At 68.8% G+C, this 380,649-nt stretch carries 357 protein-coding genes, 2 tRNA genes, 1 other RNA gene, 3 pseudogenes, 2 riboswitches and 1 other annotated feature; of the genes and pseudogenes, 190 read left to right on the forward strand and 173 right to left on the reverse strand.

Features of this window, described 5'->3' with window-relative positions; genetic code table 11:
* The 4 genes from BLQ49_RS07095 to BLQ49_RS07110 form a co-directional block, all read right to left on the reverse strand.
* Positions 1-706: TonB-dependent receptor plug domain-containing protein (locus tag BLQ49_RS07095; protein WP_167627653.1), on the reverse strand; the 706-nt coding region annotated here is incomplete at its 3' end.
* Positions 707-1,889: 1,183 nt separating this feature from the next.
* Positions 1,890-1,964, reverse strand: a tRNA-Gly gene (locus BLQ49_RS07100).
* A 108-nt stretch (positions 1,965-2,072) separates the two neighbouring features.
* The gene (locus BLQ49_RS07105; RefSeq protein WP_091714555.1) at positions 2,073-2,537 is read right to left on the reverse strand and encodes an NUDIX domain-containing protein; all 465 of its coding nucleotides are present in this window, start codon (positions 2,535-2,537) and stop codon (positions 2,073-2,075) included.
* Positions 2,538-2,556: 19 nt separating this feature from the next.
* The gene (locus tag BLQ49_RS07110) at positions 2,557-3,252 is read right to left on the reverse strand and encodes a fumarylacetoacetate hydrolase family protein (RefSeq protein ID WP_091714556.1); all 696 of its coding nucleotides are present in this window, start codon (positions 3,250-3,252) and stop codon (positions 2,557-2,559) included.
* A 134-nt stretch (positions 3,253-3,386) separates the two neighbouring features.
* Here BLQ49_RS07110 and BLQ49_RS07115 point away from each other — a divergent pair, with 134 nt between their 5' ends.
* Together BLQ49_RS07115 and BLQ49_RS07120 are read left to right on the forward strand one after the other, a co-directional pair.
* Positions 3,387-4,838: an FAD-binding oxidoreductase gene (locus tag BLQ49_RS07115; protein ID WP_091714558.1), complete on the forward strand. Its 1,452-nt coding sequence runs from the start codon at positions 3,387-3,389 to the stop codon at positions 4,836-4,838.
* 255 nt (positions 4,839-5,093) lie between these two features.
* Positions 5,094-5,387 (forward strand): DUF2218 domain-containing protein, encoded by a 294-nt coding sequence (locus tag BLQ49_RS07120; protein WP_091715086.1) that lies wholly within the window; start codon positions 5,094-5,096, stop codon positions 5,385-5,387.
* Between the two features lie 64 nt (positions 5,388-5,451).
* Here BLQ49_RS07120 and putA read toward each other — a convergent pair whose 3' ends face one another.
* Together putA and BLQ49_RS07130 are read right to left on the reverse strand one after the other, a co-directional pair.
* Positions 5,452-9,120, reverse strand: a complete 3,669-nt coding sequence (gene putA / locus BLQ49_RS07125; RefSeq protein ID WP_091714560.1) for a bifunctional proline dehydrogenase/L-glutamate gamma-semialdehyde dehydrogenase PutA — start codon at positions 9,118-9,120, stop codon at positions 5,452-5,454.
* A gap of 108 nt (positions 9,121-9,228) precedes the next feature.
* Positions 9,229-9,969: a hypothetical protein gene (locus BLQ49_RS07130; protein ID WP_244507488.1), complete on the reverse strand. Its 741-nt coding sequence runs from the start codon at positions 9,967-9,969 to the stop codon at positions 9,229-9,231.
* Between the two features lie 203 nt (positions 9,970-10,172).
* Between BLQ49_RS07130 and BLQ49_RS07135 the strand changes: the two genes are divergently transcribed.
* The 4 genes from BLQ49_RS07135 (at position 10,173) to BLQ49_RS07150 (ending at position 14,532) form a co-directional block, all read left to right on the forward strand.
* Positions 10,173-11,219 carry a saccharopine dehydrogenase family protein gene (locus tag BLQ49_RS07135; protein ID WP_091714563.1) on the forward strand — a complete coding sequence of 349 codons (1,047 nt, stop codon included), beginning with the start codon at positions 10,173-10,175 and terminating at the stop codon, positions 11,217-11,219.
* A gap of 381 nt (positions 11,220-11,600) precedes the next feature.
* Positions 11,601-12,494 (forward strand): NAD-dependent epimerase/dehydratase family protein, encoded by an 894-nt coding sequence (locus BLQ49_RS07140; protein WP_091714565.1) that lies wholly within the window; start codon positions 11,601-11,603, stop codon positions 12,492-12,494.
* A gap of 9 nt (positions 12,495-12,503) precedes the next feature.
* The gene (locus BLQ49_RS07145) at positions 12,504-13,718 is read left to right on the forward strand and encodes a class I SAM-dependent methyltransferase (protein WP_091714566.1); all 1,215 of its coding nucleotides are present in this window, start codon (positions 12,504-12,506) and stop codon (positions 13,716-13,718) included.
* Between the two features lie 10 nt (positions 13,719-13,728).
* A complete protein-coding gene (locus tag BLQ49_RS07150; RefSeq protein ID WP_091714568.1) occupies positions 13,729-14,532 on the forward strand; it encodes a glycosyltransferase family protein in 804 nt (267 codons plus the stop codon).
* Positions 14,533-14,799: 267 nt separating this feature from the next.
* Here the strand turns inward: BLQ49_RS07150 and BLQ49_RS07155 are convergent.
* Positions 14,800-15,559 (reverse strand): annotated as a pseudogene (locus BLQ49_RS07155) (DUF1194 domain-containing protein).
* Between BLQ49_RS07155 and BLQ49_RS30205 the strand changes: the two are divergent.
* The gene (locus tag BLQ49_RS30205) at positions 15,539-15,964 is read left to right on the forward strand and encodes a hypothetical protein (protein ID WP_244507490.1); all 426 of its coding nucleotides are present in this window, start codon (positions 15,539-15,541) and stop codon (positions 15,962-15,964) included. The pseudogene BLQ49_RS07155 and the gene BLQ49_RS30205 overlap by 21 nt on opposite strands.
* 34 nt (positions 15,965-15,998) lie before the next feature.
* Here BLQ49_RS30205 and BLQ49_RS07165 read toward each other — a convergent pair whose 3' ends face one another.
* From BLQ49_RS07165 to BLQ49_RS07205, 9 genes are all read right to left on the reverse strand, one after another.
* The gene (locus BLQ49_RS07165) at positions 15,999-16,766 is read right to left on the reverse strand and encodes a DUF1223 domain-containing protein (RefSeq protein ID WP_091714572.1); all 768 of its coding nucleotides are present in this window, start codon (positions 16,764-16,766) and stop codon (positions 15,999-16,001) included.
* 7 nt (positions 16,767-16,773) lie between these two features.
* On the reverse strand, positions 16,774-17,781 hold the full coding sequence (locus BLQ49_RS07170; protein ID WP_091714573.1) for a lipid A biosynthesis lauroyl acyltransferase: 1,008 nt from the start codon (positions 17,779-17,781) through the stop codon (positions 16,774-16,776).
* A gap of 121 nt (positions 17,782-17,902) precedes the next feature.
* Positions 17,903-18,925, reverse strand: coding sequence for a zinc-binding dehydrogenase (locus BLQ49_RS07175; RefSeq protein WP_091714575.1), 1,023 nt, complete (start codon positions 18,923-18,925; stop codon positions 17,903-17,905).
* Positions 18,926-18,933: 8 nt separating this feature from the next.
* Positions 18,934-19,224 (reverse strand): SH3 domain-containing protein, encoded by a 291-nt coding sequence (locus BLQ49_RS07180; RefSeq protein WP_244507492.1) that lies wholly within the window; start codon positions 19,222-19,224, stop codon positions 18,934-18,936.
* Between the two features lie 31 nt (positions 19,225-19,255).
* Positions 19,256-20,023 (reverse strand): SDR family oxidoreductase, encoded by a 768-nt coding sequence (locus BLQ49_RS07185; RefSeq protein ID WP_091714578.1) that lies wholly within the window; start codon positions 20,021-20,023, stop codon positions 19,256-19,258.
* Positions 20,020-21,303 (reverse strand): beta-ketoacyl-ACP synthase, encoded by a 1,284-nt coding sequence (locus BLQ49_RS07190; protein ID WP_091714580.1) that lies wholly within the window; start codon positions 21,301-21,303, stop codon positions 20,020-20,022. Before BLQ49_RS07190 ends, BLQ49_RS07185 begins: the two co-directional genes overlap by 4 nt.
* Before the next feature lie 61 nt (positions 21,304-21,364).
* The gene (locus BLQ49_RS07195) at positions 21,365-22,648 is read right to left on the reverse strand and encodes a Zn-dependent hydrolase (RefSeq protein ID WP_091714582.1); all 1,284 of its coding nucleotides are present in this window, start codon (positions 22,646-22,648) and stop codon (positions 21,365-21,367) included.
* A gap of 106 nt (positions 22,649-22,754) precedes the next feature.
* Positions 22,755-23,216: a tellurite resistance TerB family protein gene (locus BLQ49_RS07200; RefSeq protein ID WP_091714583.1), complete on the reverse strand. Its 462-nt coding sequence runs from the start codon at positions 23,214-23,216 to the stop codon at positions 22,755-22,757.
* Positions 23,217-23,677: 461 nt separating this feature from the next.
* Complete coding sequence (locus tag BLQ49_RS07205; protein WP_091714585.1) at positions 23,678-25,195, reverse strand: CYTH and CHAD domain-containing protein; 1,518 nt, start codon at positions 25,193-25,195, stop codon at positions 23,678-23,680.
* 435 nt (positions 25,196-25,630) lie between these two features.
* Between BLQ49_RS07205 and selB the strand changes: the two genes are divergently transcribed.
* Positions 25,631-27,571, forward strand: coding sequence for a selenocysteine-specific translation elongation factor (gene selB / locus BLQ49_RS07210; protein ID WP_244507493.1), 1,941 nt, complete (start codon positions 25,631-25,633; stop codon positions 27,569-27,571).
* A gap of 13 nt (positions 27,572-27,584) precedes the next feature.
* Here selB and BLQ49_RS07215 read toward each other — a convergent pair whose 3' ends face one another.
* Positions 27,585-27,884, reverse strand: coding sequence for a hypothetical protein (locus BLQ49_RS07215; protein ID WP_091714588.1), 300 nt, complete (start codon positions 27,882-27,884; stop codon positions 27,585-27,587).
* 371 nt (positions 27,885-28,255) lie between these two features.
* On the opposite strand from BLQ49_RS07215, the gene BLQ49_RS07220 reads away from it, so the two are divergent.
* The gene (locus BLQ49_RS07220) at positions 28,256-29,182 is read left to right on the forward strand and encodes a class I SAM-dependent methyltransferase (protein WP_091714589.1); all 927 of its coding nucleotides are present in this window, start codon (positions 28,256-28,258) and stop codon (positions 29,180-29,182) included.
* Between the two features lie 12 nt (positions 29,183-29,194).
* Here the strand turns inward: BLQ49_RS07220 and BLQ49_RS07225 are convergent, their stop codons facing one another.
* Entirely contained in the window at positions 29,195-30,409 is a 1,215-nt protein-coding gene (locus BLQ49_RS07225; RefSeq protein WP_091714591.1) for an MSMEG_0565 family glycosyltransferase, read from the reverse strand.
* 336 nt (positions 30,410-30,745) lie between these two features.
* Between BLQ49_RS07225 and BLQ49_RS07230 the strand changes: the two genes are divergently transcribed.
* The 6 genes from BLQ49_RS07230 to BLQ49_RS07255 all read left to right on the forward strand — a co-directional run bounded on the left by BLQ49_RS07230 (position 30,746) and on the right by BLQ49_RS07255 (position 37,958).
* Positions 30,746-31,516 carry an SGNH/GDSL hydrolase family protein gene (locus BLQ49_RS07230; protein WP_091715088.1) on the forward strand — a complete coding sequence of 257 codons (771 nt, stop codon included), beginning with the start codon at positions 30,746-30,748 and terminating at the stop codon, positions 31,514-31,516.
* Positions 31,517-31,634: 118 nt separating this feature from the next.
* Entirely contained in the window at positions 31,635-32,165 is a 531-nt protein-coding gene (gene hslV / locus BLQ49_RS07235) for an ATP-dependent protease subunit HslV (RefSeq protein WP_091714593.1), read from the forward strand.
* Positions 32,166-32,301: 136 nt separating this feature from the next.
* Positions 32,302-33,972 carry a methyl-accepting chemotaxis protein gene (locus BLQ49_RS07240; protein WP_091714595.1) on the forward strand — a complete coding sequence of 557 codons (1,671 nt, stop codon included), beginning with the start codon at positions 32,302-32,304 and terminating at the stop codon, positions 33,970-33,972.
* 64 nt (positions 33,973-34,036) lie between these two features.
* Positions 34,037-34,092, forward strand: a sequence feature (sul1 is cis-regulatory element that is thought to sense ions involved in sulfur or methionine metabolism; They are found in Alphaproteobacteria).
* Between the two features lie 65 nt (positions 34,093-34,157).
* The gene (locus tag BLQ49_RS07245; RefSeq protein WP_091714596.1) at positions 34,158-35,654 is read left to right on the forward strand and encodes a SulP family inorganic anion transporter; all 1,497 of its coding nucleotides are present in this window, start codon (positions 34,158-34,160) and stop codon (positions 35,652-35,654) included.
* 103 nt (positions 35,655-35,757) lie between these two features.
* A complete protein-coding gene (hslU, locus tag BLQ49_RS07250) occupies positions 35,758-37,071 on the forward strand; it encodes an ATP-dependent protease ATPase subunit HslU (protein WP_091714598.1) in 1,314 nt (437 codons plus the stop codon).
* Positions 37,071-37,958 carry an EamA family transporter gene (locus BLQ49_RS07255; RefSeq protein ID WP_425283982.1) on the forward strand — a complete coding sequence of 296 codons (888 nt, stop codon included), beginning with the start codon at positions 37,071-37,073 and terminating at the stop codon, positions 37,956-37,958. The genes hslU and BLQ49_RS07255 overlap by 1 nt, the downstream gene beginning before the upstream one ends.
* Positions 37,959-37,964: 6 nt before the next feature.
* Here BLQ49_RS07255 and BLQ49_RS07260 read toward each other — a convergent pair whose 3' ends face one another.
* The 4 genes from BLQ49_RS07260 to BLQ49_RS07275 all read right to left on the reverse strand — a co-directional run bounded on the left by BLQ49_RS07260 (position 37,965) and on the right by BLQ49_RS07275 (position 41,515).
* Positions 37,965-38,366 carry a PTS sugar transporter subunit IIA gene (locus BLQ49_RS07260; protein WP_091714599.1) on the reverse strand — a complete coding sequence of 134 codons (402 nt, stop codon included), beginning with the start codon at positions 38,364-38,366 and terminating at the stop codon, positions 37,965-37,967.
* A gap of 175 nt (positions 38,367-38,541) precedes the next feature.
* Entirely contained in the window at positions 38,542-38,985 is a 444-nt protein-coding gene (locus tag BLQ49_RS07265; RefSeq protein ID WP_244507494.1) for an HPr kinase/phosphorylase, read from the reverse strand.
* Positions 38,982-40,736: a stimulus-sensing domain-containing protein gene (locus BLQ49_RS07270; RefSeq protein ID WP_425283983.1), complete on the reverse strand. Its 1,755-nt coding sequence runs from the start codon at positions 40,734-40,736 to the stop codon at positions 38,982-38,984. Before BLQ49_RS07270 ends, BLQ49_RS07265 begins: the two co-directional genes overlap by 4 nt.
* A 68-nt stretch (positions 40,737-40,804) precedes the next feature.
* Positions 40,805-41,515, reverse strand: coding sequence for a response regulator transcription factor (locus tag BLQ49_RS07275; RefSeq protein ID WP_010682252.1), 711 nt, complete (start codon positions 41,513-41,515; stop codon positions 40,805-40,807).
* A 289-nt stretch (positions 41,516-41,804) separates the two neighbouring features.
* On the opposite strand from BLQ49_RS07275, the gene BLQ49_RS07280 reads away from it, so the two are divergent.
* From BLQ49_RS07280 to lepA, 3 genes are all read left to right on the forward strand, one after another.
* Positions 41,805-42,590 (forward strand): HugZ family pyridoxamine 5'-phosphate oxidase, encoded by a 786-nt coding sequence (locus BLQ49_RS07280; RefSeq protein WP_091714601.1) that lies wholly within the window; start codon positions 41,805-41,807, stop codon positions 42,588-42,590.
* A 60-nt stretch (positions 42,591-42,650) separates the two neighbouring features.
* Positions 42,651-42,851: a hypothetical protein gene (locus tag BLQ49_RS07285; protein WP_091714603.1), complete on the forward strand. Its 201-nt coding sequence runs from the start codon at positions 42,651-42,653 to the stop codon at positions 42,849-42,851.
* 219 nt (positions 42,852-43,070) lie between these two features.
* Entirely contained in the window at positions 43,071-44,873 is a 1,803-nt protein-coding gene (lepA, locus tag BLQ49_RS07290) for a translation elongation factor 4 (RefSeq protein ID WP_091715104.1), read from the forward strand.
* A 10-nt stretch (positions 44,874-44,883) separates the two neighbouring features.
* Here lepA and BLQ49_RS07295 read toward each other — a convergent pair whose 3' ends face one another.
* The 3 genes from BLQ49_RS07295 to BLQ49_RS07305 form a co-directional block, all read right to left on the reverse strand.
* A complete protein-coding gene (locus BLQ49_RS07295) occupies positions 44,884-45,201 on the reverse strand; it encodes a c-type cytochrome (RefSeq protein ID WP_091714604.1) in 318 nt (105 codons plus the stop codon).
* Between the two features lie 146 nt (positions 45,202-45,347).
* A complete protein-coding gene (locus tag BLQ49_RS07300) occupies positions 45,348-46,616 on the reverse strand; it encodes a PQQ-dependent sugar dehydrogenase (RefSeq protein WP_091714606.1) in 1,269 nt (422 codons plus the stop codon).
* A gap of 113 nt (positions 46,617-46,729) precedes the next feature.
* Positions 46,730-48,232 carry an NAD(P)/FAD-dependent oxidoreductase gene (locus tag BLQ49_RS07305; RefSeq protein WP_091714608.1) on the reverse strand — a complete coding sequence of 501 codons (1,503 nt, stop codon included), beginning with the start codon at positions 48,230-48,232 and terminating at the stop codon, positions 46,730-46,732.
* 268 nt (positions 48,233-48,500) lie between these two features.
* On the opposite strand from BLQ49_RS07305, the gene BLQ49_RS07310 reads away from it, so the two are divergent.
* Entirely contained in the window at positions 48,501-50,321 is a 1,821-nt protein-coding gene (locus BLQ49_RS07310; RefSeq protein ID WP_091714609.1) for a hypothetical protein, read from the forward strand.
* Here the strand turns inward: BLQ49_RS07310 and BLQ49_RS07315 are convergent.
* The 7 genes from BLQ49_RS07315 to BLQ49_RS07345 all read right to left on the reverse strand — a co-directional run bounded on the left by BLQ49_RS07315 (position 50,293) and on the right by BLQ49_RS07345 (position 58,130).
* Positions 50,293-51,522 carry a molybdopterin molybdotransferase MoeA gene (locus tag BLQ49_RS07315; protein WP_091714611.1) on the reverse strand — a complete coding sequence of 410 codons (1,230 nt, stop codon included), beginning with the start codon at positions 51,520-51,522 and terminating at the stop codon, positions 50,293-50,295. The genes BLQ49_RS07310 and BLQ49_RS07315 overlap by 29 nt on opposite strands.
* Positions 51,519-52,010, reverse strand: a complete 492-nt coding sequence (gene moaC / locus BLQ49_RS07320; protein ID WP_091714612.1) for a cyclic pyranopterin monophosphate synthase MoaC — start codon at positions 52,008-52,010, stop codon at positions 51,519-51,521. Before moaC ends, BLQ49_RS07315 begins: the two co-directional genes overlap by 4 nt.
* Before the next feature lie 5 nt (positions 52,011-52,015).
* Positions 52,016-52,900, reverse strand: coding sequence for an indole-3-glycerol phosphate synthase TrpC (gene trpC, locus BLQ49_RS07325; protein WP_091714614.1), 885 nt, complete (start codon positions 52,898-52,900; stop codon positions 52,016-52,018).
* The gene (trpD, locus tag BLQ49_RS07330) at positions 52,897-53,934 is read right to left on the reverse strand and encodes an anthranilate phosphoribosyltransferase (protein WP_091714615.1); all 1,038 of its coding nucleotides are present in this window, start codon (positions 53,932-53,934) and stop codon (positions 52,897-52,899) included. Before trpD ends, trpC begins: the two co-directional genes overlap by 4 nt.
* Before the next feature lie 36 nt (positions 53,935-53,970).
* Positions 53,971-54,585 carry an anthranilate synthase component II gene (locus BLQ49_RS07335; protein WP_091715106.1) on the reverse strand — a complete coding sequence of 205 codons (615 nt, stop codon included), beginning with the start codon at positions 54,583-54,585 and terminating at the stop codon, positions 53,971-53,973.
* Positions 54,586-54,706: 121 nt separating this feature from the next.
* A complete protein-coding gene (gene trpE / locus BLQ49_RS07340) occupies positions 54,707-56,224 on the reverse strand; it encodes an anthranilate synthase component I (protein ID WP_091714617.1) in 1,518 nt (505 codons plus the stop codon).
* 4 nt (positions 56,225-56,228) lie between these two features.
* Complete coding sequence (locus tag BLQ49_RS07345) at positions 56,229-58,130, reverse strand: peptidylprolyl isomerase (protein ID WP_091714619.1); 1,902 nt, start codon at positions 58,128-58,130, stop codon at positions 56,229-56,231.
* A gap of 184 nt (positions 58,131-58,314) precedes the next feature.
* Here BLQ49_RS07345 and tpiA point away from each other — a divergent pair, with 184 nt between their 5' ends.
* Together tpiA and ppk2 are read left to right on the forward strand one after the other, a co-directional pair.
* Positions 58,315-59,076, forward strand: coding sequence for a triose-phosphate isomerase (gene tpiA, locus BLQ49_RS07350; protein ID WP_091714621.1), 762 nt, complete (start codon positions 58,315-58,317; stop codon positions 59,074-59,076).
* Between the two features lie 85 nt (positions 59,077-59,161).
* Positions 59,162-60,073 carry a polyphosphate kinase 2 gene (gene ppk2, locus BLQ49_RS07355; RefSeq protein WP_091714623.1) on the forward strand — a complete coding sequence of 304 codons (912 nt, stop codon included), beginning with the start codon at positions 59,162-59,164 and terminating at the stop codon, positions 60,071-60,073.
* A gap of 9 nt (positions 60,074-60,082) precedes the next feature.
* Here ppk2 and BLQ49_RS07360 read toward each other — a convergent pair whose 3' ends face one another.
* On the reverse strand, positions 60,083-60,532 hold the full coding sequence (locus BLQ49_RS07360) for a nuclear transport factor 2 family protein (protein WP_091715107.1): 450 nt from the start codon (positions 60,530-60,532) through the stop codon (positions 60,083-60,085).
* Between the two features lie 261 nt (positions 60,533-60,793).
* Between BLQ49_RS07360 and secG the strand changes: the two genes are divergently transcribed.
* The 4 genes from secG (at position 60,794) to BLQ49_RS07380 (ending at position 65,130) form a co-directional block, all read left to right on the forward strand.
* Positions 60,794-61,270 carry a preprotein translocase subunit SecG gene (gene secG, locus BLQ49_RS07365; protein ID WP_091714625.1) on the forward strand — a complete coding sequence of 159 codons (477 nt, stop codon included), beginning with the start codon at positions 60,794-60,796 and terminating at the stop codon, positions 61,268-61,270.
* Positions 61,271-61,413: 143 nt separating this feature from the next.
* Positions 61,414-63,042, forward strand: coding sequence for a CTP synthase (locus tag BLQ49_RS07370; RefSeq protein WP_091714627.1), 1,629 nt, complete (start codon positions 61,414-61,416; stop codon positions 63,040-63,042).
* A 58-nt stretch (positions 63,043-63,100) separates the two neighbouring features.
* Positions 63,101-63,553: a DNA polymerase III subunit chi gene (locus tag BLQ49_RS07375; RefSeq protein WP_091715108.1), complete on the forward strand. Its 453-nt coding sequence runs from the start codon at positions 63,101-63,103 to the stop codon at positions 63,551-63,553.
* 2 nt (positions 63,554-63,555) lie between these two features.
* On the forward strand, positions 63,556-65,130 hold the full coding sequence (locus BLQ49_RS07380) for a S10 family peptidase (protein ID WP_091715110.1): 1,575 nt from the start codon (positions 63,556-63,558) through the stop codon (positions 65,128-65,130).
* Between the two features lie 85 nt (positions 65,131-65,215).
* Here BLQ49_RS07380 and BLQ49_RS07385 read toward each other — a convergent pair whose 3' ends face one another.
* Positions 65,216-66,238, reverse strand: coding sequence for a DUF4424 family protein (locus tag BLQ49_RS07385; protein WP_091715112.1), 1,023 nt, complete (start codon positions 66,236-66,238; stop codon positions 65,216-65,218).
* 148 nt (positions 66,239-66,386) lie between these two features.
* A riboswitch (cobalamin riboswitch) is annotated at positions 66,387-66,580 on the forward strand.
* Between the two features lie 34 nt (positions 66,581-66,614).
* Between BLQ49_RS07385 and BLQ49_RS07390 the strand changes: the two genes are divergently transcribed.
* The 9 genes from BLQ49_RS07390 to cobJ are packed head-to-tail and all read left to right on the forward strand — an operon-like array spanning position 66,615 to position 75,951.
* Entirely contained in the window at positions 66,615-66,797 is a 183-nt protein-coding gene (locus BLQ49_RS07390; RefSeq protein ID WP_091714629.1) for a CbtB domain-containing protein, read from the forward strand.
* 16 nt (positions 66,798-66,813) lie between these two features.
* Positions 66,814-67,551 (forward strand): CbtA family protein, encoded by a 738-nt coding sequence (locus tag BLQ49_RS07395; RefSeq protein WP_091714630.1) that lies wholly within the window; start codon positions 66,814-66,816, stop codon positions 67,549-67,551.
* Positions 67,544-67,945, forward strand: a complete 402-nt coding sequence (locus tag BLQ49_RS07400; protein WP_091714632.1) for a DUF1636 family protein — start codon at positions 67,544-67,546, stop codon at positions 67,943-67,945. Before BLQ49_RS07395 ends, BLQ49_RS07400 begins: the two co-directional genes overlap by 8 nt.
* Entirely contained in the window at positions 67,942-68,976 is a 1,035-nt protein-coding gene (gene cobW / locus BLQ49_RS07405) for a cobalamin biosynthesis protein CobW (RefSeq protein ID WP_091714633.1), read from the forward strand. Before BLQ49_RS07400 ends, cobW begins: the two co-directional genes overlap by 4 nt.
* A gap of 46 nt (positions 68,977-69,022) precedes the next feature.
* Positions 69,023-72,376 (forward strand): cobaltochelatase subunit CobN, encoded by a 3,354-nt coding sequence (gene cobN, locus BLQ49_RS07410; protein ID WP_091714635.1) that lies wholly within the window; start codon positions 69,023-69,025, stop codon positions 72,374-72,376.
* Positions 72,373-73,734, forward strand: coding sequence for a precorrin-3B synthase (locus BLQ49_RS07415; RefSeq protein WP_091714636.1), 1,362 nt, complete (start codon positions 72,373-72,375; stop codon positions 73,732-73,734). The genes cobN and BLQ49_RS07415 overlap by 4 nt, the downstream gene beginning before the upstream one ends.
* Positions 73,731-74,417 carry a precorrin-8X methylmutase gene (locus BLQ49_RS07420; RefSeq protein WP_091714638.1) on the forward strand — a complete coding sequence of 229 codons (687 nt, stop codon included), beginning with the start codon at positions 73,731-73,733 and terminating at the stop codon, positions 74,415-74,417. Before BLQ49_RS07415 ends, BLQ49_RS07420 begins: the two co-directional genes overlap by 4 nt.
* Positions 74,417-75,196, forward strand: coding sequence for a precorrin-2 C(20)-methyltransferase (locus BLQ49_RS07425; protein WP_091714640.1), 780 nt, complete (start codon positions 74,417-74,419; stop codon positions 75,194-75,196). Before BLQ49_RS07420 ends, BLQ49_RS07425 begins: the two co-directional genes overlap by 1 nt.
* Positions 75,193-75,951 carry a precorrin-3B C(17)-methyltransferase gene (gene cobJ / locus BLQ49_RS07430; protein ID WP_091714642.1) on the forward strand — a complete coding sequence of 253 codons (759 nt, stop codon included), beginning with the start codon at positions 75,193-75,195 and terminating at the stop codon, positions 75,949-75,951. Before BLQ49_RS07425 ends, cobJ begins: the two co-directional genes overlap by 4 nt.
* On the opposite strand, the gene BLQ49_RS07435 is transcribed toward cobJ, so the two are convergent.
* Positions 75,921-76,700: a cobalt-precorrin-6A reductase gene (locus tag BLQ49_RS07435; protein WP_244507495.1), complete on the reverse strand. Its 780-nt coding sequence runs from the start codon at positions 76,698-76,700 to the stop codon at positions 75,921-75,923. The two genes, cobJ and BLQ49_RS07435, sit on opposite strands and share 31 nt — an antisense overlap.
* A 13-nt stretch (positions 76,701-76,713) precedes the next feature.
* Here BLQ49_RS07435 and cbiE point away from each other — a divergent pair, with 13 nt between their 5' ends.
* The 4 genes from cbiE to BLQ49_RS07455 are packed head-to-tail and all read left to right on the forward strand — an operon-like array spanning position 76,714 to position 80,436.
* Entirely contained in the window at positions 76,714-77,946 is a 1,233-nt protein-coding gene (gene cbiE, locus BLQ49_RS07440) for a precorrin-6y C5,15-methyltransferase (decarboxylating) subunit CbiE (protein ID WP_091714645.1), read from the forward strand.
* Positions 77,943-78,347, forward strand: a complete 405-nt coding sequence (locus BLQ49_RS07445; RefSeq protein WP_244507496.1) for a cobalamin biosynthesis protein — start codon at positions 77,943-77,945, stop codon at positions 78,345-78,347. The genes cbiE and BLQ49_RS07445 overlap by 4 nt, the downstream gene beginning before the upstream one ends.
* Positions 78,344-79,120: a precorrin-4 C(11)-methyltransferase gene (cobM, locus tag BLQ49_RS07450; protein WP_091714649.1), complete on the forward strand. Its 777-nt coding sequence runs from the start codon at positions 78,344-78,346 to the stop codon at positions 79,118-79,120. The genes BLQ49_RS07445 and cobM overlap by 4 nt, the downstream gene beginning before the upstream one ends.
* Positions 79,117-80,436: a cobyrinic acid a,c-diamide synthase CobB gene (locus BLQ49_RS07455; protein ID WP_091714651.1), complete on the forward strand. Its 1,320-nt coding sequence runs from the start codon at positions 79,117-79,119 to the stop codon at positions 80,434-80,436. The genes cobM and BLQ49_RS07455 overlap by 4 nt, the downstream gene beginning before the upstream one ends.
* A 430-nt stretch (positions 80,437-80,866) precedes the next feature.
* Here BLQ49_RS07455 and BLQ49_RS07460 read toward each other — a convergent pair whose 3' ends face one another.
* On the reverse strand, positions 80,867-81,274 hold the full coding sequence (locus BLQ49_RS07460) for a helix-turn-helix domain-containing protein (protein ID WP_091714652.1): 408 nt from the start codon (positions 81,272-81,274) through the stop codon (positions 80,867-80,869).
* 380 nt (positions 81,275-81,654) lie between these two features.
* Between BLQ49_RS07460 and hmuQ the strand changes: the two genes are divergently transcribed.
* Both hmuQ and BLQ49_RS07470 read left to right on the forward strand, forming a co-directional pair.
* Positions 81,655-82,002: a heme-degrading protein HmuQ gene (gene hmuQ, locus BLQ49_RS07465; RefSeq protein ID WP_091714654.1), complete on the forward strand. Its 348-nt coding sequence runs from the start codon at positions 81,655-81,657 to the stop codon at positions 82,000-82,002.
* Between the two features lie 419 nt (positions 82,003-82,421).
* Positions 82,422-83,924 carry a sugar transferase gene (locus BLQ49_RS07470; protein WP_091714655.1) on the forward strand — a complete coding sequence of 501 codons (1,503 nt, stop codon included), beginning with the start codon at positions 82,422-82,424 and terminating at the stop codon, positions 83,922-83,924.
* A gap of 16 nt (positions 83,925-83,940) precedes the next feature.
* Here the strand turns inward: BLQ49_RS07470 and BLQ49_RS07475 are convergent, their stop codons facing one another.
* Entirely contained in the window at positions 83,941-84,426 is a 486-nt protein-coding gene (locus BLQ49_RS07475; protein ID WP_091714657.1) for a Fur family transcriptional regulator, read from the reverse strand.
* Between the two features lie 122 nt (positions 84,427-84,548).
* Between BLQ49_RS07475 and BLQ49_RS30580 the strand changes: the two genes are divergently transcribed.
* From BLQ49_RS30580 to BLQ49_RS07485, 3 genes are read left to right on the forward strand one after another with little or no spacing between them, the layout of a single operon-like run.
* On the forward strand, positions 84,549-84,683 hold the full coding sequence (locus BLQ49_RS30580) for a hypothetical protein (protein WP_280140949.1): 135 nt from the start codon (positions 84,549-84,551) through the stop codon (positions 84,681-84,683).
* A complete protein-coding gene (locus BLQ49_RS07480) occupies positions 84,680-85,486 on the forward strand; it encodes a metal ABC transporter ATP-binding protein (RefSeq protein WP_091714658.1) in 807 nt (268 codons plus the stop codon). Before BLQ49_RS30580 ends, BLQ49_RS07480 begins: the two co-directional genes overlap by 4 nt.
* A gap of 47 nt (positions 85,487-85,533) precedes the next feature.
* Positions 85,534-86,358 carry a metal ABC transporter permease gene (locus tag BLQ49_RS07485; RefSeq protein WP_091715115.1) on the forward strand — a complete coding sequence of 275 codons (825 nt, stop codon included), beginning with the start codon at positions 85,534-85,536 and terminating at the stop codon, positions 86,356-86,358.
* Here the strand turns inward: BLQ49_RS07485 and BLQ49_RS07490 are convergent, their stop codons facing one another.
* From BLQ49_RS07490 to BLQ49_RS07500, 3 genes are all read right to left on the reverse strand, one after another.
* Positions 86,359-87,222, reverse strand: coding sequence for an SDR family oxidoreductase (locus BLQ49_RS07490; protein WP_091714659.1), 864 nt, complete (start codon positions 87,220-87,222; stop codon positions 86,359-86,361).
* A 209-nt stretch (positions 87,223-87,431) separates the two neighbouring features.
* Positions 87,432-88,625 carry a tRNA epoxyqueuosine(34) reductase QueG gene (gene queG / locus BLQ49_RS07495; protein ID WP_091714661.1) on the reverse strand — a complete coding sequence of 398 codons (1,194 nt, stop codon included), beginning with the start codon at positions 88,623-88,625 and terminating at the stop codon, positions 87,432-87,434.
* A gap of 29 nt (positions 88,626-88,654) precedes the next feature.
* Positions 88,655-89,347 (reverse strand): glutathione S-transferase family protein, encoded by a 693-nt coding sequence (locus tag BLQ49_RS07500; RefSeq protein WP_091714663.1) that lies wholly within the window; start codon positions 89,345-89,347, stop codon positions 88,655-88,657.
* A gap of 252 nt (positions 89,348-89,599) precedes the next feature.
* On the opposite strand from BLQ49_RS07500, the gene BLQ49_RS07505 reads away from it, so the two are divergent.
* From BLQ49_RS07505 to BLQ49_RS07520, 4 genes are all read left to right on the forward strand, one after another.
* Complete coding sequence (locus BLQ49_RS07505; RefSeq protein WP_091715118.1) at positions 89,600-90,403, forward strand: undecaprenyl-diphosphate phosphatase; 804 nt, start codon at positions 89,600-89,602, stop codon at positions 90,401-90,403.
* Between the two features lie 305 nt (positions 90,404-90,708).
* Positions 90,709-92,598 carry a methylmalonyl-CoA mutase family protein gene (locus tag BLQ49_RS07510; RefSeq protein WP_091714664.1) on the forward strand — a complete coding sequence of 630 codons (1,890 nt, stop codon included), beginning with the start codon at positions 90,709-90,711 and terminating at the stop codon, positions 92,596-92,598.
* Between the two features lie 527 nt (positions 92,599-93,125).
* A complete protein-coding gene (locus BLQ49_RS07515; protein ID WP_091714666.1) occupies positions 93,126-93,572 on the forward strand; it encodes a hypothetical protein in 447 nt (148 codons plus the stop codon).
* Between the two features lie 31 nt (positions 93,573-93,603).
* Positions 93,604-94,323 carry a glutathione S-transferase gene (locus BLQ49_RS07520; RefSeq protein WP_091714668.1) on the forward strand — a complete coding sequence of 240 codons (720 nt, stop codon included), beginning with the start codon at positions 93,604-93,606 and terminating at the stop codon, positions 94,321-94,323.
* 7 nt (positions 94,324-94,330) lie between these two features.
* On the opposite strand, the gene BLQ49_RS07525 is transcribed toward BLQ49_RS07520, so the two are convergent.
* The 4 genes from BLQ49_RS07525 to BLQ49_RS07540 all read right to left on the reverse strand — a co-directional run bounded on the left by BLQ49_RS07525 (position 94,331) and on the right by BLQ49_RS07540 (position 97,039).
* A complete protein-coding gene (locus BLQ49_RS07525) occupies positions 94,331-94,654 on the reverse strand; it encodes a YbaB/EbfC family nucleoid-associated protein (RefSeq protein ID WP_091714670.1) in 324 nt (107 codons plus the stop codon).
* A gap of 72 nt (positions 94,655-94,726) precedes the next feature.
* On the reverse strand, positions 94,727-96,589 hold the full coding sequence (locus BLQ49_RS07530; RefSeq protein ID WP_091714671.1) for a DNA polymerase III subunit gamma/tau: 1,863 nt from the start codon (positions 96,587-96,589) through the stop codon (positions 94,727-94,729).
* Positions 96,590-96,625: 36 nt separating this feature from the next.
* An RNA gene (gene ffs / locus BLQ49_RS07535) (signal recognition particle sRNA small type) lies at positions 96,626-96,724 on the reverse strand.
* A 54-nt stretch (positions 96,725-96,778) separates the two neighbouring features.
* Complete coding sequence (locus tag BLQ49_RS07540; protein ID WP_091714673.1) at positions 96,779-97,039, reverse strand: PepSY domain-containing protein; 261 nt, start codon at positions 97,037-97,039, stop codon at positions 96,779-96,781.
* A 283-nt stretch (positions 97,040-97,322) separates the two neighbouring features.
* Here BLQ49_RS07540 and BLQ49_RS07545 point away from each other — a divergent pair, with 283 nt between their 5' ends.
* From BLQ49_RS07545 to BLQ49_RS07555, 3 genes are read left to right on the forward strand one after another with little or no spacing between them, the layout of a single operon-like run.
* Entirely contained in the window at positions 97,323-98,354 is a 1,032-nt protein-coding gene (locus BLQ49_RS07545; protein ID WP_091714675.1) for a ParA family protein, read from the forward strand.
* Between the two features lie 12 nt (positions 98,355-98,366).
* Positions 98,367-99,905 (forward strand): YifB family Mg chelatase-like AAA ATPase, encoded by a 1,539-nt coding sequence (locus tag BLQ49_RS07550; protein ID WP_091714677.1) that lies wholly within the window; start codon positions 98,367-98,369, stop codon positions 99,903-99,905.
* Positions 99,902-101,653: a bifunctional protein-serine/threonine kinase/phosphatase gene (locus BLQ49_RS07555; RefSeq protein ID WP_091714679.1), complete on the forward strand. Its 1,752-nt coding sequence runs from the start codon at positions 99,902-99,904 to the stop codon at positions 101,651-101,653. Before BLQ49_RS07550 ends, BLQ49_RS07555 begins: the two co-directional genes overlap by 4 nt.
* 233 nt (positions 101,654-101,886) lie before the next feature.
* Here BLQ49_RS07555 and BLQ49_RS07560 read toward each other — a convergent pair whose 3' ends face one another.
* Complete coding sequence (locus tag BLQ49_RS07560) at positions 101,887-103,506, reverse strand: phosphoenolpyruvate carboxykinase (RefSeq protein WP_091714681.1); 1,620 nt, start codon at positions 103,504-103,506, stop codon at positions 101,887-101,889.
* A gap of 417 nt (positions 103,507-103,923) precedes the next feature.
* Between BLQ49_RS07560 and recR the strand changes: the two genes are divergently transcribed.
* The 4 genes from recR to truA all read left to right on the forward strand — a co-directional run bounded on the left by recR (position 103,924) and on the right by truA (position 107,057).
* Positions 103,924-104,529, forward strand: coding sequence for a recombination mediator RecR (gene recR, locus BLQ49_RS07565; RefSeq protein WP_091714683.1), 606 nt, complete (start codon positions 103,924-103,926; stop codon positions 104,527-104,529).
* 93 nt (positions 104,530-104,622) lie between these two features.
* Positions 104,623-105,138 carry a peptide deformylase gene (gene def, locus BLQ49_RS07570; RefSeq protein WP_091714685.1) on the forward strand — a complete coding sequence of 172 codons (516 nt, stop codon included), beginning with the start codon at positions 104,623-104,625 and terminating at the stop codon, positions 105,136-105,138.
* Between the two features lie 7 nt (positions 105,139-105,145).
* The gene (gene fmt / locus BLQ49_RS07575) at positions 105,146-106,075 is read left to right on the forward strand and encodes a methionyl-tRNA formyltransferase (RefSeq protein ID WP_091714686.1); all 930 of its coding nucleotides are present in this window, start codon (positions 105,146-105,148) and stop codon (positions 106,073-106,075) included.
* Positions 106,076-106,295: 220 nt separating this feature from the next.
* Positions 106,296-107,057 carry a tRNA pseudouridine(38-40) synthase TruA gene (gene truA, locus BLQ49_RS07580; protein WP_091714688.1) on the forward strand — a complete coding sequence of 254 codons (762 nt, stop codon included), beginning with the start codon at positions 106,296-106,298 and terminating at the stop codon, positions 107,055-107,057.
* On the opposite strand, the gene dapE is transcribed toward truA, so the two are convergent.
* From dapE to BLQ49_RS07595, 3 genes are all read right to left on the reverse strand, one after another.
* Positions 107,039-108,217: a succinyl-diaminopimelate desuccinylase gene (gene dapE, locus BLQ49_RS07585; RefSeq protein WP_091714690.1), complete on the reverse strand. Its 1,179-nt coding sequence runs from the start codon at positions 108,215-108,217 to the stop codon at positions 107,039-107,041. The two genes, truA and dapE, sit on opposite strands and share 19 nt — an antisense overlap.
* 82 nt (positions 108,218-108,299) lie before the next feature.
* On the reverse strand, positions 108,300-110,624 hold the full coding sequence (locus BLQ49_RS07590) for an amylo-alpha-1,6-glucosidase (protein ID WP_244507512.1): 2,325 nt from the start codon (positions 110,622-110,624) through the stop codon (positions 108,300-108,302).
* A 195-nt stretch (positions 110,625-110,819) separates the two neighbouring features.
* Complete coding sequence (locus tag BLQ49_RS07595) at positions 110,820-111,950, reverse strand: glycosyltransferase family 4 protein (protein WP_091714691.1); 1,131 nt, start codon at positions 111,948-111,950, stop codon at positions 110,820-110,822.
* 426 nt (positions 111,951-112,376) lie between these two features.
* Between BLQ49_RS07595 and rpmI the strand changes: the two genes are divergently transcribed.
* The 5 genes from rpmI (at position 112,377) to BLQ49_RS07620 (ending at position 117,647) form a co-directional block, all read left to right on the forward strand.
* Positions 112,377-112,580, forward strand: a complete 204-nt coding sequence (gene rpmI, locus BLQ49_RS07600; protein WP_007561407.1) for a 50S ribosomal protein L35 — start codon at positions 112,377-112,379, stop codon at positions 112,578-112,580.
* 51 nt (positions 112,581-112,631) lie between these two features.
* Positions 112,632-113,009: a 50S ribosomal protein L20 gene (gene rplT, locus BLQ49_RS07605; protein WP_043355811.1), complete on the forward strand. Its 378-nt coding sequence runs from the start codon at positions 112,632-112,634 to the stop codon at positions 113,007-113,009.
* A 149-nt stretch (positions 113,010-113,158) separates the two neighbouring features.
* Positions 113,159-114,241 (forward strand): phenylalanine--tRNA ligase subunit alpha, encoded by a 1,083-nt coding sequence (pheS, locus tag BLQ49_RS07610; RefSeq protein WP_091714693.1) that lies wholly within the window; start codon positions 113,159-113,161, stop codon positions 114,239-114,241.
* Between the two features lie 95 nt (positions 114,242-114,336).
* Positions 114,337-116,757: a phenylalanine--tRNA ligase subunit beta gene (gene pheT, locus BLQ49_RS07615; protein WP_091714695.1), complete on the forward strand. Its 2,421-nt coding sequence runs from the start codon at positions 114,337-114,339 to the stop codon at positions 116,755-116,757.
* 8 nt (positions 116,758-116,765) lie between these two features.
* A complete protein-coding gene (locus tag BLQ49_RS07620) occupies positions 116,766-117,647 on the forward strand; it encodes a DUF1186 domain-containing protein (protein WP_091714697.1) in 882 nt (293 codons plus the stop codon).
* On the opposite strand, the gene BLQ49_RS07625 is transcribed toward BLQ49_RS07620, so the two are convergent.
* The 3 genes from BLQ49_RS07625 to BLQ49_RS07635 all read right to left on the reverse strand — a co-directional run bounded on the left by BLQ49_RS07625 (position 117,636) and on the right by BLQ49_RS07635 (position 120,574).
* Positions 117,636-118,421 (reverse strand): HesA/MoeB/ThiF family protein, encoded by a 786-nt coding sequence (locus BLQ49_RS07625; RefSeq protein WP_091714699.1) that lies wholly within the window; start codon positions 118,419-118,421, stop codon positions 117,636-117,638. The two genes, BLQ49_RS07620 and BLQ49_RS07625, sit on opposite strands and share 12 nt — an antisense overlap.
* Positions 118,422-118,544: 123 nt before the next feature.
* A complete protein-coding gene (gene infC, locus BLQ49_RS07630) occupies positions 118,545-119,066 on the reverse strand; it encodes a translation initiation factor IF-3 (RefSeq protein WP_244007340.1) in 522 nt (173 codons plus the stop codon).
* A 206-nt stretch (positions 119,067-119,272) separates the two neighbouring features.
* Positions 119,273-120,574: a glycosyltransferase gene (locus BLQ49_RS07635; protein WP_091714702.1), complete on the reverse strand. Its 1,302-nt coding sequence runs from the start codon at positions 120,572-120,574 to the stop codon at positions 119,273-119,275.
* Positions 120,575-120,681: 107 nt separating this feature from the next.
* On the opposite strand from BLQ49_RS07635, the gene BLQ49_RS07640 reads away from it, so the two are divergent.
* Positions 120,682-121,449 carry an alpha/beta fold hydrolase gene (locus BLQ49_RS07640; protein WP_091714705.1) on the forward strand — a complete coding sequence of 256 codons (768 nt, stop codon included), beginning with the start codon at positions 120,682-120,684 and terminating at the stop codon, positions 121,447-121,449.
* A gap of 20 nt (positions 121,450-121,469) precedes the next feature.
* Here the strand turns inward: BLQ49_RS07640 and BLQ49_RS07645 are convergent, their stop codons facing one another.
* Entirely contained in the window at positions 121,470-121,754 is a 285-nt protein-coding gene (locus BLQ49_RS07645) for a BQ00720 family protein (protein ID WP_091714707.1), read from the reverse strand.
* A gap of 98 nt (positions 121,755-121,852) precedes the next feature.
* Positions 121,853-122,281: an Hsp20 family protein gene (locus BLQ49_RS07650; RefSeq protein WP_091715122.1), complete on the reverse strand. Its 429-nt coding sequence runs from the start codon at positions 122,279-122,281 to the stop codon at positions 121,853-121,855.
* Positions 122,282-122,698: 417 nt separating this feature from the next.
* Between BLQ49_RS07650 and BLQ49_RS07655 the strand changes: the two genes are divergently transcribed.
* From BLQ49_RS07655 to BLQ49_RS07685, 7 genes are all read left to right on the forward strand, one after another.
* Positions 122,699-123,190, forward strand: a complete 492-nt coding sequence (locus tag BLQ49_RS07655) for a hypothetical protein (RefSeq protein WP_091714709.1) — start codon at positions 122,699-122,701, stop codon at positions 123,188-123,190.
* 81 nt (positions 123,191-123,271) lie between these two features.
* Complete coding sequence (locus BLQ49_RS07660; RefSeq protein ID WP_091714710.1) at positions 123,272-123,748, forward strand: Tat pathway signal protein; 477 nt, start codon at positions 123,272-123,274, stop codon at positions 123,746-123,748.
* A gap of 132 nt (positions 123,749-123,880) precedes the next feature.
* On the forward strand, positions 123,881-124,573 hold the full coding sequence (locus BLQ49_RS07665; RefSeq protein WP_091714712.1) for a MotA/TolQ/ExbB proton channel family protein: 693 nt from the start codon (positions 123,881-123,883) through the stop codon (positions 124,571-124,573).
* Between the two features lie 66 nt (positions 124,574-124,639).
* A complete protein-coding gene (locus BLQ49_RS07670) occupies positions 124,640-125,116 on the forward strand; it encodes an ExbD/TolR family protein (protein ID WP_091714713.1) in 477 nt (158 codons plus the stop codon).
* 4 nt (positions 125,117-125,120) lie between these two features.
* Positions 125,121-126,119 (forward strand): energy transducer TonB family protein, encoded by a 999-nt coding sequence (locus BLQ49_RS07675; protein ID WP_091715124.1) that lies wholly within the window; start codon positions 125,121-125,123, stop codon positions 126,117-126,119.
* Between the two features lie 291 nt (positions 126,120-126,410).
* The gene (locus BLQ49_RS07680) at positions 126,411-126,755 is read left to right on the forward strand and encodes a hypothetical protein (RefSeq protein WP_091714715.1); all 345 of its coding nucleotides are present in this window, start codon (positions 126,411-126,413) and stop codon (positions 126,753-126,755) included.
* 6 nt (positions 126,756-126,761) lie between these two features.
* Positions 126,762-127,025, forward strand: a complete 264-nt coding sequence (locus tag BLQ49_RS07685; protein WP_091714717.1) for a BrnA antitoxin family protein — start codon at positions 126,762-126,764, stop codon at positions 127,023-127,025.
* A 22-nt stretch (positions 127,026-127,047) separates the two neighbouring features.
* Here BLQ49_RS07685 and BLQ49_RS07690 read toward each other — a convergent pair whose 3' ends face one another.
* From BLQ49_RS07690 to BLQ49_RS07700, 3 genes are read right to left on the reverse strand one after another with little or no spacing between them, the layout of a single operon-like run.
* Positions 127,048-127,530: a YaiI/YqxD family protein gene (locus tag BLQ49_RS07690; protein WP_091714718.1), complete on the reverse strand. Its 483-nt coding sequence runs from the start codon at positions 127,528-127,530 to the stop codon at positions 127,048-127,050.
* Complete coding sequence (locus BLQ49_RS07695) at positions 127,527-127,730, reverse strand: hypothetical protein (protein ID WP_091714720.1); 204 nt, start codon at positions 127,728-127,730, stop codon at positions 127,527-127,529. Before BLQ49_RS07695 ends, BLQ49_RS07690 begins: the two co-directional genes overlap by 4 nt.
* Positions 127,730-128,803, reverse strand: coding sequence for an adenylate/guanylate cyclase domain-containing protein (locus BLQ49_RS07700; protein WP_091714722.1), 1,074 nt, complete (start codon positions 128,801-128,803; stop codon positions 127,730-127,732). Before BLQ49_RS07700 ends, BLQ49_RS07695 begins: the two co-directional genes overlap by 1 nt.
* A gap of 276 nt (positions 128,804-129,079) precedes the next feature.
* Between BLQ49_RS07700 and BLQ49_RS07705 the strand changes: the two genes are divergently transcribed.
* Positions 129,080-129,919, forward strand: coding sequence for an aldo/keto reductase (locus BLQ49_RS07705; protein ID WP_091714725.1), 840 nt, complete (start codon positions 129,080-129,082; stop codon positions 129,917-129,919).
* A gap of 18 nt (positions 129,920-129,937) precedes the next feature.
* Here BLQ49_RS07705 and BLQ49_RS07710 read toward each other — a convergent pair whose 3' ends face one another.
* From BLQ49_RS07710 to BLQ49_RS07720, 3 genes are all read right to left on the reverse strand, one after another.
* Positions 129,938-131,479 (reverse strand): GGDEF domain-containing protein, encoded by a 1,542-nt coding sequence (locus BLQ49_RS07710; protein WP_091714727.1) that lies wholly within the window; start codon positions 131,477-131,479, stop codon positions 129,938-129,940.
* Positions 131,480-131,707: 228 nt separating this feature from the next.
* Positions 131,708-133,891 carry a transglycosylase domain-containing protein gene (locus BLQ49_RS07715; RefSeq protein WP_091714728.1) on the reverse strand — a complete coding sequence of 728 codons (2,184 nt, stop codon included), beginning with the start codon at positions 133,889-133,891 and terminating at the stop codon, positions 131,708-131,710.
* 240 nt (positions 133,892-134,131) lie between these two features.
* Positions 134,132-134,512 carry an ATP-dependent helicase gene (locus BLQ49_RS07720; protein WP_091715126.1) on the reverse strand — a complete coding sequence of 127 codons (381 nt, stop codon included), beginning with the start codon at positions 134,510-134,512 and terminating at the stop codon, positions 134,132-134,134.
* Positions 134,513-134,697: 185 nt separating this feature from the next.
* Here BLQ49_RS07720 and BLQ49_RS07725 point away from each other — a divergent pair, with 185 nt between their 5' ends.
* Both BLQ49_RS07725 and BLQ49_RS07730 read left to right on the forward strand, forming a co-directional pair.
* Complete coding sequence (locus BLQ49_RS07725) at positions 134,698-135,156, forward strand: hypothetical protein (protein ID WP_208859022.1); 459 nt, start codon at positions 134,698-134,700, stop codon at positions 135,154-135,156.
* A gap of 116 nt (positions 135,157-135,272) precedes the next feature.
* Positions 135,273-135,518: a pilus assembly protein PilZ gene (locus tag BLQ49_RS07730; RefSeq protein WP_091714730.1), complete on the forward strand. Its 246-nt coding sequence runs from the start codon at positions 135,273-135,275 to the stop codon at positions 135,516-135,518.
* A gap of 9 nt (positions 135,519-135,527) precedes the next feature.
* Here the strand turns inward: BLQ49_RS07730 and BLQ49_RS07735 are convergent, their stop codons facing one another.
* The 3 genes from BLQ49_RS07735 to BLQ49_RS07745 all read right to left on the reverse strand — a co-directional run bounded on the left by BLQ49_RS07735 (position 135,528) and on the right by BLQ49_RS07745 (position 137,685).
* Entirely contained in the window at positions 135,528-136,601 is a 1,074-nt protein-coding gene (locus BLQ49_RS07735) for an acyltransferase family protein (RefSeq protein ID WP_091714732.1), read from the reverse strand.
* 108 nt (positions 136,602-136,709) lie between these two features.
* Positions 136,710-137,084: an HNH endonuclease family protein gene (locus tag BLQ49_RS07740; RefSeq protein WP_091714733.1), complete on the reverse strand. Its 375-nt coding sequence runs from the start codon at positions 137,082-137,084 to the stop codon at positions 136,710-136,712.
* Positions 137,050-137,685 (reverse strand): hypothetical protein, encoded by a 636-nt coding sequence (locus BLQ49_RS07745; protein WP_244507498.1) that lies wholly within the window; start codon positions 137,683-137,685, stop codon positions 137,050-137,052. Before BLQ49_RS07745 ends, BLQ49_RS07740 begins: the two co-directional genes overlap by 35 nt.
* A 181-nt stretch (positions 137,686-137,866) precedes the next feature.
* Here BLQ49_RS07745 and BLQ49_RS07750 point away from each other — a divergent pair, with 181 nt between their 5' ends.
* The 4 genes from BLQ49_RS07750 (at position 137,867) to BLQ49_RS07765 (ending at position 142,090) form a co-directional block, all read left to right on the forward strand.
* The gene (locus BLQ49_RS07750) at positions 137,867-138,712 is read left to right on the forward strand and encodes a site-2 protease family protein (RefSeq protein WP_143012222.1); all 846 of its coding nucleotides are present in this window, start codon (positions 137,867-137,869) and stop codon (positions 138,710-138,712) included.
* Positions 138,713-138,780: 68 nt separating this feature from the next.
* A riboswitch (TPP riboswitch) is annotated at positions 138,781-138,886 on the forward strand.
* A 73-nt stretch (positions 138,887-138,959) separates the two neighbouring features.
* The gene (gene thiC / locus BLQ49_RS07755) at positions 138,960-140,846 is read left to right on the forward strand and encodes a phosphomethylpyrimidine synthase ThiC (RefSeq protein ID WP_091714737.1); all 1,887 of its coding nucleotides are present in this window, start codon (positions 138,960-138,962) and stop codon (positions 140,844-140,846) included.
* Between the two features lie 651 nt (positions 140,847-141,497).
* The gene (locus BLQ49_RS07760; protein ID WP_091714738.1) at positions 141,498-141,839 is read left to right on the forward strand and encodes a flagellar protein FlaG; all 342 of its coding nucleotides are present in this window, start codon (positions 141,498-141,500) and stop codon (positions 141,837-141,839) included.
* Between the two features lie 176 nt (positions 141,840-142,015).
* A tRNA-Gly gene (locus tag BLQ49_RS07765) sits at positions 142,016-142,090 on the forward strand.
* Between the two features lie 204 nt (positions 142,091-142,294).
* On the opposite strand, the gene BLQ49_RS07770 is transcribed toward BLQ49_RS07765, so the two are convergent.
* A complete protein-coding gene (locus BLQ49_RS07770) occupies positions 142,295-142,495 on the reverse strand; it encodes a hypothetical protein (protein WP_091714740.1) in 201 nt (66 codons plus the stop codon).
* A 392-nt stretch (positions 142,496-142,887) separates the two neighbouring features.
* On the opposite strand from BLQ49_RS07770, the gene BLQ49_RS07775 reads away from it, so the two are divergent.
* The 6 genes from BLQ49_RS07775 (at position 142,888) to BLQ49_RS30210 (ending at position 147,653) form a co-directional block, all read left to right on the forward strand.
* Positions 142,888-143,307, forward strand: a complete 420-nt coding sequence (locus BLQ49_RS07775; RefSeq protein ID WP_091714742.1) for a hypothetical protein — start codon at positions 142,888-142,890, stop codon at positions 143,305-143,307.
* Positions 143,308-143,381: 74 nt separating this feature from the next.
* Positions 143,382-143,960 carry a hypothetical protein gene (locus tag BLQ49_RS07780; protein ID WP_091714743.1) on the forward strand — a complete coding sequence of 193 codons (579 nt, stop codon included), beginning with the start codon at positions 143,382-143,384 and terminating at the stop codon, positions 143,958-143,960.
* 73 nt (positions 143,961-144,033) lie between these two features.
* Entirely contained in the window at positions 144,034-146,622 is a 2,589-nt protein-coding gene (locus BLQ49_RS07785; RefSeq protein WP_091714745.1) for an AAA family ATPase, read from the forward strand.
* Between the two features lie 10 nt (positions 146,623-146,632).
* Complete coding sequence (locus tag BLQ49_RS07790) at positions 146,633-146,869, forward strand: hypothetical protein (RefSeq protein ID WP_091714747.1); 237 nt, start codon at positions 146,633-146,635, stop codon at positions 146,867-146,869.
* Positions 146,869-147,210 carry a hypothetical protein gene (locus BLQ49_RS07795; protein ID WP_091714749.1) on the forward strand — a complete coding sequence of 114 codons (342 nt, stop codon included), beginning with the start codon at positions 146,869-146,871 and terminating at the stop codon, positions 147,208-147,210. Before BLQ49_RS07790 ends, BLQ49_RS07795 begins: the two co-directional genes overlap by 1 nt.
* A 275-nt stretch (positions 147,211-147,485) precedes the next feature.
* Positions 147,486-147,653 (forward strand): hypothetical protein, encoded by a 168-nt coding sequence (locus BLQ49_RS30210; RefSeq protein WP_244507499.1) that lies wholly within the window; start codon positions 147,486-147,488, stop codon positions 147,651-147,653.
* An 83-nt stretch (positions 147,654-147,736) separates the two neighbouring features.
* Here BLQ49_RS30210 and BLQ49_RS30585 read toward each other — a convergent pair whose 3' ends face one another.
* Both BLQ49_RS30585 and BLQ49_RS29580 read right to left on the reverse strand, forming a co-directional pair.
* On the reverse strand, positions 147,737-147,859 hold the full coding sequence (locus BLQ49_RS30585) for a hypothetical protein (RefSeq protein ID WP_280140950.1): 123 nt from the start codon (positions 147,857-147,859) through the stop codon (positions 147,737-147,739).
* A 131-nt stretch (positions 147,860-147,990) separates the two neighbouring features.
* The gene (locus tag BLQ49_RS29580) at positions 147,991-148,143 is read right to left on the reverse strand and encodes a hypothetical protein (protein ID WP_167627654.1); all 153 of its coding nucleotides are present in this window, start codon (positions 148,141-148,143) and stop codon (positions 147,991-147,993) included.
* 98 nt (positions 148,144-148,241) lie between these two features.
* Between BLQ49_RS29580 and BLQ49_RS07805 the strand changes: the two genes are divergently transcribed.
* Complete coding sequence (locus BLQ49_RS07805) at positions 148,242-148,676, forward strand: hypothetical protein (RefSeq protein ID WP_091714753.1); 435 nt, start codon at positions 148,242-148,244, stop codon at positions 148,674-148,676.
* Positions 148,677-149,304: 628 nt separating this feature from the next.
* On the opposite strand, the gene BLQ49_RS07815 is transcribed toward BLQ49_RS07805, so the two are convergent.
* On the reverse strand, positions 149,305-151,197 hold the full coding sequence (locus tag BLQ49_RS07815) for a hypothetical protein (protein ID WP_143012223.1): 1,893 nt from the start codon (positions 151,195-151,197) through the stop codon (positions 149,305-149,307).
* Positions 151,198-152,372: 1,175 nt separating this feature from the next.
* Positions 152,373-152,510, reverse strand: coding sequence for a hypothetical protein (locus BLQ49_RS30215; protein WP_244507515.1), 138 nt, complete (start codon positions 152,508-152,510; stop codon positions 152,373-152,375).
* Between BLQ49_RS30215 and BLQ49_RS07825 the strand changes: the two are divergent.
* From BLQ49_RS07825 to BLQ49_RS07835, 3 genes and pseudogenes are all read left to right on the forward strand, one after another.
* A pseudogene (locus tag BLQ49_RS07825) lies at positions 152,451-153,707 on the forward strand (flavin monoamine oxidase family protein). The gene BLQ49_RS30215 and the pseudogene BLQ49_RS07825 overlap by 60 nt on opposite strands.
* A 68-nt stretch (positions 153,708-153,775) precedes the next feature.
* Complete coding sequence (locus BLQ49_RS29585) at positions 153,776-154,060, forward strand: hypothetical protein (RefSeq protein ID WP_167627655.1); 285 nt, start codon at positions 153,776-153,778, stop codon at positions 154,058-154,060.
* Between the two features lie 150 nt (positions 154,061-154,210).
* Positions 154,211-155,029, forward strand: a complete 819-nt coding sequence (locus tag BLQ49_RS07835) for a Crp/Fnr family transcriptional regulator (protein ID WP_244507500.1) — start codon at positions 154,211-154,213, stop codon at positions 155,027-155,029.
* A gap of 30 nt (positions 155,030-155,059) precedes the next feature.
* Here BLQ49_RS07835 and BLQ49_RS07840 read toward each other — a convergent pair whose 3' ends face one another.
* Positions 155,060-155,539, reverse strand: coding sequence for a MarR family winged helix-turn-helix transcriptional regulator (locus tag BLQ49_RS07840; protein ID WP_091714760.1), 480 nt, complete (start codon positions 155,537-155,539; stop codon positions 155,060-155,062).
* A gap of 188 nt (positions 155,540-155,727) precedes the next feature.
* Here BLQ49_RS07840 and BLQ49_RS07845 point away from each other — a divergent pair, with 188 nt between their 5' ends.
* Positions 155,728-157,101: a sensor histidine kinase gene (locus tag BLQ49_RS07845; RefSeq protein ID WP_091714761.1), complete on the forward strand. Its 1,374-nt coding sequence runs from the start codon at positions 155,728-155,730 to the stop codon at positions 157,099-157,101.
* A 210-nt stretch (positions 157,102-157,311) separates the two neighbouring features.
* A complete protein-coding gene (locus BLQ49_RS07850) occupies positions 157,312-158,286 on the forward strand; it encodes an HWE histidine kinase domain-containing protein (protein WP_091714763.1) in 975 nt (324 codons plus the stop codon).
* A gap of 87 nt (positions 158,287-158,373) precedes the next feature.
* On the opposite strand, the gene BLQ49_RS07855 is transcribed toward BLQ49_RS07850, so the two are convergent.
* From BLQ49_RS07855 to BLQ49_RS29590, 5 genes are all read right to left on the reverse strand, one after another.
* Complete coding sequence (locus BLQ49_RS07855; RefSeq protein WP_091715129.1) at positions 158,374-159,279, reverse strand: SDR family oxidoreductase; 906 nt, start codon at positions 159,277-159,279, stop codon at positions 158,374-158,376.
* A gap of 234 nt (positions 159,280-159,513) precedes the next feature.
* Positions 159,514-161,937, reverse strand: a complete 2,424-nt coding sequence (locus BLQ49_RS07860; protein ID WP_244507501.1) for a PAS domain-containing protein — start codon at positions 161,935-161,937, stop codon at positions 159,514-159,516.
* 87 nt (positions 161,938-162,024) lie between these two features.
* Positions 162,025-165,210, reverse strand: coding sequence for a PAS domain S-box protein (locus BLQ49_RS07865; RefSeq protein WP_091714766.1), 3,186 nt, complete (start codon positions 165,208-165,210; stop codon positions 162,025-162,027).
* Positions 165,207-166,031, reverse strand: coding sequence for a Crp/Fnr family transcriptional regulator (locus tag BLQ49_RS07870; RefSeq protein ID WP_091714769.1), 825 nt, complete (start codon positions 166,029-166,031; stop codon positions 165,207-165,209). Before BLQ49_RS07870 ends, BLQ49_RS07865 begins: the two co-directional genes overlap by 4 nt.
* Positions 166,032-166,165: 134 nt before the next feature.
* Positions 166,166-166,303 (reverse strand): hypothetical protein, encoded by a 138-nt coding sequence (locus BLQ49_RS29590; RefSeq protein ID WP_167627656.1) that lies wholly within the window; start codon positions 166,301-166,303, stop codon positions 166,166-166,168.
* Between the two features lie 186 nt (positions 166,304-166,489).
* Here BLQ49_RS29590 and BLQ49_RS07875 point away from each other — a divergent pair, with 186 nt between their 5' ends.
* Together BLQ49_RS07875 and BLQ49_RS29595 are read left to right on the forward strand one after the other, a co-directional pair.
* Positions 166,490-166,705, forward strand: a complete 216-nt coding sequence (locus tag BLQ49_RS07875; RefSeq protein WP_091714770.1) for a type II toxin-antitoxin system ParD family antitoxin — start codon at positions 166,490-166,492, stop codon at positions 166,703-166,705.
* A 5-nt stretch (positions 166,706-166,710) separates the two neighbouring features.
* A complete protein-coding gene (locus BLQ49_RS29595) occupies positions 166,711-169,215 on the forward strand; it encodes a PAS domain-containing protein (RefSeq protein WP_167627657.1) in 2,505 nt (834 codons plus the stop codon).
* A 105-nt stretch (positions 169,216-169,320) separates the two neighbouring features.
* On the opposite strand, the gene BLQ49_RS07890 is transcribed toward BLQ49_RS29595, so the two are convergent.
* The 4 genes from BLQ49_RS07890 to BLQ49_RS07905 all read right to left on the reverse strand — a co-directional run bounded on the left by BLQ49_RS07890 (position 169,321) and on the right by BLQ49_RS07905 (position 175,304).
* Positions 169,321-171,039: a sensor histidine kinase gene (locus BLQ49_RS07890; protein WP_091714772.1), complete on the reverse strand. Its 1,719-nt coding sequence runs from the start codon at positions 171,037-171,039 to the stop codon at positions 169,321-169,323.
* Positions 171,040-171,544: 505 nt separating this feature from the next.
* The gene (locus tag BLQ49_RS07895) at positions 171,545-171,928 is read right to left on the reverse strand and encodes a response regulator (RefSeq protein WP_091714773.1); all 384 of its coding nucleotides are present in this window, start codon (positions 171,926-171,928) and stop codon (positions 171,545-171,547) included.
* Positions 171,925-174,648: a PAS domain S-box protein gene (locus BLQ49_RS07900; RefSeq protein ID WP_167627658.1), complete on the reverse strand. Its 2,724-nt coding sequence runs from the start codon at positions 174,646-174,648 to the stop codon at positions 171,925-171,927. Before BLQ49_RS07900 ends, BLQ49_RS07895 begins: the two co-directional genes overlap by 4 nt.
* A 170-nt stretch (positions 174,649-174,818) precedes the next feature.
* Entirely contained in the window at positions 174,819-175,304 is a 486-nt protein-coding gene (locus BLQ49_RS07905; RefSeq protein ID WP_167627659.1) for a sensor histidine kinase, read from the reverse strand.
* On the opposite strand from BLQ49_RS07905, the gene BLQ49_RS07910 reads away from it, so the two are divergent.
* From BLQ49_RS07910 to BLQ49_RS07925, 4 genes are all read left to right on the forward strand, one after another.
* Positions 175,257-176,837, forward strand: a complete 1,581-nt coding sequence (locus BLQ49_RS07910; protein WP_167627660.1) for a PAS domain S-box protein — start codon at positions 175,257-175,259, stop codon at positions 176,835-176,837. The two genes, BLQ49_RS07905 and BLQ49_RS07910, sit on opposite strands and share 48 nt — an antisense overlap.
* 291 nt (positions 176,838-177,128) lie before the next feature.
* Complete coding sequence (locus BLQ49_RS07915) at positions 177,129-177,362, forward strand: hypothetical protein (protein WP_091714781.1); 234 nt, start codon at positions 177,129-177,131, stop codon at positions 177,360-177,362.
* Between the two features lie 128 nt (positions 177,363-177,490).
* A complete protein-coding gene (locus BLQ49_RS07920; RefSeq protein WP_091714783.1) occupies positions 177,491-178,315 on the forward strand; it encodes a cytochrome b/b6 domain-containing protein in 825 nt (274 codons plus the stop codon).
* Entirely contained in the window at positions 178,312-179,226 is a 915-nt protein-coding gene (locus BLQ49_RS07925) for a molybdopterin-binding protein (protein ID WP_091714785.1), read from the forward strand. The genes BLQ49_RS07920 and BLQ49_RS07925 overlap by 4 nt, the downstream gene beginning before the upstream one ends.
* Before the next feature lie 139 nt (positions 179,227-179,365).
* On the opposite strand, the gene BLQ49_RS07930 is transcribed toward BLQ49_RS07925, so the two are convergent.
* The 3 genes from BLQ49_RS07930 to BLQ49_RS07940 are packed head-to-tail and all read right to left on the reverse strand — an operon-like array spanning position 179,366 to position 182,074.
* Positions 179,366-180,532 (reverse strand): hybrid sensor histidine kinase/response regulator, encoded by a 1,167-nt coding sequence (locus BLQ49_RS07930; protein WP_091714787.1) that lies wholly within the window; start codon positions 180,530-180,532, stop codon positions 179,366-179,368.
* An 8-nt stretch (positions 180,533-180,540) separates the two neighbouring features.
* Positions 180,541-180,966, reverse strand: coding sequence for a response regulator (locus tag BLQ49_RS07935; RefSeq protein ID WP_091714788.1), 426 nt, complete (start codon positions 180,964-180,966; stop codon positions 180,541-180,543).
* Positions 180,950-182,074, reverse strand: coding sequence for a sensor histidine kinase (locus BLQ49_RS07940; protein ID WP_091714790.1), 1,125 nt, complete (start codon positions 182,072-182,074; stop codon positions 180,950-180,952). Before BLQ49_RS07940 ends, BLQ49_RS07935 begins: the two co-directional genes overlap by 17 nt.
* Before the next feature lie 217 nt (positions 182,075-182,291).
* Between BLQ49_RS07940 and BLQ49_RS07945 the strand changes: the two genes are divergently transcribed.
* On the forward strand, positions 182,292-182,501 hold the full coding sequence (locus tag BLQ49_RS07945; protein ID WP_143012224.1) for a hypothetical protein: 210 nt from the start codon (positions 182,292-182,294) through the stop codon (positions 182,499-182,501).
* Positions 182,502-182,767: 266 nt separating this feature from the next.
* Here BLQ49_RS07945 and BLQ49_RS07950 read toward each other — a convergent pair whose 3' ends face one another.
* Positions 182,768-183,889 (reverse strand): catalase family protein, encoded by a 1,122-nt coding sequence (locus BLQ49_RS07950; RefSeq protein WP_091714793.1) that lies wholly within the window; start codon positions 183,887-183,889, stop codon positions 182,768-182,770.
* Positions 183,890-184,068: 179 nt separating this feature from the next.
* On the opposite strand from BLQ49_RS07950, the gene BLQ49_RS07955 reads away from it, so the two are divergent.
* From BLQ49_RS07955 to BLQ49_RS07985, 7 genes are all read left to right on the forward strand, one after another.
* Complete coding sequence (locus BLQ49_RS07955; protein ID WP_091714795.1) at positions 184,069-185,151, forward strand: catalase family protein; 1,083 nt, start codon at positions 184,069-184,071, stop codon at positions 185,149-185,151.
* A 735-nt stretch (positions 185,152-185,886) separates the two neighbouring features.
* A complete protein-coding gene (locus BLQ49_RS07960) occupies positions 185,887-186,831 on the forward strand; it encodes an SMP-30/gluconolactonase/LRE family protein (RefSeq protein ID WP_091714797.1) in 945 nt (314 codons plus the stop codon).
* A gap of 181 nt (positions 186,832-187,012) precedes the next feature.
* Positions 187,013-188,800, forward strand: coding sequence for a thiamine pyrophosphate-requiring protein (locus tag BLQ49_RS07965; protein WP_091714799.1), 1,788 nt, complete (start codon positions 187,013-187,015; stop codon positions 188,798-188,800).
* 15 nt (positions 188,801-188,815) lie between these two features.
* Positions 188,816-189,910, forward strand: a complete 1,095-nt coding sequence (locus BLQ49_RS07970; RefSeq protein ID WP_091714801.1) for an enolase C-terminal domain-like protein — start codon at positions 188,816-188,818, stop codon at positions 189,908-189,910.
* The gene (locus tag BLQ49_RS07975; protein WP_208859023.1) at positions 189,900-190,934 is read left to right on the forward strand and encodes a hypothetical protein; all 1,035 of its coding nucleotides are present in this window, start codon (positions 189,900-189,902) and stop codon (positions 190,932-190,934) included. The genes BLQ49_RS07970 and BLQ49_RS07975 overlap by 11 nt, the downstream gene beginning before the upstream one ends.
* 14 nt (positions 190,935-190,948) lie before the next feature.
* Entirely contained in the window at positions 190,949-191,608 is a 660-nt protein-coding gene (locus BLQ49_RS07980; protein WP_091714802.1) for a gluconate 2-dehydrogenase subunit 3 family protein, read from the forward strand.
* Positions 191,609-191,622: 14 nt separating this feature from the next.
* Positions 191,623-193,320: a GMC family oxidoreductase gene (locus BLQ49_RS07985; RefSeq protein WP_091714804.1), complete on the forward strand. Its 1,698-nt coding sequence runs from the start codon at positions 191,623-191,625 to the stop codon at positions 193,318-193,320.
* 309 nt (positions 193,321-193,629) lie between these two features.
* Here the strand turns inward: BLQ49_RS07985 and BLQ49_RS07990 are convergent, their stop codons facing one another.
* From BLQ49_RS07990 to BLQ49_RS08000, 3 genes are all read right to left on the reverse strand, one after another.
* Positions 193,630-193,899, reverse strand: a complete 270-nt coding sequence (locus tag BLQ49_RS07990; protein WP_091714806.1) for a DUF2934 domain-containing protein — start codon at positions 193,897-193,899, stop codon at positions 193,630-193,632.
* A gap of 190 nt (positions 193,900-194,089) precedes the next feature.
* On the reverse strand, positions 194,090-195,256 hold the full coding sequence (locus BLQ49_RS07995) for an MFS transporter (protein ID WP_244507503.1): 1,167 nt from the start codon (positions 195,254-195,256) through the stop codon (positions 194,090-194,092).
* Between the two features lie 60 nt (positions 195,257-195,316).
* Complete coding sequence (locus tag BLQ49_RS08000; RefSeq protein ID WP_091714810.1) at positions 195,317-196,525, reverse strand: MFS transporter; 1,209 nt, start codon at positions 196,523-196,525, stop codon at positions 195,317-195,319.
* 120 nt (positions 196,526-196,645) lie between these two features.
* Here BLQ49_RS08000 and BLQ49_RS08005 point away from each other — a divergent pair, with 120 nt between their 5' ends.
* The 4 genes from BLQ49_RS08005 to BLQ49_RS08020 are packed head-to-tail and all read left to right on the forward strand — an operon-like array spanning position 196,646 to position 200,093.
* Positions 196,646-197,842 carry a glycosyltransferase family 2 protein gene (locus BLQ49_RS08005; protein WP_091714812.1) on the forward strand — a complete coding sequence of 399 codons (1,197 nt, stop codon included), beginning with the start codon at positions 196,646-196,648 and terminating at the stop codon, positions 197,840-197,842.
* Between the two features lie 22 nt (positions 197,843-197,864).
* Entirely contained in the window at positions 197,865-198,344 is a 480-nt protein-coding gene (locus tag BLQ49_RS08010; RefSeq protein WP_091714814.1) for a DNA polymerase ligase N-terminal domain-containing protein, read from the forward strand.
* A 13-nt stretch (positions 198,345-198,357) separates the two neighbouring features.
* Positions 198,358-199,500 carry an acyl-CoA dehydrogenase family protein gene (locus BLQ49_RS08015; protein WP_091714816.1) on the forward strand — a complete coding sequence of 381 codons (1,143 nt, stop codon included), beginning with the start codon at positions 198,358-198,360 and terminating at the stop codon, positions 199,498-199,500.
* Positions 199,497-200,093 carry a class I SAM-dependent DNA methyltransferase gene (locus BLQ49_RS08020; protein WP_091714818.1) on the forward strand — a complete coding sequence of 199 codons (597 nt, stop codon included), beginning with the start codon at positions 199,497-199,499 and terminating at the stop codon, positions 200,091-200,093. Before BLQ49_RS08015 ends, BLQ49_RS08020 begins: the two co-directional genes overlap by 4 nt.
* A 164-nt stretch (positions 200,094-200,257) precedes the next feature.
* Here the strand turns inward: BLQ49_RS08020 and dps are convergent, their stop codons facing one another.
* On the reverse strand, positions 200,258-200,794 hold the full coding sequence (gene dps, locus BLQ49_RS08025; protein ID WP_091714820.1) for a DNA starvation/stationary phase protection protein Dps: 537 nt from the start codon (positions 200,792-200,794) through the stop codon (positions 200,258-200,260).
* A gap of 294 nt (positions 200,795-201,088) precedes the next feature.
* On the opposite strand from dps, the gene BLQ49_RS08030 reads away from it, so the two are divergent.
* Entirely contained in the window at positions 201,089-201,895 is an 807-nt protein-coding gene (locus tag BLQ49_RS08030; protein ID WP_091714822.1) for an SDR family NAD(P)-dependent oxidoreductase, read from the forward strand.
* A 175-nt stretch (positions 201,896-202,070) separates the two neighbouring features.
* On the forward strand, positions 202,071-202,280 hold the full coding sequence (locus BLQ49_RS08035) for a hypothetical protein (RefSeq protein ID WP_091714824.1): 210 nt from the start codon (positions 202,071-202,073) through the stop codon (positions 202,278-202,280).
* 114 nt (positions 202,281-202,394) lie between these two features.
* Here BLQ49_RS08035 and BLQ49_RS08040 read toward each other — a convergent pair whose 3' ends face one another.
* Together BLQ49_RS08040 and BLQ49_RS08045 are read right to left on the reverse strand one after the other, a co-directional pair.
* Positions 202,395-202,838, reverse strand: coding sequence for a response regulator (locus tag BLQ49_RS08040; protein ID WP_091714825.1), 444 nt, complete (start codon positions 202,836-202,838; stop codon positions 202,395-202,397).
* A pseudogene (locus tag BLQ49_RS08045) lies at positions 202,835-203,809 on the reverse strand (sensor histidine kinase). The gene BLQ49_RS08040 and the pseudogene BLQ49_RS08045 overlap by 4 nt, the downstream one beginning before the upstream one ends.
* A gap of 635 nt (positions 203,810-204,444) precedes the next feature.
* Here BLQ49_RS08045 and BLQ49_RS08050 point away from each other — a divergent pair.
* The 5 genes from BLQ49_RS08050 (at position 204,445) to BLQ49_RS08070 (ending at position 210,459) form a co-directional block, all read left to right on the forward strand.
* Entirely contained in the window at positions 204,445-205,158 is a 714-nt protein-coding gene (locus BLQ49_RS08050) for a DNA-binding protein (RefSeq protein ID WP_167627661.1), read from the forward strand.
* Positions 205,159-205,275: 117 nt separating this feature from the next.
* The gene (locus BLQ49_RS08055; RefSeq protein ID WP_091714829.1) at positions 205,276-205,965 is read left to right on the forward strand and encodes a hypothetical protein; all 690 of its coding nucleotides are present in this window, start codon (positions 205,276-205,278) and stop codon (positions 205,963-205,965) included.
* Positions 205,962-207,938, forward strand: a complete 1,977-nt coding sequence (locus BLQ49_RS08060) for a hypothetical protein (protein ID WP_091714831.1) — start codon at positions 205,962-205,964, stop codon at positions 207,936-207,938. The genes BLQ49_RS08055 and BLQ49_RS08060 overlap by 4 nt, the downstream gene beginning before the upstream one ends.
* A gap of 13 nt (positions 207,939-207,951) precedes the next feature.
* Positions 207,952-209,877 carry an ATP-binding protein gene (locus BLQ49_RS08065; RefSeq protein ID WP_091714833.1) on the forward strand — a complete coding sequence of 642 codons (1,926 nt, stop codon included), beginning with the start codon at positions 207,952-207,954 and terminating at the stop codon, positions 209,875-209,877.
* 261 nt (positions 209,878-210,138) lie between these two features.
* A complete protein-coding gene (locus tag BLQ49_RS08070; protein WP_091714834.1) occupies positions 210,139-210,459 on the forward strand; it encodes a hypothetical protein in 321 nt (106 codons plus the stop codon).
* Positions 210,460-210,611: 152 nt separating this feature from the next.
* Here BLQ49_RS08070 and BLQ49_RS08075 read toward each other — a convergent pair whose 3' ends face one another.
* The gene (locus tag BLQ49_RS08075; protein WP_167627662.1) at positions 210,612-211,133 is read right to left on the reverse strand and encodes a hypothetical protein; all 522 of its coding nucleotides are present in this window, start codon (positions 211,131-211,133) and stop codon (positions 210,612-210,614) included.
* Positions 211,134-211,304: 171 nt separating this feature from the next.
* Positions 211,305-211,865, reverse strand: a complete 561-nt coding sequence (locus BLQ49_RS08080; protein WP_091714838.1) for a hypothetical protein — start codon at positions 211,863-211,865, stop codon at positions 211,305-211,307.
* A 275-nt stretch (positions 211,866-212,140) separates the two neighbouring features.
* Between BLQ49_RS08080 and BLQ49_RS08085 the strand changes: the two genes are divergently transcribed.
* The 12 genes from BLQ49_RS08085 to BLQ49_RS08140 all read left to right on the forward strand — a co-directional run bounded on the left by BLQ49_RS08085 (position 212,141) and on the right by BLQ49_RS08140 (position 216,937).
* On the forward strand, positions 212,141-212,344 hold the full coding sequence (locus BLQ49_RS08085) for a hypothetical protein (RefSeq protein ID WP_208859024.1): 204 nt from the start codon (positions 212,141-212,143) through the stop codon (positions 212,342-212,344).
* Positions 212,331-212,516, forward strand: coding sequence for a hypothetical protein (locus tag BLQ49_RS28875; RefSeq protein ID WP_143012226.1), 186 nt, complete (start codon positions 212,331-212,333; stop codon positions 212,514-212,516). Before BLQ49_RS08085 ends, BLQ49_RS28875 begins: the two co-directional genes overlap by 14 nt.
* Entirely contained in the window at positions 212,516-212,908 is a 393-nt protein-coding gene (locus BLQ49_RS08090) for a hypothetical protein (protein ID WP_091714841.1), read from the forward strand. The genes BLQ49_RS28875 and BLQ49_RS08090 overlap by 1 nt, the downstream gene beginning before the upstream one ends.
* Positions 212,905-213,258, forward strand: a complete 354-nt coding sequence (locus BLQ49_RS08095) for a hypothetical protein (protein ID WP_091714843.1) — start codon at positions 212,905-212,907, stop codon at positions 213,256-213,258. Before BLQ49_RS08090 ends, BLQ49_RS08095 begins: the two co-directional genes overlap by 4 nt.
* 75 nt (positions 213,259-213,333) lie before the next feature.
* Positions 213,334-213,879: a hypothetical protein gene (locus tag BLQ49_RS08100; RefSeq protein WP_091714844.1), complete on the forward strand. Its 546-nt coding sequence runs from the start codon at positions 213,334-213,336 to the stop codon at positions 213,877-213,879.
* A gap of 73 nt (positions 213,880-213,952) precedes the next feature.
* Positions 213,953-214,747 carry a hypothetical protein gene (locus tag BLQ49_RS08105; RefSeq protein WP_091714846.1) on the forward strand — a complete coding sequence of 265 codons (795 nt, stop codon included), beginning with the start codon at positions 213,953-213,955 and terminating at the stop codon, positions 214,745-214,747.
* A complete protein-coding gene (locus BLQ49_RS08110; protein WP_091714848.1) occupies positions 214,744-215,271 on the forward strand; it encodes a hypothetical protein in 528 nt (175 codons plus the stop codon). The genes BLQ49_RS08105 and BLQ49_RS08110 overlap by 4 nt, the downstream gene beginning before the upstream one ends.
* The gene (locus BLQ49_RS08115; protein WP_091714850.1) at positions 215,271-215,516 is read left to right on the forward strand and encodes a hypothetical protein; all 246 of its coding nucleotides are present in this window, start codon (positions 215,271-215,273) and stop codon (positions 215,514-215,516) included. The genes BLQ49_RS08110 and BLQ49_RS08115 overlap by 1 nt, the downstream gene beginning before the upstream one ends.
* Positions 215,509-215,712, forward strand: a complete 204-nt coding sequence (locus BLQ49_RS08120; RefSeq protein ID WP_091714852.1) for a hypothetical protein — start codon at positions 215,509-215,511, stop codon at positions 215,710-215,712. The genes BLQ49_RS08115 and BLQ49_RS08120 overlap by 8 nt, the downstream gene beginning before the upstream one ends.
* 76 nt (positions 215,713-215,788) lie before the next feature.
* The gene (locus tag BLQ49_RS29600; RefSeq protein ID WP_167627663.1) at positions 215,789-216,211 is read left to right on the forward strand and encodes a hypothetical protein; all 423 of its coding nucleotides are present in this window, start codon (positions 215,789-215,791) and stop codon (positions 216,209-216,211) included.
* 82 nt (positions 216,212-216,293) lie between these two features.
* Positions 216,294-216,683: a hypothetical protein gene (locus BLQ49_RS08135; RefSeq protein ID WP_091714857.1), complete on the forward strand. Its 390-nt coding sequence runs from the start codon at positions 216,294-216,296 to the stop codon at positions 216,681-216,683.
* A complete protein-coding gene (locus BLQ49_RS08140; RefSeq protein WP_091714859.1) occupies positions 216,683-216,937 on the forward strand; it encodes a hypothetical protein in 255 nt (84 codons plus the stop codon). Before BLQ49_RS08135 ends, BLQ49_RS08140 begins: the two co-directional genes overlap by 1 nt.
* A 37-nt stretch (positions 216,938-216,974) precedes the next feature.
* Here BLQ49_RS08140 and BLQ49_RS08145 read toward each other — a convergent pair whose 3' ends face one another.
* Positions 216,975-217,571, reverse strand: coding sequence for a metallophosphoesterase (locus BLQ49_RS08145; protein WP_091714861.1), 597 nt, complete (start codon positions 217,569-217,571; stop codon positions 216,975-216,977).
* 365 nt (positions 217,572-217,936) lie between these two features.
* On the opposite strand from BLQ49_RS08145, the gene BLQ49_RS08150 reads away from it, so the two are divergent.
* On the forward strand, positions 217,937-218,149 hold the full coding sequence (locus tag BLQ49_RS08150; RefSeq protein WP_091714863.1) for a hypothetical protein: 213 nt from the start codon (positions 217,937-217,939) through the stop codon (positions 218,147-218,149).
* Here the strand turns inward: BLQ49_RS08150 and BLQ49_RS08155 are convergent.
* From BLQ49_RS08155 to BLQ49_RS08185, 5 genes are all read right to left on the reverse strand, one after another.
* Positions 218,104-219,597, reverse strand: a complete 1,494-nt coding sequence (locus BLQ49_RS08155; protein WP_091714865.1) for an integrase arm-type DNA-binding domain-containing protein — start codon at positions 219,595-219,597, stop codon at positions 218,104-218,106. The genes BLQ49_RS08150 and BLQ49_RS08155 overlap by 46 nt on opposite strands.
* Positions 219,598-220,247: 650 nt before the next feature.
* Positions 220,248-220,781, reverse strand: a complete 534-nt coding sequence (locus tag BLQ49_RS08170) for a hypothetical protein (RefSeq protein WP_143012227.1) — start codon at positions 220,779-220,781, stop codon at positions 220,248-220,250.
* A gap of 177 nt (positions 220,782-220,958) precedes the next feature.
* A complete protein-coding gene (locus BLQ49_RS08175) occupies positions 220,959-221,423 on the reverse strand; it encodes a hypothetical protein (RefSeq protein WP_091714870.1) in 465 nt (154 codons plus the stop codon).
* A 52-nt stretch (positions 221,424-221,475) separates the two neighbouring features.
* A complete protein-coding gene (locus BLQ49_RS08180; RefSeq protein ID WP_244507504.1) occupies positions 221,476-222,189 on the reverse strand; it encodes a V-type ATP synthase subunit E family protein in 714 nt (237 codons plus the stop codon).
* Positions 222,190-222,796: 607 nt separating this feature from the next.
* Positions 222,797-223,192 (reverse strand): exopolysaccharide production protein YjbE, encoded by a 396-nt coding sequence (locus BLQ49_RS08185; RefSeq protein WP_091714872.1) that lies wholly within the window; start codon positions 223,190-223,192, stop codon positions 222,797-222,799.
* A gap of 301 nt (positions 223,193-223,493) precedes the next feature.
* Here BLQ49_RS08185 and BLQ49_RS08190 point away from each other — a divergent pair, with 301 nt between their 5' ends.
* The 4 genes from BLQ49_RS08190 to BLQ49_RS08205 all read left to right on the forward strand — a co-directional run bounded on the left by BLQ49_RS08190 (position 223,494) and on the right by BLQ49_RS08205 (position 226,866).
* Positions 223,494-224,255, forward strand: a complete 762-nt coding sequence (locus tag BLQ49_RS08190; protein WP_091714874.1) for a LamB/YcsF family protein — start codon at positions 223,494-223,496, stop codon at positions 224,253-224,255.
* Entirely contained in the window at positions 224,252-224,986 is a 735-nt protein-coding gene (locus BLQ49_RS08195) for a 5-oxoprolinase subunit B family protein (protein ID WP_091714875.1), read from the forward strand. Before BLQ49_RS08190 ends, BLQ49_RS08195 begins: the two co-directional genes overlap by 4 nt.
* Complete coding sequence (locus tag BLQ49_RS08200; protein WP_091714877.1) at positions 224,986-226,002, forward strand: 5-oxoprolinase subunit C family protein; 1,017 nt, start codon at positions 224,986-224,988, stop codon at positions 226,000-226,002. The genes BLQ49_RS08195 and BLQ49_RS08200 overlap by 1 nt, the downstream gene beginning before the upstream one ends.
* 75 nt (positions 226,003-226,077) lie before the next feature.
* Positions 226,078-226,866 (forward strand): aldolase, encoded by a 789-nt coding sequence (locus BLQ49_RS08205; RefSeq protein WP_091714878.1) that lies wholly within the window; start codon positions 226,078-226,080, stop codon positions 226,864-226,866.
* 9 nt (positions 226,867-226,875) lie between these two features.
* Here the strand turns inward: BLQ49_RS08205 and BLQ49_RS08210 are convergent, their stop codons facing one another.
* Entirely contained in the window at positions 226,876-228,114 is a 1,239-nt protein-coding gene (locus BLQ49_RS08210; RefSeq protein ID WP_091714880.1) for a lytic murein transglycosylase, read from the reverse strand.
* A 193-nt stretch (positions 228,115-228,307) separates the two neighbouring features.
* Here BLQ49_RS08210 and BLQ49_RS08215 point away from each other — a divergent pair, with 193 nt between their 5' ends.
* The 3 genes from BLQ49_RS08215 (at position 228,308) to BLQ49_RS08225 (ending at position 230,569) form a co-directional block, all read left to right on the forward strand.
* On the forward strand, positions 228,308-228,802 hold the full coding sequence (locus BLQ49_RS08215) for an SRPBCC family protein (protein ID WP_091714882.1): 495 nt from the start codon (positions 228,308-228,310) through the stop codon (positions 228,800-228,802).
* A gap of 137 nt (positions 228,803-228,939) precedes the next feature.
* Complete coding sequence (pyk, locus tag BLQ49_RS08220) at positions 228,940-230,352, forward strand: pyruvate kinase (RefSeq protein ID WP_091714883.1); 1,413 nt, start codon at positions 228,940-228,942, stop codon at positions 230,350-230,352.
* A gap of 88 nt (positions 230,353-230,440) precedes the next feature.
* Positions 230,441-230,569 carry a TFIIS helical bundle-like domain containing protein gene (locus BLQ49_RS08225; protein ID WP_091714885.1) on the forward strand — a complete coding sequence of 43 codons (129 nt, stop codon included), beginning with the start codon at positions 230,441-230,443 and terminating at the stop codon, positions 230,567-230,569.
* 63 nt (positions 230,570-230,632) lie between these two features.
* Here BLQ49_RS08225 and BLQ49_RS08230 read toward each other — a convergent pair whose 3' ends face one another.
* Entirely contained in the window at positions 230,633-231,820 is a 1,188-nt protein-coding gene (locus BLQ49_RS08230; RefSeq protein ID WP_091714886.1) for a patatin-like phospholipase family protein, read from the reverse strand.
* Between the two features lie 470 nt (positions 231,821-232,290).
* Here BLQ49_RS08230 and BLQ49_RS08235 point away from each other — a divergent pair, with 470 nt between their 5' ends.
* Positions 232,291-232,815 carry a GcrA family cell cycle regulator gene (locus BLQ49_RS08235; RefSeq protein ID WP_091714888.1) on the forward strand — a complete coding sequence of 175 codons (525 nt, stop codon included), beginning with the start codon at positions 232,291-232,293 and terminating at the stop codon, positions 232,813-232,815.
* Between the two features lie 12 nt (positions 232,816-232,827).
* On the opposite strand, the gene BLQ49_RS08240 is transcribed toward BLQ49_RS08235, so the two are convergent.
* Positions 232,828-233,766 carry a TAXI family TRAP transporter solute-binding subunit gene (locus tag BLQ49_RS08240; protein ID WP_091714890.1) on the reverse strand — a complete coding sequence of 313 codons (939 nt, stop codon included), beginning with the start codon at positions 233,764-233,766 and terminating at the stop codon, positions 232,828-232,830.
* 282 nt (positions 233,767-234,048) lie between these two features.
* Here BLQ49_RS08240 and cysK point away from each other — a divergent pair, with 282 nt between their 5' ends.
* The 5 genes from cysK to BLQ49_RS29605 all read left to right on the forward strand — a co-directional run bounded on the left by cysK (position 234,049) and on the right by BLQ49_RS29605 (position 236,767).
* Entirely contained in the window at positions 234,049-235,023 is a 975-nt protein-coding gene (gene cysK, locus BLQ49_RS08245; RefSeq protein WP_091714891.1) for a cysteine synthase A, read from the forward strand.
* A gap of 344 nt (positions 235,024-235,367) precedes the next feature.
* Positions 235,368-235,865, forward strand: coding sequence for a hypothetical protein (locus BLQ49_RS08250; protein WP_091714893.1), 498 nt, complete (start codon positions 235,368-235,370; stop codon positions 235,863-235,865).
* A 91-nt stretch (positions 235,866-235,956) separates the two neighbouring features.
* Complete coding sequence (locus BLQ49_RS08255; RefSeq protein WP_091714896.1) at positions 235,957-236,298, forward strand: hypothetical protein; 342 nt, start codon at positions 235,957-235,959, stop codon at positions 236,296-236,298.
* Entirely contained in the window at positions 236,298-236,612 is a 315-nt protein-coding gene (locus BLQ49_RS30220; RefSeq protein ID WP_091714897.1) for a hypothetical protein, read from the forward strand. Before BLQ49_RS08255 ends, BLQ49_RS30220 begins: the two co-directional genes overlap by 1 nt.
* Positions 236,609-236,767 carry a hypothetical protein gene (locus BLQ49_RS29605; protein WP_167627664.1) on the forward strand — a complete coding sequence of 53 codons (159 nt, stop codon included), beginning with the start codon at positions 236,609-236,611 and terminating at the stop codon, positions 236,765-236,767. The genes BLQ49_RS30220 and BLQ49_RS29605 overlap by 4 nt, the downstream gene beginning before the upstream one ends.
* Before the next feature lie 171 nt (positions 236,768-236,938).
* Here BLQ49_RS29605 and BLQ49_RS08265 read toward each other — a convergent pair whose 3' ends face one another.
* Positions 236,939-237,166, reverse strand: coding sequence for an RAG2 PHD domain containing protein (locus BLQ49_RS08265; RefSeq protein WP_091715136.1), 228 nt, complete (start codon positions 237,164-237,166; stop codon positions 236,939-236,941).
* A gap of 167 nt (positions 237,167-237,333) precedes the next feature.
* The gene (gene typA / locus BLQ49_RS08270; protein WP_091714899.1) at positions 237,334-239,160 is read right to left on the reverse strand and encodes a translational GTPase TypA; all 1,827 of its coding nucleotides are present in this window, start codon (positions 239,158-239,160) and stop codon (positions 237,334-237,336) included.
* Between the two features lie 425 nt (positions 239,161-239,585).
* Between typA and BLQ49_RS08275 the strand changes: the two genes are divergently transcribed.
* Positions 239,586-242,231, forward strand: a complete 2,646-nt coding sequence (locus tag BLQ49_RS08275) for an ABC transporter ATP-binding protein (protein WP_091714901.1) — start codon at positions 239,586-239,588, stop codon at positions 242,229-242,231.
* Between the two features lie 68 nt (positions 242,232-242,299).
* Positions 242,300-243,736, forward strand: a complete 1,437-nt coding sequence (locus BLQ49_RS08280; protein ID WP_091714903.1) for a cytochrome P450 — start codon at positions 242,300-242,302, stop codon at positions 243,734-243,736.
* A 124-nt stretch (positions 243,737-243,860) separates the two neighbouring features.
* On the opposite strand, the gene minE is transcribed toward BLQ49_RS08280, so the two are convergent.
* From minE to minC (BLQ49_RS08300), 4 genes are all read right to left on the reverse strand, one after another.
* Positions 243,861-244,199: a cell division topological specificity factor MinE gene (gene minE, locus BLQ49_RS08285; protein ID WP_091714905.1), complete on the reverse strand. Its 339-nt coding sequence runs from the start codon at positions 244,197-244,199 to the stop codon at positions 243,861-243,863.
* Entirely contained in the window at positions 244,196-245,011 is an 816-nt protein-coding gene (minD, locus tag BLQ49_RS08290; RefSeq protein WP_091714907.1) for a septum site-determining protein MinD, read from the reverse strand. Before minD ends, minE begins: the two co-directional genes overlap by 4 nt.
* 29 nt (positions 245,012-245,040) lie before the next feature.
* Entirely contained in the window at positions 245,041-245,769 is a 729-nt protein-coding gene (gene minC / locus BLQ49_RS08295; RefSeq protein WP_091714909.1) for a septum site-determining protein MinC, read from the reverse strand.
* Between the two features lie 203 nt (positions 245,770-245,972).
* Entirely contained in the window at positions 245,973-246,632 is a 660-nt protein-coding gene (gene minC / locus BLQ49_RS08300; RefSeq protein ID WP_244507513.1) for a septum site-determining protein MinC, read from the reverse strand.
* A 211-nt stretch (positions 246,633-246,843) separates the two neighbouring features.
* Between minC (BLQ49_RS08300) and addA the strand changes: the two genes are divergently transcribed.
* On the forward strand, positions 246,844-250,329 hold the full coding sequence (gene addA / locus BLQ49_RS08305) for a double-strand break repair helicase AddA (RefSeq protein ID WP_091714913.1): 3,486 nt from the start codon (positions 246,844-246,846) through the stop codon (positions 250,327-250,329).
* Positions 250,330-250,721: 392 nt separating this feature from the next.
* Positions 250,722-251,045: a thioredoxin gene (gene trxA, locus BLQ49_RS08310; protein ID WP_091714914.1), complete on the forward strand. Its 324-nt coding sequence runs from the start codon at positions 250,722-250,724 to the stop codon at positions 251,043-251,045.
* A 112-nt stretch (positions 251,046-251,157) separates the two neighbouring features.
* Here trxA and BLQ49_RS08315 read toward each other — a convergent pair whose 3' ends face one another.
* From BLQ49_RS08315 to trpA, 4 genes are all read right to left on the reverse strand, one after another.
* Positions 251,158-252,057 carry an outer membrane protein gene (locus tag BLQ49_RS08315; RefSeq protein ID WP_091714916.1) on the reverse strand — a complete coding sequence of 300 codons (900 nt, stop codon included), beginning with the start codon at positions 252,055-252,057 and terminating at the stop codon, positions 251,158-251,160.
* A gap of 267 nt (positions 252,058-252,324) precedes the next feature.
* A complete protein-coding gene (locus BLQ49_RS08320; protein WP_091714917.1) occupies positions 252,325-253,650 on the reverse strand; it encodes a bifunctional folylpolyglutamate synthase/dihydrofolate synthase in 1,326 nt (441 codons plus the stop codon).
* An 8-nt stretch (positions 253,651-253,658) separates the two neighbouring features.
* The gene (gene accD, locus BLQ49_RS08325) at positions 253,659-254,555 is read right to left on the reverse strand and encodes an acetyl-CoA carboxylase, carboxyltransferase subunit beta (protein ID WP_091714919.1); all 897 of its coding nucleotides are present in this window, start codon (positions 254,553-254,555) and stop codon (positions 253,659-253,661) included.
* An 81-nt stretch (positions 254,556-254,636) separates the two neighbouring features.
* A complete protein-coding gene (gene trpA / locus BLQ49_RS08330; RefSeq protein ID WP_091714920.1) occupies positions 254,637-255,476 on the reverse strand; it encodes a tryptophan synthase subunit alpha in 840 nt (279 codons plus the stop codon).
* A 150-nt stretch (positions 255,477-255,626) separates the two neighbouring features.
* On the opposite strand from trpA, the gene BLQ49_RS08335 reads away from it, so the two are divergent.
* Both BLQ49_RS08335 and BLQ49_RS08340 read left to right on the forward strand, forming a co-directional pair.
* Entirely contained in the window at positions 255,627-256,289 is a 663-nt protein-coding gene (locus tag BLQ49_RS08335) for an HAD-IA family hydrolase (RefSeq protein WP_091714922.1), read from the forward strand.
* A gap of 86 nt (positions 256,290-256,375) precedes the next feature.
* On the forward strand, positions 256,376-259,030 hold the full coding sequence (locus BLQ49_RS08340) for an MGH1-like glycoside hydrolase domain-containing protein (protein ID WP_091714923.1): 2,655 nt from the start codon (positions 256,376-256,378) through the stop codon (positions 259,028-259,030).
* 11 nt (positions 259,031-259,041) lie between these two features.
* Here BLQ49_RS08340 and BLQ49_RS08345 read toward each other — a convergent pair whose 3' ends face one another.
* The 8 genes from BLQ49_RS08345 to BLQ49_RS08380 all read right to left on the reverse strand — a co-directional run bounded on the left by BLQ49_RS08345 (position 259,042) and on the right by BLQ49_RS08380 (position 265,172).
* Positions 259,042-259,449: a Ros/MucR family transcriptional regulator gene (locus BLQ49_RS08345; protein ID WP_091714925.1), complete on the reverse strand. Its 408-nt coding sequence runs from the start codon at positions 259,447-259,449 to the stop codon at positions 259,042-259,044.
* A gap of 423 nt (positions 259,450-259,872) precedes the next feature.
* On the reverse strand, positions 259,873-260,589 hold the full coding sequence (locus tag BLQ49_RS08350; RefSeq protein WP_091714926.1) for an LrgB family protein: 717 nt from the start codon (positions 260,587-260,589) through the stop codon (positions 259,873-259,875).
* A gap of 3 nt (positions 260,590-260,592) precedes the next feature.
* Positions 260,593-260,997: a CidA/LrgA family protein gene (locus BLQ49_RS08355; RefSeq protein ID WP_091714928.1), complete on the reverse strand. Its 405-nt coding sequence runs from the start codon at positions 260,995-260,997 to the stop codon at positions 260,593-260,595.
* A gap of 15 nt (positions 260,998-261,012) precedes the next feature.
* Complete coding sequence (locus tag BLQ49_RS08360) at positions 261,013-261,474, reverse strand: tellurite resistance TerB family protein (RefSeq protein WP_091714930.1); 462 nt, start codon at positions 261,472-261,474, stop codon at positions 261,013-261,015.
* Between the two features lie 121 nt (positions 261,475-261,595).
* Complete coding sequence (locus tag BLQ49_RS08365; protein ID WP_091715143.1) at positions 261,596-262,246, reverse strand: DJ-1/PfpI family protein; 651 nt, start codon at positions 262,244-262,246, stop codon at positions 261,596-261,598.
* 145 nt (positions 262,247-262,391) lie between these two features.
* Positions 262,392-263,075: a TenA family protein gene (locus BLQ49_RS08370; RefSeq protein ID WP_091714931.1), complete on the reverse strand. Its 684-nt coding sequence runs from the start codon at positions 263,073-263,075 to the stop codon at positions 262,392-262,394.
* Between the two features lies 1 nt (position 263,076).
* Entirely contained in the window at positions 263,077-263,751 is a 675-nt protein-coding gene (locus BLQ49_RS08375) for a response regulator (RefSeq protein ID WP_091714933.1), read from the reverse strand.
* Positions 263,748-265,172 (reverse strand): ATP-binding protein, encoded by a 1,425-nt coding sequence (locus BLQ49_RS08380; protein ID WP_425283981.1) that lies wholly within the window; start codon positions 265,170-265,172, stop codon positions 263,748-263,750. The genes BLQ49_RS08375 and BLQ49_RS08380 overlap by 4 nt, the downstream gene beginning before the upstream one ends.
* A 311-nt stretch (positions 265,173-265,483) precedes the next feature.
* On the opposite strand from BLQ49_RS08380, the gene BLQ49_RS08385 reads away from it, so the two are divergent.
* On the forward strand, positions 265,484-266,314 hold the full coding sequence (locus BLQ49_RS08385; RefSeq protein WP_091714936.1) for a hypothetical protein: 831 nt from the start codon (positions 265,484-265,486) through the stop codon (positions 266,312-266,314).
* A 262-nt stretch (positions 266,315-266,576) separates the two neighbouring features.
* Here the strand turns inward: BLQ49_RS08385 and BLQ49_RS08390 are convergent, their stop codons facing one another.
* The 3 genes from BLQ49_RS08390 to tcuA form a co-directional block, all read right to left on the reverse strand.
* Positions 266,577-268,331, reverse strand: a complete 1,755-nt coding sequence (locus tag BLQ49_RS08390; RefSeq protein WP_091714938.1) for a DEAD/DEAH box helicase — start codon at positions 268,329-268,331, stop codon at positions 266,577-266,579.
* A gap of 312 nt (positions 268,332-268,643) precedes the next feature.
* Positions 268,644-271,820, reverse strand: a complete 3,177-nt coding sequence (gene addB / locus BLQ49_RS08395; RefSeq protein WP_091714940.1) for a double-strand break repair protein AddB — start codon at positions 271,818-271,820, stop codon at positions 268,644-268,646.
* Between the two features lie 59 nt (positions 271,821-271,879).
* Positions 271,880-273,370, reverse strand: a complete 1,491-nt coding sequence (tcuA, locus tag BLQ49_RS08400) for an FAD-dependent tricarballylate dehydrogenase TcuA (RefSeq protein ID WP_091714941.1) — start codon at positions 273,368-273,370, stop codon at positions 271,880-271,882.
* Between the two features lie 114 nt (positions 273,371-273,484).
* On the opposite strand from tcuA, the gene BLQ49_RS08405 reads away from it, so the two are divergent.
* A complete protein-coding gene (locus BLQ49_RS08405; protein ID WP_091714943.1) occupies positions 273,485-274,138 on the forward strand; it encodes a GntR family transcriptional regulator in 654 nt (217 codons plus the stop codon).
* 7 nt (positions 274,139-274,145) lie between these two features.
* Here the strand turns inward: BLQ49_RS08405 and tcuC are convergent, their stop codons facing one another.
* From tcuC to BLQ49_RS08445, 8 genes are all read right to left on the reverse strand, one after another.
* Positions 274,146-275,453 carry an MFS transporter gene (gene tcuC / locus BLQ49_RS08410; protein WP_091714944.1) on the reverse strand — a complete coding sequence of 436 codons (1,308 nt, stop codon included), beginning with the start codon at positions 275,451-275,453 and terminating at the stop codon, positions 274,146-274,148.
* A 24-nt stretch (positions 275,454-275,477) separates the two neighbouring features.
* The gene (locus BLQ49_RS08415) at positions 275,478-276,860 is read right to left on the reverse strand and encodes a 2-hydroxycarboxylate transporter family protein (RefSeq protein ID WP_091714946.1); all 1,383 of its coding nucleotides are present in this window, start codon (positions 276,858-276,860) and stop codon (positions 275,478-275,480) included.
* A gap of 391 nt (positions 276,861-277,251) precedes the next feature.
* Entirely contained in the window at positions 277,252-278,877 is a 1,626-nt protein-coding gene (locus BLQ49_RS08420; RefSeq protein ID WP_091714948.1) for a porin, read from the reverse strand.
* A gap of 772 nt (positions 278,878-279,649) precedes the next feature.
* Positions 279,650-281,290, reverse strand: a complete 1,641-nt coding sequence (locus tag BLQ49_RS08425) for a porin (RefSeq protein ID WP_091714950.1) — start codon at positions 281,288-281,290, stop codon at positions 279,650-279,652.
* Between the two features lie 405 nt (positions 281,291-281,695).
* On the reverse strand, positions 281,696-282,385 hold the full coding sequence (locus BLQ49_RS08430; protein ID WP_091714951.1) for a metal ABC transporter permease: 690 nt from the start codon (positions 282,383-282,385) through the stop codon (positions 281,696-281,698).
* A gap of 125 nt (positions 282,386-282,510) precedes the next feature.
* A complete protein-coding gene (locus BLQ49_RS08435) occupies positions 282,511-282,828 on the reverse strand; it encodes a winged helix-turn-helix domain-containing protein (RefSeq protein ID WP_342028161.1) in 318 nt (105 codons plus the stop codon).
* A 56-nt stretch (positions 282,829-282,884) separates the two neighbouring features.
* Positions 282,885-283,484 carry a HupE/UreJ family protein gene (locus BLQ49_RS08440; RefSeq protein ID WP_091714953.1) on the reverse strand — a complete coding sequence of 200 codons (600 nt, stop codon included), beginning with the start codon at positions 283,482-283,484 and terminating at the stop codon, positions 282,885-282,887.
* Between the two features lie 84 nt (positions 283,485-283,568).
* The gene (locus BLQ49_RS08445) at positions 283,569-284,141 is read right to left on the reverse strand and encodes a PilZ domain-containing protein (protein ID WP_244507506.1); all 573 of its coding nucleotides are present in this window, start codon (positions 284,139-284,141) and stop codon (positions 283,569-283,571) included.
* A 355-nt stretch (positions 284,142-284,496) separates the two neighbouring features.
* Here BLQ49_RS08445 and BLQ49_RS08450 point away from each other — a divergent pair, with 355 nt between their 5' ends.
* The 6 genes from BLQ49_RS08450 to ggt all read left to right on the forward strand — a co-directional run bounded on the left by BLQ49_RS08450 (position 284,497) and on the right by ggt (position 291,926).
* Entirely contained in the window at positions 284,497-285,984 is a 1,488-nt protein-coding gene (locus BLQ49_RS08450) for an ABC transporter substrate-binding protein (RefSeq protein ID WP_091715150.1), read from the forward strand.
* Positions 285,984-286,928 carry an ABC transporter permease gene (locus BLQ49_RS08455; protein ID WP_091714955.1) on the forward strand — a complete coding sequence of 315 codons (945 nt, stop codon included), beginning with the start codon at positions 285,984-285,986 and terminating at the stop codon, positions 286,926-286,928. The genes BLQ49_RS08450 and BLQ49_RS08455 overlap by 1 nt, the downstream gene beginning before the upstream one ends.
* A gap of 354 nt (positions 286,929-287,282) precedes the next feature.
* The gene (locus BLQ49_RS08460; protein ID WP_091714957.1) at positions 287,283-288,197 is read left to right on the forward strand and encodes an ABC transporter permease; all 915 of its coding nucleotides are present in this window, start codon (positions 287,283-287,285) and stop codon (positions 288,195-288,197) included.
* Positions 288,194-289,210: an ABC transporter ATP-binding protein gene (locus BLQ49_RS08465; protein WP_091714959.1), complete on the forward strand. Its 1,017-nt coding sequence runs from the start codon at positions 288,194-288,196 to the stop codon at positions 289,208-289,210. Before BLQ49_RS08460 ends, BLQ49_RS08465 begins: the two co-directional genes overlap by 4 nt.
* Positions 289,207-290,130, forward strand: coding sequence for an ABC transporter ATP-binding protein (locus BLQ49_RS08470; protein WP_091714961.1), 924 nt, complete (start codon positions 289,207-289,209; stop codon positions 290,128-290,130). The genes BLQ49_RS08465 and BLQ49_RS08470 overlap by 4 nt, the downstream gene beginning before the upstream one ends.
* A gap of 194 nt (positions 290,131-290,324) precedes the next feature.
* A complete protein-coding gene (ggt, locus tag BLQ49_RS08475; RefSeq protein ID WP_091714962.1) occupies positions 290,325-291,926 on the forward strand; it encodes a gamma-glutamyltransferase in 1,602 nt (533 codons plus the stop codon).
* Between the two features lie 186 nt (positions 291,927-292,112).
* Here ggt and prfB read toward each other — a convergent pair.
* Positions 292,113-293,241, reverse strand: a protein-coding gene (gene prfB, locus BLQ49_RS08480) for a peptide chain release factor 2 (protein ID WP_100794053.1) whose coding sequence is annotated in 2 segments (ribosomal slippage) — positions 292,113-293,171 and positions 293,173-293,241 — 1,128 coding nt in all. Because the reading frame shifts where the segments join, the coding sequence is not laid out codon by codon here.
* 199 nt (positions 293,242-293,440) lie between these two features.
* On the opposite strand from prfB, the gene BLQ49_RS08485 reads away from it, so the two are divergent.
* On the forward strand, positions 293,441-293,779 hold the full coding sequence (locus BLQ49_RS08485; RefSeq protein WP_091714964.1) for a DUF3140 domain-containing protein: 339 nt from the start codon (positions 293,441-293,443) through the stop codon (positions 293,777-293,779).
* 240 nt (positions 293,780-294,019) lie between these two features.
* Here BLQ49_RS08485 and BLQ49_RS08490 read toward each other — a convergent pair whose 3' ends face one another.
* Together BLQ49_RS08490 and BLQ49_RS08495 are read right to left on the reverse strand one after the other, a co-directional pair.
* Positions 294,020-294,379 (reverse strand): hypothetical protein, encoded by a 360-nt coding sequence (locus tag BLQ49_RS08490; protein ID WP_091714966.1) that lies wholly within the window; start codon positions 294,377-294,379, stop codon positions 294,020-294,022.
* Positions 294,380-294,490: 111 nt separating this feature from the next.
* Positions 294,491-294,703, reverse strand: a complete 213-nt coding sequence (locus BLQ49_RS08495) for a hypothetical protein (RefSeq protein WP_091714968.1) — start codon at positions 294,701-294,703, stop codon at positions 294,491-294,493.
* A gap of 380 nt (positions 294,704-295,083) precedes the next feature.
* On the opposite strand from BLQ49_RS08495, the gene BLQ49_RS28880 reads away from it, so the two are divergent.
* Positions 295,084-295,479: a hypothetical protein gene (locus BLQ49_RS28880; RefSeq protein ID WP_143012228.1), complete on the forward strand. Its 396-nt coding sequence runs from the start codon at positions 295,084-295,086 to the stop codon at positions 295,477-295,479.
* Between the two features lie 93 nt (positions 295,480-295,572).
* Here BLQ49_RS28880 and BLQ49_RS08505 read toward each other — a convergent pair whose 3' ends face one another.
* The gene (locus BLQ49_RS08505; RefSeq protein WP_091714976.1) at positions 295,573-296,790 is read right to left on the reverse strand and encodes an LL-diaminopimelate aminotransferase; all 1,218 of its coding nucleotides are present in this window, start codon (positions 296,788-296,790) and stop codon (positions 295,573-295,575) included.
* Positions 296,791-296,899: 109 nt separating this feature from the next.
* The gene (locus tag BLQ49_RS08510) at positions 296,900-297,301 is read right to left on the reverse strand and encodes a hypothetical protein (protein WP_091714978.1); all 402 of its coding nucleotides are present in this window, start codon (positions 297,299-297,301) and stop codon (positions 296,900-296,902) included.
* A gap of 218 nt (positions 297,302-297,519) precedes the next feature.
* Here BLQ49_RS08510 and BLQ49_RS08515 point away from each other — a divergent pair, with 218 nt between their 5' ends.
* Positions 297,520-299,301 (forward strand): PHA/PHB synthase family protein, encoded by a 1,782-nt coding sequence (locus BLQ49_RS08515; protein ID WP_091714979.1) that lies wholly within the window; start codon positions 297,520-297,522, stop codon positions 299,299-299,301.
* A gap of 172 nt (positions 299,302-299,473) precedes the next feature.
* Here BLQ49_RS08515 and BLQ49_RS08520 read toward each other — a convergent pair whose 3' ends face one another.
* Positions 299,474-300,790 carry an OmpP1/FadL family transporter gene (locus BLQ49_RS08520; RefSeq protein WP_167627665.1) on the reverse strand — a complete coding sequence of 439 codons (1,317 nt, stop codon included), beginning with the start codon at positions 300,788-300,790 and terminating at the stop codon, positions 299,474-299,476.
* A 416-nt stretch (positions 300,791-301,206) separates the two neighbouring features.
* Here BLQ49_RS08520 and BLQ49_RS08525 point away from each other — a divergent pair, with 416 nt between their 5' ends.
* The 3 genes from BLQ49_RS08525 to bioB all read left to right on the forward strand — a co-directional run bounded on the left by BLQ49_RS08525 (position 301,207) and on the right by bioB (position 304,480).
* Positions 301,207-302,091, forward strand: a complete 885-nt coding sequence (locus tag BLQ49_RS08525) for a fumarylacetoacetate hydrolase family protein (protein ID WP_091714981.1) — start codon at positions 301,207-301,209, stop codon at positions 302,089-302,091.
* A 236-nt stretch (positions 302,092-302,327) separates the two neighbouring features.
* A complete protein-coding gene (locus BLQ49_RS08530) occupies positions 302,328-303,410 on the forward strand; it encodes a methyl-accepting chemotaxis protein (protein WP_091714982.1) in 1,083 nt (360 codons plus the stop codon).
* Between the two features lie 56 nt (positions 303,411-303,466).
* A complete protein-coding gene (gene bioB, locus BLQ49_RS08535) occupies positions 303,467-304,480 on the forward strand; it encodes a biotin synthase BioB (protein ID WP_091714984.1) in 1,014 nt (337 codons plus the stop codon).
* 5 nt (positions 304,481-304,485) lie between these two features.
* Here bioB and BLQ49_RS08540 read toward each other — a convergent pair whose 3' ends face one another.
* The 4 genes from BLQ49_RS08540 to mnmA all read right to left on the reverse strand — a co-directional run bounded on the left by BLQ49_RS08540 (position 304,486) and on the right by mnmA (position 308,757).
* Positions 304,486-305,952 (reverse strand): sensor histidine kinase, encoded by a 1,467-nt coding sequence (locus tag BLQ49_RS08540; protein ID WP_091714986.1) that lies wholly within the window; start codon positions 305,950-305,952, stop codon positions 304,486-304,488.
* Between the two features lie 188 nt (positions 305,953-306,140).
* On the reverse strand, positions 306,141-306,926 hold the full coding sequence (locus BLQ49_RS08545) for a TVP38/TMEM64 family protein (RefSeq protein WP_244507507.1): 786 nt from the start codon (positions 306,924-306,926) through the stop codon (positions 306,141-306,143).
* The gene (locus tag BLQ49_RS08550; protein ID WP_091714987.1) at positions 306,923-307,576 is read right to left on the reverse strand and encodes a class I SAM-dependent methyltransferase; all 654 of its coding nucleotides are present in this window, start codon (positions 307,574-307,576) and stop codon (positions 306,923-306,925) included. Before BLQ49_RS08550 ends, BLQ49_RS08545 begins: the two co-directional genes overlap by 4 nt.
* Positions 307,577-307,602: 26 nt before the next feature.
* A complete protein-coding gene (gene mnmA, locus BLQ49_RS08555; protein WP_091714989.1) occupies positions 307,603-308,757 on the reverse strand; it encodes a tRNA 2-thiouridine(34) synthase MnmA in 1,155 nt (384 codons plus the stop codon).
* Positions 308,758-309,005: 248 nt separating this feature from the next.
* Between mnmA and BLQ49_RS08560 the strand changes: the two genes are divergently transcribed.
* The 8 genes from BLQ49_RS08560 (at position 309,006) to flbD (ending at position 317,045) form a co-directional block, all read left to right on the forward strand.
* Positions 309,006-310,595 (forward strand): flagellar hook-length control protein FliK, encoded by a 1,590-nt coding sequence (locus BLQ49_RS08560; RefSeq protein WP_091714990.1) that lies wholly within the window; start codon positions 309,006-309,008, stop codon positions 310,593-310,595.
* A gap of 87 nt (positions 310,596-310,682) precedes the next feature.
* Positions 310,683-311,369 carry a flagellar hook assembly protein FlgD gene (locus BLQ49_RS08565; protein WP_091714992.1) on the forward strand — a complete coding sequence of 229 codons (687 nt, stop codon included), beginning with the start codon at positions 310,683-310,685 and terminating at the stop codon, positions 311,367-311,369.
* Positions 311,370-311,460: 91 nt separating this feature from the next.
* Positions 311,461-311,736 (forward strand): CtrA inhibitor SciP, encoded by a 276-nt coding sequence (gene sciP / locus BLQ49_RS08570; protein WP_007569077.1) that lies wholly within the window; start codon positions 311,461-311,463, stop codon positions 311,734-311,736.
* Positions 311,737-311,956: 220 nt separating this feature from the next.
* Entirely contained in the window at positions 311,957-313,588 is a 1,632-nt protein-coding gene (gene fliF, locus BLQ49_RS08575) for a flagellar basal-body MS-ring/collar protein FliF (RefSeq protein ID WP_091714994.1), read from the forward strand.
* Between the two features lie 25 nt (positions 313,589-313,613).
* Positions 313,614-314,672: a flagellar motor switch protein FliG gene (locus BLQ49_RS08580; protein ID WP_091714995.1), complete on the forward strand. Its 1,059-nt coding sequence runs from the start codon at positions 313,614-313,616 to the stop codon at positions 314,670-314,672.
* Positions 314,669-315,280, forward strand: coding sequence for a FliH/SctL family protein (locus BLQ49_RS08585; protein ID WP_091714997.1), 612 nt, complete (start codon positions 314,669-314,671; stop codon positions 315,278-315,280). Before BLQ49_RS08580 ends, BLQ49_RS08585 begins: the two co-directional genes overlap by 4 nt.
* A 10-nt stretch (positions 315,281-315,290) precedes the next feature.
* Entirely contained in the window at positions 315,291-315,623 is a 333-nt protein-coding gene (gene fliN, locus BLQ49_RS08590) for a flagellar motor switch protein FliN (protein WP_091714999.1), read from the forward strand.
* A 60-nt stretch (positions 315,624-315,683) separates the two neighbouring features.
* Positions 315,684-317,045 carry a sigma-54-dependent transcriptional regulator FlbD gene (gene flbD, locus BLQ49_RS08595; protein ID WP_091715000.1) on the forward strand — a complete coding sequence of 454 codons (1,362 nt, stop codon included), beginning with the start codon at positions 315,684-315,686 and terminating at the stop codon, positions 317,043-317,045.
* Positions 317,046-317,562: 517 nt separating this feature from the next.
* Here flbD and BLQ49_RS08600 read toward each other — a convergent pair.
* Both BLQ49_RS08600 and BLQ49_RS08605 read right to left on the reverse strand, forming a co-directional pair.
* A complete protein-coding gene (locus BLQ49_RS08600) occupies positions 317,563-317,847 on the reverse strand; it encodes a hypothetical protein (protein ID WP_091715002.1) in 285 nt (94 codons plus the stop codon).
* Between the two features lie 95 nt (positions 317,848-317,942).
* The gene (locus BLQ49_RS08605) at positions 317,943-319,253 is read right to left on the reverse strand and encodes a KpsE/RkpR family capsule polysaccharide export protein (protein WP_091715004.1); all 1,311 of its coding nucleotides are present in this window, start codon (positions 319,251-319,253) and stop codon (positions 317,943-317,945) included.
* A 185-nt stretch (positions 319,254-319,438) separates the two neighbouring features.
* Between BLQ49_RS08605 and BLQ49_RS08610 the strand changes: the two genes are divergently transcribed.
* The 3 genes from BLQ49_RS08610 to fliP all read left to right on the forward strand — a co-directional run bounded on the left by BLQ49_RS08610 (position 319,439) and on the right by fliP (position 321,780).
* Positions 319,439-319,867 carry a hypothetical protein gene (locus BLQ49_RS08610; RefSeq protein ID WP_244507508.1) on the forward strand — a complete coding sequence of 143 codons (429 nt, stop codon included), beginning with the start codon at positions 319,439-319,441 and terminating at the stop codon, positions 319,865-319,867.
* Between the two features lie 63 nt (positions 319,868-319,930).
* On the forward strand, positions 319,931-320,998 hold the full coding sequence (locus BLQ49_RS08615) for a flippase-like domain-containing protein (RefSeq protein ID WP_091715008.1): 1,068 nt from the start codon (positions 319,931-319,933) through the stop codon (positions 320,996-320,998).
* Between the two features lie 65 nt (positions 320,999-321,063).
* Entirely contained in the window at positions 321,064-321,780 is a 717-nt protein-coding gene (gene fliP, locus BLQ49_RS08620; protein ID WP_244507514.1) for a flagellar type III secretion system pore protein FliP, read from the forward strand.
* An 18-nt stretch (positions 321,781-321,798) separates the two neighbouring features.
* On the opposite strand, the gene BLQ49_RS08625 is transcribed toward fliP, so the two are convergent.
* The 4 genes from BLQ49_RS08625 to BLQ49_RS29610 form a co-directional block, all read right to left on the reverse strand.
* Positions 321,799-322,263: an AAA family ATPase gene (locus BLQ49_RS08625; RefSeq protein ID WP_091715010.1), complete on the reverse strand. Its 465-nt coding sequence runs from the start codon at positions 322,261-322,263 to the stop codon at positions 321,799-321,801.
* Complete coding sequence (locus tag BLQ49_RS08630) at positions 322,260-325,580, reverse strand: hypothetical protein (RefSeq protein ID WP_244507509.1); 3,321 nt, start codon at positions 325,578-325,580, stop codon at positions 322,260-322,262. The genes BLQ49_RS08625 and BLQ49_RS08630 overlap by 4 nt, the downstream gene beginning before the upstream one ends.
* Positions 325,581-325,769: 189 nt before the next feature.
* Positions 325,770-326,444, reverse strand: a complete 675-nt coding sequence (locus tag BLQ49_RS08635) for an invasion associated locus B family protein (protein WP_091715014.1) — start codon at positions 326,442-326,444, stop codon at positions 325,770-325,772.
* A gap of 107 nt (positions 326,445-326,551) precedes the next feature.
* Positions 326,552-326,728, reverse strand: coding sequence for a hypothetical protein (locus BLQ49_RS29610; protein ID WP_167627666.1), 177 nt, complete (start codon positions 326,726-326,728; stop codon positions 326,552-326,554).
* Between the two features lie 372 nt (positions 326,729-327,100).
* On the opposite strand from BLQ49_RS29610, the gene BLQ49_RS08640 reads away from it, so the two are divergent.
* On the forward strand, positions 327,101-328,546 hold the full coding sequence (locus tag BLQ49_RS08640) for a homospermidine synthase (RefSeq protein ID WP_091715015.1): 1,446 nt from the start codon (positions 327,101-327,103) through the stop codon (positions 328,544-328,546).
* A 45-nt stretch (positions 328,547-328,591) separates the two neighbouring features.
* Here BLQ49_RS08640 and BLQ49_RS08645 read toward each other — a convergent pair whose 3' ends face one another.
* The 8 genes from BLQ49_RS08645 to BLQ49_RS08680 all read right to left on the reverse strand — a co-directional run bounded on the left by BLQ49_RS08645 (position 328,592) and on the right by BLQ49_RS08680 (position 337,298).
* Positions 328,592-329,473 carry a transporter gene (locus BLQ49_RS08645; RefSeq protein WP_091715017.1) on the reverse strand — a complete coding sequence of 294 codons (882 nt, stop codon included), beginning with the start codon at positions 329,471-329,473 and terminating at the stop codon, positions 328,592-328,594.
* A 239-nt stretch (positions 329,474-329,712) separates the two neighbouring features.
* Positions 329,713-331,104, reverse strand: a complete 1,392-nt coding sequence (locus tag BLQ49_RS08650; protein ID WP_091715154.1) for an FGGY-family carbohydrate kinase — start codon at positions 331,102-331,104, stop codon at positions 329,713-329,715.
* 50 nt (positions 331,105-331,154) lie between these two features.
* Entirely contained in the window at positions 331,155-331,496 is a 342-nt protein-coding gene (locus BLQ49_RS08655) for an L-rhamnose mutarotase (protein ID WP_091715019.1), read from the reverse strand.
* The gene (locus BLQ49_RS08660; protein WP_091715020.1) at positions 331,493-332,500 is read right to left on the reverse strand and encodes an ABC transporter permease; all 1,008 of its coding nucleotides are present in this window, start codon (positions 332,498-332,500) and stop codon (positions 331,493-331,495) included. Before BLQ49_RS08660 ends, BLQ49_RS08655 begins: the two co-directional genes overlap by 4 nt.
* Positions 332,501-332,504: 4 nt before the next feature.
* Complete coding sequence (locus tag BLQ49_RS08665) at positions 332,505-333,530, reverse strand: ABC transporter permease (RefSeq protein WP_091715022.1); 1,026 nt, start codon at positions 333,528-333,530, stop codon at positions 332,505-332,507.
* The gene (locus BLQ49_RS08670) at positions 333,527-335,089 is read right to left on the reverse strand and encodes a sugar ABC transporter ATP-binding protein (protein ID WP_091715024.1); all 1,563 of its coding nucleotides are present in this window, start codon (positions 335,087-335,089) and stop codon (positions 333,527-333,529) included. Before BLQ49_RS08670 ends, BLQ49_RS08665 begins: the two co-directional genes overlap by 4 nt.
* 337 nt (positions 335,090-335,426) lie before the next feature.
* Entirely contained in the window at positions 335,427-336,419 is a 993-nt protein-coding gene (rhaS, locus tag BLQ49_RS08675) for a rhamnose ABC transporter substrate-binding protein (protein ID WP_091715025.1), read from the reverse strand.
* 57 nt (positions 336,420-336,476) lie between these two features.
* On the reverse strand, positions 336,477-337,298 hold the full coding sequence (locus BLQ49_RS08680) for a DeoR/GlpR family DNA-binding transcription regulator (protein WP_091715027.1): 822 nt from the start codon (positions 337,296-337,298) through the stop codon (positions 336,477-336,479).
* A 211-nt stretch (positions 337,299-337,509) separates the two neighbouring features.
* Here BLQ49_RS08680 and BLQ49_RS08685 point away from each other — a divergent pair, with 211 nt between their 5' ends.
* Both BLQ49_RS08685 and rhaI read left to right on the forward strand, forming a co-directional pair.
* Entirely contained in the window at positions 337,510-339,609 is a 2,100-nt protein-coding gene (locus tag BLQ49_RS08685) for a bifunctional rhamnulose-1-phosphate aldolase/short-chain dehydrogenase (RefSeq protein ID WP_091715029.1), read from the forward strand.
* A gap of 19 nt (positions 339,610-339,628) precedes the next feature.
* Positions 339,629-340,921, forward strand: coding sequence for an L-rhamnose catabolism isomerase (rhaI, locus tag BLQ49_RS08690; RefSeq protein ID WP_091715030.1), 1,293 nt, complete (start codon positions 339,629-339,631; stop codon positions 340,919-340,921).
* A 193-nt stretch (positions 340,922-341,114) separates the two neighbouring features.
* Here rhaI and BLQ49_RS08695 read toward each other — a convergent pair whose 3' ends face one another.
* Positions 341,115-341,966: a metallophosphoesterase gene (locus tag BLQ49_RS08695; RefSeq protein WP_091715032.1), complete on the reverse strand. Its 852-nt coding sequence runs from the start codon at positions 341,964-341,966 to the stop codon at positions 341,115-341,117.
* Positions 341,967-341,987: 21 nt separating this feature from the next.
* Positions 341,988-342,584 carry a cation efflux transmembrane domain-containing protein gene (locus tag BLQ49_RS08700; RefSeq protein WP_091715033.1) on the reverse strand — a complete coding sequence of 199 codons (597 nt, stop codon included), beginning with the start codon at positions 342,582-342,584 and terminating at the stop codon, positions 341,988-341,990.
* A gap of 189 nt (positions 342,585-342,773) precedes the next feature.
* Here BLQ49_RS08700 and croR point away from each other — a divergent pair, with 189 nt between their 5' ends.
* Together croR and BLQ49_RS08710 are read left to right on the forward strand one after the other, a co-directional pair.
* Positions 342,774-343,247: a 3-hydroxybutyryl-CoA dehydratase gene (gene croR, locus BLQ49_RS08705; protein WP_091715035.1), complete on the forward strand. Its 474-nt coding sequence runs from the start codon at positions 342,774-342,776 to the stop codon at positions 343,245-343,247.
* Position 343,248: 1 nt separating this feature from the next.
* Positions 343,249-344,079 (forward strand): TrmH family RNA methyltransferase, encoded by an 831-nt coding sequence (locus BLQ49_RS08710; RefSeq protein WP_091715037.1) that lies wholly within the window; start codon positions 343,249-343,251, stop codon positions 344,077-344,079.
* Positions 344,080-344,196: 117 nt separating this feature from the next.
* On the opposite strand, the gene BLQ49_RS08715 is transcribed toward BLQ49_RS08710, so the two are convergent.
* Positions 344,197-345,099, reverse strand: coding sequence for a LysR family transcriptional regulator (locus BLQ49_RS08715; RefSeq protein ID WP_208859025.1), 903 nt, complete (start codon positions 345,097-345,099; stop codon positions 344,197-344,199).
* Between the two features lie 76 nt (positions 345,100-345,175).
* Between BLQ49_RS08715 and BLQ49_RS08720 the strand changes: the two genes are divergently transcribed.
* The 5 genes from BLQ49_RS08720 (at position 345,176) to BLQ49_RS08740 (ending at position 350,806) form a co-directional block, all read left to right on the forward strand.
* Positions 345,176-346,405 (forward strand): YbfB/YjiJ family MFS transporter, encoded by a 1,230-nt coding sequence (locus BLQ49_RS08720; protein WP_091715040.1) that lies wholly within the window; start codon positions 345,176-345,178, stop codon positions 346,403-346,405.
* Positions 346,406-346,570: 165 nt separating this feature from the next.
* Positions 346,571-348,160 carry a phytoene desaturase family protein gene (crtI, locus tag BLQ49_RS08725; protein WP_091715041.1) on the forward strand — a complete coding sequence of 530 codons (1,590 nt, stop codon included), beginning with the start codon at positions 346,571-346,573 and terminating at the stop codon, positions 348,158-348,160.
* Positions 348,161-348,237: 77 nt separating this feature from the next.
* Complete coding sequence (locus BLQ49_RS08730; RefSeq protein ID WP_091715043.1) at positions 348,238-348,618, forward strand: DUF2141 domain-containing protein; 381 nt, start codon at positions 348,238-348,240, stop codon at positions 348,616-348,618.
* A 5-nt stretch (positions 348,619-348,623) separates the two neighbouring features.
* Positions 348,624-349,601: an ABC transporter ATP-binding protein gene (locus tag BLQ49_RS08735; RefSeq protein WP_091715044.1), complete on the forward strand. Its 978-nt coding sequence runs from the start codon at positions 348,624-348,626 to the stop codon at positions 349,599-349,601.
* Positions 349,598-350,806 (forward strand): ABC transporter permease, encoded by a 1,209-nt coding sequence (locus BLQ49_RS08740; protein WP_091715155.1) that lies wholly within the window; start codon positions 349,598-349,600, stop codon positions 350,804-350,806. The genes BLQ49_RS08735 and BLQ49_RS08740 overlap by 4 nt, the downstream gene beginning before the upstream one ends.
* A gap of 10 nt (positions 350,807-350,816) precedes the next feature.
* On the opposite strand, the gene BLQ49_RS08745 is transcribed toward BLQ49_RS08740, so the two are convergent.
* A complete protein-coding gene (locus tag BLQ49_RS08745; RefSeq protein ID WP_091715046.1) occupies positions 350,817-351,293 on the reverse strand; it encodes a cache domain-containing protein in 477 nt (158 codons plus the stop codon).
* A gap of 50 nt (positions 351,294-351,343) precedes the next feature.
* Positions 351,344-351,646 carry a hypothetical protein gene (locus tag BLQ49_RS08750; protein ID WP_091715047.1) on the reverse strand — a complete coding sequence of 101 codons (303 nt, stop codon included), beginning with the start codon at positions 351,644-351,646 and terminating at the stop codon, positions 351,344-351,346.
* Positions 351,647-351,951: 305 nt separating this feature from the next.
* Here BLQ49_RS08750 and BLQ49_RS08755 point away from each other — a divergent pair, with 305 nt between their 5' ends.
* The 4 genes from BLQ49_RS08755 (at position 351,952) to BLQ49_RS08770 (ending at position 356,624) form a co-directional block, all read left to right on the forward strand.
* The gene (locus BLQ49_RS08755; RefSeq protein ID WP_091715049.1) at positions 351,952-352,794 is read left to right on the forward strand and encodes a type 1 glutamine amidotransferase; all 843 of its coding nucleotides are present in this window, start codon (positions 351,952-351,954) and stop codon (positions 352,792-352,794) included.
* Positions 352,795-352,895: 101 nt separating this feature from the next.
* Positions 352,896-354,425, forward strand: coding sequence for a phytoene desaturase family protein (locus BLQ49_RS08760; protein WP_091715051.1), 1,530 nt, complete (start codon positions 352,896-352,898; stop codon positions 354,423-354,425).
* 236 nt (positions 354,426-354,661) lie between these two features.
* Positions 354,662-355,420, forward strand: a complete 759-nt coding sequence (locus BLQ49_RS08765; RefSeq protein WP_091715052.1) for a lysophospholipid acyltransferase family protein — start codon at positions 354,662-354,664, stop codon at positions 355,418-355,420.
* Positions 355,421-355,487: 67 nt separating this feature from the next.
* On the forward strand, positions 355,488-356,624 hold the full coding sequence (locus tag BLQ49_RS08770) for a glycosyltransferase (protein ID WP_091715054.1): 1,137 nt from the start codon (positions 355,488-355,490) through the stop codon (positions 356,622-356,624).
* Between the two features lie 30 nt (positions 356,625-356,654).
* On the opposite strand, the gene BLQ49_RS08775 is transcribed toward BLQ49_RS08770, so the two are convergent.
* Both BLQ49_RS08775 and cutA read right to left on the reverse strand, forming a co-directional pair.
* Positions 356,655-357,227: a cupin domain-containing protein gene (locus BLQ49_RS08775; RefSeq protein ID WP_244507510.1), complete on the reverse strand. Its 573-nt coding sequence runs from the start codon at positions 357,225-357,227 to the stop codon at positions 356,655-356,657.
* 122 nt (positions 357,228-357,349) lie between these two features.
* Positions 357,350-357,694 (reverse strand): divalent-cation tolerance protein CutA, encoded by a 345-nt coding sequence (gene cutA, locus BLQ49_RS08780; RefSeq protein WP_091715056.1) that lies wholly within the window; start codon positions 357,692-357,694, stop codon positions 357,350-357,352.
* 145 nt (positions 357,695-357,839) lie between these two features.
* Between cutA and BLQ49_RS08785 the strand changes: the two genes are divergently transcribed.
* Both BLQ49_RS08785 and BLQ49_RS08790 read left to right on the forward strand, forming a co-directional pair.
* Positions 357,840-358,607 carry an NAD kinase gene (locus tag BLQ49_RS08785; protein ID WP_091715058.1) on the forward strand — a complete coding sequence of 256 codons (768 nt, stop codon included), beginning with the start codon at positions 357,840-357,842 and terminating at the stop codon, positions 358,605-358,607.
* A gap of 2 nt (positions 358,608-358,609) precedes the next feature.
* A complete protein-coding gene (locus BLQ49_RS08790; RefSeq protein WP_091715060.1) occupies positions 358,610-359,092 on the forward strand; it encodes a GNAT family N-acetyltransferase in 483 nt (160 codons plus the stop codon).
* Positions 359,093-359,143: 51 nt separating this feature from the next.
* Here the strand turns inward: BLQ49_RS08790 and BLQ49_RS08795 are convergent, their stop codons facing one another.
* The 6 genes from BLQ49_RS08795 to BLQ49_RS08820 form a co-directional block, all read right to left on the reverse strand.
* Entirely contained in the window at positions 359,144-359,344 is a 201-nt protein-coding gene (locus BLQ49_RS08795) for a hypothetical protein (RefSeq protein WP_091715061.1), read from the reverse strand.
* A gap of 36 nt (positions 359,345-359,380) precedes the next feature.
* Positions 359,381-359,749 carry a DUF6481 family protein gene (locus BLQ49_RS08800; protein ID WP_091715063.1) on the reverse strand — a complete coding sequence of 123 codons (369 nt, stop codon included), beginning with the start codon at positions 359,747-359,749 and terminating at the stop codon, positions 359,381-359,383.
* A gap of 108 nt (positions 359,750-359,857) precedes the next feature.
* Positions 359,858-360,067: a cold-shock protein gene (locus BLQ49_RS08805; protein WP_091715064.1), complete on the reverse strand. Its 210-nt coding sequence runs from the start codon at positions 360,065-360,067 to the stop codon at positions 359,858-359,860.
* Between the two features lie 358 nt (positions 360,068-360,425).
* Entirely contained in the window at positions 360,426-361,553 is a 1,128-nt protein-coding gene (locus BLQ49_RS08810; RefSeq protein ID WP_091715066.1) for a beta-ketoacyl-ACP synthase, read from the reverse strand.
* Positions 361,550-362,017: a 3-hydroxyacyl-ACP dehydratase FabZ family protein gene (locus BLQ49_RS08815; protein ID WP_091715068.1), complete on the reverse strand. Its 468-nt coding sequence runs from the start codon at positions 362,015-362,017 to the stop codon at positions 361,550-361,552. The genes BLQ49_RS08810 and BLQ49_RS08815 overlap by 4 nt, the downstream gene beginning before the upstream one ends.
* Positions 362,018-362,041: 24 nt before the next feature.
* Positions 362,042-362,350 (reverse strand): acyl carrier protein, encoded by a 309-nt coding sequence (locus tag BLQ49_RS08820; RefSeq protein WP_091715069.1) that lies wholly within the window; start codon positions 362,348-362,350, stop codon positions 362,042-362,044.
* A 301-nt stretch (positions 362,351-362,651) separates the two neighbouring features.
* Between BLQ49_RS08820 and BLQ49_RS08825 the strand changes: the two genes are divergently transcribed.
* Positions 362,652-363,773 (forward strand): AI-2E family transporter, encoded by a 1,122-nt coding sequence (locus tag BLQ49_RS08825; protein WP_091715071.1) that lies wholly within the window; start codon positions 362,652-362,654, stop codon positions 363,771-363,773.
* 6 nt (positions 363,774-363,779) lie between these two features.
* Here BLQ49_RS08825 and BLQ49_RS08830 read toward each other — a convergent pair whose 3' ends face one another.
* Complete coding sequence (locus BLQ49_RS08830; RefSeq protein ID WP_091715072.1) at positions 363,780-364,277, reverse strand: thermonuclease family protein; 498 nt, start codon at positions 364,275-364,277, stop codon at positions 363,780-363,782.
* Between the two features lie 680 nt (positions 364,278-364,957).
* On the opposite strand from BLQ49_RS08830, the gene BLQ49_RS08835 reads away from it, so the two are divergent.
* From BLQ49_RS08835 to BLQ49_RS08850, 4 genes are all read left to right on the forward strand, one after another.
* Positions 364,958-366,562, forward strand: coding sequence for a TolC family outer membrane protein (locus tag BLQ49_RS08835; protein WP_208859026.1), 1,605 nt, complete (start codon positions 364,958-364,960; stop codon positions 366,560-366,562).
* A gap of 196 nt (positions 366,563-366,758) precedes the next feature.
* Positions 366,759-367,274 carry a PopZ family protein gene (locus tag BLQ49_RS08840; protein ID WP_091715074.1) on the forward strand — a complete coding sequence of 172 codons (516 nt, stop codon included), beginning with the start codon at positions 366,759-366,761 and terminating at the stop codon, positions 367,272-367,274.
* A gap of 113 nt (positions 367,275-367,387) precedes the next feature.
* The gene (locus BLQ49_RS08845; RefSeq protein ID WP_091715076.1) at positions 367,388-370,105 is read left to right on the forward strand and encodes a valine--tRNA ligase; all 2,718 of its coding nucleotides are present in this window, start codon (positions 367,388-367,390) and stop codon (positions 370,103-370,105) included.
* A gap of 140 nt (positions 370,106-370,245) precedes the next feature.
* On the forward strand, positions 370,246-370,440 hold the full coding sequence (locus BLQ49_RS08850; RefSeq protein ID WP_091715077.1) for a type II toxin-antitoxin system VapB family antitoxin: 195 nt from the start codon (positions 370,246-370,248) through the stop codon (positions 370,438-370,440).
* Between the two features lie 90 nt (positions 370,441-370,530).
* Here the strand turns inward: BLQ49_RS08850 and BLQ49_RS08855 are convergent, their stop codons facing one another.
* Entirely contained in the window at positions 370,531-370,887 is a 357-nt protein-coding gene (locus BLQ49_RS08855) for a hypothetical protein (RefSeq protein WP_091715078.1), read from the reverse strand.
* 355 nt (positions 370,888-371,242) lie between these two features.
* Here BLQ49_RS08855 and BLQ49_RS08860 point away from each other — a divergent pair, with 355 nt between their 5' ends.
* Positions 371,243-372,772, forward strand: coding sequence for a Do family serine endopeptidase (locus BLQ49_RS08860; protein ID WP_091715079.1), 1,530 nt, complete (start codon positions 371,243-371,245; stop codon positions 372,770-372,772).
* 96 nt (positions 372,773-372,868) lie between these two features.
* Here BLQ49_RS08860 and BLQ49_RS08865 read toward each other — a convergent pair whose 3' ends face one another.
* From BLQ49_RS08865 to BLQ49_RS08895, 7 genes are all read right to left on the reverse strand, one after another.
* Positions 372,869-373,570: a phosphorylase gene (locus BLQ49_RS08865; protein WP_244507511.1), complete on the reverse strand. Its 702-nt coding sequence runs from the start codon at positions 373,568-373,570 to the stop codon at positions 372,869-372,871.
* A gap of 226 nt (positions 373,571-373,796) precedes the next feature.
* Entirely contained in the window at positions 373,797-375,794 is a 1,998-nt protein-coding gene (gene shc, locus BLQ49_RS08870; RefSeq protein ID WP_091715161.1) for a squalene--hopene cyclase, read from the reverse strand.
* 42 nt (positions 375,795-375,836) lie between these two features.
* Positions 375,837-377,138, reverse strand: coding sequence for a hydroxysqualene dehydroxylase HpnE (hpnE, locus tag BLQ49_RS08875; RefSeq protein ID WP_091715080.1), 1,302 nt, complete (start codon positions 377,136-377,138; stop codon positions 375,837-375,839).
* Positions 377,138-377,989 (reverse strand): presqualene diphosphate synthase HpnD, encoded by an 852-nt coding sequence (hpnD, locus tag BLQ49_RS08880; RefSeq protein ID WP_091715081.1) that lies wholly within the window; start codon positions 377,987-377,989, stop codon positions 377,138-377,140. The genes hpnE and hpnD overlap by 1 nt, the downstream gene beginning before the upstream one ends.
* Positions 377,986-378,882, reverse strand: coding sequence for a squalene synthase HpnC (gene hpnC / locus BLQ49_RS08885; RefSeq protein ID WP_091715082.1), 897 nt, complete (start codon positions 378,880-378,882; stop codon positions 377,986-377,988). The genes hpnD and hpnC overlap by 4 nt, the downstream gene beginning before the upstream one ends.
* Positions 378,879-379,907 (reverse strand): hopanoid-associated sugar epimerase, encoded by a 1,029-nt coding sequence (gene hpnA, locus BLQ49_RS08890; RefSeq protein ID WP_091715083.1) that lies wholly within the window; start codon positions 379,905-379,907, stop codon positions 378,879-378,881. Before hpnA ends, hpnC begins: the two co-directional genes overlap by 4 nt.
* A gap of 138 nt (positions 379,908-380,045) precedes the next feature.
* On the reverse strand, positions 380,046-380,649 hold a 604-nt coding region (locus BLQ49_RS08895), incomplete at its 5' end, for a transketolase C-terminal domain-containing protein (RefSeq protein ID WP_280140953.1).

Consider the following 380,649-nt stretch of genomic DNA (forward strand, 5'->3'; position numbering starts at 1 on the left):
CGCCGGTGAAGTAGAAGCTCCAGTTGTCCGCCACCTTGCCGTATTCGAGGTAGCCGGCGGTGCGGCCGTCCGAGCCGCCCCAGGCCGAGATCTCGGTGCCCTGCCAGGTGAAGCCGTTCTTCATCTGGATGTTGACCGCGCCGCCGATGGCGTTGAGGCCGAAGACGGGGTTGCCGGTGACCACGTCGATGCGCTGGATGGCCTGCGGCGGGATCAGGTCGAAGTTGACGACGTCGCCGAAGGCCTCGTTGATGCGGATGCCGTTCTGGTAGACGGCCAGTCCCTGAGGCACGCCCTGGACGGGAGAGGCGGTGAAGCCGCGGTAGTTCAGATCGACGCGGTTGCCGTTGCCCTGGGAGTCGTTGACGTTCACGCCGGGGGTCGAGCGGGCGAAGGTTGCGATGATGTTGTCGGTGCCGCGATCGATGGCGATCTGGCGCGGCGTGACGGTCTCGACGGTGCTGGGGATCTTGTTGAGGGGCTGCTCGGAGCCGCGCAGGCGCACGCTGCCGGGGGCGAGCGGGACGGTGGGGGCGATCTGTGCGGCCTGATCGAGGTTGAGGGCGCCGCTGGAATTGCCGCCGCCGGCACCGACCGGCGAGGTCGAGACGACGCTGATTTCGTCAAGTGTGACAGCTTGCTGTGCTTGTGCCAGTCCGGGCAACATTGCAACGGACGCGATCAAGCTGCCTCGTAAGGCGCGCATGTGTTCCCCCAACCAAGTCTATGCCCACGTCCTGCTTTTTCAGGTCCGCTCGATGCACTGATGCTTGTTCGTCAGATCCGCACAAATCACGGGATCGTGTTGAGGCTATTTTTACAGTCAGAGGTTCATCGCCGAACTCGTCCTGTGGCTTCGGCGCCACATCGATTGCGCCAGTTTCTCAGAGGGTTAGGGCAAGTTCGGAAATAGAAATCGGGATCATTCGGCAATCGCGTCAGCACGATGGTGATGTGATTTCGGGCCCCGGGGTCTCCGATCGCTGCACGTGGCCAAAACCGGGAATCGCAGCGTTCCTATCCACCTCCAATCCCGGCAAAACCACAATGGTTTTCCGACGGGGCGTGACGCACGCTCTCTCACGCGCCAGGCGAGTCGCCGCAGATCAGGTGCATCGGCCTGCGTGCCGAAACCGTCACGCGAGACGTGGCTCTGTCACGACAGAAGGTTCGAGCCGCTTCTTCCTCCGTCGCCCACGCCCGGGGCGTCGACGCTCCCGAGTCGGAAGTGAGGCGCCTCGTTCCGGGAGTGTCTGCTGCGTACCGTCGGCCCCGGAGAGATCTCTACGAGCGGGCTGGGTCGCGACGACCTCACCCACAGGACTTCATGACCGAACACCTTGCCGATGCCCTGGCCCGGTACGGCACCGAAGGCCCGATCAGCGCACCCTGCGGCGAGGTCGGGCCGCGCGCCAGCGACCAGCCAATCAGCAGCAGCATTCCTCGCCGCGGTCGCAGCAGGCTCCCCCTCCGGAACCGCCACCTCATGGCAACGCGGATCCGATCGACCCGCCGAGTCAGCTTTGCGGAGAGCGTAAGCCGCGCCGGTTGAGCGGCCGGAGGGCTTCAACTTTGATCGCCCGAGCATGGCACAGGCGCTGCCCGCCACGGTTCAGGTTTCCGGCTGAAGCTCGCGCCGTATGCGGCCACGGTAGCCCCAGTCCGTTCACGGGACGACAGGGAACGTCAGGGCATCCATGGTCCCTGACGTCGTACGGTGAGCGAGCTCTGGCGCGCGTGGGGCCGTGATTATGACCCGCGGCCCATAGGGATCTCGAACGGAATGACCGCCCCTGCGCGCGAATGCATCGAAGTGGTTCGACGACCCGACTAAACGACAAAGGCCGCAAAGATGCGGCCTTGTAAGTCATTCAGTTGGTTGGGAAAACTGGAGCGGGCGAAGGGATTCGAACCCTCGACCCCAACCTTGGCAAGGTTGTGCTCTACCCCTGAGCTACACCCGCTCACTAGTGCCGCGCCGCCTGGACTTTCGTGCCGGCGGCCCCCGGCGCGGCTCTCTAAACACCATTCCGTCGGACGACGCAAGCGTCTCTTTGCACCTTCGTGACGATTCACCAGTTCGGATCCGGCGGGAGGCCCTTACGGACCTCCCGCAAGCGGGCGCGAGTGGCGCGGGTCGTCCCCTCGGGCAGCGCATCGAGCGGGAAGAAAGCGCAGGCGGCGATCTCCCGGTCGGGCGCTTTGGGCCGCAGCACGGTGAAGGATGGCAGGACAAAGAGCGCCACGTGATCGCGGGGCGCGGCAGCGGCGTTGCGGTAGAGACCGATCAGCCGGGGCGGCGCGTCGGCGACGATCTCCGCTTCCTCGCGGAACTCGCGGATCATGGCCTCGACCGCCGTCTCCCCACGCTCGACGCCACCACCCGGCAGGTGCCATCCGCTGATGTAGGTGTGGCGCACCAGCCCCACGCGGCCCTCTGCGTCGACGGCGACGCCGCGCACCCCGAGGGTCATTCCCCGGGTCGCGAGCGCCCCGAGGTGGAACAGGCGCCGCAGCAGCCGCTGGTCGAGGAGCATGTCTGTGCGCAGCCGCGGATCAGACGACGTCGAGGGTGATCGCGCCGAGGCCGGCGATCGACGCCACCATGCGCTGTCCGCGCTCGACGGCACCGACGCCAGAGGGCGTGCCGGTAAAGATCAGATCACCCGGCTGCAGCGTGAAATAGCCCGACAGGTAGGCGACCTGTTCGGCCACAGACCAGATCATGTCACCGAGATCGCCCTTCTGGCGCGTCTCCCCATCCACCGACAAAGTGATCGGGCCTTGCGCCGGGTGGCCCACCAGCGAGGCCGGATGCAGGGCGCCGATCGGCCCCGAACTGTCCGCCGCCTTGCCGGTGTCCCAGGGCCGCGAGAGCTTCTTGGCCTCGTCCTGAAGATCGCGGCGGGTCATATCCAGGCCGATCGCGTAGCCGTAGACGTGATCGAGGGCGCCCTCGACCGGAAGGTCACTGCCGCCACCGGCGAGCGCGGCCACCAACTCAACCTCGAAATGATAGTTGCTGGTCTTGGGCGGATAGGGGTGGGGCGCCGGCTCGGAGCCGACGATCTGCAGGGCATCGGCCGGTTTCATGAAGAAGAACGGCGGCTCCCGGTCCGGATCGGCCCCCATTTCACGGGCGTGGGCGGCGTAGTTCCGACCGACGCAATACACGCGCCGGACAGGGAAAAAGTCGCTGCTGCCGACGATCGGGAGCGCGATGCGGGGCGGATTCTGGATGACGGAGAGCATCTCTGCCTCTGTGGTGAAACGTCCAGGGCCGGATATCGGCTGCCCGGGACCGACGCGACCGTTGTAAGGTGAGTGCTGCCGCGTGCCATACTGCCGGTTGTCGAGCGCGCGCTCTGGTCTACAAAATTTTTGCGATGACTCCGACAGCGACCACGCACGATACCCTGCTTGCCGCTTTGCGCGACGCCCTCGGCCCGCGCCACGTGCTGACCGAGCCGGACGATCTCGCGCCTTATGTGACCGAGACCCGGAAGCTCTTCACGGGCTCAGCGCTCGCAACGCTGCGTCCGGGCTCGACCCAGGAGGTGGCGTTTGCCGTCCGCGCCTGCACCCAGGCTGGCCTTTCGGTCGTGCCGCTCGGCGGCAATACCGGGCTCACCGGCGCCGGGATCCCGCAGGGCGGCGTGGTCCTGTCACTCGAACGGATGACGCGCCTGCGCGCCATCGATCCGGTGGATGCCACCATCACGGTGGAAGCGGGGATGATCCTGCAGGATGTTCAGGACGCCGCGGAGCGTGCCGGTTTGCTGTTCCCCCTCTCCTACGCCTCGCGCGGATCGGCGCGGATCGGCGGGGGGATCAGCACCAATGCCGGTGGGATCGCGGTCGTGGCCTACGGCAATGCCCGGGATCTCGTCCTCGGTCTCGAGGTGGTGTTGGCTGACGGGCGAGTCTGGAACGGGTTGAGAGCCCTGCGCAAGGACAATGCGGGCTATGATCTTAAGCAGCTCTTCATCGGCTCGGAGGGGACGCTTGGCATCGTCACGGCAGCGGTGCTGAAGCTGTATCCGAAGCCGCGCAGCACCAGCGTCGCCTTCGTCGGGCTGGATTCGGCACGGGCCGCCCTCGATCTGTTCGTGTTTCTGAGGACGCGGATGGATCGGGACCTGACGGCCTTCGAATACCTGCCACCCTTCGCTCTGGGGATCGTCCTGCGCCATGTCCCAGGTACGGTCCAACCGCTGGCCGGGGCGCACGGAGCCTACGCGCTCATCGAAGCCGCCTCGGCGCGGCCCGACTCGGATATGCGCGAGGCGCTGGAATCGGCGCTGGGCGAGGCCCTGGCGCAAGGACTGATCGCCGACGCCACAATCGGGGCGAGCGGTGCTCAGAACACCGCCTTATGGCGGCTGCGCGAGGGCATCCCCGAGGCGCAGACCCGCGAGGGCGCCTCGATCAAGCACGACGTGTCGGTGCCCCTGTCGCGCCTGCCCGATTTCCTGGAGCAGGCTGGTGCGGCCTGCATGGCGGAGATGCCCGGCCTGCGCCCCTGTGGCTTCGGCCATTTCGGCGACGGCAACATCCATTTCAACCTGTCGCAACCGCCGGGCATGCCGGCGGCAGATTTCCTGGCCGAATGGGGGCGCTTCAACCGCATCGTTCACGACATCGTGCATGGCTTCGGTGGTTCGATTGCGGCCGAGCACGGTGTGGGTTTGATCAAGCGCGAGGAGCTGGAGCGCTACGGCGATCCCGTCGGGCTCGACCTGATGCGCAAACTGAAGGATGCGCTCGATCCGGAACAGCTGCTGAACCCCGGCAAAATCATCGCTCGGCGTGTCGCAGGGCCAATCTCCGAACCCTGACAAATTTGTGCGGCGCGCCATAATTCGGCGCGGAGACAGGTGCAGGACAGACACGCACCGCGGCCATCGGCGGCGGCGGCCAACCGCGTTAAGCCTCTGCTAAGGCGGTCGTCAGACCCTTTTAAGACCGACGCGAACGTGTCCGTTACGGCCCGGCATGACAATTGCTCATCGTCCAAGCCATCTCGCATATGCGAGATGATGCGACGAACCGTCAACGACAGGCTGTGACACATCCTTTTGGAGATCGACGGAATGCCTACCTCATTGGCCCGCGTGCAGACCACGGAAGCGAGCCGCTATCTGCAGCAGCTCTGCCGGCACTGGAGCCACAAGTTCAAGGTTGAGGCGACCCCTGAGCACGGTACTGTTCCGTTCGGCGAGGATCGCGTCTGCACCTTCGACGCCGAACCGGACGCGCTGGTGATGCGCATCGACAGCACGGACCCGGTCAACCTCACACGGCTCGAGAACGTGGTGGCAGATCATCTGGCTCGCTTCGCCTTCCGCGAGAGCCTCGGCGACATCCGCTGGTCGCGCGCAGCCTGAAGCGCTTTCGGATGGGGTTGTCCGGTGCCTCGCCTGCTCTGGCGAGCGAATCGCCGAAGGCCCCTTAGCCGATACTCATCAGGCTGGCGTTGCCTCCGGCGGCAGCCGTGTTAATCGCGGTCGAGACCTCTTCGACCAGACCGGCTGCCCAGTAGAAATCGCCGTCGGCCAACGCGTTCGACGTGCGGGCCTGCATCGGCAGGATCGCGCCGTCCCGCGCCGCGACGGCGCAGTTGACGGCGCGCAGGCCTTCCCCCGCGCCCTCGAACAAGATCGCACGGACGTCGCCCGCGCGATCGAGGTCGGGCGCATGCGCGACGCGCGTCGCGAGGTCGGCTGGAAGGTCCCGTAGGAGCAGGCGGGCCCCTTCCCTTCCGACGACGACAGCCCGGTTCCCGCAGGCCAGAATCATCCCGATTTGAGTCAGCAAGCCCGCTTCGGTTTCGGCCACAGCGGCGACGAGCCCACGCGGCCGCAGCGCGTAGAGGTTCCGTTCACCGACCGGTCCTGCCAAGGCGATCTCGTGATTGGCTGGGTAGCGCGCCGCCGCCAGACGATGGGCCAGGGAGCCATGCCCCCGCGCGGCCAGCCAGTCGAGATAGGAGGGAACGGGAAAGCCCGAACCGGCAAGTCCATCAAGGATCGAATCCGGCGCTCTTCGGACCAAGCGTCCGAGATAGAGCGGACCGCCGGCTTTCGGCCCCGTACCGGACAGCCCGGAGCCGCCGAAGGGCTGCACGCCGACCACCGCACCGATCATGTTACGGTTCACGTAGCGGTTGCCGGCGCGGACACGGCCCAGGATCCGGGCGATGGTTCCATCGATGCGGCTGTGCAGGCCGAAAGTCAGGCCGTAGCCAGCTGCCTCAAGATCGGAAAGAAGATCGTCGAGCTCCGTCCGCCGGTAGCGCAGAACATGGAGCACGGGGCCGAAGACCTCGTGCTCGACATCGGCCACGCGGCCGATCTCGATCAGGGTTGGGGGTACGAAGGTCCCGCCGGTCGCCTCGGGCGGCAGGGCAAGTTGCTCAACGGGAAAGCCCCGGACGCGCATCGCCGCCACATGGCCGGCGATCCCGTTAGCCGCCGCCGCAGTGATTACCGGGCCTATATCGACGCGGATGCGGCGGGGATCGCCGATCGTCAGCTCGCGCAGGGCGCCCTTCAGCATATGCAGCACCCGGTCGGCGACGTCCTCCTGCAGGCATAAGATTCGCAGGGCCGAGCAGCGCTGTCCGGCCGAGTCGAAGGCCGAGGCGATGACATCCGCCACGACCTGCTCAGGGAGGGCGGACGAATCCACCACCATGGCGTTCTGGCCACCGGTCTCGGCAATGAGGGGCACCGGTTCGGCGTGGCGGCCGAGGCGCTGAGCCAAGCAATGCTGGATCTCCTTGGCGACCGCCGTCGAGCCGGTGAAGATCACGCCCTGGACCCGCGGATCCGCAACCAGAGCGGCACCGACCACGCCATCGCCGGGCAGGATCTGGAGCACGTCCTCGGGAACGCCCGCCGCCTGGAGCAGCCGCACGGCTTCGGCGGCGACGAGCGGCGTCTCCTCGGCTGGTTTGGCCAGAACCGTGTTGCCCGCCGCCAAAGCGGCCGCCACCTGCCCGACAAAGATCGCCAGTGGGAAATTCCACGGCGCGATGCATACGACCGGCCCGAGCGGTTCGTGCTCCGCCTTCAGGTTTCGCTCGGCCTCCACAGCGTAAAAGCGCAGAAAATCCACAGCCTCGCGGACTTCCGCGACGGCTGCGGCGAAGGTCTTGCCGGCCTCACGCACGATCAGGCCGACGAGCATCGGCATCTGGACCTCGAATTCCCCGGCGGCGCGCAGCAGGCCGGAGGTCCGCTCGGTTGCCGACCGCGCTGCCCAGGCCGGCGCGGCGGCTTCGGCGCGCGCGAGTGCACGGATGATGTCGGAAGGCGTGGCCGAATGGCAGGAGCCGACCACGTCCGCGGGATCGGCGGGGTTGCGCACGGGCGCGGCCTCTCCGGTCCCACCGCCCCCGGGGGGCATCGCCCGCCACACGGTCCGAACGCTCGCCGCCAGCCCCTTCGACAGCTGGGCGAGGGCCGCTTCGTCGGCGAGATCGAGGCCGGCGGCGTTGAACCGGACGGAACCGTAGAGCGCGCAGGGCAGAGCGATCCCCTCGTGCGGTGCGCCCGGGACCGGCATGGCGTTCACCGTCGCGACCGGGTCGGCGATCAGCGTCTCCACCGGCACGGATGCGTCGGCGACTTGGTTGACGAAGGAGGTGTTCGCCCCGTTCTCCAGAAGACGCCGGACCAGGTAGGCGAGCAGAGTCTCGTGCGCCCCCACGGGCGCGTAGATCCGGCACGGGCGCCGTAGGCCGGAGCCCGACACCACGTCCGCGTAGAGCGGCTCGCCCATCCCATGCAGGCATTGGAATTCATATTGGCCGAGGTGGAAGTCCGGCCCCGCCATCTCCACGATGCTGGCGAGCGTCTGCGCGTTGTGAGTGGCGAATTGCGGGAAGACCGCGTCCGGGGCGGCAAGGAGCCGACGGGCGCAGGCGAGGTACGACACGTCGGTGTGAACCTTGCGGGTGAAGACGGGGAAAGCGGGGAGCCCGTCCACCTGCGCACGCTTGATCTCGCTATCCCAGTAGGCGCCCTTAACGAGGCGTACCATCAGGCGTCGCCCGCTGCGCCGGGCGAGGTCGATCAGCACCTCGATTGCGAAGGGACAGCGCTTGCCGTAGGCCTGGACTACGAAGCCAAGGCCGTCCCAGCCAGCCAGCTCGTGCGCGACCGCGAGTTCTTCCAGAATGTCGAGGGTGAGGTCGAGGCGGTCGGCCTCCTCGGCATCGATGTTCAGGCCGATATCGTAGGCCTTCGCCAGCTGCGCGAGGCTCAGCACCCGGGGCACAAGCTCGGCCAGGACGCGTCCGCGTTGCGCCCGGACGTAGCGCGGGTGGAGCGCCGACAGCTTGATCGAGATGCCCGGACCGCGCAGCACGCCGCGGCCGCCCGAGGCCTGGCCGATCGCGCGGATTGCTTCCTGGTAAGAGCCAAGGTACCGCGCGGCATCCTCCGTAGTGCGGGCCCCCTCGCCCAGCATATCGTACGAGGCGGCGAAGCCCTGTCGCTCCATCCGCCCAGCGTGGCGGAGGGCTTCTGCGATGGTCCGGCCGGCGACGAACTGCTCACCCATCATCCGAACGGCGAGATCGACGCCCCTGCGGATCAGAGGCTCACCGCCGCGGGCGATCAGCCGGGTGAGCGCGCTGGACAGGCCCGCCTCGTTCCGGGTCGCGGCCAGCCGGCTGGTTATCAGCAGGCCCCAGGTCGCCGCGTTGACGAATGGCGACGGGCTGTGTCCCAGATGGGCTGCCCAATCCCCGCCCGCGATCTTGTCCCGGATCAGCGCGTCGCGGGTGGCACGGTCCGGGATGCGCAGCAGCGCCTCGGCGAGGCACATCAGCGCGACGCCCTCCTCACTCGACAGGGTGTATTCGTGGATGAGGCCTTCCACCCCGCCGCGACGGACGCGGTGCCGCAGGGACTCCACCAGACCGCGGGCCGTAGCCGCGACACGTTCCGCCGCCGCAGCGGACAGGCTTGCCTGATCGAGCAGGGGCGCGATGCAGTCCGGTTCAGGCCGGCGGCTGGCCGTGATCACGGCCTGACGCAACGGTGACAGAGTGGGCGCGTCGATCGGATCGAACGTATCGGCGTCGCCATGGATGTCGCGGGATGCGAGCATGAACCATCCCCCGGACCGCTGCGCCGGCGCGGAGGCCGACTCGGCTCAGGCTACGCGGTGCAAAGCCGCGATTTAAGCCCCCTCGGTTGAAGACCGCTCATGGAGCCATCACGGTTTTGCATGCGCCGCGTCGATCGCATCGGTCAGGATCGGGCTCGCGCCCTCGCTCCGCAGCACGGCGTTCGGAATGACGACTGCGTCGGCGCAGGCCTGAACGACATGTGCGAGGTCGAACTGGACGGCGAGGCCACCAGCCTTGGCGTCGAGCCACGCCATCATGGCGGGAGGCGAGTCGTCGAACATCTTCTCGGCGACCGCCTTGCGGCATTCCGAGTCGTCACCGTCGCGCTTGGAACCGCCCGCCTTGGGGCGATAGAACCGAAGATACAGGGCGTGCAACCTCTGGGAGGCGAGCGTGACCATCTTGGTCCCGTCCGAACCCTCCGCGAGGGCGACCTTGCCGGTCAGGGCTGGAGGTAGCAGCGTGGTCCAGTCAACCGGTGCGCCAGTGGTCATGTCGTAGACGATCGACATGGTGCCGACGTCCGGATGGGCCCCACCGCAGAAGACGTCGTCGGTGATCGCGAAACTCACGAAGCGAGGGCCGCGCATCGGCGTTTGAATCGTCCGGGTCCAACCGCTGTGCGCACCGCCCTCGGTCCGGCACGCCTGATCAGCCTTGCGCACCTTGCCGTCGAGGGCCCGCAGAGCGGCGTTGATGCGGCGCTCTGCATCGTCGGCCGGCGCATCGATCTGCGGCATCGCCGCGATACCGGACCTCAGGTCCGGCATTGCCTTCAGCACCACCAGCCGATCGGCCGCGCAGGCCGGGAAGGCCAAGACGAACAAGAGGCCTCCCGTGCTGGCGCCACGCAGGCACACCGTTAGGGGTCGGTAGATCAAGCGCATCGTCACACCGTTCCTGATCGAATCGGGACTGGCTCGGGGGCATTGGCCGTCCGGCCAGGGCCGGGGTCAAGGATCGATGCGCCCGATGTCAGCGTCGAACGGCGCGCTTTGACACACGCGGTCACAGTGGCAGAACCCGCACCATGGGCACGATCCTCATCTACGGCGCCACGGGCTACACCGGCACGCTCCTCGCGCAACACGCCGTGGCACAGGGTCTGCGACCGATCTTGGGCGGGCGCGATCCGGATAAGCTGGGGCCGCTGGGGACGCGCCTCGGTCTCGAAACGCGCGTCGCGCGCCTGGACGAGCCGGAGCGTCTGCGCACGGCGCTGGCTGGGATCGCGGCCGTGATTCACGCTGCCGGCCCGTTCTCGAAGACGGCGCGGCCGATGGCGGATGCATGCCTCGCCACGGGCGCGCATTACGTCGATATCACCGGCGAGATCAGTGTCCTGGAGGCACTCGCGGCGCGGGGCGCTGAGGCGAAGGCGGCCGGCATCGTGCTCCTGCCGGCAGCGGGCTTCGACGTGGTGCCGAGCGATTGCCTTGCGGCCCATGTGGTCCGGCGGCTTCCCGGTGCGACCCATCTGCGGATCTCGATTGGCGGCTTCGGCGGCTTCAGCCGGGGCACCGCCCGCACCATGGTCGAGGGTATTGCCTGGGGGACGCGGGTGCGCCGGAACGGCCAGATCGTCGAGTTGCGGAGCCCGCCCCGAGGCAGCGCCGATTTCGGCCGCGGCCCGCGCCGGACCGTAGGTCTCGGCTGGGGCGACGTGTCGAGTGCGTGGTACTCGACCGGCGTCCCCAACATCGACGTGTATTTCGAGGCTTTCCCCGCCATGGCGGCTGCGGCCGGCCTGCCGGCGGGCATCCGGAGAGTCATCGCAGGCGGTATAGCGCAGCGGCTGATCAACCGCGGTATCGACCGGCTGCCGGAGGGGCCATCCGAAGTCGCGCGAGAAACGGCGCGCAGCACGTTTCTGGCCGAAGCCTGGGATGACGAAGGGCGAAGGGCGGCCAGCCGCCTGGAGACGCCCGAGGGCTATACCCTTACGGTCGCGACAGCCCTGGCGGTAGCCTGCCGCGTCGCCTCCGGTGCGGTGCCGACAGGCTTCCATACGCCGGTGACCGCTCTCGGGCCGGACTTTATACTGGATTTCCCTGACGTGGCGCGGACGGACCTCTGAACGCCCGCCAAAGTAAACGTCTAATAACTCCGGAACAAATTCGAGTTTGTAAAACCAGAATTCCTGATTTTGTTTGATGATAAACAGTCTTCGACGATAGAGTTGAACACATTTCAATTCTAATTATTTATGCCAATTATGGGTAATACCGATGCTGTCGTCCAGAGCATAATGACCGGTATTATTACGCCCTTATCGCAAAATCTGTAAAAGACAAGGCGCATATAAGTTATCATACCAATTGCACAAGATACATCATTCAAGTTTGCAGTTAAAAGAGATCTTTAACGTTCTTATCTACAGTCTATAAATTCGTGTTGCATTCTTCCGATAGGTCTGTAAAGAGCAGGTCATGTTGTTTATTGCCGACGGCAAAGTATCATGAGTTCGCGTATACCTAATAGTCAACTCCGCAAAGATCCTTCCATATTAATATTTGGTGGAACTGGCTACATAGGAAGTCGGCTGTATTTGCATCTGAAGAAAAGATACACATCTGTCGACACTGTTGATCTTGAGTCTCGCGGCAATTTTGTGAGCAATGATAATGTGAAAATCGATTACAATCACTTTCCAGCACATAAACTTCGGCGGTATGATGTTATTATTCTACTTGCTGCTCATTCCAACGTCAAACAATCTGTTGCTGATCCATTTGGTGCAATCGACAATAATCTCACCAAGTTTGTGAACTTGATAAGCAAGCTCGATAGCCAGAAACTGTTGTATGCAAGTTCATCCAGTATCTATACAGGCGTCGGCGGAGTGGCAGTCGATGAAGGCTGGAAGACCTTTAACTTCAGCAACATGTACGATTTCTCCAAGTACGCTTGCGACGGGATCGCGTCGTTGTTGTACGAAAACGCTTACGCTCTGAGATTCGGCACGGTCTGCGGCGCATCCCCGAATCTGCGTCCGGATTTGATGATCAATGCGATGGTCAAGGATGCGATCGAGGTAGGAAAAATAAAGATTTTCAATGGACACGTCCGTCGTCCAATTTTAGGCATTTCTGATTTATGCATGGCAATCGATCTGATTTTGTCTAACAATGCTGCGCCCGGAATTTACAACCTGTGCAGCTTCAACGCCTCGGTCTCAGAAATTGCCGAGCGCATCGCTACTTATCTCAAATGCAATACTGAAGTGCACCCACCGACAGAGACCTACGATTTTAGCATGGAAAATAAAAAAGCAGCTACAGAGCTTGGTTTCTGCCCAACCGCGACTGTCGAAACAATAGTTGACGAGTTAGTTGAACACTACAAAAAGTAGGAGGCATTTTTGGATTATAAAGATCTTATCCGCTGCGTCGCCTGCGATAGCGAGGATTTGCATACATATCTAGATCTCGGATCCCAGCCTCTCGCAAACTCATGTCATCCACCGGGTCAACAACTCGACCTCTATCCACTTGCCGTACGTGTCTGTACGCGGTGCTGGCATAGCCAACTATCTGCTGCCGTTGATCCCTCGAAATTGTTCGAACACTACCTTTACGTTAGTGGGACGACTCAGACGCTCAAAGCATATTTTGCAGATTTTGTCTTGAAGGTCGAAGCTATACTCGGCCGGCAGCACCTTCGTGTTCTCGACATCGCAAGCAATGATGGAAGTTTGTTGCAAGAGTTTAAAGATCGGTCGCACATTGTTCAAGGCGTCGATCCAGCAAAGAATCTGGCAGAATTGTCAGCTGCCAAAGGCGTTCCAACGCGGGTTGCATACTGGTCGTCAGATATCGCAGCTTCGTTTGATGAAAAATTTGATGTAATTGTCACAATGAATGTATTGGGACACGTGTCCGATCCGCTTTCTTTCCTGCAAGCTTGCGCTGATTCAATTGACGAGCAAGGCAGGATCTTCATCCAAACTTCTCAGGCCTTGATGCTTCAGAACGGCGAATTTGACACTATCTACCATGAGCATCATTCGTTCTTTACCTGCAATTCCTTCAGAGAACTTTCCCGGCGTGCGGGTTTGAAATTGATCAATATCGAATACGTTCCTGTCCACGGCACGTCTTACCTGTTTGAACTCGCACGGGAGGAAAGCGACGCAACTTCCAAAGCTCCATTCGCGATAGAACAGCAAGAGAAATTGCTTGGATATTACGAACTGCCGACATATATCCGCTTCGCAGAGCGCGCTGTATCAACGGTCAATCTTGTCCGGGATCTTGTCAGCTGGCACAAATCAGCCGGATACAAAATCATTGGTTACGGTGTTGCCGCGAAGGGAATGACGTTTCTGAATTTTTCTGGTATTGAGCTTAATTATATTATTGATGACAATCTACTAAAAGTAGGACTTCTTTTACCCGGAACAAATGTCGAAATCGTAAGCCCCGATATTCTCAATGAAGAACAATGCCCATTGTTCGTGCTGGTGCTCGCCTGGAATTTCTATTCTGAAATTTCAAACCGCATCAAGCAGGTTCGGTCAAATAAACATGATCGTTTTTTAACTTATTTTCCGAACGTGCAGATAAATAGCTATTAGGCTTCATACTATGCCCTTACAAAAAACGGTCATTTCACATTTCTACAATGAAGGCTATCTTATGCGGTGGTGGATCGAACATCACCTAAATATGTTCGACCATGGCATTCTGATTGATTATAACTCAACAGATGATACCCGTGACATAATTAACCAATACGCGCCTCATTGGACCGTTGTGAATTCGCGCAATTCGCATTTCAGCGCCGTAGATTGCGACGCAGAAGTGATGGACATTGAAAACTCTATCTCCGGCTGGAAAATTGCTCTCAATACGACCGAATTTCTTTGCTGTGAAGATCTTGATGGACTCTTGCAGCGGGCAGAAAGCGATGGGGATACGGCACTGGTGAGCCAAGGCGTGATCATCGCAGACCCGATCAATAAGCGTCTGCCTGAGCCAGACAGATCGAAGAGCCTCGTTGCACAGCACCATTTTGGTTTTTTCGAAGCCGATGAAGTCCTGAGTTTTCTACGCTTCCGATCGAGAGAGCGTTTGCTGCACTGTCGAATGGACGGTGCTTATCGCCTGGGCCGGCATGAAACATATCATACCGGCGTGAAACAATGTGATGATCTTCTCGTGTTATGGTTCGGGTTCGGTCCCTGGACTGAAGATATGATTGCTCGAAAACTCAACATTAAACATAGAATTCCGCAGAAAGATCGGGAACTCAAACTTGGATTTCATCATTTATTAGATTATCAAGAACTAGAAATACTGCGGCAAACGGAAGCGGAAAAAGCGCAGGATCTGCGTAACGTCGAGGTTTATCGGCGAGCAACCAAACATTGCTTCGGATCGATCGTCTGAGGGCTCAAACAGCGACGACGTTTGATCCCCATGACGATGACTGTCGAGCCCGTGCGATCGATCAACGGCCAGGAACTTGTCCCGAATGGGCTTAAGCAGCGATACGCCCTCTGGGACGTGCTGTTCTTGCATCCCGCACCCCGGCTCCTCCTTGCCACGCCTCGCTGGACGTATGTGGAATGAACCGATGCTCTCAAGCGTGGGGTGTGAGCACTTCAAGTGATCCATGTGCGACGCTGCTGTCTTCCAATGAGACACCGACGCCATTCACGAGATCTCGCGGATCAGCTTCGCAATGATGGCGCGCCCGAACGCCTCGAAGCTGTCGGCGCTCATAACGAACGCGCCCTCGCCGCCGATCACGAGGTTTCGATAATAGGCCGTCAGTCCTCCAGCGGGATTGGTGTGCGCCTTCAGAAAGTCCGGCTGGCCCTCCGGATCGGTGAGGAACACGATGCCATTGACCGTGATCCCGGCCGACACGGCGGCGTCCCGGGCATCCGCGATCGGGCGCCCGGCATTGCCGGTGCCATCACCGGAGATATCGATGACCTTCCGCTCGGTTCGGAACGGCGCCTTCGTCAGCAGATCGGCAGCAAAATCAATGGCTGAACCGATGGCGGTGCGACCATAAAAGGGTCGCGGTACGGCGGCGAGCCGTGCGGCGAAAACGTCTGCATCCCGTGCAGCGCCGATGATCATCCAGTCGACCGCGACCCGTTGCTCTCCGGGTCCGGCCCAGTCGAACAGGGCGACGCCAATACGGCCGACCGCGCCGTCCGCGATCGCGCAGGATCCGGGGATTGGCGAAGGCCTCAACATAACCGCGCCGTTCGAGATCGAAGCGCGCCTCGCTGATGCTCAAGGAAACATCGACCGCCAGCACCAGCAACATGTCGACCTCCTGATCGGCGGCGACGGCGCGGCGTCTCGTTAGCGACAAGGCCGCCAGTAAACCGGACAGGAGGTGGCGTCGCCGCATGGTCGACACACGATGAGAGACGCGGTGAACGAGGACGTCCGCCATTCATGCAATGGGCCTGCCGTGACGCCGGTTCACGATGCGCGCCGCGCTGAGGACATCGCTCCCATTGGTTCCGTGCAACGCCGTCCGAGCAGCGCAGCTTTTGGCCCCATCCTGCCGAGCTCTGCCCGCACTACCTCGGATCGGATCTGGCGCGACCTGCGCCGCCAACTCCGAGATACACCCATGCATCTTCTTCACCGGATCGGCCGTTTCATCGAGAGCCTCATCGTCGCATCGGTGATCGGCACCGTTGCTCTGGTCGGCCGCATTATCGACGCAACGATCGGCTTGGTGGGCCGTCAGTCTGATCGCCTCGATGAGAAGCTCGCCGACCTCGCCCGCGAGTCGAAGGCGCGGCACAGGCAGCAGGGTCGCCGCCAGATCGACCCGATCAGCCTCGACTAGGCCGCCGTGTTTCGGCAGCCACGCGCAGGAGCTCCTAGAGTCCGGGCCCCTTCGCCGCGCCGATGATACGGCCGGGACGGGTGTCGCCGCCGCACTGGAGCAGCACGACCCAGCTGTCCGCGTCGGCGATCTCGGCCTGTTTGTCGGGGACGTTGAAGCTGATCGTCTGGCCGTTCCAATGGCCAAGATGTTGCAGACCCCGAACGATGTTGACGTAGGTCGTGGTCCGACCACCGTTCTCACCGGCTTGGATCGCGACCGACCGGCTGCGCAGCACCGGGACGAGCCAGACTTCACCGCGCGATTCGGCCTTGAGATCCGGCGCAGCCCCGATTTCGATCAGAATCTGATCCCCGCGGACTTGGCTCTGGACGGGAACCGGCAGTGCGCCATGCTGGAAGGTGTCGCGCATCAGCCTGTCGAGGGTGGCCCTGTCGGACCCCACCGCCACACCGCTACCATCCACTACGGCCTGCGGCGTAAAGACCTGCCGCGCGCCGCGTCCCCGCGCATAGGCGCGCTGCCGCTCAGTGAGCGGGCGCGATGCCAGCGTGTCCTTCCATCCCAAATAATCCCAGTAGGTCACCGGTAGGGTCAGGGCGATCACCCCGGGTTGTCGGGCCAGATCGCGCAGGACCGGATCGGCCGAGCGGCAAGCTCCGCAGCCCTGGCTGGTGAACAGTTCCACCACGGCGCGGACCGGCTCGGCCCGCGCCTCGACTGTAGAGGTTGCGGCGGCAAGCAGTATGGCAGCGCACAGAGCGCGGCGGTCGCAGATCGGGGCGCGGTCCCGAGGCGTCATCGGCGCATCAAAGCGTCTGATCCGCCATCTGTGAAATCACGTTGGCTTGAGAGGTCTCGACCACCACCCGGGATGCGGCCCGGGAAATAGGCAGCATGTCCGGACGCCACCGTCGATGCATCCAGAGCCACTGGCCGGGATGCTCCCGGACCCAGCCCTCGACCACGGCGGTCATGGCCTGCATGGCGCCGGGTACGTCGATCGTCCCGTCGGCGGCGCGAGGCAGATCCAGCGGCGGAGTCAGCTCGAGCCGGAATCGGCCCTCGGGCAGCCGCACGACCCGCACGCCATGGACCGGGCACTGGTAGTGCCGCGCGAGCTTGGCGAGGAGGGGATTGGCGAGACAGGGCCGGCCGAGAAACTCAACCACCACGCCGCGGGTGAAATGCTGGTCGATCAGCTGGCCGAGATGGCCACCATTCTCCACGACGTCGCGCATGGCGAAGACGGCGCCGGGCGTCGAGGCCGCCAGCCCGCCCATGGACCGGCGGCGGACCTCCTGTACCAGGCGGGCAGCGGCCGCATTGTTGGGCGGACGGAACACGGCGGTCGCGTCCAGGCCGAACCGGGCCGCGCAGATCGCCGGCAATTCCCAATTGGCGAGGTGCGCCGAGAAGATCAGTCCCGGCTGGCCGTCATCGCGCAAGGCAAAGAAGTGTTCGATCCCCGCCACCTCGGTCCGCAGCGGCCCCGTGGCCGTCGGATCGTAATCGAACAGGGTGTCGAGGTGGGCGTATTCCGCTCCTGTCCGCCCGAGATTATCCCAGGCTTCCAAGGCGATGCGCCGCCGCTCCGTCTCCGGCATGTCGGGGAAAACCGCCTGCAGGTTGGCCAGGGCGGTGCGATGGGCCGGCAACAGCGGTCCGATTCGGCGCAGCATCCCGGCACCGAACGCCGTCGATCGCTCCGGCCCGAGAACACGCGCAAGCCAGACCAGGGCGCGGATCACCGGAACCATGGCATAGCCCGCCAGGCGCGGGTAGGACCGTTTCAGAAGGAGGGCGAGACGCAGCACATTCGTTTCCCGGGCACGATGCGGGCGCCCCCCGACAGACCCGTACGGCACCGTTTACGCGAAGTCCGCGGCGGCGCGAAACGGGCTCGGCCGTACGGGTCAGGCTACCGCAACGCCTGCGTTACAGACTGACGAGAATCTTGCCGAAGACGCGACGCGACTCCAGGCGCTCCAGGCCCTGCGCGAAGTCGGCGAGCGGATACACCGTATCGACCACCGGACGGATGCCGGTCGCCATCTTGTCGAGGGACTGGCGGATATTCGCCAGCGAACAGCCGAACGAGCCGGTGATGCGGTATTGCTGCTGAAACAGCTGCATCAAGTTCATGGTTGCGGAGACACCGGAGGTCGACCCGCAGGTGACCAGACGTCCGCCCCGTTTGAGGCAGAGCAGCGACCCGTTCCACGTGTCGGCGCCGACATGCTCGAACACCACATCGACGCCCTTGCGCTTGGTCAGGCGCCGGACCTCACCTTCGAACCGCTCAGTGCGATAGTTGATGACATGGTCGGCGCCGAGTTCCGCGGCTTTGCGCCCCTTCTCGTCGTCGCCGACCGTCGTGTAGACCGTGCAGCCGATCGCCTTGGCCATGCGGATCGCCGCGGTGCCGATCCCCGACCCGCCGGCATGGACCATAATGCTCTCGCCGTGTTCGAGACGGGCATTGTCGAACAGCATGTGCTGGACGGTCCCGAAAGCTATGCCCGCGCAGGCGGCATCCGTATCCGTCACCCCGTCCGGCACCTTCACGACGAGGCGCGCCGGCAGGGTCACCAACTCCCGGGCGAAGCCGTCGAGGTGGAACCCCATCACGCCAGACACATCTTCGCAGAGGTTGTCCCGGCCCTCACGGCAGGCGCGGCACTGGCCGCAGGTCATCGCGCCGTACGGGACGACCCGGTCGCCGGGAGCCAGGTCCGAAACGCCCTCCCCGACCGATTCGATCGCGCCCGCGGCTTCAGCCCCGACCACGAGGGGCAGCTTCCGCTTGGCGAAGGCCATGCCGCGGAAACCCCAGACATCGATAAAATTGAGGCCGACGGCGCGGATGCGGACCCGCACCTCGCCGGGACCCGGCGCGCGCGCGGCCTCGACCTCGGTCAGGCGCAGGTCGCGGTCGCCGAAGAGCTGAAGAGCGTGCATCCTGTCTTTCATCGTTCCGGAGCCAAGTACCGCCGACGCGCCCAGCCTAAAGTCCGGCCGGCCTTCACACGGCACCACGTTGTGCGGCTCGGCGTGTCGTTGGTGCAGCCGAAGACCAGGGCGCGCACGCGGATCTCGCCGATCTGCTCGGCAGAGGGGTCAGGCTCCGCCCGAATGCTGAGCGCCTCGCCCGGCGGCAGGCCCGAGACGCGGTAAACCTCAGCGTCCGCCAGCACCGTCCTGGGCACAAGCGTCGTCGAGAGGCAAAGAGCGGCGGTGAGAGCGAATTTTGGGCGCATCGGCGGGATCGTCCGGTTTGGCGGCATCCGGTCAGGTCCGGTGGACGCCCATCATCGCGGTCAGGCCGCCGTCCACCGGCAGAACCGCCCCCGTGATGTAGGACGCCCCTGCGCCCATCAGGAAGGCCGCGAGCGCCGCGACATCCTCGGGCTGGGCGAACCGCCCAGCCGGAATCTGCCGCTCCATACCGTCTCGATAGGCGGCGTAGCGCGCCATCATGGCAGTGTCGACGAAGCCGGGCGCGATCACGTTGACGGTGACCCCGCGCTTGGCGGACTCGATCGCCAAAGTGCGGCAATAGGCGATCAGCGCGCCCTTTGTGGCGGCATAGGCGGCGTTGCCGGCATTGGCCCGCAGGGCAGCGACCGACCCAATTGCGACGATACGTCCGGTACGCGCCCGGGTCATCGACCGCACCAGCGTTTTGGCGAGGCGCGTCAGCGAGAAGAAATTGACCTGCATGGCCGCTTCGGCCCGATCCTGATCGAGCATCGCGGCGAGCGCGTCAGTGGACTGGCCGGCATTGTGGACGAGGCCGTAATAGTCGCGCTCTTCTGCGGCCTCGCAGAAACCATCAAGGGCTGCCCGGTCGGCGAGGTCGAGGGAATGCGCTGCGAAGCTGCGATCTGGATGCGCGGCGCCAAGCTCGGCCAACAACGCTTCGGCAGCCACCACCGACGATCGGTAGGTGAAATCGACCGCGAAATCGGCATCCGCCAGGGCTCGGACGGTCGCCGCCCCGATTCCGGAGGCGCCGCCGGTGACGAGGACGCGGCGGGGGTTCGCTGCGGCGCTCATGCCGGCTCCGCACCGAATACGAGGCACGTATTCTGGCCGCCGAACCCGAAGGAATTAGACAGCACCGTGCGCACCGGCCGATCGCGGGCCGTCTCGACGATATCGAGGGTGATCGTCGGATCGGGAACACGATGGTTGATGGTCGGCGGGATCCGGCCGTGGCGGATGGTCAGCAGCGACACGGCCGCCTCAATGGCGCCGGCGGCCGTGAGTGTATGGCCGATCATCGACTTGTTGGACGTTACCGGCAGCGTCGCGGCCCGGGATCCGAACACCGCCCCGAGGCCAAGCGCCTCCATCTTGTCGTTCTCGGGCGTCGAGGTACCGTGGGCGTTGACCGTGTCGATCCCGTCCGGTTCGAGTCCGGCATCTTCCAGGCTGGCCCGGATTGCCGCGATGATCGGCGCTCCGTCAGGGCTGGAGCGGGTGCGGTGGAAGCCGTCCCCCTTCTCCCCGCAGCCGAGGACATAGCCAAGGACCGTAGCGCCTCTGGCGTGTGCGGCCTCGGCGTCTTCGAGGACAAGGGCGGCGGCGCCCTCACCCATCACGAAGCCGTCACGATCCTTCGAGAATGGCTTCGAGGCCGCCTCAGGCTCGTCGTTGCGCGTCGAGAGCGCGGACAGCAACGAGAATCGGATCAGCGATTCCGGGTTCACCGACCCGTCGGTGCCGATGCACAAAGCCGCCGCGGTCTCGCCGCGTCGGATCGTCTCGACGCCGAGCTGGATTGCGGTGGCCCCGGACGAGCAGGCGGTCGACAGCGAGATCGGCGAGCCCTTTGTGCCGAAGCGTTCTGCGATGCGGTCGGCGACGGTGCCGAAGATAAAAAGGTCGTGCCAGGGATCGAAGCGGCCCGTCGCCGCGGCCCGGAGCAGCCCGGCATAATCGACCGGGCCTTCGCCACCGGCAGCCTCCGCCAGGGCCTGCCGCTGCGGCCACTCCATCTCGACCGGTGGCACAGCGATGAACAGAGCCCCCGGGAAATCGCCCGTTTTACCGATCGCCGCCTGTGCCACCGCTTCCTCGGCTGCCACCGCGGCGAAGCGCTCTGACAGGAGTGGCGCCACCAGAGGCTGGGTGTCGAGGAAATCCACCGTGCCGGCGATCCGCGTGCGCAGCCCCTCCGTGGGGAACCGCGCGATGGCGTGGATGCCGGACCGGCCCGCCGTCATGGCAGCCCAGGTGTCGGCCTGTCCCCGGCCCAGGGAGGAAACGACACCGAGGCCGGTAACCGCGACGAGCGGCCGGCCCCTGGCGTCGCGGTACGATCGCGCGCTCATGGAGCGGGCTGTACCGGATTTTCCGCGCCCTTACACCACCGGGCATCCCGTCGCCGGGCGGTCATTCCGCGACCGGCCCGTCCTGCCGGGGCGCATTGGCAAGACGGAGCACCGTCTGCAGCAGCACATCGGCGCCGGCCGCGCAGTCGCCCTGGGTCGCGGACTCCGCCTCGTTGTGGCTGACGCCATCCTTGCAGGGGACGAAGATCATCGCGGTGGGCACCCGGGCCGCGAGGTTGCAGGCATCGTGCCCGGCCCCCGAGATGATGCGGCGGCGTGGATGGCCCAGGCTCTCGGCAGCCGCATCGACGGCCGCTACGATGGCAGGATCGAACGGAACCGGTTCCTTGCGCCAGATCCGATTGAGCTGGATCTCCAGACGACGACGCGAGGCAATCGCCCCGGCCGCTTCCAAGAGTTCCGCCTCCATGGCGTCGAGGATTGCCGAGCGCGGATCGCGCACGTCCAACGTGAAGGCGACCCGTCCGGGGACGACGTTGCGGGATGGCGCCACGATCGCGGCCTCGCCGATCGTGGCCACCGCCGAGGGGGCGTGCGCCAGGGCGATCCGCTCCGCAGCAAGCGCGAACTCGGACAGCGCCAGGAGCGCGTCCCGGCGGCGCGGCATGGGCGTGGTGCCGGCATGGCTCTCGAAACCGGTGATCACGCCATCGAACCACATGATCCCCTGGCCGCCTTCGACCACCCCGATGGTCTTGCCCTCGGCCTCCAGAATCGGCCCCTGCTCGATATGGAGTTCGACGAAGGCACCGATCTCCCGGGTGCCGACAGCCTCGACCCCGCGATACCCGATGACGTCGAGGGCCTCCGCCACCGTAGTGCCAGCGGCGTCGCGCTTGGCCAAGATCTCGTCGGTGGTGAAGTCCCCCGCATAGGCCGCCGAGGCCATCATAGCGGGGGCGAAGCGCGAGCCCTCCTCGTTGGTCCAATTCACCACCATGAGCGGCGCTTCGGTCTCGATGCCGGCGTCGTTCAGGCTGCGCATGACTTCGAGGCCGGCCAGGACGCCGAGCACGCCGTCGAACTTGCCACCCGTCGGCTGGGTATCGAGATGTGAGCCGAAGGCGATCGGCTTGCGGCTCATGTCCCGACCTGGCCGCAGGGCGTATTGCGTTCCGAGAGCATCGACCGACACCTCTAGCCCAGCCGCCAGGCAGGCATCCCGGAACCAGTCACGCACGCGACCGTCCTCGGCCGAGAGCGTGAGGCGGTTGATGCCGCCCGCCGGGGTGCCGCCGAACGCCGCGGTCTCCAGGATGGTGGACCAGAGGCGCGATCCGTCCGCACGCAGGTTGTGGGTGTTGCTCAGGTTCGTCTCGGCCATGCCGGTTCCTCTCGCGGCGAAACGCCGTGCCACAGATGCTTCTTGGGACCGCCGATCATCCGGCAGGCGCCCGCCCAGACAGCAACGCCGATGCCAACCAACGCGGTCAGCCCGGCGGGCGTCGCACCGGGTTGGCCCGAAGCAGCCCCGCCCCATCGACCTGCAAGGCGGCGGCGATCGCGCCGAGCGCACTCGCCTCGATGTTGCTGATCCCGTCCTGATCGGCGACGTCGGCGGCGATCAGGAAGACGTTCTCGCGCTGACTCGCAGGCCGCTCCGCCACCGCCGCGACGTGGCGCAGGTTCTCCGCCCGGCCGAGCCGGGTCCGTGCCCGGGCGATCCCTTCGTAGAGCTCGGTCTCGAGCATCAGCGCGTCGTAGCCCTTCATCAGGACCGGATCCGCACTCAAGCCGTGAAGGGCGACATCGAATTCCTGACCGGCGACCTCACCATCCGCCACAATGACGTTGGCCGCCGCCGAAACGGCGGCGAGCATCAGGGCCTTGTCGCCGACATAGGCCGTGACGGTGCGGCTTACATGGCCGAGGAGATCGCGCAGGAGGTTCATGAAGGCTGTGCCGGGGCCCGGATGCGTGCGGGGTAGCGCGAGGGATAGCAGAGGTCAGCCCGGAAGAAAGCCGGCGCGCCGTAACCGGTCAACGCGACGCGGCCCCCACGCCGCCAACGACCATATGTCGGCTGAATATTACAACCTTTTAGGATCTGTCGGATAACAGACACGCTTCGGCAACATGACCATGCGAAACAACATCTCAGCCGCGCAGAGGCGCGGTCGATGGAGGGCGGGCCGAGTTCCCCCCAGCGAGATCCGCCTCCACCGTCACGCCGCCGGGGCGACGTTCGGGTGCCCCCCAGGCCCGAGCATCGTTTCGGCGGCGGTCTCGATCCCGCCAGACTCGCATCGACGGGCCGAGGCTTCGTCCGCTCAGGCCCTCGGTGGTTCGCGGGTCCGCATCACGAACGCCGAGAGACCCGTGCTGCGCGCGCCCAGCGGCGATGCGCTCGGGATCAGCGCCAGAACGGCTTCACGTCAAGAAGATCCGCCCGGGCTTCGGCGGCCGCCTTGAGCAGGTCCCGTGCTCCCGGATCGTCCGAACCCGGCATCGGCGGCCCCGACAGACCCTCGGACATCGACCGAGCGGTCTCAAGATCGTTGAGGGCGCCGAGGTGGTCCTGGAGATCCGAGAGGACGTCACCGAATTTCCCCTGCCGGCGCTGGGCTTTCTTCTTGTGATACAGGCTCGCGAAGAACTCCGCGCCGTAGCGGAGCTTCTTGGCGGCGATCCGCGCCCGGTGCCTCGTGTGCGGGTTAAGATGCTTGAGGCCGCGTCCGCGCTTCTTGAGCCTCCCCCGCGCTTTGTCGAGCACCCGGGCAGCAAAGTCCTGCCCCCGCTCGGCTGCGGCAGGCTGCGCGTTCCAGGCGCCTGTTTCGATCCAGCCGGCGAAATCGATGATCAGGCTGCGCCATTGCGGGCTCTGGAGCGTCGTGAGAACCACATCGTAGGCCCGCTCCCGCGCGGTCTCGGCCCGCTCGCGAAGACCGACGAGACCCGCCTCTTCCGGTCGCGCCTTGATCAGGTCCGGCAGGGTGTGGCCGAGGAAGACGTCAAGGTTGCGGGCATGGCCGAAGGGCTCGGTCACGCGCTTGATTTCGTCGTTGAAGCCCGCGGCGCGGGGATCGCCCGCCAGCATCGGGGCGAACAGCGACAGCGCCGAGCGCAGGCGGCGCAGGGACACCCGGATCTGGTGCAGGGCCTCCGGCGGCTGCCCGCCTTCCAGAAAGACCGTCTCGTTGAGGCGCAGATGGCGCAGGCAGGCGCGGGCCACACGACGAAACACCTCGCCGACCGTCGCATCGGCCGGTAAGTCGATCGGCTCGGCCTTGACGATGTTCCGGCCTGTACCGTCGATGAGCCCAAAGCCGACCGCGCTCTTCGCGTGAACGCTTAGACGGAGCGGCACCGTTTCGGCCAAAGCCTGCGCAAGCTGGAACAGCTCGGCCGGATTGCCCTCCTGAAGCTCAAGCTCGATCTCGCAGATCGGCGCATCTCCGGCCGGACTCTCCACCCGGCCCTCGTCCAGGGTCACGAGAATCCGGGAGTCAGCTTGCAGAACCGGGATTTCCCGGCGCCGGACGATGGTTGAGAACAACGTCTCTACGGGCGTATCGACAGCCTTCAGGACCGCCTCCGCCGCTGTGCCGGCCCAGGCGGCCGGTTCCGGGGTCTCGCCGGCAATCTCGGTTTCCCACTCAGCCCGGTCGAACAGGCCGACACCGCCCGCGCCGGCCTTGACGGTCTGGATGTATCGACCGTCCTTCGCACGGACTCTCAGGGTCAGGTCGGCGGCGCGCAAGTCACGATTCGGCGTATCGTAATAGGTGGAGACCAAGTGCTCGGGCTCCGTCATGGCCGCACCCTGGAGACGCGGATGCGCGGCGAGCGCTGTCAGATCCGCTCCGGCGCAGGTGAGCTTCAACTCGACCTCGCGTGGTTCTGCCTCCGCGGCGCGTTCAGTCTCGCTCATGCTCTCCTCGTCGTAACTTCCCCACCCAACCCGGTGAGATACCCGTCCGGTTGCATCGAACTGTCGCGCCGATACCGTCGCTGCGCGGCCCATCGCCGTCAGTTTAAGCGGACTCGCTGTGGCGGGCCAACGGCTCGTGGCTCTAGGTCCCTGGTCGGACGCAGAATTTCGTCGCACGACCCCCCTGCGAAAACAGATCGCGTGCATCGATCAGGGGACTCGGTTCCCGCTCCGTCGCGCCGGGCGCATGTTGCACTGCACGAAAATCCGCTTTCCCAAATTGGAAACCCGTGGCAAAGCAAATTGTCCACAATCCATCTGCCGCGCACGCCCCGGCTCCGACCGTCCGGCGGCCCATGACTCGACGCTGAGCCGGCGCGGCGGGATTCCTTTCGACGAGCATGTGCGCCCCGCGTGGATGGTGGTGCCACGGAGATGGTCAGGTCGGTGGCTGCGTTGAAGACTCTTCTCGTCGGCGTGATCGGGCATGTGGATCACGGCAAGACCGCGCTGGTCCGCGCCCTCACCGGAATCGAGACGGACAGGCTGAAGGAAGAACGGGCGCGCGGCGTTTCGATCGTCCCCGGCTTTGCGTTGTTTTCTGCGGCACAGGGTGAGATCGATCTCGTTGATCTCCCAGGGCACGAGCGCTTCGTGCGCGCCATGGTCTCCGGCGCCACCGGCATGCGTGCCGTTCTGCTGGCGGTGGATGCCCACGAGGGCATCAAGCCTCAGACGGTCGAACATCTGGAGATCGCCCGGCTGATCGGCGTGCGCCGCGGCGTCCTGGCGCTCACGAAGTCCGATCTGGCCACGCCCGACGTGATCGCGACGCGCTCGGCCGAGATCGCGGCCGCTGCGGCACGTGCGGGCCTGGAGGTGGGTCCGGTCATCGCCACCTCGACCGTCACGGGCGCCGGCATCCCGGATCTCGCCGCGGCGCTCGCCGCCCTGCTGGGCGATGCGGAGCCCGGCACGGATGACGGCTTTCCCTACCTGCCGGTCGATCGCGTCTTCTCCCGCGCGGGATTCGGGACGGTCGTGACCGGTACCCTGCGGCGGGGTGCACTCGCCGTCGGCGATACGGTCGAGATCGCTCCCGGCGGTCGGAGCGCGGTCGTGCGTGGGTTGCAGATCCACGGCCGCGCGGTCGAGCGGGCCGAACCCGGTCGCCGCACCGCGGTGGCGCTACGCGGCGTCGGGCTCGATGAAATCGCCCGGGGACAGGCCTTGGCGCCGATAGGCCTGCTTGCCCCGAGTCCGTGGCTCGATGTCGCGATTACGGCGGCCACCGGCGCGGATGGTGCCTTGCGGAGCGGCACCGCCTGCCGCCTGCTGTTCGGAACGAGCGAGGTCGATGCCCGGCTGCGGCTGCTCGACCGCGATGCCCTGGAACCGGGCGTAAGCACGCAGGCGCAGTTGCATTTGGCGGAGCCGGTCGCTGTACCGGCGCGGGAGCCCTTCGTCCTGCGGCTCGACTCGCCCGCCGCCACCGTGGCGGGCGGCCGTATCCTCGATCCGTCGAGCCGCCGCCGTCGCCGCCACGATTCGCGCGTCTTGGCCGACCTTGCGGCACTCGCGCACGGCCAGCCGGCGAAGGCGATCTCGGTTCGCCTCGGACAGGCGGGGGCTGCGGGCGCCCCTCTGGTCGAACTTGCGCGGCTCGCCGGCGTGGGGCCAAGCCAAGTCCGTGAGATGCTGATCAAATCCGGTGCCCGGGAGGTGAGCGACCGCTTCGTCGGCGCGGCCGCCTTCGAGGCATTGCGCACCGGGATCCTGGCGACCCTCGCCCAGCATCACCGGGACAGCCCGATGGAGCACGGCGTAACCCTCGAACGGCTCGCCCGATCCCTATCGCTTCAAGACGCGCTTGTCGGCATGGCCCTGCGCGATCTCGCCTCGGCCGGGGTGGTCGCTCAAATCGGCAATCTCTGGCGCCGGGCCGATTTCGACCCCGCCCGCAACGAGAGCGAGGCTGCCCGCCGGCTGGAGCAGATCTTCCGGCGCGCCGGCCTCAATCCGCCGGACGAGACCGAAGCAGTCGGTCGCGACGTGCGCCGCCGCGAGGCGTTGACCTATCTGGTCGGCGCCGGGATGGTGATCCGCGCCGTCGACCGGGTGCAGCGCCGCGCGGTCTTGTTCCACAGGGAAGCGGTGGCGAGCGCCCGCACCCGCCTCGCAGAGGCTTTCCCCCATGCGGCGACGCCGGAAAGCGGCTTTCTGGCTCGGGAAGCTGGGGCGACACTGGGAATTTCGCGCAAGTTCTCGATCCCGCTGCTTGAGCATCTGGACGCTACGGGTTTCACCAGGCGCGTCGGGGATCGGCGGGTGATCGTTTCCCTGGAGAGAAATTCGGCTGACCCGATCGGAAATTAAGGGACGACGAGCTTCAAAAATCCTCGCCCGGCCAATCCCCTGGCCCAGGCTCGTAGCAGGTGTAGCCGATCAGGCAATTCGCGTTGTCCCGTGTCGGACGGAAGGCGCGCTTGGCAATCTCGGTGGGCTCGCAGAACGAGCGATCGCGAACGAACCGGTCGTAGGTCATGCCACCGGTTCCCAAAACGAGGGCACCACGCGATCGAATCAGCGCCGCGGCCTGCTGACAGGTCATGGTCGTGCTCGATGGCCGCGTCTGCGCCACAGCGGGCCCCGCCGCGAGGATGAGCGCAGCAACGATCCGAGCAACCATCGCCTCTTCGTGCCTGACCGCCGACTTCCGTATGAACTCGTTTGGCTTGGGCGTTTGTTCCAAGACAGGTCGCGGCAGCATTCGGTCGGACGTCAGGGTGACCTGAACCCCATCGAGAACCGTTTCGGGAGCGCGACATCGACCCCACCACGCGGCCGCATTCGTTCCGCAAAAGCCTCCAGAATTTGGTGACTCGCCGGACCTTGCACCTACTCGGCAACAATCAAACCGAAAGCCGGCGAATTCGATCGTTCAACCCGGACATATCTCGATACTCGATTGTACGGAATAGTACGGAATGAGCTGGGAGTGATTCTGACAACCGTCGATGATATGCATCCCCGAACGGTGCAGATAGGATCGGAGGTTCAATGCAGGAACACGAAGAAAGAAATAATCTGCCGCGTTATGAGCATCCGCGCCCATTCGATCCGCAAGCGCGGTGCTATTGGTATCATTCACAGCAGTTCCCGGACGGTGAGCGGGTGCGCGGGAGTTGGACGATCGATGATTTCACCGCCTACATCGGTGGCTTCGCTCTTGGCGGAAAATCCGTGCTGGATGTTGGTACGGCCTCGGGCTACCTGGCCTTCAACGCCGAGAAGGCAGGGGCCACGGTCACGGCCCTGGACGCCGCCACGACCCATGAATTCCGGCACTTTCCCTTTGCCGAAAGCCTGTCTTTTCAGGATGTAAAAGCGTATCGCGCGGTATGGGAAAGTGAAAATCTCGCGCCCATCAAGAACTCATGGTGGTACGCTTGGAATAAGTTCGGCAGTTCGGCACGGTGTGTCTATGCGCCGATGATCGAGCTTTACGAGTGGCCGGCGCAAATGTTCGATGTCGTCATGGCCGGCGCCATCGTAGAGCACTTGTCGGATCCTGTCTTTGCGATTGGTGCCTGGGCCAGACTTGCCAAGGACGCTGTGCTGATCCCGTTCACCGACGTGCTGCCAACCCATGAACTGATGATGCGGCCGATCACACCGTTGGACGACAGTCGCATCAACTATGTCTGGTGGCATCTCTCACGCGGTCTCTACGACAAAATCTTCGATAACCTCGGTTTCGATGTGCACTACACCCTGGCTCGTGCCGAACACCACGATGCTGAAGGGGGATCGGAAATGGCGACGCGTCCGTCGATCATCGCGCTCCGGCGCGGTTCGGATTCGGCACGCACGTTCGACACGGCGGCGCTCATCGACCCTGTCCGGCCAGCGCTCGCTCCCACGACTTCCGCGGCTGCCCCCAACACCCGCCGTCGCGGTCTCCTCCGCCGGTTACTGCCCCGGTGAGATCTGTCGCGGTCAGGCGCCGGGCGGCATGCGCAGGACGTTCCATGCGGCCGCGCCCGTCGCGAAGGGCAGCGCCAAAGTCGGTTGCGGCATGAGCGCGGCGTAGATCGGCAGGTGCCGGGTTGCGCAGGCCGCCCAGGTCTGGGCCTCGATGCAATCGCGCCCCGTATTGCGAAGGCGAGCCCGGCGCGCGGGCTCAAGGCTCGCCTGCATCGCCGAAGCGATGACAGCGGGGTCGCTGGAGTCGAGCCAGAGGGCTGCCCCAGGGGGCAGATATTCCGTGTAGGGCGGCCGGGCCGGGACGATGACCGGGCTGCCGCAGGCCGTGGCCTCCAGCGCGCACAGCCCGGAGCTCTCCGCACCCGGGGGAATGACCAGCGTGTCCACCAACCTGTAGAGACCCGGCATATCGCCTTGATCGACCGGCCCAGTGCAGATCACCGGCCTGCCGGAGCCGACTTGCAGGCCTTCGCGTTCCAGGGCTGCGTAGCAGCAGGCCTCGTAACCTGTCGGCTCGGGGGCGCTCGCCGCGCCTGATATGACGAGCTGAGCCGCCGGAACGCTTCGATGGAGCGTCGCGAAGGCCTCGATGATCGCGAGGGTGTTCTTACGCGCCGCGAAGCCGCCGACACTGAGGAAGACCGGTCCGCGACCCAGCCCGAGCCGCGCACGCAAGGCGGCATCGCTGGGTCCCGGAGTCGGGTGAAAGACGGTGCCATCGACGCCGGTGCCGATGACCTCGGCCTGCGCGCCGTAGGTGCCGGTCAGCGCTGCCGCCCAGGATCGGCTCACGCAGAGCAATTGGCCAGCATCGACGATCGCCCGATCCTGCCACCGGGCGAGTTGCGCATCGGCGAAAGTCTCGATGCGGTGGACCGTCCGCACGAAGCCCCCGATGAGGCGTCGACGCGTCAGGGTGGCCAGCGCGTTGCCGCTGATGCTGCACTGGGCGTGGAAAACATCGAAATCGCAGGCCGCCGGTGTGGAGAAATGCGCGAGGTAATCGCCGATTCGGGCACCGATGAACGCCGCCGCGGAGTCGCAGACCGGCTTGGCCGCGACCGAGATCACCGGGCAGCGCGCGTCGCGGAAGAAGCCGCGCCCGGTCGGGTCGGGGGCGTGAACTACGGCTTCGTGGCCGAGCGCGCACAGGGCCTCGCCGAGTGCCAGGGCATGGACTCCGGTGCCGCCGGGGGCCGTCGATGGGGCGAGGATCGCGATGCGCACACTGTCGACCCTAGGACGGCACAACGCGGCTCGCGGCCGGTTCAGACCTCGCGGTCGAAGTCCTGAACCTCGGTCTCCGCCGCCATCTCGGAGATCCGCGCCGAGCCAGACGCATCGTCCGTGCCGCGGCTCCCCCCTCAACGCAGTAGCTTCGGTGAGGCGCGTCCACGGCTTGTAAATTTTGTGTTACGAATTCATCTCACTTTCACATCGCGTGCGGAACGCCACCTTTCAAACGCGTGTGTCAGACTGTATCCGTCACCCACGAGTGCCGGAGCTGTCGGTCCCGTGTTCAAGTCCTCCAAGACCTCAATTGCCGCGCGGCCGGTCCGCCGAATGCTGCGACGTCTCGGCGTGCTCTTCGGCCTTCTCGTTCTGCCCACGGCGGTCCTTGCCTATGCGGACCTCCTGCCCGACTCGCTGGATCTCCTCGGACTCGACCTGCGCGAGAGTCCGGACCTTCCACATGTCGCCCGCCAGATTGCCATCGGCGCGCCCCTGAAGATCGTGGCGTTCGGCTCGTCATCGACCGAGGGGATCGGCGCCTCGAGCCCGGCGAATGCCTATCCGGCCCGTCTCCAGATCGATCTTCGCAAGAAGCTGCATGGGATCGACGTGGCGGTGATCAACCGCGGCATCGGTGGTGAGCACGTGGACGATATGCTGGCGCGCCTCGACCGCGACGTCATCGCAGCCGAGCCTCAGCTCGTGATCTGGCAAACCGGCAGCAACGATCCGCTGCGTGGTGTCTCCATCGCGCATTTCCGCGAGGCCACGGTGGCGGCAATCCGCAGGATTCGCGACGCCGGCATCGACGTGGTTTTGATGGAGCCGCAATGGTGCCCGAAGCTTGAAGCAACGCCGGGCGCATCAAGGTTTCTTGAAGCCGTGCGCAGCATCGGGGACGAACTCGATGTGCCGGTGATCCGCCGTGCCGACCTGATGCATGGCTGGGTGCGTGAGGGAAAGCTGACGACCAAGCAGCTCTTCGCCTCCGATGGCCTGCATATGGCCGACCGCGGCTACGCCCTCCTGGCCGAAGCCGCGGCCCGGTCGATCCTGGAGGATGCCGGATCTGTCGAAGCACCGCAGGCCGTAGCCGAGTAGAGCGCGCCGTGCGGCTGGACTTGGCTGACCGAACTCCCCATCTCGGCGCGATCGAGAGCGGAGCCGAACGTTGAGCCAGGACGGATTCAGGTACGACGACCGGGGCGCGGTGCCCCAGATGCACGCCACCACGATCCTGATGGTCCGCAAGGGCGGCCGCGTGGTGTTGGGCGGCGACGGTCAGGTCAGCCTCGGCCAGACCATCGTAAAGGGCAATGCCCGGAAGGTTCGACGCTTGGCCAAAGGCGCCGTGATCGGCGGATTCGCGGGCGCGACGGCCGATGCCTTCACCCTGTTCGAACGGCTCGAAGCCAAGCTGGAGCAATATCCCGGGCAGCTGACGCGCGCTTGTGTAGAGCTCACGAAGGATTGGCGGACCGACCGATACCTCCGGCGCCTCGAAGCCATGATGTTGGTGGCCGATCGCGATGTGAGCCTGCTCCTGTCGGGTTCAGGCGACGTGCTGGAGCCCGAGAGCGGCGTGATGGCCATCGGCTCGGGTGGCAACTATGCCTTGGCGGCCGCCCGAGCGCTTGAGGACGGTGATCTCGACGCGGAAGCGATCGTCCGTCGCGCCATGACGATTGCGGCCGAGATCTGCGTCTATACCAACGGCAATCTGGTGATCGAGGCCCTCGAGGCTGACTAACGGGTCAACAGGGGACTCAGCGCCGGTACGGCCCAGACCATAGCGCCAACCAGTGCCGGGAAGCTCGGGCGGTTAACGGCCTCTTGAGCAATTGACGTTATTTTGCATCCAACCGCGCCCCAGGGGTTGGATCGAGATGAAGATCGGTGGGAAACTTCTCGGCTTCGTCGGCGCCTGCAGCCTGACCACGCTGGTCGTGGCCGGGATCAGCGTGGCGACACTGCAGAGCTTCGAGCAGACTTTCGGGACCGTCGAAAGCGCCGCGGTCCGGGCGCTCGACGCGGCAAACTTCAATCGCCTCGCCGCCGAGGTCACGATGGATTCCCGCGGCGTCTACGCTTCCACCGATCGAGCTGAGGCGGCGAAATACGCCGCCGGCATCCGGAAAGGCCTGGCCGAGATGGATGCCCTGCGCGCCGCCTGGGCCCCGAAATTGACTGCCTCCGAGCACCCGCTCTTCGACGTGATGACACGCAATTTCGAGGCGTTCCGGACCTTGCGGACGACCCTGGCCGATGCCGGTGAGACCGTCAGCCCGCGGGCCGCCGCAGAACTGGGCTTCAACCCCGCCAACCAAAGCAACCGCAGGGCCTTCCAGGCGAGCATCGACGCGCTCGTGAGCCAGGGCCGCGTCGAGATGGCGGCGATCAAGGGCGACACGCAAGCCCTCTTCCAGACCCGGACGCTGCTCCTGCTCGGGCTCGCCCTGGCCGGGGCGCTGATCTGCTGCGCCCTGGGCCTCCTCGTCGGGCAGCGCCAGATCGCCCGTCCACTGCGGGCGGTCTCAGAGGCGATCGAGCGCCTGTCACGGGGCGACCATACGCTCCCGGATGTGAGGCCGCGACACGACGAAATTGGCGCGCTCTGGCAGAGCACCAGGGTTCTCAACGATACGCTGCTCGCGGCCGAAGCCCTGCGCCAGGAGCATCAGCGCATGGGCGCCGACTCCGCCACACGGAAGCGCGTCGAGATGGCGGATCTCGCCGAACGGTTCCAGGAGAACATCGGTGGGCTCGTCGGGCACCTTGCGGGGGCGGCCGGCGGCATGGAGCGGGCCGCCGCCACGATGGCCGGCAATGCCGAGCGCACCGGCAGCCAATCGCAGTCCGTGACGCGTGCCGCAGAGACCACAGCCCGCAACGTCGAGGCGGTGGCGGCCGCCACGGAGGAACTCGCGGCCACGGCCAGCGAGATCGGCGTCCAGGTCACCCAGACCTCGAGCGCCGCCGAGAGTGCCGTGGAGGCGACGCGGCGGACGCGGACGAGCGTCCAGGCATTGGCCCGCAGCGCCGACGGGATTGGGCAGGTCGTATCGCTGATCTCGACCATCGCGGGGCAGACCAACCTGTTGGCGCTCAACGCCACGATCGAGGCCGCCCGAGCCGGCGAGGCGGGCCGGGGGTTCGCAGTCGTCGCCACCGAGGTGAAGGACCTGGCGACCCAGACCGCCAAGGCCACCGAGGAGATCGCCAGCCAGATCGCCGCCATGCGCGCCGCGACGCACGAGGCCGTGGCGGCGATCGAGGCGATCGGGGGCACGATCGAGCAGGTCCACGGGATCGCGATCGGCGTATCGGCGGCGGTCGAGGAGCAGCAGGCCGCCACGCAGGAGATCGCCCGCAGTGTTTCCGAGGCGGCGAGCGGCACCCGCTCGGTTACAGAGACGATGGCCCTGGTCCTGGACGCAGCGCGTGTGACCGGCATCAGCGCCGCGCAAGTCCTTGAGGCTGCCGCCGACATCGCCCGGCGGTCGAACGGGTTAGGCGGCGAGGTTGCGGGCTTCGTGGCGCAGGTGCGGGCCGCTTGAGCACCGCCAGCACGATGGCTGATGTTGCATTGCAGAGCTGAGCGCCGTAGGAGCACAGCATTCGCAAGGACCCGGTGAAAGCCCGGGTGGCTCTTCCGGCCGCCGATCCGCCGGACCACGCATCCGAGCCGCGCCTATCGTCCACCCACGAGGTGGCTGCGCGCCTCGTGCGGATTATTCACCCCATGCAGCGCAGCCCATTCGGACCCGCTGGCCTTCACGGCCAGTGGTTCTCCAATCTCCGCGGCGACACCCTCTCGGGTATCGTCGTCGCCCTCGCTCTCATACCGGAGGCCATCGGCTTCTCGGTGATCGCGGGGGTCGATCCCAAGGTCGGTCTTTACGCGTCGGTGGTGATCGCCTGCACCATCGCGTTCGCGGGCGGACGCCCCGCGATGATTTCGGCCGCCACGGCCGCCACGGCCGTCGTGATGATCGAACTCGTGCGTGAGCACGGGGTTCAGTACCTCTTCGCCGCCACCATCCTGATGGGTCTCTTCCAGATCTTGGCTGGGCTCCTCCGCCTCGGCCGGTTGATGCGGTTCGTCTCGCAATCGGTGATGACCGGCTTCGTCAACGCGCTGGCGATCCTGATCTTCCTGGCACAGCTGCCGGAGCTCACCGGCGTGACCCCGGCGACTTATTGGCTGATCGGCCTTGGGCTCGCGATCATCTACGGCTTTCCTCGGATCACCCGGGCAATCCCGTCGCCCCTTGTGGCGATCGCCGTGCTGACCGCCGTCACGGCCGTCTTCCATCTTGACGTCCGCACGGTCTCGCATCTGGGCGCCCTGCCCTCATCCCTGCCGAGTTTCGCACTGCCGGACGTGCCCTTGAGCCTCGAGACCCTGCGGATCATCTTGCCCTACGCGGCAACGCTTGCCGCCGTTGGCCTGCTGGAGAGCCTGCTCACCGCGCAGATCGTCGATGACATGACCGATACCGGCAGCAACAAGAACCGCGAGTGCATGGGCCAGGGAATCGCCAACATGGCATCCGCCGTGTTCGGCGGCATGGGCGGCTGCGCGATGATCGGCCAATCGGTGATCAACGTCTCATCGGGGGCGCGGGGCCGGCTCTCGACCCTGGTGGCCGGCGCCTTCCTGCTGCTGCTGCTGGTGGCCCTCCAGGATCTGCTTGCCGTCGTGCCGGTGGCGGCGCTGACGGCGGTGATGATCATGGTCTCGCTGAACACCTTCTCCTGGCGCTCGTTGGCGCAACTGCACGTCAACCCCCTGCCCTCCTCGGCGGTGATGCTGGCGACGGTCATCGTCGTGGTGGCCACGAAGGACCTCGCCATCGGCGTGCTGGTCGGCGTGCTCCTGTCGGGCGTCTTTTTCGCCAACAAGGTATCGCGTCTCAGCCAGGTCTCGTCCGCACTATCGTCGGATGGCCGGACCCGAACCTACCGGGTCGCCGGACAGATCTTCTTCGCCTCAGCGGGTACCTTCTCGGAGGCGATCGACGTCCTCGAACCCGTGGAGCGCCTCGTGATCGACGTCACGGCGGCGCATTTCTGGGACATCTCGGCGGTGGCGGCCCTCGACCGCGTGGTCCTGAAGGCCCGGGCGCGGGGGCGCATCGTCGAAGTCGTCGGGCTGAACGCGGCCAGCGCGACACTCGTCGAACGGTTCGGGACACACGACAAGCCCGGAGCCGCGCCATCGATCGCGGGGCATTGAGGCGGCCATTCGCCCGCGCGCTAGCCCCTTGCGCGGGGCGCCGCGGAACCCCATTCCCGGCGCAGGGCCAAGCAACGCGGCCGGGAACAGGGATGGACCAGCGGTGACGACGTTCTCTCCGCGCGAGATCGTGTCCGAACTCGATCGCTTCATCGTCGGACAGCACGACGCGAAGCGCGCGGTCGCGATCGCGCTGCGCAACCGCTGGCGGCGCCAGCAGCTCACCGGCCCACTCCGTGAGGAGGTCGCGCCCAAGAACATCCTGATGATCGGGCCGACGGGCTGCGGCAAGACCGAGATCGCCCGGCGCCTTGCCCGGCTTGCCAATGCGCCTTTCCTGAAGATCGAGGCGACGAAGTTCACCGAGGTCGGTTATGTCGGCCGCGACGTCGAGCAGATCGTACGCGACCTCGTGGAGGTGTCCATCGGGCTGACCCGGCAGGCCAAACGCGAGGGCGTGCGGGCAAAAGCCGAGGCCGCGGCCGAGAACCGGATCCTCGATGCCCTGGTCGGGCCCACGGCCAGCGCGTCCACCCGCGACAGCTTCCGGCGTAAGCTTCGCGACAGCGAACTCGACGATAAGGAAGTCGAGCTGGAGTTGGCTTCGGCCGCGCCTGCGGGTCTACCAATGTTCGAGATTCCCGGCATGCCCGGGGCGTCCATGGGGGCAATCAACATCGGCGATATGCTCGGCAAGGCACTCGGCGGCCAGCGCGGAAAGCCGCGCCGGATTCTGGTGCGGGATGCCTACGCGCCGCTGATGGCCGAGGAATCCGACAAGCTGGTCGATGACGAGGCGCTCGTGCGCGAAGCGATCCGCGAAGTCGAGAACAACGGCATCGTGTTCCTCGACGAGATCGACAAGATCTGCGCCCGCGAGGGCCGCTCCTCCGGTGATGTATCGCGCGAAGGCGTGCAGCGCGACTTGCTGCCACTGATCGAGGGCACCACGGTCGCCACCAAGCATGGGCCGGTGAAGACCGACCACATCCTGTTCATCGCCTCCGGCGCCTTCCATGTCTCGAAGCCCGCCGACCTCCTGCCCGAGTTGCAGGGCCGGCTTCCGATCCGGGTCGAACTGCAGCCGCTGACGGTGGACGATTTCCGTCAGATCCTGACCTCCACGGAGGCGAGCCTGATCAAGCAGACCGTGGCCCTGATGGAAACCGAGGGCGTGACCCTCAACTTCACGGACGATGCGGTGGATGCGCTGGCCAAGGTCGCCGTGGAGGTGAATTCGTCGGTGGAGAATATCGGCGCCCGCCGGCTCCAAACGGTGCTGGAACGGGTGATCGACGAGATCTCCTTCACGGCCACCGACCGGTCCGGCGAGACCGTACCGATCGATGCCGCCTATGTGCGCGCCCGCGTCGAGGATCTGGCGGCCAACGCAGATCTGAGCCGGTTCATCCTGTGATCGCTGCTGGACGGGTGTCCCCGTCCCCTGTCTTCCTCTCGGTCGCCGCCCTCATCACCGGCATGGTCTCGCTCCAATGTGGCGCGACCTTCGCCAAAAGCCTGTTCCCTTCGATCGGCGCGGCCGGCACGTCGTCACTTCGGGTCGGCTTCTCGGCGTTGATCCTCATCATCGTCTGGCGGCCGTGGCGGCGGAGCCTGAGCTTGCGCGAGGCGGGCTGGATCGCGCTGTACGGTGCGGCTCTCGGAGCGATGAATCTGCTGTTCTACCTCGCCCTGGCGCGGCTGCCGCTCGGGCCGGCGGTGGCGATCGAATTTGCCGGGCCGCTCGCCGTTGCGCTGATCGCGTCGCGCCGCAGATCGGATTTCCTGTGGATCGGCCTTGCGGTCCTGGGCTTGGTGCTGCTCTTGCCCATCACCACGACGGATGGGCTCGACCCGGTCGGCGTGCTGCTCGATCTCGGCGCCGCTACGGCCTGGGCACTCTACATCCTGTTCGGTCAGCGAGCCGGCCGGATCGATGGCGGTCAGGCGGTCTCACTCGGGATGCTGACCGCGGCGGCGATCATCGCGCCCTTCGGTCTCGCCGAGGCCGGATCCGCGCTGCTCATGCCGGGCGTTGTGCTGGCTGGCCTTGCCGTGGCGTTGATGTCGAGCGCCCTGCCCTATTCCCTGGAAATGGTCGCGTTGCGGCGCCTCGACCGGAAGAGCTTCGGCGTGCTGATGAGCCTGGAGCCGGCGGTGGCGGCCTGCGCCGGGCTGATGCTTCTGGGGGAGCGAATCAGTCTTGTTCAGTGGCTCGCGATCGGCCTCGTTATCGCGGCGTCCGCCGGGATCACAGCCGGCTCGCGCCCGCCGTCTCGTGAAGCCGCGTCTCTGGAAGCCTGAGGCGTCCTACTTCCCGGCCAGGACGCGCGAGGCGACGTTGATGTATTTCCGCCCCGCTTCCTGAGCATGCAGCACAGCATCGCCGAGGTTCTCCTCGTCGCGGACGCTCGCGAGCTTGATCAGCATCGGCAGGTTGATACCCGCCACCACCTCGACCGATCCGCCGTTCATGCACGACAGCGCGAGATTGGAGGGCGTGCCGCCGAACATGTCGGTCAGCACCACCACGCCTTCACCGGTATTCACGCGACAGACCGCGGACATGATGTCCCGGCGCCGCAACTCCATATCGTCTTCCGGCCCGATCGTGATCGTCTCGATCTGATCCTGGGGGCCGACCACGTGCTCCAGAGCGGCCTTGAACTCGGTCGCCAGGAGTCCGTGAGTGACGAGCACCATGCCAATCATCGACACGTGTTCCAACGTCCTGTGTGTGCTGCCATGTTGTGCATCGCACAGCCCCCCACAAGGCGAACGCGACTTTTTTGCCCGGACATTGCCACGATCATGGCACGGCTGCCCCGCTTACGCCATGGGGCAGCACCACCTGTCCGCGATTCGAGTCGCCTGTGCGGCTGCGAAGTCACGGCGTCGGCTTTCGCAGTGCCGCACGGATCAGGAGTGGTGCCAACCCGGCGGCGCGGACGCCGTGATCGAGAACAAGACGCGGGAGCGGGACACCCAGAAGATCCGTCGAGGCGGGCGGCTCCGGCAGGCGTGGCGATGAGTCGACGAGATCCACCACGAGATCCAGTATTGCCTCTTCGCAAGAGGTGAGCCCCAGCTCGGCAACCGTAAGGATGCCCTGCCCCCGCACCTCGACGCGCCCAGCAAGCACGGGATGAGCGCGCGCCAGGACGCGGCCACCATTCACATCGCAGACGACCCGATCGTCCGCCACGAAGGCTCCATCCTCCAAGCTGGCGAGCAACAGCGCGAGGCTCGACTTTCCGGAACCGGATTCACCGCGAATCAGGATGCCGCCGCTGCGCAAGGTGCAGCAGGCGCCGTGGAGGGTGATCGTCACGCGTGGAGCTGGCGGGGCGCGGCCGGCAGACGCACGATGAAGCGCGCGCCGCGCACGGTTGGCTCGCCGTCCTCGTCGGGAGCGCCGGGGCGGTTCTCGGCGCGGATCGTGCCGCGATGGGCCTGCACGATCTGGCGGGAGATCGACAGGCCGAGGCCTGAATTCTGGCCGAAGCCCTGCTCGGGGCGGTCGGTGTAGAAACGCTCGAAGATGCGCTCCAGGGCGTGCTCGGGGATGCCCGGTCCCTCGTCCTCGCAGATCAGCTCGACCTCGCCCCGTACCCGGCGCAGGACCACGCGGACCTTCGCGTCAGAGGGCGAGAACGAGCGGGCATTGTCGAGGAGGTTGTTCACGACCTGACCAAGCCGGCTGTCATGACCGATGATCGTGAACGGCGCCTCGTTATCGAAGCCGGTCGGTTCCACGTCGAGTTGAATGAGGCAATCCTTCGGCCGGCGCCGCTCGTTGGCCACCGACACGACGGTGGTGAGCAGGCGCCGCAGATCGACCCGCCGGGCCTCTGCCCGCGCGAGTTCGGCGTCGAGGCGCGAGGCGTCGGCGATGTCGCTGATCAGCCGGTCGAGGCGCTTCACGTCGTGCTGGATGATCGCCATCAGCCGGCCGCGCGAATCGTCGGTCTTGGCCAGCGGCAGGGTCTCGACGGCGCTGCGCAGCGAGGTCAGCGGGTTTTTCAACTCGTGGCTGACATCGGCTGCGAAACTCTCGATGGCGTCGATCCGGCGGTAAAGCGCCTGGGTCATGTCACGCAGCGCCCCCGACAGGTGGCCGATCTCGTCGGTGCGCTGGGTGAAATCGGGGATCTCCTCGCGGGTCTTGATGCCCATCCGCACCTTCTCGGCGGCCTCGGCGAGGCGGCGTACCGGGCCCGCGATGGCGCCGGCCAGAAGGAACGACAGCACCACCATCACGGCCGAGGCGACCAAAAAGACCTGCAGAAGGCCGAACCGCTCCGAGGCGATCACTCTGTCGATGGCATCGCCCTGGGTCGAGATCAGCAGCGCGCCGCGGACAGAGCCGGCCCGATGGATCGGCACGGCGACCGACACGGTGGTCTCGCCCTGCTTGTTGCGGCGGACCAAGCTGCCGCGATTGCCGCCGAGCGCAGCCTGCACCTCCCGCAGCGAGTGGCCGTTCTGTGGGCCGGTTTCCTCCGCGGGCTCGGCCCGGCTGCGAAAGAATGCGCTGAACTTGGTCTGGACCGTCTGGAAAGCGGATTCCAGCATTCCTGGCTTGTGGGGTCTGGGCTGAAGCGGATCGGGCCTCGCGGCATCGCCGCGCTTGAACAGGGTGCGGGTGTCGAACAGGAGGCCACCTTCCTGATCGTAGACCCGCGCCCGATTGCCGGTCGGCGTCACGAGGCGCGAGAGCAGCGGCGCCACCTTTTCGGGGTTGAGCGAGAAGGCGAGCGGCTGCGACTCCTCCTCCGCGGCCTCGCCGGCCTGCTGCTGGAGCAGCTTGTCGGGATCGATGCGGATTGTATCCGTATCGACCGAAGCCGAGGCCGCGATCGCGCCCGCGATGATCTCGCCCTGGATGGCGAGACTCTGGATCCGCGCCTGGATCAGGCCTTGTCGGAACTGGTTGAGGTAGAGGAACCCGACGAGCAGCGCGATCAGCCCAACGAGGTTGAGCACGACGATGCGGCGCGTCAGGCTCGACGACGCGCGCTGGCCGATCGCGTCCCAGAGAGCGCGGGGCCAGGTCAGCGGTCGGGAGAGGGCTTTGGCCAGGGAGGTGCGGGGTTCGGCCTCCTCGGTCTGGGTCTGTGTACGAGCGGACACGCGACGGATCCCGAAGATCACGCCTCCTTGAACCGATAGCCGACGCCGTAGAGCGTCTCGATCATGTCGAAGCTCTGATCGGTCACCTTGAACTTCTTGCGCAGGCGCTTGATGTGGCTGTCGATGGTCCGGTCATCGACGTAGACCTGATCGTCATAAGCCGCGTCCATCAAGGCGTTGCGGCTCTTCACGACACCGGGGCGCTGGGCGAGGGCCTGGAGGATCAGGAACTCGGTCACCGTCAGCGTCACCGGCTCACCCTTCCAGGTGCAGGTGTGGCGCTCGGGATCCATCATCAGCGCGCCGCGCTCCAGCGAGCGGGCCGCGACTTCCTCAGCTCCGCGCGGTGTGGCGCCGGGGGCCTCCTTGGCGAAGCGGCGCAGCACCGCCTTCACGCGCTCCACCAGGAGACGCTGCGAGAACGGCTTATGGATGAAGTCGTCCGCGCCCATCTTCAGGCCGAACAGCTCGTCGATCTCCTCGTCCTTCGACGTCAGAAAGATCACGGGAAGGTCAGATTTCTGCCGCAGGCGCCGGAGAAGCTCCATCCCGTCCATGCGCGGCATCTTGATGTCGAAGATCGCCAGATCCGGCGGGGAATGGCGCAGGCCGTCGAGGGCGGAGGCGCCGTCCGTGTAGGTCTGGATGCGGTAGCCTTCGGTCTCAAGCGCGATCGACACCGAGGTGAGGATGTTTCGGTCGTCGTCGACGAGGGCGATGGTCGGCATGCGCGGTCCCTGACTGAACGGGTTCGGGCGCGGTCCCGGCTTTACGCACAGGCCGCGCCGTGTCCCGGCCCCCGAGGGGCAGACAAGAGCGCGAACCGGGCGGTTGAGACGCAGCCCGGCACGCGCATAGGGACAGGTGCTTTAGTACGGCCAATCGGAAAAAGCGAGCGGCGGTCATAGCTTGGCCGTAACGGCCGATCTGACGCGGGCCGCCCGCCTCGCGTGCCGGCCTGAGGCTCGCTAACGTGGCGGGCGCATCGAGCGGCAATTCGCGAGGGGGAGGAACGGCATGGGCGAGACCGGCGGAAACGCATCCGAACCGCGGGGCCCCGCCCGGCCGTTGCCGGCCGAAGAGGCACCGTTTGACGCGATTGGCCTTGCCCGGAGCCTGCTACGCGGCATCCGTTCCGGAGCGCTGGCGACGCTGGATTCGGACGGTACGCCCTTCGCTTCGCTCGTTACCATCGCCACGGATGCCGACGGTACGCCGCTGATGCTGCTCTCGCGGCTCTCGGCCCATACCCGGAATCTGCTGACGAACCCGCGTTGCTCGCTGCTGTTCGCCCAGACCGGCAAGGGCGATCCCCTGGCCCATCCGCGACTCACCGTGGTTGGGCGGGCTACCCAGACTATGGAGATGCGGGCGCGGGAGCGGTTCCTGGCCCGCCACCCCAAGGCCAAGCTCTACGCCGACTTCCCGGATTTCGGATTCTTCGCGCTCGATCCCGAGGCGGGTCACCTCAACGGCGGCTTCGCCAAAGCCGCGACGCTGACCCGCGAGCAACTGCTGCTCGACCTCACCGGCGCCGAGGCCGTCGTGGCGGGTGAGCGTGGGGCCGTGGAGCATATGAATGCCGACCACGCGGACGCGCTTGCCCTCTACGCCGCTGGAAGCGGCGCCGAGGCCGGGCTGCCCTGGAGGCTCACCGGGCTCGACCCGGAAGGCATGGACCTGATGGCCAACGAGCGAACCGCCCGGGTCGTCTATCCGGAGCGCGTCTCCGACATGGGTGCGCTGCGCAAGAGCTTGGTTGCCATGGCCGCGCGGGCGCGTGCGAGTGACGCGCAGGGCTAGGGCGCAAGGACTTCACAAAGGGGCATGGCGAAATGCCGCCGACTGCCCCATATCGGCTGCATGAGCGAAACGCAGACAGACACCTACCCCTTCAGCCTCGATGTCGAACCGGTCGGCGAGAGCGGCTCCCTGTTCCAGTGGAGCATCCGCAAGCACGGCAAGCTTCACCAGCGTTCGGACCGGAAGCATCCGACCGAGGCGAAGGCGCGCTCCCACGGCGAGGCCGAGATCGAGCGCCTGATCCGCGATCGCGGTCGCTGAGGCGGCCCGCGCTTCGCAGTCACCACCATCGCGTGCCCGGGCGGGGGCCGGATCGATCCGGCCCCCGTCTTTTTGCTTGCCCGGTGACAGGATAGCGCGCCGATTGCGAGCGCGCTTGGCGCTATCCCGCCGCGCTGCTATCTCGCGCGGGAGCCGCTCCATACGAACTCGCCCAGACGTCAGACGGTGCGCGCCGGCGCGCGACCGAACGGAATGCCGATGACAGCCCCGATCGAATCCATCCGCAACTTCTCGATCGTCGCGCATATCGACCACGGCAAATCGACGCTCGCGGACCGGTTGATACAAGCCACCGGCACCGTCGCGCTGCGCGACATGTCCGAGCAGATGCTCGACTCGATGGATATCGAGAAGGAGCGCGGCATCACCATCAAGGCGCAGACCGTGCGCCTGGAATACAAGGCGCAGGACGGCAAGGATTACGTCCTCAACCTGATGGACACGCCCGGCCACGTCGATTTCGCCTATGAGGTGTCACGCTCACTGGCCGCCTGCGAGGGCTCGCTGCTGGTGGTCGACGCCTCGCAGGGCGTCGAAGCGCAGACGCTCGCCAACGTCTATCAAGCGCTCGACGCCAACCACGAGATCGTCCCGGTCCTCAACAAGGTCGACCTGCCGGCCGCCGAGCCCGATCGGGTGAAGGAGCAGATCGAGGAGGTGATCGGCCTCGACGCCTCCGACGCCGTGCCGATCTCGGCCAAGACCGGCCTCAACATCGAAGCGGTGCTGGAGGCGATCGTCACGCGCCTGCCGGCGCCGAAGGGCAACCGCGATGCGCCGCTGAAGGCGCTGCTCGTCGACAGCTGGTACGACGCCTATCTCGGCGTCGTGGTGCTGGTGCGGATCATCGACGGCACCCTCAAGAAGGGCATGACCATCCGCATGATGGGTGCGGACGCGGTCTACGGCGTCGACCGGATCGGCGTGTTCCGCCCGAAGATGGCCGATATCGACGCCCTGGGCCCAGGCGAGGTCGGCTTCTTCACCGGCTCGATCAAGGAGGTGGCCGACACCCGCGTCGGCGACACCATCACCGAGGACAAGCGCCAGACCACCGAGATGCTGCCGGGCTTCAAGGAAGTCCAGGCCGTGGTGTTCTGCGGCCTGTTCCCGGTGGACGCGGCCGAGTTCGAGAACCTGCGCTCGGCCATGGGCCGGCTCCGGCTCAACGACGCCTCGTTCTCCTACGAGATGGAGAGTTCGGCGGCGCTGGGCTTCGGTTTCCGCTGCGGCTTCCTCGGGCTGCTGCACCTGGAGATCATCCAGGAGCGGCTGGAGCGCGAGTTCAACCTCGACCTGATCTCCACGGCGCCGTCGGTGGTCTACCGCCTCAAGATGCGCGACGGCGAGGTGAAGGAGCTGCACAACCCGGCCGACATGCCGGACATCATGAAGATCGAGTCGATTGAGGAGCCCTGGATCCGCGCCACGATCCTGACGCCCGACGATTATCTCGGCGGCGTGCTCAAGCTCTGCCAGGACCGCCGGGGCGTGCAGATCGACCTCAATTACGTCGGCAAGCGCGCCATGGTGGTCTACGACCTGCCTCTGAACGAGGTGGTGTTCGATTTCTACGACCGGCTGAAATCGATCTCGAAGGGCTACGCCTCCTTCGACTACCACGTGTCGGATTACCGTGAGGGCGACCTCGTGAAGATGTCGATCCTGGTCAATGCCGAACCGGTCGACGCCCTCTCGATGCTGGTTCACCGCACCCGCGCCGAGTCGCGCGGCCGGGCCATGTGCGAGAAGCTGAAGGACCTGATCCCCCGCCATCTGTTCCAGATCCCCGTCCAGGCGGCGATCGGCGGCAAGATCATCGCCCGCGAGACGATCAAGGCCCTGTCGAAGGACGTCACCGCCAAGTGCTACGGCGGCGACATCTCGCGCAAGCGCAAGCTCCTCGACAAGCAGAAGGAAGGCAAGAAGAAGATGCGCCAGTTCGGGCGCGTGGAGATCCCGCAGGAGGCGTTCATCGCGGCGCTGAAGATGGACGATTGAGGCGCGCGGACTACCCCGGCGGCAGCACGTCGATCTGGATCCCCGAATAATACGCCGCCAGATTCGCGATATCGGCGTCCGACAGCTCCTTCGCGACCACGTTCATGATCTCGTTCTGCCGCTTGCCGTCGCGGTAGTCGGTGAGCTGCTTGACGAGGTAGGGCTCGACCTGCCCGGCGAGGTTCGGCGCCTCTGGCAGCTTCGAGAGCCCGTCCATCCCGTGGCAGGTCTGGCAGGCGGTCGCGCGCTTCTTGCCCGCGGAGGCATCGCCGGCCTGGGCCGCGAACGGGACGAGGGTGGCGGCAACGAGGAGAAGCGAGCGGATCATCGGGCGGGCTCTGTCTGCGCAACGGGACTCTCCTCCCCCTTGTGGGGAGAAGTTGGAGGTGAGGGTGGTGCAGGAGGCACCGGGGCGCTTCATCCGGAACCACCCCCACCCTCGATCCCTCCCCACAAGGGGGAGGGAAGAAGCCCTCACTTCTCGTAGGAGATCCGATAGATCGCTCCGGCGGAATCGTCCGAGACGAGCAGCGAGCCGTCGAGCATCACCGCTACGTCCACCGGCCGCCCGAGATACTCGCCGTCGCCGGTGAGCCAGCCTTCCGCGAACGGCTTGACCGACTCAACCTTCCCGTCGGCTCCTAGCTTGGCGAACATCACCCGGGCGCCGATCGGCTGGGTGCGGTTCCACGAGCCGTGCTCGGCGATGAAGATCCCGCCCTTGTACGAGGCTGGAAACTGCTTGCCGTTGTAGAAGGTCATGCCGAGATCGGCCGCGTGCGGCGGCAATTCGGCCATCGGGGCGACCGCGTCGGCGGGGGGCGTCTGGTCCTTGTACTCGACCGTGCGGACCGCGCCGCCGCCGAACCACGGGAAGCCGAAATTCTCTCCCGGCTTGGTGGCGTGGTTCAGCTCGCCCGGCGGCTTGTCGTCACCCATGCCGTCGACCTGATTGTCGGTGAACCAAAGCGACTTGTCGGAGGCGAAATCCATGCCCACCGAGTTGCGGATGCCGGTAGCGAAGACCTCGCGGTTCTTGCCGTCCGCATCCATGCGGATGATGCCGCCGATCCCGTCCTTGCGGTAGAGATCCATCTTGTCGGCGGGCGGCACGTTGTAGGGCTGGCCGAGCGCGATGTAGGTCTTGCCATCTGGTCCAACCCGGCAGACCCGGGCGGTGTGGTTGAAGCTCTCTTCGGTGGCCGGGATCAGCGCGCCCTGCTTGACCAGCACGCCCGCGGCGACATCCGGGTTCTCATAGAAGAATTCGGCGGCTGGGAAGGCCAGCACGCGGTTCTGCTCCACCACGGTGAGCACGCCGTCCTTCGAGAAGCAGACACCGTTCGGGATCTTGAAGTCGATGCCCGGCGCGAAGGCCCGGACCTCATCGGCGACCCGATCCTTGTCGCGGTCGGTGACCGTGTAGACCTTGGTCTTGCGCGTGCCGACGAACAGCACACCGGCATTGGGGCCGACTGCGATGGCGCGGGCATCCGGCACCACGGCGTAAAGGTCGATCTTGAAGCCGTCCGGCAGCTTGATCTTCGACAGGTTCTTGCGGATGGCGTCAGCGCGCCGGCCGGTCTGCGGGATTTCGGGGGCGGCCTGCGTGTTGGTGCTGTGGAAGCCCTCGAGCTTCTCCAGATCGTCAGTCTTGGCCTTGGTCTCGGCGGGGGCGGCGCCCTGCGCCAGGGCCGGCGCGGCGACGCCCGCCAACAGGGCGGAGATGATCAATGATCGCATCGTATGACTTCCTCCCGGCCGCCCTGGTATTGGGCGTGTCCGGGAGCGAACGATAGAGCCGCCTGTTCGAGGGACAAGCCGCGCCGGTGACGCGGCTCAAACCCTGTCGCCGCTCAGGCCACCTTGCGCGGCACGAGCCGCTCGCTGCCGAGCGCGGCCTCGGCCCCCGACACGCCGGCCTCCGTGTACTCGGCATCCTCGTTGACCCGCCAGACATCGTGCCGGCGCCGGTTGGCCAGGATGTTCTCCACGGTCAGCATTGCGGTCATCATGGCGTGGTCTTGGTTGTTGTACTTGTGCATGCCGTTGCGGCCGACGAGGTGCAGCGTCGGGAAATCCCGCTCCAGCTCCCGGCGGACTGTGGCGACGTGGTTGGCGTAGTCCTCGTCGTAGACCGGATAGGCCTTGGCCTGCCGGACCACGCAGGCATCGACGACCTCGGCCGGATCAATCAGGCCAATCTGCCCGATCTCGCGCTTGGCGAGTTCCACGAGCTCGTCATCCGAGGCGTTCCAGAGCCCGTCGCCCTCGAAGCAGAAATATTCGAGGCCGAGGCAGGCGTGATCCGCGTCCGGCACCATCTCGGGCGACCACGAGCGGAAATTCTGAACCCGCCCGACCTTCACGGACGGATCGTGGATGTAGATCCAGTTGTCCGGAAAATTCTTCTGCGACTTGGCGATCAGCGCCACGGTGAGGAAGTCGCGGTACTTCAGCGCCCGCGCGTTGAAGGTGCTCAGCGGCCGGGGCCGGATCGAATCCACCAGCTCGCGGACCGGGGCCGAGGAGACCACGTGGCGGGCCGTGAAGGTCTCGCGGCTGCCGTCTGCGCTGCGGGCCGCGACGGTCCAGATGCCGGTGCCGGCGTCAAAGGTGAGAGAATCGACGCTCCGATCGAGCAGCACCTTCCCGCCCTGCGCCCGGACCTTGGCGGCGGCGGCTTCCCACATCATGCCGGGGCCGCGCCGCGGGTAGCGGAACGACTCGATCAGCGTCTTGATCACCGGGCCGCCCGCCTTGGCCGGCTTGCGCAGGCCGAGGGAACGCTTGATCCCGTCGCGGATCGCGGAGCCGAGGTCGAGGCCCTTGATGCGCTGCGCCGCCCAATCGGCCGAGATCGCGTCGCACGACATGCCCCACACCTTCTCGGTGTAGGTCTTGAAGAAGATCGAGAACAGGCGCTCGCCGAACTGGTTGCGCACCCAGGCGTGGAAGGTCTTCGGCTCACGCACCGGCCGCAGGCGGGCCCAGGCGTAGGAGGCCATGCAGGCCGCGCTGGTGAACAGGCCAAGGTTCCTCAGCGCCTCGAAGGCCTTGAGCGGATACGCGTAGTAGCGGCCGCGATAGTAGATCCGAGACAGGCGCGGGCGCTCAATGAAATCGTTGGGCAGGAGCTCGTCCCAGAGATCGACCACCGCCTTGGATTTCGAGAAGAACCGGTGGCCGCCGATATCGAACAGGTAGCCGTTGTGGGAGACGGTGCGGGAGATGCCGCCGACCTGGGTGGGATCGCGCTCCAGCACCGTGACGGACCGGCCCTGCTTCGACAGCAGGTAGGCCGCGGTCAGTCCCGCGGGCCCCGCGCCGATCACCAGCGTCTCGGTGTGGTGGCTCATCCCGTGCTCCGGCGCTTGGTCATTCGCACGACGCGCGAAGCGCCGATTTGCCCGGAGGATGCGGACGCATGGTTAAGGAATCGCTGGCGATACAGGCATATCGGGCCGGTGAATTCCAATCTCCTTCGCGCAAATCCGCGGCTCACCTCCAATTCCCGGCTCATCGAGCGCCTGAACGGCCGCGGATTCGCGGTGTCTTGACTGGCCGTTAAGCCTGTCGGCGCATCCTCGCGCCGTGGGCCTCGGCCGCCCGTCTCAGTGACACAGCATGTCCGCTCCGGCTCAGCCGACCGCCCGGCCGACCTTGCGGGTCAAGCCCCGCACCGTCCTGTGGGTGCTCGCAGGCCTGTGCTGCGCCACGATGGTGCCGCTCGCCGATCTGTGGGCCACGATCCATTACCTGCGCGTGCCGGATACCGACGACGCCATGCGCCTCGTGGAGGTGCGTGATCTCCTGGCGGGCCAGAGCTGGTACGACCTGATCCAGCACCGCTTCCTGGCGCCTGCCGGCGTGCCGAGCCACTGGTCGCGCCTGATCGATGCGCCGATCGCCGGGCTGATCCTGGCCCTGACGCCGCTGGCCGGCCGGACCGTCGCGGAAGGTCTGGCGGCGGCGCTTTGGCCGGTGCTGCTGTTCGGGGTCTACGGCGCCGTCCTCTATCGCGGCCTGAGGGCGCATTTCGGCAGCCGCACCGCTCTGCTGGCCCTCATCGCGGCGACGCAGACCCTCGGTCTGACCATCCAGTTCGCAGCCGGTCGCGTCGACCACCACAACATCCAGATCATCGCAATCGTCGGATTGGCCTTCTGCCTGATGCGAGGCGGGATTCGCAGCGGCGTGATCGGCGGTGGGCTGGCGGCCCTGTCGCTTGCGGTCGGATTGGAAGGACTACCCTCCATTGCCGTGGCGGCCTTGTTCTGCGTGGGGGATTGGTGCTGGCGGGGTCGCCCCGCGCTGCCGCTCCTCGCCGGCTTCGGCCTTGGGCTCGGGGCATTCGCGCCGATCCTGTTCGCCGCGCAGACGGCACCCGGTTTGTGGACCGCGACACGCTGCGACGCGCTTTCGCCGCCCTGGCTGTGGCTCGCCTGCTGCGGCCTGCTCTTTGCCGTCTGCGCCGCCGCGAGCGGTGAGCGCCTCGCTTCGATCCGGGCACGCACCGCGCTCGCCGGGCTCTCGGGGGTGCTCCTGCTCGGGGGCTTCGCCCTCGCCTTCCCGGTCTGCCTGGGCGGGCCGTTCCCCGACATGCCGCCCCTGGTGCGGGACCATTGGCTGCTGACGGTGAACGAGATGGCCTCGCTTCCGAAATTCATCGCCCGGGGGCAGTGGGAGGCCCTGGTGTTCTATCCGGTGGTTCTGCTCGCCACCGCCGCCGCAAGCTGGATGGCGTGGCGCGGGCCGCATCGGCGCATCTGGGCGGGGATGGCCCTCTTTCTGTGGCCCGGCCTGATCCTCGGCCTGTTCCAGTTCCGCGGTCTTTATATCGCCTCCGGCTTCGTGCCGCTGGCGGCGGGGGCGGTCCTCGATAGGGCGCTCCGGGACGACACGGAGCGCCGGGCCGGCCTGCCCCGCTGGGGCAACGCGCTGCTCGGCGGCTGTATCGTAAGCACGCTCTGGATGGTGCCCGCTATCCTCGCCGAGGCGCTGGGGCCCGCCACGCGGACGGCGCCCGATCCGGCCGGCGCGATCGCCTGCCGCAGCCAGGAGGCGCTGGCCCCTCTCGACACCCTGCCGCCCGGCACCGTGCTGGCGCCGATCTTCATGGGGCCCGCGATCCTACTGCACACGCGGCACGGGATCGTGGCGGCGCCGTATCACCGGGCGATCCCCGGCCTCACAGCGGCGATCGAAGGGCTGGGCGGCACGCAAGCGGATCTGGAGCGGGTGCTGACGGGATTCAGGGTCCGCTACCTCGTCGCCTGCCCGGCCCGGCCGGCAGAGGATCTTCAGGCGGAGACGGCCTTCGCCACACGGCTCGCCGGGGGCGCGGCGCGCTCCGACAGGCTCGTGCCCCTGGACCTGCCCGGTCCCCTCAAAGTGTGGCGGGTGGTCCCCGACGCTCTCAAAGCAGGCGCCGGTCGAGCCGGATGATCCGGCAGGGATCGCCGGCGCGGGCGGCGGGCTCGTGCGGCGCGCGGATCAGCAAGGCCTCGGCTTGGCCCAGGACCGCCAGCATCGAGGAATCCTGGCGCTGCTCCGTGATCGCCACGGGAAGCCGACCGGGCTCGACCGTAAGGCGGGCGCGCATGTAGTCGGCCCGCCCGTCATTGGCATCGAGATCGCGGCCGAGCGTGGCCGGCTCGCTGCGGTCGGCCCCGGCCTGGGGATCGCCCTGGAACGCGCGGATCGCCGGCACCACGAACAGCAGCCCGCAGACGATCGACGAGACGGGATTTCCTGGTAGGCCGATCACCAGCATGTCGCCCAGGCGCCCGTGCATCAGCGGCTTGCCGGGCCTGAGCGCCACCCGCCAGAAGCCGAGTTCGAGCCCTTCGCGGGCCAGCGCCGCCTGCACAAGATCATGATCGCCGACCGATGCGCCGCCGAGCGTGACCAACAGATCGGCACGGGCCTCGCGGGCGCGCCGGAACGCGTCCGCTAGGGCGGCGTGATCGTCCGTCGCGATGCCGAGATCGATGATCTCAGCCCCCGCCTCAGCGGCGAGCGCGCCGAGGGCGAGGCTGTTCGAGGCGACGATCTGATCCCAGGCCGGCGCTGCACCGGGCTCGACCAACTCGTCACCGGTCGCCAGGATCGCCACACGTGGCCGGCGCCGGACCGGCAGGTGCGGATGGCCGGCCGCCGCCGCCAGGGCGAGGCGCCGCGCGTCCAGGGTCAGGCCCGCTTGGAGCAGCGTTTCGCCGGCCGTGAAATCGAGACCTGCGCGGCGGATGAACCGCTTGGGCTCGACCGGCTCGACCACGCGCACGGTGTCGCCCTCGGCCTGTGCATCCTCCTGGATCAGGATCGCGTCCGCGCCTTCGGGCACCGGCGCCCCGGTGAAAATCCGCACCGCCTCGCCGGGGCCGATGCGGCCCGAGAATCCGTGGCCGGCCGCGCTTGTCCCGATCACGCGCAGGCTCGCCCCCGCGACGGCCGCGTCGGCGCTGCGCACCGCATAACCGTCCATCGCGGAGGCCGGGAACGGCGGCTGCGTGCGGGTGGCCACGATGTCGGCCGCGAGCACCCGCCCGGCGGCCTGCGCTAGCGGCACGTTCTCCGCGTCGACCGGGGCGGTCACGCTCGCCAGGACCCGCGCCAGCGCCTCGGCGACTGGGATCAGGCCGCTCATGCCCCGGGTGCCCGGTAGGCGCCGGAGCGACCGCCATCCTTGGCGATGAGCCGGATGCCCTCGATCCGCATGCCGCGATCGACCGCTTTCACCATGTCGTAGACCGTGAGGCACGCTACCGAGACGGCGGTCAGCGCCTCCATCTCAACGCCGGTCGGCCCTTGCACCCGCACCTCGGCGGCAATGCGCAGGCCTGGCAGCGCGTCGTCGGGCTCGATCTCGACCCGGACCTTGGAGAGCAGCAGCGGATGGCAGAGGGGGATCAGCTCGTGGGTGCGCTTGGCCGCCATGATGCCGGCGAGCCGCGCGGTGCCGATCACGTCACCCTTCTTGGCATCGCCCTCGCGGATCAGCGTCAGCGTGTTCGGCTCCATCACGATGGCACCCTCCGCCCGGGCGGTGCGATCGGTGGCAGTCTTGTCGGTGACGTCGACCATGTTGGCCGCGCCGCTGGTGTCGAGATGGGTGAGCGTCGCGCCGGGCTCCATCGCACTCAGCCCTTCTTCCCGGCCTTGCCGCCGCTCTTGGCGTCACCGAACAGCAACGCACGGGTCGCAGCCGTCACGTCGGCCTGACGCATCAGGCTCTCGCCGACCAGCACCACGCCGAGCCCGTGCTCATTGAGGCGGGCCACGTCGGCATGACCGCCGATGCCGCTCTCCGCCACCGCGATCCGGTCCGAAGGGATGCCGGCGCCGAGGCGGATCGCCGTGTCGAACGAGACCTCGAAGGTCTTGAGATTGCGGTTGTTGATGCCGATCATCGCGGTGCCGAGCGGGATCGCCCGGGCGAGCTCGGCCTCGTCGTGGACCTCCACCAAGACATCCAACCCGAGTTGGTGCGCGGTCTCGACCAGCGCCACGGCCTCGTCGTCATCGAGGCAGGCCATGATGACGAGGATGCAGTCCGCCCCCCAGGCCCGGGCCTCGTAGACCTGATAGGGCTCGAACATGAAGTCCTTGCGCAGGACCGGCAGTCCGCAGGCGGCCCGGGCCGCGGTCAGGTATTCCGGCCGCCCCTGGAACGAGGGCTCGTCGGTCAGCACCGAGAGGCAGGTCGCGCCGCCCGCTTCGTAGGCGGCCGCCAGGGTGGCGGGATCGAAATCGGCCCGGATCAGGCCCTTCGAGGGCGAGGCCTTCTTCACCTCGGCGATGAGGGCCGGACGGCCCTCGGCCCGGTGGGCGCGGATCGCCGCCGCGAAGCCGCGCACCGGATCGGCCTGCGCGACCTTGCGTTCGAGCTTGGCGAGCGGCACGCGCAGCTTCGCCTCGGCGATTTCCCGGCGCTTGTAGGCCTCGATCTTGGCCAGCACGTTCGGCCGCTCCGGCGGCGCCTCGGCGCCGGTCTCGTGGGTCAGCTCTTCCGTCACCGCGCTCATCGGCCCTCCTGCCCGTTGGAGTGGTCGTTCGAAGCCTGCACAAGGCGGGCGAGCGTCGCCCGGGCCGCCCCGGAATCGATCGCATCCTGCGCCCGCGCGAGCCCGTCCGCCAGGGTCGGCGCGGCGCCCGCGACGACGAGTGCAGCGCCCGCGTTGAGCGCCGCGATGTCCCGGTAGGCGTTCCGCGTGCCGGCGAGCACCGCCTCCAGCGCCCGGGCATTGTCGGCGGGATTGCCGCCGCGCAGCTCTTCGGGCGCGCGCAGCGTCAGGCCGAGCTCCCGCGGATCGATGATGAAGCGCGAAATTTGGCCGTCCTCCAGCGCGACCACCCGGGTCGGGCCGGTGACGGTGATCTCGTCGAGCCCGTCGGAACCGTGGACCGTCCAGACCCGGCGGCTGCCGAGTTCCGCCAGCACTCGGGTCAGCGGCTCGGCCAGGGCCTCCTGGGCCACGCCGAACAGCTGGTAGGCGACGCCGGCCGGATTGCTCAGCGGCCCCAGCAGGTTGAAGATCGTCCGCACCGGCAGTTCCGAGCGCACCGGCGCGACGTGGCGCATGGCCGGATGGTGGGTCTGGGCGAACAGGAAGCAGAGGCCGGCTTCCTTCAGGCAGCGGGCCTGCCCCTCCGCGTTGAGCCCGAGCGTAACGCCCAGCGAAGCCAGCACATCGGCGGCACCCGAGCGGGAGGTCGCGGCGCGGTTGCCGTGCTTGGCGACCGGCACGCCACAGGCCGCCACCAGAATCGACGCGAGCGTCGAGACGTTCACGCTGCCGGAATGGTCGCCGCCCGTGCCGACCACGTCGATGGCGCCCTCCGGGGCGTCCACGCGGGTCATGCGCGCCCGCATGGCCTCGACGGCGCCGACGATCTCCTCGACGGTCTCGCCGCGCACCTTGAGGGCGGCCAGGAAGGCGCCGGCCTGGACCGGGGTCACCTCGCCCGACAGCAGGTCGTCGAAGGCCGCGCGCGCTTCGGCGCGATCAAGGGCAAGGCCCCCGGCCACCTTCGCGAGATGGGGTCTGAAACTGTCCATGCGCTCTGTCGAAGGGCCGCCCCGGCCTCCTTCGGGTCAATGCACGTCGGCGCGGGTCCTGTCACGCGCCGCGTTCCAGGCGGCGGCGAGATCCAGGAAATTCTTGACGATCTCAGTGCCGTGCTGCGAGCGGATGCTCTCCGGATGGAACTGCACGCCGTGGAGCGGGCGCTCGGCATGCTCCAGCCCCATGATCAGGCCGTCCGTTTCGGCGGTGACCTTCAGGGCCGCCGGGCAGCTGGCGCGGTCGACCACCAGCGAGTGGTAGCGGGTCGCCTCGAAACTGTCGTTCAGGCCGCGGAACAGGCCGCTCGCCCCGTGGCGGATGGTCGAGACCTTGCCGTGCAGCGGCAGCGGCGCCCGCACCACGTCTCCGCCGAAAGCCTGCCCGATCGCCTGAAGGCCCAGGCAGACGCCGAAGATCGGAATCTCTTCGGACAGATCCCGCACCACGTCGAGGCAGATGCCCGCCTCGTTGGGCGTGCAGGGGCCAGGCGAGAGCACGATCGCGTCCGGGGCCTTGGCGCGGATGTCGGGAACGGTCAGCGCGTCGTTGCGCACAACGTCGATCGCGCCGCAGAGCGGGCCGATCAGGTGGACGAGATTCCAAGTGAAGGAATCGTAGTTGTCGATGACGAGGACGTTGGACATCGCGGCGGCACGCTCTGGCATAGGGGCGATGTGACCGCTCGGGGCGGAGCGGTCAACCGTGCCGGGTTATTTGGCGATGCAGGCTCGGTATGAGCCGCTGACTTGCTTCGAGAGCCAGCCCCTACTGGCCCCGCTTTACCTGCGCGGCGAACCGCACCGCCTCCTCGGCGGCCCGGAACAAAGCCTTGGCCTTGTTGACGCATTCCTGCTGCTCGGACGCGGGATCAGAATCGTACACGATCCCGGCGCCAGCCTGGACGTGCATCCGCCCATCCTTCACCACGGCGGTGCGCAGCACGATGCAGGTATCCATCTCGCCCCGCGCACCGAAATAGCCGATGCAGCCAGCATAGGGCCCGCGCTTCTCGCGCTCCAGCTCGTCGATGATCTCCATCGCCCGCACCTTCGGGGCCCCCGAAACCGTGCCGGCCGGGAAGCCCGCCGCCAGGGCGTCGAGCGGATCGTGGCGCGGATCGAGTTCGCCCTCGACGTTCGACACGATGTGCATCACCTGACTGTAGCGCTCGATGAAGAACGAATCCGTCACCCGCACGCTGCCGATCCGCGAGACGCGGCCGGCATCGTTGCGACCGAGGTCGAGCAGCATCAGGTGCTCGGCCCGCTCCTTCGGATCGGCCAGCAACTCGTCGGCCAGCGCCGCATCCTCGGCTGGCGTTGCGCCGCGGCGGCGGGTGCCGGCGATCGGGCGCACCGTGACGGTGTCCTCGCGCACCCGCACCAGGATCTCCGGCGAGGAGCAGACGATCTGGAAAGTCTCGAAGTCGAGATAGCAAAGGAACGGCGCCGGGTTGGTGCGCCGGAGCGACCGGTACAGGCTGAAGGCCGGCAGGGTGAACGGCGCCGAGAAGCGCTGCGACAGCACCACCTGGAACACGTCGCCCGCGACGATGTACTCCTTGGCCCGGGCCACCATGGCGGAGAAGTCGTCCGGCGTCGTGTTCGAGACCGGCTCGGGATGGGCGACTGCTGAGACGTCAATCCGCGCCTCGATCGGCAAGGGACCCTCCAGGGCCTCCGCCACCCGGTCGAGGCGCTGGAGCGCGTCCTCGTAGGCCGCCCGGGCGCCGATGCCGGCGGCGGGCCGCACCGGCGAGACCACGGTGATGATGTCGCGGATGGAATCGAACACCACCATCACGCGCGGCCGCAATAGGATCGCATCCGGAACGCCCAGCGGATCGGGGTTCGGCTCCGGCAGCCGCTCCATGGCGCGGACCATGTCGTAGCCGAGATAGCCGAACAGGCCCGCCGCCATGGGCGGCAGATCCTGACCTTCGTCCCCGATGGCGCTCTCCGCGATCAGGGCACGCAGGCTCGCGAGCGGCGCCCGGTCGTCGGGCTCGAACTGGGTCAGGTCGGCTCCGCGGGCGATGGCCGGCGCGCCGTCCCGGCAGCGCCAGATCAGGTCCGGATCGAGGCCGATCATCGAATAGCGCCCGCGCACGGCGCCGCCCTCGACCGATTCGAGCAGGAAGGCCGGCCCCGCATGCCGGGCGCGCAGCTTGAGGAAGGCCGCGACCGGCGTTTCGAGGTCGGCGACGAGGCTCAGCGCGATGACGCTCGGCTGGCCGGCCTCGTAGCGCCCCGCGAAGGCCGCGTAATCGGAAGCCTCGGCCATCGCCTCAATACTCGCCGCCGATGGCCCGGCGCAGGGCCGTCGCATCAACCTTTACGCCCGCGTTCTTCTGGACCTCGGTGATGTACTCGGACAGCACGTCGTCGGCGAGGGCGGCCTGAAAGTTCTGGCTGATCGTCCGGTCGCTCGGGCTGTCGGCCATGAAGGCCGGCATCGTCGCGGAGGTCACCTTGAACACCGCGCGGGAATCCTTCGCCGCCGCGGTGCCGGCCTTGCCCACCGGCGTCGCGAAGATCAGGTTGACGTCGTCCGTCGTCAGCATGTCCTTAGCTTGGTTGCGCGACAGATCCTGCACCTCCTGCAGGTTGACGCCGACCTCCTTGGCGACGTCCTCCATGGACTCGCCTTTGTTGACCTTCTCGACCAGCTCGCGCCCCTTCGCCTGAAGGCGCTTGGCGATCTCGGTCGCGGTCCAGCCGGCCTGCACGCCGTCCTTCACCTGCTCGAGCGGCTTATCGTGCGCCGGATCGATGTTGGTCACGTCGTACCAAACGTAGCCGCCGGCCTTGGTGCGCAGGGGCTCGTTGTCGCCACCGATCTCGGCGCGGAACAGGGCCGGCAGCGTGGTGTCGGGATCCGGAATGTCGGTGACCTTCTTGCCCTCGGGATCCTTGCCGTTCGGATCCACGGCCTTGACCGTGATCAGCTTGAGGCCGCGCTCGGTCGCAATGTCGGCGAGCGGCTTGGCGCCGGCGCGCTGGTCCTCGATCGCGTCGCGCGTCGTCTCCATGGCGTCGCGGGCACGAGCGAGGGCCAAGCCGTTGCGGATCTCGCCTTCGACCTGCTCGAACGGCTTCACCGTCCCCGGCTCGATCTTGGTCACGCGCAGGAGCACCGTGCCGAAGCGGCCCTGGACCGGCTGGCTCACGCCGCCCTCCGGCAGCGCGAAGGCGGCGTCCGCCACCGTCGTGTCGAACAGCTCGGGCTTGCTGAGCGTCCCGAGGGTCAGGTCCTTGTCGTCGGTGCCCCGCTCCGTCGCGATGGCCTCGAAGGTCTTGGAGCCGTCCTCGATCGCCTTGCGGGCCGCCTCGGCGGCGGCGTGATCCGGGAAGACGATCTGCTGGATCGTGCGCTTCTCGGGAGTACCGAAACGCTCCTTGTTGAGAGCGTAGGCGGCGCGGGCATCGGCGTCGCTGATGGCGTCGGGCTTGGCCATCGCCACTGGATCGACCACCAGCAGGCTTGCGGACCGAAATTCAGGCGCGCGAAAACCCGACTTGTTGGCCTCGTACCAAGTCTTCAGCTCGTCCTCGGTCGGGTCCGGGATCTGGCCGGCGGTCGAGGGGGTCAGCATCAGGTAGGCGGCGCCGCGGCGCTCGGTCGTGTAGCGGTGGACGGCCTCGCGCAGGGCTACTGGCACGTGCAGATCGGACGAGACGGCCTCGGCGAGCTGAAGCCGCGCGATCACCGCGCGCTGCTCGCGCACGAACATCCCTTCGTTCAAGCCGGCGCGCTGCAATGTCTGGTAAAAGAGCTGCGGCTCGAACTGGCCCTGTGCGTTCTGGAAGCTCTTCTCGTCGTGGATCGCGCGGATTACCGCAGAATCCGGCACGGCGAGGCCGAGATCATGCGTCTTCTGGTCGAGGGCCGCCTCGGTGATCAGCTGGGCCATGACCTGCCGGTCGAGGCCGAGCATCCGCGCCTGATCGGGGGTGAGCGCCCGCTTCAGCTGCGCCTGATAACGCTGGATCTGGTTCTGGTAGGCTTGGCGCACCTGCTCGGTGGTGATCGGCGTGCTGCCGACAGTCGCCACGTTGTTGCTGGTGCCGCCGCGGAAGAACTCCTCCACGCCGAAGATGCCCACGCCCGCGATCAGCAGGGTGAAGATGATCGTCAACACGATCTTACCGAGCCAATGCTGGCTGGCGTTGCGGATGCCCTGAAGCATGGTTTGCGATCGGATACCTGCGGCGGCCACCCCGTTGCCGGAACGGCGCTTGCCTGAAAGCCGACCGCGATAGACCATTCGCGTCCACAGGCAAAGGCTCGGCTGTCTGCGCGGTTTGCGCGCCCAAGCTCCCTCTGGTACGGCCGCGACAACTTGCGAACGGCAGAGCGAGGCGGGGACGGGAATGACGCAGTCGGGGCGCAGGCCGCTGGTCGCCGGCAACTGGAAGATGAACGGCACGCGGGCGTCGATCCAGGTGGTTGAGGCAATCCGCGACGGTCTCTCGCCGGAGCTGGCCAGCCGCATCGACGTGCTGATCTGCCCGCCCGCGACACTGATCAGCGCCTGCGTGGCAGCTGCTGCCGGCTCGCCCATCGCCATCGGCGGCCAGAACCTGCACGCCCGGCCGAGCGGGGCCTTCACCGGCTCGATCTCGGCCGAGATGCTGGCCGATCTCGGTGCCCGCTACGTGATCGTCGGCCATTCCGAGCGGCGGGCCTATCACCACGAGACCGACGACGGCGTTCACGCCAAGGCGCTCGGCGCCCGGCGGGCCGGCCTGTGCGGAATCATCTGCGTGGGCGAGACCATCGAGGAGCGCGAGCAGGGCCGCGCGCTGGACATTGTCCGCGCCCAGCTCGCCATCGGCCTGCCGAAGGGCGCGACCGCAGCCGACACGGTGATCGCCTATGAGCCGGTCTGGGCGATCGGCTCCGGCCGGACCCCGACCCCGCGCGATATCGCCGAGGTCCACGCCTCGCTCCGCGAGATGCTCGACAAGCTCGTGGGCGACGAGGCGCAAAAGATCCGCATCCTCTACGGCGGCTCCGTGAAGCCCGGCAACGCGCGTGAGCTCTTGTCTGTGGAGAATGTCGACGGGGCGCTGGTCGGCGGCGCGAGCCTCGTGGCCGAGGATTTTCTCGGGATCTGCGCCGCCTACGCGTAAGGCCGGGCGGTCCCCATCAGGGTTCTCGGCGCTGTCACACGATCCTGTTTAACGGTCGTGGTGTTCCACCACCGCGATTCGGACCATGACGGACGATCTTTCTACCGCCGACCCCAAGCTGTTGGATACGATCCGCCGCGAGATCCTCGACAGCTATGATGAGGAGATTGAGCTCGGCTTCGAGGACGATCGTCTCGATAGTCTCGACGGGGGCACGGAATCCGGCCTCGACCGCCGGTTCTACTTCCGGGAATTGCTGCGCCTCCAGCACGAGCTGGTCCGGCTCCAAGACTGGGTGCAGCACAAGAAGCTGCGTGTGGTCGTGCTGTTCGAGGGGCGCGATTCCGCCGGCAAGGGCGGGGTGATCAAGCGGATCACCCAACGCCTCAACCCGCGCGTCTGCCGGGTCGCGGCTTTGCCCGCGCCGAACGAGCGCGAGCGCACGCAATGGTATTTCCAGCGCTACATCGCCCACCTGCCCGCTGGCGGCGAGATCGTGCTGTTCGACCGGTCCTGGTACAACCGCGCCGGCGTGGAGCGCGTCATGGGCTTCTGCACCGAGACGGACGTGGAGGAGTTCTTCCGCTCCGTCCCCGAATTCGAGCGGATGCTGGTCCGCTCGGGCATCATTCTGCTGAAGTACTGGTTCTCGATCACCGACGAGGAGCAGGCGATGCGCTTCAACATGCGCATCACGGACCCGCTGAAACAGTGGAAGCTCTCGCCGATGGACGTCGAATCCCGTCGGCGGTGGGAGGATTACACGCGCGCCAAAGAAGACATGCTGACGCGCACGCACATCCCCGAGGCGCCCTGGTGGGTGGTCGAGGCGGTGGATAAGAAGCGGGCGCGGCTCAACTGCATCAGCCATCTGCTGGAGCAGATCCCCTACGGCGAAGTCGAGCACCCGCCCGTGCAGTTGCCCGACCGGGTCCGGCACGCGGACTACATCCGCGCGCCGATCCCCCCGGAGATGCACGTTCCGGCCAAGTACTGAACGCCGCCCTCAGATCTTGAAGGCCTGACGCGCGAGCAGGCGCCAGCGATCTCCATCGCGGTGCCAGACCTGCATCACGCCGATATGCACCGGGGCGGACTTGCCGTCCGTCACCACCTCACCGGTGAAGACGTGGCGGGCGATCGCGTCATCGCCCACCACCGAGGCCGAGCGGTCCGACAGGGTGATGCTCGGGAAGGTCTGGCGCTTGCTGGCGAGCGGCGCGATGAAAGCCTTCTTGTCCTGCACGAGGCCGCTCGAATGGCCGTAGCTGAGCCCGTCGAGGGTCAGCGCGTCAAGAGCGGCGCCGTCGCTAGCCAGTATGGCCTTGGTCAGGGCATCCACCTGCGCCTCGACAACGGCCTTCTGGTCCTGGGGCTGCTCGGCGGCGAAGGCCGGCGCCATCAGCGTGGAGGTGACGAGAGCAGCGGCGAGCGCGGCGCGGCGTGAGATCGGCATGGCGTCCTCCCGGGCGGGACGGTGGATTGGCGGCTCCGTCCTCGGCGCGAAGCAGAGCATAGCCGATCGCCCGGCGCGAGGGGCAGGACTGACAGGCGAGGCCCGATCATCGAGTTGGCGCCGGTTCCCGATTGGTGTATGCGCCCGGGATCATTTGCGGCTGTTGTCCTGGGCATCGGCCGCCTGCGCGCCCGCCTTCCGGTCCCCGCGGCCGGCCCTCGGGGAGCGACGCGCGGATCAGCTTACGCTTCCGGAACACCGATGCAGACCGTCCTGATCGTCGTCCACCTCATCATCGTGCTCGCGCTGATCGGCGTCGTGCTGCTCCAGCGCTCCGAGGGCGGCCTCGGGCTCGGCGGCGGGGGGAGCGGCGGCGTGGCCGGCTTCATGACCGGCCGCGGCCAAGCCAACGCCCTGACGCGGGCCACCGCGATCCTGGCGGCCCTGTTCTTCGCCACGAGCCTGTTGCTCGCCGTCCTCTCGCACCGCTCGCAGGCGCCGAAGTCGATCCTCGACACCGGCGCGCCGCAGAGCGCGGGCCAGCCGGCCAAGCAGCCGACCGGCGCGGACAACCTGCTCGACACGCTGCGCCAGCAGCAGGACCGGGTGCCCGCCACGGCGCCGGCCCAGCCCGCTCCGGCTCAGCCTGCCCCGACCCAGTCCGTCCCTGCTCAGCCCGCCCCTGTCCAGCCCGCTCCGGCCCAACCGGCGGTGCCGGACGCGCCGCAATCGCGCTAACCGCGCGACCCGGCGACTCACGCGAGCCCTGACGGACCGGCCCCGGCCAGCCCGTCCATGCGTCCAGCAATCCCCAGCCCTCGCACGGGCCGGGGCCATCGGCGTTTGGCAAACGCCGGCACCTTCTTTATGGACCGAGGCCCATGACGCGGTACGTTTTCATCACCGGCGGCGTGGTTTCCTCCCTGGGCAAGGGACTGGCCTCGGCGGCGCTCGCAGCGGTCCTTCAAGCCCGCGGCTACCGGGTCCGGATGCGCAAGCTCGACCCGTATCTCAACGTCGATCCGGGCACGATGAGCCCGACCCAGCACGGCGAGGTCTTCGTCACCGACGACGGCGCCGAGACCGACCTCGACCTCGGTCATTACGAGCGCTTCACCGGCGTGCCGGCGAGCCGGGCCGACAACATCACCACGGGCCGCATCTACCAGGACATCATCGCCAAGGAGCGGCGCGGCGACTACCTTGGCGCCACCATCCAGGTGATTCCCCACGTGACCAACGCCATCAAGGACTTCGTCCTCGAGGGCAACGACGCGTATGATTTCGTGCTCGTCGAGATCGGCGGGACGGTCGGCGACATCGAGGGGCTGCCCTTCTTCGAGGCGATCCGCCAGCTCGGCCAGGAACTGCCCCGCGGCACCTGCTGCTACGTCCACCTGACGCTGCTGCCCTACATCCCCTCCGCAGGCGAGCTGAAGACCAAGCCGACGCAGCATTCCGTCAAGGAACTGCGCTCGATTGGCATCCAGCCCGACATCCTGCTCTGCCGCTGCGACCGGGACATCCCGGCCGACGAGCGGCGCAAGCTCGCGCTGTTCTGCAACGTCCGCGAGACCGCGGTGATCGAGGCCCGGGACGTCGCCTCGATCTACGAGGTGCCGCTCTCATACCGGAAGGCCGGGCTCGACCGGGAGGTGCTCGGCCATTTCGGTCTGGAGCACGGCCAGGAGCCCGATCTCGGCCGCTGGCAGACCATTGCCGAGCGGGTGCGCAACCCGGAGGGCGAGGTCTCCATTGCCATCGTGGGTAAGTACACGGGCCTCAAGGACGCCTACAAGTCGCTGACCGAGGCCCTGACCCATGGCGGCATCAGCCACCGGGTGAAGGTCAACCTCGAATGGATCGAGGCCGAGGTGTTCGAGCGCGAGGACCCCGCGCCGTTCCTCGAAGGCCTGAACGGCATCCTCGTGCCGGGCGGGTTCGGCCAACGGGGCGCCGAGGGCAAGATCCGCGCAGCCCGCTTCGCCCGCGAGAAGCGCATTCCCTATCTCGGCATCTGCTTCGGCATGCAGATGGCGGTGATCGAGGCGGCGCGCTCCCTCGCCGGCCTGCCGGAAGCCAATTCGACCGAGTTCGGCGACACGGCCGAGCCGGTGGTCGGCCTGCTGACCGAGTGGCTGCGCGGCAACGAGCTGGAGCGGCGTGCCGCAGCGGGCGATCTCGGCGGCACGATGCGGCTCGGCGCCTACGATGCGAAGCTCGATCCTGAATCGAAGATCGCGCAGATCTACGGCACCGCAGACATCTCAGAGCGGCACCGCCACCGCTACGAGGTCAACATGGCCTATCGCGAGCGGCTGGAGGCCCAGGGCCTGCGCTTCTCCGGCGTGTCGCCGGACGGGCTCCTGCCAGAAACGGTGGAGCATGTCGGGCATCCGTTCTTCATCGGCGTGCAGTTCCACCCGGAGCTGAAGTCGCGCCCCTTCGAGCCGCACCCGCTGTTCAAGGGTTTCGTCGGCGCGGCGATCGAGCAGAGCCGGCTGGTCTGAGGCCGCGGCGGCGCGCCGCTTCTCGCGCCGCCGCGTGGGACCCTATATGGGTGCGGCCGTGACCGAAATTTTGTTCTACCACATGCAGCGACAGCCCCTGGAAAAGGTGCTGCCGAACCTCGTCGAGCGCTCCCTCGACCGCGGCTGGCAGGCCGCGGTCCAGGCCGCCACCGAGGAGCGTCTGCAGGCGCTCGACGATCACCTCTGGACGTATTCCGACGAAAGCTTCCTGCCGCACGGCACCGACCGCGAGCCCGACGCGGGAAGCCAGCCGGTGGTGCTGACCCTGCGGGACGTGAATCCCAACGCGGCCTCGATCCGCTTCCTCGTGGAGGGCGCCGACCTGCCGCCGGATGCGGACGCTTACGAGCGGATCTGCATCCTGTTCGACGGGACCGATCAGGACGCCCTGCTGCGCGCCCGCGAGCAGTGGAAGCAAGCCAAGGAGGCCGGCCACACGGTCGCCTACTGGCAGCAGGACGATTCGGGCCGCTGGAACAAGAAGGCGTGACCGTGACCCTCAGCAAACGTCTCACCGGCGCCGCGCTCGGCCTCGCTCTGGCGTTGGGCTCAGCCCCGCCGCTTAGCGCCCAGGATGCCCCGCACGGCCATGCCCAGACGGAGGCGAAGCAGGCTCCGCGTGGCCCGGAGGGGCGCCGCCTGCCACCGGACTCGGTGACGCAGCAGAGCATTACGCTGCCGGACGGCCGGACCCTCGCCTTCACCGCCACCGCGGGAAGCCTGCCGCTGGTCGACGAATCCGGCAAGCTTCAGGCCGAGATCGCCTACGTGGCCTACACGATGGCGCCGGAGGCCGGGCAAACCCGTCCTGTCACCTTCGCGGTCAACGGCGGCCCCGGCGCAGCCTCGGCCTATCTGAACATTGGGGCGATCGGCCCCTGGCGACTGCCCACGGGCAGCGGCAGCATCAGCCCGTCGCAAGCAGTGGCGCTCACCCCCAACGACGGCACCTGGCTCGATTTCACCGACCTCGTGTTCATCGATCCGGTCGGCACCGGCTACAGCCGCGCGGCGGATGGCAACGGCAAGGCCTACTGGTCGGTCGATTCCGACGCCTCGACCCTGGCGGCGGCCATGGCGCGCTATCTGCGGGTCAACGACCGCATGGCGGCGCCGAAATTCTTCGTGGGCGAGAGCTACGGCGGCTTTCGCGGGCCGCTGATCGCCGAGAAGCTGCAGGAGGAGATCGGCGTCGGCCTCTCCGGCATGGTGCTGCTCTCGCCGGTGCTCGACTTTGGGTGGCTGGAGACACCCCGGGCCAACCCCTGGGGTTACGTGCTCAAGCTCCCCTCCCTCGCGGCCGGGGCGCTGGAGCGGAAGGGCACCGTGCCGACGGCGGCCCTGCTCGGTGACGCCGAGGCCTACGCCGCGGGCCCCTACCTGGCGGATCTGCTGAAGGGGCCATCCGATTCCGGCGCGGTGGCACGGATGACCGAGAAGGTCGCCCCCCTGGTCGGGCTCGATGCCGCGCTCGTGCGGTCCCAGGCGGCGCGCCTTTCCACCCGGAGTGTCCAGCGCGAGATCGACCGGGCCGAGGGTCGCGTCGCCAGCGCCTACGACACCGGCATCACCGGCTGGGACCCGAATCCGGATGCGGCGCAATCGAGCTTCGACGATCCCCAGCTCACCGCGCTCCAGGCACCGCTAACCAGCGCGATGCTCGACCTCTACGCCCGCACGCTGAAATGGCCCGTGCCGAACATGCGCTACGAGCTCCTCAGCAACGCCGTGAACCACGGCTGGAGCTGGGGCTCGGGCCGGCAGGCGCCGGAGGTGCTGTCCAACCTCAAGGGCGCGCTGGCGCTTGACGGACACCTGCGCGTCCTCGTGGCGCACGGCTTCACGGACCTCGTGACCCCCTACTTCGCCTCGAAGCTCCTGCTCGCGCAGGTTCCGGCCTACGCGGCCGGGCGCCTGGATCTGGCGGTCTATCCGGGGGGGCACATGTTTTATACGCGGCCCGATTCGCGGGCTGCGTTCCACCGGGACGTGGCACGGCTCTACACGGATGCCCTCAAGGCACGCGACGGGGATGCGGCGCCCAGGAACGGAAAGGATGCGCCCTGACGAAGCATGGCCCCGCCAAACCCGAGGGGTCCGAGCGTCGAAGGCAAGATCCGGATCTGCACCGAACGCGATGTCGAGCTGGCCGTCAGATCGGGGGCACGGCTGAGATGCGCGACGCGCTTTTCAGGAAGAGCACATCGATATCGCGCTGCGGCTGGTAATCCTTCACGACCATCTCGACAGTGGTCGGACCGGTTTTTTTGAGATTGCTGCCGCAGAAGGCGACCATCGTGGAGGGATCGCCCTTGTCCACGATCAGCCTGAACGTGCCGATCGACCCGGTCCCCGCCGGGACGACGTAGGTCAGATACTGCTCGTAGGCCTGGAAGGACCGGCTGCCATCGGCGCTCGCCCGCCGGTACAGGCTTTGGGCCGATCGCGCGAAGGCGGGATCCGTGCAGAACCGGTCCTCATAGCGTGCCATCTGCGTCGTGTTCAGATCCGGCGACCCGAACGACAGGCTGGACTGGACGCCGAGGCTGGGCGTGAAGCTTTGGTGAATCGCGACCTCTCGTCCGGCCGGAAAGACCTGTCGACGCGCATAGCGCGATTTCAGTGTCCACAAGGGGACGTCCGAGATCGTCCCATCCGAGTGCACCTGCCGCTCGAGGAAGCCGGCCTCGATCAGGCCCTTGCGGCGCGTTTCCGAGATCCGGCGCAGGGGCTCCGCGGTCGCCGCGACGGTCGGCACCAGAGGGATCCCCAGGCTCGCGAGCGCGTCGGTGATCTCGACCGCTTGTCCTTCGCGCATCAGGAAGGCGTGTTGATCGAGCTGCCAGGGGACGGTTTGGCCGTCGACCGTCGCCTCGAAGGCGAGGAAATTGGCCTGCGCCGGATCGGGGAGAGTCACCGCCAACGCGGGCGCACCGGCGAGATCGGGCATCGGGAATGTCAGGGTGGCCTCGATGTCGGCACCGGTCGGATTGCGGAACCGGTAATCGGCCCTCACCTCCCGCTCCGAGAGATAGAGCTCTTCCGCGACGAGCGTGATCGTGCGTCCTGGATCCAGGACGAGGCCCCCCGCCTTGAGCGCGCCTTCGGCGTCGTCGGCGCGGACCGGCAGGGATGCCGCCGCGAGAAGAGCGAAAGCCAGCGACAAAATCTTCATCACGATCACGCGTCAAAGTTCAGTGTTGTGGACAACCAGCGCGGCCATGCGACCATCTGGACGCCCGTCCCGCCCGCCGATTTCCGCCGTTCGCAAGGCAGAGGATATGATTCCGCGGCCGCTCCGTTGTGCGAGGGCTGTCATGCGTCTACAACGATCGCGTGACGGTGCCCCGGCAACGGGGTGAAAAGGGAATGCGGTGAGGGGCGCGAGCCTCGACTCCGCGGCTGCCCCCGCAACTGTGAGCGGCGAGCGCCTGCCGAGGGCCACCGGAGTAATCCGGGAAGGCGGCAGGGGCGTCGAGCCGCGAGCCAGGAGACCTGCCGTCACGACAGGATCCCGAAGCGCCGCCGGTGGGGCGGCTGGAGACACACGCATGACCACCTCGACCCTCGCCCCCGTCGCCGTCGGCACCCGCGCTTCTGAGCGCCCCGTCGCCGTCGCGCTCGCGGCCTTCCTCGGCCTCGGCCTGCTGTTCATGGTCGGGTTTTCGCCGGCGATCGCGTTCCACAACGCGGCCCACGACTTCCGGCATACCCAGAACTTCCCCTGTCACTGACGCCACCGGCGCAGGCATGATCATCCGGCTTCTGTCGGCGGCTCTGGCCGCCGGCTTCTTCGCGGCCGTCGTCGTGACGGGCCTCGAACTCACGCTGACCTCGCCGCTGATCGTGGCCGCTGAGCGCTACGAACAGGCCGAGCCCAGCCATCAGGCCGACCGCGCGCTGCCGATCGTCCTCGCGCATGCCGGCCACGACCACACAGCACCGGACGCCGCGCCGGAATGGCAACCGGGCGCGGGCCTGCCACGCATGGCCTTTACCGGACTGGCGACTCTCGTCGGCGCGGTCGGCTACGCGCTGCTGCTCGGCGCCGTGATGCTCGCCTGCGGGCGGGAGCCGACGCCGCAGGTCGCCCTCGCCTTCGCGGTCGCGGGTTTCGCGAGTGTCGCCCTGGCGCCGGGCCTAGGCCTGCCACCGGAGCTGCCCGGCAGTGAGGCGGCGCCGCTGGCGGTTCGGCAGGCGTGGTGGGTCATGACCGCCGCAGCGACCGCGATGGGCCTCTACCTGATCGCGGTGCGCCGGACCTTGATCGCCATCCTGGGTGGCCTCGTGCTGATCATCGCGCCGCATGTGGTCGGCGCGCCGCAAGCGCCGGAAGGGGCATCGGCGTTGCCCGCGGCGCTGGCCGCACAGTTCGCCGCGCGCTCCCTCGCGATCAGCTTCGTGTTCTGGATGCTGCTCGGCCTCGGGCTAGGCCGGGCGTGGCAGGTCTTCGGACGCGAGACGGCGCGGGGGACGGCCCGTGCCTGAGACCATCCTCTACGTCTGCACCACCTGTCGCCGCGAAGGCGACGATCCGGACGGCCTCCGGGCCGGCGCCCGCCTCCTCGACGCCCTGCGGGATCGGGCCGGCGGCACGCCGGATCTGCGCGTCGAGCCGGTGGAGTGCCTGTCGGTCTGCAAGCGGCCCTGCACGGTGGCCGTCGCCGCCGCCGACCGCTGGACCTACGTGTACGGTGACATGGATCCGGCCGCCTCCGCCGAAACGATCCTGGCCGGGCTCGCCGCCTATGCGGCGACGCCGGACGGCATCGTGCCCTGGCGCGAGCGGCCATCCGCGTTCAAGAAGGGCGTGATCGCCCGCATTCCCCCCTTCCCCGCACCGCGCCCGCTTCCGGCCGGCACTCCGGAGGCCGCCGAATGACGATTCTCGCCAAGATCCCCTGCACGATCGTCACGGGCTTCCTCGGCGCCGGCAAGACGACGCTGGTGCGCCACGTGATCGAGAACGCGAAGGGCCGCCGGCTCGCCATCCTGGTTAACGAGTTCGGCGATGTCGGCTTCGACAAGTCGTTCCTGGCCGCCTGCGGGGTGGAAGGCTGCACGGAGGACTCCATCGTCGAGCTTCCGAATGGCTGCATCTGCTGCACGGTGGCGGATGATTTCGTCCCGGCGCTCGAGACGCTGCTCGGCCGCGCCGAGCCGCCGGAGCACATCCTGATCGAGACCAGCGGCCTCGCCCTGCCGAAGCCGCTGGTCCAGGCCTTCCAATGGCCCGCGATCCGCTCGCGGGTGACGGTGGACGGTGTGGTGGCGGTGGTCGATGGGCCGGCGGTGGCGGCGGGCGACTTCGCGGACGATCCGGCGGCCCTGGCCGCCCAGCGCACCGCCGACCAGTCGGTCGATCACGACAATCCGCTGGAGGAGGTGTTCGAGGATCAGCTCCTCTGCGCCGACCTCGTGGTGCTCAACAAGGCCGACGTGATCGACGCAGAGACCCGCGCCCGGGTCCGCGCTGAGGTCGAGGGCCACCTGCCCCGCGCCGTGAAGGTGGTGGAGACCGAGAAGGGCGCGATCGATCCGCGGGTCCTGCTCGGCCTCGGCGCCGCGGCGGAAGACGACTTGGACGCCCGCCCCTCCCACCACGGCGAGGGCGAAGATCACGACCACGATGATTTCGAGACCGTGGCACTACCGATCCGCCCAGCGGTGACGGCGGCCGACCTCGCCGCGCGCGTCGAGAAGGCGGCCGAGACCGCGGGCGTGCTGCGGATCAAGGGCTTCGCGGAGGTCGAGGGCAAGGCGATGCGCCTCGTGGTGCAGGGCGTCGGCCGGCGCGTCACCCACCATTTCGACCGGCCCTGGCGATCGAGCGAGGCGCGCGACGGGGCGCTCGTGGTGATCGGCCTGAAGGGGTTTGATCGGGACGCCGTGGCGGCGGCGCTCGCGGGATGAGATCCGTCGCGCGCGCCAGTCCGGACAGGACCTAGGGACGGGCGCGATGCATCTGGTGCGCATCGATGCCGTCTCCCTCGACGAGGGTGAGGCGGCCTTGGATCTCGGGCAGGAGCCCGGCGACCTCGTGGTGCTGTCCTTCACCGACAGCGACCTCGCCGGGCTTGCCAGGGCTTACGCCGCAGAGCCGGGTCTTCCGAGCCTGCGCCTCGCCAAGATGGCCAAGCTGCGGCATCCCCTCTCTGTCGACGTCTACGTGGAACGCGTGGTCGCAGCTGCCAAGCTTGTGGTGATCCGCTGCCTCGGGGGCTTGGATTACTGGCGTTATGGGGTTGAGCGCTGCGCCGAGGCCGCCCGGGCGCATGGCGTCACGCTTGCCGTGCTGCCGGGCGACGACCGGCCCGATCCGCGGCTGGCCGCCTTCTCCACGGATCCCGCACTGGCGGATCGGCTCGACGCTTATTTTCGCGCCGGTGGCCCCGACAATCTGCGACGGATGCTGCGGCTGCTCGCGGCCCGGACGGGCGCCGACCTCCCGGTCGAGCCGCCCCGGCCGCTGCCCCGCGGCTTTCCATGGTGTCCGGGCTGCGGTGTTCTGGCCCTCGATCAGGCGGTCGCATTAGCCGAGACGGCCATCCCCCTCGTGGGCCTGCAGGCGGAGCCGCTGGCCCTGCTCATCGTCTACCGATCCGCCGTGCTCGGTGGCGAGACCGCGCCGTTCATCGCGCTGACCGCCGCCCTGCGCGCCCGGGGGATCGGCGTCCTGCCAATGGCGGTGTCGAGCCTGAAGGAGCCCGAAGCCGCCGAGGCGGTCGCGCAGGCCGTGCGGGCTCGCCGGCCCGATCTCGTTATCGCCGCGACCGCCTTCTCGGCCCGGGAGGACCGGACCGACTTCGTCCTCGACGGCGCAGCCTGCCCGGTGCTTCAGGCCTTCACGGTCGGGTCCGCACGCGCCGCCTGGGAGGCCTCTTCCCGGGGGCTCGGTGCGGCCGACCTCGCCATGCAGGTGGCCCTGCCGGAATTCGACGGGCGGCTTTCGGGCTTCCCGATCTCCTTCAAGGAGGAGGATGCGGAGATCGCGGGCTTCGCGGAGCGCCGGGCGGTGCCGTACGCGCCTGGGATCGCGGCGCTCGCCGATCGCGCAGCCGGCTGGCTGCGCCTCGCCGCGTTGCCACGGGCCGAGCGGCAGGTGGCCGTGGTTCTCTCCGACTATCCGGCACGGGGCGGCCGGGCCGGCTTCGCGGTCGGCCTCGACACGCCCGAGAGCGCCCGTTCCATCGCCTTGGACCTTGCCGCGGCAGGCTATGCCGCGGGTGGTCTGCCGGACGTTGGCGCGCTGATGGCGGCCCTGACCGAGGGGCCAGCGGATTTTGGCGTGCCGCTCGCCGCATACGCCGCATGGTTCGCGCAGGTGGCGGAGCCGACCCGCAGCGCGATCCTGGACGCATGGGGAACGCCAGAGGCGGACGCCGCCTGCGCGGACGGCGCCTTTCGGTTCCGGATGGTGGAAACCCGAACGCGCGATGCGGGGGAAACGCCGGGCGGCGGCCTCACCCTGTTCCTCCAACCCGATCGCGGCCGCGATCCGGATCGCAAGGCCGGCTACCACGATCCGGAACGCGTCCCGACCCACGGCTATCTCGCCTTCCACCTCGGGCTGCAGCGGCGTTTCGACGTCCTGGTCCAGCTCGGCACCCACGGCACGACCGAATGGCTGCCCGGCAAGGCGGTCGCCCTGTCGCCGGAATGCTCCCCGGCGCTCTGCGTCGGCGCCCTGCCGGTGATCTACCCGTTCATCGTCGACGATCCCGGCGAGGCCGCCCCGCTGAAGCGCCGGCTCGGCGGCGTCGCGCTCGGCCATCTGACACCGGCCGTTGCCGGGCCGGCGCTCTCCCCGGAAGCTGCGCGGCTGCGCGAGCTGGTCGAGGAATATTCCGCCGCCAGCGTCCTCGACCCCCGGCGGGCCGCCCTCATCGCCCGCGCCATCCTGGATGACGCCGCCGAAGCCGGGCTGCTCGAAGGTGCCGGCATCGGCGCCGACACGCCGATGGACGAGGCGCTGACCCGGCTCGATGCTCATCTCTGCGATCTTGGCGAAACTGTCTTCCGCGACGGCCTGCACGTCTTCGGCCGCGCGCCGGGCGATGCCTCTCCCGCTGTCGTGGAATCCGCCCTCTGCGAGCGGGCCGGCCTCCTCGCCGCCCTCGACGGGCGGTTCGTACCGCCCGGGCCATCCGGCTCCCCATCCCGCGGACGCGCGGACGTGTTGCCGACGGGCCGCAACCTCACGACCCTGGATCCCCGCGCGATCCCGAGTCGCGCCGCCGCGCTCCTCGGTGCGAAGGCGGCCGAGGCGGTGGTGACCCGCTACCTGCAGGACGAGGGTGCCTATCCCGCCCGGATCGTGATGGATCTCTGGGCCTCACCGACCCTGCGCACCGGTGGCGAGGACGTGGCCCACGCCCTCGCGCTCATGGGCGTCCGGCCGGTCTGGGATCATGCCAGCACCCGCGTGACCGGCTTCGAGGTGCTGCCGCTGGCCATGCTCGACCGGCCGCGGATCGACGTGACCGTGCGTGTTTCGGGTGCGTTCCGCGATACCTTCCCAGACACGCTGGCGCTGATCGACAGGGCCGCCCGCACCGTGGCCGACCGGGACGAGGCCGATGACGAGAATCCGCTGGCAGCGTCGCGCAGGCGCGGCGAGGCGTCCGCCCGGGTCTACGGCGCGGCGCCGGGCCGTTATGGTGCCGGCGCCGCGGCCGCAGCCCTTGACAGCCCCTGGGAGGCGCGCGCCGATCTCGGTCGAGCGTATCTGGCCGCCAGCGCCTACGCGTATGGCGACCGCGAAGGACCCGATCCGGATTTCGCCGCGCGGATCGCGGCGGCCGACGCCTACCTCCACGCCTTCGACGTGGCGGAGCGCGACCTGTTCGACGGCGATGCCGCCGTCGATGCGATGGGTGGGTTCGCAGCCGCCGCCGCGCTGCAGGATGCGCGCCCTGCGCTCTACAGCCTCGACGTGTCGATGCCGGAGCGGCCCAAGGCCCGCTCCGCCCGGGAGGATGCCGCGCGTCTCATCGGCGGGCGCCTAGCCGATCCCCGCTGGATCGCCGCGCAGCTCCGCCACGGCTACCGGGGCGCCCAGGAGCTGGCGCAGGGGCTTGATGCGGTCTTTGTGCTCGCCGCCACCAGCGACGCCGTTACCGATGCCGGGTTCGACCGTCTCTACGCGGCCTGGATCGCCGACGCCGAGGTGTTCGAGCGCTTGTGTGCTGCCAATCCCGCGGCGACCCGGGCGATCCTGAAGCGCTTCGACGAGGCCCGCGATCGCGGCCTCTGGCATAGCCGGCGCAACGCCCTGCCAGCCGACGCTCTCCTGCCGGCAGCCGCCGAATGAGCCTCCGTCCGCATCGCCGCGCGTTGCCCGAAGCCCCCACCCGTCGGGGCTGGTGCCCGGGCCTCGCCCGCCCGATGCCGACGGGTGACGGTCTGCTGGCGCGCGTCCATCCGCCTCTCGGGATCTTGTCCCTGCGGCAGGCCCGCGCTGTTGCGGAGGGCGCAAGGCGCTTCGGCAACGGCCATCTCGACCTCACCGCCCGGGCCAACCTCCAGATCCGCGGCGTCACCGAGACGTCCGGCGCTATGCTGGACCGGTTGCTCACCGAGGCCGGGCTCGGCGACCGGCGCCGCGATGGCGGTCCGCAGCGCCTGACGCTTACCAGCCCCCTCGCCGGCCACGACCCAACCGAATTGATCGACGTGCTGGCGCTCGCCGGCGCAATCGAGACGGCAGCCCTCAGTATCCCCGGCCTGCCGGCCAAGACCCTGGTGGTGGTCGACGGACGCCCGGATGCGGCTCGACCGGAGGCCGATGTTTCCGTCGTTGCGCGCGATGCCGCACATGTCGCAATCGCGATTCCCGCCGGAGATGAACGGCCCATCATCGCCGACTGCCGCCTGCAGGACGCGCCGGCCGCCCTGATCTCGCTGCTCGGCGCCCTCGTGCGGACTGGCCGACGCCGGGCGCACGACCTGTCGGCGGAGGAACAGGCCAGCCTCGTGGCGAGCCTGCGCGCGACGGGGCTGGCCGAGGTGACCGCGCCGCAAGACGGGACGGAGGCCACCGTGAACGCGCCGGGCCGCGTGCCTTTCGCACCCGCCTGCGGAATCCAGGCGCGGCCCGATCTCCGGATCCTGGCCCTGGACGCCCCCTTCGGCCGCTGCGGCGCCGAGATCCTCGACCGGGTCGTGGCCACTGCGGAGACCCTTGGTGCGGACGCGATCCGCCTGTCGCCGACGCGCGGTTTCGTCTTGCTCGCCCGGGTCGATACCCCCACGATGACGGCGCTCGCAGAGCTTGCAGGGGACCTGATCGCGACACCCGACGATCCCCGCCGCAGCATCGATGCCTGCACGGGGGCCCCGGGCTGCGCCTCGGGCTCGACGTCGACCCTGGCGGATGCCGGGCGCCTCGCCACCCTGTTCCGGCCGCTCGCCCTTCAGGGGCTCCGGGCCCACGTCTCCGGCTGCGCAAAGGGTTGTGCACGGCCGGGCCCGGCCGACTTGACCCTCGTTGCACGCAACGGCCTCTACGGCATCGTCCTCGACGCCGCCCCGGGCGATGAGCCGGCGATACACCTCCCTATCGAGGCGGTTCTGGACCGGTTAGGAAGGGCCAAGACTGTCGGGCTCCCCGCCGCGTTCGCGTCGGATACGGGGTCGATGGGGTATGGGAGGGACGAAAGACCAGCATGAGCGCGAGCGAGAATGCCCTGCGCCCGGCAGGATCGGAGACGGCTCGTGAGCCATCCTCCCGCTATGACTACATCCGCGACGGCGGCGCGATCTACGCGCGCTCCTTCGCGATGATCCGCGCCGAGGCCGATCTCGCGCGCTGGACGGGGGCGGCCGAGCGCGTCGTGGTCCGCATGATTCACGCCTGTGGCATGACCGACCTCCCCGCCGAAGTGGAGATGTCGGACGATTTCGCCGCGGCCGGCGTCACCGCGCTCCTGGCCGGAGCGCCAATCCTGTGCGATGTCCGCATGGTAGCCGACGGCGTCACGCGCGCCCGCCTGCCTGCCGCCAACCCGGTGGTCTGCACGTTGGGCGATCCCCGGGTGCCCGATCTCGCGCGGGAGCTGGGCACCACCCGGTCGGCCGCCGCCATGGAGCTGTGGCGGGAGCATCTACCCGGCAGCGTGGTGGCGGTGGGCAACGCGCCGACCGCGCTGTTCCGCCTGCTGGAACTGCTCGATGCGGGCGTGGCCCCGCCGGCCGCCGTGATCGGCATCCCGGTGGGCTTCGTCGGCGCCGCGGAATCCAAGGAAGCGCTGGCCCGGGACGGCCGGGTGCCGTTCGTGGTCGTCCACGGGCGGCGTGGCGGCAGCGCCATGACAGCCGCCGCCGTCAACGCCCTCGCCAGCGAGATCGAGTGATGGACGGGTTCGAACGCCTCGACACGCCCGCTGAGGATATCCCCGCAGCGGCGGTGACCGGCACGCTCTTCGGCGTCGGGATGGGCCCGGGCGATCCGGATCTGCTCACGGTCAAGGCGCAGCGCATTCTGATGCGCGCGCCGGTGCTGGTCCATTTCTGCAAGCGGGGGAAGCGCGGCAATGCCCGCACCATCGCGGACGCGATCCTGCGCGATCCCGCCCGAGAGTTGCCGCTGGCCTATCCCTACACCACCGAGATGCATCCCGAGCACCCGGACTACGTGGCGGCGCTCGCCGGCTTCTACGACGACGCGGCTGGCCAGTTGGCCGATCACCTTGGCGCCGGGCGCGACGTGGCGATCCTGTCGGAGGGCGATCCGTTCTTCTACGGCTCGTTCATGCACCTGTGGCGGCGCCTCAAGGACCGCTTTCCCGTGGAGGTGGTCCCGGGCGTCACCGGTATGTCGGGCTGCTGGACCCGGGCCGGGACGCCGATCACCTGGGGCGACGACGTCCTGACCGTCCTGCCCGCGACCCTGCCGCTCGCCGTTCTCACCGAGCGCCTGCGCGGCACCGACGCCGCCGTGGTGATGAAGCTCGGCCGCCACCTGCCCAAGGTGCGCGCGGCGCTGGCCGCCGCCGGGCTCCTCGCGCGGGCGGTCTATGTGGAGCGCGGCACGATGGCGGGTGAGCGTGTCGTCATGCTGGCCGACAAGGCCGACGACGACGCACCGTATTTCTCCATGGTGTTGCTGCCCGGCGAGGGGCGCCGGCCGTGACCGGGAGCCTCGCGATCATCGGCCTCGGTCCGGGCGATGCGAGCCTGCTGACCGAATCCGCCCGCCGGGCGCTGGACGCTGCGGAGGAACTCGTCGGCTACTACCCTTACGTTGCCCGCGTGCCCGAGCGGCCGGGCCTGAACCGGCATGCGAGCGACAACCGCGTCGAGGTCGATCGCGCCCGCGAGGCCCTTCGCCTCGCCGCGGCGGGCCGGCGAGTCGCCGTCGTCTCGGGCGGCGATCCGGGCGTCTTCGCCATGGCGGCGGCGGTGTTCGAGGCGGTGGAGCACGGCGAGCCCGGGTGGCGCGACCTCACCATCACAGTCGAGCCCGGGATCACCGCGATGCTGGCGGCAGCGGCCCGGCTCGGCGCACCGCTCGGCGCCGATTTCTGCGCCCTGTCGCTCTCCGACAACCTGAAGCCCTGGCCGGTGGTCACAGCCCGGTTGGACGCGGTGCTGCGCGCCGACCTCGTCGTCGCGCTCTACAACCCGATCTCGGTTGCCCGGCCCTGGCAGCTCGGTGCGGCGTTCCAGCTCGCGGCGGGGATCCGCCCGCCCGAGACGCCGGTGATGTTCGCCCGCGCGATCAGCCGGCCCGACGAGGCGATCCGGGTGACGACGCTTGCCGAGGCACCGCAGGTGCCGGCCGACATGGCAACCCTGGTGATCCTCGGCGCCTCGACCACGCGGCTGATCCCCCGCGCGGGCCGTGTCCCCTTCGTCTACACCTCGCGCAAGGTCGAGGCGGCGTGAACGTCTGTGTCCAGCCAGCGGAGCACGCCGGCCGCGTCGGCGACGCTCGGTACGGCGGGCTTGTCCGGCCGGCGCACCATGACCACCGGAATCGCCAGGGCGCGCGCCGCCGCGATCTTGCCGTAGGTCGCCGCCCCGCCGGAATTCTTGCTGACTACGATCTCAATGCCGGCGGACCGCATCAGCGCGGCCTCGGCCTCTGCATTGAAGGGGCCCCTGGCCTCGATAGCGGTGAGGTGGGGCACCGGCAGCACGTCTCCGAGCGGCTCGACCGTGCGCGCCCAGTAGGCGTGCTGCGGTGCCGCCGCGAAAGCGCCCGCCTCCTGTCGGCCGATCGTCAGGAACACGCGGCGAGGATCGGGGCCGAGCGCCGAGACGGCGGCCTCGACGCCCTCGACCTCCGTCCAGAAGTCGCCCGGTGCGGGGCTCCAGGCCGGGCGGCGGATCGCCAGCAGCGGGATCCCGGCCCACGCCGCCGCGCGGGCGGCGTTGGACGAGATTCGGGCGGCAAAGGGATGCGTGGCGTCGATCAGGCGGTCGAATTGTTCCACGCTCAGGTAGCGTGCGAGGCCTTCGGCGCCCCCGAACCCGCCGATACGCGTCGGGACCGGCTCGCGCTTCGGCGCGCTGGTTCGGCCAGCCAGAGACAGCATCACGGACAGGTCGTCCCGCCCGGCCAGCGCGCGTGCCAGGGCGCTCGCCTCGCCGGTTCCGCCGAGGATCAGGATCCGCCGAACTCTGTCGTTCATGGGAGCTTTGTCCATGAGCGGTGAACCCCTGTCGAGCCCGCCCGCGGCCGGGCGCTGGCTGTCCATTGTCGGCATCGGCGAGGATGGGCGGTCCGGCCTCGCGCCCGCTGCGGCCGCTGCGCTCGATGCCGCCCGCGTCGTCTATGGCGGCCGGCGTCATTTCGCGCTGGCCGGCCCCCTCGACGCCGAGACGCGGCTCTGGCCGAGCCCGATCCATGCGGCCTATCCGGATATCCTCGCCCGCCGCGGCGCGCCCACCTGCATCCTGGCGACCGGCGATCCGTTCCATTACGGCATCGGCGCCGAAATCGCCCGGCTCGTGCCAGCGGCCGAGATCCGCGCTTTCCCGCAGCCCTCTGCGTTCAGCCTCGCTTGCGCGCGCCTCGGCTGGCCGCTGGCGGAATGCGGCCTCGTCACCCTCCATGGCCGGGCGCTCGCTCGGATCGTCCCCCATCTCCAGCCAGGGGCGCGGCTCCTGGCCTTGTCGTGGGACGCATCCACGCCGGCGGCGTTGGCCAGCCTGCTGGCCGAGCGCGGCTTCGGCGCGTCCACGCTGACGGTGCTGGAGGCGATGGGCGGCCCGCGCGAGCGCGTTCGGACGACGCGCGCCGACGCCTTCGCCATCGACGGAATCGATCCGCTGAATACCGTGGCGATCGCGATCGCCGGGGCGGGCCACGCGCTGCCCTTGGCGCCGGGCCTCGACGATACCCTGTTCGAGAATGACGGGCAGCTCACCAAGGCCGAGATCCGGGCGCTGACCCTCGCGGCCTTGCGGCCCCATCCGGGTCTGCACCTGTGGGATATCGGGGGCGGCGCGGGATCAGTTTCCATCGAGTGGATGCTGCGTCATCCAAGCCTGCGCGCCACCGCCATCGAAGCGCGGCCCGAGCGGGCAGAGCGCATCCGGCGCAATGCCGAGGCCCTCGGCGCCCCGGACCTCACCGTTGTGACCGGCGCGGCACCGGACGCGCTGGTCGGCCTGCCCGAACCCGATGCGGTGTTCATCGGCGGCGGCGTCTCGGAGCCCGGCGTCCTGCCGACGGCCCTGGAGGCCCTCCGGCCGGGCGGGCATTGTGTCGCCAACGCGGTGACCCTCGAAGGCGAGGCCACCCTGCTCGCTGCCTTCGCGGCACAGGGCGGCAGCTTGCGGCGCTTCTCCGTGGACCGGGCGAGCCCGGTGGGCGGCCTGCATGGCTGGCGGCCCGCCATGCCGGTGACCCAATGGGCCTGGACCAAGCCATGACCGGCCCCCTCGTCGCCGGCATCGGCTTCCGCCGCGGCACAGATGCGGACGAGATCGCGGCGCTGATCGCGCGCGCGCTCGGTGAGCTCGGCGCCGCGTACGGCGATCTGATCGCGGTTGCCACCGCCGCCGACCGGGCCGCGGAGCCAGCACTCGCCGAGGCGGCGGCGCGCTTCGATCTGGCCCCCTGCCCCGTCGCCCCGGAGGCGCTGACCGCCCGGGACGCCGAACTCGTTACCCGCTCCGCCCGGATCGAGCATCTTCGCGGGATAGGCTCCCTGGCCGAGGCCGCTGCCCTGGCGGCGGCCGGTCCGGGGAGTCGCCTCGCCCTCCCCCGGATCGCGAGCGGCGGCGCCACCTGCGCGCTGGCCGTCCGCCAGACCACGGCGCCCGCAGCATGACCGTGCATTTCATCGGCGCCGGCCCCGGCGCGGCAGACCTCATCACCCTACGCGGCCGGGACCGCATCGCGGCCTGCCCGGTCTGCCTCTATGCCGGTTCCCTGGTAGCCCCGGAGATCCTCGGCTGGTGCCCGCCCGGCGCGCGGATCGTCGACACCGCGCCGCTCGACCTCGACGCCATCGTGGCGGAAATCGCGGCCGCCCACGCCGCCGGCCAGGACGTGGCGCGGCTGCATTCGGGGGATCTGTCCATCTGGAGCGCGCTGGCCGAGCAGATGCGCCGGCTCGACGCGTTGGGCATCCCCTACACGGTGACGCCCGGCGTCCCGGCCTTCGCGGCGGCGGCGGCACTGCTGCGGCGGGAGCTGACCGTGCCCGGCGTGGCGCAATCCGTGGTCCTCACCCGCACCTCCGGCCGGGCCAGCGCCATGCCGGACCGCGAGACCCTGACGGCCTTCGCGGCGACGGGCGCGACGCTGGCGATTCACCTCTCGATCCACGTGGTCGAGCGGGTCGCGGCCGAGCTGATCCCGTTCTACGGGCCGTCCTGTCCGGCGGCGGCGGTATTCCGCGCATCTTGGCCCGACGAGCAGGTGCTGACGGCCGACCTCGCCACCCTGCCGGCGCGGGTCGCGGAAGCCGGACTCGAACGCACGGCCCTGATCCTGGTCGGCCCGGCGCTCGGCGCCGAGACATTTCGCGAGAGTGCCCTCTACGCACCCGACTACGACCGGCGCTACCGGCCTGGTGGCACAGCGGGCGGGCGGACGTGAGTGCTCCCGGTCTCCTCGTGGCGGCACCGCGCTCAAGCTCGGGCAAGACCACGGTGACGCTCGCCCTCATGCGGGCTCTGACCCGAAGGGGCCTGCGCGTGCGCCCCGCCAAGTGCGGCCCGGACTACATCGATCCAGCGTTCCATCAGGCAGCGACGGGTCGGCCGAGCTTCAACCTCGACAGCTTCGCCATGGCGCCGCCCCTGCTCGATGCCCTGGCCCGCGCGACGACGGACGATGCCGACATCGTGATCGCCGAAGGCTCCATGGGTCTGTTCGACGGGGTCCGGGCCGCGGAGAGCCGGACCGGGGCCAACGCCGACATCGCGGCGCGCTACGGTTGGCCGGTGGTGCTGGTGGTGGATGTCTCCGGCGCGGCTCAATCGGCCGCCGCGGTGGCGCTGGGCTGCAAGCTCTACGATCCACGGGTGCGGATCGCCGGCGTCATCCTGAACAAGGTGGCGAGTGCGCGACACCGCCGCCTCGTGGAGGCCGGGATGGCGCGGGTCGGGCTTCCAGTGCTCGGCGCGCTGATGCGCGACGCGCAGCTCGTCCTGCCAGAGCGCCATCTCGGCCTCGTTCAGGCCGGCGAGACAGCCGACTTGGAGGCGCGCCTCGACCGGCTTGCCGATCTTGCGGTGGCGGGGATCGACCTCGACGCCATCATCGCAGGGGCGGGTGGCGCCATGCCGGCCTCTGGGGGGGCGCTTCCCATGCCTCCGGGCCAACGCATCGCGGTGGCCCAGGACGCGGCCTTCAGCTTCCTCTACCCGCATCTTGAAGCCGGCTGGCGCATGGCGGGCGCCGAGCTGATCCCGTTCTCCCCCCTGTCGGACGAAGCGCCGCCGGATGGCTGTGACGTGTGCTGGCTGCCGGGCGGCTACCCCGAATTGCATGCGGGCCGACTGGCCGGCGCTGATCGATTCCTGTCGGGCCTGCGGGCTTTCGCGGCCACCCGCCCGGTGCACGGCGAGTGCGGCGGCTACATGGTCCTCGGCGACACGCTGGAGGATGCCGAGGGAACGACGCACGCCATGGCGGGCCTGCTGCCGGTGGCGACGTCGTATCGCCGGCGGAAGCTCCATCTCGGGTATCGGGTCGCGCGCCTGTGCGGGGACGGTCTGCTCGGACGGCGCGGCGCGCGGCTGATCGGTCACGAATTCCACTACGCCAGCGAACTCTCGCCGGCCGCCCCCGCGCCGACTGCCCTGGCCCAGGTGACGGACGCGGAAGGGTCCGATCTCGGCTTCGCCGGGCACCGGATCGGCACCGTGACGGGGAGCTTCTTCCATTACATCGCCGCGGATCCCGCCTAGAGCGCTCTCCGCCGACGGGGATACCGGTTTGGCGCAAGAGGGCGCGTTAAAGCCAAGGCTTAGGGTCGTGCCAGATTGCAAGCCGATCGGGTGCGGTTCTAGCGCTCTCCCCCTGCCACGGGGACACCGCTTCGGCGCGGAGGAACCCGGCACAACCCGGATTCAGAGCAACGCGCGGTTGCGATAAGCACGGCACTAGCCAGCGCTCGATCGCTTTCACCGCGCCACGTCTTCCCAGGGTAGGAGCGCAGCGAGCCTTCAAGAAGGACTCCAGGGATTTCAGTGGACTCTTGAGGTCCCTTCCGAGGCCTCCGCTGCCGAAGGTTCAGGGAGTGAGCTGTACAGCCGGTCGGAGGCTTCGAGTCTGTCGTGCACCGGCCGCGATGCGATCGAGCACGGCTCGGAGCACGTCTCGAACTGGGCCTGCGTCTCAGGCAGGCTCGGTCGGGGGAGCTGCGTCGCGTGCCTGCGCAAGCCGTGCAGCGCTGCGAACAAGAGCCAGGACATCGCGGCGCATCTGCTCGTCCTCGATCTGCGCGTAGGCGCGCAGCAGCTCGATGGCGCCATGGCCGCTCAGGAACCCGAAGACGTCCTCCTGCGCATTCGCGCGCGGCTCGTTCTCCTCGAAGAAGGCCGAGACCGGAACCTCTAGGAGCCGTGCGATCTCACGCAGCCGACCGGCCCCGACACGGTTCTGCCCCTTCTCGTATTTCTGCACCTGCTGGAAGGTCACGCCGACCGCGTTGCCCAGCGCCGTCTGGCTCATGCCCCGCGCTTTCCGCAGGGCCGTGATCCGGATACCGACAAGGCGATCCACATCGGTGGTCTGTTTCGGCATCGACTGACCGGGTATATCCTTTTCCACGGGGGTGACTGCGTCCTCCTGCGAACGCGGTGTTTTGGCCTCGCCGTCGCGCCGCTTCACCGTCCGCCCCTACGTCCAAGACCGTAAAAGGTGCCCATACAGCTGGAAGGTCGCTGAAGGCGAGATGCCGGTCCGTGATACACATCTACCGCGCCGCAGTAGGACACCAAGTTGTCAAGCTTCGCAAGTCAAATATTACACGTTCTAGTTTAAGCACACACAACTTTGCAACATTGTTGCTCAAATGTCGGTCGCTCAAGTCTTCGCGATCTCTGGGTGCGCCCTGTAGCCGCGCGGGGGGACGCTTGGGCGGCTGAAACGCTAACAGGGTCACGGAACCAGAGGAGAGGCACATGTTCGTCGCGATGAATCGCTTCAAGGTTGTCAAAGACGCGACCGCAGATTTCGAGGCCGTATGGCTCGGTCGGGACAGCCACCTCGGCGAGATGCCGGGTTTCGTGGAATTCCACCTGCTGCGCGGACCGGAGTACGAGGACCACGTTCTCTACGCGTCCCACACGATCTGGCGGTCGCGCACTGATTTCGAGGCCTGGACGCGATCCGAACAGTTCCGGAAGGCGCATGGCCGCGTTCCCTCGACCAAGCCGCTCTACCTGGGCCATCCGCAATTCGAAGGCTTCGAGGCCATTCAGACCCTGGGCGGATCGGCCGACGCCGAGGGACAGACCGACGCCGCCTGAGCGGACCCCGCCGCCGGGTCCGCGATGACTTTGAAACGCGTCGGATCCGTGCGCACCGGCGGCGTAGCCGAACGCAGACCCGGGCACAAACCCTTTCGGTGAAGTGCCCGGAGCAAGCCTGCTCCCTATCCCCTTCAGTTGTATCATCACGCTGACTCGACGCGCCAGAATTGCGACTTGTCACGCGCGGAAAATACGTATCGATACTACTGGCTGCCAAAATGTGGCAGACAGCGGATAAGGGTTAATTATTTATTGCCGCGCACGGCAACGCGCACTAAACGAAAGCGCGCCCCCCGGATTGCGTTCCTGATCCTGCGGGCGCGCCGCTTGCTCCGTCAACGGTACAGGCCGGCACTGAAACTCTACATGTTTCAGACTGGTACAAAGTCCGATCAAGACGGGACGTGGCGCGTCAGATGTTTCACGAACGGCTTCCGGAATCGTTCCAGCTTCTGCCGAGTTCGGCCGAGCGCCGCAGCGTCTGGTCGGCGCTGCTGCCCCATCGCGGACGTGCAGCAGCCCGGATTGCCCTGTCGTCCGCGCTGGCCGCGACCGACCTCGTGGCGATCCTCGGGGTCACCCTGTGCATGGAATTCGCCTACGAACTCATCTACCAGGATGGGGCTGTCGGCGCGGGCAGTGCGCGTGGTCTGCGGCTCGCGGCCCTGCTCGGCCTTGTCATCATCGCCACGAACGCCTTGCGGGCGGAATACAGCCTCGACAAGGTCATCGCCCAGAAGCCGAATTTCCAGCGCGTTACCTCCCTCTGGTTGGTGGCCTGGGCCGCTGTGCTGGTGGTCAGCTTCATGACCAAGACCACCAATGATTATTCGCGTCTTGTTTCCCTGGGCGCATTCATCACTGGATTGCCGGCTCTGATCCTGACGCGGGCGGCGATGGTCCGCCTCATTCGGCAACGCCTGACGGCCGGATCGGCTTCGGTCAGCCGCGTCCACCTCGTGGGTTACGAGGAGGATATCGCGCGCTTTTACGCCAGCAACGCGGTCGACCGTCTGGGTCTGCGGATCATCGGCACCAGCTACCTGCGCCGTGTCGATCCGGGTGCCGACACCGCCGCCCGCCATGATCAGTTGCAGGAGGATCTCGACCTCGCCGTCTCGGTGGTGCGCTTCCTCCGGCCGGACGATGTGTTCGTGCTGGTGCCGTGGACCGACAATGCCGAGGTCGAGCGCTGTATCGACGCGTTTCTCCGCGTACCCTCCGCGCTTCACCTGCGGCCCGGCGCCATGCTCGACCGCTTCCCCGATCTGCAGGTCGCCCGGGTCGGCGGCGTTTCTGGGATCAATATCGGCCGCCGCCCGCTCAACGTCGGCGAGATCGTGCTGAAACGGGCACTCGACCTCACGCTGTCGACGATCGCGCTGGTCGCGCTGTCGCCGTTGCTCGCCGTGATCGCGCTGGCGATCAAGGTCGACAGCCACGGGCCAATCTTCTTCCGCCAGAAACGCTACGGCTTCAACCAGCAGCCCTTCGGCGTGTTCAAGTTCCGATCGATGCGTGCCGAGCAGGATGCAATCTTCCGGCAGGCGACCCGCAACGACACCCGGATCACGCGGGTGGGCGCGTTCCTCCGGCGGACCAATCTCGACGAGTTGCCTCAGCTTCTCAACGTCCTGCGGGGGGAGATGTCGCTGGTGGGTCCTCGCCCCCATGCCCTCGCGCACGATCGGAGCTTCGAGCGCCGGATCGCCCTGTATGCCCGCCGCCACAACGTGCGGCCGGGGATCACCGGCTGGGCCCAGGTCAACGGCTTCCGGGGCGAGACGCTGACCGACCTCGACATGGAACGGCGGGTCGCCTGCGACCTGCACTACATCGACAACTGGTCGATCTGGTTCGACATCCAGATCATGATTCAGACCTTGTTCTCGCGCCGGGCCTACCGGAACGCGTTCTGAAGCACCGGACGGCGGGTCAGGGCGCGCCGCCCTGCCCACGGCAGAGGCCGCAATCCCCCTCCACCTCCAGGATGCTGCGGGTCGGGGTGAAGCCAGCCCGCTCCAGCGTCCGCCCCAGCCCGCCCTCGACATCCGCCGAGGACGCCTCATCGACCGCGCCGCACGACCGGCAGATCAGGAAGATGACGCCCTCCCCCGGGGCGTGCTCGTGCGCGCAGGGGATGAAGGCGTTGCGGCTTGCGATCCGGTGCACAAGCCCCTGCTCCATCAGGAAGTCGAGGGCGCGGTAGACCGAGACCGGCGCCACGCGCTTGCCCGGCGCGCTGAGGCGCTCGGCGATGTCGTAGGCGCCCTGAGCCTTTCCGGATCCGGCGACCGCCTCCAGAACCTCGCGGCGCAGCGGCGTGAACTGAAGGCCCCGCTCGCGGCAGGTGGCTTCCGCCCGTGCGAGCATGTCCCCGGCATCGGTCCAGCAGGCGTCGTGACCGTCGTGGCGGTGCATGATGGCTCCCGTGACAGATCCGCAGGTTGTCCCGCGGGTTTGTTACAGTGTATCACCGCCAGCCCGGACCGCACCAGCCTCCCGCACGGTTCCCGCGCCGGCCCGCGCGCGACGAGGACGCCTTGCCCATTCCTTCCAGTCCCAGACGCGCGGCCCGGCAATCCCTGTTCCAGAGCGGGCTCGGCCTGCGCCTCGCGCTGGCTGGCGGCGTCTCCGCGCTGGTGTGGCTCGCAATCGCGTGGGCGCTCGCGACATGAGCGCCGGCCCGCACGGTCCGGATCCGATCCGCCTCGTCGGCCTGACGCTGGGCTATGACCGGCATCCGGCAATCCACCACCTCGACGGGACCGTGCGCGCCGGTGACCTGCTGGCCCTTGTCGGGCCGAACGGGGCCGGCAAGTCGACCCTGCTCAAGGGCATGGTGGGGGAGATCCCCTGCCTCGACGGTCGGATCGAGCGGAGCGGCGCCATCGCCTACATGCCGCAGGCCGACGAGATCGACCGCAGCTTCCCGCTGAGCGTCCTCGACCTCGCCGGTATGGGCCGCTGGCGGCGGGCCGGCGCGTGGCGAAGCCTCACCCGGCATCGGGACTCCATCGGAGTCGCACTTGCGACTGTGGGCCTCGACGGGTTCGAGGAACGGCCGATCGGCACCCTGTCGGGTGGGCAATTCCGCCGAGCCCTGTTCGCCCGGCTGATTCTTCAGGATTGTCCCGTCATCCTGCTGGACGAGCCCTTCACGGGGATCGACGCCCGCACGGTCGAAGATCTGCTGGCACTGATCCGGACTTGGCACGAAGAGGGCCGTACGGTCGTGGCGGCCCTGCACGATCTCGCGCAGGTACGGGCCCATTTCCCGGCGACGCTGCTCCTCGCGCGCGAGCCGATTGCCTGGGGGCCGACCACCCGGGTGCTGACGGCCGAGAATCTCGCCCGCGCCCGCAACCTCTCCGAGGCATGGGACGAGGGCGCGCCGGTCTGTGCCGGGCCTCGGGTCTCCGGGGCGCGTGCGCACGATCACGGCGCGCACGGCCATCACCACCACGAGGACGCCGCGTGATCGATCCGTTCGGGTCCCTGGTCGCGCCGTTCGTGGAGTTCGGCTTCATGCGCCGGGCGCTGGCGGGCTGTCTCGCGCTATCCGTCTCGGCCCCGCCCGTGGGCGTGTTCCTCACGCTGCGCCGGATGAGCCTCATGAGCGACGCCATGAGCCACGCCATCCTGCCCGGTGCGGCAGTCGGCTTCCTGGTCGCTGGCCTGTCACTGCCCGCGATGACCCTCGGCGGCCTCGTCGCGGGCCTCGCAGTGGCGCTGCTCGCTGGCGCCGTCACCCGCGCCACGACGGTGCGGGAGGACGCAAACCTCGCGGCCTTCTACCTGATCTCCCTGGCGGCGGGCGTCCTGCTGGTCTCCCTGCGTGGCTCGCAGATCGACCTGATGCACTTCCTGTTCGGATCGGTCCTGGCGCTGGACGATGCCGCCCTGTGGCTGCTCGGCGGCATCAGCACGCTGACCCTGGTGGCGCTCGCCGTGATCTACCGGCCGCTGGTGATGGAATGCGTCGATCCGCTGTTCCTGCGTACGGTGAGCCGCAGCGGCGGCCCGGTCCACCTCGCCTTCCTGGCCCTGGTGGTGATCAACCTCGTCGGCGGGTTCCAGGCTTTGGGGACCCTGCTGGCAGTCGGACTGATGCTGCTCCCGGCGGTGGCGGCCCGGTTCTGGGCCCGCGATCTCGGCAGGCTCATCCCGGTCTCAATGCTCATCGCCGCGCTGTCGAGCGTGTCGGGGCTCAGCCTGTCCTACCAGTTCGATCTGCCAAGCGGCCCGGCCATCGTGCTGGCGGCAGGCGCACTCTACCTCGCGTCGATGCTCGCAGGGCCGCGCGGCGGGCTACTCCGCCGCCTCGTGCGGCCGCGCCACCTCGAAGCCTGATCAGGGCTGATCCTTCAGCGCCGCCAGACCCTCGCGGTAGGTCGGATAGGCGAGATCGACGCCAAGTTCCTCACGGATCAGCCGGTTCCGCACGCGCTTGTTCTCGCCGTAGAAGCTCCGGGCCATCGGCGACAGGTCGGCGGTCTCAAAGTCGATTTCGGGCGGCAGAGGCAGCCCGGTCAGGGCAGCGGCGTGCTCCGTGACCGTCTGGGGCGCGGTCGGCTGATCGTCGGTGACGTTGTAGATCGCCCCCGCCCGGGGCCGGTCGATCGAGGCCAGCAGCGTCGTGGCGATGTCGTCCACGTGGATGCGGTTGAAGACCTGCCCAGCCTTCACGATCCGCTGGGAGCGCCCCGTGCGCAGCTTGACGATCGGGTTGCGCCCCGGCCCGTAGATGCCCGACAGCCGGAAGATCTGCACCGCCTTGCCGGTCTCGGCGCCGAGGGCCAGCCAAGCCTCCTCCGCGTCGAGCCGGATCTTGGAGCGGGCACTGCGGGGGCTGGCGGGCGTGGTCTCATCGATCCAGGCACCCTGCTGGTCGCCATAGACGCCGATGGTCGACAGATAGCCGATCCAGCCGATGCGGCTCGCCGCGATCGCGTCAGCGTAGCGGGCGAGCACGGGGTCACCGTTCTCCCCGGGGGGTGCCGAGACCAGGAGCACATCGGTGGCGGCGAGGTCGGCGGCGATACGGGGATCATCGGCCTGGGGCCCGAAGGCCCGCATGGCGAAGCCGGTCTCGGCCGCGAGCCGCTCGGCCGCGGCGGGCTCGGTGACGGTGGCGCGCACGGTCGCAAACCGGTCGCGCGCCCGCTCGGCGAAGCGGCGCCCGGTGAAGCCCAGGCCGAAGACGAAGAGATTCATGCGGCCGATGTCTCGCTGACGCACGGGCGCGTCAAGCCGCGACCACCCACACAGGTTTGAAGTCCCGACGGTCTGATCCGTCACTTCGAAGAGGCGCGGGTCTCCTCTCCCGAGCGGGAGAGGGTTGGGGTGAGGGATCAGGACTGTCCGGACGAGGCGCGTCCTGTAAGCGCGTCGGCGGTGTGCTCAGTCCGGCACGTTCTCGACCCTCACCCCAACCCTCTCCCGCCCGGGAGAGGGGAGCATCGCGCTCCGTCATGAGCGACGTGCTTCGAACCCAAGTCGCCATGGGCCAAGCCGAGAGCGGTCCGCCACTCGTCACGGACGTGGAGGTCGGCCTCGCCCGGTCCGTGCCGACGATGCAGGGTGCGGACGGCCGCCGGTTCAAGCAATCGCCCACACGCCCAGACCGCCATGCCGCGCACGAGCGGTGAGGCATCAGTCAGCCGCGCCACCGCCGCCTCGGCAAGCGCGGGCGATCCCGAGTTGCCCACCGCGATCATCACGTTGCGCAGGAACCGGTCTCGGCCGGTGCGCTTCACCGGCGTACCGGCGAACAGGCCCCGGAAGGCCGCATCGTCGAGGGCGGCGAGATCCGCGAGCGGCGGTGCCGCCAGATCGGACCGCGCCGCGAGCCGGGTCTCGGCGGCCGTGCGGGCGAACTTGTTCCAGGGGCAGACCGCGAGGCAATCGTCGCAGCCGAACACCCGGTTGCCGATGGCCGGCCGGAACGCCACCGGGATCGGGCCGGCATGCTCGATGGTCAGGTAGGAGATGCAGCGCCGGGCATCGAGGCGGTAGGGGGCCGGGAACGCGTCCGTCGGGCAGACGTCCAGGCAGGCGCGACAGGAGCCACAATGGTCTCGGCCCGGCCCATCTGGCTCGAACTCCGCGCTCGTGTAGATCGCTCCGAGCAGGAGCCAGTTGCCGTGATCGCGGGAGATCAGCACCGTGTGCTTGCCCTGCCAGCCGAGCCCGGCTGCCTCAGCGAGCGTCTTCTCCATCACCGGGGCGGTGTCGCAGAAGACCTTCACGCGCACGTCGCCCTTGGCCGAAAGATAGCCGCCAAGCTCTTTGAGCTTGCCCTTCAAAACTTCGTGATAGTCCCGCCGTTGGGCGTAAGCCGCGACGGCGCCGCGCTCCCTCTGTGCCACCAGGGCCAGCGGATCCTGCTCCGGCCGGTAGCTCATGGCGAGGACCAGGATGCTGCGCAGGCCGGGCCACAGGGCTGTCGGGCGGGCGCGCTGATCGGCCCGCTCCTCCATCCAGTCCATGGTGCCGTGGGCTCCCTCGGCGAGCCAGGTCGACAGCCGATCGGGCAGATCAGGCAGCCGGTCGGGCCGGGTCACGCGCAGGCCGCAGAAGCCCAGCGCCCGGGCCCGGGTCTCGACGAGGCGGCGCAGGTTGGCGCCAAAGTAGGTCCGTCGGGCGTTCAGAAATCCAGATCCGCGTAGTGGGCGGCCGGCGGCATGCCGGCGACCCGGTCGGCGAGCAGGCCCCGGAACGAGGGCCGCGACTTGACCCGGGCGTACCAGTTCCGCGCCATCTCGTCCTCATCCCAGGGTACGTCCCCGAGATAATCGACGCAGGAGAGGTGGGCGGCCGCCGCAAGATCGGCATAGGTCAGGTTGTCGCCCGCGATCCACCGGCGCCGGGCGATCAGATAGCCGATGTATTTGAGATGGTAGCGCACGTTCGACCGCGCCGCCCGGATCGCGTTCATGTCGGGCGGGCCGCCGCCCGCGTGGCTGGACATGAAGCGCTTCGAGATCTTCTCGTTGACGAGGTAGCCCGTCACCTCGGACTCGAACTTCACCAGGAACCAATCGAGCAGCCGGCGCACCTCAACCCGTTCCACCGTGTCATCCGGCAACAGGCGCCGCCCGGAGAGGCCGAGCCCGCGGGTCTCGTCGAGGTATTCGGCGATGACGCCCGCGCCGGGCACCACAAGGCCGTTCTGCTCCAGCAGCACGGGGGTGACGCCTGCCGGATTGATCAGCAGGAAGTCGTCCCGGCGCTCCCAGGGCCGTTCCTCGAACAGCGTCGGCTCCATGCCCATCTCGGCGAGCACGAGACGGATGAACCGGGAATTCGCGCAGAAGGGGAAATGATAGAGGGTCGCCATCGAGGCCGTGTGGGACGTTCGGTCGGGCAGCGCGGCCGGTCCCGCGCTCGTCGAGGATCCTGAAGCGCAGGTCTTCAGCGCGCAGGACTTCGGACCGAGCGTTATTGCCCGACCGTTGCCGAGCCCTTAACACGCGCAGCCGGTATCGGTAACCGCCCGTCAATCCTGATAGGCCAACCCTCCGGCCAACCCTTCTGATAACGCGGCAAGCCCGGCATGGGCCGGCGCGCGCTCGCGGCACAAGGCGTCACGATGGATCTGGCAAGCATCGGCAAGGCAGTGCTGCTCGCGCTGGTTGAGGGCGCGACCGAGTTCATCCCGGTTTCCTCTACGGGGCACCAACTGCTCGTCGGCCACTTCATCGGCTTCCACTCGCCCAACAACACCTTCGAGGTTCTGATCCAGCTCGGCGCGATCCTGGCGATCCTGGCGGTCTACTTCCACCGCCTCATTGCCATCGCCAAGGCTTGCCCCCACGACCCGCAGGCCCGCCGCTTCGTGCTCGGCATCCTCGTCGCATTCTTGCCCGCGGCAATCATCGGCGGCCTCTTCTCGAAGCTGATCAAGGCGTATCTGTTCAACCCGTGGATCGTCTGCGCGACCCTGGTGGCGGGCGGCCTGGTGCTGCTCGTCATCGACGACACCGATCTCAAGGTGCGCAAGAGAGACGTCTACGACTTCTCGCTGCCGATGGACCTGAAGATCGGCATCTTCCAATGTCTCGCCATGATCCCCGGCGTGTCGCGCTCCGGCGCCACCATCGTGGGCGCGATGCTGATGGGGGCCGACAAGCGCTCGGCCACCGAATTCTCGTTCTACCTCGCCATGCCCACCATGGCGGGCGCCTTCGCCAAGGACCTGCTGGACAATTACAAATACCTGTCGAGCAACGATGTCGGCCTGATCGTGATCGGCTTCATCGTCTCGTTCATCTCGGCGCTGTTCGTGGTGCGGGTGCTGCTGGACTACGTGTCCCGGCACGGCTTCTGGCTGTTCGCGTGGTGGCGGATCATCGTCGGGGCGCTGGGTTTTGCGGGTTTGATCATCTTCGGGTGAACTGAGCATCCGTTCGCCCCCGGTAGGGCTTGGCGGATCAACACATCTCGGTTGAGAAATATGCACGAACGGCACCGCGTCTCCCCATCCCCTCTGCGGGGAAGGGAGGCGCGGTTCCAGAGCGCGATATGTGAATGTCGCTGCACAGCGGCTCGAGACTCGGCAGCAAGACTCCGCGTCCTTCAAAACCCGCTCACGCAGAGCTCAAGCTTTCCTCAACCATCGGGCGATTGCCAGCGGCAGAACGGCATGCGAGGCAATCCCGTGAAAGCGGCGCACAAGACGCCGCGTTCTGGGACGCTCCGATGGAAGACAGACCGCTCGCCGACCTTTTCGAGCCCGCAGACCGGGCGCGGTGGCTCGGCCTCGTCGAGGGCGTCCTCATGGGGGCCGATTTCGAGAAGCGGCTGGTCTCTCGGACGGCGGACGGCCTGCGGATCGAACCGCTCTATGGCCCGGCCGAACCGGCCGCTCAGCCAATGCGCGAGCCGGGGCCCTGGCGGATCGCCCAGCGGGTGGATCACCTGGATGTCGCCGCCGCCAATGCCCAGGTGCTGACCGATCTCGAAGGTGGCGCGGACGCCCTCGTCCTGGCCTTCGCCGGTGCCCCCGGCGCCCGGGGCTACGGTCTGAACGTCGCGAGCGTCGAGGATCTCGATGCCGCGCTGAAAGGCGTGATGCTGCCCCTGATCAACCTGCGCCTCGATGCCGGCGGCCGGGGACTGGAGGTGGCTCAGTTCGTGAAGGCACTGGCGGAGCGGCGGGGCGAGGATCTGTCGAGCTACGACATCGACCTGGGGATCGATCCTGTCGGCGTGCTGGCGGCGACCGGGAGCCTGGGCGCCGTGTGGAGCGAGATCGCCCCGCGGCTGGCCGGCACGGCGGCGGAACTGGAGGCCGCGGGCTTCACCGGCCGGGTCTTCCTCGCCGATGGCCGCCCGTATCACGAGGCCGGTGCTGGCGAGGCGGCTGAACTCGGTGCCGCGCTCGCCACGGCGCTGGCCTATCTCCGCGCCCTGGAGGCTGCCGGTCACAATCTGGAGTCGGCCCGCTCCCGCATCGCGGTGCTGCTGGCGGCCGACGCGGACGAGTTCGTCACCGTGGCGAAGTTCCGGGCCATGCGCCGCCTCTGGACGCGGGTCGAGCAGGCCTGCGGACTGGAGCCGAAGCCGCTGCGGCTCCACGCCGAGACAGCGTGGCGGATGATGACCCAGCGCGACCCGTTCGTGAACATCCTCCGTACCGGCATGGCGGCGGCCTCGGCCGGGATGGGCGGCGCCGACAGCGTCGCGGTCCTGCCCTACACCCAGGCGCTCGGCCTGCCCGACGCCTTCGCCCGGCGCGTGGCCCGCAACAGCCAGATCGTGCTGATCGAGGAATCGCACCTTGCCCGCGTCAGCGACCCTGCGGCAGGTGCGGGTGGTTTCGAGGCGCTGACGGCGGACATCGCCGAGGCCGCCTGGGCAGCGTTCCAGGCGATCGAGGCCGAGGGCGGCATCGTCGCCTCCTTGAGCGTCGGCAAGCTGCAGCGGCGGATCGAGGTGGTCCGCGAGGCGCGCACAAAGGCCGTGGCAACCCGCCGCGAAGCCCTCACCGGCGCCAGCGAGTTCCCGAACCTCGCCGAGAAGCCGGTCGCGGTGCTCGACGTGCCGCGGTCCAATGTGCCGCGGGGGGCGAATTTCGGCCCTGGTTCAACGGTCGCCTGCGATGCCCTGCCGTCGCAGCGCCTCGCCGAACCGTTCGAGGCGCTGCGCGATGCCTCGGATGCCTATCACGCCAAGACCGGGCGACGGCCGGTCGTCTTCCTCGCCAATCTCGGAGGCGTGGCGGCGTTCAACGCCCGGGCGACCTTCGCGGCCAACGCCTTCGCGGCCGGCGGAATCGAGGCTCTGTCGAATGACGGTTTTTCGGATGCCGAGGCTGCGGCAACCGCGTTCCGCGAGTCGGGCGCCGCGCTCGCCTGCATCTGCTCCACCGACGCAATCTATGCCGAGCGCGCTGTCGAAACCGCGGAGGCGCTGGCCCGGGTTGGTGCCGGGATCATCTATCTGGCCGGCAAACCCGCCGACCTCGCCGAGCCGCTGAAGCAAGCGGGCGTGCAGGCCTTCCTGCACGTCGGCTGCGACCTGCTCACCCTACTCAACGGAGCTCTACGTGCGGCCATGCGACTGCCGTCGCCGCAGCGTACCTCCTGACGCCATCCTCCCGCGAACCGAAACCGCAGGACGCGCCCGATCGCCGCCGCCCCTCGGCGGCACTGTTCCGGGATCCGCGTGTTCGCATTAAGCGCTGCCCCAACCCCTACGACGGGACGTGCAGCAGCGTCAGGATGAGCGAATCGGACCGCCGCGATCGGGCTGACCGCTATTTCAGCCGAATCGTGCATGGGTGGCGGACTTGATCGGAACGGCCGTCACGACGCACCGCCGCGTCACCGAGAATGGCGCCGTCCGCGGCTCGCCCGCGAACGGCACCGCAGCCGCCGCTGCGCGCGAGCGACTGGGCCGGGCCGGATTGGGTAACGGCACCCGGGGCGCCTTCGGCACGCGCAAATGCCGGGGCGCTGGACCACGAAGCACCGCAGCTGAGGCTGCGACCTCGTGTCATGGAACGAACGGGCCTCCGTCTGAAAACCACCCCGGACGATCCATCGTCAGCCCCGTTCCCGACGCAATCATGAGGGAATGCTGAACACGGTTCGGATCCCCGACGAGGCCGCCGCATGAAAACTTCGATCCTCGCGTCCCTCTCCGTCCTCGCGCTCGTTTCGACGGCGCAAGCACGGCCCCACCGGCACCCAGTCGTGCCGGCGGTGAATCAGGCCGAGGCCGAAAAGGTGTTGGCCCCGCTCCGGCAAGCCGCGACGGCGTGTTTCGCCGATACGGTCCTGTCGAATCCGAAAGCCACCGCCGAGGCGCGCGCCGGCCGCTGGTACGAAGCGGTGGGCATTACGGGCTTCCTCTGCCGTCCGGAGGTCGCCGCGATGATCCAGGCGCACGACCGGATCTACGGGGCGAAGACCGGCGAACGCTACTTCAAGACCGCCTATGCCAAGCACCTCGACCAGCAGCTGGCCGAGCGGCTTCAACCGGTGCTGGCCCACAAAACCGTCGCCAGCGCCGAGCCGCCGCCCGAGAAGACCACCGACGACAGCGCGGCGGGCAACTGAGCCGGTCGCGCGGGCCGGGCACCGGCCGGCGATGACCTACGAGCTTCACTACTGGCCGATGATCCAGGGGCGCGGCGAGTTCGTCCGCCTTGCCCTTGAGGAGGCCGGCGCCGACTACGTCGACGTCGCCCGCGAGGACGACGACGCAGGCGGCATCGGCCCGATGCTCGATCGCCTGTCTGACCCGGCAAACGGCCGGCCGCCCTTCGCGCCGCCCTTCCTGCGCGACGGCGATCTCGTCATCGGACAGAGCGCCGCGATCCTGCTCCATCTCGGCCCGCGCCTGGGACTCGCCGGGACTTCGGAGGCCGACCGGATCTGGACGCATCAGCTCCAGCTCACCATCGCGGATGCCGTGGACGAGGTGCACGACACCCATCATCCGCTTGGCGTCGACCTGTACTACGCCGACCAGAAGCCCGAGGCCCTGCGTCGGGCCTTGGGGTTCCGGCAGACCCGGATGCCTAAGTTCCTGGAATATTTCGAGCGTGTCCTCGTGGCCAACGGCGGTGAGCGACTGGTCGGCGCCGACCGGACCTACGCGGACCTCTCCCTGTTCCAGCTTGTGGACGGGCTGCACTACGCCTTCCCGAGGGCCACCGCTGCGGCGCTACAGGCTGCGCCGCATGTGGAACGGCTGCACGACGCCGTCGCGCGGCGCCCCCGGATCGCAGCCTATCTGGCGAGCGCGCGGCGGGTGCCGTTCAACGAGGACGGGATCTTTCGGCGCTATCCCGAGCTCGACGGCTGAAGGCCGCTCAGAACGGCAGCTTCATCCCAGGCGGCAGGGGCAGCCCCTTCGTCAGCTCGGCCATATGCTCCTGCATCGTCGCCTCCGCCTTCCCGCGGGCGTCGTTACAGGCGGCCACGATCAGATCCTCCAGGATCTCACGTTCGTCCGCCACCATCAGGGACGGATCGATCGTGATCCCCTTCATGTGACCTTTGGCCGTCATGGTGACCCGAACCGAGCCGCCACCGGAGGCCCCGGCGACTTCGATCTGGTCCATTTCGGTTTGCAGGTTGGCCATCTTCTCCTGCATGGCCTGGGCCTGCTTCATGATGCCCATCAGGTCACGCATCGGAACTCTCCTGTTCTGTCGTCATCTGATCTGGGTACGAGCCGGCCCGCAATCCACGGCTCGGCCGATGCCTCAGCGGTCGTCGTCCTCGGCCTCGTCCACCCGGCCCGCGTCGCCTTCACCGAGGATTTCCTGCTCGGCGGTGGGCAGCGCCTCGGCGGCGGTCTCGCGCACATCGACGATCTCGGCGCCGGGAAAGCGCGTCAGCACCTCGCGCACGAATGGATCGGCGGCGGCGTTCTCCCGGCGGGTCTCAACGACCGCCCGGGCGGTCGCGTCGAGAGTCGGCGCACCCTCCTCCTTGGAGAGGGCGACAGACCAGCGCCGTCCGGTCCAGCGTTCGATCGCCGCCGCAAGGTCGGTGGCGAGGCTCGCCCGGCCGCCCTGGGCGAGGCGGAACTCGATCCGCCCCTCCTCGAAGCGCACCAGATGGACATCCCGTTCAAGGGCCGTCCGCAGCAGGATGTCCCGATTGGCATCCGCCAGGGCAATCAGATCCTCGAACCGGCCAAGCCGCGGCGTCGGCGGTGCGACTGGGATTGGCCGTGGCGCGGGCGCGGCCATAACCACCGGGGCGGCGGTCGGGATCGACTCAGCCGGCATTGTACGAGGCGCGGCAGCCAACGCCGCCGAACCGCCGCCGCGCAGATCCGGGATCGGCGGCAGCGGGGGGCGCCCCGTCGGCACGGGTTCGCCGGCCGGCTCGGCAGCGGCCTCGGCCTTCAGCTGGCGCAGCGCCTCGTCCGGCGTCGGCAGGTCGGCCGCGTAGGCGAGGCGCACGATCGCCATTTCAGCCGCCGCCAGCGGACGCGGCGCGGCCTGCACCTCGGGGATCGCCTTGAGCAGGATCTGCCACGCCCGCGACAGGGCGCGAATCGAGAGCTTTTCCGCGAACTGGCTGCCGCGGACCCGCTCGGTCTCACTGAGCGTCGGGTCCTGGGCGGCTTCGGGCACCACCTTCAGCCGCGTCACGAGATGCGTGAAGGCCGCGAGATCCGAAAGCACCACCGACGGGTCGGCGCCCGCGTCGTACTGCGCCCGCAACTCCGAAAAGGCCGCTGGAACGGAGCCACGCATCACGGCCTCGAACAGGTCGAGGATCCGGGCACGGTCGGCCAGTCCCAGCATGTCACGCACGCTCTGGGCCGTCACCGCACCCGCGCCATGCGCGATCGCCTGATCGAGCAGCGAGAGCGCGTCGCGCACGGACCCCTCGGCGGCGCGCACGATGGCGCCCAACGCCTCGTCCTCGGCCTCGACCCGCTCGGCCGCACAGACCTTGGCGAGGTGGGCATGGAGCACCGGTGCCTCGACCCGGCGCAGGTCGAACCGCTGGCAGCGGGACAGGATCGTCACCGGGACCTTGCGGATCTCCGTGGTGGCGAACACGAACTTGGCGTGGGGCGGCGGCTCCTCCAGCGTCTTCAGGAAGGCGTTGAACGCCTTCTCGGACAGCATGTGGACCTCGTCGACGATGTAGACCTTGTAGCGCGCCGAGACCGGCCCGTAGCGGATGCCGTCGATGATCGCCCGCACGTCATCGATGCCGGTATGCGAGGCGGCATCCATCTCCAGCACATCCATGTGCCGGGACTCCATGATCGCCGCGCAGTGCAGGCCGAGTTCCGGCATCGACACGGTCGGGCCGGTATCGGGCCGGCCGGCCAGCGCGTAGTTGAGGCCCCGCGCGAGGATGCGCGCCGTCGTGGTCTTGCCGACGCCGCGCACGCCCGTAAGCATCCAGGCCTGCGGGATACGGTTGGCCGCGAACCCGTTGGCGAGGGTGCGGACCATCGCCTCCTGGCCGATCAGGTCGCCGAAATGGGTGGGGCGGTATTTGCGCGCGAGGACCCGATAGGGCGTCGCCGCGGCCGGGGGCGCTGGAAACCCGGGCAGGCCCGGCTCGTCGTCAGGCGTGCCGGTCGAAGCGTCCATGCCGGGTCGGGATCGGGCTGCCGCGCGCTAGGAATGAGGTGGGAGGCTGGACGAAGACCCGCTCGGTCTCGTTAGGGCTGCTTCCTTCCGGACCTGACCCGGTTGGCGAGTGAAACGTCCCTCGCCAACCCCCCGCCGGCTATATGGCCGGGCCTCGCTCCGAACGCAAGCGTTGCCTCTTCCCCTTGCCTACTCGGCCTTGCGCTTGACGATGGCCAGGGTCTTCGGATCGAGCTTCAGGTCGAATTTCTTGCCGCTGGCATCAATGGCGTCGTCCACCTCGATCATCCCGTCGTCGAGTTCGATCTCCTCCCACTTGGTGAAGCCCTCCTGCTTCAGCATGGCCTCGACCTTGGCCTGCTGATCGGGCGGGAGTTTTTCGTCGGCGTGGGCGGCCGGGCCGAAGCCGACGAGGAATACGAGGGAGAGGAAGAAGGGGGCAAGGCGCATGCCTGTCTCCAATTCGGCAACTGTCGCCGGTTTCGAACACACTTCTGCGCTTCGGGTTCCGCCGTCAATTCGACGGCATCGAACTATTCAGCCGCTAAAGCTGTGGACGCCCGCGACCGATTGTATGGGTCCGCAGCCGCAAAAAGTATTGTTTTATTGAAATTTCGCGATTTACGGCAGGCTCGCAGTTAGCAACGTATCTTTAGAGTTGCATTTCAGGGAACAAATATGCAACATTGGTCGCCCCACGTTGATCTGACGCGTGAGCAGGCGAGGAAGCAAAATGACGAAATTCATTAGTGTGTTCAACAATAAAGGTGGAGTTGGGAAGACCACGCTTACTTGGAATATTGCAGACTCACTAGCGGAGGCGGGCAATAAAGTTTTATTGATTGATTTTGATCCGCAGTGCAATTTATCTATCGCTATGCTAGGTGCAGATTCGTTCAAAAAGTACGTTTCAGACCCCAGCAAACAAAGAACAATACGTTCATTTTTGCAAGGATATTTACAGAACACCGGCCCTGGACCGATACAATTGTACGTAGGCCCACATACCCATAACAACGTGCATATAGTAGCGGGCGATTTCTGGCTAAATGTTTATTCGGATTCATTGAGCGTCGGTAATGACCTATTGACCGGGACTGGAATCTCGAAATTTACGGCATTACGTACACTTGTTTCGAAATTAAGCGAACAAGGCAGGACCTATGATTATATCATGATCGACCTACCACCTTCATTTGGAGGTCTCGTCAGATCAGCACTATATTCATCTGATTATTTAATTATTCCATGCACATCTGATACTTTCAGTGAATATTGCATAGGCCTTATTGCTCAAATGTGGCCTCAATTTATTTCAGATTGGGAGACCGGGCTTCATCGATTTAAACAAAATAATTACGCAATGAAAGACTACGATAATTTTGGCCGACCAAAGTTTTTTGGCTGGATATTTAACGGCTTTGATACGAGGCTTGACAAGATGCTCCGCGCCGACCAGGCTCACTACGAGAATATCGCACAAGCTAATCAACGCCTTGCGGACGGATTAAAGAGCAATATTGGCGCGCATGCAGTTCGAGCTGTTGAAGATAACGACTACAGTATTGGGCAAGTCGAAGATATGAACGTATTAATAAAAAATAGCCTTTGGCAAAATATACCTGCCTCAAAATTAGCTGACCACCAACAGGTAAAGAGCTTGACCGGAGACAAGCAGAAATGGTCGGAGGCGCAGCTAGTCCTTATTGATAAAGTTGCCAAACAGATAAACAATATTGCCCAAAATATCGTGGCGAAAGCCTGAGGATTATAACAAATGGTCACCCGCGTCGCCACCGTGGCCTTCGAGGGCATCGAGGCGCGGGCGGTCGACGTGCAGGTGCAGATCATCCCGGGCTCGGTGGTGTTCAACGTGGTGGGCCTGCCCGACAAGGCGGTGGGCGAGTCCCGCGAGCGGGTGCGCGGCGCGCTGATCGCTTCCGGGCTGGCGCTGCCGGCCAAGCGGATCACCGTCAACCTCGCCCCGGCCGATCTGCCGAAGGAAGGCTCGCATTACGATCTGCCGATCGCGCTCGGGGTGATGGCGGCGATCGGCGCGATCCCGGCGGACGCGCTCGCCGGCTACTGCGTCCTCGGGGAACTCGCCCTCGACGGCAGCATCACGGCGGTGAACGGCGTGTTGCCGGCGGCCATCGCGGCGGCCGCGCGCGGGCTCGGGCTGATCTGCCCGGCGCAGACCGGGCCGGAGGCGGCCTGGGCCGGCGGCGATCTCGACGTGCTGGCCCCGCGTTCGCTGATCCAGCTCGCCAACCACTTCAAGGGCAGCCAAGTGATGGCCCGCCCGGAGCCCGCCATGGCTGGTCAGGCTGGTCCGCTGCCGGACCTTGCCGACATCAAGGGCCAGGAGGCCGCCAAGCGCGCCCTGGAGGTCGCGGCGGCCGGGGGCCACAACCTCCTGATGAACGGGCCGCCGGGCTCCGGCAAGTCGATGCTCGCCGCTCGCCTTCCCTCGATCCTGCCGCCCCTCGGGCCGCGCGAGCTGCTCGACATCTCGATGATCCAGTCGGTGGCGGGCGCGTTGAAGGATGGCGCGCTCTCGAACCGCCGGCCGTTCCGGCAGCCGCATCATTCGGCCTCCATGGCAGCGCTCGTCGGCGGCGGCATCGGGGCGCGACCCGGAGAAGTCTCGCTGGCCCATGGCGGCGTGTTGTTCCTCGACGAGCTGCCCGAATTCTCGCCTCAGGTGCTCGATAGCCTGCGCCAGCCGATGGAGACCGGCGAGGTGATGATCGCCCGAGCCAATCACCGGGTGACGTACCCGGCTCGCTTCCAGCTGGTCGCCGCCATGAACCCGTGCCGCTGCGGCCAGGGCCTGGAGCCGGGCTATGCCTGCCGGCGCGGCCCGAACGAGCGCTGCATGGCGCAATACCAGGCCCGAATCTCCGGCCCACTCCTCGACCGGATCGACCTGCGCATCGAGGTGCCGGCCGTCACCGCGGCCGATCTGATCCTGCCGCCCCCCGCAGAGGGCTCCCGCGAGGCGTCCGCCCGCGTGGCCGCGGCCCGCGCGCTCCAGGCAACGCGCTTCGGCGAGCGCGGCCTGCCCGCGGCGACCACCAACGCCACCTGCCCGGCGAACCTGATCGAGCAGGTCGCGCACCCCGATGCGGATGGGACGGCGCTGATCCGACAGGCGGCCGAGAGCATGCGGCTCTCGGCCCGGGGCTTCCACCGGACACTGCGCGTGGCCCGGACGCTGGCCGACCTCGACGGCGAAGCGCAGGTGCGCCGGATGCATCTCGCCGAGGCGTTGTCCTACCGCGGCCGGGGCGACAGCGCGGCGGCGGCCGCTTGAGCGCCGAACCGGCCCGCGCCCTCACGGTCACGATCGGCCAGCACAGCGCGGCGGGCCGCAAGGCCGAGAACCAGGATTTTCACGGTTCCCTTGTGCCGGGACAGCCGGCGCTGGGCTTCAAGGGCATCGCGGTGGCGCTCGCCGACGGGATCAGCAGCAGCGCGGCCGGCGCGGCGGCGAGCGAGACCGCAGTCAAGAGCTTCCTCAGCGACTACTATGCCACCCCCGATACGTGGTCCGTGAAGAATGCCGCGCAGCGGGTGATCGCGGCGGCCGATTCCTGGCTCTACGCCCAGACCCGGCGCGGGCTGGATCCCAACGATGCCGACCGGGGCTACGTCACCACCTTCGACGCCTTGATCCTCAAGGGGCGGACGGCCCACCTCTTCCATGTCGGCGATGGAAGGATCTGGCGCGTGTCCGGGCGCTCCCTGGAACAGGTCACCGAGGATCACCGCGTGGTGGTCTCTGCGGCCGAATCCTACCTGGGCCGGGCGCTCGGCGTGACCGGCCGGGCGGAGATCGACTATCAAAACCTCGCCATCGCGGCCGGCGACATCTTCGTGCTCACCACGGACGGCGTTCACGAGCATGTCCGCCCTCGGGACATCGTGTCTGCAATTGCTGCCGCGGACGGCCTCGATGCCGCCGCCCGGGCTATCGTGGAAGCGGCGCTCGCGGCCGGCAGCCCGGACAATCTGACGATCCAGATCGTCCGGATCGATGCCGTGACGGAGGGCGAGGCCGCCGATCTCCTGGGCGATGTCGAAGGGCTCGATCCCGCGCCGCTCCTCGACCCGCCGGCCGAATTTGATGGATACCGGCTTCTGCGAATCCTGCATTCCGGCCCGCGCAGCCGCGTCTATCTCGCGGTCGAGGCGGAGACCGGGGCGCGGGTCGCCCTCAAGGTGCTGTCCCTCGATCTGCGCGACGATCCCGCCCAGCGCAAACGCTTCGCCCTTGAGGAGTGGATCGCCCGGCGGATCGACAACCCGCACGTGCTGAAGGCGCAGCCGCCGGCGCGGCGCCGCAGCCATCTCTATGCGGTGATGCGCTACGTCGAGGGCCAGACCCTGACCCAATGGATGCGCGACCACGCGACGCCCGAATTAGAGACTGTGCGCGGCCTCGTGGAACAGCTCGCCCGGGGCGTGCAGGCCTTCCACCGTCGGGAGATGGTCCATCAGGACCTGCGGCCCGACAACGTCCTGATCGACACGGCCGGGATCGTGCAGGTAATCGATTTCGGCGCCACCATGGTGGCCGGCGTCGTCGAGGGCGATCCGCGGATCGATCCCGCCGAGATCCTCGGAACGGTGCAGTACACGGCGCCGGAATGCTTCCTCGGAGCCCCCTCTACGGCGGCCTCCGACGTGTTCTCAGTCGGTGTCATCGCCTATCAGATGCTGACCGGGCGGCTACCCTACGGCGATGCAGTGCCGCGGGCGCGTACGGCCTCGGCCCAGCGCCGTCTGCGCTACGCCTCGGCGCTGACCGTTCGCCCTTTGCTGCCGGTCTGGGTCGACGGCGCGCTGCGGAAGGCCGTGCATCCGGACCCGCTGAAGCGCTACCCGACGCTATCGGAATTCGTGCACGATCTGCGCTATCCGAACCCGGCCTTCACCGAGGCCCGCCGGCCGGCCCTGCTGGAGCGCGACCCGCTCCTGTTCTGGCGGCTGCTGTCGCTGGTTCTAGGGCTCGTGGCGCTGACGCTGGCGGGGATTCTGATCGCGCATCCGCCGCGGTGAGGAGGATTGAGACCTCTCTGCCTGAGCTTAACGATCTGCAAGAGAAGCGCTTTTCCCCTCCCCCTTGTGGGGAGGGGTCAGGGGTGGGGGTGTTGGAGAAGGCACCGCTCTGCTCGGTCTTGGACCACCCCCACCTCCCACTCCTCCCCGCAAGGGGGAAGGAGAGAGTGCGGCGGCCAGAGATGAGCGAACATCGAAGCCGTGAGGGCGGCCGTACGGACCGCCCGCGCTCATCAGGCCGCGATCGCCTGCGCGGTCGGTCCGGCGGCGCGCACGTCGGCATCGACGTGGCTCTCGAACCGCTTGAAGTTGTCGTCGAACATCTTCACGAGGCGTGCCGCCGTCTCCGCGAAGACGCCCTTGTTGGCCCAGGTCTTCACCGGGGTCAGGATGTGCGGCTCGACGCCGGGGACCGCCACCGGCACCGCGAAGCCGAAATACGGATCGCGCCGGAACTCCGCCTGCGACAGCGAACCGTCGAGCGCTGCCGTAAGCAGGCGGCGCGTGACGCGGATCGGCATCCGCCGGCCGGTGCCGACGCCGCCGCCGGTCCAGCCGGTGTTGACCAGCCAGCAATCGACGTCGTGCTTGGCGATCAGGTCACGCAGCAGGTTGCCGTAGGTGCTCGGATGCCGCGGCATGAACGGCGCACCGAAGCAGGTCGAGAAGGTCGCCTCCGGCCCGGTCAGGCCGCGCTCGGTGCCGGCCACCTTGGCGGTGTAGCCCGACAGGAAGTGGTACATCGCCTCGGCGCCGGTGAGCTTGGCGATCGGCGGCATCACCCCGAAGGCGTCGCAGGTGAGCATCACGATGTTCTTCGGATGCCCGGCCCGGCCGGTGGCGCTGGCATTCGCGATGAAGTCCAGCGGATAGGCGCAGCGGGTGTTCTCGGTGAGCGAGGAATCGTCGAAATCAGGCGCCCGGGTCACCGGATCGATCACCACGTTCTCCATCACCGTGCCGAAGCGCTCGGTCGTGGCGTAGATCTCGGGCTCGGCGTTGCGCGAGAGCCGGATGGTCTTGGCGTAGCAGCCGCCCTCGAAGTTGAAGATGCCCTCGTTCGACCAGCCGTGCTCGTCATCGCCCAGCAGTTGGCGGGAGCTATCGTTCGACAGCGTGGTCTTGCCGGTGCCCGAGAGGCCGAAGAAGATCGCCGAACCGCCCTCGGCGTCGAGGGCCGCGTTGGCCGAGCAGTGCATCGGCATCACGCCCTGGCCGGGCAGGATGTAGTTCAGGTAGGTGAAGACCGACTTCTTCATCTCGCCCGCGTAGGCCGAGCCGCCGATTAGGACGAGCTTCTTGGCGAAGTCGATGGCGATCACGGTCTTGGAGCGGCAGCCGTGCCGGGCGGGGTCCGCCTGGAAGCTCGGCAGGTCGATGATCGTCATGTCGGGCACGTAGGCCGCGATCTCCGAGCGGTCCGGCCGGATCAGCAGGTTGCGGATGAACAGCGAGTGCCATGCGAACTCGGTGAACACCCGGGCCTTCACCCGGTGGGCCGGATCGGCGCCGCCATAGAGGTCCTGAGCGAATAGCTCCTTGCCCTCGGCGTGCTTCAGGAAGTCCTGGCGCAGGGTCTCGAACTGCTCCGGCGTAATCGCGCCGTTGTTGTCCCACCAGACCTCGTTCTCGGTGGCGGCATCGCGCACCACGAACTTGTCCTTGGGCGAGCGGCCGGTATGGCTGCCGGTGGTGGCGACGAGGGCTCCCCCGCGGGCGAGCTGCGCCTCCTTGCGGGACAAAGCCTCCTCGTAGAGGCGCGGGGCCTCGAAGTTCCAGTGGACGGCCTTGAGGTCGCGGAAGCCGGCCGCCTCGGCGCCGTGGGCCGCGTTGTGATCACCGATGTTGGTCAAGAGCGTATCTCCCGGGCCCCTGTTCGACCGTCGACGCGACTGTGCCGGACGCGGTCCGCGTCCGGCTTTGCCCGGGGGACGTCCGTGCGGTCGTACAGGTCCGCCGCACGCAGGATCTCCGCTCCCCGGCCGCTTCCCGACCGACCGCTTGAGTAGGCGGCGAAGCTTCGCTGTCCTTATGGGCTCCGTTCGAAGCCCGCAATGTGGACAAACAGGTTAGACCACAGTTGTGGAAGCAGGAACCCCCGTCTGTAAGCAGTCACCCGTATCGCGGAGCCGCGTGACACGGGCAGAGCGGCACCGGAATACCCATATCCCCGTGATGCATCGGGTCACGCTTGCATGCCGACCGCCGACGGTTATGCCCGTGGCGGACAGCGCACCCCACCCGCGCCCGATACGCTCCTTAGAGGCACGATGCCCCAAGCCGTCGCCGGCCCCGAGATCGAACGTCTGATCCAGCTCCTCGCCCGCATGCCCGGGCTCGGGCCGCGCTCGGCTCGGCGCGCCGCGCTGCAGCTGATCAAGCGGCGCGATACGCTGCTCGGACCGCTCGCCGACGCGATGCGGGTTGCGGCCGAGCGCATCGTGGTCTGCTCGAGCTGCGGCAACGTCGACACCTCGGAGCCCTGCACGATCTGCCGCGATGCCGAGCGCGATCCCACAACTCTGGTGGTGGTGGAGGACGTCTCCGACCTCTGGGCGCTGGAACGCTCGGGGGCCGTCAAGGCACGCTATCACGTGCTCGGCGGCGTGCTCTCGGCGCTCGACGGGGTACGGCCGGAGCACCTGAACCTCGCGAGCCTCGTGGAACGCGCGGCCGACCCCGTCGTGACCGAGGTGATCCTGGCACTCAACGCCACCGTCGACGGGCAGACGACGGCCCATTACGTCACCGAATCGATCCGCCATTGCGACGTGAAGGTCACCCGCCTCGCCCACGGGGTGCCGGTGGGCGGCGAGCTCGATTACCTCGACGAGGGCACGCTGACGGCGGCAATCCGCAGCCGCACTGCCTTCTGAGGCGGCGGCGCGGTATTTGACCGGTCTCGACCCGCATCTTATTCGACGGAAAAGCCCGGATCCGACCCGGCGCTGTCCCTGCCGGTTTCCGCCATGACCATCCGCCAGCTCGTCATCCTCCCCGATCCCGTCCTGCGCCGCATCTCCGACCCGGTCGGCCCGATCACCGGCGAAATCCGGACGCTCGTGGCCGACATGTTCGAGACCATGTACGACGCGCCCGGCGTCGGCCTTGCCGCGATCCAAGTCGGCGTGCCGAAACGCGTCGTGACCATCGACACCTCGAAGGAAGAGGGCGTGCGCAAGCCGCAGGTCTTCATCGACCCCGAGATCGTTTGGTCCTCCGAGGAGAAGCGCGTCTACGACGAGGGCTGCCTGTCGATTCCCGACTATTACGGCGAGGTCGAGCGGCCGGACCGGGTCCGCGTGAAGTTCCGCGACCTCGACGGGCGGGAGCAGGAGATCGAGGCCGATGGCCTGCTCGCGACCTGCATCCAGCACGAAATCGACCACCTCAACGGTGTGCTGTTCATCGACCATCTGTCGAAGCTGAAGCGGGACCGCGTGCTCAAGAAGTTCGCCAAGGCGGCCAAGCGCGACGCGGCCTGAACCGGCCATGCGCGTCGTTTTCATGGGCACCCCGGACTTCGCGGTGCCGACGCTGGAAAAGCTCGCGCAGGACGGGCACGCAATCGCCGCGGTCTACACCCGCGCCCCAGCCAAGGCTGGCCGTGGCATGAGCCTGCGCCCGTCGCCGGTTCACGCGCTGGCCGACAAGCTCGGCGTGCCGGTGCTCACGCCAGCGACCCTGCGCACGCCGGAAGCCGCGGAGACGTTCGCCGCGCACGGGGCCGACGTCGCCGTGGTGGTGGCTTACGGGATGCTGCTGCCGCAGGCGATCCTCGACGCGCCGAAGCACGGCTGCCTGAACCTCCATGGCTCCCTGCTGCCACGCTGGCGCGGGGCGGCGCCGATCCAGCGGGCCGTGATGGCGGGTGATGCCGAGAGCGGGGTCGGCGTGATGCGCATGGAAGCCGGGCTCGACACCGGCCCGGTCGCCCTGGAGGCGCGGGTTCCGATCACTCCCGGCATGACAGCGGGCGAGTTGCACGACGCGCTGATGCCGGTCGGTGCCGAACTGATGGCCCGCGCCCTCGGCCTTCTCGACCGGGGCGCACTGACCTTCACGCCGCAGCCGGACGAGGGTGTCGTCTACGCTCACAAGATCACCAACGACGAGGCGCGGATCGACTGGTCGCGGCCGGCCGATCAGGTCGCCAACCACATCAACGGGCTCTCGCCTTTTCCGGGAGCGTTCTACGAGGCCGATTTCGGCAAGGGTCCGGAGCGGGTGAAGGTGTTGCGGGCCACGGTCACCAACGGGTCGGGCGCGGCGGGTACGCTGCTCGACGCCGACGGGACCGTCGCCTGCGGGACCGGCGCCGTGCGGCTCACGGAGCTGCGCCGCGCCGGGAAGAGCGGCAGCGCGAGCGGAGCCGAGTTCGTCCGCGGCGCCCGCCTGACGCCCGGCGCTCGCCTCGGCTGATGCTCGCAGCCCTTTCAAGGCATTCGGCACCCGGCCTGACCCGTCATCGCGAGCGCAGCGAAGCGACCCAGGGCAGCGCGACATGGGGAGCCGTGGCGCCACACTGGATTGCTTCGCTCCGCTCGCAAGGACGATCGCGCGCAAGTCTCGCCAAAGCTTTGCCTCCGATAACGGAATCGAACATCCGCGCGCCCTCGACATACCTTGAGAGGGCTGGCTGATGCCGCGCTACAAGCTCGTCATCGAGTACGACGGCGGTCCGTTCTGCGGCTGGCAGCGGCAGGCCGAAGATCCCACCGTCCAGGGCGCCATCGAGGCCGCGGTGCTGCGCTTCTCAGGCGAGAATGTCCGGCTCACCTGCGCCGGGCGGACCGATGCCGGGGTCCACGCCATCCATCAGGTCGCGCATCTCGACCTTACCAAGGATTGGCGGACCGACACCGTCCGCGATGCCCTGAACGCGCACCTGCGGCCGCAGCCCGTCGCTATCCTCTCGGCCGAGATCGTCTTGGAGAGCTTCGACGCTCGCCACTCAGCGATCCGCCGCCATTACCGCTACCGCATCCTGAACCGGCGCAGCCCCGCGGCGCTGACCCGCGCCCATGTCTGGCACGTGCCCTGGCCCCTCGACGCGGACCGCATGCATGATGCCGCCCAGCGCCTCGTCGGCCGCCACGACTTCTCGGCGTTCCGCGCCGCGGAGTGCCAGGCCAACAGCCCGATCCGCACGCTGGAACAGCTCGATGTCGCCCGCAGGACGATGGCGCTGCATGAGGAGATCGTGGTCGCGACCTCGGCGCGCTCCTTCCTGCACCATCAGGTGCGGGCTATGGTGGGGACGCTGATGCTCGCCGGCTGCGGCCGGCTCTCGGCGGACGACGTCGCCAACATCCTCGCCTCGGGCGAAAAGCGCCGGTGCGGGCCCCTGGCGCCGGCCGCGGGGCTGACCTTCGTGGGCGTCGATTACGAGACCGGGAAGTAGGCCTTCAGCACGCGCTCGTAGATTGCGGTCAGCCTCTCCAGATCGGCGACCGCCACGCATTCGTCGGTCTGGTGCATGGTCTCGCCCACGAGGCCGAACTCGATCACCGGGCAGAAGTCCTTGATGAACCGGGCATCCGAGGTGCCCCCCGTGGTCGACAGGACCGGCGTCAGTCCAGTCTCGGCCCGGATCGCCTCGGAGACCAGATCCACGAAACCGTCCGGCCGCGTGAGAAAGGCCGGCGCGTTCGAGGGCTGGAGATCCAGGCTGAAGCGCACCGCATTCCCAGCCGCCTGCTCCAGCCGCCGGCGGATCTCGGCACCCAGGCTCTCGGCCGTCCAATCGTCGTTGAAGCGCACGTTGAACGTCGCCCGGGCGGTCGCGGGGATCACGTTGGTGGCGGGGTTGCCCACGTCGATCGTCGTAAACTCGAGGTTCGAGGCGTCGAAATGGGCGGTCCCGCCGTCGAGCGGTTCGGCCACCAGGGCGGAGGCGAGGCGCAGCAGGCCGGGAATCGGGTTCTCGGCCTTGTATGGATAGGCGACGTGGCCCTGCCGGCCGAGCACCGTCAGCTTTCCGGTCAGCGAGCCGCGCCGGCCGATCTTGATCATCTCGCCGAGGCGGCCGGGGTTGGTCGGCTCGCCGAGCACGCAATGGTCGAAGCGCTCGCCCCGGGCGCGCGCCCAGTCGAGCAGCTTCACGGTGCCGTTGACCGCCGGGCCCTCCTCGTCACCGGTGATCAGGAACGCGATGGAGCCCGGAAAATCCGGCCCGCGGTCCACCAGAAAGGCGAGCGTGGCAGCAAGCATGCAGGCGATGCCGCCCTTCATGTCGGCGGCGCCGCGGCCATACAGCATTCCGTCGACCACCGCGCCTTCGAACGGATCGTGGCGCCAAGCCCCCTCCCCCGCCGGCACCACATCCGTGTGGCCGGCGAAGACCAGGCAGGGGCTGCGGTCACCGAGGCGCGCGAACAGGTTCGGCGTATCGGGGAAGCCCGGTTCGGCGAAGACCGGCCGCTCGATGGTGAAGCCTGCTTGCCGCAGCGCATCGGCGACCACGTCGAGGGCGCCGCGATCCTCCGGGGTGACGGAAGGGCAGCGGATCAGGTCCTGCGCGAGGCGCAGAGCCGCGTGCGGGGCGTGGTGGTCAGCCGGCATCAACCCGTCCTCGGCGGCGGAAAGCACCGCGCGGCCCGCTTAACCCGAAGCGGGCCGCGAAGGGGAGTCCCAGCCCAGAGCCCTACTTGGTGACCACCACCTGCACGTCCCCGTGACGGCGCTGGACCGAGACCGTCACGTCGTCGTCGTAGCGCTGGAAGCGGATGTCGAGATGCGAGCCGCCGAGCTGGACGTTGTAGAGCGTCACCCCATCGAGGAAGCCCGGCAGGATCGGGTTCTTCAGACGGACGCTGTTGCCCGTGTGGTCGAGTTCGAGCCCGAGGCACGCCGCCAGGAACGCGAAGGGCGCCGCTGCCGCCCAGGCCTGCGGGCTACAGGCCACCGGATAGGAGACCGGCCCACGCTGCTTCCGGCGCATGAAGCCACAGAACAGCTCCGGCAGCCGCTTCTGGTCCTGGTAGAGCGACGTGTCGAACATCCCCTGGAAGATGCGCGCCGCCTCGTGCTTGCGGTCGTAGCGGGCGAGACCCATGGCGATAAGGGCGTTGTCGTGCGGCCAGATCGAGCCGTTGTGGTACGACATCGGGTTGTAGCGCGCCTCGCCCTTGGCGATCGTGCGCACGCCCCAGCCGTTGAACCCGTCCTTGCCCAGCAGCGTCTCGGCGACCCGCGCCGCGCGCTCCGGCTTGGCGATGCCGGTGAACAGGGCATGGCCGGCATTGGACGAGCGCACGGCACACTGCTTCTTCGCGCCGTCGAGGGCCAGCGCGTAGGTGCCGATCTCCTCGTTCCAGAAGGCTTCATCGAACCGCTCGCGCAGGGCGGCGGCCTGATGCATCAGGCGCTCGGCCATCGGATCGTGACCGAGGAGCGCCGCGAGCTTCGCCATGCCGTGCTTGGCGGCGTAGACGTAGCCCTGGACCTCGCAGAGCGCGATTGGCCCCTTGGCGAGTTGGCCGTCAGCGTGGAAGATCGAATCGTGGCTGTCCTTCCAGCCCTGGTTCTCCAGGCCCTTCTCGGTGTCGCGGGCGTACTCGACGAAGCCGTCGCCGTCCCGGTCGCCGTAGCGGTCCATCCATTCGAGCGCGAGTTCGAGCGCCGGCCAGATCGCCCGGATCGTCTCCAGATCGCCGGTGACCGCGTAATATTCCCAGGCCAGCATCACAAAGAGCGGCGTGCCGTCGATCGTGCCGTAATAGTGGCGGAACGGCACCTCGCCGAGCATCGCCATCTCGCCCCGGCGGGTCTCGTGCAGGACCTTGCCGGGCTGCGCGTCGGCCGCCGGATCGACAGCCTTGGCCTGGGTCGAGGCGAGATAGCGCAGCACGCCGCGGGCGAATTTCGGGTCGATCCAGAGCGCCATCATCGCCGTGATGATGCCGTCACGGCCGAAGACGGTGGAATACCAGGGGATGCCGGCGAACGGGTAGATCCCCTCCGGCGTCCGGCTCGCCAGCATGTAGAGGTCGGCCGTGGCCCGGCAAAGCCCCTCGTTGAACTGGTCGTTCGACGAGATGATCGTGGTGATACCGGCCGTCAAAGCGCGCAGGTCGCGCCGGGAGTCCCGGTAGGCCCGGGCGAAGATCATGCCCTCGCCGAGGTCCTTCGGCTCCCGCCGGGCACCCCCTGCATTGGCCGCGAGCGTCAGCTTCGCAGCCGCGTCTTCGCCGACCATCGTGTCGGTTGGCGGCTTGGTGAAGGCCCGGTGCGCCTCGAAGGTCACGCGGATGAACAGGGAGGTCTTGCCCTCCGGGGGGAGCGACACGTCGAAGATCGCGCGGCCCGGTTCAATCTGGTCGGGCTTCGGACCGAAATGCAGGGCGGTGGTCCGCACGATCTCGTCCAGGCCGACATAGCGGAATTGGACCTCCCGATCGCTCGCCACCAGGACGCCGCGCTTGCCGCGCTCCTTCCGGTCGGTCCCGCGCACCTCGAACAGGTCGCGGAAATCCGCATCGAAGGTCACGGCGATGCGCAGGCGGCGGTGCTTGGAATCGAAGGAGCGCAGGCCGATCCGGTCGTAGCAGGCGCCGCGGAACAGGAATTTGGTGCGCTCGATCGCGATCGTCTCGCGGGGGATCGAGGTCTCGTCGTGGGCGTCGAGGCGGATGTCGGGCGTCGTCATGTCGACGCTCAGTGCGCCGTTATCATCCTGCATCACCGAGGAGAGCATCAGCGGGCGCTGGCCCTCGACGGTCACCTCCAGGCGGGACAGGTAGCGCGTGTCCTGGAAATACAGGCCCTCCGGCCCCGGCTGGACGCCGATATCGCCGTAGGAATCGAGGACGCCGAACGCCTCGCCGAATTTCAGCGAGCGCAGCGGCCGTTCCACCAGGGAGGTCTGCGCCTCGATGTGGTAGGGCGGCAGCACGTCGTCCGCATCTTGGAATCCGTGTGCCAAACCTGCGCCCGGGGCCGTGTTCCGGGCCGTCGCCGCGGGATTCATCGCCGTGTGATTCATCGCCTCGTGGGCCGCTGCCGTGTTGTCCGCCATGCGGGGCATCTCCGGGTGCTGTGAGGGTAGGAATCGAAAGGGCCGCCGCACCAATGCTGATGCCGCGGCCCTTGTTCACCTGACGGATGAGTCGCCTTTAAGACGCTAGGCCGGTCCTGGCCGACCTCGCAAGCCCGATGCCGACGATCAGGCCGGCATGGCGGCGACGGGGATCGCCGGCCGGGCCGAGCCGTTCACCTCGCCATAGGGCTGGCGAAATCCGGACGTCGGCAGCTTGATCACGTCGGCGCCGCGGCTGAGCAGCTCCTCGTAGGCCGCCACGTACTTCTTGACCATGCACTCGGCCGTGAAGGCGCTCTCGAAGTGGCGACGCACGCCGGCGCGGCTCATGGTCTTCACCTTGGCGACGGCCGCCACGGCATCGTCCATGGTCTCGCAGAGCACGCCGCTCACGCCGTCCTTGATCACCTCCGGCACGGAGCCGTTCCGGAAGGCGATCACCGGCGTGCCGGCCGACATCGCCTCGATCATCACAAGGCCGAAGGGCTCCGGCCAGTCGATCGGGAAGGCGAGCGCCAGGGCGTTGCCAAGGAAGTCCTTCTTCTGCTCCTCGTTGATCTCGCCGATGAACTCCACCAGCGGGTGATGGATCATCGGCTCGATCTTCTCGTCCCAGTAATCCTGATCGGCCTTGTCGACCTTCGCGGCGATCTTGAGCGGTGTCCCGGAGCGGATCGCCATCTCGATCGCCCGGTCGGGCCGCTTCTCGGGCGAGATGCGGCCGAGGAAGGCGAGGTAGCCACCCTTGGCGTCGGCATAATACGGGCAGTTCTGGGCCGGCAGGCCATGATGGATCGTCGCCAGCCAGTTCGAGGTCGGCGGCATGGGCAGGCGCTGGTTGTCGGAGATCGAGACCAGCGGCATGCCCGTGAAGGTGCGGTAGACCGGCATGAAGTCCGGCACGTCCAAGCGGCCGTGCATCGTGGTGAGGCACTTGTGGTTCAAGTCCTCGAACATCGGATACTGCAGCAGATCGATGTGGAAGTGCAGGATGTCGAACTCGTGGGCGCGCCGATGGACCTGATGCAGCATGGCCAGGTGGCTGGCCGTGTGATCCCGGTAGCCGAGCAGGCGCAGGCCTTCCGGCGTGCAGGACGCCAGTTTGGCAGAGGTCTGTGAGTCGCCGCTTGCGAACAGCGTGACGTCGTGGCCCTGGCGGACCAGTTCTTCAGTAATCCAGCTGACGACGCGCTCGGTGCCGCCGTAGAACTTCGGAGGAACGGCCTCCGACAACGGAGCGATCTGGGCAATGCGCACGGAGTGTCTCCTGGTTGGCCGAATTTGACGGGGGGTCTAACCCTGCCGGCCTGAGCGGGACATGAATGAAACTGACGGCTAAGGTTATGGTTCCTGGGCCCCCCGCTGTCGCGCACCGTTTTGTGCAGTGCGCTCGCTGTCCCCGAATTCCTCCGAATCACCACGGCCGGCAGCTTGGACCGAAACAGGGACCGACCCCCTCCGTTCCGTCGGTCACCGAGGTGTGTCCGGCAAGCGCTGCGGGTCCACCCCGCGGCGCGGGCGTTGCCGCCGCGTCAGCTTTCTGTCATAAGCCGCCCCGCGTCGAACCGCCCGGCCGATAGGGCTGCCGTGGCGGTTCGTGCTGCTCCACCAGAAGCATCTTTGCGCGCTCCCCCACCGACCTTCGCGGGTCGGCCGGACGGAGTTTCGCCAACGGAGAGCCAAATGCCCAAGCTGAAGACCAAATCGGGCGCCAAGAAGCGCTTCAAGATCACCGGCACCGGCAAGGTGATGTACGCCCAGGCCGGCAAGCGCCACGGGATGATCAAGCGGACGACCAAGCAGATCCGCAACCTGCGCGGCACCACGACCCTGTTCGAGGGCGATGCCGCCAACGTGAAGAAGTACTTCCTGCCGAACGCGCGGTAAGTCTCTCCACACCCGTTGCCACTGTCTTTCGTCGAATCCAGGAGATAACCGATGGCCCGCGTCAAACGCGGCGTGACCAGTCACGCGAAGCACAAGAAGGTTCTGAAGGCCGCCAAGGGCTATTATGGCCGGCGCAAGAATACGATCCGCATCGCCAAGCAGGCGGTCGAGAAGGGCATGCAGTATGCCTACCGCGACCGTAAGAACAAGAAGCGCACGTTCCGCGCCCTCTGGATCCAGCGTCTCAACGCGGCGGTTCGCGAGCACGGCCTGACCTATTCGCGCTTCATCGACGGCTTGGCGAAGTCCGGCATCGTCGTCGATCGCAAGGCCCTGTCGGAGCTGGCGATCCACGAGCCGGCGAGCTTTGCCGCCGTCGTCGAGAAGGCCAAGGCCGCGCTGCCTCAGACCACCGCCAAGGCCGCCTGATCCAGGCCCACGGCGAGACGCACGGAAGGCGCGGTTCCCCCAGGAGCCGCGCCTTCGTCGTTTGAGACGCCCCGCGCTTGCGCCGGGCGTCACAACGCGCGAGAGCACGCCGCAAAGGCGTTCTCCGCCAACCCTGTTTGATGACAGCGATGACCGATCTCGACAGCCTCGAACGCGATCTCCTGGCCCAGGTATCGGCGGCCTCCGACGAAGCGGCCCTCGATGCCGTGCGCGTTGCCGCTCTGGGCAAGAAGGGCAGCGTCTCGGATCTGCTGAAGACGCTGGGGTCGATGACGCCCGACGAGCGCAAGGAGCGCGGGCCCCTGATCAACGGCCTGCGCGACCGGGTTCAGGGCGCCGTCACCGCGCGCAAGACCGAACTCGCCGAGGCTGCGCTCGAGGCCCGCCTCGCCTCCGAGCGGGTCGACGTCACCCTGCCGGTCCGCGAGGCGCCGGAGGTGCGCGGCCGGATCCACCCGATCTCCCAGGTGATCGACGAGATCACCGCGATCTTCGCCGATATGGGCTTCGCGGTCGCCGAGGGGCCGGACATCGAGACGGACGAGCTGAACTTCACCGCCCTCAACTTCCCGCCCGGTCACCCGGCCCGGGAGATGCACGACACCTTCTTCCTGGCCCCCGACCGGGACGGGAAGCGCAAGGTGCTGCGCACCCACACCTCCCCCGTGCAGGTGCGGACGATGCGGGCGCAGACGCCGCCGATCCGGGTGATCATCCCGGGCCGGACCTACCGGCACGATTCTGACCAGACCCACACGCCGATGTTCCATCAGGTCGAGGGGCTGGTGATCGACACGAGCGCCAACATCGCCAACCTGAAATGGGTGCTGGAGGAGTTCTGCAAGGCGTTCTTCGAGGTGGAGGGCGTGAAGATGCGCTTCCGCCCCTCCTTCTTCCCGTTCACCGAGCCGTCCGCGGAGGTGGATATCCAGTGCTCGCGCAAGGGCGGCGAGATCCGCTTCGGCGAGGGCGACGACTGGCTGGAGATCCTGGGTTGCGGGATGGTCCACCCGAACGTGCTGCGGAACTGCGGGCTCGACCCGGACACCGTGCAGGGCTTCGCCTTCGGGGTCGGCATCGACCGCATCGCCATGCTCAAATACGGCATGCCGGACCTGCGCCCGTTCTTCGAGGCGGATGTCCGTTGGCTGGATCATTACGGGTTCCGGCCGCTCGACGTGCCGAGCCTCGTGGGCGGTCTCACCGGCTGAGCCGTCCGGCCTAGCCGTGGCCACCCGGCTCTGGTCACGGCCCCACGATCCTGTTCATCCGACGGTCGAGCCCGCTAGGCTCTCGAAGGTCCATCATGAAATTCACCCTCTCCTGGCTCAAGGACCACCTCGACACCGAGGCCTCCCTCGACACCATCGCCGAGACGCTGACGCGGATCGGCCTGGAGGTGGAGGGCGTCGAGGACAAGGCCGCCGCGCTCAAACCCTACGTCGTCGCAAAAATCCTGACGGCGGAGCAGCATCCGAATGCCGACCGGCTGCGCGTCTGCACGGTGGAGACCGGCGCCGGCGCGCCGGTGCAGGTGGTCTGCGGCGCCCCGAACGCGCGCGCGGGCCTCGTCTCCGTCTTCGCGCCGCCGGGCACTTATGTCCCGGGCAAGAACATCACCCTGTCGGTCGGCACGATCCGGGGCGTCGAGAGCCGCGGCATGCTGTGCTCGGGGGCCGAGCTCGGCCTCGGCGAGGACCATGATGGCATCCTTGAGCTGCCCGCCGACGCGCCGGTCGGCCAGCCCTACGCGCTCTATGCCGGGCTCGACGATCCGGTCATCGAGATCAACCTGACGCCGAACCGGTCGGACTGCACCTCGATCCACGGCATCGCCCGCGACCTCGCGGCGGCCGGGATCGGCACGCTCAAGGGCGAGCCGATCCCGGCTGTGCGCGGCGACGGCCCTTGCCCTGTCGGGGTCGAGCTGGCCTTCGAGCCGGCGGATCGGCACCTCTGCCCGCTCTTCGCCCTGCGGCTGGTGCGCGGGGTGAAGAACGGCCCCTCCCCGGCCTGGATGCAGGCGCGCCTGCGCGCCATCGGCCTGCGCCCCATCAACGCGCTGGTCGACATCACCAACTACGTCACCTTCGACCGCGGCCGGCCGCTGCACGTGTTCGACGCCGCCAAGGTGTCGGGCGGCCTCGTGGTGCGCCGCGCCCGGGACGGTGAGAGCCTGCTGGCCCTCGACGGGCGCACCCACGCGCTCACCGACGAGACCGTGGTGATCGCCGACGGGAACGGGGTCGAGTCGATCGCCGGCATCATGGGCGGCCAAGCCTCGGGCTGCGACGAGACCACCACGGACGTGCTGATTGAATCGGCCCTGTGGGATCCGACCAATATCGCGCAATCCGGCCGGCGCCTCGGCATCATCACCGATGCCCGCTACCGGTTCGAGCGCGGCGTCGATCCGGCCTTCACCTTGCCGGGCCTCGATCTGGCGACGCGCCTCGTGGTCGATCTCTGCGGTGGCACACCGAGCGAGGCGCAGGTCGCCGGCGAGCCACCCGAATCCGAGCGGAGCGTCGATTTCCCCTGGAGCGAGGTCCGCCGCCTCGCCGGCCTCGACGTGCCACAGCCCGAGATGACGACCATCCTGGAGACGCTGGGCTTCCACGTCTCGGGTACTGGCGACCGGGTGACGGTGCGCACGCCGTCCTGGCGGCCCGACGTGGAGGGCAAGGCCGACCTCGTGGAGGAGGTCGTGCGGATCGCCGGCCTCGACCGCATCGAAGCCAAGCCGCTGCCGCGTCTGGCCGATGTGGGCGGCGCGCTGCTCACCGTGATGCAGAAGCGCACGCGTACCGCCAAGCGTGCCCTGGCGAGCCGCGGCCTGATGGAGGCCGTGACGTGGTCCTTCGTCCCGCACGACGACGCCGTCCTGTTCGGCGGCGGCGGTCCCGATCTGGCCCTGGCCAACCCCATCGCCTCCGACCTGTCGGACATGCGCCCGAGCCTCGTGCCGGGCCTGCTGCGCGCCGCGCAACGCAACGCCGACCGCGGCTACCCGGACGCCACCCTGTTCGAGGTCGGCCAGTGCTTCGCCTCCGACGAGCCGGAGGGGCAGACGATCCGCGCTGCGGCGGTGCGCCGGGGCAGCGCCACCCTCGCGGGGGCCGGCCGCCACTGGGACGGGGCGACGGATATCGTGGACGCGTTCGACGCCAAGGCCGATGCCCTGGCCCTGCTCGGCAGCCTCGGCGTGCCGACCGGCGGCCTGCAGGTGACGGCCGGCGGCCCGTCCTGGCTGCATCCCGGCCGCTCGGGAACCCTGCGCTTCGGCCCGAAGACCGAGATCGGCTGGTTCGGCGAGGTACACCCGCGCACACTCCAGGCCCTCGACCTCAAGGGCAGCCTCGTCGCCTTCGAGATCGTGCTGGATGCTCTGCCTCTGCCGAAGCACAAGCCGACCAAGGTCAAGCCGGCGCTCGCGCTCTCCGAGTTCCAGCCCCTGTCACGCGACTTCGCCTTCGTAGTCGGCCGCGACGTGCCGGCCGGCGACATCGTGAAGGCCGCTCAGAACGCCGAGCGCAAGCTGGTGACGGGCGTCGATGTGTTCGACCTCTACGAGGGGCCGGGCGTGCCGGAGGGTGCGAAGTCGGTGGCGATCGCGGTCCGGCTGCAGCCGGTGGACCGCACGCTGACCGATGCCGAGATCGAGGCCGTGAGCGCCAAGATCGTCGCCGAGGTCTCGCGCCGGACCGGCGCGACGCTTCGGGCCTGAGAAGCAGCATGGACCGGACCGCTCTTCTCATCGCGGATCTTGCGGCGGCCGAGCACCGGCCGACCGCGGCTCTGCGCGAGGCCGTGAAGCATCCAGCCGCGATCGCCGAGGCGACGCTGCCGCTGCTCGAGAAGGCGGCAGATGAGCGCGAGCTGACCCCGGAGGAGACCAACCTCCTGTTCTGGGGCCTGCACGTCATGGCGCAGGCCCGGGACACGCGGGCCCTCGCGCCGCTGCTGCGCCTCCTGCGGCAGGACGAAGAGAGCCTCGACGCCGTTCTCGGTGACGCCCTTACGGCGACCCTGGCCAAGGTCCTGGCGAGCCTGTTCGATGGCGATCCGCAGCCGCTGTTCCGCCTGATCCTCGACAGCACGGTCGACGATTTCGCCCGCATGGCGCTGCTCTGCGCCTGCACCTTCCTGACCCTGGAGGGCCGGATCGACCGCGCCGCGATGCACGACCTCCTCGTCCGGTTCGACGATGCGCAGGCCGCCGTTGAGGAGGCGACGGCCTGGACCGGTTGGGAAGAGACGATCGCCCATCTCGGCTTCCGGGACCTCGCCCCCCGGGTTGCGGCGGCCCGCGCTGACGGACGCATCACCGATGAGGTCAGCGACGCGGAGTGGTTCAAGGAAGCCCTGCGCAAGGCCGAGACGAAGCCGAACGACCGGGACCGGCTTGGCCCCTACCAGTACGGCTATCTGGACGATGCGGTCGAAGCCCTCGACTGGACCGTCGAGGGGGCGGGGGAGCCGCAGCGCAACCCGTTCAAGGATGTCGGCCGCAACGACCCCTGCCCCTGCGGCTCGGGCAAGAAGTTCAAGAAATGCTGCCTCGGCAAGGAGCAGGCCGAAGGCCCCTGGATGCCGCCCGGATCGCTACTCGGCTGAGACGCTGGTTCCACTGAGGGGATTCTCCGGATCCCAGCCGTAGTGCAGCGTCTCGAACCGCATCGAGCGCGCATCCACCATCAGCAGGCGGCCGACCAGGGGCTCGCCGAAATCCGTCACCGCCCGGATGACCTCCATGGCCATCAGCGAGCCCATTACGCCCGCGAGCGCCCCCAAGACGCCCGCCTCAGCGCAGGCGGGAACGCTGCCGGGTGGCGGTGGGCTCGGGAACAGGCAGCGATAGGTCGGGTTCGGGGTACCGTCCGGCCCGCTCTCGTGCGCCCGGATCGTGGTGAGCGTCCCGTCGAAACGGCCGAGGGCCGCCGTCACCAGCGGACGGCGGGCGTGGAAGCAGGCATCCGAGACGGCATAGCGGGTGGCGAAATTATCGGAGCCGTCCGCCACGACATCGTAGTCGGCGATCAACGGGACCGCGTTGTCGGGATCGATGCGGATGGGGTGTGGAATCACCGCGACATGCGGGTTGAGCCGCGCGACCGCCTCGGCGGCGCTCTCGACCTTCAGCCGGCCGAGATCTGGCGTGCCGTGGATCACCTGCCGCTGCAGGTTCGACAGGGAGACCGTGTCGTCATCGACGAGGCCGATCGTGCCGATTCCGGCCGCCGCGAGGTACTGGATCAGCGGTGCTCCGAGGCCGCCCGCGCCGATGACGAGCACCCGGGCCGCCTTGAGCCGCGCCTGCCCGGGGCCGCCGACCTCAGCCAGGACGAGGTGGCGGGCGTAGCGTTCGATTTCGTCGGACGAGAGGGCCATGCGGCAGCCCCATAGTCCTTCGCGGCGGCGCACGGAAGCAGCGCCAGGACGAATCGTCAGAATCGGCGCTGGGGCGAAGGGGCCCCAGAGCCATGGTTCAGCAGCGAAGAGGAGGGGCGACGCTCAGCGCGGCGCCAGGATCATGATCATCTGCCGGCCTTCGAGCATCGGCTCGCTCTCGACCTTGGCGATCTCAGCCGTCTCGTTCTTGACGCGCTCCAAGAGGCGCAGGCCGATGTCCTGGTGAGCCATCTCACGGCCACGGAAGCGCAGGGTCACCTTGACCTTGTCGCCCTCCTCGAAGAAGCGGTGCACCGACTTCATCTTGGTGTCGTAGTCGTGCTTGTCGATGCCGGGGCGGAGCTTGATCTCCTTGACCTCGACCGTCTTCTGCCGCTTGCGGGCCTCGTTCTGCTTCTTCTGCTCGTTGAAGCGGAAGCGCCCATAGTCGAGCAGCTTGCAGACGGGCGGCACGGAATTCGGCGCGATCTCCACGAGATCGAGGCCGGCTTCCTCGGCGAGGTTGAGGGCGTCGAAGAAGGGGACGACGCCACGGTTCTGGCCGGTATCGTCGATCAGCTGCACTTCCCGCACACCGCGAATGTCGCGGTTGGCGCGCGGCCCGTCCTTCTGCGGGGCCGGCATGGCTCTCATCGGTCTACGAATGGCTTAGGTCTCCTGCTGCAACGACGAAATGGCGGATCGGACGACCCCTGCGAGGATCTCCTGGCCGCCGGCCGCTCCGGTCTCTTCCGGACATACTACGTTGGGGGAAGCGCGGCCAGAGTCAACGGCTGACCGAGGCGGCGACCGAAAATAATCGGCAATGACCGCGGGATGTCCTTAACACGTCACGGCCGCGCCAAATCCGTGGGCGCCCCGAGCAATTCGGCATAGACCGCGAGGGTATCGCCGACCATGCGGTCCAGCGAGAAATGCGCCTCGACATGGGACCGGGCTCGGCGTGCCAGCGAATCGCGGGCACTGGCTCCGAGCGACAGGGCCTCGGTGAGCGCTGCCGCCAGCGCCGCCGCGTCCCCCGCCGGGACGCGCCAGCCGGTGCGCTGACCGGCGAGCACGTCGGGCGGCGCCAGGACGGTTTCGGGAACAGCCCCAAGGTCGGAGACCACCACCGGCGTGCCGAGTGCCTGCGCCTCGACGGCCGACCGACCGAACGCTTCGGGCTCGACGGAGGGGACCGCCACCACGGAGGCGGCCCGGAAAGCCGCTGGCATGTCGGTGCAGTGGCCCACCCGTCGCACGACGGCGCCCAGATTCCGCGCCGCGATCAGCCCGTCGAGTTCGCGCTCGTAGGAGGTCCGGCCCTGGGGATCGCCGGCCAGCACCACGGCGATGTCCGGAATGCCCCGATCCCGCATCTGGGCCGCCGCCTCGATCAGGACGCGTTGTCCCTTCCAGGCGGTCAAGCGCGCCGCCAGGAGGATGACGCGTTCGTGGGGCGCTACATTCCAGGCCCGACGCAGGGCCTCGACCCGGCCGGCACCGACGGCGACAGGATTGAAGACGGCGAGATCGGTCCCGCGATGGATCACCCGGACCCGGTCGCCAGCCTGCTCGGGATGCACCCGGTGGATCAGTTCGGCGGTGTAGCGCGAATTGGCGATCACCACGTCGCCGCGGGCCATCACCGAATTGTAGAGAACCTTCACGCTGGTCCGCCCGGAATAGCTGCCGTGATAGGTCGTCACGAAGGGCAGGCCGAGCTGCCGCGCGGCGCCGAGTGCCACCCAGGCGGGCGCGCGCGAACGGGCATGGATGATCTGCACGCCCTCGCGGCGGCAGAGCCGCATGAGCCGCAGGACGTTGACCGCCATCGCGGCCGGGTTCTTGGACGCTGCCGGGAAGCGGAGCCAGTGGCCGCCCTTCGCCTGCAGCTCCCCGACCAAGCGGCCGCCTTCGGTCGCCACGAGGGCACGGGCCCCGACCGCCGCGAGGGCGCCGGCGACATCAACCGTCGTGCGCTCGGCTCCCCCGGCGTCGAGTTCCGGGATGATCTGCAGGACGCGCGCGGCCGCCAGGGCTCCGACCGCGCCGGGAAAGCCCGAGAGGCCACGGGGCTCGTGACCTGCCCGCGACCCTTCGGTGAGGACACGCAGGCCCCCGACCGGTATCTGCCAAATGCTCGCTGCCATTGCTCCAGCATCGCCGTCGCGCTTTACGGTCCGGTAAACGGATCTTGAAGCCAAACGGCTCACGGACCGGGTTCTTGATCGGATGGACAGGGTTATCGGAGATCAGCATGACCGATACGGAACCGAGCTTCCTCACGGTCGGCGCAGGCGCCGCCGAACGGCGCATCGCACTGCGCGTGCGTCCGGGCTCCGGCCCGCCGGTGGTGTGGCTCGGCGGCTTCCGCTCGGACATGAAGGCCACGAAGGCGACGGCCCTGGACCAATGGGCCACCGGGGCGGGGCGCAAATTCGTCCGTTTCGATTATGCAGCCCACGGGGAATCGAGCGGCACCTTCACGGATTGCACCATCAGTTCGTGGCTGGTGGATGCGCAGGCCGTGCTGAGCGCGCATGTCGATGAGCCGCCGATCCTCGTCGGCTCATCGATGGGGGGCTGGATCGCCTGTCTGGCGGCGCGGGAGCGGCAGCTTCGGGGCGAGAAAACAGCGGGCTTGGTGCTCATCGCCCCCGCCCTGGATTTCACCGAGGATCTGATCTGGAACCGCCTCGATGACGCGGCGCGCGCGGTCGTGCTGCGCGACGGCGTCCTCAAGCGGCCGAGCGACTACGCGCCGGAACCGGACCCGATCACGCTCACACTGATCGAGGATGGCCGCAAGAATCGCCTCCTCGGCGGATCCTTCGATCCGGCCTGCCCGGTCCACATCCTGCAGGGGATGCAGGATCCGGACGTGCCCTACACACACGCCCTGAAGATCCTGGAGCATCTTCCCGCCGCGGGAACGGTGCTCACTCTGATCGCAGACGGCGACCACCGCCTGTCGCGGCCGCAGGATATCGCGCGGCTCGTAACGGCGGTGGCCGAGATCGTCTGACTGATGAAGGCCCGAAAGCCTCAGTGCAGGCTGACGGGCTGCAGATCGTGCGCGGCGGCGTTGGCCAGCACGACAGCGCGGGAATCGGCGAGCATGATCGGTGCACCGCTCGCCGAGAGCAGCGCAAAGAGGTCGAGACCCGGCGTCAGTTCCGGGGCCTGCGGGAAGAAGCGGCGCACCTCGTCGGACCGGATCGGCCGGACGTAGGCGATGTGCCCTTCACCGAGCGCCGCGAGATCGGCCGGCTGGAAATCGGCGGGATCAAGATCGGCGGGGGTCAAGGGCGACGGGTTCAGATCGGTCATCAAAGCCCTCCTGGGGTGGCAGAGCGTCTTCCGCCGGTCCCGAAGGCACCGGCGGCACGACACTCATGTGGGGATTGGTACCGTCCAATCAATCTCGCTCAGCCGCGCGCACCGATATCGATCTTGCGGACGATGCGATCCGGCTCCGGCCGGACGAGATCAATCGACAGCAGGCCATTGGCGAGGTCTGCACCCAGAACCTCCATGCCGTCTGCCAGCAGAAAGGTCCGCTGGAACTGCCGCGCCGCGATGCCACGGTGCAAGAACTGCCGCTCGCGCTCGTCGATCTGCCGGCCGCGGACCACGAGTTGGCTCTCTTCCAGCATCACGTCGAGCTGATCGCGGGTAAAGCCGGCTACCGCCAGGGTGATCCGGAGGCGCTCGGGCTCGCTCTCGGTGCGGGGCAGACGCTCGATATTATAGGGTGGATAGCCGTCGTTGGCGGCTTTGGAGACCCGGTCGAGGGCCTGCTCGATCTCATCGAAGCCGAGCAGGAACGGGTGCCCGAAGGGCGAAGTACGCGTCATCGCGGCCGTCATCCAGAAAGCGAGGCCTCCGCGTCGGAGCTTGCCGCCGCCCCGCTACGCCTGAGCACCTCGTCGACAGGGAGCCCGCCCGGGCAGCGCTCCGCCGGACGAGACGCCGCCGGCAACGGAACGATATGGCCGCGGTCGTGCGGGCCATCAAGGGAGGGACCGGGTTTCGTGCGCAAACGGCCGCACGGGCGCCGCCGGCCGAAGACAGGCATTTTTGGCAAATCGAGACGGGATGAAACGGCATATCGCGGAGCGGCTAGGCTTCACCCTAACAGTTTGGAACTGCTCTGATTTCTCCGCTGGCCCTTGATCCCGACCGCGCGCCTGGCTTACTGCGCGGCTATCGCTTGGCTTGGCTCACCCGGCCGGGCAACCGGATTTCTCCTGCGACGCGAGGCATTCCAGCCCATGAACGCGCCCCAGATCCCATCGGACCGCGCGGCGCTGCGGCGTGTGGTCGATGTGTGCGGCGACGAGGCCGAGATCCTCGCCTTGTCGGTCGCCCGGTTCGTTGCGGCCGGCTACATGACGAGCGATGTGGCCTGCTGGAACGCCGCCTTCGACGGGGCCGAGCAGCTGCTGGGTGCCGCCGAAGGCTGCCGCTTCGTGGCCTGCGTCGTGGCGATCATCCGGGCGTTGCGGGCTGAGCGCGAGGACGACTGGTCGTTCATGCCGGCGAGTTGCTGCCGCGTGACCGGCCATGAATGCGCGCTGGTCGACCTCATCAACCGCGGGCGGCGCCGTCATTGGACGGACCTTGAGGAGGCTGCGGCGGAGATCACCGGGCGCGAGGCGGCCCCCCGTCTCGTGGCGGCGGTCCGCGCGGCGGTCGAACCGCTGGACGCGGCTGCGGCACGTTTGGCGCCGGCGGCCAGCCACAATGGCGTGATGCTTCACTGACGCGTCCGCGGGGATCGGATACGGCGGCGGTAGCGGCGGGCGTCGCCCCGCTGAACTGGTTTTGGAGAGGGCAATAGTTCCGTGCTTCCACTCAGCACTCCCTTGTACCGTCGGCGGATAGGGCGCATCGCCCTGGATACGGCGGCCTGCTTCGCGCTTTCGGCGCTCCTCGTCGCGTCGGCCCTGGCCCAGGATGCGGCGGAGAAAGCCGCCCCGCTGAAGCTGCAACTTAACAAGGTGGAGACCGCGGGCGAGGCCTGCCGGATCACCATGGTGATCGACAACACCAAGGGCGCGGGGCTCAAATCCTACAAGGTCGATCTCTTCGCGTTCGATACCGATGGGGTGGCGCAGAAGCGGGTAGCCGTCGAACTCGGGCCGCTCCCACCGCGCAAGACCGTCGTGAAGATCTTCGATTTCCCGGGAATCGCCTGCAACAAGGTCGGGCGCGTCTTGTTGAACGACGTCCTGGCCTGCGACGGGGGCGATGCCGCCCGCGAGGCCTGCCTGGAACGGACCGAGACCGAGACCAAGGCCGGGCTGCCGTTCGACCGCTGATCGCGGCCGCGTGAAGGACGAAGCAAAACGACCGTCCGGCGGCAGAGACCGCCGGGCGGCCTGCGGCTTTCGCCGCAGCCTAAGACGATTGCGGCTCAGGGCCGCTTGAGACCAGGATGCCAGGAGCCCGCGATGGACCCGACACAAGCACCGATCGAGGCGGCCCACGACTTCTCGTTCCTCGGCCTGTTCCTGCAGGCCGACCCGATCGTGAAGGGCGTGATGATCCTGCTGGTGATCGCCTCCATTGCCTGCTGGACCGTGGTGTTCGAGAAGATCATCCGTCTCGCCGCCGCCCGACGCCAAGCCAAGGATTTCGCAACGCTGGTGCGGTCCGGCGGGAACCTCGACGGTGATCTCAACGGCATTGCCGGCCACGTGGCGCAGGCCGCCATCGACGCGTGGCGCGATCAGGACGCTTCCGAGACCCGCGCAGAGCGCCGGGAGCGGATCGAGCGGGCGATGAAAGGGGCACTCACCCTGGAGGTGAAGCGCCTGCGCACCGGCCTGTCCCTGCTGGCAACCTCCGGTTCGACAGCGCCGTTCGTGGGTCTGTTCGGTACGGTCTGGGGCATCATGAACTCGTTCTCGTCGATCGCCCGCAGCCAGGACACGTCGCTCGCCGTGGTCGCGCCGGGCATCGCCGAGGCGCTCTTCGCCACCGCCATCGGCCTCGTCGTCGCGATCCCCGCGGTCATGGCCTACAACAAGCTGTCGGGCGACGTGAGCGCGATCCAGAGCACCTTCTCCTCCTACATCTCGCTGCTGGGCAACCGCCTCGCCCGCGACCGGGCCGGCACGCCGCACCGCGCCGCGGCCGAGTAAGCCCGATCAAACCCCTCTCCCGCGCCCGCCCGGACGGGCCGGCCGCACCGGAACCGGAGACGCCCGATGGCGATGGGATCCATTCGCGCGAGCGATGACGACGATCTCGACGACATGCCGATGTCCGACATCAACGTGACCCCCATGGTCGACGTGATGCTCGTGCTGCTGATCATCTTCATGGTCGCCGCGCCGTTGATGACAACCGGCGTGCCGGTGCAGCTCCCGAAGACCGCGGCGCCCAAGGTGGCGCAGTCGAAGAAGCCCGCCGAGGTGACGGTCGATAAGGACGGCAACCCGTCCATCGCCAAGGAGGTGTTCACGATGGAGAGCATCGTGCCGCGCCTGCGTGAGATGGCGGCCGCCGACAAGGACCAGGTTATCCTGGTGCGCGGTGATCGGGACGTGCCCTACGGCAAGGTCATGGAGGTGATGGGTCTCGTCGGTCAGGCCGGCTTCACGAAGGTGTCGCTGATCGCCCAATCCCCCGGTGCCGCCGCCCCGGCGGCCGCTTCCGCCCCCCCCGCCGGGGCTGCCCGTTGAGCCGATGACCAGCTTCGTATCGACGGACCCGCACGCCCCCTTCGGCGAGCGTAGCCCAACCGGGCTGGTTGCGGCCTTTGTGATCGCGCTGGCCCTGCATATCCTGGCCCTGACGGCTGCGATGTTCCTGCAGCTCGCAGCGCCCACGCCGCCCGGCGAGCAGCAGATCACCGTCGATCTGGCGCCAATCATGACGGAGGCACCGACCGAGACCCCGGCCGAACAGCAGATGAGTCAAGCCGCGCCGCCGGAGACGAAGCCTGTCGACCTGCCGCCGGACGAGGCCGTCCAGCCCCCGCCGCCGGCCGAGCTGGCCGAGGTCAAGCCGGAGGAGACCCCGGTGGTCGAGCCGCCGCCGCAGGCCGAGGCGGTCGAGACACCCAGTCAGGTGATCACCTCGACGGCGGAGAGCGCCGAACCCCTAAGCCCCCCGCCGGCCGAGGTAGCCAAGACCGAGGAGCCGCCGAAGCCGACACCCGATCCGGCCAAGATCAAGGCCGAGCGGGAGGCCAAGCTGCACAAGATCCGGGAAGAGAAACTCCGTGAGGAGCGGCGCGAGGAAGCGCGGCAGGAACGGCTGGAGGAGATCCGCGAGGCCAAGGCGAAGGCCGCCCGCGAGGCGAAGGCCCGGCAAGCCAAGGCGCAACAGGGCGCGGAGGCGCGCAACTCCGCCTCGGCGTCGCGCCAGAACGCGACCGGCCGGGCCGCGGCAGGCAACGACCCCAGCGCCATGCGGCAATGGACGGGGGCGATCAGTGCGGCGATCCATGGGCGGATGAATGCCGGCGCCGCCAACGGCACAAGCGGCGGAACGGCGGTCGTCCGCTTCACGGTTCTGCGCTCGGGGCAGGTCACGGCCGCCGGCTTGGCCCGGTCCAGCGGGGTCGGCCAGATCGACAGCGCCGCGCTCTCCGCGGTTCGCGGCAGCCTCCCCGCGGCCCCGCCCGGCGTGACGCAGGCGAGCCTTTCCGTGTCGATACCGCTCAACTTCAGAGTGCGTTAAATCGAGGCCCGCAACGTCCGGCCTGCAGCCAGGGGCTCTCGACTGATCAGAACTTCAGACGTTCGTCACGAATATTGTGCGTTGGCGTACGCGACGGGCGCCACGGATTCGCCATCGCCCCAGCGGGCATGCTAAGCCTCGTCGAACACGCTCCTTTGTGCTGCCGGCGGTGGCCCGGGGAGCAATATATCCGGCCTTGCCCTCCCCCTCGAACAGGCCGGACCTGCCCAGTCGCCGTCCAGCGCAGGTTGCGAAGGATCGGAAGCGCTGAGCATGGGCGAAAGGGACAGGATGAGCGACGAGACTGAGTACGACCTCGACGAGGAGAACGCGACCCGCGACGCGGAAGCGGAGGCGAAGACGCGGGCTGAGAACCGTGCCGAGCGTGCCGAACGCGCCGAGCGGATGGCCCGGGAGGGCGCGCAGGCGATGGCGGAGCATCACGCGGCGATCAAGGCCGTGGATGAGCGGACCGTGAAGCTGCGGGCGCTCAGGCTCGCCCGGGAGGCCGCGGACGCGCAGACCAAGGCGGCCGAGAAGGAAGCCAAGGCCGCCGCAAAGGGCGCGGGCAAGGGCTCAGCCGCGAAAGGTGCCGCCAAGAAGGCCGCACCGAAGAAGACCGCCACAAAGGATTAGAGGCCGATGGCCGACGATCGCAATCGCCGCCGCTTCAGCGATCCACGGGCGGCAGCCGAAGCGGCCTTCCGGGCCGCCACATCCCCGAAGCCTGAGGCTGCCGCCCCACGGCAGGCAGCGCCGCGCCTTGCCACCCCCCCTGGGGCCCGGGAAGTGGTCAGCTTGCGCCTCGACAGCGCGGTGCTCGCCCATTTCCAGAAGGACGGGCCGGGCTGGCAGGACAGGATCAACGCAGCGCTCAGGGCGCTCGTCCCCGCCGCCGAGGACTGAGACGTCGGGAAACGGACCGGGATCACGCGGTCCGCGGACGCTCCCGCAGGATCCGGTTCACCGCGCGGTCCAGCGCCGACAGGAAGGCCGATCGGTCGGCCTTCGAAAACGGCTTCGGGCCGCCGGTGATCGTCCCGGCCTCACGCAGGGACTGCATCAGGTCGCGGGTTGCCAGCGCCATTCCGATCGAGGATTCGCTGAACGGCTTGCCGGTGAAGGCCAGCACGGTCGCGCCGGTCTTCACGCACCGCGCGGCGAGCGGCACGTCGGCGGTGAGGACGATGCTGCCGGGCCCGGCCCGCGCGGCGATCCAGTCGTCGGCTGCATCGAGGGCGGAGCCGACCACGACCCGCATGATCCAGGGCTCCCGCGGCAGATTCAGGACGCTGTTGGCGACCACGTGGACGGTGAGCCCGTAGCGTGCGGCCACCCGGTAGGTCTCGTCCTTGACGGGGCAGGCATCGGCATCGAGGTAGATGGGCGGTCCCGCCGGTTCGGTGCTCATGCGCGGGGTACGAGCTTCGAGGTGAAGCCCGCCAGGATCAGGATTACGCCGAGGGCGAACAGCCCGTGCTCGATGTCACCGCCCACCGAGAGCAGGACAGCGCGCCCGAAGACCAGCAACCCGATCAGCGGCAATCCGAAGCGCAGGGCCATCTTCACGGCCAGCAGGAGGGTGGAACGGGGGGCGTCGGCGCGGGCCATCAGCGAGCAATCGCCGCGCGGCGGGAATCGAGGGCCGTGACGGGGGCGGCCTCGGCATGGCCGCGTTCGAGCGTGGCGACCGCGAGGGGGGCGCCGCGGCCACGCAGGGCGTGGGCGCCCAGCGAGCGGGCCCGGATCCCATCGGGTAGCCGCGGCAGCCGCTCGAGGAGATCCTGCGAGATCAGGATACCGACGCCCAACGGCCGGCACAGGGCCTCGATCCGCGACGTCACATTCACGGCATCGCCGAAATACGCGATCTTGTGCCGATCGACGCCGACTTCGGCCGTCACCACCGAGCCGCCGTGCAGGGCCGCCCGGAGCCGCGGCACGGTCCCGAACCGGGCAGCCCAGGCTGGCGCATCCGCCTCGATCCGGTCGAGCACGTCGAACAGACAGGTCACGCAGCGGGCATCCTTGAGGCCACGGGCCATCGGCCAAGTGATGATGGCGAGGTCCCCGACGTAGTCGTCGACCGAGCCGCCGTTGCGACGCACCGGCTCGGCCAGCGTCGCGAACACAGCCCCGAGATAGGCCTGGGCGCGCAGGTCGCCATGCGCCTCCGCGAAGGCGGTGGAGCCAACCACGTCGAGGAAGAGGAAGACGCGCTCCTCCGCCACCGGCTTGTGGTAGCGGCCGATCATGAAATTCACGAACACCTCGCCGCCGATCAGGTCGCGCATGCGAATCACGAACACCAGCAGGCCGGATACGGCCAGCGCGTAGGCGAGAACCCGCGCGGTCATCCGGGTCGCCGAGGGGAGGTCGTCGGGCGTGAGCGCGAAGGTCCAGACGAGCAGGCCGCCGAGCGCGTTGCCAGCCATGATCATCAGAACGTAGGCGAGTTCGGCGGCCACCACGTAGAGCCAGGCCGGGAACCGGCGGATCCGCGCCTGCAAGCCGGCCAGGATCAGGCCGCGATCGAAGGCCAGCACCGTCGCGCCCATGCAGAGCCCGTAGGTGAAGCCGGCCAGCGGGGAAGCACCCGCCGCGAAGATGATGTTATAGAGCAGCCCGGCAGCCGCAGCCGCCAGCAGGATAAGGACCCAGAATATCCGGTGGGCGGGCAGCATCGGCGCAACTCCAGCATGGACAACCGACCGGCCGTGCCCCGGACCGGTTTCCACGCGACCGGCGCGCCGCCGCGGACTCGGCGGGCCTGTGCCGCCCGACATCAGGCCATAGCCTAAAGTGCAGCGCCGCGCCCACGCGCCGCCCATTGCTCAACAATCCAAGATGGCGCGAGTAAGGCGTGTCGAACCGCCGAATCACGAAGCCGCCCGGCGTCCGCGTCCTCGAAAGGTCCGCGGTTGCCCGAGACGCGCCCAACCAGGGAAGGGAACGACGCCATGCAGGCCAGGAGCTTCGGTGCGGCCCGCCGCCCAGTTTCGATCATCGGCCAGGGAACGTGGCACATCGACCGGTCGGACCGCGGCGACGCGGTCGCCGCGCTGCGAGCCGGCATCGATGCCGGCATGACCCATATCGATACGGCCGAGATGTACGGGGATGCCGAGGCGATCGTCGCGGAGGCGATCGGGGATTGTCGCGAGGAGGTCTTTCTCGTCTCGAAGGTGGTTCCGGGCAACGCCACCCGCCGCGGCGTGGCACGAGCCTGCGAAGAGTCGCTCCGGCGGCTGCGCACCGACCGCCTCGACAGCTACCTGCTGCACTGGCCGGGCCAGTATCCTCTGGAGGAGACGATCGCGGGTTTCGAGGACCTGCGTCGCGCCGGCAAGATCCTGTCCTGGGGCGTCAGCAATTTCGACGTTGAGGATCTCGATCGGGCGCTCGCCGTGGCGGGACCAGACCGCATCGCTTGCAACCAAGTGCTCTACCATCTCAACGAGCGGGCGATCGAGCATGCGGTGCTCCCCTGGTGCGAGAAGCACGGGGTCGCGATGGTCGGGTATTCGCCCTTCGGCAGCGGCGACTTCCCCGACCCCGCAAGCGTCGGCGGTCGGGTCCTGGAGGGGATCGCGCAAGCGCACGGGACGACACCCCACGCCGTGGCCCTCGCCTTCCTCACCCGCATGGCGGGGACCTTCACGATCCCTAAGACCGGGCGCCCGGCCCGCGCGATCGAGAATGCGGCCGCGGCCGACCTGCATCTCGGTTCGGCCGAGATCGCCATGATCGACGCGCATTTTCCCCGGGGGCCACGACCCCGGATGTTGCCGATGCTTTGATGTCTCGGCTCCTCGGCGCTAAGCGACGGCCACCGCCATCACCTGCGGTGCCGTCCGCACCCGGTTCCGACCTGCGGTCTTGGCGGCATAGAGGGCGGCGTCCGCCGATATGAACAGGGCTTCCGGCCCCTCGCCGGCATCGGGGGCGGCGCTCGCGACGCCGATGCTGACGGTGGCGACACCGCCGATCTCCGGAGCATGCGCGATCTGCAGGTTGATCACCGCGCGTCGGACACTCTCGGCAACGCCGATCGCCTGCGTGAGATCGAGGCCGGGCAGGATCGCCACGAACTCCTCGCCGCCGATCCGGAAGCCGAGGCTCCCGACCGTCAAGGTCCGGCACAGGCAATCGGCGATCGCCCGAAGAACCTCGTCGCCGCGGCGGTGCCCGAAGCGGTCGTTGAACTGCTTGAAATGGTCCGCATCGACAATCAGCAGCGACAAGGGCGTGCCGAAGCGTGTGGCCTGCTTCCATTCCACCGCGAAGTGCTCGTCGTAGCTGCGCCGGTTCGGCAGGCCGGTCAGGCCGTCCGTCCGGGCAAGAACCATGAGGGCAGCATTGGCCTCTCGCGTGGAGGCGGTCGCGGCCGCATGCCGTCGGAACTCCCGCTGAACGAGAATCGTCAGCCCGACGCTCAAGCCGTTCAGGCACAGGATCAGCGCAGCGATGATCGCCGCCTTGTAGATCCAGCGGGCCTGGATGCTGTCCACGCTCGTGGCCACGGTCACGATCAGCGGGAGGTCCCTGAGATTGGCGAAGCTATACAGCCGCATCTCGCCGTCGAGGTGCGAGTGGCCGAGAAACTCCCCGCGTTCGCTGGCCCGGTAGGCGCGATAGCCGGGGCTGGTGGCGATGCTGCGGCCGAGCGTTCCGGGCTTGGCCGGCACTCGGATCAGCAGCGTCCCGTCCTGCTGGAATACGTTGACGATGAGGCCGTCGTCGAAGCGCAGGCGGCTAAACTGAGCTTGGAACTGGTCGAGGTCGAGGGATCCCGTAACGATTCCCGCGAAAGTTCCGTCCGGCGCCCCGACTGCCCGTGTCATGCGGATGATCTCCCGCCCGGTCATCAGCGAGCGGCTGGGTCCCGTCAGGATCAGGCCCAGCCCCGGATTCGACCGCAGGCTCTGGAACTCGCTCAAGGCGCTCAGGTCCGATGTCTTCAACGCGCCGGTACTGCTCGCGGCGACGATGTACCCCTTCGCGTCCGTGACCGCGATCAGCCCCAAGCCCGGTCCGATGGCAGCGGCATTGAATGCCGCGAGGCGCTGGAGTTTCGCAACCAAAGCGCCGCCATCCGGCTCACTCGCAAAGCGCGCGGCAGCGCGCAGCGAGAGATCGTAGGCCTGGATGTTATGCCCGACGCCCTCCTCGATCACCGAGAGCAGAGTGGCCGCGTTGCGCCGGGCGTTCTGCCAAGCGATGTCGTGGAGATCGATGCAGAGATAAACGCCGAGTAGAGTCAGGCACACCAGCAGCCCGCCACCTGCCGCGCCGATCAAGCGCGAGGCCGGTACTGCGAGCGACGCGCGAATCGCTAGGACGGACGATCGCAGAAGCATGGATACCGCATCGAGACGTCTGCGGTCGAACGCGCGTGCGGACGCCGGATCGAAGATCAGTAACGAGTGTGACAGTCGAACTTTTTATACAATGTTACCGCGCGAGCCCGATCCGCTTAAAATCAAGGGATACAGTTTTTCCGGCACAGGGCCGACTGACATAGCCAGGCTTGAGGCCGCCCCCTGGGGCAGCTGATCCGCGGCAGGGGAGACGAGGGAGCTCGGCCCTCAGTCCCCAATTCCGAACAGCTTCTCGATGAAGTTGCGATCATCCTTCTGCACGCGCCGAGCCGGTGAAGGCGCACGCGGCGCGGGCGCCTCCGGCGCGCCGAAGATTTGGCCGAGGATCCCAGCCGGCGCCTCCGGGGCCGCGTTCGCCACCGAGGCAGTCGTTTCCGGCGCCCTGCGCCAGCGATTGATGTTCGGCAGCGGAACGGGATTCTGTCCCTTCAGCGCCTGCGTCATGTAGGTCTTCCAGATCTCGGCGGGCAGGTTGCCGCCGGACACCTTCTTGGTCAGCTCGCCGTCGTCGTTGCCAAGCCAGACCCCGGTCACGAGGCTGCCCGAGAAGCCGATGAACCACGCGTCGCGATAATCCTGGGTGGTGCCGCTCTTGCCCGCGAGGTCCCAGCCCGGGATGTCCGCCTTCCGGCCGGTTCCCGAGACGAAGGTCTCGTGCATCATCGCGTTCATCATGCCGTCGGCGTCGGCGCTCATCACCCGGCCGAGCCCGCTTTCGGCCCGCTTGTAGAGCACCTTGCCGTCCGCGCCCTTCACGGCCGTGACCACGTAGGGGATCACGCCGGTACCGCCGTTGGCGAAAGCCCCATAGGCGCCGACCATCTCCAGCAGCGTCACCTCGGAGGTACCCAGCGCAATCGAGCCGTTGGCCTGCAGCGGCGAGGTGATGCCGAGCCGCTGCGCGGTCTGCACCACCACCTTCGGGCCGACCTCTTGGCCGAGACGGACCGCGACGGTATTGAGGGACTGAGCCAGGGCCGTGCGCAGGGTGACAGGCCCCGCATAGCGATGCGAGTAGTTCTCCGGCGCCCAGTTGCCGATACGGATCGGCGCGTCCTCCCGCACCGTGTCGGGGGTGTCGCCGTGCTCGACGGCGGCGAGGTACACGAACGGCTTGAACGAGGAGCCAGGCTGGCGCTTGGCCGTGGTGGCGCGGTTGAACTGGCTCTGCGCGTAGTCGCGCCCGCCGATCAGTGCGCGGATCGCCCCGTCGGGGCGCATCGAGACCATCGCGCCCTGGCTTACATTGAAGCGCTCGCTCTTGGCGTTCAGCTCCTCGGTCAGCGCCCGCTCGGCGGCGGCCTGCAGGCCCGTATCGACGGTGGTCTGGACCGTGATGTCGGTGTCGAACTTGCCGACGTAGTCGTCGAGCACGTCCATCACGAGGTCGGCGACGTAGTTCGCCGAGCCGCCGCCGCGGGCGTTGGCGGGCTTGGCCGGCTGGGCCAGCGCCACCTTCACGTCCTGCGCGGTCACGAAGCCGAGTTCCTGCATGGCGGCGAGCACCTGCGCGGCGCGGGCCTGGGCAGCCGGGAGGTTGCGGTTCGGGGCGAGCCGCGAGGGCGCCTGAACGAGGCCGCCGAGCATCGCCGCCTGGGCGAGCGACACCTCCTTGGCGGGCTTGCCGAAATAGCGCTGCGCCGCCGCCTCGACCCCGTAGGCGCCGGCTCCGAAATAGACGCGGTTCAGGTAGAGTTCGAGGATCTCGTCCTTGCTGTACTTGTGCTCCAGCCAAAGGGCGAGGATCGCCTCCTGGATCTTCCGGGAGGCCGAGCGCTCGGGCGTCAGGAACAGGTTCTTGGCGAGCTGCTGAGTGAGGGTCGAGCCGCCCTGCGCGACGCCGCGCCGGGTCAGGTTCTGGCCGATAGCCCGCAGGATGCCGACCGGATCGACGCCGAAATGCTGGTAGAAGCGCCGGTCCTCGATCGCCACGAAGGCCCGCGGCAGGTAGGGCGGCAATTCCTTGATCGAAACCACCCGGCCGCCGGTCTCGCCGCGGTTGGCGAGCAGCGTGCCGTCGCTCGCGAGGATCGCGATGTTGGGCGGGCGCTTCGGGACCGCCAGCTGGTCGATCGGCGGAAGCTGGGAGGCGTGATAGGCGATGAGGCCGGCAAGCCCGATGACGCCCCAGAGGCCGAGCACCACCGTGGTGTAGACGATCCGGCCCAGCCACGAACGCCGCCGCCGCTTCCGGCCCGCCGCCGGACGTGACGGTGCCTTGGACGGCTTGCGTGCCGGCCCGTTCGCTCGCTGTGCCACGCTGTCTCCCGTTCCAGCCCGGTCCTCCCGGGACAGGCGCAGATCGAGGTCGCCGCGATCCCGAACGCGCCCCTCCGGCACGTCGAAATTCGGCTCTCTCCTGCCGCGACCCTCACCTTGACCCTTGGCCATGCATTCCGTCTTCGATTGATCCGAATCGGCGCGCCCGAACCCTGCGCAGCCGCGCGGCCTTCCCACGGAAAAGGCGACGGTTTCGGGACCGGACATGACACGGGCCGTCGCCGCTGCGTGTCCGCCTTGTCGAATCCGTTTGTGACCGCATCGCGGTCACGCTGGACGAGAAGGCTCGCCAATCCGTTAAGAGCGCATCAACCTCTTCCGCTGGCCGGGACACGGACAGTCGGGCGAGGGCTACGCCTCCGGATCCGGGCGCACCATGACCCCGAGGACGCGCCGTGCCTCTGCGAGGAGCACCGGATGCCGGGCCGATTGCGGACCCTCATCGGGCGTCTCGCGGCCGAGCCGGGCAATGCGTGACCGAAACAGGCGGCGGCGCAGGCCGAACCGCCAAAGGCTCATCAAAAGGGCCTGGAGGACCAACCGGACGGCCTCGGTCCGCTCCCGCTCTCGAACAAGCTCGAGCTGCAGGGCCTCCTCGCGGTGGCGGGCCGCCTCGAGGTCCCTGCGGGTCGCGGCCCGTTCGGCCTCATCCCCGCGCGCAGCCGCGAGCTCGATCCGGCATTGCTGCAACGCGCTGAGCAGCAAAAGCTCCTGCGCGGACGCATCCCTCATCAAGCCCTCCTGAAGCGTCACCACCCGGCCGCCACTCGGGTGGAACGCCCTACCCTCGCGTCACCCGCGCCGCATGTTCGGCGTGGTCGACATCAGGCGACGCCATAGCGAGCACAGGCGCTGGCAGGAAGCCGGCATCCGGATTATTTCGCCTCGTCATCACGCGTCACGGGGGAATCGGGAACGTGCGGAAACGGATTGCTGCGGCCGGCGTGGCCGGCGCGCTGGGGCTGGGCCTGAGCGGTCTCGGCCCGGCCCACGCCTATCAGCTCGACACAGTGAACTTGATCGCCTGCGCGCAGGAAGGGGGCGTGTGCCGGATGCCCTATCCGACCAACGTCTATTTCGGGGTGCCCGGCCGAACCAATGGCCGGCCGTTCCCCCAGGGTGGCGTGATCGCATGCAACGTTCAGACCTTCGGCGATCCGGCCCCGGGCCGGCCGAAGAGCTGCTGGTACGCCCCGCGCATCTCCACCGGGGGATCGAGCGAACGCTACCGGAACGACGATTACGACGACCGACGCCGCGACACGTATCGCGACAACCGCGACTATTACGATCGTCCGCCCGTACGACGCCCATACGACGACGATGACGACCGGCCCGCGCCGCGGCGCTACAGGGGCGACCCGGACGATTATTGATCTCCCTCGTCGGCAAGCGCCAGGATGCCGTATCTGGGCTGTTAACGGCCATCCGGCATGGTTCCCGGCAGCAAAGCCCGGCTTTCGCGGGCGCGCGGGTCCGTATGGAGGGACATATGACGGAGGACCGCCGCGGCACGTTCCGCAGGAACGCCTTCACGTTCGGCTCCCTGCTGCTCGCCCGCGGCGAGGTTGGCTGCCTGGTCTGGGATGCGACCGAGACCGGTGCCCAGATCGAGGTCGAGGACGACCAGCCGGTGCCGGACCGGTTTCCGTTGCGCCTTTCGGCGGACAGCGCTCCGCGCCCGGCCACCGTCGCGTGGCGGCGCAGTCGCCGGATCGGCATTGCCTTCGAGGGCTGAGACCGTCGATCAGCTCGCCCGCAGGACCGGTCGCGCGGTGGGTGCGCCGGCCGGCGCGAGGTGGAAGCGTGCAGGCCTGACAAACAGAAAGCCCAGGCGCGTGCCGCGTACCAGCCGTTCCAGGAGAAGCGGCAGCAGCACCGCGACGACCATGACCGCAAGACTGACCGCGCCGATATCGGCGATGATCCCGGTGCGGATGAGGATCTCCCGCGCCGCCGCCATCGGCAGCGAGAAGGCGAGGTAGATGACGATCGAGCGCTGCCCGCAGGTGCGGATCGCCTCCGCCACGGGACCGCCGGCTCGGCCGATGAGGGCGGCCACGACCACGATCGCCAGCGCACCGGCCGCCCCGAGGGCGAGGCTGACGACGGGCAGGCTCGCCAGGGTCGGATGCACGGGATCGGCGGTGGGCGTCAAGGCGAGCCAGGCCTCCACGCCGGCCCAGAGCGCGAGGCCGATGAGGGCCGGGCCGAAGCGGCGCCGCGCAGCATCGGCCAACGCGAAGATCCTGTCAGCAAACAGATAGCCGGCAACGAAGTAGACGTAACGGGCGCAGAATTCCTCGATCAGGGTCGAGTCGCTGCGGATATCCGCGATCTGCAGCAGGGCGGCGGCGACCAGCAGCAGGCTGCCAGGGACACTGCGCAGCACTTTGGTCACGACCGAGAACACCGCCAGCAGATAGATGAACCACAGGCTTGAATAGGGCTCGATCAGGGCATGCGCGAGATGGGCAGCGAAGGCCGTCGGGCCGGCATCGCCGGCGATCTTGCCGTATTTGGCGGCCGACTGGATGACGAGCCACAGCAGGTAGAAATAGGCGAAGTGGACCACCCGGCGGTCCGAGAACAGGCGCCAGTCGCGGTCGATCACCCGCCCGATGAACAAACCCGACAGTAGGAAGAAATCGGGGATCCGGAACGGCTTCGCGAAGGCGACCACCGGGTGGAGGAAGCCCTCGCCGCCCATGGCGTCGCCCGTGCCGGTCACGGAATGCATCATCACGACCAGCAGGATGCAGATTCCCTTGGCGATATCGACCCAGGCGAGTCGATCCCGTGCGTCCGCTGCCCACGCCATTGCCGCATCCCCAGTACCAGCCTGATCCTGGACCGGGCCTGGTTGACGGCAAGCCATGAAAACGGCGCGATCTGCCGACGTGGACAAGAGGCAGTAAATATTCGCCGTTCAGGTCTTCCGCTTGGTGGCCCGGCGGTCGCGGGTCATCCGCGTGGCCGCGTGAAAATCATCGGGCTTGCCGCGGACCCACACGAGGAACCGCGCGATCTCCGGATCGGTGCGCAGCGCCGCCACGTCGGCGAGGCGCTTGGCGATCTTGGCCTCGCTGTAGCGCGCATGGATGGCCGAATGGCAGATCTGGTGCAGCCGTACGGTGCCGCGGTGGGTACCGCCCTTCAGCTTCGGCGTGAGGTGATGCAGGCTGGAGCGGGCGCGGGATGGAATTGGCCGTTCACAGAGCGGACAGATCGGATCGGGCTCGCGTGCGCCGGCCGGCGGATCGAGACTCTCATCCTTCCAGCGCTGGGACCGCCGTCCGACCACGCGCGCACTCCTTCCTCAAGCCGCCCTTCCGCTGGACCTGCGGCAGGCAGCCGGCGCCCCCACGCACCCCGAACCAAGCCGCCGCCTCGCGATCCCGGCTGCCGAGGATGGAGACGTGATCACCTGGGACCAGCTCGATGCGCGCCTTGAGCCCAACCACGGCGGCAAGCGCCAAAGCAAGCTTGGCGGGCACCACCGGATCGTCGCGGCCCTGAACGATCAGCACCGACGCCGTCCCGGAGCGGATCCGCAGATCGGAGCGGTAGGTGTCGCGCAGGAGCCAGGACGGAGCCAGCGGGACATGCAGCCGCACCGGGTGCGCCATCACGTCGAACGGTGCATCCAGGTAGAGACCGCGCGGGGCGCCCGCGACCGCCACGGCGGCGGCGAGGGCCTGGAGCGAGCGGGCCCACCCGGCCGCGCGCCAGGGATCGGCGCAGAAGCGCGCCGCGTGCGGCTCGGGGCGTGAACCAAAGCCGTGGAAGCTGACCACGATCCCGCAATCCGGCGCCTGCGGCCGCCAGCGGTCGCGCAGCCGCTCGCCATCCTCGATCTCGATGATCTGCGCCTCAACGGCCGGCGGTGCGGTCGTGGGCGGCATCGACCGACAGGCGCCCGGATAGATGAAGCGGCCCACATGAAGGCCACCACCGCAGCAGCAAAATACATCCGACAGGAGACGCAACCATACAGATATACAATACGCGCATGTTGGACGCCGCTTTGCGGCGACCCCCACAATGCGATCTCCGCAGAGCAACCCGATCAATCGCAAAGATAGAATGGCAGCACTGTCGATCTTGCTATTTCGGAAGACTCAAGCTTTTCATCCGGAAGAACGAGTCGATGGCACGCTTCGTATGACCGGACAAACGCGAACCCAACGCTTTGATCTTCGCAAGCCAAGCGAGAATTTTCTATACATTGTTCTAACCTTTCTTTTGCTCGGCATAGCGCTCGATCAGGATTGGGTAAACGATCAGCCTGCAACTTTCGCGTGGGCCATGTCCGCCTGGTTGCTCAGTTTGTGCCTGCACGAGTTCGGACATGCCTGGGTCGCCTGGAAGGGCGGCGACGACGCGATCTTGGAGACCGGTTACCTGACACTCGACCCGCGGCACTACATCGATCCGATGTTCTCGGTGGTGATGCCGATGATCTTTCTCATGATCGGCGGGATCGGATTTCCGGGCGGCAGCGTGCTGATCAACCGCGCGCGGCTCCGCAGCCGTGCGTGGCAAAGCGCGATGTCGGCGGCCGGACCGGCGATGAACGGGCTGTTCCTGATCGCCCTGATGGCCTTCTATCAACTCTGCTCGGAGGAGGCCGAGGGGCTGCGGCTGGCGATCGCCGCCGCTGCCTTCGTGCAATGCACCGCCCTCGTGCTCAACCTGTTGCCGATCCCCGGTCTCGACGGCTACGGCATCCTGCAGCCCTGGCTTCCCGACACCGTCCAGGCCATCGGGGGCAAGATCGCCGTATATTCCGGCGTGATCTTGGTGGGCCTTTTCCTCGTCTCGAGCAGCTTCGGCCAAGCCTTATCGCGGGCGGGATTTGCTATGGCGATTGCCGCAGGCTTCGAGCATTCCGACATCGTATTCGGCTGTCATGCGATGCGGCTCTGGTGAGCCGAGACGGCCGGACGATGCCTGTAGCCATCCAACATTGACAAAGTGCGGCGCGGGCCTGAGTCTGGAAGCGTTCCGAGGGGGGCCCCGCAGGGGGCTGAGATTGGGCATACGGCCCTGACCCTTGAACCTGATCCGGCTCATACCGGCGGAGGGACGGGAACCTGCGGCCGCGTGCCTCGCGGCCGGCTCTCGCATCTCACCCATCGCGTGAACCGGACCGCTCCAGGACGAGGAGAGGCCCACGATGAACGCACCCGTTCGCCCCAAAGACGTGACAGGCAACCCCGACACCGTGACCACCGGTCCGGTCACCGGATCGCGCAAGGTCTATGCAAGCCCGGCCGGGCGGCCCGACATCCGCGTGCCCTATCGCGAGATCGCCCTCTCCGATCCCAAGGAGGCGCCGGTGCGGGTCTACGATCCGTCCGGCCCCTACACGGAGACGGAGGCGCGCATCGATCTCAATGCCGGCCTGCCGGGTGTGCGCGAGGCCTGGATCGCGGGGCGCGGCTATCAGGCCGTCGAGCCCCGGGCGGTGAAGCCCGAGGATAACGGTTTTGCCGGCGACAAGCTCGTCGCCCCCTGCCCCGCCGCGCGGACCATCCGCAAGGCAGCGCCGGGCCAACTGGTGACGCAGTACGAGTTCGCCCGTGCCGGGATCATCACCGAGGAGATGATCTACGTCGCCCACCGCGAGAACGCGTGCCGTGAGGCCATGCTGGAAAATGCCGAGGCCACCCTCGCCGACGGTCAGAGCTTCGGCGCCGCGTTGCCGGCCTTCATCACCCCGGAATTCGTGCGCGACGAGATCGCCCGCGGTCGCGCGATCATCCCGGCCAACATCAACCATACCGAGCTGGAGCCGATGGCGATCGGCCGGAACTTTTTGGTGAAGATCAACGCCAATATCGGCAACTCGGCCGTGACGTCGTCCGCGGCTGAGGAAGTCGAAAAGCTGGTCTGGTCGATCCGCTGGGGTGCCGACACGGTCATGGACCTGTCCACCGGCCGCAACATCCACAACATCCGCTCGTGGATCATCCGCAACAGCCCGGTCCCGATCGGCACCGTGCCGATCTACCAGGCGCTGGAAAAGGTCGGCGGCGACCCGCTGAAGCTCGACTGGGAGGTCTTCAAGGACACGCTGATCGAGCAGGCCGAGCAGGGCATCGACTACTTCACGATCCATGCCGGCGTGCGCCTCGCCCACGTGCCGCTGACCGCGCGGCGCGTCACCGGCATCGTCTCGCGCGGTGGCTCGATCATGGCGCGCTGGTGCCTCGCCGGGCACCGGGAATCGTTCCTCTACGAGCGGTTCGACGAGATCTGCGACATCATGCGGGCCTACGACGTGTCGTTCTCCCTGGGCGACGGCCTGCGCCCCGGCTCGATCGCCGACGCCAACGACGCCGCTCAGTTCGGGGAGTTGGAGACGCTGGGCGAGTTGACCAAGGTCGCCTGGGACAAGGGCTGCCAGGTGATGATCGAGGGCCCCGGCCACGTGCCGATGCACAAGATCAAGGTCAACATGGAGAAGCAGCTGAAGGAGTGCGGTGAGGCGCCGTTCTACACCCTCGGCCCGCTGACCACCGACATCGCCCCCGGCTACGACCACATCACCTCGGGCATCGGCGCCGCGATGATCGGCTGGTTCGGCACCGCGATGCTCTGCTACGTCACCCCGAAGGAGCATCTCGGTCTGCCCGACCGGGACGACGTGAAGACCGGCGTCATCACCTACAAGATCGCCGCCCACGCCGCCGACCTCGCCAAGGGCCACCCCGCCGCGCAGCTGCGCGACGACGCGCTCAGCCGCGCCCGATTCGACTTCCGCTGGGAGGACCAGTTCAATCTAGGCCTCGATCCGGATACGGCCCGGCGCTACCACGACGAGACCCTGCCGAAGGACGCCCATAAGGTCGCGCATTTCTGCTCGATGTGCGGGCCGAAATTCTGCTCGATGAAGATCACGCAGGACCTGCGCGCCGAGGTGCTGGCGATGGAGGAGGCCGGTGAGGTCGTGGGCGCCGCGCCCGCGATGTCGAAGGCCGAGGCCGAAGCCGGCATGAGGGCGAAGTCGCAGGAATTCCTGGCCGAGGGCGGGAAGCTCTACGTCGACGCGGCTGAGTGAGGCTGAGGCACGCCCATCCCCTCAGGAGGTGGGCGTGCCGCAGACCGTCTCCAGATCGCCGCCACGGGGGGCCTCGGTCAGCATCGAGGTCCCGGCACGGGCACCCTGGGCGTCATCAGGTCCGAGGCGATGCCGTTAAAGAGCCGGTCGACGCCGGACAGGGCTCTGGCCGCGGCTTCGCATGGCATCCAGCTCCTGAATTCTGGACTAGGCACTGCCCATCGCGTGGCGGCCGAGCACGCGTCGCGGCGACGCCGACGCGATGTATCGTGCCGGCTCCGATCAGGCTCGGTCTGCAGTCGGGCAAGTATCGCGCTGTGGTGCCGCGCGATGCAAGTGGCCGCGTACCGCGGTGGCGCCGCTTGCATCCGCCGGGATGAGAGCGACGATCGTCTCAGAATTCCACGCTCCGGACCCGACTGAGAGGAGCCCCGACGATCAAGTCCTACGCGCCTCCACCTCTTCGAGGCGGACACCCCGCGGGGCGGCAAAAGTCGGGAAAACAGAAGGAATTGAAGGCGATCCGGTAACGCGCCGTTCAGCGCCTGCACGACTTCGACTCCGCAACCGGTGGACCGATCGCGAGCATTAAGGATCGCTTAGGCGACGCTGCCACTAATTCTACGATCACAGGATCGCAGGAGATCAACCATGGAGATCCGTCCGCTGGTCTCGTCGGCGCAGGGGCCGCAGGGACTCGACGCACTCGGGGCTACAGCCGCAGCGGCCCCCACGCAGCAGCCATCTGCGCCGTCAGCGGTTGCCACGACGCTGGAGCCTGCGGTGAAGCTCGACCTTGCGACGACCACTTCCGGCAAAGCGCGCTACATCCAGGATCCGGATACAAGCGCGATCGTTTTTCAGGTAGTGGATACTGCCTCAGGAAATGTGATCGACCAGTTACCGAGCGAAACGGCACTCCGGAATCGCGCGTACGAATCGGCGCGCGAGACGCACAACCCGCAGACCGGAAGCGTGTCGCGAGTCGCCTGAAACCGCGCGGCCACAGGAACGGATCCGCGTGTCCCCCGGCGCGACCGCGTGGTGGAAATCGCAGCCATCCGTTTGACGCCGTCACCGTTCGGCTGTTAGACCGTGGCCAAGCATGAACGCGTGCGCTGTCGGCGGGGTGACTAGCCTGCCTTCGCCACCGGGCACCGTTGATGTGGGCGGGCGTAGTTCAGTGGTAGAACGTCAGCTTCCCAAGCTGAATGTCGTCGGTTCGATCCCGATCGCCCGCTCCAATTATTACAAGCACTTACCGAGATGGCGTGGTACGCCGAAATTCGAGCGTACCACCAGCGGACCACCGTCAGGGCGAATCAGGCGGCGCCCTTCGCCACTCGGCGAACCTTTTTCTGGGCGGTGACCGTGTCCCGCATCGGCGCTACGAGGGATTACCCCGGAACTTGGTAGTGTTTGGGCGCGGCGCACTGTAGGGTCTCGCTTCACCGGTTGACCACGAGGCACGTGGGCAAGCTTCCCGTCTCGATGATGATTTGCCGGTCGATCTTTCGGGCCCACTCGGCCAAGAAACCGAGGTTGTAGATCTCGAAGAAGTTGTTGACCGCCTGCAGGCGGACCCGCTGACCATCCTCGATGACCGCACCGTCGGAAAAGACGGTTTCGCCTTGACGGTTACAGCGCATCCCGGCGGCTAACGCTGAGAGCGCCCCCTCGATCCAGACGCCGGCCTGCTGAGATGCTCACGATCTGCGGCATGTCGGCGTCACGGATACGGTAAGTCCGGATGCGCGCCGTCCCGTCGGCGTGCGTGGTCGTGTCGATCAGAATGGGCCGCTGCCAGATGAAGGTCTCGCCGCGGCGCTCCCGGACCGAGTCGTCCCCAAGCGCCGCAAAGGCGCCCGCGCGAGATCGTCCAGTTCGTTGACTCTAGGCCTTGTAAATCACTCCCCACAGAGATCGTGGACCTTGCATGCCGATACGGCCGCAGGCCGCTTGACGGCGGAGCGACTTTCGGTCTTGGATTGACCCTACCGCCGCGGCACCGCCGGGTGGAAACGACCAAAGGATCGCCTCGATGTCCAAGCAGACCTCAATCCTCCTGTCCGCCGAGAACACCGGCAAACTCTCGCTGGCGCTCTACGCCATCAGGGGCCGCGCGAAAGTTTTCCCATCGGCATTCGAACTCGTCGCCGCTGCTGAGCGTGCAGAAAAGCGCCTGTCGAACGCGGGCGTCGCTCTCTCGAAGCGGGCCGGATGCCACTACGCATACCGCGAGGCCGGCCCGATGGCGAAAAGCTACAAATACCGGAAGACCGTCGTCTCGTACTCACTCAAGCGCACCGCCAAGGGCTGGGTCGTCGTCAACGCCGGCAATGAGAATGTCTCCCCGAAGCAGGCTGTCATCGACCGGATCGACCTCACCGCAAGGGCAAAGGAAGCGGTCCTCCGGGCCGCGATGTCGGGATTCGGAGAGATCCCCGCCAAGGCCGCGTGACGCTCCAGCAGCACGAAACTCGTACACAAGGGCGGTCCCAGCCGGGATCGCCCTTTCGCATGCCGGGAGCCCCTATGCCGCGTCTCATCCTCCGCCCCATGCCCCAGCCTCCCCAGGGCGCCTGCATCGGCACGTTTGATGGCGAGCCGCTGACGCTCGTCGGGCGGGACTACCTCGTCGGCGACCGGGTCATCGCGCAGGCGGACATCGGCGAGGATCTCGTCGAGGCTGTGGACGACGCCGCGACGAGGGTGCTCGGACACGAGTGGGTTACCGGTTTAGCGCGCTTGATGCAGATCAACCGGCGGAGCACAAGCAAGGACAGGATCGCGAAGTCGGGTCTACCCGAGTACACGCTGCTGTTCCTAGGCGAGGCCGCGGCACACGCTCATCCTCGCGCCCTTGGGCACGCCCTGCTGTGCGCCGTGGAGCTCCAGGAGGCATACACGACCGCCACGCACAAGAGCGGTCGACCGGCCGCCGTCGACATCGTCGAACGAAACTTGGCGACCGCGGCGACGTACCGGCGAGCCCTTCACGTGCTCGACGAGGTCCTGGCCGAGCGCGAAGCATTCCGGCGCCGGAGGGAGGCTGCCGAAGCGGAATGGAGCGGGCCCAGGGATAGCTGGCGCCAGCCCTTAACCGACGAGTAACGAGTCTCCTGCTATCACGGTCTCTGAGCTGCGCCTGCGGAACGTCCGAGGCGACTGGCCATGGAGACCGAACATGACGAAGCGCCCCCCCGTTCTCGGGGCACCCCCGACCCTGGGCGATATCCTGTGCGGCGCAATCCCCCACTGCGGCTCTGCACACCGTGACATCCAGGCATACCTCGACCACACTTGGCCGAACCTAAAGATCGGCGACCGGAAGGGCCTGTGGGAGGACCTCGGCGGGTCGTGGACCATGGTCGAGCTCCTCGAAGGGCTGCGCGTCGCGGCCACGAAAGCGGTCCACCACAGGACCGAGGTCAGGTACGATTCCGCAGTATTCGAGGATCAGCTTCTTCATTCATGGAAAGAGCTTCGCCGTCTACTCGACGGACGCCCGGCCGAGGATATCGAACTCGCCAGCCTCTACGGCGTCCCCAGCCCGCTCGACGAGTTGCGAGACCGGGAGACGGCGCTCCTCGCCATGATGGGCCAACCGGCCGCCGCCGAGGCGCTGCCCGAGGTCGTGTGGTGGTACGCTCGCAATGCCAGGCCGGACGCCGGGCTGGCCGAGCTCACCGCCACCGCACTCGGCTCCGGGCTGGCAGAATGCGGCCGCGCCCCCCAAACGATTGCCGGGACACAACTCGTCGACATCCTCGGACAATGGCGGGAAACCGGCATGGCCAGCATCGCCGAGGCCGCCCGTCTCGCCCGGGCCCCGATCCGTGACGCCGTCGCGGAGGCTCTCGCGGAGCGGAGGGCGCCCGAAGATACGCACGCGTCTGACGACGATGAGGACGATGTAATCGCCGGCTCCCCCGTCACGACCACTGCCAGCCGTCAGCTAATCCGCACGCTCGACGCCGTGCCGGGCCTGCGGCAGGCTATGACGGAGCGCGGCGTTGTCGTCGTCATCGACGTCCCGGACCGGCTGACGCTGGCCGCCATCGACGGGATGACGTTCACCGCGATGGGCCTCCATAATTGCCGGCGCGCCATCTACCACGAGGCTCCCAAGGGAACCGCCGATCGCGAGAAGCGCCCCAAGGAAATCTACTCTGCCCTTCGCTTCCCGGCGCCCCTGCTGTGCCTGTCCCCGGATGCGAACTCCTGCCTCCCGCCCGTCGCACTCCAGGCAGCCGAGCACCGGCTGACGCTGGCCGCCATCGACGCGGGCGACCTGGCGACCGTCATCCGCGCGGAGACGGGCCAGCCCCTCTCGGCGTCGGAGCGCGCCGGCCTCGCCGATCTTCATGTGACGGCGGAGCACCTCGCCATCGCGGTGCGTCCCCGGCGCACGGCCGCAGCCATCGTCGCCGAGCTCCGGCGGCTGACGGCGCCCCCCGTCGCCACGGGCCGCGGGCGGGACCTTACCCTCGACGACCTGCACGGCGCCCGGGAAGCGGTCGCTTGGTGCCGCTCGACCATTCGCGACCTGGAGGGGTGGCGGGCGGGCGCACCCTGGTCGACGGTCTCGAACGGCGCGCTGATGTACGGGCCCCCGGGCACGGGCAAGACGCTCATCGCCCAGGCCTTCGCCGTGTCCGCCGAAATCCCCCTCGTGACAGGGTCGCTGCCCCTCTGGCAATCGACGGACGCGGCGCACCTCGGGACGACCCTGAAGGCGATGCGCAACACGTTCGACGAGGCCCGGTCCAAGGCGGCCGGCCGCCGCGGGTGCGTGCTCCTCATTGACGAGATCGATGCCTTCCCGGACCGGCGCGGCGTGCGACACGATCACTCCGACTACGTTGTAGAAGTCGTGAACGCCCTGCTCGAACAGCTCGATGGGGCGACCGGCCGCGAGGGCGTCATCGTCATCGGGACGACGAACGACCACCAGCGCGTGGACCCGGCCATCCGGCGACCGGGCCGCCTCGGCAAGGTCATCGAGATCGGGCTGCCGGACGTCGAGGAGCGCGTCGCGATGATCCGCGTCCGCCTCGGCGACGACCTGCCGGGTGCGGACCTGCTGCCGGTCGCCTGGCGTACCGAGCGGTACACCGGGGCGATGATCGAGGCCTTGGTCGAGGACGCCCGCCGCCGGGCCCGCCACGCCGACCGGGCACTGGTGCTCGACGATCTGCTCGCCGTCGCCGGCGCCCGGGACGAGGGCGTGTCCGCCGACACGCTCGACAGGACCGCCGTCCACGAGGCCGGGCACGCGTTGCTGGCGACGCTGGACGACCCGTCGGCCGATATGGTTGTCGCCCTGCAGGCCGGCGAGGGCATGGGGGGCTGGGTCATGCTCGGAGGGGCCGCCCGGGGCGTCTGGACGCGTGCCCAGGCCGAGGCCCGTATCCGGCTCATGCTCGCCGGGCGAGCGGCAGAGGACATGCTCCTCGATGCGCCGAGCTCGGGGGCCTCCCGTGACCTGGCGCAGGCGACCAGCATGGTCCTGGAGATGACGACCGAGTGGGGGCTCGGCGACCGCGGCCTCGTCGCCGCCAGGATGGACCCTGCCACCGCAATGGCGACGGACCCGATGCTGCGCCGGGAGGTCCAGGAGACGCTGGACCGTCTGTACACGGAGACTACCGAAACCGTGCGCCGACATGCGGGGGCGGTCCGGCGCATCGCGGACGCCCTCGTGGAGCAGCGCCGTCTCGACGGGCGGCAGGTGGCCCTGCTCCTCGCCGAGCCGTCGGTCCGCCGGCACTGAGGGGGCGATCATGCACGACACCCCCCACATCGTCCTCCGCCGCATCAGGCTGGCGTGGTCCTCGCGCCGCTCGTGCGGTCTGGTCGCCGCCGCGATGGGCATCCGCGTCGAGCGCGTGATCGCCCTCCAGGCCGAGGGGCGCCTCTCGCCGGAGGATGCCCTCAAGCACGCGCTGGAAGCGGAGGCCTTGGCGATCTGCCTACCGCCGCTGCCCGGCGCGGACACACGCCGGCTCGTGTCCCTCTGATGCCCGCGGTCCAGGCGTACTGGAACCGGACGCGCCGCCTCTGGAGCGTCCGTGCCGGCGGTCTCGTCGTCGCCTACGAGCAGACCCTGGCCCTCGCGGGATGCCGTCTCCACGCCGGCGAGAGCACCCGGCTCCGGTGCGTGCGGACCGGCGACCGCGACGTCCATGCCTGGATCGCGGGGGAGCTCGCCGACGAGGCCTGTTTGGAGGCCCTCGTGCGGATCGGCTACCGCCCGGCCGAGACCGGCTTCCGGCGCCGGGACACCGACCAGATCATCACCCGCGCCGAGCTCGTGCGGTTCGCCCCCGACGGCTCGGCGTGGGCCCTCAATCCCCGCTGATGGAGCCCCCAAGAATGCGCGCCGCAATCCTTGCCCTCGTTCTCGCCAGTCCTTCCGTCGCCGCCGCCAATGATCTGTGGCCTACGTTCGATAGCGGCTGGCGCTGGGCCCTGACCGAGCCGGCCCCGGGAGGCCTCCGCCGGTTCGGTTACATCGACGCAGAGCCCGCCGGCCCGTCCACGTGGAGGGTCCGCGTCGAGTGCGGGATTGAGGATCCTCGCACCGGGCGCGTCGTCCGCCGGGTCGTGGGGACCGGTCAGTCGACCAGGGCGCGGATGCCTGGGTTCGGCGGCCGCTTCGAGTTGCCGGACGGACGGTTCGGGAGCTTCATCGTCACCCAGGACGCGACCGAGCCCGAAAACCTCGACCTCTACGGGGAGTTCGACGAGGGGGTGCCGGAGTGCCCGAGGCGTGGCCGCGGCGCGCTATCGTCGGGGGACTGATCGCCTACGCACTGCAGGGCGGTCACGAGCGTGTCCCTGCCGTAAATCTTCAGGAACTCGGCGAGGGTCGCGACGGACATGGTCTACCCCGGGGCCTGCTTGGCGGTCGGTACCGCGTAGGCGAGGACCTCCGCCTTGGCGCAGGCGTAGGCCTCCTCGATGGCGAGGGCCTCGGAGTCACCGGCGGCGACCGATGCGCGGTGCATGGTCTGCCGTTTCATTCGGGTGGTGGACCCGTTGATGGCCTTAACGCGTCGGCCTGCTCGGACGCGGGGAGGATCATCACCTGGCAGGGGACGGTCTCGATGCCGACGAGCGCGGCCGCGGTGGTGCGGTGCTAGCCATCGATGATAGCGAACAGGCCGCCCTCGGCGGGCGTGATGACAACCAGGGCGAAAAGGGCCCAGCAGAAGTTGTCGGCGATCTTTGCGATGTTGCGTTCGCCCTCACCGCGGATAGAGCGCTCGTATGGTGCAGGGATGGCCGGCATCAGACTCTCCGCCGCGGTCGTGGGTCTCTCCTCACCCGGCCGTTCTGAGCTGGCTTCCCGGGACTTCCTAGACATGGGTACGATCCGGCGCAGTCGCGTTGGAAACTTTCCAGGCCGAGTGCTTCAATGTCGGCATGATCCCTACGCCCAACACTGACACGTACGAGAATGCCGCGGCCCGCACGGCCCGACAGCGCCGCGACGCCGCGGACCGCGCCCGCGAGCACCGGGTGCGGCAGCGTGCCGAGCTTGAAGGCCTGCGCGCCCGGGTCGCCGAACTCGAACCCCTCGTGGCCCACGCCACAGTCGATGCGCTGATCGTGGCAGGCCTCGCCCGGGCCATCGCTCGCGCGCCGAACTATCGAACCGAGGCGCCCGTCGCAGGCTTCGTGCGAGTCGCGGAAATCCTCGATCAGTGCGGCAAGGCCGGGAGGGCGGCCAGTGGCGATTATGCGGAATGCACTTACGCCGCCGGGTGCCGTATCCAAGCCGCGGTCCGACAGTTCGCCCCCGCCAGGCGACAAACTTCGTGAAATGTCGGCTGCTCGCGCATCGCCTCCTTTGCTACTTTCGACGCGGTCGAGATGTCCCGAGCCTCCGCGCGCGCCCGTGCCCAATTCCAGGCAACGTGGTCCCGGCTCAGGCGCGCCGCACGACCACGCTGTTCCGAACTAGCACCCGTCCGACCGTAACGCCGTTCGCGCCCCACCGCGGGCCCGGGTAGCCATAGACTGCGAGGAAGGCGGAAATGGCCCGGAGCGCGCCCAAGGCGTCCCGATTTTTTCAGGCCATCCAGCACCTTCTCCAGGCCGGAGACCCTGTCTGCGAAGCGTCGGACCGCGTGCCGGATCACTTGGTCACGGTACCCGCTGGATCGGTCATGAACGACGCTATCCGGCGGCGGCGACGGGTCGACGGGCGGGGCGAAGGCAAGGGCGGCGGACACGGCGAGGGCTCCTGACACGGTCAGGAGAGGGTACGCGCGTCGGGGCCGCGACGGGAGAGAGGCGGGACGCAGACTTGCCCCTCGTGGTCCCGAAACGAAGACGCCCCTCGCGGCGGAGCCGGCGCGGGGCGTCATACACCTGTGGTGCAGGGGCCCGTCTCAGGACCTCAACACGCTACCCCGATGGCGATGGATCCACAACGGTGAACGCAACGTCAGGGGCCCACGTCCGCAGGGGGAAGAGACCGAGCCAGGGAGGCGAGGCCAGACGGTCGGTAAGCGGCTGAGGGGACGGAGCGAAGGGCGGCGAGGAATGCCGGGAACGGAGGGCGGCGACCGGGATGGGGGCTAAGCGGCCCGGAGGGGCCACGGGCAGGGAGGAGCGGCACGATAGGACGGAAGGAGCCCAAGGTCTCCACCAGGGGAGCACCCGCGGTCCCGGAGGAAGGGCGCCGGACCTCAGGAGAGGGGGAGACTACAGGAGCCGCCAGGGAGGAGCTTGAAGTCTCCAGGGATGGTTCCCGCAGTTCCGGAAGGAAGCCGACTACCGGCTCCGCCAGGAAGGCACCCAAGGGCTCGGGGAAGACCCCCATGACCTCCGGAGAAAGGCAGGCCGCCGGCTCCAGGGAGAAGGTACCCACGGGTCCCAGGGAAGCCCCCCAGGTCGCAGGCAGGGGAACGACCACCGGCTCCGCCGGGGAGGCGCCCAAGGAACCCAGCGAGGCATCCCGGCCTACCGGGAGGGACGAACCCACCGGCTCCGCCTCGAAGGCTTCCACGGGCTCCTCAGCGGGGACCCCAGCCAGAGAGGGGGCACTTTGTAAGACGGTTCGGATCGAAGTACCTGAAGACGTTGACTTAACGGCGGCAAGTGTCTCGTCCAGAACGGACGCCATGACGCCCTCCACGAATCCGCCCTTCGAAGCCGGCACCATAAAGGAGTCGTGGACCGGCAGGCACGGGACGAAAGCCCTCCGGCAGGCCTTCATGACCGCACCGGCCATGTTACTGTCGATGGCCATCAGCCGCACCCCAGCGTCGGACCCGAACAGGTGCGCGACGCGGGGGTTCGCTTCCTTGATAGCGTCGAGGATGCGGGCCGTCTGCCGGTAGCCGTACCGCCAGACCGGCTCGCCGTTGTCATCCTTCTCCTTAGCCTTCTTCATCAGGCCGCCGATGGCCGACGCCGTCGTCGGGGCGTTGACGTATGTGTTGAAGGCGAGCTTCCCCGCTGGCCGGGGCCAGTAGCCTGTCGTGTAGGGGTCGTGCGCGAGGGCGTGCCCGCACATGGCGTAGAGCAGCGTCGGGTGGAGCCAGTGGAAGTCCGGCTCGACGATGAGCTCCTTGTTGATGAGCATCTCCGACCTGCGAGCTTTCGGAAGCTGCTGCCAGTACCCGTAGTAGCGACCGTGGAGGTCGAAAGTCCCGCGAGAGAAGATACGGACGACGAAGGGCGTGGGCGTTGGCAGCGTGCAGGCCCAGGTCTCCGAGCCGTCGGCGCGCACCTTCCGTGCGCGGAGGTGGTAGTCGGACCGGCGCCAGTTGGCCGGGTCGGCGGCCGGGTCGACCGTGAGGCGGATGCCGGTCAAGCCGGCGTTCACCTCGTCAACTCCGCGACGGAGGCGGAGCACGCGGTCGGTCCGCGGCAAGGCCATAGGACGGTCGTCCAGGTCATTCAGGATGATGGGCGAGGTCGGGCCAACATGGGCCAGCTTGATGCCCCGCAGGGTCTCAGCCATCTGCTCGGTCGCCCAGAATGTCGACTGTAGCCGGTCCCGCTCATCCGGGGCAAGATGCGCTCCCTGCTCGGCCTTGAAGTGGTGGATATGGCCGGCGACGTCGAGCGCGTCGACGAACGGCACGAGCCGAGCGTAGGACATGGGCGAGCCCTCGTAGCGCGCCTCAGCATAGAAATTTCGGTTCCGGCTGTAGCTGATGCGGCGGCCCTGGCCATCGTGCTCAACCATCGCCGCGGCGATGACGGAGGCACGGACGGCCCGGTCGGCGGCGGTACGGCCCGGCTGCATGCCGAGCATCTCCATGGCGGCCTGGTCGGCCCGCCACACGTAGGACAGGGGGGCATCATCCCCCTGCACGAAACGGCTCATGTACCCGATCCCCGAGACGGTCTTGTCGGCTCGCCGGGGCACCACACCCGACGCGACAGCGACCATGCTCACCCGCGGAAGGGCCAGTGACCAGAGGTGTTTAGCCGTCGCCAGCGCCGACCCCATGCCGCCCATGGATCGCCTCCCCATGGGGTAGGGAGAGGGGTCTGGACCCATGGAAAACGGGAAATGGGCCATTAGACGGCCATGACTTTCAGTGCCGGGTCATATTTCTCATCCCGCATCGCCAAACCGGCTGGCGGCGCTCCCTGGGCCTGGCAACTTTATTTTCGGGGTAGCAGCTAGGCCCATGGGACGAACCATGGGCGCCCATGGGGGAATGCATGGCTTCATAAGCAGCCATGGGGAAAGATGGACGATCCATTCCTGCTATGCATGGATCGAGATTCGGGGTCAGGCGTGGCCTGGAACCTGCCGCGCCCGTCGGCGCATCGTCGCTAGCATGGCCGGCATCGACTTCACTTCAGACCTTGATGACGCGTGGGCGCCTGGATGGCGGCGTTCCTAAGCGAGACGTCGCTCGATCGGTACCGGCGCGCCTGCGCGTGGACGGCCTCGGAGGTTGCCGAGGCCGCAAGCCGGGGCGCGACCGAGGCCATCAACACGGCATTCGACGATCCGACGCCCTGTATGCGTCATGCCTTCGGGAACACCCAGGCCCTAAACCGCGGGGGCGACGCCGTCGAGGCCTCGCTGTACGCGAAGCCCGACCAGTCCATCGTCCCGGACTGTAAAAGGCGCTCAGGAGGCCGTCATGATTGGAGGAATTGAAAGGCAGGCGGCGGCCGTGAGGCTCGGACTGATCGCGCGCAAGCACACGGAAGCGGAAACGGTTCACCGCGCCAGATGGACAGCGGAGGCCGAGTGGCTGGGCGCCGATCGTTTAAGTGCAGAAGCCACCCAGGCACTCTGCGAGAGGCTGCTCGGCCTCGTCTACCTCGGCCCGGTTGGGCTTCTAGAACTGTGTCGGCGGCTAGCGGCGACGCGGAACGCGCGACAGGAGAGCGAAATGGAGGACTATGAGGGTGGCAGACGCTCATCGGCATGTGCATGCCGATGAGCATCCGGCGACGGAGGGGTATAAGTCGAGAGAGCGCCGGCCGGGGATGTTCCCGAGCAGATGGGGCCTCCGTCGGCGGCTGAAGCGTAGGAGTCTACGGCGCGATGGCCGCGGTAATCTTGGAAGGCAGGTCGGCCGCCCTCACCTTGGCTCCATGACCAGCGAATTCGACGTGATCGTCGTAGGGGGCGGAGCAGCCGGCATCGGCGCCGCGCGGAAGCTCGCGGCTCATGGTGCCTCGTGCCTGTTACTGGAGGCCTCCCCGCGCCTCGTGGGCCGCGCCTACACCTAGGACCTCGCAGGCTATCCCCTCGACCTTGGCTGCGAGTGGCTGCACTCGGGCGACCGCAACGCATGGGTCGGCATCGCCGAGGCGTCGGGCTTCCCGGTCGACCGGAGCGACCCGCCGTGGGCGCAGGCGCATCCTGGCATCGCCCGAGACGAGGACGCCGAGGAGGCGGCCCGAAAGGCGTTCGGCGACTGGGAGGAGCGGCTCCGGGCAGTCGCGTCGGGCAGCGACAAGGCGAGCGACGCCTTGGAGCCCGGGGGTGAGTGGAACGCCTACGTGCGGGCCATTGCCGGCTTCATGAGCGGGGTCGCGCCCGAGCTGATCTCCGCCACCGACTACCTGGCCTACGACGACGCCTCGACCGGCAAGAACTGGAACCTGCCGTTCGGCTACGGCACCCTTGTCGCCGCCAGCCTCCCGCCCGAGGTGGCGCTCCGCCTGGCGACCCCCGTCGAGCGGATCGACCTGACGGCGGACGGCGTCGCCGTCTCAACGCGGGCTGGCACCGTCCACGCAAAGGCCGCCATCCTCACGGTCTCGACCGCGGTCCTGGCCAATGAGGCCATCCGCCTGCCACCCGGGACCGAGCCCTGGCGCGAGGCGGCCGCCGCCCTGCCGCTCGGGCGCAACGAGAAGGTTTTCCTGGAGATCGGGCGCGACAGCGCATTCGGGCCGGACACGCATGCTTACGGCAACCTTCGCGACCCGAGGTCCGCATCCTACTCCATCCGGCCCAACGGCTGGCCTGTCATCGAGGCGTTCCTCGGGGGCGACGGCGCACGGATGCTGGAGGAGGAGGGCCCGGCCGCCGGCTTCGCGTACGTGTCCGCTCAGTTGGCCGCCTTGTTCGGAAGTGACGTGGCCTCGGCCATCCGGCCGCTCGCGGCCACGTCATGGAGCCGGATTGCCGCCATCGGTGGTGCCTATAGCTGCGCTCTGCCGGGCAGGTCGCAGGCGCGGGGACGGCTGGCTCAACCGTTCGAGGACCGGCTGTTCTTCGCCGGCGAGGCGACGCACCCGTTCGACTTCACGACCGCACATGGGGCGCACGACAGCGGCGAACGCGCCGCCGACGAGGCCATGGCGGCGCTTCGGGAGAGGAACCTTTTCGGCCGGCGAGGTCCTCTCACAGCCGCCTGAGAACGTTCATACCCTCTGGCGACCTTGTTCCCGATGGCGCAGTGCGTCGACCAGCAGGCGACACGGCCGTGGCATCACTCAGGAGCGACGGGGTCACGACGACCCTGGCGCCGCAGGCGGCCATGATCGCGCGCAGGACCCCTTCGGCCTCCTCAGCCTCGGCCATGGTCGCCAAGCCGACGCGCCGGAAGACCTCGCCGGAGGCGAGCACCGCCACAACGGCGAAGCGTCCGTCGGGCATGTCGGTCCTGACCAAGCCATTCGCCATCGACTCCTTGGCTGCACGCATCCGCGAGTTGATGGCCGCCCCGGGCCGCCTTCCTTGTGAACGGGGAGGATTGTCCCAGCGGTGACATGGCGAGGCGTGCATCGCGTCCTATAACCACGCCTTCGGTCTGCCGGGGATTGGGCCATGGGCGATGACGTCGGGGCGGTCCACCGACCGTTCGTGCGCAAGATAGAGAGCGTCGCGCTCTTCGACCTGTCGCAGGCAGAGCGCGGCCTTGGCGGGCCTTCCCATGCAGGTCAGCGCATACGAACCCCACCAGGACGTCGTGGTCGAGAACGACCGCCCGGCACGGTGCTTCACGGTCCTCGACGGCATCGCCGCCGCCTACAAGACCACGAACGAGGGCGGGCGGCAGGTCACCGCCTTCTACGTGCCGGGCGACGTGCCGGGCTTCCAGTGCCTGCAGCTCGAAGTGCTCGACTTCAGCATCGCCGCCGTCACGACGCTGCGCATCGGCTCGGTGGGCCACGACGCGGTCCGGGGGATGCTCGCCGCCCACCCCAGGCTCGCCGACGCCTTCTGGCGGACCACGCTGATCGAGGGCTCGCTGGCACGCGAGTGGTTGCTCAACAACGGTCGCCGCGAGGCCTACGGCCGCCTGGCGCACCTGTTCTGCGAGTTGTTGACGAGGCTGGAGGCCGTGGACCTCGCCCACGGTCGCGCCTGCGACTTCCGCCTCACCCAGTCCGAGCTTGCCGACGCCCTCGGGGTCACGGCGGTCCACGTCAACCGCGTGCTGAAGGAGCTCCGCGACCAGGGCTTGATCACACTCGGCGGCGGGCGCCTGGTCATCCACGATTGGGACGCGCTCGCGGAAGCCGCCGATTTCGATCCGGCCTACCTCCACCTCCGGCGCGACGACGCCCGCACCGATGCCGCCGTCATCGGCCCGGGCGGGCACCGAGGCGCCCGAGAGCCGAGCCCGTCGAAGCCTGCCCCCGGCCCGACGTGGCCGCTCCCGGTGCCGGTGGCGGCCACGTCGGGAACCGGCCCTCGGACCCAACCGGATCGGCCCCGCCCACGCCCGGCCTGACGGCGTCCCGCGCCGCGCCGGCCGACGATGTCACGCTCTCGTCTCCCGGCCCGCGCCACGGGAAGACGGATCGGGCGCGACGACGCGGTCGGCGAGCGCCCTCAACTCGCGGCGCAGGTCGGCCAGCGGCCTCGCGCCGAGGCCCGTGCGGCGGACGACCGCCCGCTGCGCCTTCACGGCCTTCTCCTCCAGCGCCAGGCCGGCCGCGGTGGGCGCGACCATGACCACCCGCCGGTCTGCGGCCCGGACGCGGGTCACGAAGCCCGCGGATTCCAGCCTGTCGACGAGGGGCGTCACCGCGCTCGGCCCGACCTCAAGCCGCGCGGCCAGGTCGGTTCCGGCCATCGCGCTGTCCTGCCAGAGCGCGAGCATGACGAGGTACTGCGGATAGGTCAGGCCGAGCTCGGCCAGGAGGGGCTTGTAGGCCCGGGTCACGGCGTTCGTGGCGGCGTACAGGGCGAAGCAGATCTGGTCGTCAAGCCTCAGGCCCGGTCGCTTCGGAGACATCATCGGCAGGCCACCCGTCCTCACGCGAACGATACACGTCTGTAAGGTCCACGCGCGAATGACAAGGCCCGCGGGCCGTGATACGCGCGATGAGGTCGAAAGCACAGGGAAGAGCGGCGACTTGAGGCGTGGGCCCCCGCGCCCGACCAACCGGCGCCTGCGCCGCCCAGGGGAACGGTTGGAGCGGGGTCATGGACAGCGTCAGCGCGCAGGACATCGTCGACACCGTACCGTCGAGCCTGCTGGTTCTGGACATGGACCTCAACGTCCACTCGGCCAACCGCGCCTTCTACCGGACCTTCGCGGTCGAGCCGGAGGCCACGGTCGGGCGTCCCCTGTTCGAGCTCGGCAACGGCCAGTGGGACATCCCCGAGCTGCGCCGGCTGCTCGTCGAGGTCGTGCCGCGCGACGGGACCGTCGAGGGTTACGAGGTCGGACACGACTTCCCCGGCATCGGGGTCAAGTGCATGCGCCTCAACGCGCGCAAGGTGTTCCGGCCCGGCAACCACGTCCCGTTCCTGCTGCTCGCCATCGACGACATCACCGCCGAGCACGAGGCCCGCGGCGAGGCCGAGCGGCAGGGTCGCCTCGCCCGAAGCATCGTCGACACCGTGCGCGACCCGATGGTCGTGCTGGAGGGCGACATGACGGTCGCGGCGGCGAGCCGGGCGTTCGTGCGCCTGTTCGGCGACGAGGGTGGCGACCTTGTCGGGCGCTCGCTCTACGACCTCGCGCAGGGGCAGTGGAAGGTCGGGCGGCTGCAGAGCCTGCTCGCCCGGGTGGTGCCGGACGACGCCGCGCTCGACGGCTTCGAGGTCGAGGACGAGTTCCCGGGCCTCGGCCGGCGCATCTTCAAGCTCAACGCGCGCAAGGTCCACCGGCCCGGCAACCACGTCACCCGGCTGCTGCTCGTGTTCGAGGACGTGACCGAGGCGCGCCTGCTGGAGCGGCACCGCGACCTGCTCGCCGCCGAACTCGCGCACCGGATCAAGAACAGCCTGCAGATCATCACCTCGTTCGTGTCCTACGAGATCCGTCGCGCCGCCGAGCCGTGCATCGCCGGCTACAAGGCGATGCAGGCCAGGATCGGCGCGGTGGCGGGGCTCTACGACGTGATCTCGCGCTCGGCGTCCCTCGGGCCGGTGCCGGTGGGTCCCTACCTGGAGGGCATCGCCGGCAGCCTGCGCTCCAGCCTGCTCGGCGCCGAGGCCGGCGTGCGGATCGAGGTCGAGGCGGAGCCGCTGGCCATCGTGGCCGACCACGCGGTGACCATCGGGCTGATCGTCAACGAGCTGGCGACGAACGCGGTCAAGTACGCCTTCCCAGGGGGGCACGGCTGCATCGCGCTCGGCTTCGGGCGTCGCGACGGCGAGGTCGTGCTGACGGTGGCCGACGATGGGGTCGGCCTCGCGGCGACCACCGGCAGCGGCCCGGCCTCGGGCAAGGGCTCGCGCTTCGTCGAGGCGTTCGTGCGCCAGGTCGGCGGCAGCCTGGCTTCCGCCTCGGGCAAGACCGGAACGACCTACACGGTCCGGCTGCCCGCCACCATCCTCGCCGAGGCCTGACGTCTCGATCTTCCGTGCCGGCCTGGGGCATGTCCGCCCGCGGCACGGTGGGGGCTTGCAGGCCGGACGGCAACCGGCCGAGAGAGCCAGGGTTATATTTTAGGTCAGGCGTCCTGGGCGTCCCGCATGCCGGGTCACGGGGCCGGAAAACCGGTTCGGGAGTGGGTTCGGGTGTCGCGTCCAGACGAGAGCGGTCCCGGTGGGATCGACATGGCACTCCTTCGGGCCGCGGTCGAGGCGACCGGCGAGGCCATCCTCATCACCACCGCAGACCTCGACGAGCCCGGTCCGGTCATCGTCTACGCCAACCCGGCCTTCACCCGGCTCACCGGCTACGCGGCGGAGGAGGCGGTGGGGCGAAGCCCACGGTTCCTCCAGGGCCCGGGCACCGACCGCGCGGTTCTCGACCGGACCAGGGCCTTCCTCATGGCCGGCGAGGCGTTCCGGGGCGAGGCGCTCAACTACCGTGCCGACGGCTCGACCTACTGGGTCGAGTGGCTGATCACCCCCGTGCGTGCGGGGGACGGGCGGATCGCCCACTGGGTCGCCGCGCAGCGCGACGTGACGGAACGCCGGGCCTACGAGGGCCGGCAGGCGCTGCTGGTGCGCGAACTGCACCACCGGGTGAAGAACACCCTTGCCACCGTTCAGGCCGTCCTCAACGCCACCATGCGCTCGTCGGTGTCGATGCCCGAGTTCATGAACGCCTTCACGGGGCGGATCATGTCGCTCGCCCGGACGCACGCGCTGATCACCGAGGACCAGGCGCAGGTTGCCTCGTTCGAGGGGTTGCTCCGGGCAGAGCTCGACCCCTACCGCGAGGGCGGGCGCATCTCGCTTGAGGGCCCGAACCTGCGGTTGCCCTCGGACCTGGCGGTGCCCGTCAGCATGGCGCTGCACGAACTGACGACCAACGCGCTCCGCCATGGCGCGCTGGGTCACCCGGGCGGACGGGTCGCCGTGACGTGGGCTGTCGAGGACGCGCCGGACGGGCCTCACCTCGCATGGACCTGGAACGAGCACGACGGGCCGCCGCCGTCCCTGCCGACCCGCGAGGGTTTCGGCATGCGGTTGCTCAACAAGATCCTGACGGCGCAGACGGCGGCGGAGGTCGGTGTGGACTCCGACGCCGACGGCCTGCGGATCAGCGTCCGTATCCCGCTCACGCGTGACCGGGCCGGCTGACCTCGGGTGCCGCGTACGTGCCGCCGTGGCGCTCGCAGGCGCCACGGCTCCGGCGGGCCGCTTCGTTCGGGCGATGCCTCGGGAAGCCTACGCGGTGCCGTTGCCGCCGGTGGCGCCGTAGACCTCGCCGGTGACGTAGCTCGCCTCCTGGCTCGCCAGGAACACGTAGACCGGCGCGAGCTCGACAGGCTGGCCGGGACGGCCCAGCGGCACCTCGGAGCCGAACTTCTCGACGGCTTCCTGCGGCTGCCCACCAGAGGGCTGAAGGGCCGTCCAGAAGGGACCCGGCGCCACCGCATTCACGCGGATGCCGTTAGCCACCTGCTGCTTGGCCAAGGCCTTCGAGAAGGCGACGATGCCGGCCTTGGTGGTCGCGTAGTCCACGAGGATCTGGGGCGGGTTGTAGGCCACGACCGAGGCGGTGTTGATGATGGACGCGCCCGCCGGCATGTGCGGCAGCGCCGCCTTGGTGATCCAGAACATGGCGTAAAGGTTCGTCTTGAGCGTCCGGTCGAACTGCTCGTCGGTGATGTCGCCGATGTCCTTCTGGTTCGTCTGCTTGCCGGCGTTGTTGACCAGGAGGTCGAGGCCGCCGAGATCGGTCACGGCCTTTTTCACGAGAGCCTCGCAAAAAGCCTTGTCGGTGATGTCGCCCGGGAGCAGGACCGCCTTGCGACCCTCCGCCTCGATTAGCTTGGCGACCTCCTGGGCGTCGGGCATCTCGTCCTCGACGAAGCTCAGCGCCACGTCGGCGCCCTCGCGGGCGAAGGCGATGGCGGCGGCCCGCCCGATGCCGGAATCGGCGCCGGTCACAAGGGCCTTCCGGCCCTCCAGTCGCCCGTGGCCCCGGTAGCTGGTCTCGCCGTGGTCGGGCTTAGGCTTCATCGCCTGCGCGAGGCCCGGGGCCTCCTGCGGCTGGCGCTGGAACGGCGGCTGCGGGTACTGGGTGCGGGGGTCCTGCATCTTCAGGCGCAAGTCCGAGGCATCTGTCATCTGGTGTTCCATAGCGCCGGCTCGGGCCGGGACAGCCTGCGCGACGCGTCGGGGAAGAAGGGCTGCCCGGGGATCATGGCCAATCCCCGTCGCTCCGGTGGGTTCCGCGACGCGCCCGCCGTGACCTGACGGGTCCTCGCCGCGCCCTCTTCCGATGATCGCATGGGACCGTCGGTCGTATCGACCTCGGACCCCTGACATGTCCTCACCCGGAACGTCGCCTCGGCGTCGGTGCTATGCCCCCAAAGCGCTCTTCCGCCGCCGCCACGCCGCGACCTTGCGCAGGACGCGCGACAACTCGGCTACCGAATACGGCTTGTGCAGGAGCTCGAAGCCGTAGGTGCCGTTCTTCGCCAGCACGTGGCTGTAGCCGGAGGTCAGCACCACCGGAAGGTCGTGGTACAGCTTCCGGATCTCGTGCCCGAGCTCGATCCCGTCCATGCCGGGCATGACCACGTCGGAGAACACGACGTCGAACCGGCCTCCGTCCTTCGCCAACTCGGCCAGCGCCTCCGCCGCGTTCGCCGCCCAAACCGTCGCGTAACCGAGCTCCGCCAGGGACTGGGTCGCGAACCTCCCGACCTCGACGTTGTCCTCGACCACCAGGACGCGGGTGCCGTGGCCGTCCACGAGCTCCTCTGGCTCGACGTCGATATCGCCCGCGCCGAGGGGCGCCTCGACCCTTGGCAGGTACAGGGTGAAGGTGGTGCCCCGGCCGACCTCGCTCTCGACCGCGACGTCGCCGCCGGACTGCTTGGCAAACCCGAAGACTTGGCTGAGGCCGAGGCCGGTGCCGTGACCGACCCCCTTCGTGGTGAAGAACGGCTCGAAGATGCGCTCGATGTCGGCCTGCGCGATGCCGGCGCCGGTATCGGAGATGGCGATGGCGACATACGGCCCGGGGACGGGACCATGCCCGCGGATGGCCGGGACGCCGGCGGCCTCGGCCATCGCGATCACCAAGTCGCCTTCCCCGCCCATGGCGTCGCGGGCGTTGACGACCATGTTGACGATGGCCGTGTCGAACTGGCTCAGGTCGGCATCGACGAAGCACGCCGCGCCGGCCACCCGGACGTCGACGGCGATTCGCGAGCCCGTGAGCGTGCCGATCATGTCGCCGACCGCGCCGAGGCTGCGTCCGACCTCGAACACCTCCGGTTTCAGGGCCTGCCGGCGGGCGAAGGCGAGCAGTTGCGCCGTCAGCTTGGCGGCCCGGTCGACGGTGTCGGAGATGGCCCCGACGTATCGCAGGCGGCGCTCGTCCGGGAGTTCGGGCCGCTTGAGCAGGTCGGTCGAGGACTTGATCACCGTGAGCAGGTTGTTGAAGTCATGCGCCACGCCCCCGGTGAGCTGGCCGATGGCTTCCATCTTCTGCGCCTGCCGTAGGGCCTCCTCGGCGGTCACGAGGGCTGCGGTTTGGCTCTTCTCGAACGTGATGTCGCGGACCACGCCGTAGATCAGCCCGTCCCGCGGCACCGAGTTCCACGCCAGCCAGCGGTAGCCGCCGTCCTTGTGGCGATAGCGGTTCTCGAACCCCAGCACGCTCTCGCCCCGCGCCAGCCCGGACATCGCCGTCACCGTGGCGTCGCGGTCGTCCGGATGCACCAGGTCGAGGAAGGAGGCCGCCATCATCTCCTCGGGGGACCAGCCGAGCGTCGCGGCCCATGCGGGGTTCAGGCTCACGAAGCGTGCCCCGAAGTCCGCCACGCACAGCATGTCCCGGGAGTGGCGCCAGACTTGGTCCAGCTGCCGCGTCCGCTCCTCGACCCTTCGTTCGAGGTCCTCGTTCGTCTCGCGCAGCATCCGTTCGACCTGCTTGCGGTCGGTGACGTCGAGTACGAACACGTAGAAGCCGTCGACCGTCCCGTCCTCTGCCCGGCGCGGCAGGTAGCGGATGTCGGCGATGCGCGGGCTTCCGTCCCGCCGGGGCCAGTCGAGTTCGAGCCGCGCCGGCTCCCCGGAGAGCACGCGCGTGAATGCGTCCTCCCTCGCCGAGTAATCCATTGCGTCAAGCAGGTCGCGGACATGCAGTCCGACGACGTCCTCCGGCGCCCTAGCGAACCAGTCCTCGTAGGCCCGGTTCGCGAAGCGGTAGACGAGGCCGCGGTCGATGAAGGCGATGAGGAGCGGAAGGCTGTCGGTGATGAGCAGGAGTTCAGCTTCCCGCGCGCGCAGGGCCCGCTCGGTGAGGACGCGCTGCGTGGTCTCGTTGACGACGCAGAACAATCCGACGACGGCCTCGTGCTCGTCGCGGATCGGCGAGTAGGAGAACGACCACCACGTCTCCTCCTCGACGCCGTGCCGGGCCATGGCGAGGGGCAGGTCGTCGAAGCGGCTGGCGGTCCCGGCCAGGGCCAGCTCGATCACGGGCCGGACCTGCTCCCAGACGTCCGACCAGAGTTCCGGCATCGGGGCGCCGAGCGCGCGGGACAGCCGCGGCCCCAGGATCGGCCTGTAGGTGTCGTTGAAGAAGAACGTCAGGTCCGGGCCCCAGGCCAGGAACATGCTCTCGGGCGAGGCGAGGACGAGGTTCAGAGCGACCTTGAGGGCGGCCGGCCAGCCCTCGCTTGGGCCGAGCGGCGTGCGCGACCAGTCGTGGGCGCGGACCAGCGCACCCATCTCGCCACCTTCCTGCGGGAACTCCTTCGGACGCGACACGGACTCAACCGGCATTCTTGGTTACACCCCGCCCGGACCGACGGCCGGACATCAACGGCGAGCCCTGGCCGGCGTTGCGGCACGATGTCAAAGGACATCCTGGAAGTTGCGCAGCGGTGCCTCGACGACACAGCGCACGCCCTCCGGCGGGTAGGTCAGGGCGATCCTGCCGTCGACGGCGCTGACGAGGCCGCGCTCGATCAGTCGCGAGCCGAACCCCTTCCGGGTTGGCGGTGAGACCGGCGGGCCGCCCCGCTCGCACCAGGATATGGACAGGACGGCATCCGCCTCGACGCCGGTCAGAGACCACGCGACATCGACGCGGCCGCCCGGCGTGGAGAGCGCGCCGTACTTGGCGGCGTTGGTCGCGAGTTCGTGCGTCATCAGCGCCAGGGCCAGGGCGGCCCGGCCGCCGATCTCGACCGGCGGGCCCCGATAGGCGACCCGGCCGGTGCCGTCGTCTTGGAGGCCGACGCCCCCCCGGACGACCTGTTCCAAAGCGGCATGCTCCACCGCGCCCCCGAGCAGGAGATCGTGCGCCTTGCCCAGCGTTATCAAGCGGTCGGCGAGGACTTCCTTGGCCGCCTCGACGTCCGTCGCGCCCCGCAGGGTGTTGGCGGCGATGGCCTGCACCATCGCCAGCAGGTTCTTCATGCGATGGCTGAGCTCGTTGTTGAGCAGGTCGCGCTGCTCCTCGGCGCGCCTGCGCGCGTCGATGTCCGACACGGCGGCAACCGCGCCGGTGACGGCCCCGTCCTGCCCGCGCACGGGCACGGCGACGATGTCGATCCAGACTTCGCTGCCGTTGCCGCGCCGGTAGCGCACCTGCAACTCGGCCCGCTCCGCCTCACCCCGGATCACACGGGCGAGGGGGTATTCCTCCGCCTCGACCGGCCGTCCGTCCTCGTGCACCGCGTGCCACTCGCGATAGGCCTCCACGTTCGACGACGGGAGGACCGGGTGACCCAGGATCTCCTCGATCCGGGTGTTGCCACCGACGATGCGCCCGGACGGCGCCTCGGCGAACAGGATGCCGACCGGCACGGTCTCCAGGATCGAGCGCTGGCTGGCCTCGCTCGCCCGCAGCGCGTCCTCGGTGCGCCTGCGGGCGGTGATGTCGTTGAACAGGATCGCAACCTGGTGCGAGCCCGGCTCGCCGAACGGGTAGGCGTAGACCTCGAACCATTGGTTGCCGAGGGCGCTCGCCACGTGCTCGAACCGCTCGGCGACCCCGCCGCGCGCGATGCGGTCGTAGATCTCGAACCAGTGCTCCTCGTGGCCTTCGGCAAGCTCGCGCATCCACTTGCCGAGGACGTCCCTGAGGCCGGACTGGCGCTCGAAGGCCGGGTTCACCTCCATGAAGCGGTAGTCGAGCGGGCGCTCGTCCGGGTCGAGCTTCACCTCGATGACGCAGAAGCCCGCGTCGATGCTGTCGTAGAGGTCGCGGTAGCGGGTTTCGCTCGCGACGAGCGCCTCCTCCGCCTGCCGGCTGGCGGTGATGTCGCGCGAGACGGCCAGCAGCCTGGCGACCGCGCCGTCGCCGTCGCGGATCGGGGTGACCTGCACGTCCCACCACTTGGGCGTGCCCTTCAGCGTGCAGGCCGGGCCGGTGAAGCGACCGACGCCGCCGGCGAGCGCCGCCGCGACGGCCGCCCGGGCATCCGCCTTTCCGGGCTCGTCCCAGAACTCCGTCCAGTCCATCCCGGCGACGCCATCGAAGTCGTCGACCTCCATGACGCTCTGGCCGCCTTGGTTCATGAAGCCGAGGCAGGCGTCGAGGTCGAGCACCTTGATGCAGTCGGCCGAGGAATCAAGCACGCTGCGCAGGAACGCCTCGCTCTCCTGGAGGCGCGCGGCGGCGTCGCGCTGCTCGGTGCGGTCGCGCAGGATCTTGAGGAAGCCGATGGCGGTCCCGGCCTCGTCGCGCAGCGCCATCATCTCGCCGTTGGCCCAGAAGCGGGTGCCGTCCTTGCGGACGTGCCAGCGCTCGTCGATGCCGCGCCCATGCTCCAGCGCGGCTTGCATCTCCTTGGCCGCGATGCCGTTCGCCCGGTCCTCGGGCGTGAAGAACACGTCGGCCGGCCGCTCGACCATCTCTGCCGGCGACCAGCCGAGGATGCGCGTGGCGCCCTCGTTCCAGTCGTCGACGCGCCCGTCGAGCCCCATGACGATGATGGCGTAGTCGATGGCGCTGTTGAACACCGCCCTGTACCGGTCCCGGCCCTTGCGGACGAGACGTTGCGCCTCCGCCTCGCCGGCCTGCGCCAGGCCGGCCGCGACGGTGCCGGCGAACAGGCGGACGAACTCCAGGTCCCCGTCCGTGAAGGCGTCGACCCGGCCCGACTGAAGCTTGAGCACGCCAATGGCCGTCCCGGCGCGCATCACCGGCACGCACAGGGCGGAGCGCATCCCGAGCGGGCCGACCACGTCCCGCTTGACCCGGTCGTCGAGGAGGACGTCCGGGCACGAGACCGGCAGGCCGATGCGCAGGCTATGCCCCGACAGACTCCCGCGCAGGGGCAGGCGCAATCCCTTGTGGGGGACGAGGCTGCCCCGCACGGCGTGGTAGACGAGCTCGTCGCCCTCCCGCATCTCGATGACGCCGCCCTCCGCCTGCGGGACCGCCCGCATCGCGCCGGCGACGAGCGCGTCGAGGCTGGCATCGAGGTCGCCCTTCGCCGCCGAGACGGCATCCTGCGCCTCGGCAAGGGCGTCGTGCCGCAGCAGCGTGGCGCGCTGCTCGGCCAGGGCCGCATCCCGAAACTTGACGGCCCTGCGCAGCTCCATCTGCGCGACCACCTGGCCGGCGAGCTTGCGCAGGGACGAAGCCTGCGACGGGGTCAGCCCTTCGGGCCGCGGCACGTCGTCGATCACGCAAAGGGTGCCGAGGCGCTGGCCGTCCGGCGTCTCAAGGGGCGCGCCGGCGTAGAAGCGCAGGTGGGGCTCGCCCGTGACGAGCGTGTTCTCCCTGGTGCGCGGGTCCTGCGTCAGGTCCGGGATCACGAGCAGGTCGGGCCGCGCCAGCGCGTGGGCGCAGATCGATTGGTCGAGCGGGATCTCGCAGGGCTCGAAGCCCACCCTGGCCTTGAACCATTGCCGCTCGCCGGCGACCAGGCTGACGAGCGCAACCGGCGTGGCGCAGATCTCCGCCGCGAGGTCGACGATGTCGTCGAAACCCTGCTCGGGCGGCGTGTCGAGGATGCCGTAGGTCGCGAGGGCGCCCAGGCGCTCGCGGTCGGAGGCCTCGGCGGGAGGGGCGAGCGCCGCGCTCATCTCGCCACCTCCCGCGAGCCATGGGGGACGGCCCCGGGGGGCCACGGCGGCTCGGCGTCGACCGGCGTCGCATCGACCGCGAGGATCTCGCCGCCCGGCGCGGTGACAGCGCCCATGACGGAGTTGAAATGCTGCCGGACACGGCCATGGCACTCGCAACAGGCGTCCTCGGCGCGACCGCGGTCGAGCAGGTGGATGCGTCCCCGCCCGACCACGATCAGCCCCTGGTCCTGCAACGTCCCGAGGACGCCGGTGATGTAGCTGCGACCGACGCCGAGCATGGTCGCGAGCACGTTCTGGGTGACCGGCAGCGCGTCGGTGCCGAGCCTGTCCTGCAGCGTCAGCAGCCAGCGGACGACCCGCTGCTCGATGGGATGGGCGGCGTTGCAGGCGACCGACTGCAGGATCTGGGCGAGCAGGCAGTCGGCGTAGCGCACGAACAGGTCGTTCAGGGTCGGGGAGGCGCGCTTGGCCTCGCGCAGGCGGTCCGCGTCCATGTACAGGACCGCGCCCTCGATCTGGACGATGCAGCGGGTGAAGGCCGGAAGGTAGCCTTGGCTGACCACGCCGCCGATGGCGCCCTCGTGCCCGACCGTGGCGGTCTCGACGGTGCGGCCGCCGCGCAGCGGCACGATCAGGGTGGCGATTGTGCGGTGGAGCGGGAAAGTGACCTGCGAGACGTCGTCGCCGACCTCGAACAGGACTGTTCCGCGCGCGCACTCGGTCCGCACGAGATGCGGCTCCACGAACGCCCGGTCCCGCGCGTTGAGGGCGTCGAGGAGCAGGTTGCCCTCGAACGGGATGGTGGTGTGCGAAGGCATGGGGCGAGGATTACGGGGATGACCGAGGCGGTCCCCTCCGCATCCCTTGCCACGGCCTGCGTGCGTTCACAACACGACAATAGCCGGATTGAGCACCATGACGGCGATCCTTGCATGCCGGCGCTCACGCGGACCTACTTGCTGTTGCCGCCCTTCTTGCCGAGCTCGGCCTGGGCCGAGGAGGACTTGCGCGGGTTCGCCTTGCCTTCGTGGCTCGCCTTGGCATTGGCCTTCTTGGCCGCCGCGCTGCCGTGACCCTTCTTCTCCGTCATCGTCGCCTCCGGTCGGGATGACCGAACCGGACGTTCCGGGGAGTTTCTGGCCCACTCAAGAGAATTGAGGGCCTTGGGATCTCCGCCCGCCGGGTGTCAGGGTGCGGTGCGGCTAACGGCCTGCGGATGGCCGGGTGGCCGGGTGGCCGAAGGTGTCACCCGTCCATCGGCATGGTAGCTTGTCGGATGGCCGCCAAGTTCTCCCAGCACGTCGCCCTGACGGCGCCGCTCGCCCGCTACGTCGCCGACCAGATCGCCAGGGGCGAGTACGCCACGGCCAGCGAGGTCATCCGGGCCGGGCTGCGCCTGCTGATCGAGCGCGACGAGGATCGCGCCCTTGCCAGGGCCGGACGGGACAGCCGCCCCGTCGGGGCGACCAAACCCGCGCGCGGGCAAGCCTGAACCCAATGCCGAGCTTCGGGACCTACGACGGCGCCTCCGCTCGCCATCTCGTCGAGCGCGAGCGCCATGTGCTCGCCCGGATCGCCCGCGGCGTCCCCCTGAACGAGGTGCTGGAGGAGTTGCTCCTTGCCGTCGAGCAGGGCTCCGGCCAGCACATGATGACCTCCGTGCTGTTCGTGAGCGACGACGGCGGATTCCTGCGCCACGGGGCGGGGCCAAGCCTGCCTGCCGCCTACAACGCCGCCATTGACGGCATCGCCGTCGGCGAAGGGGTCGGCTCGTGTGGGACGGCCATCGCCCGGGCCGAGCCCGTCTACGCGAACGACATCGCCACCGACCCGCTCTGGAAGGATTTTGCCGGGCTCGCCCTTGGGCACGGCCTGCGCGCCTGTTGGTCGACGCCGATCCGGACCGCGGAGGGGTCGGTTCTCGGCACCTTCGCCGTTTACTATGCCGAGCCCCGCGCGCCGACCGAGGGCGACCTCGAAGCCATCGCCTTCGTCACCCAAACCGCCGCGCTGGCCATCGAGCGACACAGGTCGGACGAGGCCCTGCGCCGCAGCCAGGCCGAGCTAACGCGCCTGGCCGAGCGACTGGAGCGGGACGTCGCCACCCGGACCCAGGAGCGCGACCGAGCCTGGCGCGTGTCGCAGGACCTCCTGGCCATCGCCACGGCCGACGGCATCCTGGAGGCCGTCAACGAGGCATGGACGCGCCTGCTGGGCTGGGACAACCACGAACTCGTGGGCACACCCGCCCTGGAACTCGCCCATCCCGACGACGTCGCGCCGACGCAAGCCGCCCTCGGGAGCATTATGAGCCGGCCGCTGACGGTGCCCTACGAGTACCGGCTTCGCCACAAGGACGGAGGCTACCGCTGGTTCTCCTGGACCGGGACCTTCGAGAACGGTCGGCTCTACGGCAGCGGCCGGGACGTGACGGCCCACAAGGAGCGCGAGGCGGTGCTTCGCGACACCCAGGACTTCGCCCGACTGGCGCTGTCGGCCGTCGGCGGGGTCGGCGCCTGGACCTACGAGGTCGCCACCGACCGGTTCCACTACGACGCCAACATCGCCGAGCTATACGCGCTCGATCCGGCGCGGGGGGCGAGCGGCGTCAAGCGGACCGAGTTCCTGGGAAACGTCCACCCCGAGGACAGGGCGAGCCTGCGGGACACCATGGCCCGGGGATTGACGAACCCCGGCGACCTCGAACTCGAATACCGCATCGTGCACCCGAACGGCGCGATCCGATGGGTCCATTCACGTGGTCATACCTACCACGACGCGGACGGCGCGCCGGTCCGGCGCACCGGCATCGGGGTCGACAACACCAGTCAGCGCCAGACCGAGGAAGCCCTGCGGCAGGCCCAGAAGATGGAGGCGGTCGGGCAGTTGACCGGAGGCGTCGCGCACGATTTCAATAACCTGCTCACGGTCATCAAGTCGTCGACCGACCTGCTCAAGCGCCCCAACCTCGCCGAGGACCGGCGCACCCGCTACGTCAACGCGATCTCGGACACGGTCGACCGGGCCGCGAAGCTGACCGGGCAACTCCTGGCCTTCGCCCGGCGTCAGGCCCTAAAACCCGAGGTGTTCGCCGCCTGCGACAGCGTCCGGACCATCGGCGAGATGATGGCCACTCTCACCGGCGCACGCGTCGAGATCGAGACTGACCTGCCAGCGGAAACCTGCTTCGTCGACGCCGATCCGAGCCAGTTCGACACAGCGCTCGTGAACATGGCCGTGAATGCCCGCGACGCGATGGACGGCGTGGGCCGGCTCAAGATCAGCGTGCGCCCGGTCGAGGGGATGCTAGGGCGAGCGCGACAGGGCGCGGTGAAGGGTGCGTTCGTGGCGGTCTCGGTCACGGATACCGGTTGCGGCATCCCAGCGGACCGGATCGACCAGATCTTCGAGCCCTTCTTCACCACCAAGGGCGTGGGCCAGGGCACCGGCCTCGGCCTCTCCCAGGTGTTCGGCTTCGCCAAGCAGTCGGGCGGCGAGGTCACGGTCTCAAGCACAGTCGGCGCCGGCACGACCTTCACGCTCTACCTGCCGCAGGTCCGAGGGGACACAGCCGCGAAGGCGAAGCCGCCCGAGCCTGAGCCCCTCGCCGACGGGCACGGCACCTGCGTGCTGGTCGTCGAGGACAACATCGACGTCGGGACCTTCGCCACCCAGACCCTGACCGAGCTCGGCTACCGGACGGTCTGGGCCGGGAACGCCAAGGAGGCGCTGGCCGAGTTGGACAGGGATCCCGACCGGTTCGACGTCGTCTTCTCGGACGTGGTGATGCCGGGCATGAACGGCATCGACCTGGCGCACGAGATCCGCCGTCGGCACCATGACCTGCCCGTCCTGCTGGCCTCCGGCTACAGCCACGTGCTCGCGAAGAACGGCACCTACGGCTTCGAGCTCCTGCACAAGCCGTACTCGGTCGAGGACCTGTCGCGGCTGCTGCGCAAGGTCGCCACCTGGCAACGCCGCAGGCGCATCCTCGCGGGCTAGCCCTTCGGATGGGTGGCAGCCGCGGGTCGAGATGGGTTTACATGGCGTCGTCCCGGTCCGCTTTGGCGGCAGGTCCTGGAATGGCCCCGGACAAACGGGCGGGCGCTACTGCCTAGCTGCGGTGGAATGCGGCCGCATCATGCCGCCAATAGCGTCCAGGGGGACGTCGATCACGCACCGCAGGCCCGCGGGGGCGAAGTCCATCTCCACGCGCCCATCGAGCTCGCGCTCGACGCTGACCCCGATCAGCCGCGTGCCGAAGCCCTTCCTGTCGGGACGCCCGGTCACGGGACCGCCGGTCTCGACCCAGTCGAGGTGGAGGCGGACCACGCCGCTCTCGCCGACCACCACCCGCCACGCGATGCACACCCGTCCCTCCGCAACGGACAGCGCCCCGTACTTCGCGGCGTTGGTCACGAGCTCGTGCAGGGTCATGCCGAAGGACAGCGTGTGACGGGCCGGCAGGTCCACGTCCGGCCCTTCGACGTGGAAGCGGTCCGGCCCGTCGCGGTAGGGACCGATCTCGCCGTCGAGGACCTCGCGCAGGGGCGCGCCCGACCAGTCGTCCCTGGTGAGCAGGTCGTGCGTCTTCGACAGGGCGAGGATGCGCGCCTCCAGCCGCTCGCCCGACGCCTCGCCGCCGCGGGTCGACTGGCGGGCCAGCGCCTGCACGGTGGCGAGCGTGTTCTTCACCCGGTGGTTCAGCTCGTGCAGCATCGTGACCTGCCGGTCCTGCATCTCGCGTCCCCGGGCGATCTCGTCGCGGAGCTCGCCCTCGCGCCGCTGCAGGGTGCCGGCCATCGCGTCGAGCTTGCGCCCCAGCCGGCCGAACTCGTCGCCGCGGGTCATCCCGATCCGTGCGGTGAGGTCGCCCGTCTGCCAGGCATCGGCGGCGCGCAGCAGGCGGTCGAACGGGCGACGGATGAAGAAACGGCCGGCCAGCAGGGCGGCCGCCAGCGCCAGCGCCGCCCCGAGGCCGATCAGCATCACTCCTCGGCGCGCGGCCGCATCGACGTCGGCGAAGGCCACGTCCCGGTCGCGCCCGACGGTGACCCATGCCGCGGCGGCCGGGCCCGTGGGTTGGACGTTCGCAAGCACGCGCTCCCGGCCGTCGAAGCCGGCGGCGACCCTAACACCCTCGCCACGGGCAAGGACGATGCGCATGCGCTCCCCGGGGACGGTCGTGCCGACCAACTCTTCGTCGTCGGGGTAGCGCACGATGACGGTGTGGTCCGCGTCCGCGATGGTGAGCGAGGTGCTGGGGTGCCGCAGGTCGCGCCGGAGGCGGCGGTCGAGCCAGGCGAGGTCCAAGGCCGCCGCGAGGACGGCGACCGTCCGGCCATCGGCATCGCGCAGGGGCCGCGCGAAGTGCAGGACGTCCTTCCCCGAGACCGTCCCCCGGACGTGCGAGCCCATGACGAACGCATCTTCGGCCAGGACGCGCCGGTGGTAGAGGCGGTCTGCCACGCCGTAGGAGCCAGGAGCCGAACCGAGGCTGTTGCAGACGACCGCCCCGTCGGGCCGGCTCAGTGAGAAGATGGCGAGTTGCGGGTTATCGCGGGCGACGTCGCGCAGGTAGGCGGTGCAGCCGACCGGGTCCATCGCGCGCACCGCTGGGTCCCGCGCCACGAAGTCGAGGGCCTGCCGGGCGACCTCGGCCACCTGGGAGAGGTCGTCGGCGACCGCCCGCGCGGTGGCGAGGGTGTCGGCGCGGACCGCCTCGTCACGGGACGAGCGCAGGGCGTACTCGTTGTAGCCCTGGATCGCGAACGCCGGGGCGAGGGCGAGCATCACGAGCAGCAGGATGCGGGTGGTCAGGGACATCGTGACGGGCTCGGGCGCCGGCGGGGCCGGCGCGCCGCGGGAGGGTGTCTGAAGCCACCCCGGGACATGGAAAGGGGAAAATCGTCGATAGATCGATAACGAGCGTCGATGAAGCCGCCATGGGTCTATGCGACGACAGCGGACATGGGGGCGGGAAGCTCGACCGACAGCATGCCCCATCGTAAGGGTGGCCCGACGAGGCCCGACCGGTTGCACCGGCGAGATGGGTGCGCTCCCTCCCCCTGTACGAACGGGTCTTCCGTGCCAAAGCCGCAGCGACGGTGATGCTTTCGAGCCGTACGACGACCGCTGACGGAGCCTTGGGCCAAGGCCCGGTTGACCGCTTGGGTCGCGTCTCTATTCCTGATTGGGGTGGGAGGTCTGCAAAGGGTGGTTTTGAGCCGTTCCGCTTTCGAGCGTTAGATCAAGGGAAGCGGACTTCCCTGTTCCACTCGCTTCCGATCCTTTGCGCCATCACCTCCACGGTGCGGTCGGAGCGTTTGGCTCACGCGGCGAAGCTACGGATTGCTGAGATCACCTTACCCTCGCGGAAGGGCTTGTCGCAGAACACGCCCCGCGCCGGGATGGCGTCGAGGTCCGGCGCCAGGGCACCCGTCAGGACCAGCTCGATGGGCGGCCACCGGTCCCGGATCATCGCCACCAGCTTCAGCCCGGTGGTCGAGCCGCGCACGTCGAGATCGGCGAACACCACCCGGATGTCCGTACGCTCCTCCAGGGTGCGGACCGCCGCCTGGGCGGTGCGTACCACGACCGCGTCGCACCCCGCCTCCTCGACGAAGTCCCGCATGATCCCTGCCAGGATCGGCTCGTCCTGGAGCACGAGCACGACCGCTCGCACCCCGTCGCCGTTCGCCTCGGTCGTCGTCATGAGCGCTGCACCTCGACCATCGGTGCACGCATCACCGCGATTACCCCGTCCGTGTCGTATGTAACGTCGACCTCGCCCGTTCCGACGAGGCCCGTGCGGATTAGGCGCGAACCGAAGCCCCGTCGGGTCGGCGCCGTCACGGGGGGGCCACCGTGCTCGCGCCACCGCAGCACCAACCCCGGCTCCCCCGTCGCGCCGTCGATCCACCACCGTACCTCGACCTGGCCTTCCTCGCCGGACAGGCTGCCGTACTTGGCCGCGTTGGTCGCCAGCTCATGAAGCAGCAACGACGCCGACAGCGCGGCACTGGGGCCGAGCGCCACGTCAGGGCCATCGAGCGTGAAGCGGCGGGCCTCGGCCGCGGTGCCGAGCACCTCCCGGCACACGGTCCGAAGGTCCGCCGCCGTCCAGTCCTTGCGGAGCAACAGGTCGTGGGCCGAGGCCAGAGCCTGGATGCGCTTCTGAAACGCCTCCACCGGCTCGCGCTCCGGGACGGAACGCAGCGTCTGGTGCGCGATGCTCACGACCATCGCCATCGTGTTCTTGAGGCGGTGGGAGAGTTCGTGGTTCAACAGGTCCTGCCGCTCCTCGGCACGCCGACGCTCGACGGCTTGGCGGGTCAGCTCGGCGATCTGGCGGACGAAGGACACCTCCGGTTCGGTCCAGGACCGTGGCTGGCCGTCATTCACGAAAAGCACTGCCACCGTCCGGCCCTTCTCGACGATGGGTATGTTGACGAGCGTGCGGGCGGAGACCGCTTCCAAGGTCGCGGCAGAGGCGGAGGTGCGCGGATCCTCGCGTACGTCCGGGATGACGACCGTCCGCCCCTGCCGGAGGTCCTCGGCGTAAAGGCCGTAATCGTCCATGCGGTAGTGGCCGGCCAGCGTCGGGAAACCCGTCGCGGTCCAGTCCTCCTCCACGACGAAGCTCTCGCCATCCGAGCCAACGGTGCCGTAGCCCACCCGGCCAACGCCGAGCACGCGACCGAGTATGGCGGCGGCCGCCATCGCTATCGCGTCGGTGTCGATGCCGGCCCGCAGCCTTTCCCCGAGCTCTAGGAGGCCGCTGCGCCGGGTGTCGGCCTCGACCCGCTCGGTCACCTCCAGGAAGATCACGCCGAAGCGCTCGCCCCCGAGCGGGAAGGCCCGGCCCTCGTACCACCGCGCCAGGGTGCCGACCTGCCGGACGAACGTCACCGGCTCTCCGGTCTCGACCACGTCGGCGAACTCGTCGACCCAGGCGTCCTCGATGCCCGGGAAGACCTCGCGGATCGTGCGTCCCACGACGCTATCCGTTGCGATGCCGACGAGCCGGCCCCAGGCGGAGTTGACGTCGACGTAGCGCCAATCCGTGATGCGACCGGTTTGATCGCGCACGACCTCGCCGACGATGAACCCCTCGCTCAAACGCTCGAACAGGCCGCGCCAGTGGGCCTCGCTCGCCGCAAGACGCTCCTCGAACGACCTCCGCTCGCTGATGTCGCGCGACACGGACAGGATACGCTCAGGCCGCCCGTCAGGGCCGAAGATCGGCGTCACCTGGACGTCCCACCATTTGGCGTTGCCGAGGAAGGTGTCCGCGCCCCCCTGGAAGTGGCCGATCCCTCCGTCCCGGGCCGTGGCCAAGGCCGCCAGCGCATCGGCGTTCCCCTGGCCCTGCCAGAAGCTCGGCCATGGGCAACCCTTGATGTGATTGAAGTCGCTGACTTCCATCACCTGCATGCCGCCCTCGCTCATGAAGGTCAGGCCGCCGTCGAGATCGAGCACCTTGATGCAGTCGGCGGACGATGCCAGGACGCTGCGCATGAACTCGGCGTCGGCCTGTTCCTTGGTGGCAAGGTTGCGCTCCTGCGTGCGGTCGCTGAACGCCTTGACGAAACCCCGGTGTGTCCCGTCGAGCCCCCGCAGCGAGGTCATGTCGCCGACCGCATAGAACCGGCCGCCGTCCTTGCGCAGATGCCAGCGCATGTCCTCGGCATGGCCATCGCGGAAGACGCCGTCCATCTCCTTGCGCATCTGACCGGTCGTTCGATCCTCCGGCGTGAAGATCCGCTCGATGGGCTGCCCGCGCATCTCTTCGGCCGACCAGCCCAGGATGCGCGTGGCCCCGACGTTCCAGTCGGTCACCGTGCCGGCGGTGTCGGTGACGATGATCGCCATCTCGCTGGCGCTGTCGAAGATGGCGCGTTGGCGCGCCTCGCTCTCGGCGATGCGCTCTCGGTTGCGGTGCGCCTCGGTGACGTCGATCTGGCTGCCGAAGCGATAGCGCAGCCGTCCCTCGCCGTCGAAGACAGGGCCGACGAACAGGGCGTTGACGAAGGGCGTGCCGTCGCGACGGTGGTTGGTGATCTCGACGGTAAGGTCGCGGTTTTCCCGGAGGGCGGTGCGGATGGCGTCGACGCGGTCGGGCTCAGTGTCGGGCCCCTGGAGAAAGCGGCAGTTTCGCCCGACGACCTCGTCGATTCCGTAGCCCGTAAGGTCGAGGAAAGCCCGGTTGGTGAAGACGATCGGGTCGTCGTCCTGGTTGGGATCCGTCAGGATCATCGGCAGGCCGGTCTTGTCGACGGCGGAGAACAACACGTCGGTGTCGGTCGATGCTGGGCGTGGGTGCGGGTAGGATGGGCTCGGGCCGTGGTCCGGTCGGTCGGCCAACTTCGCCCTCAGGCGGCGGACCTCTGCCTCAAGCTCCTCGCGCGAGAGGTATCGCAAATCGTTATCCATAGAGAAGTTCGCCTGCACCCCGGCAATCGGCATCGTCCATGGGCGAGGCTGATAGCGAAGCACCGACGCCTCGTCACTGCGGCGTTCCGGTCAACGTCTTGGTGGAATTCGCCATTCAAGATTGTCCGGCGAAAGCGCAGGAGGGGATCCGCCACCCTGTCGGCCTATCGTCAGGCTCGTGACTGCAGGCTCTTCATCGGCACGCTCACCACGCAACTGACGCTCTCGACCCGGTAGTCGATGGCGACCCGTCCGCCGCCCATCCCGCGCTCGATCAGGCGCGAGCCGAAGCCCTTGCGGTCCGGCGGTGCGACCGGGGGCCCGTCCCGCTCCCGCCAGTCCAGCCGGAACTCGGCATCCTCCCCGTCCCCGGTCACGCTCCAGTCGAGGTCGACACGGCCGGCCGCAGTGGAGAGGGCTCCATACTTGGTCGCGTTGGTCGCGAGCTCGTGCAGCACCAGCCCGAGCATCAGCGCCGCGCTCGGCCCGATGAACAGGTTCGGCCCGGAGATGTGGAACCGACCGGCCTTGTCCTCGTGCAGCGCAAGCGTCCCCCGCACGAGGTCGCGGACGTTGGCTGTCTCGGAATGCCCGAGCAGCAGCACGTCGTGCGCCTTGCCGAGACCGCGCGGCCCGACCGCATGGCGGTGCAGCACTACAACATCCGTCGCCCGGACGGCACCTTCGAGGAGCGGCACTGGCGGCCGCTGTCCGTGCCCGTGTCCGGGCCCGGCGGCGAGGTCGTCAGCCTGATCCACTACGTTGAGGACGTGACGGACGAAGTCGTCGGAGCCCGCACCGCGAAGACCGCGCTGACCGCGAGCGAGGCGCGCTACCGCGCCATCGTCGAAAGCTCCGTCGACTACGCCATGATCGCCACCGACCTCGACGGGACGGTCACCACCTGGAACACCGGGGCAGAGCACGTCCTCGATTGGACCGCCGCCGAGATGGTCGGAAGGAACGCCGACCGGTTCTTCACCCCGGAGGACCGCATCGCCCGCATCCCGCAGCAGGAAATGCACGGCGCGCTCACGGAGGGTCGCGGGGCCGACGAGCGCTGGCACCTGCGCAAGGGCGGAGAGCGCTTCTGGGCCAGCGGCGAGATGATGCCGCTCCGGGACGAGGACGGCGCGGTCGTCGCTTTCCTCAAGATCCTGCGCGACCGCACCCGTCAGCGGGAAACCGAGATGGCCCTGGAACGCCAGGGGGCCCTGCTGCGCACGGTCACCGACCACGTCAGCGAGGCGGTGTTGCGGCTCGATCCCGACGGGACGATCCAGTTCGCGAACCCGGCCGCCGAGCGGTTGTTCGGCTGGCCGGCGGAGGACCTGCGCGGCCGCAACTTCCACGACACCGTGCACCACAGCCACCAGGACGGGCGTCCGTTCCCGGCCGGGGACTGCGTCTTCGTCCGGGCCCTGCGCAACGGGACCCGTGTCGCGTCCGAGCCGGCCGTGTTCTTCCGGAGGGACGGCAGTCCGGTTCCCGTCGAGTGCAGCAGCGTCCCGTTCCGGCTCGGGGAGGAGGCCGCCGGGGCGGTGATGACCGTCACCGACGCGACCGAACGCAGGCGGGCCCGGGAACAGCAGCAGGTGGTCAACCGCGAGCTTTCCCACCGCATGAAGAACGTGCTCGCCGTGGTGCAGGCCATCGCCGCCCAGACGATGCGCAACGCCGCCGACCTCGCCTCGGCGAGCGAGGCCCTCGCCGCGCGGCTGGTCGCGCTGGGCAGGGCGCACGACATCCTCCTCGACGAAGCGACGGACGGGGCGGAGATGCACGCGCTGACGGCGGCGGCGGTGGGCCTGTACGACAACCGCCTGCCTGGGCGCTTCGCACTGGACGGCCCGGCACTGGCGGTCGGAGAGGCCGCCACGGTGTCGCTCACGCTCGTGCTGCACGAGCTCGCGACGAATGCGGCCAAGTACGGGGCGTTGTCGACCGCGGAGGGGTCGGTCTCCATCGCGTGCACCGTGACGCGCGACGGCCTGGAGCCCACGTTCCGCCTGACCTGGACGGAACGGGGCGGTCCCCCGGTGCTGCCGCCCACCCGCAAGGGGTTCGGCTCCCGCCTGATCGCGCGGGGTCTGTCCGGCGGGAGCGTCGGCCGCGTCGAGACGACCTACGAGCCGGGCGGCCTGGCCTGCGTCCTGACCGCGCCGCTGGCCGAGGTCGAGGAGCGATAGGCCCTCGCCGCCGAGCTCCTTTCGCCCCGATAGGTCTTGAGCCGACGACGTGGTTCGCGCCCCTCGACGTGGCCAGGCCCCGACTTCTCGACCTCGGCTGAAACTTTCCGGACCTCGCCACCGTAACGAGCGAGGTCCAGGCACGGCGCGGAAAGCGGTTTCCGACGCCCGACGGGTTGCGCGCGGATCGCGCCCTTGTTGATTTATCCTATAAGACTCAGGAACTTAAGGGAATTTCATCTCTTGGACCCGAACTGGGAGGCGGAGCCCTCCCATTCCAGGAGACATCCCATGAAGATCACCACCCTCGCGCTCGCCGCCTCGGTCCTCGGCGGCCTCGCGCTCGGAACCGGCGCCGCCTCCGCCGCCCCGATTGGCCCGAACGGCCTTCAGGCCGCCCCGGCCGGCATTACCCAGGTCCGCATGAGCAGCAGCGAGCGCATGATGATGAAGAAGCGCATGATGCATAAGAAGATGATGAAGCGCCGGATGATGAAGAAGAAGATGATGATGAACCGCATGTAAGCGGTCCCTCGGGAGGCGTGGGCCGGATTTCGGCCCGCCCCCTTTCTGTTTTCGGAAGGCGACGCTTGCCCCGTACTTACCTCACGCGCACCGCTCCCGACACGGCGGAGGTCGAGCGCCGCCGATTTATGTTCCGGCACCCCGCCGTCATCCGGGTCACGCACTGGGTCAACGCCCTATGCCTGCTCGTCCTGCTGATGAGCGGCCTGCAGATCTTCAATGCCCATCCCGCCCTGTACTGGGGCAAGGTATCGACCTTCGACACGCCCCTCATGGCGATGTCCCAGACCGAGGACGACCCGCCGAAAGGCGTCACCACGGTCCTGGGCCGCACGTTCGACACCACTGGCTTGCTCGGCTCGTCCGACGGCGCCGACGGCGAGCCGGCCGACCGCGGTTTTCCGTCGTGGCTGACCCTGCCAAGCGACCAGGACCTCACCGGTGGCCGCTCCTGGCACTTCTTCTTCGCCTGGGCCTTCGTCCTGAACGGCGCCCTCTACCTGCTGTACGGGCTGTTCAGCGGCCAACTCAGGTTCCGGGTCGTGCCCCAGCGGGATCAGGTCAGGCACTTCGCAGCCTCGGTGCGGGAACACCTGACCCTGCGCTTCCCGCAGGGCGACGAGGCAAAGCGGTACAACGTCATCCAGAAGCTGACCTACGCCGTGGTGCTGTTCGTGTTGCTGCCGGTGCAGGTGCTGGCCGGCCTGGCGATGTCGCCGGCGATGGATGCCGCCTTTCCCTTCCTCCTGACCCTGTTCGACGGGCGGCAATCGGCGCGCACAGTCCATTTCGTCGTGGCGGCCCTGCTGGTCCTGTTCGTCGTCGTCCACGTCGCCCTGGTCGTGCTCTCGGGCTTCTGGAACAACATGCGCGGCATGCTCACCGGCTGGTTCGTGATCGAGCGCAAGGTCGAGCCGGCCCCTGCCGCGGACGGTACGGGAAGCGCCCCATGAACCGCCCGCCCAGCCGCCGCGCCCTCCTGCTCGGCGCCACCGCTGCGGCCGGCACCGCGATGCTCGGCGGCTGCGACCGGCTCGGCGAGGCCGAGTGGTTCCGACGCACGCTCAAGACGGGCGAGGACGCCAACCTGTTCGTGCAGCGCCTCCTCCTGACCGAGCGCACGCTGGCACCCGAGTTCCCCGAGGCGGACATCTCGCCGTGGTTCAAGCCGAACGGCACCGAGGACCCGCCCGACAAGGCGTACAAGGCCCTCGCGAGGCGCAAGTTCGCGACCTACCACTTGGAGATCGACGGGCTTGTCGAGACGCCGCTGAAGCTCTCGTTGGCTGAACTCCGCAAGCTCCCGTCGCGCACGCAGGTCACCCGGCACGATTGCGTCGAGGGCTGGAGCGCCATCGGCAAGTGGACCGGCGTGCCCCTCGCAGACCTGCTTGCCCAGGCCCGCCTCAAGCCCCAGGCACGCTACGTCGTGTTCCACTGCGCCGACACGATGGATCAGGGAGACGACGCCGGCACCGACGCGGACGATGCAGACGCGGCGCCGTCCGGCGGAAACGCCAACCCCGCGATGACCAGGCAAACGGGCGGCGGTGAGGACAAGCGCGATTCCGGCGGCCAGCAGGCCGCGGACGCCGAGCCGGCCACCGAGCCGGTGCGCTACTACGAGAGTGTCGACCTGGTGGACGCGTTCCACCCCCAGACCATCCTCGCCTACGAGTTGAACGGGAAGGCCCTGCCGGTGGCGAACGGCGCCCCCCTGCGCCTGCGGGTCGAGCGCAACCTCGGCTACAAGCAGGCGAAGTACGTCATGCGCATCGAGGTGGTCGAGAGCTTCGCCAACATCGGCGAGGGCAACGGCGGCTACTGGGAGGACCAGGGGTACGCCTGGTACGCGGGAATCTGAGAGGGAGACGTAAGCCGGCCACATCGAGGACCTGACCGGACGGGAATGGCCGGCGGACACGTGCCGCGGCGCCTCGCCTGTCCGCCACGAGGTGCGGCGCCTGAAACTTCGATCCCCCAGGCCTCCTTTGGTTGAACCGTCAGGATGCCGTGGCGGGCGATGCGGCATTGACGGTGCCCGATACGGGCAGCCGGAACAGGAAGGTCGTCCCCCGGTCGACGGCGCTCCTCACTCTCAGCACGCCGCCCTGGCGCTCCACGAGATCGCGGCACAGCAGCAGGCCGAGCCCACTTCCCCGCTCCCCCGCCGTGCCGTTCGTCGTCGTCCGCCGGTCCAGCCGGAACAGGTCGTCGACCTTGCCCGACGGCATGCCGACTCCCGTGTCCGTGACCGAGATCTCGACTTCGTCCCCGTCGCAGTGGCCCGAGACGGAGATGGTCCCGCCGGGCAGCGTGAACTTGACGGCGTTGCCGACGAGGTTGCGCAGCACCGTGGTGAGCATGTCCCGCTGGGCGAGGACGACGATCCCGCCGCAGGAGGCTTCGAGCTTCAATCCCTTGTCGGCGGCGGCTTCCGCGGCGCCGTGCACAACCTCGGCGGCCACGGCGGCGAGGTCGACGTCGGTCAGGGTGACCGCCATCGTGTCCATCTGCAGGCTCGCCCAGGAGAACAGGCTCTCAAGCAGGGCGTAGGCCTGCGTCGCCGCCTCGTGGATGCCCTTCGCCCGGCGCTCGATGGATGTCGGGTCGCGCGCCGCGACCGCCTTGCCGAGCACCTCGGAGAGGCCGAGCAGCGCCTGGAACGGGTTGCGCAGGTCGTGGGCGATGATGGAGAACAGCAGCGACTTCTGCCGGTTCAGGGTGTCCAGTTCGAGGGACTTCGCCTCCGCCTCGCGACGCGACGCGGCGAGCTCCGCCTGGAAGGCCTGCCTGGCCTCCGCGTAGCGGATCGCACGGGCCAGGCCGGAAGGCGTGACCTCCGCCTTGTCCAGGTAGTCCAGCGCGCCCGCCCGCATCAGCCGCGTCGCCAGGTCCGGGTCGGCCTCGCCGGTCAGCATCAGCACCGCCCGCGCTTGCCCCTCGGCCGCCAGCAGGGTCCTGAGCAGCGCGAAGGTATCGATGCCCGGCAGCCGGTAGTCGAGCAGCACGCAGTCGAAGGTTTCCGTCGTGGCGAGGCGCAGGCCCTCTTCGCCCCCGGACGCCTCGGCAAGGGTGTGCGCGAGGCCGGACTTGGCGAGCGCCCGCCGGACGGCGGCCCGGTCTACCGCGTCGTCGTCGATCAGCAAGATGCGGGTCGGGTTCGTCACCGGGGTGGCTATGCCGGGAACTCGACGACCTTCCAGTAATGCTCCAGCAGCGCCACCGCCTCCATGAATGTGTTGGCCGGATCGCGCTTGACGATGTAGCCGGCAACGTTGTGCCCGTAGGCGCGCATCCGGTCCTCGTCGGCCTTCGACGTGGTGATCATGAACACCACCGCCGAGCGCAGGTCGTCGTCGGCGCGCACCGCTTCCAGGAACTCGATGCCGTTCATGCGCGGCATGTTGAGGTCGAGAAGGATCAGGTGCGGCTTGGGCAGGCGCTCATGACCGTTCTCGCCGCGCAGGATCTCCAGGGCCTCGATGCCGTCGCGGGCGACGGTGATCGGGTTGCCGATCTTGCTCTTCTTGAAGGCGCGCTTGAGGCCCTGGACGTCGACCTCGTCGTCGTCGACCAGCAGGATGTTAACCGTCGAGCCCATCCGTCCGCCCCTTCCCGCCGTCGAGCGGCCATGTGAAATGCACCGCCAGGCCGCGACCGCTCGGCCCGTCCGCGAGCCAGACCTTGCCGCCATGGCGGTCGACCAGCTTTCGCACGATGGCCAGCCCCATGCCGCTGCCCTCGACCTCGTCGCGAGGCTTGAGCGTCTGGAACATGCCGAACACGCGCTCGCGGAACTGCTCAGGGATGCCCGGTCCGTCGTCAATGACGGCGAACTCGACCACGTTCCCCGAAAGCTTCGCCTCGACCTTGATGCGTCCCTCTGCCGGCCGGTCGTGGTGCTTGATGGCGTTGCCGATCAGGTTCTGCAAGGCTTGCGTCAGCGGTGCCCGGGCGGCTTGCATGGTCGGGAGGGAGTCATCCGCCGTGATGGTGAACCCCTCAGGCGGGCTGACCAGGACGGCGAGTTCCTCGACGAGCGCCTTGGTGTCGATCCGGTCGACGGCGGCCTCGCCGCGTCCCGCCCGGGAGTAGGCCAGGAGGTCGTCGAGGAGGCTGTCGAGCCGCCGCACCCGGCTCTTGAGCAGCTCCATGTTGGTCCGGACGTCGCCGGTCAGCGCCCCTTCCAGGTCCTCCTCGATCCACCCGACGAGGTTCTCGATTCCGCGTAGAGGGGCTTTCAGGTCGTGCGAGGCGACGTAGGCGAACTGCTCCAGTTCCTCGTTCGAGCGGCGCAGGTCGATGGCGTGGCGGGCGAGCCGGCGTTCCATCCCCTTGCGCTCGGTGATGTCGGTGTTGGTCCCGAACCAGCGCAGGATGGCTCCGTCCGGTCCGCGGTGGGGAGCGGCGAGCGACAGGAACCAGCGGTACTCGCCGTCGGCGCCGCGCAGCGGGAAGGTGTCCTTCCACGGCTCGCCGGTCCGGAACGCCTCGCTGATGCGCTCCACGACGCGCTCGACGTGATCCGGGTGGTGGACGTCGCGCCAGCCCCAGCCCCGCATCTGCTCGATGGTGGTGCCGGTGTAGTCGTACCAGCGGCGGTTGTACCAGATGATGTCGCCGCCCGGCTCGGCGACCCAGGCCATCTGGGGCAGCGCGTCCGCGAGGGCGCGGAAGTCGTCCGCCGTGAGGTTCGCGGCTCGCTCCACGCAGTCTCTCCCTTGTCGATGGTTCGGCGGGGACGACGACGCCCGCCCGCTTCGTCGAAGCTTGGCGCCCCATGTCGTGACAAAGCGGCGGCGGCAAGGCCCGCCGTAGCGGGACCGAATTGACTGGCCATGGTCACGTCGACATCCCCGCGGCAGCGAGCCCGGAGACTGAGGCAGCGAAGCGACGCGGATCGGGATGCACGACGGGGAACGCAGTATGATCCGCCGCCTGCTGGACGAGGCCGTCGGGCGCGAGGTCCATGCCGACGCCCTGGTGGACCTGGCGATGCGCAGGCCCGGGGACGTGCACGTCCCGACCCTGCGTGTGCTGGCCCGCAGCCAGCGCATCCGCGCCATGGAGTTGCGCGGCAATGCGGCCGCCCTGCTCCGGGGAGCATTTGCCGGCGGACAATCCGAACGGGGATGACGGACGCCTGCCGCGATTCGGGCAGGTCGGCCATGGCTTCGCCCGGGCGCGGCATCGCAGGTCGGCGGTCCGGGTCACGGGCGTTCTCGACGAGGCCCGCGGGCCGGTATCGCGTTCGCGCGAACGGCACGCCTGACGTCCTTCCGCGGCGCGCCTCAGGTCCGGGCCGCCCACGGCGCGGACGGCTGGCCGGAGGGTTCGAAGGCCACTTCCGGAACAGACCCAACCTTCGCGCCGGTTGGACGGCATCCCCGGATCGACGCGCCTCACCGCACGGCGGCGGGCTCATGGATCGGGCAGCCGTTAAAGCGCTGCCGGAACTCCGCCGAGTGCCTGTAGGGCGCGTTGCGTGCGCGGTTGACGTTGCCGAGTGGCCGGTGCGCCGCGAGCCCGGTCCAGACCGCGAACCGCATGCGCTCGTCCACGGCATCGACCAGCGCCGCGTCCCAACTGTCCTGCGGCCGGGCGGTGATGGTGGCCACCCGCTGGAACGGCGTCTCCCCCTCGTCCCACGGCACCGTCGGGTCCTCCACCGGCTGGCGTTCAAGGTCGCGGCAGAGCTGCACCCGGAATTCCCAGACGCCCTCGATGCCGGCCATTTCCGACCGTACGGTCTCGCGGATCGCGTCCGGGCGGCCGGAGGCGTCGATCTCGGTACCGGTCAGCGCGGTCAGCGCCGGAGCGACGGGGGCGACCGAGAACTTGGCGATGTGGTCACCGTACCGGAACGGGGTGACGCTGTAGTAGGTCTCGCCAAGCGGGTCGACGTTCGGCGCGCCGCCGAGCGAGCCGAGCGTCGGGCTCTCGATGCCGACCGCCGTGAGCGCCTTGTTCACCCCGCGCAGCACGGTGGAGGCGGCGACCTTCACGCCCTCGATCCGATCCGTGGTCTTGGCCAGCAGCTTGAGGCTGCCCAGGAACTTCTCGGCGTTCGGCGCCTGGAAGACGGGGCCGTTGACCATGACGAAGTCCTGGCTCGTCCCTTCCGCGTCCGGCAGGCGCTCGCCGGTCACGTCCAGGACCTTCAGCGCGAGGCCGCGAGGCAGCGAAACCGCATCCGGGAGGATGTCGCCGGCGTTCGTCGACATCCGCATGTAGACCTTGTGCTCGCCCGGCGTCGCGAACAGCCCTTGCGCGAGCTCGGGGGGAAGCCCCGCGTCGATTGCCAGCGTGCCCTCAAGGATGCCGTGCGACTTGGCGTGGACCGAGCGGACGGCGTGGCCGGAATCCTTCGCGACCCTTTCCAAGATGGTGTCGAATGTTTCGTTGAGCTGCTCGATGGTCCGGTCCTCGTCGGGCCTCATGACCTCGACGTCGGGGCTGTAGCGGACGGGTGCTTGCAAGGTCTGGCGTCCTTCGTTCGTCCCTAACAGAACCGGTCGAAGCATGCGACGTTCCGGATTGCGCCCCATTCAATCGCTTGTGAACGACATTGGGAACGCCGCGTTGCCGGCATGCTTTCCCCACGGCGGCCCTGGCTGGGTTTGCTGTCCCGAGACCTTGGGGCGGGGCGGGAACGGAACGCGTTCGGCTCACCTGCCGGCCGAGGCGCACGGGAGAGACCGGCATGACCTACCTTCGCTACACCCCCGACATCGAGCGGCCAGCCCCGGACGAGCAGGAGACCATCGACGGCATCATCCAGGGCATGACCCAGCAGTCGCAGGTGGTCGAGAAGCGCGAGCATCACGCGGTCCGCGCCAGCCACGCCAAGAGTTCCGCCTGCGTGACGGGCGAACTGACGGTCGCCTCCGGCCTGCCGCCCGAACTCGCCCAGGGCCTGTTCGCCACCCCGGGGACGTACCCTGTCGCGGTACGCTTCGCGCAGGGGCCCGGCGAGACCCTGGGCGACAGGGTCTCGACCCACCGGGGCATGTCCATCAAGGTCTTCGGGGTGAGCGGCGAGAAGCTGCCGGGGCACGACGTCGACACCCAGGACTTCGTCCTCGCGACCGGCACGACCTTCCCGTCGGGCACGGCGGCGGGGTTCCTTCGCGACGGCACGGTCATCGGGAAGTCGACGGGCCTGCCGGAAGGCATCAAGAGCACCGTCTCCGCCACCGCCCGCAACCTCAACCGGGCGCTCCATGCCTTCGGTAAGGAGAGCGCGATGGCCGACTTCTTCGGCCACCCGTTCAGCCACCCGCTCGCCGACAGCTACTTCAGCCAGGCACCTGTCCGCTACGGGGACCACGTGGCCAAGCTGGGAGCCGTGCCGGACGGCGAGGCGCAGCGCGCCCTGGCCGAGTGGCGGCTGGACCCGCACCAGGACGAGGACGGCTTCCGGCATGCCACGGTCGCCTTCTTCCGGGACAACGAGGTGGTGTTCGAGTTGCGGGCGCAGCTGTGGGCGGACGCCGAGAAGCAGCCCATCGAGGATGCCTCGGTCGACTGGCCGGTCTCGATCAGTCCCTACCGCACGGTGGCCACGGTCCGCCTGCCACGCCAGGACGCTTATTCCACCATGCGGGTTCGCTACTTCGACGAGGTGATGACCTTCCGCCCCGCGCACAGCCTCGCGGCTCACCGACCCCTCGGTTCGGTCATGCGGGCGCGCCTCCAGGTCTACCGGACGCTGAGCGAGTTCCGCCATCGCGAGAACGGTGTGGCGGAAGAGAACACGGGCTGCATCAACGACATCCCGGCTTGAGTGACCGTGCCGTCGGCGGCCTGCCATGGGCCACCACGAGTCAGGGAGCGATGGATGCGCGAGCAGTAGGACGGAGTCGTGGTCGAGTGAGACTCCGCCGAGGTGGAGCCGGGCATGTGGCTGGACTACGGCATCGCGTGCGAGGGCCAAACCCACCGTCGTGCTGGTCCACGGCTGCCCGGAGATCTGCCCCGACTATGACCGAGAAGAGTGGCCAATTGTCTGTAGAGCATTGGAGGCGGGGAAAAGCGAACCAACCCCTTCGGTATTAGAAAGCCCATTGCTGGCTACAACAACAGCGAGTGACGGTCGGATCACAACTCCATCACTCAGCGACTTGCGCGCCTGATGATAGCTCGAACCTGGCATCCTTGACGATTTCTCATCACATCCATGCGGACCAATGCGTCATCGGCAACGATGAGGGCGAAAGCGGCGCTTGGACGGGGTCGATCATAGAGGATGTGGAGGTCGAGGTAGCCAAAGGACCCCGTTATTGCCTCTCTGAAGATGAAGCTCACGATTGCGTCTGGCCGCGCCCCCACGGTGCCGGTTGCTGAAGGACAGCCAATAACCCGGCGTTTTCTAGAGCCCATAGGTACACCGATCTCATGTCCTCAGGTCGTACCTGACGTGTAAGCCGGGGGAGGCGGGAGAACGACATCGACCCGACGGGATTAGCCGACCAAGACATGCCCGACTCGGGTGCTTTAAAATCTCGACTAGGGAGGGATCATGAACGCCGAACCCGCATCGAACCTGCTGCGGCGCCCCGGTCCGCCCGAGCCCGTCCCTCACGTCGATCCACCCCGGGCGTCAGACCCGCGCTTCTCCGAGGTGGTGCCCCACCATGCCCGCCTCGTCTCGCTCTACGACCAAGCAATCTTCAGCGAGGGGCCGACTTGGTGGCCGGCACGGGGCATATTGGTCTGGTCCGATGTCGAGGGGCGCCGGGTGCTTGGCTGGCACGCCGACGGCTGTGTGCGGGTCGTCATCGACGCCACCCCGTTCATCAACGGCAACACGGTCGACCGAGACGGCAACCTCGTCCATTGCGAGCACGGCAATCGCCGCCTGTCGCGCACGAGCCCCGACGGACGATACGAAGCGCTCGTCGAGACCTACGAGGGCCGCCGCTTCAACGCACCGAACGACGTGGTCTGCGCCGCCGACGGCGCCCTCTGGTTCAGCGATCCCGCCTACGGGCTGCGGTTACCCAGGCAGGGAGTGTTGGCCGCGTCCGACCTGGGCCATCACAGCGTCTACAGATTCAACCCGGCGGACGGCTCCGTCAGGCGCATGACCGACCTCGGCCAACCGAACGGGCTGGCCTTCTCGCCGGACGGGCGCACCCTGTACGTCAGCGACACTTCACGGACTGAGGGCGGCGACGGGCACACGATCCACGAATACGCGGTCGTGGATGACCAAACGCTAGGCGAACCGCGGGTCTTCGCCGAGATCGAGCCCGGTGTGCCGGACGGCTTCCGTGTGGACGATCGAGGCTGGATCTGGACGAGCTCGGAAGCAGGGGTCCAGGTCCTCTCCGCGGAAGGGCACCGTCTCGGACTGATCCCGACGCCCCAGGTGTGTTCCAACCTCTGCTTCTCCCCAGAGCAGCAACGGCTGTTCATCACGTCCAAACAGCACCTGTATGCCCTGGACCTCGCCGCCCGGTAGATCGGGATGAGATCACGGCATCGTCAGAACGCTTCGGAAACTCCTCGGAACCTGGGTTCTCACGCGAGGTTGGCCTCGCACGAAGGAAGCCGTGTGCCGGTACACGCAGACTCCATCCCATGCCGCCCCCGACCACGTTCGCCAAGCGGGCGGCATCAATACCCATTCCCGAGGACCCGCCATGGCCGAAGCCGTCGCCGACTTTTTCTGGAAACGCCTGGCCGAGTGGGGGGTGAAGAAGATCTTCGGCTATCCCGGTGACGGCATCAACGGCCTGCTCGGCGCCCTCCAGCGCAACGACCTGCCTTTCGAGTTCATCCAGGTCCGGCACGAGGAGATGGCTGCGTTCATGGCCGCGGCCTACGCCAAGTTCACCGGTGAGGTTGGCGTCTGCATGGCAACCTCCGGGCCCGGTGCGACGCACCTGTTGACCGGGATGTACGACGCCCATCTCGATCACGTCCCGCTTCTCGCGATCTGCGGGCAGCAGGCGCGCAACGTCAACGGCGCGCACTACCAGCAGGAGTTCGACCTCACGAGCGTCTTCAAGGACGTCGCCGCCTACGTGCAGCAGGCGTCCTCGCCCGCGCAGGTCCGCCACATCGTCGACCGCGCCATGCGGATCGCCAAGGCCGAACGGAAGGTTTCGGCCATCATTCTGCCAAACGACCTACAGGATGTTCCCTACGAGGCGCCCGTGCGCAAGCACGGCAATACCTTCTCGGGCGTCGGCTACACCGCGCCGAAGGTCGTGCCCTTCGATACCGATCTGCGTCGCGCCGCCGACGTGCTGAACGCCGGCAAGAAGGTCGCGATCCTGGTCGGTGCGGGCGCGCTGCATGCCACCGATGAGGTCATCGCCGTCGCCAACAAGCTTCAGGCTGGTGTCGCGAAGGCCCTCCTCGGCAAGGCGGCTCTCCCCGACGACCTGCCTTTCGTGACCGGCACCATCGGCCTGCTCGGGTCCAAGCCCTCATCGGACATGATGGAGGATTGCGATACCCTCCTCATGGTCGGCTCCGGCTTCCCTTGGGCTGAGTTCCTGCCGAAGGAGGGGCAGGCGCGTGGCGTGCAGATCGACATTTCCCCGGAGATGCTGTCGTTGCGCTATCCCATGGAGGTGCCGCTGTGCGGCGAGTCCGCCGAGACCTTGCGTGCCCTGCTCCCCCTGCTCGACCAGAAGAAAGAGGGCGGCTCCTGGCGCACCGGCATCGAGAAGGGGATGGTTTCCTGGTGGAAGGAGGCCGAGGACCGCGCGATGGCCAAGGCCAATCCGGTCAACCCGCAGCGCGTGACATGGGAACTCTCGCCGCGCATGCCCGAGCGGGCGATCATCACCTCGGATTCCGGCTCCTGCGCCAACTGGTTCGCCCGTGACCTCAAGATGCGCCGCGGCCAGATGTGCTCGCTATCCGGCGGTCTCGCCTCCATGGGTGCCGCGGTCCCCTATGCCATCGCCGCCAAGGTGGCCCATCCCGACCGGCCGGTGATCGCCCTCGTCGGAGACGGGGCCATGCAGATGAACAACATGGCCGAGTTGATCACGGTCTCGAAGTACATGCACCGCTGGTCCAACAAGACCTGGATTTGCTGCGTGTTCAACAACGAGGACCTGAACCAGGTGACCTGGGAGCAGCGGGTGATGGAGGGCAACCCCAAGTTCGAGGCGAGCCAGACTATCCCGAACGTGCCCTATCACAAGTTCGCAGAGCTGATCGGCCTCAAGGGCATCTACGTCGATGATCCCACCCGGATGGGCGCGGCCTGGGACGAGGCGCTCGCGAGCTCGGTGCCGGTGGTGCTGGAGGTGAAGACCGACCCCGAGGTGCCGCCGCTGCCGCCGTTCTTCACGCTCCAGCAGGTGCAGAACTTCATGTCGATGCTCGGCAAGGGCGATCCGAAGGAGCGCCATCTCCTCGTCGACACTGCGCGTCAGGTGCTGAGTTCCGTCCTACCCGGCAGCAAGTAGGACGGCTTCCACGGCATGCGTGACGATCAGGGGATCGGAACGGTGCGGGCGCGGGCCTTCACCGTTCCCACCGACGCGCCGGAGGCGGACGGGACGCTCAGTTGGGACGAGACGACCATCGTCGTCGTCCATGTCGAGGCCGGTGGTGAGACCGGCCTCGGCTACAGCTACACCGACGCAAGTATCGCGCGCTTGATTGTAGGCACGCTCGCATCGCGTCTTACCGGGTTGTCCGCCTTCGACATCCCGCGGGCCAATGCCGTGCTGTGGGGCGCCGTGCGGAACCTCGGGCGCTCCGGGCTCGCCGCCACGGCGATCTCGGCATTGGACACCGCCTTGTGGGACCTCAAGGCACGCCTCCTCGACGTATCCCTGGCAAGCCTGTTCGGGCAGGCGCGGGAACACGCGGAGATCTACGGAAGCGGCGGCTTTACGAGCTACGACGACCGGCAGTTGCGCGAGCAGCTTGCCGGGTGGGTCGAGCGGGATGGCTGCCGGGCGGTGAAGATGAAGGTCGGCAGCGCTCCCGAGCGCGACCCGGCGCGCATGGCGGTCGCAAAGGCGGCCATCGGCAATGCACGCCTGTTCATCGATGCCAACGGCGCCTTTACACCGAAGCGCGCCATCGGCGCCGCGCAGGTGGCGGAGCGGTTCGGCGTCATATGGTTCGAAGAGCCCGTGTCCAGCGACGATCCCGCGGGTATGGCTTACGTCCGTGCCTCTGCACCTGCCAGCATGGAGGTCGCCGCGGGTGAGTACGTCTATACCCTGGACGACTTGCGTCGGCTGCTCGACGCAGGGGCGGTCGATGTGGCCCAGGCGGACGTGACCCGTTGCGGCGGCTATAGCGGCTTCCTGAAGATGGCGGCCCTTTGCGAGGCGGCGCATATCGACCTCTCTGGTCACTGCGCCCCTGCCCTGCACCTCCCGGTGGCCGTTGCTGCCCCCCGCTTCAGACACCTCGAATGGTTCCACGACCACGCCCGCATCGAGCGGATGCTGTTCGACGGGGCACCCGTGCCGCACGATGGCGTGATCACCCCCGACCTGACCCGGCCGGGCCATGGCCTGATCCTCAAGACTCGGGACGCCGATGCCTATGCCGTCTGACCGCGCCTCCCGACCGCCGAGACGACGCGCCGCCAGCGTCAAACGTCGTGTCGCACCCGTACGTGTCGAGGCCGCCGTCCACCCGGTGGTGGTCCTCGCCGCGGTGGCGGCGGGGGCCGGTCTGCTGACTTGGTTCGCCGCCGGGCGCTCCAAGCCTCTGGGGCTTGCCGCCGGCGGTCGCAGCTACAGCTCACGGGGGCACGATGTCACCGCGAGCGCGGCGCAGCGCCTGAACCACGCCTCGACGATGCTCGCCGCCTCGGTACTGTTCGATTCCGGCCTGGAGCACTACCGCGGCCAGTTCTTCAACCGGGCGATGTACACACCCATCGTCGTGTCCAGCGTCACCCTCGCAGCATCCCTGCACGGGGCCGGCGACACCGACACCGGTAGCTCCCGCGTCCGGCACGCAGTGCAGGCGCTCGCCGGCCTGACAGGGCTGATCGGCTTCGGTTTCCACGCCTACAACGTCGGCAAGCGCGAGGGCGGCTACTCCTTCCAGAACCTGTTCTATTCCGCCCCCATCGGCGCGCCGATGGCGCTGACGCTGGCCGGCGTCCTCGGGGTCGTCGCCGAACGCGTGCGCGACGCCGACCCTGACGAGCCCCACCTCGCCGGTCTATCGGCCGGACGTTCCTTGGCAGTCGCCACGGCGGGCATGCTCGTCGGCACGACTCTGGAGGCTGGGCTGCTTCACTTCCGGGGTGCCTTCCAGAACCCGGCGATGTTCGTTCCCGTCACCCTGCCGCCGCTCGCCGCCGCCCTTCTCGTCCGGGCCGCGACCAAGCCGGAGGGAGCGAGCCAAGCTACCGCCAAGTGGGGGATGTGGGCGGTGTCGGCGATGGGCGTCGGCGGCGTCGCCTTCCACGCCTACGGCGTCGCCCGGATGATGGGCGGCTGGGCCAATTGGCGCCAGAACCTCATCGACGGGCCGCCGCTGCCGGCCCCACCTTCTTTCTCCGGTGTCGCGCTCGGGGGGCTCGCGGCCCTCGAACTCATCGAACGCAGCCGCATCCGCTTTTGACCCCAAAGGATCCCATGCGTTCGAGACTGGACCTTTATCCGGGCTACGACGTGCTCGCGAAGCGCGACGGCCCGTCCTGGAACGCCAAGACCCGCGAGGTTTTGGAGAAACGGCTCGCCATCGGACCGGAGACCCGTCGCTTCTTCGACGAGGTCGAATGGTCGACGATGACGGCGCTGGCCGAGCGGATCGTCCCGCAACCCGCCGACCGGGCGGATCCGGTTCCGGTGGCCGCCCTCGTAGACCATAAGCTCGCGACCGATACCCGCGACGGCTACCGCAACGCCGAACTGCCCGGGGAGCGCGAGGCATGGCGCCTGGGACTGCGGGCCCTCGATAGCGAGGCACGGGCACGGTTCGGGGCACGCTTCCACGAGCTCGGCGCCTGGGCGCAGGACGAGCTTTTGAAGCTGGCCGAGAAGGGTGACCTGGATAGCGCTGTCTGGGAGGGCATGCCCTCGAAGCTGTTCTTTCACCAGCGCATCCTCGCCGACGTGGTGAAGGCGTACTACGCCCACCCCACGGCCTGGAACGAGATCGGCTGGGGCGGGCCGGCGAGCCCGCGCGGCTACGTCCGCATGGATTTCGACCGCCGCGACCCCTGGGAGGCCGCCGAGGCCAAGCCTGGCCGCGAGGACGAGGCCTACCAAGAGAACCTCCGGGTCGGCCGATAAGGATACCTCCCTCGATGCGCATCCCCGGCCTCGGCAACGCCGCCGACAACCCCAAGCACGTCACGCCCGGCGACGACCCGGAGCACCATCCCCGCGCCCGCGACGGTCGCGCTCCCAACGTCATGCGGATCGGCGAATGGGTGCCGATGCGCCAGCACCGGGACGAGGAGGAGGTCGACTTCGCCATCGTCGGCACCGGAGCGGGCGGCGGAACCCTGGCCTGTCGGCTCGCGGAGGGCGGCCTGTCGGTCGTGGCCTTCGACGCCGGCCCGTATTTCCGGCCGCTGGAGGACTTCGCCTCGGACGAGAGCCACCAATCCAAACTCTATTGGACGGACGAACGCATCGTCGACGGCGAGAACCCGCTGCAGATGGGCTCGAACAATTCCGGCAAGGCGGTGGGCGGCTCGACTGTGCACTACGCCATGGTGGCCCTGCGCTTCCGGCCGGAATGGTTCAAGACCCGCACCCTGATGGGCTACGGCGCCGATTGGCCCCTCGATTGGCGGGAGATGTGGCGTTACTACGATCAGGTCGAGGACGACCTGAAGATCTCCGGCCCGGTAAACTATCCCTGGGGGCCGTACCGGCGCCGCTATCACCGCCGCGCGCACGAGATCAACGCCGCCGCCAAGGTGCTGGCCCGGGGCGCGGAGGCGATGGGCATCGGTTGGACGCCGACGCCGCTCGCCACGGTCTCGGCCCCGCACGGCGACGCGCCTCCTTGCGTCTACCGCGGCTTCTGCACGCTGGGCTGTTCCACGAACGCCAAGCAGAGCGTGCTCGTGAGCTACCTGCCCCGCGCCCTGAAGGCCGGCGCCGAGATCCGCGACCTCGCCATGGTCGGGCGGATCGAGACGCGGAACGGGCGCGCGACCGGTGTCCACTACTTCCGTGAGGGGAAATGGCGGTTCCAGCGCGCGAAGAACGTCGTGGTGGCGGGCTACGCCATAGAGACGCCGCGGCTCCTCCTGAATTCGGCGAACCAGGAGTTTCCGGACGGACTTGCCAATTCCTCGGGCCTCGTCGGCAGGAACCTGATGGTTCAGGGCAACCAGGCGGTCTGGGGCGTCTTCGACGAGGAGATCCGCAGCTACAAGGGCCCACCATCACTGGCGATCAGCGAGCACTGGAACTACGACGACAAGGGCCATGGCCCTTTCGCGAAGGACTTCTTCGGCGGTTACTCCTACATGAGCCAGGGGCCGCTGCCGCAGCTATGGGCCAATACTCAGGCCTCCGCGCACGGCCTGTGGGGGGAGGCGCTGGTGGCCGAGATGCAGCGCTACAACCACGTCGCCGGGCTGAAGGTCGTCTCCGAGTACATGCCGCAGGAGCGCAACCGGGTGACGCTCGCGGACGTGAAGGACCAGTACGGTCTGCCGGTGGCACGCATCACCTACTCCTGGTGCGACAACGACAAGGCGCTGAACCGCCATGCCCTGAAGTTTTTGCGCGAGGCCCTGTCAGCCGCGGGCGGGCGCGAGGTCTGGGATCAGGGCGACGACACCTGCCACCTCAACGGCACGGCTCGCATGGGTGCCGACCCGCGCACCTCGGTGGTCGATGCCGATTGCCGGTCCTGGGACATCCCGAACCTGTACGTTTGCGATGGTTCGGTCTTCCCGACGGTGGGCGGCGTGAATCCCTCGCTCACGATTCAAGCGGTCGCGTTGCGCACCGCGGATCGGATACTCGCGAGACGGCGGTGACTACCATCCCCGGTCCACGGGACGAACGACAATTCCTCATCAGCCGACGGCTCGGCCATGAAGCGCCGCGAATGGCCACCGATGGTTCACCGTTCGCCCGCGTCCGAGAAACGTTCTGCGGGACGTTGGTTCGGGGGTGGACGCTGCCATGCCCGGTCCGTGCTCCCACACGGGTCGACTGGCATCCGAACCACGCCATCGGATCTCGCTTTGCCGTCGAGACGAACTCGTCCGCTCGCTCTGGCTGGTACCCGGCGACGAGGGCCGCTGAGGTCGCAGCGTGGCGAATGCCCGTACCGGCATTGTAGGTCAGGAGGAAACTGCGTTCGAGGATCCCGATGCCCGGCCTCCATGCCTCTCGCCAGACGTGCCGCCGTGTCGTTGCCGCTCCTCGGCACCGTTACTTGCGTCGGCCGCCGGCCCATCGGGAGGTGGGTCAGCCCGTATCTCGGCACGAAGCTCACGCTCCGCCGCCAGCCATAACTGCACCTCAACGCCATCCGGTCGATGGTTGCGCTCCCAAAGCTCGTAGGCTCGTTCTCGGATCTGCGCGAACGTGGGGTTCTGCGGCACTGCCATGGGGCGTCTGTCCGGGTATCAGATGGGTTCGCCCGACGACGCGTGAAGAGACGTCGGGTGAATGGCCTCGGCGGCCTCCTTCAAGAGCTTTCTCGCGATCTCGAAGGATTCCTCGCAAGCATTGAGCGTGGAAGGGGTTTCCAGCCGCGCAGGGTGTGCACCGGGGAAGCCAGCGCACGCAACGCGCAATTCAGGGCGCTTGCAGTTCGGAGGGCGCATCATCCTGGCGCAGGCCGGCGATCAAGGGGAACGCCAACACGCACAGCGCGGCCATGGTCCAGAACGCGCCGGCGCCGAGCGTACCGTAGAGCAGTCCGCCGGTCGCGGTCAGGATCGCCGACGCCACTCCCAGGCCGAGCGTGCCGTAGAGCGTCTGGGCGCTGGCGGAGAGACGCTGCGGCACGACCCTGGCGATCAGGTGCATGGCGGCCAGGTGCAGCAGCGCGAAGGTTAGGCCGTGCAACGGCTGGATGGCCGCCAGTACCGGCACCGCGGCCGTCGTGGCCATGGCCGACCAGCGCAGGACGCCGAGGCCGGCGGCCAGCAGGGCGGATCGGGCCGTGCCGAGGCGCGCCAGGATCCAGGGACCCACGAGCACGAAGACGAGCACCTCGGACGCGACCGCCTCCGACCAGAGCAGGCTGATCGCCCCCGGCCCGATGCCGGCTTCGCGCCAGCGTATGACCGCGAAGCCGTCGTTGAGGGCGTGGCTGCCGATGACGAGAGCGGCCACGAGGAGCACGCGCCGGAACGGCTTGAGAGCCAGCAGTTCGCGGATGCCGCTGAGGCCAAGGCTCGGCGGTCCGTCCCGCGCCGGGGCGGGTGGGACGCGCGCCGTCGCGGCTGCCATGACGAGGAACAGGAGGCCACTCGACACGATGACGCTCGCCAGGCCAGCCCTCGCGACAAGAAGGCCCGAAGCCAGGGTCCCGAGCACGAAGGCCGCCGAGCCCGCGCCCCGGACCCACCCGTAGGAGTAGGTGCGCTCCCGCCCCGCGGCGGCGAGCGCGAGCGCGTCCGCGAGCGGTGCGAGACCGGCAATGGCACAGGCGTGCAGCATGCTCACGGCCAGGAGCGGCCGGAATCCATACCCGGCGAGGTAAGCGAAGGAGATCAGCCCGGACGCCGTGGCGGCGATGCCGAGCACGGCCCTTGTCGCATCCTGTCGGTCGGCGATGTACCCGGCTACAGGCCCCGCGGCGAGGCGCATCAGCGTGCCCGCCGCGAGCACGAGGCCGATCTCAGCGGGACTAAGGCCACGCTCGCCGAGGAAGCTGGGAAGGAATGGGGTTTCGGTGCCGTAGGCTGCATAGAGCGCTCCCTGCAGCAGCACGAAGGCGGGGAAGGAACTCGCCAACAAACTCGACGCGGTCCCTTGCACTCCGCTTCTCGCCCCCATGCCGCCCGCTCCGAGCCGTCAGGCCGGTTCGGCAGACGCCCCGTCAGTCTGACCTTTCGGGCTGCTCGTGCCCAGCATGCGGCGACCAGCCATCCACATCGCCAAGCCGACCGCCGCGACGGCGGCCAGTACGAGGAAGGACGCCGGGAAGCCGAGATGCTGCGCGACGAGGCCCGCGAGCAACGGGCTCACGGTCGCGCCCGCGCCGTAAGCGGTCATGACGCCGCCGAGCCCGGCATTGGCGTGGCCGGTGTTATTCATGATCTTGGCCACGAGCGCGGGGACGGCGACACCGCCCAGGCCCATCGCGAAGCCTTCGAGCAACTGGACAGGAATGACCAGCCACCAGGACGCCGCGGAAGCCGCGAAGACGCCGCGGATAACGACCAGGCCGAGGGCGAGGGAGAGGACGCCGGCATGCCGGCGGCCTCTAGCGACGCGAGCTGCCAGGAGCGCCGCCCCGACCATGGTGGTTTGGGAGACCACGGTCATCACGCCGGTGGTCAGGCTCGGATCGGCACCGGCGGCCGTGCGCGCCTGCGCCAGAAACGGCAGCATGGCGCCGTTCGCGGTCTGATAGGCAAACACGGTCCCCGCGAGGAGCAAGAGGGGCTTGGTTTCGAATAGCACGCGAACGGTCGAGCGCTCGTCCCGCTCGCCGCCGCGTGCCGCTTCATGGTCGATGCTACCTTGGTCGAGGGTTAGCAGGACCCCGCAGGAGGCGACCGCCATGACCACGATGGCGATGGAGACGTAGCCGAGGCCAAGAGCGTAGCCGAGTACGCCGGAGAGGGCGGCATTGGCGGCGTTGCCTGCGTGGTTGTACGCCTCGTTGCGCGAGACTTGTTCGCCGTAGGCCTTTTGCCCGACGATGCCGAGCGTCACAGCCGCGATCAGCGGGGCGATGCTGGTATTCGCCACGCCGATGACGAGTTGGGATAGCGCAATTAGCCAGAGGTTGTTCGTCGAGACCAAGGCCACTGCCCCCATGGCGATGTCCACGACGGCCAGGGCCAGGGCGGCGCGCTTGGATGCCGTGCGGTCGATCAGGGCACCGACCGGCGTCGTGGCGAGGACGCCAGCGAGGCCAGCCAAGCCCATGGCGAAACCAGTCGCCGCCGGGTCGAAGCCCTGATGCTGCAGGTACACGCCCAGGAACGGCCCGAAACCCTCGCGTGCACCGGCCAGGGCGAAGTTGAGGGCGAGGAGGCTCGTGGCTGGCTGCATGGGCTGCCCTCGAACGCGGTCGCATTGGTCGCACTAAACCGCAGGAAAGGAGTTCCTTGACCCAGGTTTGCCTTTCGGGTCGCAGGCAAGCCTTTCGCGGCCGTCGGAGACTGTCGCGACATGGAGACTGGGGATGATTGCGGGAGCCAGGACCCGGCGCCCGCGCTCAGGTGCGTTGTCGCCATCCCGGTTCGGAACGAGGCCGAGCGGATCGGCGCTTGCCTTGAGGCCCTGGCCGCCCAGCAAAGTATCAGGGCAAGCGGGCTGGGCGTGGTGGCGTTTCTCAACAACTGCACCGACGCCACGGCACATGTGGTCGCAGCTCTTCAACCGTCCTTGGGCATCCCCGTCCGGATGATTAAGCGCTCGTACGAGGGCGCCAACGCGGGCTGGGCCCGGCGCGAGGCCATGGAGGCGGCTGCGGCTTGGTTGGAGGAAGGCGATACCGCGGACGGCGTAATCCTGACCACCGACGCGGACAGCCGGGTGTCACCCGACTGGGTCAGGCGCAACCTTGCCGCCATTACGGACGGGGTCGACGCCGTGGCCGGCAGGATCGCACTCGACGAGGTCGATGCCGCACGCCTACCAGATGCCCTGCATACGCGGGGTCGGCTCGAAGGGGGCTACGAGGCGAGGCTCGTCGAGCTTGAGGCCTTGATCGATCCGGTTCCGCACGACCCCTGGCCGCGCCACTGGACCACCTCCGGAGCGACACTCGCGGTCCGGCTCTCAACCTACCGGCGGGTCGGGGGGATGCCTCCCCTGGCCGTCGGCGAGGACAAGGCTTTCGTCTCTTCGCTTCTGTCGAGCGACGCACGGGTGCGCCATGATCCGGACATCCTCGTCGTCACCTCGGGCCGCCTGGATGGGCGTGCGCCGGGCGGGGCCGCGGACACGATGAAGCTTCGCTGCGAGGTGCCAGAGAGTCCGTGCGATCCGCGCCTTGAGCCGCTGCCTCGTGCCCTGTTCCGGTATGCCTGGCGGAGGAGACTCCGACGGCTCCACGCATCCGGGCGGCTGGACCAATTCTATTCCTGGGCCCCGTGGCTCGGCATCCGTGCCGACGAGGCGCGGGACATCGCCCGTTTGCAGGCGCTTGGTGCCCTGCTCGCCGCGGTGGAGGCCGCGAGTCCTTGTCTTACCTACCGCCCGCTTCGCCCGCGGGAACTGCCGCGGCATACCCGCTGGTCGAGCGCGGTCCTCCTCCTGATGCGCGGCGCGGGATGCCTCGGTCGGTCATTCCACGCCGCGCAAGACAAGTCTCTGGCTTACGGACAGGCCCGAGCGTCCCTGGAGAGAACCGGCGATACGTGAGGCAGGCAGCCTGATCTACCGCATGCAAAAGCATGCCGCCCGTCGGCTGCACTACGACTTTCGGCTGGAACTCGGCGGCGTCCTAAAGAGCTGGGCAGTTACGCGCGGCCCGAGTCTCGTTGCCGGCGATCGCCGTCTGGCTGTCGAGGTCGAGGACCATGGCCTCGACTACGCGGACTACGAGGGCGTGATCGCGTCCGGGAGCTACGGGGCGGGGGTCGTTCTGCTATGGGACAGCGGCACCTGGGAACCAGAGGGCGACCCGGAGGCGGCACTGGCGGCGGGCTCGCTCGCGTTCGCGCTGCATGGTGAGAAGCTGACGGGACGATGGCGTCTCACGCGCATGAAACCTCGGCCCCGCGAGCGGCATGTATCCTGGCTGCTCATCAAGTCCCATGACGCCGCGGCGCGCCAACCTGGCGAGCCGGACATCCTGGAAGAAAAGCCGCTGTCGGTCGTGACCGGCCGCACGGTCGAGGGAATCGCTGCAGCGGTGGCCTGACGGGAGGAGGCGCATGGATCAGAGGACACCGCCCGACCTAGCCTACGATGCCGTCGCGGCCGCCCGGCAGGTGGCCGTGGCCGCCGCGGCGCGTGCGAGCGGCCAGGACCGCGACGACGGCTTCCCCGCCGACGACGTCGCCGACCTCGCCAGCCTAGGCCTGCTCGCGGCGCCAATTCCAGCCAACGCAGGCGGCGCCGGCCTCGGCGAGGAGCCGGACGCGCGCGACCTCGCGAGGGTGCTGCGGCTCGTAGGCTACGGCAGTCTTGCGCTCGGTCGCATCTACGAGGGCCACGTCAACGCGCTTCAGCTCGTGGCGCGTTACGGCACCAAGGCTCAGGCGAAGCGCCTGTTCGCCGATGCACGCGCGGGACACCTGTTCGGGGTCTGGAACACCGACACGCCCGGCGATTGCCTGCGCTTGGGGGATGACCGCCGCCTGCAGGGCGTGAAGACGTTTGCGTCAGGCGCCGGCTTCGTCACCCGTGCCCTCGTGACGGTCAAGCGGGAGCCGGGCGCGCCGCCACTGATGCTGGTCGTGCCGCTGGAGCACGGTAACCGCGCCGACCTCACCGCGTGGCGAGCCCACGGGATGCGGGCGTCCGCGACCGGCACCGTTGACTTCGAAAACATCGCCGTCACCGACGACGATATCCTGGGCGTGTGGGACGACTACCACCGCCAGCCAACGTTCTCGGGCGGCGCTTGGCGCTTCGCGGCGGTGCAGCTCGGCGGCATCGAGGCCGTCTTCGATGCTTGGCGGGGACACCTTGCCGAGACCGGCCGCGGCAGCGACCCGCACCAGCTCGCCCGCCTCGGCGAGGGAGCCATTGCGGTCGTGGGCGCGCGAGGGTGGGTTGAGCGCGCCGCCCATGTCGTCGCCGAGGACGAGCTCGGGCCTGACAGCGTCGTCGCCTTCGTCAACCTCGCACGACTGGCGGTGGAGAGGGCCGGCCTGGACGTGCTGCAGCTCGCGCAGCGCTCAGTCGGCCTGCAAGGGTTCCTACGCGTGCACCCCCTGGAGCGGCTCTCGCGCGACCTAGCCACCTACCTTCGTCAGCCCGCGCCGGATCGTGCGTTGACCACCGCGGCCGCGGAAATCCTAGAAAGCCACGGCATCGCCGGCGATCTTTTCGAAGTGGGCGCCACGCCATGACACGGTACGCTCGTTCCCTGCCGCCAAGCTACTTCGACGAGCGCTACGCAAATAACCTCGACCCCTGGGAGTTCGAGACTAGCGACTACGAGCGGGCGAAATACGTGGCCACTCTCGATGCCCTGCCGCGGTCCCGTTACTCCTCCGCCTTGGAGGTCGGCTGCTCCATCGGCGTGCTGACCGAGGCACTGGCCAAGCGATCCGACGCCCTCGTGAGCCTTGACTTGGCGGCCCGCGCCCTGACACGGGCTCGCGACCGGTGCCGGGATCTGTCGCATGTGCGGTTCGAACTCGCCCAGGTGCCCGGACAGTGGCCCGACGGCACCTTCGATCTGATCCTGCTGTCGGAGGTGGTTTATTACCTCGATGCGGCCGACGTGACGCGCTTGGCGCATCGAGTTCGCGGCTGCCTGCGGCCGGGCGGCGACGTGGTTTTGGTCCATTGGACGGGTGAGACGCACTACCCGCTGACCGGCGACGAGGCGACCGAGCGCTTCATGGCCGGCGCCGACGATTTCTTGCGTACCCAACACCAGACTAGGTCGGACAAGTACCGCCTCGACGTGCTGGTGTGCCGCGAAAGACGTTTATGATGGTCCTTCGTCATTCAAGCTTGATAGCGATCCAGGTCCCCAGCGCCCGACGCCGGTGGCGAATCTCGTGGGTAGGTAATGGGCCTTGTACGGCAGGCTGATGAAAAGCTTTGTAATCCATGACCGCCCCTCCGCCCGGTGGGTGAGGAGGGGCGGACCAAACCTCAGTTGCTGGCGTTGCCGTCCCGCATCTGGCCCGTCGGCTCCTGGACGTGGGCTTCAAGGAACCAGAGTTGCTTGTCGACGGCGCGGGAGACCTCGGTGAATAAATCCGCCGTATCGGGGTCGCCCGCCTCGTCGGTCTCGTCGATGTTCTCACGCACCGCGTTGGCATAGGCGGCGTAGCTGTCTATCAGCGCGGCGATATGGTCAGCGATGGCATAGATGCCGGTCGGGTAGGCCGGGAGCTTGGTCGACCCTGCCACGACCTGCGCCGTGCCCAGCGCCGTGCCACCGAGTTGCACCGCCCGTTCGGCCACCTTGTCGTTGAGGCCGCTGATCTCGGCGCGGAAGCCGTCTAGCATCAGGTGGATGCCGATGAACTGCGGCCCCTTGAGGTTCCAGTGGGCCTGCTTGATCGCCAGCGCGAGGTCGATGCCGTCCGCTAGCCGTGCGTTAAGGGCGTCGATGGACACCCTCTTGGCGTTGGAATTGGTGTTGTTGCGGGTTTGGTGAGTACGCGGGGTGCTGCTCGTCGCCATGTCTCTGCTCCGTTATGCCGAGGCGGCAATTGTGGAGGACAGAGGAGGTTCCCTTTTCGAAGGTCGACCTGCGAGAGGGGCACAGCGTCCGGCCACGTAGGATCGCACACGAACGTCATGAGGTCGTCACAACGGACCCCAGATGCCGTCCCGACGATAACGGACGGAGGCACCAGCGTGTATCACCCCGACGGAGGTTCAAAGACACGGAACTCCCGTCGAAAAGGGGACTTCACCCGTACCTCTGATGGCGTGGCCCGTAGCGGCCCCCTCGAATGATGACGGAACGTGCAGATGGATCTTGGCATCAGCGGGCGGGTCGCGGTCGTGACGGGGGCCAAGTCGGGCATGGGCCGCTCGACCGCCGAACACCTTCTGCGAGAGGGCGTCCACGTTGTCCTGACCGACAAGGAAGGCCCCGAGCTGCAGGCCACGGCCAACGAACTGGCGGCGCTGGGTCAGGTTCGCGCCGTCGAGGCGGACCTGAGCACGGCCAAGGGGATCGACGTGCTCGCCGCCTTCGCCAACATGGCCTTCGACGACAAGCCTACCATCCTGGTCTGCGCCGCCGGCATCACCGGCGCATCGGGGGATTTCCTCGAACTGACCGATGACGACTGGCTTGAAGCGATCCAGACCGACCTTATGGCCGGAGTGCGCGCGACCAGGGCGTTCATCCCACACATGCGCAAGGCTGGCTGGGGCCGGGTCGTGCTGTTCTCGTCCGAGGACGCCGTGCAGCCCTACGTCGAGGAACTGCCCTACGCGGCCGCCAAGGCGGGCGTCCTGAACCTCGCGAAGGGGTTGTCCAAGGCCTACGGGCCGGACGGCGTGCTGGTGAACGCGGTCGGGCCGGCCTTCATCGCCACGCCGATGACCGACGCGCAGATGGAGAAGAAGTCGAAGGAGAAGGGCATCTCCTTCGACGAGGCCGTTCAGCAGACGCTGGACGAGGAGCGCCCCGGCATCGTCGCCAAGCGTCGCGGACGCGCGGAAGAGGTCGCCGCGGCCGTGACGTTCCTCTGCTCCGAACATGCCAGCTTCATCACCGGAGAGTTTCTGCGGGTCGACGGAGGCTCCGTCATGACCATGGGGGCGTAGGACCCCGATAGCCGGCAGCCCCTCCGAGCGTCGCGACGCCGAACGGGTCGCTGTCCGTGGCCTCCGTCGCGGGCGCGCCGGCGTCATCGGCGGGGCGACCGCGATGCCAGGAACCGCCGCCAGCGACTGGGGCTTCCCCTCGACCCCGGGGCAGGCCCGGACGGAAAGGAACGCCATGTCTACGGATACCGAGAAGCATCGCGAGTTGCTGGGCGCGCTGAGGGACTCCCAGGGCAAGGGCGACGGCAGCTTCGAGAAGGCCGTCACGGCTGCGTTCGAGCATGTCTTCGAGCACCTGGCCCGCCTGAACGACCACGTCTCGCCCGGCGGTCCGGACGGCGGCGACCGGCACCTGCAGCCGGGCGAGTCCCCGACGCTCCGGTAAGCCGATACGCGGCTGGGCGATCCTCGCGGGCTGACCCGGCCGGTAGCACCGCGGTCACGCCCATTCCAGGCCAGGTGCCGAACGCTTGACCCCGGCCAGCGCAGCCTAGCGGACCTAGTCGGCGCGAAAGCCGCCTGCCTGTGTATCCTGGCACCGGCATGGTGGCGGCAGGTCCCTGCCACCTTCACGCAAGGGCATACCGCCGGTCAGCAGGCGGACGAGCAGGTGCTCCAGCGGATCGGCCTGGTAGGGCTTCAGCAGCACGGGCACGTTCCGATAGCTTCCCTCCAGACCCTTCTGGCCATAGCCGGTCGCGAACAGGAACGGGGTGCCGCCCTCATGGAGCAGATCGGCGACCGGATAGCTCCGCGCATCGCCGAGGTTCACGTCTAGCACGGCGATGTCGAAGGACTCGGACCGGACCAGGCCGAGCGCCTTGTCGAGGCGCATGGCGACGGTCACCTCGCAGCCGAGGTCGAGCAGCATATCCTCCGCGAGCATGGCCACAAGGCTCTCGTCCTCGACCAGCAGCACACGGCGTCCGACCAGCAACGTCATGGCGCGCGCCGCCCTTCCACGGCTTCCTGGCCGACCCAGCCGAGGGTGGTCAGTGGGATCTCCAGCCTGCAGGTGACGCCCCCCGGGGCGTAGGTGATCATGGCGTTGCCGTCGAACTCCATGGGCAGCTGCCGCTCGATCAGGCGGGAGCCGAACCTCTTGCGGGTCGGCGCCATGACCAACGGTTCGCCGCGCTCTTCCCAAAGCAGGTCGAGCCGCTGGCGGTCGTCGTCCCTGTCATGCAGGGACCACGTCACCGCGACCTGACCTTCGGGAACCGTGAGGGCGCCGTACTTGGCAGCGTTGGTCATCAGTTCGTGGAGTGCCATGGCCAGCGTCACGGCCACCTTGGGATGCAACCTCGCGTCCGGCCCTTGTAGCTGAAAGCGGTTGACGTCGACCTCCGCCAGAAGGTGGGGGGCCAAGGCCCGCTCGATCACCTGCCGCAGGCTGGCGCCTTCCCAGTTGTCCTCGACCAGCACGTTGTGGGCGTTCGACAGGGCGGCCATGCGGGCGTCGAACACGGCGCGGACCGCCTGGTCCGTCTACCCGCGGAAGGTCTGCGCGGCGATGGATTGCACCGTCGCCAGGGTGTTCTTCACCCGGTGATTGAGTTCGTTGATCAGCAGGCGCTGGCGCTCGGCCGCCGCCTTCTCCTCGCTGATGTCCCGCACCTCGATGATCGTGCCGATGATGTTGGTTGCGTCGTCGCGGATCGGGCTGGCGGTGAAGCCCACGGGGAAGAAATGCCCGTCCCGGTGGACGAAGACCTCCTCGCCCCGTTCCTGGTTGTTCTCGGGAAAGGCGCGGTCGATGGCGCATTCCTCCAGGGGAAACGGCCGGCCATCCGGATAGGTGTGGTGCACGATGTCGTGCAGCGGGCAGTCGCGGGCCAGAACCTCAGAGAGCGTCCAGCCGGTTAGCGCCTCGGCGGAGCGGTTCATGTAGATGCAGTGCTGGCGGTCATCCATCAGGAAGATGGAGACTGAGGCGTTGTTCAGCACCGCGTTAAGACGACGCTCGGTCTCGAAGAGCTGTCCACTCCCCCGCCGCAGGCTCACCAGGGGCGTGTTGGCGACGGCCTTCGACTGCAGCGGCTGCCGGGACTTCGGCACGGGCACGACCTTTCACGGGGATTGAGGCGGCACCCTGCGTGCGAGCCTTGGAGGGAGAAGTCGCGGGCCCGGGCAAGCCGGCGGGCGTCCGCGTAGGGTAAGACGACTCGGCGGGTGCAATGCACCTTCCCGCACGGTTGTTCCAGCCTCTGGGCGAGGTGAGACGGGCGTCATCCCTGGCCGCGAGACGGCGCCCTGCGGTCTGCCGTGCCGCGGCCTGACGGCCGCGCTCAGGCCGGGAAGGCGCGCAGGAAATCTTCCGCCTCGTACGGCTTCTTGACCACCGGGACTTGGGCGAAACCTGGCCGCCGCTGCGCGGCCCTCTCGCGCGGCTCGGGCACCAGCCTGTCCGGATCGACTCGGAAGGTAGCGTATACCGTAAGGCGCTACGCGAGTCCTGCTACGGGTCGTTCGGCCTTCGTTAACCGTGTCCTCGCACCTTGGGGGCCTGCGGGGGGTGTCGGGCGATGGCGGGGAAACGGGCTCGGGCGATGCCGGTGAACGACCGCCGGAAGTGGGAGGTCTGGCGGGCGGCCGACGAGATCCGCGCCGAGGGCGGGGAGCGGGTGGCCCTGCGCAACGTCTGGGCGCGGGTGAAGCGCAACGCGGGCGTGGCGGGCAACAACCAGGTCGTCGGCGAGCACCTGGCGCAGTGGGCCGAGGAGCGCGGCTACAGCCCAGTCATCGAGCTTGCGGGGATACCGGACAAGGTCTCGGCGCACCTCGCCAAGGCGGCCGTGGAGTTGTGGAAGGCGGCGCAGGACGAGGCGGCGATGGTGCTGGAGCGCGAGCGCGTCCGCATGGCCGAAGCCATCGCGACCGAGCGCGAACTCCGGAACGAGGCGCTGGGGATGGTCGACGCGCGCGAGGCCGTCATCGAGGCGCAGCGCGCCGAGATCGCGCGGCTGGGCGGCGAGCTCGAACGCATGAGGAAGCATGTGCGGACGGTGCGGGCGCTCGCCTTCTGGCGGAGGGTGGCGCAGGAGGTTTGGGAGATCCTGCCGGAACGGGAGGCGATGCACCTGAAGGAGATCGTGCCGAGGATCGGGCACGAGTTCGTCAAGGAGGCCGAGGCTTACACGGATGAATGGGGGACGGACCTGCTCCGAGGCGTTATCGACCAGCGGGTCAAGTTCAAGAAGCTCTTCGCCGCCGAGGGCTCGGGCCGCTACCGCCGGCGCCGGCCCGAGGACGACGCCGCCTGACGGACGGTGACGGGACCGGGTCGGCAGGAGGAACGGCGGCGGGAGGAACGGCACGGCTATGCCGGCATTGTCCCCGGCGAACGTCCTCCAGGTTGCGTCACGAACGGTCCCGGCACGATGAAGGCGGGTACGAGCATTCCGGGACCGGCGCCGACCGGCGCCGCGCCCGCTCGCAGGAACCATACGGGCTACAACAACCGCGACGCCATCAGGCTGCTTTTCATCCTGGCCCTTGGCAGCGAACCGGTTGACCCCGCGCGGGCCAGTCCGGGCGATCCCCGGGTGTTCCGCGGCGAGAAGCGGGCGATGGCCATGGACTTCCTCGTCCGCTACCCGGACTACCTGGCCGATGCGCTGTTGGAACTGTACGAGACCGAGCGCACTCCGTCGCTGCTCTCGCAGGCCGAGGCGATCTTCGATGCCGACGAGCCCAGCGAAAGGCTGGTGGGCATGGTCCGCTGGCACCGGGGGGCCTTCCAGAACATCGAGACAGCCCTGTCCATCCTCCGCGCCTACGGGATGGTGACGCCGTTGCGTCAGACGGGCGGCCACCGCCGGCACGATTTCCGCATCGAGCCGCCGGCGTTCCCGTTCATGGAGGACGTGATCCGGCAGCAACCGTCGCTGGCTTGGTATCGGGACAGGGCCGGTCTGGTTTCGACGCTCGCCGGCCTGCGCAGCGGGTCCAGCCTCAAGGACGATCAGTACCTCCACCGGGAATACAGGGATGCGCCGCTTGGCACCGAGATCCCGTCCATCAAGGACCGGGTCCTGGCCCGCATCCGGCGGCTGAGGGCCGAGGCATGACGACGACGCCGACGAACGCCGACGACTGGGTCGGGCTGATTGCGGCGAAGGCCAAGGTCTCGCTGGAGGAGGTCCAGGCGGTCCTCGATCGCCACGGCATCGTGCCCCAGTCGGCCCTGCCACGCCGCCGCCAGCTTCGCGTCGCGTGGATCTCGCTCGCCGGGCGCAAGCAGGGCACCGACGATGACGGCGACATCGACTTCCGCTGGCCCGAGGGCGACGGCGAGATGGGTCCGGGGCTCTGGGCCTTCCTGTCGGACAGGAACTCCCGGGGCAAGTCGAGCCTGCTCAACCTCGTCCAGGCGGCGCTTCGCGGCGAATTCCCGGGCATCGTGAAACCGGATGTCTGGGGCTGGCTGAGCCTCGTCGAGGTGGCGTTCCGCGTGGACGCGACCCTGTATCGCGTAAGGGTCGAGAAGGAGGCGGGCGAGGTCGATCCGCGCTCGGCGCGGGGGACGCTCTCGCGCGAGGACGGCGACGGCCGCATCGACCTCTATGCCGGGACGGCCGACAAGCCCTTCGAGAAGGCCGTGGCCGACAACATGATGGAGGAGTTCGGCTTCGGCTCCTTCCACGCCTACAACAGGATGCACGGTCCGCGCACCCACGGCTGGAACGCCATCGCCACCTCGTTCTTCGTCCACGGCCCCGGCACGGCCGTCTTCGGCAACGTCGTCCGCGACGGCGTTCCCCTGCGCCTGCTGCAGATGTTCATGGGCCTGCCGTGGATCACCACTTTCACGGCGGCGTCGACGGCGTTGAAGAAGGTCGGCGCCGAGGGCTCGAAGGCTCCGTCGGGCGAGCCCACCGGGGGCCGGCTGGCCGAGCGCCTCAAGGCGGCCGAGCAGGAACTGCGCGACCTGCGTTCCCGCAGCGGGTCGCGGGTGGACCGGCCGCGTCTTCGTATGGACCTCGTGACCCGCGATAGGGATACGATGGCGCTTCGCACGGCGGCCGTCGCCGCGCAGGAACGCGTCGACGCCCTCGACCGGCAGGCCGCCGCGGCGCGGGAGTCCGTTGCCGAGCTGAAGCGGACCCTGCAGCAGATGCGGGACGAGGCAGCGGCGGGCATGGTGTTCCGACGGCTTCGGCCGGTGTGCTGCCCGTCCTGCGACAACGGCATCGACGTCAAACGGTACGACACCGCGGAGGACGGGGGCACGTGCGCCCTCTGCGGCGAGAGGCATGTCGAGGGTGAGGAGGACGGCCCTCGCATCGACGACCTCCAGGCCGACGTGCACGAGGCGGAGCAGGTTTTGGCCCGCCTGAACGCGGAGCTCGCGGCCGCGCGTAGGCGCCTCCGCGAGGCCGAGACGGCCCGCGACGACAATCAGGCGCGCATCGGGGAGATCGCGGCGGAGCTCGCCTCGGCCGAGGACCCGGACGCGGAATTCCGCATGAGGGCCCTTGAGGCGCAGGCCGAGCAGTTGAGGGAGATCATCGCGGAGGCGGCGGCACCGGAGAAGACGGCCGCCGCCGACGATGCCTCGGTCCTGCGCCAGGTCGAGAAGGTCACGAAGGAGTTGTTCGAGGACCTGCAACGGGACGTCCTTAAGGAGGTCTCGGACGAGGTCGCCGCCCTCTCCCAACGCTTCGGTGTCCAGCACGTCGAGAGCATGAGCTGGTCCGGGAACAACGTCCTCGCTATCCGGCAGGGAGGGGCGGACCTCACATTCTCGGACCTGTCGCCCGGCGAGAACCTTAGGGTGCGCATCGCCGCTGCCCTGGCGGTCGTCGCCGTGGCACGCCGGCGGCGCTTCGGCCGGTATCCCGGCCTGCTCGTCCTCGACAGCCCGCGGTCGCAGGAGATGACCGACGACGATTTCGCCGCATTGATGGAGCGCGTGCAGGAGGTCATCACCGAGACCGGTGACACCCAGGTCATCGTCGGCGCCGCCACGAAGCCCACGCTGCTGGGAGTTGTCCCAGGCCAGCAAACGCTCCACGCTGACGGCGGCCGATTCCTTTTCTAAGGCGGGTACTAAGGTGGCGGAGGACGTTCTACGACGGCTTCTTGCCCGGGACGACGCCGAACCCGCCGACCTGTCGTCGGTCCCGCCCGGCAGGTTGCGCGAGGCCGTCCGCGCGATGGGCCGGGGCGTCGAGGGCGCCGACCTGTTCGTCGCGCTGGCCTCGCATCCCGATGCCGAGAAGGCGGCCCCGGCCGCGGTCGAGATCGTCCGGGAGGCCGGCGACGTCATCGCGATGGCCGGCATCGCCGCGTGGCTCGGCCATGGCGGTCGGTTGCGTCCGGAGGCGGCGGGCGTGCTCGGGCGCGCGTTCCTTGAGCGTGCCGGGGACCGCGCCAGCGATTACGGCGCGCGGTCCCAAGCGCTGAAGGCGGCGATGATCCTCGCGCAGTCGGACCGCGCCCTGCTGCGGCGGCTCCAGGCGGAGATGATCGAGCTCGACCCAGCGGACGATGGCGACTTCCTGCGCCATGCGGCCAACGTCACGGGCGCGCTCCTCGCACGGGAGCCGGACCCGGACCTGCACGCGGTGTTGGGCAAGCTGCTCGACGTCGAGGAGGCCGAGGACGAGGCCGCCATGGAGCTCGGGCTCGACGCGCTCCGCGCCGGCCTCGACGCCACGACGGAGGACGACGCGCTCCGGTCGTTCCGGGAAGCCCGGGACTGGTTCGGGCGGTCCGAGGCGACGAGCGAGGAGCGCCCGGACGCACAGCTCTATCGCCGCTGCCTGGACATGCTGGTCGCGTTCCAGGCCGGCCAGCCCCAAGGCGATGTCCGTTCCGGCATCGACGGCATCAAGGAGGCCGCCTTCGCGTACACGGCCTACCTCTCGCCCTCCGACCGGCCCGAGGAGACGTCTTCCTGGCTCGGCGCCAGGAGCCGGGAGCGGGTCCACTGGTCGACGCTCGCGCTCCGGCTGGGCGCCCTCGACACCAGTCTGGCGAAACGGGCCTGGCTCAACGCCGCCGCCGTCATCCAGGACGAGTTGGTCTCCGTCTACTCGGCGAGCCGCAGCATCATGGTGCGCGGCGCGGACGGGGGCCTTGAGGCCGTGCTGCAGCCCAGGATCGTCGGTGCCCTGCAAAGTGAGCTGCATTCCCTGGATACCCTCGACCAGTGGATCGAGGAGAACTCGGGGTCGGGGCTCCTGCCCGATGTCGCGGGGCTGCGCGCCCGGGTGGCCGCCGCCCGCGAGGGTGTCGTCGCCCACCGCCCTACTGAGGCGGCGCCCGGGAGCTCACCGGCCGCCGCCATCCTGGAGAGCATTCCCGAGGCGGGCCGGGCATCGGCGATGGCGCGCGTCGCCGGCGCCATGATGACGTTGGTCGGCGAGAGCATGTCCGCCGTGGTGTCGGACCTGTACGACGACATGATCAAGGACTTGGGCAGGAACGAGCACTTCCGCAGGTATCCGGAGGCTCGCGCCCTGTTCGAGGTCGCCCTGTGGCTGACCTTGCAGTTCGTGGTCCAGCGGAGCAACGCCGGCACCAGCACCTATAAGCGGGGCAAGTACCTGTTCGAGCGGGACCCGGCCAAGCTGCCGAAGGAGGAGGTCCTCCAGGAGAACTACCTCGACTTCCTGTGGGGCTCGCCCTCCGCGGGCATCCTGGGGGCCGAGGCCAGCGACATCGCCGGGGGCCGCGTCGACGTCCTGTTCAAGCACATGCGCTTCACCTTCGTGGCAGAGCTCAAGAAAACGGACCGCAAGCTTACGAACGCGCAGGTCGTGGCGGAGTACGGCCTCCAGGAGGTGGCCTACGGCGTGACGAACCTCTCCTTCGGCATCCTGATGATGCTCGACCTTCACGACCTGGGAGGCGGGCAGCCGGACATTTCCGAGCGTGTCTCCGTCCACCACGTCACGCCTCCATGGGGGACGACGGAGCACGCCGTCGTGCTCTTTCGGGTCCAGGGACGCCGTAAGACGCCCTCCAAGCTTTGAGGTTACCGAAAGCCCCTTGAAAGCAAGCGGCCCCGGGGCGGTACGTGCTTCCCCCACTTTCCGTTACACAACCAACCCGTCCGCGTTACAGACCACCCGAGTAACGGGGCGCTCCTCTACTGCACGAACGCTCGGCTGCAGGGGCGGCGATAGTCGCAGGTTACGTACTCCCGGCCAGGGAAGCGTTTACCGAGGCGCGAAACGAGGGGTTGTCACGATTCGTCGGATGGCGATCTCATGTCTCCAGACACGGAGGCCGCCATGCACGCACACGACATCGTCCAGCCGCTCGACGCCGGCCTGCAGCGCCTCGCCGGCGTGGCCTTCACATTGCACCAGGATCGCATCCAGGCCCGTCAGGAGGCCGCATACGAGCAGCGCGAGCGGAACCTCGGCGCCGTCGGCAAGGTGGCCGCCCGGGTCCGCGAGGATGCGAACACAATCGCCGCGCTGCAGGCCGAGGTCGCTAAGCTGCGCGCAGAGAGCGATCAGTGGCGCGTGCGGGCCCTCGGTGCGGAGGGGCGCCTGGAGGACGTCGCTGGTGCGCTCCGGACGCTGAGGGGTTCGCGCCGCGCGGCATGACGTCGGCACGTGTGCGCACACTGTCGTGCGCAGAGAGGCTGACAAGTTGTGCACGGGGCAAGGCACAAGCCCTCGAAGCAAGAATTCACACAAAAAAGAAGGGCCGCCCCGGCATCCGGGGCGGCCCTGTTCGTTTGCGGTGGCTGAGGCTGTCAGGCGGCCTTGAGGCCCACCGGCTCGGGCTGGTCATCGATGAGGTCCTGCAGGATCGCGAGGGCGGTCTCCCGGGGCGTCTCCTCGCAGACAGGGACCGGCCCAACGTCGGCCTTCACGATCTTGCCGATGTACCGGATTTCACCTCCGATCTTCGCGAACCCGGGCTCAACGCGGGTTTCCCGGCAGAGCGGTAGTTCAGGAATCGCCCTGACGCCCAGGGCGTGCTCGCCGATGCGCTTCGGGCCGTGCTGTGTCAGGCGGAGGAGATCGGCGTCGGACAGCTTGCCGATCCACTTCACGATGTCATCCGGGATTTCGGCCATCGAGGGCGCCGGGTGACGTCCGTCGGACGCCTTCGAGAGCGCGTGGTCGAAGAGCCACTGTCCGACGTCGACGCTGACGAGCGGCAGGGGCGCGCCCCCGTCGGCGGGGGGCGTCGCCGCGACCCGGTCCAGGGCGTCCTCGACCTCGTCGACGGCGGGCGCGGGGAACAGGTTCGGCAGGAGGCTCTTCGTCACCCACCGGCCGGCCTCCCAGACTACCTGTGTCATGGCCGCCATTGCCGCGATGACCGCTCTCATCATCCTACCGAGTGTGCGCATCTAACTGTCCCTTCCCGTTCGTACGTGGTCCCGCTCTCGATTGTCTCCGCACGCACGCATCCCACCAGGGGCGCGCGTACGGATTTTTCAGGGCCCCCAGATCCTCGCCGCGGCGGCCTGCGCCTCCGGGGTGTCCGACCGGGCGATAGGGAGGCCGGCACCGGTCATCTCGGCGTAGGAGGGCGCCCGGGCCCATACCTGCTTGGCGGTCGCTCGCTCGACCACGGCCCAGTAGCCCGACCACTCCACGACGGTCTCGCTTTCGTAGCCGTGGCCTTCGCGCATCCGGAGCCGAGTGGTTTCCAGGCTGAGCCCGGCGGCGAGGGCGAGGCGGCGGTGGAGGCGCGCCTCCGCCCCCGCGGGGTCTAGCTCATCGGCGGCGGCGTCCATCGGCACGTGCGCGAGGGAGCCGTCGGCCCCGAGGCGATGGACGACGTGCGATGCACCCCAGTAGCCGGCGCCCCGGGATGACGTCCCGGCCGGCGTCGAGACGAGCAGCGTGCCGGGCGCGGCGTCGACCTCGTGGACCGCGATCATGTCCAGACCGCTCGCTTCGTATCGGACAGGTCGCTGTGGATAACTGTTCGCGACGTGGCCGGTCGAGCGGTCGGCGAGCTCGGCGCCCCAGAGCCAGCGCGCGGCGTTCATGCGGACGGTGATCATCCGACGTTTATAGCCAAGGCACTGGCCGATAACAAGCAATCACAGTCGTTAACCACGATGGCCCGCCGCCCTTGCACGGAATAAGTGGTATCAAAAATCCACCAGAAACACTACCTTTGACGTGTTTATGGTTCTTATATTCGAGATGCTGCCCGAACTATTGTGGTCGAGCACCTCGGCGCGCATATTGTCGTCGTCACGACTTCAAGGGGCGCGCGGGGGCAGGGGCAAGAACAGCAAGGGCGTTGTCGAGCGTGTCGGTGCGGGAGCGCCTCGTGCACGCCTGCGCGGCGGTCGGCGGTCAGCGGCGGTGGGCCCGGATGCACTCCGTGTCGCCCTCCTACGTCGGCGCCGTCGTCTCCGGCGATGCCGAGCCCGGCCCGAAGATTTTGAGCGCCCTCGGCCTGCGTCGTGACGAGCCGACTTACCGTGCCGTCGAGGAGCCCACCGATGCAGACCAGTAAGCCGCCCCGCCCGGCGGCGTCCTATCGCGCCGAGCGGAAAGCCGCCGCGCGCATGCTCGCCAAGGTCAACAAGGTACAGGGCGCGCCGAGCCGCCAAGTCGCCCGCGACGTCGAGCGGTTCGAGGCCATGCGCCGCGTGTCCCGCGCCGCCGTCCACGGAGGGCAGGCCTGATGCGCACCGCCTTCGGTGACGGCCTCGTGACGCTCGACGCCCGCGAGACCCGCGCCCGCCTCGCCGAGGCCATGGCGGCGGCCAAGGCGCATCCGGCCTTCGCGGCGGGCCCGCGGTCCAAGTCGCTGCAGGATGCCGTCGGCGCGGTCGAGCGCGGGCTCATGATGGCGAGCAGGGAGGCGATCCACGCCCTGGACGTCGCCCTCGCGGAGGCCGACCGGCCGCCCACCGCAACCACGACCGCCGAGGCCCACGCGCAGATCGTCGAGGACCTCGACCGGGACCCCCCGCCGGCCCCGTCGCGGTCCGGCCCCCCGCTGCCGCCGCTCGGCCGGGGTCGCGTCCTCGTCCCCCCGCCGCGTCCCCGTCCCCAGCACCCGAGGCAGTCATGACCCTCATGTTCGATTTCCCGGAGGCGCCCGTCCCCGCCGAGCTCCCCGCCGGCCACGTTTGGGACCTCTCGGGCTTCAACCGCCGCGGACCCACGATGACCGCCCTGGCGCATGTCGAGTGCGGCCCGGGGGTCGTCATCCCGCACCGCCTCCGCGCATGCGCCGACGACCTCCCGCTGATGAACCTGGGCGCGCTCCGCATCCGCGGGCGGGCGGTCGTCGTCGGGGAATGGGAGCCGGTCCCGGACGGCGAGATCTGCATCGGCACGCTCCTGCGCCCGACGCTCCTCGGCGCCCCCGAGACCGTCGAGCTCACCGATTTCCTACCCCGGGTCCGCACCGCGGCCTGAGGGGTCCGTCGACGCGTCAGGCGGTCAGTGGCGCCCCACACCAGAAATGACCCCCATCCAGTCCAGAGGCAGACAGTGACCAAGCGCAAGAGAGTCCACCCCCTCACGAAGAAGGCCCCCGCGACGGTCCAGCCGGACGGCAGCTTCAGGCCGACCTGGCAGTACCGGGACGTCGACATCGTCGGCAGCGGCCGGAAGGGCTTCCGGATCAAGATCCGCTCCAGGCCGACGTGCGTCACGATGGGCGAGGCCATGGACCGTGTGGACAGCTACCACCGGCGACGCGCCGGTCAGGCCCGCAAGAACGTGATGCGGATGCTGAAGGTGGCGATGCTGCCGATGGACATCGGGTTAGCCAGCGAGGCCGAGATCGAAAGGTTCGTCGAGATGGGCCTCGTCCGATCCCGGGCGCCCGGACAGGTCTACTCGGCCACGCTCGGCTACAGCATCGGGCCAGTCTCAGTCCACACCGTCATCCGTCGCGCGATCCTGGAGGCGTGCATCGCAGCCAGCGCGGGAGAGAGCGTCAATTACGGCGTGACCGCCGACGAGCTCATCCGGGACCTCTCCGACGCCGGGTTCGAGATCGTCCCCAAGGCGACCGTCACCGCCGCGGCCTGATCGCCACCGTCGCGCGCCAGGCGGCAGTGGCGCCCCCGATCATTGAGCATCCCCCAGAACAGGAGAGCGTCCCATGCGGCGCAGCACCAGCGAGTTCAGGACCCAGTTCACCGCCTACGACCGTGCAACCGCCGTCATCCACACGGTCGACGACGCCGAAATCGTCATCGTCGAGGCCATCAAGGGTTCGATGAACCGCACCCGCGATATGAAGGAGCAGGCGCACGAGATCACGCAAGCCCTCGACACCGCCGGGTTCGAGATCCGGTACCGCCCCCTCGGCATCCTGCCTGACGAGGATGCCGCTCGGTACGGCAAGGCCCCAACGGAGGTTGCACGCCAGGAGGAAGCCGAGCGTCAGCGCGCCGTCGAACTCGGGCTCACCCCGCCGGCCGGGAGCGCGGCCCGCGTCGGCGAGGCGCGCCGGACCGGTGACTGGAGCAAGGTCTCCGACGCCGACTGGAAGGCCTGGGTGGACGTCCTGCGCCAGAGCAATCCAGCGGCCGCGGCGGAGTTCCTACCGACCTACCAGGACCTAGCCGGCCTCCATGGCCTGTACGTCCGGGGAGACGGTACGGTGAAGCGGCTGGACAGGGCGGCCTTCGATGCCGGTGTTCTCGGCATCATCGAGCGGGACTTAAAGCCTGACGAGGACGCCCCCGGCTACCTCAAGGCCGTCCGCCTCCTGCGGGGGGCGCTCCCGCGGTCAAGGAGATCGACGACGCCCTTGGCGGCGCGTCCCCGGACGGTTCCCAGGGTAACGTCTGGGCGCTCCGCCAGCGCATCGTCGACCGTCGCCCGCCCGCCGGACCGTTCTGGGGCGAGCCCGAGCGTGCGCCGGACGAGCCCGCGGCCGAGCCCAAGGTGAAGGCCGGGAGGGTCGTCGTCCTCGACGAGGCGGGCGAGCGCAAGCTCCAGGACCTCCTCGCCGGCAAGGCAGTCCCCACCGGCCGGCTCGTCGAGGTGACCTACCTGATGCCGAACGGGACCAAGAAGACCGTGCGGCACGCCGAGTTCGGGAAGCTGGATTCGTTGTCGTACGACCCGTCGCTGCCCGCGGGGGCGCACATCGAGGGGGCCCGGGTGCTGAGCGCCAGGGCGACGGTGAAGCTGGAGCCTGGTCGGCGGGTCGGAGCCGGAGTGCACGACCGCGAGGGCGCCGAGGGTGCCGAGGTCCTCGGCGTGTTCTGGACGGACGGGGTCGTCAGCTTCTCCGGCGACGGCGACAAGATCAGAGCGTTCCGTGACATGGCCGCCAGGGTCGCCGGCGGGGGCTCCATCAACGTGGGCGTTGAACCGGGCAAGCTCTATGGCACGCCCTCTGACGGAGCCGAATTCCGCGCCCTACTCGCCCGCCTGATCGCCATGCCGGACACGGAGGCCTCCGCCTGATGCGCGCCCTCCTCACCCTCACAGTGGGCGGCCCCGTGCGGGTCGCCACCACCGCGTTGGCCATCGTGGTCATCGCGGCGGTCGCCTCCGGCTCCGGATGGGACCTCCTCCGCGCGGCCTGGATGATGAGCCTCGCCGCGAGCGGGTTCACGCTCCTCTACGCCGTCCTGGCCCTCGTCGCGGCCGCCACGGGCGCCTGCGACGAGACCCCCGCCCCCGCGTCGGAGGAGGCCGACCGTGGCTGATCTCGCCGGCGCCCCCCAACCCTCGCTCCCCGACATCGCCGGCGCCGCATGGATCGAGGCACGCTACGACCACGGCACGATGCCCGAGGCCGCATTCCGGGTCATCGACGCTACCCGGCCGCCCGCCAGGCGGGCGCCGCCCCGTACCCCCACCGCCATGGAGGCCGCGTTCGCGCGCGCCCGCTCGTCCCGTTAGGAGCACCGATGCGTCTCGTCTCCCCCTCCGCCTTCCGCCGAAGCTGCCCCCCGTCGCCCGAGGGGCTTGCGCCGTCGTGAACCAAGTCGAGGGCGCTCTGCCGGTACCGGTCGCCCCCGCGCCGGCCGCGGACGCCCCGCTGCCGGAGGTCCTGGCCGTCGAGGCGGCCGCCCTGGCGGAAGTCGCCGATCCCGCCGTCCTGGCCGCGGCCCGGCGGGAGGCACGGGCGGCGTCGCTCGTGGCGGACCTCGACGCCGTCATCGCGAGCAACCCTCTCGGCGAGACCGTGCTGATGATCGGGCTGCAGCCGGCCAAGCCGCACGAACGGTCGGAGGCCCTCGGGCGCCGGGGTGCCCGGTGCGCGGGCTCAGCAGCCCGGCTCAGGGCATACCTTCGCGACTATGAGCACCCCCGGCACGCGGAGCTCGTCGACCTGCATGACCGCCTCTACGCCGAGGGCCGACGTCTGATGGACGAATCGCGAGGGCTCCCCGGCTAAGGGGCGCTTGTCGATTGCAACGCGACCCGTAGCATGGACCCGTGAGCAGGCATCGCCGCTCCTCGCCAGGGAAACCGCGACCATGACCGTGAAGACCGCCACCCGCAGCCGCACCCCCCTCACCGACGCCATCGAGGCCCGCATGGCCGAGGGCGGCCCCCGCCGACCCTTCGAGTACCCCAAGAGCGAGGCGGCGCTGGAGATCGAGAGCTACCTCCCCGAGCCGTATGTCCTGAAGACCACCCGGGGGCGCCCCGTGGCGATCTGGCGGTCGGACGACCTCGGCGAGGTCTGCGTGCTCCTCGGCGTCGACCAACTGCCCCGCGATTTCGTGCGGCAACTCGTGTTGATGCACGTCGCCGGCGTGAAGGAGGGACGTCGCGTCGAGAAGGTCCGCCGGCGCCATAAGGATTTCGCGGGGGCCGCCGAGCCGGCCGACGAGGAAGCCGCTGCGGCTCCAGGCATGCGCTGATGCGCGATCCCGATCTCCTGCGCCGGGCCGGCGAGGCCCTGTACGGTGACGGCGACTGGCGGCGCCCCATGGCCCGCCTCCTCGGTCCGCATCATCCCGACGGCCCCCGGGACGAGGTCGACCCCCGCTCCGTGTCGCGCTGGTCGAACGGGGGTCGGGAGATCCCCGACTGGATCTGGCCGGTCCTGGCCCGGCTCCTGCGGGAGCGGGCCGCCGACGCCGCCGAGGTCGCGCGGGACATAGAGGGCGCTTAACCGAAAGGGCCCCCGGATCGCTCCGGGGGCCCTTCTCTCATTCCGCGTCGTCCTCGTCCCCGTCGTCGCCCTCCGGCCGGAGCCGTTCCTCCGGGAGGGGCCAGTCCTTGATCCGCACCAGGATCTCCTCCAGCGACGTCGGGCGGTACCCCCAGACGTCGACGCCCGCGTCGCAGGACTGGGACGTCCCGCTGAACGCTCCATGGACGTGCCCGTGCAGGTGCAGGCTGCCATGGTAGGCGCCGTCCCAGGACCGCATCGGGTAATGATCAAGAATGATCCTGTGGCCACCGAGGTGGACCTTCAGCCGCTCGTGGATGCTATCCCAGGGCAGGACCAAGGTCCGGCGATGGTCGTGATTGCCCTTGATCAGGACCTTTCGGCCGTTGAGCTTGGCGAAGATCTCCGCGCAGCGTTCCGGGCTCGCCTTATAGGCGAAGTCGCCGAGATGATAGATGGTGTCCCGCCGCCCGACCGTGGCGTTCCAGGCGTCGATCATCAGCCGGTCCATCTCCTCGACGTCGCGGAACGGGCGGCCGGAATGGTCGATGGAGCCGCGGTGCCCGAAATGCGTGTCCGCGGTGAAGAGCACGCGGCCGGCCGGGTGGTGCGGGTCGAAAGCCTTCGTGGTCATGGCAGCCTCCGTGAAGGGGGGCTGCGCGCGCGGCGTCACGCCCCCGGGGGTGTCGGTTGGTTCCTGAAGGGGGGCGCTATTCGGCGTTTCACGGAGGCCTCTCGGGCGGGATCGAATCGCGAGGATCGCAGCTCGTGGCGGCGGGTCAACCGGGCTGGGGACGCGACCCTGTGCGATGGTGAAGGAACGGTGAAGGCGGGCCGCCGGCCGAGGGCTCACCGGTTGCACATAAGGGCGTCGGACCGGCCCGAAACCGGCATACGTTGAACGTAGCGAGGCCCTAAGCGTCATATCCTCCGCATAAGGCCATCCCGTTGAAACCCGCTCTGCATGTTCCTATTTCGTTCTCAACGCGGAGACGGTTGATGGACAGTTACGAATGGATCGCCGAAGCGGCCGCTGAGGAGCGCGACGCCATCGCCCGGGCCCTCGCCGAGGACCTCGCGGAGGCCTCCGGCCGCGGTGGGAGGGGATTCGTGCGGGCCGAGCGCCCGTCGGACCTCGCCAGGGCGCTGGGCCGGGACCGGCACGCTCAGGCGGCCCGGCGCACGTCCAGGGCCGCCTTCTCGGCCTCGTAGGCCTCCAGCACCGCGGCGACCCAAACCGCCATGCCCTCGCCCTTGAGGTCGAGGCGCTGGCTGTGGATGTAGTGCCGGAGCGTGATGGCCTGGGCGAGCTCGCGCTCCTGCCCGGGCTCGCCCTTCGCCGACGGCGGCCGGTGCGCTAGGATCGCCGAGGCCGCGCCGCCCAGCCGCTCCATGTCGAGGTAGGCGGCCATGGTCCGGCGGACGTCGTGTGGGGTCCACGGGCGGATGCCGTTCTGATCGAACAGGTCCGCCTCGGGGCGCAGCGTCACCCCGCCGTTCCGACCGGCCTTCGCCTTCCCCTGAAGCCGGTCGAACCACTGCGTCAGCCCGACCGGCGTCACCGCCTTGCCCGGGACGCGGGACGGGAACAGGAACCGCGACGTCGGATCGACGCGGTGGCGCCGGATGACGGCCAGGGCCTCGGGCGGGACCGGGATGGCGTGCGGGGTCTTCCCCTTCATCTCCGCCGCCGTCCACGTCCAGACTTCCCAGCCGGGCCGCTCCGGCCACGCCCGCGTCGTCGCCCGCAGCGTCCCCGTCAGGGCCCCGGCGCGCTGGCCCGTGAACACCACCGCGAACAGCGCCGCCAGCATTCCCGGGGCGGTCTCCTTAGCCGTCCCGCCCAGCGCCCGGTGCCGCTCCGCCAGGACGAGGGTGCGGGCGAGCTCGGGAAGGGTCGGCGTCCGGTCCCGAGGCTTAGAGGACCATTCCGTCGTCAGCCGCTCGCGCCACCAGGGGAACTCGACGGTTGTCAGGCCAGCCCGCGGGGCGTGGTGCTTCCAGGCCCAGTCCAGCGCCGCCTTGATCGCCTCGACCGTTTCCGCCGCGGCCGACGGCGACCGCTCCCGGTGCACGCGGTCCCGGACGCGGACGAGATGGTCAAGGGTGACGGACACGACGTCGACCCGCGCGAGGCTACCTTCGGCCGTTCGGCGGAGGTGGCGCTCGTACTGCTGGGCCCAGCGCCCCTTCAGCGTCGGCAGCTTGGTCTCCAGGAACAGGTCGACCAGGTCTCCCCATTGCCAGGGCCCGTTGAGCCGCCGCTCCTCCTCGGTCAGCTCGGCGAGCTCCACCGGGAATGCGGCGTCGACGGCGTCGGCGGCCGAGAGCCCGCGCCGGTGCGCCTCTCGGTAGACCTGCAGCCCCAGCCGGGGGTCCCGGCCCGTCTTCGCCGACGTCCGCGCCTGGTCAGCCGCGACCCGCGCCGCGGCCACCGTCAGGTCGGCCATGTCGCCGAGTGTGACGGAGCTCGTCCGGGTCTTGAGCAGCCACTTCCCCGACCGGCGCCGGACGCGCAGCACGAGCCCCTGGCAGAGGGTGTCGGAGAGCTCCAGGCCGGTCTCCTGCAGGGCGTCCCGCGCGATCAGGCCTTGGGCCCGGCGCACGTGGGCCTGGGTCAGCCGGTCCTTCTCCCGCGTGAAAGTTTCCTTGCCCGCCATCGACGCCTCCGTGCCGCGTACCACGGGCGTACCACGCCCAACCGCGAACGCCCAGGCAAGTCACCCTGGGGCGGAAAGGGGCGGAAAGCTGTGTGACATCAATGGCCCGGTTAACGGTGGATTGCTGCAGTCGCAGCATCCGGGGATGTGCTATTCAGCTTCCCAAGCTGAATGTCGTCGGTTCGATCCCGATCGCCCGCTCCAGTCTACCGAGCTTCGTCGCCTGACGCGATGTTGTCCTCATCGAAGAATTCTGCCCGTTGCGTCTTTCCGTGGCTCGGCCGGCGCGCCAGTGGCGTTCTATTCACCCGTCTAAAGACGTGTCAGCCGCAGGCGCCAAGCCGCGTCGTAGGGTGCCGCCCGTTTCGCCTCGGGCGAATCCGCGGGTTCGAGGGGCGAGCTGTGCTCGAGCAGGGCTCGGTCGCCCGGTTCTTCCTGCGTCAGCACGCAACCGCCCAGGATCGATGCAAGCGTCCAGACCAGGACGAACTTGCAGAGCCAAATCCGGAAAAGCCGCGATCCCGCCGCCATGCCTCGGCCGACAGTGCCGGAACCGAACCGGGCGCGGTGCGACCGGACCGGTCCCCAGATTTGCCCCGCGATGTGAACAAGCGCGTGCAAGTTGTCGGCCTCCGGCGCACGGCGGCCCCTTAGGCTGCTGCCCGCCCCTCGCTGGGGAGCAGCTCCCGGCTCGCCTGCTCGATGCGCACCAGCCAGCCCTCAGCGATCTCGGCGCGGCGCTCGGCCGCCTGGACCCGCGTCTCCATTGCTTGCAGCCGGGCGGATGCCTCCGCCTGAACCCTGCCGACCTGCGCCTCGGCGCGGGCGCGGAGCTCGCCGGCCTTGGCATCCGCCTGGGCCTGGATCTCGCGGACCAGCCCCTCCAAGGCACGGACCTCCTGTTGCGACCGCTTCAGTTCCTGCAGCAGGGTATCCTGCTCGGCGGCCTGCTCACGCAGACGCGCCTCCTGCTGCTGAGCCGCACTCTTGGCGGCGGTGAGGGTGTCGAGCACGCCGGTCCAGTCCGAGGCAACGCGACGTGGCACGGGTGCCGCGTCGCCCACCACAGCGAGCGTCGGAGAGGACTGGAGGGAGGCCGCCGGAGCCTTCTCCGGGCCATCCTGCCGGTGCGCAACGATATGCGCATCGAGATTGGCCCAGAACGCCTCGTCCATCGCTGGCATCGCCATTCCCTTCTACCGGTACCTGTCTCTGACGCCGCGTGCCGGGTGAGCGGAACCGGCACGATGCTTCAGACCCTGGGTTCGCATCTTCGCCCCGAAAACCCGCGGGCCGCCATTCGGGGTGATGCGCGAGACGGACGCCTAGCCGGGTCCGCCTCGGGCGTCTTGAAGGGGCTCTCAGGTCCCCGTCGCGCCGTTGCGGCGTGAGATCGGCTCGACGACGAATTCGGACTCGATTGTTTCGGCAATCCGCCGCAGCCATTCCTCGGCCGATGCGGCACGCTCCTCGGCGGCGCGGGCGCGCTCCTCCGCGGCTCGGATCAGGGTCGTGGCCTGCGCCTGAACCTCGTCGGTCCGCTGCTCGGCGGCTCGGACTTTCGCGTCGGCCTCGCGCAGGTCGGCCCGGACCTGATCGACGAGATCCTGGACGCGCAATTCGTAGTCCTGCGCGCGGTCCTCGACGGCGCGAATGTAGTGGGCGGCGCCCCGCACCCGCTCGAGCAAGCTCGACCATTTCGCGGCCGTCGGCGGCGATTGCAGGACAACGACCTTGGCCTCGGGTGCCGTGCCATCCTCGCTCGACACTGCCGCGTCAAGCGCCTCGCGCAGCCGATCAGGCTCGATCCGTCTTGACTGTTCCATGATGGATCCTGGGGCGGAAGGCGGGTGCGGTGAAGCTGGGACGTTTGTCGTCTCAGCCTTCCTGGACCTGCCCCATATGGCCGCCGAGCAGCAGCGTCTTGGCGGCCGCGTCGATCCGCGAGAGCCACTTTTCAGCGGTGTAGGCTCGCAGGTCGGCGACCCGCACCTGCTCCTCGGCTGCACGCACCCAAGCCTCCGCCTCGGCCTGGAGGGTGCGCACCCGCGCCTCTGCCTCGGCCCGGATCTCCTCCACTTGCGAATCGGCGTCCGCTTGGACGCGCTGGAGGCGGATATCGGCCCGCGTCTGAATCTCGTGGGCGCGCATCTCGGAAAGCTGCAGGCGCTGCTGGGTCTCCTTCAGCTCGCGCTGAAGAGTCTCGATCAGCACTTCGTGCGAGGCGCTCTGCTCCCGCAGACGCTTCTTCTGCTCGTCGGCGAGGCCGACCATGCCGTTGATGATGTCGAGGGTCGTCATCCAGTCCGAGACCGCGTCGGTCTGGGCTTCGGACGACATAGGACCCGATGTCGGGGCCGCGGCGGCGGCCTGGACCGGCTCGGCATCGTTGACGGCCTGCTGCGGCATCACCGCGGCGGGGGCGACTTCCTCGTCCAGGCTCAGCCGGAGGGCGGGCAGTTCGGCCGGACCGGACGTCGGTTTGAGCCTTAGGATCTCCGCAGAAGGCTTCTCGGAGATACGGTCCAGACTTTCCGCGACTTGCGTCAGGATGTGGGACCAAGAGGCTGTGGGAGCCGCGATCATGCTCATTGCTGCCTTTCTCGGGGCGAACATGGCATGATAAAGACACATACATGGTTAATGACTAGTTAATTGTGTATTAGTCCGCTAGCTTTTCATAAGTTCCTCCTAACCACAATTAATCTTCGTCGTCTCGGGCAAGGCGTGAGGTTCTCCGAGCGCCGCGAGAGTTTGCGTGACTGCCAAGGCCATATATCTCGATTAACACAGCCAATATGAAGCAATAGATGGTGGACACCCAATCTTGGAGACTGTACGATTTGAATGCCAATCCGACAAATCGGCGAAAAAAAGAATGGAGATGCCGTCTTACCGAGCGATCGACCCGCCGATAGAACTCAACCACGGCATCTATCGGCCTGATACCGGACTAACCGACTGTTGTTTGGCCATTCGCGAAACTAGATGCTGCAATCATAGATAATATCGACGGTCGGATTGGCCCGACCATCCTGAAGACCGCTCGGACGATCTCGCAAAGGACAAGCCGAGGCGGCTGCCCGACGCCGATCAAATCCACCTGCGTTCAGAACGATGCGGCACAACCGAAGGCCAACAAAAAACCCGCCTCGACAGGGCGAGGCGGGCATCTGCATGTTGCGCGCTGGCTAGGAAATTAGCAGCCGTCAGCCTTCACCGGGGCAGTCTGATGATCGGCCATCGTGTTGTTCATCGCACCGACCGTGCCGGGGGAAGCTGGCTGCTTGCCGCCCGCAAGATTGGCCGCACCCGGATCGGTGGCGTTCGGCTTGGCGTCCGTGTTCGACGGCTGAGAATTAGCGGTCTGCGTGGCACCCGCGTTGTTCATGGCGCCGACCGTCCCCGGAGAAGCCGGCTGATTGCCGCCCGCGAGGTTCTTGCTGGACTTGTCGACGTCGGAGCTCTTGGGGTTGGACGCTTGGTGATCCGGCGTCTTGGGCATCGTCGTCCCGGTGTTGCACGGCGCCGCCAGGGCGGGGCCGGCCACCAGGGCCATGAGCGCGACGGCGCTGGCCAGGTGTGAAACCTTCATCAAACGTTCCTCCGAGTATTTTACCCCGGGTCAATTGCTAGATCCACCCGGGAGTTCCGGGCATGGTTCCGGAAACGTCGCATTGTCGCATCGATAGCTCTGAAGTCGTCGGTCTTTCTCGGCCGCAACATCACGAGCGCCAAGGTTTGCGTCGCACGGCGTTGCGGCCGGCCCGTTGCGGCGGTGCAGCATCGCGCTTGCGCTCGGTCCCGGCCTGTCTGACAGTCCGGTTCGGCGTTTCGCCGCGCAGTCCGGATCGAATCGCATCCGTGGCGCGGTGAGGTGCGAGGGAGCGGATCCGGTGACGCGCGTAGACCTGAACTCGGACCTCGGCGAAGGCTTCGGCGCCTATACCAGTGGCGACGACGCGGCGATCCTGAGCCTTGTGACCTCCGCCAACGTCGCCTGCGGGTTGCACGCCGGGGATCCCGAGATCATGGCCCGTACCTTCGCTATGGCGAAGGTCAACGGCGTGGCGGTGGGCGCCCATCCTGGCTTCCCGGACCTGTGGGGTTTCGGCCGGCGCCGGATGCCGTTCAGTCCGGACGAGATCGAGCGGCTGGTTGCCTACCAGGTAGGCGCCGCGCAGGCGCTCGCCGCCTATTCCGGCCATCGCATCACCTACGTGAAGGCCCATGGGGCGCTGGCCAATCTCGCCGCCGAGGATCGGTCGGTGGCCGACGCCATCGCCCGGGCCGTGAGGGCGGTGGATCGCGACCTGGCGCTGCTGGCGATCGCGCTGACCGCGCAGGTTCCGGCGGGCGAGGCCTGCGGGCTCGACGTGCATCAGGAGATCTTCGCCGACCGGGGCTACACGGAGACGGGCCAGTTGATCCCCCGCGGGCAGCCGGGCGCCCTGATCACCGAGGCCGACGCGGCCGCCGCGCGGATCCTGCGCATGATCGAGGCGGGGGCGATCCTGACGGCCGGCGGCGCAATGCTGCCGACGCCGATCCACTCGATCTGCGTGCACGGTGATTCCGCCCATGCCGTCGCCACCGCCCGGGCGGTCAGGGTGCGTCTGGAGGGCGCCGGGGTGACGCTGGCGCCGTTCCGGCCATGAGCGCGGCTCTAACGGAACCGCGCCTCCTCGATGCGGGGGAGGCGGCGCTGGTGGTGGAGTTCGGAAACACAGTCGATCCGGCGATCAACGACCGGGTGCTGGCCCTCGACGAGGCCCTCGGCGCCGACCCGCCCGAGGGCCTGCGCGAGCGTGTGCCGACCTATCGCTCGCTGATGCTCCACTACGATCCCCTGGTGCTCGACCGGGCGACCCTCGCCGAACGGGTCCGGACCCTGGCGGCGTCCACGGCAACACAGACGGCCGGCACGACCCTTTGGACGCTGCCCTGCTGCTACGCGGAACCACATGGGGAGGACGTCGCCCAGGTGGCCGAGCGTACGGGCCTCTCGATCGACGCCATCGTGGCGGCCCATGCGGGGGCGACCTACCGGGTCTACATGTACGGCTTCGCCCCGGGCTTCGCCTATCTCGGCGGCTTGCCGGACATTCTGGCGGTGCCCAGGCGCCCGAGTCCGCGTCCGCCTCATCCGACCAATGCCGTGGTCATCGGCGGCGGGCTCGCGGCCGTCGCCACCGTGCCGATGCCCACCGGCTGGTACGTGATCGGCGCCACCCCGGCCCGGCTCTACGCGCCGGAGCGCGACCCGAGCTTCTTCATCGATGCCGGCGACCTGATCCGCTTCGAGCCCGTCGATACCGCGACCTTCGACGCGCTGGCAGCGCGGGAAGCCGCGGGCGAGCCGGTGGCGCGCCGCTGGGAGGCACGATGATGGCTGCCCTCACCATCGAGACCGCCGGCCCCGGGATCACGCTGCAGGATCGCGGTCGGCACGGCTTCCTCCGCTACGGCATCACCGCGGCGGGCCCGATGGACCCGCTGATGCACGCCACCGCCAACCGGGCCGTCGGCAATCCCCTCGATGCCACCGCCATCGAGATCTCTACCGGCGGCGTCACGGTCTCCGCGGAGGACGCCCCCCTCGAGATCGCGCTGGTGGCGCCGGGCTTCCGGGTCTCCCTCGACGGCGCGGCATTGCCGGTCGCCGTGGTGCTGAATTTGGAGCCGGGCCGGACGCTGGTGGTGCGGGCCGGCGCGGCGGGCTCGTGGGGCTATCTCGCGGTCGGCGGCCGCTTCGCCGTGGCGCCGGTCCTCGGATCCACCGCGACCCACACCCGCTCGGGTCTCGGCGGCCTCGACGGGCGCGCGCTCGCCGGCGGCGACCGCCTGTCCGTGGCCGACGGGCGGCCCGGCGACGCGGCCCCGCAACGGCTGATCGCCCCCTGGCTGGCGCGGGATCCCGGAACCGTCCGCGTCGTGCTCGGCCCACAGGACGATTATTTCGCGCCCGACCAGATCGCCGCATTCCTGGCCGGCCCCTGGACCGTCTCGCCCCGGGGCGACCGCATGGCCTGCTTCCTCGACGGTACGCCTCTTCGCCACGCGAAGGGCCACGACATCGTCTCCGACGGCATCGCCATGGGGGCGATCCAGGTGCCCGGCAACGGCCTGCCGATCGTGCTGATGGCCGACCGGCAATCCACCGGCGGCTATCCGAAGATCGCCACCGTGATCGGCGCCGATCTCGGACGCCTCGCCCAGGCGCGGGGCGGAATGCCGATCATGTTCCGGCCGGTTTCGGTGGATGAGGCGGTGGCGGCACGCCGGGCCGAGCGCGACATCCTGCGCGCGCCGGTGGCGCGGGAGCCGGTGGTGCGCACGAGCTTCGCGTCGGACTTCCTGCTCGGCCTCAATCTGGTGGATGGCGTCACCGACGGTCGCCCCTGAGGGTGCGACGCGCTATGGCCGGGGCCGGGCGACGCCCAGCCCCCGAATCGAACGCGAGCAGAAAGGCTTCCACGCATGGCTCACGCGGTCACCGCCCCGGGCACGCCGCCCATTCTCATCAATGAGCCCCTCGATGCCGACAGCGTCCGGCAGGCGCGGATCGATCTCGCCGCCTGCCTGCGCTGGGCCGCGCGCAACGGCCTGGAGGAAGGCATCTGCAATCATTTCTCGGCGGTGGTACCCGGGCGATCGGACCTGTTCCTGGTCAATCCCTACGGTCTCGCCTTCGCGGAGGTGACCGCGTCGAGCCTTCTGCTGTGCGACTTCAACGGCAACGTCATCGAGGGCGACGGCCAGCCGGAAGCCACAGCGTTTCATATCCATGCCGAGTTGCACCGGCTGAAGCCCCGGGCCCAGGCCGCTTTCCACACCCATATGCCCTACGCGACCGCGCTGGCTATGCTCGAGGGACAGCCCCTGCTGTGGGCGGGCCAGACGGCCCTGCGCTTCTACGGCCGCATCGCGGTGGACGAGGATTACAGCGGCTTGGCGCTCGATTCGCGCGAAGGTCAGCGTATTGCGCTGAGCACAGGCGAAGCCGATGTGGTGTTCCTGAAGAATCACGGCGTGATGGTGCTGGGCCGGACCATCGCGGAGGCCTGGGACGACCTCTACTATTTGGAACGCGCCGCACAGGCGCAGATCCTCGCCATGAGCACGGGGCGGACTCTGAAGGTGGTGCCCAAGGCGATCGTCAGGCACGTGGCCGCCCAGGAGGCGGCCGGCCGCGCCGAGAGCGCACGGCTTCATTTGGAGAGCGTCAAGCGTGTGCTGGCCCGGGACGAGCCGGCTTTCCTAGCGTGAGCGGACCGGTCACGGTGCGCCGCGGATCCGGTCGAGCAGAGCCGCGTCGGCATAGCCGTCCGCGGGCAGCCCGACCGATCCCTGGTAGGCGCGCAGTGCGGCCCGGGTCCTCGGGCCGATCTTGCCGTCGACCCCACCGGTGGCGAAGCCGCGCTCGGTGAGGCGGTTCTGGAGGTCGCGACGCTCGTCTCCCGTCAACGGCCGGTCGCCCCGGGGCCAGTCGCGGACGAGCCCCGGATCGCCGTGCAGGCGATCGGACAGGAGCGCCACGGTGAGTGCATAGGCCAGCGCCGTGTTGTAGCGCAGGATCACCGCAAAATTCGGCCGGAGCAGGAAGGCCGGACCACGGATTCCCGCAGGCAGGATCAGGGTCGCCCCAGCGTCGTCGGGCAGCGAGCCGCCATGCGCGGGCATCACGCCGAGAGCCCGCCACGCGGCAACGCTGCGCGACGTTGTCTCGTCGGCCAGCGCGGCGTCGAAGCCTTCGGGCAGCACCGCCTCGGCGCCCCAGCCCGCGCCAGAAACCCAACCGTGCGCGCGCAGATAGTTGGCCGTGGAGGCGAGCGCATCCGGCACAGAGGTCCAGATATCGCGCCGGCCATCGCCGTCGAAATCGACCGCGTAGCGCTGGTAGACACTCGGCATGAACTGGGTATGGCCCATGGCGCCGGCCCAGGATCCGGTCAGCCCGCCGGGCATCCGGTCGAGCGGTGCTTGATTCCAGGCGAGGATCTGCAGGGCCGAGGCCAGCTCGCCGCGCCAATAGGCGGCCCGGCCCGGATCACCGCAGGCGAGGGTCGCGAGGGAGCGGACCACCGGCTTGACCACGGCGGTGTTGTCGAGCACCGCGCCGAAGCTCGATTCGACGCCCCAGAAGGCCACCAGGATATGCCGGTCGATACCGTACCGGTCCTCGATGGCGGCCAGCGTGTCGGCAAACTCGGCGAGCTTGCGCTGCCCGGCCTCGATGCGCGCGGGTGTGACGCTGGCCTCGATGTAGTCCCAGATCGGCCGCACGAACTCGCCCTGGCTGCCGGTGGCGGCGAGCACGTCGGGATCCGGCGTCAATCCGGCGAGCTGTGCCTCCGCGACGCCCTGCGGAACGGCCTGTGCGGTCGCCCAATCGATCAGGCCGGCACGACAGGTCTCGAAGGCCGGCGGCGACGCCTCCGGCGCAGCGGCGGCGAGGGCCGGCGCGAAGGCGCAGGCGAGGCCGATGGCTGGAGACAGGTACGGCGTTCTGCTCATCGGGGATTCCGGTGCTCGCGATCCGCCCGAATTATCACATGCGGGACCGGTGCGCGGCTCCCGAAGCGGGTGCATGCGACCCGAGAGCCAGCATGGTCCCGGCCGCGCAAGGGCCCTGCATGGGCGCCACTGTCGTGCCGGGGACGCCGGACGCCCTACATCCCACGCTGTGAGCCCAACGGAGATCGCCCCGATGAAGCCAACAACCCTCGCGGCGATCGGTGCGGCCCTGCTCGCGGCTGGGCCGGCCCGTGCTCTGGAGGTCACTCGCAGCCGCGACGTCCCGGCGCCAGCCGCGGCGGTCTGGGCGCTGGTGGGGGATTTCTGCGCCATCCAGTTCTGGCACCCGCAGGTCGAACGCTGCATCCTTTCGGCGGATGACGACGATGATGGGATCCGCGCGCAGATTCGCGGTCTTGTGGTGAAGGGCGGCCTGGGCACGATCGTGGAAGTCGAGACCGCCCGCGACGAGGCCGGCATGAGCTACAGCTACGGCTTCATCCAGGGCCCGCTGCCGGTGCGGGCCTACAACGCGACCCTGGCAATCCGGCCGAACGGTAGCGGCTCGACAGTGATCTGGAGCGCGACCTTCGACGCCGAGGGCATGAACGATGCCGCGGCTGTCGCCGATATCGCCGGTGTCTTCGAAGCGGGGCTTGCCGGGATCGCCCGCGAGACGGCCAGATAAGGGCCGGGCGAATCGCGCGGGTGTAATATGGCCGGTGGCCCTCGCCACGGCTGCCGCGTGCACCGATGTGAGCGGCGTCGGTGCGACCGATCGCCCGGCTGAATTGCCAGAGGCAGGCTCAGGAGGCCGAGACCCGCATGCGCCGTCACCGCCACGCCAAGATCGTCGCCACCGTTGGCCCCGCCAGTTCGGCGCCCGACCAGCTCAAGGCCCTGTTCCTCGCCGGAGTCGACACCTTCCGGCTGAATTTCAGCCACGGCGTTCAGGAGGACCACGCCCGGGTCCATGCTGCGATCCGCGCCCTCGAGAAGGAGGTTGGCCGGCCGATCGGGATCCTTCAGGATCTGCAGGGACCCAAGATCCGGATCGGCACCTTGCAGGGCGGCCGGCTGGACCTCGAAGCTGGCGAGATGGTGCGCTTCGTCCTCGAAGGGTCCGAGGGCGACAAGCAGTCGATCCCGCTGCACCATCCGGAAATCTTCGACGCCGTGGTGCCCGGCCAGGAACTGCTGATCGACGACGGGCGGGTGCGGGTGCGGGTCACCGGGCCGGACCGGACCGCCATCACCGCCGAGGTGGTGACCGGCGGCCCGATCTCGAACCGCAAGGGCGTGAATCTGCCGGGCACACTGCTGGACCTGTCCCCCCTCACCGGGAAGGACCGGGCGGACCTCGCCTTCGGGCTCGAGCTCGGCGTCGATTGGGTAGCCCTGTCCTTCGTGCAGAAGCCCTCCGACGTCATCGAAGCGCGGGGGATCATCGGCGATCGCGCGGGGATCATGTCGAAGATCGAGAAACCCCAGGCGCTTGAGCGGATCGACGACATCATCCGCCTCTCAGACGCCGTCATGGTGGCCCGCGGCGATCTCGGCGTCGAAATCCCTCACGAGGACGTGCCGGGCCGTCAGAAGGAACTGATCCGCGCCTGCCGGCTCGCCGTGAAACCCGTGGTGGTAGCGACCCAGATGCTCGACTCGATGGTCAACGCCCCGGCACCGACCCGGGCCGAGGCTTCGGATGTCGCCACCGCGATCTATGACGGCGCCGATGCCGTGATGCTGTCGGCGGAATCGGCGACCGGCCGCTATCCCGTGGAGGCGGTCTCGATGATGGACCGGATCATCCGCAGCGTGGAGGGCCACAAGCTCTACCACTCGATCGTCGCCGCCTCCGAACCCGGTGAGGAGGAGACGCCACCCCACGCGGTGGCGACCGCGACCGCCAACCTCGCGGAGGCGATCCACGCCGCCGCGATCGTCGCCTACACCTCGAGCGGGACCACGGCGGCCAGGGTGGCGCGGAAGCGCCCCGCCGCCGCGATCCTGGCGTTGACCCCGAACCTCGCGACCTCGCGTCGGTTGAGCCTACTCTGGGGGGCGCACAGCGTTCAAACGGTCGATGTCGATTCCTATGAGGAGATGACTGCCAAAGCCTGCCAGCACGCCCAGGAAGAGGGTTTCGCCAAGCCGAACGACATCATCGTGGTCACCGCCGGCATCCCGTTCCACACAGCGGGCAACACCAACAACATCCGCCTGATGCAGGTCTAAGACGAGGTCCCCGGGTGGAACGCGGTCCGCCGCTCACCCGTTGAATCGAAAGCTGCGCCGTTTTGGCGCAAAACTGGAGGGCCATCCCATGAACCTGATCGGACGCCTCGTCACCAAGCTCCTCGGCAACGAGAACCGCCCCGTCGATCGCGACGACCGGAACGCCAGCACGGCGACGCCGATTGGCCGCCTCGTGACGAAGATCCTGGGCAAGTAAGTTCGCACCCGTGAACTCACACGCCGCGCGCCGTCGGGCGCGCGGCGAACCGGGCCCGCGGGATCAGTTCGCGACCGCGCCGGCCACGGCCTTCACGGTTGGGGCCGCCGGTACCGTGTGCCGCCAGAACGCGCCTGTCCGACCCTTCTCCAGGCCCTCCGCGTAGAGGGCGCGCATATAGGTCGTGTCGAAGCCCTTTGAGGCCGGCACCTTCGGCGCTTCCTCATCAATGTAGGTCAGATTGAAGCCGATGCCGTTGCCGTGCGCGAGCGCGTAAGTCGCGGTGAGCGTCGCCCGCGAGCGGGCACGGCTCGCTGTCGTGAACGAGCGCTCCACGATCGAGAGCGTGTTGTCCTTCGTGACCTCGAAGTCGGGCTCGAGACGGCCGTTGATCACGACGTAGATCTCGGCCTTGCCGCCGGTACGGATCCGCCCGTCGCGCAGCAGCAGCGTCTGGGGCAGCGTGAAGACCGGCGTCACGACCGAGCCGTCCACGTGCATTTCCTGGAAGCGCGCATCGCCCGCCGAGACGTCGATGAATTGCGGTGGAAACACCGCCGGAATGCTGGCCGAGGCGGCGAGCACGTCGCGGAACAGTTCGCGCGCGTTCGGTACGCCGCTCGCCGCGATGGCGCCCATGTTCCAGATCACCGCCCGCTGGGAGTCGAGGTTGGTGGTCACCACCATCAGGCGCCGGCCTTTGGCGTGTTCCTCGGCCACCGCGCGGATCAGGTCCGGTGTGACGTAGCGGTCTATGAGATTGCGCAGGCGCCCGTCGCCGAAGAGCCCGGAGCCGAACAGGACATTGGCGAGGTTGGGTGAGGCGACCAGTTCGCCGGCCACACCGCTCGTGTAGAACTCGGTCAGATAGGGATCGTAGGCCGAGCCGAGGAAAGCGAAGGGCGCGATCAGCGCGCCTGTCGAAACGCCGGAGACCAGGGTGAATTCCGGCCTCTGGCCCGAGGCCGTCCAGCCGTTGAGGATCCCGGCGCCGTAAGCGCCATCGCCGCCGCCGCCGGAAAGCGCGAGATAGGTGAATCCCTTCGCCCGGCGCTGCGGATTGGCAGCGAGTTCCGCGATCGTATCTACGGAAGCGTCCGCGTAGACGCGTGCCCCGGGGATGCCGGGGATGCTCGCGAGCGAGGCCTGCTCGGCGGTGTAGGGCGCGCGCGGAAGGCTGCCGCAGGCCGCGACCTGAACCGCCAGCCCGAGCGCGGCGAGCGCGCCCAGGCCTGTTTGACGGAAACCCATCCTCGTCACCCTGATCCGTGAAGCTCGGCTACTGTGCCACACCCAACGAGCTTGGCCGTCACCGACGTTCCGCCTTTGCCGGCCATGAAACGCGATAACGCGGTGCTGTTGCGTGGGGGTCACGATCGCACCGGATCGCGGCGCAAGCGGGGCCGGCCAGTTCCGTGGAGCCGCGGCCCAGCCGACGGCGCCGCCAGGGGCGTGACATTATCAGGCATATGGCTGAGGACACGCAGAGACGGCGCCCTCGGTTTGGCGGTGGACAGGGGCCGGTCCGGACGATCAGGCGCCCTTGCAACGCTCGTGAGCCCCGCGCTAGGGTTCCCCGCGGCTTGGCGAGACAGGGTGTCGCACCGCGGTGCGAGGGCTTTGGCGGGCGCATGGAGCAGCAGCCGGATGACGGGTTCGTCGCTCCGGCTTGTGCACGGCGAGCCAGAGCGCAACGCGAGCCGCAGGGGGCGGAGGGGAAAATGGAAGCCGTAGGCTGGACGGATGATCGCGTGGCACTCCTGCGCCGGCTGTGGGAGGACGGGCAGAGCGCGAGCAAAATCGCGGCGCAGCTCGGTGGCGTTACCCGCAACGCCGTGATCGGCAAGGTCCATCGCCTGGGTCTGGCGGGCCGCGCCCGTGGCGGGGAGGAAGCCACCGCTGCCGCCGCGCCGTCAAAGACTGTCGAGATCGAGACCGCCATCGCGGTTGTCGAGACGCAGGCCCCCGAGCCGGTGGCGATCCTGTCGCATCGGCCAACACCCGAATTTCCGGCGCCCAAGCCCGCGCCGGCGCCAACGGCCCTGGCGGTCTCCCAGCGCGTCACGATCATGGATCTGCGTGAATCCATGTGCCGTTGGCCGCTCGGCGATCCGACCACGCCCGAATTCCGGTTCTGCGGAGCCCGTTCGATCACCGGCCTGCCCTACTGCACCCATCACGCAGAGATCGCTTACCAGCCCGCGGCCGAGCGGAAGCGGGATCGCCGCGTCGCCTCCTTCCGCTAAGCGGAAGGGCGCTCAGGGTGGGGTCAGCCCGGCCTCGCGCAGGAACCGGGCAGTACCGGGATTGATGCGATCTGCCGGGACGAGACCGATGAGGTTTTTCGGGTCGGTGTCGGCCTCTCCGCCGCGGATGAGGGCGCGGATGATCCTGTAGGCCGTACCGGTATCGAAGCCGGGGCGTGCCAGGACGAAGCTCCATGAGCCGACGGTCGTGACTGGGCTTGCCTGCCCGGGAAAGCTGCCGGCCGGCACAACCAGCCGCTTCATCGGACTGCCGGGCTGGGCCAAGCTCGCGATCCCGGCCTCCGAGGGGCCGAAGAACCGGGCACCGCCCGGAGCCCGGGCCAGAGCCGCGAAGCCCGGCCAGTCGAGGCCGCCGCCCCAGAGCGCGTCGGCGCGGCCCTCCCGCACCAGCGTGGGGCCGTCCCCCGCGCGATCGAGCAGGATCGGACGGATGTCGTGCTCGGGATCGATCCCCGAGGCGGCGAGCGCGCGGCGGCCCATCAGGGTCAGGCCGGATTGGTGCGTGCCGAGTACCACAGCGCGCCCGCGCAGATCCGAGACCGACCGGATCGCGCTGTCCGCCGGGACCACGAACAGGCCGGGTGTCGGGTACATCGGGGCCAGCACGGTGATGCCGTCGGCCTCCGTGAAGGCCGGGTAGGCGTACTCGCCCTGCACCAACCCCAGATCGACGCGGCCGGCCCGCAGGAGGCCGAGGTTCTCGGCCGAGCCGGCACTGGCTAAGGTCGCGATGATCAGATCCGGGTCGGCCCGATGGAGGCCGTTCGCGAAGGTTGCCCCGAACGCCGGAAAGCCGCCGCCGGGGGTCGCGGTGGCCAGGGTCACATGCATGGCCTCCGCGGATCGGACGGGCCCCGCCGCTACGAGCCCCAGCGCCCCGAGTAGCGCCGTCCGGCGGGACGGCCAGCCACCCCGCCTGAGGGTCGCCATCCGCGACCTCATCGGAGCGCCACGCCGGGTCGTTCCGCACCCAGAGAACAACCTTCCACGAACCGCCCACCCATCAGCAATGCTGTTCCACAAATTGCCGGAAACATCATTGGAAGCGGAAAGAACTTTTGGCAACGGCACTTAGCCTGATTGCTCCCGTTGCGGCAACGCGATATCGCAGCCTTCCGTCCGGGTCCGACCCGGTCCTCCCGCTCCGGAGGCCTTGGTCACGTCCGACCGGACCGCCATCTGTCCAATCCCAACATGAGCAGGAGCTCCGCAATGGCCGATTCCCTCAACGCGCCGGCGAAGGTCGGCCATGGCCGTGTCTTTGGCTCGATCACCGAGACGATCGGGAATACCCCGCTGGTCCGCCTCAATCGCCTGCCGAAGGAGCAGGGCGTCGATGCTGAGATCCTCCTGAAGCTGGAGTTCTTCAACCCGATTGCCAGCGTCAAGGACCGGATCGGCGTCAATATGATCGACGCCTTGGAGGCCTCCGGCAAGTTGCAGCCCGGTGGCACGCTGGTTGAGCCGACCTCCGGCAATACCGGCATCGCGCTGGCCTTCACGGCCGCGGCCCGGGGCTACCGCCTGATCCTGGTCATGCCGGAGACCATGTCGCTGGAGCGGCGCAAGATGCTGGCCTTCCTGGGCGCGGAGCTGGCGCTCACCCCGGGCGCGCAGGGCATGAAGGGCGCCATCGCCAAGGCCGAGGAGCTGCTGAAGGAGATTCCGGGCTCGGTCATGCCGCAGCAATTCTCGAACCCGGCCAACCCCGAGATCCACCGGAAGACCACCGCCGAGGAGATCTGGAGCGACACCGGCGGCCAGCTCGACGCATTCGTCGCAGGTGTCGGCACCGGGGGCACGGTGACGGGCGTCGGCGAGGTGCTGAAGCCGCGCCTGCCGAACCTGAAGGTCTTCGCCGTAGAGCCTGAGGATTCCCCGGTGATCTCGGGCGGCCAGCCCGGTCCGCACAAGATCCAGGGCATCGGCGCTGGCTTCATCCCCGACAACCTTCACACCGACATCCTCGACGGCGTGCTGAAGGTGTCCAACCAGACCGCCTTCGAGACCGCCCGGGCGCTCGCCCGGCTGGAGGGTATCCCGGGCGGCATCTCGACCGGCGGCAATGTCGCCGCCGCGCTGGAGCTGGCCAAGCGGCCGGAGTTCCAGGGCAAGCGCATCGCGACCATCGCGTGCTCGTTTGCCGAGCGCTACATCTCGTCGGCGCTGTTCGACGGGATCGGCTGACCGCCACGGAGGTCCACCCCGCGCCGGATCGAACGGCGCGGGGTTCTCAATCGTCCGGACCCTACGGGCATTCTGCTGAGATCGCAGGCGCGGTCCTGTAAGAACAAACCGTTCGGCACGGTGATAGCGCCACCTGGATCTTCAATTTTTCAGTGGATCAACAACAAGAAAATAGATTATCGCAAACTCAAATTTTTGGCGATTGATCTGCGTTCACGTGACGTTATTATAAATATCAATCAAACAGACTTATCCTAATCTTTCGATTGCCTTCACGCCGCCGGCCTGGATCTTCAACGATCGTTCCGCTACCGCGGATCGTGCGACCGGTCGGAGATTCTGTCATGCGCTGCCTCCTCGTGATCCTGTGTAGCCTCTGGTCACAGGCGGTGCTGGCGCAGGGATTTGCGGTCCACGATCTGACGAAGCTCTCCGAAGACGCTCGGTCGGCGCTCGGAGGGGACACCGCCGTGCAGGCGCAGCCGCTCCAGCTCATTCTCACCTGTCCGAACTGCGAGGGTGCCCCCAAGGCCGCCCTGCAGCTGGGGCGCCTCACCGACGGGACCGAGAGCCGGATTCGGTCCGGTAAGACCACGATGGGAGCTCTGGAGACGATGTGTATCCAGAAGAATCCGGATTGCCGGCTGACCACCCTGCCAGCCGGCCCGGCGGTCGCGTGGATCACGTCTTACGCCTTCGGGACAGGCGCCGGTGCCACCGCCATCGTGCTGCGAGACGGCGATCTCCTGACGATCGACGCCCGATCGACCGATCGTGGGGCAGCGGAGGATGCGGTGCTACGCCTCGCCCAGAAACTCCTGCCGCGGATCGTCGGCCGCTGACATCGGGGCGGCCTCACCCGCGCGATCGCTCTGCCGGCGCAACCCTCGTCCGCCGCCTCCGTTGTCCCGCGAAGACGCAGAGAGGCGAGCCATGACCGGGCAGACAGAACGACCGTCGCTGAAGAATTTCGACGCCAACGCGGACCGCAACGGCCAGGATCTCGGCCAGGATTCGCCGCTGGATGTCGGCTTGCCTGCCCGCACGCAGGCGGACCTGAAGCGGGATCCGGCGGGCGACGCCGAAGCCGCACGGATTGCCTCCGGCACGCCCGGCTCCGATGCCACGGATGCGACCGAAGCCGAGACACCGCGCGAGAACCTCGACAAGCTGAAAGGCACGTCCGGCAAGACCGCGTCCGACAGCGGCTCGGACCTGAGCGAGGCGATCGACCGCGCAACGGCGGCCGTCGGCCAGGACGACGGGAAGCGCTGATGGCCCGGCCAACCAGCGAATCTGGGACCGTTACTCGCAAGCCCGACGATGCCGTCGGGTCGCACGGGGAGCCGCCCGCCGGCGGCGGCCACCAGACGGCCGATCAAGCGGCCATCACCGATATGGGCGGGGGCGGAAAGCCCCAGCCGGAGCCCAGGGACGCCTGGGGCGCCACGGGGGAGCCAGGTCGCTCGCCGCCGGATGTCGGCGGGTCGTCGGGTGGACATTCCGACCAGAAGGCGTCTCGGGGACCCGCCACCGATGCAAAGGTGGCGGACGGCCACTACCGGGCGGAACAGGAGAACCCGAAATGAGCGAGCGCGAGGAACAGGGGACCAAGCCCGAGGCGCCGAAGAACGTCGCGCCCGACGCGGTGAAGGACCCGAACGAGAAGACCGAGGGTCATCCGGGCGCCGCGCCGTCGAGCGGCGGAAGCCAGAACGACGAGACCGATCCCGGCAGCAGCTGACGCCTTCGCAATCCGACCGGCATCTCATCTGGTTTTGTATGAACGCGTCGGCTTACGCGTCCCTTACTGTCATCCTGAGCGGAGCGAAGTGACCGAAGGCAGCGGAACCTCGAACAGCGCGGCGCCTCCCTGGATTGCTCCGCTCCGCTCGCAAGGACGGAAGCGCCGGGATCAGGCGAGCTGGAACACGATCGGACCGGCGGCGAGCTTCACGTCGTCGGGCCGGCACCCGGTCTCGAGGCAGGCGTAGCGGATCGCGTCTTGACGCGAGCGGAAGATGCCCCCGGCCCGCCCGCCGGTCTCGACGGCGACCCAATGGCCCTGGCCGTCCTGGCCGACGAGGTAGGAGAGCGGCGTCCCGGCGGAGGCCGGCCGGGACGAATTCAACGCGACGGTCATGGTCGTCTTGGGGTTCACGCGGACCTCTCGGGTGCCGCCATGCCAAGCTAGGAGGCCCGGCATAAGGGTTCGATAGACCCGAGAGCGATCCGGAATAAGGACTGCATCAGCAACCGGACCTGAGCGCCCGGTTGCCGGCCGTTCACCTCCGGTGCCAGCTGTTCAGCTCAGGCCGCGCTGTCCTTCGAGGAGCGCTCGACGCGCTTGCGGTCGTTCGGGTCCAGCACGGTCTTGCGCAGCCGGATCGACTTCGGCGTCACCTCGACCAACTCGTCGTCCTGGATCCAGGCCAGCGAGCGCTCCAGGGTCATCCGGATCGGCGGCGTCAGGCGCACAGCCTCATCCTTCGATGTGGTGCGGATGTTGGTCAGCTTCTTGCCCTTGAGCACGTTCACCTCGAGATCGTTCTCGCGGTTGTGCTCGCCGATGATCATGCCCTGATAGACCTTCCAGCCGGGCTCGATCATCATCGGGCCGCGATCTTCGAGGTTCCACATGGCGTAGGCCACCGCCTCGCCCTTGTCGTTCGAGATCAGCACGCCGTTGCGGCGGCCGGCGATCTCGCCCTTGAAGGGCTCGTAGGCCTTAAACAGGCGGTTCATGATCGCCGTGCCGCGGGTGTCGGTCAGCAACTCGCCCTGATAGCCGATCAGGCCACGGGTCGGCGCATGGAACACGAGGCGCAGGCGGTCACCGCCCGACGGCCGCATCTCCAGCATCTCGGCTTTGCGCTCGGACATCTTCTGAACGACGACGCCCGAGTGCTCCTCGTCAACGTCGATCACCACCTCCTCGATCGGCTCGAGCAGGTTGCCGTCCTCGTCCTTCTCGAAGACGACCCGGGGGCGCGAGACCGCGATCTCGAAGCCCTCGCGGCGCATGGTCTCGATCAGGATGGCGAGCTGCAACTCGCCGCGGCCGGACACGTAGAACGAGTCCTTGTCGGCTGCCTCCTCGATCTTGAGCGTGACGTTGCCCTCGGCCTCCTTGAACAGGCGGTCGCGGATCATGCGGCTCGTGACCTTGTCGCCCTCGGTGCCGGCGAGCGGGCTGTCGTTCACGATGAACGACATCGTCACGGTCGGCGGATCGATCGGCTGCGCCTGGATCGGGGTCTCGACCTGCGGATCGCAGAAGGTGTCGGCCACCGTGCCCTTGATCAGGCCGGCGATCGAAACGATGTCGCCCGCCTCGCCGATATCGATCGGCGCGCGCTCCAGGCCCCGGAAGGCGAGGATCTTCGACACGCGGCCGGTCTCGACCACCTTGCCGTCGCGGGAGAGCACCTTGATCTGCTGGTTCGGCTTCACGGTGCCGGAGGCGATGCGCCCGGTGATGATCCGGCCGAGGAACGGGTTGGCCTCGAGCAGGGTGCCGAGCATCCGGAACGGCCCCTCCTCCACCTTGGCGGGGGGGACGTGCTTCAGAACGAGCTCGAACAGCGGCTCAAGGCCCACCGACGGGTCGGCCTCCGGGCTGTCGGCCATCCAGCCGTTGCGGCCCGAGCCGTAGAGGATCGGGAAGTCGAGCTGCTCGTCCGTGGCGTCGAGGGCTGCGAAGAGGTCGAACACCTCGTTCACGACCTCGGTGATGCGGGCATCCGGGCGATCGACCTTGTTGATCGCCACGATCGGGCGCAGGCCGATCTTGAGCGCCTTGCCGACCACGAACTTGGTCTGCGGCATCGGCCCCTCAGCGGCATCGACCAGGACGATCACGCCGTCGACCATCGACAGGATGCGCTCGACCTCGCCGCCAAAATCGGCGTGGCCGGGGGTGTCGACGATGTTAACGCGGGTGTCCTTCCAGAGGACCGAAGTGGCCTTTGCCAGGATCGTGATGCCACGTTCCTTCTCGAGGTCGTTCGAGTCCATCGCCCGTTCCTCGACCCGCTGGTTCTCGCGGAAGGTGCCGGACTGGGCCAGCAGCTTGTCGACGAGAGTCGTCTTGCCGTGGTCGACGTGGGCGATGATGGCGATGTTGCGCAGATTCATGGCGGCCCGAAACGGGTTGTGCCGGCTCCCTGGCGGCCGCGCGGCGCGGCCGTCCGCGCCGGTTCAGGTACGGAGTCGATGTGGTTGCGTCGCAATATAAGGACGCGCGCTCTTGGGCAAGGCCACCGGCGGTTGCGCAACGGCTTCGACCGGAGATTCTGGAGCTCAGGGGCCGCGCAGCACCGCCGGATTGTCCCGCAGCGGGGCGCGCAGATCAGCCCTGCAGCCAGTCCCAGGTGGCGGCCTGCGTCCTATATGACAATCCGATGACGCCGCGAAGCGGTCCGCGAGCCCGCGCTGGGCGACCTCTCGGGTGCATTGGATGAAACCAGACCGCTCAGCTACCGTACCGAATCGGAGTCCATGCATGGACGCGACGAACCGGTATGACCCCCGCTCCGACGGCTGCCCCACGGAACGAGCCGATGCGCGCGCTTGAGCCGCGGCTGTTCCCGTATATCTGGCGCTATTCGAAAGCCGACCAGTTCCGGATCTGCACCGTCGTCCTGGCTTCCCTGCCGTTCTACTTCGCTTCGCTCGACCTGCCCAAGCGCATCGTCAACGACGCGATCACCGGCAATGCCTTCACGCACGGCGAGGCGACCGCCCCGTTCCTCGAGATCACGGTGTCATGGCCCCAGCTGCTCGGCGGCGGGACCACGCGGCTGTTCGAGGGGTTCCAGCTCGACCGCTTCGAGCTGCTGCTCGGCCTCTCGACCCTGTTCCTCGGCCTCGTGCTGATCAACGGGGCCTTCAAGTTCTGGATCAACCTGCAGAAGGGCATCCTCGGCGAGCGGATGCTGCGGCGCCTGCGCTTCCAGCTGTTCTGCCTGATGCTGCGCTTCTCGCCGGAGACGCAGCGGGAGGTGAAATCCTCCGAGACCGCGACGATCATCCGCGACGAGGTCGAGCCGATCGGCTCCTTCATCGGCGACGCGATCGTCGTGCCGGTCTTCCTCGGCACACAAGCCGCGACCGCCCTCGCCTTCATCCTGATGCAGAACCTGTGGCTCGGTCTCGCGGCCGGCGGCATGGTCGGCGTGCAGATGATCGTCATCCCGCGGCTGCGGCGCGAGATCATCCGCCTCAGCCGCCGTCGGCAGATCGCCTCGCGCGCCCTCGCGGGCCGCGTCGCCGAGGTGCTGGACGGTCTGCCGGCGGTGCGCATCAACGATACCGGCCGGTGGGAGCGGGCCGAGATCGGCGGCCGGCTCTACGGCCTCTACGACCTGCGCCTGCGGATCTACCGGCGTAAGTTTGCGGTCAAATACCTCAACAACCTGCTCGCCCAGGTGACGCCGTTCCTGTTCTACGCGATCGGCGGCTATTTCGCCCTGAAGGGACAGCTCGACATCGGTCAGCTCGTAGCCGTGCTCGCGGCCTACCGGGACTTGCCCCCGCCCCTCAAGGAGTTGATCGACTGGGATCAGCAGCGCCTCGACGTGGAGGTGAAATACGAGACCGTGGCGGCCCATTTCGGGCCGCAGCGCCTGCTGCCGGGCGAGCCCGAACTTGAGGAAACGCCGCCGCCGCTCGGCAGCCCGCTCCGGACCGAGGGGCTGACCGTACGCGACCCGCAGGGCGGTGGGTCGATCGAGATCGGCGACGTCGAGGTGCGGCTGCCGACGCGGCTCGCGCTCGTCCCGTCCGGCCCGGTCGCCCAGGAATTCGCCCGCGTGCTTGCGGGCCTGCAGACGGCGCAGGGCGGCACGATCCGGGTCGGTGAGCACGATCTGTCCACCTTGCCGCGGCCTGTTCACGCCTATCGGATCGCCTTCGCGGGCATCGAGCCGGTCCTGTTCCCGGGCACGCTGCGCGACAACGTGCTCTACGGCCTACGCATTCGGCCGCTGCGGAAAGGCAGCCTGGATCTCAGCAAGACGCGGATCAACGAGGCAGTGAAGACCGGCAACCCGTGCGATAGCGTCGACGACCCCTGGATCGACTACCGGCGCCTCGGGATCCGCGACGAAACGGATCTAGATAATCACCTCCTCGACCTGCTGAGCCGGCTCGATCTCGGCGACGATCTCTATCGGTTCGGCCTGGGCGCCCTCAGTTCGATCACCCACGAGACACCGGCGGGCCAGCGCATGATCGCGGCGCGGGAGCACCTGCGCCAGCATTTCGTCGAGAAGGGCCTCGCCGACCTTGTCATCCCCTTCGCCCGCGGCCGCTACAACGAGCAGGCGACCGTGGGGGAAAACCTGCTGTTCGGAGTCCCGCGCGACCCGACGTTGACGGATCCCCAGCGCCTGGCCGCGGCCCCCCTGTTCCGCGAGGCGCTGGAGGAGGCGCACCTCCTGGACGATCTCGACCGCATGGGCGTCGCCATCGCCAGCAACCTCAAGGACATCTTCGCCGACGTGCCCCCCGGCCATCCGCTGTTCCGGCGCTTCTCATTGATCACCCCGGACGCCCTGCCGGATTACCTGCGCCGGCTCGCGCGCGTGCCCGAAACGGGGCGCCTCAGCGAGGCGGACAGTGTGGCCTTCCTGGCTCTGACCCTGGCCTATGTGGAACCGCGGATGCGCTTCGGCCTGCTCGACGACACGCTGAAGCAACGGATCGTTGGCGCGCGGACCATCGTCCAGCGCCACATGCACGGCGACCACGGCTGCGACGTCGAATCCTACGATCCCAACCGGATCAACCCGCGCAGCACCGTGCTCGACAACCTGCTGTTCGGCCGCATCGATACGGCGCGGATGCACGGCGAGGCGATCATCCAGCGCGAGGCGCGGGAAGTGTTCCGCGCCTTCGATCTGGAGCGGGGGATCCAGCTGCGTGGCCTGGAGAAGGAGGTCGGCAATCGCGGACAGTTGATGACCGACCGTGTCCGCATGCGGATCGGTCTCGCCCGGGCCATCCTGCGCCGGCCGGAGATTCTGGTGGTCGATCGGGTGGACGAGTTTCTGGAGCACGGCGTCGATACGCTGCTGGCCGTCGCCGAGGCTGCCCTGCCCCGGGCGAGCCTCGTGGTGAGCCTTTCGGCCGAGGCCGATCCCGCTAAGTTCCCGGCGCGTCTGCCGCTGCACAAGCCGGAGGCGCGTCTGCGCGCCGCCGAATGAGACCGGGCTGACTGCTCGGCAGGCTTTCGGTTTACAGCCCGGCCCGTCTCCGGCACAGGATGGCGCCCATGCCCGTTCTCTTGGACGCGACCGTGACACAGGCCGGCACCACCCCGAGCCTCGCCGGGCTGCCGCGCGTGGTACCCCCGCACCGCGCGCCGCCGGAGCGGGAGTTACCGATCTGGGCTTATCTCCGCTCGATCCGCGACAACGGCCTCCGGGGCTTCCCCCGGCGCGCCTTCGAGGAGCCGGTGACTCGCCGGGGCCTGCTCGGCCGGTCGAGCTTCGTCCTCAACGACCCGGAGGCGATCCGCTGGGTCCTGGTGGAGAATCAGGCGAACTACGCCCGCACCACCGGGACGATCCGGATCCTGCGCCCGATCCTCGGCGACGGGCTGCTGATCAGCGAGGGTTCAGCCTGGCGCCACCAGCGCCGGACGCTGGCCCCGGCCTTTACGCCTCGGGCGATCGACGGCCTCGTGCCGCACATCGCGACCGCCATTGCAGAGGGGCTGGACCACATCGCCGGGGAGGCCGAGGCGGGTCCGGTCGACCTGTTCACGGCGTACTACCGGCTTGCCCTCGAGGTGGCCGGACGCGCCATGTTCTCGGTCGGCATGGACGAGCATGGGGCGGAACTGCGCCGCTTCATCGCCGCCTACGGCGAGCAGATGGGTCGGCCGCACCTGCTCGACATCGTGACGCCGCCGGGCTGGCCGGTGCCGCTCGACTGGGCGCGGATGCGCTTTCGCCGCCGCTGGATCCCGTTCCTCGACCGGATCATCGCGGCCCGCCAGGCCTCAAACCGGAGCCATGTCGGGTCGGGCGACCTGCTGGACCTGCTCGCGGCCGCGCGCAATCCCGACACGGGGGCCGCCTTCACGCCGGCGGAGCTGCGCGATCAGGTCGCCACCATGATCCTCGCGGGCCACGAGACGACGGCCGGTACGCTGTTCTGGGCCTCCTACCTGCTGGCCCTCGCCCCGGAGGTGCAGGAGCGCATCGCCGCGGAGGCGCGGAGCGCCGATCTCACCGACCCGACCGGATGCCAGAGCGACGGGCGCCTCCCCCTCACCCGCGCGGTGATCGACGAGACCCTGCGGCTCTACCCGGCGGCCTTCGTCGTGGTGCGCCGGGCCCTCGGGCCCGACACGGTCGCAGGTCATGCGGTGAAGAAGAGCGACATCGTGATGGTGAGCCCGTGGGTGCTCCACCGCCACCGGACGCTCTGGTCGGATCCGGAGGCCTTCGATCCAGGCCGCTTCCTGCCCGGCGCGCCGCCGCCGCCGCGCTTCGCCTATCTGCCCTTCGGCGCCGGCCCACGGGTCTGTATCGGCGCGCAATTCGCGCTGAGCGAAGCGGTTCTCGCGCTGGCGAAGATACTGATACGGTTCCGGATCGTCCTCGACGAAGCGGAGCCGATCCTGCCCCTGGCGGTGGTCACCACCCAGCCGGAGCGGCCCGCCCGCTTCCGGCTGATCCCGCGCGATCCGCCCGGGACCTGACGGACGCACTATCAGCATCCGGCCCAGGGACCCTGCGACGGCCTGGACGCAGAAAGACGCCGCACCCGGCGGACCGGGCGCGGCGCGTGACAGGGCATGCCGGCGGGAGAGACCCCGCTCTGGCTCAAGCGGCCTTCTTGGAAGACCCGGGCCGGCCGCCCTTGTTGGCGGCGACCTCGGCGAGCTTGGCCGCGAGCTTCGCGTCGAGCTTGGCGGCGGCACCGAGCGGAAGCTCGATGTCGAGGCCGAGCGTCGAGACCGCCTCGCCACGCTCCAGGGTGACCTTCACCTTGTCGGGTTCGACCGCGACATGGTTGGCGATCACCGCGAGGATCTCCTCGCGAAGCTTGAGCACGAGGTCGGGGCGACCCGACTCGGCGCGCTCATGGGCGAGGATCAACTGCAGGCGGTCGCGCGCGACCGTGCCGGAATTGCGCTTCTGGAAGATGCCGAGGATGCTCATGCCGCCCTCCGCATGAACAGCTTGTCGAGGAACGACTTGCGCTCGACCGGCAGGCTCATCGGAACCTCCTCGCCCTTCAGCCGGCGCGCCGCGTCGGCATAGGCCCGCGCCGGGGCGCAGAGGGGGTTGTTGAGGGTGACCGGGCAGCCGAGGTTCGAGGCGCGCAGCACCTCCTGGCTCTCCGGGATGATGGCGAGCAGCGGGATCGACAGGATGTCGAGCACGTCCTCGGTCTTCAGCATGTCGCCGCGGTCGGCCCGGGTCGGGTCGTAGCGGGTGAGGATCAGGTGCTTCTCCATCTCCTCGCCCTTCTCCGCCTTGGCGGTCTTGGAATCGAGGAGGCCGATGATCCGATCGGAATCGCGCACCGAGGAGACCTCGGGGTTGGTCACGACCACCGCGACGTCGGCGTGGTGCATGGCGAGCTGGGCGCCGCGCTCGATGCCGGCCGGGGAGTCGCAGATCACCCAGTCGAACTTCTCGCGCAGCTCTTCCATCACCCGGGCGACGCCCGCATCGGTGAGCGCATCCTTGTCGCGAGTCTGCGAGGCCGGCAGCAGGTGCAGGGTGTCGACCCGCTTGTCCTTGATCAGCGCCTGCGGCAGCTTGGCGTCGCCGTTGACCACGTTGATCAGGTCGTAGACCACGCGGCGCTCGGCGCCCATGATCAGATCGAGGTTGCGCAGGCCGACGTCGAAATCGACGACGCACACGCTCTGCCCGCCCTGCGCCAGGGCCGCTCCGAGGGCCGCGGTCGTCGTCGTCTTGCCGACGCCGCCCTTGCCCGATGTGACGACGAGAACCTTTGCCACGCGTCGAACTCCCTTGATCCAGAGCTGAATTAATCGAGACTTGCCATGCGGATGTTGCCGCCATCGAGCCAGACCTGGGCGGCCTTGCCGCGCAGGGCCGTACCCATGTCCTCCGCCGTCCGCACGAGGCGGTCGATCCCCAGCAACTCGGGCTCGAATTTGCGGCAGTAGATTCGTGCGCGCGGGTTGCGCGCGGCTCCGGCGATCGCGCGACCGCGCAGGGCGCCGTAGACGTGGATCGAGCCCCCCGCCAGGATCTCGGCCCCCGAGGAGACCGAGCCCATGACGGTGACGTCGCCCGTCGGGTTGATCACGCTCTGACCGGAGCGAACCGAGCCCTCGACGGTGATCGAGGTGACCACCTGCGGCTCCGGCTCGGCCGGCACGCTCGGGATCTCGACCTTCTCGGACGGATGCCCCTTCAGGAGGAGCGGCGGCAGCCCTGCGCCGACCGTATCCATGCCCTCGATCCCGAGGACCGCGATACCGCGGGCCTTGAGCGCGTTCATTAAGGTTTCGAGGGCGTCCGGCTCGGGCTTGAGCTGGGCGCAATCGAGGATGACGGCCCGGCCCTGGAGCAGGGTCGGCGAGCGCTTGAGCGCCGCGTCGAGACCCGCGAGCCACTCGGGGAGTGGCGGCTCGGGGGAGAGGGCCAGGGCCTTGAAGGCCCGCCCGCGCAGGCTGAGCGGCCGGGGCGCGGAGGGAGAGGCCGCCTGGGCGGTCTCCGGATCGATCGGCTCGGGGAGGGTCTCGCTCATGTCCGCCCGTTAAGAGTCCTTACCGGACCATTGACGGCGGGTATGGTTACCGAAGGGTTAAGTTTCTGATCCGGTCGGCAAATTCTGCCGGGATCCTGGTATCAGTGCGGTGGAGGACATTCGCCACCGGCGATCGGGCGGTCTCGAGCTTCGCGGAAGCCGCGCGATAGGGATGAACCGACGGATGTGGCGATGAACGGTCGTCAGCCCCGCTCGAACAAGTTAAGCTTGATCGCGTCCTCCAGCAGCCGCACCTCCACGGCCTGCCCACGAAAGGCGGGATCGAGGTCGTCGGCGGCGCGGTAGAGGCCGTCAATCGCCACCAACTCGGGCTCGAACTTGCGGCACCAGATCCGCGCAGTGGGGTTGCCCGCGGCGCCCGCGATCGCCCGGCCGCGCAGGGCGCCGTAGACGTGAATCGAGCCCCCCGCGATCACCTCGGCCCCCGAGGCGACCGCCCCCAGCACGGTCACGTCGCCTTCGAGATGCAGCACCGTCTGCCCAGACCGCACCGGCGTATCGAGGATCAGGGAGCGCACCACCTCCTTGGCCGCCGGCTCGGGCGGGGGGGCCTCGCCGGGCGCGGGCATGGCGACTTCTCCCGCGGCGCGTCCGCCCGAGAGCGCCGGTGGCATCCCGGGGCCCAAAAGGGCCGGCGACGCGCCCTCGATCCCGAGGATCGCGATATGGCGCGCGGCAAGATCCGCCAGCAGCCCGTCGAGATCCTCCCGCGTCAGTCGCAGGCCCGAGAGGTCGAGGATCACCGGGCGCCCGGCGAAGAAGTTCGGCGCGCGGCGGTTCAGGGCGTCGAGGTCGCCGAGCCAGTCGGCCACGGGCGGTATCGGCGCCAGCACGGTCGCCATGAAGGAACGGCCGCGGAAGCGGATCGGCGGGCGCGCCGGCTCGGATGTCGGCTGGGTCACAGGTATCTTCGATGTCGCTGCAATCGTCACCTGCATCCATGCTGTGCCGGCGCGCGCTGGGCAATCCCGCAGAGCCCCATGTGACGCCCTGGCGGGGTCGCGGCTGCGTTTCTGTTGTAGAGAGGTGCCGCAGCCGATCCGGACGAGGCCCTTGAGCAGCATCCAAGTCCAAAAACCCTTCGTCGTCGATGACCTGACCCGCGCCAACCAGCGCCGGGCGGCCGATCCACGGGCCTCGGCCTGGGTCTCGGCCAATGCCGGGGCCGGCAAGACCAAGGTGCTCACCGACCGGGTGGTGCGCCTGCTGCTCGATGGGTCACCGCCCGGGCGCATCCTGTGCCTGACCTTCACTAAGGCGGCGGCCGCCAACATGGCGATCCGCGTGTTCCGCCTGCTTGGACGCTGGGTGACCCTCGACGACGACGCGCTGGCGGCGGAGCTTGAGGAGCTCACTGGCGAGCGCGCCGGGCCGGAGCGCCTGCGCATGGCGCGCCGGCTGTTCGCCCGGGCGGTCGAGACGCCGGGGGGCCTCAAGATTGAGACCCTGCACGCCCTGTGCGAGCGGCTGCTGCACATGTTCCCCTTCGAGGCGAACGTGCCGGCCCGCTTCGTGGTGCTGGACGACACCAAGGCTCGGGAGATCTTCGAGATCGAGATGGCCAACGTCCTGGCCGATGCGGTCTCGAACGGCGACACGCCGCTGAGCGCCGCCCTGGCCCGGGTCGCTCCCGAAGCGACAGGCGACACCTTGAGGGCGGCGATCCGGTCGGCGCTGCGGGCCCGGAGCTTCATCGGCGATGCGGCCGGCCTGGAGGCGGCGTTCGGGCGCCTGCACGGGGCGCTCGGGCTCGCCGCCGAAGAGACGGCCGAGCGAATCGAGGCCGCGATCCTCGAGGGCGGCCCCGGATGCCAGCCGGAGGACAGGGCGGCCCTCATCGCGGCGCTCCGCACCGGCAAGGCCAACGACGAGAAGCTCGCCGACGCCCTCGCGGAGGCGGAAGCCGAACGGGCGCGCTCCGAGGGCTTGCCAGACCGGGCCGAGGCGCTGGCCCTCTACCGTTCGGTCTTCTTCACCCAGAAGGATGAGCCCAAGGCCGACAGCAGCCTCGGCACCAAGGCCGTCCCAGCCGCCGCCAAGGCGGCGCTGATCGCCGAGCGCGACCGGCTGGAGCTCCTGTTCGACCGCCTGCGCGCCGCCCGGGCCCATGCCCGCACCCAAGCCCTGTTCCAGCTCGCCGCCGAGATTCACCGCCGGGTCGAGGCCCAGAAGGCGCGGCTCGGCGCCCTCGATTTCGACGACCTGATCCACAAGGCGCTGGACCTGCTCGCCCGGGTCGGCGCCGGTTGGGTCCTGTACAAGCTCGACCGGGGCATCGACCACGTGCTCGTCGACGAGGCGCAGGATACCAACCCTGAACAATGGGCGATCCTGAGGGCGATCACCCAGGAATTTGCCGCCGGCGAGGGTGCCCGGACCGGCAGCCGGACGCGCTTCGCGGTAGGCGATCCCAAGCAGTCGATCTACGGCTTCCAGGGTGCGGAGCCGCGGGAATTCGCTCTGACGCGAGCAGCCTGGATCTCGGAATCGCGCTCGGCCGGGCTGACGTTCGAGGACGTGCCGCTCACCCTGTCGTTCCGCTCGACCAGCCTCGTCCTGCAGGCGGTCGATGCCGTCTTCGCCCTCGACGCGCACAACGAGGGCCTGTCCTTCGAGGACACGGTGCGCCGGACCGTCCATGCCAGCGCGCGGCCCGGGGCGCCCGGGGCCGTGGAGCTGTGGCCGATCGCCGAGCCCGAGCCGGCGGCCGAGCCCGATGCCTGGACGGCCCCGGTCGATGCCCCCGAGACCAGCGCTCCGGCGATCGTCACGGCCCGGCGGGTGGCGCAGGCGGTGCGGACCTGGATCACCCGGGGCGATGCCACCGGTCGGATCTGGCGCCCCGGCGACGTGCTGATCCTCGTGCGCAAGCGCGGGCCGGCCTTCGAGGAGGTGATCCGCGCCTTGAAGGGTCTCGGCGTACCGGTGGCCGGCCAGGATCGGCTTGAGGTGTCGGCCCATATCGCGGTGGCGGATCTCGTCGCGGCCGGCCGGGCCGGCCTGCTGCCTGCTGACGACTTGACCCTCGCCACCGCGCTCAAGACGCCGCTCGTCGGCCTGACCGATGACGATCTGGTCCGGATCGCCGCCCGCCGTGACCTGTCCGAGACGCTGGAGGATGCCCTCCACCGCCACGCCGATGCGGGCGACCCCGCGGCGATCCGCGGGCTCGCGGCGCTGACAAACTGGATCGCGCTGGCGGGTCTGCACGGTCCGTTCGGCTTCTACGCGCGGCTCCTCGGGCCGCTCGGTGGCCGGGCGAAGCTGGTGGCGCGGCTCGGCGGCGAGGCGGGCGATGCCATCGACGTATTCCTCGCCGCCGCCGCGCAGGCGGAAACGGCTGAGGACGCCCCCTCCCTCGGCGGCTTCCTGGCGCGCTATGTCGGCGCCGAGGCCGGGCATACGGTGAAGCGTGATCTCGAATCCGGGCGCGACGAGGTGCGCGTCATGACGGTGCACGGGGCAAAGGGCCTTGAGGCGCCGGTCGTGGTCGTCCTCGACGGCTGCGAGCCCCTGGGTCGGAACGATCCGCCGCTGCTGCCGCTGACGGATGCCGGGACGGCGCTGCCACCGGTCTGGTCCGGCAGCCGGACGCAGGATTGCGCTGCCACCGAGGCCGCCCGCGCCGCCCTGCTCGCCCGGGCGCGGCAGGAGCACAACCGCCTGCTCTACGTGGCCATGACCCGGGCGGCCGATCGGCTCATCGTGGCTCCGTTCCGCGGCCACGAACGCGAGACCGAGGCCGCGTGGTGCCGGATGATCCAAGCCGGCCTGGAGGCGGCCCTCGGTGCGGGCCAGACCTTGGAGCTGTCTTACGGCCCGGCGACCGTGTGGCAGGACGGGACCGAGGCGGCCCGCGAACGCGAGGCGCCGCCCGTCACCGCGGCCCCACGCCCGGAACCCGATTGGCTTCGCAGCCCCGTGCCGCCGGAGCCCGAGGTCCAGACGCTCAATCCGTCCGGCGCGCTGGCGGCTGCGGACGGCACCCGCGTGCCGCCGCCGCGCCTCGCCGATGCCCAGGCCCGGCGCCGCGGCATTCTGATCCACGCGCTGCTGCAGCACCTCCCCCGCGTCGAGCGCCAGCGGCGGGAGGCGGCGGGCCTCGCCTTCGTCGGGTCACGAGCGCCCGGTCTGCCTCGGCCTGCCCATATCGCGATCGTCCGCTCCGTCCTGCGGATCATCGACGATCCGGACCTCGCGCCGCTCTTCGCCCCAGACGCCCGCGCCGAGGTCAGCCTGTCGGGGCGGGTGCACACGGCTGCCGGCGAGCGCGTCGTTCAAGGCCGTGTCGACCGCCTATGCGTCACCGCCGACACGGTGCGGATCGCCGACTTCAAGACCGGCCGCCCACCGGATCCGGATACCCCCCTGCCCCCCGCCGAAGCCGGCCAGATCGCCCTCTACGCGCGGCTCCTCGGCCAGATCTATCCGGGCCACACGATCCGCCCGATGCTGGTCTGGACATCGGGGCCGGCGATCCGCGCACTGGATGCAGCCGACATCGCGGCAGCCTTGGAGCAGGCTGGAATCGAGGCGTAAGCCAGGGGGAACGTCAGGCTCGGCGTGCGCCAGCGCACATGCGGATTGCGTGTCCCGGGCCGGGCCGGACGGATCGCGGACAAACACCTCACGGCCGGACACCAAACGGCTGAGAAACAAGCACTTTTTCTCTCCCTTCGCAGGGAGAAGCTACGCGTGGAGGGAGCGCAGAGGAGATCGCTCCGCGCGATCCTGGAGCACCCTCACCTCCGACGCCTGCTCACGAGGGGAAGGAAAGCGCGTCTCCCCAGCCGATGTGTGGATGCCGTGCCCGGCGGGAGCATCCGGACTTCTTGACCGCGCCGCGACCCGTCGCCAATTCTCATCGGACCGCGCGGGCCCCTGCCCGTCCGACGCTGCCCTTCAGGCGGCGACTTCCGAAAGGTGACGTTATGGCGACGGTGAAGGTTACCGACGCGAGCTTCGAGCAGGACGTTCTCCAGTCCGCCGAGCCCGTCGTGGTGGATTTCTGGGCGGAATGGTGCGGCCCCTGCCGCCAGATCGGCCCCGCCCTGGAGGAGATCGCCACCGATCTGCAGGGCAAGGTGAAGATCGCCAAGGTCAATGTCGACGAGAACCCGCAGATCGCCGCGCAGTACGGCATCCGCTCGATCCCGACGCTGCTGCTGTTCAAGAACGGCGAGCGCGTGGACCAGAAGGTTGGCGCCGCCCCGAAGGGTGATCTGTCGCGCTGGATCGGCGCCCAGACCGCCTGAGCCGCAAGCTCTGAGGCTAAAAAGGGAAAGCCCGGCCGCGAGGCCGGGCTTTCTCGGTTTCGAGGCCCTGTTATGTGGCCCCGGGCTTATGCCCGGGGTCCTTCGTCCGGTCTCAGTACGAGCCGAACTTGTAGTTCAGACCGGCGCGGACGACAGCGAAGTCGTTCGTGTTGCGGGTGCTGCTGGCGACGGCATAGACCGGCAGGTACGCGCCGTTGACCGCGGCGGCACCGACCAGCGGCAGGCCGGTGCGGTTGCGGTCGAGGCTGACGTACAGACCTTCGACCTTGAACGTCACCGCCGAGGAGCGGAAGAAGTTCAGGAACGAGTCGGTGGGCAGGGCGAACTCGGCGCCGCCGCCGACGGTGTAGCCGGTCTTGAAGTCGTCGCGGCGGCCGGCGAAGTTCTGGAACGCGATGTTCCGGGTACCGTCGTCGGTGCCGGTGGCGTAGGCGAAGCCGCCGGTGGCGTAGACGAGGGTCCGGTCGAAGGCGTAGCCGAGACGTCCGCGAACGGTGCCGAAGAAGTCCAGCGTGTTCAGCGTGCCGTTGACCGGCAGGAAGCCGGCATTCACGGCCCGGGCGTTCGTGGCGTAGCGCGGACGGCCACCGAAATCGAGGTACTGCGCGTCAGCCTCGAAGCCGACCACGATGCCCGAGCCCGGGGTGAACTGGTAGTTGTAGCCGATCTGACCGCCGCCCGAGAAACCTTCGCGGTTGTTGCGGTTGTAGAGCAGCACGGAGCCGTTCGGGGCCAGGGCCTGGTACGGCACGAGGCCGGCGCCGGTCAGGACGGCCGGGCTGCCGGCGGTCTGGACGAAGCCGCTGTTGTTGGAGCGGCTGCTGGCATCGAACGCGTAGCCGGCGTTGATACCGAAATAGGCGCCCGTCCAAGTGAAGACCGGCACCGGCGTGAAGACCGGCGGCGGCGCGGCCCGGCGCGGCAGGTCGGCGGCGGACGCAGCAGCCGTCAAAGCCGTGAACGCTGCAAAAGACGTGAGAAGACGCTTCATTATTGTGATCCCCAGCAAAAGCCCGATCGATAGTGAAATTAGGCGACCGGGCGCGCCGCGGATGTAGCTTGGCCGCCACAGCCGGGGGAAAGCGTGAGCGGGCGACGACTTTGCTCGGCTTGATTACGGTGAATAGACGACCCGGGGGTGGCATCGCATGGGAAATTGAGAGTTGTCTTGGGCCAGTAGTGACATCCGCAAGGTGTAAAGCCGTTACTTGCGGACCCTGGGGGCGCCCCTGATTCCGGAGTGACCGCCCCGGCGGCGTCAGACCGGCGGGGTGTCGTTGGCAGCGAGCACTAAGCCGGCCAAGTAGAGCGAGCCGCAGATCAGGATGCGCGGCGGCCGCTCGAAGGCGATGTCCTTCACCATCGCGAGGGCCGCCTCGATGCTCGGCGCCGCATAGGTCGAGAGTCCGACATCCTCGCCGATCCGGGCGACTTCTTCCGCCGGTCGCGCCGCCAGCGAGCCGCTGATCGGCACCGCCACGAGGGCGCGCGCCAGCCCGACGAAATTACGCAGGAAGCCGTCCGCGTCCTTGGTGCCGAGCAGCCCGACGATCAGCACGAGGGGCACGTCGCTCTTCTCGCCGAGATCCGCCATGGCGGCGGCCAGAATCCGGCCGCCGTCGATGTTGTGGCCGCCATCGAGCCACAGCTCGGCGCCGGGATCGAGCTGTGCCGCCAGCCGACCGCGGCCGAGGCGCTGGAGACGCCCAGGCCACTCGACCTCGGTGAGCCCCTTCTCCAGGGCCGTGATACCGATATCGCCGAACCCGGCGGCCCGCAGGGCCGTGATCGCCGTGCCGGCATTGACCAACTGGTGACGCCCGGCGAGCCGGGGGCGCGGCAGGTCGAACAGGTCGGTCTCGTCCTGGTAGACGAGCCGGCCGCGCTCCTCGTGCACGGAGAAATCCTGATTGCCGACGAGGATGGGCCCGGCCCCGATCTCCTCGGCGCGCCGGCACAGCACGGCATCAGCCTCGGCGTAGTCCTGAGCGGCGATGACCGCGGGACAGCCGCGCTTGAAGATCCCGGCCTTCTCGGTCGCCACCGACTCAACCGTGTCGCCAAGATACTCGGCATGGTCGCGGCCGATCGGCGTGACCACCGCGCAGGCGGGCTGCGCGATCACGTTGGTGGCGTCCAACCGGCCGCCGAGACCCACCTCCAGCAGCAGCACGTCGGCCGGGCTCTCCGAGAACAGCACCAGGGCCGCCGCCGTGGTGATCTCGAACATGGTGATCGGCGCGCCGGCATTGGCGCTCTCGCAGCGGGCGAAGGCGTCCGCCAGCCGATCCTCGTCCACGAATTGGCCGCCGCCGATCCCGCCGATCCGGATCCGCTCGTGAAAGCGCACGAGATGGGGCGAGGTGTAGACATGCGCGGCCAGCCCGCCGGCCTCAAGGATCGCTCGCATGAACGCGATGGTCGAACCCTTGCCGTTGGTGCCGGCGACGTGAATCACCGGCGGCAGGCGCCGCTCCGGATGGTTGAGCTGTGCGAGCAACCGCTCGATCCGGCCGAGCGACAGGTCGATGGTCCGTGGGTGCAGCGCGAGGAATCGCGCCATCAGGGCATCGGACGAGGCCATCGCGAGCTTTACGCCGCCTCGGCGGACGCGGCCGGCGCCGCCGGCTCGGCGACGTTGGTCAGGAGGCCGCAGAGGCGGGTGATGGTCTCCTTGAGCTGATGGCGATGGACCACCTGATCGACCATGCCGTGCTCGCGCAGGTACTCAGCCCGCTGGAACCCGTCGGGCAGCTTCTCGCGGATGGTCTGCTCGATCACCCGCGGGCCGGCGAAGCAGATCAGCGCCCCCGGCTCGGCGAGATGCACGTCGCCCAGCATGGCGTAGGACGCGGTGACGCCGCCAGTGGTGGGGTTGGTCAGCACCACGATGTAGGGCAGCCGCGCCGCGTTGAGCCGGCGCACCGCCACGGTGGTGCGCGGCATCTGCATCAGGGACAGGATGCCCTCCTGCATGCGCGCGCCGCCCGAGGCCGCGAACAGCACGTAGGGGGTGCGCTTCTCCAGCGCGGTCTCGGCGCCGCGCACGAAGGCCTCGCCCGCCGCCATGCCGAGGGAGCCGGCCATGAAACCGAATTCCTGTGCGGCCAGCACCATCGGCAAGCCGCCGACCCGGCCGAAGCCGATCTTGAACGCGTCCTGCAGCCCGGTCTTGGCGCGCGCCTCCTTGAGCCGGTCGACGTAGCGCTTCTCGTCGCGGAACTTGAGCGGATCGGTCGGCGCCTCGGGCAGCGCCACGTCGAGCCACGTGCCCTCGTCGAACATCATCTTCAGGCGCGCCTGGGCGCCCATCTTCAGGTGATGCTCCGAGCCGGGGATGACCCAGTGGTTGGCCTCCACCTCCTTGTGGAAGACCATCTGGCCCGTATCCGGGCATTTGACCCAGAGGTTCTCGGGCGTCTCGCGCTTGAACAGGGTCTTGATCCGGGGGCGCACCACCTCCGAGATCCAGTTCATCGGTTCGACCATCGCCTCGCGTCCGTCCGCTTCGAGCCCGCGCCAATATCAGGTGGCGGGCGCCTCACCGCCAGAGCCGGCCAGGAATTCCGCTCAGGCCGCCCGTTCCACCGAAGCGGCGCGTACGCCCTCGGCCAACTCGCGCACCAGCCCCGCCACCGCCGGAACGGTGCCGACCTGCGGCCGTCCCTCGGCGTCGAGCGAGCGCACCAGCGCATCCACCAGAGCCGAGCCGACCACGACGCCGTCGGCGCCCTTGGCGATCGCCGTCGCATGGGCGCCGGTCTTCACCCCGAAGCCGACCACGACCGGAAGGTCGGTGTGCTGGCGGATGCGGCCCACCGCCTCCGAGACCTTGCCGAAATCCGGCGTCGCGGTACCGGTGATCCCGGTGATCGACACGTAGTAGACGAAGCCCGCGGTGTTCGCGAGCACGGCCGGCAGGCGCCGCGCGTCGGTGGTCGGCGTCGCGAGCCGAATGAAGGCCAGCCCCTTGGCCAGCGCCGGCAAGCACAGCTCGGAATCTTCCTCGGGCGGCAGATCGACCACGATCAGCCCGTCGATCCCGGCCGCCACCGCGTCCTCGAGGAAGCGGTCGACGCCGTAGGTGTGGATCGGGTTGTAGTAGCCCATCAGCACGATCGGCGTGGTGTCGTTCTCCGCCCGGAAGCGGCGCACGAGGTCCAGGGTACCGGCGACGGTCTGCCCCGCTTTGAGCGCCCGCAGGCCCGCCGCCTGGATGGCCGGGCCGTCCGCCATCGGGTCGGTGAAGGGTAGGCCGAACTCCAGGATGTCGGCGCCGGCGCCCGGCAGGGCTTTCAGGACGTCCAGGGAGGTCTCTGGATCGGGATCGCCCGACATCACGTAGGTGACGAGGACGGCCCGGTTCTCCGCGCGGGCGCGGGCGAAGGTGGCGTCGATGCGGCTGGACATGGGTCGGGCAGGGTTCGCGGTTGCGGGCATCCGGGGCCCGGGGTTGCCCCCGCGCTACACCAAAGCCGGCGGCCCGTGAAGCGGGCGGCGCTCGGCTCCCCTGCACGCACCCCGGTTGCTGCGGTGTCCGCCCGCCGGTAGCCCTCCGCCATGACCACTCCTCTTCCGACGCGCCCGTTCGCCGCGCTGCTGTTCGACATGGACGGCACCCTCATCAGCTCGATCGCGTCCGCCGAGCGGACCTGGTCGCGCTGGGCCGCGGCGCACGGGCTTGACGTGGCCGCGTTCCTGCCGACGATCCACGGCGTACGCTCGGTGGAGACGATCCGCCGCCTGAACCTGCCGGGGGTCGACCCGGAGGCCGAGGCCGCGGCGATCACGCAGGCTGAAATGGAGGATGTCGGTGACGTCACCGAGATTCCGGGGGCGCGGGCCTTTTTGGCGACGCTGCCGCCGGAACGCTGGGCGATCGTAACCTCGGCCCCCCGAGCCCTGGCCCTGCGCCGCCTCGCGGCGGCCGACATGCCGATCCCTAAGCTCATGGTGGCCGCGGAGGATGTGGCCCAGGGCAAGCCCGCTCCGGATTGCTTCCTGCTGGCCGCGCGCCGGCTCGGCGTCGCCGCGGAGGATTGCTGCGTGTTCGAGGATGCGCCGGCCGGGATCCGCGCCGCCGAGGCAGCGGGCGCGTCGGTGGTCGTGGTGACCGCAACCCATCACGAACCCGTCTCGGCCAAACATCCCGCCATCCCAAATTACCGAAATCTCCGCGCGGTGACCGATCCGGACGGTCTTCGCCTGACCACGGACTTGTGAGGCCATCACGGATGAGCCGTTGACTTCTGCTTCCGGCCACGCAGCCCTATTCAGGGATTGCAAGCCGGATCCGGAGCAGCGTGCCGATGACGAAGCCCGACGGCGTGAGGCCGAGCCTGTTCGAGACCGCGGAAGGGCTCCGGCTGGTTGCTGCGCGCACGGACCCCGCCTGGCGCCGCTGGGGGCCGTATCTCAGCGACCGGCAATGGGGCACCGTCCGGGAGGACTACAGCCCCGGCGGCGACGCCTGGGATTACCTGCCCCACGACCATGCCAGGTCCCGGGCCTATCGCTGGGGCGAGGATGGGATCGGCGGCTTTGGCGACCGGCACCTGAATTGGTGCCTGTCGCTGGCCCTGTGGAACGGCCGCGATCCGATCCTGAAAGAGCGCCTGTTCGGCCTGACCAATCAGGAGGGCAATCACGGCGAGGACGTCAAGGAACTCTACTACTACCTCGACGGCACCCCGACGCATTCCTTCATGCGGATGCTCTACAAGTATCCGCAGGCCGAATTTCCCTACGAAAGCCTCGTCGCGGAGAATGCCCGGCGCGGCCTCGACGATCCGGAATTCGAGCTGCTCGACACCGGCGTGTTCGATGGCGGCCGCTATTGCGATGTCGCGATCGCATACGCCAAGGCCGCACCCGACGACATCCTGATGCGGGTCACCGCCACCAACCGGGGTCCGGAGACCGCCGAGCTGACGCTGCTGCCGAAGCTCTGGGCCCGCAACACATGGTCGTGGAAGCAGGGCACGCCGAAGCCGGAGCTGATGGCCGGATCCGACGGTTCGGTCTGGGTGCGGCATCCCGACATGCCGCCGATGCGCTTCTTCGCCGAGGACGCGGACGAGCTGCTCTTCACCGAGAACGAGACCAACACGCACCGCCTGTTCGGCACCGGGCCCGCTGCGGGCTTCTACAAGGACGGGATCGACGCTTGCGTGGTCGGCGGCGAACGATCGGCCGTCAACCACCTGTCCGGCACCAAATGCGCGGCGCGCTACGCGCTCCACCTCGGCCCCGGCGAGAGCCGCACCCTGCGCCTGCGCCTGCGCGCTGAAACCGCCCCAGGCGAGCCCTTCGCGGATTTTGACGCCGTCTTCGCTACCCGCGAGGCGGAGGCGGACGGCTTCTACGCCGTCCTGCAGGCGCCGATTGCCGATCCGGAGATGCGGCTCGTCCAGCGGCAGGCGCTCGCCGGCATGCTCTGGTCGAAGCAGCTCTACCACTACGACGTGCGCGAGTGGCTGGCCGGCGATCCCGCCCAGCCCGCCCCGTCGCCCGAGCGCCGGCACGGGCGCAACGCCGACTGGGGGCACCTGCGCGCCAACGACATCATCTCAATGCCCGATGCCTGGGAATATCCCTGGTTCGCCTCCTGGGACCTCGCCCTTCAGGCGATCATCTTCGCGCTGATCGACCCTGACTTTTCCAAGAACCAGCTGCTGCTTCTCGTCGACGAGGCCTACGCCCACCCGAACGCGGCGCTGCCGGCCTACGAATGGGGGTTCGGGGACGCCAACCCGCCGATCCACGCGCTCGCCGCCTGGCGGGTGTTCGAACTCGACCGGGCGCTCACCGGCACGCCGGACCACGTCTTCCTCAAGCGGATCTTCAACAAGCTGACCCTGAACTTCACGTGGTGGGTCAACCGCAAGGATGCCGACGACCGCAACCTGTTCCAAGGCGGCTTCCTCGGCCTCGACAATATCGGGATCTTCGACCGGTCGAAGCCGGTCGGGGACGGCGCCACCCTCACCCAGTCCGACGCCACCGCCTGGATGGCCGCCTACGCGCTCGCCCTGATGCGCATCGCCATCGAGCTGGCGCTCCGGGACCCGACCTACGAGGACATGGCGGAGAAGTTCTTCGAGCATTTCCTCCTGATCGCGGCGGCGACCGGCGACAGCGTGTGGGATGAGGAAGACGGCTTCTTCTACGACGTGATCGAGACCCGTGACGGCACGCGCCTGCCGATCCGGGTGCGGACCCTCGTCGGCTTGATCCCGATCTTTGCTGTCGCGTCGATCAATGAAGGCGATCTGGAGAGGCTGCCGTCGCTGCGCAGGCGGCTGCAGTTCTTCCTGAAAAATCGCCCGGACCTCTCCGCGCTGGTGTCACGCTGGAACGAGCCCGGCCAGGGCCAGACCGCCCTGCTGTCGCTGCTGCGCGGGCACAGGCTGAAGGCGCTGCTGCACCGGGCCCTCGATCCGGACGAGTTCCTGTCCGATAACGGCCTGCGGGCGGTGTCGCGGGCCTACGCGGACAAGCCCTTCTGCTTCGCCTGGAATGGCCGGGATCTCGGTCTCGCCTACGAGCCCGCGGAATCGCGCTCGCGCCTCTTCGGCGGCAACTCGAACTGGCGGGGTCCGGTCTGGATGCCGGTCAACTACCTGCTGATCACCGCCCTGCACCGCTTCCACGACTATTACGGCCCGGACTTCCGGGTCGAGGCGCCGACCGGCTCGGGACGAACCGCGTCGCTCCGCGAGATCGCCCTGGACCTCTCACGCCGCCTGATCGCCCTCTCGACACGCCGCGCCGACGGACGCCGGGCGGTCTACGGCGACAGCCAGCTGGAGCAGGAGGACCCGCAATTCCAAGACCTCGTGCTGTTCTACGAATACTATGATGGCGATACCGGCCGGGGCGTGGGCGCCTCTCATCAGACCGGCTGGTCCGGGCTCGTGGCGCTGCTGATCCAGGATGTCGCGACCAGCACCTCGATGACGTGAACGCGAGCCTCTTATTCGGCAGCCGCCTTGATCCGGATCCGCTGATTGAGTCCGATCTGGCGGGAGATATTCGAGCGGCGGGCGCTGTAGACGGCGGAGACCAGCGGGTAATCCACCGGTAGGCCCCATTTGGCCTTGTAGGCCTCGGGCGTGAGCCCGCGCAGCGTCAGGTGGCGCCGCAGCGTCTTGTAGGGTTTCCCGTCCTCGAAGCTGACGAGGGCATCGGGCCGGACCGACGCCCGGATCTGCGCCTCGGTCGCACGCCGGACCTGCGATTCGACCGGGCGATCCAGCGCTAAGAGTGAGCGATGGACGGTAGCAAGCAAGGCCGGCACAGTATCCGCCGGAATGCTGTTGCGCGCGACATAGGCGCTGAGGATCCTGGCCGCGAGTTCGATACGCGACGGAATGGTGTGCATGGACGCCTCCTCCGTACCGTCGGCATGCGACAGGCGTTCCTCGGTGCATCGCAGTGCCAAAGCTCGCCAGATCTAATCTGTCGACTTGTGGACACAACTAAGACGTGCATCGATAGTCAGCTGTTTCTACCTATAATATGTTATTGTCGTCAATGCCGGTCGACCTCCCGTCGTGGTCGCCCTGTGGCATGCGCGGTGGCCCTGGCGGGGCGTTCGCCTCCGGAACGTGGAAGGGTAGCAAGCTCGGACCCTGGAACTGCCAGCGACGAATGTCGCAGGCTCGGACCGCATTCGGGCACGCTAGAGGCAAACGGGAATGACCGGTCGAGGGCCGCAGCGGCAACTTGGATCTGCGCATGAGGCCGGGCGAAGCTGGAGCATAGGCCCGTTCCGAAGGCCGGACCCGATCATCCGGACAAGGCTCTAGAACAAGAGGTGCAGCGCGAGTGGCGCGAGGATCGCCGTCAGAAAGGCGTTAAGCCCCATGGCAATGCCGGCGAACGTTCCAGCGACCTCACTGACCTGGAAAGCGCGGGCCGTGCCGATTCCGTGGGCGGCGAGGCCGGCCGCGAAGCCGCGGGCGCGCATGTCGTCGATCTTCAGCGCGTTCATCATCGGCGTAACCAGGATCGCACCGATAATACCGGTCAGGATCACCAGGATCGCCGTGAGGGTCGGGTCGCCGCCCAGCGCCTCCGCGATGCCCATGGCCACGCCCGAGGTTACCGATTTCGGGGCGAGCGAGACGAGGATCGGCTGAGGGATGTCGAGCAGCCTCGCCAGCGCAATCACGACCGCCAGCGTCGTGATCGCCCCGGCGGCCAAAGCCGTCAGCATCGGCACCAGCGCGCGCATCACGGTGGCCCTCCGCTCGTAGAGGGGCATGGCCAGCACGACGGTGGCGGGCCCGAGCAGGAAGTGCACGAACTGCGCGCCCTCGAAATAGGTTGGATAGGGCGTGCCGGTCACCGCCAGCACGCCACCGACCAGGGCCACGGTGATCAGCACCGGGTTGGCGATCGGGTGTCGGCCGGTCGCAGCGGCGATCCGGTCGGCCAGGACGTAGGCCGTCAACGTCACCGTCAACCACAGCAGCGGCGTCTTGGCGAGGTAGACCCAGAGGGAGAAATCGCCGCCCATGTGTCAGGGCTTCCCGTCCGTCCCGCGCCGCTCGACCAGGGATGCGACCAGGCGGAACACCAGGACGGTCACCAGCAGCGAGAGCGCGGTGGACACGACGAGTACGATGGCGAGCTTCATGCCCTGCGCCCGCAGCATGTCGAGGCGGCCGACGACGCCGACGCCTGCCGGCACGAACAGCAGCGACAGGTTCATCAGGAGCCCCCGGGCGGTGCTCTCCAGGGTGCCGTCCGTCAGCGGCTTGGGCAAGACGCGGGGCAGGCCGAACCGCGCGCTGTCGCGCAGCAGGAGGAAACCGAACATCAGCCCCATGCCGATCACCGGCCCGGGGATCGGCACATGGGCACCGCGGGCGATCGCCTCGCCGACGAGCTGCGCCAGCAGGATCAGCGCCAGGCTTGCGATCATCGTCCCCGCCGCCCCTTAAGCCAGCCCGGCCTGCTGCTGGCCGGTCCGGCGGGCGGACGCGATGGCGCCCTCATCGAAGCCGAGGAGTCGGCCGAGCCGCTCCACCAGGGCCTCCTCGAACTCGTCGACCCGGCCGTCCGCCGCCGCGACCGACCACGCCATCGCCAGAAGCTCCTGGCGCTCGGTCCTGTTGGCCTCGTGGGGGATCATCTCGACGAGACTCGCCACATCGCGGGTCTCGGAATCCATCGCGGCAGCGCGCGCGATCAGCGCCCGTGCCGCCTCCGGACCCTCCGCGTAATGGCCCTGCACGAGCCGGGACAGGCGCTCGCTCTCGGAGGCGGCCAGGATCCCGTCGACCCGCGCCACGTGGACGAGGAGCGCGGTGGCCGCGAGATGCGTGTCGTCCACGGCCTCGTGCGTGCCGACGCCGAGGGCTTCGGCCGCGTAGGCGCGCAGGCGTGCGATGAGGGACATGGGGGCTCCGAAGAGGGCACCAATCGATCGTGCATCGCACAGTTCGGGCCGGCACCTCTCGCCGTCAAGCGCGGGACCGCCGATGGAGGCGGGGCGTGGCCGCGCTGCATCGCCCTCGATCTCAGCGCCGCGCCGCCTCGATCGACCCCGCGACCAGATCCGCCAGGATCGCGTCCGCCGCGCGGACGATGGATGGCCCGGCCTCGGCCGGGGTGCCAGCCCGGAACGGCGGGTCCGGGGCGTATTCGGCCACGAGCTGCGCAGTGCGGGCGTAGGCGGGTCCGCGCAGCCGGGCGGCGAGCGTCAGCCCGAGGTCGAGCCCCGCCGAGATCCCCGCGCCGGTCATGCGGTTGCGGTCGACCACGACGCGCTCCGCCACCGGCGCGGCACCGAGGAGCGGCAGCACCGCATCGCGCACGCACCAATGCGATGTGGCGCGATAACCCCGCAGCAGGCCGGCCGCGCCCAGGATCAGCGATCCGGTGCAGACGCTCGTCACCCAGGCGGACCGCGCCGCACGGTCCCGCAGGAAGGCGAGGAGCCGGGCGTTGCGCATCTGCGCCGGCGTCCCGTCGCCCCCGGGCACGAACAGGACGTCGAGATCCTGCGGGCAGGTCTCGAAGGTGTGGGTCGCCATCAGAGACAGGCTAGTATCGCTCGTCACTGCGCCGAGGGCCTCCGCGACGAGGTGCAGGCTGCCGGGCGCCAATCCGGCGAGCAGGTCCTGCGGGCCGACGAGGTCGAGGGCGGTGAGGCCTGGGAAGAGCACCATCGCGATCCGGACCGGCCGGTCGTCCGGGATCGGCGCCGGAGCATCGTCCGCGCGGGCAGGATCTGGCCAGACAGCTGCGGCGGCGGCCGCGGCGGCGATGAGATCCCGGCGGTGCGGCCCCAGCGGCCCGGTCACGATCGGCGCGTCATAGCGGCCAAGACGCGTCGCGGTAGGCGCTGTCCCAGAACATCCATTCGAGGCGCGTGGCCTGCGTGAAGGCGTGGTGCATGCGCGCCCGCTCGCCCGCGCCGACATCCTGCGCCGCCCGGTCGGTGGCGGCGATCATGGCGGCGACAGCCTCGGCGAAATCCGCCCCCGCGTAGGTGTCGATCCAGGCGCGGTACGGGTTGTCGGCGGAAGACCGGGCGAAGATGTCGTCGCCGACCGCCTTGTAGATCCAGAAGCACGGCAGCAGCGCGGCGCAGACCACCGGGAACGGCTCGGCATAAGCGGTGGCGAGCAGATAATTTACGTAATGATCGCAGGCCGGCGTCAGCGGCGTGGCGGCAAACGTCTCGGGCCCGATGCCATAATCGCGGAAGAAGCCGCCGTGCAGGGCGCGTTCCACCACGATCGCCTCCTGTGCGGCCGCGGCGAACTGCACGATCCCGTCCGGGTCCGGCGCCTTCGCGGCGGCGAGGCTCAGCGCCCGGCCGAAGCCCACGAGGTAGTGCGCGTCCTGCACAATGTAGTGGCGGAACCGGTCCTGCTGCAGCGTGCCGGCCGCGAGCTCGGCGTTGAAGGGCATCGCACGGATGGTCTCGATGGCGGCGGCGTTGCGTGCCCAGGCCTCTCGCGAGAACGCATCCTGTCCGGCGTGATCGGCCATGTCAGCCCTGCCTCTGGGCGTGGGTGACGGCGACGTGGATCAACTCAGCGAGCGTCCGGACGCCGAGCTTCTGGCGCATCTGCGAGCAGGCGTTGGTCACGGTCTTGTAGCTCACCGAGAGATCCGTCGCGATCGCGCCGTAGGACCGGCCCTGCGCGAGCCGGGCGAGGATCTGCTGCTCGCGCGGGGTCAGCTGCGATTCCGGGGTGCGGCGGGCGTCGGCGCGCAGCATCGCGACCTCGGTGGCGAGCCGCCGGTCGAGATAGACCTCGCCGATCCGCACCTTGCCGAAGGCCTCGAACAGCTCGGCCGAGGCGTGATCCTTCAGCACGTAGCCGAGCGCCCCGGCTTCGAGCGCGCGCGCCACGATCACCGGATCGTTGTGCATGCTGAACACGAGGATCCGCGTCTCCGGCGCGACCGCGCGGATCCGGCGGATCAGGCCGAGCCCGGCCATGCCGCTGCCCTGGAAGGTCAGGTCGCAGATCACCACCGGCGGTCGAAGACGGTGGAAGATCCGATAACCGCCCACCACCGTGGTCGCCTCCGCGATGGTCTCGACGCCGGCATCCTCAAGCACCCTGCGACAGCCCTGCAGGACGATCGGATGATCGTCGATGACGAGGACCGGCAGGCGGGTGGCTGCGATGTCGATCTGGGAGGCGATGGCGTTCATGCGCTCGGCGCGTTGTTCTCTTCGCCCCGGTCCGGCGGAACGGGGATCATGATCCGGACGATTGCGCCCGGGCCTGCATTGTCAAGGGCGAAGGTGCCGCCCAGAGCCTCGACCCGTTCCCGCATCCCCGACAGACCAAGGCCGGTCCCGTGCTCCGTCGGGGCATCGGTACCCAGGATGCCCGTGCCGTTGTCTCGGATTGTCACGGCCAGTCGCCCCTGGGCTTCGACAACCTCTGCCTCGACCCGTGTGGCGGCGCCGTGTCGCACGGCATTGGTGGCACTCTCCTGCACGCAGCGGAATACGGTGAGGTCCACGAGATCGCCATAGCCCCGGGCCAGCCCGTCGAACCGGCCGACGAAGGCGAGGCCGGGATGGCGCTGGGCGAAGCCGCGCAGGAGCAGGTCGAGGCAGGTGGCGAGCGGCGCCTGCCCGAGGCCGTGCGGGCGCAGGCGATTCAGCAACTCCCTGTTGACGGTCTGAACCTGCCCCACGATGGCGCTGATCTCGGCCGCCCGCGCGGCGAGCTTCTCGCGGCTCGGGTCGGTCGGTCCCGAGGCGATCCGGGCGATCGAGGCGGCATTCGCCTCCAACGCGAACAGGCACGGGCCGAACTCATCGTGGAGTTCGAGGGCGGTCCGGCGGCGCTCGTCGTCCTGCGCAGTGAGCAATTGCCGGTTGAGACGCCCGTTGGCGCCGCGAACCTCGCCCAGGGCTGCCGCAACCTTGTTGAAGCGCTCGGCGATGACCGCGAGTTCCTGCGCGCCGGGGGGCTCCAGCCGAGCGGTGTAATCGTGGTGCTCCAGTTGCGTCAGGCCGGCGCCAAGCCGCCGCAGCGGCGCCAAGATGCGACCGAGGGCGATGTAGAGCGCCAGCAGCATGGCGACGTTGATCGCCGCGGTGGTCAGCGAAAGGGCCCGCGCGTAGCCCCAGATCTCATCGATCTCGTCGAGGGGCTGTGTGGTAATCTGGGCCGTGCCGAGTTGCTGGCCGTTCACCGTGATCGGCAGGGTGTGCCGCTCGATCGGTGGTTTGATCAGATCGGCGAACCAGCGCGGCGCCTCCCGTTCCGTGCGATGGGTCGAGGCCGGGCGGCCGACGCGCTCGCCGGCATTGTCCAAGACGGCAACCCGGACGTGCCGGAGCACCTTGAAGCGCAGGTCGAGGGTCTGGAGCAGGGTCTCGGCTGGGGTCGACTCGGACAGGCGGATCGTATCGGCCACCAGCGACTCGACCGTTGCCAGTGAGGCCCGGGTCTCGACTCGTACCGCCGTGCGGGCGTTGAGCACGATCACGCCGCACGACACCAGGGCCGCCAGAGCGTCGATGAGCAGCACCACGGCGACGAGCCGCGCCCGGGTCGACCACGCAGCCCAGGCCCAGGGCGCGGCCTGGGGGCGCGTCGCGGGTGTGTCCTGCATCGGGAGATCGGTCGGTCGCGCGTCCACCCGCAGACCCTTAGCGTGCGCGTTGGTGAAGTCCATCCGGACCCCGCCGGGTCGGCCATCTTCAGCGCTTGTCGCGATGACGGGTTGTTAAGCCGGCGGCGTGTATCCTGTGGATAGCCGAACATCGACTGGCCTCGCCCACCGTTCGACCGACATCTTTGCGCCGTATTGCGACTTCTCTACTGCCGGAAGAGCCGAACTGCTTGCAGCTTGGTGGAGGATGGCGACCGGTCAAGGGGGGCCCCGGTCGCACGCGTCGTGCCTCGTGTCAGAGACCCCGGACCATGATCGACCTCGCTCTGGACCCATCCGAGACCCGGGAAACCCGGACTGCTGTTGAGCGTCCCCGCCGGGCGTTCGACCTGCGCGTGCTGCTGTTCAGTCTGGCCGGGATCGGTGTGCTCGGCGGCTTCGGCGTCGCCGCCTCGACGCTGATGGCCGGGCTCGCGGCGCCACCCCCGATCACCATCAAAGCAACTGCGGGCCGAGCCGCCGACTGGCCCGATCTGCTGAAGGACGGGCTCCCCGCCGTGGCTGGAACGGCCACCGCTGGGGCCATACAGGCCGAGGCAAAGCCGGCCGAGCCGGTGGCCCAGACCCCGCGCATGGCATCCCTGCCGAGCCCGTTCACCCCGGCGGCTGCCCCGATCAAGCCCCCAGCCGCGCCGCCGGCCGCCAAACTTGGGGACGCCGCCGAACCGCCGGCCCGCCGCATCCCGACACCGACCCAGGTCGCGCCATTGGCGGCGAGCCGCCAGGTCGTGCCGCTTCCGCCCACCCGCACGGTCGCACTGCAGCCCCCCCGCGCATCCGAGACGGTGCGGGCCCACGCGCAGATCGAACCCGCCCCGAAGCCAACCACCGCGGCGCCCGCCGTCTCGGCAGAGAAGGCCGCAAAGCCGGCCCCCAAGGTTGTGGCAGCCAAACCGACCGCCCCTGCGAAAGTCGCCGAGAAGGCGAAACGGATGGCCCCGACCGCCGTCGCCCAGGCGGAAGCCGCGGAACCCGAGGAGACGGAAGTTCTCGGGATCAAGCTGCCGTCGCTGGCGCCCGCGGGACGCAAGCTGAAGGAAAGCGTCGACGCGCTCGGGGACGCGGTGAAGAGCGTTTTCTAAGCGGACGTCTGCGCCGGTCCGAACCGATACTCGCACGGACAGCCCGCGCGCTCTCGCTTAGCGCCGGACAAGGCCGCACCGCCCTCGGCTGCCGCTCGGCCCTGCGGGTGGCTCAAGGGCTTCGCGATTCGCTATAGGCTCGGCGGATGCGATGTCAGTCCGGAAACGCCTCTGTGGACGAGGAAGAAACCGGAACCGGTGTTTGCTTTGCTCCGGGGGAGATCGGGCAGGCCGCAGCCCTGTGCAGGCGGCCCCGACGGCTTCAGCCCCGGCCCGTCTGCCGGCCGGGCTTGTGTTCGGGCCGAGGCCCGGACCGCTCCACCTTCCGCTGATGCTTCCCAGAACGCGGGCTCGCAAACCCCTTCGGCCCCCCTGGTCGGCCCTGCCGTTCGGCCGGCGCGGCATCGCCCGAGATTGCCTCCACCTGGATCTCCGGCGAGCCGTTGCGCGCGAAGGCTTCGGCGAAGCGCGCCGCCGCGTTGCCGCGCACCTCGAACTTGGTCTCGCGCTCGAAGATCCGGATCGCCCCGATCTCCTGGCGGTCGATGCCGCCCCGGCGGGTGAGCATCGGCAAGAGGCGGCGCGGATCAGCGTTGTCGCGGCGGCCGAGGTTCAGCCGGAACCAAACCGCAGGACCCATGGCGGCGATCCGCTCGGGATCCATCGGATCGTAGGGCGGACGCTCGCCCCGGGGCGAGCGGCCCTCGCCCGGGTCGCTGACCTCCTCGGGGGCCGGCAGGCGGGTGCGGTAGACGCGCGCCAGGAGGGCCGCGAGTTCCTCAGGGCTCTTGCCGGCGAGCAGCGTCTCGGCCAGCGCGATATCCTCCTCGGCCGGCGGCTCCGCGAACAGCGGGTCGGACAGCATGCGCTCGCCGTCGAGCCGGCGGATCTCGTCGGCCGAAGGCGGCCCCGACCATTCGGGGCTGACCTTGGCGATGGCGAACATCTGCTCGGCCCGGCGCCGCCGGGAATTCGGGATCAGCAGCACCGAGGTGCCCTTGCGCCCGGCGCGGCCTGTCCGGCCGCTACGGTGCTGCAGAACCTCCGCATCGTGCGGCAGATCCGCATGGATGACGAGGCTCAGGGACGGCAGGTCGATGCCGCGGGCGGCAACATCGGTGGCGACGCAGACCCGGGCGCGGCCGTCACGCAGGGCCTGGAGGGCGGCGTTGCGCTCGCCCTGGCCCAGCTCACCCGAGAGCGCCACGACAGAGAAGCCGCGCTCGGTCAGGCTCGCCTGCAGGTGGCGGACGGCGTTGCGGGTGTTGCAGAACACGATCGCGGTCTTGGCATCCGCCTCGCGCAGGAGGTTGAGCACAACGTGCTCGGTCTCCCGCGGCATGATCCGCACCGCCCGATAGGCGATGTCGGCGTGGCCCCTTGTCTCGCTCTTGATCGCGAGCCGCAGGGCGTCGCGCTGGTAGCGCTCGGCCAAAGCCTCGATACCCTTCGGCAGGGTCGCGGAGAACAGGTAGGTCGCCCGCTCCGGCGGGGTCGCCGAGAGGATGAATTCGATATCCTCCCGGAAGCCGAGGTCGAGCATCTCGTCGGCCTCGTCGAGGACGACGGCGCGCAGGGCGGTCGGATCGAGGTTACGCCGCTCCAGGTGATCACGCAGACGGCCCGGCGTGCCGACGACGATGTGGGTGCCCTCGGCCAGCATCCGGCTCTCGCGCCGGGGATCCATGCCGCCGACGCAGGCGGCGATCCGGCCGCCGGCTGGGCCGTAGAGCCAGAACAATTCGCGCTGGACCTGGAGCGCGAGTTCCCGGGTGGGCGCGATCACCAGGGCGAGCGGAGCACCCGCCGGCGGCAGCATCTCGGCCTCGCCGATGAGCATGCCGGCCATGGCGAGACCGTAGGCGACGGTCTTGCCCGAGCCGGTCTGCGCCGAGACGAGGAGGTCGCGGGCACCGGCGGCCGCCTCCAGCACCGCGGCCTGAACCGGGGTGGGATCGGCGTAGCCGCGGTCGGATAGGGCCCGCGCGAGGGGGGCGGGCAGGGTCGGGAAAGGCAAGTTCTCGGAACTCTCAACGGCCGCGCCGCGCCCGGCTGCGCGCCATCGCGCGGCGAAAGACTCAGGCACCGGACTTTATTCGGGTGTCCCGAAAGTAGCGCCAAGCGCGCCGCCTGACCACTCCCGCCGCAGCATGGGGCGGTTGCACCCGCGAGGGTGAGCCCGTTCCGGTCCGCGCGCGGGGCCGACCAACACGGGCATCCAACCGGATTCGTCTGTCATGTTGGCCATAGCGCACTCGTCCTTGCGAGCGCCGCGCCGCGATCCAGGATCGCGCCATGCCTCGAGGGGTCATACTCCCCCTCACGCGGATCACTCCCCGCCCTCCTCCCCGGTGAGCGACCATTCGAGCACCCGGGCCAGGTGATCGTAGGCGCCGTAACGGCTGGCGTATTGCGGGTAGGGCCGCGCCGTGTAGGCCGCCTCGCCGGTCAGGAACCGGGCGATCAAGCCCCGCAGCCGCTCGGCATGGTCGGCCACGATCGCTTCAACGCCGCGCTCCTCACCGCGGGGCGGCTTCACGGGCAGCGCGACGAACGGCTTCCGGCCGCCCGAGGCGTGGATGTAGAGCAGATCCGGCGTCGTCTTGACGGCTGGCAGATCCGCAAAGGCGCCGTGCATCAGCATCGCCGCCTCCAGGGTGAGCTGCGGCGAGAACCCTGAAAAGATCATCTTGGCCGAGGGCGGCGCGCCGGTCTTGTAATCGACGATACAGGCGCTTCCGTCCGGGCGCAGCTCGATCCGGTCGGCCCGGGCACGCAGCGTGAAGGTTTCCCGCCCCATCGGGATCGCCCAGCGTCCGGAGACCTCGGGGAACACCCGGGTCAGGCCCGGCCGGCGCTGGGCCTCCCAGTCGAGATAGGCGGCGGCCATGCGCTCGAAGCGCGGCCACCACTCGGCGTAGAGATTCGGGTACTCCGCCTCGATATCGGCGAAGGCGTTCACCGCGAGGTTCAACAGCCGTACAGTGGCATCGTGGGGCAGAGCCTGGGGATGACGCCGGGCGAAATCGGCGAAAACCTCGTGGACCAGGGAGCCGCGGGTGGCGACGCCGGGAGCTGCCGCCAGCGGATCGAGGGGATCGAGCCCGAGCACGTGGCGGGCGAAGATGCTGTAGGGATCGCGCACCAGCGTCTCGATCTCGGTGACGCTGAGGGAGCGCGGGAACAGGGCCGGGTCCGGCTTCGGCGCGGGGCGCTTCAACCGCGGCTCAGGCGGGACAGCGTCGAGCCGAGCCGCGAGGTCACTGAATCGGCGCCCGGCCTCCAGGACCACGTCCCAGCGGGCATCGCCTGACAGCGCGCGCAGGCGCTGGATCAGCCGGGACGGCACGGTCGGCGCGCCTTCGCGCTTGAGCGCCCGGGTGATGACCGCATCCCGGCAGCCGAGCGCCTGCACGAAATCGTGCGCCATCTGACCGATCCGCCGCTCGGGCGGGTTGAGACCGACCCGCTCGCGCATCGGCCGGTTGAGGAAGGCATCGGTCAGCGTGCGCACCGGCCAGACGCCCTCGTCCAGCCCGCCGAGCACCACCCGATCCACCGAGAGCAGCCGCGCCTCCAGAAGGCCGAGGATCCGCAGCCGCGGATGCGGCGCCGCGCCGGTGCAGGCGACGGTGCGCTCCCGGGCAAGCGAAGTGAAGAAGGTGGCGTAATCGTCGAACCGCCCCGGCATCAGGCCCGGTTCGGCCATCTCCAAATCGTCGAACAGGGCGTCGAGGCAGGACAGGGACCCGTCCGTCCCCTCCTCCCGGGCATCCTCGCGAGCCTCGTCCGGCCCGGCGACGAGCCGGTCGCAGGCCTCCCGGTGGCGTGTGGCCGTGGAGACGAGGTCGCAATCCCCGGCCCCGTCGGGACCCGGGAAATCCCGGAACACCAGATCCAGCCGGTCGAGCAGATCCGCGGCCAGCTCCCAGTCGATATCCTTCAGGCGACGCTTGGCGCGGGGCCGGTGCTCCGGCGGCCCTGCGCGCTCCGCCGCCAGGGCCTTGCGCAGGCCGTCGAAGCCCGGGGCCGGGACCGGACCGCGCAGCAGCCCGATCTCCAGAGCTGCCGCGCCCCGGACCACGTCGGCGCGCGGCAGGCCGAGGTAGACCATGGGGTGCGAGAGCAGCGCGATCAGCCGGGCCGGGATCGCGTCCGCCGCGTTGCGCGCGAGGTCAGCGGCAAGTTCGGCCGCGAGGCGGGCGAGCCGGCCCGCGGCGCTGCCGGCCAGCGCCAGACCGGCGGAGTCCTCGGCTACGATGCCCCAGCGCAGGAGTTCGACAGCGACCCGGCCGGCGAGCCCCCGGTCCGGGGTGATCAGCGCCGCAGTGGCGCCGGTGGTCTGAAGCGCCTCGCGCAACGCCACAGCCGCGACCAGCGCCTCCTCCCGCTCGTCGGCCGCCTCCGCCAGGGCCAGCCCGTCGAGGCCATGCCGGGCGGTGGCGTCGCGTGCGTCCGGGTCCAGGGCGGCCCAGGCATCCGTGGTGTCGGCCGGGCGCAAGGCCTGCGACAGCAGAGCGGCGCGCGCCGTTTGACCGGGATCGGGCGCGCCCAGGGGGACGACCTCCGCGCGGGCGATGTTCAGGTTCTCCGGCCCGAGGAGCCGATGCAGCACCGCCTGCGGGTGCCCGTGGGCGATGACTCGCGAAAACCCTTCGCCGGTGTCGATGCCGTCCCAGCCGGTCACGTCGAGGTCGAGATCAAGCCCCGGCAGCACCACGGCACCCCGGGGCAGCTTCGCCACGGCGGCGATGAGCCGGGCAGTGGCGGGGACCGAGCCGAGCGAACCCGCGACGACGACGGGATCCTGCGTAGCGCCGCGCGACAGACGCCGTTCCTCGGCCAGCACCAGACCACGGGCGCGGGCGACCGGATCGGCAAGCCCCCGCTCGACGAGGAGTTTCGGCCAGTTCTCCGCGGCGATCTTCACGAAATCCAGGGTCAGGCCGAAATAGCGGGAATACTCGGCCTCCACGGCGGCGCCGATCTCCGACCAAGGCAGACCCTCGACCGTCAGCGCGTCCATCAGCCGTTCGAGGTCGCCTGCAAGGCCGACCGCGTCGGCAGGGGAGGATGGGACGAGGAACGGCACCTCGGCATCCAGTGGCAGCAGAGTCCGGTCCACCGTCCTGGCCCAGGCCTGAACGAGGCGGGCGAGGATCAGCCTGCGCTCCAGCGGCGGCATCGGCACGCTGAGCGGATCGGCGTTCTCTTCCAGCAGCGGCTCGGCGGCGAGGTCGAGTTCCGCCTCGTCGGCCTCGCCGAGGGGGATCATCCGAGGCAGCAGCGTGGCCTGACCGGGCGCATCCCGGCCGAGGCAGTCAGCCAGGATCGCGGCCAGCGCGCGGGCGGCGCGGCGGGTGGGCAGATAGAGGGTGACGGCGGCGAGCGCCAGCGGATCATCCGCCACCGGCCCGACGAGGCGGCCGGAGAGCAGCGCCTCGGCCAGCGTCGGCAGGAACGGAACGCCGCGGGTGATGGTGAAAACGGCCTGTCGGGCGGGCATGGTCGGACTTCTACGCCCGCGCAGGCCTGCCGGACAGGGGCCACGCGCCTCCTATCCGTCTAACGCGACGCCGCCGCGCCGTAACCCGCGCGCCGGCCGAAAACGACGCCGGAGGTCAGACCCGAGCCGCCCGGATAGCCGTTGTAGAACACCCCGCCCACCATCTCGCCGCAGGCATAGAGGCCGGGGATCGCGCTGCCGTCCTCACGCTTCACGGCGCCGTCATCGCCGACCTCCACGCCGCCATACGTGAAGGTGATCCCGCCCGTGACAGGATAGGCCTTGAACGGCCCGGTCTCGATCGCCTGCGCCCAGTTCGATTTCGGCAGGGTAAGCCCCTTGGTGCCACGCCCATCCTTCACGGTCGGGTCGAAGGGCACCGATTCGTCCACGGCAGCATTGAACGCGGCGATGGTCCGCTTCGCGGCCGCCCGGTCGAGGCCGTCGAGCTTGTCGAGGAGCCCGTCCAGCGTATCGGCCTCGACGAAATGGGCGTCGTGGAACCGGTACTCGCTGTAGAGTAGGTGATCGACCTTGGCGTCGAAGATCTGCCACGCGACGTGGCCGGGCTGCTCCATGATCGCGCGGCCGAACTGCGCATAGGTGTAGTTGCGGAAATTCTTACCCTCATCGACGAACCGGACGCCGTTCGCGTTGAGCATCACACCCAGGAAATAACAGATCTTTCGGTAGTGCTTTCGCTCGCCATGCGGCAGGTCGAGGTTGCCGTAATCGGGGGTGTGCAGGTCCATCGGCGTCGCGTGGCAGCCGCCGTAGAAGCCGTGCGCCTTCGCGCCCAGAGCCAGCGCCATCTGCAGCCCATCGCCCTGGTTGTGCGGCGTGCCGCGGACCCGGGCCTTGTCCCAGCCCTCGCCGATGAAGCGCGTCCGCAAAGCCGCGTTCGACTCGAAGCCGCCGCAGGCCAGAACCACGGCCTTCGCGCGGAGGCCTCCCTGCGGCGTCTCCACGCCGACAACCCGCCCGTCCTCGACGATCAGCCCGGTGGCCGGGCAGCCGTAGCGGATCTCTCCGCCAGCGCTGGTGAAGGCCTCAAGCTCTGCCCGGGCGAGGCCGAACCCCTCGTCGTGGGTGGCCAGCGTCAGGCCACCCCAGAACACGAAGCGCCCGTCCTTCTCGAAGGATTGGCGGGAATAGATCGGCTCGAACTTCACGCCCTGCGTGGACAGCCACCGGAGCGCCGCGCCGCTCTCGTCGATCAGGATACGCTGCTCGCGCGACAGCGGACGGCCGTCGTTGAAGCCGAGCAGATCCTCCTCGAACTTCTGAGCCGTGTAGGCGCCGAAATCCGTCCTCGGCAGGCGCGGATCCTCCGGATCGATGAGCAGCGGGATCAGATCGTCGTTGCCCTCGTAGACGAAGCGCATGGCGCCAGCGGTGTAGGCGGTGTTGCCGCCGGCCAAGTCCTTCCCGGCCTTCTCGATCATCAGAACCGAGGCTCCGCGCTCCAGGGCGGCGAGGCCGGCGCTCATGGCGGCGTTGCCGGACCCGATTACCACGACATCCCACCGCGCCTCGCCTTGAGCCTGCATCGCCGCCTCCGTTTCGCTACCAAATCACCAAGATTGTATACGCCTGCATGCAATCCGTCGCAAGCGTTCCGGACGACTGGGTTTCGCGCTATGGCCAAGCCGAGGAGAGACGGGATGAAGGCGAGCGAGTCTGAGCGCTCCAGCAGTGCCGGCGCCTACGAACGGCTGCTGCGGGCGATCGAGGAGGGCGAGCTCGCCCCCGGAAGCCGGCTGCGCGAGGCGGAACTCGCCGAGCGCTTCCAGATCAGCCGGACACCGGTCCGCGAGGCGCTGGGACGCCTGGAGGCGCAGGGCCTTGTCGCCCACGAGCCGCACCGGGGCGCCAGCGTGGCGCAGCTCGATTACGGGCAGGTCAGTGAGCTCTACGATCTGCGCGAGGTGCTGGAGGGGACGGCCGCGCGGCTGGCCGCAATCCATGCGAGCGCGGTCGAGACCGAGATCCTGGAGGAGATGGTCGCCCGGGATCGAGCACTGCTCGGGGATGCGCCGGCGCTCGCCCGCACCAACCGACTGTTCCACCGGCAGATCCACGGGGCGGCGCGCAACCGTTTCCTCCAAGGCACGCTGGAGACGATGCGGCTGTCGCTGGTGCTGCTGCCGGGCGCCACCACCCTCGCCGCCCCGGACCGTGCAGCCGAGTCGCTGGCCGAGCACGCCGCCATCGTGGCGGCGATCCGCGCACATGACGGGGACGGCGCCGAGGCCGCCGCCCGCGCGCATATCCGGGCCGCCTTCAAGGCCCGGATCCGGATCTGGCAGGAGAGCTGAGCGGCCCTCAGGCGTGGGCAGGTACGCCCTGGGCCCCCCGATTGCCCCGGAACAGGGCGAGCGTCGCGACGATGCCGCAGGCCGCCGCCGCCATCAGCCAGTAGCTCGGCGAGGCCCGGTCGCCGGTCTTCTCGTACAGGAAGGTCGAGACCATCGGCGTGGCGGTGCCGAACAGGGCGGTGGCGAGGCTGTAGGCCAGCGAGAATCCGCTCGCCCGCACATGGGCCGGCACGACCTCGGACAGCGAGACCACCATCGCACCGTTATAGACCCCGAAGAAGAATGAGAACCACAGCTCCACGGCGAGCATCTTGCCGAAGGTCGGGTCGGCGACCAGCCAGTGCAGGGCCGGATAGGTCGTGAGCAGCGACAGGGTCGAGATCGTCAGCAGCACCGGCTTGCGCCCCACCGCATCCGACAGGGCGCCACCCACGGGCAGCCAGATGAAGTTGGTGATCGCCACACACATCGTCACGATCAGGCTGTCGGTCTCGGTGAGCTTGAGGACCGATTTCCCGAAGGTCGGGGTGTAGACGGTGATCATGTAGAAGGTCACCGTCGTCATCGTGGTCAGCATCATGCCCAGCAGCACGATCCGCCAGTTGGCCGCGACGGTCGCCAAGATCTCGCGGGTGCCGGGGTGGTGGGTGCGCTTGGCAAACGCCTGCGTCTCCTGCAGCGAGCGCCGGATGAAGAAGATGAACGGCACGATCAGGCAGCCGATGAAGAACGGGATCCGCCAGCCGAAATCGCCGAGCTGCTGCTTGGTCAGGACGGCGTTCAGACCGTAGCCGATCAGAGCGGCGAACAGGATGGCCACCTGCTGACTCGCGGACTGGAACGAGGTGTAGAAGCCGCGCCGCCGCGGGGTCGCAATCTCGAACAGGTAGATCGAGACGCCGCCGATCTCGACGCCCGCCGAGAACCCCTGCAGCAGCCGGCCGACCAGCACGATCAGCGGAGCCGCGACACCGATCGTCGCGTAGCTCGGGCAGAAGGCGATCAGCACCGTGCCGCTCGCCATGATCGCCAGGGTGACGATCAGCCCCTGCCGACGCCCGATCCGGTCGATATAGGCGCCCAGCACGATCGCCCCCAGCGGCCGCATCAGGGCGCCGAGCCAGAACGTGCCGAAGGTCAACAGCAGCTCGGTGGTCTCGTTGCCCGAGGGGAAGAACGCCCGCGCGATATAGGAGGCGTAGAACCCGAACAGGAAGAAGTCGAACATCTCCAGGAAGTTGCCGCTGGTCGCGCGGAGGATCGCACCGATCCTGGATTTGAGATTCGCCTCGACGGCACCCGGATCACCGGCCATGGCACGCTCTCTCATGTGTCGTCTTCACGCCCCGATCCACTTCATGGCCACGATCGTCCCGGTCACGGTCAGTGCGCCGCCGATCCGGGTCGCGATCTGGGCGAAGGGCATCAGCGCCATGCGGTCGGCCGCCGTGAGGATCGCCACGTCGCCGGTGCCGCCCTGGCCGCTGTGACAGGCGTTCACGATGGCGGTCTCGATCGGATACATGCCGAGCCAGCGCCCGACGAAGAAGCCCGTCACCATCAGCGTCACCACGGTCGACACGATGGTGATCAGGTTCACCAGGGTGAAGGCAGCCATCAGCTCGTGCCAGGGCGTCAGCGCGACGCCGATGGCGAAGAGCAGCGGGTAGGTCATCGAGACCTGCACGAATTTGTAGACCACGAAGCCGCCTGCCTGGAGATGGGGCGACACCGCGCTGGCGAGCTTGGCGAAGACCGCCAGGAACAGCATCGCCACGGGCGCAGGCAGGCCGACGAGGTGGTGGGCCATGACGCCGAGGAGATAGAGGGTGATCGCCGTGAGCCCCGCCGCCCCGATCGTGGCGGGGTCGATCTGGCCCTTCGCGGCCTCGACCTTGGCTTGCGCGTCGCTCGACGCAATGCCCTCCGAATCGGGCTGCAGGCGGCCCTCGCCGGTGAGGTGAGGAAAGCGCTTGCCCACCGTGTTCAGCGTGCCCGAGAGGATGATCGCGGTGAGCGAGCCCAGCATCACCGGCGGCAACACCTGGGCGAAGATCACGCCCTGCTGCTGGCCCAGGATCGCCGCGTATCCGATCGAGAGCGGGATTGCGCCTTCGCCGACGCCGCCGGCCATGATCGGCACGACAATGAAGAAGAAGGTCTTGTACGGGCCGAGGCCGAGGAGCGTGCCGACCAGCGTGCCGACCAGGGCCGCCACCACCGAGCCCGTCGCCAGCGGGGCGAAGATCTTGAGGAAGCCCTTGATCAGGACCTCGCGATCCATGCCGAGGATCGAGCCGACGATGATCGTGGCGATGTAGATGTAGAGGAAGTTGGTGAACTTGGTGAAATCCGTGATCGCCTTCACCATCTGCGTCGGCACCAGGGCATAGTAGACCAGTGCCGAGGGGATGAAGGTCGCGAAGATCGCGCCTGCGCCGATGTTCCGGAGGATCGGGATCCGCTTGCCGATCTCCGCGCAGGTGAAGCCGCCCATCACCAGCACGGCGATCATGGTCGGCCCGTCGGGCTTGATCTCGCCCTCTTGGACCAGGATCGCGATCAGCGCCGCCAACACGACGTAGACCGGCAGCGGTATGATGCCGATTTTGGTATCGACGAGACGCCACCAGCGATCGCGCCAGACCGGGTTGGTGCCTCTTTCGGCCTTCCGGGTCTCGGCCGGTGACGCGATGGGGCTTGTCGTGGCGCTGCTAGTCATGGCGTCCCCCCGGATATCTTCACCACCGACCGCTTCAGGCTTTGCCGCGCTCCCGCAGTCAAAACACCGGCCGCTCTCCGTCGACCTTCAGACAGAGGATGGAGATAAAGTGACATTCGGCGTATCAGCGCCAGTCCGGGGCGGCAACGCGCTGTAGGGGACAAAGCGCGCGCGCTGTCCCGCGGGTGGGGATGGGAAATCCCGGTGGAACGTGTGCCGCGTCCCATATGGCCGTCCGCCTGCCCGACAACTCGGGGCGGTCGGGACGCGATTTCCGGCGCATCGTTTGGCGAGCGCCCACACAAAAAAGGCCCGGCCTGAAGCCGAGCCTTGGAAGTCAGTCTGCACGGGGCTGACGCCGGGATCGAAATCCCGGCGCCAACATCTCGGATCAGAAGTCGCGCTGGACGCGCAGGCGGACCGAGGAAACCGAATCCTGGGTCACCGTCCGCGGCACGTACGTTCCGGCGTTGATACCGGCAACGTGGCTGTAAGCCGTTGGGTTCTTGTCCTTGTCGATCACCCGACCGTTCTTGACGCCGATCTGCGTGTAATAGCCTTCCACGCCGATATCGAGATCCTTGACCGGCGACCAGATCAGGCTCGCGCCGGCGACGATTTCGTAGGTATTCCGCAGCGCTTCGCTGAGGTTGTAGAACCGGGTTCCAGGGGCGCCGACCGCCAGGGAGCCGCCGATATTGGCCAGGGACGAAGCCACACCCTGGGCCGCACGGGCGTTCTGCGAGAAGCTTTGCTCGCCGTAGCTCGAGAACACGGCCGAACGCCATTCCGGGGTCCAGTAGTGCAGGTAGGACCCGACCACCGTGAAGCTCTGTGAGGTCTGCAGCTGGCCGGTGAACGGGTTGACCGTCGCATCGGCGAAGAACTGGTTGAACTTCTGGCCCTGAATGGTGGCGGTGGTCTGCGTGTACGAACCGGTGAACGCGGAGTAACCGGTGTAAAGCTGCGCACCCTCGCCATAGGCACCCTGCAGGTACAGGGCGTCGCCCGGCGCGATGAACGGCGCGTTGACCTTCAGGCCGCCCTGAACGGCCCAACCCTGAGTGTTCCGGGTATGCGCGATCGGCCGGATCGGCTGACCCGACGCCTGGCTCTCGTTGCCGACGTTGAGTTCGTGGGTCGCGGCGGAGAGCTGGGCGGAACCCCAGGCCTGGTCGAGGCGGATGGCACCCACGAAGTCGGGCAGGCGCGTACGCTGGATCGTGTCGACGTAGCCGTAGCCGGTCGGGAGCCCCCGGGTGTTGTAGGTGATGAACACCGGCGTCGGCTGGTTGGTAACCGCCAGAACCGCCACGCCGCCGACGTTCGGCGTCACGCTGACGCTGTAGGGCGAGAAGATCGGGGTGCGGCGGTAGATCGGGTCTTCGACCGAGATCGTCGCCGACAGACCGTTACCGACCGTGGCGGTGTAGGCCAGGAGGTTGGTGGAGGCGACGTCCGAGCCCGCGGAGGCGCCGGCGAACTCGAAGTCGTGGGCGTAGAAGTCGAAGAACGAGGACGCGCGACCGGCGGTCAGGCCCGCGAACTGGATGAACGCCTTATCGACGTTCATGAACTGGGAATCGCGACCGAAGCTGTCATTGCCCAGGCCCGGATAGGCCTGGCCGATGCGCTGCTGCGTGCCGGACTGGCCGACGCCGGAGTAACCCGTGCGGGCGCCGGCATCGAGGCGCACGAAGGCGCGGAGCGTGCCGTAGGCGGTCTGGGTGCGGGCATCGAGGTTGATGCGCATCCGGCCTTGGTAGCCCGACGTGTCGCCGTTGCCGGACCCGCGCGAGAAGCTGGTCATGTACCCGCCCTCGAACCGGGCGCGGCCCGAGATACGCAGGCAGGTGTCGGTACCGGGGATGTAGAAGAAGCCGGCACCATACGCAGTGCAGACGCGGACGTACTCGATCGGCGCCGCCTTCTTGATTGGTAGATCGGCGGCGTGCGCGGCGCCCACCGCCGCGAACGCGGCAGCGGACCCGAGCAGCGAGCCCTTCAAGAGCTTCATAGTTATCTCCAAAGATTCGAGACCCGATATCGCCACCCGCACAGTATATTTCTGCGCTGGGAGCTTATTATGTGCGCAATCCGCCCTTGAAAGACGAACTTTCGGGATCCCGATGTCGAGATGCACCGTTGCGCAGGCACATTGTGCAAACACATCTTTGATCGCAATGTGGAATCAACGCCTTACAAAGTCTATTCTTACGTTGTTGCGCAACGGCAACAACATGATACAGCACATTATGCTTCTTTTGATGATTTTATATAGCAATAGAAGTGCAGAATTTACTGATCACAATGTACTGATGCGCCGATGCGCGCGACATGAGACAATCATGAAGCTCAAGATATTTCGTTGTTATGCGCAGAGCCGCGCCGTCACGCGCCGAGCTGCGCAATAGCGCAGCCGCCATCGGGCGCCGGCCATTGAACGGCTGCGATGAGGCGAAGCAGATCTTGCTGACTGAGGCCGGCCCGGTTTCGACGACGCGCGATTCGCGTTCGAACCGCATCGCCGCTTCAAGGGCCGTGTCGGCGCGTCGGGCGCGGATTCTGGCCGGACAGCATGGCCACGCGGAGCGGGTGAAGGGCGCTGGCGTGCGACCCGCCCGTGCGGACCCGGCTTGGCGAGGCGGCGGGGGGTGGGGCGACGCGTCAGGGAACGGGGCTGCCGGATCGCGATCGGCCGCACAACGAAAAAGGCCCGGCCGAAGCCGAGCCTTGATCTGTATGGCGCATAAGAAGGACCGCCGGAGCCGAAGCCCCGGCGCCCGGGATTAGAAGTCGCGCTGGACGCGGAAGCGAACCTGCGAGACCGAGTCCTGCGTCGCCGTGCGGACCGCGAAGGTTCCGTTGTTGATGCCGGCGATGTTGGCGTAGGCGGTCGGGCTCTTGTCGAGGTCGATCGCCCGGCCGTTCTTCAGGCCGATCTGCGTGTAGAAGGCCTCCACGCCGATATCGAGGTCCTTGACCGGCGACCAGATGATGCTGCCGCCCGCCACGAACTGGTAGGTGTCCCGCAGGGCCTGGCTCAGGTTGAAGAACCGGGTGCCCGGCGTGCCGACCGCGTTCGAGCCGAACGGGTTGCTGCCCGCCAGACCGCTCACGAGGCTGTAGAGCGCGCCCTGCGCGAAGCGCGCACCCGCCCAGAAACCCTGCTCGCCGTAGGAGCCGAAGAAGGCCGAGCGCCACTCAGGCGTCCAGTAGTGCAGATACGACGCCACAACGGTGAAGCTCTGCGAGGTCTGCAGCTGGCCGGTGAACGGGTTGACGGTCGCGTCCGAGAAGTACTGGGCGAACTTCTGGCCCTGGATGGTTGTGGTGCTCTGCGTGTACGAGCCGGTGTAGGACGAGTAGCCGGTGTAGAGCTGCGCGCCGTCGCCGTAGGCACCCTGCAGGTAGAGGGCGTCGCCGGGGGCGACGAACGGCGTGTTGATCTTCAGGCCGCCCTGCACCGCCCAGCCCTGCACCGTGCTGGTGTGGGCGGGGACGAGGACCGGACCGGCGCCGGTGCTGGCGGCGGTCGAGAGGTTGCCGATGTTCAGCTCATGGGTGGCGGCCGAGAGCTGGGCCGAGCCCCAGGCCTGGTCGAGGCGCACGACGCCGACGAAGTCGGGCAGGCGCGAGCGCTCGATGCTGTCGACGTTGGCGTAGCGACCCGGGCCGACGAAGATCGGGGTCGGCTGGTTGGTCACGCCGAAGTTCGACACGCTGCCGGTGCTGACGGTGGCCGAGATGTTGAACGGCGAGAAGATCGGGGTGCGGCGGAAGACCGGGTCTTCGATCGAGATCGTGGCCGAGAGGCCGTTGCCGATCGTGGCGGTGTAGGCCAGCAGGTTCGTCGAGAACACGTCCGAACCCGCGGTGGCACCGGCGAACTCGAAGTCGTGGGCGTAGAAGTCGAAGAACGAGGAGGCGCGACCAGCGGTCAGGCCAGCGAACTGGATGAACGCCTTGTCGACGTTCATGTACTGCTGGTCGCGGCCGAAGCTGTCGGTGCCGATGCCGGCATAGGCCTGGCCGATGCGCTGCTGGGTGCCGGAGGTGCCGACGCCGGAGTAACCCGTGCGGGCACCGGCATCGAGACGCACGAAGGCGCGGAGCGTGCCGTAGGCGGTCTGGGTGCGGGCATCGAGGTTGATGCGCATCCGGCCCTGGTAACCGGAGGTGTCACCCACGTTCGGACCGGCCTGACGCGAGTAGCTGGTCTGGTATCCACCCTCGAACCGGGCGCGGCCCGAGATGCGCAGGCAGGTGTCGGTACCGGGGATGTAGAAGAAGCCGGCACCATACGCAGTGCAGACACGGACGTATTCGATCGGCACGGCCTTCTTGACCGGCAGGTCGGCGGCGTGCGCAGCGCCCACCGCCGCGAATGCAGCAGCCGACCCGAGCAGCGAGCCCTTCAAGAGCTTCATCGATATCTCCAAAGCTTCGAGACCCAATCGTGCGGACTTGTCCGGTTAACCGGATCTCGCCGCACATTTGTAGACTTGGCCTGCGTCTTGAGCGGCAGGCTCTTGCGGGCTCTCGCTTGGCGATGCCCCCGTGCACCCTCACCATGTGCGAACGGGTTTCGGGCGGCAACGAGGATTCTCGTTTATTGCCGAGGTTCCGACAGGATGTTGCCCGCTGGCAACAATCTCGGGGCGCATTGGTCATTAACCAGCGGCCGAAGGTCGGTTTCGCGCGGCTTTCCAAAGCGTCTTCGAATCCGAATAGCCCGGCGCGGGTATTCACGCGCCGGACGATTCGTGCCGGGATCACGATCCAGCTGCTATTGCTGACGGCCTTGTCCGTGATGGCGGCATTTCATTGCCGGCTTACATGGGCGGGGTGAGGCCATCCTTGCCGACGGCGACCCGACGGGCCGTGAGGCGGCCGTCGTCCTCACGAGCGACGACCACGAACGCCTTGGCGCCGGGCGTGAGGGCCGCAGCATCGGCCGGCGCAAAGCTGACGATGGGAGCCTGCGGCGGCACTAGGACCTGAATGGATTGGCCCTGGCCGTAATCCACCGTCAGCGTCCGCTGGGCTCCTCCGCCGCTCGCCGTCACGGTGCCGTTGGTCATCGCGCTCTTCACCCGGGGTGCGTCGGGCGCGGTCGAGCGGGTGTCGGCCGTCACGGTGCCGTTGGTCATCGCGCTCTTAACCCGCGCGCCGCCGGTCGTGCGATCCGGGATCATGTCCCAATCGTAATGCCCCTCGCCGGTGCCGCGCATCGCCTCGGGAAAGAGGACCACCTCGAGCGCCACCGGGGGCTCACCCTTGGTGGCGGTTCCGATGAAAACGCCGTCCTTGATCTGGTCGAGCGAGGCCGGGACGACCCACGCCACTTTGGTGTCGGGCGGCAGCGTCACGGTTTCGGTCTTGCCATCCAGGGTCTTCAGCGTGAAGCCGCCATGCTCAACCGCCGCGATCGTACCCCGCAGGCGCTCCACCTTCGAGGCCGCCTGCGCGCCCGTGGTGATGACCAGAAGACTTATCACGGCGAGCGTTGTGGACTTTACCATGTGGGGACCTCTTCCTTGCCGCCGGAATCGTTGCGACCGGCGTGACGTGTGGCAGCGTGCGGTTCAATCAGCCCCGGGGGGCCTGTGGCACACACACGCGGATATCGCGCCCACGCCCAGCTCGGTTACAGGTCCTGGTCCCGTACCATCTGGCTCAAGTATGGTGCGGCAGCCGCCTCGACGGCCCGGTACCGGACCACGACGTCGGCGCCAAAATTTGAAAGGCGCGTCCCGCCTCCGGCCCGCCCGCCGCTCTGCGCCTCGACCACCGGTCGCCCGAACCCGGTGTTCATCGCCTTGATCAGCATCCAAGCCCGTCGATACGACATGCCCAGCGCGCGGCCAGCGCCCGCACTCGAACCGTGCTCGGCGATCATCTCCAAAAGCCGTACTTTGCCGGGACCGAGCCGATGCCCGGGCCCCAGATCGATGCGGTTGCTCAACCGCGGCGCCGGCCCCTCGACCGGCACGCGCGCCGAGGCATGATCGGCTGCGGCGCTCAGGCGGGCAGCACCAGAAGGGCGAGACCCGCCATGGCGACGCTGGCCCCGAGAGCCGGCGCGGCCCGCGTGGTGCCCAGACGGGCACCCGCGATTCCAAGGCCGATCCCGGCCGCGTGGAGGAGCGCGGTCGCCGCCAGGAAGCCGAAGCCGAACGAGAGGCCCGAGGCGGTCTCGGGCATCTCGGCCCCGTGCGCGTAGCCGTGAAACACCGCGAAGACCCCAACCAGGGCGGCGAGCAGCGCCACCGGCGCCCGCAGGCCGACCATGGCGGCGAGGCCGAAGACCACGATCGAGAGCGCGATCCCAGTCTCGGCATAGGGCAGCGCGATGCTGGCCATGCCGAGCCCTGCCCCCGCGCTCATCAGCACCAGGAAGGACAAGGGTAGCGCCCAGAGGGCCCGGCCACCTCGGAGTGCGGCGAGCAGGCCGACCGCGACCATTGCCAGCACGTGATCGGTGCCCAGCAGCGGATGCAGGAACCCAGCCCCCATACCGGTGGCGGCACCGTGGCCCGGATGCGCGAGTGCCGCCTGCGGCAGCAGCGCGAACGCGGCCGGGAGGGCAGCGGCAAGAGATGCGGAGACATGGCGCTTCATAAGGGGGTCCTTCGCTGACCTCAGGAGATGTAGCGCCCATCCGCGGCCGCTGCGAGGCCCCGGACCATGTCTTATGGGCCCGTCCTATAAGGTCATGGCGTCGTGGACGTCGCCCGGTTCGAAGGATTCCACGAAGGCAGCTCCTAACCCATGGGTGAAATGACGCACCACGCGAGCCAACTTCCGGCCGACCTGGATCGTCGCGCCAAGCTCCAGCGTCCGGTCGATGAGCAGTGCCACGCCAGACGCCGAGATATTGAGCACGTGCCCCGAAACGGCATGCCCATCCTCCAGCGTCACCGTGACGACCTTCTGCTTCGGGACGATACGGCGATCGACCCTGATCGGCTCCACGGATAAATCCTGAGCGCGGGACAGCGCCATGAAGTGGCGCGCCAAGCTGGCGAGCGCCGGCCCGTCGCCCCGGACGGAGACGACGAATTCCTGGCCCACCGCACGGTCGATCCGCGCGTGCAAGAGGCCGATATGGCGGATGCTACAGGTGAGATCCTCGCCCGGGATCAGGAGCGACGACGAGCGAAAGCGGACCCCCTCGGCCGAGATGTCCGTGGTGATCGCGTAGAAATCCCTACGGCGTGCGGTCCAGCATAGGGCAGGCAGGATGATGCGATGCCGCGGGCCATGCATGTCCTTCATCGACACATGTGTGACATGGCGACGTTATGCGCTGAAATCGCCTGCCGATAAATTGAGGCTTTTGCTAAAAATTAGCTTATCCTCAGCGCTATTTGCTTACGCACTCACGCATATATACGGCGAAATAGATAAAGATATCTGGATTTTTTCTTTACCTGAAGAGTGCGTTTGGTGGCTCTTGATACGCCGCTGCCGCCACCAAAACTGTTTGAATATAAGATGCAGCTTGACCGCCTGGCATGGATGCTGCCTTGGGATTGTGCATGCCAAGGGGGTGCGCGACACTCTGCGCCGCCTCTGGATCGGCTCCGGCCGATCGCATCCCGCCACCCGCGCCAGAGTCCGGACCGATTTCATGTTGCGTCTCGCCGCCTGCCTCCTCGCCGGGATGGCCCTTGCCGGGCCCGCCAGCGCGCAAACCCTGCGCTACGGCATGATGGAGGATCCGGACGCCCTCGACCCGACGCTGGCCCGCACCTTCGCGAGCCGGATGGTGTTCGCCGCCCTTTGCGACAAGCTGGTCGATATCGGGCCCGACCTGAAGCCAGTGCCGCAGCTCGCCACCTCCTGGGAGCTGTCGCCCGACGAGAAGGCGCTGACCATGCACCTGCGCCCGGGCGTGCTGTTCCACGACGGCGAGAAGCTCGACGCCGCGGCGGCGAAGTTCTCGATCGAGCGCCATATGAAGATGCCGGGCTCGCAGCGCCGCTCTGAGATCGCGCCGATCGACTCCGTGGACGTGGTCGACGACCTCACCTTCCGCATCAACCTGAAGCAGCCGTTCGCGCCGCTGCTCGCGCAGTTCACCGACCGGGCCGGCATGATGGTCTCGCCTAAGGCGGCCGAGCGGCTGGGCGACAAGTTCGCGTCGGCGCCCGTTTGCGCCGGGCCGTACAAGTTCGTCGAGCGCGTGCCGCAGGACCGGATCGTGGTCGAGCGCTTCCCCGACTACTGGAACAAGGACGCGATCCACATCCAGCGCATCGAGTTCCGGCCGATCCCCGACGCCACCGTGCGGCTCACCAACCTGCGGGCCGGGCAACTCGACCTGCTGGAGCGCCTCGCCCCCACCGACGTGGCGCAGGTGAAGCGCGACGCCAAGCTGAAGCTCGACTCGACCTATGAGCTCGGCTTCCAGGAAATCCTGTTCAACCCCCACAAGGCCGACTCGCCGGTCTCCGATCCGAAGGTGCGTGCCGCCTTCGAGGCCGCCATCGACCGCAACGCCATCAATCAGGTCGTCTACAACGGCGAGTTCCTGGCCGGGAACCAATGGGTCAACCCAAAGAACCCGAACTACGTGGCGGAGTACCCGATCCCGAAGCGGGACGTGGCCAAGGCCAAGGCCCTGCTGGCCGAGGCCGGCAAACCGAACCCGCAGATCACGCTCACCGTCTACGCCAACAGCGAGTCGCCGCAGGTCGGTCAGGTAATCCAGGCGATGACCAAGGAGGCCGGGTTCGACGTGAAGATCCAGGCCGTGGACTTCACAACGGCACTCGATGCCGCCGACAAGGGCAATTACGAAGCACAGCTCTATTCCTGGAGCGGCCGCTCGGACCCGGATGGCAACACGTTCAGCTTCCTCTACTGCAAGGCGGCGCTGAACTATCCGAAATACTGCAACCCCGAGGCCGACGCGGCGCTTCAGGCCGAGCGCGGCACCGTCGATCCGGCCAAGCGTAAGGCCGCTTGGAAGGCGCTCGCCGATCAGGTGCTCAAGGACCGGCCGGGCATCTACATCCTGCACCGCAAGCTGCTCTGGGCATACAGCCAGAAGATCACCGGCTTCGTGCCCTATCCGGACGGGCTCGTGCGCTTCACCGGGCTGAAGCTCAACTGATGCTGCGGTTCCTGGCGCGACGCCTCGCCCTGGCGGTCCCGACGCTGATCCTCGCCTCGATGATCATCTTCGCCCTGCAGCAATTGCTGCCGGGCGACGTCGCCACCGCGCTCACCGGCGAGGAGCGCGACCCGCAGGTGATCGCCTTCATCCGCGAGAAGTACCACCTCGATGAGCCGCTGCCGGTGCGCTACGCCTATTGGGCGGGCGGGGTGCTGCGGGGCGATCTCGGCGAGTCGATCCGGCTGCAGAAGCCGGTCTCCGAACTGATCGTCGAGAAGCTGCCGGTAACGCTCGAACTCGCCTGCCTCGCCATGCTGGTGGCACTCGCCATCGGCGTGCCGATGGGCGTGCTCTCGGCGGTCAAGCGCGGCCAGGCCGCCGACACGATCGCCAACGGGGTGGCCCTCTGGGGCCTGTCGGTGCCGAATTTCTGGCTCGGCATCCTGCTGATCCTGCTCTTCTCGGTGGAACTCGGCTGGCTGCCGGCCTCGGGCTACGTCTCGCCGTTCGAGAGCCTGTCGGAAAACCTCGCCGCCATGGTGATGCCGGCCTTCGTGCTCGGAAACGCCATCGCGGCGGTGATGATGCGCCACACCCGCGCGGCGATGCTGGGCGTGCTCGGCTCCGACTATGTCCGCACGGCCCGCGCCAAGGGCGTCTCGCCGCTGCGGGTGACCCTGCGCCACGCCCTGCCCAACGCCGCGATCCCGATCATCACCCTGGGGGCGCTGGAATTTGGGCAGCTCCTGTCGGGGGCCGTGCTCACCGAGCAGGTGTTTTCGGTGCCGGGCTTCGGCAAGCTGATGGTCGATGCCGTGTTCAACCGGGACTTCGCCACCGTGCAGGGCGTCGTGATCTGCACGGCCGCCACCTACATCGCCCTGAACCTCGCCGCAGACTTGCTCTCGGCGGTCGTGAACCCGAAGCTGAGGCGGGCATGAGGGAATTCTTCAAGCGCGACGTCCTCCCTCCCCCCTCTGTGGGCTACCAAATGCACATGTCTCCAGCGGACATCGACGCTGGTGGCAGAGCACGACAGGCCCCCTCTCCCGAGCGGGAGAGGGTTGGGGTGAGGGACGAGAAGGCGCAGGATAGGGCGCGTCATCAACGCGCCGACAGGGCGCGCCTCGTTCTGAAAGTTCGCATCCCTCACCCTGTCCCTCTCCCGCACGGGAGAGGGGACCCGCGCTTGATCCTGCGGCCACGTTGGAGCGCACGATGTGTGAATCCGGTAGCCTCTGCCGGGGAGGGAGAGCGCGCGGTGCCGTCGTCGCTGCCAACCCTGTGAGGCTCCGATGAGCACCGGCACCCCCATCGCCGAAGCCACCGGCCTCGCCGCCCCCGCTGGAACCCCGCCCCTCATCCAGGGACCCGGCACCTTCACCGCCTTCTGGCGGCGCCTGCGAGCGCGCAAGAGCGCGGTGGCGGGCCTCGTCATCGTCGGCCTGCTGATCCTGATGGCTGTCTTCGCCCCCTGGATCGCGCCCTACGATCCCACCGCCACCGATTGGGCCAACGTCCGCGGGCACCCAAGCCTCGCGCACCCGTTCGGCGGCGACGAGGTCGGGCGCGATGTGCTTTCACGCATCATCTTCGGTGCCCGGGCCTCGCTCGGCGCCGGCCTGGTCTCGGTGGCGCTCGCCGTCTCCCTCGGCCTGCCGTTGGGCTTGCTCGCCGGCTACGCGGGCGGCTGGATCGACGGGGCGATCTCCCGGCTCACCGACGCGTTGCTGGCGATCCCCTTCCTGATCCTGGCGATCGCGCTCGCCGCCTTCCTCGGCCCGAGCCTCGTCAACGCGATGATCGCCATCGGCCTCTCGGCGACCTCGACCTTCATCCGGTTGACCCGAGCGCAGGTCCGCGCCGTGGCGGCGGAGGAGTTCGTTGAGGCGGCCCGCGCCATGGGCAACCCGCCCTGGCGGATCGCCCGGGTCCACATCCTGCCCAACATCGTCCCGGCGATCCTCGTCCAGGCGACGCTCACCATCGCGGCCGCGATCATCGCGGAGGCGAGCCTGTCGTTCCTCGGCCTCGGCCAGCAGCCGCCCGAGCCGTCTTGGGGCGCGATGCTCAACACCGCCAAGAACTTCATGGACCAGGCCCCCTGGATGGCGATCTGGCCGGGCCTGTCGATCTTCCTGGCCGTGCTCGCCTTCAACCTGTTCGGCGACGGCCTGCGGGACGCCCTCGACCCGAGGCAGCGCACATGACCAAGCCCCTCCTCGACGTGCGCGACCTCGCTGTCGCGTTCGACACCGACGGCGGCGCGGTCCACGCGGTCAACAGCGTCTCCTACACCCTGCACGAGGGCGAGACGCTGGGGATCGTCGGCGAGTCGGGCTCCGGCAAGAGCGTGCATGTGCTCGCCATGCTGGGCCTGATCCCGCGCCCGCCCGGCCGCATCACCGGCGGCCAGGTGCTGTTCGAGGGCCGCGACCTGCTCGCCCTGAAGGAGCGCGAACTCCGAAAGATCCGCGGCGGTGCGATCGGCTTCGTGTTCCAGGACCCGATGAGCTCGCTCAACCCCGGCATGAGTGTGGCGGCGCAGATCATCGAGCCCCTGCGCATCCATCTCGGCCTCGACGCCCGCGCGGCCCGCGCCCGGGCGAGAGAACTGCTCGACCTCGTCCGCATTCCGAACGCCGCCGCGCGCCTCGACCAGTACCCGCACGAATTCTCCGGCGGCCAGCGCCAGCGGGTGATGATCGCCATCGGGTTGAGCTGCCGCCCGAAGCTGCTGATCGCCGACGAGGCGACCACGGCCCTCGACGTGACGGTGCAGGCCGAGATCGTCGCCCTGGTGCAGGAGTTGAAGCGCGAACTCGGCATGGCGATCATCTGGATCACCCACGATCTCGGCGTGGTGGCCGGCATCAGCGACACCGTGCAGGTGATGTATGCCGGCCGGATCCTGGAGCGCGGCCCGGTCGACGACATCTTTTCGGATCCGCGCAACGCTTACACGCTCGGGCTGCTGCGCTCCCTGCCGGACCTCTCCGGCGGTCGCGCCGGGCGCCGCCGCCTTCACCAGATCGAGGGCGCCCCACCGGATATGCGCCACCCGCCGCCGGGCGATCCGTTTGCGCCGCGCAACGCCTTCGCGACGCCCCGCTGCCGGGCCGAGATGCCGCCCCTGGCCCAAGCCCCGGGGGCCGCCCCCGGCCACCTCGTCGCCGCCTGGTACGACTTGCCAAAACTTCTGGCCGCGGAGGCCGCACGATGAGCGTGCAGGATTATCCGATCGTCTCGGTGCGCGACCTGTCCAAGCACTATCCCCTGCGCTCGTGGTGGGGCGGCAAGGCGTCGGTGTTCCGCGCCGTCGAGGGCGTGAGCTTCGACATCCGCCCCGGCGAGACCCTGGGCCTCGTGGGCGAATCCGGCTCCGGCAAGTCGACCATCGGCCGCGCCGTGACCATGCTCAACCCGCCGACCTCGGGCACGATCGCGTTCGAGGGCACCGACCTCGCCAAGCTCTCGGCGGGCGCCATGCGTAAGATGCGGGCGCGGATCCAGACCGTGTTCCAGGATCCCTACGCGGCCCTCAACCCGCGGATGAGCGCGGGCGACTACGTCGCGGAGGCGTTCAAGCTGCATCGGCGTGACATGCGCGGCCCGGAGCGGCGGGAGGCCGTCGCGGCCATGTTCGAGCGGGTCGGGCTCGATCCGCGCTTCATGGGCCGCTACCCGCACCAATTCTCGGGCGGCCAGCGGCAGCGCATCTGCATCGCCCGGGCGATCGCCCTGAAACCCAGTTTCATCGTCGCCGACGAGCCGATCGCGGCGCTCGACGTCTCGATCCAGGCCCAGGTGGTGAACCTGCTCCAGGACCTGCAGGACGAGATGGGCCTGTCCTACCTGTTCATCTCCCACGACCTGCGGATGGTGCGCTACCTCTGCCACCGAGTGGCGGTGCTCTGGCGCGGACGCATCGTCGAGTTGGCCGAGGCGGATGCCCTCTACGAGGATCCGCGCCATCCCTACACCCGCCGCCTGCTTGCGGCCGTGCCGGTGCCACACCCGGCCGAGGAGCGGGCCCGCCTCGCCGCCCGGGATCTCGCCGGCCACAATGAGCCGCCGGACGGGCCGCTCACCGAGGTGGCGCCGGGGCATTGGGTGGCGCTGCCGACAGGGCAGCACGCGTGACGGCCTTACACGGCCTCTCCCTTTCTCTACCTCATCCTGAGGCGCGAGCGCAGCGAGCCTCGAAGGAGGACTCCAGCCGGCCGCGCGATCCCTGGTGGGCTCCTTCGAGGCCTCCGCTGCGCTCCGGCACCTCAGGATGAGGACGCGTTTTGGATCAGGCCGCCGCTAAACCACTCCGTACAGCAGGACATCCCGTGAGAGACTTCTCCGCCCCCGGCCGCTCCCCGGTCTACGCCGCCAACGCCGCCGTCGCGACTTCGCACCCGCTCTCGACGCTGGCCGCCATCGAGGTGCTGCGCTCCGGCGGTAACGCCGTCGATGCCGGCATCGCGGCGGTGGCGGTGCAATGCGTGGTCGATCCGCTGATGACCGGGATCGGCGGCGACTGCTTCGCGCTCTACGCCCCCGCGGGCGCGACCAAGCCCATCGCCCTCGACGGGTCGGGCCGGGCTCCGGCCGCCGCGACGCCCGAGTGGTACGCCGAGCATAACGTTACGATCACTCCGACCTCGCCGCACGCCGTGACAGTGCCTGGTGCCGTGGCGGCTTGGGACCTGCTGGTGCGCGAGCACGGCACCCGGTCCCTCGGCGAGCTGCTCCAGCCGGCGATCCGCTATGCGGAGGACGGGTTTGTCGTCCAGCAGCGGGTGGGCTGGGACTGGCTGCGCGGCGCCGAGCGCGTCGCCGCCGACTCCCACGCTGCCGAGACCTATCTGCCCGGCGGACAGGTGCCGACGATCGGCAGCATCGTCCGCCTGCCGAAGTTGGCGGCGACGCTCCGGGCGATCGCCGAGGCGGGCGCGCGCGCCTTCTACGAGGGCCCCATCGCTGAGGACATGGTAAGCCGGCTGAACGCCCTTGGCGGTTTGCACACCTTGGATGATTTCGCCGCCGCCCGGCCCGACATCGTCACGCCGGTCTCGACCCGCTACCGCGGATACGACGTCTACGAGTGCCCGCCCGCCGGCCAGGGTCTGGCCGCGCTGATGATGCTCAACGTGCTCTCGCATTATGACGTTGGTGCCCTCTCGGAGCTCGACCGGCTCCATCTCTTCGCCGAGGTGTGCAAGCAGGGCTACCACCACCGGGACGTTCTGTTCGGCGACGCGGCCCTCGCCAACGTGCCGATCGAGCACCTGCTCTCCGACGCCTGGAAGGCCGCCGCCCACGGGGCGATCGACATGGGCCGCGCCCGCGAGCCGCAGATCTATCCCGAGATTGCACAGGAGATTGCCGAGGGCCGCGCCCACAAGGACACGGTCTATCTCTGCGTGGTCGACCGGGATGGCAACGCGCTGTCGCTGATCAACTCGATCTTCCAGGGCTTTGGCTCCGGCATCCTGGCGCCCGAGAGCGGCGTGCTGCTGCACAACCGCGGCCTGTCGTTCCGCACGGAGGGCGGCCATCCGAACAGCGTCGGGCCGGGCAAGCGGCCGATGCACACGATCATCCCCGGCATGCTGATGAAGGACGGGCAGGCGGTGGCGCCGTTCGGCGTGATGGGCGGCCATTACCAGGCCATGGGCCATGTCGAGCTGCTCTCCGGTCTCCTCGACCGGGGGCTCGACGTGCAGGCGGCCCTCGATGCCCCGCGCAGCTTCGCCTATGGCGGGACCCTGGAGGTCGAGGGCGGGATTTCCGACGCCGTGATGGCGGGGCTGATCGAGCGCGGCCACCCGGCGATCCGCGCGCCCCTGCCGCTCGGCGGCGGGCAGGTCATCTGGATCGACCGCAAGGCCGGCACGCTGGCGGCCGGCTCGGACCCGCGCAAGGATGGGGCGGCGCTGGGGTATTGAGAGGCGGATGAGGGCTGGGCCCTGCCCGCCCTCATACTCTGGTTCCCGCAACGGTGGGCTTTCGTCAGCACCACCGTCTTTCCGAGCGGAGCGAAGCAATCTGGATAGCGCTACGCCGATCGACGGCGCGCTACCCTGGGTCACTTCGCTGCGCTCGTGATGACGGCGGGCAGCCCCGCCGCCGGCTCAGTCGATATCCTCGACCGCCTCGCCGCCGCCGTAGACCCGCTGGGCCAACGAGGCTTCCATGAACGGGTCGAGGTCGCCGTCGAGCACCTCGTCGGGATCGGTGGACTGCGTGCCGGTGCGCAGATCCTTCACCAGCTGGTACGGCTGGAGCACGTAGGACCGGATCTGGTGGCCCCAGCCGATATCCGTCTTGGAAGCGGCCTCGGCGTTGGCCTTCTCCTCGCGCTTCTTCAGCTCGGCCTCGTAGAGCCGCGCGCGCAGCATGTTCCAGGCGGTCGCCCGGTTCTTGTGCTGCGAGCGCTCCTGCTGGCACGCCACCACGATCCCGGTGGGGTTGTGGGTGATGCGCACCGCCGAGTCGGTGGTGTTGACGTGCTGGCCGCCGGCGCCAGACGAGCGATACGTGTCGATCCGGCAGTCGGATTCCTTGATCTCGATCTCGATCCGGTCGTCGATCACCGGGTAGACCCAGACGCTGGCGAAGCTGGTGTGCCGCCGGGCGCTGGAATCGTAGGGCGAGATCCGCACCAGACGGTGAACGCCGGACTCGGTCTTGAGCCAACCATAGGCGTTGTGGCCCTTGATCAGGAGCGTGGCGCCCTTGATCCCGGCCTCTTCGCCGTCGGTCATCTCGACGACCTCGACCTTGTATTTCCGGCGCTCGGCCCAGCGGGCATACATGCGCTGGAGCATGTTGGCCCAGTCCTGGCTCTCGGTGCCGCCGGCCCCGGCATGGACTTCGAGATAGGTGTCGAACCCGTCGGCCTCGCCGGACAGCAGGGTCTCGACCTGCCGGCTCGCGGCCTCCTTCTCGACGGCCAGGATCGCGGCCTCGCCCTCGCGGATCGAGGATTCGTCGCCCTCCATCTCGCCGAGTTCGATCAGCGTGGCGCCGTCCTCAAGGTCGCGCTCCAGCTTCTTGATCGCCGTGACGGCCTCGTCGAGCTGCTGGCGCTCGCGCATGACCTTCTGTGCGGCCTCGGCATCGTTCCAGAGGTCGGGGTTCTCGGAAGCCGCGTTCAGCTCCGCGAGGCGTTTATCGACTGTGTCCCAGTCAAAGATGCCTCCTCAGCAGCCCTATAGACTGCTTGGCGGCATCCGAGGCTTGCTCGATCTCGGCGCGCATCTGGTTTTTCGGGAATGGGGTGCGGGAAAAGGGTTCGGTGTCGGGCCGGGGTGATACCCCCCGGGGGCCGGCCTGTAAACGCCGCCCCGCTGCCGCGGCCCCCACGCATGCGGCGCCCGACCGCAGGGAGGCGCGCGAGCCGGTCCGCGCCGGGCGCGTTGTCGGGCACCAACCGCACGGACACGAAGGAGACGCGCAGATGGCGGATGACGATCACGCGGCGACGTGGAAGGACTTTAACGAGGCCGTCAACATGACGCCGGCCGCGCTGAAGAAGCACCTCGACAGCGACGCCAGCCAGGAGGTCGGCCAGAAGAAGGACGGCGATGAATCAACCGGCCACGAGATGGGCCGGCGCATCCTGGCCATCAAGGACAAGAAAAAGGCGGATCTCACCGACGACGACTATGCCGCCATGCGCAAGGTCGTAGGCTACGTCCACCGCCATCTGAAGCAGGGCGGCGCGGCTCGGAAGGATCCAGATTCGGCTTGGCGGATGTCGCTGATGAACTGGGGCCACGATCCGCAGAAGGATTGAAAGCCTATCCGACCAGAACGCGCGGTCGTCTGCTGCACCGACGGCTGCACCGTCTTTGCGAGCATACGCGACGCAATCCAGGCAGCACTCCATCGGCCGAGGTCGCGCTGCCCTAGGCCGCTTCGCTGCGCTCGCGATGACGGCGCGCGTTGGTTGCCAACGCGCGCAACACCTTGAAAGGGCTGGGTCGGGGCCTTTTCGGGTCTGGGGCGTACCCTCGAGTGCCCCCGAATGACCGGCTCAGTAGCGTGGCGGCACGATGTAGGACGGGGCGATCACGTATTCCTTCGGCCGCTTGCGCGCGCCGAACCGGCCTTCCGTGATCTGGTCGTTATAGTAGTCGAACCCGGTATAGCCGAAACCGCCGCCGTTCATCACCTCGGCGACCGGCACCGCCGGCTGAGCGAGATCGGGCCGGCCCGGCGGCACGATGACATGGCAGCAGCCTTCGGTTCTCAAGACCGTCGGGCCGTTCGGCCCCGCGAACACGTAGGACGGCCCGTGATACGGCGCTGGTGCGTAGGCGCCGTCGGAAGCCAAGGCGCCCTGCCCCGCCACGAGAGCGAGAAGTCCGGCGGCGATCAAGGTCTTGGTGCTCACGCGATGCTCCGTCACGGGCCAGCTGGGCCGGCAGCTCACGAACAGTCTAGCTGATCGCGGCCGGATTGTCCGGCCCCTTCGGCCAGACCGGTTATCGAAACTTCGGCTGGATCAGCCCCGGGCGCGCAGGACCACCTGCGGGCTCGCCGGAACCGGCTTGCAGTCTGAGATGAAGGCGTTGACCGGCAACGGCTTCGAGTCGCACGCATAGACATCCGTCGGACCCGGCGCCGGGATCGGATCGCGGGCGATGATTGGGTTCGGAGCGCAGGCCGAGGCCGCGGCGGCGAGCAGCAGGGCGGCAATCAGGTGCAGGCGGCGCATGCTTCTCTCGGGACGCGGGTAGACCCCTCCCCCAACCCTGGCCATCCGAGCCCGCCCTGACAAGCGCCCGAGCGGGACAAGAACGCCTTTGGCAGAACCTGTCGCCCCGCGGCAACAATTTCAGGGCGCGCCATCAGGCTCGTGGCGTGAGAACCACCGCGTGCCAACGTCGGATAACAGACTTGCGCCGGGTCACAGAATAGATTCAAAGCTGCTTGGCATAGACCGCCACATCGAAAAGATTTTCGGGCCGCTATCGACGAAACGACATAGCAACAACCAACACAACTCAGGATTAAATTCAGCGCTTTGCGCTTTCTTAACCATCTGATCCTAGAAGCTTGCCGTGTCCTGACGCATACATGCCTGGAACAACTGCCATGAGAGCATCGCTCGCGTCCCTGGTGAGAGACGAGACTACATCTTCGGCGGTGCGCGGTGCCAACGCGAGGTGTGGTGCCCCGGGCACGCCGAAAACAGATTTCCCCGGCGAAATCGCCGCCGCAGCCGCCGTGCAGGTTTTCGCGGAAGGTTTGGCGGAGATGTGGGCGACGCGGCCTGCAACCGGCGGCGCCGATAGCCGTGCTCTGCTCGCCTCGATCACCAACCGGGCGGACATCCTTGCCTTGCGGGCGATCGTCAAGGCGGGGCAGCCGGGTGCGGCCGGCGGTTTCACACACGCCGCGGTTTCGATCCGGGATCTCGCGGCGCGCAGGATCCGCGCTGCGGACGCGCTCACGCGGCGATTTGCGCGCCTGGGCGCCTCACAGGGCTGAGGCGGCCGGCACGCTTCGAAGGTCGGCGGCGCATCTTCGCGACCGAAGCGGCCCGGGCAATTCCGGACCGCCTTGTCCTGTCGGAAGCGCGTGCTACCCGACCCGGGCCATCGGCACGACGTTGTGCAGGGTCTTGTCGGTGCCGTCGAAGAACCGGCGGACGTTGCGAGCGGCCTGTCGGATGCGCTGCTCGTTCTCGACGAGGGCGATGCGCACGTATTCGTCGCCGAACTCCCCGAAGCCGATGCCGGGCGCCACCGCCACGTCGGATTTTTCCAGCAGCAGCTTCGAGAATTCCAGGCTGCCCATCTCCCGGTAGCGCTCCGGGATCGGCACCCAGGCGAACATCGAGGCCGCGGGCGACGGGATGGTCCAGCCGGCCTTGCCGAAGGATTCCACCAGCGCGTCGCGCCGCTTCCGGTAGATGCTGCGCATCTCGTGGATGCAATCGTCCGGGCCGTTGAGCGCCGCGGTGGCGGCGACCTGGATCGGCGTGAAGGCACCGTAATCGAGGTAGGACTTCACCCGGGTGAGCGCCGCGAGCAGACGCTCGTTGCCCACGGCGAAGCCCATGCGCCAGCCGGCCATCGAGTAGGTCTTCGACAGGGAGGTGAACTCGACCGTGCAGTCGATCGCGCCGGGCACCTGCAGCACGGAGGGCGGCGGGTTGTCGTCGAAATAGACCTCCGCGTAAGCGAGGTCCGACAGCAGGATCAGCTCGTGCTGCTTCGCGAAGGCCACGAGGTCCTTGTAGAAATCGAGGCTCGCCACGTAGGCGGTGGGGTTCGACGGGTAGCAGACCACCAGCGCCACGGGCTTCGGGATGGAGTGGCGCATGGCGCGTTCCAGCGCCGGGAACATCGCCGGGGTCGGCTCGGCCGGCACGGAGCGGATCACGCCGCCCGCCATCAGGAAGCCGAAGGCGTGGATCGGGTAGCTTGGATTCGGCACTAGCACGACATCGCCCGGGGCGGTGATCGCCTGGGCCATGTTGGCGAAGCCCTCCTTGGAACCCAGCGTCGCCACGACCTGCGTGTCGGGGTTCAGGCTCACGCCGAAACGGCGCTGATAATAGCCGGCCTGGGCCTTGCGCAGCCCGGCGATGCCCTTGGAGGCCGAATAGCGGTCGGTGCGCGGGCGCCCGGCGGTCTCGCACAGCTTGGCGATGACGTGCTTCGGGGCGTCGAGATCCGGGTTGCCCATGCCGAGATCGATGATGTCGGCGCCCTGCGCCCGGGCGGCGGCCTTGATCCGGTTGACCTGCTCGAAGACGTAGGGCGGCAAACGCTTGATGCGGTGAAAGTCGGTCATGGGCCTGTCCATCGGCGCGTTCCGGAGCTGGCGTCTCTCATCTGTGCCGGTCGCGCGAACCACTGACTGTAGCAGACTCGCGCGCCGTCGCCGACCCACAAAACCGTGGCTATTGCGGTGGGGCCGGCGCCGGCTTGATCGTGGCCGCCGCGCCCTGGCCGGCGCTCGCGGCGGCACGGCCGCGGGCCTCGTTGCGGCCGCGGGCGCTCTCCAGCTCCGCCTCCAGCTCCTTTTGCCCGGTGACGGTTTTCGCGCGGACCGTGCGCTTCGGCGCATCGACGCCCACCGGCATGTAATCCGGCGCCGCCTTGCTGCGGGATTCGGCCACGAAATCGGGCGCTGCGACGACGCGCGGACCGTAGCCCGCGTCGGAGGCGAGCGAGCGCACGACATCGCTTGAGCAGGCGGCCAGCGATCCGGCGAGGACGACGAGAATCGCCGCGCGGGTGAGGCCAGGGAGCCGGCTCGCGCGTTGAACGCAGACGACAGGGATCAAATCGGATCGATCCATAGTCACATGTCCATGAGAAGACGGGCGGGCATGAGAAGATCGGCCGGATGTTTCGGTCGCGTTCGGGAGCGCTCTGGCGAAAACTCTGGCTCGCTCCTTATTTTGTCGGAAACGAGGCCCCCGCCCGGGTCGACGGACCAACTCACAGGGAGGCACGCTTGACCAGCCCTCAGGCGCCGGACCGGACCACCCCTTCGAACCCGGTCTCCAACGGCGCGATGCCGGCTGGGATCAGTCCGCCGTTGCCGGACTTCGAGGCGCTGACGCGCAACGCCGGGCACTTCATGGAGGCGATGGGCCGCAATGTCGGCCGGCTGCTCCAGCCCGAAGCCCAGGCCGGCACCCCCGGCAGCGAGATGAACGAAGCCGCCAAGGTCCTCCAGCAGGTGGCCGAGGCGTGGCTGTCTGATCCGAACAAGAGCGCCGAGGCGCAGGCCCGCCTGTCCCAGGCCTTCCTGTCGCTGTGGGGCTCGACCTACCTGCGCCTGCAGGGCCAGCCGGCTGAACCAGTGGCGCAGCCCGAGCCGCGGGACGCGCGCTTCGCGCATGCCGAGTGGTCGACGAACCCGTATTTCGATTTCCTCAAGCAGGCCTACCTGCTCGCCACCCGCTGGGCCGAGGGGCTGGTCGACGAGGCCGAGGGGCTCGATGCACATACGCGCCACAAGGCGCAATTCTACCTGCGCCAGTTCACCAGCATGCTCTCGCCGTCCAACTTCCTGCCGACCAATCCGGAGCTGATCCGCCATACGCTCCAGGAGAACGGTGCCAATCTCGTCCGCGGCCTGAAGATGTACGAGGAGGATCTCGAGGCCGGCGGTGGGCAGCTCCGTGTGCGCCAGACCGATCCGAGGGGATTCGAGGTCGGCCGCAACATGGCGGTGACCCCCGGTGAGGTCGTGTTCCGCAACGACCTGATCGAGCTGATCCAGTACGCACCGACCACCGAGACTGTGCTGCGCCGCCCCTTCCTGATGGTGCCGCCCTGGATCAACAAGTTCTACATCCTCGATCTCAATCCCCAGAAGAGCTTCTTCAAGTGGATGGTCGATCAGGGCCTGACGGTGTTCTGCATCTCCTGGGTCAACCCGGATGCCCGCCACGCCGACAAGGACTTCGAGTCCTACATGCGCGAGGGGATCGAGGCGGCCATCGACGCGATCGGCGTCGCCACCGGCGAGAGCGAGGTGACGGCGGCCGGCTACTGCGTCGGCGGCACGCTGCTCGCTGTGACATTGGCCATGCAGGCCGCCACCGGCAACCGCCGGATCAAGAGCGCCACGCTGCTCACCACCCAGGTCGATTTTACCCATGCGGGCGACCTGAAGGTCTTCGCCGATGAGGAGCAGATCCGTCAGGTCGAGACGCGCATGGCCGAGCAGGGTTACCTGGACGGGTCCCGGATGGCCAACGCCTTCAACATGCTCCGGCCGAACGACCTGATCTGGCCCTACGTCGTCAACAACTACATCAAGGGCAAGGCGCCGACGGCCTTCGACCTGCTGTACTGGAATTCAGACGCCACCCGGATGCCGGCTGCGAATCATTCCTTCTATCTGCGCAACTGCTACCTCAACAACACGCTGGCGCAGGGCCGGATGGTGCTGGGCAATGTCCGGCTCGATCTGAAGAAGGTGCAGATCCCGATCTTCAATCTCGCCACCCGCGAGGACCACATTGCCCCGGCGCTCTCGGTGTTTGAAGGCTCGAAGGCCTTCGGCGGCAAGGTCGATTTCGTACTGGCGGGCTCGGGCCACATCGCGGGCGTGATCAACCCGCCGTCGAAGCCGAAATACGGCTACTGGACGGGCGGCCCGGTGAAGGGGACGCTCGAATCCTGGATCGCGGCGGCCGTGGAAACCAAGGGCTCGTGGTGGCCCTACTGGTTCCAGTGGATCGAGGCGCAGGCCCCCGAGCGGGTTCCGGCGCGGAAGCCCGGCGGCGACGCGCTGCAACCTCTGGGGCCGGCACCCGGGACCTATGTGCGGATGCGCGCCTGAGGGACATCCGCTCTGAGGCCGGCTCGTGATCGGCCGGGGCGGTCACCCCGACTTCACGAGCGGAGCGTAGCGCCCCAGGGGCCCGCGACACTGACTGGTGTGGCGAGCCCCTGGATTGCTGCGCTGCGCCCGCAAGGACGTCTGCAGCGGAGCGTTCAACCCGAACAGGCTGTCAGTACTTCCGCACCAGCGGCGCAGGCGCGGCGACCGGCGGGGCGCCGAACACGTAGCGGAAGCCGACCGAGACGATGTCGGCACTCGAATCGACCACACCCGCGAAGGCGATGTTGCTGACGTTGTAGTCACGCCCGATGCCGGACAGGATCCGCGAGCGGTTCAGGAAAAAATGCGAGTAGGCGGCATTCAGCGTCAACTGCTGGCTCCAGCGGTAGCTGGCGCCGACCGAGACGTCGTAACGGTTGCCGTCCGGCAGGCGCGCCGAACGGTTGGAGAAGTCGATCGGCGAGGTCTCGTAGGCGAAGCCCGTGCGCAGGGTCAGGTTCGGTGACGCGTCGTACTCGGCGCCGATCGAGTAGGTATACCCGTCCTTGTAGTTCAGCGGCAGGGAGTTCACCGGCAGCCCGAGCGTCTTCGACACGATGCCGATATTGCCGAGCCTGGACCAGTTGTCCCACTCGAAGCCGAGATCCACCCGGGCGACCGGCGAGATCGCCTGGGTCAGGCCGACGCTCAGCTTGTCGGGCGTGTTGAGCTTCGAGCGGACCTGCCCGGCCAACGGCGCCAGGGCGACCAGCGGCACGCCGATCGAGCCGTCAATGTCGTGATGCACGGAGGAGCGATAGCCGATGCCCAGCACGGTCCCGTCACGGGGCGTCAGCGTGGCGCCCGCCGTGAAGCCCGCGCCCCAGGACTCGCCCTTGAGGAAGGAGCTTGGATAAACGGTCGGCTGGATGCCCGGGAGCGGCAAAGCCTGCCGTAGGGTCAGGCGGAAATACTCGATATTCGGGCCGGCAGCGACCGAGAGCCACTCGTTGACCTTGAAACCGATCACCGGGTTGATCGCCAAGGAGAAGATCCGGGACGAGCGCGCATAGACCTCGCCGGACCAGACTTGCCGCGGCTTGGTTACCAAGCCGAAGGGCGCACCGGTCGAAAGGCCCAGCCAGAGCCTGTCGTTGAGTTGGTAAGAGGTCGCTCCCGCCGGCACCACGGCACCCTGGCCGATATCGCCGGAGCCGCCGAGGCGGGCGAAGCCCGGGTTGGTGCCGAGATCAGGCCGGATCTCGGAGGACAGGCCGACGAAGGTGAAGTTCTGCTCGGCGACGAAGCCGGGGTTCATGGTGATCGTCGCGGGATTCCAGAAGATCGACGACACGCCGCCCGAGCCTGCCGCAGCGCCCGCGAAGGCCAGCCCCTGAGCCTGCGTGCTCTGCTCTCGAATGCCGAACGCGCCAGCCTGCGCCGCGCTAGCACCAAGGACCATCGCTGTCGCCGCGAGCATCGCCGCGCGCACCGCCCCGCCCATCATGTTTCCCCCCAAGCTCTTCAGCTTTGCCGGACGCCACCGCTTATTCGCGAGCCGTTATGCAGCGCCGTTTCGAGCATGGTGCAGCTTTTAAGCGCTCGATCGCAAGGGTAATCGACATTCAGAACAGAAAGATCAGATGCAGTAAAATATGCGGCCTGCGCGTCTGTGCATATTCCTTATTTTAAGGAAACTCGCTTTCGACAGTCTCGACGTCGGGCCGCAGCAAAATCATCCCCTTGAGAATAATAGATCTTACTGCTGGCGAATGTGCACTTTTCCGCCATAGTGTTGCTTCGCCGCGACACCAAATCCCCTCGGCCATGCCCGGCGGCCCTCCTTGCGCCGGGATCGGCACCCAGCCATGGTCCTCGCGGCCGGCAGAGACCGGTTCCAGAGTGGAATTCAGGAGCGCGGCGATGAAGCTCTTCCGACACGGCTCGAGCGGTGACGAGAAGCCCGGCCTCGTGGACGCGAGCGGAGGCCTGCGCGATCTCTCTGGCATCGTCCGCGATATCGCCGGGCCGGCTCTGGCGCCCGATTCGCTGGCGCGGCTGCGGATGCTGGATCCCGAGACCCTGCCGAAGCTGCCGCCGGACGTGCGGCTCGGCCCCTGCGTCGGCGGCACCCGCAACGTGGTGGCGATCGGCCTGAACTTCGCCGACCATGCCGCCGAGACCGGCTCGCCGATCCCCGCGGAACCGATCATCTTCAACAAGGCGCCGTCCAGCCTGTGCGGGCCGAACGACGCGGTGATCCTTCCCAAGGGCTCGTCCTGCACGGATTGGGAGGTGGAACTCGCCGTGGTGATCGGTCGGCGCGCCAGCTACGTCCACGCCAACGAGGCGCTGGACTACGTGGCGGGTGCCTGCATCTGCAACGACGTCTCGGAGCGGGACTGGCAGATGAACCGGGGCCCGACCTGGACCAAGGGCAAGAGCGCACCGACCTTCGGGCCGCTGGGCCCGTGGCTGGTGACGCTGGACGAGATCCCCGACCTCAAGAATCTCGCCATGAGCCTCGACGTCAACGGCGAGCGCCGGCAGACTGGTTCCACCGCCACGATGATCTTCGACGTACCCCAGCTCGTAGCCTACACATCGCACTTCATGCTGCTGGAGCCCGGCGATGTGATCACCACCGGTACGCCGCCCGGCGTCGGGCTCGGCATGAAGCCGCCGCGCTACCTCAAGGCCGGCGACGAGATGGTGCTGCGGATCGAGCGCCTGGGCGAGCAACGGCAGAAGGTGATCGCCTTCGACGACTGGACCGCCAAGGTCTCGGCGGGCGAGCCGACCGACTGAGCGGGGTGCCCCGGCCTGACCGGGGCGCCGCGGCTCGGATGCGATCAGGGACCGTTCCGCCACCGGAATCCACATCAATACAGATCAGATGCGCCCTAAAACAATTCTGGCCAACAATGATTGCTAGACTACGCGTTACAGCCGGAGATGCCTGCCGTATCGAGTAAAAGACTTGAAATTAGTGATTCGTTAGAAGTCTGGCAGACACAATCCGGAGATCTGATTTCGGACCTGCCATGAACGCCGTATCTGCTCTCGTCGCGCCGCAGAGTGCATCGGGTACCGAGCCGCCGACCCTGGAATCAATCGAGCGGCTGACCACGGCGGTCCAGCAGATTGCCCAGGAGAAAACCGGCGGCATCCGCAAGATCATCGCACAGACCAAGATCCTTGCGCTCAACGCGCTGATCGAGGCGGCACGGGCGGGCGAACAGGGGCGCGGATTCGCCGTCGTGGCCCAGGAAGTCCGCGCGGTCGGGGACGCGGTTGAGGCGATGGCCCGGGATCTCGAAGACCATCTGTCCGGTCGGATCACCGAGTTGCAGGGCGCCGTTGCGGCGATGGCGGCCCGGGTCCAAGGCGAACGCCTGATCGACCTCGCCCTCAACGCCGTCGAATTGATCGATCGCAACCTCTACGAACGGACCTGCGACGTGCGATGGTGGGCGACTGACGCGGCCGTCGTGGCCTGCGCGCGGGAACGCGGTCTGGCCGCGTCCGCCTTCGCCGGGGATCGCCTCGGCGTCATCCTTTCGGCCTACACGGTCTACCTCGACATCTGGCTCTGCGGTCGCGACGGCGCGATCCTGGCGACAGGCCGGGGGGACCGCTATCCCGGGCTCACCCAACACAGTGTGGCGGGCGAGGCGTGGTTCCAGAAGGCTCTCGCCCTGCGGAGCGGCGACGCCTTCGTCTCTGCGGACGTGCGACGGGAGCCGGCGCTCGGCGGGGCGCAGGTCGCCACCTACGCGACGGGCGTGCACGCAGACGGGCAGGCCGACGGCGCGCCGATCGGCGTGCTGGCCATCCATTTCGACTGGGAACCGCAGGCCCATGCCATCGTCACTGGGATCCGGATCGCACCAGAGGACCGCGCCCGGACGCGCGTGCTCCTCGTCGATGCGGATGGCCGTGTCCTCGCGGCCTCGGACGGGGCCGGGCGGCTCACCGAGCGGGTGGTGTGCCAGCTGAATGGCCGGACGAGCGGCGTCGAACGCGATCCGGCGACCGGCGCCGTCATGGCGTTCCACCGGACGCCGGGCTACGAGACCTATCGCGGTCTCGGCTGGTATGGGCTGATCATTCAGAGCGAACGCTGAAGCGGTGCCCGTCAGGGTGGCTTGATTTCTGGCCACCGATCCGGCTGAAACAACCCATGAGCGCGAGTCATCCCGTTTCCCCGCACGCCGAGCCCGGCACTGTCCGTCACGATTGGACCGTGGCGGAGATCCAGGCGATCCACGACATGCCGCTGCTCGATCTCGTGCATCGGGCCGCCACCGTGCATCGGACGTATAACGACCCGGCCGATGTCCAGCGGGCGAGCCTGCTGTCGATCAAGACCGGCGGCTGCCCGGAGGATTGCGGCTACTGCTCGCAATCGGCCCATCACAAGGAGACCGGCCTCGCGCGCCAGCGCCTGATGCCGGTGGAGACCGTGCTGGCCGAAGCGGCCGCCGCGAAGGCCTCGGGCGCGACCCGGTTCTGCATGGGGGCCGCATGGCGCAGCCCGAAGGACGGGCCGGACTTCGACGCCGTGCTCGCCATGGTGCGCGGCGTGCGCGGTCTCGGCATGGAGGCCTGCGTCACGCTCGGCATGCTGACGGCGAGCCAAGCCGAGCGCCTCGCGGAGGCCGGCCTCACGGCCTACAATCACAACCTCGATACCGGACCGGATTACTACGACAAGATCGTCTCGACCCGGACCTACGAGGATCGGCTCGCCACGCTGGAACGGGTGCGCACCGCGGGGATCGGCGTGTGCTGCGGCGGCATCATCGGCCTGGGCGAAGCGGCGAGCGACCGCGTGGCGATGCTGCAGGTGCTGGCCAACCACGCGCCGCACCCGGAGAGCGTACCGATCAATGCGCTGGCGGCGGTCGCCGGCACGCCGCTGGGTGACGCCGCGAAGCCGATCGACCCCTTCGACATGGTGCGCATGTGCGCGACCGCCCGCATCGTGATGCCCAGAGCCCGGGTCCGGCTCAGCGCGGGCCGAAGGGCCCTCAGCCGGGAAGCCCAGGCCCTGTGCTTCCTGGCGGGGGCGAACTCGATCTTCTATGGCGAGGTACTGCTCACGACCGCCAACGCCGAAGCTGATGCCGATGCGGCCCTTCTGGCCGATCTCGGCATCCGCGTCGCCGAGCCGATCCTGGCCGCGGCCGAGTAGGGCGTTCAGCCCTCGGCCAACACGATCCGGAAGCGCGCGCCGCCTTCGCCTTCATCGAGGGTCAGGGTGCCGCCGTTGATCCCGATCAGCTCGGCGGCGATCGGCAGGCCGAGCCCTGTCCCGCCGGAGCGCATCGAGCCCGCGAACGGCGCGAACAGGTTCTCCCGGGCGCGCGCCGACAGGCCGGGACCGTTATCGTCAACCAGGATCGTCACGCGGCCCGACTCCGCGCGGGTGGCCGCCACCTGGACGGCGGCATTCGTGACCCCGGCGGCTTCCAGAGCCTGCACGGCGTTCCGCACGAGATTGGCGAGTGCCCTCCCGAGTTGCTCCGGGTCGGCCTGGACGGCGATGTCGGCCGCCGCCACCTGTACGGCTACGGGGTGGGCCGAAAGGGCGGCAAGGTCCGGAAGCTCTGCGAAGATGGGTGCCAGCGGCGTGCGGGCGAGCCGCGGCGCCCGCTCGTTGACCCGGCCGTAGGCGAGGGTCGCCTCGCAGAAGCGGATCGCCCGGGCGAGCGTCCCCACGAGGCGGGGGGCGACCCGCTGCACCGTGGGGTCGTCGGTCCCCTCCAGGCGGTCGCCCAGGAGCTGCGCACCGGTGAGCAGGTTGCGCAATTCGTGACTGATCTTGCTGACGGCGAGCCCCAGCTCGGCCAGCCGACGCTTCTGGCGGAGCTGGTCGGCGAGGCTGCGCTGCATCCGCCCCAGCGCCAGCTCGGCCTGGCCGATCTCGTCGCTGCGGCGGGACGGTGCGATGATCCGGCCGGCATCCTCCGGGTCGTCCGCGAAGGCCGTGATACTGGTCACCAGCCGCCGCACCGGCCTCACGATCAGAACCTGCAGCACAACGAAGACGAGGCCCGCCGCCGAGGCAGCGATGATCAACGAGGAAACAAGCAGCCTCAGAGCGTAATCGACCATGGCGGCCCGGAGCGGCGCCTCGTCGAGCAGGATCTCGACCCGGTCGAAGCCGATCCCCCCTTCCCCGAGCACGCGGATCGGCTCCTGCGTCGGGGCCACCAGGGTGCGCCACGCCCCGCGGATCGCCGAAAAAGCCGTGACATCGCGCAAGTCGACGGTGTCGGCGACACTGTCCGGCACCGGCTCGATGGCGAGCAGGCGCTGCGTGCCGCCGCCGCGCACCGCGATGGCCCGGGCGTTGACCCCGGCCAGCAGCCGGCTCTCAAGCGCCTCCGAAACCGGCTCGCTCGTCCGGCCGTCGAGGACCAGTGCGGCGACCTGCGCGGCTGCGAGCCGGTCGGACATCCATTCGATCCGGTAATTGGCCACCGCCGGCACGTAGGTCAGCACTTCGGCCACCGCCACGAACGCGACGGTGACGAGGAACAGCCGGCCGGACAGGCCGAGCCGCGTCCTGCGGCGCTCAGGACCCTCGCGGGTCGGCGCGGACGGGCCCGCGACCGCAGCGTCGGACTCAACAGACATACCGGTCACGCTCCGCGCGGGCATCGCGGATCAGGATCGGCGGAGGGAAGATCGAGACTGCTTGAGCCGGTGCCGGCCTTCGCGGGAGACATAATCGCAAGCCATAGAGTCACAGGCGGGAATACAGGCTCTCGGCGGGAAGCACTATACGATATTCACCTGTAAGCGGTTGCATGTGCTTCCCGAGACGGGAAAACACGCGCGGCGTCGGATTACGGAGCTGTGGTGCGCCGCGCCCGCCGGCTCAGGAACATGCTGACGAGGGCGAACAGGGCCAGCATCGCGAGCCCCAGCACCATCCGGGGTGTCACGAGATCCCGCAGATCCAGGCCGCCGTTGCAGCCGCCGCCCTGCCCCGCCAGGCAGGCCTGCCGGATAGCCTCCCGGGCGGCGATGACATCCTCGATGCCGGCTCCCGTGGTGGCGTACACGAAGGCACCCGGCAGCAGTCCCAGGAAGGTCGCCAGCACGAAGACCCGCATCTTCACGCCGAATGCCGCGGGCGCGAGATTGGTCACCCAGAAGGGGAACAGCGGTAGGAGCCGCAACACCACGATGTATCCGAAGGCGTCTCGCCGGAAGCCCTCGGCGAGGGTCGCGAGGCGCGTCCCACCCATACGCCGGAGCAAGTCGGCACCAGGGCCGCGGCCGATCGCGAACACGATCGCCGCCCCCGTGGTGGCCGCACAGACCGCCGTGAGCGCTCCCGGCCCGATACCGAACAGGAAGCCGCAGATCATCGTCAGGATCAGCGTAGCCGGCACCGACACCACCACTGCCCCGACATAGAGGCAGTAGGCCGACACCAGTGCGCGGGCATAATCCGCCTCCACGAAGCCGCGCAACCACGCCCGGGAGGCGAGGAGTCGGTCCAGGCTCAGGATCTGCGCCACCCCCGAGACGAGCACGATGGCCGAGATCCCGAGCAGCAGCACGAGCGGCAGCCAGCGCCGCACGCGCTTCCAGCGACCGCGGGCGACGGGTATGGCCTCGCTCACCCGGGCTTGCGCATCCGCAGGATCTTGAAGAACCCGCCCGGGAAGGTCGGCCTCAGGCCGACCACCTCGACGCCGTTGCGCCGGGCCCAGGCCTCGATCCGCGTCGCCTTGAAGTCGGATGACCAGCCGATCTTGGTGCAGAGCGGCGCCACGATCTCCTCGACCCGGGCGACCGGGCCCTCGCTCTGGCCGAAATGGTTGGCCAGCACGATGCCGCCGCCCGGCCGCACCACCCGGAGGAACTCCGACATCGCGGCCTCGGGGTCCGGCACCAGGGTGATCAGGAACTGGGCCACCACGGCGTCGAAGCTCGCATCGGCGTAGCCTAAGTGGCAGACATCCATGACCTGGAGGCCCTTCACGTGCGACAGGTTCCGGCGGCGGACCTTGGCGCGGGCGCGCTTGAGCATATCCTCCGAGAGGTCGACGCCGCAGACGAAGCTCGCCTTGGGGTAGTAGCCCAGCGCCAACCCGGTGCCGACGCCGGCCTCCAGGATCCGCGGCCCATGCTCGGCGGCCGCCTCGACGGCGGCGCGGGCGGCCGGCTCGGTGAGCTTGTCGTAGACCACGTCGTAGACAGGAGCCCAGCGGGCATAGGCCTTGCGCATCAGGGCCGTGCTCGGCCCGGCCGTCTGCGGCTCGCTCAGCATCGTTCAGGGTATCCAGAGAGGGGAGATCAGGCAGCCTCGCGGGGCCGGGCCGACAACGCATCGACGCGACGGATGGTGCCGCCGCCGAGCACGCGGGCCCGGGGGCCGTCATCCGCGTAGATCGCACAAGCCTGGCCCGGCGACACGCCGTCCTCGGGCTCGGCGAGCACGACCTCGGCGGCGCCGTCGGGCCCGACCGTGAGACTTGCCGGACGCGGCGGCCGCGTCGAGCGCACGCGCACCGCCACCGGCAGGTCGCGCACGGCTTCGGCCGGGCCCTCACCGAGCCAGTTGAGGTCCGAGAGGCGAATGCGGGTCGTCGCCAAAGCGGTGCGCGGGCCGACGACGACGCGGGCGGAGTCGGGCTCGAGCCGCACGACATAGAGCGGTTCGGCCCCCGAAAGACCGAGACCCCGGCGCTGACCGACCGTGTAATGCACGATGCCCTCGTGGCGGCCCAGCACATGGCCCGCGAGGTCGACGATCTCGCCGGGCTTGGCCGCATCCGGGCGCAGGCGGGCGATCACGTCGCTGTAGCGGCCCTGCGGTACGAAGCAGATGTCCTGGCTGTCCGGCTTTTCGGCGAGCGACAGGCCGAGGTCCTTCGCCAGCGCCCGGGTTTCGGACTTCTCCATCTCGCCGAGCGGGAAGCGCAGGTAGTCCAGCTGCTCGGCCGTGGTCGCATACAGGAAATAACTCTGGTCCCGGGCGGGATCGAGGGCACGGTGGAGCGCCCGACCGCCGCCCGGCAGGGCCCGGCTCGAGACGTAATGGCCAGTCGCCAGTGCGTCGGCGTTCAGATCCCGGGCGAGGCCGAGCAGATCGCGGAACTTCACGGTCCGGTTGCACTCGACACAGGGGATCGGAGTCTCGCCTGCGAGATAGCTCTCGGCGAACTTCTCGATGACCTCGTCGCGGAACCGGTCCTCATAGTCGAGGACGTAGTGCGGGATGCCGAGGTGCTCCGCCGCCGCCCGCGCGTCGTGGATGTCCTGGCCGGCACAGCAGGCACCCTTGCGGTGGCTCGCCGCGCCGTGGTCGTAGAGCTGGAGCGTGACGCCGACCACGTCGAAGCCCTGCCGCTTCAGGAGACCTGCCACCACGGAGGAATCGACGCCGCCCGACATGGCGACGACGACGCGCGTCTCGTGGGGGGCTTTGGGAAAATCGAGGGCGTTCATCGCAAGGGTCCGCAGCCGCCGGCCCGGAAGCTCCCGGCTGCACGGGGCGTCTATAGCGGGAGTCCGGCCAGCTTTCCAGGGCGGGCAGCGCTCTCGGATGCGGCCGCCCGGCAGATCCTGCCGGGCGCGCGGCAGCTTCGGCCCTGCGGCGGCGCAGGGCTCTAAGGAAATTGTTATTTTTGTCAACGTGTTAGCGCGCCTGCTCGATGGCGCAGGCTTTGCTGCGGCGCCTCCGAGAGGAACCCGGTATGGCGAGCGGTGCGGCAGATCGATTCGATGTCACCGCGTGGACTCCAACCACGCGGACAGGCTGGGAGGCGGCCGGGGTCGCCGCGCGTGCCGGTGCCTCGTCGCAGGACCGGTTCGGCGCGGCGCTTGAGGCTGCCCGGGCCCGGGACGATGCCGCGGCGGCCCAGTCCCGGGCGGCCAGCCAGCGCGACACCGCCGACGCCACGCGCGCACGCCAGGCCACGCAGCGCGACGAGGCCGACGCCGGCCGGGCGAACGCCGAGCGGGCCCGGGAAGCCGCAGCGCAGGCCGATGCCCGGATCGCGGACAGGCGGTCGGACGCCAAGCCGACCGCTGCACCGGGCGCCCCCACGAATGCCTCGCGCGCGGAAGATCCGCCCGCAACCTCTGATCCGCGTCCGGCCATGACCCAGCCGACGACTCCAACTGCACCCTCCAATGGATCCGCGAAGGCCGATGCGGCCGTGCGGAACACCGCGTCAGCCGAGACGTCCGCGCAGCAGCCTGCAGCCGACGCGCCGTCCACGGACGCCGCCCCCGCGGCCGGAACGGCCGTGCAGACGCCGCAGCCTGACGCATCGGCGCCGACCTCGCCCCCCGATCCAGCTGCCACGCTGCTCAGCCTCCTCACGGCGATGGCGCACGGTGCCACCGCCACCACCGCCGAGCCGGGCGCCGGCGCCGGGGAGCCGGCCGATGAGACCGTGCCCGGCGCGGCCTCGGCCGGGGCCGGAACCGCGGGGCCCGCGGCGGCGACATCCGGATCGCAGACGGGCATGGGCACCTCTGCGGCTGTACCCCGCGGCGTGGGAGTCCCTGGCGTCACCGGACCCGTCGGCACGAAGGCGTCGGCGGGTGTGGCGGGATCCGGAAAGATCGAAACCGGCGCTGCCCCCGTCGCGGCCGGTCCGGCCGGATCGAACGATCCCGCATCGGCTGCAGCGGGCCCCGGCCAGGATTTCCTGTCGGCCCTGGCCGATGCCGGCCAGGCGGGCGGCCAGGGCGCCGCACTGGGGGCGACCGGCGGTGCGCCGCAGGTGCCGAGCCCGACGATGTCCGGCGTTTCATCCGCGACGCCCGCTCCGCCGAGTGGCGCGACCAGTGCCGCTCAGGCGGCGAGTGCAACCGCGCAGAGCGCGCCGCCAACGCCGGCGGATCCCGCCATTCCCATCGGTCAGGTACCGATGACCATCGGCCTGCGCTCGCTGAACGGATCGAGCGCGTTCCAGATCCGGCTCGACCCGGTCGAGTTGGGGCGGATCGAGGTCAAGCTCGAGATCGACAAAGCCCGCGGGGCGGTGACCGCGCATCTGGTGGTCGATCGACCGGAGACGCTGGCGATGCTCCAGCGGGACGCGGGCCAGTTGCAGCAGGCCCTGACGCAGGCGGGCCTCGATCCGTCGGCCGGCGGCCTCAACCTGTCGCTGCGTGGCGACGGCGGCGCGCAGACCGGCGGCGGCAACGGCCAGCAGAACGGCGCTTCTCAGGGCGGATCGGCGGGCTGGACCCGGGATCAGGCTGAGGTCCCGCAGGAGACCGGCCCGACCCGTTGGCTGCGCGGCTATGGCGGCCTCGACATCAAAATCTAGGCGACGGGCCACGCGGCCCCATCGCGGAACGACACGGACATCATCGCGCCCTGGCCCAGAGCCCGGCGCGGCACGGGAGCGAACGGCATGACCAGCGGCATATCCAGCCTGACCAGCACAACCGCCACCACGGGCTCGTCGACGGGCAGCGGCGCGAATGCGACCGAGATCGCGAGCAACTTCACGCAGTTCCTGACCCTGCTGACCACGCAGCTCAAGAACCAGAACCCCCTCGACCCGATGGACACCAACCAGTTCACACAACAGCTGGTGCAGTTCGCCGGCGTCGAGCAGCAGCTCAAGACGAACGACCGTCTCGACAGCATCCTGACCGCCTCGCAGTCGGCGAGTTCGGCCTCGGCCACCAGCTACATCGGCAAGACCGTCACGGCAGACGGGAGCACATCGCAGCTTTCCAGCGGCTCGGCCTCGTGGACGCTGACGCCGTCCCGGGCCGCCTCGAAGGCGGTGATCACGATCCTCGATTCCAAGAACAACGTCGTGGCCACGCAGACCACGTCCCTCGCCGCCGGAGCTCAGACCTATACTTGGAACGGCAAGAGCTCCGCCGGCCTCACCTCGGCGGATGGGAACTACTCGATCAAGGTTTCAGCCACCGACGCCACCGGGGCTGCCGTGTCAGTCGATACGAGCCTGTCGGGCACGGTTGACGAGGTCGATCTCAGCGGAACGTCGCCGGTTCTGATCATCGGCTCGCAGCGGGTGCCGCTGTCCAGCGTGCAGACCATCGGGTTGTCCACAAGTGGCGCTTAACGAATCACATCCGAGTGGTTCGCTTCAACATCTCTTAAGCGGGCGCAAGTACCTTGGACTCTCGACAGGTCAGTCGAGTGTAGAGCGTATCATGACCGAACCTAGCCGCCCGAGAGTGAAGTACGTAATCGGGCCCGACGGTAGCCCGCTGACCATTGCGGACCTTCCGCCTCCGAGCACCCGCCGTTGGGTCATTCGGCGCAAGGCCGAGGTGGTTGCGGCCGTACGTGGCGGCCTCCTCAGCCTGGAGGAGGCCTGCAAGCGCTACACGCTGACCACCGAAGAATTCCTGAGCTGGCAGTTCTCCATCGACCAGCACGGGCTCGCCGGCCTGCGCACCACGCGGATCCAGCATTACCGGCACTGATCCGGGCGTCGTCGGGGATGGGTCAGTTCGCCCGAACCGGCCAAGCCCGAAGCCTAGCGAAGCCGCGTCCCGACCCCGGGCGCGGCTTCGTGACGTTTGGGCTGCCACCGCGAGCGACTGCCGATCCGCGCATTAACGGCCCGCTAACCATGGCCTGGGCAAATTCTGCCGGGCGAGCCGCTGGGGCTCGCATCGCGTTCAGAGTGCAGCGAACTCGCCCGTGAAGCCGGTCCTCGATCTCGTCACGAAGCTCGGACCGGCCCGGATCGCCGCCATGGCGGCGGTGACGCTGACGCTGATCGGCTTCTTCGCCTTCATCATCCTGCGGGTCTCGCGCCCCGACATGGGCGTGCTGTTCTCGGACCTGTCGATGCAGGACTCGGCCGCCGTGGTCCGCGACCTCGACAGCCGCGGCATCCGCTACGAGACGCGGGGCGATGCCGGCCAGACCATCCTGGCGCCCCGGGCCGACCTCGCCAAGCTGCGCATGGACCTCGCCGGCAAGGGCCTGCCGACCCAGGGTGGCGTCGGCTACGAGATCTTCGACAAGGGCGACGCGTTCTCGTCCACCAACTTCGTGCAGAACGTGAACCACCTGCGCGCCCTGGAGGGCGAGCTCGCCCGCTCGATCCGGGCGATCGGCCGGGTCCAGGCGGCGCGCGTCCACCTCGTCCTGCCGGAGCGCCGCCTGTTCGAGCGCGACCGCGAGAACCCGAGCGCCGCCATCGTCCTGAAGCTGATGGGCGACCTCGATGCCGGGCAGGTCCGGGCGATCCGCCACCTCGTGGCCTCCGCGGTGGAGGGCCTGAAACCCGAGCGGGTCTCGATCGTCGACGAGCGCGGCCGGCTGCTCGCCGACGGCGCCCGGGACGCCGAGGCCGACGCCGCCGCCGGCTTCGAGGATCGGCAGGTCGCCCTGGAGCGGCGCCTGCGCGGCCAGATCGAGGACGTGGTCGCCGGCATCGTGGGTCCAGGCCGGGCCCGAGTTCAGGTCAACGCCGAGCTCGACCTCAACCGGATCGAGAGCCGCTCCGAGACCTTCGACCCTGAGAGCCGGGTCGTCCGCTCCGCGCAGACCCGCACCGAGGCCTCACAGACCAGCAACGCCGACGGGCAGGTCAGCGTCGGCAACGAGCTGCCCGGCGCCAACGGCGGCGACAAGCCGCCCGCACCGAAGGACGTCACCAACAAGAATGAGGAAACCACCAACTACGAGATCTCCCGGGTCACCAAGACCGAGATCGCCGAGGGCGGCCGGATCAAGCGTCTGTCGGTGGCTGTCGTGGTCGATGGCGTCTACGCGACGGCGACCGACGGCAAGCAGACCTACAGCCCCCGCGCGCCCGCCGAGATCGAGCGGATCACCGCCCTGGTGCGCAGCGCGGTCGGCTTCGACAAGGCCCGGGGCGACCAGATCGAGGTGGTGAACCTGCGCTTCGCCGAGGCGCCGAGCCTGCCGCAATTCTCCGAGCCGTCGCTCATGCAGTCGCTGCTCGCCCCCACCAAGGAGGACGTGCTGCGCATGGCCGAACTCGGCGTGCTGGCGCTGCTCACCCTCATCGTCCTCCTCACCGTGGTGCGCCCGCTGGTGCGTCAGGTGCTCGCGCCGGTGCCGGTGCCGCCGTCGCTCGCCGGGCCCGGGATGGCGATGGCCGGCGATGCGCCCGCGGGTGCGAGCCCCGGCGCGACGATCACGGTCATCGACCGCGACAACCCGACCGCCCGGCTGATGGAGTTCGCCAAGATCAACGGCCAGGTCCAGGCCGAGACCGTCCAGCGCGTGGTCGACATGGTCCGGGCGAGCCCGGCCGAGACCGTCGAGGTGCTGCGCGGCTGGATCCAGGAAGAGTGAAGCGTAGGGCGTCGAGGGCAGGACGATGGCGGCAGGTGCGGGGACAGGTCTGGCGAATACCCTGGCGGCGGTGGGCGGCGACAGCTTCGCGTCCATGCCCGGCCCGCAGCGCGCGGCCGCGCTCCTGCTGATGCTCGGCGAGGAGGAAGGCGCCCCGATCTGGCAGATGCTGGAGGAGGACGAGGTCAAGAAGGTCAGCCACGCGATGGTCCAGCTGGGCACGCTGGAGGTCGCCACTGTCGAGAAGCTAATCATCGAGTTCGTGACGAAGCTCAGCAACAGCGGGGGCATCTCGTCGAACTTCGAGCGGACCGAGGCGCTGCTCCTGAAGATCTTTCCGAGCGATCAGGTCTCGCTGATCATGGCGGAGATCAAGGGCGCGTCCGGCAAGCGGGTCTGGGCCTCGATCGCCCAGGTCGATCCGGAGATCCTCGCCTCGTTCCTGCGCAACGAATACCCACAGACCGTGGCCGTGGTGCTCTCCCGGGTGCGGGCCGACTACGCCGCCAAGGTGCTGACCATCCTGCCCGAGGATTTCGCCATCGACGTCCTCAACCGGATGCTGCGCATGGAGACGGTGCAGAAGGAGGCCCTGCGCCACATCGAGGAAACCCTCCGGGTCGAGTTCGTCTCCACCATCGCCCAGACCCAGCGCCGCGACGCGCACGAGATGATGGCGGATGTGTTCAACGCCTTCGACCGGCAGACGGAGGGCCGCTTCCTCGCCGCCCTCGATCAGGCCAACCGCGGCTCGGCCAAGCGCATCCGCGAACTGATGTTCACCTTCGAGGACCTGCTCAAGCTCGATCCGGGCAGCGTCCAGACCCTGATGCGCTCGGTCGACAACGAAACCCTGTGCCGCGCCCTGAAGGGCGGCAACGAGAGGACCCGGGCCTTCTTCATGCAGCAGATGTCGACCCGCGCGGCCAAGAACCTGACGGATGAGATGGCCTCCCTCGGCCCGGTCCGCCTCAAGGAGGTCGACGAGGCGCAGGCCAAGATGACCGAGATCGCCAAGGATCTGGCCGAGAAGGGCGAGATCATGATCGCCAAGAATAGCGCCGAGGAGGAGCTGGTCTATTGAGCGTCCAATCCGCCCGGAGCGCCAAGCCGTTCCTGTTCGAGACCGATTTCCGCAGCGCACGTCCGAGTGCCGAGGCGCAGCGCGCCACCGAAGCCGCGGCCCGCTCCGAGGCGGAGGCGCATGCCCGCGGCTTGCAGGAAGGCCGGGTTCAGGCCGAGGCGCAGATCCAGGGCCGCCTCGCCGATGCCCTGAACCGGCTGGCCCTGGCCGCGGCGGGCCTTATCGCCCAGGCCGACGCGCGCGATGCCGAGCGCGAGGTCCAAGCCGTCGAGGTCGCGATGCTGATCGCCCGGAAGGTCGCGGGCGACGCCCTGGACGCGGCCCCGCTGGCCGGCATCGGCGAGGCGGCCCGATCGGCCCTCCAGCACCTGCGCGGCGTGCCTCACTTGGTGGTACGGGTCCATGACAGCCTCGTCGAGGAGGCCGAGACCCTGATGAAGCGCCTGGCGCGCGAGCGCGGCTACGAGGGCCGGCTCGTCGTGCTCGGCGACCCCGACATGGCGGCGGGCGATGCCCGCATCGAGTGGGCCGACGGCGGCATCGTCCGGGAGCGCGCCCGCATCGAGGCGGCGGTCCTGGACGCCCTCGGCCTGACCCCGCATTCCTGAAGGGAGCCCGATGTCCGACGATTTCAGCCTGCCCCAGCTCGGCGAGAACGACACCGACTACGCGGCGGGCTCGATCCGCGACGCGCCGACGACGCCGAAATCCGCGGCCGACCTCGAGCAGCTCTTCGACGTGCCCGTGATGGTCTCGGCGGTGCTGGGCTCGGCCCGGATGCCGATCGGCGACCTGCTCCGGATGGCGCCCGGCGCCGTGCTGGAGCTCGACCGCAAGGTCGGCGAAGCGATCGACGTGTTCGTCAATAACCGCCTCGTCGCCCGCGGCGAGGTCGTCCTCGTCGAGGACCGGCTCGGCGTGACGATGACCGAGATCGTCAAGGGCGAGTGATTTTTCGGAACGCGGACGCCGGGGGGCTGTCCGCGCCAAGTGCTTTGAGAGGAACGAACCATGCGGCTCCTGATGATCGGGCGGCTCAACGGCGAGCTGATCACCGCTTCGAAGATCGCGATGCAGCGCGGCGCCTCCGTGACGCAGGCCGATGCGGTGCCGCAAGGCCTGAACGTGCTGCGTGCCCGCGGCGCCGATCTGATCATGATCGACGTGTCGCTGCCCATCGCCGCGCTCGTCGCGGCCCTGGAGGCGGAGCGGATCCGCACCCCCGTGGTCGCCTGCGGGGTCTCGTCGGACGCGTCGGCCGCGGTGGCGGCGATCCGGGCCGGTGCCAAGGAGTACATTCCCCTCCCCCCCGACCCCGAGATGATCGCCGCGGTGCTGGAGGCGGTCGCCACCGACCGCGCCGCCTTCGTCTGGCGCGATCCGTCGATGGAGCGTGTGGTCAAGCTTGCCGAGCAGGTCGCCCGCTCCGAGGCCTCGGTGCTGATCACCGGCGAAAGCGGTACCGGCAAGGAGGTGCTGGCCCGGCACGTCCACCTGAAGTCTAACCGGGCGGGCAAGCCCTTCGTCTCGGTCAACTGCGCGGCGATCCCCGAGGCGCTGCTCGAGTCGGAGCTGTTCGGCCACGAGAAGGGTGCGTTCACCGGTGCGGTCGCCCGGCGCATCGGCCGGTTCGAGGAGGCCAATGGCGGCACGCTGCTGCTGGACGAGATTTCCGAGATGGACGTGCGCCTGCAGTCGAAATTGCTGCGGGCGCTGCAGGAGCGGGTGATCGACCGGGTCGGCGGGACTGCCCCGGTGCGGGTCGACATCCGGGTGCTCGCGACCTCGAACCGCAATCTGGCCGAGGAGGTCCGGAAGGGCACGTTTCGCGAGGATCTGTTCTACCGCCTCAACGTCGTGGCGCTGAAGCTGCCGCCCCTGCGTGAGCGGCCGGCCGACATCCTGGAACTCGCCACGCATTTCGCCAAGAAATACGCTGCGGTGAACGGGGTGCCCGTCCGGATGCTGTCCCCCGAGGCACGCGCGCTGGTGCTGAAAAACCCCTGGCGCGGCAACGTGCGCGAGCTGGAGAATACCCTCCACCGGGCAGTACTGCTGGCCGTTGGTGACGCGATCGGACCCGAGGCGATCCTGTCCCCTGACGGTGAGATGATCGCCGCGGAGGGACCGGCAAGCCGCGCCGCGCAGGCCGCCGAGGCTGCGACCCGCGGACTGGTGGGGCGGACTGTGGCACAGGTCGAGTGCGACCTGATCCTCGACACCCTCGACCATTGCCTCGGCAACCGCACCCATGCGGCCAAGATCCTCGGGATCTCGATTCGGACGCTGCGCAACAAGCTCAACGAGTATGTCTCGGCGGGCCTCGACGTGGCGGAGCCGGGTGGCGTGCGGGCGAGCGTGGCCTGCGGGTGATCCGGAGCCGGGGTTCGCAGGATCCCGGATTAGACAGGACGGGCGGTGCCCTGTGCGGTTTTCCGAATTGGCTGACGGCGGGGGCGCCCCTCCGTCCGGGTTTATGAAGTCACCCGATGCTTTGCGGTTTGCGCTGCAGCGGAGTGGGTCGTTCCATCGTCCGCTTGCTGGAAGGGGGCCGCGTCCACTCTGTGCGACGGAGCGCGGCGAGGCGGCAGCCGACGACGAGGTCGTTCGAACGGATGAGCCTCATCCGATGTGGGCCCCTCACCGCCGCTCCCGCTACGTGCCCGTGTCGCGCACGGACCACGCGATTCGTGCGGACCTCACCCCGCAAGCGACGCGAAGGGAACCCGGCCGATCAGCCTGATATGCGTGAACAGATAACCCGTCGCGGGCAAAGAAAAGGCCAGCGCGGACTTCGCCCCGGCTCGCTCTGAAACGTCGGCGCCCACTGCGATGCATGCCCCTGGCAGCTGCTCCGCTGACGCGAGCCCGCCGCAACCCTCGAAGGCTTCTACCGACGCCCGGTCCGCCCCGCTTGGTTGGCATCGTTCTGGGCGGCGAAGGCCGCATCGAGCTTCCGCAGGGACGCGTAGCGGGCGACGTCGCCCTCGACGTCCCGGATCGTCTCCTCGACCAGATGCCGCTGGAGCGCGACACGTGGATCCTGGGGCGGGAGGGCCTCCCGCTCCTGCAGGCGGAGCACGGCCTGCCGCACCACGGTGTAGACCGCTTCGCGCTCCTCCCGGGTCATCGATGGCTGAATCGCCTTCGCGACGAGATCGGAGAAATCCGACATGGACCGTTCGACTTCACTCTCGCTCAAGGTGCCCGGATCACCGGGCCGCCCCTGTCTACAGACCGGGCGATGCGGGATCCAGAGGCTCGCGCTGCCTACATCCGTTGATCGCGAATGCCCGCGAGCAGGAGCGAGGACGAACTCCAGATCACCAGGAAGCAGAAGAACGTCACGAACAGCGTGTGGCCCCGCTCAGGGTAGAGGCTGTCGGTCGGCAGAACCGGCGGCACGAAGGTCGCCAGGAAGATGTGCTGCTTGCCGGCCGCGACGCGCGCGCGATCAAACAGCATGTTGGCCGATTCCTCGAGCTTCTCGGCGATCGTCCGCTCGACAAGGAGGCCCTCATACTCGAGCAGGGCTTCGGTCAGGTTCGTGCCGCCAGCCGCCGCACCGGCGCTCGTCATCTCGTCCTGCAGCGTCTTCATCTGCTGGTCGATGGCCGCGATGTTGGCAACAAGGGTCTGGATCGAGCGCGAGCGCTCGTCCAGGCTGGAGCTGCGCAGGACCTGCAGGTCGTTCTCGGCCTTGAGCCTGTCCTTGCGCAGCAGCGTCAGGGTGGTCAGGGTTCCCTCGGCGGTCTTGATCGGATCGATCACGCCCCACTGGTTGCGGAAGGTCTGCAGGGCGAGGTGCGCCTTGCGCAGGCGTTCCTGTGCGGTCTGCGCGTCGGCCTGAGCCTGGGCGACCATGTCGGTCTGCGCACGCTTCGAGATGTCGTTGATCAGCGTCTCGGAGCGCGCCACCACCTCGCGGGCGATGGTCAGGGCATCCTCGGGGGTGAAGGCCCGGACCGACAGGCGGATCACACCCGAGATCGAGTCGATATGCGCCTCGACGTGCTTGCGCCAGTACTTGGTCAGATCCTCGATCGGGTCGTTCGGATTGTAGCGCGTCCAGAAATCGGCCTCGGGGCGCGAGAATATTTTAGACAGGCCGATGCTTTTCTCCAGAGCCTCGGCCATGGTCTGGCTGACGATGTAGTCGCGGACGATGAAGCTGTCCTGGCTATTGTGCTTCTGGATCAAGCTCGTGTACTGGCCGAGCGAGATATTTTCCATCGGCTCGACGTTACCGCGGACCGTAAATTCGGCCTCGGCAATGTACTGATTCGACGCGAAGCCGAACAGGTACAACCCGATCACGAGGGTCGGCAGCAGCACGAACAGGCTGACGCGGCGGAGAATCCGCGCGCCGTAGCTCGACGTATCTTCCTGACGCGGGCGCAGGCCCGGCAGCCGGTTCCAGTCTAGGCGCTGGCGTATGGAGGCGGCCAGCGCCCGGGCGCTCCGCTTCTCCGGCACGGGTTGGATCGTCTCCGCGCTCCGCCGCAGCTCGGTCATCGCCGATGCGCCGAACGTCACGATCTCGCCTTCGCGCGTGTCGTCTTTGACGTCGTCGAAGCTCATCCGCTCTTTGTTCCTGGGTCTGCGCCGGTTCCGCCTATGCGGTGACAGCCGTCCGGCGGCCCCGTACGCGGGTTCCGGAATCCCGTTCTTTTAGGCCCTTTTTATGGCACCCCTCTGCGCCCGCCGGTCCGCGGCGACAGGCGACGTAGTCCGACCCCGGTATCGCGCCCTAGAGTCTCGAAATGATGACAGAGTCACGCTCACCGGGCGATTCGGATCGCCGCCCTGCCGGCCGCTTGGCCAAGACCAAGCTCACCGAGATCGTGGTCGTCTGCGCCAAATGCGCGAAGCGGCAGGGTCTGCGCCCAGCGGCCGTGCGCGCGCTCCTGAAGAAGGCCGGGAAGCAGGCCACCCGGGACGCATCGGGGAGCCGGAGGAAGCTCCGCATCGTCGAATCGGGCTGCCTCGGCCCGTGCCCGAAGCGCGCCATCGCGGTCGCCACCGGCGCGAGCCTCGCGGCCGGCCGCGTCATCCTCCTCGACCCCGAAGCCACGCCGGCGGAGGCCCTCGCCACCGTGTTGCATCCTATCCCACCGCGCCGCCCGTCCCCTGAATTCGGCCCCAATACCGCTCTAGCGGCGGTGGCACATGACGAATCGCCACCGGCCCGCTGACCGGCACAACCTGGAGCCACCCCTGGTGCCCGCTTACCGACGCGCAACGCGCACGCGGCGACCGTGAAGGAGGCGCGCAGATCCGGGGAGCGCCGGCTCGTCCGCGCCCTAGTGCGCCGCCTGCCGCTCCTCGGCACGCTCATCGGGCTCGGCTTTGCGGTCTGGCTCGTGGCCACCAACGACCTCGGAGCCGTGGCCGCGGCATTCGGGCGGATCGGCGTGGCGGGCTTCGTCGGCGTCACGCTGGTGCGCGCGCTGGTCCTGATCGTGTGCGGGATCGCCTGGGCGCGCATCCTCGACGGGCTGGCCCCGGCCCCGGCCTCGGCCTGCCTGATCCTGCGCTTCGTGCGCGAGGGCATCAACGTCCTGCTGCCGGTCGCCTCGGTGGGGGGCGAGGTCCTGGGGGCGCGGCTCCTGACGTTCTGGGGCGTGGCCGGGTCGCTGGCCGCAGCCTCGGTCCTCGCCGATCTGCTGTTTCAGGTCGGGACCCTTGCCCTGTTCGCGGGTCTCGGGGCCGGACTCCTGAGCCAAATCGAAGGGGCGCAAGCCGCCGAGCTCGCCGACTGGACCCTGCGCGTCCTCGCGGTGGCAGCGCTCGCGGTCACGGCCTTCTTCGCGCTCCAGCGAACCGGGATCGTGCGGCACGTCGAGGACCGGATCGCGGCGCTGGGCCGGCGCTTCGTGCGCGAGGCCGAGGCCCGCCCGGAGCCGACCCGGCGCATCCAGGGCGCGCTCGATACGGTCTGGGGTGCGGGTCGGCGGGGACGCCTCGCCCAATCCTGCGCTCTGCACGCGGTGGCATGGCTCCTCGGCGCGGCCGAGGTGCTTGTCGTCCTGACCTGCATCGGGATCGACCATATCGGCCTCACCGACATCCTGGTGATCGAGGCGCTCAGCCAGGCGATCAAGGCTGCCGCCTTCCTGGTCCCGAGCGGGCTCGGCGTGCAGGAAGGCGGTCTTGTGTTGGTTTGCGGCCTGTTCGGCATCGATCCCGGGACGGCGATCGCCTTGTCCCTCGCCCGCCGGGTGCCCGACGTTGTACTCGGCCTGCCCTCGCTCCTCGTCTGGCAGAACCTCGAAGCGCGCCGCGACGGCGTGCGCCCCACTGCACCGACCTGCGACCGCCCGTGATCCCGATTCCCGACGTGACAACCGTTTCGACCCACCCTGGCCTGAGGCGATATCTCCGTCCGGGCCTGGCCGCGATCCCGGCGCTCGCCGTCCTGCTGCTCGCCGCACCGGCTCTGGCCCAGAGCGTCACCCTCGATCTCGGCGCCGGCGGCACCACGGAGCGCGCGCTTCAGCTCGTGGCGCTGATCACCGTCCTGGCGGTGGCGCCCTCCGTGCTGGTGATGGCTACGGCCTTCACCCGGATCGTCGTGGTGCTCTCGCTCCTGCGCTCGGCGCTGGGAACCCAGACCGCACCCCCGACGGCGGTGCTCGTGAGCCTCGCGCTGTTCCTCACCGCGTTCGTGATGGCGCCCACCGGCCGGGCGGCCTACAGCGCCGGGATCGAGCCCTTGATCGCCGGGCGGATCACCCAGACCCAGGCCTTCGAGCGCGCCTCGGCGCCGTTCAAGACCTTCATGCTGAAGAACGTCCGCGAGAAGGACCTCAAGCTGTTCCTCGACCTCGCGAAGGTGCCCACGCCGAAGGGCCCGGAGGATGTCGGCCTCGAGATCGTCACCCCGGCCTTCATGATCTCGGAGTTGCGGCGCGCTTTCGAGATCGGCTTCCTGCTGTTCATCCCGTTCCTGATCATCGACCTCGTGGTCGCCTCGGTGCTGATGGCGATCGGCATGATGATGCTGCCCCCCGCGACGGTCTCGCTACCCTTCAAGCTGATCTTCTTCGTGCTGGTCGATGGATGGACCCTGGTGGCGGGCTCGCTGGTGCAGAGCTACGGCGGATAGGATCGCCTGGACCGGCGCTCAGTTCTCCACGACGCGCACCCGCGCGAAACCCTCGTCGGGCGTTGGCGGAGCGAACAGGCGGTCGACCGAGCGGATGCTGGCCTCGGGCACGCGGCGGTCCTCGGCACGTTGACGGTTCCGCTCCAGGGCGACCAGGAGCGGCGTGCGGATCCAGACGGCCTCGACCGCGACCTTGTGGGATCGGGCCAACGCGATGATCGGGGCGCGATGCCGCGCACCGGGCAGCGCAGCGTCGACATAGACCGTGCCGGACTCCGACGTCTGCCGGGCGATCCAGCTGGATTTGCCCGCCCCCTGCAGGCCGCAGACGATCACCAGCCGCGCGACGGATCCGGCCTCCAGCCACCGGCGCAGCGTCTCGAGGGCGCAGCGCCAGGCTTCGGCATTCCGCTCCGGCGTCCAGACGCGGCCCGCTCCGGTCTCCAGAAAGGCGTCCGGATCGATGATACGGGTCCCGCTCATCCGGGCGGCGGGGTTCCGGCTCCGGCGTTGCTCTGCTGCTCGCCGGCCGCCTGCGCCGGACCGCCGGGGGCCGCCGGCTTGCCCCGGTCAGGGGCGGCGGCGTCCGGGTAGCGCTTGCGGTACTCTGCCAGGAAGGCCGAGAGCGTCTCGGCCTTCGTGGCGCGGGCCGCGACGGCGCGGAAGCCCGGGGCGCGGGTCGGATCAGCCCCTGTGAGCAGCGCGAAGGTGCGCGCGTCCGGGCTTGCCGCCATCGCCTCGGAGAACTTCGCCTTGAGGCGTTCCAGACCGATCGTTTCGCCCGCCAGATCGTAGGCGATCGCGGCGCGGATGGCGTCGGCCCGGGACTGGTCGTCCAGGGGCTGGCCGGTGCGCCACACCTCGCCGAGCAGCGCCTCGTGCGTCTCGCCGGCTTCGCGCCAGCGCCGGGCACCCCAGAAGATATCGGCCCGCAGGCGCTCGATATCGGGACCGCTCTCCCCCTCAAGCGTCTCCAGGGCGAGATCGGTGCGGGTTAGGTCCGACAGGGCGCGAGCGCGGATCAGACCGCGGGCGCGCCTCAGCTCGTGCGGCAGCTCGGGCAGCTCGGTGGCGTCGAGGACCTTGAGCGCCTGCAACGGCTTGTCGTCCATCAGCCGCACCGTTGCGAGCCGTGCCGCGACGGCGGAGCGGGCCGGCCCGTTGAGCCGGTTGTCGATCTGGTACTGCAGGAGGTCGGCGGCGGGTTCGAGGAGGTCGAGGCTCACGAGTCGGTCGGCGAGCCGGCGCACCACCTCGTCGCCACGGCGCCCGATCGGGCTCAGCTCCCGGAAATCGAAGAACAAAGCCACGGCCTCGACTCCGGGCAGCGCGTCGCCCTTGTCGGTCAGATACAGGTTCTCGAAGGCCGTTTGCGCCTCGCGGGTGAGCGCCGCCGAGCTGTCCGCGTTCGGCGCGAACGCGTTGGCCCGGCGTACCGCCGCGAAGGCCTCGCGCCACCGGCCGGCACTGAGATTGAGGCGCGCGAGGCCGGCGGTGATGCCGTCCTCGACCGCGCCGCCATGCCAGATCATGGCGAGGCGTTCCAGCCGCTCGATCGCGGCGTCGGCGCTCAGCTTTCCGGCAGCCCGGGCCAGCAGCGTACCCCGCAGGCTCGCCTCGACCGAAACCGGGCGGACCGCGACCGTTTCCAGGCGGGCATAGGAATCGAGCGCCGCCTCGATCTGACCCGTCGCCTCGGAGACGCGGGCGCGGACCAGGGCCAGCCGGTCGCGGATCCAGGCCGGCAGGTCCCGGGCGTCCTCGGCACGGGCGGCGGCGGTCTCGGCATCGCCATTCTCGATCGCCGATTCCGCCGCGGTGGCGCGGATCGTCTGCGCGAGATCGGCGGGATAGCCCTCGGCGAGCGGCAGGACCTTGAGAAAGCCGGTCTCGGCGGCCTTCCAGTCCCCGGCGCCGGCCGCCGCCATCGCCCGCCACAGCGCGCCTTCCGCATCCCCGCTCAGGACCGGGACGGACAGCGCCTTCAGCGCCTCCGCGTTCCGCCCCATCCGCACCAGCGCGAGGCCCCGCAGCAGGGCGGTGTTGCGCTGGCCGGCCAGCAGCGGATCCTCGGCGGCCGCAGTCTCGAGGGCCGCTAGACCTTCGGGATCGAGTCCGTTGGCCAGATAGGCCCGCGCGAGCGCCAGCCGCGCCGGGCCGCGCTCGGCGGGCACCGAAGCGGCATCCGCATTGAGGAGCCCGCGCAGGGTATCGCGGACATTTCCGGTTCGCGCCCGGTCCCAGGCCTCCGGCGCGACGGCGAGCATGCCCGTGTCGGCGAGGACCTCCTCGGTCTTGCGCGCGGTCGCGGAGGCGGCGAGGCCGCCCGCCCGGCCGATCGTCACGGCATCGAGTTCGGGCCGCACCACGAGATCGTCGGCGCTGGCGAGCACCGCGAGCCCGTGTCGGCTCGGCAGGATCTCGAAATCCACGAAGCGCCGGTTCTTCGGATTGCCCACGGGGCGCTGGGCGGCCGAGGTAACCACCGCGATGCGCTCGCCATCGAGATCGAGCCACGTCGCCGAGCCCGGCCGCGGCAAGCCGAGCGAGACAGCAATGCGACCCGACGGATCGGGCTTGCGCACAGGATCGATCGTGTCGCTCGCGCTCAGGGTGTCGCCAGCCGAGAGTTCCCATCCGGACCCACTCTCGGTGGATACCGCGTTGAGATCGATCAGCCGGCCCTGCGGCACCGCGAAGCGGACGATTGTCAGCGGTCCGGTCCGGGTTTGCGTCCCTACTGGAACGAGGCCCTGCCCACCCTTCGATGGGGTAACCGGCTCGGCGGTTTCGAAGGCGAGCGTGGCCACGCCGCCGCGCTCGAACAGTACGGCGGGCGGCAGGGTGCGAAACGGGAAGACGGCACCGGACCCCGCCTGGCGCTTCGGCGGCGCCTCGGCAGCACGACCGGGACCCGTTGCGGCTTCGGCTGGAGCCGGCGGCGCGGATGTCGGGATGGTCGGCGGGGGGGCCGCCGGCTCTGGCCGTGCGGGCCCGGGCACCTCGACGACGGTCTTGGCGGGCTCCGGCGGCTTGCGTCGGACCGCGTCGAGGATCATCGCGTCGTCGTCGCGATCGGTGCCGATCCTGAATCCGTCCGCAGGAGTGACCAGCAGGCTCGCAGAAGTTGCGTCCGTCTCCGTCGCCAGTTTGGCAATCCCGGGGCGCGGGCGCCCGCGGGTTTCCCCCGGGTCGATGGTCCAGGCCCCGACGATCCGCAGCCGCGTCGTGGAGCCCTCGGTGGTCACGGTCGTGACAGCCTCCGGGGGCAGGCGCAGCGACAGGCGGGTCAAGGTCGGGAGGAGCGCGAGTTCCAGTGGCAGCGGCTTGCGCACCGGCTCGGGGATGCGGGCCTTGAGCGCCTCCTCGGCGGCCCTCGCCCGGCGTGCGAGGTCGGCCACCACCTCGGGCGGCAGCGGCGGTGGCAGGCCGGACCATCCCTCCGGCAGCAGATCCACGAACACGCGCTCGCCGGCCGATTGCAGGTTGACCCGGTAAGGCCGCTGCAAGGCGACCCGCAGCCCGGTTCCGTCCGGGTCGCGCCGGACGCTCGAGACGTAGGCGGGCATCTCCTCGGCCAGACGCTCGGGACCGGGGGCGACGCGCTCCCCGTAGCCGATCAGCAGCACGCCGCCGGCGAGCTTGGTCTTGACCGAGACGGGCTTGTCGAAGGTGAGCACGATGCGGCCGTAGCCGCCGGGACCGTTGCCGGTCTCACCACCCTTTGCGCCGATGAGCTTGGCGGCCAGCGCCGGATCGACAGCCGCCAGCAGGGCGATCAACGGCAGCGAGGCGCGCAACAGCCGCGCCCCGATCCCTCGACCGATCCGGGGTCGCCCACCCTCCGATCCCATTGCCTCGCCGATCCGATCCCGGCGCGCGGCACCGGCAGGGCCGCGGCGCGCGGCGCCACATGTCGCGGCCATCCTGCGGTGGGGCCACTAACGCGGCCTTAACCGTAACCCGCAAATCGACCGGATCGCCGCGCGTCAGCCGCTCAGGGCGACGGCCCGGTCGAGGGCCTGTCCGAACCCCTCCAGCGGGACCGTGATCGTAGCGTCGTCGCTGCTGCCGGACTTATGACCGATCACGAACAGCTTCTTGGCGGTCCGCATGCCGTCGATGGCGAGGGTCGGGAAGCTGATCGGCACGAAGCAGCCGTCCGGTCCGCAGGCGGTGTAGGGCGCGCCCTTGCCGAGCGTCTGCTCGTCCAGCTTGAAGCTGATGCCCGGCTCGATCGAGAGGCCGAAGGGCATCAGCACGATCCCCTCGGCGCGCCCGTCCTTCGGCGTTTGGAGTTCGATGCCGAACTTGCGCCGGCCCGTCTGCGAATCACCCTGCGACTGGGCGACGATGCAGATGATCTTCTCGCCGGGATGCGTGCAGGTCATGGACCAGTCGCCGTAGCTTTCGGTCACGGTGCTCGCGCCCGTCGGCCAAGCGGCATGGGCCGGCACCGGCGCGGCGGCCGGCGTCGCCTCCGCCGCGGGCTTGGCCGCAGGCTTCGGGGCGGGCTTGGGCTTGGGCTTCGGCCGGGCCTTGTGCGGCGCTTCGGACGGGGCGGCCTCCGGCTCGGCATCCTGAGCGCGCGGCGCCGCCAGCGGAACGGCGAGCAGCAGCGTGACGGTCAGGCTGGAGCGCAGGAGCGCGCGAATCGTCGGCATGGAATCAACAACCCCCGGGGCCATGGAACGGCAGAGCCGCCTAAAGCCCCAGCGGGGATGACGCAAATTCTCCGCCCTGGCCGAAGCCGGCAGCCTGGGCCGGATCCTCAGAGCGGGTTCGGGCCGCCGGCAGCGCGGGCCAGGGCGCAGCGGCGTGCGAAGGAGGTTTCGGCACCGGTGCGGACAGCGCGGGCGCAGGCGAACACCAGGGTGAGGAAGCCGGGATCACGATCGGCGGTCTCGGAGACCGGGCCGGGGATCCGGGAGGCGATGAGAGCGAGCATGACGGACTCCGACAGGGCTGTGGCTCGGACGCTTCCGGGCCCCTCGTTACGCGGCCGTCTTGGCGGCCTTGTTGCAACGCAATATGAGCGCTGCGATCAGAGCCGGCCACGGGTCGGAGCGCGGACGTTTCATGCGCTCAGATCATAGCCTTTGGGGTAGCACGTCAACGTTGTGTTTACGTCGCAATGCAGCGGATGGTTGACCGCGCCGGGGCGAGCCGCCATTGAGCCGCGTTCGGCGATGGCCCCATCGGCCGCGCCGCAGCGCGTGGGCGAAGCTGTCGCCGCAGTGTCACATGCGCGCCATAACCCGCCCGCTGGACAGACCGCACGGATGCCCACGGCGTCCGTCAGATCCTGAGGATATCCTGAATGACCGATCAGCCGACCCGTCACCCGATCCATGGCCGCATCAGCGGTCCCATCGTGATGATCGGCTTTGGCTCGATCGGTCGGGGCACCCTGCCCCTGATCGAGCGCCATTTCGAGTACGACAAGGCCCGCTTCACGGTGATCGACCCGGTCGATACCCACCGGGCGCTGGCCGAGAAGCACGGCCTGCACTTCGAGAAGGTGGCGCTGACGCCCGAGAACTACCGCGCGGTTCTCACACCCCTGCTCACCGAGGGCGGCGGCCAGGGCTTCTGCGTGAACCTGTCGGTCGACACCTCGTCGCGCGCCATCATGGAACTCTGCCGCGAACTCGGCGCCCTCTACATCGACACGGTGGCGGAGCCCTGGCCGGGCTTCTACTTCGACAAGACCAAGAGCCAGGGCGACCGCACCAACTACGCGCTGCGCGAGGACATCCTCGACGCCCGCGCTCAGAAGCCCGGCGGCCCGACCGCAGTCTCGTGCTGCGGCGCCAATCCCGGCATGGTGTCGTGGTTCGTGAAGCAGGCGCTGCTCAACATCGCCCAGGATACCGGCCTGCAGCGGCCCGAGCCCAAGTCCCGGGCAGAATGGGCCGCGCTCATGAAGGATCTGGGCGTCAAGGGCGTCCACATCGCCGAGCGGGACACGCAGCGCGCCAAGAACCCGAAGCCGCGCGGCGTCTTCGTCAACACCTGGTCGGTCGAGGGCTTCGTCTCCGAGGGTAACCAGCCGGCCGAGCTCGGCTGGGGTACGCACGAGACCTGGAAGCCCGCCAATGCCCGCGAGCAGGAGAAGGGCTCGCGCTGCGCCATCTACCTGCTGCAGCCGGGCGCCGACACGCGGGTGCGCACCTGGGTGCCGACCGCCGGCTCCCAATTCGGCTTCCTCGTGACCCACAACGAGGCGGTCTCGATCGCCGATTACTACACGGTGCAGGAGGGCGGGAATCCGGTGTTCCGGCCGACCTGCCACTACGCGTACCACCCGGCCGACGATGCGGTGCTGTCGCTCCACGAGATGTTCGGCAAGGCCGCCAAGGTGCAGGAGCAGCACCACATCCTCGACGAGACCGAGATCGTGGACGGCATCGACGAACTCGGCGTGCTGGTCTACGGCCACAAGAAGAATGCCTACTGGTACGGCTCGCAGCTCTCCATCGAGGAGACCCGGCGGATCGCCCCCTACCAGAACGCCACCGGCCTGCAGGTGACCTCGGCGGTGCTCGCCGGCATGGTCTGGGCGCTGGAGAACCCGGAGGCCGGCATCGTCGAGGCCGACGAGATGGATTTCCGCCGCTGCCTGGAGGTCCAGACCCCGTATCTCGGCCCGGTGGTGGGCGTGTACACGGACTGGACGCCGCTGACCGACCGCCCGGGCCTGTTCCCGGAGGACATCGACACCAGCGACCCGTGGCAGTTCCGGAACGTGCTGGTGCACGGCTGAGCGCAAAAGCCCTCCTCCCTTCCTGGGAGGAGGGCGCCGTCTGGCTCACTCCGCCTGACGCCGCGTCACCAACGTGCGGTTCGGCTCGACCTCGCCCCCATCCTGGTACAGCGGCACGATCGCCCGCAGCCAGCCGCGGGTTTCGCGCCCACCGTAGTTGCGCTGGACCACGTCCCGGGTGAGGTAGGCCTGCAGGTTCACCGGCCCGAAATTGTACCCGACGAGGCCGCCCACCGCGATCTGCCCCTGCGGCCGGTAGCTCCCGACACCCGTGGGCAGGTCGCTCGACCCGTAGGCGACCGCGCCGACCTGCCACTTGCCGAACTTCCGCGTCATCGTGAGATCAAGGTTCAGGTAGTCCGGATAGAGGGTCCCGGAGGGCGCGCGCGTGTCGAGGAAGACGCCGTAGAGCAGGTTCGCGGTGAGGTTCCAATCCTGGCCGGTGTAGCTCGCCGCGAATCGGTGGGTCAGCGAGGCCGATTGGGTCAGGAAGCGCGTCTGGATCGGCAGGTAGCCGCCGAACAGGTAGCTGACGCCGACATCACCGCCGAGATCCCAGGCGAGCTGCGCGGCGAGGAGCTGCTGGCCGATCCCACTCTGGTAGGCCGCCCCGCGGCTGCTCGCCGCCGCGACGGGTTGCGTGAAGAAGAACTGAAGGCGGGCGTCGGCGACGTTCCAGGGTGTCGCCCAAGCGAAGGTCGGCAGGTTGACGTTCGTCGTCGAGTCACGCGGCAGCGTGCTGCGTGCTCCAAAGCTCGACAGGTTCACGAAATACAGACCAACCGGAAGCTGAGCGCCCACCGGTAAACCAACGGTTTGGCCCGGCTGGGCCGCAGAGCCGGCGCGTGCGGCCGTCGCGACCGGGGCACCCAAGATGGCAAGAGTCACCACCGCGATCCCACGTGACGTCAGGCTAAATCCGGCCATGAGATCCCCAGATCAGAGCCCCGTGATTCGGGGCCGATCAGGGTTGGACGCCCATCTGGACCGCCAACATCCCGCCGTTACAGCCAAGCTGTGTGCAAGGACACGGGATCGACATGTTGGCGGACGGAGGCGGGACTAAAAGTCTGTTTCGCCGCAACGCTCGATTGTGAACCCCATCGGGCGGTGCTGCGCGGCAGCCCACTACGGATCGCGGGTGCGGCTCGGCGACCCGCTGTCTTTCAGTGCGCTATCGATCCCCGGGTGAAAACCTCGTTCCGCCATCGGGCCGCATAGGCATCCAAGGCGGATCCGAGCCCGACCGTGCTTCTGAGGAGTCCCGGGCGGTACGTGTCCTCCGCACCGCCCGGCGCGAACAGCCGGGCGGCTCCGCCGCTCGTCCCGGTCCGGTGCGACGACGGGTGGACCGCCCGGCCAGTGAGACGCGCCAGAGCCGCGCCGTAGAGCCCGTTGCGGGCGAACGGCCCCTCCACGAAGATCGGCCCGTCCGCGCCGAGCCGGTCGAGGCAGGTTGCGGTCATCAGGGCGGCGTAGAGGCTGGCTGCGGCCGTGCGCGCGGCGGGCGTCAGGCTGTCCGGGTCATGCGACCACGCGCCGACCGCCTCCGGGAACGGGCCGCTGCCGCGGGCGAAGCCGGGCAGCGCCATGACGCCACGCGCCAAGACCGTGGCGAGGGTGTCGGGGTCCGGCTCGACCGCCGGGCCGCCGATCAGGTGGTCGAATTCCCGGCCGCCCATGAAGCGCGCCGCCGGCACGGGCCGGCCGTAGGCATCGACATTCGCCAGCATGTCGCGCCCGGCATCGAGCCGGTCCAGGGCGCCGCCGACCGCGAAGGCGATGATCCACGTCCCCGTCGAGAGGATCGTCCGCGGCTCCGCGCTTCCCTGGATGTAGGGCAGCAGGGAGGCGTTGGAATCGTGCAGCCCGCAGGCGACCGGCACGGTGCGGCCGAGGCCGACCCGGTCGGCAAGGTCGGGACGCACGGTGCCGAGCACGTCGAAGGCGGAGCGCACCGGCGCCATCAGGCGGCCCCAGCCCATCCGGTCCACAAGGCTGGAGAATCGCCCCTGCCCGGGCGCCCAGAGGTCTGTATGGCACCCCAGGGAGGTCGGCTCGGTGGCGGCGACGCCCGTGAGGCGCCAAGCCCAGAATTGCGGATAGGTGACGAAGTGCGTTGCGCGGGCAAAGGCCTCGGGAAAACACCGCGCCTGCCAGAACAGCTGCGCCCCCAGGTTCAGCCCGCCGGGCAGCCGTGGGGAAAAACTCTCCGCGAAGGCCGGGCGGACCTGGGCGTAATCCGCATCGACGGCGTCGGGGCCGTCATGCTCGTAGTCGAGCACCGGCAGGACGAGGCCCTCCGGCCCGATCAGCGCGCCGGTGGCGCCGTGCGTGGTGATCGACACGGCGTCGATCCCGACGGCGGCCGTCGCATCCGCGAGGGCATCGACGAGGAAGGCCTCGATCATCGCGACGTCGGCATGCGGATAGGGGCCGTCGCGCCGGATCGTGTTCGGCACCGTCCGGACCCAGATCTCGTCGCGCGTCGCGGCATCAACGACAACCAGCTTGACGTTGGTCTTGCCGACATCGAGCACCGCGATCCTGCGGGGCACAGGCGCCGCCTCAGTCGACGGATTCAGGGCGGGGGCCGTCGTCGCGGTAATCATGGCAGGTGGAACAGCGTCTGGAGCGGCAGGACCACCGGGGCGTTCGACGGCTCGGTCTCCATGAGGTCGGCCATGTGGGCCCACCAGCGGCGCATGACCGGGTGTTCCGGAAGCGCCGCCATGCCGTGGTCGCGCCGCCGCCACAGCACGGCGAAGAGCAGGTTCGTCCCCGGCTCGAGGTGGATCGAGTAATCGGCCACCCCCGCCTGCCGCAACAGGTCCGCCAGTTCGGGCCAGAGCGCGTCGTGGCGTTCGCGATAGGCGTCCGCGCAGCCCGGCCGGAGCCGCATCGCGAAGGCGTGTTTTTCGTAAATCGCGGGGTCGAACGGGCCGATCATGGCCGCCTCCGGGCGGCGAGGATACGGCCTGCCAGGATCGGCAGCGCGATGGTGCCGATCAGCATCGCGCCGATGACGATCGACATGATGATGCCCGGCACGTTGAGCAGACCGAGCCCGTAGGTGACGAGGCCCAGCACGAAGGCCGCCAGGACAACCCCGGGGATCGTGCCCGACCCGCCCTGGATGCTGACGCCGCCCAGCACCACGATGGTCACCACGTCGAGTTCCCAGCCCAGCGCGATCGACGGCCGGGTCGAGCCGAGCCGGCTCGTCAGCATCACGGTCGCCAGCCCCGCGGCGAGCCCGGTGAGGAGGAACAGGATCAGCCGGATACGGTCGACTGCGAGGCCCGAGAAGCGCGCCGCGAAGGCGTTGTTGCCGATCGCCCGCACGGCCCGGCCGAATACAGTCCGGTGCAGCACCAGCCCGGCGAGCGCCGCCAGAACGAGGAAGCAGGCGAACTCGAAGGACAAAGCCTGCCAGACATAGCCCTGGCCGAACCAGCCGAAGGAGGCCGGGTAATCCTTCAGCACCCCGTCGCCCAGCGCGAGGTAGCTCAGGCCCCGGTAGAGGCTCATCGTGCCGATCGTCGCCATGATCGAGGGCAGGCCGAGCCGGGTGATCAGCACGCCGTTGACGAGGCCGCAGGCCGCCCCGACGCCGAGCCCGACCGCCACCAGGGCCGGCGTGCCGAAACCGGCAGACGCGGCCTCGCCCATGGCGGTGGAGGCGAGCGCGATGGTGCCGCTCACCGACAGGTCGATCTCCCCGGCCATCACCACGAAGGCGAGGGCCAGCGCGATGATCGCCTTCTCGGTGAAGTTGAACGTGGCGTCCGACAGGTTCCAGATGTCGAGGAAGTACGGCGAGGCAAGCGCATTGGCGAAAAAAATCGCCGCGGAGAGCGCCAGGAGCAACGTCTCCCAGCGGATGGCGGAGCGCCCGATCGGTCCCAGGAGGCGGTCCGGGATGACCCGGGCGGTGGTCTGTTGCAGCGCCATGGCCTCACTCCGCCGCTTGCGGGCCGACCGGCCGCAGGATGATGCGGCCGCGACGGCGCTCGGCGCGCGTGTTCAGGGCCACCGCCGCGATGATGATCGTCCCGGAGATCGCCATCTGGGCGAAGGGCGAGACGTTCACCACCGGCAGCGCGTTCTTGATCGTGCCGAGGAACAGGCTGCCCAGGACGGCGCCGGGGACCGACCCGATCCCGCCCGAGATCGACACCCCGCCGATGACGCAGGCCGCGATCACGTCGAGCTCGAATCCGGAAGCCAGATCGACATACGCGACGGCGTAGCGGGCGACCCACAGGTAGCCGCAGAGCCCCGACAGGAGGCCCGAGAAGCAGAAGGCGAGGAAGCGGGAGCGGCCCGGATCGATCCCCGCATAGGCGGCGGCGGTCGGGTTGCCGCCGACCGCGAACCAGCCCCGGCCCGCAGCCGTGCGGCCGAGCACGAGTGAGGCCGCCGCCACGACGGCGATCGCAATCCAGCTGAGCACCGGCACCCCGAGCCATTCGGCCCGGGGGAGCGCCAGGAAGGCCGGCGAGAACTGGAAGCTGTTGATCCAGGCGCCGCCCGACAGCACGAAGGCGAAGCCGCGATAGATGGTGAGCGTCCCGAGCGTCACCACGATCGGCGGCATCCCGAGGCGCCAGACCAGAAGCCCGTTGAAGGCGCCGAGCAGCAGGCCCAGCACCGGGGCCGCCAGGATGGTCAGCCCGAGCGGCAGGACGTGATGGGCGTCGATCAGCGCCACCGCCATGCCGGTGAGCGCCACGTTGGCGGCCACCGACAGGTCCACCGACCGGGTCAGCAGCACGGCGGCTTGGCCCTGCGCCATGATGATCAGGATGGCGCTGTCGTTGAACACAGCGCCGAGGCTCGACGCGGTGACGAAGGCCGGGAACCGGAGCGCGATCGCGGCCAGCAGCAGCACGAGGGCGGCGGCCAGCAGGGTCTCGCGGCGCAGGACAAGCCCGCGCAGGTCGAGGTCGTCGGCGAGGCCGGGGGGCACGGGCGCGCTCATGGCTGGTCGCTCCGGGCCTGAATGTTGCCGGTGGCGGCCGCCACCAGGGTCTCGGCAGTGAGGCCCGCGCGCTCGAACAGGCCGGCCATCCGGCCCTCGCGCATGACCATCACGCGGTCGGCCATGCCGAGGATCTCCGGCAGCTCGGACGAGACCATCAGCACGGCGAGCCCCTGGCCGGCCAACTCGCTCATGAAGGCGTGGACGGCGGCCTTCGAGCCGATGTCGATGCCCTTGGTCGGCTCATCGAGGATGACGACCTTGGGTCCGGCCGCGAGCCACTTGCCGATCACGACCTTCTGCTGGTTACCGCCCGACAGGGTGCCGACCGGCTGCGCCAGCGAGGCCGCGCGCAGGTCCAGGCGCTCCGCGTAATGGCGGGCGAGCCGGAACTCCTCGGCCGACCGGATGAAGCCGTGCCGCGACACGGCGCCGAGGCAGGCCAGGGTCACGTTCTCGAAGACCGGCATCGCCAGCACGGCGCCGTGGCGCCCGCGCTCCTCCGGCACGTAGACGATACCGGCGCGCACCGCATCCGCCGGGGAGCGGATCGCCACGCGGCGGCCCTCGACCGCGATCGTCCCGGCCGAGGGCGTGGTGGCGCCGAACAGGGCCTGGCACAGCTCGGAACGGCCGGCACCGACGAGGCCGTAGAGCCCCAGGATCTCGCCGCGGCGCAGGGTGAAGCTGATGGCGTCGAACTCGGTCGGGTGGCACAGGCCCGACACCTCCAGCACCGGCTCGCCGAGAGTCGCGGGGACCTTGGGGAAAACCTGATCGACGCTGCGCCCGACCATCAGGCGCACGAGCTCGTCGTGCGTGGCCTCGTCCATGCGGCCGGCGCCGACCGAGCGGCCGTCGCGGAACACCGTGTAGTCGTCGGCGATCCGATACAGCTCCTCGAACTTGTGGCTGATGAACAGGATCGCCTTGCCCTGGCCCTTGAGGCGCTCGATCACCCGGGCGAGGTCGTCCACCTCCTTGTGGGAGAGCGCGGCGGTCGGCTCGTCCATGATGACGATCTCGCTGTCGATCGACAGGGCGCGGGCGATCGCCACGAGGTGCCGCTGGGCGATGGACAGGTCCCGCAGCCGGGTCCAGGGCCGGATCGGCGCGTCGAGCCCGTAGAGCAGGGCGGTCGCCCGCGCCCGCATGGCCGACCAGTCGACGAAGCCGAGGCGCGTCTTTGGGGCGTGGCCGAGATAGATGTTCTCCGCCACCGTGAGTTCGTCGAACAGCGCGGTCTCCTGGTGGATGGCGGTGATCCGGGCGTCCTGCGCGTCCTGGGGCGACGCGAAGCTGACCGGCCTGCCGCCGACCCGGATCTCGCCGGCATCGGGGCGGTGGATGCCGGTGAGGATCTTGACCAGCGTCGACTTGCCGGCGCCGTTCTCGCCGATCAGCGCGGTGACGCGGCCGGGGCGCAGCACGAGGTCGACGCCGTCGAGGGCGCGCACGCCGGGGAAGTGCTTGACGATGCCGCGCAGTTCGAGGCGCGGCGGCGGGAGCGCGGCCGGTTCGGCGTCGGACGGGTGGTTGATCTGCAGGGCGCCGGACATGGCGTGTCGCTCCCTTGTTTGGATTGGGGCCCGCGCACGGGGATCGCGCGCGGGCATCCGGCAGGCCCCGTTCGGCGTGAGGCGCCCGGGGTCTTGGATCTGCCGTGGTTTTCATCGCCGCGCCGCTCGGGGGCGGCGTACTCTCCTCCCCCTTGTGGGGAGGAGTTGGAGGTGGGGGTGGCGCAGGATCGAGCGATGCGGTGCCGTCTGCACCACCCCCACCCCTGCCCCCTCCCCACAAGGGGGAGGGGAAAAGCGCTTCTGCTTTAGCGTGTTGGCGCCAGCCTCGGTCGCGGACCGTTCACAGCGGTGCGCCCTGCGGCAAGGACCAGCTTTGTCAGAACACGCTGGCGAAGCGGTCGATATTCGTGCTGTCGAACACCGCCGGCTCCGCCATCGCGCCGGTGTTGCCGGCCTCGACCTTCAGCGTGCCGACGCGGCCCATCGACAGCGTGGCGCCCGGCTCCGCCTTGGCGCCCTTGACGAGATCGTAGGCGAGATAGGCGGCCGCGTAGCCGAGATCGATCGGGTTCCAGATGGCGAAGCTCTTGGTCACCCCGGCATGCACCGCCCCGGCCATCTCGGAGGGCAGGCCGAGCCCGGTCACGAATACCTGACCGGTCTTGCCCGCATCCTTGACCGCCTGCGCGGCCGCGGTGATCCCGACCGAGGTCGGCGCGACGATCACCGTCACCTCCGGATGGACCCGGAGCAGGCCCTGCGTCTCGCGGTAGCTCTTGTCGCTCAGGTCGTCGCCGTAGACCGTCGCGACGAGGTCGATCCCCGGATGATCGCGGAGCGCCGTCTTCATCTCGGCGATCCAGGTGTTCTGGTTGGTCGAGGTCGGGGTCGCCGAGAGGATCGCGATCTTGCCCTTCCCGTCCGGCAGCGCCTGGGCAGCGAGCTTGACCAGCATGGCGCCGATCAGCGGATCGGACGAGGGGTTGAGGTGGAGCAGGCGGCCCTCGGGCGCGACCGCCGAATCCCAGGAGATCACCTTGATGCCGCGCTGCTGCGCGCGCTTCAGCACCGGGACCACGGCATCCTTGTCGTTGGCCGAGATCGCGATGGCGTCGACCTTCTGCGAGATCAGGGCGTTGATCACCTCGATCTGCCCCTCCGCCGTGGTGGTGGTCGGGCCGGTATAGATGATTTTCACGTCGCCGATCTGCTTGGCGGCCTCCTCGGCGCCCTTGGCGGCCGCCTCGAAGAACCGGTTGCCCAGCGATTTCGCCACCAGGGCGATCCGGGTCTCGGCCGCCTGCGCGGCGGTGGCGGCCAGCCCGACGGCGAGCGCCGTGGACAGGACGAGCGTCTTGAATAGCTTCATCTCAGTCTTCCCCCCGTTTTAGTCCCATCCTGACGGCTGCTGAGCTATCTTGCTCGTTTACGCAGTCGCGGATGTCTCCTTCCGACGCGCGGGCTGGCGCGGGTCGACCACGATCAGGTCGACGCCCGCGGCCTCCACCATCCGGCGCTCCGCGTCGGTGATGCGGTCGTCGGTGATGATCCGGGTCGCCCGGTTGAGCGGCGCCAGGATCATCGACGATTGGGTCCGGAACTTCGTGGCGTCCACGAGCAGGATCAGCTCGTCGGCCTGCCGCATCAGGCGCTGTTCCGACGAGATGATCAGCGCGTCCCGCTCCATGATCCCGAGGGCCGAGAGGCCCATCGCGCCCATGAACATCCGGCGCGCCCGGAAATGCACCGTCCCGTCATCCTCGAACGGGCTCAGGATGATGTTCTGCTCCCGGTAGATCGTGCCCGAGGGCACCATCACGCCGCAGGCCGAGTGGCGCAGCAGATGGTCGGCCACCGAGAAGGAATTGGTCAGGACCTGAAGCTTCAGCCCGTCCAGCGTGTGCACCATCTGGAAGGTCGTGGTGCCGCCGTTGATGATGATCGAATCGCCCTCGGCGCAGAGGTCCACGGCCGCCTGGGCGATGGCCCGCTTTTCCAGGACGTTCGGCCCGGTATTGGCGGCGGGCGTCGCCAGCGGCACGACGCTCAGTGCGGGATGGCCGGGCGCGTGGAGCGCCTCCGCACCGCCGCGCAGCTTCTTCAGCTGACCCTGCCCGGCGAGCGCCGTCAGGTCGCGCCGCACGGTCGCCTCGGACCCGCCGGTCGCCGCCGCGATGGCCTGAACGGTCGCCACCCCGCGCTCCCTCAGCAGATCCAGAATGATGCGGTGGCGTTCGCGCTCATGCATCGTTTCCTCCTGTCATGATCCAATCACCTCGCCGACCGTGCGTCAACAGTTTCGTGCAAAATCATTCATCTTGCGTCGCAAACAAGCACGATCATGAAGTTTCTTGACAGATTGTGATCGTTTCGGCCAATGTTCTGACGGCAGCCGGCGGATGGGGGGCTCACCGTCGGTTGCTACCGGACTGATGATAAAAAAATTTCGGGAGGGGACCATGTCGCACGCCGCTCAGGGCCTGCTGGAGAGTCGTTGGGACGAATCGGCCGTTGCGGGCTTCGACGAGCCGGCTCTGCTGCTCTACCGCTCGAACCTGCTGGGCGCGGACAAGCGAATCACCAATTACGGCGGCGGCAACACCTCCGCCAAGGTGATCGCGAAGGATCCGCTGACCGGTCAGGACACCCGGGTGCTCTGGGTCAAGGGCTCGGGCGGTGATGTCGGCACAATGAAGCTCGACGGCTTCGCGACGCTCTATCTCGACAAGCTGGAGCAGCTCCGGGATGTGTATCGCGGCCCCGCGCACGAGGACGAGATGGTGGGCTACCTGCCCCACTGCACCTTCGCGCTGAACCCGCGCGCGGCCTCGATCGACACGCCGCTGCACGCCTACCTGCCCTACCGCCACGTCGACCACATGCATCCCGATGCGGTGATCGCCATCGCGGCGACGCGCAACAGCCGCGAGCTGACGCAAAAGATCTTTGGCGACGAGATCGGCTGGCTGCCCTGGCGCCGGCCCGGCTTCGAACTGGGGCTGATGCTGTCGCACTTCGCGCACGACAACCCGCACGCCAAGGGCGTCGTGCTGGAGAGCCACGGGCTGTTCACTTGGGGACCGGATGCCCGGTCCTGTTACGAAACCACGCTGCGGATCATCAACACGGCGATCGCGTGGTTCGACCGGGAGACGAAAGGCCGCGCGGTCTTCGGCGGCGCCGCCACCGAGACGCTACCGCTTGTCGAACGGCGCGCCATCGCGGCCAAGCTGATGCCGGAGATCCGCGGCCGGATCGGCACCGCGGAGCGCAAGGTCGGCCATTTCGACGACAGCGCCGCGGTGCTGGACTTCGTGAATTCCAAGCGGCTGCGCGAACTCGCGGCCCTGGGCACGAGCTGCCCGGACCATTTCCTGCGGACCAAGATCCGGCCCCTGGTGCTCGATTTCGACCCGGCCCGGGACAATGCCGAATCGGTGATCGCGCAGCTCGACGGCGCCATCGAGAGCTATCGGGCGGACTACGCGGCCTATTACGACCGCTGCCGTCACCCCGACAGCCCGGCCATGCGGGACGCCAACGCGGTCGTGTACCTCGTGCCGGGCGTCGGCATGATCACCTTCGCGCGCGACAAGGCGACGGCGCGCATCGCCGGCGAGTTCTACGTCAACGCCATCAACGTGATGCGCGGCGCCTCGACGGTCGACACCTATGTCGGCCTGCCCGAGCAGGAGGCGTTCGACATTGAGTACTGGCTGCTGGAGGAAGCCAAGCTCCAGCGCATGCCCAAGCCCAAGAGCCTCGCCGGCCGGGTCGCGCTGGTGACCGGGGGCGCCGGCGGGATCGGCCGCGCGGTGGCGGCGCGGCTTCTCGCCGAGGGCGCCTGCGTGCTGCTCGCCGACATCGACACCGAGTCCCTGGCGCAGGCCGAAGCCTCCTTCGTGAAGGCCTATGGCCGCGACCAGATCCAGAGCGTCAAGCTCGACGTGACGGACGAGGAGGCCGTCGCCCAGGGCTTCGCGGTGGCCGCCTGGGCCTTCGGAGGCCTCGACATCCTGGTGTCGAACGCCGGCATCGCCTCCTCGGAGCCAGTGGAGACCACGAGCCTCGCCCTGTGGGACCGGAACATGGACATCCTGGCCAAGGGCTACTTCCTCGTGTCGCGGGAGGCGTTCCGGCTGCTGCGGCGGCAGAAGCTCGGCGGCGCCCTGGTGTTCGTGGCCTCCAAAAACGGGCTCGCCGCCTCGCCGAACGCCTCGGCCTACTGCACCGCCAAGGCGGCGGAGATCCACCTCGCCCGCTGCCTCGCGCTGGAGGGCGCGGAGGCCGGCATCCGGGTCAACGTCGTCAACCCGGACGCGGTGCTGCGCGGCTCCAAGATCTGGACCGGCGAATGGCGCGAGCAGCGCGCCGCCGCCTACCGGCTGGAGGGCGACGCCCTGGAGGAGCATTACCGCCAGCGCTCCCTGCTGAAGCGCTCGGTTCTGCCGGAGGACATCGCCGAGGCGGTGTATTTCCTGTCCTCCGACCTCTCGGCCAAGTCGACCGGCAACATCCTCAACGTCGATGCGGGCAACGCCCAGTCCTTCACGCGGTGACGGGACAGGAGCGCGCATCATGACGAGCCTGCCGATCGACCCGGACCTGATCGCCGCCCACAACGCGGCCCGCACCCGGACCCTGGCCGAGGATTACGACGCCCTCGGCCATCGCCTCGCCCGCCGGGGCGTCGACATCGCCACCGTGACCGCGCAGGTCGCGGCCTTCACGGTGGCGGTTCCCTCCTGGGGCGTCGGCACCGGCGGGACGCGCTTCGCGCGCTTCCCCGGCCTGGGTGAGCCGCGCGGCATCGCCGAGAAGCTCGACGATTGCGCGGTGATCCAGCAGCTCGGCCGCGCCACGCCGACGGTCTCGCTGCACATCCCGTGGGACGCGGCGCCCCCCGGGGAGCTGCGCGCTCAGGCCGAGGCTTTGGGCCTCGGCTTCGACGCGATGAACTCCAACACCTTCCAGGATCATCCGGGCGATCTGGACCATCCCCTGTCGTACAAGTTCGGCTCGCTCAGCCACGTCGATCCGGCCGTGCGCGCGCAGGCGGTGGCGCACAACGTCGCCTGCATCCGCCTCGGCGAGGCTTTGGGCTCGAAAGCGCTGACCGTGTGGATCGGCGACGGCGCGAATTTTCCGGGCCAGAGCCATATGGGCCGGGCCTTCGAGCGCTACCTCGCGTCCATGCAGGAGATCTACGCGGCGCTCCCCGAGGGGTGGCGGCTGTTCTCCGAGCACAAGATGTACGAGCCGGCCTTCTACGCCACCGTGGTGCAGGATTGGGGGACGAGCCTGCTCACCGCCCAGGCGCTCGGCCCGAAGGCGGCCTGCCTGGTCGATCTCGGGCACCACGCGCCGAACGTAAACATCGAGATGATCGTGTCGCGGCTGGCCCATGCGGGCAAGCTCGGCGGCTTCCACTTCAACGACTCGAAATACGGCGACGACGACCTCGATGCCGGCTCGATCGACCCGTTCCGTCTGTTCCTGGTGTTCAACGAACTGGTCGATCTCGGCGAAAGCGGCGACGCCCCGACCTACATGATCGACCAGTCCCACAACGTGACCGACCCGATCGAGAGCCTGATCCGCTCGGCCGACGAGATCCGCCGCGCCTACGCCCAGGCGCTGCTGGTCGATCGGGCAGCGCTCGGCGGCTATCAGGAGGACAACGACGCGCTGATGGCCTCGGAGACGCTGAAGGCGGCCTTCCGCACGGATGTCGGGTCGATCCTGGCCCGGGCCCGCATGGATGCCGGCGGCGCGATCGATCCCATCGCCGCCTACCGGGAGAGCGGCTACCGCGCCAAGGTCGCAGCCGAGCGCCCGGCCGTGCGGGGCGGCGGCGGTGGCATCGTCTGACTGGCGGAGGGGGCGCCACACTCAAAGGTTGTTGCTGCGCACGATTGCAGCGCGCGCTTCACGACACTGGCACCCTCTTCACCGAACGAAGCGCGGCCCCCTCTCCCGCACGGGAAAGGGGGCACATCGCGGTCGTCAAAACCCTTGGTGCCTTTCTGTCGCGTACCGTGTTGCAACGCGGTCGGGCACAAGTCTAAGCGTCGCCGACAACCACGACGCGATCATTCCGGTAGGTCGCCCCTTCGACCGGGTTCGAGACCCAACGGCACCGGCCGACCCGCAGGTCGTGGCTCGCGTGGAAATGGCCGGAGATCCACAGGTCCGGCCGCTCGGGATCGGCGAGGTCATCCAGAGCCGTCGACGCGTAGAAGGCCGGCACCCACCAGGGTACGCCGGGCTCATCCCGGAACCGGTCGGCCGCCAGGGGGCTCGCCGGATGATGGGTCACCACGACGCTCGGCCCGTCATGCGGAATCCGCAGGGCGGCATGGAGCGCGGCCCGCTCGACCCGATGGGCCTCCATCGCGTCCGCGGGCTGCCACGGGGTGCCGTCGGCCTTCCGGATCGACCCGCGATATTCCCGTGATCCGGTCACCGGGTCGGTCATGCGGGCCGCCGCGTAGGCAACCGGGTCGGCAGGACGGTCGGGCGCATCCGGGGCGAGCCAGCGCCCGGCCAAAGTCCAGTCGCTCCACAGGGTGGTGCCGACGAAGCGCACGCCGTCGATGACGCAGCTTTGCGCACCCTGCAGCAGGTGGATGCAAGCACCGAGCCCGTTCAGGCGCTCGACCTCCACCTCGAGGGCCGTCAGCAACTCCGGGGCGGTGCGCGGGTCGCCGGTCGGCGCGTAGCGCTCGTGGTTGCCCGGCACCAACACGATCGGCCGCCCCTGCGCGAGATGCAGCAGGGCCGCCAGCCCGCGCTCGGGGTGGCCTTCGTGAAGATCGCCCGGGCAGGCGAGCAGGTCGAACGGCTCGGTCGGCGGTGCGATCAGGTCGAGGCGGCGCCGCTCGAGGTGAAGGTCCGAAATGGGGAAGATGCGCATGGCTGGTGCTGAGGGTGGGCTTTACCGGGCGGCCCGGCGCTCGGCCGCGGCGGCCTTGAGAATGTCGGCGGCGGAATCGGCGTTGAGGATCGCGATCCCGGCCGCCACGATCAGGTCCGGCCACGGGGACGGATACAGCGCCGTCACCAACCCGGCCGCGATGATCGCGAGGTTGGCGAAGGCGTCGTTGCGGGCTGAGAGATAGGCCGCCCGGGTCAGGCTGCCCGAGCCGGTACGGTGGCGGGCGAGCATGGACGCGCAGGTCAGATTCACGGCGAGCGCGCCGAGGCCCGTGAGCGTCAGCGGCACGGCCGCCGGGGCCACGAAATCCGAGATCTTTCCGTAGGCAGCCCAGGCCCCCGCAAGCGCCGGCAGCAGCAGGATGCCCGCCATGGCGGTGCCGAGCCGGGCGCGGTTGCGCGCGCTCCAGCCCAGGCCCGCGAAAATCAACAGGTTGATCGCAGCGTCTTCCAGGAAATCCAGGCTGTCGGCGATGAGCGCCACCGAGCCGATGGCGAGCGCGACCGCGATCTCGATGCCGAAATAGCCGAGGTTCAGCGCCGCCACGCGGGCGACGACAGGGCGGAGGGCGGGCTGGGCGGGATCGGCGGCTTTCACGGGGCGCGTCTTCGCCGAGAGCGGCCCGCCTGTCGAGGCTTATTGAGAAAACCCTGTCCGCGCCTCAAGAAAGTTCAAGGCGGCTTAAGCCTTTGTCCGGGTGGATTCGGCGCCGGGATCGTGCGAGGCCCGTGCGGAGAAGCCGGGTGCGCGCGGCGTGACCGGCCGGAAGCGGAGATCTGACGCGTCATGCTGCCCGAATTGCGCGTGCTCTATTTCGAGGATCTCGAAGTCGGGCTGTCGGAGACCCTGTCGAAGACCATCGCCTCATCGGACGTGGTGGGTTTTGCCGAGATCACCGGCGATCGCAACCCGATTCATCTGTCCGAGCACTTCGCCGCCCGTACGCCCTTCGGCACCCGCATCGCCCACGGCCTTTACACCGCCGGGCTGATCTCGGCGGTGCTCGGCACCCGCCTGCCGGGACCCGGGGCGGTCTACATCTCGCAGACCCTCAACTTCCGCGCGCCGGTGCGCATCGGCGACGTCGTGGAGGTGACCGTGACGGTCGCCGAGCTGATGCCCGAGCGGCGGCGTGCGCGCCTCGCCTGCCAGTGCTCGGTGGCGGGGGAGACCGTGCTCGACGGCGAGGCGCTGGTGAAGGTGCCGACCAAGGCGGAGGCCGACCCGCTCGCCAGCCGCACCGAGCGGTCGCAGGGCTGAGGTGGAGCCGGTCCCGGAGACCGTCACCGACCCGGACGACCCGCGCCTCGAACCCTATGCTCGCATCCGCGAGCGCGACCTCGTCGGCCGCGGCAATCGCTTCATCGTCGAGGGTGAGGTGACCCTGCGGCTGCTGCTCGGCCGCCGCAGCCGTTTTCGCGCCGAATCGATCCTGCTCCTGCCGGAACGGTGGCCCAGCCTCGCCGGGGCTGTAGCCGCCTGCCCGGAACCGCCCCCGGTCTTCCTGGCGGCCCGGGCCGTGATGAGCACCGTGGCGGGCTTCCCGATCCACCGGGGCGTGCTGGCGGTAGGCCTGCGCGGAGCGGAGCCTGAGCTGAGCGGGCTCGTGCCGCCGCCGCCGTCGCCGGCCCTGGTGCTCGGGCTCGCGGGACTGACCAACCACGACAATGTCGGCGCCGCCTTGCGCAATGCCGCCGCCTTCGGCGCCGACGCGGTGATCCTGGATGCGGAGAGTTGCGACCCGCTCTACCGGAAGAGTATCCGGGTCTCGGCCGGCGCGGCGCTGATCCAGCCCTTCGCAAGGCTCACCGCGGATCAGGATTGGCTGCGGCTTGCCGATTCGCTTGGCCTTCAGGCGCTGGCGCTGAGCCCGGGCGCCGTCGAGACCCTGGACGAGGGCGCCGCCCCGGCGCGGGCGCTTCTCATTCTCGGAACCGAGGGACCGGGACTCGATGCGACGATCCTCGCCCGGGCGCGGCCGGTCCGCATCCCGATGGCCGCAGGCTTCGACTCGCTCAACGTTGCCACGGCGGCGGGTATCGCCCTGCACAGTATCGCCCGCAGCCAGGGACGCCTCGACGGCGGGCGGTGAACATCCGGCCGGTCACACAGCCCGATCTCCCCGGCGGGAAAGGCATCGGCACAGGCCGTCTCCCGTCGGGAAACGAGGTCACCGATCCTCCGGGCGCCACCGGGCATCATCCGTCGTTCAGATCGCTGCGGGCGTCGCAGAAAAGCGGTTGGTGTTCGTCGGATCGGCGGGTTTCGGCAGCAGCGTCATGAGTGCCTGCAACGGGGCGCTGGCTTCGCCGGACCAGACGAGGTGTGTCCGGTTGAGGCGCAGGCGCGCAGGAAGCGGGTGTCGCACCACCGCATCGCTCAATACGGCGTGGTCCAGCATCTCGGCCGGCACGATCGCCGCCCCCGTGCCGGCCGCCACGCAGGCCACGATGGCGTGGTAGGAATTCATCTCCAGTACGCGCTCGGGCGACGCTCCCTCCTCGGCCAGCCACGCGATCAGGCGCTCCCGGTAGGAGCAACCCTGCGGGAAGGCCACCACGGTCCGCCCGCCCAGCGCGACGGCGTCGCGCCGGGCGGGCGCGCCCTTGCCGGTAATCAACACCAGCTCCTCGTCGAAGGCGTGGACCGACGCGAGGCTTCGCCGCTCGAACGGCTCCGAAACGAAGGCCGCTTCGACTTCAAAGCGGTCGAGTTGGCGCAGAAGGGCACGCGTCGTGCCGGTCTGCAACTCGATGGCGACATCCGGATACCGTGCGTAGAAGGCCGACAGGATCGGCGGCAGCCGTGCGCCGGCCGCGCTCTCCAGGGAGCCGAGGCGCAGCACACCGCGCACGGTTCCGCCGCGTAGATCCTGCTCGGCCTGATCGGCCATCCGCAGCAGCTTCTCGGCATGGCCGAGCAGGGTGCGCCCGGGCTCCGTCAGGGTGAGGCTGCGCCCCTGGCGCCGGAACAGGGCGACCCCCAGACGCTCCTCGAACTGCTTGATTCGGGTGGTCACGTTGGAGGGCACCCGGTGCAGGTGCGCTGCGGCGCGCGTCACCCCGCCTTCGCGCACAACGCACCGGAAGATGTGCAGGTCGTCGAGATCCATCATTCTCATGGCAAGAACGGTACGTCACAAGAATTCATTTTCCAAGATGTCTCGCCTGGTGTTGAACTCCCTGCCGATGAGCACCACGCACCTCGCCTCCGCCGAGCCCCCGCCCACGATCCGACCGATCGTCGGCTGCGGCCTCGTCGCCCTCGCGGTCGCCATGGGGATCGGCCGATTCGCCTTCACGCCGCTCCTGCCGCTGATGGTTCGCGACGGGACCCTGAGCGCTTCGGCCGGGGCGGAATGGGCCGCGGCCAATTACGTCGGCTACCTTCTCGGTGCCCTCACCGCCGCGCGGTTTGCCCGTGACCCGCGCCGCGGCCTGCTGCTCAGCCTGCTTGGCGTGGCGCTGACGACCCTCGCGATGGCGGCGGTCGAGGCCGGTACAAGCCCGCTCCCCGGCCTCGCGCTACGGGGTGCCGCCGGTGTGTTCAGCGCCTGGGCCCTGGTCTGCTCCAGCGGCTGGTGCCTGCCCGAGCTGGCTCGCCGGGAGGCTGTTCAGGCGGGCTCCTGGATCTACACGGGCGTCGGACTCGGCATTGCCCTGGCGGGCGTGGTGACATGGGTCGGCGGACGCCAGCCGGCGCAGTGGTTGTGGCTCGAACTCGGCGTCGCCGCCGCCTCGGGCGCCCTGCTGGTCCAGGCGCTCTCCTCGGAAGGCTCCGGAACGCTCACGCGACCGGCCCCGATCACCGAGCGTGAGGCTGCAGCCGCCGCGCCGATCCGCTGGAGCCGCCAGCGCGCCCTGGTTTTCTGCTACGGGACCTTCGGGTTCGGCTACATCGTCCCGGCGACGTTCCTCCCATCGATGGCCCGCACGCTGGCTCCCGATCCGCTGGTTTTCGGTCTGACCTGGCCGCTCTTCGGTCTCGCCGCCGCCCTGTCAGTCGCCGCGGTGGCGCGCTTCGCCCCGCGCGGCTCCCGCCAGCGGATCTGGGCGCTGGCTCAGGGCGTCATGGCGCTCGGTACCGCCCTGCCCCTGTTCGTTCAGACCCTGGCGGCCATCGCCGCGTCGGCGGTCTTCGTGGGCGGCACCTTCATGGTCGCCACCATGGCGGGGCTTCAACTTGCGCGCGAAGCTCGGCCCGACAACCCAACCCCGCTTCTGGCGCGGATGACGGCGGCGTTCGCGGCCGGGCAGATCGCAGGCCCGCTGCTGGTGCGCGCCATCGGGCCTGGCCGCGCCGCTGGTTGGGATGCTCTTAGCTGGACTGGGGCGACGGCGACGCTACTTCTCGTCCTCACCGCCCTGTGGCTGTGGCGCGACGCCCGTCCCGCGCCGGAAAGCCCGTGCCCTGCGTGACATGCCCTATTCGAACAGCCCGCCCGCGGGATCTGCCGCAGTACGATTATCCCGGTATGCGCGCCGGCGGCGTTCTGCGCGCGACAAACGGCAGCAATTGCCGTGCGCGAATATGGACCTAGCTTGGCCGTAGGTTTGCGGGGGATTCGTAGGGAGTCGGCGGCGTTGCTTCAGTCTGGGAATGGGTTGCGGACGCTGACCGGGCGGCGGGTGGCCGTGGTCGGCGCCGGTCCGGGGGGCTTGGCCTCCGCCCTGCTGCTGGCGCGGGCCGGGATCCACGTGACCCTGTTCGAGAAGGACAGCCAGGTCGGCGGCCGCACCAAGACGGTGGCGGCGCCGGGCGGCTTCAAGTTCGATATCGGTCCGACCTTCTTCCTCTATCCTCAGATCCTGGCCGACATCTTCGCGAGCTGCGGCGAGCGGCTGGAAGACCACGTCAAGCTCGAGCGGCTCGACCCACAATATCACCTCGTCTTCGAGGGCGAGAACGGGATCTCGGGGACGATCCGGGCGACCGGGGACATCGCCCGCATGGAGCAGGAGATCGCCCGCCTCGCGCCCGATGACGCCAAGAACGTCCAGGCGTTCTTCACCGAGAACCGGACCAAGCTCGAATATTTCAAGCCGATCCTGCAGCAGGCCTTCCATACCCTGCGCAGCCTCGCGAGCCCGGCGATGCTGTCCGCCCTGCCCTATCTGCACCCCGGCCGGAGCGTCGACCGCGACTTGAAGCGCCACTTCGCCGACCCGCGGGTACGCCTCGCCTTCTCGTTCCAGACTAAGTACCTCGGCATGTCGCCGTTCCGGTGCCCGAGCCTGTTCACGATCCTGTCGTTCCTCGAATACGAGCACGGGGTCTACCACCCGGTCGGCGGCTGCGGCGCGGTCTCGGACGCGATGGCGGGCCTAGCCGGGCGCATGGGCGTCGATCTGCGGCTCAACAGCAACGTCGAGCGGGTATTGTTCGACGGCAAGCGCGCCACCGGCGTGGTCGCGGACGGCGAGACCTTCAACGCCGACGCGGTGCTGATCAACGGCGACTTCGCCAAGGTGGTCCGCGCCCTGGTGCCGGAGCGGCACCGCCCGCGTTGGCGCGACGCCAAGATCCGGAAGGCGCGACTCTCCTGCTCGACCTTCATGCTCTATCTCGGGCTGGAAGGGAAAATGCCCGAGAGCCTAGGGCATCACACGATCCTGCTTGCCGACGGCTACGAGAAGAACATCCGCGAGATCACCGAGGGCACGCTGCCGATGCAGCCCTCGCTCTACGTGCAGCACGCCGGCTACACCGACGGTGGCATGGCGCCCCCCGGGCAGACCGCGCTCTACGTGCTCGTGCCGGTGCCGAACCTGAAAGCAGGCATCGACTGGAAGGCCATGCGGGAGAGCTACCGCGCCCTGGTCCTGAAGCGGCTGAAGCTCCTCGGGATCGAGAATCTCGAATCCCGGATTCGCTACGAGCGGATCATCGATCCGACCCAGTGGGAGGAGGATTTCGCCGTCCACGAGGGCGCCACCTTCAACCTCGCGCATGATTTGATGCAGATGCTGTATTTCCGGCCGCACAACCGCTTCGGGCCGGGGCTCTACATCGTCGGCGGTGGCACCCATCCGGGCTCCGGCCTGCCGGTGATCTACGAGGGGGCCCGCATCTCGGCCCGCCTGCTGATCGAGGAACTGGCTGGCGTCCGCGCTGCCGCCGCGGCCGGCATTCCGGAGACCGCGCCGCTGGCGACCTCCGGCGAAGCCTCGTGAGGCGGCCCGGGGGGCGGAGACCACATCGACGGCACTGCCTCGCCGGGCTCATCGTCGCGGGCGCGCTCTTTGGCATCATGCCGGCAGCGGCCGCGACCGTGCAGGTCGAGATCGACGGAATCGAGCCCGGCGGCGGGCCCCTGCGGGTTGCCCTATGCCAGGGAAGCCTTGCGGAGGCTGCCTGCGCCCGCGGCGACGAGGCGCCGGCCTCCGCCAACCGGGTCCTGTTCACCTTCCAGGGGGTACCGGCCGGAACCTACGCGGTGGCGGCCTATCAGGATGCGAACGGCAACGGCCGCCTCGACCGCACCGGCCTCGGCCTCCCGCTCGAACCCTACGGCTTCTCGGGGATCGCCGGACGCCGGGCGCGACCGGACTTCGCCGAGGCCGCCTTCAGCCTGCGGGAGCCGGGCGGCTCCATCCGCGTGCGCCTCGGCCGCGCGCTGCCGCGGCGGTGACGCGGATGGGCGATCCCCTGGTCCGGATCGCGGGCGTCGACCTAGACCTTGGCGGGCGACGGGTTCTGAGCCACGTCGACCTCGATCTCGAAGCCGGCGAGACCTTGGCGCTGCTCGGGCCGAACGGGGCGGGCAAGTCCTCGCTGATGCGCCTCGTGGCGGGCCGGCTCGGCCCCAGCGCGGGGTCGGTGCGGGTGGACGGGGCGGATCCGCACCGGGCGGGCAGCGCGCGACGCGCCATCGGCTGGGTCCCGCAGGAGATCGCCCTCTATCCGAAGCTGACGGTCGCCGAGAATCTGGGCGTGTTCGGACAGCTCGCAGGTGTGGCAAGGCGCGACCGGAAGGCGGCCGTGGACGCAGCCCTAACGATGGCCAATATCGCCGAGGTCGCGCGCCGCCCGGTGGGAACCCTGTCGGGCGGCTACCGGCGCCGGGTCAACATCGCGGCGAGCCTGATGAACCGGCCGGGCCTCGTCCTGCTCGACGAGCCGACCAGCGGCGTCGACCTCGCAGCTCGGGCCGCCATCCACGCCGTCCTCGACCGGCTCAAGGCGGCCGGCACCGCGATCCTGATCGCCACCCACGATTTCGCAGAAGCCGAGCGCCTGGCCTCGCAGGTCATCTTCCTCGCGCAGGGACGGATCGTGCGCGCCGGCCGCCTCGCCGACTTGCTGGCGCAGCTGCGCTCGGGTGCGCCTGAACGGGAACTCAGCCTCACGACCCCGGCCGATGGAGCCGCCACCGCCTCCTTGCGCCGGGCGGGATTCGCGGCCGCCGAGCCGGAGGGCCTCGTCTGGCGCTCGGTGGAGCGGGCCGGCCTGGACGGCGCCGCCCTGCTCGGCGCCCTGCGTGCCCAGGGTGTGCCGGTTGCCGAAGTGCGGGTGCGTGCCCCGCGGCTGGAGGCGCTTTACCTCGACGCGCTCCGGCCGCGCGAGGTGAACGACACCGAACCCCAGACGTGGCGCCCGGGGATCGCCGGATGATCGGCGCCGCGTTCCGCGTGATGGCCCTCAGTTTGTTGCGCGACCGCGCCGCCCTGGTCATGGCCTTCGTGCTGCCGACCGTGATGTTTTCGATTTTCGCCGCGATCTTCTCCGGGGCGACCGGCGACCGGATTCGCATCCACCTGGGGCTCGCCGACCTCGCGCAGACTGCCGCCACGCAGCGTCTCACCGACGCGCTGGCGGCCGATCCGTCCCTGCGGGTGACGCGCCTGACTCTCAAAGACCTTGCCGGCGTTGCCGAGGCGGTACGCTCGGGCGAGGTCGACGTGGCGCTCGCCCTGCGAGGCGACCTGATCGCGGCACCCGCTGACGGCGCACCCGGCCCGGCCGACCAGCCGGTGGTGCTGGTGGAGAACCCCGCCAAGGCGCTCGCGACGCCGATTGCGCTCGGCCAGCTCCAGCGCGTGCTGAACGCGGCCTTGCCCGATGTGGTGCTGTCGCGGATCGTCGCCGACGTGGAGCGCAGCGGCAAGATCGGCCCGGATGAGCGCCGCTTCCTCGACGACGCCTTCGCCGAACAGCGGGCCAAGAAGGAGCCATTCAGCTTCGCCGATCTGGTCGAGCGGCGCAGTACGGCGGCCGGCACGGCGAACGCCCGGATCAGCTACTATGCCGGCGCGATCACCGCGGTGTTCCTGCTCTTTGCGGCCATGCAGGGGGCGATGTCGCTGGTCGAGGAACGCGAGACCGGCATCGCTGAGCGGTTGATGGCGGGGCCGGGCGGCCTGCCGGTGGTGGTCCTCGGGAAGTTCGGGTTCCTGACGCTGCAGGGTGTCGTGCAGGCGGGGCTGATCTTCCTGGCCGCCGGGCTGCTCTACGGCGTGGAGATCGGGCCGCATTGGCTGGCCTTCCTGGTTACCTGCCTGCTGGTCTCTGCCATGGCGGCGGGGCTGGCGCTCGCCGCCTGCGCGCTTGCCGCCACGCGCCAGCAGGCGCACCTCGCCTCGACCTTCGGGGTGCTGCTCCTCTCGGCGGTGGGCGGCTCGATGGTGCCGCGGTTCCTGATGCCGCCGTGGCTGCAGCAGGCCGGCTGGCTCACCCCGAATGCCTGGGCGATCACCGCCTATCAGGATGCGTTGGGCGAGGGCTTTGCGGTCGCCGCACCGGCGCTGGCTGTGCTGGGAGCCCTGGCCCTCGCCGGGCTCGGCCTCGCCCTGGCGCTGGCGGCCCGGCGCACGGCCTGAACGGGCGCCGCTACTCGACGTACACGCCGGCCCCGATCAGCGCCTGCGCACCCGCCACCTGCGCCGCGCAGACGTAGCTCCATTTGACGGTGGGGACCGACTGCCCCGGCTTGGGGAACATGTAATCGACCCAGCCCGACCCGAACCGGTCGACCGTGTCGATGAAATCCTGATGAAACCGCTTCCCGTCCGCGTCGCGCTCGTGGAGCAGGTCCCGCCCCTCGCGGTCGGGATGGGCGGCGTTGAACAGCACGATCCCCCGCATGTCGACGACGAACAGGTAGACGTCCCCATAGCGCCATCCGCTGCCCTTCCGGCGGAACTCGGCGAAGGCGCCGACACCGCGCTCCTCCAGCACCTCGGCCGCCCGGTTGACCAGCATCTCGATCTCGGCGACCTGATGGAGGACCGGCAGCGCGCGCCTACCGGACGCAGGGAGCGTCGCGCCGATCAGGAGCATCGGCCATATCAGCAGGGCTCTCAGCATGGCCTCGCCTCACCGCAGCGACATCCGGTCTCCGTTCATGGCGTCATACGTCAGACCCGTGTCTCCAGGACCGGATCGCCGCTCGTGAGGCGTTGCCGCAGGAGGGCCAGCCACGTCCGCCTGGGCGGCGTGGGCGGGCTCACGGCGTTTGGAAGCGCCGCGAAAGCGAGACGATTGCGGTGCAGCTCGATGATCCGGTTGAGGTGTCGGATCGCCGTGAGCCCCTGCGCCGCCATCAGGCGATGGCCCTCGCAGGCGCCGTTCGCCCCCAGTTGCTGGACGGCGTCCTCGGCACGCGCGATCAATCCCCGGGCTTCCAGGCAGTAGAGTTCCATCTCCACCAGATCCGGCATCGCAACCTCCGCGGCATCGCGTTTCAGTATTCAACCGCCTCTTGAATACGGTCAGGTTTGCTTCGGGCACATCACCTGTTTGGGGGGCATCGTGGATCGACCTCGATCACCTTTCTGTGCGTATCGCCGGACCATCTCGCGCGTTGCGATTGCCGGGCATCGGGACGCCGATGCTTCCGCGGGCACGCCTTCCACCTGTGCCGTATCGGTATCCGCGACGATCTGCGCCGGCCCTGCGACCAGGGGCGCACGGACAGAACCGCCCCGATCAGGCACGGTCCCGCTACGCTTGACGAAGGAATCCCATGCTCCGCCTGCTCATCGCCGACGGCAACGAACGCGCGGCTCGCGACCGGCACGTCGCCGCAACGGGCCGCACCTCGGCCGAATCCTACGCCGCGGTGGTGCGGGATCTCGCCCCCGGAACAGCCTGCCGCCTCGTCAGCCCGGCCGATGCGGATGCCGACCTGCCGGCGGGCCTCGAGGATTTCGACGGCCTGATCTTCACCGGATCGACCCTCAAGGTCTCCGAGGGTACGCCCGCGGTGACCCGGCAGCTCGATCTGATGCGCGCCGCCCTGGAGGCCGGCCGGCCGGTCTTCGGCTCGTGCTGGGGCGTGCAGGTCGCCGCCACGGTGGCGGGCGGCAGGGCCGCCGAGAACCCGCGCGGCCCCGAATACGGCTTCGCCCGGGCGATCACCGCGACCGAAGAGGGCCGGACCCATCCGATGCTTGCCGGCCGCCCGGCCGCCTGGGACGCACCGGCGATCCACTCGGACGCGGTGTTGGAGCCGCCGCCGGGCGCCCGCGTGCTCGCCGGCAACCCAGTGCTCGGCATCCAGGCGATCGAGATCCGGCACGGCGCCGGCTGGTTCTGGGGGACGCAGTACCACCCGGAACTCGACCTCGACGAGTTGGCCGCGATGCTGCGCCTCTGTGACAGCGCCGTGGTGGAGGCGGGTTTCGCGGCGGATCCCGGAGCGGTTGCCGCCTATGCGGACGAGATCGCCGGCCTTCAGGGTTCGGACCCGGAGTCGGCCCATCGCCTCGCCTGGCGCCACGGGATCGGTCCGGAGGTGCTCGAAGCCGAGCTGCGCCGGCGGGAAATCGGTAATTTTCTGAACCAACTGTCCACAGGCGCGGGCTGATCAGGCGGCGCCGCGACCGGGTGGCGCGTTGACCCGCCCGGCCCCGGATCTAGCTTCACCACGGCGGGTCGGTTCGACGGCCCCGGGAGCGACCCATCAGGATGACCCAGGATTCCACGGTCGCCGTCATCGGCAGCGGGCTCGGCGGACTTGCGGCCGCGTGCGTCGCCGCCGCGCGGGGCCACCGCGTGACGGTCTACGACAAGAACGGCTGGCTCGGCGGCAAGGCGGCGGTGCTGCACGAGGGCGGCTTCCGCTTCGACATGGGCCCGACCATCCTGACCGTGCCCCGGGTGCTGGAGCGCATCTTCGCGGAGGCCGGCCGCTCGGTCCACGACTACATGGACCTGCGCCGCCTCGATCCGCAATGGCGCTGCTTCTTCGATGACGGCACCCACATCGACCTGATGCAGGATGTCGAGCGGATGGCGGGCGACATGGACCGGTTCGCCCCCGGCACCGGGGAGGGTTATAAAAAATTCCTCTCCATCTCCGAGCAACTGCACGGCGTCTCAGAAAAATTCTTCTTCTGGAAGCCGGTCGAGGATCTGTTCGACACGATCAACATCCGGGCCAACATGAACCCCGGCACGCTGCGCGACGTGCTCTCCCTGCGCATGCACGCCTCCGTGGCCTCGACGATCCGCGGCAAGGTCAAGGATGCCCGGCTCGCGCAGATGCTCGACCACTTCGTGCAGTATGTCGGCTCCTCGCCCTACGGCGCGCCGGCGGTGCTCTGCGCCATCGCGCATATGCAGACGGCCGATGGGGTCTGGTATCCGATGGGCGGCACCCGGGCAGTCGCCGAGGGGCTGGCCAAGCTCGCCCAGGAACTCGGCGCCATCTGCAAGACCGATACCGAGGTGACGGGCATCGAGACGGCAAACGGCGCTGTCCGCGGGGTGCGCACCGCCGAGGGCGTTACGCCCTTCGACGCCGTGATCTCCAACATGGATTCGGTGCGCACCTACCGCGAGCTCGTCGGCGGCGAGGCCGCCAAGGCCTACGCCAAGAAGAACCCCGAGCCGGCCTGCTCGGGCGTGGTGCTCTATCTCGGGCTCAACAAGCGCTACGAGCACCTGAACCACCACGACTTCGTCTTCTCCCGCGATCCCGAGGAGGAGTTCGACTACATCTACAACAAGGGCGAGCCGGCCCCGGACCCGACCGCCTATCTGGCGGCCCCCTCCTCCACCGATCCGAGCGTGGCGCCGGAGGGTGGCGAGGCGCTCTACGTTCTGGTCCACACGCCGTATCTGCGCCCGCACCACGACTGGCGTCCGGACGGGCCTTTGTTCCAGAACTATCGCCGGACGATCCTCGACAAGCTCAAGCGCACCGCCAACATGCCGGATCTGGAGGAGCGCATCGTCGTGGAGCGCCACCTGACGCCGCAGGACATCCACGAGCGCTATCACGTGCTGAACGGCGCGATCTACGGGCTGGCCTCGCACGGGCGGGTGATGGGGGCGTTCAAGCCGGGCAACCGCTCGCGGCAGGTGCGCGGCCTCTACCTCGCGGGCGGCGCCGCCCATCCGGGGCCCGGCATGCCGATGGTGATGATGTCCGGCTGGATTGCCGCCGATGCGCACGACCAGGACGCGCGCGGCACCCTGCGCGCGACGGCGTGACATCCTCCAGGCCCCTCCCTCCCCCCTCTGCGGGGGAGGGAGGCCCCGGAAGGGGGTCGGGAGAGGGGCAGCGCGACGTGGCAGAACAGGGCTCAGCCCCTCATGCCGGTCGCACCCCTTCCGGAGATCGCGCTCCCCTCACCCGACCCTCGCTGACGCGCGGGTCACCCTCCCTCGCGGAGGGGGGAGGGAGAGCCGCGCATCTCCCGACCGTCTCCCCAACCATCCGCCGCTTCATGGTGGCGTGGTTCGAGCGCTACTTGCACCGTCACCTCGACGCGCTGCGGCTGCCGCACTGGAGCACGCCGCCCGACCGCGGGCATCGCGGGCCCATTGTGGTCTACTGTAACCACCCGGCTTGGTGGGATGCGGCCCTGATCATCGTGCTGGCCGGGCGCCTCTATCCGGAGCGGCCGAGCCGCGCGCCGTTCGACGCCGCGATGCTGGCGCGCTACCGGATTTTTGAGCGGATCGGCGCCTTCGGGGTCGATCTCGACAGCCCTCGGGGGGCCGCGCAGTTCCTGGCGGCCGCCCGGACGATCCTGGCGGCGCCGGACGGGATGCTCTGGATCACCGCGCAGGGCCGCTTCGCCGATGCCCGCGCGCGGCCCCTCGCGCTGCGCCCCGGCGTGGCGCGGCTCGCCGAGATCGCCCCCGATGCCCTGTTCGTGCCGATGGCCGTCGAATACGCCTTCTGGGACGAGCGTGGCGCCGGGGCCTTCGCGGCCTTCGGAGCCGGCATCCCGGCCGCCGACCTTGCCGCCCTGCCCCGGCCGCAGCGCCTCGCCCGGTTGGAAGCCGACCTGACCGCGACCCTGGACCGGCTCAGCGCCGACGTGATCAGCCGCGAGCCGAAGCGCTTCCGCGCCCTGGTCTCCGGCCGCAAGGGTGTCGGGGGCATCTACGACCTGTGGCGGCGCCTCGCGGCCCGGCTCTCCGGCCGCCGCTTCGATCCGGCCCACCGCGCTGCGGACGGGCAGGATCACGCCGCGTGAGGGCTTCGACTCCACACCGCCCCCGTGCGATGCGGGGACCGGACAAGACGCACCTCCGGCACGGACTATGACCGACACGATCCTGACGGCCCTGGCCCTGCTCGGTCTGGCCCTCGCCCTCCTCCCGGCGGTACTGGTGGCGGTGAACCTCGCGGTGCTGCGCCGTCCGAAGCCGGAGGCGGATCCCGGCCTCGTCTCGATTCTGATCCCGGCGCGCAACGAGGCCGGCAACATCGAAGCCACCGTCCGCGCGGCGCTCGCCAGCACGCTGGTGCCGGTCGAGGTGATCGTCGGCGACGACCATTCCACCGACGCGACCCCGGAGATCGTGCGCGCCATCGGCGATCCGCGCCTGCGGCTCGTCGCCGTGCCGTCGCTGCCCGAGGGCTGGACGGGCAAGAATCACGCCTGCTTCCACATGGCCGATCTCGCCCGCGGGCCGCACCTGCTGTTCATCGACGCCGACGTGCGCCTCGCGCCTGAGGGCGCCGCGTCCCTGGCGGCGCAGGCCCGCCGCACCGGCGCGGCCCTGGTCAGCGGCGTACCCCGGCAGGATCTCGGCACGCCCGGCGAGATGCTGACCGTGCCGATGATCGACTTCCTGCTCCTCGGGTACCTGCCAGTGCCGCTGATGCGCCGCCTGCCCGATCCGTCGCTTGGGGCAGCCTGCGGGCAGCTCATTCTGATGGAGGCCGACGCCTACGCGGCCACCGGTGGCCATGGCGGGATCCGCACCTCGCTGCACGATGGCGTCCGCCTGCCGCGCCTGTTCCGGGCAGCGGGCTACCGGACGGACTTGGTTGCGGCCTCGCCGCTGGCCACCTGCCGGATGTATCGCGGCTTCGCGCAGGCCTGGGCGGGCTTCTCCAAGAACGCCCACGAAGGCATGGCGACGCCGCGGGCCTTGCCGGTTTGGACCCTTCTGCTCGGGTGCGGGCAGGTGCTGCCGTCGCTCCTCGTCCTGGCCGGCCTGCTCGGCCTGGTCCCGACCGACGCCCTGATCCCCGCCGCCGCTTCCCTCGCCCTGTCGCTGGCGACGCGGGCCGCCATCACCTTGGCGGTCCGGGCGCCGCTGGCGACGATCCCGCTCCACCCAATTGCGGTCGCTGTGGCGCTGGCAATCCAGTGGAACGTGCTTCTGCGCCGGGAGCGCGCCGGCGCCGCCACCTGGAAGGGGCGCAGCTACCCGGTGAGCGGAGTCTGAGCCATCCCGATCCGCAGGCCCGCCCAGTCGTCACCGCGGTACGGGCTGGCAGGGCTCGGTGCCGGCTCCGCCCGACTGCGGCTTCACCGAAACGATGAGCTGCACGGTCGGCGCGGGGCCGACCTGCCGGGTCAGGTGACCGGCCCGGCCATCCGGCCCCTGCGGCGTCGATCCCGCATCGGCGTTGAACTGGATTTCGCCGGGGCCCTGCTCCATCACGGTGCCGTCCGTGGCCTCCACCGACCAGCGGCCCGACAGGGTGATCACCCATTGCGGGCCGGGCGCGGCGTGCCAAGGCCCGACATAGCCGACCGGGAGCACCGCGTAGGCCATCGAGGCCACATCGCCGGGCGGCGCGCCGACATATTGCGGCGGGGCAGGCGGCGCGTAGCTCTTGAAGGCGAAATTCTTCAGGTCGCAATACTGGACGTGGCTGCGCCCGGCGGCGTCGGCATAGAGCACGCCGTAGCGTAGGACGGGCGGATCGGCTGTCGCGAGCCCCGCCGGACCGGACGGCGCCGGCACCACGCTCAGTGCCGGATTGTCTCCGGCTGCCCAGGCGCCGTCGATGCCGGGGAGAGCCGCGATCAGGAGGGCCGCCACGCACGCTCCGTTCTTCGATGCCGCCATCACGTCAAGCCCCCATTCCGCTCGCCCCCGAGGCACGCAGGACAACGCGATCACCCGCGAAGGCGCGGGCAGGTGCGCGCCCGCGCCGCACCGGTTCAGGCCGCGGGGGGCGTCTCGGGCTCCAGCCCGGTTTCCGCGAGGATCCAGGCCGCCGTGTCGGCATCCGCGCCGGCGACGGGCAGCTGCAGGATGATCGGCGTGTCGTAGGGATGACGCGCCTTCAGGGCGGCCGACAGGGCCTCGGCCAGTCCTTCGCGGGTCTTGAGGATGGCAGCGACCTCCTCGCCACGCTCGATCGCGCCGTTCCAGCTGTAGACCGAGCGCATGCCCGGCAGCACGTTGATGCAGGCGATCAGCCGTTCGCGGACGAGGGCCTCGCCGATGTTGAGGGCCGAGGCCACATCGGGAAAGGTGGTGTAGACGAGGAGCGGACGCTCCATGCTATGGCTCCGGGTCACGCTGTCCCGGCGAGTGAGGGGCATGCGGGGCACCGACGTCAACCGGGCGGTTCGCTCGTCAGCACTGGAGCCATGAGTGATGACGACCGACGCGATCCCGATGCGCCCGCCCGGCCTCAGCTGACCCATGCCGAACGCCAAAAAAATCGCCTTCGTGGCGAGCCCGACCGGCTACGCTCGCGAGGCCGCCGCCGCCCTGATGCGCCGCTACGACCACGTCCCGCCCGAGGAGGCGGATGTCGTGGTGGCGCTCGGCGGCGACGGGTTGATGCTGCAGGTGCTGCACCGGTTCATGGACAATCCGAAGCCGATCTACGGGATGAACCGCGGCACGGTCGGCTTCCTGATGAACGAGTTCCGGGACGACGACCTGCTGGAGCACTTGGAGGCCGCGCAGCGCAGCGTCATCCACCCGCTCGTGATGGACGTGCTCGACACGGAAGGCCGCTCGCACCGGGCGCGGGCGATCAACGAGGTGTACCTGCTGCGCCAGACGCATCAGACCGCCAAGCTGAAGATCGCCGTGGACGGGCATGTCCGGCTCGACCTGCTGATCGCCGACGGCGTGCTGGTCGCAACGGCGGCCGGCTCGACTGCCTACAACCTCTCGGTGGGCGGCCCGATCCTGCCGCTGGACGCCAAGCTCCTGGCGCTCACCCCGATCTCGGCCTTCCGACCCCGGCGCTGGCGCGGCGCGCTCCTGCCGGATTACGCGAAGATCCGGATAGACGTGCTCGACGCCCCCCATCGCCCCGTGGCGGCGGTGGCCGACCACACCGAGTTCCGCCGGGTCTGCACGGTAGAGACGTCGCTCGACCGCACCACCGAGCTGGTGCTGCTGCACGATCCCGGCCACAGCCTCGACGAGCGCATCCTGCGCGAGCAGTTCGGGTGATTGTGCAGATCAGGCGCGCCGCGGAGGCCGATCACGCGGCGATCGCCCGGATCGTCCTGCCGACCATCCGCGCCGGGGAGACCTACGCCCTGGATCGCGGCCTCAGCGAGGTCGACGCCCTCGCCTATTGGATGGGCGCCGACCGCGAGACCTACGTGGCCGAACAGGAAGGGATTGTGATCGGCACCTACTATCTACGCGCCAATCAAGGCGGCGGCGGTGCCCACGTCGCCAATTGCGGCTTCATGACGGACAGGGCCGCGTCGGGCCGTGGGGTCGCCAGGTCCATGGCTGCGCACGCCCTCGATCGCGCCCGAGCCTGCGGTTTCGCCGCGATGCAATTCAATTTCGTGGTGATTACCAACGTCCGGGCCATACGGCTCTGGGAAAGCCTCGGCTTCGCGGTCGTCGGACGGCTCCCGGGCGCCTTCCGGCATCCGATCCACGGATGTGTCGATGCCCTGGTGATGTTCCGGACACTCTGAGACCGGGGCCACCCCTGCCCGATCCCGGAAATCGCGTGCGGCAGCCCCCGCTCAGGATTGCGGCGCCGCCACCAAGTCGCTCTCGCGGATGGCCCGCTCGCCACCCTGCGTGCGGATCCGGTAGCTCGGCTCGCCCGTCTGGTCCTCCGGCATCAGCCGCAGCACCTCGAACACCTCGTCCGTCCCCCGGTCGCCGGGAAGCCCGAGTCGAGGCCGGCTGACACGCTGGCCGACCTTGAACTTGTGGGACATGGTGGGCTCCTGCGACAGGGGCGATGAGACGGTGCCTCAGCGCTTCTTCTGAGCCTTGGCCTTGCGGGCGAGGTAGCGCGCGTCGCGCTGGGCCTTCTGCTCGGCCTGGAGGGCCTTGGCCCGCTCCTGAGCGGCGAGCTGCTCGGCATGCTTGCGCTCGATCTCGGCGAGGCGCTCGGCCTCGGCCGCTGCGGCGGCGCGTTCGATCTCGGCCTGGCGCTGGGCGGCACGCTCAGCCGCACGGGCTTCGCGCGCATCCACGACGGCGCGGCGGGCGGATTGGCGGGCGAGAACCGCCGGATCATCGGCGGACGGGCGCGCCCGGAACCGGGCCAGCATCTCGGAGCGCGCCTTGGCGGCGGTCTCCAGGCGATCGACGACACCCTGTTTGTTCGGAAAGCTCACAGACACTCCTGGGTCGGGCGTGGCGAAGGCCGGCGCCCCGAAAGATTTCGAATGCGAAGAAGCCGCCCCCCGAGGGAGCGGCTTCGACAAGAGACGTTCGAGACGAGATCAGGCCGTCTGGAGCTGGCCAGCGGACTGCTTGCCGCTGCGACGGTCGGTCTCCAGCTCGTAGGAGACCTTCTGGCCCTCGGCCAGATTGCGCAGGCCGGCGCGCTCGACAGCGGAAATGTGGACGAACACGTCCTTGCCGCCGTCATCCGGCTGAATGAAGCCGTAGCCCTTGGTCTCGTTGAACCACTTGACGGTTCCGGTGCTCATGGAAGTCCTTGATCTTCGCAGGCATAGTGAGAGGTGGCACCAATCTGTGCGGATTGGCGCCGGCATCGACCGATAGCGATAGGAAAGTCAGAACCGCCCTGCGAAGGCGTAACGGTCCAAGATATCCGGACACGTGCCGATCCCGTAGAAATAGACCGACTGCGGTTTTTTGGCAAGCGCAGAGAAATATTTCTGACGCTCAGCGTCGCTGTAGCATCGGGATTTGAGATCCGAAGACCCCGATGATCGGCACCGAAAGAGCCATCTGAGCGGAGGCCGCGCGGAATCTACCACCGCGATGGCACGTGAAATCTGTGTGCCCGCTCCGATATTTGGAGGGCCCAGGGGCTGCCGCGGCTCAGGCCGGAGCGATGCGCAGGACGCCTTCGCCGCGGCGATGCCCCACCGCCGTCACTGCGACCTCGCGGGCGCGGCCTTCGGCCACGAGGGCTGCGGCCAGTGCCGCCCCGAACGGCGCTGCCACTTCGAGCCCATGGCCGACCACGTCGCCGACGGCGCGCAGACGGGCATCGGGCGCGAGCCGGGTCAGAGCGTCCCGCTCTTCGCCGGTGATCGGTGCGCCGCCGGTTGCGCCGGACAGGATGTGGTCGGGTGCCGAGAGTCCAGTTTGACGCCACAAATTCTCAAGGCTCGCCGCGACGCTGCCCGGAGCACGCCGGGTGCGGTCACTCGCCACCGCGTCGATCCGGGCCAGCGCGCGGGCCCCGCGGGCAGCAGCATGAGCCTCGGATTCGAGCATCAGGAAGGCCGCGCAACTGCCGAGGATGAACCCGCCCGAGTCTCCACGCGCGAAGACCGGCCGGTATGCGTCCCGGGCGAGGAAGCCGCCCATGGCGTGGATCACCAGCACGTCCGGCCGCTCGGCGCTGTACGAGCCGCCGACCAGGATCGCGTCGATCTGGCCCGACGCCACCCGCGCCTGGGCGATCCGCAGGGCGTCGACCCCGGCGGCCTCCTCGCCCATGAAGGTCCGCGAGGCCGCCGTCACCCCGTGCACGATGGCGATGTTACCAGCCAGCAGGTTCGAGAGCTGGGCGAGGAACAGCGTCGGGCGCAGATCGTTCTGGAGCCGCTCGTTCAGGTAGGCGCCCGGGTCGGGGGCGTCGCGCAGGCCCGTCAGGATCGCCCCGTCGGCCGCGTAGTCGCGCTCGCCGCCGCCCGCCGCCACGACGAGGTGGAGCGCCTGCTTCAGTTCGGCGTCATCCTTCGCGCCCGCAGCGTCGAGGGCAAGGCCCGCGGCGTAGACGCCGAGCCGCTGCCAAGCCTCCATCTGGCGCTGGTCGCTGCGCTTGGGGATCTGGCCGTCCCAGGCGATCGCGGGGGCCGGGTGCACCGGATAGGGCGCAAAGGTCTCGGTATCGGTCCTTGGAGCCGCCCCGGAATCCAGGGCCGCGAGATGCGGTTCGACGCCCTCGCCAACGCAGGAGACGAGGCCGAGGCCGGTGACGACGACAGGACGATTCACGACCGCACCGGATCGGGGAACAAGCCGATCGCCCGGGCGCGTTCCCGCATGGGCGCATCGAGCCCGTCCGGGAACGGCATGGTACGGAAGCGCAGCTCCGCATCGCAGAGCGCTTTGCCGTCATGGCTGATCGCGGCCTTGGTCACCGCGTAGCCCGATCCGTCATGCTCCAGGCTCGCGGTCACGGTGAGCTCCGCCCCCGGTCCGACGAAGGAGCGGAACCGCGCCCTGTCGACCCCGGTGAGGAACGGCATCCGGGTGAAGTCGAGATGGGCGAGCACGAGATAGCCGGAGGCCTGCGCCATGGTCTCGGTCAGGAGCACGCCCGGCACCAGGGGATGTCCGGGGAAGTGCCCCTCGAAGACCGGGCTTTCCATCGGCACCCGGGCGAGCGCCTCGATCCGGCCAGCGGCCCTGTCGAGGAGCCGCACGGAGTCGATCATCTCGAAATATTCGAGGCGCATGGCGGGACGATCAGCTGGGGCGCGTCAGACCTTGGCAGCCTTCTGGGCCACCAGGGCGTCGATGCGCGCGCACAGGTTCTTGAGCACGAAATACTGCTCGGCCGGGACCTTGCCCTCGTTGACCTCCTGGGTCCAGCGCTCCAGCGGCAGCTTGATCCCGAAGGCCTTATCGACCGCGAAGGCGATATCGAGGAAGGCGAGGCTGTCGATGCCGAGGTCGTCGATGGCGTGACTCTCCGGGGTGATCTTCTCCCGCGGGATGTCGGCGGTCTCGGCTATGATGTCGGCCACGCGCTCGAAGGTGGCGCTACCGTGGGCGGGCTCGTCGGACATGTCTTCTCGCGGGCTGGACGGATTCCGGATCGGTCGGGCGGGAGCCCCCTCGCCACCGGACAGCCCCGGCACGCCCCGCGCGACCACCCTCAGCGTCTACGGGCCTCATACGCGGCCCCGTCGGATGGCGGCGACCTCTACACGAGGGTGTCAGAGGCGGCAACCTTGGCGGGCCGAGCGACGTTTCAGGGCTTGTCCACAGGCGGGCGTCGCTGCTCCTGCGGGCAGTCGTACCGCTTCCGCCCCACCGGCCCTAGCTGAAGGGCGGGATGCCGGCCGCGTTCGCAGGAGATGAAGACGGATGCCACCGATCACCAAGCCCGCGCGCCCGCCAGCGCGGATCGCGGAGGCGCCGCCGCTCCCACCGCACGAGCAGGCCCGTTCGCAGGGAGCGGCGCGCGTCCTGCTTGTCCTGGCGCTCTCGGCGCTCGGTCTGTGGATCCTGCACCGGTTCCTGCCGGCTCTCGCCTGGGCGGTAGTTTTGGCGATCGCCCTGTTCCCGCTCTACAACAAGCTGGAGCGCCGCTTCCCGCCCGGCAAACACAATCTCCTGCTGCCCTCGCTGATGACCGCGGCCGTGGCCCTGGTCTTTCTGGCACCGCTGGCGGTCCTCGGCGTCCAGGCGGCCCGAGAGGCCCACGACGTGGCCGATTTCGTGCGCAATGCCGAGGCCAACGGCATCCCGGCGCCCGAATTCCTCCAGCACCTGCCCTACGGCGCCGCGCAGGCAACCGCGTGGTGGAACGAAAATCTCAACCACGCGCAGGCGGGCACGGACCTGCTGCACCGGTTCGAGAACCACTCGGTGATCGGCACCTCCCGCGATCTCGGGCGGGAGATCGTCCGGCGGATCGTGCTGTTCGGCTTCAGCCTCGTGGCCCTGTTCTTCCTGTTCCGCGACTGGCGCACGGTGCGGGACCAGTCGCTGACCGCCTGCCAAAAGTTGTTTGGGCCGCGGGGCGAGCGCGTCGCCCGCCAGATGGTGGCCTCGATCCACGGCACCGTGGACGGCCTCGTCCTCGTCGGCCTCGGCGAGGGCGTCCTGCTTGGCATCGTCTACTACTTCGCGGGCGTGCCGCACCCGGTGCTGCTCGGCGCTTTCACGGCGGTGGCGGCGATGATCCCGTTCGGCGCGGCCATCGCCATCGCCATCGCGGCGCTGCTGCTGGTGGCGGCGGGCGCGACGAAGGCGGCCCTCGTGGTGGCGGCGGCCGGCCTCGTCGTGACCTTCGTGGCCGACCACTTCGTGCGTCCGGCCCTGATCGGCGGCACCACGAAGCTGCCGTTCCTCTGGGTGCTGCTCGGTATCCTCGGCGGCGTCGAGACCTTCGGACTGCTCGGCCTGTTCGTCGGCCCGGCCGTGATGGCGGCCCTGGTGCTCCTCTGGAGGGAGTTCACCCAGGGCCACGACGAAAAGGTCTGAGCGGCCCTACTCGTCCGCGCCGGCCGAGGCCTCGACCCGGCGCCGGTCATGGCGCCAATCGGCCGGCTTCTCGAAGGTGCCGGCCCAGATCCCGCGTCGGGTCGCCCAGGCGTGCCCCTCCTGCGCCACGTAGGCCGTCGTCACCTGGCGGCTGGCCAGTGCGAGGCCCTGGGCGGCCATCCAGGCGGACAGGTCCTCCCCGTGAACCTGGCAGAGGCCGACGAGGCGCCCCCCGGCCACCGGCCCATGCTTCTCGCAGGTGACCGGAGCGCTGCCGATCCGTGCGCGCAGGGCGTGCGCCGCCTCGCGACCACAGCGGTATTCCAGGCCCTTCGCGGTCTCGCAGCTCTGTGCCGTCTCGGGCGCGTCGATGCCGTAGAGGTGGATGCGGGTTCCCTGGACCTCGATCGTGTCGCCGTCGATCACGGTCGCCGGACCGCTGATCGTTCCCGCCGCGGCGGCAGGTCCACAGAGGAGGAGCAGGGCGAGCGTCGGTCTGATCATCGGATTGGTGTCCAGGGCGCAGGGGGTCGGTAGCGGGCGCCTGCGGTAGCGGGACCCTGTCGGATCAATATGGCGATTTTGCCAAGGCGCCTGAGGCTTAGGGAAGCGCGATCAGGCGAACGCTCAGAGCGCGTCGGAAAATCCGTCTCGCCACGGGTCGCCTGTCTACGCTACACGCATCCCCTGGGCACGATCGGCACCGGTTGCGGGAGAGTGGGCGGCGGTGCAGGACTGGAACCGGGGCCTTCGCTAGGTCCGCCGTCTCGAGCGTATCGCGCGACTGGCGCGGGGGGCTCGCGATCAATGCGAGGCACGTCTGGGGCATGACGATCCGGACCGAAACCCCGGTGTCGTAGCCCCGCGCGCCAGCCTCGACAGGCCGGGAGCTGGACCGAGGACACCGGATCGAGACCACGAAGCCGGCCGCCGAGCAGGCCGGCGATGTGTCACCTTAATGCCCCAAGCCCGCACATTCCGATTCCACCGGCCAGCCCGCTCAAGCCAAAGGACCGGATTTGCGCTAAGCGTGACGGTGGGGTGGGCTTGATCGGATCCTAACGGAACGGCAAACCTTGGCTGTTTTCGTCTCACAGACTCGGATCGGAAAAGGCCGGAAGGGCTTGTTCAACGTGACACGACGTCCACCAGTGAGTCGCTCCACGTTCCGCACACTCGGAATGATGGCGTCCGGACTCGCGATCTCGGTTGCGGCCCCGGCCAGCGCCGAGACACTGGAGAGCGCTCTCGCAAAGGCCTATCAGGGCAATCCAAGCCTCAATGCCAGCCGCGCCGGCGTGCGCGCGATCGATGAGAACGTGGCCATCGCCCAATCCGGGTACCGGCCGCAGGTCAATGTCGGCGCCTCCATCGGCGTTCAGTTTCTCCAGACCCGCAGCTCAAGCACGGTGGCCTCCGAAGCCGGCGCCGCGAGCACGGGCGCGACGACGGCGACCACCGGGACCTCACTCGGCGGAACGTCCGGCGTGGGAGCGAGCCTCGGGACGTCAACCGGACTCGGGACATCGACGGGCACTACGGGTATCGGTACCACCGGGATCGGATCCGCCGGCACGTCCTCGTCCGGAGCGAGCGGCACATCGGGCGCCGGCGGCGGCGTTGCGACCTCTTCTACGGCAACCACGGCCCAGACGATCACCTCGAACCGGACGGTCCGGTCGACTTACCTCCCGAGCTCGGCGAGCCTGACCGTCTCGCAGACGATCTTCAACGGCTTCCAGACCGACAACCTGACGCGGCGCGCCGAATCGAACGTCTACAGCCAGCGCGAGACCCTGCGCTACACGGAGCTGACCGTCCTCTACAACGCCGTTCAGGCGTATATGAACGTGCTCAGCAACACCGCCACGCTGGAGCTGAACCGGAACAACGTCGAGGTTCTCGAAGAGCAGCTCCGGCAGACTCGCGACCGTTTCAACGTCGGCGAGGTGACCCGGACCGACGTCGCCCAGGCCGAGGCGCGGCTCGCCGGCGCGCGCTCGCAGGTCAGCGCGGCCGAATCGGCGCTGCGCACCAGCATCGGCATCTACAGGCAGAATATCGGCGTCGAGCCGCGCCAGCTCGCCCCCGGCCGGCCCCTGGACCGGTTCGTGCCGGCCTCACTGGATGCGGCCATCGCGGTCGGCCTCCGGGAGCATCCGCAGATCGTCTCGGCCATCCACGCCGTCGACGCCGCGGAGGCGCAGGTCAAGGTTCTCGAGGGGCAGCTCGCCCCGAACCTGAGCGTTCAGGGCTCGTTGAGCCAAGTCTACGATCAGACCGGCCCGAACCAAGCCTATTTCGTCGGCTTCGTCGGCGGCCGGCTCAACATCCCGATCTACGAGGGCGGACAGACCTACGCCCAGATCCGCCAGGCCAAGGAGACGGTCGGCCAGAGCCGTATCCTGGTCGATCAGGTCCGCGATCAGGTCCGGGCGCAGATCGTCGATTTCTGGGGCCGCCTGGAAGCCGCGAAGGCCCAGGTCATCGCGGCTCAGGCGCAGGTCCAGGCCAACGAAGTTGCGCTGAACGGCGTGCGCGAGGAAGCGCGCGTCGGTCAGCGCACCACCCTCGACGTACTCAACGCGCAGCAGGAACTGTTGAACTCCCGCGTGAACCTCATCGTCGCCCAGCGTGACCGGGTGATCTACTCCTACGGCGTGGTCCAGGCGATCGGACAGCTCACCGCCCGGTTCACCGCGCTGCCGGTCGAATACTACAGCGCTAAGGTGCACTACGATCAGGTCAAGGATCTGTGGTTCGGCCTGCGCACCCCGGATGGCCGCTGACGCCTTTTCCACGGGGAGTGTGGTGAAAGCGCGCTTGCCGCAACGAAACGGCATGGAATACTGATTGAACATCGACCCGGTCGGGTCACGTTCCAGTCTCCCATGCCGAGTGCGCCTGCCGATGAGTGCAGCTAGCCCCAAGATCCCGGACACGAAACTCCAGGACAAGGCTGCCGATAAGGCGCAGGAACCTTCCATGGAAGAGATCCTCGCCTCGATCCGGCGGATCATCGCCGACGATCAGGCGACCAAGCCTGCCGAAGTCGTCCCTGAGCCGGAACTGGACGACGTGCTCGACCTCGCCGAGGTCGCCCAGCCGGTCGCACGTCCCCGTGCCGTCGTGCCGGAGCCGGAGCCCGAACCGCTCGATTTCGATGCGATCGACTTCGATGCGCCGGCCTTCGAGCCGGAACCCGTGCCGGTCGCGGCAGCGCCCACGCCGGCACCGCCGCAGCCCGTCGTGCAGGCCGCCAAGCCGCGCGAGCCGGAGCCCGAGCCGGAGGCCCTGGTCTCGCCGGCCACCGATGCCAGTGTCAGCGGCGCCTTCAACCTGCTCGCCCACACCGTCCTGACCCAGAACGCGCGGACCCTGGAGGATCTCGTCAAGGAGATGCTGCGGCCGATGCTGAAATCCTGGCTCGACGACAATCTGCCGGCCGTGGTCGAGCGGTTGGTGCGCGCCGAGATCGAGCGGGTCTCGCGCGGTCGCTGAGCGTCACGCCTGGGTACGGCGGCCGCGGGTCCCCGGCCGTGTGTTGACGGAAGCGGCGTGACGGTCGAAAGCGGGTCCAATCCCCTTTGGACAAGCGCCCGCCCGTACCCGCGATGATGGACAAGACCTTCGAGCCCGCCTCCGTCGAGGCGCGGATCTCCGCCGCCTGGGAAGAGGCGGGCGCCTTCCGCGCCGGCCGTCCCGAGCGCGCCGGCGCTCCGCCATACTGCATCGTGATCCCGCCGCCGAACGTGACGGGCTCCCTGCATATGGGCCACGCCCTCAACAACACGCTGCAGGACGTGCTCTGCCGGTTCGAGCGGATGCGCGGCAAGGACGTGCTCTGGCAGCCCGGGACCGACCATGCCGGCATCGCCACCCAGATGGTGGTGGAGCGGCGGATGGCAGAGGCTCGGGAGCCCGGCCGCCGGGAGATCGGCCGCGCGGCCTTCGTCGAGAAGGTCTGGGCCTGGAAGGCGGAATCCGGCGGGGCGATCGTCAACCAGCTCAAGCGGCTGGGCGCCTCCTGCGACTGGTCGCGGGAGCGCTTCACCATGGACGAGGGCCTGAGCCGCGCCGTGCTCAAGACCTTCGTGGAGCTGCACCGGCAGGGCTTGATCTACCGCGACAAGCGGCTGGTGAACTGGGATCCGAAGTTCCAGACCGCGATCTCGGACCTGGAAGTCCAGCAGGTCGAGGTGAAGGGCCATCTCTGGCACTTCGACTACCCAGTGGTCGATGACGCCGGCAACGAGACCGGCGCCGTCATCACGGTGGCGACCACCCGCCCCGAGACGATGCTGGGCGATACCGGCGTCGCGGTCCATCCCGAGGATGCGCGCTACACGGCGCTGGTCGGCAAGCGCGTCCGCCTGCCGTTGGTCGGGCGGCTGATCCCGATCGTCGCCGACGAGTATTCCGATCCCGAGAAGGGCACCGGCGCGGTCAAGATCACCCCGGCCCATGACTTCAACGATTTCGAGGTTGGCCGTCGGCATGGGCTCGGCCTGATCAACATCCTCGACGCCGAGGGCCGGATGCTGCTCGACGGCAATGCGGCCTTCCTCGAGGGCACATCGCCCGAACCGGAGGCCCTGGCACTCCACGGCCGCGACCGGACGCAGGCGCGCAAGGACGTGGTCGCCTTGATGGAGGCGCGCGGCCGCCTGCGCACGATTGAGCCGAACACCCACACGGTCCCGCACGGCGACCGCTCGGGCGTCGTCATCGAGCCGTATCTCACCGACCAGTGGTACGTGAACGTCAAGCCGCTCGCCGAGCGCGCCCTCCAGGCGGTGCGCGACGGGCAGACGAAGTTCGTCCCGGAGAATTACGAAAAGATCTTCTTCCAGTGGCTCAACAACATCGAGCCCTGGTGCATCTCGCGCCAGCTCTGGTGGGGCCACCAGATTCCGGTCTGGTACGACGAGGCGGGCGGCATCTTCGTCGCCGAGAGCGAGGACGAGGCGCTGGCCCAGGCTGCCGCGAAGCACGGCCGGCCGGTGACGCTCACCCGGGACGCGGACGTCCTCGACACGTGGTTCTCCTCTGCGCTCTGGCCGTTCTCGACGCTCGGCTGGCCGGATTCGACCCCGGAACTCGCCCGCTTCTACCCGACCAACACCCTGGTGACCGGCAAGGACATCCTGTTCTTCTGGGTCGCCCGGATGATGATGATGGGCCTGCACCTCACCGACCGGGCGCCCTTCGACACGGTCTACCTGCACACCCTGGTGCGGGACGCGTCGGGTGCGAAGATGTCGAAGTCGAAGGGCAACGTCGTCGATCCCCTCGAACTCATCGAGAAGATGGGCGCGGATGCCCTCCGCTTCACGCTGTGTGCGCTGGCCGTCCAGGGCCGCGACATCAAGCTGTCGGAGGATCGAGTCAAGGATTACCGCAACTTCACGACTAAGCTCTGGAACGCGGCCCGCTTCGCCGAGCTGAACGGCTGCCGCCTGGATCCGGCCTTCGACCCGCGCGCCGTCACGGGCGCCATCAACCGCTGGGCGCTGACCGAGGCGGCCCGCGCGGTAGACGAGGTGACGGCGGCGCTGGAAGCCTTCCGCTTCAACGACGCAGCGAGCGCGGCCTACCGCTTCGTCTGGAATATCTTCTGCGATTGGTATCTCGAACTCGCCAAGCCCGTGCTGCAGGGCGAGAGCGTCGATCCGGCCGTCCGGGCGGAGACGCAGGCGAGCGTGGCGTTCCTGATCGATCAGGTTGCCAAGCTCCTGCACCCATTCATGCCGTTCCTCACCGAGGAGCTGTGGGCGATCAAGGGCGCCGACCTGCCGGAGCGCGGCCTCCTGACCCTGTCGTCCTGGCCGGAGCTCGCGGGCCTCACCGATACGGCAGCCGAAGCCGAGGTCGGCTTCGTGGTCGATCTCGTCAGCCAGATCCGCTCGGCCCGCTCCGAGACGAACGTGCCGGCCGCGGCGCAGATCCCCCTGGTGATGGTCGGCTCGGATTCGGAGGTCCGAGCGCGGGTCGAGGCGTGGCGGGACACGCTTCTGCGCCTCGCGCGCCTGTCCGAGATCACCTTCGCGGAAACGCCGCCGAAGAACTCGGTCCAGCTTCTGGTGCGCGGCAGTGTTGCCGCGCTGCCGCTGGAGGGCGTCGTCGACCTCGCCGCCGAGGTGGCCCGTCTTCGAAAGGAGCAGGGGAAGGCGGAGGGCGAGATCAAGAAGATCGACGCCAAGCTCGGCAACGCCGACTTCGTCGCCCGCGCGCCCGAGGAGATCATCGAGGAGAACCGCGAGCGGCGGGAGACCCAGGCGGCCTTACTCGCGAAGATCGAGGAGGCGCTCGCTCGGCTGAGCGGCGATTGAAGGCTTCAGCCAGCCGCGCAACTCGTGGAGGCCTCCTCGGAGGCCTTCGCAGCGCTCTGGCACTTCAGGATGAGGTCGAGAGCAGGACATCTGCGATCGCGTGACCGGATGCGATCGCTGATGCCGCGCACGTGGTTGGCATGGGCACGACGATCACGCTCGATGACAACCTCGTCGAGGACGCTCGGCGGTTCACCGGCATCCCCGACACATCGGACCTCATGCACGAGGCTCTGCGGGTGCTCATTCAGCGCGAGGTGTCCCGGCGCATCAACCTGCTCGGCGGAAGCGCTCCGACAGCCACAGCCGGACCGCGCCGAAAACTGGATGCGTGATCATGGCGGACGCGCGTATCTGCAAAGACGATACCGGATCTTGGCGCGCGACCGCCGCTTGTCTGCCGTGGGCGACCGGCTTGGACCGGGCTACCGGCGCGTGCCGAGGGAGCCGCTGAACGGATTGGGGGCACTGACGCTGCCGTACGACTGGCTGGCCGAGCTTCCGAAGCCGTCGCCCGCGAGCCCGCTCGGATGTGTTGAATAGTCCGGCGGCACGTAGATCCCGGCTGCCCCCCTGTAGCCGGGTCTCAGGTTGTCGGGGTTCTTGGGCGCCGAGCCTTCGTCATAACGCCGGGTGTCGATGGCATGGGCCGGTCGAGCCGTCTTCCGCACGCTCTTCCGCCCGATGCTGTGGGCTGACGCGGACCCTGAGACGAAGTAGTCGCGGTAATCCGAGTACATCTCGGCCGCCGTTGCGGCCGAGATGGAACCGAAAACCGCCAAACCAGCAAGTAAAATCCTCACCGCAGCCCCCAACCGATCCTGCGCGACGATCTCGAAAATCTTGAGACGACCAGCCGACGCATCGGACGTTGACGGAACGTAGCTCGACTGTCCTGGGCAGAAGGTGACAGGCCGCACGTGCCCCCGGCATTTTTTCGTTACGATGAAGGCTTGATGGTGCCCGAGATTGATCCGCGCTGCAGCTCGGAGCCGGCCGAATCCGCCGCCAGCCTCACCTGTCCAAACCGTAATGTGACCGCCACGCCCGGGTCAGGGGCCACCCTCTAGACCGATCGCATCGAACGCCGCGTAAGCCGGCGTCGTCCCGATCATCTCCGAGAGGTTGAGACTCCCCATGACCGAGACCCGTCCTTCCGGCCGCACCTCGCGCCGCGCCCTTGCCTCGGTGGCTGCCGCGGCTCTGATCGCCGGTGGCGCGCTGGGCAGCGGATACCTGCCGTCCGCCACCCCGGCCTACGCCCAGGCCCTGCCCAAGTCCCCGATCGAGGCCCCCGAGCATCCGCCGGGCTCGTTTGCCGGCATCGTCAACAAGGTGAAGCCGGGCGTCGTCTCGGTGAAGGTGAAGCTCGACGACTCGGCGAGCAGCAGCGACGACGAGGACGGGCCGAACCAGGGCCGCAACCTCCAGAACGTGCCGCCGCAGCTGCGCGAGTTCTTCAAGCGCTTCGGCCAGAACGGCCCCGGTGGCATGCAGCCCCAGCACCAGGGTCCGCGCGGTGCAGTCGGCTCCGGCTTCATCATCTCGGCCGACGGCTATGTGGTGACCAACAATCACGTGGTCGACCACGCCAAGACCGTGCAGGTGACGCTTGATGACGGCCGCACCCTCGACGCGAAGGTGATCGGCAAGGACGCGAAGACCGATGTCGCGCTCTTGAAGATCACCGAGGGCTCGAACTTCCCGTACGTGCAGTTCGGCAAGGCCGCGCCGCAGGTCGGCGATTGGGTCGTGGCGATCGGCAATCCGTTCGGCCTCGGCGGCACCGTGACCGCCGGCATCGTCTCGGCCCGCGGCCGCGACATCGGCGCCGGCCCCTACGACGACTTCCTGCAGATCGACGCCCCGATCAACAAGGGCAACTCGGGCGGGCCGACCTTCAACGTCAACGGCGAGGTGGTCGGCATGAACACCGCCATCGCGTCCCCCTCGGGCGGCAGCGTCGGCCTCGCCTTCGCGATTCCCGCGGAGACCGTTCAGGCAGTGGTCGATCAGCTTCGCACCGACGGCAAGGTCGCCCGCGGCTATCTCGGCGTGCAGATCCAGCCGGTGACGCAGGACATCGCCGAGGGTCTGGGCCTCGACAAGGCCAAGGGCGCCTTGGTCGACCACGCCGAGAACGGCACCCCGGCGGCCAAGGCCGGGCTGAAGGCCGGCGACGTGATCGAGAAGGTCAACGGCGACACGGTCGACAGCGCCCGCGAGCTCTCGCGCAAGATCGCCGGCATGAAGCCCGGCGCCAAGGTGGAGCTGAGCTACCTGCGCGGCGGCAAGTCCGACACCGCCACGGTGACGCTCGGCACCATGCCGACCGACGGCACCAAGATGGCCAGCCGCGACGAGGATTCCGGCAACGGCCAGCCGCGGCTCGGCCTGCAGCTCGCTCCGGCCGGTGATGTCGGCCTATCCGATCAGGGCGTCGCGGTGGTGCAGGTCGATCCCGACGGGCCGGCGGCCGCCAAGGGCATCGAGGCCGGCGACGTGATCCTCGATGTCGGCGGTCAGAGCGTGTCCCGTCCGGCGGACGTGGCTGCCCAGATCCGGGCGGCCGAGTCGAACGGGCGCAAGGCGGTGTTGATGCGGGTGAAGAGCGGCAAGGGCCAGACCCGCTTCGTGGCGGTTTCGCTCAGCAAGAACGCCGGCTGAGGCCGGTTCCCCCCGGCGCGGGGGGTTTCCCCGCGCCGTCTCGTGGTGACCTCCGACTGGCGCTGGCCGAACAAGCCGGTGCCTTTTTGCGTGTCCCTAGGACGAAGCTGGCACCGGGATCCCGAGCCCCGCCCCGAGCCGCGCCCGGCACCGGCCGAGCGTCGCGAAGGCCGCGTTCGAGTCCTTGGCGAGGCGCATCAGGTCCCCCAGCCGCGCCCTGCCCCGGGCGAAGGCGAAGAACACCGCAGCGATGTCGGGCTCACCATCGGCTGTGAGCGCCTCCGCGGCGAAGGCCGGCAGCGCCTGGCTGGCCGGGTCGCAAATCACACGCAAAGCCGCGAAGGGCAGGCCGTGCCGTCCCGCGAAGGACGCGGCCACGTGCGATTCCATGTCGACCGCCGCTGCGCCGGTCGTGGACCGCAGCTCCGTCTTGCCGTCGACGGCGAGCACCGCCGTGTCGACACCCGCCAGATCCGCCGCGATCACGCGGGAGCCGACCCCCGAGAGCATGTTGAGGAGTGCAGCCGAAAGGTCGAGATCGGCCGCCCGCCGGCCCTCCTCGCTGACGACGCCGGTACCCACCACCACATCGCCGGGCTTGAGCGCGGGATCGAGCCCGCCCGCGATGCCGAAACTCACCACGGCCCGGCAGCCGGGGGGTACGCGCGCGTCGAGGAGCTGGCGGAGCCGGTGCGGGTTACCGCCGGCCCCCACGGCCTCGACTCCCAACCCGGCCGCCATGCGGCGCTCGCGGGCGAGGCCGGTGACAGCCAGGACGGGGGCTTTCGGGTCGATCATGGTCCGCTGGTGGACCAGTCCGGCGAGGTCCGCAAGCAGACGCGAACGCCGCAGGGCGGGGGCGGGCTGATCCTGCGGCAGACGGGGCGCGCCCGCATCCGTGGAGTCTCTGTCTGAGGAGGCCACGTGTCGGATACCGGAGCTCGCAGGTCGGTCACCGGGACGGTCGAACGCGCTGCGATCCGGTGGAGAGAGGGGCCGGCCCCTACGGACCGGCCCCGTCGCATCACATGCCGAACTGGACGCGCCGGCTGTTGGTGCGCTTCAGGTTGCGGTAGCGCGCCATCGCCCAGAGGGGGAAGAACTTCGGGTAGCCATGATACCGCAGGTAGAACACCCGCGGGAAGCCCGTGGCCGTGTAGCGCTCCTCCTTCCAGAAGCCGTCCGCGCCCTGCGTGCGGGTCAGGAAGTTGATGCCCCGGGTGACCGCCGGATCGTCGACCGCGCCGGCCGCCATCAGGGCGAGCAGCGCCCAGGCGGTCTGCGACGCGGTGGACGAGCCGGGCTCGAAGGCCGGATCGATCTTGTACGAGGAGGCGTCCTCGCCCCAGCCGCCATCCGGGTTCTGGATGCGGATCAGCCAGGAGACGGCCTTCTGGATGCGCGGATCCGCCGGATCCACCCCGGCGGCGTTGAGGGCGCAGAGCACCGACCACGTGCCGTAGATGAAGTTCATGCCCCAGCGGCCGTACCAAGAGCCGTCCTCCTCCTGGTCGTTCAGGAGGTAGTTCACGCCGCGGTCGAGCGCCCGAGAGGTCTCCCGGGTCTCGCCGAGCTGGGCCAGCATCCCGACCACGCGGGCGGTCACGTCCGCGGTCGGCGGGTCGAGCAGCGCGCCGTGATCCGAGAACGGGATGTGGTTGAGGTACATGTGGTTGTTGTCGGCGTCGAACGCCGCCCAGCCACCATCCTCCGATTGCAGCCCCTCGACCCATTCCCGGGCGCGGGCGATCGAGGCCTTGTAGTCGGGCATGCCGGCGACGAGGCCGTGCTGATGCATGGCCCGGTCCATGGCCATCACCACCACGGCGGTGTCGTCGAGGTCGGGGTAATGGGCGTTGGCGTACTGGAACGCCCAGCCGCCCGGCCGGACCTTCGGCTTGCGCGCCGCCCAGTCGCCGACGATGTCGAGCACCTGACGGGGCTTCAGCCAGTCGAGACCGGCGCGGGCCTGGGCCTCGGCCTCGGGGCCACCGGCCTCAAGCAGCGCATGGCTCGCAAGCGCCGTGTCCCAGACCGGCGAGACGCAGGGCTGGACGTAGGCCTCCTCGGCCTTCTCGACGACGAGCTTCTCGATGGCGTCGCAGGCCACGCGGACCTGCGGGTGATCGGGGCGGTAGCCCATCACCTCGTACATCAGCACCGAGTTGACCATGGCGGGGAAGATGGCGCCCAGGCCATCCTCGCCGTTCAGGCGCTCGCTGACCCAGGCGCGGGCCTTCTCCATGGCGCGCTGCCGGCTCTTGCGCGGCATGCGGTCCTCGACCAACTGGAGCATCCGGTCGATGAAGCCGAAGATCGGCGTCCAGGGCCAAGTCGCGTGGGGCGAGCCTGGCCAGCGCCGCACGCTCTCGGGCGGCGTCAGGAACAGCTCCTGGATACTGACGCCGCGCGGGTTGCGCGCCCGGGGCTTCGTCGCCTGGAGCACGAACAGCGGCACAACGGTGGTGCGGGCCCAGTAGCTGATCTTGTCGAGGTGGAACGGGAACCACTTCGGCAGGAACATCACCTCCACCGGCATCACCGGCACGGCGCGCCACGGCACCTCACCGTAGAGCGCCAGCAGGAAGCGGGTGAACACGTTGGCGTTGGCAGCCCCGCCGCGGGCCAGGATCGCTTCGCGGGCCCGGCGCATATGCGGCGCCTCGATGTCGTCGCCGATCATCTTCAGGGCGAAATACGCCTTGACCGTGCAACTCATGTCGAAGGGCCCCTCGTGGACGAGGGCCCAGCCGCCGTGATGGCCTTGGGTGCGGCGCAGGTAATTGCCGATCTTGGCCTCCAGGCCATCCCGGATCTGCGTGCCGCGGAACTGGTGGAACAGGATGTACTCGGACGGAATCGTGGCATCCGCCTCAAGCTCGAAGCAGATATGCCCGTCGTTCTGGGACAATGCCGTAAGGGCACGCGTTGCCTGCGCGACGCCGCGCTCGACATCGTCCAGCGAGATCCCTTGCGTCTTCGACCGCTGAAGCGGTTCGACTTTGCTAACGGCCTCTCTCATCATCCTCGACCTCGAACATCCGCCTCGCGGCGGACGTATGCCTCAAGCTGCGCCGCGCAGCCGGGTTCCGGCGCGCGCGATAGATCCCGCGCGCAGGGCACGCGCGGCCGTCTTGCCCGAGCGGATCGCTCCCTCAATCGTCGACGGCAGACCGGTTGCGGTCCAGTCGCCCGCCAAGACGAGATTCGCGTAGGCGGTTTCGGCCCCCGGGCGTCGCGCAGCTTCCGCCGGCGTCGCCGCAAAGGTCGCACGCTTCTCCTTTACGATCTGCCAGCTGGGCAGTTCCGGTGCAAGATCACACAAGCGTGCGATCTCGGACCAGATCTGGCGGGCGAGATCCTCCCGGGGCACATCGAGGAGCCTATCGGCCCCACTGATCGTCACCGAATACCGGTCCGGATAGGCGAAGAGCCACTCCGTGAGGCTGTTGACGACGCCGAGCAGCAACGGGCTGCCGGGCTTCGGCGCGCGCGCGAAATGCGCGTTCACGATGGAGCGGAATTCCACCGGGGCGAGGAGACCGGGCAACACCTCGCGGGCGACCCACGGGGGCAGCGCCAGCACGATCCCGTCCTCGGGGCCGATCGCCTCGGCACCGTCCGAGAACTGGAGCTGGGCGACCCGGCCCTCAGCCAGATCGAGGCCGCGCAGGCGCCGGCCGAGGCGGATCTCGCAGCCGCGGGCCGTGAGGTAGCGGATTGCCGGATCGACGAAGGCGTAGGACAGGCCCTCCACCGCCACCAGCGGCCGGCAGGCCTTGCCGCCCGCCCCCAGGGTCTCGCGCAGGATCCGGGCGGCGAGCCCGACATCGCTGTCGCGCGGCTCGGTGTTGAGCGCGGCGAGCAGCACCGGATGCCAGAGCCGCTGATAGAGCTCGCCCTCGCAGGCCATGTGGGCGCCGATCGTGCCGCCCGCGCCCTCCGCCTTGCCGGAGGCCGCCCGCAGGATTCCGAGCGGCGCGAGGTAGTCGCGCGCCTTCGTGCCGGGGACGCGGCGGGACGGGCTCATCACCCACCAGGGCAGGCGCCCGGCATTGGGCCGGAGTCGCCAGCGCTCGCCGGTCGCGAGGTCGGCGAAGTCGAACTCGGCCGCGTCGGGCCCGACGAGGGCGTCGGCGGGGGCACCGACCGTCTTGAGGAAGCCGAGCGCGTCGGCGTTGCCGGAGAGCAGCAGATGGTTGCCGTTGTCCAGGGTCAGGCCGAGGGCCGGGTCGAAATAGGAGCGGCAGCGCCCCCCCGCCTGCTTGGCGGCCTCGTGCAGCACTACCTGCGCGCCGGTCTCGGCCAGCGCGACGGCAGCGGACAGGCCGGCAAGACCGGCCCCGACGACGTGGATGGTTCCCATCAGATCAAGCCGTGCCGGAGGACGACGCCGAGCAGCGCGCGCTTGCCGGGCTTCACCCGGGCCCGGGGCATGGCCCAGCCGCGGGCGAGCACGGCCTTCAGGTAGAGGTGATAGGCGGCCGCCATCAGCCTGGCCGCCTTGGTGGCCTTGCGCGGGCTGCGCCGGATGATCTCCCAGGTCGCCTGATAGTGCTCCTCGGCCTCGCGGGCGAGGGAGATGCAGACCTCGCCGATGCGCGGATGGCTGATCGCCTCCACCGGCGTCGGATCGCTGAGCCCGATCGCCTGGAGCTTCTCGCGCGGCAGGTAGAGCCGGCCGCGCTCGGCATCCTCGTCGATATCGCGCAGGATGTTGGTGAGCTGGAGCGCCCGTCCCTGGTGCCACGCGAGGCGGATGCCGTCGGCCTCCGGCATGCCGAAAATCCGCACCGAGAGGCGCCCGACCGCGCTGGCGACCCGGTCGCAGTAGAGATCGAGGGTTTCAGCGTCGGGAGCGACGATGTCCTCCATCGCGTCCATCGCCATGCCGTCGATGACCGCCTGGAAATCCTCGCGCTTCAGGCCGAAGCGGTGTACCGGCTCGACGAGGTCGCGCACCCGCGGCGCCGGGCGCCCGTCATAGAGGGAGTCGATATCGGCCCGCCAGCGGTCGAGTTCGGCCTGCCGCACCGGCCGGGTGCCGCCATCGTCGGCGACATCGTCCACGGCGCGACAGAAGGCGTAGACCGCGTACATGGCCTCCCGCCGCTCCTTCGGGAGCAGGCGCATGGCCGTGTAGAAGGACGAGCCGGCGGCCGGGAGCGCCGGCGCGGCGGCCTCCTCGGAAGCGGCAGGTGTCGCGGTAGCGCTCACGAGCGGATCCCTTGAACGGCTGCCCGCACGACGCGTCCCCGGAACGGCCGGCGTCCCAGGGTGGCGGCGACGCCGCCCAGAGCCGTCAGGGCGAAGGCGGCCTTACCATGGTGGACTTTCTCCGAGAGCGGATCGCGCTCCAGGAGGCCGCGGCTCAGCACCACGGCAAGGCGGTGGATCGCGGCGATCTCCAGGGATAGCCGCAGGTCGTCGATCAGATCCGGCAGCACCGCACCCTCGTCCAGGAGAGCGAGGCATTTCTGCGCCAGTTCGCGGAACACAGCGCGGAGCTGGGGCGGCGCCTGGGGCTGCCCGAGCATCGCCACGGTCGCACCATGTCGATCTAATGTGTCCTGCGGGATGTAGACCCGGTCGAGGCCGGAAAAATCCTTGCCGCAATCCTGGAGGTGATTGATCACCTGCAAGGCCGCGCAGATGGCATCGGACGGCCCCCAGACCCGGGCCGGATCCTCGCCGTGCACGTCGAGGACGAAACGCCCCACCGGCATGGCCGAGTAGCGGCAATAGTGGATCAGTTCGTCCCAGTTCGCGTAGCGATTCTTGCGCGCGTCCATCCGGAACGCGTCGAGGAGTTCCAGGGCGTGGCGGGGCGGCAGGCCGCGCGCCGCCAGTTCACGCTTGAGCGGCTCCGCCTCTGGATCGGATGGGCCGGCCCCGGTCAGCGAATCAGCCAGCCGATCCAGCAGCTCGATCTTGCGGTCGGGCGACAGGTCCGCGTGATCGGCCACGTCGTCGCCGGCGCGAACGAAATTGTAGAAGGCGAGGATCGCCCCGCGGTGGCGCGGATGGATCAGGTGCGAGGCGACCGGGAAATTCTCGTCGCGATGGCCCTTGCCCGAGCGGGTTGCGGTGGCGGAGTCGAGCGTGCTCATCCGAGATATCCGGCTTGGCGGAACCACGTGATCGCGTCGGAGAGCCCCTCGCGATAGGGCCGCGCTGAATAGCCCAGCTCCGCGCGGGCCTTGCGATCGGAAAAGAACATGCGGTAGCGCGACATGCGGATGCCGTCGATCGTCGCGAAGGGCTGCTTGCCCGTCACCCGCGCGGCGAGCTGCGCGAAGAACGCCACCGGGTAGACCGCCGCCCGCGGCAGATTCACGGTCGGCGGCTTGCGCCCGACCATGCCGGCGATGTCAGCCAGCATTTGTGACAGGAACACGTCCTCGCCGCCCAGGATGTAGCGCTCGCCGATCCGGCCCTTCTGAAGGGCGAGCAGGTGGCCATACGCCACGTCGTCCACATGGGCGAGGTTGAGGCCGGTATCGACGAAGGCCGGCATCTTGCCGAGCGCCGCCTCCTGGATGATCCGCCCAGTCGGGGTCGGCTTCACGTCGCGGGGGCCGATCGGCGTCGAGGGATTGACGATCACGGCCTTCAGCCCGTCCCGGGTCACCATCTCCTCGACCACGCGCTCGGCCACGACCTTGCTGCGCTTGTAGGCGCCGATGGCGGTCTCGGGCGTCAGCGGCATGGTCTCGTCCGACGGCGTCACGCCGTCGGACGGGGGCTTGATCGTAGCCACGCTCGACGTGTAGACGACCCGCTCGACGCCCGCGTCCAGCGCGGCGCGCATCATCAGGCGCGTACCGCCGCGGTTGGTCCGGACGATCTCCTCCATATCGGGTGCCCAGAGCCGGTAATCGGCCGCGGCGTGGATCAGGTAGCGCTGGCCGCGCATCGCCGCCGCCACGGCGGCCGGGTCGCGCATGTCGCCCTCGGCAATCTCGACATCGGTCCAGGTCAGATTTTTTCGAGGGCTCGACGCGCGCACGAGGATGCGCACCGGGAAGCCGGCGCGACGGAACACGTCGACCAGGGCCGAGCCGAGGAAGCCGCTCGCGCCGGTGATCAGCACGGGGCCGACCTCGGGAGAGCCGGGTGGGAAGGCCTCTGCCATCAGGGATCTGGAGGGTTACCGTCTCTCAGCCGGGCCGGGGATGGCCGGCCGCGCCGCGCTTGTGTCACCGAACCGCCCGACCGGCAAGCTGAGGCGGCGATGGGTGAAAATGCGGAGTCGCTTTCGCGACCCCTCCGATCAGGCGAGCCGCAACCGCGACCGCCCCTCCTTGCGCTCCGGCAACGTATCGAGGGCGGTCTTGACGATGCTGGCCGCATCGAGCCCCGCCTCGGCGTACATCTTCTCCGGGCTGTCGTGGTCCTGGTAGGTGTCCGGCAGCGTCATCGTCCGGACCCGAACCCGGCCCGCATCCAGCGCGCCCTTCTCGGACAGCAGGTGCAGAACCATCGCGCCGAACCCGCCCCGCGAGCCCTCCTCGATCGTGATCAGAACCTCGTGGCTCTGCGCCAGATCCAGGATCAGCGCCTCGTCCAGAGGCTTGGCAAACCGCGCATCCGCCACCGTCACGGCCACGCCCTGCTCGGCCAGCGTATCCGCCGCCTTCAGCGCCTCTGCCAGACGCGTGCCCAGCGACAGGATCGCGACCCGCGCCTCCGCATCCTTGCGCACCACCCGGCCCTTGCCGACCGGCAGCACCGCGCCCCGCTCCGGCAGCTCGACGCCCACCCCCTCGCCGCGCGGGTAGCGCAGCGCGATCGGGCCGCTGTCATGGGCATGCGCCGTCGCCACCATGTGCACCAGCTCGGCCTCGTCGGCGGCCGCCATCACCGTCATGTTGGGC

Source organism: Methylobacterium phyllostachyos (assembly GCF_900103445.1).
Taxonomy (GTDB): domain Bacteria; phylum Pseudomonadota; class Alphaproteobacteria; order Rhizobiales; family Beijerinckiaceae; genus Methylobacterium; species Methylobacterium phyllostachyos.

Coding starts and splice junctions, on each gene's coding strand:
- BLQ49_RS07770 (WP_091714740.1), bottom strand. CDS start 142,495: ATGCGCTGTAACCGTCAAGGCGAAACCGTCTTTTCCGACGGTGCGGTC.
- BLQ49_RS07935 (WP_091714788.1), bottom strand. CDS start 180,966: ATGGGCTCGACGGTTAACATCCTGCTGGTCGACGACGACGAGGTCGAC.
- BLQ49_RS08440 (WP_091714953.1), bottom strand. CDS start 283,484: ATGAAGCGCCATGTCTCCGCATCTCTTGCCGCTGCCCTCCCGGCCGCG.
- hpnE (WP_091715080.1), bottom strand. CDS start 377,138: ATGGGAACCATCCACGTCGTCGGGGCCGGTCTTGCCGGCCTGTCCGCT.
- BLQ49_RS07420 (WP_091714638.1), top strand. CDS start 73,731: ATGAGCGCGAGCGAGAATGCCCTGCGCCCGGCAGGATCGGAGACGGCT.
- BLQ49_RS08265 (WP_091715136.1), bottom strand. CDS start 237,166: ATGACCGTCGCGTTGAATTCGTCCCGGCCGGCCTCCGCCGGGACGCCG.
- BLQ49_RS07685 (WP_091714717.1), top strand. CDS start 126,762: ATGGCCGACGATCGCAATCGCCGCCGCTTCAGCGATCCACGGGCGGCA.
- BLQ49_RS08375 (WP_091714933.1), bottom strand. CDS start 263,751: ATGAACGCCATCGCCTCCCAGATCGACATCGCAGCCACCCGCCTGCCG.
- BLQ49_RS08230 (WP_091714886.1), bottom strand. CDS start 231,820: ATGGGTTTCCGTCAAACAGGCCTGGGCGCGCTCGCCGCGCTCGGGCTG.
- BLQ49_RS08565 (WP_091714992.1), top strand. CDS start 310,683: ATGACCAGCGGCATATCCAGCCTGACCAGCACAACCGCCACCACGGGC.
- BLQ49_RS08010 (WP_091714814.1), top strand. CDS start 197,865: ATGCAAAAGCATGCCGCCCGTCGGCTGCACTACGACTTTCGGCTGGAA.
- BLQ49_RS08000 (WP_091714810.1), bottom strand. CDS start 196,525: ATGCAGCCAGCCACGAGCCTCCTCGCCCTCAACTTCGCCCTGGCCGGT.
- BLQ49_RS08635 (WP_091715014.1), bottom strand. CDS start 326,444: ATGCCGACGATTCGCGCGCTCCTGCGCTCCAGCCTGACCGTCACGCTG.
- BLQ49_RS08835 (WP_208859026.1), top strand. CDS start 364,958: ATGGCGTCCGGACTCGCGATCTCGGTTGCGGCCCCGGCCAGCGCCGAG.
- hmuQ (WP_091714654.1), top strand. CDS start 81,655: ATGTTCGTCGCGATGAATCGCTTCAAGGTTGTCAAAGACGCGACCGCA.
- dapE (WP_091714690.1), bottom strand. CDS start 108,217: ATGCCGGCTGACCACCACGCCCCGCACGCGGCTCTGCGCCTCGCGCAG.
- BLQ49_RS07590 (WP_244507512.1), bottom strand. CDS start 110,624: ATGAATCCCGCGGCGACGGCCCGGAACACGGCCCCGGGCGCAGGTTTG.
- BLQ49_RS07730 (WP_091714730.1), top strand. CDS start 135,273: ATGACGGAGGACCGCCGCGGCACGTTCCGCAGGAACGCCTTCACGTTC.
- BLQ49_RS08040 (WP_091714825.1), bottom strand. CDS start 202,838: ATGACGTTGCTGGTCGGACGCCGTGTGCTGCTGGTCGAGGACGAGAGC.
- BLQ49_RS07775 (WP_091714742.1), top strand. CDS start 142,888: ATGTCCAAGCAGACCTCAATCCTCCTGTCCGCCGAGAACACCGGCAAA.
- mnmA (WP_091714989.1), bottom strand. CDS start 308,757: ATGAACGCCCTCGATTTTCCCAAAGCCCCCCACGAGACGCGCGTCGTC.
- BLQ49_RS07780 (WP_091714743.1), top strand. CDS start 143,382: ATGCCGCGTCTCATCCTCCGCCCCATGCCCCAGCCTCCCCAGGGCGCC.
- BLQ49_RS07895 (WP_091714773.1), bottom strand. CDS start 171,928: ATGACGACGACCGAGGCGAACGGCGACGGGGTGCGAGCGGTCGTGCTC.
- BLQ49_RS08525 (WP_091714981.1), top strand. CDS start 301,207: ATGAAGCTCTTCCGACACGGCTCGAGCGGTGACGAGAAGCCCGGCCTC.
- BLQ49_RS08680 (WP_091715027.1), bottom strand. CDS start 337,298: ATGCATGAGCGCGAACGCCACCGCATCATTCTGGATCTGCTGAGGGAG.
- BLQ49_RS08495 (WP_091714968.1), bottom strand. CDS start 294,703: ATGCGCCGCCTGCACCTGATTGCCGCCCTGCTGCTCGCCGCCGCGGCC.
- BLQ49_RS07190 (WP_091714580.1), bottom strand. CDS start 21,303: ATGAGCGCGCGATCGTACCGCGACGCCAGGGGCCGGCCGCTCGTCGCG.
- BLQ49_RS08340 (WP_091714923.1), top strand. CDS start 256,376: ATGACGAAGCCCGACGGCGTGAGGCCGAGCCTGTTCGAGACCGCGGAA.
- BLQ49_RS08755 (WP_091715049.1), top strand. CDS start 351,952: ATGCTCCGCCTGCTCATCGCCGACGGCAACGAACGCGCGGCTCGCGAC.
- BLQ49_RS08385 (WP_091714936.1), top strand. CDS start 265,484: ATGATCGACCTCGCTCTGGACCCATCCGAGACCCGGGAAACCCGGACT.
- BLQ49_RS08625 (WP_091715010.1), bottom strand. CDS start 322,263: ATGAGCGGGACCCGTATCATCGATCCGGACGCCTTTCTGGAGACCGGA.
- cobN (WP_091714635.1), top strand. CDS start 69,023: ATGCATCTGGTGCGCATCGATGCCGTCTCCCTCGACGAGGGTGAGGCG.
- BLQ49_RS07505 (WP_091715118.1), top strand. CDS start 89,600: ATGGATCTGGCAAGCATCGGCAAGGCAGTGCTGCTCGCGCTGGTTGAG.
- BLQ49_RS07135 (WP_091714563.1), top strand. CDS start 10,173: ATGGGCACGATCCTCATCTACGGCGCCACGGGCTACACCGGCACGCTC.
- BLQ49_RS07175 (WP_091714575.1), bottom strand. CDS start 18,925: ATGCACGCTCTTCAGCTCTTCGGCGACCGCGACCTGCGCCTGACCGAG.
- BLQ49_RS08505 (WP_091714976.1), bottom strand. CDS start 296,790: ATGACCGACTTTCACCGCATCAAGCGTTTGCCGCCCTACGTCTTCGAG.
- BLQ49_RS08845 (WP_091715076.1), top strand. CDS start 367,388: ATGATGGACAAGACCTTCGAGCCCGCCTCCGTCGAGGCGCGGATCTCC.
- BLQ49_RS07670 (WP_091714713.1), top strand. CDS start 124,640: ATGGCGATGGGATCCATTCGCGCGAGCGATGACGACGATCTCGACGAC.
- BLQ49_RS07795 (WP_091714749.1), top strand. CDS start 146,869: ATGCCCGCGGTCCAGGCGTACTGGAACCGGACGCGCCGCCTCTGGAGC.
- BLQ49_RS08070 (WP_091714834.1), top strand. CDS start 210,139: ATGCACGCACACGACATCGTCCAGCCGCTCGACGCCGGCCTGCAGCGC.
- cbiE (WP_091714645.1), top strand. CDS start 76,714: ATGAGCGGTGAACCCCTGTCGAGCCCGCCCGCGGCCGGGCGCTGGCTG.
- BLQ49_RS08515 (WP_091714979.1), top strand. CDS start 297,520: ATGCCGGCTGGGATCAGTCCGCCGTTGCCGGACTTCGAGGCGCTGACG.
- BLQ49_RS08685 (WP_091715029.1), top strand. CDS start 337,510: ATGTCGCACGCCGCTCAGGGCCTGCTGGAGAGTCGTTGGGACGAATCG.
- BLQ49_RS07490 (WP_091714659.1), bottom strand. CDS start 87,222: ATGAATCTCTTCGTCTTCGGCCTGGGCTTCACCGGGCGCCGCTTCGCC.
- BLQ49_RS08095 (WP_091714843.1), top strand. CDS start 212,905: ATGACCCTCATGTTCGATTTCCCGGAGGCGCCCGTCCCCGCCGAGCTC.
- BLQ49_RS08510 (WP_091714978.1), bottom strand. CDS start 297,301: ATGGATCGATCCGATTTGATCCCTGTCGTCTGCGTTCAACGCGCGAGC.
- BLQ49_RS07915 (WP_091714781.1), top strand. CDS start 177,129: ATGAAGATCACCACCCTCGCGCTCGCCGCCTCGGTCCTCGGCGGCCTC.
- BLQ49_RS08180 (WP_244507504.1), bottom strand. CDS start 222,189: ATGAGCATGATCGCGGCTCCCACAGCCTCTTGGTCCCACATCCTGACG.
- BLQ49_RS07305 (WP_091714608.1), bottom strand. CDS start 48,232: ATGAGCCACCACACCGAGACGCTGGTGATCGGCGCGGGGCCCGCGGGA.
- BLQ49_RS07115 (WP_091714558.1), top strand. CDS start 3,387: ATGACTCCGACAGCGACCACGCACGATACCCTGCTTGCCGCTTTGCGC.
- BLQ49_RS08360 (WP_091714930.1), bottom strand. CDS start 261,474: ATGTCCCTCATCGCACGCCTGCGCGCCTACGCGGCCGAAGCCCTCGGC.
- BLQ49_RS07200 (WP_091714583.1), bottom strand. CDS start 23,216: ATGAACCTCCTGCGCGATCTCCTCGGCCATGTAAGCCGCACCGTCACG.
- BLQ49_RS08275 (WP_091714901.1), top strand. CDS start 239,586: ATGCGCGCGCTTGAGCCGCGGCTGTTCCCGTATATCTGGCGCTATTCG.
- BLQ49_RS08865 (WP_244507511.1), bottom strand. CDS start 373,570: ATGATCGACCCGAAAGCCCCCGTCCTGGCTGTCACCGGCCTCGCCCGC.
- BLQ49_RS29590 (WP_167627656.1), bottom strand. CDS start 166,303: ATGACGGAGAAGAAGGGTCACGGCAGCGCGGCGGCCAAGAAGGCCAAT.
- BLQ49_RS30585 (WP_280140950.1), bottom strand. CDS start 147,859: ATGCACCGCGCATCGGTCGCCGCCGGTGACTCCGAGGCCCTCGCCATC.
- BLQ49_RS08645 (WP_091715017.1), bottom strand. CDS start 329,473: ATGGCCGGATTTAGCCTGACGTCACGTGGGATCGCGGTGGTGACTCTT.
- pyk (WP_091714883.1), top strand. CDS start 228,940: ATGCGCCGTCACCGCCACGCCAAGATCGTCGCCACCGTTGGCCCCGCC.
- BLQ49_RS07230 (WP_091715088.1), top strand. CDS start 30,746: ATGCTGCGACGTCTCGGCGTGCTCTTCGGCCTTCTCGTTCTGCCCACG.
- BLQ49_RS08155 (WP_091714865.1), bottom strand. CDS start 219,597: ATGGCGGGCAAGGAAACTTTCACGCGGGAGAAGGACCGGCTGACCCAG.
- BLQ49_RS08860 (WP_091715079.1), top strand. CDS start 371,243: ATGACCGAGACCCGTCCTTCCGGCCGCACCTCGCGCCGCGCCCTTGCC.
- BLQ49_RS08280 (WP_091714903.1), top strand. CDS start 242,300: ATGCCCGTTCTCTTGGACGCGACCGTGACACAGGCCGGCACCACCCCG.
- BLQ49_RS07120 (WP_091715086.1), top strand. CDS start 5,094: ATGCCTACCTCATTGGCCCGCGTGCAGACCACGGAAGCGAGCCGCTAT.
- BLQ49_RS07525 (WP_091714670.1), bottom strand. CDS start 94,654: ATGCGTGACCTGATGGGCATCATGAAGCAGGCCCAGGCCATGCAGGAG.
- BLQ49_RS08135 (WP_091714857.1), top strand. CDS start 216,294: ATGACCGTGAAGACCGCCACCCGCAGCCGCACCCCCCTCACCGACGCC.
- BLQ49_RS08030 (WP_091714822.1), top strand. CDS start 201,089: ATGGATCTTGGCATCAGCGGGCGGGTCGCGGTCGTGACGGGGGCCAAG.
- BLQ49_RS08715 (WP_208859025.1), bottom strand. CDS start 345,099: ATGGATCTCGACGACCTGCACATCTTCCGGTGCGTTGTGCGCGAAGGC.
- BLQ49_RS08670 (WP_091715024.1), bottom strand. CDS start 335,089: ATGTCCGGCGCCCTGCAGATCAACCACCCGTCCGACGCCGAACCGGCC.
- BLQ49_RS08015 (WP_091714816.1), top strand. CDS start 198,358: ATGGATCAGAGGACACCGCCCGACCTAGCCTACGATGCCGTCGCGGCC.
- BLQ49_RS08530 (WP_091714982.1), top strand. CDS start 302,328: ATGAACGCCGTATCTGCTCTCGTCGCGCCGCAGAGTGCATCGGGTACC.
- BLQ49_RS07890 (WP_091714772.1), bottom strand. CDS start 171,039: ATGTCCCTGACCACCCGCATCCTGCTGCTCGTGATGCTCGCCCTCGCC.
- BLQ49_RS08450 (WP_091715150.1), top strand. CDS start 284,497: ATGTTGCGTCTCGCCGCCTGCCTCCTCGCCGGGATGGCCCTTGCCGGG.
- BLQ49_RS07295 (WP_091714604.1), bottom strand. CDS start 45,201: ATGATCCGCTCGCTTCTCCTCGTTGCCGCCACCCTCGTCCCGTTCGCG.
- BLQ49_RS08415 (WP_091714946.1), bottom strand. CDS start 276,860: ATGACTAGCAGCGCCACGACAAGCCCCATCGCGTCACCGGCCGAGACC.
- BLQ49_RS08185 (WP_091714872.1), bottom strand. CDS start 223,192: ATGAAGGTTTCACACCTGGCCAGCGCCGTCGCGCTCATGGCCCTGGTG.
- BLQ49_RS07970 (WP_091714801.1), top strand. CDS start 188,816: ATGCGTGACGATCAGGGGATCGGAACGGTGCGGGCGCGGGCCTTCACC.
- BLQ49_RS28875 (WP_143012226.1), top strand. CDS start 212,331: ATGCAGACCAGTAAGCCGCCCCGCCCGGCGGCGTCCTATCGCGCCGAG.
- pheT (WP_091714695.1), top strand. CDS start 114,337: ATGAAATTCACCCTCTCCTGGCTCAAGGACCACCTCGACACCGAGGCC.
- rplT (WP_043355811.1), top strand. CDS start 112,632: ATGGCCCGCGTCAAACGCGGCGTGACCAGTCACGCGAAGCACAAGAAG.
- dps (WP_091714820.1), bottom strand. CDS start 200,794: ATGGCGACGAGCAGCACCCCGCGTACTCACCAAACCCGCAACAACACC.
- BLQ49_RS07180 (WP_244507492.1), bottom strand. CDS start 19,224: ATGCGCCCAAAATTCGCTCTCACCGCCGCTCTTTGCCTCTCGACGACG.
- BLQ49_RS08460 (WP_091714957.1), top strand. CDS start 287,283: ATGAGCACCGGCACCCCCATCGCCGAAGCCACCGGCCTCGCCGCCCCC.
- BLQ49_RS07750 (WP_143012222.1), top strand. CDS start 137,867: ATGGCAGCACTGTCGATCTTGCTATTTCGGAAGACTCAAGCTTTTCAT.
- BLQ49_RS07540 (WP_091714673.1), bottom strand. CDS start 97,039: ATGCGCCTTGCCCCCTTCTTCCTCTCCCTCGTATTCCTCGTCGGCTTC.
- BLQ49_RS07370 (WP_091714627.1), top strand. CDS start 61,414: ATGACGCGGTACGTTTTCATCACCGGCGGCGTGGTTTCCTCCCTGGGC.
- BLQ49_RS07635 (WP_091714702.1), bottom strand. CDS start 120,574: ATGGCAGCGAGCATTTGGCAGATACCGGTCGGGGGCCTGCGTGTCCTC.
- BLQ49_RS07720 (WP_091715126.1), bottom strand. CDS start 134,512: ATGAGGGATGCGTCCGCGCAGGAGCTTTTGCTGCTCAGCGCGTTGCAG.
- BLQ49_RS07665 (WP_091714712.1), top strand. CDS start 123,881: ATGGACCCGACACAAGCACCGATCGAGGCGGCCCACGACTTCTCGTTC.
- selB (WP_244507493.1), top strand. CDS start 25,631: ATGGTCAGGTCGGTGGCTGCGTTGAAGACTCTTCTCGTCGGCGTGATC.
- BLQ49_RS08580 (WP_091714995.1), top strand. CDS start 313,614: ATGGCGGCAGGTGCGGGGACAGGTCTGGCGAATACCCTGGCGGCGGTG.
- BLQ49_RS07285 (WP_091714603.1), top strand. CDS start 42,651: ATGAGCGAAACGCAGACAGACACCTACCCCTTCAGCCTCGATGTCGAA.
- BLQ49_RS07925 (WP_091714785.1), top strand. CDS start 178,312: ATGAACCGCCCGCCCAGCCGCCGCGCCCTCCTGCTCGGCGCCACCGCT.
- rhaS (WP_091715025.1), bottom strand. CDS start 336,419: ATGAAGCTATTCAAGACGCTCGTCCTGTCCACGGCGCTCGCCGTCGGG.
- BLQ49_RS08235 (WP_091714888.1), top strand. CDS start 232,291: ATGGAAGCCGTAGGCTGGACGGATGATCGCGTGGCACTCCTGCGCCGG.
- BLQ49_RS29610 (WP_167627666.1), bottom strand. CDS start 326,728: ATGCTCGCTCTCATCGCCTCCCGGATCCCCGGCCCGGTCTCCGAGACC.
- minC (WP_244507513.1), bottom strand. CDS start 246,632: ATGGCGACCGTGCTGGCGCCGATACCGCCCGTGGCCGACTGGCTCGGC.
- BLQ49_RS08350 (WP_091714926.1), bottom strand. CDS start 260,589: ATGGGCGGCGATTTCTCCCTCTGGGTCTACCTCGCCAAGACGCCGCTG.
- def (WP_091714685.1), top strand. CDS start 104,623: ATGACCATCCGCCAGCTCGTCATCCTCCCCGATCCCGTCCTGCGCCGC.
- BLQ49_RS07105 (WP_091714555.1), bottom strand. CDS start 2,537: ATGCTCCTCGACCAGCGGCTGCTGCGGCGCCTGTTCCACCTCGGGGCG.
- BLQ49_RS08175 (WP_091714870.1), bottom strand. CDS start 221,423: ATGGAACAGTCAAGACGGATCGAGCCTGATCGGCTGCGCGAGGCGCTT.
- BLQ49_RS08170 (WP_143012227.1), bottom strand. CDS start 220,781: ATGCCAGCGATGGACGAGGCGTTCTGGGCCAATCTCGATGCGCATATC.
- BLQ49_RS07550 (WP_091714677.1), top strand. CDS start 98,367: ATGGTCACCCGCGTCGCCACCGTGGCCTTCGAGGGCATCGAGGCGCGG.
- BLQ49_RS08320 (WP_091714917.1), bottom strand. CDS start 253,650: ATGGCCTCGTCCGATGCCCTGATGGCGCGATTCCTCGCGCTGCACCCA.
- BLQ49_RS07520 (WP_091714668.1), top strand. CDS start 93,604: ATGACCTACGAGCTTCACTACTGGCCGATGATCCAGGGGCGCGGCGAG.
- fmt (WP_091714686.1), top strand. CDS start 105,146: ATGCGCGTCGTTTTCATGGGCACCCCGGACTTCGCGGTGCCGACGCTG.
- BLQ49_RS08815 (WP_091715068.1), bottom strand. CDS start 362,017: ATGCGCCTCGAATATTTCGAGATGATCGACTCCGTGCGGCTCCTCGAC.
- BLQ49_RS07415 (WP_091714636.1), top strand. CDS start 72,373: ATGAGCCTCCGTCCGCATCGCCGCGCGTTGCCCGAAGCCCCCACCCGT.
- BLQ49_RS07790 (WP_091714747.1), top strand. CDS start 146,633: ATGCACGACACCCCCCACATCGTCCTCCGCCGCATCAGGCTGGCGTGG.
- cobW (WP_091714633.1), top strand. CDS start 67,942: ATGACGATTCTCGCCAAGATCCCCTGCACGATCGTCACGGGCTTCCTC.
- BLQ49_RS07515 (WP_091714666.1), top strand. CDS start 93,126: ATGAAAACTTCGATCCTCGCGTCCCTCTCCGTCCTCGCGCTCGTTTCG.
- BLQ49_RS08420 (WP_091714948.1), bottom strand. CDS start 278,877: ATGAAGCTCTTGAAGGGCTCGCTGCTCGGGTCCGCTGCCGCGTTCGCG.
- BLQ49_RS07690 (WP_091714718.1), bottom strand. CDS start 127,530: ATGAGCACCGAACCGGCGGGACCGCCCATCTACCTCGATGCCGATGCC.
- BLQ49_RS07980 (WP_091714802.1), top strand. CDS start 190,949: ATGCGTTCGAGACTGGACCTTTATCCGGGCTACGACGTGCTCGCGAAG.
- BLQ49_RS07640 (WP_091714705.1), top strand. CDS start 120,682: ATGACCGATACGGAACCGAGCTTCCTCACGGTCGGCGCAGGCGCCGCC.
- BLQ49_RS07315 (WP_091714611.1), bottom strand. CDS start 51,522: ATGAGCGGCCTGATCCCAGTCGCCGAGGCGCTGGCGCGGGTCCTGGCG.
- BLQ49_RS07500 (WP_091714663.1), bottom strand. CDS start 89,347: ATGGCGACCCTCTATCATTTCCCCTTCTGCGCGAATTCCCGGTTCATC.
- truA (WP_091714688.1), top strand. CDS start 106,296: ATGCCGCGCTACAAGCTCGTCATCGAGTACGACGGCGGTCCGTTCTGC.
- BLQ49_RS08550 (WP_091714987.1), bottom strand. CDS start 307,576: ATGCTGAGCGAGCCGCAGACGGCCGGGCCGAGCACGGCCCTGATGCGC.
- hpnC (WP_091715082.1), bottom strand. CDS start 378,882: ATGAGCACGCTCGACTCCGCCACCGCAACCCGCTCGGGCAAGGGCCAT.
- thiC (WP_091714737.1), top strand. CDS start 138,960: ATGAACGCACCCGTTCGCCCCAAAGACGTGACAGGCAACCCCGACACC.
- BLQ49_RS07715 (WP_091714728.1), bottom strand. CDS start 133,891: ATGGCCAAGGGTCAAGGTGAGGGTCGCGGCAGGAGAGAGCCGAATTTC.
- BLQ49_RS08445 (WP_244507506.1), bottom strand. CDS start 284,141: ATGAAGGACATGCATGGCCCGCGGCATCGCATCATCCTGCCTGCCCTA.
- BLQ49_RS08060 (WP_091714831.1), top strand. CDS start 205,962: ATGACGACGACGCCGACGAACGCCGACGACTGGGTCGGGCTGATTGCG.
- BLQ49_RS08765 (WP_091715052.1), top strand. CDS start 354,662: ATGGTGGCGTGGTTCGAGCGCTACTTGCACCGTCACCTCGACGCGCTG.
- BLQ49_RS29605 (WP_167627664.1), top strand. CDS start 236,609: ATGAGCGAGCGCGAGGAACAGGGGACCAAGCCCGAGGCGCCGAAGAAC.
- BLQ49_RS08195 (WP_091714875.1), top strand. CDS start 224,252: ATGAGCGCGGCTCTAACGGAACCGCGCCTCCTCGATGCGGGGGAGGCG.
- BLQ49_RS07700 (WP_091714722.1), bottom strand. CDS start 128,803: ATGCTGCCCGCCCACCGGATATTCTGGGTCCTTATCCTGCTGGCGGCT.
- BLQ49_RS08425 (WP_091714950.1), bottom strand. CDS start 281,290: ATGAAGCTCTTGAAGGGCTCGCTGCTCGGGTCGGCTGCTGCATTCGCG.
- BLQ49_RS07645 (WP_091714707.1), bottom strand. CDS start 121,754: ATGACCGATCTGAACCCGTCGCCCTTGACCCCCGCCGATCTTGATCCC.
- BLQ49_RS07840 (WP_091714760.1), bottom strand. CDS start 155,539: ATGATGTCTCCGAAGCGACCGGGCCTGAGGCTTGACGACCAGATCTGC.
- BLQ49_RS07920 (WP_091714783.1), top strand. CDS start 177,491: ATGTTCCGGCACCCCGCCGTCATCCGGGTCACGCACTGGGTCAACGCC.
- BLQ49_RS08850 (WP_091715077.1), top strand. CDS start 370,246: ATGGGCACGACGATCACGCTCGATGACAACCTCGTCGAGGACGCTCGG.
- BLQ49_RS08560 (WP_091714990.1), top strand. CDS start 309,006: ATGGCGAGCGGTGCGGCAGATCGATTCGATGTCACCGCGTGGACTCCA.
- hpnA (WP_091715083.1), bottom strand. CDS start 379,907: ATGGCAGAGGCCTTCCCACCCGGCTCTCCCGAGGTCGGCCCCGTGCTG.
- BLQ49_RS08105 (WP_091714846.1), top strand. CDS start 213,953: ATGCGGCGCAGCACCAGCGAGTTCAGGACCCAGTTCACCGCCTACGAC.
- BLQ49_RS07675 (WP_091715124.1), top strand. CDS start 125,121: ATGACCAGCTTCGTATCGACGGACCCGCACGCCCCCTTCGGCGAGCGT.
- BLQ49_RS08035 (WP_091714824.1), top strand. CDS start 202,071: ATGTCTACGGATACCGAGAAGCATCGCGAGTTGCTGGGCGCGCTGAGG.
- recR (WP_091714683.1), top strand. CDS start 103,924: ATGCCCCAAGCCGTCGCCGGCCCCGAGATCGAACGTCTGATCCAGCTC.
- BLQ49_RS28880 (WP_143012228.1), top strand. CDS start 295,084: ATGAGAGCATCGCTCGCGTCCCTGGTGAGAGACGAGACTACATCTTCG.
- BLQ49_RS07280 (WP_091714601.1), top strand. CDS start 41,805: ATGGGCGAGACCGGCGGAAACGCATCCGAACCGCGGGGCCCCGCCCGG.
- BLQ49_RS07960 (WP_091714797.1), top strand. CDS start 185,887: ATGAACGCCGAACCCGCATCGAACCTGCTGCGGCGCCCCGGTCCGCCC.
- BLQ49_RS07275 (WP_010682252.1), bottom strand. CDS start 41,515: ATGCCGACCATCGCCCTCGTCGACGACGACCGAAACATCCTCACCTCG.
- BLQ49_RS07900 (WP_167627658.1), bottom strand. CDS start 174,648: ATGGATAACGATTTGCGATACCTCTCGCGCGAGGAGCTTGAGGCAGAG.
- BLQ49_RS07310 (WP_091714609.1), top strand. CDS start 48,501: ATGTCCGCTCCGGCTCAGCCGACCGCCCGGCCGACCTTGCGGGTCAAG.
- BLQ49_RS07850 (WP_091714763.1), top strand. CDS start 157,312: ATGGCACTCCTTCGGGCCGCGGTCGAGGCGACCGGCGAGGCCATCCTC.
- BLQ49_RS07975 (WP_208859023.1), top strand. CDS start 189,900: ATGCCGTCTGACCGCGCCTCCCGACCGCCGAGACGACGCGCCGCCAGC.
- BLQ49_RS07110 (WP_091714556.1), bottom strand. CDS start 3,252: ATGCTCTCCGTCATCCAGAATCCGCCCCGCATCGCGCTCCCGATCGTC.
- BLQ49_RS08455 (WP_091714955.1), top strand. CDS start 285,984: ATGCTGCGGTTCCTGGCGCGACGCCTCGCCCTGGCGGTCCCGACGCTG.
- lepA (WP_091715104.1), top strand. CDS start 43,071: ATGACAGCCCCGATCGAATCCATCCGCAACTTCTCGATCGTCGCGCAT.
- BLQ49_RS29595 (WP_167627657.1), top strand. CDS start 166,711: ATGCCGAGCTTCGGGACCTACGACGGCGCCTCCGCTCGCCATCTCGTC.
- addB (WP_091714940.1), bottom strand. CDS start 271,820: ATGCCCGCCCGACAGGCCGTTTTCACCATCACCCGCGGCGTTCCGTTC.
- BLQ49_RS07955 (WP_091714795.1), top strand. CDS start 184,069: ATGACCTACCTTCGCTACACCCCCGACATCGAGCGGCCAGCCCCGGAC.
- secG (WP_091714625.1), top strand. CDS start 60,794: ATGCAGACCGTCCTGATCGTCGTCCACCTCATCATCGTGCTCGCGCTG.
- BLQ49_RS07445 (WP_244507496.1), top strand. CDS start 77,943: ATGACCGGCCCCCTCGTCGCCGGCATCGGCTTCCGCCGCGGCACAGAT.
- cysK (WP_091714891.1), top strand. CDS start 234,049: ATGGCCGATTCCCTCAACGCGCCGGCGAAGGTCGGCCATGGCCGTGTC.
- putA (WP_091714560.1), bottom strand. CDS start 9,120: ATGCTCGCATCCCGCGACATCCATGGCGACGCCGATACGTTCGATCCG.
- BLQ49_RS08540 (WP_091714986.1), bottom strand. CDS start 305,952: ATGCCCGCGCGGAGCGTGACCGGTATGTCTGTTGAGTCCGACGCTGCG.
- BLQ49_RS07655 (WP_091714709.1), top strand. CDS start 122,699: ATGAACGCGCCCCAGATCCCATCGGACCGCGCGGCGCTGCGGCGTGTG.
- hslV (WP_091714593.1), top strand. CDS start 31,635: ATGCACGCCACCACGATCCTGATGGTCCGCAAGGGCGGCCGCGTGGTG.
- BLQ49_RS08225 (WP_091714885.1), top strand. CDS start 230,441: ATGAACCTGATCGGACGCCTCGTCACCAAGCTCCTCGGCAACGAGAAC.
- BLQ49_RS08210 (WP_091714880.1), bottom strand. CDS start 228,114: ATGAGCAGAACGCCGTACCTGTCTCCAGCCATCGGCCTCGCCTGCGCC.
- BLQ49_RS08430 (WP_091714951.1), bottom strand. CDS start 282,385: ATGGTAAAGTCCACAACGCTCGCCGTGATAAGTCTTCTGGTCATCACC.
- ppk2 (WP_091714623.1), top strand. CDS start 59,162: ATGACGGACGATCTTTCTACCGCCGACCCCAAGCTGTTGGATACGATC.
- BLQ49_RS07865 (WP_091714766.1), bottom strand. CDS start 165,210: ATGAGCGCGGCGCTCGCCCCTCCCGCCGAGGCCTCCGACCGCGAGCGC.
- BLQ49_RS07845 (WP_091714761.1), top strand. CDS start 155,728: ATGGACAGCGTCAGCGCGCAGGACATCGTCGACACCGTACCGTCGAGC.
- BLQ49_RS08760 (WP_091715051.1), top strand. CDS start 352,896: ATGACCCAGGATTCCACGGTCGCCGTCATCGGCAGCGGGCTCGGCGGA.
- trpA (WP_091714920.1), bottom strand. CDS start 255,476: ATGTCCAGCCGCATCGACGCCACCTTCGCCCGCGCCCGCGCGGAGAAC.
- BLQ49_RS08055 (WP_091714829.1), top strand. CDS start 205,276: ATGAAGGCGGGTACGAGCATTCCGGGACCGGCGCCGACCGGCGCCGCG.
- BLQ49_RS08655 (WP_091715019.1), bottom strand. CDS start 331,496: ATGATCGGCCCGTTCGACCCCGCGATTTACGAAAAACACGCCTTCGCG.
- BLQ49_RS08465 (WP_091714959.1), top strand. CDS start 288,194: ATGACCAAGCCCCTCCTCGACGTGCGCGACCTCGCTGTCGCGTTCGAC.
- BLQ49_RS08255 (WP_091714896.1), top strand. CDS start 235,957: ATGACCGGGCAGACAGAACGACCGTCGCTGAAGAATTTCGACGCCAAC.
- BLQ49_RS07480 (WP_091714658.1), top strand. CDS start 84,680: ATGAGCGCCGGCCCGCACGGTCCGGATCCGATCCGCCTCGTCGGCCTG.
- minE (WP_091714905.1), bottom strand. CDS start 244,199: ATGAGCATCCTCGGCATCTTCCAGAAGCGCAATTCCGGCACGGTCGCG.
- BLQ49_RS07785 (WP_091714745.1), top strand. CDS start 144,034: ATGACGAAGCGCCCCCCCGTTCTCGGGGCACCCCCGACCCTGGGCGAT.
- BLQ49_RS07945 (WP_143012224.1), top strand. CDS start 182,292: ATGATCCGCCGCCTGCTGGACGAGGCCGTCGGGCGCGAGGTCCATGCC.
- BLQ49_RS07300 (WP_091714606.1), bottom strand. CDS start 46,616: ATGCGATCATTGATCATCTCCGCCCTGTTGGCGGGCGTCGCCGCGCCG.
- BLQ49_RS08005 (WP_091714812.1), top strand. CDS start 196,646: ATGGAGACTGGGGATGATTGCGGGAGCCAGGACCCGGCGCCCGCGCTC.
- infC (WP_244007340.1), bottom strand. CDS start 119,066: ATGCCGGCCCCGCAGAAGGACGGGCCGCGCGCCAACCGCGACATTCGC.
- BLQ49_RS08240 (WP_091714890.1), bottom strand. CDS start 233,766: ATGGCGACCCTCAGGCGGGGTGGCTGGCCGTCCCGCCGGACGGCGCTA.
- accD (WP_091714919.1), bottom strand. CDS start 254,555: ATGGTCGAACCGATGAACTGGATCTCGGAGGTGGTGCGCCCCCGGATC.
- BLQ49_RS08380 (WP_425283981.1), bottom strand. CDS start 265,172: ATGCAGGACACACCCGCGACGCGCCCCCAGGCCGCGCCCTGGGCCTGG.
- BLQ49_RS08805 (WP_091715064.1), bottom strand. CDS start 360,067: ATGAGCACCGGAACCGTCAAGTGGTTCAACGAGACCAAGGGCTACGGC.
- BLQ49_RS07140 (WP_091714565.1), top strand. CDS start 11,601: ATGAGTTCGCGTATACCTAATAGTCAACTCCGCAAAGATCCTTCCATA.
- BLQ49_RS08145 (WP_091714861.1), bottom strand. CDS start 217,571: ATGACCACGAAGGCTTTCGACCCGCACCACCCGGCCGGCCGCGTGCTC.
- BLQ49_RS07185 (WP_091714578.1), bottom strand. CDS start 20,023: ATGAGCGCCGCAGCGAACCCCCGCCGCGTCCTCGTCACCGGCGGCGCC.
- BLQ49_RS07470 (WP_091714655.1), top strand. CDS start 82,422: ATGTTTCACGAACGGCTTCCGGAATCGTTCCAGCTTCTGCCGAGTTCG.
- BLQ49_RS07425 (WP_091714640.1), top strand. CDS start 74,417: ATGGACGGGTTCGAACGCCTCGACACGCCCGCTGAGGATATCCCCGCA.
- BLQ49_RS08840 (WP_091715074.1), top strand. CDS start 366,759: ATGGAAGAGATCCTCGCCTCGATCCGGCGGATCATCGCCGACGATCAG.
- BLQ49_RS07205 (WP_091714585.1), bottom strand. CDS start 25,195: ATGAGCGAGACTGAACGCGCCGCGGAGGCAGAACCACGCGAGGTCGAG.
- BLQ49_RS07875 (WP_091714770.1), top strand. CDS start 166,490: ATGGCCGCCAAGTTCTCCCAGCACGTCGCCCTGACGGCGCCGCTCGCC.
- trpD (WP_091714615.1), bottom strand. CDS start 53,934: ATGGACAGTTTCAGACCCCATCTCGCGAAGGTGGCCGGGGGCCTTGCC.
- BLQ49_RS08830 (WP_091715072.1), bottom strand. CDS start 364,277: ATGATCAGACCGACGCTCGCCCTGCTCCTCCTCTGTGGACCTGCCGCC.
- BLQ49_RS07510 (WP_091714664.1), top strand. CDS start 90,709: ATGGAAGACAGACCGCTCGCCGACCTTTTCGAGCCCGCAGACCGGGCG.
- pheS (WP_091714693.1), top strand. CDS start 113,159: ATGACCGATCTCGACAGCCTCGAACGCGATCTCCTGGCCCAGGTATCG.
- moaC (WP_091714612.1), bottom strand. CDS start 52,010: ATGGAGCCCGGCGCGACGCTCACCCATCTCGACACCAGCGGCGCGGCC.
- BLQ49_RS07345 (WP_091714619.1), bottom strand. CDS start 58,130: ATGCTTCAGGGCATCCGCAACGCCAGCCAGCATTGGCTCGGTAAGATC.
- BLQ49_RS07390 (WP_091714629.1), top strand. CDS start 66,615: ATGACCACCTCGACCCTCGCCCCCGTCGCCGTCGGCACCCGCGCTTCT.
- trpC (WP_091714614.1), bottom strand. CDS start 52,900: ATGAGCGCGGTGACGGAAGAGCTGACCCACGAGACCGGCGCCGAGGCG.
- BLQ49_RS08140 (WP_091714859.1), top strand. CDS start 216,683: ATGCGCGATCCCGATCTCCTGCGCCGGGCCGGCGAGGCCCTGTACGGT.
- BLQ49_RS07735 (WP_091714732.1), bottom strand. CDS start 136,601: ATGGCGTGGGCAGCGGACGCACGGGATCGACTCGCCTGGGTCGATATC.
- minC (WP_091714909.1), bottom strand. CDS start 245,769: ATGAGCGAGACCCTCCCCGAGCCGATCGATCCGGAGACCGCCCAGGCG.
- BLQ49_RS07435 (WP_244507495.1), bottom strand. CDS start 76,700: ATGAACGACAGAGTTCGGCGGATCCTGATCCTCGGCGGAACCGGCGAG.
- BLQ49_RS08740 (WP_091715155.1), top strand. CDS start 349,598: ATGATCGGCGCCGCGTTCCGCGTGATGGCCCTCAGTTTGTTGCGCGAC.
- BLQ49_RS08470 (WP_091714961.1), top strand. CDS start 289,207: ATGAGCGTGCAGGATTATCCGATCGTCTCGGTGCGCGACCTGTCCAAG.
- BLQ49_RS08605 (WP_091715004.1), bottom strand. CDS start 319,253: ATGAGCTTCGACGACGTCAAAGACGACACGCGCGAAGGCGAGATCGTG.
- BLQ49_RS07360 (WP_091715107.1), bottom strand. CDS start 60,532: ATGCCGATCTCACGCCGCGCCGCGCTCGCCGCTGCTCTCGTCACCTCC.
- BLQ49_RS07680 (WP_091714715.1), top strand. CDS start 126,411: ATGAGCGACGAGACTGAGTACGACCTCGACGAGGAGAACGCGACCCGC.
- BLQ49_RS07385 (WP_091715112.1), bottom strand. CDS start 66,238: ATGAAGATTTTGTCGCTGGCTTTCGCTCTTCTCGCGGCGGCATCCCTG.
- BLQ49_RS07530 (WP_091714671.1), bottom strand. CDS start 96,589: ATGGACGCTTCGACCGGCACGCCTGACGACGAGCCGGGCCTGCCCGGG.
- BLQ49_RS07245 (WP_091714596.1), top strand. CDS start 34,158: ATGCAGCGCAGCCCATTCGGACCCGCTGGCCTTCACGGCCAGTGGTTC.
- BLQ49_RS07165 (WP_091714572.1), bottom strand. CDS start 16,766: ATGACGCCTCGGGACCGCGCCCCGATCTGCGACCGCCGCGCTCTGTGC.
- BLQ49_RS08150 (WP_091714863.1), top strand. CDS start 217,937: ATGGACAGTTACGAATGGATCGCCGAAGCGGCCGCTGAGGAGCGCGAC.
- BLQ49_RS07260 (WP_091714599.1), bottom strand. CDS start 38,366: ATGATTGGCATGGTGCTCGTCACTCACGGACTCCTGGCGACCGAGTTC.
- trpE (WP_091714617.1), bottom strand. CDS start 56,224: ATGGCCGAGGCTTCCGATTACGCGGCCTTCGCGGGGCGCTACGAGGCC.
- BLQ49_RS08735 (WP_091715044.1), top strand. CDS start 348,624: ATGGGCGATCCCCTGGTCCGGATCGCGGGCGTCGACCTAGACCTTGGC.
- BLQ49_RS08785 (WP_091715058.1), top strand. CDS start 357,840: ATGCCGAACGCCAAAAAAATCGCCTTCGTGGCGAGCCCGACCGGCTAC.
- BLQ49_RS30215 (WP_244507515.1), bottom strand. CDS start 152,510: ATGAGCCGCGAGCTTCCGCGCGGCGCCGATGCCGGCTGCTCCGCCCCC.
- BLQ49_RS07985 (WP_091714804.1), top strand. CDS start 191,623: ATGCGCATCCCCGGCCTCGGCAACGCCGCCGACAACCCCAAGCACGTC.
- BLQ49_RS07620 (WP_091714697.1), top strand. CDS start 116,766: ATGGACCGGACCGCTCTTCTCATCGCGGATCTTGCGGCGGCCGAGCAC.
- fliN (WP_091714999.1), top strand. CDS start 315,291: ATGTCCGACGATTTCAGCCTGCCCCAGCTCGGCGAGAACGACACCGAC.
- BLQ49_RS08370 (WP_091714931.1), bottom strand. CDS start 263,075: ATGGCCGATCACGCCGGACAGGATGCGTTCTCGCGAGAGGCCTGGGCA.
- BLQ49_RS07240 (WP_091714595.1), top strand. CDS start 32,302: ATGAAGATCGGTGGGAAACTTCTCGGCTTCGTCGGCGCCTGCAGCCTG.
- shc (WP_091715161.1), bottom strand. CDS start 375,794: ATGAGAGAGGCCGTTAGCAAAGTCGAACCGCTTCAGCGGTCGAAGACG.
- BLQ49_RS07395 (WP_091714630.1), top strand. CDS start 66,814: ATGATCATCCGGCTTCTGTCGGCGGCTCTGGCCGCCGGCTTCTTCGCG.
- BLQ49_RS07460 (WP_091714652.1), bottom strand. CDS start 81,274: ATGCCGAAACAGACCACCGATGTGGATCGCCTTGTCGGTATCCGGATC.
- BLQ49_RS07950 (WP_091714793.1), bottom strand. CDS start 183,889: ATGCTTCGACCGGTTCTGTTAGGGACGAACGAAGGACGCCAGACCTTG.
- typA (WP_091714899.1), bottom strand. CDS start 239,160: ATGAATCTGCGCAACATCGCCATCATCGCCCACGTCGACCACGGCAAG.
- BLQ49_RS07965 (WP_091714799.1), top strand. CDS start 187,013: ATGGCCGAAGCCGTCGCCGACTTTTTCTGGAAACGCCTGGCCGAGTGG.
- BLQ49_RS07650 (WP_091715122.1), bottom strand. CDS start 122,281: ATGACGCGTACTTCGCCCTTCGGGCACCCGTTCCTGCTCGGCTTCGAT.
- BLQ49_RS08020 (WP_091714818.1), top strand. CDS start 199,497: ATGACACGGTACGCTCGTTCCCTGCCGCCAAGCTACTTCGACGAGCGC.
- BLQ49_RS08485 (WP_091714964.1), top strand. CDS start 293,441: ATGGCGGATGACGATCACGCGGCGACGTGGAAGGACTTTAACGAGGCC.
- tcuA (WP_091714941.1), bottom strand. CDS start 273,370: ATGCAGGCTCAAGGCGAGGCGCGGTGGGATGTCGTGGTAATCGGGTCC.
- BLQ49_RS08250 (WP_091714893.1), top strand. CDS start 235,368: ATGCGCTGCCTCCTCGTGATCCTGTGTAGCCTCTGGTCACAGGCGGTG.
- bioB (WP_091714984.1), top strand. CDS start 303,467: ATGAGCGCGAGTCATCCCGTTTCCCCGCACGCCGAGCCCGGCACTGTC.
- BLQ49_RS08750 (WP_091715047.1), bottom strand. CDS start 351,646: ATGCCGGATCTGGTGGAGATGGAACTCTACTGCCTGGAAGCCCGGGGA.
- BLQ49_RS08770 (WP_091715054.1), top strand. CDS start 355,488: ATGACCGACACGATCCTGACGGCCCTGGCCCTGCTCGGTCTGGCCCTC.
- cutA (WP_091715056.1), bottom strand. CDS start 357,694: ATGGAGCGTCCGCTCCTCGTCTACACCACCTTTCCCGATGTGGCCTCG.
- sciP (WP_007569077.1), top strand. CDS start 311,461: ATGACCGAACCTAGCCGCCCGAGAGTGAAGTACGTAATCGGGCCCGAC.
- BLQ49_RS08825 (WP_091715071.1), top strand. CDS start 362,652: ATGCCACCGATCACCAAGCCCGCGCGCCCGCCAGCGCGGATCGCGGAG.
- BLQ49_RS07195 (WP_091714582.1), bottom strand. CDS start 22,648: ATGGCCGAGACGAACCTGAGCAACACCCACAACCTGCGTGCGGACGGA.
- trxA (WP_091714914.1), top strand. CDS start 250,722: ATGGCGACGGTGAAGGTTACCGACGCGAGCTTCGAGCAGGACGTTCTC.
- BLQ49_RS08315 (WP_091714916.1), bottom strand. CDS start 252,057: ATGAAGCGTCTTCTCACGTCTTTTGCAGCGTTCACGGCTTTGACGGCT.
- BLQ49_RS07625 (WP_091714699.1), bottom strand. CDS start 118,421: ATGGCCCTCTCGTCCGACGAAATCGAACGCTACGCCCGCCACCTCGTC.
- BLQ49_RS07710 (WP_091714727.1), bottom strand. CDS start 131,479: ATGCTTCTGCGATCGTCCGTCCTAGCGATTCGCGCGTCGCTCGCAGTA.
- cobM (WP_091714649.1), top strand. CDS start 78,344: ATGACCGTGCATTTCATCGGCGCCGGCCCCGGCGCGGCAGACCTCATC.
- croR (WP_091715035.1), top strand. CDS start 342,774: ATGCTGCCCGAATTGCGCGTGCTCTATTTCGAGGATCTCGAAGTCGGG.
- BLQ49_RS08200 (WP_091714877.1), top strand. CDS start 224,986: ATGGCTGCCCTCACCATCGAGACCGCCGGCCCCGGGATCACGCTGCAG.
- BLQ49_RS08365 (WP_091715143.1), bottom strand. CDS start 262,246: ATGGTGCTCTTCCCAGGCCTCACCGCCCTCGACCTCGTCGGCCCGCAG.
- BLQ49_RS08405 (WP_091714943.1), top strand. CDS start 273,485: ATGAAGGCGAGCGAGTCTGAGCGCTCCAGCAGTGCCGGCGCCTACGAA.
- BLQ49_RS08610 (WP_244507508.1), top strand. CDS start 319,439: ATGACAGAGTCACGCTCACCGGGCGATTCGGATCGCCGCCCTGCCGGC.
- BLQ49_RS08820 (WP_091715069.1), bottom strand. CDS start 362,350: ATGTCCGACGAGCCCGCCCACGGTAGCGCCACCTTCGAGCGCGTGGCC.
- BLQ49_RS07220 (WP_091714589.1), top strand. CDS start 28,256: ATGCAGGAACACGAAGAAAGAAATAATCTGCCGCGTTATGAGCATCCG.
- BLQ49_RS08090 (WP_091714841.1), top strand. CDS start 212,516: ATGCGCACCGCCTTCGGTGACGGCCTCGTGACGCTCGACGCCCGCGAG.
- BLQ49_RS07475 (WP_091714657.1), bottom strand. CDS start 84,426: ATGCACCGCCACGACGGTCACGACGCCTGCTGGACCGATGCCGGGGAC.
- BLQ49_RS30220 (WP_091714897.1), top strand. CDS start 236,298: ATGGCCCGGCCAACCAGCGAATCTGGGACCGTTACTCGCAAGCCCGAC.
- BLQ49_RS07215 (WP_091714588.1), bottom strand. CDS start 27,884: ATGGTTGCTCGGATCGTTGCTGCGCTCATCCTCGCGGCGGGGCCCGCT.
- BLQ49_RS08115 (WP_091714850.1), top strand. CDS start 215,271: ATGCGCGCCCTCCTCACCCTCACAGTGGGCGGCCCCGTGCGGGTCGCC.
- tcuC (WP_091714944.1), bottom strand. CDS start 275,453: ATGGCCGGTGATCCGGGTGCCGTCGAGGCGAATCTCAAATCCAGGATC.
- BLQ49_RS08730 (WP_091715043.1), top strand. CDS start 348,238: ATGCCGGCAGCGGCCGCGACCGTGCAGGTCGAGATCGACGGAATCGAG.
- BLQ49_RS08640 (WP_091715015.1), top strand. CDS start 327,101: ATGACCGATCAGCCGACCCGTCACCCGATCCATGGCCGCATCAGCGGT.
- BLQ49_RS07855 (WP_091715129.1), bottom strand. CDS start 159,279: ATGACAGATGCCTCGGACTTGCGCCTGAAGATGCAGGACCCCCGCACC.
- tpiA (WP_091714621.1), top strand. CDS start 58,315: ATGACGCAGTCGGGGCGCAGGCCGCTGGTCGCCGGCAACTGGAAGATG.
- BLQ49_RS08660 (WP_091715020.1), bottom strand. CDS start 332,500: ATGGCGCTGCAACAGACCACCGCCCGGGTCATCCCGGACCGCCTCCTG.
- BLQ49_RS08665 (WP_091715022.1), bottom strand. CDS start 333,530: ATGAGCGCGCCCGTGCCCCCCGGCCTCGCCGACGACCTCGACCTGCGC.
- BLQ49_RS08745 (WP_091715046.1), bottom strand. CDS start 351,293: ATGCTGAGAGCCCTGCTGATATGGCCGATGCTCCTGATCGGCGCGACG.
- BLQ49_RS07705 (WP_091714725.1), top strand. CDS start 129,080: ATGCAGGCCAGGAGCTTCGGTGCGGCCCGCCGCCCAGTTTCGATCATC.
- BLQ49_RS08720 (WP_091715040.1), top strand. CDS start 345,176: ATGAGCACCACGCACCTCGCCTCCGCCGAGCCCCCGCCCACGATCCGA.
- BLQ49_RS29580 (WP_167627654.1), bottom strand. CDS start 148,143: ATGCCGGCCATCCCTGCACCATACGAGCGCTCTATCCGCGGTGAGGGC.
- BLQ49_RS08205 (WP_091714878.1), top strand. CDS start 226,078: ATGGCTCACGCGGTCACCGCCCCGGGCACGCCGCCCATTCTCATCAAT.
- BLQ49_RS07150 (WP_091714568.1), top strand. CDS start 13,729: ATGCCCTTACAAAAAACGGTCATTTCACATTTCTACAATGAAGGCTAT.
- BLQ49_RS07870 (WP_091714769.1), bottom strand. CDS start 166,031: ATGCCTTCGCACACCACCATCCCGTTCGAGGGCAACCTGCTCCTCGAC.
- BLQ49_RS07335 (WP_091715106.1), bottom strand. CDS start 54,585: ATGTCCAACGTCCTCGTCATCGACAACTACGATTCCTTCACTTGGAAT.
- BLQ49_RS08335 (WP_091714922.1), top strand. CDS start 255,627: ATGACCACTCCTCTTCCGACGCGCCCGTTCGCCGCGCTGCTGTTCGAC.
- BLQ49_RS08520 (WP_167627665.1), bottom strand. CDS start 300,790: ATGATGGGCGGGGCGGTGCGCGCGGCGATGCTCGCGGCGACAGCGATG.
- BLQ49_RS07815 (WP_143012223.1), bottom strand. CDS start 151,197: ATGAGCCGTTTCGTGCAGGGGGATGATGCCCCCCTGTCCTACGTGTGG.
- BLQ49_RS08355 (WP_091714928.1), bottom strand. CDS start 260,997: ATGATCGCAAGCCTGGCGCTGATCCTGCTGGCGCAGCTCGTCGGCGAG.
- flbD (WP_091715000.1), top strand. CDS start 315,684: ATGCGGCTCCTGATGATCGGGCGGCTCAACGGCGAGCTGATCACCGCT.
- BLQ49_RS08695 (WP_091715032.1), bottom strand. CDS start 341,966: ATGCGCATCTTCCCCATTTCGGACCTTCACCTCGAGCGGCGCCGCCTC.
- BLQ49_RS07485 (WP_091715115.1), top strand. CDS start 85,534: ATGCGCCGGGCGCTGGCGGGCTGTCTCGCGCTATCCGTCTCGGCCCCG.
- rhaI (WP_091715030.1), top strand. CDS start 339,629: ATGACGAGCCTGCCGATCGACCCGGACCTGATCGCCGCCCACAACGCG.
- BLQ49_RS07990 (WP_091714806.1), bottom strand. CDS start 193,899: ATGGCAGTGCCGCAGAACCCCACGTTCGCGCAGATCCGAGAACGAGCC.
- BLQ49_RS08795 (WP_091715061.1), bottom strand. CDS start 359,344: ATGTCCCACAAGTTCAAGGTCGGCCAGCGTGTCAGCCGGCCTCGACTC.
- BLQ49_RS08080 (WP_091714838.1), bottom strand. CDS start 211,865: ATGAACGCCGCGCGCTGGCTCTGGGGCGCCGAGCTCGCCGACCGCTCG.
- BLQ49_RS07695 (WP_091714720.1), bottom strand. CDS start 127,730: ATGGCCCGCGCCGACGCCCCCCGTTCCACCCTCCTGCTGGCCGTGAAG.
- BLQ49_RS08215 (WP_091714882.1), top strand. CDS start 228,308: ATGAAGCCAACAACCCTCGCGGCGATCGGTGCGGCCCTGCTCGCGGCT.
- BLQ49_RS30210 (WP_244507499.1), top strand. CDS start 147,486: ATGCCTGGGTTCGGCGGCCGCTTCGAGTTGCCGGACGGACGGTTCGGG.
- BLQ49_RS07545 (WP_091714675.1), top strand. CDS start 97,323: ATGACGAAATTCATTAGTGTGTTCAACAATAAAGGTGGAGTTGGGAAG.
- BLQ49_RS07760 (WP_091714738.1), top strand. CDS start 141,498: ATGGAGATCCGTCCGCTGGTCTCGTCGGCGCAGGGGCCGCAGGGACTC.
- BLQ49_RS08345 (WP_091714925.1), bottom strand. CDS start 259,449: ATGCACACCATTCCGTCGCGTATCGAACTCGCGGCCAGGATCCTCAGC.
- rpmI (WP_007561407.1), top strand. CDS start 112,377: ATGCCCAAGCTGAAGACCAAATCGGGCGCCAAGAAGCGCTTCAAGATC.
- BLQ49_RS07745 (WP_244507498.1), bottom strand. CDS start 137,685: ATGCCGCCCACGACCGCACCGCCGGCCGTTGAGGCGCAGATCATCGAG.
- BLQ49_RS08050 (WP_167627661.1), top strand. CDS start 204,445: ATGCCGGTGAACGACCGCCGGAAGTGGGAGGTCTGGCGGGCGGCCGAC.
- BLQ49_RS08600 (WP_091715002.1), bottom strand. CDS start 317,847: ATGTCGGATTTCTCCGATCTCGTCGCGAAGGCGATTCAGCCATCGATG.